The sequence below is a fragment of the Aeromonas allosaccharophila genome, assembly GCF_016026615.1.
GTDB lineage: Bacteria > Pseudomonadota > Gammaproteobacteria > Enterobacterales > Aeromonadaceae > Aeromonas > Aeromonas allosaccharophila.
Genome location: NZ_CP065745.1, coordinates 683841 through 1145213 on the forward strand (window position 1 = coordinate 683841; position 461373 = coordinate 1145213).

385 protein-coding genes, 2 tRNA genes, 5 pseudogenes, 1 riboswitch and 1 other annotated feature (2 of these 394 running past the window's edge) are annotated in these 461373 nt (G+C 59.4%); of the genes and pseudogenes, 212 read left to right on the forward strand and 180 right to left on the reverse strand.

Annotation, left to right across the window (positions count from 1 at the left end; genetic code table 11):
* The 3 genes from I6G90_RS21280 to I6G90_RS03090 all read left to right on the forward strand — a co-directional run.
* A protein-coding gene (locus tag I6G90_RS21280) for a DUF5801 repeats-in-toxin domain-containing protein (protein WP_232254445.1) crosses the window boundary here: on the forward strand, positions 1-7309 show its 3' portion. Its footprint begins 2102 nt before the window's first position; 7309 of the gene's 9411 nt are visible here — the last part of the coding sequence; its start codon lies beyond the left edge, outside the window; it ends in the stop codon at positions 7307-7309.
* Positions 7310-7394: 85 nt separating this feature from the next.
* Complete coding sequence (locus tag I6G90_RS03085) at positions 7395-7955, forward strand: hypothetical protein (protein ID WP_197929696.1); 561 nt, start codon at positions 7395-7397, stop codon at positions 7953-7955.
* A gap of 56 nt (positions 7956-8011) precedes the next feature.
* Positions 8012-8728: an SIMPL domain-containing protein gene (locus I6G90_RS03090; RefSeq protein WP_058053769.1), complete on the forward strand. Its 717-nt coding sequence runs from the start codon at positions 8012-8014 to the stop codon at positions 8726-8728.
* Positions 8729-8864: 136 nt separating this feature from the next.
* Here I6G90_RS03090 and ahpF read toward each other — a convergent pair whose 3' ends face one another.
* The 3 genes from ahpF to I6G90_RS03105 form a co-directional block, all read right to left on the reverse strand.
* Complete coding sequence (gene ahpF, locus I6G90_RS03095; protein ID WP_197929698.1) at positions 8865-10445, reverse strand: alkyl hydroperoxide reductase subunit F; 1581 nt, start codon at positions 10443-10445, stop codon at positions 8865-8867.
* 154 nt (positions 10446-10599) lie between these two features.
* Positions 10600-11166 (reverse strand): alkyl hydroperoxide reductase subunit C, encoded by a 567-nt coding sequence (gene ahpC, locus I6G90_RS03100; protein WP_011705621.1) that lies wholly within the window; start codon positions 11164-11166, stop codon positions 10600-10602.
* Between the two features lie 679 nt (positions 11167-11845).
* On the reverse strand, positions 11846-12292 hold the full coding sequence (locus I6G90_RS03105) for a CBS domain-containing protein (RefSeq protein WP_042656350.1): 447 nt from the start codon (positions 12290-12292) through the stop codon (positions 11846-11848).
* A 212-nt stretch (positions 12293-12504) separates the two neighbouring features.
* Here I6G90_RS03105 and queA point away from each other — a divergent pair, with 212 nt between their 5' ends.
* The 7 genes from queA to nlpI all read left to right on the forward strand — a co-directional run bounded on the left by queA (position 12505) and on the right by nlpI (position 19474).
* Positions 12505-13557: a tRNA preQ1(34) S-adenosylmethionine ribosyltransferase-isomerase QueA gene (gene queA / locus I6G90_RS03110; RefSeq protein WP_197929700.1), complete on the forward strand. Its 1053-nt coding sequence runs from the start codon at positions 12505-12507 to the stop codon at positions 13555-13557.
* A gap of 74 nt (positions 13558-13631) precedes the next feature.
* The gene (tgt, locus tag I6G90_RS03115; RefSeq protein ID WP_042063376.1) at positions 13632-14768 is read left to right on the forward strand and encodes a tRNA guanosine(34) transglycosylase Tgt; all 1137 of its coding nucleotides are present in this window, start codon (positions 13632-13634) and stop codon (positions 14766-14768) included.
* 52 nt (positions 14769-14820) lie between these two features.
* Complete coding sequence (yajC, locus tag I6G90_RS03120) at positions 14821-15156, forward strand: preprotein translocase subunit YajC (protein WP_042063375.1); 336 nt, start codon at positions 14821-14823, stop codon at positions 15154-15156.
* An 18-nt stretch (positions 15157-15174) separates the two neighbouring features.
* Positions 15175-17028, forward strand: a complete 1854-nt coding sequence (secD, locus tag I6G90_RS03125) for a protein translocase subunit SecD (protein ID WP_197929702.1) — start codon at positions 15175-15177, stop codon at positions 17026-17028.
* Between the two features lie 10 nt (positions 17029-17038).
* Positions 17039-17986: a protein translocase subunit SecF gene (gene secF, locus I6G90_RS03130; protein ID WP_042656348.1), complete on the forward strand. Its 948-nt coding sequence runs from the start codon at positions 17039-17041 to the stop codon at positions 17984-17986.
* A gap of 84 nt (positions 17987-18070) precedes the next feature.
* Positions 18071-18439 carry a rhodanese-like domain-containing protein gene (locus I6G90_RS03135; protein ID WP_075112702.1) on the forward strand — a complete coding sequence of 123 codons (369 nt, stop codon included), beginning with the start codon at positions 18071-18073 and terminating at the stop codon, positions 18437-18439.
* 90 nt (positions 18440-18529) lie between these two features.
* Positions 18530-19474, forward strand: a complete 945-nt coding sequence (gene nlpI / locus I6G90_RS03140; protein WP_287867858.1) for a lipoprotein NlpI — start codon at positions 18530-18532, stop codon at positions 19472-19474.
* A 65-nt stretch (positions 19475-19539) separates the two neighbouring features.
* Here the strand turns inward: nlpI and I6G90_RS03145 are convergent, their stop codons facing one another.
* Both I6G90_RS03145 and ubiU read right to left on the reverse strand, forming a co-directional pair.
* Complete coding sequence (locus I6G90_RS03145) at positions 19540-20412, reverse strand: U32 family peptidase (protein ID WP_197929704.1); 873 nt, start codon at positions 20410-20412, stop codon at positions 19540-19542.
* Between the two features lie 11 nt (positions 20413-20423).
* Positions 20424-21419: a ubiquinone anaerobic biosynthesis protein UbiU gene (ubiU, locus tag I6G90_RS03150; RefSeq protein ID WP_139406247.1), complete on the reverse strand. Its 996-nt coding sequence runs from the start codon at positions 21417-21419 to the stop codon at positions 20424-20426.
* A gap of 189 nt (positions 21420-21608) precedes the next feature.
* Between ubiU and ubiT the strand changes: the two genes are divergently transcribed.
* A complete protein-coding gene (ubiT, locus tag I6G90_RS03155; RefSeq protein WP_139406249.1) occupies positions 21609-22142 on the forward strand; it encodes a ubiquinone anaerobic biosynthesis accessory factor UbiT in 534 nt (177 codons plus the stop codon).
* Here the strand turns inward: ubiT and I6G90_RS03160 are convergent.
* The gene (locus tag I6G90_RS03160) at positions 22095-22511 is read right to left on the reverse strand and encodes a hypothetical protein (protein WP_111808403.1); all 417 of its coding nucleotides are present in this window, start codon (positions 22509-22511) and stop codon (positions 22095-22097) included. The two genes, ubiT and I6G90_RS03160, sit on opposite strands and share 48 nt — an antisense overlap.
* Before the next feature lie 187 nt (positions 22512-22698).
* Between I6G90_RS03160 and trmJ the strand changes: the two genes are divergently transcribed.
* The 20 genes from trmJ (at position 22699) to I6G90_RS03260 (ending at position 41673) form a co-directional block, all read left to right on the forward strand.
* Positions 22699-23421, forward strand: a complete 723-nt coding sequence (gene trmJ, locus I6G90_RS03165) for a tRNA (cytosine(32)/uridine(32)-2'-O)-methyltransferase TrmJ (RefSeq protein ID WP_197929706.1) — start codon at positions 22699-22701, stop codon at positions 23419-23421.
* A gap of 92 nt (positions 23422-23513) precedes the next feature.
* The gene (gene iscR / locus I6G90_RS03170) at positions 23514-24017 is read left to right on the forward strand and encodes a Fe-S cluster assembly transcriptional regulator IscR (protein WP_042063444.1); all 504 of its coding nucleotides are present in this window, start codon (positions 23514-23516) and stop codon (positions 24015-24017) included.
* A 53-nt stretch (positions 24018-24070) separates the two neighbouring features.
* A complete protein-coding gene (locus tag I6G90_RS03175; protein ID WP_197929708.1) occupies positions 24071-25285 on the forward strand; it encodes an IscS subfamily cysteine desulfurase in 1215 nt (404 codons plus the stop codon).
* A 41-nt stretch (positions 25286-25326) separates the two neighbouring features.
* On the forward strand, positions 25327-25710 hold the full coding sequence (gene iscU, locus I6G90_RS03180) for a Fe-S cluster assembly scaffold IscU (protein ID WP_040094674.1): 384 nt from the start codon (positions 25327-25329) through the stop codon (positions 25708-25710).
* A 15-nt stretch (positions 25711-25725) separates the two neighbouring features.
* A complete protein-coding gene (gene iscA / locus I6G90_RS03185; RefSeq protein WP_005333812.1) occupies positions 25726-26049 on the forward strand; it encodes an iron-sulfur cluster assembly protein IscA in 324 nt (107 codons plus the stop codon).
* 109 nt (positions 26050-26158) lie between these two features.
* Complete coding sequence (hscB, locus tag I6G90_RS03190; RefSeq protein WP_182937703.1) at positions 26159-26677, forward strand: co-chaperone HscB; 519 nt, start codon at positions 26159-26161, stop codon at positions 26675-26677.
* Positions 26678-26705: 28 nt separating this feature from the next.
* Positions 26706-28553 carry a Fe-S protein assembly chaperone HscA gene (hscA, locus tag I6G90_RS03195; RefSeq protein ID WP_197929710.1) on the forward strand — a complete coding sequence of 616 codons (1848 nt, stop codon included), beginning with the start codon at positions 26706-26708 and terminating at the stop codon, positions 28551-28553.
* 1 nt (position 28554) lies between these two features.
* Positions 28555-28893 carry an ISC system 2Fe-2S type ferredoxin gene (fdx, locus tag I6G90_RS03200; protein ID WP_005333808.1) on the forward strand — a complete coding sequence of 113 codons (339 nt, stop codon included), beginning with the start codon at positions 28555-28557 and terminating at the stop codon, positions 28891-28893.
* A 173-nt stretch (positions 28894-29066) separates the two neighbouring features.
* Complete coding sequence (pepB, locus tag I6G90_RS03205) at positions 29067-30371, forward strand: aminopeptidase PepB (RefSeq protein WP_197929712.1); 1305 nt, start codon at positions 29067-29069, stop codon at positions 30369-30371.
* On the forward strand, positions 30368-31651 hold the full coding sequence (gene pepB / locus I6G90_RS03210) for an aminopeptidase PepB (RefSeq protein WP_197929714.1): 1284 nt from the start codon (positions 30368-30370) through the stop codon (positions 31649-31651). The genes pepB (I6G90_RS03205) and pepB (I6G90_RS03210) overlap by 4 nt, the downstream gene beginning before the upstream one ends.
* Positions 31652-31919: 268 nt before the next feature.
* Positions 31920-32348 (forward strand): nucleoside-diphosphate kinase, encoded by a 429-nt coding sequence (gene ndk, locus I6G90_RS03215; RefSeq protein WP_033136074.1) that lies wholly within the window; start codon positions 31920-31922, stop codon positions 32346-32348.
* A 167-nt stretch (positions 32349-32515) separates the two neighbouring features.
* Positions 32516-33619, forward strand: a complete 1104-nt coding sequence (locus tag I6G90_RS03220) for a bifunctional tRNA (adenosine(37)-C2)-methyltransferase TrmG/ribosomal RNA large subunit methyltransferase RlmN (RefSeq protein ID WP_033136073.1) — start codon at positions 32516-32518, stop codon at positions 33617-33619.
* An 11-nt stretch (positions 33620-33630) separates the two neighbouring features.
* On the forward strand, positions 33631-34422 hold the full coding sequence (tapF, locus tag I6G90_RS03225) for a PilW family type IVa pilus biogenesis/stability lipoprotein TapF (RefSeq protein ID WP_111808391.1): 792 nt from the start codon (positions 33631-33633) through the stop codon (positions 34420-34422).
* A complete protein-coding gene (gene rodZ / locus I6G90_RS03230; RefSeq protein ID WP_197929716.1) occupies positions 34412-35380 on the forward strand; it encodes a cytoskeleton protein RodZ in 969 nt (322 codons plus the stop codon). Before tapF ends, rodZ begins: the two co-directional genes overlap by 11 nt.
* 10 nt (positions 35381-35390) lie before the next feature.
* Positions 35391-36506 (forward strand): flavodoxin-dependent (E)-4-hydroxy-3-methylbut-2-enyl-diphosphate synthase, encoded by a 1116-nt coding sequence (gene ispG, locus I6G90_RS03235; protein ID WP_139708373.1) that lies wholly within the window; start codon positions 35391-35393, stop codon positions 36504-36506.
* 138 nt (positions 36507-36644) lie between these two features.
* The gene (hisS, locus tag I6G90_RS03240) at positions 36645-37922 is read left to right on the forward strand and encodes a histidine--tRNA ligase (protein ID WP_197929717.1); all 1278 of its coding nucleotides are present in this window, start codon (positions 36645-36647) and stop codon (positions 37920-37922) included.
* A gap of 3 nt (positions 37923-37925) precedes the next feature.
* Complete coding sequence (locus I6G90_RS03245; RefSeq protein WP_197929719.1) at positions 37926-38576, forward strand: YfgM family protein; 651 nt, start codon at positions 37926-37928, stop codon at positions 38574-38576.
* A complete protein-coding gene (bamB, locus tag I6G90_RS03250; RefSeq protein ID WP_197929720.1) occupies positions 38569-39753 on the forward strand; it encodes an outer membrane protein assembly factor BamB in 1185 nt (394 codons plus the stop codon). Before I6G90_RS03245 ends, bamB begins: the two co-directional genes overlap by 8 nt.
* Positions 39754-39827: 74 nt before the next feature.
* On the forward strand, positions 39828-41324 hold the full coding sequence (der, locus tag I6G90_RS03255) for a ribosome biogenesis GTPase Der (RefSeq protein WP_042063432.1): 1497 nt from the start codon (positions 39828-39830) through the stop codon (positions 41322-41324).
* Positions 41325-41448: 124 nt separating this feature from the next.
* Positions 41449-41673, forward strand: coding sequence for a zinc ribbon domain-containing protein (locus I6G90_RS03260; RefSeq protein ID WP_197929722.1), 225 nt, complete (start codon positions 41449-41451; stop codon positions 41671-41673).
* A gap of 372 nt (positions 41674-42045) precedes the next feature.
* Here the strand turns inward: I6G90_RS03260 and mltF are convergent, their stop codons facing one another.
* Entirely contained in the window at positions 42046-43530 is a 1485-nt protein-coding gene (gene mltF, locus I6G90_RS03265; RefSeq protein WP_197929723.1) for a membrane-bound lytic murein transglycosylase MltF, read from the reverse strand.
* A 149-nt stretch (positions 43531-43679) separates the two neighbouring features.
* Here mltF and purL point away from each other — a divergent pair, with 149 nt between their 5' ends.
* Positions 43680-47615, forward strand: a complete 3936-nt coding sequence (gene purL / locus I6G90_RS03270) for a phosphoribosylformylglycinamidine synthase (RefSeq protein WP_197929725.1) — start codon at positions 43680-43682, stop codon at positions 47613-47615.
* A 243-nt stretch (positions 47616-47858) separates the two neighbouring features.
* Here the strand turns inward: purL and nuoN are convergent, their stop codons facing one another.
* From nuoN to I6G90_RS03415, 29 genes are all read right to left on the reverse strand, one after another.
* The gene (nuoN, locus tag I6G90_RS03275) at positions 47859-49322 is read right to left on the reverse strand and encodes an NADH-quinone oxidoreductase subunit NuoN (RefSeq protein ID WP_005351071.1); all 1464 of its coding nucleotides are present in this window, start codon (positions 49320-49322) and stop codon (positions 47859-47861) included.
* Positions 49319-50863: an NADH-quinone oxidoreductase subunit M gene (gene nuoM, locus I6G90_RS03280; RefSeq protein WP_197929726.1), complete on the reverse strand. Its 1545-nt coding sequence runs from the start codon at positions 50861-50863 to the stop codon at positions 49319-49321. Before nuoM ends, nuoN begins: the two co-directional genes overlap by 4 nt.
* Before the next feature lie 98 nt (positions 50864-50961).
* Positions 50962-52809: an NADH-quinone oxidoreductase subunit L gene (nuoL, locus tag I6G90_RS03285; protein WP_197929727.1), complete on the reverse strand. Its 1848-nt coding sequence runs from the start codon at positions 52807-52809 to the stop codon at positions 50962-50964.
* Positions 52806-53114, reverse strand: a complete 309-nt coding sequence (gene nuoK / locus I6G90_RS03290) for an NADH-quinone oxidoreductase subunit NuoK (protein ID WP_005337247.1) — start codon at positions 53112-53114, stop codon at positions 52806-52808. Before nuoK ends, nuoL begins: the two co-directional genes overlap by 4 nt.
* Positions 53111-53662: an NADH-quinone oxidoreductase subunit J gene (gene nuoJ, locus I6G90_RS03295; RefSeq protein WP_139408719.1), complete on the reverse strand. Its 552-nt coding sequence runs from the start codon at positions 53660-53662 to the stop codon at positions 53111-53113. The genes nuoK and nuoJ overlap by 4 nt, the downstream gene beginning before the upstream one ends.
* Before the next feature lie 10 nt (positions 53663-53672).
* Entirely contained in the window at positions 53673-54215 is a 543-nt protein-coding gene (nuoI, locus tag I6G90_RS03300) for an NADH-quinone oxidoreductase subunit NuoI (protein WP_005337245.1), read from the reverse strand.
* Between the two features lie 10 nt (positions 54216-54225).
* Positions 54226-55194: an NADH-quinone oxidoreductase subunit NuoH gene (gene nuoH / locus I6G90_RS03305; RefSeq protein WP_005344904.1), complete on the reverse strand. Its 969-nt coding sequence runs from the start codon at positions 55192-55194 to the stop codon at positions 54226-54228.
* The gene (gene nuoG / locus I6G90_RS03310) at positions 55191-57947 is read right to left on the reverse strand and encodes an NADH-quinone oxidoreductase subunit NuoG (protein WP_197929729.1); all 2757 of its coding nucleotides are present in this window, start codon (positions 57945-57947) and stop codon (positions 55191-55193) included. The genes nuoH and nuoG overlap by 4 nt, the downstream gene beginning before the upstream one ends.
* Positions 57948-57988: 41 nt before the next feature.
* Positions 57989-59374 (reverse strand): NADH-quinone oxidoreductase subunit NuoF, encoded by a 1386-nt coding sequence (gene nuoF, locus I6G90_RS03315; protein ID WP_197929730.1) that lies wholly within the window; start codon positions 59372-59374, stop codon positions 57989-57991.
* Complete coding sequence (nuoE, locus tag I6G90_RS03320; protein ID WP_111808369.1) at positions 59371-59913, reverse strand: NADH-quinone oxidoreductase subunit NuoE; 543 nt, start codon at positions 59911-59913, stop codon at positions 59371-59373. Before nuoE ends, nuoF begins: the two co-directional genes overlap by 4 nt.
* Before the next feature lie 80 nt (positions 59914-59993).
* Complete coding sequence (gene nuoC, locus I6G90_RS03325; protein ID WP_197929732.1) at positions 59994-61799, reverse strand: NADH-quinone oxidoreductase subunit C/D; 1806 nt, start codon at positions 61797-61799, stop codon at positions 59994-59996.
* Positions 61800-61801: 2 nt separating this feature from the next.
* Positions 61802-62476, reverse strand: a complete 675-nt coding sequence (locus I6G90_RS03330) for a NuoB/complex I 20 kDa subunit family protein (RefSeq protein WP_005344917.1) — start codon at positions 62474-62476, stop codon at positions 61802-61804.
* 29 nt (positions 62477-62505) lie between these two features.
* Positions 62506-62910: an NADH-quinone oxidoreductase subunit A gene (locus I6G90_RS03335; RefSeq protein ID WP_005344919.1), complete on the reverse strand. Its 405-nt coding sequence runs from the start codon at positions 62908-62910 to the stop codon at positions 62506-62508.
* 377 nt (positions 62911-63287) lie between these two features.
* Positions 63288-63857, reverse strand: a complete 570-nt coding sequence (locus I6G90_RS03340; RefSeq protein ID WP_197929733.1) for an Lcl C-terminal domain-containing protein — start codon at positions 63855-63857, stop codon at positions 63288-63290.
* Between the two features lie 13 nt (positions 63858-63870).
* Entirely contained in the window at positions 63871-65310 is a 1440-nt protein-coding gene (locus I6G90_RS03345; protein WP_197929735.1) for an Lcl C-terminal domain-containing protein, read from the reverse strand.
* A gap of 59 nt (positions 65311-65369) precedes the next feature.
* Positions 65370-67817, reverse strand: coding sequence for a proprotein convertase P-domain-containing protein (locus I6G90_RS03350; RefSeq protein ID WP_197929736.1), 2448 nt, complete (start codon positions 67815-67817; stop codon positions 65370-65372).
* Positions 67814-69820, reverse strand: a complete 2007-nt coding sequence (locus tag I6G90_RS03355) for a prolyl oligopeptidase family serine peptidase (protein ID WP_197929737.1) — start codon at positions 69818-69820, stop codon at positions 67814-67816. The genes I6G90_RS03350 and I6G90_RS03355 overlap by 4 nt, the downstream gene beginning before the upstream one ends.
* A complete protein-coding gene (locus tag I6G90_RS03360) occupies positions 69820-71958 on the reverse strand; it encodes a TonB-dependent hemoglobin/transferrin/lactoferrin family receptor (RefSeq protein ID WP_197929739.1) in 2139 nt (712 codons plus the stop codon). Before I6G90_RS03360 ends, I6G90_RS03355 begins: the two co-directional genes overlap by 1 nt.
* Before the next feature lie 162 nt (positions 71959-72120).
* Positions 72121-72999: a flagellar motor protein MotB gene (locus tag I6G90_RS03365; RefSeq protein ID WP_058053349.1), complete on the reverse strand. Its 879-nt coding sequence runs from the start codon at positions 72997-72999 to the stop codon at positions 72121-72123.
* Positions 72974-73732, reverse strand: coding sequence for a flagellar motor protein (locus I6G90_RS03370; protein WP_075112536.1), 759 nt, complete (start codon positions 73730-73732; stop codon positions 72974-72976). The genes I6G90_RS03365 and I6G90_RS03370 overlap by 26 nt, the downstream gene beginning before the upstream one ends.
* A gap of 390 nt (positions 73733-74122) precedes the next feature.
* A tRNA-Ser gene (locus I6G90_RS03375) sits at positions 74123-74210 on the reverse strand.
* Positions 74211-74387: 177 nt separating this feature from the next.
* The gene (locus I6G90_RS03380; RefSeq protein WP_197929740.1) at positions 74388-75005 is read right to left on the reverse strand and encodes a TPM domain-containing protein; all 618 of its coding nucleotides are present in this window, start codon (positions 75003-75005) and stop codon (positions 74388-74390) included.
* Between the two features lie 20 nt (positions 75006-75025).
* A complete protein-coding gene (locus I6G90_RS03385; RefSeq protein ID WP_197929742.1) occupies positions 75026-75751 on the reverse strand; it encodes a TPM domain-containing protein in 726 nt (241 codons plus the stop codon).
* Complete coding sequence (locus tag I6G90_RS03390; RefSeq protein ID WP_197929744.1) at positions 75748-76338, reverse strand: LemA family protein; 591 nt, start codon at positions 76336-76338, stop codon at positions 75748-75750. The genes I6G90_RS03385 and I6G90_RS03390 overlap by 4 nt, the downstream gene beginning before the upstream one ends.
* An 85-nt stretch (positions 76339-76423) precedes the next feature.
* Positions 76424-77161, reverse strand: a complete 738-nt coding sequence (gene mepA, locus I6G90_RS03395; RefSeq protein WP_197929746.1) for a penicillin-insensitive murein endopeptidase — start codon at positions 77159-77161, stop codon at positions 76424-76426.
* Positions 77155-78036, reverse strand: coding sequence for an amino acid ABC transporter permease (locus I6G90_RS03400; protein ID WP_197929748.1), 882 nt, complete (start codon positions 78034-78036; stop codon positions 77155-77157). Before I6G90_RS03400 ends, mepA begins: the two co-directional genes overlap by 7 nt.
* Positions 78036-78863, reverse strand: coding sequence for a transporter substrate-binding domain-containing protein (locus I6G90_RS03405; RefSeq protein WP_197929750.1), 828 nt, complete (start codon positions 78861-78863; stop codon positions 78036-78038). The genes I6G90_RS03400 and I6G90_RS03405 overlap by 1 nt, the downstream gene beginning before the upstream one ends.
* A gap of 2 nt (positions 78864-78865) precedes the next feature.
* Positions 78866-79663 carry an amino acid ABC transporter permease gene (locus tag I6G90_RS03410; protein WP_197929751.1) on the reverse strand — a complete coding sequence of 266 codons (798 nt, stop codon included), beginning with the start codon at positions 79661-79663 and terminating at the stop codon, positions 78866-78868.
* Positions 79656-80426, reverse strand: coding sequence for an amino acid ABC transporter ATP-binding protein (locus I6G90_RS03415; RefSeq protein WP_197929752.1), 771 nt, complete (start codon positions 80424-80426; stop codon positions 79656-79658). The genes I6G90_RS03410 and I6G90_RS03415 overlap by 8 nt, the downstream gene beginning before the upstream one ends.
* Positions 80427-80532: 106 nt before the next feature.
* Between I6G90_RS03415 and I6G90_RS03420 the strand changes: the two genes are divergently transcribed.
* Together I6G90_RS03420 and I6G90_RS03425 are read left to right on the forward strand one after the other, a co-directional pair.
* Positions 80533-81075: a hypothetical protein gene (locus I6G90_RS03420; RefSeq protein ID WP_197929753.1), complete on the forward strand. Its 543-nt coding sequence runs from the start codon at positions 80533-80535 to the stop codon at positions 81073-81075.
* A 249-nt stretch (positions 81076-81324) separates the two neighbouring features.
* Complete coding sequence (locus tag I6G90_RS03425; protein WP_013723828.1) at positions 81325-81573, forward strand: RNA recognition motif domain-containing protein; 249 nt, start codon at positions 81325-81327, stop codon at positions 81571-81573.
* A gap of 70 nt (positions 81574-81643) precedes the next feature.
* Here I6G90_RS03425 and I6G90_RS03430 read toward each other — a convergent pair whose 3' ends face one another.
* On the reverse strand, positions 81644-82543 hold the full coding sequence (locus I6G90_RS03430; protein ID WP_197929754.1) for an aldo/keto reductase: 900 nt from the start codon (positions 82541-82543) through the stop codon (positions 81644-81646).
* 147 nt (positions 82544-82690) lie between these two features.
* Between I6G90_RS03430 and I6G90_RS03435 the strand changes: the two genes are divergently transcribed.
* The 3 genes from I6G90_RS03435 to ltaE all read left to right on the forward strand — a co-directional run bounded on the left by I6G90_RS03435 (position 82691) and on the right by ltaE (position 85019).
* Complete coding sequence (locus I6G90_RS03435) at positions 82691-83098, forward strand: helix-turn-helix domain-containing protein (protein ID WP_033137628.1); 408 nt, start codon at positions 82691-82693, stop codon at positions 83096-83098.
* 87 nt (positions 83099-83185) lie between these two features.
* Positions 83186-83887, forward strand: coding sequence for an SDR family oxidoreductase (locus tag I6G90_RS03440; RefSeq protein ID WP_197929755.1), 702 nt, complete (start codon positions 83186-83188; stop codon positions 83885-83887).
* 112 nt (positions 83888-83999) lie between these two features.
* The gene (ltaE, locus tag I6G90_RS03445; protein WP_197929756.1) at positions 84000-85019 is read left to right on the forward strand and encodes a low-specificity L-threonine aldolase; all 1020 of its coding nucleotides are present in this window, start codon (positions 84000-84002) and stop codon (positions 85017-85019) included.
* A gap of 90 nt (positions 85020-85109) precedes the next feature.
* Here ltaE and I6G90_RS03450 read toward each other — a convergent pair whose 3' ends face one another.
* From I6G90_RS03450 to I6G90_RS03460, 3 genes are read right to left on the reverse strand one after another with little or no spacing between them, the layout of a single operon-like run.
* Positions 85110-85541: a PAS domain-containing protein gene (locus tag I6G90_RS03450; protein ID WP_005346525.1), complete on the reverse strand. Its 432-nt coding sequence runs from the start codon at positions 85539-85541 to the stop codon at positions 85110-85112.
* An 8-nt stretch (positions 85542-85549) separates the two neighbouring features.
* Positions 85550-86572, reverse strand: a complete 1023-nt coding sequence (locus tag I6G90_RS03455; RefSeq protein WP_182969170.1) for a response regulator — start codon at positions 86570-86572, stop codon at positions 85550-85552.
* A gap of 54 nt (positions 86573-86626) precedes the next feature.
* Positions 86627-87565 carry a LysR family transcriptional regulator gene (locus tag I6G90_RS03460; protein WP_075112857.1) on the reverse strand — a complete coding sequence of 313 codons (939 nt, stop codon included), beginning with the start codon at positions 87563-87565 and terminating at the stop codon, positions 86627-86629.
* An 846-nt stretch (positions 87566-88411) separates the two neighbouring features.
* Between I6G90_RS03460 and I6G90_RS03465 the strand changes: the two genes are divergently transcribed.
* From I6G90_RS03465 to I6G90_RS03485, 5 genes are all read left to right on the forward strand, one after another.
* A complete protein-coding gene (locus tag I6G90_RS03465) occupies positions 88412-90364 on the forward strand; it encodes a putative bifunctional diguanylate cyclase/phosphodiesterase (RefSeq protein WP_139406977.1) in 1953 nt (650 codons plus the stop codon).
* A 143-nt stretch (positions 90365-90507) separates the two neighbouring features.
* Positions 90508-92073 carry an AbgT family transporter gene (locus I6G90_RS03470; RefSeq protein WP_197929757.1) on the forward strand — a complete coding sequence of 522 codons (1566 nt, stop codon included), beginning with the start codon at positions 90508-90510 and terminating at the stop codon, positions 92071-92073.
* A 71-nt stretch (positions 92074-92144) separates the two neighbouring features.
* Positions 92145-92870, forward strand: a complete 726-nt coding sequence (nfsA, locus tag I6G90_RS03475; RefSeq protein ID WP_197929758.1) for an oxygen-insensitive NADPH nitroreductase — start codon at positions 92145-92147, stop codon at positions 92868-92870.
* A gap of 191 nt (positions 92871-93061) precedes the next feature.
* Positions 93062-93826: a DNA repair protein gene (locus I6G90_RS03480; RefSeq protein ID WP_197929760.1), complete on the forward strand. Its 765-nt coding sequence runs from the start codon at positions 93062-93064 to the stop codon at positions 93824-93826.
* Positions 93820-94374, forward strand: coding sequence for a VOC family protein (locus I6G90_RS03485; protein ID WP_197929762.1), 555 nt, complete (start codon positions 93820-93822; stop codon positions 94372-94374). The genes I6G90_RS03480 and I6G90_RS03485 overlap by 7 nt, the downstream gene beginning before the upstream one ends.
* Before the next feature lie 142 nt (positions 94375-94516).
* Here I6G90_RS03485 and I6G90_RS03490 read toward each other — a convergent pair whose 3' ends face one another.
* On the reverse strand, positions 94517-95740 hold the full coding sequence (locus tag I6G90_RS03490) for an MFS transporter (protein ID WP_197929763.1): 1224 nt from the start codon (positions 95738-95740) through the stop codon (positions 94517-94519).
* Positions 95741-95835: 95 nt separating this feature from the next.
* Between I6G90_RS03490 and I6G90_RS03495 the strand changes: the two genes are divergently transcribed.
* Together I6G90_RS03495 and I6G90_RS03500 are read left to right on the forward strand one after the other, a co-directional pair.
* Entirely contained in the window at positions 95836-96711 is an 876-nt protein-coding gene (locus I6G90_RS03495; protein ID WP_005337156.1) for a LysR family transcriptional regulator, read from the forward strand.
* Between the two features lie 63 nt (positions 96712-96774).
* Positions 96775-97731, forward strand: coding sequence for a LysR substrate-binding domain-containing protein (locus I6G90_RS03500; RefSeq protein WP_197929764.1), 957 nt, complete (start codon positions 96775-96777; stop codon positions 97729-97731).
* Positions 97732-97812: 81 nt separating this feature from the next.
* Here I6G90_RS03500 and ribA read toward each other — a convergent pair whose 3' ends face one another.
* Entirely contained in the window at positions 97813-98406 is a 594-nt protein-coding gene (ribA, locus tag I6G90_RS03505) for a GTP cyclohydrolase II (protein ID WP_005337152.1), read from the reverse strand.
* A gap of 248 nt (positions 98407-98654) precedes the next feature.
* Here ribA and cmk point away from each other — a divergent pair, with 248 nt between their 5' ends.
* From cmk to pyrF, 6 genes are all read left to right on the forward strand, one after another.
* The gene (gene cmk, locus I6G90_RS03510; RefSeq protein WP_042057282.1) at positions 98655-99347 is read left to right on the forward strand and encodes a (d)CMP kinase; all 693 of its coding nucleotides are present in this window, start codon (positions 98655-98657) and stop codon (positions 99345-99347) included.
* A gap of 94 nt (positions 99348-99441) precedes the next feature.
* The gene (gene rpsA / locus I6G90_RS03515) at positions 99442-101112 is read left to right on the forward strand and encodes a 30S ribosomal protein S1 (RefSeq protein WP_042013223.1); all 1671 of its coding nucleotides are present in this window, start codon (positions 99442-99444) and stop codon (positions 101110-101112) included.
* Positions 101113-101204: 92 nt separating this feature from the next.
* Positions 101205-101489 carry an integration host factor subunit beta gene (gene ihfB / locus I6G90_RS03520; RefSeq protein WP_033136607.1) on the forward strand — a complete coding sequence of 95 codons (285 nt, stop codon included), beginning with the start codon at positions 101205-101207 and terminating at the stop codon, positions 101487-101489.
* A gap of 158 nt (positions 101490-101647) precedes the next feature.
* Positions 101648-101932, forward strand: a complete 285-nt coding sequence (locus I6G90_RS03525) for a LapA family protein (protein ID WP_005337143.1) — start codon at positions 101648-101650, stop codon at positions 101930-101932.
* Between the two features lie 9 nt (positions 101933-101941).
* On the forward strand, positions 101942-103108 hold the full coding sequence (gene lapB / locus I6G90_RS03530; protein ID WP_197929765.1) for a lipopolysaccharide assembly protein LapB: 1167 nt from the start codon (positions 101942-101944) through the stop codon (positions 103106-103108).
* Positions 103109-103126: 18 nt separating this feature from the next.
* Positions 103127-103828: an orotidine-5'-phosphate decarboxylase gene (gene pyrF / locus I6G90_RS03535; RefSeq protein ID WP_197929766.1), complete on the forward strand. Its 702-nt coding sequence runs from the start codon at positions 103127-103129 to the stop codon at positions 103826-103828.
* Here the strand turns inward: pyrF and rrtA are convergent.
* The gene (gene rrtA, locus I6G90_RS03540; RefSeq protein ID WP_197929767.1) at positions 103803-104396 is read right to left on the reverse strand and encodes a rhombosortase; all 594 of its coding nucleotides are present in this window, start codon (positions 104394-104396) and stop codon (positions 103803-103805) included. The two genes, pyrF and rrtA, sit on opposite strands and share 26 nt — an antisense overlap.
* Here rrtA and I6G90_RS03545 point away from each other — a divergent pair.
* The 5 genes from I6G90_RS03545 (at position 104395) to I6G90_RS03565 (ending at position 107283) form a co-directional block, all read left to right on the forward strand.
* A complete protein-coding gene (locus tag I6G90_RS03545) occupies positions 104395-105018 on the forward strand; it encodes a tRNA-uridine aminocarboxypropyltransferase (protein WP_197929768.1) in 624 nt (207 codons plus the stop codon). The genes rrtA and I6G90_RS03545 overlap by 2 nt on opposite strands.
* Before the next feature lie 20 nt (positions 105019-105038).
* The gene (queC, locus tag I6G90_RS03550; RefSeq protein ID WP_197929769.1) at positions 105039-105746 is read left to right on the forward strand and encodes a 7-cyano-7-deazaguanine synthase QueC; all 708 of its coding nucleotides are present in this window, start codon (positions 105039-105041) and stop codon (positions 105744-105746) included.
* A gap of 61 nt (positions 105747-105807) precedes the next feature.
* On the forward strand, positions 105808-106479 hold the full coding sequence (gene queE / locus I6G90_RS03555) for a 7-carboxy-7-deazaguanine synthase QueE (protein WP_197929770.1): 672 nt from the start codon (positions 105808-105810) through the stop codon (positions 106477-106479).
* A 1-nt stretch (position 106480) separates the two neighbouring features.
* Entirely contained in the window at positions 106481-106711 is a 231-nt protein-coding gene (locus tag I6G90_RS03560) for a DUF3820 family protein (protein ID WP_005337126.1), read from the forward strand.
* Positions 106708-107283, forward strand: a complete 576-nt coding sequence (locus I6G90_RS03565; RefSeq protein WP_197929772.1) for a cob(I)yrinic acid a,c-diamide adenosyltransferase — start codon at positions 106708-106710, stop codon at positions 107281-107283. Before I6G90_RS03560 ends, I6G90_RS03565 begins: the two co-directional genes overlap by 4 nt.
* A 71-nt stretch (positions 107284-107354) precedes the next feature.
* Here the strand turns inward: I6G90_RS03565 and I6G90_RS03570 are convergent, their stop codons facing one another.
* Positions 107355-107759 (reverse strand): H-NS family histone-like protein, encoded by a 405-nt coding sequence (locus tag I6G90_RS03570; RefSeq protein WP_197929773.1) that lies wholly within the window; start codon positions 107757-107759, stop codon positions 107355-107357.
* Positions 107760-108062: 303 nt separating this feature from the next.
* Positions 108063-108234, forward strand: a riboswitch (Lysine riboswitch).
* A gap of 88 nt (positions 108235-108322) precedes the next feature.
* On the opposite strand from I6G90_RS03570, the gene I6G90_RS03575 reads away from it, so the two are divergent.
* Both I6G90_RS03575 and I6G90_RS03580 read left to right on the forward strand, forming a co-directional pair.
* The gene (locus I6G90_RS03575; protein WP_042057294.1) at positions 108323-109903 is read left to right on the forward strand and encodes a Na+/H+ antiporter NhaC family protein; all 1581 of its coding nucleotides are present in this window, start codon (positions 108323-108325) and stop codon (positions 109901-109903) included.
* Between the two features lie 91 nt (positions 109904-109994).
* Entirely contained in the window at positions 109995-110576 is a 582-nt protein-coding gene (locus I6G90_RS03580) for a thymidine kinase (RefSeq protein WP_005337121.1), read from the forward strand.
* A gap of 78 nt (positions 110577-110654) precedes the next feature.
* Here I6G90_RS03580 and I6G90_RS03585 read toward each other — a convergent pair whose 3' ends face one another.
* Positions 110655-111992 carry a flavohemoglobin expression-modulating QEGLA motif protein gene (locus I6G90_RS03585; protein WP_197929774.1) on the reverse strand — a complete coding sequence of 446 codons (1338 nt, stop codon included), beginning with the start codon at positions 111990-111992 and terminating at the stop codon, positions 110655-110657.
* Positions 111993-112150: 158 nt separating this feature from the next.
* On the opposite strand from I6G90_RS03585, the gene I6G90_RS03590 reads away from it, so the two are divergent.
* From I6G90_RS03590 to htpG, 4 genes are all read left to right on the forward strand, one after another.
* Complete coding sequence (locus tag I6G90_RS03590; RefSeq protein ID WP_082628315.1) at positions 112151-112606, forward strand: type III secretion system chaperone family protein; 456 nt, start codon at positions 112151-112153, stop codon at positions 112604-112606.
* A gap of 135 nt (positions 112607-112741) precedes the next feature.
* A tRNA-Ser gene (locus tag I6G90_RS03595) sits at positions 112742-112829 on the forward strand.
* 375 nt (positions 112830-113204) lie between these two features.
* Entirely contained in the window at positions 113205-113807 is a 603-nt protein-coding gene (recR, locus tag I6G90_RS03600) for a recombination mediator RecR (protein ID WP_197929775.1), read from the forward strand.
* Between the two features lie 178 nt (positions 113808-113985).
* Positions 113986-115899, forward strand: coding sequence for a molecular chaperone HtpG (gene htpG, locus I6G90_RS03605; RefSeq protein ID WP_042657608.1), 1914 nt, complete (start codon positions 113986-113988; stop codon positions 115897-115899).
* Between the two features lie 108 nt (positions 115900-116007).
* Here the strand turns inward: htpG and I6G90_RS03610 are convergent, their stop codons facing one another.
* The 6 genes from I6G90_RS03610 to pspF all read right to left on the reverse strand — a co-directional run bounded on the left by I6G90_RS03610 (position 116008) and on the right by pspF (position 122449).
* The gene (locus tag I6G90_RS03610) at positions 116008-116793 is read right to left on the reverse strand and encodes a peptide ABC transporter ATP-binding protein (protein ID WP_075113020.1); all 786 of its coding nucleotides are present in this window, start codon (positions 116791-116793) and stop codon (positions 116008-116010) included.
* Positions 116794-116827: 34 nt separating this feature from the next.
* The gene (locus I6G90_RS03615) at positions 116828-117826 is read right to left on the reverse strand and encodes a peptide ABC transporter ATP-binding protein (RefSeq protein WP_197929776.1); all 999 of its coding nucleotides are present in this window, start codon (positions 117824-117826) and stop codon (positions 116828-116830) included.
* A complete protein-coding gene (locus I6G90_RS03620; protein WP_042657606.1) occupies positions 117826-118719 on the reverse strand; it encodes an ABC transporter permease subunit in 894 nt (297 codons plus the stop codon). The genes I6G90_RS03615 and I6G90_RS03620 overlap by 1 nt, the downstream gene beginning before the upstream one ends.
* A gap of 35 nt (positions 118720-118754) precedes the next feature.
* The gene (locus I6G90_RS03625; protein ID WP_033138466.1) at positions 118755-119714 is read right to left on the reverse strand and encodes an ABC transporter permease; all 960 of its coding nucleotides are present in this window, start codon (positions 119712-119714) and stop codon (positions 118755-118757) included.
* Positions 119715-119716: 2 nt separating this feature from the next.
* The gene (gene sapA / locus I6G90_RS03630) at positions 119717-121312 is read right to left on the reverse strand and encodes an ABC transporter substrate-binding protein SapA (RefSeq protein ID WP_058051640.1); all 1596 of its coding nucleotides are present in this window, start codon (positions 121310-121312) and stop codon (positions 119717-119719) included.
* A gap of 108 nt (positions 121313-121420) precedes the next feature.
* Positions 121421-122449 carry a phage shock protein operon transcriptional activator gene (pspF, locus tag I6G90_RS03635; protein WP_197929777.1) on the reverse strand — a complete coding sequence of 343 codons (1029 nt, stop codon included), beginning with the start codon at positions 122447-122449 and terminating at the stop codon, positions 121421-121423.
* Between the two features lie 196 nt (positions 122450-122645).
* On the opposite strand from pspF, the gene pspA reads away from it, so the two are divergent.
* The 17 genes from pspA to I6G90_RS03720 all read left to right on the forward strand — a co-directional run bounded on the left by pspA (position 122646) and on the right by I6G90_RS03720 (position 139024).
* A complete protein-coding gene (gene pspA / locus I6G90_RS03640; protein ID WP_005361184.1) occupies positions 122646-123332 on the forward strand; it encodes a phage shock protein PspA in 687 nt (228 codons plus the stop codon).
* A 3-nt stretch (positions 123333-123335) separates the two neighbouring features.
* Complete coding sequence (pspB, locus tag I6G90_RS03645; protein WP_197929778.1) at positions 123336-123572, forward strand: envelope stress response membrane protein PspB; 237 nt, start codon at positions 123336-123338, stop codon at positions 123570-123572.
* Positions 123569-123973, forward strand: coding sequence for an envelope stress response membrane protein PspC (gene pspC, locus I6G90_RS03650; protein WP_021231384.1), 405 nt, complete (start codon positions 123569-123571; stop codon positions 123971-123973). Before pspB ends, pspC begins: the two co-directional genes overlap by 4 nt.
* Before the next feature lie 144 nt (positions 123974-124117).
* A complete protein-coding gene (locus I6G90_RS03655) occupies positions 124118-125524 on the forward strand; it encodes a YcjX family GTP-binding protein (protein WP_213392659.1) in 1407 nt (468 codons plus the stop codon).
* A gap of 67 nt (positions 125525-125591) precedes the next feature.
* The gene (locus I6G90_RS03660) at positions 125592-126623 is read left to right on the forward strand and encodes a YcjF family protein (protein ID WP_197929779.1); all 1032 of its coding nucleotides are present in this window, start codon (positions 125592-125594) and stop codon (positions 126621-126623) included.
* 190 nt (positions 126624-126813) lie between these two features.
* Positions 126814-127737: a LysR family transcriptional regulator gene (locus I6G90_RS03665; RefSeq protein WP_005346246.1), complete on the forward strand. Its 924-nt coding sequence runs from the start codon at positions 126814-126816 to the stop codon at positions 127735-127737.
* 197 nt (positions 127738-127934) lie between these two features.
* On the forward strand, positions 127935-129080 hold the full coding sequence (locus tag I6G90_RS03670; RefSeq protein ID WP_042657598.1) for an ABC transporter substrate-binding protein: 1146 nt from the start codon (positions 127935-127937) through the stop codon (positions 129078-129080).
* A 100-nt stretch (positions 129081-129180) separates the two neighbouring features.
* Entirely contained in the window at positions 129181-130194 is a 1014-nt protein-coding gene (locus I6G90_RS03675) for an ABC transporter ATP-binding protein (protein WP_197929780.1), read from the forward strand.
* Positions 130191-131159, forward strand: a complete 969-nt coding sequence (locus I6G90_RS03680) for an ABC transporter permease (protein ID WP_197929782.1) — start codon at positions 130191-130193, stop codon at positions 131157-131159. The genes I6G90_RS03675 and I6G90_RS03680 overlap by 4 nt, the downstream gene beginning before the upstream one ends.
* Positions 131160-131194: 35 nt before the next feature.
* Entirely contained in the window at positions 131195-132022 is an 828-nt protein-coding gene (locus tag I6G90_RS03685; protein WP_197929784.1) for an ABC transporter permease, read from the forward strand.
* Positions 132023-132051: 29 nt separating this feature from the next.
* Entirely contained in the window at positions 132052-133482 is a 1431-nt protein-coding gene (locus tag I6G90_RS03690) for a gamma-aminobutyraldehyde dehydrogenase (protein ID WP_197929786.1), read from the forward strand.
* 153 nt (positions 133483-133635) lie between these two features.
* Positions 133636-134430, forward strand: a complete 795-nt coding sequence (phhA, locus tag I6G90_RS03695; RefSeq protein WP_197929788.1) for a phenylalanine 4-monooxygenase — start codon at positions 133636-133638, stop codon at positions 134428-134430.
* 63 nt (positions 134431-134493) lie between these two features.
* Complete coding sequence (locus tag I6G90_RS03700) at positions 134494-134832, forward strand: 4a-hydroxytetrahydrobiopterin dehydratase (RefSeq protein ID WP_139692806.1); 339 nt, start codon at positions 134494-134496, stop codon at positions 134830-134832.
* 148 nt (positions 134833-134980) lie between these two features.
* The gene (tyrR, locus tag I6G90_RS03705) at positions 134981-136528 is read left to right on the forward strand and encodes a transcriptional regulator TyrR (RefSeq protein ID WP_058051631.1); all 1548 of its coding nucleotides are present in this window, start codon (positions 134981-134983) and stop codon (positions 136526-136528) included.
* Positions 136529-136716: 188 nt separating this feature from the next.
* Entirely contained in the window at positions 136717-137274 is a 558-nt protein-coding gene (locus I6G90_RS03710; RefSeq protein WP_197929790.1) for a YfiR family protein, read from the forward strand.
* Complete coding sequence (locus tag I6G90_RS03715; RefSeq protein WP_197929792.1) at positions 137271-138500, forward strand: diguanylate cyclase domain-containing protein; 1230 nt, start codon at positions 137271-137273, stop codon at positions 138498-138500. Before I6G90_RS03710 ends, I6G90_RS03715 begins: the two co-directional genes overlap by 4 nt.
* A 35-nt stretch (positions 138501-138535) precedes the next feature.
* Positions 138536-139024 carry an OmpA family protein gene (locus I6G90_RS03720; protein ID WP_005333642.1) on the forward strand — a complete coding sequence of 163 codons (489 nt, stop codon included), beginning with the start codon at positions 138536-138538 and terminating at the stop codon, positions 139022-139024.
* Positions 139025-139118: 94 nt separating this feature from the next.
* Here I6G90_RS03720 and I6G90_RS03725 read toward each other — a convergent pair whose 3' ends face one another.
* Complete coding sequence (locus tag I6G90_RS03725; RefSeq protein ID WP_005352619.1) at positions 139119-139856, reverse strand: TerC family protein; 738 nt, start codon at positions 139854-139856, stop codon at positions 139119-139121.
* 120 nt (positions 139857-139976) lie between these two features.
* Here I6G90_RS03725 and I6G90_RS03730 point away from each other — a divergent pair, with 120 nt between their 5' ends.
* The 3 genes from I6G90_RS03730 to I6G90_RS03740 all read left to right on the forward strand — a co-directional run bounded on the left by I6G90_RS03730 (position 139977) and on the right by I6G90_RS03740 (position 143232).
* A complete protein-coding gene (locus I6G90_RS03730) occupies positions 139977-141092 on the forward strand; it encodes an ATP-NAD kinase family protein (protein ID WP_197929793.1) in 1116 nt (371 codons plus the stop codon).
* 99 nt (positions 141093-141191) lie between these two features.
* Complete coding sequence (locus tag I6G90_RS03735) at positions 141192-141470, forward strand: YfcL family protein (RefSeq protein WP_042062259.1); 279 nt, start codon at positions 141192-141194, stop codon at positions 141468-141470.
* Between the two features lie 97 nt (positions 141471-141567).
* Entirely contained in the window at positions 141568-143232 is a 1665-nt protein-coding gene (locus tag I6G90_RS03740; RefSeq protein ID WP_197929794.1) for an AMP-binding protein, read from the forward strand.
* A gap of 117 nt (positions 143233-143349) precedes the next feature.
* Here the strand turns inward: I6G90_RS03740 and I6G90_RS03745 are convergent, their stop codons facing one another.
* From I6G90_RS03745 to I6G90_RS03755, 3 genes are all read right to left on the reverse strand, one after another.
* Positions 143350-144513 carry a trans-sulfuration enzyme family protein gene (locus I6G90_RS03745; protein ID WP_197929795.1) on the reverse strand — a complete coding sequence of 388 codons (1164 nt, stop codon included), beginning with the start codon at positions 144511-144513 and terminating at the stop codon, positions 143350-143352.
* A gap of 125 nt (positions 144514-144638) precedes the next feature.
* The gene (locus tag I6G90_RS03750; protein ID WP_232254403.1) at positions 144639-145709 is read right to left on the reverse strand and encodes an isopenicillin N synthase family dioxygenase; all 1071 of its coding nucleotides are present in this window, start codon (positions 145707-145709) and stop codon (positions 144639-144641) included.
* Positions 145710-146152: 443 nt separating this feature from the next.
* Positions 146153-146791, reverse strand: a complete 639-nt coding sequence (locus I6G90_RS03755) for an NAD(P)-dependent oxidoreductase (RefSeq protein ID WP_042062268.1) — start codon at positions 146789-146791, stop codon at positions 146153-146155.
* 101 nt (positions 146792-146892) lie between these two features.
* Here I6G90_RS03755 and I6G90_RS03760 point away from each other — a divergent pair, with 101 nt between their 5' ends.
* Positions 146893-147783 carry a LysR family transcriptional regulator gene (locus tag I6G90_RS03760; RefSeq protein ID WP_042062269.1) on the forward strand — a complete coding sequence of 297 codons (891 nt, stop codon included), beginning with the start codon at positions 146893-146895 and terminating at the stop codon, positions 147781-147783.
* Between the two features lie 63 nt (positions 147784-147846).
* On the opposite strand, the gene I6G90_RS03765 is transcribed toward I6G90_RS03760, so the two are convergent.
* Together I6G90_RS03765 and I6G90_RS03770 are read right to left on the reverse strand one after the other, a co-directional pair.
* On the reverse strand, positions 147847-148749 hold the full coding sequence (locus tag I6G90_RS03765) for a LysR family transcriptional regulator (protein WP_139405969.1): 903 nt from the start codon (positions 148747-148749) through the stop codon (positions 147847-147849).
* An 83-nt stretch (positions 148750-148832) separates the two neighbouring features.
* On the reverse strand, positions 148833-149756 hold the full coding sequence (locus I6G90_RS03770) for a LysR substrate-binding domain-containing protein (RefSeq protein ID WP_058051621.1): 924 nt from the start codon (positions 149754-149756) through the stop codon (positions 148833-148835).
* Between the two features lie 322 nt (positions 149757-150078).
* Between I6G90_RS03770 and metE the strand changes: the two genes are divergently transcribed.
* Positions 150079-152343: a 5-methyltetrahydropteroyltriglutamate--homocysteine S-methyltransferase gene (metE, locus tag I6G90_RS03775; protein WP_197929796.1), complete on the forward strand. Its 2265-nt coding sequence runs from the start codon at positions 150079-150081 to the stop codon at positions 152341-152343.
* A 176-nt stretch (positions 152344-152519) separates the two neighbouring features.
* Positions 152520-153269, forward strand: a complete 750-nt coding sequence (locus I6G90_RS03780; protein WP_197929797.1) for a substrate-binding periplasmic protein — start codon at positions 152520-152522, stop codon at positions 153267-153269.
* A 36-nt stretch (positions 153270-153305) separates the two neighbouring features.
* On the opposite strand, the gene I6G90_RS03785 is transcribed toward I6G90_RS03780, so the two are convergent.
* The gene (locus I6G90_RS03785) at positions 153306-154169 is read right to left on the reverse strand and encodes a LysR family transcriptional regulator (protein ID WP_197929798.1); all 864 of its coding nucleotides are present in this window, start codon (positions 154167-154169) and stop codon (positions 153306-153308) included.
* Between the two features lie 167 nt (positions 154170-154336).
* On the opposite strand from I6G90_RS03785, the gene I6G90_RS03790 reads away from it, so the two are divergent.
* From I6G90_RS03790 to I6G90_RS03810, 5 genes and pseudogenes are all read left to right on the forward strand, one after another.
* On the forward strand, positions 154337-155770 hold the full coding sequence (locus I6G90_RS03790; RefSeq protein WP_197929799.1) for a glycoside hydrolase family 1 protein: 1434 nt from the start codon (positions 154337-154339) through the stop codon (positions 155768-155770).
* A 193-nt stretch (positions 155771-155963) separates the two neighbouring features.
* Positions 155964-157724: a 30S ribosomal protein S12 methylthiotransferase accessory factor YcaO gene (gene ycaO / locus I6G90_RS03795; RefSeq protein WP_197929800.1), complete on the forward strand. Its 1761-nt coding sequence runs from the start codon at positions 155964-155966 to the stop codon at positions 157722-157724.
* A 381-nt stretch (positions 157725-158105) separates the two neighbouring features.
* Positions 158106-158954: a formate transporter FocA gene (gene focA, locus I6G90_RS03800; protein ID WP_042062281.1), complete on the forward strand. Its 849-nt coding sequence runs from the start codon at positions 158106-158108 to the stop codon at positions 158952-158954.
* Positions 158955-159000: 46 nt separating this feature from the next.
* Positions 159001-161283: a formate C-acetyltransferase gene (gene pflB / locus I6G90_RS03805; protein WP_042062283.1), complete on the forward strand. Its 2283-nt coding sequence runs from the start codon at positions 159001-159003 to the stop codon at positions 161281-161283.
* A 58-nt stretch (positions 161284-161341) separates the two neighbouring features.
* A pseudogene (locus I6G90_RS03810) lies at positions 161342-161535 on the forward strand (IS3 family transposase); the annotation flags it as partial.
* 124 nt (positions 161536-161659) lie between these two features.
* Here I6G90_RS03810 and xseA read toward each other — a convergent pair.
* The 9 genes from xseA to nrfA form a co-directional block, all read right to left on the reverse strand.
* Complete coding sequence (gene xseA, locus I6G90_RS03815) at positions 161660-163018, reverse strand: exodeoxyribonuclease VII large subunit (protein WP_197929801.1); 1359 nt, start codon at positions 163016-163018, stop codon at positions 161660-161662.
* Positions 163019-163185: 167 nt separating this feature from the next.
* On the reverse strand, positions 163186-163473 hold the full coding sequence (locus I6G90_RS03820) for a hypothetical protein (protein WP_197931237.1): 288 nt from the start codon (positions 163471-163473) through the stop codon (positions 163186-163188).
* A 91-nt stretch (positions 163474-163564) separates the two neighbouring features.
* A complete protein-coding gene (nrfF, locus tag I6G90_RS03825; protein WP_197929803.1) occupies positions 163565-164770 on the reverse strand; it encodes a heme lyase NrfEFG subunit NrfF in 1206 nt (401 codons plus the stop codon).
* Positions 164767-165381, reverse strand: coding sequence for a DsbE family thiol:disulfide interchange protein (locus tag I6G90_RS03830; RefSeq protein WP_197929805.1), 615 nt, complete (start codon positions 165379-165381; stop codon positions 164767-164769). Before I6G90_RS03830 ends, nrfF begins: the two co-directional genes overlap by 4 nt.
* Complete coding sequence (nrfE, locus tag I6G90_RS03835) at positions 165378-167333, reverse strand: heme lyase NrfEFG subunit NrfE (RefSeq protein WP_197929806.1); 1956 nt, start codon at positions 167331-167333, stop codon at positions 165378-165380. The genes I6G90_RS03830 and nrfE overlap by 4 nt, the downstream gene beginning before the upstream one ends.
* Positions 167334-167626: 293 nt before the next feature.
* Positions 167627-168580, reverse strand: a complete 954-nt coding sequence (gene nrfD / locus I6G90_RS03840; protein ID WP_197929807.1) for a cytochrome c nitrite reductase subunit NrfD — start codon at positions 168578-168580, stop codon at positions 167627-167629.
* An 87-nt stretch (positions 168581-168667) separates the two neighbouring features.
* Positions 168668-169360, reverse strand: coding sequence for a 4Fe-4S dicluster domain-containing protein (locus I6G90_RS03845; RefSeq protein WP_197929808.1), 693 nt, complete (start codon positions 169358-169360; stop codon positions 168668-168670).
* Positions 169357-169947, reverse strand: a complete 591-nt coding sequence (nrfB, locus tag I6G90_RS03850) for a cytochrome c nitrite reductase pentaheme subunit (RefSeq protein WP_197929809.1) — start codon at positions 169945-169947, stop codon at positions 169357-169359. The genes I6G90_RS03845 and nrfB overlap by 4 nt, the downstream gene beginning before the upstream one ends.
* A gap of 51 nt (positions 169948-169998) precedes the next feature.
* Positions 169999-171438 carry an ammonia-forming nitrite reductase cytochrome c552 subunit gene (nrfA, locus tag I6G90_RS03855; RefSeq protein WP_408628308.1) on the reverse strand — a complete coding sequence of 480 codons (1440 nt, stop codon included), beginning with the start codon at positions 171436-171438 and terminating at the stop codon, positions 169999-170001.
* A gap of 726 nt (positions 171439-172164) precedes the next feature.
* Between nrfA and I6G90_RS03860 the strand changes: the two genes are divergently transcribed.
* The gene (locus I6G90_RS03860) at positions 172165-182850 is read left to right on the forward strand and encodes a retention module-containing protein (RefSeq protein ID WP_197929810.1); all 10686 of its coding nucleotides are present in this window, start codon (positions 172165-172167) and stop codon (positions 182848-182850) included.
* Positions 182851-182948: 98 nt separating this feature from the next.
* On the opposite strand, the gene glpC is transcribed toward I6G90_RS03860, so the two are convergent.
* The 3 genes from glpC to glpA are packed head-to-tail and all read right to left on the reverse strand — an operon-like array spanning position 182949 to position 187131.
* Positions 182949-184151 (reverse strand): anaerobic glycerol-3-phosphate dehydrogenase subunit GlpC, encoded by a 1203-nt coding sequence (glpC, locus tag I6G90_RS03865; RefSeq protein ID WP_197929811.1) that lies wholly within the window; start codon positions 184149-184151, stop codon positions 182949-182951.
* A gap of 51 nt (positions 184152-184202) precedes the next feature.
* Entirely contained in the window at positions 184203-185468 is a 1266-nt protein-coding gene (glpB, locus tag I6G90_RS03870; protein ID WP_111807999.1) for a glycerol-3-phosphate dehydrogenase subunit GlpB, read from the reverse strand.
* Complete coding sequence (gene glpA, locus I6G90_RS03875) at positions 185458-187131, reverse strand: anaerobic glycerol-3-phosphate dehydrogenase subunit A (protein WP_042657182.1); 1674 nt, start codon at positions 187129-187131, stop codon at positions 185458-185460. Before glpA ends, glpB begins: the two co-directional genes overlap by 11 nt.
* Positions 187132-187565: 434 nt before the next feature.
* On the opposite strand from glpA, the gene I6G90_RS03880 reads away from it, so the two are divergent.
* The gene (locus I6G90_RS03880; protein WP_197929813.1) at positions 187566-188960 is read left to right on the forward strand and encodes a leucine-rich repeat-containing protein kinase family protein; all 1395 of its coding nucleotides are present in this window, start codon (positions 187566-187568) and stop codon (positions 188958-188960) included.
* Between the two features lie 282 nt (positions 188961-189242).
* Positions 189243-189890: a thiopurine S-methyltransferase gene (locus I6G90_RS03885; protein ID WP_005337003.1), complete on the forward strand. Its 648-nt coding sequence runs from the start codon at positions 189243-189245 to the stop codon at positions 189888-189890.
* A 320-nt stretch (positions 189891-190210) separates the two neighbouring features.
* Here I6G90_RS03885 and I6G90_RS03890 read toward each other — a convergent pair whose 3' ends face one another.
* A complete protein-coding gene (locus tag I6G90_RS03890; protein WP_197929815.1) occupies positions 190211-192997 on the reverse strand; it encodes an insulinase family protein in 2787 nt (928 codons plus the stop codon).
* 162 nt (positions 192998-193159) lie between these two features.
* On the opposite strand from I6G90_RS03890, the gene sixA reads away from it, so the two are divergent.
* The 3 genes from sixA to I6G90_RS03905 all read left to right on the forward strand — a co-directional run bounded on the left by sixA (position 193160) and on the right by I6G90_RS03905 (position 195049).
* Complete coding sequence (sixA, locus tag I6G90_RS03895) at positions 193160-193627, forward strand: phosphohistidine phosphatase SixA (RefSeq protein WP_111808517.1); 468 nt, start codon at positions 193160-193162, stop codon at positions 193625-193627.
* Between the two features lie 133 nt (positions 193628-193760).
* Positions 193761-193967 (forward strand): DUF1107 domain-containing protein, encoded by a 207-nt coding sequence (locus I6G90_RS03900; protein ID WP_005336998.1) that lies wholly within the window; start codon positions 193761-193763, stop codon positions 193965-193967.
* 164 nt (positions 193968-194131) lie between these two features.
* The gene (locus I6G90_RS03905) at positions 194132-195049 is read left to right on the forward strand and encodes a DMT family transporter (RefSeq protein ID WP_197929817.1); all 918 of its coding nucleotides are present in this window, start codon (positions 194132-194134) and stop codon (positions 195047-195049) included.
* Positions 195050-195154: 105 nt separating this feature from the next.
* Here I6G90_RS03905 and I6G90_RS03910 read toward each other — a convergent pair whose 3' ends face one another.
* Positions 195155-196771, reverse strand: a complete 1617-nt coding sequence (locus I6G90_RS03910) for a peptide ABC transporter substrate-binding protein (protein ID WP_197929819.1) — start codon at positions 196769-196771, stop codon at positions 195155-195157.
* Positions 196772-197153: 382 nt separating this feature from the next.
* On the opposite strand from I6G90_RS03910, the gene fbp reads away from it, so the two are divergent.
* Complete coding sequence (gene fbp, locus I6G90_RS03915; RefSeq protein ID WP_197929821.1) at positions 197154-198188, forward strand: class 1 fructose-bisphosphatase; 1035 nt, start codon at positions 197154-197156, stop codon at positions 198186-198188.
* Positions 198189-198288: 100 nt separating this feature from the next.
* Here fbp and mfd read toward each other — a convergent pair whose 3' ends face one another.
* Complete coding sequence (mfd, locus tag I6G90_RS03920) at positions 198289-201756, reverse strand: transcription-repair coupling factor (protein WP_197931150.1); 3468 nt, start codon at positions 201754-201756, stop codon at positions 198289-198291.
* Positions 201757-201812: 56 nt separating this feature from the next.
* Complete coding sequence (locus tag I6G90_RS03925; protein WP_042062821.1) at positions 201813-202388, reverse strand: hypothetical protein; 576 nt, start codon at positions 202386-202388, stop codon at positions 201813-201815.
* A gap of 76 nt (positions 202389-202464) precedes the next feature.
* Between I6G90_RS03925 and I6G90_RS03930 the strand changes: the two genes are divergently transcribed.
* The 3 genes from I6G90_RS03930 to lolE all read left to right on the forward strand — a co-directional run bounded on the left by I6G90_RS03930 (position 202465) and on the right by lolE (position 205728).
* Positions 202465-203700: a lipoprotein-releasing ABC transporter permease subunit gene (locus I6G90_RS03930; RefSeq protein WP_197929823.1), complete on the forward strand. Its 1236-nt coding sequence runs from the start codon at positions 202465-202467 to the stop codon at positions 203698-203700.
* An 88-nt stretch (positions 203701-203788) separates the two neighbouring features.
* The gene (gene lolD / locus I6G90_RS03935; RefSeq protein ID WP_197929824.1) at positions 203789-204487 is read left to right on the forward strand and encodes a lipoprotein-releasing ABC transporter ATP-binding protein LolD; all 699 of its coding nucleotides are present in this window, start codon (positions 203789-203791) and stop codon (positions 204485-204487) included.
* Entirely contained in the window at positions 204487-205728 is a 1242-nt protein-coding gene (gene lolE, locus I6G90_RS03940) for a lipoprotein-releasing ABC transporter permease subunit LolE (protein WP_197929825.1), read from the forward strand. The genes lolD and lolE overlap by 1 nt, the downstream gene beginning before the upstream one ends.
* A 92-nt stretch (positions 205729-205820) precedes the next feature.
* Here lolE and yfbR read toward each other — a convergent pair whose 3' ends face one another.
* On the reverse strand, positions 205821-206411 hold the full coding sequence (gene yfbR / locus I6G90_RS03945) for a 5'-deoxynucleotidase (protein ID WP_042062817.1): 591 nt from the start codon (positions 206409-206411) through the stop codon (positions 205821-205823).
* A 93-nt stretch (positions 206412-206504) separates the two neighbouring features.
* A complete protein-coding gene (locus I6G90_RS03950; protein WP_042062816.1) occupies positions 206505-206939 on the reverse strand; it encodes a YccF domain-containing protein in 435 nt (144 codons plus the stop codon).
* Between the two features lie 441 nt (positions 206940-207380).
* Here I6G90_RS03950 and tig point away from each other — a divergent pair, with 441 nt between their 5' ends.
* From tig to I6G90_RS03985, 7 genes and pseudogenes are all read left to right on the forward strand, one after another.
* Entirely contained in the window at positions 207381-208691 is a 1311-nt protein-coding gene (tig, locus tag I6G90_RS03955) for a trigger factor (protein ID WP_042062814.1), read from the forward strand.
* Between the two features lie 86 nt (positions 208692-208777).
* Positions 208778-209401 carry an ATP-dependent Clp endopeptidase proteolytic subunit ClpP gene (gene clpP / locus I6G90_RS03960; protein ID WP_042062813.1) on the forward strand — a complete coding sequence of 208 codons (624 nt, stop codon included), beginning with the start codon at positions 208778-208780 and terminating at the stop codon, positions 209399-209401.
* A 70-nt stretch (positions 209402-209471) separates the two neighbouring features.
* Positions 209472-210746: an ATP-dependent protease ATP-binding subunit ClpX gene (gene clpX / locus I6G90_RS03965; RefSeq protein WP_005336977.1), complete on the forward strand. Its 1275-nt coding sequence runs from the start codon at positions 209472-209474 to the stop codon at positions 210744-210746.
* Positions 210747-210887: 141 nt separating this feature from the next.
* Positions 210888-213242: an endopeptidase La gene (lon, locus tag I6G90_RS03970; RefSeq protein ID WP_197929826.1), complete on the forward strand. Its 2355-nt coding sequence runs from the start codon at positions 210888-210890 to the stop codon at positions 213240-213242.
* A 240-nt stretch (positions 213243-213482) separates the two neighbouring features.
* Positions 213483-213755 (forward strand): nucleoid-associated protein HU-beta, encoded by a 273-nt coding sequence (hupB, locus tag I6G90_RS03975; protein ID WP_005315375.1) that lies wholly within the window; start codon positions 213483-213485, stop codon positions 213753-213755.
* A 150-nt stretch (positions 213756-213905) separates the two neighbouring features.
* Positions 213906-215819 carry a peptidylprolyl isomerase gene (gene ppiD, locus I6G90_RS03980; RefSeq protein ID WP_197929827.1) on the forward strand — a complete coding sequence of 638 codons (1914 nt, stop codon included), beginning with the start codon at positions 213906-213908 and terminating at the stop codon, positions 215817-215819.
* A gap of 287 nt (positions 215820-216106) precedes the next feature.
* Positions 216107-217424, forward strand: a pseudogene (locus tag I6G90_RS03985) (IS4 family transposase).
* Positions 217425-217525: 101 nt separating this feature from the next.
* On the opposite strand, the gene hxpB reads toward I6G90_RS03985, so the two are convergent.
* From hxpB to I6G90_RS04000, 3 genes are all read right to left on the reverse strand, one after another.
* Positions 217526-218185, reverse strand: coding sequence for a hexitol phosphatase HxpB (gene hxpB / locus I6G90_RS03990; RefSeq protein WP_197929828.1), 660 nt, complete (start codon positions 218183-218185; stop codon positions 217526-217528).
* Positions 218186-218312: 127 nt separating this feature from the next.
* A complete protein-coding gene (gene purT, locus I6G90_RS03995) occupies positions 218313-219491 on the reverse strand; it encodes a formate-dependent phosphoribosylglycinamide formyltransferase (RefSeq protein WP_182969061.1) in 1179 nt (392 codons plus the stop codon).
* A gap of 97 nt (positions 219492-219588) precedes the next feature.
* Positions 219589-220479, reverse strand: coding sequence for a DMT family transporter (locus tag I6G90_RS04000; RefSeq protein WP_182969060.1), 891 nt, complete (start codon positions 220477-220479; stop codon positions 219589-219591).
* 226 nt (positions 220480-220705) lie between these two features.
* Here I6G90_RS04000 and I6G90_RS04005 point away from each other — a divergent pair, with 226 nt between their 5' ends.
* Positions 220706-221293, forward strand: a complete 588-nt coding sequence (locus I6G90_RS04005) for an FMN-dependent NADH-azoreductase (RefSeq protein ID WP_197929829.1) — start codon at positions 220706-220708, stop codon at positions 221291-221293.
* Positions 221294-221447: 154 nt separating this feature from the next.
* Here the strand turns inward: I6G90_RS04005 and I6G90_RS04010 are convergent, their stop codons facing one another.
* The 4 genes from I6G90_RS04010 to I6G90_RS04025 all read right to left on the reverse strand — a co-directional run bounded on the left by I6G90_RS04010 (position 221448) and on the right by I6G90_RS04025 (position 223831).
* On the reverse strand, positions 221448-221627 hold the full coding sequence (locus I6G90_RS04010) for a hypothetical protein (protein ID WP_042062679.1): 180 nt from the start codon (positions 221625-221627) through the stop codon (positions 221448-221450).
* 163 nt (positions 221628-221790) lie between these two features.
* Positions 221791-221979, reverse strand: coding sequence for a DUF4250 domain-containing protein (locus I6G90_RS04015; RefSeq protein ID WP_076491537.1), 189 nt, complete (start codon positions 221977-221979; stop codon positions 221791-221793).
* Between the two features lie 2 nt (positions 221980-221981).
* A complete protein-coding gene (locus I6G90_RS04020; RefSeq protein ID WP_005336856.1) occupies positions 221982-222446 on the reverse strand; it encodes a MarR family winged helix-turn-helix transcriptional regulator in 465 nt (154 codons plus the stop codon).
* A 170-nt stretch (positions 222447-222616) separates the two neighbouring features.
* A complete protein-coding gene (locus tag I6G90_RS04025; RefSeq protein ID WP_197929830.1) occupies positions 222617-223831 on the reverse strand; it encodes a YecA/YgfB family protein in 1215 nt (404 codons plus the stop codon).
* A 232-nt stretch (positions 223832-224063) separates the two neighbouring features.
* Here I6G90_RS04025 and I6G90_RS04030 point away from each other — a divergent pair, with 232 nt between their 5' ends.
* The 3 genes from I6G90_RS04030 to I6G90_RS04040 all read left to right on the forward strand — a co-directional run bounded on the left by I6G90_RS04030 (position 224064) and on the right by I6G90_RS04040 (position 226708).
* Positions 224064-224942: a CvfB family protein gene (locus tag I6G90_RS04030; RefSeq protein WP_231554908.1), complete on the forward strand. Its 879-nt coding sequence runs from the start codon at positions 224064-224066 to the stop codon at positions 224940-224942.
* A 1-nt stretch (position 224943) separates the two neighbouring features.
* Positions 224944-225255, forward strand: coding sequence for a DUF1289 domain-containing protein (locus I6G90_RS04035; protein WP_033138081.1), 312 nt, complete (start codon positions 224944-224946; stop codon positions 225253-225255).
* 130 nt (positions 225256-225385) lie between these two features.
* Complete coding sequence (locus I6G90_RS04040) at positions 225386-226708, forward strand: IS4 family transposase (protein WP_197929831.1); 1323 nt, start codon at positions 225386-225388, stop codon at positions 226706-226708.
* A 39-nt stretch (positions 226709-226747) separates the two neighbouring features.
* Here I6G90_RS04040 and I6G90_RS04045 read toward each other — a convergent pair whose 3' ends face one another.
* Positions 226748-227071 carry an HI1450 family dsDNA-mimic protein gene (locus I6G90_RS04045; RefSeq protein ID WP_005336851.1) on the reverse strand — a complete coding sequence of 108 codons (324 nt, stop codon included), beginning with the start codon at positions 227069-227071 and terminating at the stop codon, positions 226748-226750.
* 147 nt (positions 227072-227218) lie between these two features.
* Here I6G90_RS04045 and I6G90_RS21380 point away from each other — a divergent pair, with 147 nt between their 5' ends.
* Positions 227219-227347: a hypothetical protein gene (locus I6G90_RS21380; RefSeq protein WP_019445852.1), complete on the forward strand. Its 129-nt coding sequence runs from the start codon at positions 227219-227221 to the stop codon at positions 227345-227347.
* A gap of 3 nt (positions 227348-227350) precedes the next feature.
* Here I6G90_RS21380 and mtgA read toward each other — a convergent pair whose 3' ends face one another.
* The 5 genes from mtgA to minC all read right to left on the reverse strand — a co-directional run bounded on the left by mtgA (position 227351) and on the right by minC (position 230476).
* Positions 227351-228142 (reverse strand): monofunctional biosynthetic peptidoglycan transglycosylase, encoded by a 792-nt coding sequence (gene mtgA / locus I6G90_RS04050; RefSeq protein WP_197929832.1) that lies wholly within the window; start codon positions 228140-228142, stop codon positions 227351-227353.
* On the reverse strand, positions 228127-228453 hold the full coding sequence (locus I6G90_RS04055) for an HI1450 family dsDNA-mimic protein (RefSeq protein WP_005352317.1): 327 nt from the start codon (positions 228451-228453) through the stop codon (positions 228127-228129). Before I6G90_RS04055 ends, mtgA begins: the two co-directional genes overlap by 16 nt.
* Before the next feature lie 197 nt (positions 228454-228650).
* Positions 228651-228917 carry a cell division topological specificity factor MinE gene (minE, locus tag I6G90_RS04060; protein ID WP_005336848.1) on the reverse strand — a complete coding sequence of 89 codons (267 nt, stop codon included), beginning with the start codon at positions 228915-228917 and terminating at the stop codon, positions 228651-228653.
* 2 nt (positions 228918-228919) lie between these two features.
* Entirely contained in the window at positions 228920-229732 is an 813-nt protein-coding gene (gene minD, locus I6G90_RS04065) for a septum site-determining protein MinD (protein WP_005336847.1), read from the reverse strand.
* Positions 229733-229750: 18 nt separating this feature from the next.
* Positions 229751-230476 (reverse strand): septum site-determining protein MinC, encoded by a 726-nt coding sequence (minC, locus tag I6G90_RS04070; protein ID WP_197929833.1) that lies wholly within the window; start codon positions 230474-230476, stop codon positions 229751-229753.
* A 107-nt stretch (positions 230477-230583) separates the two neighbouring features.
* On the opposite strand from minC, the gene I6G90_RS04075 reads away from it, so the two are divergent.
* Positions 230584-230862, forward strand: a complete 279-nt coding sequence (locus tag I6G90_RS04075) for a YcgL domain-containing protein (RefSeq protein WP_197929835.1) — start codon at positions 230584-230586, stop codon at positions 230860-230862.
* 869 nt (positions 230863-231731) lie between these two features.
* Here the strand turns inward: I6G90_RS04075 and I6G90_RS04080 are convergent.
* From I6G90_RS04080 to ppnP, 3 genes are all read right to left on the reverse strand, one after another.
* Positions 231732-233102 (reverse strand): L-serine ammonia-lyase, encoded by a 1371-nt coding sequence (locus I6G90_RS04080; protein ID WP_042062664.1) that lies wholly within the window; start codon positions 233100-233102, stop codon positions 231732-231734.
* 275 nt (positions 233103-233377) lie between these two features.
* A complete protein-coding gene (locus tag I6G90_RS04085) occupies positions 233378-234763 on the reverse strand; it encodes an L-serine ammonia-lyase (RefSeq protein ID WP_197929837.1) in 1386 nt (461 codons plus the stop codon).
* 153 nt (positions 234764-234916) lie between these two features.
* A complete protein-coding gene (ppnP, locus tag I6G90_RS04090) occupies positions 234917-235201 on the reverse strand; it encodes a pyrimidine/purine nucleoside phosphorylase (RefSeq protein WP_197929839.1) in 285 nt (94 codons plus the stop codon).
* Between the two features lie 270 nt (positions 235202-235471).
* Here ppnP and I6G90_RS04095 point away from each other — a divergent pair, with 270 nt between their 5' ends.
* Positions 235472-236713, forward strand: a complete 1242-nt coding sequence (locus I6G90_RS04095) for a dicarboxylate/amino acid:cation symporter (RefSeq protein ID WP_082040778.1) — start codon at positions 235472-235474, stop codon at positions 236711-236713.
* A gap of 1632 nt (positions 236714-238345) precedes the next feature.
* Here the strand turns inward: I6G90_RS04095 and pfkA are convergent.
* The 3 genes from pfkA to elyC form a co-directional block, all read right to left on the reverse strand.
* Complete coding sequence (pfkA, locus tag I6G90_RS04100) at positions 238346-239317, reverse strand: 6-phosphofructokinase (RefSeq protein WP_042062659.1); 972 nt, start codon at positions 239315-239317, stop codon at positions 238346-238348.
* Between the two features lie 152 nt (positions 239318-239469).
* Complete coding sequence (gene tpiA, locus I6G90_RS04105; RefSeq protein WP_042062658.1) at positions 239470-240225, reverse strand: triose-phosphate isomerase; 756 nt, start codon at positions 240223-240225, stop codon at positions 239470-239472.
* A gap of 135 nt (positions 240226-240360) precedes the next feature.
* Positions 240361-241131, reverse strand: a complete 771-nt coding sequence (elyC, locus tag I6G90_RS04110; RefSeq protein ID WP_058051526.1) for an envelope biogenesis factor ElyC — start codon at positions 241129-241131, stop codon at positions 240361-240363.
* Positions 241132-241215: 84 nt separating this feature from the next.
* On the opposite strand from elyC, the gene cmoM reads away from it, so the two are divergent.
* The 9 genes from cmoM to I6G90_RS04155 all read left to right on the forward strand — a co-directional run bounded on the left by cmoM (position 241216) and on the right by I6G90_RS04155 (position 251791).
* Entirely contained in the window at positions 241216-241992 is a 777-nt protein-coding gene (gene cmoM / locus I6G90_RS04115) for a tRNA uridine 5-oxyacetic acid(34) methyltransferase CmoM (protein ID WP_075112213.1), read from the forward strand.
* Between the two features lie 81 nt (positions 241993-242073).
* Positions 242074-243408: a chromosome partition protein MukF gene (mukF, locus tag I6G90_RS04120; RefSeq protein WP_042062655.1), complete on the forward strand. Its 1335-nt coding sequence runs from the start codon at positions 242074-242076 to the stop codon at positions 243406-243408.
* Positions 243389-244108, forward strand: coding sequence for a chromosome partition protein MukE (gene mukE, locus I6G90_RS04125; protein ID WP_197929841.1), 720 nt, complete (start codon positions 243389-243391; stop codon positions 244106-244108). The genes mukF and mukE overlap by 20 nt, the downstream gene beginning before the upstream one ends.
* Positions 244109-244111: 3 nt before the next feature.
* Complete coding sequence (gene mukB, locus I6G90_RS04130) at positions 244112-248539, forward strand: chromosome partition protein MukB (RefSeq protein ID WP_197929843.1); 4428 nt, start codon at positions 244112-244114, stop codon at positions 248537-248539.
* Positions 248540-248781: 242 nt separating this feature from the next.
* Positions 248782-249168, forward strand: a complete 387-nt coding sequence (locus I6G90_RS04135; protein ID WP_197929845.1) for a septal ring lytic transglycosylase RlpA family protein — start codon at positions 248782-248784, stop codon at positions 249166-249168.
* Between the two features lie 139 nt (positions 249169-249307).
* Positions 249308-249619: a putative quinol monooxygenase gene (locus tag I6G90_RS04140; RefSeq protein ID WP_197931151.1), complete on the forward strand. Its 312-nt coding sequence runs from the start codon at positions 249308-249310 to the stop codon at positions 249617-249619.
* 306 nt (positions 249620-249925) lie between these two features.
* On the forward strand, positions 249926-250408 hold the full coding sequence (locus tag I6G90_RS04145; RefSeq protein WP_197929847.1) for a GNAT family N-acetyltransferase: 483 nt from the start codon (positions 249926-249928) through the stop codon (positions 250406-250408).
* The gene (gene def / locus I6G90_RS04150) at positions 250408-250911 is read left to right on the forward strand and encodes a peptide deformylase (RefSeq protein WP_197929849.1); all 504 of its coding nucleotides are present in this window, start codon (positions 250408-250410) and stop codon (positions 250909-250911) included. Before I6G90_RS04145 ends, def begins: the two co-directional genes overlap by 1 nt.
* 49 nt (positions 250912-250960) lie before the next feature.
* Positions 250961-251791, forward strand: a complete 831-nt coding sequence (locus I6G90_RS04155) for a hypothetical protein (protein ID WP_197929851.1) — start codon at positions 250961-250963, stop codon at positions 251789-251791.
* 75 nt (positions 251792-251866) lie between these two features.
* Here the strand turns inward: I6G90_RS04155 and I6G90_RS04160 are convergent, their stop codons facing one another.
* Both I6G90_RS04160 and I6G90_RS04165 read right to left on the reverse strand, forming a co-directional pair.
* Positions 251867-252070 (reverse strand): hypothetical protein, encoded by a 204-nt coding sequence (locus I6G90_RS04160; protein WP_042062646.1) that lies wholly within the window; start codon positions 252068-252070, stop codon positions 251867-251869.
* A gap of 482 nt (positions 252071-252552) precedes the next feature.
* Entirely contained in the window at positions 252553-253791 is a 1239-nt protein-coding gene (locus tag I6G90_RS04165) for an esterase/lipase family protein (protein ID WP_197929853.1), read from the reverse strand.
* Positions 253792-254001: 210 nt separating this feature from the next.
* Here I6G90_RS04165 and I6G90_RS04170 point away from each other — a divergent pair, with 210 nt between their 5' ends.
* From I6G90_RS04170 to I6G90_RS04200, 7 genes are all read left to right on the forward strand, one after another.
* Entirely contained in the window at positions 254002-254997 is a 996-nt protein-coding gene (locus tag I6G90_RS04170) for a Wadjet anti-phage system protein JetD domain-containing protein (protein WP_197929855.1), read from the forward strand.
* Between the two features lie 373 nt (positions 254998-255370).
* Positions 255371-256558 (forward strand): knotted carbamoyltransferase YgeW, encoded by a 1188-nt coding sequence (ygeW, locus tag I6G90_RS04175; protein WP_058051514.1) that lies wholly within the window; start codon positions 255371-255373, stop codon positions 256556-256558.
* 137 nt (positions 256559-256695) lie between these two features.
* Positions 256696-257895, forward strand: a complete 1200-nt coding sequence (dpaL, locus tag I6G90_RS04180) for a diaminopropionate ammonia-lyase (RefSeq protein WP_182939635.1) — start codon at positions 256696-256698, stop codon at positions 257893-257895.
* 126 nt (positions 257896-258021) lie between these two features.
* On the forward strand, positions 258022-259239 hold the full coding sequence (locus tag I6G90_RS04185) for a YgeY family selenium metabolism-linked hydrolase (protein WP_197929857.1): 1218 nt from the start codon (positions 258022-258024) through the stop codon (positions 259237-259239).
* 119 nt (positions 259240-259358) lie between these two features.
* Positions 259359-260780, forward strand: coding sequence for a dihydropyrimidinase (hydA, locus tag I6G90_RS04190; RefSeq protein WP_197929859.1), 1422 nt, complete (start codon positions 259359-259361; stop codon positions 260778-260780).
* 56 nt (positions 260781-260836) lie between these two features.
* Positions 260837-261769 carry a carbamate kinase gene (gene arcC / locus I6G90_RS04195; protein WP_197929861.1) on the forward strand — a complete coding sequence of 311 codons (933 nt, stop codon included), beginning with the start codon at positions 260837-260839 and terminating at the stop codon, positions 261767-261769.
* A 224-nt stretch (positions 261770-261993) separates the two neighbouring features.
* A complete protein-coding gene (locus I6G90_RS04200) occupies positions 261994-262917 on the forward strand; it encodes a DMT family transporter (RefSeq protein WP_197929863.1) in 924 nt (307 codons plus the stop codon).
* 71 nt (positions 262918-262988) lie between these two features.
* Here I6G90_RS04200 and yqeB read toward each other — a convergent pair whose 3' ends face one another.
* Together yqeB and yqeC are read right to left on the reverse strand one after the other, a co-directional pair.
* Positions 262989-264581 (reverse strand): selenium-dependent molybdenum cofactor biosynthesis protein YqeB, encoded by a 1593-nt coding sequence (gene yqeB, locus I6G90_RS04205; protein ID WP_197929865.1) that lies wholly within the window; start codon positions 264579-264581, stop codon positions 262989-262991.
* A 27-nt stretch (positions 264582-264608) separates the two neighbouring features.
* A complete protein-coding gene (yqeC, locus tag I6G90_RS04210) occupies positions 264609-265457 on the reverse strand; it encodes a selenium cofactor biosynthesis protein YqeC (RefSeq protein WP_197929867.1) in 849 nt (282 codons plus the stop codon).
* A gap of 118 nt (positions 265458-265575) precedes the next feature.
* Between yqeC and I6G90_RS04215 the strand changes: the two genes are divergently transcribed.
* The 11 genes from I6G90_RS04215 to xdhC all read left to right on the forward strand — a co-directional run bounded on the left by I6G90_RS04215 (position 265576) and on the right by xdhC (position 283393).
* Positions 265576-266106 (forward strand): NTP transferase domain-containing protein, encoded by a 531-nt coding sequence (locus I6G90_RS04215; RefSeq protein WP_232254447.1) that lies wholly within the window; start codon positions 265576-265578, stop codon positions 266104-266106.
* A 320-nt stretch (positions 266107-266426) separates the two neighbouring features.
* Positions 266427-269537: a putative selenate reductase subunit YgfK gene (gene ygfK / locus I6G90_RS04220; protein WP_197929871.1), complete on the forward strand. Its 3111-nt coding sequence runs from the start codon at positions 266427-266429 to the stop codon at positions 269535-269537.
* 30 nt (positions 269538-269567) lie between these two features.
* Positions 269568-270896, forward strand: a complete 1329-nt coding sequence (ssnA, locus tag I6G90_RS04225; protein WP_197929873.1) for a putative aminohydrolase SsnA — start codon at positions 269568-269570, stop codon at positions 270894-270896.
* Positions 270897-270976: 80 nt separating this feature from the next.
* Positions 270977-271753 carry a molybdopterin-dependent oxidoreductase FAD-binding subunit gene (gene ygfM / locus I6G90_RS04230; RefSeq protein ID WP_197929875.1) on the forward strand — a complete coding sequence of 259 codons (777 nt, stop codon included), beginning with the start codon at positions 270977-270979 and terminating at the stop codon, positions 271751-271753.
* Positions 271750-274647 carry a molybdopterin-dependent oxidoreductase Mo/Fe-S-binding subunit gene (locus tag I6G90_RS04235; RefSeq protein ID WP_232254404.1) on the forward strand — a complete coding sequence of 966 codons (2898 nt, stop codon included), beginning with the start codon at positions 271750-271752 and terminating at the stop codon, positions 274645-274647. Before ygfM ends, I6G90_RS04235 begins: the two co-directional genes overlap by 4 nt.
* Positions 274648-274742: 95 nt before the next feature.
* Complete coding sequence (locus tag I6G90_RS04240) at positions 274743-276272, forward strand: nucleobase:cation symporter-2 family protein (RefSeq protein WP_111808281.1); 1530 nt, start codon at positions 274743-274745, stop codon at positions 276270-276272.
* Between the two features lie 52 nt (positions 276273-276324).
* A complete protein-coding gene (guaD, locus tag I6G90_RS04245; protein ID WP_042062623.1) occupies positions 276325-277641 on the forward strand; it encodes a guanine deaminase in 1317 nt (438 codons plus the stop codon).
* A 385-nt stretch (positions 277642-278026) separates the two neighbouring features.
* Positions 278027-279328 carry an NCS2 family permease gene (locus I6G90_RS04250; protein WP_197931153.1) on the forward strand — a complete coding sequence of 434 codons (1302 nt, stop codon included), beginning with the start codon at positions 278027-278029 and terminating at the stop codon, positions 279326-279328.
* A 393-nt stretch (positions 279329-279721) separates the two neighbouring features.
* Entirely contained in the window at positions 279722-282040 is a 2319-nt protein-coding gene (gene xdhA / locus I6G90_RS04255) for a xanthine dehydrogenase molybdenum-binding subunit XdhA (RefSeq protein ID WP_197929876.1), read from the forward strand.
* On the forward strand, positions 282033-282911 hold the full coding sequence (xdhB, locus tag I6G90_RS04260; protein ID WP_197929878.1) for a xanthine dehydrogenase FAD-binding subunit XdhB: 879 nt from the start codon (positions 282033-282035) through the stop codon (positions 282909-282911). The genes xdhA and xdhB overlap by 8 nt, the downstream gene beginning before the upstream one ends.
* Complete coding sequence (gene xdhC / locus I6G90_RS04265; protein ID WP_139409758.1) at positions 282908-283393, forward strand: xanthine dehydrogenase iron sulfur-binding subunit XdhC; 486 nt, start codon at positions 282908-282910, stop codon at positions 283391-283393. Before xdhB ends, xdhC begins: the two co-directional genes overlap by 4 nt.
* A gap of 124 nt (positions 283394-283517) precedes the next feature.
* On the opposite strand, the gene I6G90_RS04270 is transcribed toward xdhC, so the two are convergent.
* Complete coding sequence (locus I6G90_RS04270) at positions 283518-284057, reverse strand: glycine zipper 2TM domain-containing protein (RefSeq protein WP_042062616.1); 540 nt, start codon at positions 284055-284057, stop codon at positions 283518-283520.
* Positions 284058-284560: 503 nt separating this feature from the next.
* Between I6G90_RS04270 and I6G90_RS04275 the strand changes: the two genes are divergently transcribed.
* Entirely contained in the window at positions 284561-284749 is a 189-nt protein-coding gene (locus tag I6G90_RS04275) for a hypothetical protein (RefSeq protein WP_040069812.1), read from the forward strand.
* Positions 284750-284819: 70 nt separating this feature from the next.
* On the opposite strand, the pseudogene I6G90_RS04280 reads toward I6G90_RS04275, so the two are convergent.
* The 3 genes and pseudogenes from I6G90_RS04280 to I6G90_RS04290 form a co-directional block, all read right to left on the reverse strand.
* Positions 284820-286103: pseudogene (locus tag I6G90_RS04280) on the reverse strand (YfcC family protein); the annotation flags it as partial.
* 24 nt (positions 286104-286127) lie between these two features.
* On the reverse strand, positions 286128-287264 hold the full coding sequence (locus I6G90_RS04285) for an ISAs1-like element ISAs12 family transposase (protein WP_021141311.1): 1137 nt from the start codon (positions 287262-287264) through the stop codon (positions 286128-286130).
* 245 nt (positions 287265-287509) lie between these two features.
* Positions 287510-287797, reverse strand: coding sequence for a hypothetical protein (locus I6G90_RS04290; RefSeq protein ID WP_232254405.1), 288 nt, complete (start codon positions 287795-287797; stop codon positions 287510-287512).
* Positions 287798-288462: 665 nt separating this feature from the next.
* On the opposite strand from I6G90_RS04290, the gene I6G90_RS04295 reads away from it, so the two are divergent.
* Positions 288463-290085, forward strand: coding sequence for an acyl-CoA synthetase (locus tag I6G90_RS04295; protein ID WP_197929880.1), 1623 nt, complete (start codon positions 288463-288465; stop codon positions 290083-290085).
* Between the two features lie 93 nt (positions 290086-290178).
* Here the strand turns inward: I6G90_RS04295 and I6G90_RS04300 are convergent, their stop codons facing one another.
* Positions 290179-291468, reverse strand: a complete 1290-nt coding sequence (locus I6G90_RS04300) for a sensor domain-containing diguanylate cyclase (RefSeq protein WP_197929882.1) — start codon at positions 291466-291468, stop codon at positions 290179-290181.
* A 358-nt stretch (positions 291469-291826) separates the two neighbouring features.
* Here I6G90_RS04300 and I6G90_RS04305 point away from each other — a divergent pair, with 358 nt between their 5' ends.
* Entirely contained in the window at positions 291827-293293 is a 1467-nt protein-coding gene (locus I6G90_RS04305) for a KAP family P-loop NTPase fold protein (protein ID WP_232254406.1), read from the forward strand.
* 33 nt (positions 293294-293326) lie between these two features.
* Here the strand turns inward: I6G90_RS04305 and hisIE are convergent, their stop codons facing one another.
* The 11 genes from hisIE to hisG all read right to left on the reverse strand — a co-directional run bounded on the left by hisIE (position 293327) and on the right by hisG (position 308082).
* Positions 293327-293893, reverse strand: a complete 567-nt coding sequence (hisIE, locus tag I6G90_RS04310) for a bifunctional phosphoribosyl-AMP cyclohydrolase/phosphoribosyl-ATP diphosphatase HisIE (RefSeq protein WP_232254449.1) — start codon at positions 293891-293893, stop codon at positions 293327-293329.
* Positions 293894-293954: 61 nt separating this feature from the next.
* Positions 293955-294728, reverse strand: coding sequence for an imidazole glycerol phosphate synthase subunit HisF (gene hisF / locus I6G90_RS04315; RefSeq protein WP_042655750.1), 774 nt, complete (start codon positions 294726-294728; stop codon positions 293955-293957).
* A 169-nt stretch (positions 294729-294897) separates the two neighbouring features.
* A complete protein-coding gene (locus I6G90_RS04320; RefSeq protein ID WP_197931154.1) occupies positions 294898-298845 on the reverse strand; it encodes a PAS domain S-box protein in 3948 nt (1315 codons plus the stop codon).
* Positions 298845-300995, reverse strand: coding sequence for a PAS domain-containing protein (locus tag I6G90_RS04325; protein WP_197929886.1), 2151 nt, complete (start codon positions 300993-300995; stop codon positions 298845-298847). The genes I6G90_RS04320 and I6G90_RS04325 overlap by 1 nt, the downstream gene beginning before the upstream one ends.
* Entirely contained in the window at positions 300988-302097 is a 1110-nt protein-coding gene (locus I6G90_RS04330) for a response regulator (RefSeq protein ID WP_197929888.1), read from the reverse strand. The genes I6G90_RS04325 and I6G90_RS04330 overlap by 8 nt, the downstream gene beginning before the upstream one ends.
* 165 nt (positions 302098-302262) lie before the next feature.
* Positions 302263-303009 carry a 1-(5-phosphoribosyl)-5-[(5-phosphoribosylamino)methylideneamino]imidazole-4-carboxamide isomerase gene (hisA, locus tag I6G90_RS04335; RefSeq protein WP_197929889.1) on the reverse strand — a complete coding sequence of 249 codons (747 nt, stop codon included), beginning with the start codon at positions 303007-303009 and terminating at the stop codon, positions 302263-302265.
* A gap of 5 nt (positions 303010-303014) precedes the next feature.
* Positions 303015-303656 (reverse strand): imidazole glycerol phosphate synthase subunit HisH, encoded by a 642-nt coding sequence (gene hisH / locus I6G90_RS04340; protein ID WP_197929890.1) that lies wholly within the window; start codon positions 303654-303656, stop codon positions 303015-303017.
* Complete coding sequence (gene hisB, locus I6G90_RS04345) at positions 303656-304765, reverse strand: bifunctional histidinol-phosphatase/imidazoleglycerol-phosphate dehydratase HisB (protein WP_197929891.1); 1110 nt, start codon at positions 304763-304765, stop codon at positions 303656-303658. Before hisB ends, hisH begins: the two co-directional genes overlap by 1 nt.
* A 15-nt stretch (positions 304766-304780) precedes the next feature.
* Entirely contained in the window at positions 304781-305851 is a 1071-nt protein-coding gene (gene hisC, locus I6G90_RS04350) for a histidinol-phosphate transaminase (RefSeq protein WP_197929892.1), read from the reverse strand.
* Entirely contained in the window at positions 305848-307173 is a 1326-nt protein-coding gene (hisD, locus tag I6G90_RS04355; protein WP_197929893.1) for a histidinol dehydrogenase, read from the reverse strand. The genes hisC and hisD overlap by 4 nt, the downstream gene beginning before the upstream one ends.
* A 12-nt stretch (positions 307174-307185) precedes the next feature.
* Entirely contained in the window at positions 307186-308082 is an 897-nt protein-coding gene (gene hisG / locus I6G90_RS04360) for an ATP phosphoribosyltransferase (RefSeq protein ID WP_197929894.1), read from the reverse strand.
* A gap of 25 nt (positions 308083-308107) precedes the next feature.
* Positions 308108-308236 (reverse strand) — a sequence feature (His leader region).
* Between the two features lie 187 nt (positions 308237-308423).
* Between hisG and I6G90_RS04365 the strand changes: the two genes are divergently transcribed.
* The 7 genes from I6G90_RS04365 (at position 308424) to rnd (ending at position 316057) form a co-directional block, all read left to right on the forward strand.
* On the forward strand, positions 308424-308669 hold the full coding sequence (locus I6G90_RS04365) for a hypothetical protein (RefSeq protein WP_047440092.1): 246 nt from the start codon (positions 308424-308426) through the stop codon (positions 308667-308669).
* Positions 308670-308736: 67 nt separating this feature from the next.
* Positions 308737-310656 carry an ATP-dependent DNA helicase gene (locus I6G90_RS04370; protein WP_197929895.1) on the forward strand — a complete coding sequence of 640 codons (1920 nt, stop codon included), beginning with the start codon at positions 308737-308739 and terminating at the stop codon, positions 310654-310656.
* A 90-nt stretch (positions 310657-310746) separates the two neighbouring features.
* The gene (gene tsaB / locus I6G90_RS04375) at positions 310747-311448 is read left to right on the forward strand and encodes a tRNA (adenosine(37)-N6)-threonylcarbamoyltransferase complex dimerization subunit type 1 TsaB (protein ID WP_197929896.1); all 702 of its coding nucleotides are present in this window, start codon (positions 310747-310749) and stop codon (positions 311446-311448) included.
* A 111-nt stretch (positions 311449-311559) separates the two neighbouring features.
* Complete coding sequence (locus I6G90_RS04380; protein WP_139409132.1) at positions 311560-312075, forward strand: Slp family lipoprotein; 516 nt, start codon at positions 311560-311562, stop codon at positions 312073-312075.
* Between the two features lie 20 nt (positions 312076-312095).
* The gene (locus I6G90_RS04385) at positions 312096-312962 is read left to right on the forward strand and encodes an alpha/beta fold hydrolase (protein WP_197929898.1); all 867 of its coding nucleotides are present in this window, start codon (positions 312096-312098) and stop codon (positions 312960-312962) included.
* 197 nt (positions 312963-313159) lie between these two features.
* Positions 313160-314836, forward strand: a complete 1677-nt coding sequence (gene fadD / locus I6G90_RS04390) for a long-chain-fatty-acid--CoA ligase FadD (protein WP_111808315.1) — start codon at positions 313160-313162, stop codon at positions 314834-314836.
* 108 nt (positions 314837-314944) lie between these two features.
* Complete coding sequence (gene rnd, locus I6G90_RS04395; protein ID WP_197929900.1) at positions 314945-316057, forward strand: ribonuclease D; 1113 nt, start codon at positions 314945-314947, stop codon at positions 316055-316057.
* Between the two features lie 189 nt (positions 316058-316246).
* Here the strand turns inward: rnd and I6G90_RS04400 are convergent, their stop codons facing one another.
* From I6G90_RS04400 to selD, 3 genes are read right to left on the reverse strand one after another with little or no spacing between them, the layout of a single operon-like run.
* Positions 316247-316891 (reverse strand): MBL fold metallo-hydrolase, encoded by a 645-nt coding sequence (locus tag I6G90_RS04400; protein WP_111806974.1) that lies wholly within the window; start codon positions 316889-316891, stop codon positions 316247-316249.
* Positions 316892-316922: 31 nt separating this feature from the next.
* Positions 316923-318038, reverse strand: a complete 1116-nt coding sequence (gene mnmH / locus I6G90_RS04405; protein WP_197929902.1) for a tRNA 2-selenouridine(34) synthase MnmH — start codon at positions 318036-318038, stop codon at positions 316923-316925.
* The gene (gene selD, locus I6G90_RS04410; RefSeq protein ID WP_111806978.1) at positions 318035-319072 is read right to left on the reverse strand and encodes a selenide, water dikinase SelD; all 1038 of its coding nucleotides are present in this window, start codon (positions 319070-319072) and stop codon (positions 318035-318037) included. The genes mnmH and selD overlap by 4 nt, the downstream gene beginning before the upstream one ends.
* 393 nt (positions 319073-319465) lie before the next feature.
* On the opposite strand from selD, the gene I6G90_RS04415 reads away from it, so the two are divergent.
* Positions 319466-319894, forward strand: a complete 429-nt coding sequence (locus I6G90_RS04415; RefSeq protein WP_197929904.1) for a GNAT family N-acetyltransferase — start codon at positions 319466-319468, stop codon at positions 319892-319894.
* A 34-nt stretch (positions 319895-319928) separates the two neighbouring features.
* Here I6G90_RS04415 and I6G90_RS04420 read toward each other — a convergent pair whose 3' ends face one another.
* From I6G90_RS04420 to I6G90_RS04430, 3 genes are all read right to left on the reverse strand, one after another.
* A complete protein-coding gene (locus I6G90_RS04420; RefSeq protein WP_197929906.1) occupies positions 319929-321113 on the reverse strand; it encodes an acyltransferase family protein in 1185 nt (394 codons plus the stop codon).
* A gap of 340 nt (positions 321114-321453) precedes the next feature.
* Positions 321454-322644, reverse strand: coding sequence for a class I SAM-dependent methyltransferase (locus I6G90_RS04425; RefSeq protein ID WP_108612372.1), 1191 nt, complete (start codon positions 322642-322644; stop codon positions 321454-321456).
* Between the two features lie 113 nt (positions 322645-322757).
* Positions 322758-324188, reverse strand: coding sequence for a methyl-accepting chemotaxis protein (locus I6G90_RS04430; protein WP_197929907.1), 1431 nt, complete (start codon positions 324186-324188; stop codon positions 322758-322760).
* A gap of 83 nt (positions 324189-324271) precedes the next feature.
* Between I6G90_RS04430 and I6G90_RS04435 the strand changes: the two genes are divergently transcribed.
* Both I6G90_RS04435 and I6G90_RS04440 read left to right on the forward strand, forming a co-directional pair.
* Complete coding sequence (locus tag I6G90_RS04435; protein WP_005345583.1) at positions 324272-324544, forward strand: acylphosphatase; 273 nt, start codon at positions 324272-324274, stop codon at positions 324542-324544.
* Positions 324545-324559: 15 nt separating this feature from the next.
* Positions 324560-325360 carry a CHAD domain-containing protein gene (locus I6G90_RS04440; RefSeq protein WP_232254407.1) on the forward strand — a complete coding sequence of 267 codons (801 nt, stop codon included), beginning with the start codon at positions 324560-324562 and terminating at the stop codon, positions 325358-325360.
* A 190-nt stretch (positions 325361-325550) separates the two neighbouring features.
* Here I6G90_RS04440 and metG read toward each other — a convergent pair whose 3' ends face one another.
* A complete protein-coding gene (gene metG / locus I6G90_RS04445) occupies positions 325551-327584 on the reverse strand; it encodes a methionine--tRNA ligase (RefSeq protein ID WP_197929912.1) in 2034 nt (677 codons plus the stop codon).
* A 186-nt stretch (positions 327585-327770) separates the two neighbouring features.
* Here metG and apbC point away from each other — a divergent pair, with 186 nt between their 5' ends.
* The 4 genes from apbC to I6G90_RS04465 all read left to right on the forward strand — a co-directional run bounded on the left by apbC (position 327771) and on the right by I6G90_RS04465 (position 332103).
* Positions 327771-328853, forward strand: coding sequence for an iron-sulfur cluster carrier protein ApbC (gene apbC / locus I6G90_RS04450; RefSeq protein ID WP_005345574.1), 1083 nt, complete (start codon positions 327771-327773; stop codon positions 328851-328853).
* A 110-nt stretch (positions 328854-328963) separates the two neighbouring features.
* A complete protein-coding gene (udk, locus tag I6G90_RS04455; protein ID WP_005345570.1) occupies positions 328964-329608 on the forward strand; it encodes a uridine kinase in 645 nt (214 codons plus the stop codon).
* A gap of 63 nt (positions 329609-329671) precedes the next feature.
* A complete protein-coding gene (dcd, locus tag I6G90_RS04460) occupies positions 329672-330253 on the forward strand; it encodes a dCTP deaminase (protein WP_042061717.1) in 582 nt (193 codons plus the stop codon).
* A 377-nt stretch (positions 330254-330630) separates the two neighbouring features.
* Positions 330631-332103 carry an inorganic phosphate transporter gene (locus I6G90_RS04465; protein ID WP_139409088.1) on the forward strand — a complete coding sequence of 491 codons (1473 nt, stop codon included), beginning with the start codon at positions 330631-330633 and terminating at the stop codon, positions 332101-332103.
* Between the two features lie 67 nt (positions 332104-332170).
* On the opposite strand, the gene I6G90_RS04470 is transcribed toward I6G90_RS04465, so the two are convergent.
* Positions 332171-333321, reverse strand: a protein-coding gene (locus I6G90_RS04470) for an IS3 family transposase (protein WP_197929914.1) whose coding sequence is annotated in 2 segments (ribosomal slippage) — positions 332171-333093 and positions 333093-333321 — 1152 coding nt in all. Because the reading frame shifts where the segments join, the coding sequence is not laid out codon by codon here.
* A gap of 58 nt (positions 333322-333379) precedes the next feature.
* Here I6G90_RS04470 and I6G90_RS04475 point away from each other — a divergent pair.
* Positions 333380-333706, forward strand: a pseudogene (locus I6G90_RS04475) (IS1595 family transposase); the annotation flags it as partial.
* Between the two features lie 57 nt (positions 333707-333763).
* Here I6G90_RS04475 and I6G90_RS04480 read toward each other — a convergent pair.
* The 3 genes from I6G90_RS04480 to pabB form a co-directional block, all read right to left on the reverse strand.
* Positions 333764-335062 (reverse strand): serine/threonine transporter, encoded by a 1299-nt coding sequence (locus I6G90_RS04480; protein ID WP_197929916.1) that lies wholly within the window; start codon positions 335060-335062, stop codon positions 333764-333766.
* A 216-nt stretch (positions 335063-335278) separates the two neighbouring features.
* A complete protein-coding gene (locus tag I6G90_RS04485) occupies positions 335279-335845 on the reverse strand; it encodes a CoA pyrophosphatase (protein WP_197929918.1) in 567 nt (188 codons plus the stop codon).
* Positions 335846-335884: 39 nt separating this feature from the next.
* Positions 335885-337168 carry an aminodeoxychorismate synthase component I gene (gene pabB / locus I6G90_RS04490; protein WP_232254450.1) on the reverse strand — a complete coding sequence of 428 codons (1284 nt, stop codon included), beginning with the start codon at positions 337166-337168 and terminating at the stop codon, positions 335885-335887.
* A 294-nt stretch (positions 337169-337462) separates the two neighbouring features.
* Here pabB and I6G90_RS04495 point away from each other — a divergent pair, with 294 nt between their 5' ends.
* A complete protein-coding gene (locus tag I6G90_RS04495; protein WP_042061720.1) occupies positions 337463-338989 on the forward strand; it encodes a fumarate hydratase in 1527 nt (508 codons plus the stop codon).
* 197 nt (positions 338990-339186) lie between these two features.
* Here the strand turns inward: I6G90_RS04495 and I6G90_RS04500 are convergent, their stop codons facing one another.
* The gene (locus tag I6G90_RS04500) at positions 339187-339765 is read right to left on the reverse strand and encodes a PhnA domain-containing protein (protein ID WP_033136973.1); all 579 of its coding nucleotides are present in this window, start codon (positions 339763-339765) and stop codon (positions 339187-339189) included.
* A gap of 181 nt (positions 339766-339946) precedes the next feature.
* Between I6G90_RS04500 and I6G90_RS04505 the strand changes: the two genes are divergently transcribed.
* Together I6G90_RS04505 and I6G90_RS04510 are read left to right on the forward strand one after the other, a co-directional pair.
* Entirely contained in the window at positions 339947-341167 is a 1221-nt protein-coding gene (locus tag I6G90_RS04505) for a methyltransferase (protein WP_197929922.1), read from the forward strand.
* Positions 341168-341476: 309 nt separating this feature from the next.
* Entirely contained in the window at positions 341477-342940 is a 1464-nt protein-coding gene (locus I6G90_RS04510) for a chitinase (RefSeq protein WP_197929924.1), read from the forward strand.
* A gap of 58 nt (positions 342941-342998) precedes the next feature.
* Here the strand turns inward: I6G90_RS04510 and I6G90_RS04515 are convergent.
* Positions 342999-344337: pseudogene (locus I6G90_RS04515) on the reverse strand (IS4 family transposase).
* Positions 344338-344865: 528 nt separating this feature from the next.
* Here I6G90_RS04515 and I6G90_RS04520 point away from each other — a divergent pair.
* The gene (locus I6G90_RS04520) at positions 344866-345309 is read left to right on the forward strand and encodes a GFA family protein (RefSeq protein WP_232254408.1); all 444 of its coding nucleotides are present in this window, start codon (positions 344866-344868) and stop codon (positions 345307-345309) included.
* 46 nt (positions 345310-345355) lie between these two features.
* Complete coding sequence (locus I6G90_RS04525) at positions 345356-345964, forward strand: histidine phosphatase family protein (RefSeq protein ID WP_197929926.1); 609 nt, start codon at positions 345356-345358, stop codon at positions 345962-345964.
* A gap of 132 nt (positions 345965-346096) precedes the next feature.
* On the opposite strand, the gene I6G90_RS04530 is transcribed toward I6G90_RS04525, so the two are convergent.
* Positions 346097-347392, reverse strand: coding sequence for a sensor domain-containing diguanylate cyclase (locus tag I6G90_RS04530; RefSeq protein ID WP_197929928.1), 1296 nt, complete (start codon positions 347390-347392; stop codon positions 346097-346099).
* Between the two features lie 57 nt (positions 347393-347449).
* Positions 347450-347974, reverse strand: a complete 525-nt coding sequence (gene smrB / locus I6G90_RS04535; protein ID WP_197929930.1) for an endonuclease SmrB — start codon at positions 347972-347974, stop codon at positions 347450-347452.
* Between the two features lie 82 nt (positions 347975-348056).
* Between smrB and prmB the strand changes: the two genes are divergently transcribed.
* Both prmB and aroC read left to right on the forward strand, forming a co-directional pair.
* Entirely contained in the window at positions 348057-348992 is a 936-nt protein-coding gene (gene prmB, locus I6G90_RS04540; RefSeq protein ID WP_058051987.1) for a 50S ribosomal protein L3 N(5)-glutamine methyltransferase, read from the forward strand.
* A 12-nt stretch (positions 348993-349004) separates the two neighbouring features.
* Positions 349005-350093, forward strand: a complete 1089-nt coding sequence (aroC, locus tag I6G90_RS04545; RefSeq protein WP_021230156.1) for a chorismate synthase — start codon at positions 349005-349007, stop codon at positions 350091-350093.
* A gap of 112 nt (positions 350094-350205) precedes the next feature.
* Here the strand turns inward: aroC and I6G90_RS04550 are convergent, their stop codons facing one another.
* Positions 350206-351036 carry a substrate-binding periplasmic protein gene (locus tag I6G90_RS04550; RefSeq protein WP_197929933.1) on the reverse strand — a complete coding sequence of 277 codons (831 nt, stop codon included), beginning with the start codon at positions 351034-351036 and terminating at the stop codon, positions 350206-350208.
* Between the two features lie 355 nt (positions 351037-351391).
* Between I6G90_RS04550 and I6G90_RS04555 the strand changes: the two genes are divergently transcribed.
* Entirely contained in the window at positions 351392-352795 is a 1404-nt protein-coding gene (locus tag I6G90_RS04555) for a DEAD/DEAH box helicase (RefSeq protein WP_042657388.1), read from the forward strand.
* 123 nt (positions 352796-352918) lie between these two features.
* Here the strand turns inward: I6G90_RS04555 and I6G90_RS04560 are convergent, their stop codons facing one another.
* From I6G90_RS04560 to cra, 3 genes are all read right to left on the reverse strand, one after another.
* Complete coding sequence (locus I6G90_RS04560) at positions 352919-353305, reverse strand: MAPEG family protein (protein WP_197929935.1); 387 nt, start codon at positions 353303-353305, stop codon at positions 352919-352921.
* A gap of 214 nt (positions 353306-353519) precedes the next feature.
* Positions 353520-354713 carry an aromatic amino acid transport family protein gene (locus I6G90_RS04565; RefSeq protein WP_139408576.1) on the reverse strand — a complete coding sequence of 398 codons (1194 nt, stop codon included), beginning with the start codon at positions 354711-354713 and terminating at the stop codon, positions 353520-353522.
* 568 nt (positions 354714-355281) lie between these two features.
* Positions 355282-356268, reverse strand: coding sequence for a catabolite repressor/activator (cra, locus tag I6G90_RS04570; protein ID WP_197929937.1), 987 nt, complete (start codon positions 356266-356268; stop codon positions 355282-355284).
* A gap of 296 nt (positions 356269-356564) precedes the next feature.
* Here cra and fruB point away from each other — a divergent pair, with 296 nt between their 5' ends.
* The 4 genes from fruB (at position 356565) to I6G90_RS04590 (ending at position 361128) form a co-directional block, all read left to right on the forward strand.
* Positions 356565-357665, forward strand: coding sequence for a fused PTS fructose transporter subunit IIA/HPr protein (gene fruB, locus I6G90_RS04575; protein WP_197929939.1), 1101 nt, complete (start codon positions 356565-356567; stop codon positions 357663-357665).
* Positions 357665-358654, forward strand: coding sequence for a 1-phosphofructokinase (gene pfkB / locus I6G90_RS04580; RefSeq protein WP_197929941.1), 990 nt, complete (start codon positions 357665-357667; stop codon positions 358652-358654). Before fruB ends, pfkB begins: the two co-directional genes overlap by 1 nt.
* Complete coding sequence (gene fruA / locus I6G90_RS04585; RefSeq protein WP_197929942.1) at positions 358651-360375, forward strand: PTS fructose transporter subunit IIBC; 1725 nt, start codon at positions 358651-358653, stop codon at positions 360373-360375. The genes pfkB and fruA overlap by 4 nt, the downstream gene beginning before the upstream one ends.
* Before the next feature lie 177 nt (positions 360376-360552).
* A complete protein-coding gene (locus I6G90_RS04590; protein ID WP_197929944.1) occupies positions 360553-361128 on the forward strand; it encodes a glucose-6-phosphate isomerase family protein in 576 nt (191 codons plus the stop codon).
* 32 nt (positions 361129-361160) lie between these two features.
* Here the strand turns inward: I6G90_RS04590 and I6G90_RS04595 are convergent, their stop codons facing one another.
* Complete coding sequence (locus I6G90_RS04595; RefSeq protein ID WP_197929946.1) at positions 361161-362168, reverse strand: LacI family DNA-binding transcriptional regulator; 1008 nt, start codon at positions 362166-362168, stop codon at positions 361161-361163.
* Positions 362169-362379: 211 nt separating this feature from the next.
* On the opposite strand from I6G90_RS04595, the gene I6G90_RS04600 reads away from it, so the two are divergent.
* From I6G90_RS04600 to I6G90_RS04625, 6 genes are all read left to right on the forward strand, one after another.
* Entirely contained in the window at positions 362380-364146 is a 1767-nt protein-coding gene (locus I6G90_RS04600; RefSeq protein WP_197929948.1) for a class I mannose-6-phosphate isomerase, read from the forward strand.
* 6 nt (positions 364147-364152) lie between these two features.
* Positions 364153-364581 (forward strand): PTS sugar transporter subunit IIA, encoded by a 429-nt coding sequence (locus I6G90_RS04605; protein WP_197929949.1) that lies wholly within the window; start codon positions 364153-364155, stop codon positions 364579-364581.
* A gap of 9 nt (positions 364582-364590) precedes the next feature.
* Entirely contained in the window at positions 364591-365085 is a 495-nt protein-coding gene (locus tag I6G90_RS04610; RefSeq protein ID WP_197929950.1) for a PTS system mannose/fructose/N-acetylgalactosamine-transporter subunit IIB, read from the forward strand.
* 15 nt (positions 365086-365100) lie between these two features.
* Positions 365101-365904, forward strand: a complete 804-nt coding sequence (locus I6G90_RS04615; protein ID WP_197929951.1) for a PTS mannose/fructose/sorbose/N-acetylgalactosamine transporter subunit IIC — start codon at positions 365101-365103, stop codon at positions 365902-365904.
* A complete protein-coding gene (locus I6G90_RS04620; RefSeq protein ID WP_139694021.1) occupies positions 365904-366752 on the forward strand; it encodes a PTS system mannose/fructose/sorbose family transporter subunit IID in 849 nt (282 codons plus the stop codon). The genes I6G90_RS04615 and I6G90_RS04620 overlap by 1 nt, the downstream gene beginning before the upstream one ends.
* A gap of 74 nt (positions 366753-366826) precedes the next feature.
* Positions 366827-367990, forward strand: coding sequence for an AGE family epimerase/isomerase (locus I6G90_RS04625; protein ID WP_197929952.1), 1164 nt, complete (start codon positions 366827-366829; stop codon positions 367988-367990).
* Between the two features lie 19 nt (positions 367991-368009).
* Here I6G90_RS04625 and I6G90_RS04630 read toward each other — a convergent pair whose 3' ends face one another.
* Positions 368010-368261 carry a DUF1289 domain-containing protein gene (locus tag I6G90_RS04630; RefSeq protein WP_197929953.1) on the reverse strand — a complete coding sequence of 84 codons (252 nt, stop codon included), beginning with the start codon at positions 368259-368261 and terminating at the stop codon, positions 368010-368012.
* A 150-nt stretch (positions 368262-368411) separates the two neighbouring features.
* On the opposite strand from I6G90_RS04630, the gene mltA reads away from it, so the two are divergent.
* Positions 368412-369563: a murein transglycosylase A gene (gene mltA / locus I6G90_RS04635; protein ID WP_197929954.1), complete on the forward strand. Its 1152-nt coding sequence runs from the start codon at positions 368412-368414 to the stop codon at positions 369561-369563.
* A gap of 118 nt (positions 369564-369681) precedes the next feature.
* On the opposite strand, the gene yfaE is transcribed toward mltA, so the two are convergent.
* From yfaE to ubiG, 5 genes are all read right to left on the reverse strand, one after another.
* Positions 369682-370005, reverse strand: coding sequence for a class I ribonucleotide reductase maintenance protein YfaE (yfaE, locus tag I6G90_RS04640; protein ID WP_179903870.1), 324 nt, complete (start codon positions 370003-370005; stop codon positions 369682-369684).
* A complete protein-coding gene (gene nrdB, locus I6G90_RS04645) occupies positions 370002-371135 on the reverse strand; it encodes a class Ia ribonucleoside-diphosphate reductase subunit beta (RefSeq protein WP_197931156.1) in 1134 nt (377 codons plus the stop codon). Before nrdB ends, yfaE begins: the two co-directional genes overlap by 4 nt.
* Before the next feature lie 80 nt (positions 371136-371215).
* Positions 371216-373483: a class 1a ribonucleoside-diphosphate reductase subunit alpha gene (gene nrdA / locus I6G90_RS04650; protein WP_197929955.1), complete on the reverse strand. Its 2268-nt coding sequence runs from the start codon at positions 373481-373483 to the stop codon at positions 371216-371218.
* A gap of 626 nt (positions 373484-374109) precedes the next feature.
* The gene (locus tag I6G90_RS04655) at positions 374110-374805 is read right to left on the reverse strand and encodes an HAD family hydrolase (protein WP_197929956.1); all 696 of its coding nucleotides are present in this window, start codon (positions 374803-374805) and stop codon (positions 374110-374112) included.
* Positions 374805-375521 (reverse strand): bifunctional 2-polyprenyl-6-hydroxyphenol methylase/3-demethylubiquinol 3-O-methyltransferase UbiG, encoded by a 717-nt coding sequence (ubiG, locus tag I6G90_RS04660; protein WP_058052608.1) that lies wholly within the window; start codon positions 375519-375521, stop codon positions 374805-374807. Before ubiG ends, I6G90_RS04655 begins: the two co-directional genes overlap by 1 nt.
* Positions 375522-375719: 198 nt before the next feature.
* Here ubiG and gyrA point away from each other — a divergent pair, with 198 nt between their 5' ends.
* Positions 375720-378473 carry a DNA topoisomerase (ATP-hydrolyzing) subunit A gene (gyrA, locus tag I6G90_RS04665; protein WP_197929957.1) on the forward strand — a complete coding sequence of 918 codons (2754 nt, stop codon included), beginning with the start codon at positions 375720-375722 and terminating at the stop codon, positions 378471-378473.
* Positions 378474-378584: 111 nt separating this feature from the next.
* Here the strand turns inward: gyrA and I6G90_RS04670 are convergent, their stop codons facing one another.
* The gene (locus I6G90_RS04670; RefSeq protein WP_232254409.1) at positions 378585-379982 is read right to left on the reverse strand and encodes an alpha-amylase family protein; all 1398 of its coding nucleotides are present in this window, start codon (positions 379980-379982) and stop codon (positions 378585-378587) included.
* A gap of 262 nt (positions 379983-380244) precedes the next feature.
* Between I6G90_RS04670 and I6G90_RS04675 the strand changes: the two genes are divergently transcribed.
* On the forward strand, positions 380245-380400 hold the full coding sequence (locus I6G90_RS04675) for a hypothetical protein (protein ID WP_197929959.1): 156 nt from the start codon (positions 380245-380247) through the stop codon (positions 380398-380400).
* Between the two features lie 112 nt (positions 380401-380512).
* On the opposite strand, the gene I6G90_RS04680 is transcribed toward I6G90_RS04675, so the two are convergent.
* Positions 380513-381568, reverse strand: a complete 1056-nt coding sequence (locus I6G90_RS04680) for a PA0069 family radical SAM protein (protein WP_197929961.1) — start codon at positions 381566-381568, stop codon at positions 380513-380515.
* Between the two features lie 173 nt (positions 381569-381741).
* Between I6G90_RS04680 and I6G90_RS04685 the strand changes: the two genes are divergently transcribed.
* From I6G90_RS04685 to cobB, 13 genes are all read left to right on the forward strand, one after another.
* On the forward strand, positions 381742-382329 hold the full coding sequence (locus I6G90_RS04685) for a tetratricopeptide repeat protein (protein ID WP_197929963.1): 588 nt from the start codon (positions 381742-381744) through the stop codon (positions 382327-382329).
* Positions 382330-382563: 234 nt separating this feature from the next.
* Complete coding sequence (gene thrS / locus I6G90_RS04690; RefSeq protein WP_111808229.1) at positions 382564-384492, forward strand: threonine--tRNA ligase; 1929 nt, start codon at positions 382564-382566, stop codon at positions 384490-384492.
* A 96-nt stretch (positions 384493-384588) separates the two neighbouring features.
* Positions 384589-385044, forward strand: coding sequence for a translation initiation factor IF-3 (gene infC, locus I6G90_RS04695; protein WP_456298312.1), 456 nt, complete (start codon positions 384589-384591; stop codon positions 385042-385044).
* 86 nt (positions 385045-385130) lie between these two features.
* On the forward strand, positions 385131-385328 hold the full coding sequence (gene rpmI, locus I6G90_RS04700; RefSeq protein ID WP_005336688.1) for a 50S ribosomal protein L35: 198 nt from the start codon (positions 385131-385133) through the stop codon (positions 385326-385328).
* 15 nt (positions 385329-385343) lie between these two features.
* Positions 385344-385700 (forward strand): 50S ribosomal protein L20, encoded by a 357-nt coding sequence (gene rplT / locus I6G90_RS04705; protein ID WP_005336687.1) that lies wholly within the window; start codon positions 385344-385346, stop codon positions 385698-385700.
* Positions 385701-385954: 254 nt separating this feature from the next.
* Positions 385955-387373 carry an IS66-like element ISAs21 family transposase gene (locus tag I6G90_RS04710; RefSeq protein WP_004576012.1) on the forward strand — a complete coding sequence of 473 codons (1419 nt, stop codon included), beginning with the start codon at positions 385955-385957 and terminating at the stop codon, positions 387371-387373.
* Positions 387374-387617: 244 nt separating this feature from the next.
* Positions 387618-388601 (forward strand): phenylalanine--tRNA ligase subunit alpha, encoded by a 984-nt coding sequence (gene pheS, locus I6G90_RS04715; RefSeq protein ID WP_005351972.1) that lies wholly within the window; start codon positions 387618-387620, stop codon positions 388599-388601.
* A gap of 12 nt (positions 388602-388613) precedes the next feature.
* The gene (gene pheT / locus I6G90_RS04720; RefSeq protein WP_197929964.1) at positions 388614-391001 is read left to right on the forward strand and encodes a phenylalanine--tRNA ligase subunit beta; all 2388 of its coding nucleotides are present in this window, start codon (positions 388614-388616) and stop codon (positions 390999-391001) included.
* Positions 391002-391004: 3 nt separating this feature from the next.
* Positions 391005-391301, forward strand: coding sequence for an integration host factor subunit alpha (ihfA, locus tag I6G90_RS04725; RefSeq protein WP_005300715.1), 297 nt, complete (start codon positions 391005-391007; stop codon positions 391299-391301).
* A 15-nt stretch (positions 391302-391316) separates the two neighbouring features.
* Complete coding sequence (locus I6G90_RS04730) at positions 391317-395318, forward strand: response regulator (protein WP_197929965.1); 4002 nt, start codon at positions 391317-391319, stop codon at positions 395316-395318.
* The gene (locus I6G90_RS04735; RefSeq protein WP_197929966.1) at positions 395305-396549 is read left to right on the forward strand and encodes a response regulator; all 1245 of its coding nucleotides are present in this window, start codon (positions 395305-395307) and stop codon (positions 396547-396549) included. The genes I6G90_RS04730 and I6G90_RS04735 overlap by 14 nt, the downstream gene beginning before the upstream one ends.
* 3 nt (positions 396550-396552) lie before the next feature.
* Positions 396553-397194, forward strand: coding sequence for a GNAT family N-acetyltransferase (locus I6G90_RS04740; RefSeq protein WP_197929967.1), 642 nt, complete (start codon positions 396553-396555; stop codon positions 397192-397194).
* Between the two features lie 60 nt (positions 397195-397254).
* On the forward strand, positions 397255-398028 hold the full coding sequence (gene cobB / locus I6G90_RS04745) for a Sir2 family NAD+-dependent deacetylase (protein ID WP_197929968.1): 774 nt from the start codon (positions 397255-397257) through the stop codon (positions 398026-398028).
* A 104-nt stretch (positions 398029-398132) separates the two neighbouring features.
* Here the strand turns inward: cobB and I6G90_RS04750 are convergent, their stop codons facing one another.
* The 13 genes from I6G90_RS04750 to potA all read right to left on the reverse strand — a co-directional run bounded on the left by I6G90_RS04750 (position 398133) and on the right by potA (position 410707).
* Complete coding sequence (locus I6G90_RS04750) at positions 398133-399146, reverse strand: substrate-binding domain-containing protein (protein ID WP_197929969.1); 1014 nt, start codon at positions 399144-399146, stop codon at positions 398133-398135.
* Positions 399146-400078, reverse strand: a complete 933-nt coding sequence (gene rbsK, locus I6G90_RS04755) for a ribokinase (RefSeq protein WP_197929970.1) — start codon at positions 400076-400078, stop codon at positions 399146-399148. Before rbsK ends, I6G90_RS04750 begins: the two co-directional genes overlap by 1 nt.
* Before the next feature lie 110 nt (positions 400079-400188).
* Complete coding sequence (rbsB, locus tag I6G90_RS04760; RefSeq protein WP_042061682.1) at positions 400189-401064, reverse strand: ribose ABC transporter substrate-binding protein RbsB; 876 nt, start codon at positions 401062-401064, stop codon at positions 400189-400191.
* Between the two features lie 30 nt (positions 401065-401094).
* Complete coding sequence (rbsC, locus tag I6G90_RS04765; protein WP_005336670.1) at positions 401095-402063, reverse strand: ribose ABC transporter permease; 969 nt, start codon at positions 402061-402063, stop codon at positions 401095-401097.
* Positions 402060-403589, reverse strand: a complete 1530-nt coding sequence (gene rbsA / locus I6G90_RS04770; RefSeq protein ID WP_197929972.1) for a ribose ABC transporter ATP-binding protein RbsA — start codon at positions 403587-403589, stop codon at positions 402060-402062. Before rbsA ends, rbsC begins: the two co-directional genes overlap by 4 nt.
* A gap of 21 nt (positions 403590-403610) precedes the next feature.
* A complete protein-coding gene (rbsD, locus tag I6G90_RS04775) occupies positions 403611-404030 on the reverse strand; it encodes a D-ribose pyranase (protein ID WP_042657759.1) in 420 nt (139 codons plus the stop codon).
* A gap of 233 nt (positions 404031-404263) precedes the next feature.
* The gene (locus I6G90_RS04780; RefSeq protein ID WP_197929974.1) at positions 404264-404881 is read right to left on the reverse strand and encodes a glutathione S-transferase family protein; all 618 of its coding nucleotides are present in this window, start codon (positions 404879-404881) and stop codon (positions 404264-404266) included.
* A 436-nt stretch (positions 404882-405317) separates the two neighbouring features.
* On the reverse strand, positions 405318-406007 hold the full coding sequence (locus tag I6G90_RS04785) for an RES family NAD+ phosphorylase (protein ID WP_005336650.1): 690 nt from the start codon (positions 406005-406007) through the stop codon (positions 405318-405320).
* Entirely contained in the window at positions 406007-406411 is a 405-nt protein-coding gene (locus tag I6G90_RS04790; protein ID WP_005336648.1) for an MbcA/ParS/Xre antitoxin family protein, read from the reverse strand. The genes I6G90_RS04785 and I6G90_RS04790 overlap by 1 nt, the downstream gene beginning before the upstream one ends.
* Before the next feature lie 402 nt (positions 406412-406813).
* Positions 406814-407881, reverse strand: a complete 1068-nt coding sequence (locus tag I6G90_RS04795; protein WP_197929976.1) for an extracellular solute-binding protein — start codon at positions 407879-407881, stop codon at positions 406814-406816.
* A gap of 81 nt (positions 407882-407962) precedes the next feature.
* Positions 407963-408733, reverse strand: a complete 771-nt coding sequence (gene potC / locus I6G90_RS04800) for a spermidine/putrescine ABC transporter permease PotC (RefSeq protein ID WP_197929978.1) — start codon at positions 408731-408733, stop codon at positions 407963-407965.
* Positions 408730-409617 carry a spermidine/putrescine ABC transporter permease PotB gene (gene potB / locus I6G90_RS04805; protein WP_197929980.1) on the reverse strand — a complete coding sequence of 296 codons (888 nt, stop codon included), beginning with the start codon at positions 409615-409617 and terminating at the stop codon, positions 408730-408732. The genes potC and potB overlap by 4 nt, the downstream gene beginning before the upstream one ends.
* A complete protein-coding gene (gene potA, locus I6G90_RS04810) occupies positions 409604-410707 on the reverse strand; it encodes a spermidine/putrescine ABC transporter ATP-binding protein PotA (RefSeq protein WP_197929982.1) in 1104 nt (367 codons plus the stop codon). The genes potB and potA overlap by 14 nt, the downstream gene beginning before the upstream one ends.
* 201 nt (positions 410708-410908) lie before the next feature.
* Here potA and I6G90_RS04815 point away from each other — a divergent pair, with 201 nt between their 5' ends.
* Both I6G90_RS04815 and I6G90_RS04820 read left to right on the forward strand, forming a co-directional pair.
* Positions 410909-411646: a DUF2189 domain-containing protein gene (locus I6G90_RS04815; RefSeq protein ID WP_181363584.1), complete on the forward strand. Its 738-nt coding sequence runs from the start codon at positions 410909-410911 to the stop codon at positions 411644-411646.
* 16 nt (positions 411647-411662) lie between these two features.
* Entirely contained in the window at positions 411663-412349 is a 687-nt protein-coding gene (locus I6G90_RS04820; RefSeq protein ID WP_197929984.1) for a DUF2987 domain-containing protein, read from the forward strand.
* Positions 412350-412452: 103 nt separating this feature from the next.
* On the opposite strand, the gene ttcA is transcribed toward I6G90_RS04820, so the two are convergent.
* From ttcA to ccoN, 11 genes are all read right to left on the reverse strand, one after another.
* A complete protein-coding gene (gene ttcA / locus I6G90_RS04825; RefSeq protein ID WP_042062333.1) occupies positions 412453-413361 on the reverse strand; it encodes a tRNA 2-thiocytidine(32) synthetase TtcA in 909 nt (302 codons plus the stop codon).
* 74 nt (positions 413362-413435) lie between these two features.
* On the reverse strand, positions 413436-414383 hold the full coding sequence (uspE, locus tag I6G90_RS04830) for a universal stress protein UspE (protein WP_042062335.1): 948 nt from the start codon (positions 414381-414383) through the stop codon (positions 413436-413438).
* Positions 414384-414522: 139 nt separating this feature from the next.
* On the reverse strand, positions 414523-415278 hold the full coding sequence (locus tag I6G90_RS04835; RefSeq protein ID WP_197929987.1) for an FNR family transcription factor: 756 nt from the start codon (positions 415276-415278) through the stop codon (positions 414523-414525).
* A gap of 68 nt (positions 415279-415346) precedes the next feature.
* The gene (locus I6G90_RS04840) at positions 415347-416033 is read right to left on the reverse strand and encodes a sulfite exporter TauE/SafE family protein (protein WP_197929989.1); all 687 of its coding nucleotides are present in this window, start codon (positions 416031-416033) and stop codon (positions 415347-415349) included.
* Positions 416017-416205, reverse strand: coding sequence for a cbb3-type cytochrome oxidase assembly protein CcoS (gene ccoS / locus I6G90_RS04845; RefSeq protein WP_042657770.1), 189 nt, complete (start codon positions 416203-416205; stop codon positions 416017-416019). Before ccoS ends, I6G90_RS04840 begins: the two co-directional genes overlap by 17 nt.
* Positions 416206-416343: 138 nt before the next feature.
* Positions 416344-418728, reverse strand: a complete 2385-nt coding sequence (locus I6G90_RS04850; protein WP_197929991.1) for a heavy metal translocating P-type ATPase — start codon at positions 418726-418728, stop codon at positions 416344-416346.
* An 86-nt stretch (positions 418729-418814) separates the two neighbouring features.
* Entirely contained in the window at positions 418815-419315 is a 501-nt protein-coding gene (locus I6G90_RS04855) for a FixH family protein (protein WP_042657772.1), read from the reverse strand.
* A gap of 140 nt (positions 419316-419455) precedes the next feature.
* Positions 419456-420439: a cytochrome-c oxidase, cbb3-type subunit III gene (ccoP, locus tag I6G90_RS04860; RefSeq protein WP_111808191.1), complete on the reverse strand. Its 984-nt coding sequence runs from the start codon at positions 420437-420439 to the stop codon at positions 419456-419458.
* Positions 420439-420618 (reverse strand): CcoQ/FixQ family Cbb3-type cytochrome c oxidase assembly chaperone, encoded by a 180-nt coding sequence (locus I6G90_RS04865; RefSeq protein ID WP_005336620.1) that lies wholly within the window; start codon positions 420616-420618, stop codon positions 420439-420441. Before I6G90_RS04865 ends, ccoP begins: the two co-directional genes overlap by 1 nt.
* 11 nt (positions 420619-420629) lie before the next feature.
* Positions 420630-421244 carry a cytochrome-c oxidase, cbb3-type subunit II gene (ccoO, locus tag I6G90_RS04870; RefSeq protein WP_042062345.1) on the reverse strand — a complete coding sequence of 205 codons (615 nt, stop codon included), beginning with the start codon at positions 421242-421244 and terminating at the stop codon, positions 420630-420632.
* A gap of 16 nt (positions 421245-421260) precedes the next feature.
* Positions 421261-422685, reverse strand: a complete 1425-nt coding sequence (gene ccoN / locus I6G90_RS04875; protein ID WP_042062346.1) for a cytochrome-c oxidase, cbb3-type subunit I — start codon at positions 422683-422685, stop codon at positions 421261-421263.
* A gap of 281 nt (positions 422686-422966) precedes the next feature.
* On the opposite strand from ccoN, the gene I6G90_RS04880 reads away from it, so the two are divergent.
* The 9 genes from I6G90_RS04880 to I6G90_RS04920 all read left to right on the forward strand — a co-directional run bounded on the left by I6G90_RS04880 (position 422967) and on the right by I6G90_RS04920 (position 436659).
* The gene (locus I6G90_RS04880) at positions 422967-423428 is read left to right on the forward strand and encodes a hypothetical protein (RefSeq protein WP_163128553.1); all 462 of its coding nucleotides are present in this window, start codon (positions 422967-422969) and stop codon (positions 423426-423428) included.
* 93 nt (positions 423429-423521) lie between these two features.
* Positions 423522-423980, forward strand: a complete 459-nt coding sequence (locus tag I6G90_RS04885; RefSeq protein WP_075113601.1) for a GAF domain-containing protein — start codon at positions 423522-423524, stop codon at positions 423978-423980.
* Positions 423981-424082: 102 nt separating this feature from the next.
* The gene (proQ, locus tag I6G90_RS04890; RefSeq protein WP_042062349.1) at positions 424083-424721 is read left to right on the forward strand and encodes an RNA chaperone ProQ; all 639 of its coding nucleotides are present in this window, start codon (positions 424083-424085) and stop codon (positions 424719-424721) included.
* Positions 424722-424729: 8 nt separating this feature from the next.
* The gene (gene prc, locus I6G90_RS04895; protein WP_042062350.1) at positions 424730-426745 is read left to right on the forward strand and encodes a carboxy terminal-processing peptidase; all 2016 of its coding nucleotides are present in this window, start codon (positions 424730-424732) and stop codon (positions 426743-426745) included.
* Between the two features lie 144 nt (positions 426746-426889).
* Positions 426890-429514 (forward strand): aminopeptidase N, encoded by a 2625-nt coding sequence (pepN, locus tag I6G90_RS04900; RefSeq protein WP_197929993.1) that lies wholly within the window; start codon positions 426890-426892, stop codon positions 429512-429514.
* A 72-nt stretch (positions 429515-429586) separates the two neighbouring features.
* A complete protein-coding gene (locus tag I6G90_RS04905; protein ID WP_005351919.1) occupies positions 429587-429808 on the forward strand; it encodes a DUF2835 family protein in 222 nt (73 codons plus the stop codon).
* Between the two features lie 278 nt (positions 429809-430086).
* A complete protein-coding gene (locus I6G90_RS04910; RefSeq protein WP_197929995.1) occupies positions 430087-434946 on the forward strand; it encodes an NAD-glutamate dehydrogenase in 4860 nt (1619 codons plus the stop codon).
* Between the two features lie 77 nt (positions 434947-435023).
* On the forward strand, positions 435024-436034 hold the full coding sequence (gene pyrD / locus I6G90_RS04915; protein WP_058052583.1) for a quinone-dependent dihydroorotate dehydrogenase: 1011 nt from the start codon (positions 435024-435026) through the stop codon (positions 436032-436034).
* Positions 436035-436122: 88 nt separating this feature from the next.
* Positions 436123-436659, forward strand: a complete 537-nt coding sequence (locus I6G90_RS04920; protein ID WP_197931158.1) for a cell division protein ZapC — start codon at positions 436123-436125, stop codon at positions 436657-436659.
* Between the two features lie 323 nt (positions 436660-436982).
* On the opposite strand, the gene I6G90_RS04925 is transcribed toward I6G90_RS04920, so the two are convergent.
* The 8 genes from I6G90_RS04925 to I6G90_RS04960 are packed head-to-tail and all read right to left on the reverse strand — an operon-like array spanning position 436983 to position 445267.
* The gene (locus I6G90_RS04925; RefSeq protein WP_197929997.1) at positions 436983-438209 is read right to left on the reverse strand and encodes an EAL domain-containing response regulator; all 1227 of its coding nucleotides are present in this window, start codon (positions 438207-438209) and stop codon (positions 436983-436985) included.
* Between the two features lie 13 nt (positions 438210-438222).
* Positions 438223-439293, reverse strand: a complete 1071-nt coding sequence (locus I6G90_RS04930; RefSeq protein WP_197929999.1) for a protein-glutamate methylesterase/protein-glutamine glutaminase — start codon at positions 439291-439293, stop codon at positions 438223-438225.
* On the reverse strand, positions 439290-440156 hold the full coding sequence (locus tag I6G90_RS04935) for a CheR family methyltransferase (RefSeq protein WP_197930001.1): 867 nt from the start codon (positions 440154-440156) through the stop codon (positions 439290-439292). The genes I6G90_RS04930 and I6G90_RS04935 overlap by 4 nt, the downstream gene beginning before the upstream one ends.
* Positions 440150-440683, reverse strand: coding sequence for a chemotaxis protein CheW (locus I6G90_RS04940; RefSeq protein WP_197930003.1), 534 nt, complete (start codon positions 440681-440683; stop codon positions 440150-440152). The genes I6G90_RS04935 and I6G90_RS04940 overlap by 7 nt, the downstream gene beginning before the upstream one ends.
* 10 nt (positions 440684-440693) lie before the next feature.
* On the reverse strand, positions 440694-442376 hold the full coding sequence (locus I6G90_RS04945; protein ID WP_197930005.1) for a methyl-accepting chemotaxis protein: 1683 nt from the start codon (positions 442374-442376) through the stop codon (positions 440694-440696).
* A 45-nt stretch (positions 442377-442421) separates the two neighbouring features.
* A complete protein-coding gene (locus I6G90_RS04950) occupies positions 442422-444575 on the reverse strand; it encodes a chemotaxis protein CheA (protein WP_197930007.1) in 2154 nt (717 codons plus the stop codon).
* Complete coding sequence (locus I6G90_RS04955) at positions 444562-444882, reverse strand: STAS domain-containing protein (RefSeq protein WP_197930009.1); 321 nt, start codon at positions 444880-444882, stop codon at positions 444562-444564. The genes I6G90_RS04950 and I6G90_RS04955 overlap by 14 nt, the downstream gene beginning before the upstream one ends.
* Before the next feature lie 16 nt (positions 444883-444898).
* Positions 444899-445267, reverse strand: a complete 369-nt coding sequence (locus I6G90_RS04960) for a response regulator (RefSeq protein WP_197930010.1) — start codon at positions 445265-445267, stop codon at positions 444899-444901.
* Positions 445268-445517: 250 nt separating this feature from the next.
* On the opposite strand from I6G90_RS04960, the gene rlmKL reads away from it, so the two are divergent.
* The 4 genes from rlmKL to rmf all read left to right on the forward strand — a co-directional run bounded on the left by rlmKL (position 445518) and on the right by rmf (position 450268).
* Positions 445518-447713 carry a bifunctional 23S rRNA (guanine(2069)-N(7))-methyltransferase RlmK/23S rRNA (guanine(2445)-N(2))-methyltransferase RlmL gene (gene rlmKL, locus I6G90_RS04965; RefSeq protein WP_197930012.1) on the forward strand — a complete coding sequence of 732 codons (2196 nt, stop codon included), beginning with the start codon at positions 445518-445520 and terminating at the stop codon, positions 447711-447713.
* Complete coding sequence (locus I6G90_RS04970) at positions 447713-447943, forward strand: glutaredoxin family protein (protein ID WP_197930014.1); 231 nt, start codon at positions 447713-447715, stop codon at positions 447941-447943. Before rlmKL ends, I6G90_RS04970 begins: the two co-directional genes overlap by 1 nt.
* Positions 447944-448016: 73 nt before the next feature.
* A complete protein-coding gene (gene uup, locus I6G90_RS04975; protein WP_197930015.1) occupies positions 448017-449930 on the forward strand; it encodes an ATP-binding cassette ATPase Uup in 1914 nt (637 codons plus the stop codon).
* 158 nt (positions 449931-450088) lie between these two features.
* Positions 450089-450268, forward strand: a complete 180-nt coding sequence (rmf, locus tag I6G90_RS04980; RefSeq protein ID WP_005315693.1) for a ribosome modulation factor — start codon at positions 450089-450091, stop codon at positions 450266-450268.
* Positions 450269-450352: 84 nt separating this feature from the next.
* Here rmf and fabA read toward each other — a convergent pair whose 3' ends face one another.
* The 5 genes from fabA to I6G90_RS05005 form a co-directional block, all read right to left on the reverse strand.
* Positions 450353-450913, reverse strand: coding sequence for a 3-hydroxyacyl-[acyl-carrier-protein] dehydratase FabA (gene fabA / locus I6G90_RS04985; protein WP_005336586.1), 561 nt, complete (start codon positions 450911-450913; stop codon positions 450353-450355).
* 77 nt (positions 450914-450990) lie between these two features.
* Positions 450991-452967 (reverse strand): Lon protease family protein, encoded by a 1977-nt coding sequence (locus tag I6G90_RS04990; protein ID WP_042062374.1) that lies wholly within the window; start codon positions 452965-452967, stop codon positions 450991-450993.
* 241 nt (positions 452968-453208) lie between these two features.
* Positions 453209-454308 (reverse strand): IS3 family transposase gene (locus I6G90_RS04995; protein WP_408628322.1). Its coding sequence is split into 2 segments (ribosomal slippage): positions 453209-454011 and positions 454011-454308, totalling 1101 coding nucleotides; the frame shifts between segments, so codons are not numbered across the junction.
* Positions 454305-456146, reverse strand: coding sequence for an ATP-binding protein (locus I6G90_RS05000; RefSeq protein ID WP_197930017.1), 1842 nt, complete (start codon positions 456144-456146; stop codon positions 454305-454307). Before I6G90_RS05000 ends, I6G90_RS04995 begins: the two co-directional genes overlap by 4 nt.
* An 8-nt stretch (positions 456147-456154) precedes the next feature.
* Positions 456155-456646, reverse strand: coding sequence for a molybdopterin-dependent oxidoreductase (locus I6G90_RS05005; protein WP_111806853.1), 492 nt, complete (start codon positions 456644-456646; stop codon positions 456155-456157).
* Between the two features lie 175 nt (positions 456647-456821).
* Here I6G90_RS05005 and I6G90_RS05010 point away from each other — a divergent pair, with 175 nt between their 5' ends.
* The 5 genes in view from I6G90_RS05010 to I6G90_RS05030 are tightly spaced (at most 23 nt apart) and all read left to right on the forward strand, a layout consistent with a single transcriptional unit that may run on beyond the window.
* Entirely contained in the window at positions 456822-457337 is a 516-nt protein-coding gene (locus I6G90_RS05010; RefSeq protein ID WP_232254410.1) for an STAS domain-containing protein, read from the forward strand.
* Positions 457334-457750 carry a hypothetical protein gene (locus tag I6G90_RS05015; protein WP_139442702.1) on the forward strand — a complete coding sequence of 139 codons (417 nt, stop codon included), beginning with the start codon at positions 457334-457336 and terminating at the stop codon, positions 457748-457750. Before I6G90_RS05010 ends, I6G90_RS05015 begins: the two co-directional genes overlap by 4 nt.
* 18 nt (positions 457751-457768) lie before the next feature.
* On the forward strand, positions 457769-459874 hold the full coding sequence (locus tag I6G90_RS05020) for an SLBB domain-containing protein (protein WP_111806857.1): 2106 nt from the start codon (positions 457769-457771) through the stop codon (positions 459872-459874).
* Position 459875: 1 nt separating this feature from the next.
* The gene (locus I6G90_RS05025) at positions 459876-460544 is read left to right on the forward strand and encodes a P-loop NTPase family protein (protein ID WP_069553942.1); all 669 of its coding nucleotides are present in this window, start codon (positions 459876-459878) and stop codon (positions 460542-460544) included.
* Between the two features lie 23 nt (positions 460545-460567).
* Positions 460568-461373: the 5' portion of a SpoIIE family protein phosphatase gene (locus I6G90_RS05030; RefSeq protein WP_197930019.1), read on the forward strand. The gene runs 685 nt beyond the window's last position; the window shows 806 of its 1491 coding nt (coding positions 1-806); it begins with the start codon at positions 460568-460570; its stop codon lies beyond the right edge, outside the window.

Genomic DNA, 461373 nt, shown 5'->3' on the forward strand with positions numbered 1-461373 from the left:
GTCTGTGGACCTGGGCGCCACCGGTGTGTTCCGCTTTGAGGACGATGGCCCGCGTGCCGGGCTGGCAGAGAAAGCGCCGGCTCTGGGCGCGACCGTGGATGAAAGCCTGGCCAGTCTGAGCGGTGTGGGCGGCGACGGAGTGGCCAGTGCCAGCCTGAGTGCGGGTGACGTGCAGGCACAGTTTGTGTCAGCCTTCGGGGCGGATGGGAAAGGCAGTATCGGCTACAGCCTGGCGCTGACCGGCAGTAACGTGGCGAGCGGCCTGTATGCAGTCGACCCGCTGGCTGCCAACGGCCAGGGCGCGGCTATCGTGCTCAATCAGGCGGGTAACGTTATCACCGGCAGCGCCGGTGGGGTGGATTACTTCACCCTGACCATCGACCCGACCACCGGGGAAGTGACGCTGGAACTGCTGGACAACGTCTGGCATGGCAATACCAGTAGTGCAGATGACAGCGTGGCGCTGAGTGTGGACGAGGGCGTGCTGACATTGGTGCAGACCGTAACTGATGCCGATGGCGATAGTGCCAGAGCGTCAGTGGACCTTGGCGCCAACGATGTGTTCCGCTTCGAGGATGATGGTCCGCGTGCCGGGCTGGCAGAGAAAGCACCGGGTCTGGGTGCAACCGTGGATGAAAGCTTGGTCAGTCTGGGTGGTGTTGGCGGTGACGGAGTGGCCAGTGCCACCCTGAGCGCCGCCAATGTGCAGGCCCAGTTCAACCCGGCCTTCGGGGCCGACGGGGCGGGCAGCATCGGCTACAGCCTGGCGCTGACTGGCAGCGACGTGGCTAGTGGTCTGTATGCGGTTGACCCGCTGGCCGCCAACGGCCAGGGCGCGGCTATCGTGCTCAATCAGGTGGGTAACGTTATCACCGGCAGCGCCGGTGGGGTGGATTACTTCACCCTGACCATCGACCCGACCACCGGGGAAGTGACGCTGGAACTGCTGGACAACGTCTGGCATGGCAATACCAGTAGTGCAGATGACAGCGTGGCGCTGAGTGTGGACGAGGGCGTGCTGACATTGGTGCAGACCGTAACTGATGCCGATGGCGATAGTGCCAGAGCGTCAGTGGACCTTGGCGCCAACGATGTGTTCCGCTTCGAGGATGATGGTCCGCGTGCCGGGCTGGCAGAGAAAGCACCGGGTCTGGGTGCAACCGTGGATGAAAGCTTGGTCAGTCTGGGTGGTGTTGGCGGTGACGGAGTGGCCAGTGCCACCCTGAGCGCCGCCAATGTGCAGGCCCAGTTCAACCCGGCCTTCGGGGCCGACGGGGCGGGCAGCATCGGCTACAGCCTGGCGCTGACTGGCAGCGACGTGGCTAGTGGTCTGTATGCGGTTGACCCGCTGGCCGCCAACGGCCAGGGCGCGGCTATCGTGCTCAATCAGGTGGGTAACGTCATCACTGGCAGCGCCGGTGGGGTGGACTACTTCACCCTGACCATCGACCCGACCACCGGGGAAGTGACGCTGGAACTGCTGGACAACGTCTGGCATGGCAATACCAGTAGTGCAGATGACAGCGTGGCGCTGAGTGTGGGCAAGGGCGTGCTGACGTTGGTGCAGACCGTAACTGATGCCGATGGCGATAGTGCCAGAGCGTCAGTGGACCTTGGCGCCAATGGCGTGTTCCGCTTCGAGGATGATGGTCCCAAAGCAAGCAATATTCAGGCTGCCTTGGTTCTTGATGATGAAGGACTTGTCGGCGGGATCAATGGTGGTTCTGGTGATGTTGCAGGGGCCAATACCAGCGTCACGGGCAATCTGGTTTATCAGGCTGGGGCTGATGGCCTCAAATCGCTTGAACTCTCCGGGCCTACTGCGTTGGGAAGTGAAAGTGTGACCTCAACGTGGGATGCCCAAAGTGGAACCTTGTCTATCAGTTCCACTCGTGGTCTCTTGATGACGGTCACCATTACCGACCCGAGCACTGGTGCCTACTCGGTGAAACTTCTGCAGCCCTTGATGCACACAGGGACTGATACCGAAGACAATCTCACCCTCAATGTGGGCTACAAGGTGACAGATGGCGATGGGGACAGTGCCAGTGGCGTACTTGCCGTCACCATTAACGATGATACACCGACAATCCAGGTGGGTGAGCTGTCCCTGACTTCCTCAGTCACCTTCCTGGGTAGCAACGCCGGTTATTCAAATAGCTATGGCTACTACGTCAAAGGTGATGATGGCACTCCGTTGTCCGGCAAAGTCATCTGGGCAAATGTGCACAGTCAGAGTGTGGGAAGCCAGACAGATATCAGTTCGCTGGATCCTGCTCATACCGGGTTCTTTGTTATCCCCAATGGAGGAGCCAATCCCGGTCTTGTAGATGGTGCCGCGGTCACTTTCCAGTTTATTAATGGCAAGTGGCAGGCATTCGTTGGCAGCACTGCGTTGAGTGGGGCCGATGGTGCCAACATCGTGTTCAGCGATGCGAGCCTCAACCCTGGCGGTTCACATTTGCAGGATACCGGTAGCGCAGGCAACCAGAACTGGGAGGATATGACCCTCAACTCGGATTACGACTACAACGATGTCAGCACCACTGTTACTTGGGGCGGTGCTGTGCAGTTGCAGGTCGATGAGTCCAACCTCAATCATGATGCAACAGCTGACTTTAGTGGTGTGTTCAACGTACAGCCGGGGGCTGATGGTCTGGGATCCCAGAGCTACAGCCTGAATGTACAAAATGCCAACTCTGGTCTGATTGATACCGCCACTGGTGAGCAAGTTCAGCTGAGAATGAATGGTTCGACCCTTGAAGGACGCACTGCTACCACGGGCCAGCTGGTATTTAGCCTCACGGTCGACAGTAGCGGCAAGGTGACCCTTGATCAGCTGCGGGCTGTAGTTCACCCAACCTCTGATCCCGATGAAGCCACCTTTTTGGGCTCTGGCCACGTTAATTTGACTTTGACCGTCACCGATAAGGATGGAGATCACGCAAGCGGGGTTCTGGATATCGGTAAGGTCATCAGCTTCAAGGACGATGGCCCGAGTATCAGCGCCAACGCAGTAGTGCAACTGGACGATGATGCCTTGGCGGGCGGCATAGCTGGTGGCACGGGCGACGACCCGAACGCGGTCAACGTCAGCGGAACCCTGGGTCACAGCTTCGGTGCCGACGGCGCTGGCAGCATCCAGTGGCTGACCAGTGGCGCACCGGGCGGTTACACCTATGAAGCGGGGTCTGGTGGTTCACTGCTGGTCAAACAGGCTGGCGTGACCGTGCTGACGGTGACGCTGAACAGCGCCACGGGTGCCTACAGCGTGACGCAGAATGCGCTGATCAAGCATGCCGACGGCAATGACGAGAATAGCGCCACCTTCACGCTGAGCTACCGTGTTACCGATGCCGACAAAGACAGCGTGGATGGCAGCCTGACCATCAACGTCGACGACGACACCCCGACGGTCAGCGCCAACGCAGTAGTGCAACTGGACGATGATGCCTTGGCGGGCGGCATAGCTGGTGGCACGGGCGACGACCCGAACGCGGTCAACGTCAGCGGAACCCTGGGTCACAGCTTCGGTGCCGACGGCGCTGGCAGCATCCAGTGGCTGACCAGTGGCGCACCGGGCGGTTACACCTATGAAGCGGGGTCTGGTGGTTCACTGCTGGTCAAACAGGCTGGCGTGACCGTGCTGACGGTGACGCTGAACAGCGCCACGGGTGCCTACAGCGTGACGCAGAATGCGCTGATCAAGCATGCCGACGGCAATGACGAGAATAGCGCCACCTTCACGCTGAGCTACCGTGTTACCGATGCCGACAAAGACAGCGTGGATGGCAGCCTGACCATCAACGTCGACGACGACACCCCGACGGTCAGCGCTAACGCAGCAGTGCAACTGGACGATGATGCCCTGGCGGGCGGCATAGCTGGCGGCACGGGCGACGACCCGAACGCGGTCAATGTCAGCGGAACCCTGGGCCACAGCTTTGGTGCCGACGGCGCTGGCAGCATCCAGTGGCTGACCAGTGGTGCACCGGGCGGTTACACCTATGAAGCGGGGTCTGGTGGTTCACTGCTGGTCAAACAGGCTGGCGTGACCGTGCTGACGGTGACGCTGAACAGCGCCACGGGTGCCTACAGCGTGACGCAGAATGCGCCGATCAAGCATGCCGACGGCAATGACGAGAATAACGCCACCTTCACGCTGAGCTACCGTGTTACCGATGCCGACAAAGACAGCGTGGATGGCAGCCTGACCATCAACGTCGACGACGACACCCCGACGGTCAGCGCTAACGCAGCAGTGCAACTGGACGATGATGCCCTGGCGGGCGGCATAGCTGGCGGCACGGGCGACGACCCGAACGCGGTCAACGTCAGCGGAACCCTGGGTCACAGCTTCGGTGCCGACGGCGCTGGCAGCATCCAGTGGCTGACCAGTGGCGCACCGGGCGGTTACACCTATGAAGCGGGGTCTGGTGGTTCACTGCTGGTCAAACAGGCTGGCGTGACCGTGCTGACGGTGACGCTGAACAGCGCCACGGGTGCCTACAGCGTGACGCAGAATGCGCCGATCAAGCATGCCGACGGCAATGACGAGAATAGCGCCACCTTCACGCTGAGCTACCGTGTTACCGATGCCGACAAAGACAGCGTGGATGGCAGCCTGACCATCAACGTCGACGACGACACCCCGACGGTCAGCGCTAACGCAGCAGTGCAACTGGACGATGATGCCCTGGCGGGCGGCATAGCTGGCGGCACGGGCGACGACCCGAACGCGGTCAATGTCAGCGGAACCCTGGGCCACAGCTTTGGTGCCGACGGCGCTGGCAGCATCCAGTGGCTGACCAGTGGTGCACCGGGCGGTTACACCTATGAAGCGGGGTCTGGTGGTTCACTGCTGGTCAAACAGGCTGGCGTGACCGTGCTGACGGTGACGCTGAACAGCGCCACGGGTGCCTACAGCGTGACGCAGAATGCGCCGATCAAGCATGCCGACGGCAATGACGAGAATAACGCCACCTTCACGCTGAGCTACCGTGTTACCGATGCCGACAAAGACAGCGTGGATGGCAGCCTGACCATCAACGTCGACGACGACACCCCGACGGTCAGCGCTAACGCAGCAGTGCAACTGGACGATGATGCCCTGGCGGGCGGCATAGCTGGCGGCACGGGCGACGACCCGAACGCGGTCAATGTCAGCGGAACCCTGGGCCACAGCTTCGGTGCCGACGGCGCTGGCAGCATCCAGTGGCTGACCAGTGGTGCACCGGGCGGTTACACCTATGAAGCGGGGTCTGGTGGTTCACTGCTGGTCAAACAGGCTGGCGTGACCGTGCTGACAGTGACGCTGAACAGCGCCACGGGTGCCTACAGCGTGACGCAGAATGCGCCGATCAAGCATGCCGACGGCAATGACGAGAATAACGCCACCTTCACGCTGAACTATCGTGTTACCGATGCCGACAAAGACAGCGTGGATGGCAGCCTGACCATCAACGTCGACGACGACACCCCGACGGCGAATGCAGTAACCAACTCGGGGCAGGCCACTCAGGTGCAAAATACCAACCTGATGTTGATCCTCGATATCTCCGGCAGTATGGGTAATGCATCCGGCTATCAGGGGATGACCCGGATGGAGGTAATGCAGAAGTCGGCGCTGGAGCTGCTTGATCGATACGATGCCAGTGGCAATGTCATGGTTAACATTGTGACGTTCAGTACTGCAGCGGCCAATCCGACAGGTACCTGGGTCACTGTGGATGCGGCTAAAGCAATTATTCTGGGCCTGTCACCGACCGACTCGACGAACTATGACGATGCGCTCAATGATGCCATCAATGCCTTTGGCGCTGGCGGTAAGCTGGCAGGAGCGCAGAACGTCTCCTACTTCATGTCGGATGGGGCACCCAACTATTCGACGGTCAGCAACTCGGCAACTGTCCCCGACGGTTCCAATAGCTTCGGCGATGGTTCCGGGATCAGCACTGCCAATGAGAAGGACTGGACGGATTTTCTCAGAGTCAACAGCATCAACTCGTTTGCTCTGGGAATGGGGTCAGGGACAACGTCGTCACAGCTGGATCCGATCGCCTATAACGGTGTAACGGCAACCAATACATCGTCGATTATGGTGACTGATTTCAGTCAGTTGGCATCGACCTTGGTCAGTACGGTAGTGGCCCAGCCGGTTTCCGGGCAACTGCTTAATGGTGGGTTGACCGCGAGTGCTGGTGCAGATGGTGGCTGGCTGGAATCCATTACGGTGGCTGGCGTGACCTATCACTACAACCAGAAGAGCGACAGTGTGAGCGTTACCGGTGGAACCTCTGTCGGGACATTCGATACTGCTACCAACGAGTGGTCGATTGCCGTGGCAGGAGGGGTTCTCAAGGTGGACATGGATAACGGCATGTATACCTATACCCCGCCGTCAACCATTCCTGCCGGTGGGATCAATCAGGTATTTGGTTACAGTGTGAGCGACTACGATGGTGATACTGCATCGAACACTTTGGCGATAACCATCAATCCTGCTGTTGCCCCGATGGTGGTGCGTGACGACTTTGTCATCACCAATCAGGATCCTGTTTCCATTCCGGATTGGGCTCTGCTTGCCAATGACTCCGGGCCACTTGTTGGCACCCAGGCGATCAGTGGTGTCTCCAATGCCGTTGGCGGCACGGTTACCGACAACACCGGTTTTGTCTCGTTCGATGACGGTTCGGGCAGCGCAACGCCGAGCTCGTATGACGGATCGTTTGTCTACACGAACAGTACGACCACCGATACCGGCAAGGTCTATGTCGATGAACAGAGCGGAACCACCCTCACGGGGGGCTACCTCGACGAGATCCTGATTGGCGGTTCTGGCGACGAGACGCTGAACGGCAATGGCGGTAACGACATCCTGTTTGGCAATGGTGGCAAGGACACCCTGAATGGTGGTGTGGGTGATGACATTCTGGTTGGTGGCAGTGGCAGCGATACGCTGACCGGCGGCTCTGGCAGCGATACCTTCAAGTGGGGCGCTGGAGATGTGGGTGGCACCGATGTCATCAAGGACTTCACCACCGGAACTGGCGGCGATGTGCTGGATATCAGTGAGTTGCTTAGCGGCGAGCATGCCAACAAGACTTCGCTTGATGCTTATCTCACCTTCACCACAGGTCCGGGCACTGGCAAGTCAACACTCACCATCGATCTGGATGGCTCGGGCAGCGGCAGTACGACCCACGTTATCCAGTTTGACAACATCGACCTGACACTGGGAGGAACACGCAATGACCAGACCATCATTGAAGACCTGTTGAATCAGGGCAATCTGAAGGTTGATCCGTAATCGTGTCTCGGGGCCGGGCTTGCCTGGCCCCTGTTTTTTCCCCCGAGGGATGGATAAGATAGCAGCAGTAGAGGAGAGGGGCGTCATGCAGTCATTCAACTGGGTCGACATTGATGGTATCCGTTATAGCTGGGATGGGCAGGGAACCATTACCTGCGCAGGCCAGTTTGGCTATCAGGCATCGATCGCGGGTGACCGGCTGGATGGGATGGAGATTGAGAATGAGGCCGGTGATGTAGCGGGCTCGCTCTATGTTGACTTTGCTGCTGCCTCTATCACTTATGTGCCGGCCATGGATACCGAGTCTGCCCATAGCATGATTCTTGTGGGCCATGATCAGGGTCAGCAGGAGTATCCGCTGGCCAGTTTTCACTCTCCGTTGTTGCATGATTTGCTGGGGCCGTCTGATACCATCGCCTGGTCTGCGATGGAGGAGGAGAGTGGTGGCACCAATATCGGACAGGCGGTGCAAGGACACGTTCTGTCGTGGGACTCGTTCCATTTCGATGATGAGGTATTGGTCTGTGGCACACCTCCGGCGCTGGATATGGCAAGCCAGAGCCAGGATCCCGGCAGCATGGTCACCATCAGCCTCGATCTGACCAATCAGATACTGGATCAGATCCCTCCCTTGCACGATATATGAATCCCGTAGCGGCACGGGCATAATGACCTCAATCTTTCCGATTGAGGTTTTTTTCTATGTGGCGTCCCCTTCTTACTCTTTCCGCTCTGGTTGTCAGTGCTCCGCTGCTGGCGATTGAAGTGCCGCAAGCGCCCCATCTGGTGGTGAGCGGTTATGCCGAGCAAAAGACCGAACCCGATATGCTCACTCTCAATGTGGCGGTGACTGCACTGGATAAGCAGGGCCTCAAGGCCAAGCAGCAGGTTGATACCAAGGTCGCAGCCTTTTTCAGCCAACTGGAAGGGCTGGGGATCAAACGCAGCGATGTTGAGGCTGGCAACCTGATGGTCTCTCCGGAATATCAGTATGGCGAGAACAAGAAGCCGGTATTGCTGGGATACCGTGCTCAGCGGCAATTGGCGGTCAAACTCTATCAACTGGATAAATTGAGCCCCTTGATGGATACCGCTCTCAAAGCCGGGCTGGAGTCCGTATCCCAGATTGAGTACGGGTTGAAATCGCCGCAAGTTATCAAGGAGCAAGCTCGTCTGAATGCCGTTGAGGACGCCAAAACCAAGGCTGAATCTTTGGCCAAGGCGTTCGGAATGAAGCTTGGCAAGGTGTACAGTGTGGAGTACCGCAACGCTTCGCCCATCACCGCCTACAGCCGCAACCTGAAGGCGGTGCAGGCCATGGGGATGGCTGCCCCCGCGCCGGATATGGCGGACAACAGCTATCAACAACAGCAGATCACGGTAAGCGATAATATCGAGGCTGTTTTCTTGCTGGAGTGATGCCCATCGTTTAAGTCCAGTCATGAACAACCCCGCCATTTGCTGCGGGGTTTTTATTGCACATCAATGCAGATGTAAAAAAGCCGACGCTCGTGTTTACTTCACCGGGCGTCGGCTTTTTGTTAAGCGGGGTTTATCAGGCGGTAATGGCGTCAGCCTTGGTTGCTTCCGGCGCCGGGTTACGGATGAGGTAATCAAACGCACCCAGTGCGGCGGTGGCGCCGGCACCCATGGAGATGATGATCTGCTTGAACGGTACCGTGGTGGCATCCCCTGCGGCGTAGACGCCGGGCAGGGAGGTCGCGCCCTTGGTATCGATCTCGATCTCGCCAAAGCGGGTCAGTGCAATCTCGCTCCCTTTGAGGAACTCGGTATTCGGCACCAGACCGATCTGGACGAAGATGCCAGCTACCGCCAGGTGCTTGATCTCACCGGTGGTGCGATCTTCGTAATCCATGCCGACCACCTTGCTGCCGTCACCGATCACTTCGGTGGTGCGAGCGCTCATGATGATGTCGATATTGCCCATGGAGCGAGCCTTCTTCTGCAGCACTTCATCGGCACGCAGGGTATCGGCAAACTCCACCACGGTCACATGCTCGACGATGCCAGCCAGGTCGATGGCTGCCTCGATGCCGGAGTTACCACCACCGATCACCGCCACTCGCTTGCCCTTGAAGAAGGGGCCATCACAGTGCGGGCAGTAGGCCACGCCCTTGGTGCGGTACTCGAGCTCGCCCGGTACGTTCAGGTCGCGCCAGCGGGCACCGGTTGCCAGGATCACGGCGCGGCTCTTCAGGGTGGCGCCGGAGGCGAGATCCACATTCACATAGCCATCTTTGCTGATGGCGGCGGCACGCTGTTCGGTGATCACTTCCACGCCGTACTGCTTGACGTGTTGCTCCAGGCTGGCAGCCAGTTTGGGGCCTTCGGTATAGGGCACGGAGATAAAGTTCTCGATGCCGACGGTGTCCATTACCTGACCACCGAAACGCTCGGCGACGATGGCGGTGCGAATGCCTTTGCGAGCGGCATAGATGGCCGCTGCGGCGCCAGCCGGGCCACCGCCCACCACCAGCACGTCGTAGGGATCTTTCTCATTCAGCTCGGCGGCTTTGCGATCGCTGGCACCGGTGTCGAGCTTGGCGACGATCTCTTCCAGCGAGATGCGGCCCTGGCTGAACGGTTGACCGTTCAAGTAAACATTCGGTACTGCCATGATTTGACGTTCAGCGACCTCTTCCTGGAACAGGGCGCCGTCGATCATGGTGTGAGTGATGCCGGGGTTCAGGGTCGCCATCAGGTTCAGCGCCTGCACCACGTCCGGGCAGTTGTGGCAGGAGAGGGAGATATAGGTCTCGAAGTGGAACTCGCCCTTGAGATTGCGGATCTGCTCCTGCACGGCCGCATCGGCCTTGGACGGGTGGCCGCCGCTTTGCAGCAGGGCGAGCACCAGAGAGGTAAATTCATGACCCATGGGGATGCCGGCAAAGTGAACGCGCGGGGCTTGGCCCTGTGCCGCGACACTCATGGAAGGCTTGCGAGCGGCAGTGCCAGAGGTCTGGGTGATCTTGGGGGACATCTCGGCGATCTCGCTGGCCAGTGCCAGCAGCTCTGCAGATTTGTCGCTGTCGTTGCCGGACACGCTGATCTCGATGGGATTGACGATGTACTGCAGATAGGTGTTCAGCTGTTGTTTGAGGTTGGTATCCAACATCTTCGAATTCCTTCTTGTGATTGCGGGTCGGCGTGAAATTTGAGCCGGAAAGGTGACCGGCACATTTAACGCAGGCCGGAGCGCTGACCGGCGCATTTAACCGGGCCGGAAAGCAGACCGGCCCTGAAGCGGGCCGGTCTTGGAAGCGGGAGGCTTAGATCTTGCCTACCAGATCCAGGGACGGGGCCAGAGTGGCGTCGCCTTCTTTCCATTTAGCCGGGCACACTTCACCCGGGTGAGCGGCAACGTACTGAGCGGCTTTGACCTTGCGCAGCAGTTCCAGAGCGTCACGACCGATGCCGCCAGCGTTGATCTCGACGATCTGGATGATGCCCTGCGGGTCAATCACGAAGGTCCCGCGGTCAGCCAGACCGGCTTCTTCGATCATCACACCGAAGTTGCGGGTGATGGTACCGGTCGGGTCACCAATCATCGGGTACTGGATCTTCTGGATGGTGTCAGAAGTGTCGTGCCACGCTTTGTGGGTGAAGTGGGTGTCGGTAGAGACAGAGTAGATCTCGACGCCCAGCTTCTGGAATTCAGCGTAGTTGTCAGCCAGGTCGCCCAGCTCGGTCGGGCAGACGAAGGTGAAATCAGCCGGGTAGAAGAACACCACGGACCACTTGCCTTTCAGGTCAGCGTCAGACACCTGAACGAATTTGCCATTGTGGTAGGCGGTGGCGTTGAACGGCTTGATTTCAGTGTTGATGTAGGTAGACATGTATTAGCTCCTTGGTGATGTACATATGCCTGTCTGGTGTTGAAGAGTCTGTCCGGACCAGGCGTTTAACGTTCGATGGATTCATCATAGGGGCTTTGGTTAATCGATAAAAGCCGCAATTTTGAATCGCTTAAATCTACTTATTAGATAACTCACTATGGCTGTACCTAACATGAATATCTCTGGCGTACAGAGATAACTCCTTGTCGTGGTTCAATATCTGTGCGGTACATCGCCTTTTCAAGGGATGGCAAGCCGTGTGCAGCCGCGATGAGATAAACGGTGGAGCAAACAGGTGGCGCAGGAGGTTGAGGGTGCTGCTCGCAGCGATGGGGATGTGCTGACAAGGGGGAGCAGAAAACGCGGATAAAAAAATCCCGGCGCTATCGTAACGACAGGGCCGGGTCATCAAACAAGGAATGGCTATATAAACAAATGCTTTACAGCAAAGACTAACTACGGGGTGTGCAAACTTGCAGACATATGAGAGGAAGATAATGGGTGCACAATCCCTCGTCTCCCCCTCGGCAACTATTGCATGAGGGGGATAATAGTGTGACATAGATCACAAGGCAAGCATTTGGTGTAATTTTTCAATCAAAATGAAAGTGTTTCATAATTTCAGCCTATTTTGACGGCTGAAAACGCTTTTATTGTAATTTAATTACAGAAATGGCAATCAAAAGTCGGTGGGTGGCTCCTGCTCTTCCATCAATTCCAGCAAGTTGATGGCCACGGCAATAAAGTCTGACTCGGTGACAATGCCGATCAGCTTGCGTCCTTTGAGTACCGGCAGGCAGCCATATTTGTGCCGCTGCAGGTAGAGTGCCGCCTCCTTGATACCGGCATGGGGATCCACACTCGCTACCTGGCGGGTCATGATCTCGTCGAGTTGCACGCTGTCGGTGAACTCGGCTTCCCGCTCCGGATTGATCAGCAACAGTTTGGATTCGCGGGTGGCCAGGATATCGGTAAGGGTCACCAGCCCCAACAAGTGGTGCTGCTCGTCGACGATGGGAATGTGGCGGATCCGCTCCTGCTGCATCAGATCCATCGCCTGTTTGACACTGTTTTCCGGACCCAGAGTGAAGGGATGTTCGGTCATGATTTCGGATAGGGTCATCATGGTGGGCCTCCTTGTGTATCTGCTTTCACCCTAGCCCAGCCACCACTGGCAAAACATGATCAGGGTCAATACAGATCATTAAAGAATCATTAACCGGAGGCGTGTCTCAATATTGCTCGCTATCCCTTGTCTCTCTTGGGTTTTTGGTCTTTTGGGTTGCCTTGGAAGATGGGGATAACTAGACTAGCCGCCGATTCCCCCCGAGGTGAAAGATGCAAGTATCCGATTTTCATTTTGATCTGCCAGACGAGCTGATTGCCCGCTATCCGATGGCAGAGCGTACCGCCAGCCGCCTGTTGCAGCTCGATGGTCAAACTGGCGCCCTGCACCACGGTCAATTTGTCGATGTGCTGGACCAGCTCAACCCCGGTGACCTGCTGGTATTCAACAACACCCGTGTCATTCCGGCACGCATGTTTGGCCAGAAGGCTAGCGGCGGCAAGCTGGAGGTACTGGTGGAGCGTATTCTGGACCCGCACAGCGTGCTGGCCCATGTCCGTGCCTCCAAGGCGCCCAAACCGGGCACCCGGATGATCATGGATGGTGGCGTGGAGGCAGAGATGCGTGCCCGCCACGACGCCCTGTTCGAGATCCACTTCCTCGACCCGCGTCCGGTGCTGGAGATTTTGGAGGCCATCGGTCACATGCCGCTGCCCCCCTATATCGACCGTCCCGACGAGGATGCCGACAAGGAGCGTTACCAGACCGTTTACAATCAGAAGCCCGGCGCCGTTGCCGCGCCGACCGCCGGTCTGCACTTTGATGAGCCGCTGCTTGAGAAAATTCGGGCCAAAGGGGTTGAAACGGCCTTCGTGACCCTGCATGTAGGGGCAGGGACCTTCCAGCCGGTGCGGGTGGAGAAGATTGAAGATCACCACATGCACTCCGAGTATGCAGAAGTGCCGCAAGAGGTGGTGGATGCCATCGCGGCAACCCGTGCCCGTGGTGGCCGGGTGATCGCGGTGGGAACTACGTCAGTGCGTTCGCTGGAGAGTGCGGCCAAAGTCACCCTGGCGCAGGGCAAACCGTTGGCGCCATTCTTCAGTGACACCGACATCTTCATCTTCCCTGGCTACCAGTTCCAGATTGTCGATGCCATGGTCACCAACTTCCACCTGCCGGAGTCGACCCTGATCATGCTGGTCAGCGCCTTTGCCGGTTATGACCACGTGATGGCGGCCTATCAGGCTGCCGTGGCCGAAAATTACCGTTTCTTCAGCTATGGGGACGCCATGTTCGTCACCCGTCGCCAGGCTGAAGCATAAGCTTCAGCGTATTTACCGGGCCGTGAGCGGCCCTCCTATTGTCAGACTGTTTATCTGACGCAGCCGAGGTAGCAATGAAATTTGAACTGAAAACCACCGACGGCCGTGCCCGTCGCGGTCAACTGGTGTTCGAACGTGGCGTGGTACAAACGCCGGCCTTTATGCCGGTCGGGACGTACGGCACCGTCAAGGGGATGACCCCTGAAGAGGTGCGTGAGTCCGGTGCCCAGATCCTGCTGGGTAACACCTTCCACCTCTGGCTGCGCCCGGGTCAGGAAGTGATGCGCGCTCACGGCGATCTGCACGACTTCATGAACTGGCAGGGCCCGATCCTGACCGACTCCGGTGGTTTCCAGGTATTCAGCCTGGGCGACATTCGCAAGATCACCGAAGCGGGCGTCCACTTCCGTCACCCCATCAATGGCGAGAAGATCTTCCTCGACCCCGAGAAATCCATGGAGATCCAGTACGATCTGGGCTCCGACATCGTGATGATCTTTGACGAGTGCACGCCTTATCCGGCGACTTACGAAGAAGCGCGCAAGTCGATGGAGATGTCCCTGCGCTGGGGCAAGCGCTCCCGCGACAAGTTTGATGCGCTGGGCAACAAAAACGCCCTGTTCGGCATCATTCAGGGCTCGGTCTACGAAGATCTGCGGGATGTCTCCCTCAACGGCCTGCTGGAGATCGGCTTCGACGGTTATGCGGTCGGCGGTCTGGCGGTGGGTGAGCCCAAAGAGGATATGCACCGCATCCTCGAGCACGTCTGCCCGAAAATTCCGGCCGACAAGCCGCGTTACCTGATGGGTGTTGGCAAGCCGGAAGATCTGGTGGAAGGGGTGCGCCGCGGTATCGACATGTTCGACTGCGTGATGCCGACCCGCAACGCCCGCAACGGCCACCTGTTCACCACCGATGGCGTAGTGAAGATCCGCAATGCCAAGTATCGCAACGACACCAGCACCCTGGATGCCGATTGCGATTGCTACACCTGCAAGAATTACACCCGCAGCTATCTGTATCATCTGGACAAGTGCAACGAGATCCTCGGTGCCCGTCTGAATACGATTCATAACCTGCGTTACTACCAGCGTGTGATGCAAGGTTTGCGGGACGCGATCGAGCAGGGTAAATTAGACGACTTTGTAACAGAGTTTTACCGTCGGCAAGGGAAGCCTGTGCCTCCGCTAGCTGAAAAAGACGTGAAATAACAACGATATATAAGTTTTTTATCAAATCTACATCAAAACAAGAGGTTGTTAAATGAGCATTATCTCCAAGGCGTATGCAGAAGGCGCAGTTCCGGGTGCACAGGGTGGTGGTATGGAAATGATCATCATGCTGGCCGTGTTTGGCCTGATCTTCTACTTCATGATCTATCGTCCCCAGGCCAAACGCGCCAAGGATCACCGCAATCTGATGACCTCCTTGTCCAAGGGTGACGAAGTGCTCACTTCCGGTGGCCTGGTTGGCAAGATTGCCAAAGTGGCTGCCGATAGCGATTACCTGGTGATCGCCCTGAACGACCAGACTCAAGTCACCATCAAGAAAGACTTCGTCTCCGCCGTTCTGCCCAAGGGTTCTATCCAGTCCCTTTAATCTCCCAAGGAGCACAGCGTGTTGAATCGCTATCCGCTGTGGAAATACCTGATGGTGGTCTTCGTGATCGCCATCGGTTTTCTATATGCAGCCCCCAATCTTTACGGCGAAGATCCGGCCTTGCAGGTCTCTGCCAGCCGTGGTGCCGAAGTCAAGCTAGATACCCTTGACCTGGTGAAAGAGACCCTTGAAACGGCCAAGATCCCGGTCAAACATGCTGCATTCGAGCACGGTTTTATCCTGATCCGTTTCAAGAACACCGAAGACCAGCTCAAGGCGCGCGATATTGTTGCCAGCAAGCTGGGCGACAACTTCATTACCGCACTCAACCTGGCACCTTCCACTCCCGCCTGGCTCGAAGCCATCGGTGCGGCGCCTCTGAAGCTGGGTCTTGATCTGCGCGGTGGTGTGCACTTCCTGATGGAAGTGGACATGGCCGAAGCACTGACCAAGCAGCAAGAGCAGATGGTGCAGGATTTCCGCACCGAGCTGCGCAACCAGAAGATCCGTTACTCCGGCGTGCGCCGGACCGGCGATCTGGTGCAGGTGATCTTCCGTGATGAAGCGGATCAGGAACGCGCTGTTTCTCATCTGCGTCGTCAGAACCCTGATTTGACCTTCACCACCGAGCAGAAGGGGGATGAGTTCATCCTGCTGGCCGGTCTGAGCGAAGCCAAGATCAAGGAAGTGAAGAAGTACGCCCTCGAGCAGAACATCACCATCATCCGTAACCGGGTCAACGAACTGGGTGTGGCCGAGCCGCTGGTACAACAGCAAGGTGCCGAGCGCATTGTTGTTGAACTGCCCGGTATTCAGGATACCGCCCGCGCCAAGGAGATCCTGGGTGCCACCGCGACCCTGGAATTCCACATGGTGGATGAGGCGGCTGATATTCAAGCCGCTGCCGATGGTCGTGTCCCGCCCAGCTCCAAGCTCTACAGCGATCGCAACGGTCGTCCTGTAGTGCTGCAAAAGCGGGTGATCCTGACCGGTGACCACATCGTGGGTGCCCAGTCCGGTTTCGACGAGTACAGCCGTCCCCAGGTCAACATCAAGCTTGATGGCCAGGGTGGCAACAAGATGGCCAACTTTACCAAGGACAACGTGGGTAAAGGGATGGCGACCGTCTTCATCGAGTACAAGCCGGTCGGTCAGCCTGGTCCGGATGGCAAGCGCAAGTTCCGCAAGCAGGAGGAGGTGATCAACGTCGCCACCATCCAGTCGCGCCTTGGCAGCCAGTTCCGTATCACCGGTATCGACAACGCCAACGAAGCCCACAACCTGGCGCTGCTGCTGCGTGCCGGTGCCCTGATCGCCCCGATCCAGATCGTGGAAGAGCGCACCATTGGCCCGAGCCTGGGTCAACAGAACATCGACAGCGGTATGGAAGCCATCGGCTGGGCCATGCTGGTGATCGTGCTGTTCATGGGGATCTACTACCGCGCGTTCGGCTGGGTCGCCAACCTGGCGCTCTGTATGAACCTGGTGTTGATTGTCGGCATCATGTCGATGATCCCGGGCGCCACCATGACCCTGCCGGGTATCGCCGGTATCGTGCTGACGCTGGGTATGGCGGTGGATGCCAACGTGCTGATCTACGAGCGTATTCGTGAAGAGATCCGCAACGGTCGCGGTGTTCAGCAAGCCATCCATCTGGGCTTTGATCGGGCATTCTCCACCATCGCCGACTCGAACGTTACCTCGCTGATCACGTGCGTGATCCTGTTCGGTATCGGTACTGGCGCCATCAAGGGCTTTGCCCTGACGCTGGGCATTGGTCTGACCGCCTCCATGTTTACTGCCATCACAGTTTCCCGTGCCATTATCAACCTGGCTTGGGGTGGACGGCGCATCGACAAGCTGCCCATCTGAGGATAGAGAGATGTTTCAGATTCTACATTTTGAAAAACCGATCCCGTTTATGCGCTATGCCAAGCCGGGTGTGGTTTTCTCTTCCGTGCTGATGGTGATTGCCCTGTTCTTCCTGTTTGATCGGGGTCTGAACTGGGGTCTGGACTTTACCGGTGGTACCACCATCGAGGTGGGGTTCCAGCAGTCGGTGAGCCTGGACAAGATCCACGACGCACTGGAAGAGCAGAAGATTGAAGGGGCAACCCTGCAACACTTTGGCTCCAGCCGTGACGTGCTGTTCCGCCTGACCCCGAAAGAGGGGGTCAAGGTAGAACAACAGGGTAACGAAGTGCTGGCGGCGGCCAAGCTGCTTGACGAGGGCGCTGTGCTCAAACGCGTCGAGTTTGTCGGCCCTTCCGTGGGTGATGAACTGGCGACAGACGGTGCGCTGGCCATGCTGGCCTCCATCCTCTGTATCCTGGCCTATGTGGCGGTGCGCTTCGAGTGGCGTCTGGCGCTGGGGGGTATTCTCTCTCTGGTGCACGACGTGGTGATCACCCTGGGCGTGTTCGCCTACTTCCAGTACGAGTTCGACCTGACCGTGCTGGCGGCGTTGATGACCCTGGTGGGTTACTCCCTGAACGATACCATAGTGGTGTTCGACCGCCTGCGGGAGAACTTCCGCAAGGTGCGTAAAGGGGATACCGACTACATTCTCGATCTCTCCATGACCGAGACCCTGAGCCGTACCATCATCACCTCCGGCCTCACCTTTATCGTGGTGCTGGCGCTGCTGCTCAAGGGCGGTGCGCTGATCCACGGCTTTGCCGTGGCCATGGTGATCGGTGTGGCGTTCGGTACCTACTCCTCCATCTATGTGGCGAGTTCGTTTGCCATGTTCCTCGGCGTCAAGCGCGAGCACATGCTGCCGACCCAGGTAGAGAAAGAGGGTGCGGACCAACAGGAAATCCTGCCGTAACAGTGAAGAGCGCCTGATGGCGCTCTTTTCTTATCTCTGCGTGTCGTTTGCTGACGCACATGATTCAAACAACAGGAGTTTGTCATGCATCACAATCCCCGTTTTTTGGCGCTGGTTGACGGGATCCGCTCCCGTGTCACCGAAACCGATGTTCACCAGATCAAGCGCTGGCAGGATGAAGGGCGCACGTTTCAGCTGATCGACGTGCGGGAAGAGAGCGAGTGGGCCAAGGGCCACCTGCCCGGCGCCCGTTATCTTGGCCGTGGGGTGATCGAGCGGGATATCGAGACCCTGTTCCCGGATCCCGAGACCGAGCTCTACCTCTATTGTGGCGGTGGTTTTCGCTCCATTCTGGCAGCGGACAACCTGCAACAGATGGGTTATCGCAAGGTGATCAGCGTAGACGGCGGTTTTCGCGGTTGGCTGGAGGCCGGATACCCTGTCGAATCCTGATTTATTTGAGGTAGAGGGGCACAGCTACATGACAAAGTGGCAGTTGACCTTTACCATATGCGGGGTCAAGCGTAAGCGTCGGAGTGTTCATTGAACGTCAGGAAAGGGATTGGATACCTCCTTGGTATCCTGTTGTTGCTTCCCATGTGGGGTTGCAGCAGTAGCAGTCAGGTTAACACCCCCAAGGTTCCCAAGCCGCAGCCTGCTTCACTGGTTTTGGCGACCCCCCTGCAGGTCTCCTACCAAAGCGAGCTGGCGTTGGCGCGACTCGGGCAGATGCTCAGTGAAATGGAACTGACCACCGAACAACGGGCAGAGTTGTTCTATGAGCGTGCCGTGGTGTTTGATCGGGTTGGTCTGCGTTCCCTCGCGCGGCTCGATTTCAACCGTGCCCTGCGGGAGAAGCCGGATTTCGCCGAAGCCTACAACTTCATCGGCGTCTATCTGGTACAGCAGCAGAATTACGATGAAGCCTATGATGCGTTCGATTCCGCCCTCGAACTGGCGCCGGACTATGACTATGCCTATCTCAACCGTGGCATCGCCCTCTATTACGGCAATCGTCCCGAGCTGGCCGCGGCCGACATGAAGCGTTTCTACGAGGCGCAGCCGGAAGATCCCTATCGGGTGATCTGGCTCTATCTGGCCGAGCAGAAACTCGACCCGTCGGCAGCCATGAGCCGGATGCGCGAGCGTCTCAACAAGTACGATGACGATGCCTGGAACTGGGATCTGGTGCGCCTTTATATCGGCGAGATCAATGCTTCCCAGCTGATGGGCAACGTGGTGAAAGGGGTGAAGGATAACCGGGAGCTCGCCGAGCGCCTGTGCGAAACCTACTTCTATCTGGGCAAGTTCGAGCTGGGCAAAGGCAACCGCAAGGAAGCCATCAGTTACTTCAAGCTGGCCCTCTCCAACAACGTCTACGACTTTATCGAGCACCGCTATGCGCTGCTGGAGCTGGAGCTGATGGCGCGCAAACCCTTGCCGCCAGGCGCCCAGAGCGCCCGCAGCAAGAGTGATCAGCCCTCCTGATCCACTGCGTTATCGTTGTAAAAAAGGCCTCGCGATGAGGCCTTTTTGTTGGGCGAATGGCGGGCTTATTCCACCAGACTCATGCCAGGGATCTGGCGCCAGTAGCCGTTGCAATCGCGATCCTGCTGCAGAACGAGGGGATGATTGCCCTGCTGGTTAGCCTTGAAGCGGGCCAGCATCTCCAGCGTCTCCATCCCTTGTGGTGAGAGTCTGACCACATCCACCAGACCTTCCATGCCTGCCAGCTCGTTGCCCAGGTTGTAGCAGTAGCCGGACTGGGTCTGGATCCCGTTGAGATTGAACACCCGCTGCCCCTCGCGGCTGTTGGCCAGCCGTCCGGTGGGGTAGTTGATGCAGGCGAGCTCGCAGTTGTCCTTGGGCTTGTCGAGGGAGCGGGCGGTGAAGCAGCGCGCCGAGTAGGCGAGCGGCAGATGGCCGTAGGCAAACACCTCCACCTCGAACTGGTCGCGCAGGGACCCCAGATCCTGATTGAGCTGGATCAGCCAGTCACGGGAGAGCTCCACCGGCATCACCCAGCGCTGCATCCCCTGTTTGAGCAGCATGCGCAGCACATCGGCGTTATAGGCGTTGATGGCGGGGCCACAGACAAACGGGATCCCTGCCTCCCGGGCGAGTTGTACCGTACCGAGATCGTTGGCTTCGACCAGCAGCTCGCCGTTGTCGACCAGCCGCTTCACCTCCTTGAGTTCGGAAGGGGCAGAGATGAGGGCGAGGGTCGAGAGCACTACCTGCTTGCCGGAGCTGGCGACCTGACGGGCCAGCGCAATCCAGTCATCGACTTTCAGTTCGCGTCGCTTGCTGCAGACGGTCTCCCCCAGATAGATGATGTCGGCCTGGCTGTCGGCCGCGGCATGGTAAAAGGCTTCGGTATCGGCTTTGGGCCAGTAGAAGAGCAGAGGCCCGAGAGAAAATTGCATGGGTGGACTCCTTATTGCCACTGGCGATGGTAGGCGCCGAGGGTAGTCTGGCTACCTTCGGAGACGCGGGCGAGCTGGGCATCCCACTCAGGCTTGACCTGATAGGCCTCGGGATTGGCTTGATAGGCATCGATGGCCGCACGCCAGACACGGGTCACCTGCTCTACATAGGCGGGGCTGCGCTGGCGCCCTTCAATTTTGACCGACTGGATCCCGGTCTGGAACAGCTCGGGCAACAGGCCAAGGGTATTGAGACTGGTCGGCTCTTCCAGCGCGTGGTAGGTCTGGCCATCCACATCGAAACGCCCCTTGCACAGAGTCGGATAACCGGCATTTTCACCCGGGCCGTAGCGGTCGATCAGCACCTCGTTGAGCCGTGACTCGAGGCCATTCGGGGTCTCTTCCCAACGGACGAACTTGGCCGGTGAGCAGGCGCCGACCGTGTTGGGGCTCTCGCCCGTCATGTAGGAGGAGAGATAGCAGCGCCCCTCGGCCATGATGCAGAGGCTGCCAAAGGCGAACACCTCGAGGCCAACGTCGGTCTCGCGGGCCAGCTGTTTGACCTGATGCATGGAGAGCACCCGGGGCAGCACCACCCGTTTGACATTGAATTGCTGCTGATAGAAGCGAATGGCGGCGGCATTGGTGGCGCTGGCTTGCACCGAGACATGGAGTTCCATCTCGGGATAGTGGCGGCTGGCATAGTCCAGCACGGCCAGATCGGCGATGATCAGGGCATCGGCACCGAGGGCCACCCCGCGATCAACCGCCTGTTTCCATCGAGCATCGGCCCCGGGATGGGCAAAGGTGTTGATGGCAATATGCAGTTTGCGACCATGTTGATGCACATAATCCACCGCCTTCTCCAGTTTGCTGTCAGTAAAGTTGAGACCGGCAAAGTGGCGGGCATTGGTGTCATCCTTGAAACCGATATAAACGGCATCGGCCCCGTTATCCACGGCGGTTTTCAGTGCCGGCAAACTGCCTGCCGGACAGAGTAATTCCATTGGTACGCTCCGAGAGTGCATATGAAGGGCAAACGAGCCCTGATTGTATGCAGCCATGCACTCCCGCTTTTTGACCTGAGGCAGCTTTGTGTGGCTTTACCCTTCTTGAGGTAACCCTGCACAAGTTTGATTTCCTACAGGATCTTGCCACTCTCCCTGTGTTTGAATGCGCAAAAAAGGGAGTCTATCGTGTTTCAACAATTGCAACGCCGCCTGGTCGAACAGGCTCCGCGCTTCTTGCGCCATCCCCTCAAGCTGGTTCCCTTCAATCTGCAAAAGCAGCTGATGGAGAGTTTGCTGGCCAGGGTCTTCAAAGAGGCCATCGCAGATGGCGATTTCGCGTTTCTGGCAGACAAGTGGCTGAAAGTCGACGTCTCTGATCTGGAGCTGTGCTGGTTTATCAGTGAGCAGAACGGCCAGTTGGTGGTGGCGCGCGAGTGTGACAAGGCCGATGTCTGCTTCAGCGGCACCGCCAACGACCTTATTCTGATTGCCGGTCGCAAAGAGGATCCGGATTCGCTCTTTTTCCAGCGCAAGCTGAAGATCGAAGGGGATACCGAACTGGGTCTTGAGGTGAAAAACCTGATGGACAGTCTGGATCTCGATGGCTTGCCGAGCCTGATGAAGTATCCCCTGATGGATCTGGCGACGTTTATCGAACGCGCCCGCACCGAGTCAGCGCAGGCTCCGGTGCAGGCGGCGCCGAGCGGGATCCCGTCTTAAGTGGACAATCACCCCGTGGGCATGGCGGCGATAATGGTGCCGTGCCCAGAGGCAACGACAGGCCCACAGACAGGGTACCAAGGCGATGAGTGCCGCAGGGGCGGGCAGTTGTGACATGGCCAGCCCCGCAGCCAGCCAGATGAAGGGCTGCGCTTCATACAGCCACTCCGGCTGCAGCCAGCGTTTGCTCGGAAAGATAATCAGGTCGGTACGCCGGTAACTGGAGCGCATCATCCAGGTCACGGCCCCGGCGATAAACAACAAGGCGCCTGCAAACCAGAGCAGGGGCTGTTCACCTAACATAATGATGGCAATAGCCATCAGCAGGTAGAGGCTGGGCAATCTCTCATAGATAAAGGGAGGAAGCATGGCGTTGTGTCTCCTGTGCCGTTAACCGGATATCCATCAAGTTTAGTTTCTCTCTCTCACTTCCCTCATGCTGGTTTGTTATACAAACAGACGGTTTTGTTCTGAAATGGCTCGGCTTTTACGGTGCCAAAATAGCGTTCTCCTATGTTACAATTGCGCGCTATTTTTGACTGAAGATTGACTGGGCATGTTGGATCAGATTCGTATCGTTTTGGTAAACACCTCTCATACCGGCAACATGGGGTCTGCGGCGCGTGCCATGAAGACCATGGGGTTGACCCAACTGGTATTGGTTGATCCGCAAGCCTTGCCGGATGACAATGCCTTCGCCCTGGCGGCAGGTGCCAGCGATGTGCTTGCCAATGCCCGTATCGTCCCGACGCTGGACGACGCGATCGCCGATTGTGGCCTGGTGATTGGCACCAGCGCCCGCTCCCGCACCCTGAGCTGGCCGATGCTTGACCCCCGTGAAGCCGGCGAGAAGGCGGTGGTTGAGGGGATACAACACCCGGTCGCGCTGGTGTTTGGCCGTGAACGCACCGGTCTCACTAACGACGAATTGCAAAAGTGCCACTACCACGTGGCCATTCCGGCCAATCCTGATTACAGCTCTCTCAATCTGGCCATGGCGGTGCAGACCCTCTGTTACGAAGTGCGTATGCGCTGGCTGCAGGGGCAGGCTGTCGAGCCTGAAGATGAGATGGCCTATCCGAGTGCTGCCCAGCTGGAAGGGTTCTATCAGCACCTGGAGCAAACCCTGATGAAGACCGGTTTTATTGCCGATGACCATCCGGGTCATGTGATGAGCAAGTTGCGTCGCTTGTTCAATCGGGCACGGCCGGAAGCGGCAGAGCTCAACATTCTGCGCGGGATTTTGACCTCGGTGCAGAAAGCGCGCGTACCGGATTAATCCGACTGATTTACTCAACCATATACTTGACTGATTTGGTCGGGTATGTGACCATGTGCCCCATTAAATTGCTTCGCAAGACGGTAAGGCACATGAGACTGACTTCAAAAGGACGTTACGCTGTAACCGCCATGCTCGACGTGGCGCTGCATGCAGAGCAGGGGCCCGTCCCCCTTGCCGATATTTCCGAGCGCCAGGGCATCTCGTTGTCCTATCTCGAGCAGCTCTTTGCCCGCCTGCGCAAACATGGTTTGGTGAGCAGCGTGCGTGGCCCGGGCGGTGGTTATCGCCTCGGGTTGGCCCCTGACGAGATTTCGGTTGGCCAGGTGATCACCGCGGTCGATGAGTCGGTCGATGCCACCAAGTGTCTTGGAAAGGGCGGCTGCCACGGCGGTACCCAGTGCCTGACGCACTCCCTGTGGCGTGATCTGAGCGAGCGGATTTCCAGCTTCCTCGGAGATATCACCCTGGCCGAGCTGGTACGCCAGGCCGATGTGCGCCGGATTGCCGGCAAGCAAGATGAACAAATGAAGACCGTGTTGTCCCTGGTTGAACGGGCAGAACACGGCGATGTGAGCTTGAAAGTCCAACTATAAACGTGCTTTCCACAGCGGGATTCTGTATGACCCGGACTGTGACGGAGAAAAACATGAAACTGCCTATTTACCTTGATTATTCGGCAACCTGTCCGGTGGACCCGCGTGTCGCAGAAAAAATGATGCAGTGTCTCACCATGGATGGCCTGTTCGGCAATCCGGCTTCCCGTTCTCACCGTTTTGGCTGGCAGGCCGAAGAGGCGGTAGATCTGGCCCGTAATCAAGTGGCAGAGCTGATCGGTGCCGATCCCCGCGAGATCGTCTTCACCTCCGGTGCGACCGAATCCAATAACCTGGCCATCAAAGGTGTTGCCCACTTCTATGCCAGCAAGGGCAAGCACATCATCACCTCCAAGACCGAACATAAAGCGGTACTCGATACCTGCCGTCAGTTGGAGCGTGAAGGGTTCGAAGTGACCTACCTCGAGCCGATGCCCAACGGTCTGTTTACGCTCGAGATGATCGAGAATGCCATGCGTGATGACACCATTCTGGTGAGCCTGATGCATGTGAACAACGAAATTGGCGTGATCCAGGATATCAAGGGGCTGGGCGAACTGTGCCGCTCCCGCAAGATCCTGCTGCACGTGGATGCCGCCCAGAGCGTTGGCAAGGTAGAGATCGACGTCGAAGCGATGAAGATTGACCTGCTTTCTCTCTCCGCCCACAAAATTTATGGCCCGAAAGGGATCGGCGCGCTCTATGTTCGTCGTAAACCGCGCGTGCGTATTGAAGCCCAGATGCACGGTGGTGGTCACGAGCGCGGCATGCGTTCCGGCACTCTGCCGACTCACCAAATCGTCGGTATGGGCGAAGCCTTCCGCATCGCCAAGGAAGAGATGGTCAGCGAGGGTGAGCGTGTCATGGCACTGCGTCAGCGTCTGTGGGATGGCCTCAAGGATATCGAAGCCGTTTACCTCAACGGTGATCTGGAACATCGCGTCTGCGGCAACCTCAACGTCAGCTTTGCCTATGTGGAAGGGGAATCCCTCATCATGGCGCTGAAAGATTTGGCGGTCTCTTCCGGCTCGGCCTGTACCTCTGCCAGCCTGGAACCCTCCTATGTGCTGCGCGCACTGGGTCTGAACGACGAGCTGGCACACAGCTCCATCCGTTTCAGCATCGGTCGCTTTACCACCGAGGAAGAGATTGACTACGCGGTCAAGCTTATTCGTGACTCCATCGGTCGTCTGCGCGAGATGTCCCCCCTGTGGGAGATGTACAAAGACGGCGTCGATCTGAACACGGTCGAATGGGCTCATCACTGATCCACCGGGTCAGTGAGCAACAGAATTAGCAGGAGTGAGATATGGCTTACAGTGAAAAAGTAATCGACCACTACGAGAATCCTCGCAACGTCGGTGGTTTCGACAAGAATGATCCCAGCATCGCGACCGGCATGGTCGGTGCGCCTGCTTGTGGCGACGTGATGAAGCTGCAATTGAAGATCAGCGACGAAGGCATCATCGAAGATGCCAAGTTCAAGACCTACGGCTGCGGTTCTGCCATCGCCTCCAGCTCCCTGGTGACCGAATGGGTCAAGGGCAAGACCCTGGACGAAGCGGCTGGCATCAAGAACACAGATATCGCCGAAGAGCTGGCCCTGCCACCGGTGAAGATCCACTGCTCCATTCTGGCTGAGGACGCCATCAAGGCCGCCATCGCCGATTACAAGCAGAAGAAAGGTCTCTAAGCGCCGGAGAGCAGTATGGCTATTACCATGACAGATGCCGCCGCGGCACGGGTTTCCTCTTTTCTGGCTAACCGGGGCAAGGGCATTGGCCTGCGCCTCGGCGTCAAGACCACCGGCTGCTCCGGTCTGGCCTACGTGCTTGAGTTCGTTGATGAACTGACCGATGAAGATCAGGTGTTCGAGCAGCAGGGCGTCAAGATTATTGTTGATGCCAAGAGCCTGATCCATCTGGATGGCACCGAGCTGGATTTCGTCAAGGAGGGCCTCAACGAGGGCTTCCAGTTCAACAACCCCAACGCCAAAGGCGAGTGTGGTTGCGGCGAAAGCTTTAGTGTCTGAGATGTTTGATCCTTCGTCTGTGGTTGAGCGGGTCGCCCATGACCCGTTCAACCACATCTCATTTGCCAAGGGCGAGTGAGGTTGTGGCGAACGTTTCCAAGAGGTTTGCATGAATCATTTCGAGCTGTTTGGGCTGGTTGAAGGCTTCGAGCTCGATACCCGTCAGTTGGCTGATACCTACCGCCAGCTGCAAACCCAATTCCATCCTGATCGTTTTGCCACCGCCCCCGAACGGGAGCAGCTGGCTGCGGTGCAACGTGCCGCCCAGATCAACGAAGCATTCACCACCCTCAAGGCGCCGCTGCGCCGTGCCGAATATCTGCTCTCCCTGCGTGGCACCGATATCCGTGGTGAACAGCAGACCCTGCAAGATACCGCGTTTCTGATGCAGCAGCTGGAGTGGCGCGAGCGTCTGGCCGATCTGAAAGATGACGCTGACCCTGAGCGCGCCATCAAGGATTTTCGCAGCGAGATCAGGCATGATCACCAGATGTTGATGCAGCAGCTGACCGAGTCTCTTACCGCCGGTAAAGATCTTGTTGCCGCTGATTGCGTTCGCAAACTCAAGTTTGTCGACAAGCTCCTCGAAGAGCTGGAACGATTCGAAGACTCGCTTCTCGAGTCTTGATCCTTTAACGCTGGAAGTTTCATTACCCATGGCATTACTGCAAATCGCCGAACCCGGCCAGAGCGCTGTACCTCATCAGCACAAACGTGCCGTCGGCATCGATCTCGGCACCACCAACTCTCTCGTCGCTGCGGTTCGCAGCGGTCACGCCGATACCCTTTGCGATGAGCAAGGGCGCGACCTGCTCCCGTCAGTGGTGCACTATCAAAGCGACGCCATTCGCGTGGGGATTGATGCCAAGCGTGAAGCGGCACTCGATCCTCACAACACCATCGTCTCGGTCAAACGGATGATGGGCAAGGCGCTGGCCGATATCGATACCCGCCAACAGCCTTACCAGTTTGTTGCCGCCGACAATGGCATGCCGCAACTGCAAACCCGTCAGGGGCTGGTCAATCCGGTGCAGGTCTCGGCCGAAATTCTCAAAAAGCTGGCCGAGCGTGGCGCCGCCTCGCTGGGTGGCGATCTCGACGGCGTGGTCATTACTGTGCCGGCCTATTTCGATGATGCCCAGCGTCAGGGCACCAAGGATGCGGCCCGTCTGGCCGGTCTGCATGTGCTGCGGCTGCTCAACGAGCCGACTGCGGCCGCGATTGCCTATGGCCTCGACTCCGGTCAGGAAGGGGTGATTGCGGTTTACGATCTGGGGGGCGGCACCTTCGATATCTCCATCCTGCGGCTGCATCGCGGTGTGTTCGAAGTGATGGCGACCGGCGGTGATTCGGCCCTCGGCGGCGATGATTTCGATCACCTGCTGGCGGACTGGATCAAGGAACAGGCGGGCCTATCCGGCGATCTGGATGCCCATCTGCAGCGCGAGCTGCTGGATGTGGCCGCCGCGGTCAAACACGGTCTGACCGACGCCGACAGCGTTACCTGCACCTTTGCTGGCTGGCAGGGTTGTGTGACCCGTAGCCAGTTTGATGGACTCATCACCCCGCTGGTGAAACGCACCTTGCTGGCTTGTCGCCGCGCCCTGCGCGATGCCGGTCTCGAGCAGGTTGAAGTGCTGGAAGTGGTGATGGTCGGTGGCTCCACCCGGGTGCCCTTGGTACGCGAACTGGTGGGCGAGTTCTTCCAGCGCACGCCGCTGACCAGTATCGATCCGGACAAGGTGGTCGCTATCGGCGCCGCCATCCAGGCCGACATTCTGGTGGGCAACAAGCCCGATGCCGAGATGCTGCTGCTGGACGTTATCCCTCTGTCACTGGGTCTGGAGACCATGGGTGGCCTTGCCGAGAAGGTGATCCCGCGCAACACCACCATTCCGGTGGCCCGCGCCCAGGAGTTCACCACCTTCAAGGATGGTCAGACCGCCATGGCCATTCACGTGGTGCAGGGCGAGCGCGAGCTGGTGGCCGATTGCCGCTCCCTGGCCCGCTTTACCCTGACCGGTATTCCGCCGATGGCCGCCGGTGCGGCCCATATTCGCGTCACCTTCCAGGTGGATGCGGATGGGCTGCTCTCGGTCAGCGCCATGGAGAAATCCTCCGGCGTGCAGGCCGAGATCCAGGTCAAGCCCTCCTACGGGCTGGCGGAGCAGGATATCCTCAACATGCTGAGTGCCTCCATCGAGAATGCCCAGCAGGATATGGATGCCCGCATGCTGGCCGAGCAGCAGGTTGAAGCCGACCGGGTGGTCGAGAGTCTCAATGCGGCGCTGGCCGCCGATGGCGATGCCCTGCTCAATGCTGCCGAGCGTGCCGAGATTGATGCCGCCATCGCCCATCTGCTGACCATGCGCAACAGCGGCGCAACCCATCAAATCAAAGAAGCCATTGAGGCAGCCGATGCTGTCAGTGGCGAGTTTGCAGCCCGCCGGATGGACGCCTCCATCCGCAAGGTGCTGACCGGACAAAACGTCAACAAGGTGTAATATGCCAAAACTGATCATTCTTCCTCATCCCGTACTCTGTCCGGATGGCGCCGCCCTCGAGGGGCAAAGCGGCGAGACCATTCTGGATGTGGCGCTGCGCAACGGTATCGAAATCGAGCATGCCTGCGAGAAATCCTGTGCCTGCACTACCTGCCACTGCGTGGTGCGCGAGGGCTTTGACTCTCTCGAGCCAAGCGACGAGCTGGAAGACGACATGCTGGACAAGGCGTGGGGGCTGGAGCCGGAATCTCGCCTAAGCTGCCAGGCAAAACTGGCGGACGAGGATCTGGTGGTGGAACTGCCCAAGTACACCCTGAACCTTGCCTCTGAACGCCATTAATTACACATGAGTGAATTGCACGTGCAGCATCCTGTGGTGCTTCAGTGATATGGTGGAAGGCCGTGACCCTCGGGGGCACGGCCTTTTTTGTATTCGTTATTCTCTCTTTGCCAATAAGCTCTTTCCCATAAAGAGTGCTTATACATAGTGCCAGTAAAAAGGAAGCAAACACGATGGCTGACATGATGAAGGTAGCGTTATCCACCCAGGCTGCGGCCGCCTATTGGGGCGAGGGCGCCCAGCTCAGTTTCAATGGCGACGAGGCACTGATCCATCTTGGTGCTGACGGTCAGGAGAAGGATGTTCTGCGCACCGTTCAGCGCGCCGCCCGTCGCCTCGAATCGAGCGGGATCAAGCGGGTGACGTTGGTCGGTGAAGGCTGGGATCTGGAGCGGCGCTATGCGTTCGCCCAGGGGTTTTACGCCGCCAAGGGGACGCGTGAACTGGATTTCGGCCAGCAGAGCGACGTGGATGCCCGCGAACTGGATGCACTGCTCAAGGCGGCCCGCTGGGTGCGTGACATCACCAATGGCTGTCCGGAAGAGATCTACCCCATGAGTCTGGCGGAATCGGCCCTGTTGCTTATTCGTGGTCTGGCCGGGGATCAGGTTACTGCCCGCATCACCGCCGGTGAAGCGCTACGTGAGTCGGGTCATATCGGGATCTGGTCGGTCGGCCGTGGCAGCGAGCGCGAGCCGGTGCTGCTGGAGCTCGACTACAACCCGACCGGTGATCGCCATGCGCCCGTGGTGGCGGCGCTGGTGGGCAAGGGGATCACTTTCGACTCCGGTGGCTACTCCATGAAGTCCTCTGACAACATGCTGCCGATGAAGTCCGATATGGGGGGGGCCGCCATGGTCACCGGTGCACTGGCGCTGGCTATCAGCCGCGGTTTGAACCAGCGGGTGAAGCTTATTCTCTGCTGCGCCGAGAACCTGGTCTCCGGCCACGCCTTCAAGCTGGGCGACATCCTCACCTACAAGAACGGGGTTTCGGTCGAGATCCAGAACACCGATGCCGAAGGTCGTCTGGTGCTGGCCGATGGTCTGATGGCGGCTTCCGACAGCGGCGCGGCTTATATCCTTGACGCTGCCACCCTGACTGGTGCCGCCAAGATGGCGCTAGGGCGCGATTACAATGCGGTGTTTGCCCTCGATGAGACTGAACAGCTGCGTGCGCTGGCCGCCGCCAAGGTTGAAAATGAGCAAGCATGGGCACTGCCGCTGGAGCCCTGGCATGCCAGCCAACTCACTTCGGCCTTTGCCGATCTGGGCAACGTTGCCTCAGCCGAAGGCACGGCCGGAGCGACCACGGCTGCCGCGTTCCTCTCCCGCTTCGTGCGCGATGAGGGCAAGGGCTGGGTACACCTGGATCTGGCGGCCTCTTATCAAAAATCGGGCAACGATCTGTGGGCAACCGGAGCCAAGGGGCACGGTCTGCGCACCATCGCACGCTGGCTGCAGGAGGTGACTGCATGAATGTCTGGTTAAGTCGTGAATTTGCACCGCCCGAGTGGGGGGAGGGGGCGCTGCTTTCTCACCGCGCCGACGGCATGGTGATCCATCTGGTGACGGCCAATCCGCTGCTCGATATCCAGCAGGCGGCGCGTCGCCTCTGCCAGCAGGGGATCCAGAAAGTGACGCTGGCTGGCCACTGGGAGCGCGAGCAGCAGTGGGCCTTTGCCCTGGGGCTGCAAACTCCCAAGGCGGAGGTGCAACTGCAGTGGGCCATGTCCTCGGAAGAGGACAGAGAGGAGCTGGAGGCGCGTTGGCTCTGTGGCCGCTGGGTGCGCGAGATGACCAATGCCACCCCGGAGCAGCTTGGCCCGCTGGAGCTGGCAGTGGAAGCGGCCTCCTTTATTACCGAGCTGGCGCCGGACAAGGTGAGCCATCGCATTTTGAAAGGTGAAGCGCTGCAACAGGCCGGTTGGGTTGGCCTTTACCAAGTGGGCCGCGGCAGTGCGCGCGAACCGGTATTGCTGGAGCTCGACTTCAACCCGGGGCGCGACCCCAAGGCGCCGGTAGCGGCGGCGCTGGTGGGCAAAGGGATCACCTTTGACTCCGGCGGCTACTCCATGAAGAGCTCCGAGGGGATGCTCACCATGAAGTGCGACATGGGGGGCGCGGCGATTGTCACCGGTGCGCTGGCGTTGGCCATGCTGCGCGGGCTCGACAAGCGGGTGAAGCTGATCCTCTGCTGCGCCGAGAACCTGGTCTCCGGCCATGCCTACAAGCTGGGGGATATCCTCACTTACAAGAACGGCACCACAGTCGAGATTGTGAATACCGACGCCGAGGGGCGGCTGGTGCTGGCCGATGGCCTGCAACTGGCGAGCGAGTCGGGCGCGCCGCTGATCATCGATGCCGCCACCCTGACCGGCGCAGCCGTGATGGCGCTGGGGGGGCGCTACAATGCCCTGTTTGGCCTCGACAAGGGGTTGGTGAGCCGGGCCATGACCTATGCCGATGCAGAGCAGGAGCCGGCCTGGCCGCTGCCGCTGGAGCCCTGGCACCGCCAGCAGTGCCCCTCCCATTACGCCGACACGGCCAACAGCCGTCCGGTGAAGGGTGGCGGGCCGGGTGGCGCCTCCAACGCGGCGGGCTTCCTCTCCCGTTTCGTTGCCAACGAAGGGATGGGGTGGCTGCATATCGATCTGGCCGCCTGCTTCAGTGACAACGGCGATGCTCTCTGGGCGCCGGGCGCCAATACCCTGGGGATGCGCACCATAGCGCGGGCCCTGCTGGCGGAAGCCAAATAGGCGAGACAAGGCACCCTCGGGTGCCTTCTTTCATGCTGTTCGAATAGTGAGCAAAAGATGGGGTTTTGGCGGCTTAAGGTCACTATCGTGCGCAAGCGCACATATTTTCCGGCTCTACTCGGTCAAGATGAGCGTGGATGTTGATTGCAAGGGAGTGATGTTTAATAAAAAGTTGCTTGTTTGTGTGTTTTTCCGGTTTTTGTTTACGTATAATCGCCAGCGAACATGGATTCTAACAATAAATCTCTGTAGTTAAGGAAAGATATCAATGGCCATCGAACGTACCTTCTCTATCGTCAAACCGGATGCTGTCAGCAAGAATCTGATCGGCGAGATCTACCACCGCATGGAAAGCGCTGGCCTGACCATCGTTGCCGCCAAAATGCTGCGTCTGACCAGCGAACAGGCCGCCGGCTTCTATGCCGAACATCAAGGCCGTCCTTTCTATGATGCGCTGGTGACCTTTATGACCTCCGGTCCGGTCATGGTGCAGGTGCTGGAAGGGGAAAATGCCGTTCAGCGTTACCGCGACCTGATGGGGTTGACCAATCCCGAGCAAGCCCTGGCCGGTACCCTGCGTGCCTGCTTCGGCGAGAGCATCGACCGCAACGCGGTACACGGTGCCGACAGCTTCGCCTCTGCCCAGCGTGAAATCGCTTACTTTTTCAGCGAAAACGAGCTCTGCTCCCGCGACTAATCTCGCGACTGATACCTGCAAGGGAGCTTCGGCTCCCTTTGTTGTTTTCGCCGTTTACGCAATATCCCTCTATTCTCCAGGTGGAAAGCCAGACCCATTATTTGTACAATGCCGCCCCCTGACGTCGTCAGCCAATAATTGATGAAGTGTTTGAACTGAGGCCATTGATGAGCGAAACAAAAATCAACCTGCTGGATCTTGATCGGGATGCCATGCGTGCCTTTTTCGTCGAACTGGGCGAGAAGCCATTCCGGGCAGATCAGGTAATGAAGTGGATCTATCACTTTGGGTGTGATGATTTCGATCAGATGACCAACGTCAACAAGGTGCTCAAGGAGCGCCTCAAGGCGATTGCCGAGATCAAGGCGCCCGAGATCAGCCGCGAGCAGCGCTCTGCCGATGGCACCATCAAGTGGGCCCTGCAGGTGGGTGATCAGGAAGTCGAGACCGTCTACATCCCGGAAGATGACCGCGCGACCCTCTGCGTCTCCTCTCAAGTCGGCTGTGCGCTGGAGTGCAAATTCTGCTCGACCGCCCAGCAAGGCTTTAACCGTAACCTGAAAGTCTCCGAGATCATCGGTCAGGTGTGGCGTGCTGCCCGCGTGGTCGGTGGCAAGCGCCCCATCACCAACGTGGTGATGATGGGGATGGGCGAGCCGCTGCTCAACCTCGCCAACGTAGTGCCTGCCATGCGTCTGATGATGGATGACTACGGTTTTGGCATCTCCAAGCGCCGGGTGACTATCTCCACTTCTGGTGTGGTACCGGCGCTGGACAAGCTGGGCGACCAGATCGACGTGGCGCTGGCTATCTCCCTGCACGCCCCGAACGACAAGCTGCGCTCCGAGATCATGCCGATCAACGACAAGTACAACATCGAGGAGTTCCTCGCCGGTGTCCGTCGTTACCTCGAGAAGTCCAACGCCAATGGCGGTCGGGTGACCGTCGAGTATGTGCTGCTCGATCATATCAATGACGATATGCAGCATGCTCACGAGCTGGCCAAGGTACTCAAGGACACCCCGAGCAAGATCAACCTGATCCCGTTCAACCCCTTCCCGGGCAACCCTTATGGCAAGCCGAGCAACAGCCGCATCGATCGCTTCTCCAAGGTGCTGATGGAGTACGGTTTCACCGTGATCGTCCGCAAAACCCGTGGCGATGACATCGACGCCGCTTGTGGTCAGCTGGTGGGTGACGTAATTGACCGTACCAAGCGAACTATCAAAAATCGGATGCAACAGGATGGGATTTCCGTCAAAATGGTTTAAATGCTAAGCCATTGTATAGACAGGGAATGGATACACGTACATTGATCGTAGTGGCAGCGCTCTGCGCGCTGCCTGGCTGTGTGACCGAGACCACTTACGCTGGCCAGAATTCGACCCAGCGTGAAGTGGGCCCCGACCTCAAGGCGGCAGCCCAGACCCGTCTCGACCTGGGTATTCAGTACCTGCGTCAGGGTAATGCCGAGCAGGCCAAGTTCAATCTTGACCGCGCCCTCCAATATGACCCCTCCAATCCTCAGGTGCAGATCGGTTTTGCCTACTTTTACCAGAAAGTAGGGGATTTCAAGGCGGCCGAGACCCATTACAAGAACGCCCTCGCCATGGATCCGTCCAATGCTGACGCGATGAACAACTATGGCGCCTTCCTCTGTGATCGCGGTCGCTATGACGAGGCAGATCAGGCGTTCAACCAGGCGGTTATTCAGCCAGGCTATGTAAAAATTGCCGATACCTATGAAAATGCGGCACTTTGTGCGCTGCAAAATCGCAGAAATGATAAAGCAGGCGAGTACTATCGCCTGGCCTTGGGGTATAATCCCCGCAATCCAGGGTTATTGCTGGACTTGGCCGAGCTTTCCATGAAAGATGGCAAGCTGCCTGATGTGCAGTCCTACCTCGCCCGTTTTGCCGATGTGTCAGACGAGAACGAGGAGAGTCTCTGGTTGAGACTGCGGCTGGCACAGGCGATGGACAAGCCGGCATTACTTCACCAATTCGGGACTGAGCTGGTAAGGCAATATCCCACTTCGCAACAAGCCAAGCGTTATTTAGCCAATGACTATTGAACAGCCACACGATTTCCAAGACGACTCCCAGGCAGCAGGCCCAGGCCAATTGCTGCGCAACGCCCGTGAACAGCTTGGCTGGACACGAGAACAGGTTGCGTCCCGCATTCACCTTCGTCTGACCCTGATCGCCGCTATCGAATCGGATACCTACGACAAGCACACGTCCCATACCTTTATCCGGGGCTATCTGCGTACCTATGCCAAGCTGGTCGGGATCCCCGAAGAGACCATTCTGGCCGCATACGACAAGCTGGGTCTGACCCCTCCCGATAATATCGACATGCAGAGCTTCTCCCGTCGCTCCCGCCAGCAAGCCAACGACAGTCGGCTCAAGGTGGTGACCTGGCTGGTGATCCTGGTGTTGATTGCGCTCTCGGTCGCCTGGTGGTGGCAGAGTACTGCACGTCGCTCCGCCGGTGATGAAGCCCTGGCTGCCACCGAGATGAGTGCGACCAGCTCGACCCCGGCTGCGCCCGCTATCACGCCACCCGATGCGATCAATACCGACCCGGTGGAAGGCGCTGCCATCGCGCCGACCGCCACGGACGTGACTGCCCCTGCGGTGGTTTCCGATGCGACTGCTACCCTGGCACCTGCTTCTGCGGCTGTTGTACCGACCGATGTCAGCGCGGCTGTCGGCACAGCGACTGATGCTGCAGTATCCGGCGCCAATGGCACCGAATCTAATGAGGCTGTTGTTGATCCGGCGACGGCACCGCAACTGAAGATGAGCTTCACCGCCGATTGCTGGCTGGATGTGAAGGATGCCAACGGCAAGACCCTGTTCAGTGGTCTGAAGAAGGCTAACGACGAGCTGGTGCTGGAAGGCGCCGAGCCCCTGAAGTTCATCATTGGCGCGCCGATGGCCGTCAAGCTTGACTACAAGGGTCAGTCGTTTGATATGAGCCGTTACAACAACGGTCGTACTGCCCGCTTCTCACTGCCGCAGGAGTAACCTGTTTCTCATGTCTTCTCACGAATCTCCCATCATTCGTCGTAAATCCAGACAGATCATGGTTGGTAATGTACCGGTTGGGGGCGATGCCCCCATTACCGTGCAGACCATGACCAACACCAAGACCACAGATGTCGCCGCCACCGTCGAGCAGATCCAGCGGATCGAGCGGGTCGGTGCCGATATCGTCCGTGTCTCCGTGCCCACCATGGAAGCGGCGGAAGCGTTCCGGCTCATCAAACAACAGACCCGTATTCCCATCGTCGCCGATATCCACTTCGACTACCGTATCGCCCTGAAAGTGGCCGAGTACGGTGCCGACTGCCTGCGTATCAACCCGGGCAACATCGGCAACGAGCAGCGGGTGCGTTCGGTGGTCGATTGCGCGCGCGACCTCAATATCCCGATCCGTATCGGGGTCAATGGCGGGTCGCTGGAGAAAGATATTCAGGAGAAGTACGGCGAGCCGACCCCCGAAGCGCTGGTGGAGTCCGCCATGCGTCACGTGGACTATCTCGATCGCCTCGATTTCCAGGATTTCAAGGTGAGCGTCAAGGCCTCCGATGTGTTCCTGGCGGTCGGTGCCTATCGCCTGCTGGCCAAACAGATTGAGCAGCCGCTCCATCTGGGCATCACCGAAGCGGGCGGTTTCCGTGCCGGCGCGGTGAAATCAGCCATTGGTCTCGGCATGCTGCTCACCGACGGCATCGGCGATACCCTGCGTATCTCGCTGGCGGCGGATCCGGTGGAGGAGGTGAAGGTCGGCTTCGATATCCTCAAATCCCTGCGTATTCGTTCCCGTGGCATCAACTTCATCGCTTGTCCCTCCTGCTCACGGCAGGAGTTCGACGTGATCGCCACCGTCAACGCGCTGGAAGAGCGGCTCGAGGACATCATCACCCCGATGGATGTCTCCATCATCGGTTGCGTGGTGAATGGCCCGGGCGAAGCGCTGGTCTCTGATCTTGGTCTGGCGGGTGCCGCCAATAAGAGTGCCTTCTATGAAGGGGGCCAACGGGTCGATCGGCTCGACAACAAGGATCTCATTCCGGTGCTGGAGCGACGCATTCGCGCCCGCGCCGCCATGATGGATCCCGCCAACCGGATCCTGATGGACAAGGATTGAACAAATCGGGGCCACATCGGGTGGCCCTTTTTCCAGGTGACTGATTTTAAATCCCGCATCCGGATTCCCTGATTTTACCTTGGGGGGGAAAATCCCTATAATGCGGCCAAATTTTACCTCTTTTTCTCGAGTATCAACGTGGCAAAACAGATCCAAGCTATTCGCGGTATGAATGATTGCCTGCCGGAGCAGAGCCCGGTATGGCAGAAGGTTGAACAGATCCTGCGCCAGGTCGTTGCGAGCTATGGCTACAGCGAAGTGCGCATGCCGATTGTCGAGCAGACTCATCTGTTCAAGCGCGCCATCGGTGAAGTGACCGACGTGGTCGAAAAAGAGATGTACACCTTTGAAGACCGCAACGGCGACAGCCTGAGCCTGCGTCCGGAAGGAACCGCCAGCTGCGTCCGTGCCGGTATCGAGCACGGTCTGCTCTACAATCAGGAACGCCGGATGTGGTACATGGGCCCCATGTTCCGTCACGAGCGTCCCCAGAAGGGCCGTTATCGCCAGTTCCACCAGTTCGGTGTCGAGCTGTTTGGCATCAACGGACCGGATATTGACGCAGAACTGATCATGCTGACCCACCGCCTGTGGCGTCTGTTTGGCATCAGCGAGCATGTCACCCTGCAACTCAACACGCTCGGTCAAAGCAGCGAGCGCGCCGCTTATCGCGATGCGCTGGTAGCCTATCTGGAGCAGTACAAGGATCAGCTGGACGAAGAGAGCCAGCGCCGGATGTACAGCAACCCGCTGCGGGTGCTCGACTCCAAGGATGAAAAAGTACAGGCCATTCTGGTCGGTGCTCCGCGTCTGTTCGACCATCTGGGCGAAGAGAGCCTGGCCCACTTCGAGGGACTCAAGCGCCTGCTCGAGTCTGCCGGTATCAAATACGAAGTGAACGAGCGTCTGGTGCGTGGTCTTGACTACTACAACCTGACCGTGTTCGAGTGGGTCACCAGCAGTCTGGGGGCCCAGGGCACCGTCTGTGCCGGTGGCCGCTACGATGGTCTGGTGGAGCAGCTCGGTGGTCAACCGACCCCTGCCGTGGGCTTTGCCATGGGCATGGAGCGTCTGGTGCTGATGCTGGAGACCCTCGAGCTCAACGCCGATATCCGCCCGGCGGTGGATGTCTATCTGGCGATGGTGGGCGAGGGGACCGAGCAGGCTGGCTTCCAGTTGGCCGAGCGTCTGCGCGATGCCCTGCCGGACTTGCGCCTGATGAGCCACTGCGGTGGTGGCAACTTCAAGAAACAACTCAAACGTGCCGACAAGAGCGGCGCGGCAATCGCCCTGATCCTTGGTGAAACCGAGGTGCAAAACGGGGAGATCACTATCAAATATCTGCGTGGTCAGGCCGAGCAACAGACCGTCAAGGTTGACGCCGCCATTGCCCTGCTGGCAGCCAAAGGAGAGTAAGCTGTGGAAGTCTATACCACCGAAGAACAACAGGTTGAGGTTATCAAGGAGTGGTGGAAAGAGAACGGAACCTCGGTGATTGCCGGGACCGTGATCGGTCTGGTCGGCCTGTTCGGCTGGCGCTATTACAACCAGCACCAGCAAGAGACCATGGAGGCCTCCTCCCAGGCTTACAATCAGGTGATTGAGCAGCTGGCCAAGGGCGATGCCGCCGGTTTCGAGCAGGCACAGCAGTTTGTCACCGCTAACAAGGGCGACTCCTACGCCGAGCTGGCCGCCCTGCAACTGGCTGCCGCTGCCGTCAAGGCGGGCAAGCTGGATCTGGCTGCCGAGCAGCTGGATCTGGTAGCGACCACAGGTGACGAGAGCATTCGTCCCATCGCGGCGCTGCGTCTGGCTCGTGTACTGAATGATCAGGGCAAGGCGGACGAAGCGCTGGCCAAGCTGGCGACCATCCAGAGTGACGCCTTCAAGGCGCAGGTAGCCGAAGCCCGTGGCGATGTGCTGCAAAAGCAGGGCAAGACCGAAGAGGCTCGTGACGCCTATCAGGCGGCGGCGGATGCCGGCGGCCTGCAGGGTAGCGCCGAGCTCAAGCTGAAAATGGACGATCTGGCCCTGCCGGCCGTTGCGACTGGTGAGGCACCGGATGCGTAATCTATTCAAGATGGTGGCGCTGGGGGCTGCGGTCTCCTTCGCTCTGCAGGGTTGCTCCCTGTTCAGTTCGGAAGAGGATCTCAACCCGATGGCGCCGCTGCCCAAGGTTGAATCTGCTTTCACTGCCGACACCGCATGGTCATCCACCGTGGGTGATGGCATCGGTGATTTCTACTCCCAGCTCAAGCCGGTGGTGGAAGAGGATCGGATCTATGCGGCCGCCCGTGATGGTGATGTCACCGCATTCGATCTGGCCAGTGGCGATCGCCTCTGGACCGTCGATCTGGCTGACCTGCCGGTCAATGCCGACAAGCGCAGTGCCCGTCTCTCCGGTGGTCTGGTCTCCCGTTATGGCAAGCTGTTCCTCGGCTCCGAGAACGGGGTGGTCTATGCCCTGAACGAAGAGAATGGTGAAGTGCTATGGCAGACCAATGTGCCCGGCGAAGTGGTGGCGAGCCCCGCGGTGGAAGATGGCCGCGTGGTGGTGCTGACCACCTCCGGTCGCCTGATCGCGCTCGATACTGACGAAGGCAAGCTGCAGTGGTCGCTCTCCGAAGAGCAGCCACCGCTGACCCTGCGCAGTGCCGGTGCGCCGGTGATCACCAACGGTGCCGTGATTTACGGCCGTGCCGATGGCAAGGTGGGCATTGCCCTGCTGAGCAATGGCCAGCCGGTGCGTCAGTCCAAGGTGGCTGATGCCCGCGGTGCTACCGAGCTGGACCGTATGGTCGACGTCGATGCCAGCCCCCTGATCGCCGGTGATGAGCTCTATGCCATCGCCTACAACGGTCAGCTGATGGCTCGCAAACTGATGACCGGCGACGAAGTGTGGAAGCGCAAGTATTCCGGCTATCGCGATCTGGCGATGACCGGCAATGCCATTGTGCTGACCGACAGCCGCAGCCATCTGTTTGCGGTCGATCGTCGCAACGGTCTGGAGCTGTGGTCCAACACCCAGCTGGAGAATCGTACCGTCACTGCACCTGTCATCTTCGGTGACTATGTGGTGGTGGGTGATGTGGAAGGATACCTGTATTGGCTTGATCGTACCGACGGTACCATCAAGGCGATGCAGCAGCTCGATAGCAGTGGCCTCTACGCCGCCCCGCTGGTGGATGGCGAGACCCTGTATGTGCAGAGCCGTGACGGCAAGTTGTACGCCCTCAAGCGTCCTTGATCGTCCGATAATGTGAATATCCGGCTCCTGGTCTTCGGACCCGGAGCCTTTGTCGTCTTGAGAATGAGGCTTTTATGACTCCTGTAGTAGCCCTGGTGGGCCGCCCCAACGTGGGGAAATCCACCCTGTTTAACCGCTTGACCCGTACTCGGGATGCCCTGGTTGCCGATTTTCCCGGTCTGACCCGGGACCGTAAATACGGTCAGGCGAAGTTGGGCGAGCTGGAATTTATCGTGGTCGATACCGGCGGTATCGATGGTACCGAAGAGGGGATCGAGCTGAAGATGGCCGAGCAATCCCTGCTGGCCATCGAAGAAGCGGATGTCGTGCTGTTCATGGTGGATGCCCGTGCCGGTCTGACCGCGGCGGATCAAGCCATCGCCGAACACCTGCGCAAGGCCCACAAGAAGGTATTTCTGGTGGCCAACAAGACCGATGGCATCGACGGTGATTCCGCGGTTTCCGAGTTCTACGGTCTGGCGCTGGGCGAGGTCTACCAGATCGCGGCCGCCCACGGTCGTGGTGTGCTGAGCCTGCTGGAACTGGCCCTGGCTCCCCATCTGGAGACCCTGGTCGAAGCCGCTACCGATGAAGATGCGCAGGATGAGGAAGAGGAGGACTTCGACGAAGAAGCCCTGCTGCGCATGGTGGCTGCCGGTGATCTGGACACCCGGGAAGATACCAAAGAGACCCCGTTTGCCGACCTGCCCATCAAATTTGCCATCGTCGGTCGTCCCAACGTCGGTAAATCGACCCTGACCAACCGCATGCTGGGTGAAGATCGGGTCATCGTCTATGACATGCCCGGCACCACCCGCGACTCCGTCTACATTCCGATGGAGCGTGACGAGCAGAAGTACGTCATTATCGATACCGCCGGTGTGCGTCGTCGTGGCAAGGTGCACGAGACGGTGGAGAAGTTCTCCGTCATCAAAACCCTGAAAGCCATCGAAGATGCCAACGTCTGCCTGCTGGTGATCGACGCCCAGGAAACCATCACCGATCAGGACTTGAGCATCCTCGGTTTCGTGCTCCACTCAGGCCGCTCCGTGGTGCTGGTGGTGAACAAGTGGGATGGCCTGGATCAGAAGGTGAAAGAGGATGTGAAGAACGAGCTGGATCGTCGTTTGGGCTTCATCGACTTCGCGCGCGTCCACTTCATCTCCGCCCTGCACGGCAGCGGTGTCGGCCACCTGTTTGAATCCATTCAGGAGGCTTACCAGTCCGCCACCCGTCGTACCAGCACGGCGATGCTGACCCGCATCATGCAGATGGCGCAGGAAGATCACCAGCCGCCGATGGTCAATGGTCGCCGCGTCAAGCTCAAGTATGCGCATGCCGGTGGCTACAACCCGCCGCGCATCGTGATCCACGGCAACCAGCTGAACGATTTGCCGGATTCCTACAAGCGTTACCTGATGAACTACTTCCGCAAGTCCCTCAAGATCATGGGCTCGCCGATCCGGGTCGAGTTCCAGGAGTCGGTCAACCCGTTTGAAGGCAAGAAGAACACCATGACCCTGAGTCAGGAACGTCAGCGCAAACGCCTGCTGAAGATGAAGAAGAAATAAGTCCTTGCGGCTGCCCTCACCGGCAGCCGCTTTGTTATTCCCCCTGCAGTGGCGTGATGTCCGGCGGGGAGGGGAACCCGCCATGGGCAAGCCCATCGCAGGTTCACTTTATGAGGAGTCGACAATGGAAGCCCTGCTTTGCCCGTCATGCCAGGCCGAACTGGATACCCGCAGCAAGGAACAGACCTGTGGTCAGTGCCAGGCCCCTGTGCGTGTCACGGCCATCTGCCCCACCTGCCAGCAGGAGCTGGAGCGTCTCAAGGCGTGCGGTGCGGTGGATTACTTCTGCAACCACTGCAACTCGCTGGTATCCAAGCGGACGGTACAGTTCAAGGCGGCGCTGGTGTAAGACGGTAGTCAGGTAAGAAAGAAGATAAAAAAACCCGGCGAATGCCGGGTTTATGCTGTGTGCTCTGCAATAAGCAGGGTATAGGATCGATTTCTGCGCCACAGGTTGCGCTTGATGTCATTAAGCTTGAGTTTGCGTCTGGGGCTCCAGCTGCACTTCGCTTTTCTGACCAGACTGATTTTTCTACGTTTTTGCATCTTGGTCTCCTCCCAACTGGGTGGCCGTCCCGGCCTTGGGTCATTGATGGAGCCCATCCGAAATTGCTGTTATTTAATCTCTCAACATAATGAAAACAATGCGATTTCGGATAGGCTCCGATGTGAATCGATGGTAACAGAGAAATTTGCGTGAAAACAGCCGAATAATGGCTGGTTAGCGCAAGGTGATCTGATTGACCACCTCGGCGATGATGGTGGGGCGCTCGGCCAGCTCCGGCTCGCTGTCGTTGTCGAGACTCTCCCGCTGGTGCGCCTTCTGCTGCTCGTTGTCGAGCCACAGCAGGCTCTGGTAGTACTGGCGCACGTTGTTGACATAGTTGCGCGCCTCGCTGCCACGGGCATAGCCGTAACGCACCTTGCGATGCCAGCGCGCCTGTTGCAGCAGCGGCAGCACCTCTTTCACGTCGCTCCAGGCGTCGGGATTCTTGCCAAGATCCTTGGCCAGGCGGCGGGCATCCATCATGTGGCCGTAACCGATGTTGTAGGCGGTGAGGGCAAACCACACCTTCTCGTCATCGGGCACCGAGTCCGGCACCTTCTCCATCATCTGTTGCAGATAGAGGGACCCCCCCTTGATGCTCTCTTCCGGATGGAGCCGGTCGTTGACCCCCATCGCCTTGGCGGTGGGCTCGGTCAGCATCATCATGCCGCGCACGCCGGTGTAGGAGCGGGCCTGCGGGTCCCAGTGGGACTCCTGATAGCTGATGGCGGCGAGCAGACGCCAGTCGATATTCTTGGCGTGAGTCTGGAACAGCGGCTGGTACTTGGGCAGCAGGCTCTTGGCGCGCTTGAGGAAGGTACGGGTATCGACAAAATCGAAGTTCTGCACGTGGCCGAAGTACTTCTCGTCCAGCTTGGCGATGGCCCCATCCATGAAGCGCTGACCGAAGAAGTCGATCACGCTGGCATAGAGGCTGTCATCGGGCAGCTTGCTCATGGCCCAGGCGACGGTCTGCTTCTGGGCCAGGGTCAGCCCCTCGGTGAGCTCCGGGTAGTAGCGCTGGGTCCGGGCCAGCACGGTATCCTGCACCACCGTATAGTCAATCTTGCCATCCACCACCTGCTTGAGCAGCTCCTCCACATCGGCATTGTGGCTGGTGCTCCACATCAGTTTCGGATTCTCCTTGCTCATCTCTTTGAGCAGGTCTTCCCCGGTGGAGCCGGCGGCGACGACCAGTTTGCCCTTGATGTCGTTCAATGAGGCTGGCTTGGGCTTGCCGTTGCGGTAGACCAGCTTGGGGGAGACCTGATAGAAGCCCGGGCCGAAGCGAAACAGCTCGCGTCGCTCGGGGGTGACCATGATGGCGGCGGCGGCCAGATCGAGTTTGCCCTTTTTCAGCAGGGCGACCAGTTCGTCAGTGGTGTCGACCGGAATGATGGTGAGTTTCACCCCCAACCAGTCGGCATAGTTTTGCGCCAGCTCGTAATCGAACCCCTGTGCGAGGTCGTCACGCTGGTAATAAGAGGTGGGACCATAGATGGTGCCAACCCGGATCTCGCCTCGCTGGCGGATCTGCTCCAGCTGGCTGGAGGGGCTATAGAAGTCGCAGCCAACCAGAGTCAGCGTCAACAACAGCCCGATAAACAGTCGAAAAATGCAGCGCAAGTAGGTGAGTACCTTTGTTGAAAAAATCGGCATTTGTCAAAAAAGAGGCACCTTTATACCAGAGAGTGTGCGCAGAGTCACACTGCACGAAGTGAGAAAAACGTTTGTCCGGCGTGAGCCAGATCCCTATAATACGCGCGTCTCAATTCCCCCCCACTTTAAAACTTGGTGAGAAAGGTCATATGGATATCTTGCGTGGTGCCCCAGCACTGTCTGATTTTCGTGTCCAAAAACTGCTGCAACGCTTCGCACAGATGAGAAATGAGAGTGGTACGGAGAGTGGAGTAGAGAGCGGAGTAGAGATAGAGGATGTCTATGCCGAGTATGTGCACTTTGCCGAGCTGACAAGCCCCCTCTCTCCCCCCGAGCGAGCGACCTTGGGCCAGCTCTTGCGCTACGGCCCGACCATCCCCGAACACACCCCCAGCGGTCAGCTGTTTCTTGTTACCCCCCGCCCCGGCACTATCTCCCCCTGGTCTTCCAAAGCAACCGACATCGCCCACAACTGCGGCCTGAAACAGGTCAAGCGGCTGGAGCGCGGTATTGCCTATTACCTGACTATCAAGGGGCAGGGTGAGCTGAGTGCCGCCCAGCGCAGCGCCATTGCTGCCGTGCTGCATGATCGGATGATGGAAGTGGTGTTTGCCGAGATGAGCGAAGCTGCTGCCCTGTTTGCTCACCACGAGCCGCGCCCCTTCACCCAGGTGGATGTGCTGGGTGGTGGCCGTGCCGCGCTGGCCGAGGCCAACGTGGCGCTGGGTCTGGCGCTGGCCGATGACGAAATCGACTATCTGGTGGAGAATTTCACCAGGCTGGGTCGCAATCCCAATGACATCGAGCTCTATATGTTTGCCCAGGCGAACTCCGAGCACTGCCGTCACAAGATCTTCAATGCCGACTGGACCATCGACGGTGAGCAACAGCCCAAGTCGCTGTTCAAGATGATCAAGAACACCTTCGAGCAGACGCCGGATCATGTCCTCTCTGCCTATAAAGACAACGCCGCGGTGATGGAAGGGAGCCAGGGTGGCCGCTTCTTCCCGAGCCCGGCCAACGGCGAATACCAGTATCACCAGGAGCAGGTCGACATCCTGATGAAGGTGGAGACCCACAACCACCCGACCGCCATCTCTCCCTTCCCGGGCGCGGCCACCGGCTCCGGCGGCGAAATCCGCGACGAGGGTGCCACCGGTCGCGGTGCCAAGCCCAAGGCGGGTCTGGTCGGTTTCTCCGTCTCCAACCTGCGCATCCCCGGCTTCGAGCAGCCCTGGGAGCAGGATTTCGGCAAGCCGAGCCGTATCGTCAGTGCCTTTGACATCATGCAGGAGGGGCCGCTCGGCGGCGCTGCGTTTAACAACGAGTTCGGCCGTCCGGCCATTCTCGGTTACTTCCGTACCTTCGAAGAGGAGGTGCCGAGCCACAATGGCGTCGAGGTGCGTGGCTACCACAAACCCATCATGCTGGCAGGCGGCATTGGCAACATCCGCACCGAACATGTCCAGAAAGGGGAGATCCCGGTCGGCGCGGCCCTCATCGTGCTGGGCGGCCCGGCCATGAACATCGGTCTGGGCGGCGGTGCGGCATCCTCCATGGCCTCCGGCCAGTCGGCCGAAGATCTCGACTTTGCCTCGGTGCAGCGTGACAACCCCGAGATGGAGCGCCGTTGCCAGGAGGTGATCGACCGCTGCTGGCAGCTGGGTGACGACAACCCCATCGTCTTTATCCATGATGTGGGGGCGGGTGGTCTCTCCAACGCCATGCCTGAGCTGGTCAATGACGGTGAGCGTGGCGGTCGTTTCGATTTGCGCGCTATCCAGAGCGACGAGCCGGGCATGAGCCCGCTGGAGATCTGGTGCAACGAATCCCAGGAGCGTTATGTGCTGGCGGTAGCGCAGGACAAGCTGCCGCTGTTCAAGGCGCTGTGCGAGCGTGAGCGAGCGCCTTACGCCGTGATCGGCACCGCGACCGAAGAGAAGCATCTCACCCTCTCTGACAGCCACTTTGACAACCAGCCCATCGATCTGCCGCTGGATGTGCTGCTGGGCAAGGCGCCCAAGATGCACCGCGATGTGGTGACCCTGCCTGCGCAAGGCAAAGCGCTCCAGCTCGATGGCATCACTTTAAGTGACGCGGCCGAGCGGGTACTGCGTCTGCCGACCGTGGCGGAGAAATCCTTCCTGATCACCATCGGCGATCGCAGCGTGACGGGTCTGGTTAACCGCGACCAGATGGTTGGCCCCTGGCAGATCCCGGTGGCCGATTGCGCCGTCACCGCCGCCACCTACGACAGCTATCACGGTGAAGCCATGTCGATGGGCGAGCGCACCCCGGTCGCGCTGCTCTCTCACGCCGCCTCTGCCCGTATGGCGGTAGCGGAAGCGCTCACCAACCTGGCACCGGCTCATATCGGTTCCCTCAAGCGGGTCAAGCTCTCCGCCAACTGGATGGCCGCTGCCGGTCACCCGGGTGAGGATGCCGGCCTCTATGAGGCGGTCAAGGCGGTGGGCGAGGAGCTCTGCCCGGCCCTTGGCATCACCATCCCGGTGGGCAAGGACTCCATGTCGATGAAGACCCGCTGGCAGCAGGATGGCAAGGAGCACAGCGTCACCTCGCCGCTCTCCCTGCTCATCTCCGCCTTTGCCCGGGTTGAGGATGTGCGCAACACAGTCACGCCACAACTGCGTACCGATCTCGGTGAAACCGACCTTATCCTCATCGACCTTGGCAACGGCAAACAGCGCCTCGGCGCATCTGCGCTGGCGCAGGTCTATCGTCAACTGGGCGACAAGGCGCCGGATCTCGACAATCCGGTTCAGCTCAAGGGCTTCTTCAACGCCATTCAGGCGCTGGTGGCCGATCGCAAGCTGATCGCCTATCACGACCGTTCTGACGGCGGCCTGTTCGTCACCCTGACCGAGATGGCGTTTGCCGGTCACTGTGGCCTCGACATCCAGCTCGATCGCATCGGTGGCGATCTGCTGCCGGCGCTGTTCAACGAGGAGCTGGGCGCCGTCATTCAGGTGCGCCGTGAAGATAAAGAAGCGGTGATGACCCTGCTGGCCGGTCACGGTCTGGCGGCCTGCTCTCATGTGCTCGGCACCGTGCGCGAAGGGGATCTCATCACCTTGCAGCGGGGCGGTCAGGAGGTCTATCGCGCCAGCCGCACTGCGCTGCGCACCATCTGGGGCGAGACCAGCTGGCAGATGCAGCGGCTGCGCGACAACCCGGTGTGCGCCGACAGTGAGCATGCCGCTCGTCAGGACGCCACCGATCCGGGTCTGCATGCCAAGCTGACTTACAACCCGTCCGAGGATGTGGCGGCGCCCTATATCGCCAGTGGTGTCTCTCCCCGTCTGGCCGTGCTGCGCGAGCAGGGGGTCAACTCCCACGTGGAGATGGCGGCGGCGTTCGACCGTGCCGGTTTCGCGGCGGTGGACGTGCACATGAGCGACATTCTCTCCGGTCGTATCAAGCTGGAGGAGTTCCAGACCCTGGTGGCCTGTGGCGGCTTCTCCTACGGTGACGTGCTGGGTGCCGGTGAAGGCTGGGCCAAGTCCATCCTGTTCAACGACAACGCCCGCGAACAGTTCCAGCGCTTCTTCGAGCGTGGCGATACCCTCTCTCTGGGTGTCTGCAACGGTTGCCAGATGATGTCCAACTTGCGAGACCTCATCCCGGGTGCCGATCTGTGGCCGCGCTTTGTGCGCAACCGCTCCGAGCGCTTCGAGGCACGCTTCAGTCTGGTAGAGGTGCAAGACTCTCCGTCCGCCTTCTTTGCCGGCATGGCGGGCTCCGTGATGCCCATTGCCGTCTCCCACGGGGAAGGGCGTGTCGAAGTGCGCGATGCCGCTCACCTGGCTGCGCTGCAAGCCAGCGGTCTGGTAGGACTGCGCTTTGTCGACAACCGCGGCAGCGTGACCGAGCAATACCCGGCCAACCCGAACGGCTCGCCGAACGGTATCACCGCCGTCACTACCACGGACGGTCGCGCCACCATCATGATGCCGCACCCGGAGCGGGTGTTCCGCACCGTGGCCAACTCCTGGCACCCGGACAATTGGGGTGAGGATGGTGCCTGGATGCGGATGTTCCGAAACGCCCGGGTCCGCCTGGGTTAATAGCGACAGCGCAAGCGCATAAAAACAGAAACCGGCCAAATTTGGCCGGTTTTTTTATGGTTCAACTGAGTGGGTCAGGCAGGCGAGGTGCCACGTCAACCAATGGCTTAGTCACAGTACGTTGATGAGGGGAGAATCGATTCAAGCCCTGCAAATGGTTTAAGGGGAAGGATTTGATAAAAAAACCGGCAGCCAAGGCTGCCGGTTTTTACGGGTAATGATGAGGGGGAATGTCAGCGAAGGTTACTGCAACACCACGTGCTGGAACCCTTGGACCAGGCTGATGACCGGCTGGGGATAGAGCCCCAGCAACACCACCAGAGCGGCAGAGAGCAGTACCACCACGCCACCGGAGGAGAGTGCCCAGTCGGCGCTGGCATCGCGCTGCTGCATACCCGGTTCGCGCAGATAGAGGGTCACCATCACCTTGAGGTAGTAGTAGAGACCCAGTGCGCTGCCGAGCACGATGGCGCCGGAGAGCCACCAGAGCTGCGCCTCGACGGTGACGCCGATGAGGTAGAACTTGCCGATAAAGCCGAGCGTCATCGGGATACCCGCCAGGGAGAGCATCATCACCGTCAGCACGGCAGTGAGGTATGGGCGCTTCCAGAACAGGCCACGATAGCTGTGCAGGGAGTCTGCATCCTTGCCGCGATAGGGGCTCGACATCATGCTCACCACGCCAAAGGCACCCAGGCTGGTGAAGAGGTACATCAGCAGATAGACCCCGGCCGCTTCCACCGGCATCTGGCCGAATCGGCTCGCCACGATCACCGCTAGCAGGTAACCGAAGTGGGAGATGGAGGAGTAACCCAGCATCCGTTTGACGTTGGTCTGCACCAGGGCCAGCAGGTTGCCGACCAGGATGGAGATGACCGCCATGGCTGCCAGCAGCCAGTGGATCATGGGATCGCTCGCCGCCGGTACCGCCAGATAGAAGCGCAGCAGCACGGCAAAGACCGCCACCTTGCTGACGGTGGCGAGGAAGGTGGCGACCGGCGCCGGGGCACCTTCGTAGACATCCGGGGTCCAGAGGTGGAAGGGGGCCAAGGAGAGTTTAAAGGCAAAGCCGACCAGCATTAACCCCAAACCGCCCATCAGCAGCGGATGGTGAGCCGGGCTCTCGGCCAGGGTCTGCCCCAGGGCGGCAAAGCTCAGGCTGCCTGCCTGGGCATAGAGCAGCGCCATGCCAAACAACAGGAAGGCGGTGGCGGCGGCAGAGAGCACCATGTATTTCACCGCGGCTTCCAGCGAGTGGCGCTCGCGGTAGGCGTAACCCACCAGACCGAACATCGGCAGGGTCAGCATCTCAATCCCGATAAAGAGGGATGCGAGGTGACGGGAGCAGGCCAGCACCAGACCACCGGCAGTGGCGATCAGCAGCAGCAGGAAGAACTCCTCCCGGTTGTCCGGGTAGGCTTTCAGCCACGATTGACCGAAGGTGCAGGTGGCCAGGGCGCCGATCAGTACCAGTCCCATGTAGAAGACGGCGTAACTGTCCACTTGCAGCAGCGGGGTGACGCCCTGATCCCCCTGCGCCATCACGATGGGCAGCGAGAAGAGCGCCAGGTTGAGGCCAACAATGGTCACGGTAAAGGCGGTGGTGACACAGCGGCGCCAGGCGATGGCCAGCATCAGGGCCGCCATGGCCCCGGTGGTCAACAGCAGGGGAAGCAGTGCCAGCAGTTGGGAAGCGGAGAAAGTCATTGCAGGGCTCCAGCAGTCGGCAGCAGATACCAGTGCAGCACGTTGATAAGGCTGCTGCTGGCGGTGTCAATCACGGGTTGGGGATAGAGGCCAAGCAGGACCAGCAGGCCCGCGATCACCATCATCATGGTCAGCTCGCGGCGATCCAGTCCCTTGAGCATGCTCTCATCCTTGGCGGGGCCAAAGCAGGCACGCTGCAACATGATGAGAGAGTAGACCGAGGCCAGCACCAGACCGAAGGTGGCGACTGCCGTGATGACAGGGGCAACCTGGAAGCTGCCGACCAGGATCAGGAACTCGCCGACAAAGTTGCCGGTGCCCGGCATGCCGAGCGACGCCACCGAGAAGAACAGCATCACACCGGGCAGATAGCGCAGACGCCCCCACAGGCCGCCCATCTGGCGCAAATCCCGGGTGTGCAACCGCTCGTAGAGCTGACCGCAGAGGATAAAGAGACCGGCAGCAGACAGCCCGTGGGCGATCATCTGCACCACGGCGCCCTGCAGGGCCAGCTCGCTACCCGAGTAGATGGCGATCATCACAAAACCCATGTGGGAGATGCTGGTGTAGGCCACCAGCCGTTTGATGTCGGTCTGACCGAATGCCACGATGGCGCCGTAGACGATGCCGATTAGGCCCAGCACCATGGCGTAGGGGGCAAACTCGGCGGACGCCTCGGGGAACAGCGGCAGGGCAAAGCGCAGCAGACCGTAGGCGGCGGTTTTCAGCAAGATCCCGGCCAAATCCACCGAGCCTGCGGTCGGCGCCTGACTGTGGGCATCCGGCAGCCAGCCGTGCAGCGGCACCAGCGGCATCTTGACCGCAAAGGCGATAAAGAAGCCCAGCATCAGCAGCCACTGAACGCCCTTGCTCATCGGGGTATTGAGCAGATCCAGATAGTTGAAGGTGAAGACACCGGTGGCATGCTGGTGGGTCAGCACCAGCCCGATGATGGCCACCAGCATGATCAGGCCCGAAACCTGGGTGTAGATAAAGAACTTGGTCGCGGCGTTGATCCGTGATTTGCCGTCAGTGACCGAGTGGCCCCACAGCGCAATCAGGAAGTACATGGGGACCAGCATCATCTCCCAGAAGAAGAAGAAGAGGAACAGGTCCAGCGCCATGAAGACGCCGAGCACGCCGCCGAGGATCCAGAGCAGGTTGAGGTGGAAGAAGCCGATGCGCTGCACGATCTCTTTCCACGAACAGAGGATGGCCAGCACCCCGATAAAGCAGGTGAGCATCACCATCAAGAGCGACAAGCCATCCACTGCCAGATGCAAAGAGATGCCAAAGCGGGGGATCCAGGGTAGGCGCCACTCGGCAGCCCAGGCGGAGGCGGCACCGGTGACGCCCGCACTGTCGAGGCCGGTCGTGGCAAGCGAGAAGTCACTGCCGAGCCAGATGGCACAGGAGAGCAGCAGGCTGGCGCTCATGGAGAGCAGGGCAACCCAGCGGACAAACTGCCCGCCGAGACGCTCCATCTGCCAGCAGAGCAAGCCGCCGATAAAAGGAATTAGCAAGATCCAGAGTAAGGTCACGGTATCAGCTCTCGTTCAAGTTCATATGAGATTGCGCTCCCTGTTCCATCAGGGAGAGCAAACAGCCTGGCTGTATGATTGTCCGGTTGTTCATCGCGTTACCCCAGCAGCAACAGCGCCAGCACCAGCAAGGCGCCGATCCCCATGGAGGCGGCATACCAGCGCAACTTGCCGGTCACGGTCCAGGCCAGCAGCTGGTTGCCACGCAGTGCAATCCAGGCGGGCAGTCCCATCATCCAGTCCAGCGGGTCGCGGGCCAACAGCCGGGTCGCCAGCAGATAGGGTTTGACCCACAGCTGGTCATAGAGCCAGTCAAAGCCCCAGGCGTTGAACCAGAGCGTGCTGAGCAGGCGACCTGGCGCACTGTTGGCAATGGCGGTGGCCAGACGACGCTCACCAAGGAACAGAAACGCGGCGAGCGCAATGCCTGCGATGGCAATGATACCGGAGGCTACCTCCAGCGCATGGCGACCCTCTTCGATATGATCCCCCGGGCCTGCCGGCAGTACCCCGGCCAGTGGCGGGGTGATCAGCGCCCCGATGCCGGTGGAGAGCACCAGCAGCACCAGCAGCGGCAGATGGTGAGCCAGACCGTGGCCCGCATGGGCTTTGGTCTGCTCTTTGCCATGGAAGGCGATAAAGATCAGCCGGAAGGTATAGAGCGAAGTGAGGAATGCCCCCACCAGACCGGCCCACAGCAGCGCGCTTTGACCAGAGGCTTCTACTTGCCACAGGATGGCGTCCTTACTGTAGAAACCGGAGGTGACCAGCGGCAACGCCGCCAGCGCCGAGCCCCCCACCAGGAAGCAGGCATAGACCAGCGGCAGGCTCTTGCGCAGGCCCCCCATCTTGAAGATGTTCTGCTCGTGGTGGCAGGCAACGATGACGGCACCGGCGGAGAGGAACAGCAGCGCCTTAAAGAAGGCGTGGGTCATCAGGTGGAAGATGGCCCCTTCCCATGCGCCGACACCGAGGGCCAAGAACATGTAGCCAATCTGGCTCATGGTGGAGTAGGCGAGGATCCGCTTGATGTCGGTCTGAACCAGCGCGGCAAAGCCTGCCAGCACCAGGGTGATGGCGCCAACCAGCCCGACCAGATGGAGGATCTCTGGCGCGAGCAGGAACAGGCCGTGGGTACGGGCAATCAGGTAGACACCGGCGGTCACCATGGTAGCGGCGTGGATCAGCGCAGAGACCGGGGTCGGGCCTGCCATGGCATCCGCCAGCCAGGTTTGCAGCGGCAACTGGGCCGATTTGCCGACCGCACCACCCAGCAGCATCAGGCAGGCCAGTGACAGGGCAGGGGAGCCCTCGGCAAACAGGGTGGGGGCGCGCACCAGCAGATCGTGGATATTGAGGGTGCCCAGTTCCCGATAGAGGATAAACAGGCCGATGGCGAGGAAGACATCACCCACCCGGGTCACGATGAAGGCCTTAAGGGCCGCCGCGCCGTTGTTGCGATCCTTGTAGTAGAAGCCGATCAGCAGGTAGCTGCACAGCCCTACTCCTTCCCAGCCGAGGTAGACAAACAGCAGGTCATCGGCCAGCACCAGAAACAGCATGCTGGCGATAAAGAGGTTGGTGTAGGTGAAGAAGCGGGAGTAACCCTCTTCCCCGCGCATATACCAGGAGGCGAACAGGTGGATGAAGAAACCCACTCCGGTCACCACCCCCAGCATGGTCAGCGACAGGCCATCCAGTGCCAGGCTGAAGGTTGGGGTGAAGTGACCCACCGCCATCCACTGCCACAGGTGCTGGATATAGACGCCGCCCTCGGGCGGGTTGGCCAAAAAGTCGATGCCCACCCACAGGGTGGTGAGGGCCGACAGGCCAATGGAGCCTACCCCGATCAGCGCCGAGGTACGCTCGCCAAACCGGCCGAGGGAGAAGGCCAGCACCAGCCATCCCAGCAGCGGAAATAGAAAAGTCAGATATAAGAGGCTCATCCGCGCATCTCGCTCACAGTGTCCACGTTCAGAGTGTGGTAACGACGATAGAGCAGCAGTAACAGGGCGAGGCCGATACTGGCCTCTGCTGCCGCCAGAGAAATCACCAGGATATACATGATCTGGCCATCGGCCTGGGCCCAGCGGCTACCCGCCACCACAAACGCCAGTGCCGAGGCATTCATCATGATCTCGATACTCATCAGGATGTAGAGCAGGTTGCGGCGGATCAGCAGACCGCACAAGCCGATGCAGAACAGCACCGCGGCCAGCAAAAGCCCGTGCTCCATGGGGATTCCATTCATTGCTGACCTCCTTCTTGTGCAGAGCGGGATGTGGAGCGCGGGACGGAGAGCACTTCACCGCTCTTGTCTTCCCGACCCAGGTGATAGGCGGTCACCAGACCTGCCAGCAGCAGGATGGAGGCGAGCTCCACCGCCAGTACATAGGGGCCAAAGAGCTCGACACCGACCTGCTTGGCGGTCACCTCGGTCACGCCGATCAGACCACCGGTCACCCCGAGAATGCCGTGGCCCAAGAAGCCCAGCAGGATCAGCGAGAGCAGGGCAGGGCCTACCCAGGTCATGGGGGTGAGCCAGTTTTTCTCCTGCGCCTGGGCACTTCCCAGGTTCAGCATCATCACCACAAACACGAACAGCACCATGATGGCGCCGGCGTAGACGATCACCTGCAGAGCGCCCGCAAAGGCGGCGCCCAGGCAGAAGAAGATCATGGCCACGGCGATGAGGGAGATGATGAGATTGAGCAGCGCATGCATGGGATTGCTGGTGCTGATCACCCGCAGCGTGCTGTAAATGGCCACCAGGGCCGAGGCATAAAATGCCAGTTCCATGATTGACTCCTCAGGGCAGCAGGCTCTTGACATCGATGGGCTTGGCTTCGTTTTCGGCATCCCCTTTCGGCTTGCCGTCGATGGCCATCCCGCTCATGCGATAGAAGTTGTAGTCCGGGTATTTGCCGGGCCCGCTGATCAGCAGATCCTCCTTCTCGTACACCAGATCCTGGCGGCGATACTCACCCATCTCGAAATCCGGCGTCAGCTGGATGGCGGTGGTGGGGCAGGCCTCTTCGCACAGGCCGCAGAAGATGCAGCGAGAGAAGTTGATGCGAAAGAACTCCGGATACCAGCGGCCATCTTCCCGCTCGGATTTTTGCAGCGAGATGCAGCCGACCGGACAGGCAACCGCGCAGAGGTTGCAGGCCACGCAGCGCTCGTCCCCGTCCGGGTCACGGGTCAGCACGATGCGACCTCGGTAGCGGGGGGCCGCATAGACCGCCTGCTCCGGATAGTTGAGGGTTTCACGGGGCCGCCAGGCATGGGAGAAGACCATGGCCAGGCTGCGTAACTGGGTGCCGACACCCTGAATAATGCTAACAATTTTCATAATGAGTGCCTCACTGCGTACTTATCAGTACAACTGCCGCGGTGACCAGCATATTGATCAGGGTCAGCGGCAAGCAGACTTTCCAGCCAAACGACATCACCTGGTCAAAGCGCGGGCGAGGCAGGGAGGCCCGCAGCAGGATGAAGAACACCATGAAACAGGCGGTCTTCAGGGCAAACCAGATGAAGGGGGGCAACCAGGGGCCGTGCCAGCCACCGAAGAAGAGGGTCACGATGAGCGAAGATACCAGCACGATGCCGATGTACTCGCCCACGAAGAAGAGACCCCACTTCATCCCCGCATACTCGATGTGATAGCCGTCGGCGAGCTCCTGCTCGGCTTCCGGCTGATCGAACGGGTGACGGTGGGTGACGGCGACACCGGCAAACAGGAAGGTGACAAAGCCCAGAATTTGGGGCACCACATTCCACAAATCTGCCTGTGCCTCGACGATATCCCGCAGGTTGAAGCTGCCGGTCTGGATCACTATTCCCATCAGGGAGAGTCCGAGAAACACCTCGTAGGAGAGGGTCTGGGCCGAGGCGCGCAAGCTGCCGAGCAGGGAGTATTTGTTGTTGCTCGACCAGCCGGCGAACAGCACCGCATAGACCGCCAGCCCCGCGATGGCCAGGATGTAGAGCAGCCCCACATTGAGATCCGCCACGCCCCAGGTGGGGGTGATGGGCACCACCGCAAACGCCAGAATAAAGGCGGTGAAGGCGATGATGGGGGCCAGGATAAAGATCCGGCGATCGGCGAACGGCGGGATCCAGTCCTCCTTGAAGAACATCTTGATCATGTCGGCGGCCAGCTGGAGCAGACCAAATGGCCCCACCCGGTTGGGGCCATACCTGTCTTGCCAGAGCGCCAGCAGACGGCGCTCGATGAAGCTCATGAAGGCGCCAGCCCCCACGATCCCCACCAGCACGATCAGTGCCTTGCCCACCTCCAGCAACAGATCGATCAGCGACTCGCTCATGCGATCACCTCCTGCAGGTTAGTGATTGAGGCTTGTTGCAGGGCCGTCGGCAGGCCGTTCACCCCAAGGGGGAGACCCACCAGACCGGCGCTCAGCTGTGCACTAAGACGCAGGCGCAACTGCCAGTGGCTACCGCCCCAGGAGAAGGAGACCTGATTACCGGCATGCAGGGCCAGACGCTCTGCATCAAGGGGATTGAGCACCAGCTCGGGTTCGTTCATCCGGGCCTGAATGACCGGGCTGCGGGCGGAGAGCTCCTCGCCGCCAAACAGCTGGGCATAGTTGACCACTTGCAGCGTCTCTGCGGCCTTGAAGGGGGCAGGGATAGCGGTGAACCAGCCGAGCGGCTCCTTGCCTTCTGCCTGCGGGTCTGTTGCTTCCAGCAGGCGGCGACCCGGATCGCCAGCGCGCAGATGACCACCGACTTCATCCTGGAACTTGTTCCAGGCGGAGGGGGAGTTCCAGCCCGGCGCCCAGGCAAAGGGCACTTGCGGCATGTTCTGGCGGGCACCGGCATACCCTTCCATGGAGAAGTTGAAGGGGGAGTCTGGATCTTGCGCTACCCGCGGCTCGCTGACGTTCTGATCCGCCAGCATGGAGGTGCGACCGCTGTAGCGGTGCGGCTCGCGGGCCAACCGCATGCCACGGATCCGCAAGCCCGCGTTGGGCGCCGCTTCCAGCATGGTGGCCAGCAGCGGATGGCTGCTGGCGCAAGCGTGGCTGATCTGATCGAAGTTCTGCCAGCGCAGCGGCTTGCGTTCGAGCGTCCCTTGCAGCGCTGCAAGCCAGCGCCACCCTTCACGCACCTGAATATCGGCGTTGTAGAAGGCGGGCGCATAGACCTGGAAGAAGCGCTGGGCGCGCCCTTCCATATTGACGAGGGTGCCATCGGCTTCGGCAAAACTGGCCGCTGGCAGCACCAAGTCAGCCTTGTTGGCGGTCAGGGTCGCCTGATGGTCGATGACCAGCAGGTGCTGCAGGCGAGCCAGCGCAGCATCCACCCGGTTGCGCGGCGCGCGGCGGTAGAGATCGTTCTCCAGAGTGACCAGTGCCAGCCCCTCTTCGGACTCGATACGCGCAAGGGCGGCTTCAAGCGGCTTGTCTGTTAAGGTTTGAGCGCCCAGCATGGCCAGACCCAGCGAGTTGGCCTCCTGACCAACCAGCGCGATGCTTACCTCCTGAGCTCGACCTTTCAGGGCGCGGGCAATGTTGCTGGCCGCGTCGACCAGTGCCACATCGCGGGCACTGGAGCCTGCAATGATGAGCGGCTTCTTGGCGTTGCCGAGCAGTTCGGCCCAGCGAGCCGCTTGTGCCTGCTGCTCGGGGCCGAGATCGGCCACGGCCGGTGCACTCGGGTCGAGCAGGTTGGCGATGGCAAAGCCAAGGCGCGCCTGATCGGCATAGGGGGCGTGCAGCTTGTCGGCCGCCACATCGTCCAGACGGGTGGTGTCGAGACTGGTAATGAGCAGCGGGTAGCGCTCGTTCTGACCCAGGGTTTGAACGGCGGCAACTTGCCACAGATCGACCTTCATCTTGCGGGCCAGTTCGCGGGCCTTGCCCTTGACCGCCTGACGTAGCGCCAGCGCGATACGGGCGGCGCTCATGGTGACATCTTCGCCGAGCAGCAGAATGGCATCGGCCTCTTCCATGTCCCGCAGGCTCGGGGTCGGCACGCCGCCCTGTTGCAGGATCTGCAGCATCTTCAGCTGACAGGCCCACTCGGCCTGCTCGACGCCTGCGTAGAAGTTGGCTTCACCCACCAGCTCGCGCAGGGCAAAGTTGCTCTCGAGCGACGCGCGGGGCGAGCCGATGCCGATGAGGCCGCTAGCGGTGCGCAGCGCATCGGCGGCGCGGTTGAGGGCGCCATCGACCGTGATGGTCAGCTGGTCGTTGCCATCTTTGAGCAGCGGCTGGCGCGGGCGGTCGGCCAGATTGACGTAGCCATAGCCAAAGCGGCCACGGTCACAGAGGAAGTAGTGGTTGACGCTGCCGTGGAAGCGGTTTTCAATCCGGCGCAGCTCGCCATAACGCTCACCCGGGCTGATGTTGCAGCCCACGGAACATTGCTGGCAGATGCTGGGAGCAAACTGCATGTCCCATTTACGGTTGTAGCGTTCGGAGTGGGTCTTGTCGGTGAAGACGCCGGTGGGGCAGACTTCCACCAGGTTGCCGGAAAATTCGCTCTCCAGGGTGCCATCCTCGACCCGGCCGAAATAGACGTTGTCGTGGGCACCGTAAACCCCGAGATCCTCGCCACCGGCATAATCCTTGTAGTAACGGACGCAGCGGTAGCAGGCGATGCAGCGGTTCATCTCGTGACCGATGAAGGGGCCCAGCTCCTGATTCTGGTGGGTGCGTTTGGTGAAACGGTAGCGACGGCTGTTGTGGCCGGTCATCACCGTCATATCCTGCAGGTGGCAGGCGCCGCCCTCTTCACACACCGGACAGTCGTGGGGGTGGTTGGTCATCAGCCACTCCACCACGCTCTTGCGAAACTCTTTAGCCTCTTCATCCTCGATGGCGATGTAGCTGCCATCGGTGGCCGGGGTCATGCAGGACATGACCAGACGACCGCGTTTGTCATCGGCATTCTGATACTGTTTGACCGCACACTGGCGGCAGGCGCCAACGCTACCCAGCGCCGGGTGCCAGCAAAAATAGGGGACGTCCAGACCCAGCGACAGACAGGCTTGCAGCAGGTTATCTGCCCCGTCTACCTCGTACTCTTTGCCGTCTACATAAATGGTTGCCATACAACTTCCCTGAAACCTGTTTTGTGAAATCTGTGGTGTCGTTACCAGCGCTCGCCCAGCAGATTGGGCTGGATCCCCTTGACCGGCTTGCGGTTATCGCCGCTGCCTTTGATCCCGGCCTCGAATTCGGAGCGGAAATATTTGATGGCGCTGGCCAGCGGCTCGACGGCACCCGGTGCGTGAGCGCAGAAGGTCTTGCCCGGGCCAAGGAAGCCGCAGAGCTGCTCCAGAGTCGCCAGATCGCCGGATTGCCCTTCGCCACGCTCCAGTGCCCGCAGCAGCTTGACGCTCCAGGGCAGGCCGTCGCGGCAGGGCGTGCACCAGCCGCAGGACTCGCGGGCGAAGAACTCCTCCATGTTGCGCAGCAGACTCACCATGCTGATGGAGTCATCCACCGCCATGGCGAGGCCGGTCCCCATTCGGGTGCCTACCTTGCCGATACCGGCGGTATACATCTGCGCATCGAGGTGCTCCGGCAGCAAGAAGCCGGTGCCCGCACCGCCCGGTTGCCAGGCTTTCAGGCGATAGCCGCTTCTCATGCCACCGGCGTAATTTTCAAACAGCTCGCGGGCAGTGATGCCAAAGGGCAGCTCCCAGACCCCGGGGTTGTTTACCTTGCCGGAGAAGCCCATCAGCTTGGTGCCGTGATCTTCCGAGCCCGGCAGCGCCAGTCCGTGATACCAGGCGACCCCGTTGCCGATGATGGCGGGGACGTTGCAGAGGGTCTCGACGTTGTTGACGCAGGTGGGCTTGCCCCAGACGCCGGAGACGGCGGGGAAGGGGGGTTTGGCGCGCGGGTTGGCGCGTCGCCCTTCCAGCGAGTTGATCAGCGCCGTCTCTTCGCCACAGATGTAGCGACCGGCGCCAGTGTGGACGAACAGCTCGAAATCAAAGCCCGAGCCCAGAATGTTCTTGCCCAGCAGACCGGCGGTCTTGGCCTCTTCCATCGCGCGGCGCAGGTGGATGGCAGCATCGACATACTCGCCGCGCAGGAAGATATAGCCGCGATAGGCCTTGAGCGCCCGGGCACTGATGATCATCCCCTCGATCAGCAGATGGGGCAGTTGCTCCATCAGCAGGCGATCTTTCCAGGTGTTGGGCTCCATCTCGTCGGCGTTGCAGAGCAGGTAACGGATGTTCATGCTCTCGTCTTTGGGCATCAGCCCCCACTTCACGCCAGTGGGGAAGCCCGCGCCGCCACGCCCCTTGAGGCCAGCATCCTTGACGGCGCTGACAATCTCGTCCGGGCTCATCTGGCCGAGCGCCTTGCGGGCGGCGTCATAGCCCTGTTTGGCCTGATACTCCTCCAGCCACACCGGCTGGCCGTCATCCCGCAGCCGCCAGGTGAGCGGGTGGGTCTCGGGGGCGCGGGGGATGCGGTTGGCGGTGCCGAGGGAGGCGAGGATCTTGTTTTGCGGCAGGCTCATGGGTAAGCCTCCAGGGTTTTCAGCAAGGTCACCGGATCGAGGCCGCCATAGGTGTCGTCATCGATCATGATGGCTGGCCCCTTATCGCAGTTGCCAAGGCAGCAGACCGGCAGCAGGGTGAAGCGGCCATCCGGGGTGGTTTGACCGGGGCCGAGGTTCATCACCTCCTTGAGACCGGCCATCAGCTCTTCATGGCCATTGATGTAGCAGACCATGCTGTCGCAGACGCGGATAATATGGCGCCCCACCGGCTGGCGGAAGATCTGGCTATAGAAGGTGGCGACCCCCTCCACGTCGCTGGCGGGAATGCCGAGCTCGGCGGCGATGGCATGAATGGCGCCGTCGGGTACCCAGCCTCTGGCCTGCTGCACGATCTTGAGCGCTTCGATGCTGGCGGCGCGGGGATCTTCGTAGTGGTGTTTCTCGTGTTCGATGGCATCGCGTTCAGCCTGGCTCAGAGCGAAGTCGCCCTGTTTGCTGCTGCATGCCCCTTGCCCCTGTGGGGTCTGATTATTGTGACACTGACATTGCTGGCTCATGACTTGACCTTTGGTGGCTTGTCCTTTTACTGCTCGTCCGGCGATCCCAATTCCCGACCATGGCCGGGAGGCGGGATCACTTAACGGTCCACATCCGACATAACGAAATCGATACTGCCCAGATAGACGATGAGGTCCGACACCATGCTGCCCTTGATCACCGAGGGGATCTGTTGCAGGTGAGCAAAGCTCGGGGTGCGGATCCGGGTCCGGTAGCTCATGGTCGAGCCGTCGCTGGTCAGGTAATAACTGTTGATCCCCTTGGTCGCCTCAATCATCTGGAACGACTCGGCAGCGGGCATCACCGGACCCCACGACACTTGCAGGAAGTGGTTGATCAGGGTCTCGATGTCTTGCAGGGTGCGATCTTTTGGCGGCGGCGTGGTGAGGGGGTGATCCGCTTTGAAGGGGCCCTCCGGCATGTTCTTCATGCACTGCTCGATGATCGACATGCTCTGGCGGATCTCCTCGATCCGCACGGTGGCTCTGTCGTAGGCATCGCCATTGCTGCCGACCGGCACTTCAAAGTCGAACTGGTCATAGCCCGAATAGGGGCGCCACTTGCGCACGTCAAAGTTGAGGCCGGTGGCCCGCAATCCGGCCCCCGTGGTGCCCCAGGACAACGCCTGCTCGGTGGTGTAGGCAGAGACGCCTATGGTTCGACCGCGCAGAATGCTGTTGCGCATCGCCGCTTTTTCGTAATCCATCAAGCGTTTGGGCAGCCAGCTCAGCAGGTTGTCCTGTACCAGTCGCTGCCATCCCTTCGGTAAGTCGTGGGCGACACCGCCGATGCGGAACCAGGCCGGGTGCATGCGGGCACCGGTGATCGCTTCGATGATGGTGTAGATCTTCTGCCGGTCGGTGAAGGTGAAGAAGACCGGCGTCATGGCCCCCACGTCCTGAATATAGGTCCCGAGGAACAGCAGGTGACTCTGGATGCGGAACAGCTCCGCCATCATCACCCGGATCATGTCGACCCGCTGCGGCACTTTGATGCCGGCCAGCTTCTCGACCGCCAACACGTAAGGAAGGTTGTTCATCACCCCGCCCAGATACTCGACCCGGTCGGTATAGGGGATGTAGCTGTGCCAGGATTGGCGCTCGCCCATCTTCTCGGCACCGCGATGGTGGTAGCCGATATCGGGCACACAGTTACGGATCTCCTCGCCATCGAGTTGCAATACCAGACGGAAGGCGCCGTGGGCAGAGGGGTGGTTGGGGCCGAGGTTCAAGAACATGTAGTCCTCGTTCTCGTTGCCGCGGGCCAGTCCCCACTCTTCCGGTTTGAACAGCAGGTTCTCCTGCTCCATGTCCTGTTTGGCGGCATCGAGCATGAAGGGATCGAATTCGGTGGCGCGCGCCGGGTAATCTTTGCGCAGCGGGTGACCCTGCCAGCTCTTGGGCATCATGATGCGGGTCAGGTGGGGGTGGCCATCAAAGGTGATGCCCAGCAGATCCCACACTTCCCGTTCATACCAGTTGGCATTGGGGAAGTGGTTGGTGATGGTGGGCAGATGCAGGTCACTCTCGGCCAGCGCCACTTTCAACATCACATCGGCGTTACGGTCGATGGAGATGAGGTGATAGAAAACGGTGAAGTCGCTTGGCGGCAGACCGTCGCGATGGCTGCGCAGCCGCTCGTCGGTGGCGCTGAGATCAAACAGCATCACGAACGGGGAGGGTACCTTGCGCAAAAAGCCCATCACATCCTGCAGCAGCTCGCGGGGGAGCCAGACCACCGGCACGCCGGTGCGCGTGGTCTGCACGGTGAAGTGCTCGGCCCCGAAGTGGGCAAACAGTTCGCCAATGACTTTGGCATCCTGGTGGTCGCTGGGCTGCCACTGGGCCATGGCGTAATTGCTGGGAAAATCACGAGTCAGTTTCATGGTCAGATCTCATCCGGCGTGCGCAGGTTGGTCACATTGATCCGTTCGCCGCGCTTGCGCTCTTTTTCGGCCTGCATCTGGGGACGGTAGATCCCCTGATCGCCCACCACCCAGGAGAGGGGGCGGCGCTCTTTGCCGATGGAGTCCTGCAGCAGCATCAGGGCTTGCAAAAAGGCTTCGGGACGGGGCGGGCAACCCGGAATGTAGACATCGACCGGCAGGAACTTGTCCACCCCCTGCACCACTGAGTAGATGTCGTACATGCCGCCGGAGTTGGCACAGGCCCCCATGGAGATCACCCACTTGGGTTCGAGCAGCTGTTCATACAGGCGCTGGATGACCGGTGCCATCTTGATGAAGGGGGTCCCTGCAATCACCATGAAGTCGGCCTGACGCGGCGAAGCGCGGATCACTTCGGCGCCGAAGCGGGCCACATCGTGGGGGGAGGTGAAGGCGGTACACATCTCTACGTAGCAGCAGGAGATGCCGAAGTTGTAAGGCCAGAGGGAGTTTTTGCGGCCCCAGTTGACTGTGTCTTGCAGCACCTCCTCGAGACGGCCCATCATGATGCCACGCGTCGCTTCTTGCGCCAGTGGGTCATCGACGGTCTGGCGCTGCTCCTGGGGGTAGCGCTCAACGGGTGCATCCGGGTCAATCCGGGTCAGGGTGTACTTCATGGTGCAACCTCAAGGAAAGGGTCTGTGGTTCAATCACTGTTTTTGTTGTTCAGCTGCGGTTTGCGCGGTGACCAGTCCAGTGCGCCGATGCGCCAGAGGTAGATCAGGCCGATAAGCAGCAGTCCGATGAAAATGGTGGCTTCAATAAAGCCGACCCAGCCGCTTTCGCGCACGGAAACGGACCAGGCAAACAGGTAGAGCGCCTCGACGTCGAAGATGACGAAGAACATGGCGACCAGATAGAACTTGGCGGAAAAACGCAGACGGGCACTGCCGACCGAGTCGACACCAGATTCGAATGGTTTGTTCTTGGTACGGCCGTAGGCACGGCCCCCCAACAGGGCGGCGAGACCTATCATCACCAGACAGATGGTGATGGCACCGATGACATAAATGGCAAAAGCCCAATGTTGAGCAGAAATATCAGCAAACATAGAGGTTTTTCCTAACCAATTTAATCAAGTGACTTAACAATAATGTTACGCATTATGACACTTTCGTACTGATTTACATGTCATTTTTATGGGTTAATTATTAATCGGTTAACTGGTAATTAAATTTTGTTAAGAAGCGCACTTTTTTGTTGGTTATGGGAGGCGGGAAAGGCTTGGAAAGCGCAGAACCCTGCTCCTCGTCATCACCTGAAAGGGGTAAATGCCGAGAGTAAAGCCAGGTCTGATCGGTATTACGGGTAGGGAAAGCCGGGGTGAGAAAAGTGGGGTCGGGTGAGACGGGCACGATCAAAAAGCAATAAAAAGAGAGGCTCGCAAGCCTCTCCTGTCATCACGTTCCGGTGTCGAGCGCGGTGCGGTCAGGGTTTATTGGCAACCAGCAAGACCTGATCCGGGTAGGCGCCAATGACGCGTAAACCGATATCTCCCGAGGTGATATCCAGATACGCCCGCTGGCCATTGGCGGAGGTTACCGTGCTGCTCATCAGATAGACATAGCCCTCATTGACCTCTTTACCGCCCCCCGCCATGGCGCGCGGGAAAATGGCTTCATTGAGGGAGGGTTTGTAGCAGGCATGCTCGACCAGGGTCGCCAGCTCCTTGATGTCGGGCAGGCGCCACTGGCTGACACCGCCGAAGTGATAGAGTGCATGGCTGCTGTCACTGCGGATCCGCTCCGCCACTTGCAACCCCTGCTGCCAGTAGTAAACGGTCGGTTCCCCCAGGCAACTGCTGCCATTCCATGTTTGCCCCAGTTTGCAGCGCATCCAGGTGAGGCCGGTGTGTTGATCCGTGACGGTGCCGTTGCCATGGTCAAGAAAACGGGCAGAGGGGGCGGTGCGATCCATGGTGTCATCACAAATGGCAGCACCGTGGGCCAGGGGGGCCAGCAGTGCCAGCATGGCGAACGAAAAGCGATAAAGGCTCATGATATTCCTCGGATTATTGGGGAGTGGCGACCAGTCGTACCTGCATCAGTTCGATATAGGTATCTTGCTGCACCAGCGCGGGATAGGTGGTGCCCGCATCGTCTCCCAGGAACAGGGCTGTGCGTTTGCTGATGGGGCCACCGGAGAAGCGCTGGGCGGTGTTGCTGGTGGCGCTCCAGAAGTAACCATGGAAGAAGCCATCTTCCGAGGGGGCGACATCAGGGAAGTAACGGGTATCCACGATGATGCGTTGACCCAGCGGGTCCTTGGCCAGGCTACCGTAGTGCATCAGTGACATCAGCTCGCTCATGGTGGGCAACCGCCACTGGCTGATGCCGCAGCGCTGCTCGCCATTGAGCCACTGCTGATACGCGCGGGTGGTCAGCATGGTGGTCAGCGCCTGTGCCCGGGCGAGGGCAGCCAGATCCCCTTCGGCGGTGAGCTGTTCGATCCTGTTATGAATATGCTGGTAGGCCTCTTGCTGCTCGCCTGCGGTCGCTGTGAGTTGCTCATCCTCATAGGCAAAGGGTCTGCTTTTCCAGGCCGGGCTCAAGGGATCATCCGATTTGACCTCCCACACCAGACCGGTATTGAGATCCTTGACGCACTGCCAGCTCGGCGCGTTGTCGGGGAGCGCCTGACCGCGATCATCGAGCTTGCGATAGGCAAGCTGGGGACGAGTGCGATTCCAGCTGGCATCTTGTCCCGGATAGTCGTCGGGTTCCCGTTCCAGCAGCGGATCGTTGCCATCGCTGAAGGTGGTGACGCCGGTGACGGTCAACAGGTTGCGTGGCTGCTGTTGCACCAGCAGGGTCAGCAGTTCGCTTTGGGTCTCTTCGGAAAATTGGCCGTTGCGTTGCCACTCTGAAGCCAGCTGCCCCAGCATCAGGCTGATGGCGCGATAGCTGGTGGTAAGCAACTGGGTCTCCTTGGCGGTGGCAAGGCGTGTGCGGGCCTGTTGCTGCAAGCTGATCGCCACCTGCTGTAGCGCCTGATCAAACTGGCCGAGACCTGCGAGGGCTGCGCGGTCGCTGCCCGGTTGCAGCGGTGCGAGATCGGCCAGCAGCAGTGACAGTGCGCGATCGGCGGCCACCCCTTCGGCAATGCGGCTCTGCCACAGGGTACTGAGCAGGGTTGGTTGCAGCCGTTGTGGCTCCCCTTTGGCGGCCGGATGTGCCAGCAGCAGCCCTCCGCTACGCGGCACGAACAGCAGGGGCGAGTTGACGATGTTGGCCGAGCGGCTGACAAGGGCCACCGCTCCTTCGCCGCTGACGGCAGGGTCGGCAGGGTCACACTGCCAGTTCTGATCCAGATCGGCGCACAGGGTACCGGCGGTCGGCAGGGCGACATCGACCCGGTAGTCCGGGATCGCCAGTGGTGCGTTATCTTCCCCGCCGCCACAGGCGCTGAGCAGGGCTGAGAGGGTTGCAATAACCAGTACGGATGGTTTCACTTCACATTCCTTGATTCGGTCACAGGTTCACGGGGGCGGTGACCCCCGTGGTACAGGATTCAACGGCGCGGGCTGCTCCGGCGCCAGAGACGTGGCCACAGGGCCAGCAACAGCAGCAGGGGGGAAGCCGTGCCGCCACCTCCTTCATCCTGCTCAAGGGGGATGATGCCGGTGGTGGGCAGGGCTTCATCCTTGTCGCAGCGGGCGCCGACTTGCTGGGCGACACGCCAGTTGCGCAACTGACCGGTGTCACCGGCGCTGGTATCGTTGATCTCCAGCAGCCAGCGGCCAGCGAGCGGTTCGCCGTGCAGCTTATCGAGTGATTCGAACGGTACCAGTTCACGGGGGAACTCCCCCTTGAGCTGGGTATGGCTGGCGTAACCCTTGTTCCACAGACTGATCCGGGTACCGTAAGGGGAGGTGAGCCAGATCTCCAGCTGTTCCAGCTTGCTGTGCTCCAGATCGAGGGCGACCACGAATCCGCTGTCGATGCGGGCCTTGCTCTCGGGCAGGGTGAGAGTGAAGCGGGACAGGCCGTGCCGTTCATCGCTCACCGCATCCTTGATCTGGCCACCCTGGCCGATGGCCCGTTGCCAGAGCGGTTCACCGATCGGCAGTTGCAGGTCAAGGCGGGTCTGGCGCTCGGTGGGACTGGGCAGGGTGAGCTGGAACTGCAGCGGCAAGGTGACTGCCTCGCCACAGGTCAGGTTGCTCGCCGTTTCCAGCGGCAGGATCCAGCGGGCGGTGCCATCGGCGTTGAGCTCTCCCTGCCAGTGACCGTCACCCATGATCCCCTTGGTCGGGAGCAGGCTGGCGTCAGTAACGGTCAGGGGGCGGCCGCTCTGGTTGGTCAATTCGATGGCGAGGCTCTTTTTCTCCCCGGGCAGCAGGTAGCTGTCATCGGCAAGGCGGGCCGCGATGGGGGTGGGTAGCAGGGCGTGGTGGCGGAAGGCCTGCTCCAGCAGCTTGCCATAGCTGCGGTCCGGATAGAGACGGTTGGCGGTATCCACGGTGACCCGCGCCAGCTGGGGCATCCGCATCTGCGGGCCGAGGCCGAAGTGGGATTCAATCAGCAGGGTATCGAACTCGTTACGGGCTACCTCGCCATACTGTTCAACGGCCCGGCGCAGCGCGGTGAAGAGCGGGGTGCCCCACAGCTGGTCGCCGTTGCTGCCGTTGATGGTGAGGTGAGCCGGATAGAGGAAACCCGGGTGATAGCGCGCCCGCAGATCATCGAGCTGACGCGGCGTCCGGCCGCTGATCCTGGCATCCCAGTTGAAGACCATGAAAGGCTCGAACTGGCGAGCCTCTGGACTGCGCTGGCGCCAGCTGGCGGCCAGATAGTCGCTAAAGCCCTCGCCGATGGCGCCCCAGTCACCCTCGTCTCCCATGTCGGGCAGGATATGGTGCTGCACCGCATGGCCAAACTCGTGCCAGATCACCATGGGATCTTCTGCATCGGGCACCCCGACCCGGCCAATCTCCAACCGGCGCAAGAAGGGATCATAGAGGGAGTTGTCCTGCTCCCCGGCATCGGTATCGATGGCCAGAGGACCACCCATCAGTGTTGGGTAGCCAAGGGATTCCACATGGCGCTGGGCCAGATCCAGATGGTAGTAGCCATTGATATCGAGGAAGGCGGGCTGCTGATGATCCAGCTGGAAGCCATCGGCATCAGGGCTGCTAAAGGGAACGGTTTCCGGCGCCGTGCCATCAACGACCCGGGCGCGAGGGCCGCTCAGCAGGTAGGTGTCATCCACCTTTTGTACCGTGAGCGGGACGGTGCGATAGGCCCCGTTGTCCAGCACCAGATCGTGGCGCCACAGCAGGTTGCCATCTTGCAGCTGGGTGCGTGGATCGAGGGCAAAGATGCGGGCCTGCACCGTGGCCGTTTCCCCTGCCAGCGGGGCCGGTTCGGCTCGGGTGCTGGCCTCTTGCAGCGTGCGCCCCAGCAGGGCGCTGCCATCGCAAGTGACAAACAGTTGCCAGTGGCTGCTCTTGCTGTTGCCGGGCTGGCTTTCCACCGCCAGCAGGCGCCAGGCGGGGGTCAGGGTGTCGCCATCCTGCCAGTACCAGGGCTGGGCTTCGTCACTGCCGGTGAATTGCCACACCGCACCATCCAGCGTGGCGGTATAGGCATCCACCCCGGCGCGGCTGGTGTCGTCACATGGCGTCGCCTGTGCCTGCATCAGTCGGGTATTGTGATAGAGACGCCACGGGCGACCCTGCTCATCGAGACTGACGGCGGCCATGAGGCCGGCGATCGGTGCGCCATTGAGCTGCTGGCGATAATGCAGATAGTGGCCCAGCTTGCCTTGGCGCTGATAGGCCGGGGCATCACTCAAGGTGACGCCGAGCTGCTGTTCGAGCCAGAGGCGGGGATCGGCCGGGGCGTCCTGTTCGACAAAACGCAGTTCGGCGGCCTCGGTGGCAAAGCCAGCCAACCCCAGCAAGAGGGCGGGCAACAGGGGTTTCATAGTGGTACTCCCAATCAGCGGCAGGGTCATTGATTGATCCCCGCCAGATGCAACAAGAAGGCAAATTCACGAGCCCGATCGCCACCACCGGCACGGTGGCCCCCCTCCAGTTCGGTCAGCAGCAGGTAGGGGCCGGCTCCGGTACTGTGCTCCCGCAGGCGGGCCAGCCATTTGACCGGCTCCCAGTAGGGGACCTGGCTGTCGTGCAGGGCGGTGGTGACCAGCAGGGGCGGGTAGGGGGCGCGGTGCAGGTTGTCGTAGGGGCTGATGCGACGCATCGCCTGATACTCTGCGGGCTTGGCCGGATTGCCCCACTCCTGATACTCCTGACGGGTCAAGGGGAGGGCAGGATCGCTCATGGTGCCGAGCATATCGACGAAGGGTACCTGCAACACGGCGCCACTAAAGAGCGTCGGTTGCTGGTTGAGGGCCGCAGCGACCAGCGTACCCCCCGCGCTGCCCCCCATGGCAAACAGGGGAAGGGGGGCTGCGTCGGGCGACCAGTGGCGCAGGGTGCTACCTGCGGCGATAAAGTCGCTGATGCCGTTCTGCTTGTGGATGCCCCGTCCGTCGCGGGTCCACTGCTCCCCCAGCATGCCGCCGCCGCGCACATGGGCGATAGCGTAGACAAAACCCCGATCCAGCAGGCTTAACAGTTCTTTCTGGTAGTAGGGGCGCATCGGCGTGCCATAGGCGCCATAGCCGTAGAGCAGTACGGCGCGAGGGGCCAGATCCTTGCGCCACACCAGCGAGACAGGCACCCGGGTGCCATCGGCGGAGGTGACCCAGCGCCGCTCGCTCTGATAGGGCAATGCTTTATTGCCTGAGGTGTGCCGGTCGTTGATCCACTGGCTGCTGTTTAAATCCAGCCAGCGCTGGCCGGGGGGCTGGCTCAAGCCCTGACTGCGCACCAGAATGCGGTCGCTGGCCGGGTCATGTTCTCCTTGCAGCCAGCCGGTACCGGCGCCACTGGCCAGCGGCAGGCGCTGGCGTTCATGGCCGTTGCGATCGAGCAGGGCGAGCCAATCCTCCCCCTGCTGGCGAAACTGCACCACCAGATGACGATCAAACAGCCGCCACTTGTCGGGATCGCCGAGATCTTCCCCTTTGGCGGGCCACAGGCGCTGCCACTCACCGAGCGGCGTGTTGGCTGAGTAGAGGGCAAATGCCCCCTCCCGGTTGCTCTTGATCACCCAGCCGGATTGGCTGTCCAGATAGTATTCCACCCCGCGCTGGCGGGGTTTGACCTGCTGCGGCTTGCCCGAGTCGAGCAGGTACTGCTCCGAGCTGTCGTGATTGTTACCCTGCAACACCAGATGCTGGCCATCCGTGGTGCGATAGAGGCTGAGCAGCCAGGCGGGATCCTGCTCCTCATAGAGAGTCTGCTCCTGGCCATCCTGCCAGCCGCGCAACTGCCAGGGGCGCAGGGTATAGCGCTCGTTGGCGATGGTGTAGAGGGTGCGACCATCTTGTGACCAGGCGAGATCGGCGCTGCGCTGCGGCAAGCTGGCCAGCGCCTGGCCGCTCTGGAGATCGAGCAGGGTGATCTGATAGTCGAGATCGCCGCGCCTGTCTTCGGCGATGGCCAGTGTGCGGTTATCCGGGCTCAGGGCCCAGCCGCCCGCTTCGTAATAGCCCTCACCGGCTCTGGCGGGCAGCCGTTGCTGTACCTTGACCCCGTGGCGTTGCCAGAGAGAGCCGTCCGGGCGCAGCTGCCATGCCTGATCGCCGCGCACAAGCCAGTTGTCCGGCACAGGTTCCCCCGCCGGATGGCGGGCAAACTCGGCGCGCAGGGTCGCTTCCAGCGGCTGCTGCGCGGCGAGTTGCTGCTCGCTCCAGCGATTTTGTTGCTTGAGCAGGGCGAGAATGGCCGGGTTGCTGCGGCTCTCGTCCCGCAACCAGAAGTAGGGATCCTGGCGTACGGGATTGCCCGAAATCAGGTGTGATTGGGATGGGATCGGCGGTGGCAGGGCCTCTTGCGCCCACGCCAACGGGGCGGCCAACAGGGCCGCCATGATTGCATGATGCGTCATCACATCCCCACGAAACGGTAGCTGAGGCTGGCTGACAGGTAGCGGCCGCTCTGGCTGTAAAGGGAGGTGTCGCTGCCAGCCGGGAGTCCGGCCACATCCTGATAGCGGACGTAGCGGGTATCGAGCAGGTTGCCGATGGTGGCATTGACCTTGAGTGCCTCGGTGATCTGCCAGTCGCCGGTGAGATCCAGGCTGAACCAGCCTGTGCTGCTCTGGCAGGCACCGCTGTAGCCAGTCTGGGCGCTGGCGCACTGGGGCACCTTGGTCATGGCGGCGGCATAGTTGCCACTGAGCTCAACCCCCCAGTCGAGCTGTTGCCAGCGCAGGGTGGTGTTGCCTTCCAGCGGTGTCTGGGTGCGCAGCGGCTCGCCGCGGTGATCCTTGCCATCCATCCAGGCCAGATTGGTCGAAAGCTCCCACTCGTCGCTCAGCCAGAGGCTGGCGGCTAGCTCGGCGCCCCAGGTTTCTGCTTTGGCGACGTTGCGATACTGGCGCAGGAAGACACCGTCATCGAGGCGGAAACCGGTCTGGCGCCAGTCGATGAAGTTGTAGTAGCGGTTGTAGAAAACGGCCGGTTTGACGCTCCAGTTGTCACTTTGGCCATTCACTCCCCACTCCAGACTGTGGCTGGTCTCCTCCTTGAGGTTGGGGTTGGCAATGATCTCGAACGGCGGCATGGCAAAGTAGTGGGGAATGTTGCCGTAAACCTGATCGTAAGCGGGGGCGCGGAAGCCGTTGGCATAGCTGAGCCAGCTGCGCCATGTCTCGTTGAAGCGGTAACTGGCCGCCACACTGGGGGAGATGTGGTCACTGTGGTTCTCGGCCAGATTGCTGTCCGGTGCGCGCAGGCGCTGGCGGTCAAAGCGCAGGGTCGGGGTAAACTGCCAGCTGCCCAGATCGATCACATCGCTCAGCCAGATGCCATCGCGGCGGGTCTCGGCCTTGCTGAAGGGGGCTTTCTGTCCCTGGGTGGTGATGCCATCTTCCAGGGTCAGATTGCTGACCGGCCGCTCGTGGTTGGCCTGCTCCAGCTCCACACCGTAGCTGAAGGTGTGATCCAGTGCGCCGGTGGTCAGCTTGCTCTGCAGCTCCAGCTCGCTGCCAAGGCGCAGCTCCTCGAATGTGGAGAGGGTGCGCTGGCTGCGATATCTGGGATAGCCGCTCAGGGCATCGTTGCGTAGCAGCTGGCGCTGGTTGGCCTCGTTGCGGGACTGGTTGCCAAACAGGCTCCAGTTGAGGGTGTCGACCATGCCCAGATCGTTGGCTTCCCAGCTGAACTTGCCGCCCTGAGTACGTTGATCACTGTTTTCCTGAAAGCCGACCACATCCCAGCTGCCATCGGGTTGAGGCACCGCCTTGGGGCCCATCAGGCGTTTGGCGTGATCCTCGTAGTAGTCCAGATCCAGTCGCAGGGCGTGATGGGCATTGAGGGGGAGGCGGCTGCTGGTGGAGGCACTCATGCCATCCAGATCCGCCGGAATGCGGTTCTCCTCAAAGTTGGCCGTTTCATTGCCGCGCCAGCCGGAGAGGCGCAACAGATGTTCGCTCTCCAGCGCCCGCGCCGCGCCGGTCATGCTGAGCTTCTTCTTGTTGCTGTCGCCACCGTAGAGGGTCTTGGCCGCCAGATAGCTATCTTGCTGTTGCAGATAATCTTCCGGCTGCTTGGTATTCATCACCACGGTGCCGCCGATGGCATCGGAGCCATGCAGGGAGGAGCCGGCCCCCTTGGCCACCTCAATCTGCTTGATGTCATCGAGATCGAAGTTGAAGCGCCCCACCTTGTCATTGATGTTGTCGGCGCCAAAACCGTCGCTGACGCGCACACCATCCTTGATCAGCAGGATGCGGTTGCCGCCGATGCCGCGCACGCTGATGTTTTGCGGGCGCCCGGCAGAGCCGGTGACCGAGACGCCGGGGATCTTGCGAAACACATGGGTCAGCTCGCTGGCGACCTGACGGTCCAGCTCTTCCTGGGTGATGACGGTGATGGAGCTGGAGACATCGGAGAGTTTCTGTTGTACCCGTTGCCCGGTGACAATGATGGTGTCGTCGCTGCGCGCCTTCTCCACAGGGGGAAGATCGGCCGCGCCAGCCGAGGCACACAGGAGTGCCGGCCATGCCTGAAGCAGTTTGTTCATAATGATAATTGTTTTTATTTAAGCCTGAGGGGCGGCATTATTGCAGAGGCCTGACCACTTGACAATAAATGGCAATCATTATCATTAAGATCTTATGATGTTGATATTACTGAGTTATTTGTTTTTAAAAAGAAACTCCCGCGCGAGGCGGGAGCAGGGTGATCAGGGTTTGAGCAGTTGCAGCGACTCTTCTGCTGCCTTGCCTTGGGAGAGGGTGATATCGACCCGGCGGTTCGCCTGGCGATGTTCGGGGGTGTCATTGGCGAAACGGGGCTGGGTGTCGGCAACTCCCTGGGCAATGACCCGTCTGGCATCCAGCTGGGGGTTGGCCAGCATGGTCTGCACGATGGAGGAGGCCCGCAGCACCGAGAGCTCCCAGTTGTTGCGATAGAGCTCCACCGGCGCCTGGGAGTTGTCGGTATGACCGGTGACCACCACCTGCCCCGGAATATTGGCCAGAATGCCGGAAATCTTGTGGACCAGCGGGACGAACTGGGGTTGCAGGAACGCCGAATCGGAGGGGAACAGCGCCTTCTCGCCGATGCGGATCACCAGCTGACTGCCAAGCTGCTCGACCTCCAGATCCTTGGATTCGATCTGTGCCTTGAGCTGCTGTTCCAGCTTCTGCTTGGTCACCTGCACCCACTCCTGCTCCTTGGTCTTGTGGGGCCAGGATTCGGTGGCGCTCGGTTTTTCCGAGGCACCTATGGTCTCGTTGAAGGGGTCCGATGCTGCGGGTTGTGCCTCTTTATCCAGCAGGGTCTCTTTTTCCGAGCTGCTGGGGGTGGTCTTCGATTCCGGTTCAAGAATGCCGGTACCGCCCTGCATCACGGGTGAGCCGGCAGGCGGGGAGATGAGGCCGATTTTACCCAGTGACTCGATAAAGCCCTGGATAAGCACCCGCGTTTCGGACTGCTTGGCCATGGCAAAGGAGTAGAGCACCACAAACAGGGCGAACAGCAGGGTCATGAAGTCGGCATAGGAGACCAGCCAGCGTTCGTGGTTCTCCGGCGCTTCAGCTTTTTTCTTTTTGGCCACCATGGCCTCCCAGATAAGGTTCGAGGGTAACTTGCAGGCGTGCCTGGGACTCGCCATCCACGATGCAGAGAATGCCGGTCAGGGTCATCTCCTTGTAGTGGCGGATCTGGTGGGCAAACCCCTTGTAGCGGTTGCCGAACGGCAAGAAGATCAGGTTGGCGGCGGATACCCCGTAGATGGTGGCGATAAAGGCCACCGCGATGGCGCCACCCAGCTTGTCCGGGGCATCCAGCAGACCCATGGCGTGGATCAGGCCAAATACCGCGCCGACGATCCCCATGGTCGGGCAGTAGCCCCCCATGGCTTCATAGAATTTGACCGTCTGTTCGAGATCTTCCTGTTCAAATTCGATCTCGTTCTCCAGTACCTCGTGGATTTTGTTCTTCTCGTAGCCATCGACCATCATCTGCACCCCTTTCTTCAGGAAGGGATCCTTGATCTCCTCGATCATCCCTTCCAGCGCCAGCATACCGCTGCGGCGGGCGTTGCCAGCCAGGGTCTCCAGCAACTGGGCCTGTTCCAGCATGTCGAGTTTGAGGGGGGAGAGCAGCCATTTGAAGCGCTTCAAGGTGCTGCCGACGACGGAGAAAGGAAACTGGGTCAGCGCAGCACCAATGGTGCCGCCGATTACGATAAGGAATGCGGGCAGATCGAGCAGTGCACTGGGGTGACCACCCTCGATCATGTTGCCGCCAAGGATGGCGATCAACGCCAGTACCAAGCCAATCAAACTCATTTTTTACACGTCCCTGCATGTTGATAATGGCTAGTGTAGCTACTTAAGTATCAGTTTTTCAAAATGATATCCAATCGCTGAGCAATTAATGGGCGCTGAGTAACATTCGCAAGGGGAGGTGTGTTGCGCTAATGAGATGGCCTTGCAATCACCTTGTTGCACTGCGCCGTGACAGAGGGAACGTTTGTCGGGTTGGGCAATCACAAGAGCAGGATAGGGGGACGTGAGCTGGAAATACGAACAGTCCTGATGTTGCCATCAGGGCTTTGCGAACCGGGGTGGTGAGCGCGTGGATGATCCGCCACTGTGTGGCTCATGCTCAGTTGTCGGCATAGGTGTTTGCGTTTGCCGGAAAGCAAAAAACCGACCCTGAGGTCGGTTTTTTAAATTTGGCGGTGAGGGAGGGATTCGAACCCTCGATACGTTGCCGTATACACACTTTCCAGGCGTGCTCCTTCAGCCACTCGGACACCTCACCAAATTTTGGTCTGTGGTTTAACGTGTTCAGCCAACACGGTGTTCACTGCGCTGTTGCGCTGGAACGGGGCGTAATTTAGGGGAAAGGGCTGTGTGGGTCAACCTCTTTTCCCCTTATTTTTCATAATCTTTTCCGAATGCCTAACCCTTGTGCAGAATGCCGGTTTTTTAAACCGGATCAGGGCTTGTCGAGGATGATCAGACTGTCCGGCAGCTCGTTTTGATCCCGGGTGGCCGGGAAGGCGTCGGTCAGAATGGCGCTGACGCGCTCTACGCATTCCAGAAAACCCTGTTCGATTTGTTTGTTGCTCACTCGTACCACGAAGTCGTCGATGATCTGCTGCCACTGGCCATTGTCGATATGCTGGGCAATGCCGTCATCTACCAGGATCTCCACATAGTGCTCGGCGGCAGAGACGAAGATCAGCACCCCGAGCCGGTCGCGAGTGCGGTGCAGTCCCTGCTCGACAAATTGCAGACGGGCCATCAGCGCCGCCCGGTGCTGACGCACTTTCTTCGGGATCAGCCGCATCTTGATGGGAGTCCAGTGGAACAGCAGGCTCAGCAACAGCCAGACCGACCACTGCACCAGCAGGATCTCGTACCAGCCGAGCCAGAAGCCGAGCTGGAACACCAGCAGCGGGGTGAGCATCGCCAGCAGCGCCGCCCAGAGGGTGGGAATGTAGCGATAGCCATCGCTGGCCGGTGCCAGCACGGTGACCAGTTCAGCATCAGTCTCTAGCTCCGCTTCGCGCACCTTGGCCTGAAGCGTGTGGAAGAACTGTTTAGAAATCATGATTTGTCTCTTTACTCCTGTTACCAGCCACCGGAGGCTCCGCCGCCGCCAAAACTGCCACCGCCACCGCTGAATCCGCCGCCAGAGCGACCACCAAAGGAGCCGGAACCAAATCCACCGGCCATGTAGGCCGCCCGACGTCGTCCTCCCGGCCCACCGCCGCCGCCCCCGCGCAGGTTGTGGAGCACGATCATCGCAATCACCACCAGAATAAACAGCCAGGGGCCACCGGATGTCTCATCCTTCTGCTGCTCGACTGGCTGATATTCACCGGCGAGTGCCTTCATGATGCTCTGGCTGCCCGCCATGATCCCGGCCACCATATCGCCGCGCTTGAAGGCAGGCAGGATGCGACCATGGATGATGTTGGCGGCGATGGCGTCGGGCAGGGCGCCTTCCAGCCCGTATCCCACCTCGATCCGCACCTTGCGCTCATCCTGAGCAATCAGCAACAGCACGCCGTTGTTCTTGCCTTTCTGGCCGATCCCCCAGTGGCGACCGAGCTGATAGCCGTACTCCTCGATGGTCTCCCCATCGAGGCTGTCAACGGAGACCACCACCAGCTGGATACCGCTGCGTTTTTCAAAGGCGGCCAGCTGTTGGGTCAGTTGATGGGCCTGTTTGCGAGACATCAGCGCCGCCTCGTCCACCACCCGTCCGCTTAGGGCCGGAAAGTTCGGCGCGGCCTGCAGCGCCGCCGTCCAGAGCAGCAGAAAAGGGAGCAGTGCACGCAGCATCATCTTCATTGGAAGCTGACCTTGGGCGCCTCATCGGCACCGGGTTTGGCACTGAAACTGGGTTTGGCCTCCAGATCCGAGTAGAGCAATTTGGACCAGATGACGCCGGGGAAGGTACGGATCTCGGTATTGAACTGGCGCACCGCCTCGATATAGTCGCGGCGGGCCACCGAGATGCGGTTTTCGGTGCCTTCCAGCTGGGCCTGCAGGGCAAGGAACTGCTGGTCTGCTTTCAGCTCGGGGTAGCGCTCTACCACCACCATCAGGCGGGAGAGGGCGCTGGAGAGCTGGTTCTGCGCCGCTTCAAACTCCTTGAGCTGGGCAGGATCGCTCACCTGCACGCTGCCGACCCGGGCGCGGGCATCGGTGACCGCCTTGAGGGTCTCCTGCTCATGGCTGGCGTAGCCCTTGACGGTCGCCACCAGATTGGGAATGAGATCGGCGCGGCGCTGATACTGGTTCTCCACCTGTCCCCAGCTCGCCTTGACCTGCTCATCCAGGGTCGGAATATTGTTCATGCCGCAGCCGGTCAGGCCGAATAGCAGGGTCAGGGTCAACAGGCTCTGCGTGGTTCTGCGCCAGAGTGATGTGGCCATCTTGTTGTTCTCCTTTGAAATTTCGAGCCGATAGTGCGCCATGGATGGTGCACGACCAAGAGTGCATCACCATACCAGCTTGGGGTCAGTTGCCACAACGCGCAGGTAGCTCGGGTCGCTTGTTGATGCCGGAGACCTTGGGCAGTTGGGGCTTGTCCTTGAGCCAGGAGACCAGCTCTTCCCCGCAGCCGTTGCCGGGCGGAATGGGGGCCTGGGGCTCGCAATCCGGGCTACCCACCGGGCAGCGCAGCCGTACGTGGAAGTGGCTGAAGTGGCCCACCCAGGGGCGCAGCTTGGCGACCCAGGGTTCATCACCAGCCTGTTGGCAGACCGCGGATTTGATCACCGGATTGACAAAGATGCGGGCTACCTCGGGTTTGCTGGCCGCCAGCCGCAGCAGGGTGAGCTGCTGTGGGCCAAAGCGCCCCGGCAACATCTTGTAGCGGGGTTCATCGATCAGCGCCCACTCCTTGGGGGCATCCTGCTCCCACTTGCTGATGGGGCGGTTGGCCATACGAAACCAGATATCGGCATCAAGGCCGGTCTGGTGGCTGCGATGGCCGGAGGTAAAGGGGCCGCCACGGGCCATTGCCAGATCGGCGATGTAGAGATCCGGCAGCCCGGCCATGCGGGTCTGGCTGGCCAGCGCCTGCAGGTAGTGGATAAGGTCGGGGTGGCCGTAGTAGCGCAGCCGCTTGGTGCGGATCACCTGATAACCCGGCCCTTCGAGGGGCAGGGATACGCCGTTTTTCAGGCAACCGGCGGCATAACCGCCGATGGCTTCCGCTTGCAATACGGTCGCCAGCAACAGGGACGTCAGCATTTGCGTGCTCCTTGTCTTGCTTCGAGTCGGCTCAGCAGTACGAACAGACTCAAACATATAAATAAATAGGCTGCGGCCACCAGCAGCCAGCTCTCGTAGACCAGTCCGCTGGAGTTGGCCATCTCGGTACCGACGAAGGTGAGCTCCTGCACCGAGATAAGAGAGACGATGGCGGTATCCTTCACCAGTGCGATGAGCTGGCCGGTCAGGGGGGGCAGCATCAGCAGCATGGCCTGCGGCAGGATCACATGGCGTAGCCGCACCCAGGGGGAGAGCCCGAGGCTCTGCGCCGCTTCCCACTGGCCACGGGGGATGGCGGCCAGCCCGGCGCGGACGATCTCGGCGACGAAGGCCGCGCTGATCATGCCAACGCAGAGGGTGCCTGAGATGAGGTTTTCCCAGCGGGCAGGTGGGCCAAACAGCGCCTCTTGCCACGGGGAGAGCGAAACGGTGCCGAGCCAGCGGGAGAGGCCGCTCGCGGGCAGCAGCTGGTTGGCGATAAAAAAGTAGAAGATGAAGATAAAGACCAGCGGTGGCAGATTGCGGATCAGCTGGATAAACAGGGTCGCGGGCATCACCAGCCAGGGGCGGCGGCTGAAGGCGGCTACTCCCAAAGCAGTGCCGAGCAGCAGCGCTAGCACCATGCCGAGCAGGGCGATGCGCAAGGTGGTGAGCAGACCGCTGAAAAAGTAGGGCAACTCGCCGTGAGGGCCGGGGGTGAACAGCAGATCGAAGGCTTCATGCCAGCGCCACTGATAGGCCACCCCGATGTGCAAGCGGCTGGCCAGCCAGAGGCCAGCCAGCAGCAGGAGCAGGGCGATCACCCCATCCAGCCAGTTGATGCGCCGGATGGTCTGTTTGAGGGCAATCAGCATCAGGGGTTGGCGACCTGCGCTTCCCACGCCAGCGATTTGAACCAGTAGTCATGGCGCGCTTTGAGCCAGCCATCGGCCTGACGGGCGGCGATCCACTCGTTGAACTGTTCAGCCAGAGCATCATCCCCCTTGCGCAGGGCAAACCCTTCACTCCCCTCTGCCAGCGGCTTGGCAAACGGCATAAAGAGGGCATCCGGGTGGCGCAGCGCTTCTTGTTCGGGTTTGGGTGAGGAGGAGAGGGCGCCGTGGGCGCGACCGTTCAGCACCTCCTGAAATACCTGTGACTCGTCATCGAACTGGCGCAGGGTGGTCTTGGGGAAGTGCGCTTTGGCTACCTGTACCGGCGAGGCGCCGCGGCGTACCGCCAGGATCACCCCGCGCTGGTTGAAGTCCGCCACGGTTTTCTTCTCTTTGGCCAAGGTGCTGGCGGCGGCCAGCTGTACCCCCGAGTGGGAGTAGGCCTGGGTGAAGCGCACGCTCTTCTCCCGCTCGGGGGTGATGGTGAGGCCGCCGATGATGACGTCATACTTTTTCGCCAGCAGGGAGGGGATGATGCCATCCCAGGCGGTAGGAACGAACTCCACCTGCCAGCCGTTGTCGGTGGCGAGGCGATGGGCCACGTCAATCTCGAAACCGATCAGGGCTCCCTGTTTGTCGCGCATCGCCCAGGGGGCGAAGGTGGACATGCCGACCCGCAGGGTACCGCTCTGCTCGATCTGCGCTTGGGTGGATGATGGCTCTTCTGCCTGAGCAAATTGCGCAGGGGCAAACAGGGTAGTAAACAGCATGGCTGCGCCCGACAGGGCGGTTTTGAACGATAAATTCATGGTTAGCGTCCTTGTTGATCCGGATCCAGATGACGGGCCAGCGCCCGTGAACAGGCTGACAGCGTCAGGGTTAACAGCAAATAGAGGGCGGCCACGGTAAACCACACCTCAAAGGTCAGAAACGTATCGGCAACCAGAGTACGCCCTTCGTTGGTCAGATCGAAGATGGCGATCACACTCACCAGCGCCGAATGTTTGATAAGCGACACCAGCTCGTTGGTCAGCGGCGGCAAGGTGATGCGTACCAGTTGGGGCAGGATCACCTTGCGCAGGGTGATGGTTCGCGACAGGCCAAGCGAGCGGGCCGCCTCCCACAGCCCTTTGGGAATGGCCTGTACACCTGCACGCAGCACCTCGGCGGTGAAGGCCCCCTGATAGAGGGAGAGGCTCAACACGGCGCAGGCAAGGGGGGCCAATCCCAGCATGGGGCCCAGCAAGAAGTAGAGAATATAGAGCTGCACCAGCTGGGGCGTGGTACGCACCAGCGCCAGATAGGCGATGGCGAGCCAGGGGCCGAGCCGGGAGGGGAGCAGCCGCAGGCTGACCACGCACACCCCGACCACCAGAGTGCCCAACAGGCTGAGCAGTGCCACCTGCAGGGTGACCAGCAAGCCGTTTAGCAGGGGGCCCGCATAAAAGGTCCCCTCATCCCACTCGCCGAGAAAGGGCAACACCCGCGGCCACTGCCACTCATAGCCCATCTGGCGAGCGCCGCTATAGAGCGCCCAGCCGAGTAGCAGAGAGAGCATGACTGTGCCTGATAACCAGCCGAGCAGGTGGGGGCGTCTGAGCCTAGCCATGATAGCTGAGCACCTGTTCGAGAAAGGCCTGGGTGCGCGGGTGCCGGGGGGCGCTGAACAGCTGGGCGGGCGTGGCCGATTCGATGATCTTGCCCTCGTCCATAAAGAGCACCCGATCCGCCACCTGACGGGCAAAACCCATCTCGTGGGTGACGCAGATCAGGGTCATCCCCTCGTCAGCCAGCTCGCGGATCACATCGAGCACTTCGCGGATCATCTCGGGGTCGAGGGCGGAGGTGGGCTCGTCAAACAGCATCAGCTCGGGTTGCATGCAGAGGGAGCGGGCGATGGCGACCCGCTGCTGCTGGCCGCCGGAGAGCTGGTGGGGGTACTTGTCAGCCTGAGCCTGAATGCGTACCCGCTCGAGCAGCCCGAGCGCCCGGGCTTTGGCCTCCTGAGGGCGCAGCCCCAGGGTATGCACCGGCGCCACCATCAGGTTTTCCAGCACCGTCATATGGGGGAAGAGGTTGAACTGCTGAAACACCATGCCGACCCGCCCCTGCAGGCGGCGCAGGTAGGCGGGGGTCACCGGCTCGCCAAACAGGCACAGCTGGCCGCCGTCGATCCCCTCCAGCCCGTTGATGGTGCGGATCAGCGTCGATTTGCCGGAGCCTGACGGGCCACAGATGACCCACTTCTCTCCCCGTTCAATGGTGAGATCGATGTGATGAAGAGCCTGAAAGTCGCCATAGAATTTGTCGACGCTACAAAAGCGCACACAGGGTTGCGAGCTGGTCAAGACGCGGGTTCCACTGAGAATCATTTACGCCATGGTATTGATTTTATAGGGGGATGACAAAGAAAACCCCCTTGTCAGCATCCTGATGGCTATTCACAATGGCGCCATTTCGTGATGACAGGAGCTTTTCATGCGTATTACATCCTTGCTTGCCGATTCGCAGGTACAGCTGTTGATGCCGCCAGCGGTTCGCTATCGCTGTGTCATTTTTCTGCTGTTGCTGGTGAGTTGGGGCGTGGTGGCAGCCTCCTTGTGGGATGGCTGGGGCGCCATGGCGCTGCTCAACTGGGTGGGGGTGGTGTTTGGTGGCATCACCGGGATCATGGTGTCGCTGCCCCGCAGCTGGCAGCCCTGGCGCCTGGCGGAGCTGGGGTGGGATGAACGGCATATCTATCTGCTCAATGGCAACAAGGATGAGGCGCTGGCGCTGCCCCGCAGCCAGCTGGTGGCACTCGAGCGGGAGCGGCGAGTGGGCCATGACGGTCAGTGGCTCGACTTCAGCCTCGATCTGCAGCTGAGTGAAGAGCAGCTGGCGGCGGCCATGGCCTTGCTGGATCTCAAGGCGGGGGAGCTGCATCTGGTGAGCCCGTCGGTCTATCGCTTCGGCTTTAAACGGGCCTGGCACGGTCGCCGGATGTTGGCGCAACGGTTGTCAAATCTGCAAGCGGCCTGAATCGACTATTTTCTCGACAATTCCCGGCAAAGCTCAGATACTGCCAGTGACTCGAATTGATCTTGTCTGCACTGTTAACCCAAGAGATCAATCACTTGAAGACAGTGTGGAGAAGGCCACGGCATGAAGCCATGGCAGGTCCGGCATAGGGGTTGTGCCCTTACCGTTATGCTGGTAATTGCATAGAGAAGGCACCTTGAATCGAGAGTGGATGGCATGAAGATTTACGTAGGAAATCTGTCGTACCGGATGACGGCCGACGAACTGAAAACCCTGTTCAGCCAGTTTGGACAGGTCGACAAGGTTGATATCATCATCGACCGCGATACCGGCCAGTCAAAGGGGTTTGGTTTTATTGAAATGCCGGTCAATGGTGATGCCGAAAAGGCCATCGCTGGTCTGCATGGCACTGAAGTCGGTGGCCGTACCATCACCGTCAACCAGGCCAAACCGAAGACAGATGCTCCCCGTGGTCGCCCGCAACAGCGCCACCGCTAAGGTGCCTCGGCAATGAAAAACGGCATGGGTTTCCCCCATGCCGTTTTTGTTTCTGGATGTTTTGTTGTTATCAGGGGACGTCGTAGCCGAGCGCCGCCTTGCGGATGCGGAACCACTGCCGGCGATTGAGGGCGACAGATTCGGCGGCCACTGCAGCGGCAATCCGCTCACGCTTGCCGGAGCCAATCAATGGCAGCGGCTGGCTTGGCAGCATCATCACCCAGGCGTAGACCACCTGCTCGATAGTCCGGGCGCCGACTTCCTGGCGGGTCTGCTCCAGCTCGGCGCGCAGCGGGGCATAGGCGTCATCGCTGAACAGTCGGCCGCCGCCGAGACATGACCAGGCCATCGGCTTGATGCCAAGCTGCTGGCACTGATCCAGGGTGCCATCGAGGGTCCCGTCCTGATGAAGCGGCGAGATCTCCAGCTGGTTGGTGACCAGCGGGAAGGGGAGGCGTGATTGCAGTAGCTCGAACTGACGAGCGGTGAAGTTGGATACCCCGGCGTGCTTGATCTTGCCCGCCTGTTTCAGGGTGATAAAGGCGTCGGCCACTTCATCGGCGTTCATCAGGGGATCCGGGCGGTGGATCAGCAGCAGATCTAGATGGTCGGTGCCGAGCTTGTGCAGCGAGGCTTCGGCGCTGGCGATGATATGGTCCTTGCCAGTGTTGTAGTGGTTGAGAGCATGCTCCGGCTTGGCGGTGAGGGCGATGCCGCATTTGCTGACGAGCTCCATCCGATCGCGCAGGGAGGGTTCGAGGCGCAGGGCGTGGCCAAAGGCCTCTTCGCACTGATAGCCGCCATAGATATCGGCGTGATCGATGGTGGTAACCCCCAGATCCAGATGATATTTCATCAGATCAAGCAGAGCGGCCGGAGAGAGTTGCCACTCCATCAGGCGCCAGTAACCCATGATGAGGCGAGAGAAGGTGGGGCCTTGCGGGTGCAGGGCGACACGGGATACAGACATGGTTGACTCCTTTAAAAACGCGATGCGAAAACGATGTGCAATATAGATGACTGCGGGCATCTTGGCCCCATGTGGCTGGCAAAGCAATCATGGGCAGTGGCATGATTCGAACTTTGGTTCTGACCGCAGAGTAGAGGAGAGAGTTGGATGGAAGGATTTGCCGAGCGCTTGCAGAGCCTGATCGGGGAGATGAGCGTGAGCGCCTTTGCCCGCAAGGTGGGGCTCAGTGAAGCGCTGATCCGCAAATATTTGAAGGGAGCCGAGCCTGGCCTGGCGCGGGCCAACCAGATCGCCATGGGGGCCAACTGCTCGCTGGAGTGGCTGGCAACCGGCTGCGGTTATCTCTACCGTCAGGCGGAAGTGGTGGACAGGGAGGCGCTGGCGGCGGCGCAGCAACTGCTGGGCGAGCAGCAACCCGGGGTTGGGCTGCCCGATGAGGAGGCGCTGGTCACCCTGCTCGCCTACTACCAGTTTTTGCGCACCCACAAGAAAGCGGACGGTTTTCTCGATCTGGCGCTGGCGCGGGAGTTTGGCCGCCATCTGGGGGAAGCGTGATGAGGGGCATATTACCCTTTGGTCGTGTCACGGCCGTTTGATTATTCTGATACGCTCTAAGCAAGATAACTCTCCATGGAATGGGCGATGAGCTACTTGATCCTCGGAAGCGGTGCGCTGGGCTCGGCGCTGGCAAGAGAGCTGATGGCAAGGGGGGAATCCTTCCTGCTGGCCGGGCGCACCTATCCAAAAGGGATCGAGATGGGGGCCTTCTTCCCGCTGCAAGAGGTGGACGCCATCTCGTTCGACGCCCTGTTTACCCTCTACGACACCGATCCGCTTCCCACTGTGGTGATCAACACCATCGGCCTGTTGCACGATGTCAGCTTTATGCCAGAGCGGCGGGTCGAAGAGGTGCACCCCAAGTGGCTGTGCGACAGCCTGCTGGCCAATGCCTGGCCAACACTGGCGCTGGCTGCCCGTTTCAGTCGGTTGATGGGCAATGACCATCCGCTGTGGCTCTGTGCCATCTCCGATCTGGCGGGCTCCATCACCGCCAATCAGGAGGGGGGACGTTACAGCTACCGGATGAGCAAGGCGGCCCTCGACATGGGGGTGAAAACTCTGGCCCTCGAGTGGGCGCAACGTTTCCCGCAAGCGGGGGTGGTGGCGGTGGCGCCCGGCTTGATGGAGTCCCCGATGAACACCCCCTTTCTGAGCGAGTTGCCTGCGGAGCAATTGCAGGAGCCTGCCGAGGTGGCGGTGAAACTGCTCAATCTCATCAAGGGGTTATCGTTGACCCAATCGGGTCAGCTACTGGATCTCAACGGTCAGCCGCTGCCCTGGTAAATCCCGCCTGCGGGTTCTGCGGACGTCTATTGGCTTCACATTCTGCTCATGCGCCCCTTGCCAAGTGAGGGGAGCATGACTAACGTCACTCTCCTGTTTCAGGAGGGATCTCATGCGCTATATCGATTTACGAAGTGACACCGTCACCCAGCCTACTGACGCCATGCGTCAGGCCATGCTCCACGCCGAAGTCGGTGACGATGTCTATGGTGAAGATCCGGGCGTCAACGCGCTGGAGGCCTTTGGGGCCAGATTGCTGGGCAAACAGGCGGCGCTGTTTGTGCCGTCCGGCACCATGTCCAACCTGTTGGCGGTGATGAGCCACTGTCAGCGCGGTGAGGGGGCCATCCTCGGCAACGCCGCTCACATCTATCGCTATGAAGCGCAGGGGAGTGCCGTGCTGGGCTCCGTAGCCCTGCAACCCTTGCCGATGCAGCGCGATGGCACACTGGCATTCGATGATATCAAGGCCGCGCTGGCCCCTGATGATGCCCACTTCGTCCAGACTCGCCTGATCTGCCTTGAGAACACCCACAACGGCAAGGTGCTGCAACTCTCCTATCTGCAGGAGATGGGGGCATTCGTTGCCGAGCGCGGCTTGAAGCTTCATCTCGATGGCGCCAGGCTCTTTAACGCCGCCGTGGCCAGCGAGACCTCGGTCGAGGTGATCGCTGCACCGTTTGACAGTATCTCGATTTGTCTCTCCAAGGGGTTGGGTGCACCGGTGGGCTCGCTGCTGGTGGGCAGCCACGATTTCATCGCCCGTGCGCGCCGCCTACGCAAGATGCTGGGAGGTGGCATGCGCCAGGCGGGCATTCTGGCGCAAGCCGGTCTGTTTGCCCTCGAGCAGCATGTGACCCGCCTGGCCGATGATCACCGCCGTGCCAAACGGCTGGCCGAAGGGTTGGCTGCACTGCCGGGCATCGAGCTCGACCTCTCGCTGGTGCAGAGCAACATGGTGTTCCTGCGGCTGCATGAGGGGGAATCGGCCCCTCTGCTGGCCTTTATGAAGGAGCGGGGGATCCTCTTCTCCGGTTACGGCGAGCTGCGGCTGGTGACCCATCTGCAGATCAACGATGACGATATAGAAGAGGTGATCGATGCCTTCACCGAGTATCTCGGGGCGCGTTGAGACGGCTTGGTGAGGTAGCCGTTATTCTGATACCTGTTTATACCGAAACAACAGAGGGCGCCGCGGCGCCCTCTGTTGTTTGCAGCAGGCTCAAGCCTGCCGCTGGCCGCTCATCAGCATGGCCTCATCGGTGGCGTCGTAGATCATCACCGCGATGTGGGTCACCTGACCGCCGAAATCGGCCAGTGGCACCAGCGTCAGGTTCTGGAACATGTGAGGGGCCGAGCCGGTAATGGGGCGGTAGTTGGAGAAACGCAGCAGGTAGGGCTTCTGCTCCCAGGTGCTGAAGGCGCGGTTGTTGAGCTTGAAGACCATGTTGGCCTTGCGCTCGAACCAGGCTCTGTCCACATCGGGGAACAGCTCGAACAGCACGCCGTCGCGCACCTCACCGGCCAGTCGGCCGCTGTGGCTCTCCATAAAGCCGTTCCACACCTGAACCTTGTACTCCTTGTCGAGCACCACCAGGCCTACGTCCAGGTTCTGGACTATGTTCATCAGCCAATGAAATTCACGGATTTCCATAGTCACTCCTAGAGCATGTGCATGATTTTGTTGTTCATGGTGGCGATGGAATCTTCGGTAAACAGCAGCAGCAGATCACACTGCACCGCGTAATCCTGGATCCGGTAGTTGATCTCGATGGCGAGTGTGCGGCGCCAGCGACTCTTGTTGGTGTTGATCAGCTCGTTGATGGGCCTGTGCTGGCCGAGCACCACCGGGTGGCCCTGACTGAAGGGGGTATCGAGCTGGTTGGCGTAGCCGCGCAGAAAGGCACCGATCAGCACGTTGGCGGTATCCATCAACAGCTCCAGTTCGGCGGTGCGATCCAGCGTCCCCTGATGGTTCATCAGCTTGGCCAAATCTTTGAAGCTGGAGTCATGGAACAGGATCAGCGCTTCGCCGGCGATCCCCGCTCCGATAAACCCCTGACAGACGGCAGAGAGGGTATCCGAATCCGCGGCCGCCGAGAGGGCCATGTGCAGCTCGGAGACTTCCAGCACGTTGACGTTGGGGATGGGCAGTACCACGAAGGCGTTGAGCAGACGGGCCAGCAAGTCGGCCGCCTGGCCCATGGAGACGTTGGCCAGCTCCTGATAGACATCGCGGATTTCGGGGGTGATCTTGACGCCCGCATCGGCTATCACGCCGCTGGGCAACAACTCGGTAGCGCTTGGCTGACCGCTCGGGGCGGCACTCCAGAAGCCGTGTTGTTTGAGCAGGGCGAGCAGGGTATCGGGGGCGGCGGGTTTCTTGATGAAATCGAGCGCCCCCAGCCCCATGACCCGCTGATAGGCTTCCGGTTGGATGTCGCCGGAGACCACGAATACCTTGCTACGCAGCCCCTCCCGCTGGAGGGTCTCCAGCACGCCGTAACCGTCCATCTCCGGCATGGTCAGATCGAGGAAGATGAGATCGCCATGACCCATCAGCACCTGTTCGATCCCTTCGAGACCATTGGCTGCGTAGTGCAAATCGACTTTCCAGTCGGCCGGGAGTGCCCGTGCCAGCTGTTTGCGGGCGAACCCGGAGTCATCACATATCAATACATTCATGGCGTTAGGCAGGCTCTGTTGGCAAGGGTTGCTATAAGTGTGGCCCGCTAACGGTCAGATGCAATGGGTGAGGGTGTCACCTTGTGAAAATTGGTTGTCCCATTGCCGGTTGCGATAGCGCGCTGAGTATTTTTCAACAAATTCAACGAACATCTTAACACGCAACGGCGCAAACTGGTGTTGGCAACACAACATGTAGAAGGGGCGATTACCGGTTTGCCAGTCGGTCAATACCGGTACCAACTGCTCGTCATGCAGGAAGTTGTTCAGATAGTGCAAGGGGGCGTTGACGATCCCCAGATGGCGCCGCGCTGCGCGCACCGCGGCCTGGGTCTGGTTGACGGTCAGCTTGGCGCTGCGTTTGACGCAGACACTCTGGCCATCCTTGTCGGTCAGCTGCCAATGCTGGTGCGGCCAGCAGTAGATGAGATCGTGATCTTCCAGCTGGTTGGGGTGGGAGGGGGTGCCCTTCTTGGTCAGATAGAGCGGCGAGGCAAACAGGCCGTACTCGATATGACCGAGACAGATCGCATTGGGCAGCGACTGGGGTAGCTCACCGTTGAAGAACACCAGATCCCGATCATTGTCGAACAGGTGTTGGTGATCATTGGTCTGGGTGATGTCGAATTGCACCTCGGGATAGTGCAGTCCGAATTCGGCCAGCATATCGATGAGGATGGTGTTGGAGAGCGCGATCGGCGCCGCCACCCGGATAAGCCCGGTGATATCGGCCTCTTTACCCTGGATCTCGCTGGTGGCCTGCTCGATTTGGGCGAGCGGCGTGCAGAGGCGCTCATAGTATCTGAGCCCCTCATCGGTAAGGCGCAACTTGCGGGTAGAGCGATGTAGCAGGGAGCAACCCAGTTGCTCTTCCAGCTGGGAAATGCGTCGACTGATGGTGCCTGTTGGCATGCCCAGTGCGGCGGCAGCGTGGGAGAATCCCCCCTCTTGCACCACCTTGACGAACAGGTAGAACTCTTCGATGTGCTTCATAAACGCTGTTCTGGGTGTAACAAGGGGGCAACCATAAAAAGAGCGTTCCAGGTTGGCAAGGGTAATTCAGCGTTTAATTGATCTGGATTCGATTTCTGCTGATACCAGTTTTCGACTCTTCGTTCACACTCCTGCTACCTGCTCGCTTGCGCTCATCACCATGCGCGCGTCAACCCGTCCCGGTCAGCCACACCGTTCAAGGCGGCCAAACGCAGTGGTCACGGGGCGAATCTGAGGGTGAGGGGGGCGTAAAAGTCAGCCAGATCTGCCTCACCGTGCGGTTTCTCCTTTTTGAAGAATGTGACCAAGGTCATATATTCGGTTTTTGCGCACAGACCGTGGAAAAATACATCCTGGATATATCTGTTCCTCCCGGGCGCACTATTTTTGTCCATCTTGGTGGTTTTTTGGCTGTTTACCCAGCCACTTGGTTAATTAATGAAAGCTTTGTGGCAATGAATGACGACTATTTCTGTCGTTGATTTAATTGTTAATAGTTGTGTTGTCGCAGCGAATAATGAATTTGTGTTTCAAGGTCTCGAGTGGGTAGCTCTTAGTACTTGTTTTTACTGGGGAAAAAAGATAAAAATCGACAGTGTGATTTGTTCTGATTAACAGGTTGTTTGGCTGAGTCCGTTTCTGTATTTCAGGATATGCTCCCCCTGTTGCTCATGTCTGAAATAGTGTTGTCTGCTCTTGGCCATGTTAAAAAAGATGATGGCCGGGAGGTGTTTGCACCTTGCATTCTTCATCTAGCGGTTTGCTAGATCTGTTTTTAACCAGTGACCATCCCGCATGAATGACCTTGACCAGATGAATACGCTTGACGAACGGTTACTGAAGACGATGGATGTTCTGCATACCCCGATCTGGGTCTATGACATCGAGCATCATCGTATTTTCTGGGCAAACAGCGCCGCGCTCCCGGTGTGGGAGGCGACCTCACTCGACGAGCTCTGCGCTCGCGACTTTTCTGCCGACATGGCGACCGCCATCGATCTGCTGTTGCAGCGCTATCTGGGTGATTTTCAGCAGGGGCGCAGTTACAACGAGTGGTGGACCCTCTCCCCGAAGGGGGTCAAGAAGCAGATCTATCTGCGCCTCTCCGGCATTCAGTTGGCTGGTCGTCTGATGATGATGACCGAAGCGGTGCTCGACTCCGATGCCCTCTATCAGGAGTCATCCCTGGCGAGCGGTGATACCCTGGCCAGCCTGTTTGATAGCAAGGGCAATTTCGAGAGCGGTAACTACCACTTCGAGATCTGTTTCGGTCAACAGGTTGCCCGGCTCTCCCAGGTCTTCTCCGGTAATGACGACAGCTTTTACCAGAAGCTCTCCCGCCTCGATGAGGTGGTGACCGAGGGAGAGTGCCGCACCCTCAAAGGGATGCGCTGGTTCCAGTATCAGTTCCGCTATATCCAGCAGGGTGCCCGCATTCTGCTCACCATGCGCGATATCACCGACCGCAAACTCGAGGAGCTGGAGCATCGCCACCTCGCCTGGCACGACTCCCTGACCGGCCTGCTCAACCGTTATGGTTTGATGAAATCCCTTGAGGCCTATTGCGGTCTGGGTGAGCGTTTCGCGCTGGTGTTCATGGATCTGGACAACTTCAAGCTGGTCAACGACAACTACGGCCACAAGGCGGGAGATCGCCTGCTGGAGCGGGTCGCCGGTCGCCTCAAACAGATTTGCCCGCGGGATGTGGAGCTGGCTCGCCTCGGTGGCGACGAGTTCACTGCGCTGGTGCCGCTGGGCAATCAGGGGGATCGGGCGCAAGAGGTGGCCGATCAGATGCTCTCCCAGATGACCAAGCCGCTGCAACTGAGCGGGTTGCCGGAGGTGACCATTGGCGGCAGTATCGGCATCGCCATCTATCCCGATGATGCCGATGACGGGGACAACCTGATCACCCGTGCAGACATGGCGATGTACCAGGCCAAGCAGATGGGGCGGCTGCGCTGGCAGCGTTTCACCCCCAGCATGCAGCAGACCCTGCAGCGCAAACTCAACCTCAAGCAGTTTCTGGCCAAGGCCATCGGCCGTCAGGAGCTGAGTCTCTGTTACCAGCCACAGGTCGATGCCGCCAAAAAGCGCCTGATCGGTTACGAGGCGCTGCTGCGCTGGTACAACCCGGTGCTGGGCCATGTTTCGCCGGTGGAGTTTATCCCGCTGGCCGAAGAGATGGGGCTGATCCGCGAGATCGGCAGTTGGGTGCTCTCCACCGCGCTGGCCCAGATGGCCAGCTGGCAGAAGCGTTTCCGGCAGCGGGTGCCGGTGTCCGTCAACCTCTCCGGTTTCCAACTCTCGTCGGCGCTGCCCGGGCAAGTTCGCCAGCAGCTGGAGCTGCACGGGGTGGATGCCTCCCTGTTGACGCTGGAGCTGACCGAAACCGTGCTGATGCTCGATATGAAGGGGTGCCTCGGCATCCTCGATGATTTGAGCGAGCAGGGGATCAAGATTGCCATCGACGATTTCGGCACCGGCTACTCCTCGCTGGCCTACCTCAACCGCCTGCCGATCAACAACATCAAGCTGGATCGATCCTTCGTGGTCGGTCTCAACTTGCCGGTGATCCGGGCGACTGCGGCCATGGCCACCAATCTGGGGTTGGGGATCATGGCGGAAGGGGTGGAGGAGCCTCACGAGCTGGCCGCACTGCAGACCCAGGGGTGCCATGTGTTCCAGGGGTATCTGTTCAGCAAGCCGCTGACGGTGGCGCAAGTCGAGGCGAGCGGCTTTGTAGTGGAGTGTCAGGTTGGGCGTTATCCACTGCTTAATGCTGTAATGGCAGAGTAACAAGTGTGCGTTAGGCCACAATTTGGGATTTTATCCCGCCACATTTAATCAATATTAATCATCTTTTTGCGGCCCGTCATGAGACGGATTGGCAGGAATTGTTAGCATGCGAGCTCATTTCTAGGGAAAGGAGTATCGCAATAATGAGTCATGCTGCTGTCAATGACCGTCCGGCCAGCCCTCCCAAGGGCTGGCTGAACCGTTTCCTCAATGGCGTCGAGAAAGCCGGGAACAAATTACCCGACCCCGCCATGCTGTTCCTCTACGCCTTGCTGATCGTCTGGGTCGGCTCCTGGGTGTTGTCACAATTCCAGTTTGATCTGGTCAATCCCCGCACCGGGGAGGCCGTGGTGGTCAACAACCTGCTGACCGGCGCCGGTCTGGCCGAGTTTCTCTCCACCATGGTGACTACCTTCACCGGCTTTGCACCTCTTGGGATCGTGCTGGTGGCCATGCTGGGGGTCGGGGTGGCCGAGCAGTCCGGTTTTATCAATACCGGTCTGAAAAAGTTGCTCAAAGTGACGCCTGCCCGTTTTCTCACCCCCATGCTGATCCTGGTGGCGATCATCAGCCATACCGCCGCAGATGCGGGTTATGTGCTGGTGATCCCCATTGGCGGCATCATCTTCCACGCGGCCGGGCGCCATCCATTGGCGGGGATCGCCGCCGCCTTTGCCGGCGTCTCCGGCGGTTTTGCCGCCAACTTCCTGCCCTCCGGCGGGGATGCGTTGCTGCAGGGCTTTACCCAGTCCGCCGCCCAGATCCTCGACCCCGAGTACATGGTCAACACCCTGTGCAACATCATCTTTACCGGTGCCTCTTCGCTGCTGATCATCTGCGTCGGCTGGTTTATTACCGAGAAGGTGGTTGAGCCGCGCCTCAAGCATGTCGCGCTCAACGAGGATCTGGAGAGTGCCGACGAGATGGGGCGCTACAGCGCGCAAGAGAGCCGGGCCTTCAACTGGGCCGGGTTTGCCATGCTTGCAGCTATCGTGCTGCTGGCGCTGGCGCTCTCCCCGAGCGATTCGCCGCTGCGTGCCGCCGATGGTTCTCTGACCACCTTCGCCGCGCCGGTGATGAAGTCCATCGTACCGCTGATCTTCCTGCTCTTTATCCTGCCCGGGATTGTCTACGGCTTTGTCGCAGGTAGCTTCAAGAGTGGCAAGGATGTGATCGACGCCATGTCGGCCACCATGAACAAGATGGGCTCCTACATGGTGATGGCCTTCTTCTGCGCGCTCTTTATCAAGGCGTTTGGCGACTCCAACCTGGGCACCCTGCTGGCCCTCTCCGGCGCCGAAGTGCTCCATGCACTGGCGTTGCCCGGTGAAGTGACCATCGTCGGGATGATCCTGCTCACCGCCAGCGTCAATCTGGTGGTGGGGTCGGCCTCGGCCAAGTGGGCGCTGATCAGCCCGATCCTGGTGCCGATGCTGATGGCGGTGGGGATCTCCCCCGAGCTGACCCAGGCAGCCTATCGGGTCGGGGATTCCGCCTCCAACATCATCACTCCGCTGATGGTCTTCTTCCCGCTGGTGGTGGTCTATTGCCAGCAGTATGTGAAGAGCACCGGGATCGGTACTTTGGTCTCCATGATGCTGCCGTACTCGCTGGCCTTCCTGGTGAGCTGGACCATCTTCCTGCTGCTCTACTGGGCACTCGGCTTCCCGCTCGGGTTGCAAGCCCCTTACGTCTATCCGGCCCCTTAAACCGGGTGTGCGAGGGAGCCTTGGGCTCCCTCGTTTTTTTCGCTATGGTGTTACCTCATTTTGGAGGTGCCATGAATCAGACCATCGATCTTATCCTTTCCCATCGCTCCATTCGTCAGTTCACTGCCGAGCCGATCGCCCCGCAGCAGCTGGATGCCATTCTCGCCGCCGCCCAGGCTGCCTCGACCTCGAGCTTCTTGCAGGTGACCAGCATTGTGCGAGTCAGCGAGCCCGAGGCGCGTCAGCAGCTGGCCGTGCTGGCGGGCAATCAGCCTTATGTGGTGCAGGCAGCCGAGTTTCTGGTGTTCTGCGCCGATTACCATCGTCACAGCCAGATCGTGCCCGAGGCCCAAACCGGTTATGCGGAGCAGCTGCTGATCGGTGCCATCGACGGCGCCCTGATGGCGCAAAATGCCCTGCTGGCGGCGCAGTCGCTGGGGCTGGGCGGGGTCTATATCGGCGGCATTCGCAACCATCCGGCCGAGGTGAGCGAGCTGCTCGGCTTGCCACATCAGGTGATCCCGCTGTTTGGTCTCTGTCTCGGCCATCCGGCCCAGCAGCCGGAGCAGAAACCCCGTCTGCCCAGGGGATTGGTGGTGCATCAGGATCGCTACCGGCACGAGCTGGATCGCGACCTGCTGGCCCAATACGATCAGCAGATCGCGGACGACTATCAGGCCCGCAGTAGCAACAACAAACAGCAGACCTGGAGTGGCCAGATCCGCGCCATTCTGGGCAAGGAGTCCCGTCCTTTCATGTTGGGCTTCCTGCAATCACGGGGCTTTAACCTCAAGTAATGGCGCTGATGGGCGATACTATGGGGAGGTGATCGTCATGGTCATCACCCCCTGATCCTGCAATCGCTCCCTGAGACCGGGGGCACAGCTTGGTGACAAATCGTGGGCAAGGGGGGATCTGCAGGCTACCTTAAGTGGGTAAGCTGTTGTAGGATCACGCAATTGGATAGGAACAGGGGTTTGGACATCCTATGATTTTAACTTTGGTATTGCTGTCTATCGGCGCACTCCTGTTTTTGGTTATCGCCTATAACGTGGTGCAGCAATATAAGCAGAAGGCGGAAGCGGAAAAGCGTCACGCCATTGCCAGACACAAGACGGTTGCCGACGAGACCGAAGAGGTGCTGCTGAATGTCAATCTGGTGCCTTTCTCCAAGAACATGGTGTTGCTGTTGCAGCACCGGATCCTCGATGCCTATCGCGCCATCGTGCAGGTGATGCCGAACAACCAGATCAAACAGCGCATCGCCGATGTGCAGATCCAGATCAAGAACGTGCAGGAAAATTACAGCAGTCAGGAGGAGGGGCACTTCAAGACGCCGGAGTCCGATCGTCAGGCGATCCAGATGCTGCAACTGGTGAAGAAGCTGCGGGCGGTGCTGCGCGTCGAGCACAACAAGGGCAAGATTGACCCTCAGGGGTTCGCCCAGGAAGAGCGCCGCCTCGAGCTGATGCAGCTCAAAATCAACATCTCCAATCTGGTCAAGCGGGCTATGGATGCTCGCATTCAGGGCCAATATGGCACTTGCCGCCAGCTCTATACCAAGGGACTGTCGGCAATGGCGAGCGTGGCCGACAAGGATCCCTACCTGCTGGCCCGTGAAGAGGATATGCGCCAGGGCCTCAAGGAGCTGGAAGAGCTGCAGCAGCAGAACAGCGCGCAGGATCTGCAAAACATCAAGGACAAGGAAGCCGACGAGCTCGATGTCCTGTTTCAACCCAAGAAGAAATGGTAAGCATGTCTCATCCACTCGATTCCACACTGGGGCCAATGGCCCCATTTGTTTCTCAGCTGTTGGCCGAACTGGCCGCCACTGGCATCAATATTCCCCAGCCAACGGTCGATCACCTCTGTTATCGTGCGGCCACCTTGCAGGAGTATCGCGCGCGATGCGCTGTGCTGGCAGAGGCGGGCACCTTGCTGGTGGAGGGGATGATCGGCGGTCGTCCTATCGCCACTTATCAGTTGCATCAGCCGCTGCTGGCTGGTGAGGTACTGGTGCCCTGTATCGAACTGGCGGCGCCGAAGCCGGGTCGCGTTCATCAGGCGGGACTGGAGCATATCGAGCTGGTGGTTGCCTCACTGCAGGAGCTGGTGGCGTGCTATCCCGGGCTGCCGTTCAAAACTGGCAATATGCTCAATACCCGCAACCCCGATATCGGCCTGATGTTGCCCTCCGGTCAGATCAAGTTTCATCTGCGCCCGCTGGCTGAGGTGATCGCCGAAGAGGTTGCGACCGGCGCTGTGGTCGCGGTGCCTGCGGATTATTTCGAGCAGGAGTGATCCTGCGCACAATGCCTAGCGCACCTGACAGGTTCGTGAATAGCGCAGCAAAAGGGGTCACCGGTGTGACCCCTTTTGCTATCTGGCGATGCTGGCGCTGGTGGCTATCTGGTCATGCGTGACCCTGTTTGCGCATCGCCCGTTACCCGTGCCGGTGGGGTTGCTGGGTGGGCAGTGGCGATTCTGTTCGTTGCTTGAGACGACCGAGCCAGAGGCTCAAGCCCGCCGTCAGGATGAGCACCAGTTCAATTCCCATGACCAATCCGCCAAGCTCACCCCGTTCCCAGAAGGGGTGCAGGTAAAGCCCCCCCAGACTGGCTCCCAGATAGTAGGCCACCAGATAGAGGGAGGAGGCGAGGGCTCGGTTGTGTTCGACATGATGACCAACCCAGGCACTGGCACAGGCGTGTGCCAGGAAAAAACCGAAGCTGGAGATCAGCAAGCCGCTCAGGATCCCGAGCAGACTGCCCTGCAGCAGCCACAGACTGCCGATGGCCATCAGCGCGATCCCGACCAGCAACATGCGTTGTGCCCCCCAGCGGTTGGCGAAACGGCCGCTCAGGGAGGATGCCACGGTCCCCGAGAGATAGGTGAGAAACAGCATGCCGAGCCACTGGGTGGGCAGGGAGAAGGGGGGCTTGGCCAGCAGGAAGGTGAGATAGCTGAACTGGTTCAGAAACACCATAAAGTTGAGCCCCCCGATAAGGTAAGCCCCTACCAGCAAGGGATTGGTCAGGTGTTGCTGCAAGGCGCGGGCAAATTGACCGCGAACTGGGGCGCTTGCCACAAAGCGGGTCTGATGGGGCAGCAGCCAGAAGACCAGCGGCAGCAGCGACAGGCTGATAACACCAATCCCCAGAAAGGTATGCTGCCAGTCGCCAAACCAGCCCGCCAGCAGGCCACCGACCACCCGACCGGCAATACCTCCGAGGGAGTTGGCGGCAATATAGACCCCCACCGCCGAGAGCAGCGCCCGTTTGCTGAACTCTTCCCCCATGTAGGCGATGGCGGTTGCGGGCAGCCCGGCCAGCAGCGCCCCCTGCAGGATGCGCAGCAATAGCAGGGAGCTGAACTGTTCAACCAGCGGGATCAACAACGAGAGCAGGATGGCCAGGGTGAGGGTGCCCAGCATGACCTGCCGACGGCCATGGCGATCCGCCAGTCTGGCGCAGATCAGCAGGGAGGCGGCGAGGCCTGCGGTGCAGCCTGCCAGGGTCCAGCTGGCCGAGAGGGAGTTGACCGAGAAGACCTCGGCAATCAGGGGTAACAGGGGGTGGGTCTGGTAGAGGTTCAGAAACACCAGAAAAGAGCCCAGGCTGAGGGCCAGGGTTGCACGTATCCACTCGCGACTTCCGACTTCAATCATTGCGTATTGTCCTGACAGCTTTTGGTCAGGGTAGAGTCCTTGCGGTTATAAATATAATATATTTAAGTTATCTATCTCATAAGACGAATTGATACATGGATCTGAAACAGCTCACCTATCTGCTGGCGGTCAGGGATGCCGGTTCGTTTACCAAGGCTGCCAACAGCCTGCATGTGGCACAACCTGCCATCAGCATGGCCATCGCCAAACTGGAGCAGCAGCTCGAGTTGCGGCTGTTTGATCGGCAGGACCGGGCGGTACGGCTCACCCCGGAGGGGGAGGTGCTCTGTCGCCATGCCGAGCGCCTGCTGTTGCAAATGCATCAGGCCGAGGCCGAGATGGCCGAACTGAAGGGGTTGGAGCGGGGGGAGGTGCGGATCGGGATCCCCTATATGATGGGCTCCTACTATTTTCCCCCTCGTCTGATGGCCTTCAAGCATCGCTATCCCGGGCTCAAGATCCGGGTCGAAGAGGCAGGTACCCGCGAGTTGCTCAGCCGGATGGTGGATGGCTCCCTCGATCTGGCCATTCTCATCACCAGTGATCTGCCGCCCGCCATCGAGGGGGCACATCTGCTAAGCGAAGAGATGTTGATGGTGGTGGGGGACGATCACCCCCTGCGCGGCGAACCGGCCGTGACCCTCTCGCAGTTTTTTGCTCAGGAGTTGGCGCTGTTTCGCCGCGGTTTCTACCACCGCGAGCATATGGAGGCGCTGGCCCAGAGCCTGGGCGTCGAACCCGATATCGCCTTCGAGAGCAACCTCATCCCTCTGCTCAAGGCCGTGGTGCGGCAAGGCTTTGCGGTGACCACCTTCTTGCGGATGGTGCTGGAAGAGGAACCGGATCTGAGTGGTGTGCCCTTCGACCCGCCCATCTATCTCGATCTCTGTGTGGCGTGGCGGCGTGGCGATCCGCTCTCCATGGCCAACCGTGCTTTGCGCGATTTCCTGCTCAAGGAGCGCCCGGCCTGATGGCGGCGGGCCCTTGCTGAAAGTTTGTTACTATTAATGGTGGGTTCGCTTGAGGGCTACACCATGAAACTGCAGCAATTGCGCTATATCGTCGAGGTGGCGAACCACAGGCTGAATCTGTCGGCCACCGCCGAGAGCCTCTTTACCTCCCAGCCCGGGATCAGCAAACAGGTGCGGATGCTGGAGGATGAGCTGGGGATCCAGATCTTCGAGCGCAGCGGCAAACACCTGACCCAGATCACCCCTATCGGTCTGGATGTGATCAAAGTGGCCGCCGAGGTGCTGGACAAGGTCGCTACCATCAAGGTGATGGCCAGGCAGCATGTGCATCCTGAGCAGGGAACTCTTACCATTGCGGCCACTCATCTGCAGGCCCGCTATATTCTGCCCGCCATCCTCAAGGGCTTCATGGCCCGCTTTCCCAAAGTTGCCGTTACGGTGATGCAGGGGAGTGCGGCGCAGTGCCGAGCAGCCGTGCATGATGGCGCTGCCGATCTGCTGCTTGCCGATGATCTGGAGGAGGGGAGCGATCTGCTGATGCTCCCCTGTTTTCAGTGGCAACGGGGCTTGGTGCTGCCAAAGGATCATCCGTTGGCCAAAGCGACATCGCTGACCCCGGCCGAGCTGGTCGAGTTTGCGCTGGTGACCGACGGAAGGCCGCTTTCTGCCACTCATGGCAGCGATTGCGCTCATGCCGAGAGCCGGATCGCCTGTTGTGCGAGCGACAGCGATGTGCTCAAGACCTATGTCAGACAAGGGATGGGCATCGGGGTGATGGCCACCTTTGCCTGGGAGCCCCAGCGCGATGGTGATCTGCTGCTCAAACAGGTGCCCTGGCTACCTGGTGGTGTGGCTGCTATCGGTCTGCGCAGGGGGGCGTTTTTGTGCGGCTATCTGTATGACCTGATTGCACGTCTCGCGCCGCAATTGACCCGGGAGCAGGTCGATCAATGCTGCGCTGCCCGCACTGGCGAAGAGCTTGATGCACTGCTGGTCAATCTGACCGTGCCAGTGCGATAGCCTTGGGCTATGTGCGACTGTCACAAGAAAAACGCCTCCGAATTGGAGGCGTTTGACTATCTGGCATTCGTCAATGCAGGCTCACTTCTTCAGCATGTGATCCAGCTTGTTGGCCTTGGTAGACAGATAGAACTCGTTGTGGGGATTGCGCCCTTCCTGCAACGGTACCCGTTCGGCCACCGGAATGCCGAAGGATTCCATCGCCTTCATCTTGCGCGGGTTGTTGGTCATCAGTTTGAGTGACTTGACCTCAAGCTGCTTGAGCATGTCGGCGCAGATGGTGTAATCGCGCATATCGGCGGCGAAACCCAGGGCCACGTTGGCCTCAACGGTATCGGCACCCTGATCCTGCAGGTGATAGGCACGGATCTTGTTGAGCAAGCCGATGCCACGGCCCTCTTGACGCACATACAACAACACGCCACGACCCGCCTTGGCGATATTTTCCATGGCGGCCTGCAACTGGAAACCGCAGTCACAACGCAGGCTGAACAGGGCGTCGCCGGTCAGGCACTCTGAGTGGATCCGGCCCAGTACAGGCTCTTCACCGGTAATGTCGCCCATCACCAGTGCTGCGTGATCCTTGCCTGTGCCGGTTTCCTGAAAACCTACCAGCGTGAAGGTGCCCCAGGGGGTTGGCAATTTTGATTTGGCCACGAGGGTAACGCTGCTCATAGGTTGCTCCTTACTGCTAACGGCTCAAAAAAGGGGGCCAGTTTAGCGCGCCTTGTCGGCAACGACCATAAGAACAAGTCCCTGCATTGCTTAATGAAATGTCCAGGTAAGAGACAAGCACCGCTGCCCGCCGGGGTTTTGGTCCTTTGTGCGGATTGATGACTGCCAGGCTCACCACATTCGGGTATAATCGGCGCCCATTAACCCACCCCCTCGGGATGGGAGCAACACAGTGCAGGAGAGAAGTTATGCCTCAGATGGCCCCCGTGATGACAATTGATGGCCCCAGTGGCGCAGGAAAAGGCACCTTGTGCCAGCTGCTCGCCGAGAAGCTGGGTTGGCACTTGCTGGACTCGGGCGCCATCTATCGGGTGTTGTCCCTGGCCGCTCTGCATCACGATGTAGCGCTGGACAGTGAAGCCTCATTAGTACCGCTGGCCGCCAATCTGGATGTGCAATTTCAGGTTGAAGGGGATCTGGTCAAGGTGATCCTGGAAGGGGAAGATGTCTCACGAACCATCCGCACCGAAGAGGTGGGCAATGCCGCCAGTAAAATCGCCGCCTTCCCCCGGGTGCGTGAAGCCTTGCTGCGCCGTCAACGGGCATTTCGTCAGGCTCCGGGTCTGATCGCCGATGGCCGCGACATGGGCACAGTGGTTTTCCCCGAGGCCGAGGTGAAAATTTTCCTCGACGCCAGCGCCGAAGAACGGGCTCAGCGCCGCTATAAGCAGTTGCAAGATAAGGGCTTTGATGTTAACTTTGAGCGTCTTTTAACCGAGATCCGGGAACGTGACGATCGCGACAGAAATCGCGCTACTGCGCCCCTGAAACCGGCAGAAGATGCTCTGGTGGTAGACTCTACCGCCATGACCATAGATGACGTGCTGGCAACGGTGCTCGCCTATGCAGAGCAACAACTTGGTGATGCCAGCGCAAGCTGACACCCGGTCGTCTGCACCAAGGATGGCGCAGATTATTTAAAACAGCCCCGCTTGCGCCGGATTGCAAGTGGATGTTTCATTTGTGACATAAACAATGATCGAATCTTTTGCTCAACTCTTTGAAGAGTCCCTGAACGCCGTTGAAACCCGTCAAGGTTCCATCGTCAAGGGTACTGTCGTTGCTATCGAGAACGGTTTCGTACTGGTTGACGCCGGTCTGAAATCCGAGTCCGCTATTCCGGCTGAAGAATTCAAGAACGCCATGGGCGAGCTGGAAATCAACGTCGGCGATACCGTTGATGTGGCTCTGGACTCTATCGAAGATGGTTTCGGCGAAACCAAGCTGTCCCGCGAAAAAGCCAAGCGCCACGAAGCCTGGCTGCAGCTTGAGAAGGCATACGAAGAGCAAGCTACCGTTATCGGTATCATCAACGGCAAGGTCAAGGGTGGTTTCACCGTTGAACTGAACGGCATCCGTGCCTTCCTGCCGGGTTCTCTGGTTGACGTGCGTCCGATCCGTGACACCGCTCACCTGGAAAACAAAGAACTCGAGTTCAAAGTCATCAAGCTGGACCAGAAGCGCAACAACGTTGTTGTTTCCCGTCGTGCCGTGATCGAGACCGAGAACACCTCCGAGCGTGAAAGCCTGCTGGCTAACCTGCAAGAAGGTCAAGAAGTTAAGGGTATCGTCAAGAACCTGACCGACTACGGTGCATTCGTAGATCTGGGCGGTGTTGACGGCCTGCTGCACATCACCGACATGGCGTGGAAGCGCGTTAAGCATCCTTCCGAAATCGTCAACGTTGGCGACGAGATCGCTGTCAAGGTTCTGAAGTTCGACCGCGAGCGTACCCGTGTATCCCTGGGTCTGAAGCAGCTGGGCGAAGATCCTTGGGTTGCTATCGCCAAGCGTTACCCGGAGACCACCCGTCTGTCTGGCCGCGTGACCAACCTGACCGACTACGGCTGCTTCGTTGAAATCGAAGAAGGCGTTGAAGGCCTGGTACACGTATCCGAGATGGATTGGACCAACAAGAACATCCACCCGTCCAAAGTTGTTAACGTTGGCGACGTGGTTGACGTGATGGTTCTGGACATCGACGAAGAGCGTCGTCGTATCTCCCTGGGTCTGAAGCAGTGCAAATCCAACCCGTGGCAGCTGTTTGCCGAAACTCACGCCAAAGGCGACCGTGTTTCCGGCAAGATCAAGTCCATCACTGACTTCGGTATCTTCATCGGTCTGGATGGCGGCATCGACGGTCTGGTTCACCTGTCTGACATCTCCTGGAACAACCAGGGCGAAGAAGCCGTGCGTGAATTCAAGAAAGGCGACGAGATCGAAGCCGTTGTTCTGCAAGTAGATCCGGAGCGTGAGCGCATCTCCCTGGGTGTCAAGCAGATCGAAGAAGACCCGTTCAACAAGTACCTGGCTGACAACAAGAAAGGTGCTATCGTGAAGGGTAAGGTTACCGAGGTTGATGCCAAAGGTGCCGTTATCGAACTGGCTGACGGCGTAGAAGGCTACCTGCGTGCCTCCGACGCTGCTCGTGACCGCGTAGAAGACGCCACTCTGGTGTTGTCTGTTGGTGACGAAGTAGAAGCTAAATTCATGGGCGTTGATCGTAAGAACCGCACCGTAAGCCTGTCTGTCCGTGCTAAGGACGAGGCTGATGAGCGTGTTGCTATCGATAGCCTGAACCAACAAGAAGAAGTTGTGTTCAGCAATGCTATGATGGAAGCGTTCAAAGCCGCCAAGGGTGAGTAATCCTTGATGCAAGAAAAGGGCGGCATTGCGCCGCCCTTTTTTATCCTGGCAAAATTAATATTGCATGTGATCGGGGAAGGAGATTTAACGTTATGACCAAATCAGATCTCATCGAACAACTGGCATCCAGCCGCATGCATATGCCGGCCAAGGATGTCGAAGCCGCCATCAAGGAGATCCTTGAACAGATGGCGTCGACCTTGCAAAACGGCGACCGGATTGAAATCCGCGGATTTGGCAGTTTTTCACTGCACTATCGTGCGCCCCGTGTGGGACGCAACCCCAAGACCGGGGACAAGGTTGAACTGACCGGGAAATATGTCCCGCACTTCAAACCTGGCAAAGAGTTGCGCGAGCGCGTCAACATCATTGAATAATGCAGAAATGGGCATACCTCGGGTATGCCTTTTTTGTTTTTGGCGCCGATTCCTGTGCCAATCGTCTTGTTTCTTAAACTCTTTTCCCATTCACTCTAGAGTCTGCCTGCGATTTTAAGGATAATCAGCCTCTCATTAGATACTGACAGGGAGCTCTTATGAAGCGTATTTTGGCCCTCATTCCGCTGGTGCTGGTGTTTGTTCTGACCCTGGCGCTGGGCTCACAAAACGGCCAGCTGGTTCAGTTCAATTACCTGATTGCTCAGGGCGAGTTCTCGCTTGCCATGTTGTTGGGTTTCTTCTTCGCTGGCGGTTTTTTGCTGGGCTGGCTGGTATTCGGCCTGCTGTTCCTGCGCCTGAAAATGCAAAACCGCACCCTCAACCGCACCATGCGTCGTCAATCCCGCGAGTTGGAGCTGGCCCGGTCACCGGGTAAGGAATAATGTTCCTCAATGCTTGAACTGCTTTTCCTGCTGTTGCCCATCGCCGCCGGTTATGGCTGGTACATGGGGCGCAGGAGTGTTCGCCAGGACACCCAGAAACAGAGTAACCAGTTTTCCCGCCAGTATGTGGCGGGCCTCAACTATTTGCTGTCCGATGAATCTGACAAGGCGGTGGATCTCTTTATCCAGCTGCTTGAGGTGGACAGTGAAACCATCGAAACACACCTCTCCCTCGGCAACCTGTTTCGCCAGCGCGGGGAGGTCGATCGTGCCATCAAGATCCACCAGAATCTGGTGACCCGCCAACTGACTAGGGAGCAGCGCCAGCTGGCCTTGCAGGAGCTGGCTCGCGACTTTCTGGCTGCCGGTTTGCTAGACCGTGCTGAAGCGCTCTGGAATGAGCTGTGTGACGACAGTGATTATGAAGAGACGGCGCTGGCACAGCTGTTGATCATCCATCAGCAGTTGCGGGATTGGGACAAGGCCATCGATGTGGCGGTGCGTCTGCAAAAATATCAGGGCAAGAAGCTGGCCGACCCCATTTCTCACTTCTATTGCGAACAAGCCGAGATTGCGCTGCGTGACGGCAATAAAGGGGAGGGGCTGGCCAAGCTCAAACGGGCGCTCACCATCAATCCGGCATGTGCCCGGGCCAGTTTGCGCCTCGCTGAGCTTGCCATGGCAGAGGGGGAGTATGAGCAGGCCAGCAAGGAGTTGCTGCGGGTGTTCGAGCAGGATATCGACTTTGCATCCGAGGCAATGCCCAAATTGCTCGAGTGTTATCAGCAGTTGGGCCGCACGACTGCCTTGATCCCGCTGCTTGAAAAGGCGGTGGAAGATCACGCCGGCGTCAGCGTGACCCTGGCCCTTGCCAAGCTGGTGGAAGAGCGTGATGGCCTGAGTCAGGCCCGTTCACTGGTGCTGCGTCAGCTGCGTCGTCACCCGTCGATGAAAGGCTTTTACCAGCTGGTGGGTTTTCAGCTGGCCAGTGCGGAGGAGGGGCCTGCCAAGGAGAGCCTCGAACTGCTGCAACAGCTGGTCGGCGAGCAGATCAAAATCAAGTCAACCCACAAGTGTCGGCAGTGCGGCTTTGCCACTCACTCGCTGTTCTGGCAGTGCCCGTCTTGCCGCCAGTGGGGTTCCATCAAGCCGATCCGTGGTCTGGACGGTGAATAACAAGCAATAGGATGTGAGATGCAAGATCCCAAAGTACTGGTAGCGCTGGATTATCAGCACGAGGCAGATGCCTTAGCGTTCGTTGAACGTATCTCTCCGGCCCAGTGCCGTCTCAAGGTAGGCAAGGAGATGTTTACCCTGTTTGGCCCGCAGTTTGTACGCCAGCTGGTGGCCAAGGGATTCGATGTCTTTCTGGATCTGAAGTTTCACGATATTCCCAATACCGTTGCCAAAGCCGTGGCAGCCAGTGCCGAACTCGGTGTCTGGATGGTCAACGTGCATGCCAGTGGTGGTGAGCGGATGATGCGTGCCGCCAAAGAGGCGCTACTGCAATATGGCGACAAGGCGCCGCTGCTGATTGGTGTGACCGTGCTGACCAGCATGGAGCAGTCCGATATGATCCCCCTCGGTCTGGATGTGAGCCCGGCCGAGCAGGTGATCCGGCTGGCTACCCTGACCAAGACCTCCGGTCTGGATGGGGTGGTCTGCTCTGCCAACGAGGCTCATGAGCTGAAAGCCTTGCTGGGCGCCAATTTCAAGCTGGTGACCCCGGGTATTCGCCCGACCGGTTCTGCGGCGGGCGATCAGCGCCGGGTGATGACCCCCAAAGCGGCGGTCGAGGCCGGTTCCGATTATCTGGTTATCGGTCGCCCCATTACCCAGGCTGCCGATCCGGCCGCCATGCTGGCCAGTATCAATGCCGAGCTGGCTGGTGCGTAACCGGCTCACTCAGTGATACACGGTGCAGGCCGAGCAACAGGCCTGCACCGGCCCCGATAAGATGAGAGCCGATGTGTACCCTGGCATTGATCAGGGTGGAGATCGGGCTCTCTCCTGCGTTGTAGAAGTCCATCGCCAGTTTGAGCCCCATTCCTGCCAGCAGCAGCCAGCCCGATGTGCGGCGTCCGTGGCGGATATCCTGCATCGCCCCCCAGACAAACAGGCCATGCAGCGAGCCGGATAGCCCCATGTACCACTGGGTCTGCGGGCACCACCACCAGATCCCCAAGCCCACCGCCAGCCAGAGCAGCAACATCAGCAGCGGCAGGCGGGCCTGACCCAGGTAGTCGCGAAACAGGCTATAGAGAATGGCGAGGCCGCTTAGATTGAGCAGCAGGTGCCACAGATTGGTATGAGCCAGATTGCCTGTTATGATCCGCCACCCTTCGCCACCTGCGATCAAGGGTCGATCGAAGGAGAGCTGAAGATTGGGAACGGTAAAGAAGAGTAGCAAGCTGGTGAGAGAGAGCGTGATAACCCAGAGCAATCCAGATTTGTCTGACAACATGAAACAGTCCAACGACAAGAACAGTCGATACTGTACACGTTGCACCCGAGCCCTCAAAGCCTGCCTGTGCGATTATATTGTGCCGGTTGACAATCACACGCCCCTCTACATCTTGCAGCACCCCAACGAGGTAGCACATCCCAAGGGCACTGCGGCGCTGCTGGCGGCCTCTTTGCAACAGTGCGAGATCCATGTGGGGGAGGACTTTTCCCGCGATGTGTGGCTGAGCGGGCTGCTCGCCGATCCTTCCCGTCGCTGCTATCTACTCTGGCCGGATGAGGATGCCATTTCGCTGACCGATCTTCGCCAACAGCGGGAGAGTGAACCCTCTGGCGAAACGTCCATCGCCTTTATCTTGCTCGACGGCACCTGGCGCAAAGCCTATCGCATGTTGCAGAGCAATCCGGCACTGGCTCGCTTGCCCCGCATCGGCATTGGTACCGTTGCCGGTCAATATGCCATTCGCAAGAAACCCTTTCCCGATGCCCTCTCTACCATAGAGGCGGGCTATCACCTCTTGTCCCGGTGGGAGGGGAGGCCGGAGCGCTATGCGCCCTTGCTGACCCTGTTTAACCGGTTGAATACGCAGTGGCAGGACTTTGCCGAAGGCCGCCGCGCGTGACATTTGAAGGAGTTATCAAGATGAAAAAAGCAGTCGTGGTTTTCAGTGGCGGTCAGGACAGCACCACCTGTCTGGTACAGGCATTGGCGCAGTATGATGAAGTACACGCCATCACCTTTGACTATGGTCAACGCCATCGGGAAGAGATCGACACCGCGCGCCGTCTGGGCAGTGCGCTGGGGATCGCCGCCCACAAGGTGATGGATGTGACGCTGCTCAATGAGCTGGCGGTCTCTGCCCTGACCCGTGACGACATTCCGGTCAGCTGCGAGCTGCAGGATAACGGGCTGCCCAACACCTTCGTGCCAGGCCGCAATATCCTGTTTCTGACCCTGGCCTCCATCTATGCCTATCAGGTGGGTGCCGAGGTGGTGATCACCGGTGTCTGCGAGACTGATTTCTCCGGCTATCCCGATTGCCGTGACGAGTTCGTCAAGGCCCTCAATCAGGCGGTGTCGCTGGGGCTGGGTCGCGACATTCGTTTTGACACTCCCTTGATGTGGCTCGACAAGGCCGAGACCTGGGCACTGGCGGATCACTATGGTCACCTCGACACGGTGCGCCAGCAGACCCTGACCTGCTACAACGGCATTGCAGGTGATGGTTGCGGCATTTGTCCGGCTTGCGAGCTGCGCAGTCGTGGCCTGAACAACTATCTGGCCGACAAGGCAGGCATCATGACCAGGCTGTATGAGAAAACCGGGCTGGGCGAGAAAAGCGCAGAGTGAGCCTGCGTCTTGCCGTGGCTTGGGGTATAATCCGCGACTTTTGCAACAAGCCGTGATCGAGATGCACTACCCAATCAACGAGATTTTCCAGACCATCCAGGGGGAGGGCATCTTTACCGGCCTGCCCGCCATCTTTGTTCGCCTGCAGGGTTGCCCGGTGGGCTGCCCCTGGTGCGATACCCGTCATACCTGGGTTGTTGATCCGGCTCGTGAAGTGGGTAAAGAGGCGGTGCTGGATCGCTCCAACGAATCCGATTGCTGGAGCACACTCAGCACCGCGCAGATTATCAAGAGCTTTAGTGAGCTGGGTTATCAGGCGCGCCATGTGGTGATCACCGGGGGTGAACCCTGCCTCTACGAGCTGCACGAACTCTCGTCAGCCCTGCTGGCGGCGGGTTATCAGGTGCAGATTGAAACCAGTGGTACCAGCGAGATCAAGACCCATGAGCAGACCTGGGTGACCGTCTCTCCCAAGATCGGCATGAAAGGGGGGCTGCCTGTGCTGGTCTCGGCGCTGGAGCGGGCCAACGAGATCAAGCATCCGGTGGCGACCGAGCACCATATTGAAGAGCTGGATGCGCTGCTGGCTACCGCGACCCTGCGCCCGGATGTGGTCATTGCCTTGCAGCCGATCAGCCAGAAGCCAAGGGCTACCCAATTGGCGATGGATACCTGTATCGCGCGTAACTGGCGACTCTCCATCCAGACTCATAAATATCTGGATATCGATTAATATGGATTGGCTCTCCGACGAACAGGTGTTGCTGACGCTGACCAACAAGATGCCTTACGGTAAATATCAGGGGCGGCGTATCATCGATATTCCCGAGCCCTATCTGGTGTGGATGGCGCGCAGCGGTTTTCCTGCGGGTAAATTGGGCCAGACGCTGGCGCTGGCTTACGAGATCAAACTCAATGGACTCGAGTCCATGATTATTCCCATTATTAACAGGATGTCGGTATGAGAATATATACGAGGCAGGGCGACAAGGGCATGACCCGGCTGGCCGATGGTATCCAGTTGCCCAAGGATCATTTGCGGGTCGAGACCTACGGTTATATCGATGAGCTCAACTCCCATATTGGCTTGCTGATTTGTGACGTGCCGTCGCAAGAGGTCGGCTTATTGGCTGATTTACAGCTGTTGCAACAGGAGTTGTTTGATCTGGGGGGCGAGTTGGCATTCTCCAGCGCCGTCCAGAATGAATCGATTTGGCAGGTTAATGCTGCCTGGACAACTCGCCTTGAACAGCAGATAGATCGTTATAGCGAGCCATTGCCACCACTGCGCCAATTTATATTGCCCGGTGGTTCCCGTGCCGCGGCGCAAGCACATGTGGTGCGAACTTTGGTGCGTCATTGCGAGCGCTTGCTGCTGACATTGAGCCGGGAAGAGCGGGTCAATCCCGAGGTGCTGCCCTATCTGAACCGGATGAGTGACTGGTTCTTTACCGTTGCCCGCTACCTCATCTGCGTGGCAGGAGCGCGTGAAGTGCTGTGGGTAAAGGCTGCAGATCGCCCGCAATCGGCTATCTGATATTTCACGTTTAAGCGGCAATAAAAAAACCTCGCCTTGGCGAGGTTTTTTTATTCGCAACACAAAAGCTGTCAGATAGCAAAATCTTCCAGTGATTTGCCTGCTGCCACCGCACTGGCAATGGCCGAAGGCATACGGCCCTGGCCGGTCCAGGTTTTCTCTACGCCATTATCCTGATAGCGATATTTGGCCGGACGTGGCGCGCGTTTGGCTTTTTCTGATTTGCCGGGGGTGGTGGCGACAACGCTTACCAATTCTGCCGGGTCAATACCGGCGGCTTTCAGCATTTCGCTATATTCGTTAATTTTCCGCAGATGCTCTTCACGGGCCTGACGCTCGGCAGCTTCATCCTGCTGGCGTTCGGCAACGATAGCAGAGAGTTTTTCCAGTGCCTCTTCCAGTTGTTCCAGAGAAAGTTCGCGGCAGGTCGCACGCAGACTGCGGATATTAAGCAGTACCTTTAAAAATTCATTCATAGGAGTTACCACGTCGAGTCAGAGAAAAATATTATGTTCCAGCTGATTCTTGCTTGGCGATTTAAATAAGTCAAGCCGGGTTAAATATTATATCCGTGGCGATCATCAATGCAGATATTTAATATGCCCAGCGATAGGGCTTGGTGATTGGATGCCAATGAAACCGCAGTAGGTGAAAATAGCGTCAAAGCTGGCGTTGTTGCATCATTTGACTACCATTTTCCGACGTTGATATGTTTATCATGACTATTTAATCAAAAAACTTGCTATAAGCTGCCATCTCGATAAAATGCTCGGCGAATACCTTTAAGTAGAGGCGCGCTGCCTATGAGTATTTGTGCGGAGGGTGATGCCTGTGATGCACAAGGAAAGGAGTCAGCGCCGAAGTGGCCAGGCCATCATACCGGGCTGCTGGTTCTGCATCTAATAGGTGCAGGACTGCCATAGTCATCCACTATGGAGCGCTACCTGAAGGGGCTGAGGAGTATGACCTCCCCATAGGTTTTGTTTCTTTAGATCCTCTCGGTAGATCTCCACCTGTAATCTTTAGGTGCAAAGAGATCATGGACATTAGTCATTTCGCCGACTCCGGTTGGTCCGTACTTCCCCCTCTGTTGGCTGTCGCGCTGGCGATCCTGACCCGCCGCGTGCTGTTGTCCCTTGGTGTGGGCATCGTTACCGGCAGTCTGCTGCTCAATCAGTTTTCGCCCCTCGACTCCCTGCATTACATGTTGAATACCGTGCTCAAGATCTTCTGGGTCGATGGCGCGCTCAATCGTGACAACGTCAACATGATCCTGTTTATGCTGCTGCTGGGCGGCCTCATCAGTCTGATGAGCGTCTCCGGGGCGACCCGTGCCTTTGCCGAGTGGGCCGAGCGTCGTGCCAAGACCCGCAAGGGCGCCAAAGCGCTGACCGGCATGATGGTGTTTGCCTTCTTTATCGATGACTTCTTCCACAGCCTGTCGGTGGGGGCCATCTGCCGTCCGGTCACCGACCGCTTCCAGATCTCCCGCGCCAAACTGGCCTATCTGCTGGACTCCACCGCGGCGCCGGTCTGCGTGCTGATGCCCATCTCCTCCTGGGGCGCCTATATCATCGCCTTGGTTGGCGGCATCATGGCGGCCCACGGTCTGACCGAACAGAGCCCCATCGCGGCGTTTGTCGAGATGATCCCGATGAACCTCTACGCCGTCTTCACCCTGATCATGGTGCTGGTGGTGATTGCCTGTCAGCTCGATATCGGCCCGATGCGTCAACACGAAGAGTGGGCGCTGGAAGGCAAGCTGTGGGATGAGTCCAAGGGCCGCCCCATCGGTCTGGATATGGAGAGCCCGGAAGAGAGCAACGGCGGCATGATTGACATGGTGCTGCCGATCCTGACCCTGACCGCGGCCACCATCTATTTCATGATCGATTCCGGTGCGGCGGTGCTGAGCGAGAAAGGGCTGCCGTTTAGCGTGCTCGGTTCGTTCGAAAACACCAACGTCGGCTCCTCGCTGGTCTACGGTGCCCTGTGCAGTCTGGTGGTCTCCATCGGTCTGGCCATGCGCCTGAAGCTGGGTGCCAAGAACTGGATCAAGGCGGCTCCGCAAGGTGTCATGGCCATGCTGCCAGCCATCAATATCCTGCTGTTCGCCTGGACCATCGGTGCCGTGGTACGCGATGTGGAGACCGGCAAGTACCTGGCTTCGCTGGCTAACGGCAACCTGCCGATCGAAGTGCTGCCCGCCGTGGTCTTTATCCTCTCCTGTGCCATGGCATTTGCCACCGGCACCAGCTGGGGCACCTTCGGTATCATGCTGCCGCTGGCCGGTGACATGGCCGCCGCCAGTGACATCAGCCTGATGTTGCCGATGCTGGCCGCGGTACTGGCAGGCTCGGTATTCGGGGATCACAGCTCACCCATCTCCAGCACCAGCATCCTCTCTGCCACCGGCGCCGGCTGCCATCACATCGATCACGTGATGACCCAGCTGCCCTATGCACTGGCCATCGCCTTCGGTGCGGCTATCGGTTACCTGGCGATGGGGGTGATGCACTCCAGCCTGGCCGGTTTCAGCGTCAGTGCCCTCTGGTTCGTGCTTTTTACCAGCTATCACCTGAAAAAGGCCAAAGCGCGGCCAGCTCTGGCCACCGCGTAACATTTATAGAGCAAGGGGCCCGCGGGCCCCTTGGTTTTGTCGGGGGCTTTGGTTAGCATGCGCCCCATAAATTCAGTTTCGGAACAGTATCATGGCTTCTCTGCACTACAAATTTGCCACCATGAATTCAGGCAAATCCACCCAGCTCATTCAGGCGCACTTCAACTATCTGGAGCGGGGCATGCATCCTCTGGCGATGACGCCAGCCATCGATGACCGTTTCGGGGTCGGGGTGATCAGTGCCCGGGTTGGCCTTGAGCTGAAGGTGGACGTGTTCAGCGACAGCTGTGATCTGTTTGAAATGGTGAAAGAGCGCCATGCGAAGAAACATATCGATGTTTTCATCGTGGACGAGGCCCAGTTCCTGACCCGTGAGCAGGTCTACCAGCTGGCCCGCATCGTCGATGAGCAGGATATTCCGGTGATGGCCTATGGCCTCAAGACCGATTTTCGTGGCGAGCTGTTCCCCGGTTCCTACCATCTGCTCTGTCTGGCCGACAAGTTTGAAGAGTTGAAGAGCATCTGCTGGTGCGGCAACAAGGCCCACATGAACTCCCGGGTCAACGAAGCGGGTCAGGTGATGCGCGATGGCGAACAGGTGGAGATCGGTGGCAACGATCGCTATGTGTCACTGTGCCGCAAGCACTATCTGGAAGGTCGCGCCTACAAGTAATCCGGCTGCGATATTTGTATAGTCGAGAAGGGCGCCAATCTGGCGCCCTTTTTCTTTCCCCGCTTGGTTCTCTGAGGCTCAGTCGATCTCGATATCCACCGGCGCAATGATGGGATCGGCCACCGGCAGGCGTTGAAACAGCTGGCGAAAATGGTGCTGTACCCGGCCAATATCGACCAGCGACATGCCGGAGGCAAAACCGAACCAGACATAGAGGCCGGTGAGATCGCGAAACATCGGCGGCAGGTAGCGGGGGGCGGCAATCAGCCCCTCCAGATAGTGCTGATAGAGCACCGGAATATCATCCAGCGTCACCTTGCCGACAAACAGCATCGGCAGGATTTCGGGTACCCCTTCCAGCACGGCACTGCGGATAAAGTTGACCGTCTCCACATAGCCACGCACGTAGGAGAGATCCTTGGTAAAGCAGGCGCCGCCGCCCACCATGCCACCACGAAAGACCCGCTGGGTGATCTTGTAGGCGTCGTGCTCGCTGGTGCCCTGCTGCACGAAGTGCTGAAACACCTCGATAAAATCAGCGCCCCGCTCGGCCATGTCGATGGCCATTACCCGATCGGAGATGCGCTTGGCCCGATCCGGAAAGGAGCTGAAGGTAAGGGTCTCTATCAGGACGGCCAGCCCCTCCTGACAGGCGGTGATCCGGGGTGAACCGGCGCTCAGCCAGGTGGCATAGGGCTGCTGGCGACCGTTGAGGGTGGTGCCGACATGGACCCACCCCTCGTGTACCTCCAGTACCTGCAAGTCCAGTTCGGAGAAACGGGCGTGGGAGTTGAGCTTGATGTAGTCGCCACCGGCTGCGGCGTCGGAGACGATGCCATCGCTCAGCTTCACTTGCACCGTGCCGTCACTGAAGTAGCTCGACAGCTTGCCCTGTAGTTTGGCGACTGCCGCTTCTCCTTCGAACTCCTTGGGGTAGGGGCGCACCAGATGGCGCGCACCGGGCAGGGAGAAGATGTCACACAGGCGGGCGCCCAGCTCCTTGAGGGTCTTGCGATCCCCGCGCAGGTGATCGCTGGCAGAGCCATAAAGCAGCTGGCTGTAACGCTGGAAATCGGGTTGGCCGCGCTGGCGCAGCATCTCGATCACCACCATGTACTGATCGACCGTCTCTTGCAGGATCCGGCCAAGATCGTCCTGCGGCCCCAGTTTTCTGCGGATCTTGTCTCGCAGCTCCTTGAGCTCCAGATACTTGTTGCGCGGATCGAAGCCGAGGGGGAGGGCATCATAGAAGTGCCTGTCGATAGCGGGCAGCTCTCTGCCACCGCTTGCCAGAAAGCGCTCTTGCAGATGGCGTGGCCACTTGATGGCATCCAGAATACGGATGGGTTTTTGCAGGGTGAGCAGCTCATCCGAGAGGGATTTCAGATGGAGGCGATACTTTTCTTGGATGGTCATGGGGCCCCCTGTGGGGCAAGCGTCGTCGTGGATTTGACTGAGTATATGCATAGCGCTTGCCAAAAAGAAGCGAGCCGCAGGGTTATCGGGTTGGCGTGCTTTTTGTTGATAGCAAATTGGTTTAGACTGCGCCCCTTGATCTCAATCTTGTCGTGGAAATGATGAATATCCCCAGCTCCGAAATGATAATGCGTTGGTTGCAACAGGCTCGTATCGAGCACTATGTATGCGACCAGTGTCACGGTATCCACATTGTCTCTTTGCAGTCGGTCGATGGTATTCAGGAGAGCCGGATCTTCGTGGAAGAGGAAGGCCTGCTGTTCTCCTCCGAGCTGGAAGTGCGCCCCTCCGCAATGCTGCCGCTGGTCGCCGAACTGGGCCGACTCAATATGCAGTACCCCTCCCTCAAGGTGTTCCTCGATATCATCGATGACAACCTGCCGCGGCTGGTTGTCGGCCACACCGTCTTTACCAAGGCCGGACTCAGCGTCGAGCAGTTCCTGCTGTTCGTGCAAAGCACCATCGCGGCCACCCACGAACTGGTTGCCGAATGCGAACGTTCCGGCTTCCTCAACCTAGCTGAAATCCAGGTTGCACCGGAATCTGTGCATTAAGTGTTCGAACGGTTCGTCAGGTGAAAAAAAGCCGTTGACGCGGGCGGGGCTTTCCCCTAAATTACGCCCCGTTCCAGCGCAACAGCGCAGAGAACACCGTGTTGGCTGAACACGTTAAACCACAGACCAAAATTTGGTGAGGTGTCCGAGTGGCTGAAGGAGCACGCCTGGAAAGTGTGTATACGGCAACGTATCGAGGGTTCGAATCCCTCCCTCACCGCCAAATTGCAAAAACCGACCTGATGGTCGGTTTTTTGTTTTTAAGCGCCATCCTGATGTGGTGTTGGCAGGGCAGAGTGAAAACCCTCGCCCAGTCCGCACTGAGTCGCTTGCTCGGGATATAAAAGCCGCAATAGCAGAATAGTCTGTGGTTTGTCGCTGCGGATCTGACGTTCCGCACCACAGTGCACTGCCAGATTGAAAGCCCTGATGTTTCCATCAGGGCTTTTTGCTACCCGCGTTTTTGCGGGCGCCGTGGGCAAGCCGATGGCGATGGGCGGCGGGCTCGGGTATAGTCCTGCGCCAATGGCGTTATCCTGTTTTGCTGACCCGTCGTGGCCCTGGTGGTGGCGAGGGGCTGGCCCGTGTAAGGAGTGTTATGAAGTTCAGTCCCCTGCTCGATGAGATGATGAAAGCCCTGCAGGTGTTGCCGGGGGTGGGGCCCAAGTCTGCCCAGCGGATGGCCTTTACCCTGCTCGAGCGTGAGCGCAGCGGCGGCTTGCGATTGGCCCAGCTGCTCTCCCGGGCCCTGACCGAGATTGGTCACTGCAGCCACTGCCGCACCTTTACCGAGAACGAGCGCTGCGATATCTGCGCCAATCCCAAGCGGGAAGAGAATGGCCTGCTCTGTGTGGTGGAGAGCCCGGCGGATGTGGCCGCCATTGAGCAGACCGGTCAGTTCTCCGGTCGCTACTTTGTGCTGATGGGCCATCTGTCGCCGCTCGACGGCATCGGCCCGGAGGAGCTGGGGCTCGATATTCTCGAGCGCCGGTTGAAGGATGAGCACATCAGCGAGCTGATCCTCGCCACCAATCCCACTATCGAGGGGGATGCCACCGCCTGGTATATCGCCGACATGGCCCGTCATGCCGGGGTGGAGGTGAGCCGCATTGCCCACGGCGTGCCGGTAGGGGGCGAGCTGGAGCTGGTAGATGGCACCACGCTGTCGCACTCCCTGATGGGACGTCAACGCTTGAAATAGCAAGGCGAGCCTGCCTGCTACCCCGCATAAACAGGGGGTGAGCTGGGCAATAAATAGCCGTTTGATCGGATTTAGAGGGGCGAGTGAGCAGGATTGCACACTCGCCCCTTGATATTTGATTGGCCGTCCCCATCTAGGTTGGGCATATGTTCAACCCGATGTTTCTGAGGATTGGTCCATGACCCAAAGTGTTCATGCCGAAACCCACGGCTTTCAGACTGAAGTCAAACAACTGCTGAGCCTGATGGCTCACAGCCTCTACTCCAACAAAGAAGTATTCCTGCGCGAGCTGATCTCCAACGCATCCGATGCGGCGGACAAGCTGCGCTTCAAGGCGCTTTCCGATGCCTCTTTGTTCGAAAACGACGGCCAGTTGCGTGTGCGTCTGGTGGTGGACAAAGAGAAGCGTACCCTGACCATCTCCGATAACGGGATCGGTATGACCCGTGATCAGGTGATTGAGCACCTGGGTACCATCGCCAAGTCTGGCACCGCCGAATTTTTCAAGAACCTCTCCGGTGATCAGGGGCGCGATTCCCAGCTGATCGGCCAGTTCGGGGTCGGTTTCTACTCCGCCTTTATCGTGGCCGACAAGGTGACCGTGGTGTCCCGCGCTGCGGGTACTGCTCCGGAGCAGGGTGTACAGTGGGAATCGGAAGGGGAAGGCTCCTTCACCGTGGCTGACGTGACCAAAGAGGGTCGCGGTACCGACGTTATTCTGCACCTGCGTGCCGAGGAAGAAGAGTTCCTCGACGACTGGCGTCTGCGCTCCGTGGTGAGCAAATACTCCGATCACATCAGTGTGCCGGTCGAGATGTTCAAAGAGGGCACGCCGGATCGTGAAGAGGATGGCGAAACCATCGTCGGCACCCCGGGCGAGTGGGAGCAGGTCAACCGTGCGACCGCACTGTGGACCCGCAACCCGAAAGATATCAAGGACGAGGAGTATCAGGAGTTCTACAAGCACGTCGCTCACGACTTCGAAGATCCGCTGCTGTGGGGTCACAACCGGGTGGAAGGGGCGCAGGAGTACACCAGCCTGCTCTACGTACCGGCCCGCGCTCCGTTCGACCTCTACAACCGCGAGCAGAAGCACGGTCTGAAGCTCTACGTGCAGCGCGTCTTCATCATGGATGACGCCGAGCAGTTTATGCCGACCTACCTGCGCTTCGTCAAAGGGGTGCTGGATTCCAACGATCTGCCGCTCAACGTTAGCCGTGAAATCCTGCAGGACAACAAGGTGACCGCCTCCCTGCGCAAGGCCTGCTCCAAGCGCGTGCTGACCATGCTCTCCAAGCTGGCCAAGGATGATGCCGAGAAGTACGCCAAGTTCTGGAAAGAGTTCGGCAACGTGCTCAAAGAGGGTCCGGCCGAGGATTACGCCAACCGCGAAGAGATCGCCAAACTGCTGCGCTTTGCCAGCACCGCTGGCGAGGGCGAAGCCCAGACCGTCTCTCTCGAGGATTACGTGGGCCGCATGAAGGAAGGCCAGCAGAAGATCTACTACATCACTGCTGACTCCTACGCTGCCGCCAAGAACAGCCCGCACCTCGAGATCTTCCGCAAGAAGGGCGTCGAAGTGCTGCTGATGTGGGAGCGTGTCGATGAGTGGCTGATGAGCCACCTGACCGAGTTCGACGGCAAGCAGCTCATCTCCGTCACCCGTGGCGAACTGGATCTCGGCGATCTGGAAGACGAAGCCTCCAAGCAGGCCCAGGAAGAGGCCGAGAAGGCCAACGCCGGTCTGGTGGAGCGGGTCAAGAAGAGCCTCGGCGAAGCGGTGAAAGAGGTGCGCGTCACCCACCGTCTGACCGATTCACCCTCTTGCATCGTCACCGACGCTTACGGCATGAGCACCCAGATGATCAAGCTGATGCGCGCCGCCGGTCAGCCGGTACCGGAGCAGAAGTACATTCTGGAGCTGAACCCCGACCACGCGCTGGTGAAGAAACTCGACACCATCGAAGACGAGGCACTGTTTGGCGAGTGGGTCACCCTGCTGCACGAACAGGCCCAGCTGGCCGAGCAGGGCGGGCTGAACGATCCGGCGAGCTTCGTCTCCCGCATCAACCGTCTGCTGTTGCAAGCCTAAGCCGCAACTCCGATAACAAAAAGCCCACTGCATGCAGTGGGCTTTTTTGATCCCGCCTTGTGAGCGCGGCGAAAACAGCGGCAAAAGGGTGGCGGCCAGAGTGCCTTTCTATTTGCGGTATTCGTTGTTGTAGTTCTGGATGAGGCGTCTGGTCACCTCGTGCTGGGGATCGGCAAACACCTTGAGGGTCTTGCCGCGCTCCACCACTCGCCCTTCGTGCATCACCAGCACCTCGTCACTGATATGGCTGACGATACCCAAATCGTTGGCCACCAGCACATAGCTCAGCCCCATGGTCTCCTGCATCTCCAGCAGCAGGTTGATGATCTGGGAGCGTACCGAGATATCCAGCGTGGAGAGCGCCTCATCGGCCACCACGATCTTGGGGTTGAGGATCAGCGCCCGCGCCAGCGCCACCCGCTGCTGCTGACCGGAGGAGAGCATCTGCGGGTAGAAGAGGGCGTGATCCGGCAGCATGCCCACCATGCGCAGGGTTTGTACCACCTTCTCGCGGCGCTCCTCTTCACTCATCTCGGTGTTGAGGCGCAGCGGGGTCTCCAGGATCTGGCCGACCCGGATCTTGCGGTTGAGCGAGGTGTTGGGATCCTGAAAAATCATTCGCAGCAGTTTGCAGCGGGTCTGGTAATCGCCGTGCACCATCAGCTGGCCGTCGATGGCGATGTCGCCGCTGGTGGGCTCGATCATGCCAGCCAGAATGCGGGCGAGGGTGCTCTTGCCGGAGCCCGCCTCGCCGACGATGGCCAGAGTCTGACCCACGTCGAGATCGAACGAGAGGGGCTTGATCGCCTCCACCGCCTGACGACGGAACAGACCGGTGCGGTTCTGGTAGGTTTTGCTTAGGCCTCTGACCTGCAACAGGGATGGCTCGATCACAAGCGGGGCTCCTTCATGGGGGCATTAACGGTCATCATTTTTTCGGCTCCTCCATGTTCAGCGGGAAGTGACAGCTGAACTGATGGCCCTTGATCTTGTTCATCAGCGGAGTTTGCACGCACTGCTTCTGGGCGTAGGGGCAGCGCGGCCCCAGACGGCAGCCGATGGGCAGGTGTTGCAGCGGCGGGATGACGCCGGGCAGGGTTTCAAGCCGCGACTTGTGGCGCACCAGCTTGTCAAAGTCGGGGATCGATTTGAGCAACGCATCGGTATAGGGGTGATGCGGGGTCTCGAGGATCTGCTCCCGGGTGCCCACCTCCACCATCTGGCCGCAGTACATCACGTTGATGGTGTCAGTCAGATTGGCGATGGCGGCGATGTCGTTACTGATGATCAGGATGGTGGTGTTGCCCAGCTTGTTCATCTTGTCCAGCAGTCGCAGGATCTGGGAGTGGGTGGTGGACTCCATGGCGCTGGTGGGCTCATCGGCCACCAGCAGGCGCGGCTGGTTGGCAATCGCCATGGCGATCATCACCTTCTGGCACATGCCATCCGACAGCTCGTGGGGATAGGCACGCATCACCTTGCGGTGATCCTTGACGCCGACCCGGTGCAGCAGGGCGATGGCCTTCTTCTTGCGCCACTGGAAGCGCTGCCAGAACTGCCCCTCGAACGAATCGGTCGGGATCGCCTCTTCCAGCTGGGTGCCGATCTCTTCGGAGGGGTCGAGACAGCTGATGGGATCCTGAAAAATCATGGCGATCTCGCGACCCATGATGCGGCGGCGCTCCTTGGGGGCCATGGTCAGCAGATCCATGTCGTTGAAGCGCATCCGGTCGGCACGTACCGTCCAGTTGTCCTTCTCGATGCCGACGATCACCTTGGCCACCAGACTCTTGCCGGAGCCGGATTCACCCACCAGACCGCGGATCTCCCCCTCGGTCAGGGTCAGGCTCACCTTGTCCACCGCCTTGACCTTGCCTTGCGGAGTGTCGATCTCGATGGTGAGATTGCGTATGTCGAGCAGAGGCATCAGTCATTCCCCTCTTTGAGTGCTTCACGAATGCCTTCACCAACTAAATTGGTCACCAGCACGCTGAACAGAATGGCGATGCCGGGCAGGGTGACAGTCCAGGGGGCGAGATAGATAAGGTCGCTCGAATCGGCCAGCATGGTGCCCCACTCCGGTTGAGGGGACTGGGCGCCGAGGCCAAGAAAACCGACTGCCGAGATATCGAGGATGGCTGCCGACAAGGTGCGGGTGGTCTGGGCCACCAGGGTCTCGACGATGTTGGGCAAAATAGCCAGCCGCATGATCCGGAAGGGTGGCGAGCCATCGAGGCGGCTGGCGGTGATGTACTCCTTCTGCATCTCGGCATGCACTGCGTTGTAGGTGGCCCGGATAAAGGGCGGGATCAAGGCGAGCGTAATGGCAATCAGGGTATTGCCAAAACCCGGCCCCATGATGGCGACCATGATGATGGCCATCAGCAGGGAGGGGATGGAGAGCAGGGTATCGAGCAGGTGGTGCAGCACGCTCGATTTCAGCCCCTTGCTCATGCCGCCGAGGATGCCGATGGCGGAGCCCACCACCATGGCGATCACCACCACCACCAGTGCGTAACCGAAGGTGAGACGTGCCCCCACCACCAGCCGGGAGAGCATGTCGCGCCCCAGATCGTCGGTGCCGAGGAAGTAGTCGATATTGCCGGTCGCCGCCCAGGAGGGGGCCAGCAGCAGCTTGTCGGCATGCTGTTCATCGATGCCGTAGGGGACGACCAGCGGCCCTACCAGGGTGATGAGCAGCAACAGCAAAAAGCACCAGAGCCCCGCCATCGCCAGCGGATTGCGGCTGTAGGAGGCCCACGTCTGCTCAAGGGGCGAGAGGATCTTGAGCTCGGGATAGATGTTCGATTTATCTTGCATAGGATACCTGGCTCCTGGTCACGCCATGAGCGCGTTCAATCTTGTTTGGCATACAACTCTTTGCGCCGTGCCGGATAGATAAGGGTGGTCAGCAACTCGGTGCTGACGCTGGTCAGGATCACAAAACTGGCGACCACCAGGGTGGCGCCGCGAATGGCGGCGTAATCCTGAAGGGCGATGCTGCTGATGAGCCAGCGGCCGATCCCGTGCCACTCGAACACCACCTCGGTGATCATGGCGGAGGTGAGCACGCTGCCCAGTTGCAGACCCAGCAGCGGCAGAACCGGCGGCAGGGCATTTTTCAGACCATGGCGCCAGACGATCTGCGCCTTGGAAAGGCCCCGGCTCGCCGCTGCCTTGATGTAGTTCTGCTTCATCACATCGATGAGGGAGCTGCGCACATGGCGGATCACCTCGGTGGTGGGCACCACCGCCAGCACCAGTGACGGGAGAATGAGGTGGCGCAGTGCATCGTGCAGCGCCGCTTGCCGCCAGGGTTCGTTGCTGAGCAGCACATCGATCACCGCGATCCCCGTGATGGGCGGCACGTCATAGAGCAGGCTGATCTGACCCGATGCGGGTAGCCAGCCAAGGTCTAGCGAAAAGAGCATCACCACCAGCAGCGCCAGCCAGAATACCGGCACCGCATAGCCGATCAGACCGGCGGTCATGATGGAGAGATCCAGCGTCTTGCCCTGTGACAGGGCCGCCAGGGTGCCGAGGGGAATACCCACCAGCAGCGAGATGGCAAACGCCGCCAGACAGAGGATCAGGGTCGCCGGGAAGTAGTGGCGGATCTCGTCCAGCACCGGCAGCCCGGAGACGCTGGAGAGCCCCAGGTCACCTGCGAAAATGCGGCGCAGGAAGTCGGGATAACCGCTCCAGAAGCTGATCTGATGGCCGATCAGCCGATAGTCCAGCAGATAGGCGACGAAGGTCAGCGCCAGCAGGGTGATGAGCAGCAGGTTGATGCGGCGCAAGGTGTATAGAAGCATGCTTACTCCCTGTGAGCCTGGTTGAAGGAGGTGCCGCCAAAGGGCATCAGCGTCAGCCCCTCGATGTCGCTGCGGCTGACCTGGGTACGCAAGGCGTGCGCCAGCGGGATCAGCGGCAGCTGTTCGTTAAGCAGGGTCTGGGCATAGTAGTAGTTGCGCAGCCGGAACGAGAGCTGGGGCGTGGTGACCGCATCATCCAGCAGCTGATCGAAGGCCGGGCTGCACCAACGGCTGTAGTTGTTGCCCCGCTCCACCGCCGAGCAGCTCAACAACTGGCGGAAGAAGTTGTCCGGATCGGCGTTGTCGGCAATCCAGCCGGAGAGCAGGCTGTCGTACTGCCCCTTGGTGAGGCGGCCTTCGATCACCGGCCATTCCCGTTGCACGATCTTGAGCTTGATCCCGACCTTGGCCAGATCACTGCGGATCAGCTGGGCGGTCTTGACCGCATCCGGGTTGTAGGGGCGGGCGTCCGGTTGTACCAGCACCTGCATCTCGAAGCCTTTCTCCAGTCCCGCCTCCTTGAGCAGCTGGCGTGCCCGTTTCAGATCGGGTTTGCGCTCGGGCAGGCTGGGGTTGTAACCCCATGAGAGGGGCGGCAGCAGGCTGTTGGCGGGCAGACCGGTATCGAAATAGACCGCCTGCAGCAGGTTGTCGATATTGATGGCGCTGGCAATGGCCTGGCGCACCTTGACGTTGTTGAACGGCGGCTTGCGGGTATTGAGGGCCAAAAAGGCGACGTTCATCCCCGACTGGACCGAGAGGCTCAGCTCCGGATTTTGCTTGATCACCGAGAGCTGGCTGGCGGAAGGGGTGCTCATCACGTCGCACTCGCCGGTCAGCAGCTTGGCCAGCCGTTTGGCGGATTTGGGGGTGATGTCGTAGACCAGCTGTTCAATCTTGGCATCGCCGCCCCAGTAGCCGGGGTGGCGCAGATAGCGGATGAACTCGTTGTGGCGATACTCCTTGAAGCTGAACGGGCCGGTGCCGATGGGGCGGCTATCCAGCAGGGCTGGCGTGCCCGCCTGCAGCATCTGCTCGGCGTATTCGGCAGAGAGGATCACCGCATAGTCGCTGGCCAGGGTGGCGAGGAAGGAGGCGTTCGGCTGGTTCAGCTCGAATACCACCGTCTGCGGCCCCTTCTTGCTCACCCGCTTGATCAGCAGATCTTGCCCCAGGCTGTAGAAGTAGGGGTAATCTCCGCCGGAGACATTGTGGTAGGGGTGCTGCTCGTCCAGCTGGCGGGCATAGGTGAAGACCACGTCATCGGCATTGAAGGTGCGGGTGGGCTTGAACCAGGGGGTATGGTGAAACGTCACCCCCTTGCGCAGAGTCAAGGTATAGGTGAGGCCATCCTCGCTGATCTGCCAGTGGGTGGCGAGCGCCGGCTCCAGCGCCAGGGTGTTGGGGTTTACCTCCAGCAGGCGGTCGTAGAGCGGACGGGCACTGGCATCCAGTGTCACCCCGGAGTTGGAAACATGGGGATTGAAGGAGAGGGGGGAGCCCTCAGCACAATAGATGAGTCCGGTTTTGGAGGCCTCGGGTTGCTTCTGGCAGCCGGTGACCAGCACCAGCAGACCCAGCAGCAAGGGTGTGAGCATTCTCATTGTTGAACCATGTTCTTATAGGGGTCTTGTACGCACGTTTTGATACAAATGTGCCAGCGCGAAGGCTGGCGTGTTGCTGGCGTCGGCATCAACCGCGCTCCTTCACTCTTGTTCTGCATCGTTATCGCCATCCAGCAGCTGATACTTGCGAAGCATGCCACGGAACTGGTGATAGCTTAAGGCCAGCAGTTGAGCGGCTTTGCGCTGATTATACTGGGATTGCTGCATCGCTTGCTTGAGTAAATTAATCTCGTATTCCGCCACCGCCTGCTTGAGATCGAGTGGCAGGGCGAGGGGGGATGCAGATTGTACCTCGCTTCGGGCCTCTTGCGCAGGTTGCGTGACCTGTGGTCGCCAGGGGGAATCAAACGGGTTGATCACCAGGGTCGAGAGCGGCAACTGCGGATTGCCCTGACGGTAGATGCTGCGCTCCACCACGTTTTTCAGCTCCCGCACGTTGCCCGGCCAGTGGTAATCGAGCAGCAACTGGGTTGCCTTGCGCGAGAAACCGGCAAACAGCGGATAGCCCAGCTCCCGGGTCATGCTGTGGGCGAAGTGCTCCGCCAGCATCAGGATATCTTCCCGCCGCTCCCGCAAGGGGGGGAGGGTGATCACATCAAACGCGAGCCGGTCGAGCAGATCGTGGCGAAACTGCCCCTTGTCGGCCAGCGCAGGGAGATCTTCGTTGGTGGCGCAGACCAGTCGCACATCCACCTTGAGGGGCTTGGCCCCGCCCACCCGCTCGAACTCGCCATACTCGATGACCCGCAGCAGCTTCTCCTGCACCCGGGCGCTGGTGGTGGCCAGCTCGTCGAGGAACAGGGTGCCACCATCGGCCCGCTCGAAGCGGCCCTGATGGCGCTTGGCAGCGCCGGTAAAGGAGCCCGCTTCGTGACCGAACAGCTCGGTCTCCAGCAGGCTCTCGCTCAGGGTGGCGCAGTTGATGGTGACAAAGCTTTGATCCCAGCGCGCCGAGAGATAATGTAGGCGGTGGGCGATCAGCTCCTTGCCCGTCCCCCGCTCACCGATGATCAGCACGGGTTTGCGCAGCGGGGCGAGCCGTGAGGCCTGCTCAATGATCTCGAGAAATGCGTTGGATTCCCCCAGCAGGCTTTCCGTGGCCGTGGTCATAGTGATCCCTGTCAGTTGTAAAAGCTGGTCAATCTTACCAAAAGTTGGTGAATTTAATCATCACTTGCGCGAGGCATCTTGCAATCCGGCTATTCTGCCCCATATAAATCAACAAGTTAAATTTTGTTCCAGATTGGCACACAAGTTGCCATTGTCAATGGAGAAACAACGCCATGCCAATAACAGGAGTGCAATCATGAGTATTTTTTCCCGTCTGGCCGACATCATCAATTCCAACCTGACGGCCCTGCTCGACAAGGCAGAAGATCCCCAGAAGATGGTGCGCCTGATCATCCAGGAGATGGAGGACGAACTGGTCAAGGAGCGCTCCAATCTGGCCCGCTTCCTCGCCAGCCAGAAAGAGATTGGCCGTCAGGTCGCCCGTCATCAGGAGCGGGTCGACGAGTGGCAAGCCAAGGCCGAGCTGGCCCTGACCAAGGGTCGTGAAGATCTGGCCCGCGCCGCTCTGATCGAGAAGAAAAAGCAGACCGAGTTGTCAGAGACCCTCTATCGCGAGCAGCAAGCGGTCGATAGCGGCATCGAGAAGCTGGGTGAAGAGATCCGCCAGCTTGAAGCCAAGCTGGAAGATGCCCGCGCCCGTCAAAAGGCGATGGCCATTCGCACCGAAGCGGCCAGCAGCCGTCTCAACGTGCAGAGCCAGGTAGCCCGTGGCGAGAGCCAGGCGGTGGTGAGCAAGTTCGAGCGGATGGAGCGTCGCATCGACGAAATGGAAGCGCGCGCCGATCTGGGGCAGTCCGACAAGGCGCTGGCGCAGCAGTTTGCCGAGCTGGAAGTGGACGATCAGATAAGCCGCGAACTGGAAGCGATGCGCCAGAAGCTGGGCCAGGGCGACAGCAAAAGCGAAGGCAAACAGGGGGAGTAACAGATGGAAGATCTGCTGGGCGTATTGATGGTTCCCTTGGTGGTCTTCATGGTGGTGGTGGCCCCCATCTGGCTGGTGTTGCACTACCGGGCCAAGGGGCGCATTGGCGCCGGTCTTGCCGATAGCGAGCGGGAACAGCTGCAAGGGCTGCTGGCTCGCACCGAGAAGATGCAGGAGCGAGTAGGGGCGCTGGAGTCGATTCTGGATGCGGAAGTACCCGGTTGGAGGAACAAGGTATGAGCAGTGTCAGTCGTGAAGGGCGTAACCTCTATCGTGACCCCCAGCGTGGCAAGATAGCCGGGATCTGTGCCGGTTTGGCAGAGTATTTCGGGGTGGAGACCTGGATCGTGCGACTGCTCGCCATCAGTGGCCTCATCTTCGCCGGTTTCATCACCTTCACCGCCTATATCGCCGCCTGGTTCTTGCTCGACAAAAAGCCGGTCACCCTCTATTCGCAAGAGGATGCCGACTTTGCTGAGGTGCGGATGAAGGCGCGCAGCTGGCAGGCAGGTGTAACCCCTCATCAGGCGCTGGGCCGTATCGCGCAGGAACTTGACGCGCTGGAGCCGAGAGTGCAGCGGATCGAGAAGCTGGTGACCTCCAGAGAGTTCACCCTGCAGCGGGAATTTCGCAAGCTGTAGTGCCTGCCAAAGCACCAATGTCGATGGTGGAGTCTTCTGAAATGATCCACCATCGACGCCAACTATCCAGACGTGGATAACCGGTCGACCTCTCGCACGGCCAAACACGCCGGATGCAACCACCAAGGGAGAACGGATCAAGCCTTGATACTCAATAAACTGGAACAGAAGTTGACTCGCCTGCAACACAAGGCGAACGACGTGGTGAACCGGGTGCGGGATCGCCATATCCGGCTGGCGGTGACCGGCCTCTCGCGCAGCGGCAAGACCGCCTTTATCACGGCGCTGGTCAACCAGCTGGAACATGCGGCCATCGATGGCCGTTTGCCGTTGTGGGATGCCCTGCGTCAGGGGCGCATCCTCGGCGCCCGCCGGGTGCCGCAGCTCAATGCCCATATTCCCACCTTTGCCTACGAACGTGGCCTCGACTCCCTGTTTGGCGATCCACCGGCCTGGCCCGAGCCCACCCGCGGCGTGGCCGAGGTTCGCCTCGAAATTCGCTATCGCACCCGTCATCCCCTGCGCAAGCATCTGGGGGAGATCTCCACCCTCTACGTGGATCTGGTGGACTACCCCGGGGAGTGGCTGCTCGACTTGCCGCTCCTTGAGATGAACTACGAGCAGTGGAGTGAACAGGTGCGTGAGCAGCTGCGTCGCCCAGAGCTGCAAGCACTCGCCGCTAGCTGGCTGACACCCGGGTGGCAGGCCGATCAGCGCTTCGAAGAGCGGCCGGTGGCTGAGCTGGCCGAGCGTTACACCGCCTATCTTCATGCCTGCAAACAGGAGCTGGGATTGCACCTCATTCAGCCCGGCCGCTTCGTCTTGCCGGGGGAGTATGCCGGTGCCCCCATGCTGCAATTTGTCCCCTGGGTGTGGGAGATGCCTGCCAGCGAACCCGCCGATGGCACCCTCTACGCCACCCTCAAGCAGCGCTTCGAGCAGTACAAGCAGCATCTGGTGCAGGGTTTTTATCAGCAGCACTTTGCCGGCTTTGATCGCCAGATCGTGCTGGTGGACTGCCTGCAGCCCCTCAATGCCGGGGCGGCCAGCTTTGGCGACATGCAGCAGGCCATCGCCCGCATCATGGAGAGCTTTGCCTACGGCAAGAGCAACTGGTGGCGGCGGCTCTTCTCACCCCGTATCGACAAGCTGCTGTTTGTGGCGAGCAAGGCCGATCACGTCACCCCCGAACAGCATGCGCCCATGGTCTCCCTGCTCCAGCATCTGGTGCGCAGCGGCCGCGGTCAGGCCCGTTTCGAGGGGATCACCACCGAGTGTCTGGCGCTCGCCGCCATCAAGGCGACCGAAGTGGGCAAGGGGGTGGCCAATGGCCGCGAGTTCCCCGCCATCCGCGGCACCAGCCTGAGCGGTGAGCCGTTGCTGCTGTTCCCGGGTGAAGTGCCGCCCCATATTCCGCCTGCCCAGTGGTGGAACAGTCAGGGCTTTGATTTTCAGGCGTTTCGCCCCATGCCCATGAGCGCCCATCAGGCGCTGCCCCATATCCGGCTCGATGCGGCGCTGGAGTTTCTGCTCGGGGATCACCTCGAATAACGGTATGCGGCCTTGGCTCCTGAGCCGAAGGCCGCATACAGGAGACTGTTTTCAGGAGAACAAGGCGATGAACGATCAGATAAAAGAGCGGCCGCCGCTGCAGGGCAAGGTGATCCTTGAGCCTGCCTTGACGGTGGCCAGTGACGACCGCCCGCCCGCACCCGCCCAGCGACTGGAGGAGGCGAGCTTCGAGCGCCTCGACGAGCTGGACGAGCTCACCGAGGTGGAGAGCTCCCTCGTCATTAAACCGCGCCGCCGCCATCGGCTACTGGCGTGGGGGCTGGGGGCGGTCGGTTTACTCTCCTTGGGCCAATATGGCGCCTTTCTTTACGATCAATTTCTCACCACTCCGTTGTGGGGCAGCGCTTGGCTGGCGGCCTCGGCGCTGGTGGTGGCGGGCACCGCCAGCGTGGTGGGGCGCGAGTGGCTGCGACTGCGCACCCTCAAGCGGCGGCAGGATGTGCGCTCGCGAGCAGAAGATCTGCTGGCCCATCAGGGAGTCGGGCAGGGGCAAGCCTTTTGCGAAGGGTTGGCGGTCAAAAGTGGCGACAAGGGGCGCGAGGGGTATCAAACCTGGCTGGCCCAGCTCGACGAGAGCCACAGCGATCGGGAGGTGCTGACCCTCTACAGTCAGCTGGTACTGAGCGAGCGTGACAAGCTGGCGCAGGCGCGGGTCGCCAAATGGTCGGGGGAGGCTGCGGTGTTGGTGGCCCTGAGCCCGCTCGCCACCGTCGACATGATGCTGATGCTGTGGCGCAACCTGCGGATGATCGAGGATATCGCCGATGTCTACGCCATCGAACTCGGCTACTGGAGCCGCATTCGCCTGATCCGTCAGGTGTTTCGCAACATGCTCTACGCCGGTGCCACCGAGCTGGTGACCGAGGTGGGGATGGACTTGCTGGGCGCCGAGCTCACCGCCAAGCTCTCTGCCCGCGCCGCACAAGGGGTGGGGGCGGGGCTGCTCACCGCCCGCCTTGGCCTGCGCACCATAGAGGCGTGCCGCCCGCTGCCCTGGTGTGCGGACGAGAAACCGAAACTCGGCGAGCTGCGCAAGCGGCTGATCGGCCAGCTGGCGGGGTATCTCAACAAATCCTGATAGCCCTATCTGCACCTTGCTGCGATGACCCATGCCCCTGTCGTGCTCGCCAAGCCGCAGGGGCATGGTTTTAATCGGCAGATCATTGAGTTGGCAGCAGTGCCCGACTTTTGCGAGGCGCCCGTTTACGGTTAAGCTGGCAGCTAATCGTACCAATCACACCAATCGTACTAATCGGCAAGGATGCCCGATGAACTTTACCTTTCGCCAGATCCGTTATTTCGTGGCCGTGGCCGACAGCTTTTCAGTGAGTCGCGCCGCCGCCGAGCTGCATATCTCCCAGTCGGCGGTCACCAGCGCCATTCGCGAGCTGGAGACCGAGCTGGGCGCCCCGCTATTCGAGCGCAACCCGCGCGGCGTCACCCTCACCACCCAGGGTCACCAGTTTTTGCTCCACGCCCGCCGTATTCTCGGCGCCATGACCGAGGCGAGCCACTCCCTCAAAGCCGTGGCCCAGCAGGATCAGGGGCGGCTCACCATCGGTGTGACCACCTTGGTGGCGGGTTACTACCTGTCTGAGGCGCTTGGCCGTTTTCGCCGCGCCTTTCCGGCAGTACAGATCGAGGTGAAGGAGGATGAACAGCCTTTTCTGGAGCATCAGATCGTCAACGGCGAGGTGGATGTGGGGATCCTGATGACCAACCGCACCATCCGGCAAGAGGCGTTCGATACCGAGTTGCTGACCCGCTCGCCGCTGCGGCTCTGGCTGGCCGCCAACCACCCGCTCTGCGCCGAGTCGACCCTCTCCCTGACGGCACTGGGGGAGGAGCCGATGATCTCGCTGACCGCCGATCAGCTCGATCAGATCATCGGTGGCGGCCTGCGCCGCTACGGCATCTCTCCTCGCATCGTGCTGCGCACCGCGTCGGTGGAGGCGGTGCGCAGTCTGGTGGCGAGCCAGCTCGGGGTTGCCCTGTTGCCCGATTTTGCCTATCGCCCCTGGTCGCTGGAACAGGAGCGGGTCGAGGCGCGCCCCATCAAGGAGCCCATTCCCGCCATCGATATCGGGCTGGTGTGGCGCCGTGGTTCTCGGCTGGATTGGACGGCGCGGGAATTTATCGATATCGCGCGGGATCAGAGCCGGTTGCGGGCCCGTCAGGCGCTCCCTCGCTAGCCATCTCTTGCGGGGTTGCCACTAAAATTCAGATTCATCTGCACTCGATATCGATTTAGCTGATACCTGAGCCACCAAAAATTGAAATATTCATCGTATTGCCACTCCCCTAAGCTCATTGCTGGTTAACAGGATGTTAACGCCCATGGCGGCGTTCCTTCACCTGATGCAAGTCAACACAATGCAAGGAGTGCATGATGAAATTGACCCCTCTGATGCTGGCTCTTGTTCCGGCGCTGCTGGCAGGCCAGACCCAGGCTGCCCCGACCGAGCTCGGCAAGGGTGAAGGCCAGCTCAATATCGTGGCCTGGGCGGGCTACGTCGAACGTGGCGAGACCGACAAGAACTACGACTGGGTGACCGGCTTCGAAAAAGAGACCGGCTGCAAGGTGAGCGTCAAGACGGCGGCCACCTCGGACGAGATGGTGGCGCTGATGAACGAGGGGGGCTTCGATCTGGTGACCGCCTCCGGCGATGCCAGTCTGCGTCTGATAGCCGGTGGCAAGGTACAGCCGCTCAATCTGGCGCTCATCCCGAGCTACAGCAAGATTGATCCCCGGCTGCAAAATGCCCCCTGGCACACGGTGGATGGCAAGCACTACGGCGTGCCCTACCAGTGGGGTGGCAATATCCTGATGTACAACACCAAGGTGTTCCCCAAGGCGCCGGACTCCTGGAACGTGGTGTTTGAGGAGCAGACTCTGGCGGATGGCAAGTCCAACAAGGGGCGGGTGCAGGCCTTTGACGGCCCGATCCACATCGCCGATGCCGCCCTTTATCTGATGACCCATCAGCCCGCCCTTGGCATCAAGGATCCTTACGAGCTGAACGAGGATCAGTACAAGGCCTCCCTCGATCTGCTGCGCAAGCAGCGCCAGCTGGTGGGACGCTACTGGCATGATGCCTTCGTTCAAATCGATGACTTCAAGAATGAAGGGGTGGTTGCCTCTGGCTCCTGGCCGTTCCAGGCCAATACCCTGATCGCCGACAAGCAACCTATCGCCACCACTGTGCCCAAAGAGGGCGTCACCGGTTGGGCCGATACCAGCATGGTGCACAGCGATGCCAAGAACCTCACCTGCGCTTACAAGTGGCTGGAGCACTCCCTGAACAACAAGCTGCAGGGGGATCTCGCCTCCTGGTTTGGCTCGGTGCCTGTGGTGCCTGCCGCCTGTGAGGGCAATGCTCTGCTGGGCCCGACCGGGTGCAAAACCAACGGTATCGACAACTTCGATCGGGTTCGCTTCTGGCGCACTCCGGTCTCCCAGTGCAAGAGCCAGGGAACCTGTGTGCCCTATTACCGCTGGGTTTCCGACTATATCGCCATTCTGGGTGGTCGCTAAGGCGGGGTGAGCCGCACCTCCTCTGCACAACCGTCGAGATCGGATAATCAAGCGGGCCGGACAGGAGTCCGGCCCATCCCAGCACAGACAAGGACGCCCCATGAACGCCGTACAATTTGACCGGGTCAGCCGCCACTATGGCGAGGTGAAGGCGGTCGATGACATCTCTTTCCAGATCCCCTCCGGGGAATTCTTTACCCTGCTGGGACCGAGCGGTTCCGGCAAAACCACCTGCCTGCGGATGATCGCGGGCTTCGAGTATCCGAGCGACGGGGAGATCCGCCTGTTTGGCGAACCCTGCTCCACCGTGCCGCCCTATGATCGCAACCTCAACACGGTGTTTCAGGACTATGCCCTGTTTCCCAACATGGATGTGCGCGACAACATCGGCTATGGCCTGATGCTCAAGGGGGTCGCCAAGGCACAGCGCTACCGCAAGGTGGACGAGATGCTGGAGCTGGTGCGATTGCCCGGGGTCGGCAAGCGCCGCCCGAGCCAGCTCTCCGGCGGCCAGCGCCAGCGTATCGCCATCGCCCGGGCCCTCATCAACCAGCCGCGCATCCTGCTGCTGGACGAGCCGCTGGGGGCCCTCGATCTCAAGCTGCGCGAGCAGATGCAGCTTGAGCTCAAGGCGCTGCAACGTCAGCTTGGCATCACCTTTATCTTCGTCACCCACGATCAGCAGGAGGCGCTCTCCATGAGCGACCGGATCTGCATCTTCAGTCAGGGCAAGATTGAGCAGATTGCCGCGCCCGATACCATCTACGACGCCCCGGCGACGCCGTTTGTGGCCCGCTTCGTCGGCACCGTCAATCTGTTCGAAGGGGAGCAGGCCAGACGGCTATGCGGCGACGGCAGCCAGATGATGGTGCGCCCGGAGCGGATCCGGCTCAGTGAGGCGGGTACGCCGGGCTGGTCGGGGGAGATCCGTGAGGTAGAGTATCTGGGCCCCTTCGTCCGTTATCGGGTCGATCTCGGCGAGCAACTCGAGATCATCGTCAACCACCCCAATGAGGGGCAGGCCCGCCTGAGCCGTGGTACCCAGGTCAGTCTCAGCTGGCCGGAGCAGGCGATCCATCGCCTGAGCGCCACTCATCAAGGGGCGCAACCATGAGCCTTCCTCACAGTGCGAGTCTTGCCATGAATCATCAGCCCGACCCTGCCCGTTTCAGGCCGCTGCGGCGCCTTTCGACCCTGCTCTATGGTCGGCCCGGCCTACTGCTGGCGATCTTGCTGGGGCCACCGCTGCTGTGGCTCGGCATCATCTATGTCGGTTCCTTGCTGATGCTGCTCTCCAACTCCCTGTTCGGGCTGGACGAGTTCAGCGGTCAGGTGCGCCATGAACTGGGGCTGCAAAACTTCGTCGCCCTGCTGCGGCCGGAGAATCTCGATGTGATCGGCCGCACCGTCGGCATGTCGCTGCTGGTGACCCTGGCCTGCGCCCTGCTCGGTTTTCCGGTTGCCTACTACATGGCACGCTACACCAGTGGCAAGACCCGGGCGCTGTTCTATGTGGGGATCATGTTGCCGCTCTGGTCCAGCTATCTGGTGCGGGTCTATGCCTGGAAGCTGATTTTGGCCAAGGAGGGGGTGGTGAGCTGGCTGGCCGACAGCATGGGGCTGGAGTGGCTGCTCGATGCCATCCTCTCCCTGCCTGTCATCGGGGGGCCGTCGCTCTCTTTTTCGCGGCTCGGCACCTTTATCGTGTTCGTCTACGTCTGGCTGCCCTTCATGATCCTGCCCATTCAGGCGGCGGTGGAGCGTATTCCGCGCTCCTTGCTGGAGGCTAGCAGCGATCTGGGGGCGACACCCGCCCAGACTTTTCGCAATCTGATCCTGCCGCTGGCGTTGCCCGGTGTGGTGGCGGGCTCCATCTTCACCTTCTCGCTGACCCTCGGTGATTACATCATCCCCGGCATCATCGGCAACTCGACCATGTATATCGGTCAGGTGGTCTACATGCAGCAGGGGACGGCGGGCAATCTGCCCTTTGCCGCCGCCTTCTCGCTGGTGCCAATCCTCATCATCGCCATCTATCTGGCGATGGCGAAACGACTGGGGGCTTTTGATGCGCTTTGACCCTATCGCTTTGAACCGGCAGCAAGGAGGCCGTCATGTCAGCTAGCTCAGTGATCAGTCAGGGAGAGCGCCCTTCGGGCCTGCTCAGGTACGCCGCCATCGGTGGGCTCTTGTTCCTGCACTTTCCCATTCTGTTTATCTTCCTCTACGCCTTCACCAGCGAGAGCAAGAGTTACCAGTTTCCGCCCCCCGGGCTCACCCTCAAATGGTTCGAGGTGACCCTAAATCGCCCCGATGTTTGGCGCGCCATCCAGTTGTCGCTGGAGGTAGCTGGGCTGGCGACACTGACGGCCATGATCCTCGGCACGTTGGCGGCAGGGGCCATTGCCCGCAGCCGCTTCTTCGGTCAGGAGGTGGTGTCACTGCTGCTGGTGCTGCCCATCGCGCTGCCCGGCATCGTCACCGGTATCGCGCTGCGCTCGGCCTACGGCTTGATGGAGATCCCGTTCAGCTTCTGGACCATCGTTATCGGCCACGCCACCTTCTGTGTGGTGGTGGTCTACAACAATGCGCTGGCCCGCTTTCGCCGTACCAACCAGTCGCTGATCGAGGCGTCGATGGATCTCGGGGCCGACGGCTTCCAGACCCTGCGTTACGTGATCCTGCCCAATCTGGCCACGGCGCTGCTGGCGGGGGGCATGCTGGCCTTTGCCCTGAGCTTTGACGAAGTGATCGTCACCACCTTCACGGCGGGCCAGCAGACCACGCTGCCCATCTGGATGTATCAGGAGCTGATCCGTCCCCGAGACAGGCCGGTCACCAACGTGGTGGCCCTCATCATAGTGGCCTTCACTACTATCCCCATTTTGCTTGCCTACTACCTCACTCGCGACACCCATGATGTCGCTGGCAGTGGCAAATGATGACTCAACGCGTGCGCAAGGATGCAACCATGAAACTCTCTACCCAACTCTTGATTGATGGCCAGTTTGTGACCGGCGAGGGGCAGGCCGAACCCATTCTCAACCCGGCCAACGGCGAGCAGATCGCCGCCGTGCCGGAAGCTTCGTTCGAACAGGTGAACCGGGCGGTGAACGGTGCCCAGCGCGCCTTCGCCCAGTGGAGCCGCACTACCCCGGCCCAGCGCAGCAACCTGCTGCTGCGTCTGGCGGATCTCATCGAGCGCCACGCCGAGGAGTTCGCGGCGCTCGAATCCCTCAACTGCGGCAAACCCTATCTGGCGGTGCTCAACGACGAGCTGCCCGCGGTGGTGGACTGCTTCCGCTTCTTTGCCGGGGCGGCGCGCTGCCTGCAAGGGCCGCTGGCGGGGGAGTATATCGAGGGGCACACCAGCATGATCCGCCGCGATCCCATCGGGGTGGTGGGCAGTATCGCCCCCTGGAACTACCCGCTGATGATGGCGGCCTGGAAGATGGCGCCGGTGCTGGCGGCGGGCAATACGGTGGTGCTCAAACCCTCCGAGCAGACCCCGCTCACCGCTTTGCGCCTTGCCGAGCTGGCCAGCGAGATCTTCCCCCGCGGCGTCATCAACGTCATCTGCGGGCGGGGCGAGAGCGTGGGGGCGCCGCTGGTGGAGCATCCGCTGGTGCGGATGGTGTCGCTCACCGGCGATATCGCCACCGGCCAGAAGATCCTGCAAAGCGCCGCCCGTACCATGAAGCGCACCCACCTTGAACTGGGGGGCAAGGCGCCGGTCATCATCTTCGACGATGCGGATCTGGAGGCGGTGGTGGCGGGTATTCGCACCTTCGGTTTCTACAATGCCGGGCAAGACTGCACCGCCGCCTGCCGTATCTATGCCCAGGGCAAGATCTACGACAAGTTCGTCGCCGCCATGACCGATGCGGTGGCCTCCATCAAGGTGGGTAGCCAGTACGAGGAGGGGGTCGAGATGGGGCCACTTATCTCCGACAGACAGCGCAACCGGGTCGCCAGCTTTGTCGAGCGGGCCCAGAGCAGCGGTCATGTGGAGGTGACGGCGGGCGGCAAGATCCGCCCCGGCAACGGCTTCTTCTTCGAGCCGACCCTGATTGTCGGGGCCCGTCAGGAGGATGAGATCGTGCGGCGCGAGGTGTTCGGCCCCGTGGTGTCGGTGACCCGTTTCAGCGACGCCGAGCAGGTGGTGCAGTGGGCCAACGACTCGGACTATGGTCTCGCCTCGTCGGTCTGGACCAAGGATTTGAGCCTCGCCAGCAAGGTGGCCAGCCACCTGCAATATGGCTGCACCTGGATCAACACCCACTTCATGCTCACCTCCGAGATGCCCCACGGCGGCATGAAGATGTCGGGCTACGGCAAGGATCTCTCCCTCTATGCGCTGGAGGATTACACGGTGCCGCGCCATATCATGGTCAAGTTGTAGTGGGGATTGGTTAGCGGGTTGTCACAATTTATTTACAACTGTTTCCGGCAGCCGACTGATGGGTCGGCTGCTTTTTTTGTTGCCATTTCGTTACAGTGAAACCGTGATGAAACGGCAAGGCGCCTGGATGTGGCGCCAGAGGATGGAACCGCTATGGCAACCTGTTATACCGCACACCAGCCGGATGCTGACGGGGTGATCCACTACAGCAACGAAGAGCATGGCACCTGGCAGATCCTGATCGAGCGCCAGTTCGCCGCTCTTGCTGGCAAGGGGTGTAACGAGTATCTGGCCGGTCTTGAACGATTGGGGCTGCCCCGTGATCGCATCCCCCAGCTGGCAGAGATCAACGCCGTCTTGCAGCCTGCGACCGGCTGGTCGGTGGCGGCAGTGCCTGCGCTCATCTCGTTCGATCGCTTCTTCGCCCTGCTGGCCAATCGCCAGTTTCCGGTGGCAACCTTTATCCGGCGCCGTGACGAGCTCGACTACCTTCAAGAGCCCGATATCTTTCACGAGATCTTCGGCCACTGCGCCATGCTGACCAATCCGGCCTTTGCCCACTTCACCCACCTCTACGGTCAGTTGGGGCAGCAGGCGAGCAAGGAGCAGCGGGTCTTTCTGGCGCGGCTCTACTGGTTCACCGTGGAGTTTGGCCTGTTGGCGACACCTGACGGGCTGCGTATCTATGGCGGCGGCATTCTCTCCTCCATCGGCGAGACCGCCTATGCCCTCTCCGGCCAGCCGCTGCTGCAGCCTTTCGATCTGCTGACCGTGCTGCGCACCCCGTATCGCATCGACATCATGCAGCCCACCTATTTTGTGCTGCCGAGTCTCGATCATCTCTACCAGCTAACCGGGGAGGAGATCATGGCTGCTCTGGCCGAGGCCAGTCGGCTTGGCCTCTATCCGCCGCGCTTTGAGGTTGCCTCCGGCAAGCAGGCGAGCTGATCGCAGGCAAATAACCCTATTTCATATTCATTAATTTTTCATTAATTCAAGCAGGAGTAACCCATGTCCGAACTGGCCAGCCAGCAGTGTGAAGCGTGCCGCGCCGATGCCCCCAAGGTGAGCGATGAGGAGCTGCGCGAGTTGATGCAGCTTATTCCCGACTGGCAGCCGCTGGTAGTGGAGGGGGCGCTGCAACTGCGGCGGGAATTTAGGTTTCGCAACTTCAAGGAGGCGCTGGCCTTTACCAACCGCCTGGGGGAACTGGCGGAGGCGGAGTTCCACCATCCCGCCATTCTGACCGAGTGGGGCAAGGTGACCGTCAGCTGGTGGACGCACAAGATCGGCGGCTTGCACCGCAACGACTTCATCATGGCGGCACGCACGGATCAATTAATCAGCTGACGATGTGCGCAAACCGTGACTCGTGTTGGTTTGGGCCTGCCTGCGAAAGCGGGGCGGGCCCGCATTTTTATGGGCTGGCGCTCGCACTGGGGGGATCGAGACTGTATTATCCGCTCATTCATAGAGTTAGCTAGGAAGTGTGTCCCGAATGCGTCTTGAAGTCAGCTGTGAAGACCGCCTGGGCCTGACCCGGGAACTGCTCGACCGCCTGGTGGAGCACAATATCGATCTGCGCGGCATCGAAATCGATACCTCAGGCATCATCTATCTCAACTTTCCCGAGCTGGAGTTCAGTGATTTTCAGCATCTGATGCCGGAGATCCGTCGCATTCCGGGCGTCTACGACGTCAAGACTATCCCCTACATGCCTTCCGAGCGTGAGCACCACGAAATCGAGGCGCTGCTCAAGGCGCTGCCGGATCTGGTCTTCTCCCTCGACAGCAAGGGCAAGGTGACCCAGGCCAACCAGTCGGCCCTCACCACCCTCGGCTTGCCGGTGGAGGAGGTGCGCGGCGTGGCGCTCGGCTCGCTGGTCAAAGGCTTCTCCTTCACCCGCTGGCTGGAGGCGAGCGAGATCAAGCCGCAGACCTGCAAGCTCAGTTTCAATGGCGAAGAGTATCTCGCTGACCTGATGCCGCTGTTCGTGGCGGAAGCCCGCGGCAAGCAGGCGCTGGCCGGGGCCGTGGTGGTGCTCAAATCTGCCCGTCGGGTCGGCCTGCACTTCAGCGCGCTTCATGCGGTGGAAGTGGGGGGCTTCGAGCATCTGCAGGCCGAGAGCCCCAAGATGAAAGAGGTGCTGTCGCAAGCGCGCAAACTGGCGATGCAGGATGCACCGCTGCTGATCGTCGGCGAGACCGGCACCGGCAAGGAGCTGCTGGCCCGCGCCTGTCACGGTGCCAGCCTGCGCTCCAGTCACCCCTTTATGGCCCTCAACTGCGCCGCCATGCCCGATAATGTGGCCGAGAGCGAGCTGTTTGGTTATGCCCCCGGCGCCTTTGGCAATAACACCGAGGGCAAGCGCGGCGTGCTGGAGCTGGCGAGCGGCGGCACCCTGATGCTGGACGAGATCGGCGACATGTCTCCCCATCTGCAGACCAAGTTTTTGCGGGTGTTGCAGGATGGGGTATTCCGCCGGGTTGGTGACGAGCAGGAGGTGAAGGTCAACGTGCGTTTCATCTGCACCACCCAGAAGCAGTTGCTGGATCTGGTGCATGAGGGAACCTTCCGCGAGGATCTCTACTACCGCCTCAACGTGCTGAGTCTGGCACTGCCCCCCCTGCGCGAGCGCAAGGCGGACATCATGGTGCTGGCCCAGCAGTTTGTCTCCCGCTTTGCCAGCGAGTTGCAGCGACCCCGCCCGCGCTTTACCCGCAACATGGCCGACTACCTGACCGCCTACCGCTGGCCGGGCAACGTGCGCCAGCTGCGCAACTGTCTCTACCGCGCCATGACCCTGCTGGAAGGGGATGAGCTGGGGCCCGAGCAGATCGATCTGCCGGTGGCTGCCGACACCGCGCCGCTCATCGACGAGTGGTTCGAAGGGGATCTGGACGATGCGGTGAAACGCTTCGAGAGCCAGCTGCTGGCCCGGCTCTATCCTGCCTTCCCGTCAACGCGCCAGCTGGCCAAGCGCCTGGGCGTGTCGCACACCGCCATCGCCAACAAGCTGCGGGAATATGGCATCAGCAAGAAGTGAGCTCGCGCTGGATGCCTGCCATCACAGAGCCCGTCACCAGACGGGCTCTTGCGTTTGTTGACACTGCGCCCGAAAACGAGGGCAGGGGAGAGTTGTCAGAGCAGCATAAGCCACCTTACTATCAGAGTTCATTTACCCGAACCGCAGTGGCACTGCGGCGGTGTTGTCAAGGCGGCCAGTACCCGATCATGCTGTTACTCGTTTCCCACCGTCCCCTTGCTCGTGTGGCGCTCCTGTTGGTGGCGTTCGGGCTGCTGCTGCCCCGCGCACTGGCGGAAACGGCGGCGGAGAGCCGAGCGATGGCCGTCAGAGAGCTGGTGCTCGATATTCTGAGCTACACCCGCTGGCCCACCGAGCCTGCGGTGCTGCGCCTGTGCGTGGCGGCGCCGACCGAATATGCCGGCGCCCTTTTTACCATCGATCGTCAGGCCAATGGCCGCACTGTTCAGGTCAATCGTTACGAGGCGAGCGACCCCGCCATCAGCGACAACTGCGATGTGCTCTATCTTGGCGTGCTCGATGAACCGACCCGGCTTGCGCTGTTTGCCCGCCTGCAGGGCCACCCTGTGCTCAGCATCAGCGAATACAACCACGACTGCTCCACCAGCTCGGTGTTCTGTCTGCAGGCCTCACCGGGCAGCGAGCGGGTGCGCTTTAACGTCAACCTCGATGCCCTGGCGCTCAGTGGCGTGCGGGTGCATCCCGCCGTACTCAAGCTGGCCCATGCCGACAAGGGGGGGCCATGAGACGACAGGTGAGCGCGGCTCCCCGCCGTCTGACCCTGCGTCAGAGCCTGGGGCGAACCCATCTGGTGGCCGCCATCACAGCCGTCAGTGTGGCGGGACTCTTCTTTACGCTGGTTGCCCTGCTGGTGGTGCGCTTTTACGCCGCCCACAATCTGGAGCTGGTCGCCCGCGCCATCAGCTACAGCGCCGAGGCGGCGGTGGTGTTCCACGATGAGGAGGCGGCGAGCGAGGCGCTCGGCGGGATTGTCGCTCACGAGGAGGTCGCCGAGGCTCGCATCGTCCTTACCGATGGGAAACCGCTCGCCACCTGGGTGCGGCCCAGAAGCAATCCGCTGGTGACGCTCGAAGACTATCTGGCCCAACTGCTGATGCCGGGGCCGGCCAAGACGCCCATGCTGCGGGGCGGCGAGCAGATCGCCACCATCGAGTTGCGCGGTCATGGCGAGTATCTGCTGCTGTTTTTACTCTCGGCACTGCTGGCAATGGTGGTCTGTCTGGTAGTGAGCGCCCTGGTGGCACTCTATGTGGCTGGCCGGATGCAGGTCTCCATCACCTCGCCGCTGCGCAAACTGGCACGGGTTGCCCACTCGGTACGCCGGCAACGCACCCTGGGGATGCGGGCGCCGCCGGCCGATATCGTCGAGCTCAACGAGCTGGGGGATGACTTCAACTCCCTGCTGGATGAATTGCAAGCCTGGCAGGCCCAGCAAGCCCGCGAGAATGCCAGCCTGCTCCATCAGGCGACCCACGATGCCCTCACCGGTCTACCCAATCGCGCCCTGTTTGAAGCGCGGCTCGCGCAGGCCATCTCCCTCGGCGAGCAGGAGGGATTTGCGCTGCTCTATCTCGACTGCGATCGCTTCAAGCAGATCAACGATACCTTCGGCCACAACGGTGGTGACGATGTGCTGATCGCCCTCTCGAGACGGATACAGCATCAGTTGCGTCCGGACGATCTGGTGTTTCGCCTCGGGGGCGACGAGTTTGCGGTGCTGGTTGGCCCACTCCAGCGACAGCATGAGGTGGAAGAGGTGATTGGCCGCATCCAGCAGGCGATGAGCGAACCGGTGGCGCTGCGTGACGGTCGTCAGCTGGTGGCCGAGGTGAGTGTCGGCTTTGCCGTCTATCAGGCGGGCATGAGTGCCAGCGTGCTGTGTGATCAGGCTGATGCAGCCATGTATCTGGCGAAACGGGCGCGCCGCAGCGAACAGCAAACCATCGCCTGACTGGCAAGAATAACAACATAAACAAGGAGCAAACCATGAAGATCACCCACCTGTTGAAAGTGACCCTGCTGGGGTTGATGTTGTCGCTGCTGGCCGGTTGCCAGAGCGCGCCCAAGGGGTTGACCCCGGAGCAGATCGCCGTGCTCAAGGAGCAGGGCTTTTATCTGACCGATGAGGGGTGGACGCTGGATCTGGCCAACCGGGTGCTGTTTGCCAACAACGTGGGGGCGCTCAATCCCCAGACTCGCCAATCCGTTGAAAAACTGGGTAAAACACTGCTTGGCGTAGGGTTGGACAAGGCGCGGGTGGATGGCCACACCGACAATACCGGCGAGAGCAGCTACAACCAGCAGCTCTCCCTGAAGCGGGCCCAGTCGGTGGCCGATGTGCTGGTCTCGGTCGGCATGAAGCCAGCCAATCTGGAGATCCATGGCCGTGGCGAGACCATGCCGCTGGCGGATAACAAGACCAGAGAGGGCCGGGCCGCCAACCGCCGGGTTGCCATCGTCATCAGCGATCAATAACCTTTTCATCGTTTCGTTACCCATAAAAAAGAGCGCCCGATCGGCGCTCTTTTTGATCGCGACAGCTGGGGTCGCGGGGGCATGTGGGGCAGGGTTACTGCGCGCTATTTTGCCCGTTATTGTCGTGATGGCTGCGCAGGCGGATGTTGATCATCTCCACCACCAGCGAGAAGGCCATGGCGAAGTAGATGTAGCCCTTCGGAATATGCAGGTCCATCCCCTCGGCCATCAGGGCGAAACCCACCAGGGTGAGGAAGGAGAGGGCCAGCATCTTGATGGTGGGGTGGGCATCGACGAAATCACCGATGGATTTGGCGGCAAACATCATGATGAAGACGGCAATCATGATGGCCAGCACCATCACCGGCACGTGATCGGCCATGCCGACCGCGGTGATCACCGAGTCGAGGCTGAAGACGATATCGAGGATGGCGATCTGGATCAGGGTGCTGATAAAGCCCGAGGCCGCTTTGCTGACGCTTTCCGGCTCGGCCGCCCCTTCCAGGGTGACGTGGATCTCGTGGGCACTCTTGCCGATGAGGAACAGGCCCCCCAGCAGCAGGATCAGATCGCGGCCGGAGATGGCTTCACCCAGCACGGTGAATAGCGGATCGGTGAGGCGCATCACCCAGGCCAGCGAGAGCAGCAGCAGGATCCGGGTACCCATGGCGAGCCCCAGACCCAGAATACGCGCTTTTTGACGCTGCGCCTCCGGCAGGCGACCTACCAGGATGGAGATAAAGATGATGTTGTCGATGCCCAGCACGATCTCGAGCAGGGTAAGGGTGGCGAGTGCGACCCAGGCAGAGGGATCAAGAACCCATTCCAGCATGATTGAACCTTGGTTGAAAATTGGTTGGAAAATTGAAGCAGCGCATTCTAGCAGGGGCGCCACTGCTTGTCCCAGAGGGGGGAAAAGATAAAAATGGTGGCCATCGCAAGGGAGGGTGGCATGTTTCGATTAGGGTTCATCATTAATCCGGTCGCCGGGATTGGTGGCGCAGTGGGGCTCAAGGGCAGTGACGGCGTGGTGGATGAGGCGCTTGCTCGTGGTGCCGTGCCCAAGGCGCAGGATCGGGCGCGGCAAGCTCTGTTGCCACTGTGCGAGATGAGCGTCCCGTTTGAACTGATGACGGTAGCGGGAGAGATGGGGGAGGCGGTGGCCCGCGAGCTGGGGTTGCCCTGTCGGATCATCTATCAACCGGCCGGGGATAGCACCTCTGCTGACGATACCCGCCACGCTGCCGAGTTGATGCGCGAAGCCGGGGTCGATCTGCTGCTGTTTGCCGGTGGTGATGGCACGGCGCGGGATATTTGCGCCGCGGTGGGGGAGTCTTGCCATGTGCTCGGCATTCCGGCGGGGTGCAAGATCCACTCCGGCGTCTACGGGGTGACGCCCGCCGCCAGCGGACGGGTGGTGGCGCGGATGATCGCAGGGGAATTGCTCAGCCTGATCGATGCCGAGGTGCGCGACATCGACGAGGAGGCGTTTCGCGCGGGCAAGGTGCGTGCCCGCCACTACGGCCAGCTGAAGGTGCCCGGCGATCTGCGTTACATACAAGCAGTCAAACAGGGGGGCAAGGAGTCCGAAGAGTTGGTGCTGGCGGATCTCGCTGCCGGTGTGGTGGAGCAGATGGAGCCCGATATGCTCTATCTGATGGGCTCCGGCAGCACGGTGGCGGCCTGCATGGCAGAGCTCGGTCTGGAAAATACCTTGCTCGGTGTGGATCTGGTGGAAAATGGCCGACTTATCGGGCAGGATCTCAGCGCCGCCGAGATCCTGACCCGGATCCGCGGCCGTCGCTGCCGACTGATCATTACCCTGATCGGCGGACAGGGACATCTGTTCGGGCGCGGAAATCAGCAATTGAGTCCAGAGGTGATTCGGTGTGTCGGGCTGGACAATATCCAGGTGCTGGCAACCAAGGCCAAGCTTGCCGCACTTGCGGGCAGGCCGCTGCTGGTGGACACCGATGATCCCGAATTAAACCGGGCGTTGCGTGGTTATCTGCGAATAACCACGGGATACAAGGATCAGGTCATCTACCCGGTGGCCAACCCGGAATAGGACGCCAGGGATGCTGCTGGCCTGGCGCCAGAGAGCCGCAATCAACCGGATTGCGGGTCCATACCCCCGAATTTTTTGCCGCAAATGAGGCTGCGTTACATGACGATTCACGATTTTGAGCACAAGTTGTTGGGACTGATCGACAGCATGGTTGCCACCGCAACCGACGATGAGCTGTTTGCGGGGGGTTACCTGCGAGGTCATATCTCATTGGCGGTTGCCCGGGCCGAGCTGGAAGGCAAGACCCTGGTGCGGGACGTCAAGAGCTATGTGTTGCGCAGCCTCAACGAGGCCATTTTGCAAGGTGAGCTCTCCGAAGAGGATGAGAAACTGGTGCAGGCAATGTGGATTCGTTTGCAACAACAGGCAGAAGCTTGATCGGATACACAGTTCAAACAGAAGTTTGAGTTTATTCTTCCCTGAAGTTAGTGAAAGGTTAATAATAAGTTTCGCCTTTTGTTTCAGGGATTAAACTATGGCCTCCTCCTCACGCATTGCCAATAAACTGCCGCTCGAGATGCTCTATCACTGGGAGCGGCAGTGTCCTGATCGAACCTACCTGCGTCAAACCATCAATCGCGAATATGTCGACTTCACCTGGGGTGAAGTGGCCGATGAAGCGCGGCGGATGGTGACGGCCTTGCGCCACCTCGGGCTGGTGGCCGGTGACAAGGTGGCGCTGCTCTCCAAGAACTGCGCCCAGTGGTTTATCGCCGATCTGGCGATGCAGATGGGGCAGTATGTAAGCGTGCCCATCTACCCGACGGCCAACGTCGATACCATCGAATATGTGCTGCGCCACAGCGAAGCCAAGGCGATCTTCGTCGGCAAGCTGGATGACTGGAAGAGTCAGGAGGCTGGCGTGCCCGCCGATCTGCTGCGCATCGCCTTTCCCTACGACACCATGCCGGCCAGCCACCAGTGGGACGACCTGCTGGAAGCGCATGAGCCCATTGCGGACAGCCCGGTGCAGGCCCCTGACTCCCTGCTGAGTCTGGTCTACACCTCCGGCAGTACCGGCAAGCCGAAAGGGGCCATGCTGAGCGTCGAGCGCTACGCCTGGTCGTGCGAGAAGCTGGTGGAGACGGTGGGGCTGTGCGCCAATGATCGCGGCTTCTCCTACCTGCCGCTGGCCCACATTACCGAGCGGGTCTATGTCTACGGCGGTAGCCTCTATGGTTGCGCCGAAATCGCCTTCCCCGAATCCCTCGACACCTTTATCGAAGACGTCAAACGCTGCCGTCCCACCGTCTTTATCTCGGTGCCGCGGCTATGGGCCATGTTCCGCATCAAGATCCACGAGAAGCTGCCCCAGAAGAAACTGGAGTTGCTGCTCAAGATCCCGCTCATCTCCGGCCTTATCAAACGCAAGCTGCAAAAGGGGCTGGGGCTGGATCAGGCCCGGGTACTCGGCTGCGGCTCGGCGCCGGTCTCCCCTGCGCTGCTGCAGTGGTATCTGAGCATCGGTCTCAAGGTGACGGAAGCCTGGGGCATGACCGAGAACCACGCCTACTCCACCATCAACTACCCGTTCCGTGCCGACAAGATCGGCACCGTCGGCAAGGCGGGGATCGGGGTGACCATCAAGATCTCCGACGAGGGGGAGATCCTCTGCCGCTGCGAAGGGATGATGCTGGGTTACTACAAGGATCCCGAGCACAGCGCCGAGGCCATCGATGCCGAGGGGTGGCTCCATACTGGCGACATGGGCAAGCTGGACCGGGAAGGTTACCTCACCATCACCGGCCGGATGAAGGATGTGTTCAAGACCGCCAAGGGCAAGTATGTGGCACCGGTGCCCATCGAAGGGTTGCTGGGGCAGGAGCCCATCATCGAGCAGCTCTGCGTGATTGGTTATGGCATGCCCCAGCCCATTGCGCTGGTGCAGCTGGCCGAGAGCGCCATGAAGGGCAATCGGGACGAGATCAACGCCAGACTGGAAGCGGCGCGGGTGCGGGTTAACGATCAGCTGGAGTCCCATGCCAAAATTCGCGGCATTCTGGTGGTGAAGAGCCCCTGGAATATCGAAAACGGCGTGCTGACCCCCACCATGAAGATCAAGCGTCACCTGCTTGAGCAAAAATATGCCCATGTCGGGGATCGCTGGCCCTCATCGCAAGTGGTGGTGTGGGAGGAGTAAATTCCTCAGTTCTCGATATCGCGATATCAGACAACAACGGCCCTTGGTGGGCCGTTGTTCTGTTTGGAGCTTGCTGACGAGCCCCGGTGTTGAAGGTTGCCGCAAAGGCGCCGCTGGCTAGATCAGCGCCAGCGCGGCGGCCAGATCGGCGATCAGATCGTCGGCATCTTCCACCCCGATGCTGAAGCGGATCAGATCGTCATTGACCCCGGCGGCGAGGCGGCTCGCCTCGTCCATGGCGGCGTGGGTGGTGCTGGCCGGATGGCAGGCCAGACTCTCGAGATCGCCGAGGCTCACCGCCTGCACGAACAGCTGCAGGTTGTCGAGCAGGGTGGCGCAGCGTTCAAACCCGCCTTCAAGTTCGATACTCACCATGCCGCCAAAGCCGCTGGCGAAGGCGCCGAGAGCGTCGTGACCCGGGTGGCTGGCAAGCCCCGGGTAGATCACCTTCTTCACCGCCGGCTGTGCGGCCAGAAACTCGGCCACCTTCTGCGCATTGTGCAGATGGGCATCCATCCGCAGGGGCAGGGTCTTGACCCCGCGCTGCAGCAGGTAGGCCTCCTGCGGGCCTATGGGGGAGCCGATATGCTTGAGGGCCACGGTGCGGATGGACTTCATCAGCGCGTGGGAGCCCGCTACCACCCCGGCGATGATGTCGCCATGGCCGCCCAGATACTTGGTGCCGCTGTGCATCACGATGTCGATGCCAAGCTCGAGCGGGCGCAGCAGGTAGGGAGTGAGGAAGGTGTTGTCACACACTGTGATGGCCCCCACCTTGCGGGCCGCTTCCACCACCACCCGCGGGTCCACCACCTTGAGAGTGGGGTTGGTCAGGGTTTCGAACAGTACCACCTTGGTGGCGGGGCGGATATTGACCAGCAGATCCTGATCGCTTGCGTAGGCGGTGACCTTGATGCCGGCACGGCTGAAGGTTTGCTTGAGGAACGCATCGGTGCCGCCATAGAGCGGGCCGATATAGGCCACCTCATCACCGCTGTCGGCCAGCGCATACATGATGGCGCTCACTGCCGCCATGCCGCTCGCGACTACCAACGCTTCATCGGCTCCTTCGAGGGCTGCCAATTTCTGCTCCAGCTCGGCGGTAGTGGGGTTGCCAAAGCGGCTGTAGATAAAGCCCGGTGCCTGACCTGCGAAACGCTCCTTGCCCGCCTGGGCGTTGAAGTAGCTGAAGGTGCTGCTCTGATAGAGCGGGGTGGTGAGGGCGCCTGTCTGTGGGTCGATCCGCTGGCCGCTGTGTACGCTCATGGTCTTGAATTTCATCGTATTACTCCGTTCGGGCCAGCTGTCGGCCCTGATGTTCCGTGTTTAAAATCGGTATGAAGGGGCGCCGCTGGCGTCCCTCTCGGTGACTTATTCTCTCGGGTGATAGCCATCATCCCGCGGGTTCAGGCGATTTCCCGCTCCCGCTGCGACCTTGGTTGCGATGGCGCGGCATCGTTGCTGGCATAGGGAGCGGCATCCTGAGCGGTATAGTGACGCGCCGCCACATCCGGGTGGGAGCGCAGCCGCCCCTTGAGTACGTTTTCTCCTACCTGATAGAAGAGCGGGTTGGTAGGATCGCTCTCCGGCCCTTGCGCCTGCGCCGCCAGCGCTGGGGAGAGGGTGAGCAGCGGCACGGTGGCATCGAGCCGCGCCGCCATAAAGAAGGCGCAGGAGAGGCGAGATACCCCGGGCGGCGGGCTCACCACCCGATGCAGGGTCGCCTTGAGATAACCGTTGGAGGCAAGCTCCAGCAGCTCGCCGATATTGACCACCAGCGCCCCCGGCAGGGGCGGTGCGGAGATCCAGCCATCGGCCGTCTCGACCTCCAACCCTGAGTGATCGTCCTGCATTACCAGGGTCAGGTAGCCGGGATCCTTGTGGGCGCCGACCCCCTGACTGCTGCCGCCCGTCTCTTGTCCCGGGTAGTGAATGAGCTTCATGTGCTGGTAGGGGGCGCCACGGATGCTGTCGTCAAACACCCCGACCGGCTGTTCCAGCACCTCGGCGAAGGCGGCGAGCAGGGTGAGGGTGATATCGCTCAGCCGCTCCTGCCACGCCAGCAGGTGAGATTTCATCTCGGGCAAGGCGGTCGGCCACTGGTTGGGGCCGATCAGCCGCTGCCAGGGTTCACGGATCTGAGCCGAAGGCAGGGCCTGCGCCTCGTTCATGATATCGAACTGCTCCCGCAGATCCGGTCGCTGGCGGGTCAGCTCGGCGCCGACCCGGTTGTAGCCGCGAAAGTGGGGGCTGTTGACCATCTGCACCGCCAGCTTCTCCTGCTCCGGCAGAGCAAAGAAACGCTCTGCCAGCGCCAGGGTTTCCCGTTGTTCGGTCTCGCTCAGACCGTGTCCTGTCAGATAGAAAAAACCGACGTCGCGGGCGGCCGCAGCCAACTTGGCCAGCATAGTGCGACGCAGGTCGGGCACCCCCTTGAGGGCAGCCAGATCGATGATCGGCAGTGATGACTGTTCCATGTACACCTCCTCACTATTTCGTTATCTCTGGCGCCATCTCTTGCACTGCCTCCGCTGTTGGCAGGCCTGATGAGCGGCAAACGGGTGGCGCGACAGCACGTCGGTATGTGCTTGCTGTATGGCGCCATCTGGAATGAGGGTGATGCTACTGTTCGGTGTTATAAGACGGAAACAACAAATTATTCTTAGTTATATACAAAATTCGAAATGGAATTCGGAACTTGATAGGGTGGCTGTTTATTGCGCAGCCGTTGAGTGGGGAAGTGGAATGATGAGCGGAGGAGGGGTAACCAGAGGCAAGCTGCCAGCGGCAAAATGACCAAAACAGAAAATGCCCAAAGCAGAAGGGAGGCTGATGCCTCCCTTGTGGTTTAGCGGTTTTTCACCTGACCGGGGGAACGGGGGAGTGACCGCGAATATCTGGCCTGAATCACCCGTGGTTTTCAGTAACCCAGGGTAAAGCGCTGGCGCAGGTGAGCCGGTTTTTCCGCCTCGTTCAGCACGCCATCGGCCAGATCGCCAACCGTGATCCCGGCAGGTTGTTCGCCACTGAACAGTACCTGATCACCACCGAGGCGATAGCCGCCGCGTTTCTCGCCTGGCTCCAGAAACACCGGGGGAGAGACAAAGCGCCAGTCGAGGGCGGTTTCACGGCGCAGGGCGGTGAGACCGTCACGGGCGGCCAGGGCCCCCTGTTGCCATTCGGTCGGGAATTCCGGGGTATCCACCAGTTGTACGCCGGGAGCAACCTCCAGACTGCCGGCACCACCGACCACCAGCAGCCAGCCATGGATGGCTTTGGTCGCTTCGACGATGGCGCTGGCCCCTTTGAGGTACTGGTCGTAGATATCCGGCGCACTCCAGCCCGGGTTGTAGGCGCTGATCACCCGATCGTGCCCCTTGAGCACCTCGGCCAGCGCCTGAGGGTTCTGGGCATCCACCGCCACGGCAGTGACCTGCGGATGGGCGGCCACCTTGCTGACATCGCGGACGATGGCGGTGACGTGATGGCCGCGGCTGACGGCCTCGTTCAGGATGGCTGAACCGACAAAACCGCTGGCACCGATCAGGGCAATCTTCATGGGAAACTCTCCTTCAATGTTGGAATGGGGCTATCCTACGCCCCCGGATGTGATTTAATAATCACCGCAAAAATGCATTCACTTATAAGCTGGATTTAATAATGGAACAGCTCAGACGTTACGCCATCTTCGCCGCCGTGGTGGAGGCAGGCAGCATGACCGGGGCGGCCAAATCTCTCGGCATGACTCCCTCTGCTGTCAGTCAGCATATCAGCCAGCTGGAGAACCTGCTCGGGCTGACTCTGCTCCATCGCTCTACCCGTCGCCTCAGTCTGACCGAGGCGGGGGAGGTGGTGTGGCAAGGGTGCCGGGCCTTGCAGCAGACCCTGAGCGAGACCGAGCTGCGCCTCTCTGAGGTGCGCGACTCCCTGCTCGGTGAAGTGCGGATCACCGCGCCGGTGGGCATGGCGGGCCAGCCGCTGGCACTGGCGCTCTCGCCGCTGTTGCAGGCCCACCCCGGTCTCACTATCCAGATCATCGCCGACGACGAGAAGCGGGATCTGATTGCCGAGCGGATCGACGTGGCGCTGCGGGTTGGCAGTTTGCCTGACTCGACCCTGGTGGCCCGCAAGCTGGGCCAGACCCGGATGCTGCTGTGTGCCGCGCCCGCCTATCTGGCGCGCAAGGGAACGCCGCGCACCCCCACCGATCTGGCGACCCACGACTGGCTCTGTGGCGAGATGCTGGGCAGCGGCTTGCTGCTGCTGGATGAAAAAGGGGGGGAACACAGGGTGAGGTTCAAGCCCAAGGTGCTTTGCAACAACGTGTTGCCCCTGCGCCAGTTTGCGCTGGCGGGGCAGGGGATCTCGTTGCAGCCGGAAGGCGAAATCAGCGAGGATCTGGCGCAGGGTCGTCTGCTCGAATTGCTGCCCGGTTTTCGGGTCGCACCGATGGAGATCCACGCCATCACCCCGCAGCGGGAGATCCCGGAGAAGGTGCGGCGGGTGGTGGAGGCGCTGCGCAGCTATTTCGGCACGACGCTGTCGGTCTGAGGACCACTTGGACCGCCGTCAGGACGAGGATCCGTGCTGGCTGTTGCTCACCGTTAAGTCGGCTTAAATCGAGCAGACGGTTCGCACCTGCTGCTTGAGCCAGTTCAGTCCCGCATCCTGATTGGAACTCTTGTGCCAGCTCATGTAGACCGGGCAATCCTCCGAGAGCCAGGGGAGGGGGTAGCTGGCCAAGTCCAGGGTATGACCCAGCATCTCCATATGCCACTGGCTGGCGACGCAGAGCCAGTCGGTACGACTCACCAGATGAAGGGCCGTGAGCAGGGAGTCGCTCTCGTAGGCGATCTGGCGCGGGGGCAGCGGCGCCTTGGTCAGGGTGTTGAGCAGCAGGTTGTCGAGCCGTCTGGCCTGCAGCACCACATGCTTCTCGTTGAAGAAGGCGGTCATGTCGGGGGCCTGGCGGATCCTCGGGTGATCCTTGCGGCAGGCGATGCGCAGGGCTTGCGACATGATCTGCTCGTTTTCGATCCCCTGCTCTGCCATCGGTTTGGTTGCCAGCACCAGATCCACGCTGTGCAGATAGAGGCTGTTCTGGCGCAGGGCTTCGTCCTGCACCTGGGTATTCCACTCCAGTTGGCAGTTGGGGGCCTGGGTCTGCAGCAGGTGGTTGAGTTCGGGCAGGAAGAAGATGTCGATATCGGGCACCCCCGCGATGCGGAAGGTGCGTCGGCTGGTATGGGGGTCAAAGAGATCGGTGCGTTGCAGGCTGCGCTCCATGTCGTGCAGCGGCACCATGATCTCGTGGTGCAGGCTCAGTGCTCGCGCCGTGGGGGTAATGCCGCGCCCCTGCCGCACAAACAGCGGCTCGCCCACCAGCGCAGTCAGACGGCTGATGGCTTGACTGATGGCGGAGGGGGTCATCTCCATCATCTCGGCCGCCGTGGTGACGCCGCCATAGCGGATCACGGCATCAAGGACGCGAAAGAGATTGAGATCGACTTGAGACATGGCGGCTACCGTTAAGCAAAATTAAAGTATCAGGATACTGATCTGCCTCTTGTCAGGCCAGCATTGCCTGCCACTGCTGTGATTTATTCCGCGCTCCAACCATCCCCCATCTTGCCGCGAATGCGTGCGAACAGGCTCTGCAGGCAGGCTTGATCCCGATCGGCGGCCCGCACCGCGCCGTACATATGGCGACGAATACCGCTGCCGAGGGGGCGGGCGCAGAGCATCCCCTGTCTGACAAACTCGTCGCTGGCCCAGCGCGGCAGGGCGGCGACGCCAAGGCCGGCGGCGGCCATCTGCAGCATCACCGAGGTGTTGTCCACCGGCTTGCAGCGGGCGGGCTCCACCCCGGCGGGCTGCAAAAAGCGGCTGAAGATATCCATGCGGCTGCGCTCCACCGGATAGACCAGCAGCACCTCAGGCCCCAGATCGCCCGGCTCGATGCGACTCTGGTGGCAGAGGGGGTGATCCGGCGCCATCACCAGGGTGAGATCGAAGGCAAACAGCGGCTCGAAGTGGAGATCGCCGCGCGCCTGCACGTCCGAGGTGAGCAGCAGGTCGAGCTGGCCGCCGAGCAGGGCATTGATGGCATCAAAGCCCGGCACCGATTCTACCTCCAGATCCACCCCTGGCCACTGGCGGCGAAACTCGGGCAACAGTGGCAGCAGCCACTGAATGCAGCTGTGGCAATCGAGCGCCAGATGCAGCCTGCCCGCATCGCCGCTCTGCAGGGCCTGCAGTTGCTTCTCGGTCTGGGCCAGGGCGGGCAACACCTGACGGGCGAGGGCGAGCAGCTGGCTGCCTGCCGCGGTCAGCACCAGCGGGCGGCTTTTGCGCAGGTAGAGCTCCAGATTGAGGCGGGTCTCCAGCTCTTTGAGCTGGTGGGAGAGGGCGGACTGGGTGAGGTTGAGGGTCAGCGCCGCACCGGCCAGCGAGCCCTGCTCGGCCAGCGCGGTCAATGTTTTCAAGTGTTTGATCTCTATCCCTGAATTGCTTGGCACTGCCATAAGATGGCTCCTTGTGAGATTGCGTATGGTGCTGATGTTGCTGGCAGCGATGGCATGGCTTTGCTGTTAGCCTTCTGCGCGCCTTGATCCTGCCTTCTTACTCCTGTGCTTCTTGCACCTGCGCTTCTTAACTCTTGTAAAAACGGGCCTCTGTATCCTTGCGGTGAACCTTGCCTGCGGTCAGTTGAGGATTCTTTGAGAGCCAGTTGAAGAGGATTCAATAGCCAGCGTCACCTTATCTTGTCATTTTGGATGTGTAAACATCTGGATGGCTAAATCATCCAGTTTCCCATCAGATGAATGAGCATAAGGAAATGAACCTATGACACGCGCACACACCCTGGGCTTCCCCCGTATCGGCGCCAAGCGTGAGCTGAAATTTGCCCTCGAATCCTACTGGCGTGGCGAGACCACTCAGGCCGAACTCGTTGCCGTGGGTAAGACGCTGCGTGAGCGCCACTGGCAGGCCCAATATGCTGCCGGGGTCAATCTGCTGCCGGTGGGGGATTTTGCCTGGTACGATCAGGTGCTCGGTACCAGCCTGCTGGTGGATGCGGTGCCTGCCCGTCACCGTCATGGCGAGACCGACCTCGACACCCTGTTCCGGGTGGCCCGTGGTCGTGCGCCGACTGGCCCATCTGCCGCCGCCGCCGAGATGACCAAATGGTTCAACACCAACTACCACTATCTGGTACCGGAATTCAGCCGTGACCAGCGCTTCAAGCTGGGCTGGAGCCAGTTGTTTGACGAGGTCGAAGAGGCCAAAGCGCTGGGGCTGCCAGTCAAGGCGGTGCTGTTGGGGCCAATCTCCTACCTGTGGCTCGGCAAGGAGAAAGAGAGCGGCTTCTCTCGCCTTGAACTGCTCGATCGCCTGCTGATCGTCTATCAGGAGATCCTGGCCAAACTGGCCGCTCAGGGGGTGGAGTGGGTGCAGATCGACGAACCGGCGCTGACGCTGGACTTGCCGGATGAGTGGCGTCTGGCCTATCTCAACGCCTACGAGCGCCTCGCGGGCCCCTGCAAGCTGCTGCTCACCACCTATTTCGGCTCGGTGGCCCATCAGCGCGACATCATCACCAGCCTCAAGGTGGATGGCCTGCATCTGGATCTGGTGGCCGCCCCCGAACAGCTGGAGACACTGGTACCGCATCTGCCCGCCCAGTGGGTCATCTCCGCCGGGGTGATCAACGGCCGTAACGTCTGGCGTGCCAATCTGGCCAAGCTGGCGCCGACCCTGAAATCGCTGAAAGCCAAACTCGGCGAGCGGCTCTGGGTGGCCTCATCTTGCTCATTGCTGCATAGCCCGGTGGATTTGACCCTGGAGCAGGAGCTGGATCCCCAGACCCGCAGCTGGTTCGCCTTCGCTTTGCAAAAATGTTTCGAGCTGGGACTGCTCAGAGAGTATCTGGATGTGGGCGAGCTCGACAAAATCACCGCCTACAGCCAGCCCATCGTCGACCGGGAGTCCGACAGCCGGGTACACAAGCGCGCGGTGCAATCCCGTCTGGCCAGCCTTACCAACAGCGATTTTGATCGCCACAGTCCCTATCCGGTCAGGGCCGAGCTGCAGCGCTCAGATCTCAAGCTGCCGCTGCTGCCCACCACCACCATTGGCTCCTTCCCGCAGACCTCGCAGATCCGGGTATTGCGGCAAGATTGGCGCGCCGGTCGCATCGATGACAGCGCCTACGAGGCGGGCATTCAGGCCGAGATCCGCGATGCCATCGAGCGTCAGGCGGCGATCGGGCTGGACGTGCTGGTACACGGCGAGGCCGAGCGCAACGACATGGTGGAGTATTTCGGTGAACAGCTGGATGGCTTTGCCATCACCCGCTTCGGTTGGGTACAGAGCTATGGCTCTCGCTGTGTCAAGCCGCCGGTGATCACCCGCGATATCGACCGCCCGACCCCCATGACGCTGGCGTGGACCCAGTTTGCCCAGAGCCTGACCGACAAGCCGGTCAAGGGGATGCTGACGGGCCCGGTGACCATCCTCTGCTGGTCCTTCCCGCGGGAAGACGTGAGCCGCGAGCAGTCCGCCCTGCAAATCGGGCTGGCCATTCGCGACGAGGTGGCGGATCTGGAAGCCGCTGGCATCAAGATCATCCAGATCGACGAACCGGCGATCCGCGAAGGCTTGCCGCTGCGCAAACAGGATCATCAGGCCTATCTCGACTGGGCGGTGCGCGCCTTCCGTCTGAGCGCCAGCCCGGTGGCGGACAGCACCCAGATCCACACCCACATGTGCTACAGCGACTTCAACCTCATCATCGAGGCGGTGGCGGCGCTGGATGCGGACGTGATCACCATCGAGACCAGCCGTAGTCAGATGCAGCTGCTCGAAGCGTTCGAGCGCTTCAACTACCCCAACGAGATTGGCCCGGGTGTCTATGACATTCACTCACCGAACGTGCCGAGTCAGAGCTGGATTGAGGGGTTGCTGCGCAAGGCGGCCAAACAGATCCCGGCCGAGCGGCTGTGGGTCAATCCGGATTGCGGCCTCAAGACCCGCGGCTGGGAAGAGACGGAGGCCGCGCTCAAGGTGATGGTCAATGCCACCAGGGCGCTGCGGGCCGAGCTGGCGTAACCAGCAGGCTTTGACCGCCATCGATAAGGTGGCGTGCTGACAAGCTAACGAGAGAGGGGAAGCCACTGCTTCCCCTCTCTTTTTTCGTTGGCCACTTTTTCCACTGGATCCTGAACCTTGCCGCAGCCTGCTTTGCACTAGGCTCAGAGTGGACAGAGGTGGATGGAGTGGCGGCCATGAGAGTCAGTCTGGGGAGCGCAATCTTGTGGGGATTGCTGATGTGGCAGAGTGCCTTGGCAGCGCCAGCTCCCGAGTTGAAAATGGCCTATTTTGACGACTTCGCCCCATATTCGTGGCGTGACGAACAGGGCAAGATGCGCGGGCTGATGATCGATGTGATGGATCGGGTGGCGGCGCAGATGGGGCTGCGGGTGCGCCACGAAGGCTATCCGTGGCAACGGGCGCAAAAAATGGTGCTGATGGCGCAGGCAGATGGCTTCGTGACTGTCGCCACACTGGAGCGGCGCACTTATACCCTGATGGTGGATGAGCCAGTCACATCGACGATCATGACGATATTTACTCAGCTTGGTCACCCCCGGATGGCGGAATTTCAGCAAGCCAGCCGCTTGAGCGACCTCAAGACGTTCACCTTTCTCGACTATCTGGGCAACGGCTGGGGCAAGGAGAATCTGGCCGGTTTCACCGTTCATCACACCATCAACGTCGATAACGTCTTCAAAATGCTGGCGGCGGGTCGGGGCGATCTGATGGTGACCGATCCACTGGTGGCACGCTTCAAACTCAACCAGCTGGGGTTGTCCGGGCTGGTGGTCGAGGTGCCACTGCGACTCGCCTCGACCCCGTTCAACCTCTGCATTGGCAAACACTCCCGCTTTAATACCCGGGTGAATGAATTCAACCGGGTACTGCAACAGTTGCGGCAAAGTGGTGAGTTGGCTCGTATCGAAGCGCGCTATCGTTGATGCGCTGCTGCCATCTGCTGTTTTTCCACTGCGTGTCTATCTCGGCGTCATATCGGCGATGGTTGCCCAGAAGGCATCGATCAAGGGCCCCTTGCTGTGGGGCGGACGAATAAGCCCGATAGTCCAGCAGGCTTCGCCATCTCTCAGAGGGAGGGTGAGCACATCCGGATGCTCGATGGTGGTGGAGGAGGGCACCAGGGTCCAGGCTATCTCGGCGGCCGCGGTGGCGACCCCGGCGGCGAAGTCGTTGACGTACTGGATATCGCGAAAACGCAGTCCACTCTGGGCCAGATAGTTCATCAGGTGATCGTAAAACGATGGCGCCTTGTCCCGACGCAGGATCGCCAGCGGCTTGTCCACCAGATCCGCCAACTCCCTCACACCGCGGTAGCTGGCGGGCAGCACGGCGACGAAGTGGGCCTCGACCACCGGCAGGGCGTGCCACCCCTTGGGGGCGGGCAGGCGGCAAAAACCCAGATCCAGCTTGCCTTCACTGAGCGCCAGCAGCTGGTGGTGGGTGGAGAGATCGTTGAGCTCTATGGTCACTTGCGGTCGCTCGGCACGAAAGCGGGCGATGGCGGCGGGCACCAGGATCTTGGTGGCCACGCCAAAGCCGATGCGCAGGGTACCGACGTTGCCCGCCAGCACGTCGCGGGCGGTGCGCGAGAGCTGCTCGCTCTGGACGACCACGGCGCGGGCATCCTCATACAGCGCCCTGCCCAGTCCGGTCAGGCGGGTGGTGCTGGCGTTGCGCTCGAACAGTTCGCCACCGAGCTCCTCCTCCAGCCGCCTGATCTGTTTGCTGAGGGCCGACTGGGTAACATGCTGGCGCACCGCCGCCTGGCCGAAGTGCAATACCTCCCCCAGAGTGACGAAGGCTTTCAGATCCCGTAGCTCCACAGCGGCTCCTTTCATTCCTGTCAGGAATGTTGAGTGGTCATATTTGTCATTGGACGGAATTTTAGAAGTATTGGATGCTGATGCCAATTCATTTCGGGCGCCCCAACTTGGGGGAGCTAAGTTATCAGAGATGGCTGACACCATCAGCGCAGAAGGAGCAACACCAGATGCATCACCACAAGTTCAACGACTTCCCGAGCGATTTTCTGTGGGGCGCCGCCTCCGCCGCCTATCAGGTGGAGGGGGGCTGGAATGCCGATGGCAAGGGGCCCTCGGTGTGGGATCTCTTCACCAAGCTGCCGGGCAAGACCTTTGAGGGGAGTAACGGCGATGTGGCGGTGGATCACTACCACCGCATGGAGGAGGACGTGGCGCTGATGGCCGAGATGGGGCTCAAGGCTTACCGCTTCTCGGTGAGCTGGCCGCGTATCTACCCGACCGGTCGGGGCGAGGTGAACGAGGCGGGTCTGGCCTTTTATGAGAAACTGATCGACACCCTCTTGGCCCATAAGATCGAGCCGGTGCTCACCCTCTACCACTGGGACTTGCCGCAAGCGCTGCAAGATGAGTACGGCGGCTGGGAAGACCGACGGATCATCGCCGATTTCGAGCGCTACTGCGTGACCCTCTATCAGCGCTTTGCCAACAAGGTGAAGTACTGGGTGTCGCTTAACGAGCAGAACTACAACCTGACCAACGCCTATCAGCTCGGCACCCATCCGCCTGCCGTGCAGGACCGCAAGCGCTTCTTCGCCGCCAACCACATCGCCTTTCTGGCCAATGCCCGGGTGATCAAGGCGTTTCGTCAGCATGTGCCGAATGGCTTGATTGGCCCGAGCTTTGCCTACTCCCCTGCCTATCCGGCGTCATGCGACCCGAAAGATATGCTGGCTTACGAGAACGCCGAGGAGTTCAACAACCTCTGGTGGCTGGATGCCTACTGCTTTGGCCGTTATCCCCAGGCGGCGCTCGCTTACTTGCGAGAAAACGGTGAGGCGCCGGAGATCCTGCCGGGCGATCTGGAGCTGCTGCGCGAAGGCACGCCCGACTACATCGGCGTCAACTACTACTACACCCTGACCTATACCGATAACCCCCTGGGCGGTCAGACCCTGCAGCGGATCAACACCACCGGCAAGAAGGGCACCACGCCATCGAGCGGCATTCCCGGCCTCTACAAGACGGCGCCCAACCCGCATCTGGAGACCAGCAACTGGGACTGGGCCATCGATCCGACCGGGATGCGCATCGCCCTGCGTCGCCTCTCTTCCCGCTATGGTCTGCCGCTGATGATCACCGAGAACGGCCTCGGCGAGTTCGACAAGCTGGAGGCGGGCGACAAGGTGAACGATGAGTACCGCATTGACTATCTGCGCAGCCACGTCAAGGCGTGTCAGGAGGCAATGCAGGACGGGGTGGAGCTGCTCGGCTACTGCGCCTGGTCGTTCACCGACATTTTGAGTTGGCTCAACGGCTATCAGAAGCGCTACGGCTTCGTCTATGTGGAGCGTGACGAGCAGGGGGGCTCCCTTCGCCGGATCAAGAAAGCGAGCTTCCATTGGTACAGCCAGGTGATCGCCAGCCAGGGCAAGCAGCTCTGACGGTTTATCGCGCCGCGTAACCAGCGGGCCCGGGTAATCCCCGGGCCCGCTCTGTTTGTGGCGGGGGAGAGGGCGCAACCCCACTAATCTCCGTGCGACTCATCCCTGTTTGCTGATTTTTGTCCTGCCAAAGCCGCCGACCCCTGCTATTATCTGCGGCCGAACATGAGCCAATAAAAATCAGGATATTGTGATGACTGACCACACGTTTATTCCCGGCAAGGACGCGGCGCTGGAAGACTCCATCGAACGCTTCCAGACCAAGCTGCAAGCCCTGGGGTTTGATATCGAAGAGGCCTCCTGGCTCAACCCCGTGCCGAACGTCTGGTCGGTGCATATTCGGGACAAGGAGTGCGCCCTCTGCTTCACCAACGGCAAGGGTGCCAGCAAGAAGGCGGCTCTCGCCTCCGCTCTAGGCGAATATTTCGAGCGTCTCTCCACCAACTACTTCTTCGCCGACTTCTATCTGGGCGAGCAGGTTGCCAACGGTGATTTCGTGCACTACCCGAACGAGAAGTGGTTCCCCATCGAGGGTGACCAGTTCCCGGCCGGTCTGCTCGACAGCTTCACTCGCAAGTTCTACAACCCGGACGGTGAAGTGACCGCCGACATGCTGGTGGATCTGCAGTCAAACAACGAAGAGCGCGGTATCGTCGCGCTGCCGTTCGAGCGCCAGTCCGATCACCAGACCGTCTATATCCCGATGAACATCATCGGCAACCTCTATGTCTCCAACGGCATGAGTGCCGGCAACACCCGCACCGAAGCGCGCACTCAGGCGCTCTCCGAAGTGTTCGAGCGCCACGTGAAGAACAAGATCATCGCCGAGGCCCTGAGCCTGCCGCTGATCCCGGACGAGGTGATTGCCCGTTATCCGGGGATCGCCGCCTCCATCGCCGCGCTGGAAGCCGAAGGCTTCCCCATTTGCAGCTTCGATGCCTCCCTGGGTGGCCGCTATCCGGTCATCTGCGTGGTGCTGCTCAACCCGAGCAACGGCACCTGCTTTGCCTCCTTCGGTGCCCATCCGCGCTTCGAAGTGGCCTTCGAGCGTACCGTCACCGAGCTGCTGCAGGGCCGTGGTCTCAAGGATCTCGACGTGTTCGTGCCGCCGTCATTCGACAACGAGCAGGTAGCGGATCACCACAACCTCGAGACCCACTTCATCGACTCCTCGGGCCTTATCAGCTGGGATCTGTTCAAGCAGGATGCGGACTTCGAGTTTGCCGACTGGGATTTTCGTGGCACCTCGCAGGAGGAGTTCGATCACCTGATCGGCATCTTCCACGAGCTGGAGCAGCCGGTCTATATCGCCGACTACGAGCATCTGGGGGTCTACGCCTGCCGCATTCTGGTGCCGGGTATGTCCGACATCTATCCGGCCGAAGATCTGCTGCTGGCCAACAACAACATGGGCGCCAACCTGCGTGAAGTGATCCTGGCGCTGCCATCACTGGAGTGGGATGCCGAGCAGTACATGGCGTTGTTTGATCAACTGGATGAAGAGGGGCACGACGAGCGCACCCGGGTGCGCGAGCTGCTGGGTATCGCTGCCGCCAAGGGCACAGCTCTGCATACCCTGCGTGTTGGCGAGCTGAAAGCCATGTTGGCGCTGGCTGCCGGTGAGCTGGAGACGGCGATGGATCTCATCGACTGGACCATGGAGTTCAACCAGTCAGTGTTCACTGCCGAGCGAGCCAGCTACTACCGCGCCCTGCGTGCCTGCGTCGAGCTGTTCCTCGACGAGGAGCGGGATCCGGAGCAGTATCGCGCCGTCTTTACCCGCATGTATGGCGAAGAGACGCTGGCCCAGGCATGGGCCAACGCCAGTGGCGAAGCTCGCTTCCACGGGCTGGAGGCGGCCGACTTGTCACTCTCCCAGTTCCCGCTGCACCAGAAGCTGCTGGCGGCCTACGAGAAGCTGCAAAAAGCCAAGCGAGCCCATCACTGGGCGTGATCGTTGCTGTAAAGGAAGGGGCCGTGTGGCCCCTTCTGTTTATCGTGCGGCAAGGCACGGGTTTGTTATTCAAAGATGAAATAAAAAACAAAAAATACCCCTAATGGGGTTGATGACAGGGCAGGGGATGTGCAACCGGACTGCAAAGATATCTTGCCAATACCTGCTTTACGTGCATACCAATAAATTCTTTAAAATCATTGTATTAAAAACGTGGCATTTCTGTTTCAGCTGAAACCTGGTGTAAACTGGCGCAGCCGTTGCACTAAAATATTTGTAGTAAAATTACATTCGCAGTCTGATAAACTTGATCAATGTCAATTTTGGCCATTTGGGCCTTTGTTATGATTTCAACAGGCAAAACATTCAGGTAGAAAATAATTGAAAGCTGAATCCCCATTCGATTGTCTCAAGCCCGAAGCCATCGCTGCACTGGCTGAAGACATCACCTATGCCAAGGCCACCAAGCCGGCATACAAGGTCATTCCACTGGCCATCACCGCAGGCGCTTTCATCGCCATCGCGTTTATCTTCTACATCACAGTCACGACCGGTTCCGGCTCTATGTCCTGGGGCATGGCCAAGCTGGTTGGTGGTCTCTGTTTCTCCCTCGGTCTTATTCTGTGTGTGCTGCTCGGTGCCGAGCTGTTCACCTCCACCACCCTGACGCTGGTGGCCAAGGCCGCCAATCGCATCAGCTGGGCACAACTGCTCAAGAACTGGGGTCTGGTTTACTTCGGTAACCTGATCGGTGGTCTGCTGATGGTTGGCCTCATCATCATGTCGGCGGAATACACCGCGGCGGATGGTCAGTGGGGCCTCAATGCCCTGAAAGTGGCCCAACACAAAATTCACCACACCTTCTTCGAAGCGGTGGCGCTGGGTATCCTCTGTAACCTGATGGTGTGTCTTGCTGCCTGGATGGCCTTCGGTGCCCGCAGCGCGACTGACAAGGTAGTCGTCATGCTGCTGCCGGTTGCCATGTTCGTTGCCGCAGGTTTCGAGCACAGCATCGCAAACATGTTTATGATTCCGGTTGGTATCGCTATCCACAGCGTGGCTAGTCCGGAATTTTGGCAGGCCATCGGCCAGGATCCGGCAACCTTCGCCGACCTGACCGTATCCAACTTCGTCCTACACAACCTCATCCCTGTTACCATCGGCAATATCATCGGTGGTGGCGTGATGGTTGGTCTGACTTACTGGTTTATCTTCCGTCGTCATCATTAAGGATGATTTCGGGATACTACATCAATACCGTGTGAGGTAATGAAAAATGGCAGAACTTAACGAACAGTTCCAAAAAGCATGGGAAGGCTTCGCGGCCGGTGAATGGCAGACCTCTGTCAACACCCGTGACTTCATCCAGAAGAACTACACCCCGTATGAAGGTGACGAGTCCTTCCTGGCTGGCGCGACCGAAGCAACCACCAAGCTGTGGGACAAGGTCATGGAAGGGATCAAAATCGAGAACCGCACTCATGCGCCGGTCGATTTTGATACTGACCTGCCCTCCACCATTACCGCACACGATGCCGGTTATATCGATCAGAGCCTGGAGCAGATCGTTGGTCTGCAGACTGACAAGCCGCTGAAGCGCGCCATCATCGCCAACGGCGGTATCAAGATGGTCAAGACTTCTTGCGAAGTGTACGGTCGTCAACTGGACCCGATGGTCGAGAAGATCTTCACCGAGTACCGCAAGACTCACAACCAGGGCGTGTTTGACGTTTACACCAAAGACATCCTGAACTGCCGCAAGTCTGGTGTTATCACCGGTCTGCCGGATGCCTACGGCCGTGGCCGTATCATCGGTGACTACCGTCGTGTCGCTCTGTACGGTATCGACTTCCTGATGGCCGACAAACTGGCCCAGTTCAAGTCCCTGCAAGCTGACCTGGAAAACGGCGTCAACCTGGAAGCCACCATCCGTCTGCGCGAAGAGATCTCCGAGCAGCACCGTGCCCTGGCACAGATGAAGGTGATGGCTGCCAAGTACGGTTGCGATATCTCCGTACCGGCCAAGAACGCCAAAGAAGCCGTACAGTGGACCTACTTCGCCTACCTGGCGGCAGTCAAGTCCCAGAACGGTGCCGCCATGTCCTTCGGTCGTACCTCCAGCTTCCTGGACGTGTACATCGAGCGTGACCTGAAGAAAGGCCTGATCACCGAGCAAGAAGCCCAGGAGCTGATGGACCACATGGTCATGAAGCTGCGTATGGTTCGCTTCCTGCGTACCCCGGAATACGATTCACTGTTCTCCGGCGACCCGATGTGGGCGACCGAGACCCTGGCTGGTATGGGCGTTGATGGCCGTACCCTGGTCACCAAGAACAGCTTCCGTATGCTGAACACCCTGTACACCATGGGCCCGTCCCCTGAGCCGAACCTGACCATCCTGTGGTCCGAGAAGCTGCCGGTCGGTTTCAAGAAGTACTGCGCCAAGGTATCCATCGAGACCTCTTCTGTTCAGTACGAGAACGATGACCTGATGCGTCCGGACTTCAACAACGATGACTACGCCATCGCTTGCTGTGTGTCCCCGATGGTGATTGGTAAGCAGATGCAGTTCTTCGGTGCTCGTGCCAACCTGGCCAAGACCATGCTGTATGCAATCAACGGCGGTATCGACGAGAAGCTCAAGATCCAGGTCGGTCCTAAAACTGACAAGGTGACCTCCGAGTTCCTGGACTATGATGATGTCATGTCTCGTCTGGATAGCTTCATGGATTGGCTGGCCAAGCAGTACGTTGCTGCACTGAACATCATCCACTACATGCACGACAAGTACAGCTACGAAGCCTCTCTGATGGCGCTGCACGACCGTGACGTATATCGCACCATGGCGTGTGGTATCGCGGGTCTGTCCGTAGCCGCTGACTCCCTGTCTGCTATCAAGTACGCCAAGGTCAAGCCGGTTCGTGACGAAGATGGCGTTGCCATCGACTTCGAAATCGACGGTGAATACCCGCAGTTCGGTAACAACGACGCTCGCGTCGATGACATCGCCTGTGACCTGGTTGAGCGCTTCATGAAGAAAATTCAGAAGCTGAACACCTACCGTGGTGCTGTTGCTACCCAGTCTGTTCTGACCATCACCTCCAACGTGGTATATGGCAAGAAGACCGGTAACACTCCGGATGGCCGCCGTTCAGGTGCTCCGTTCGGCCCGGGTGCAAACCCGATGCACGGTCGTGACCAGAAGGGTGCAGTTGCTTCCCTGACTTCCGTTGCCAAGCTGCCGTTCGCTTACGCTAAAGATGGTATCTCCTATACCTTCTCCATCGTTCCGAACGCGCTGGGTAAAGATATGGAAGCCCAGAAAGCCAACCTGGCTGGCCTGATGGACGGTTACTTCCATCACGAGTCCAACCTGGAAGGTGGTCAGCACCTGAACGTTAACGTGATGAACCGTGAAATGCTGCTGGACGCCATGGAAAACCCGGAGAAATATCCGCAGTTGACCATTCGTGTATCCGGTTATGCTGTTCGCTTCAACTCTTTGACCAAAGAGCAACAGCAAGACGTCATCACCCGTACCTTCACCGCTTCTCTGTAATCGAGACGCAGTGAGCAAAAACCGGCGCCAAGGCGCCGGTTTTTTTATGCGTGCGATTCACTCCGACCAAGGCAGACAATACGGCAGCAGGGCATTTCGGTAACGACTGTGGCGCTATCGCATGACCCAGTGCATGAGTCGTCGTGGTAACTGCTGGGATACCACAACCGGCGGCGTCCACATCAACACAATGACGGGATACCGCTAGCAAAAGCCGAGGTTCGACCTAACCAAGTGTCCGGATTTAGTTGACCACTACACTTGAAGTCGGCAGAGGGTCATGGGTAATCAAGTAGTTTTTATATCTGGGGTCACAAGTTGCCGGTGAGGTGTAGTTCCGGGTGACAGCTCACGTGTATTGCAGTCGGTTAGGGGTTTATCCCTCAACCCGAACCAGCAGGCTCCCTTTTGCCAGGGTGGTAATAAGCTGGTCGCCACTGTTGACCTGATCGGCGCGACTAATGACCTCACCGCGCGGGGTGCGGGTGATGGAGTAGCCGCGACCCAGGGTGGCGAGCGGGCTCACCCCGTCGAGGCGGGCGGTGAGCATGGCGAGGCGGTGGCTCGCCAGATCCTGGCGTTTGGCAATCAGGGCATGGAGCCGTTCCTCGGCCAGCTGGTGGCGGCGCTTGCCAGCAGCCAGCAAGCGCTCCGGGCTCTTGCCCTGCAGACGCAGTTCAAGATTGGCGAGGCGCCGCTCTCCCTGATGCAGCCGTTGGCGAAGCAGCTGCTGCAAACGGGCAGAAAGTTCGTCGAGGCGCTGGGACTGCTGCTCCAGCCGCCGTTTCGGATCCTGATGGTCGAGCCGCTTTTGCAGCAGGATGAAATTGTGGCGGGCGGCGGTTTGATGACGACTCATCGCCTGCAGCAGTCGCTGCTTGAGGTGGGCGAGGCGCTGGATGCGGGCCTGATTGTCCGGCGCCACCAGTTCGGCGGCCGCCGATGGGGTAGGGGCGCGCAAGTCGGCGGCAAAGTCGCTGATGGTGACATCTACCTCGTGGCCCACCGCGCTGATAACGGGGATGGCGGAGTGGGCAATGGCGCGCGCCACCGCCTCTTCGTTAAAGCACCAGAGATCTTCGAGCGAGCCGCCGCCGCGCCCGACGATCAGCACATCCACCTCGGCGCGCTGGTTCGCTTTGGCGATCGCCGCGACGATCTGGCTGATGGCGGCGCTCCCCTGCACCTGGGTCGGGTAGATAAAGACCGGCAGATCCGGCGCACGCCGTTTAAGCACCGTCAGCATATCGTGCAGAGCGGCGCCGGTGGCGGAGGTGATGAGACCTACGGCGCGCGGTTCGCGGGGCAGCGGCCGCTTGCGGCTCTCGTCAAACAGCCCCTCGGCCCCGAGGCGGCGCTTGAGCTCTTCAAAACGCAGGGCCAGCACGCCGTCGCCTGCGGGCTGGATCGACTCGATGATCAACTGGTAGTCGCCGCGCGGCTCATAGAGCGAGACCCGCGCCTGCACCAGCACCTGCATGCCATCCTGCGGGCGAAACGCCACCCGCCGGTTGTTGCCCTTGAACATGGCACAGCGCACCTGCGCCCCCAGATCTTTGAGCGAAAAGTACCAGTGACCGGAGCTTGGCATCGCCAGATTGGAGAGCTCGCCGGTCAGCCACACCAGCCCCAGATCCTGCTCCAGGATCATGCGCACGGCGCTGTTGAGGCGGGTGACGGTAAAGACCTGCTGCTCGCGGCCGCTCGCCGCACTGGATGGGGTAAATCGGTTCAAGGGCGTACCTGTGGTCTGCTCCGGCGGGCCGGAATAAAACGATGGCGGCTATCTTACCCCAGAGCGCGGCAGGAGCCGAGATATGGATGTTGAAGTGAATGAAAGTGGTATTCAAATGACAACCTGCACAAAAGGGAGTGATCATATGGCTTCAATCTGTGAACAACTTAAATCGCTGATTGAACTTGGTAGAAAACGCCTTTCTTCATCTGAAACAATGGTGAGCGATTGCGACAAGATACACTAAAAAACGAGTGTTTTAGCTGTGCTGCAGATCTGCTGCCACGTATTCGTGGGCCGTTATCATCCCCTTCGGTAAAAGGGCTGAAGGTGACATCCAGTTGGGAGAGATCGAACAAGGCATTCAATTTGTGCGCCGTCTCGGCAAAAACGTGCCTAATGGTGTCATCGAGCCCATCGAATTTGCCCGAGTCGTTTAACAGGGTGAGCTGCATCCAGACATCCTTGTCTATTGAAAGAGGGGGCTGAGCCACTTGCGTGGTCGCGGCGCCATATCACCACGATTACCCTCTTTCAATCAAGGTGTTACCCGCCCATTATGCTTGCCGTCTGGATCGCCTCGATCAGCGCGGCCCGGTTGATGCGAGGGCGCTCGCCATCGAGCAGTTGCTGCCACAGGGCAATGGCCTGGCTGTAGCGACCATGGAGGAAGTGATCGGAGGCGAGCAGCATCAGGGCGCTCACTTCCCCCGCGTCCTGCTTGAGGGCGCTCTCCAGCAGGCGGTTTGCCTCGGGAGTCAGTTGCTGACCCGCCTGATAGTAGAGCACGGTGGCTTGTGCGGCCTGGGTCGCCGCGCTGGCCCCCCCTTCTTGCAGGGTGAGGCGCTGGTAGGCGAGCAGGGCGTTCTCATATTCGCCCCGATAGAGATAGAGCTGGCCGAGCGCCGCCCAGCTGTCGAGATCGGCAGGGTTGTGCTGAAGCTTCTGATGCAGACTCCCCAGCTCCTTGTCCTGCAGATCCCGCGGGCTCAACCCAGCCAGCGGATCGGGGCGCGACTGATAAGCCTGCCATGCCTGATAACGGCCAGTGCTCAGATAGACAGCGGCAACGGCCGCGATTGCCATGATGCCAAGCAGCAACAAGGCCCGCCCGTGCCGGTTATTGCGATCGCGATTGTTATGCAGGTTGGCCAGTTGCGCGCGCAGGGCCAGCTCAGCCGCCGGGATGGCGTTGGCCAGGCGGGCGGTGCTCAGCTCCCTGTAGAGTGGTTGGTCGGGGGATAGGCCTGCCTGCTCCCCGAGCATGATCAGCAAATTCAATTCGCTGCGCGGATCGGCGGCGGGCTGAGGGGTGGCCTCAACGATGGCCTTAACGGCAGGGATGGGTTGCGCCTTTGTGCGTGTCAGGCGGCGAAACAGGGTCAACAGCGCCAGCCCCAACAGCAGCAGGGGACCGCCCCACAGCAGCGCTGTGCTGCTCTTGAAGGGGGGATCGTAGCGGACGAAATCGCCGAAGCGCTCTGTCATGCGGGCGATCACCTGTTCATCAGACTGCCCCTCGTCCACCCAGCGGTAGACCTCTAGCCGCAGATCCCGCGCGATGGGGGAGTTGGACTCCACCAGGTTCTGGTTCTGGCACTGGGGGCAGCGCAGAGCGCGGGCCAGCTCCTGAGCACGGGTCTGTCGCTCAGGGTGGCGAAACTGATAGGTATCGACCCCGCTGGAATATGCAGTTGCACTCAGCAGCATGCCGAGGGCCAGCAGGGCGCAGGCAAGAGAACGGCACATCATGGCTGTGTCTCCCGAGCTGATGTTGCAATAGACGGCGCAATAGATGGCGCAATCGCGGGTGCCGTTGTGGTGGCCTTCATCTGCGCATCTGCTCGTGTCTTGTCGAGCAGGGGGGCAAACTGACGTTGCCAGATGCCTTTGGTAAGCTCGCCGGTATGGCGGGCTAGCAGGGTGCCGTCGGCATCAAACAGATAGGTTTCTGGCGTGCCGTAGACGCCGAGCTCCAGCGCGAGTCGGCCGTCGGGGTCGGCCAGCACAGCGCGATAGGGGTTGCCCGCCTGAATAAGCCAGGCGCGGGCGGCGTCCCCCTTGTCCCGGTAGTTGAGGCCATAGAGGGGCACGGCGCTGGCCAGCTCAACCAGCAGCGGATGCTCGGCGCGGCAGTTGGCACACCAGCTGGCCCAGACGTTAAGCACAAAGGGCTCGCCCTTGAGGCTGGCGGTCTGGATCGGACTCCCGTCCAGCAGATTGTCGCTCTGCCATGCAGGTAGAGTGCGCCCTGCGACGGCCTCATCCTGGCTGTAGGGGTTGTTGCCAAGGCCGAGCCAGAGCAGGGCACCGAGGCCCAGGGTCAGGATCAGGGGAAGAAAGAGGCGCAGGCGCGATCTCATAACGCCTCCTGTTCGAGTCGGTGATGGGAGGTGCCAACCGCAACGGAACGGGAGGCGAGCAAGGGGCGGCGGGCGAGCAGGCGCAGGGTGCCGCCCGCGATCATCAACAGGCCGCCGAGCCAGATCCAGCGTACCAGCGGCTTGTAGTGCAGCCGCATGGCATAGGCATCTGGCCCCATCTTCTCACCGAGCACCACGTAGAGATCGCCAAGCATTCTCCATGCAATGCCGGGCTCGTTCATGTTCATGGTGCGCACGCTGTAGTAGCGCCGCTCCGGCGTCAGCCGCGCCACCTCTTTACCGTTCTTATGCACGCTAAGCGTGATGCGCTCGGCGGTGTAGTTGGGGCCAATTACCGGCTCGCGCCCCTCATAACGAAACTCGAAGGCGCCGAGCTGGTAGGGCTGGTTGGCACTTAGCACAGCGCCCCCCTCCTGACTGTGGTGACTCACCTGCGCGATGCCGAGGGCGCACACCGCCACCCCGAGGTGGGCCATCAAGCTGCCGAACCGATTTATGGTCAGCTCGCGCCATGGGGTATTGAGCAGCAGGCTGGCCATTAGCCAGAGGCTCACCATATTGGCGAGAATGCCAATCCAGCTAGCGGAAAACGATCCCTGTTCCAGATAGGCCAGGCTAAGCAGCCCGCCGCCAAGCAAGCCAAACAGTGGCGGCAACAGGGTGTTGAGCCGGGAACCTGCGGCCAGCTGCTGCCAGCGCAGGCGCGGCAGCTGGGTCATCAGCGCCATCAGGCAGAGGGCCAGCGGCACGAAGATGGTGTTGAAATAGGGGGCGCCAACCGAGAGCGAGCCCAGATGGAGTGATTGGAACACCATGGGGTAAAAGGTGCCGAGCAGCACGCTGGCGCAGGCCACACAGAGCAGCAGGATGGCGCCGCCGAGCAGCCCCTCTTTTGACAGCAAGCCAAAGCGGGCATAGGGTGCGCGAATGTCTGCCCGCAGAGCAAACAGGGTGAGGGCACAGGTGAGCAGCAAGCCGAGCAGCAACAGCAGGGTGAGGCCGCGGCTGGGGTCCACCGCAAAGGCGTGCACCGAGGTGAGCACCCCGGAGCGCACCACAAAGGTGCCGAGCAGGCTCAAGGCAAAGGTGAAGATGGAGAGCAACAGCACGGCGTGACCATAGGCACTGCGCTTCTCGCAGACAATCAGGGCGTGCAGCAGGGCGGTGCCGAGCAGCCAGGGCAGCAGGGAGGCATTTTCCACCGGATCCCAGAACCACCAGCCGCCCCAGCCGAGCTCGTAATAGGCCCACCAGGACCCCAGCACGATGCCTGCGGTGAGAAAGACCCAGGAACCGAGCGCCCAGGGGCGGCTCCAGTGGGCCACGGCGCCATCGAGCCGACCCGGGTGCAGCGCCGCCATGGCGAAGGCGAAGTTGACTGCAAAGCCGACGTAGCCGAGATAGAGCAGGGGCGGGTGAATGATGAGGCCTATGTCCTGCAACATGGGATTGAGGTCGCGTCCCTCCAGGGGCCCAGGGAACTGCCGGTCAAACGGGCTGGAAAAGACAAGGGTATAGAGTCCAAACAGCCCCACTATCAGCCCCATGATGGCGAGCACCCGGGCACGGATCAGCGAGTCGACCCGCTGCGAACAGAGCGCCACCAGAGCGCCCCAGAGCGCCAGCGCAAAGACGAAGAAGAGCATGGAGCCTTCATGGCCGCCCCAGACCGCCGCCAGCTTGAAGCCCATGGGCAGGGCGCTGTTGGCGTGCTGAGCCACATAGCTGACGGTAAAATCATCCCGGGCAAAGCAGCTGGCGAGCAGAAGCAGAGCAGCCCCCAGCAGGGCGGCATTGAGCAGTGCCAGCGGCTTGGCACAGCCCAGCAGAGGGGGCGATGCCAGTCTCAGGCCCAGCCAGGGCAGGGTGCCTTGCAGCAGAGAGAGCGCCGTTGCCAGCAACAGTGAGAGATAGCCGAACTCCGCCAGCACACAACCTCCAGTCAATCATTCGTCTATGTTATACCGCAGCGTCTGCACCGTACCGGCGCTGGGGGATAACATCCACATTGCTAGCAACAACTCATCGCAACAAATAAGCGCCAGTAGCCCGAGGGCGGCTGGCGCTTGTCCCCCCATTTTTATAACCTGTCCACGATCCGTCGCGAGAGGTTGTCAGCAAGGTAAAGAGCAGCGCAGGAACCGGAGTGTATGTGAATACATGAGGATTCCGAGCAGCACATGAGCCTTGATCACGGCCTCGCAGCAGGAGCGTGAACGGGTTGTTATACGACCGTCATCTGGCCGGCGTAGAGCACGAAGTAGCGCAGCAGCAGGATCCCCACCAGAGTCAGGCTGCAGACCAGCACCAGATAGCCGTTTTTGGCCCGCAGCGGCGCCGGGGCCAACATGGCCAGCAACTGGGGCAGCAGCATGCCGATCCCCACCACCCCGACCCAGAACACTTGAGCCCAGAAACCGCTGCCGATGGCGGCCCACATCGCCACCTCTTTCTGGCCGCCACCAAAGTAGAGGCCGGTAAAGAAGCAGACCAGCAGCAACACCTCCACCGCCAGCACCGGCCGCTCGAAGCGGTGAACAAAGCTCACCCCCTGGCTGTGATGGTTCTCCTTGAAGAGCGTTACCGCCAGCAAGATGGTGGAGGCGATGCCGGAGCTGATACCAGAGACCAGAAACAGCACCGGCAGTACCGGGTTGTTCAAGAGCGGATAGGTCTTGAGCGCCGACAGCAGAAAGCCGGTGTAGGCTCCCAGCAGCACGGCGAGCAGCAGCAACAGCGGCGCCAGCAGCCGCTCGATGCGGGCAAGCCAAGCGATGAGATCATCCACAAAGGCGAATTTCTCTTGCAGCAGGTGACTGCGCAGGGTCTCGATCTCGGAGCGAAACACCACCGCCAGCCAGGCGAACAGCACCGCCATGTAGACCTGAAACAGCATGACCCCCATGGACATCACGGAGTCGAACTGGTAGTGGAACATCAGCTTCCAGAAAGTCCAGGGGCGGGCCAGGTGGAAGATGAGGATCAGTAACCCCAGCACCACGCTCACCGGCGCCAGGATGGCGGTCGCCTTGATGATGCCGCTCTCGCTGCCGGCCCCCTTGCGGCGCAGCAGCACCGAGAGGGTGGTGGCCCCGGCGGAGATGCCGAGCAGAAAGAGATAGATGGCGATCGGCCAGTCCCACACCAGCGAGGAGAAGTGAAATGCGTCATGCAACATGATCCATTCCTCCTTCTGTTACTGCGGTAGATGGCGATCGGACAAATCCCCAGACAAGGGAGGGGAAGTGAAATGCCTCTTGCATGGTCATGACTTTATCTCCCCTTTGGGCACGCGGTACATCTTGGGCGAGGTGCCGAGTGCCTGCTTGTAGCGATAGGTGGTCTCTTTCACCAGCCGTTTGGCGATGGGGCTGTCCGGGTCATCCAGATTGCCGAACACCAGCGCCCTGGTAGGGCAGGACTCCACGCACGCCGGCTCCTTGCCCGCCGCCAGGTTGGTCTTGCGGCAAAAGTCGCATTTATCGGCAACCTTGGTCACAGGGTTGATAAAGCGCACCTGATAGGGGCAGGCGGCCAGACAGTACATGCAGCCGACGCAGAGATCCGGGTTGACGTCGACGATGCCATCCTCCTTGCGGATATGGGAAGCACCGGTCGGGCAGACGTGCACGCAGGGGGCGTTGTCGCAGTGCTGGCAGGACTTGCGAAAGAAGTGGTACTCGGCATCGGGGAAGGTGCCGATGGGGCCGGAGCGGATGATCTCGAGGCGCGAGACCCCCGCTGGCACCTGATTCACCTCCCGGCAGGCATCCATGCAGGCGGTACAGCCGATGCAGGCCGTCTCGTCGTGGATCATGCCATAGCGGATCCCGTCGATGGTCTGGCTGTGGGCGAGGGGGGTGGCAAGGGAGCGGGTGTTGGCACGAGCAGCCCCCGTCATCATGATGAGGGCCCCCGCGCTCATCCCCGCCATGAAGTGACGGCGAGAGCAGCTCATTGTGCCTCCTTGCCCGAGGTGGTGTTCGCCTTGGCCTTGACGGCCTCATGCTGCTTGCTGTGGCAGTCGACGCAGAGCTTGATGCGGGACTTCTCCGGGATCGCCACCATGGGCTCCTTGGCCGGGTGCAGCTGGTGGCAGCTGGTGCAGGTGAGCTTGGTGGCGTGCACGTCGTGGGCCCAGAGCGCCTCGCGCAGCACTTTGGGCTCGTGACAGCTCATGCAGACTCCGTTCTGCTCGGCGATGGGGTAGCTCTCGGTACTCTGCTTGTCCTTGAAGCTGTCGCTAAAGCGCATCACATCTTTGACCCCTTCCCGGTGTTGGGGGGAGGGCTGACCATGGCAGTTGGTGCAGGTGACCGGCGCCAGGTTGTTGGGGTTGGTCGCCTGACCATGTTTGCCGTGCATCCCCTCGCTCTGCTCCTTGTGACAGTCGGTGCAGGCCTTGTCGGGATTGCGTAAAAACTCCACCTCATGTGTGGCTGGAACAGGGGCGGATGCCTGCTCGGCCGCCTGACCCTGCAGGCTGGTGAGCAGCATGGCTGCCATCAGCATCAGTCGTAAGAAATCCATCGTTAAATCACCCATAGGAAGCCTCCATCCACTGCGGGCCCGAGCTGGCCGGGCCCGCAGGCGCCATTACTGTGCCAGCCGTCCGGCCGCTTTGGCCTCGGCATCCCAGGCGGGAACTGTGCTCTTGAGGAACTGGGCCTTGTCGGCATTCATCTGTTTCATGTCCATGCCAAGGGCGGCCTGCGCCTTCTCCTTGGTGGAGATATCGGGGATGGCGATCTCGTGGCTGACCCCCTTGGCGGCCAGCAGGCGCACCAGCTTGGTACGGGCATCGGCGGCCTTGTCCAGCGCGCTGCCAAGGACCTTGAGGGCCACTTCGGGGGCGTGTATCTGCACCCCGTGGGAGGCGATGGCGTAGTCCCAGCGCCACTGGGCGTGACGGATGTCCTGCAGAATATCCTTCATCTCGGCTTCGGTGGCACCGGCATCCCAGGCCGCCTTGGCTTCAAAGTGGGCGTGCACCAGCTGCTTCTCGACTTTGAGCTTGATCTCGGTGACGGCGTCCTTGCGCTGCTTGACCACCCCTTGCAGCATCTCCTTGCTCTGGGTGTGGCAGTTGCGGCAGGTCTGGTCGAAGCGATCGAAGGGGTTGCCCACCTTGTGATCGGTGTAGACCTTGCCCTGCTCGTTCTGCACCTTGGGCATGTGGCAGTCGACGCAGGCGACGTTGTTCTGGCCGTGAATGCCGGCGCGCCAGGTCTCATACTCGGGGTGCTGGGCTTTGAGCATGGGGGTCCTGGAGAGGGCATGTGTCCAGTCGGCAAAGCCTATTTCATCGTAATACTGCTCCATCTGCTCAACCGTGGTGCCCTTGTCCCAGGGGAATTTCACCGCCTTGGTGGGGCCGCTGAAGTAGTACTCCACGTGGCACTGGCCGCACACCTGGGACTGCTGATCAAAGCGCCCCTGCTCCTTGAACGGCTTGCCGATGGCGGTCATGGCCCGATCGGCATAGGGACGGGAGAGGTGCAGGGCAGGTTTGCCCTCCTTGAACTCTTTCGAGGCGGTATCGTGGCAGTCGGCGCAGCCGATGGTGTTGACGATCTCGGGGCCGCCTTTTGCCCACATCCCCTTGAAGTAGCCATCCTCGCCTTTTTCGTCGATGACGCGGGCCACATCCGGGCCTTTACAGCTCCAGCAGGCCATGGGCAGCGGACCATCTTCGGCAGTTTTCGGGGCGCCGGTACGCAGGGTCTCGCGCACATCGGTCAGCGCATAGAAGTGGCCGCGTGGCTTGTTGTAATCCTTGGAGAAGGGGTAGCCGGCCCAGAGCACCACCATCTGGGGATCGTCCGCTAGGGCGTCGGTGCGCTCCTTGCTCTCGCTGGTGCCTTTCCAGCTGCTGAACTGATCGGCGTGATCCTTGGCGAACAGCTCGCTGCGTGCTTCGATCTTGCCCTTGGTTTGTGCTTCGTCAGCTGCCTGTGCCAAGCCGCCGGTGCCAAGCCAGCTGGTCAGCAGCAGGGCGGCGAGCCCCAGTTTGGTCTGTCTGTGTTGTGAACCCACGTTTATCACTCCCAGATAAATGTCCTGAACTGCCCAATTCCATCTTGTTGCGTGGATTTCATCCCCATTGGGCGGGGTGGGCAGATGTCTGATTGGCGGTGAATAAAACCGCGTAATATGTGATTACTCGAGATCTACCCTAACAAATAGGTAAATTTAATGATGATTTATCGGAGGGAGAGTTGTGCCAGATCAATTGGTACGCAGGATTGATCGTTGAAATGAGATCTGGATTAAATTTTATGAAAACTCAACTCCTTGTTAACGGCTGAACATATGATGGCGGGTGTTTGATGGATACCGTCACGAATGTGCCATTTTGCTACGTATCCTGGTTGTTACCGGTATGATTCAGAATGCTTGGCAATTACCCATGCATTTAACTGTCTATATATGCAAAATCACAGTGTTGCAGTATGGGCTTTTCTGGTCTTCGGATTATGGTTCGCTCATCGAGGTTCTAAGCAGATTTCTCGTCAAATGACAGAAATGGTCACATGGTGGCTGACAGACATGTTAATAAAGGTGATGTGATTGGGGTCATCCAAATCTCATTTCGTTTAGAAAAGCCGGTGAGATGCACAATGTTGTAAGTAATGGCCATTTTATGGCGATTTTTGTCGAAAATAGCGAAAAGACCCACGCAGTCTGGTGCGGTATGATTATTGAACAGACAAGTATCCTGTGGGTACTGATGTTGGTAGTTACGGTTTTGCTGGAGGTTGTATGGCTGAGTTGCAAATTGAAAAGTCCACGGTGATCACCCAACTCGAGGGCTCCGTGTTTGTCATCAGTGCAGATGGATCTGTCATACGAGCAACGGTGGGGACGGCGCTGCAGCCGGGGGACCGCCTGCAAAGCGCCCAAGGGGGCCATTTTCAGTTAGCCGAGCCGGGCAGTGAGCCTGCCGGCGAGCAAGCGGTTGCTGCCAAACCTGAGCCCGCCACTCCGGCTGCTGATGGACAACCGACCGATCCGGAACTGGCCTCGTTGCAAGAGGCGATCCGCCAGGGGATTGACCCGACCGAATTGTTCCAGGAGACCGCCGCCGGCAACGCAGCCGCAGCAGCGGGCAATATCGGTGGTGTGGCAGGTTCAAGCTCGGGTGGTTTTGTGGTGGTCGACCGTACCAATGATGCCACCCTGGCCGAGGCCGGGTTTGATACTGATCACGCCGTTCAGTCTGCAGGTGACGAGCAGCTGTTTGCTGAAGAGCGCGATTTCTTTGCCGCCATCACCATTACCGAGCCGCAAACCAGCGATAACATCATCAATGCAGATGAAGCGGCGGGCGTCATCATTCGTGGTGTGGTGGATGATGTGGAGGTGGGCCAGCCGGTCACCGTCACCCTTATCGATCAGGCGGGAAATTCACTGACGGTGGCGACAGTGGTGCTGCCCGGTCTGGTGTGGGAAGCGAATTTTGGTGATGTAACCGGCAAGCTGGTGGATGGCCCGTTGCAGATTGTGGCCAATACTCAGGATCAGGCGGGCAACAATGCCAGCGATACCGGACAGACCCTGCTCGATACCATCACCACCATTACCCTCGATCTCGCCGATGAGAGCGACACCGGCGCCAGCCAGACCGATGATCTGACCCACGACAATACCCCGCTGTTGCAAGGGAAGGGGGAGCCCGGCGCCACCGTGACCCTGAGCCTTGGCGGCAGCGTACTCACCGTCCTGACGGTGGATGCCGCCGGTAACTGGCAATATCAGTTGCCGCAGACCCTGGCCGATGGCCAGTACCAGTTTCAGGTCAATTCCGTGGATATTGCCGGCAACCGCGCCAGCGATACCCTCGTTATCAATGTCGATACCCAGGCCGCCATCGACATTGATGATCTCGATTCCGCAGCCCTGTTTGGCAACAGCAGCGCCACCCTGAGTGGTACCACCGGCAATGTGGAAGCGGGTCAGAGCGTCACCATCACTCTGGTCGATAGCAATGGCCAGCCGCTGCTGACTACCTCGGCACTGGTGGGGGCCGATGGCCGCTGGCAGGTGAGCGGCCTTGATCTCTCCGGCATCAATCAATCCTTTGAAGTGCGAGCCAGCGTCACCGATCTGGCGGGCAATAGCGCCAGCGATGGCGCACCGCTGATCGGTCAGAGCGAGACCTTGATCCTCTCCGAAGCCGGATTGGCCGATGGCCCGATCACCGCGACCGGCAGCCTCAATACCGGGGCCGGTCAGGATGGCGATCTGCAAGTCCAGTTCGCCGCTGATCAGAGTGCCTTGGAAGGGCTGGGGCTCGTCAGCCATGGTGCGCCACTTGGCTACACCATCAATGGTCAGACCCTGACCGCTAGCGCCGGTGGGGCCACAGTCTTCACTCTGACCCTCAACAATGACGGCAGCTATCGCATCGTCTGGAGTCAGAGTCTGGATCACGGCCAGGACGCGTTGCGTCTGCCGTTCAACCTCGAATACCGCGATAGCGACGGCGATCTGGTGAAGGCGCCGCTGGTGATCAATCTGGTGGACAGCAATCCGCCCAGCTTCGAGATCCCGGCCATTCCCCTGACCGAAGATGCCTTTACCAACGGCGGCGCCGTGGTGGGCGAGAGCAGCTTTGTGGTCAAAAACACCGCCGATCCCCTGCTGGTGGATTCGCTGGTGTTCAGTAACCAGAGTCAGACCCTGGCCACCCTTAATGGTGCTGGGCTGGGTAGTGATGGCCATCCGCTGACATTCGAATTTGCCGGTGATCGCACCTTGGTGGGTTACTACCTGGATGGCAGTGGCCAACGGGTGGAGGTGTTGCGTGCCGAATTGAATGCGCAGCAGCAAGGCAGCGATCTGGCTGGTCGGGTGGTGGTCACCCTCACCGGCCCGCTCGATCATCAGGGTAGCGACACGCTTTCCCTCGGTTTGCAGGTGAGCGCCAAAGAGATCGATGGCGACAGCACCAGCGCCAACCTGACGCTGACCGTCAATGATGGCAGTGATCCCGCATTGGGCATCGACAAGGGGGTTGCCCTGCAAGAAGGCGGCAACCAGAGCATCGATGGCCAGCTGCCGTTGACGGTGGGCAGCGATCGTCTGGTCACCTTCAACTTTGAAAGCAACCAACCTGCACTGGCGGGGATCACCAGTCAGGGCAAGGCGACGACTTACGAGGTTCAAGATAACCAGCTGATCGTCAAGGATTGGCAGGGCAAGCCGATCCTCACCGTCACCATCGGGCTGGATGGTAAGTACAGCGTCTCCTTGACAGGTGTGTTTGACGAACCGGTGGCGACCAACAGCCTCAACCTTGGCCTGAAGGTACAGGGCTCAGATTTTGACGGCGACAAGAGCAATCTCGGCACCCTCAATATCACCATTACCGATGGTGCCTTGCCGCAGGTAAGCCCTGTCTCCCTCACCTTGACCGAAGATAGCAACTGGCAGCAGGGCCAGACTCTGTCGGGCGATCTGGCCATCACGGCGGGCAGCGATCCGCTGGCCAGCATCACCTTCGATGCCAATCAGCCGGATCTGCAAGGCTTCACCTCGGGTAAACAGGCCGTGACCATCACGGTGGCCGATCATCGTATCGAGGGGCGCACCCCAGATGGCAAGCCGGTGTTTGAACTGACCCTCGGCAACGATGGCAAATACAGCTTCACCCTCCATCAGCCGCTGGATCAGGGCAGTGCCGACAGCCTGCTCAAGGCGGGCTTTACCCTGCTCGACAGCGATGGCGACAAGGTCCACTCCACCATAACCGTGGCGGTAGGTGATGGCGCCAATCCGACCATCTCCGCCGTGACCGGCACCACGATGACCGAGATGGCGCAAGGTGAGACGGCCGCCGTCAGCACCATGAGTTTCTCGGTCGCGTACGGCAGCGATGCCCTTGATCCCGCATCCCTCGCTTTTGACATCGCCAAAATCCAGAGCACTCTGACCGGATTAACCAGCCACGGTAACCCGGTCACTTTTGCCGTCGATCCCGCAACCGGCCAGCTGGTCGGAACCGCCGGTGGGCAGGTGGTGCTGCGCGCCGAACTGAGTCTGAACGACAACAACGGCAACTGGAGCGTCACCGCCAAGGTCACCCTGAGCGGTGAGCTGGATCACAAGGGGAGCGAATCCCTCAACCTGCCGCTTGCCGTTACTCTTGCCGACAAGGATGGCGATCGCATCGGTACCACGCTGCCACTCACCATTGCGGATGGCAAGGCTCCGAGCTTTATCCCGGGCACCGGTGTGACCCTGGATGAGGGGAACCTCACCGGCAGCAACAGCCTGAGCCAAACCGGCCACTTCGATGTGCAAGCCGGGTCGGATCGGGTGGCCGAAGTGGCCTTTGCCGATGCCAGCGAACAACCTGCGCTGACCGCCTTGGGTAAACCGGTGCAGTACGAGCTGGTTGATGGCAACAGCGCCATCCCCGGTAGCCAGCTGATCAAGGGCTATGTGATGGTGGATGGTCAGCGGGTCGAGGTGTTTGAGGTCAAGCTGGTTGGCAGCCTCGATCAGGCTGGCAAAAACAGTTTTGACTATCAGGTCACCCTCTATCAGGGGCTCCATCAGGGCGGCAACGCCGTGACCGAACTGCCCATCAAGGTGATCGTCAACGATTACGACAAGGCGGGTGGCAACAACGACAGCACCAGCGGCACCCTCAACATCCAGATTGGGGAAGGGGAGAAACCGACCCTCACCCTGACTGGCGTCACCTTAAGCGAAGGGCGCTTCGATGGCGCCAACTCGGCGGGCGATGATCAACTGGCGAGTGGCAAGATCACCATCAAGGCCGACTCGGATCCGGTGACTAATGTGCGACTGACGCTCTCCGGTCAGGTCATGGATGCCAGCGGCAAGCCCATTACCCACAACGGCGAACCCCTGACCTGGAAAGTGGTTGGCACGGATGGTCACACCTTCCAGGCGGTGACCAGCGGCGGTCTGGTAGTGATGACGGCGTCCATCCCCACTGTGCCCGCCAGCATCGCCGCTCACACTAGCGCGACTATCGATTATCAGGTCACTGTGCATACCAACCTGGATCACGGGGCGGATGACAAACTCAGCCTGACCTTGCCGGTAGAAGTCACCGACAGCGATGGCAGCAAAAATCAGGGAACCGCCACCCTCACGGTGACTGATGGCATCAACCCGATCATATCCGCCATTGAACCGGTACGGGTCGAGGAGTCGGATCTCGATGCAGTGAACGGTCAGCATCCGGGGACCACACCAGCAGAGAGTGGAGAAACCAGTGGTGGCAAGGTGACCATCACAGCCGGTTCGGATCGGGTTGCCTCCCTTGAGCTGGATGTGGCCCGCTTCAACGCCCTCAACACGCTCACCTCGGGGGGGAAGGCTGTCAGCATCAGCGCAGACAGTCAGCCGGGTGTCTACCTTGGCAAGGACAGTGCAGGCAAGCTCATCTTCAAGTTGACCCTGGATGTATCCGGTCGCTACACCTTCGAACTCACCGGCAATCTGGATCACAGTGTCCAGGGCAAGGATTTACTGGATATCCAACTGCCGTTACAGGCGCGGGACAGTGACGGAGACCTCAGCACCGAAGTGATTGGCCATGTGAGCGTGCAGGATGATGTGCCTGTGGCCGTGGATGCGAGCCAGATCCTGAATGAAGGTGCGAACGTGACCAGCGATCTGCTGGCCACCGCCAGTGAGGGGGCGGACGATGCGGTGGTGAAATCGGTGACCATCAATGGCAACGAGCACCCCATTGCGGCTAGCGGCAACACCACCATCGCGGTGGCAGACAGCGCAGGGCAAGTCATAGGCACCCTGGTGATCAATGCCGAGGGTAATTACAGCTTTACTGCCAAACCTGGGATCGATCACAGTAATACTACGCTGGTACAGCAGATAGAGTTCCACCTGGTGGACGGTGACGGGGATACCGATGATGGGGTCCTGACCCTGACCATCCGGGACGAGGCGGGCAAGCTCACCGTCAGCGCCGTCACCGGTGCCGAGGATGTGGGAGCCAGTGATCCCACTCAGGGCATTCCCATCACCATGAACCTGGATATAGGCGACTACGATCGGGGCGAGTTCGTCGAGAAATTGCTTATCCAGGCGCCGGCTACTGCCCAGGGCACCTTCTACTTCAACGGTGTTGCGCTCACTACCATCACTCAGGGTGGCAAGACCTGGTATCAGGTGCCGCCAGCGGCGATGCAAGCCGTTGTCGGTACCAACGACAAGTTCGAACTCAAGGGCGTGACCTTTGTGCCCGATCACGACTACTCGAGCTCAAACGATGGCGGCCACCCGCTGCGCTTCCCGGTGCAACTGCAGGTCGGCGTCACCGAAGGGAGCAAACCCTCATTGCTGACCGGCAACCTGGACATCACTGTGCAGGGCATTGCCGACAAGCCGCTCTGGGATGGGGCGAGCACGAACCAGCACTACAACACCAATGAAGACAGTGCCGGAATCGCTCTAAATGTGAAGGCTGCGCTCACCGACACCGATGGCTCCGAAACCCTGAGCTACCAGATCAAGTGGGAGTTGGGCCAGGGAACGCTTACCCTGAATGGCAAGGTGCTCACCCCGGGGGCAAACGGCCTCTATACCGTTGCTGGCGGCGACATCAACAAGATAATCGTGGTGCCCGGTAAGGACTACAGCGGTGATATCAAGCTGGTGGTGACACCGGTGAGCACAGAGAATGCCCCCGTCGTTACCGGTAAAGTGACAGCTCTTGGCGATCCGCTGGAGGTGGTGATCAACGTCAATCCGGTGGCAGATGACGCTAAGCTGACCATTCGTGACACTCAGGGCAAGGAAGACACCCTGCTCGATCTGGGTAGCAAGATCTCCCTTGCCCATTTGGGCGACAAACTCGATGGCTCCGAGCAGCTGTTTGTTCGCATCAGCGGCCTGCCTGCTGGCGCGACCTTGTGGCTGGGCAGTGTAGCCGTGAGTCAGAACACCGCAGGCTACTACGAGGTGCCTTACGATCGGATTGGCGATCTCAAACTAGAACCGCCGAAAAACAGCAACGTCGATTTCGACCTGACCATCAAGGGGGTGGTGAAGGACACGGCCACTTTGACCGATGCCAGTGGCCAGACACATACCGTGGTCAACGAGAAAGAGACCGCTGGTCAGACACTCCATGTGGATCTGGTGGGGGTGGTTGATAGACCGGACTTTATCCTCAATGGTACCGACTGGACCCATGAAGGTATTGGCAAAGGCTACAGCATCACGGTGGCAGAAGATGGTCAGGCGCCGCTCAACTTCAAGCTGGTTTCTGGTGAACTGGCTGATACCCCGTTAGATACCTCGGAAAGCCTTAACCTGGTGCTGAGTGGCCTGCCGGAAGGGGCCAAGGTATTCGATGCCAGCGGCAAGGAGCTGACGCTCACCTTTGCCGGACTCGATGTCCATGGCAAGCCCACCTATCAGGTTGATATTAAAGAGCTAGGCAACCTGGTGATCCAGCCTCCCCATGACAGTACGGAGGATTTGAAACTGATCGCCAAGGTGGTGGTGACCGAGAACGATGGTGATCACAAGAGCTTTGAGGTCCCCCTGCACATCAAGGTGGAACCGGAGATCGATGCGACCAACTACAGCAAGACCAGCCATGGCCTGGAAGATCAGTTTGTGGTGCTCGACTGGCATCCGGTGCTGAGCGATGGCGCCGAGAAGGTGACGCATCTTAGCCTCTCAGGTATCGAGCCCGGTTACGAGATCTGGATCCGGGTGGGTGGGGTCGAGACCCAGCTTACCGTGAATAGCGGTACGGTGGACTTGAGTGACACAGATCTGCAGAGCTTGTTAAACGGCGGCCAGCTGCTGGTCAAAGCACCGGAAGATAGTGACAGGGATACCACAATCCAAAGCCATGTCACCGTGACTCAGCGGGATGTGGACTCCACTGTAGTGGCTAACAAGGTGATTGATGGTCAGCTGCATGTCGATATCCAGGCGGTGGTGGAGTCCGATGGCAAGCTGGTGCAGACCGGCGGCCCGCTTGAGAGCCACCATGGGCAGGATATTCCCTTGAATGGCATCTTCGTGTTCGATGACAGGGATCCGACCAGCGATGAAGTCATCGACTATCTGGTCATCAGCGATCTGCCACCCGGCTTCGTGGTGGTGGGGGGGATCAACGATGGTAATGGCAACTGGACTGTACCGAGTAGCTCGCTAGGCAATTATTCTTTACACGCTCCCGATGGTTATCCTGGTGGTACCGTTACATTCAAGGTCAGCGCCAAAGTGATCGATCTGGGTGACAACAACGAGGGGGATGTCAGCGCGCCAGTGTATCGGGAGCTGACCATCCACGCCGAGTTTAATGGCTCGACCAACTCCGGGCAAATTGCGGCCGACGTCGATTTCGACAACACCAGCCCCATCACCGGGGTGGAAGATCATAGCGTCAACTTTGGCACCCAGCTCAAGAGCATGGTGACCTTGGGGACTGCAGATATCACTGACGACGAGCTCAGCATCGTGATTACCGGCCTGCCAGCCGGGGTGAATGTGCAGGGGCTGACCTATGACTTCGTCAATGGCGAGTATCTGATCAAGCTGCCGGGGGGCCTCAGTGATCTCGACAAGCTGACCCTGACTCTGCCGACGGATTATGCCGGTGACAGCCTGCGTTTCAATGTGCGGTTGGTCAACACCGATACGGTGAGCGGCGATACCAAGATGGTCGAGAAGCAAGTCACTCTCTCCATCACCCCGGAAGTGGATATCAACGGTGGCCAGGATGGTCAGCCCGAGCTGACGCTGCAGGTCAAGGATGTGAATGGGGATGGTCAGCCGGACAATCTGGAAGATACCCGTATTCACCTCGACCTGTCGGTCAAACTGGCTGATATCAGTCCGAGCGTAGCTAACGGCGGTCTCGAGACGGTGAAGGCGGTGACCATTACCGTCGACCCTAAGTTTGGCTATTTCCTGGTCGGCAACCAGCAACTGACCACCTTGGTGGTCAATGATGTGGCGGCGCTTAAAAATCTGGTGTTTGTGCCCAAAGAGCACTTTAGCGGTAAGGTGCCGCTCGATATCAAGGTCGATATCATTGATACCGCCACCACCGGCACGGCGCAAGCCAGCTGGAACGGGCAGGCAGAATTTGAGATCAAGCCGGTCAACGATCCGGCCAAGCTCACTGTGCACAGTGTCACGGGGAGCGAAGATGGCACGGCCAACCTTGCCGGATTTGGCGCAGCCCTTATCGACAACGATGGCTCGGAGCAGATCGTCGCGCTGCAGATCAAGGGGGTACCGGATGGCTTCACCCTGTCGGCTCCGGCGGTCAACAATGGCGGCGGCGTCTGGCAGATCCCGGTGGGGACCGATTTCTCCAAGCTGACCCTGATCCCGCCAGCGGACTTCAGCGGCACAGTGGATCTAACCTTCAGTGCTTTCACTCTCGATAAAGGCCTGACGGTGCCACGCGAGGAGTCTGGCAGTTTCAAGGTGACGATTAACCCGGTGGGGGATGCCCTCATCGCCGATATTCAGGATCAGGCGAGTGGCACCGAGGGGGATGTGATCACCCTGGATCTGGGGTTGGAGACCCGGGATACCCAGCCAACCGGCGGCAGTGCGGGTAATGTGCATGAGAACAAGCCAGAGCAGGTGCGAGTTACCATCGAAGGGGTCCCTGATGGTGCCGAGATCCGTTTGCCAAATGGCGTGGCGGGGACGGTTGTTGATCTGGGTGGCGGTCGCTGGCAGGTGACCACCGAGGGTGGCAAGCTTGGCGCTGTCGAGCTGGTGACCAATGATGCCAACGGTGCGCTGGATCTCAAGATCACGGCCCAGAGCCTCGACAACGGCGCCCTTGGCCCCGAGGTCAATGGCACCATCCATGTGGATGTGAGCCCGGTCAACGATGCGCCCATTAACATATTGCCAACGACCCCACTGGTTGCAGAGGAAGATCAGCCGTACACCATTCACGGTTTGCAGGTGAAAGATGTGGATGCGGGCAGCAGCCCCATCAAGATCACCCTGTCGGTGGAGCATGGTACCCTGACGCTGCCTGCTGGCAGCAGCGTGACGGTGCTCGGCAACGGTACCGGTTCTCTGGTGCTGACTGGCACGTTGGCCGATCTCAATGCGTTGCTCTCTGGTGGAGTTACCTATCAGGGCAACAGTGATTTCCACGGCAATGACGCCCTGACCATGGTCACCAACGATCAGGGGAACACTGGTAGCGGCGGCGCGCTGAGCGATACCGACGTGGTAGCCATCGTGGTGCAGCCGGTCAACGATGCTCCGGTCAATCAGCTGCCTGGCAGCATGACGGTGAAGGAGGATGGCTCCCTGTCGCTCTCCGGCGTCAGCGTGAAGGATGTGGATGCAGGCAGTGCGCCTGTCTCCATGGTGCTGCGGGTCGAGCATGGTGTGCTGACCATGCTGGGCGCGACGGGTGCCGTGGTTGTGCAGGGGGCGGGTACCAGCGAGATCTCCCTGGTGGGATCGCTGGCCGATCTCAACCAGTTGCTGGCAAGCAACCTGCACTATGAACCGGCCAAAGATTTCTGGGGGCAGGACACGCTCACTGTCACTACCTCTGATCAAGGCAACAGCGGTGCTGGTGGGGCGAAGAGTGATACCGATCAGGTGGCCATCACGGTCACGGCTGAGCCGGATATGCCGAATCTGACTGTGGATCAACATGCGTTCCATGCCTTGCAGGGGGCCGTTATCCCTCTTGGCATCAACGCCAGCGTGGTCAATCCGGCCACCGGTGAGCTCTCCATCCGCATCAGCGGTCTGGATGGGGCACAGGTGCAGGACGAACATGGCCAGAGCGTCGGTCATGCCGATGGCAATGGCGACTGGCTGATCCCGGCCGATCACTCGGTTCCGCTCTTCTTAAGCGGTTTTGATGACGGTGAGCATGTGTTGGGGATCAGTGCCGAGTCGAGTGTTGGCGGTTCAACCGTCAGCACACCCCTTGAGACCATCACGGTGCACGGCCAGAGTGGTAATGAGCTGGTAGGTTCCGATCAGGGGGATTGGCTGTTTGGCTCCTCCGGTGATGACCGTCTGCTGGGGGGCCATGGCAACGACATCCTCACCGGCGGTGCTGGTAGCGATCTCTTCGTTTGGCAGCACGGGGATGAGGGGAGTGAAAGTCAGCCCGCGATCGATACCATCACCGACTTCCATCCGGAACAGGGGGACAAGATCGATCTGGCCGACATGCTGCAAGGGGTGAGCGGCAGCCATGTCGATGATCTGCTCAATCACCTCTCTGCCTCGGTGACCACGGGGAGCAATGGCCTGAGCGATGTGAACCTCTCGGTGGCGCCAGCCGGGGATGGTCATGTGACCCAGCAGATCACTCTGAAGGATGTGGATTTGAGCAGTTGGAATCTCACCAGCACCTCGTCCCACGATATCCTGCAGAGCATGCTGGAAGATCAACATAGCCTGATCATCCAGCACCCCTGATAGTGGGTGTGAAGCGTAAAAAGAAGAGCCGGCAATTGCCGGCTCTTTGTTTATCTCTGCGTGGATTGTTTTTTATACGGCCGCAAGGACCGGGGGAGTCAGGCCAGCGCCTGGGCCAGCAGGTGGATCGGATGTTCACAGCGGAAGCAGGTGCTCATCTCGATCTGCCATTTGCAGGTTTCGCAATCTGTGATCACCAGATCGGGGGCCAGGCGGTTGATCTGATCAAACAGCCCTTCGCCGATGGTCTGGCTGGTTTCGTAGTTCTCCGACTTGAAGCCGTAGGTGCCGGCGATACCGCAGCACTGGGACTCCAGTACCGTCACCTTGACTCCGGGAATGGCGCGCAGCAATTCGAGGGTGTAGATGACGCCGCCCATCTTTTCCATGTGGCAGGGGGTGTGGTAGGCGATGTGCAGATTGAGCGGCTTCATCGCCGGTTTGTTGCCCTTGTAGAACTCGTTCCACAGGAAGCGGGTCACCAGCGAGATGCGATCCCGCACCTTGTGGTTGTCCTGCTCCAGCAGGTGGGGATATTCATCGCGCAGGGTGAAGCCGCAGGTCGAGGAGGTGGCCAGCAGCGGCATCTCGTTGCCGAGCAGGGAGTTCTCCATCTGCTGGATGTTGAAGGCCGCCTGCTGCTTGGCCTTGTCCATAAAGCCGTTGGCAATCAGCGGTACGCCGCAGCACTTCTCCCGCTCCAGCAACTGCACCCCGATGTTCATGGCGTTGAGTACCTGCACCAGTTCCTTGCCGAGCTGCGGGTGGTTGTAGTTGACGTAGCAGCCGTGGAAATAGGCAATCTGGCGGGCAAAACGGGCCTGAGTCTCTTTCTGCTTCTTGTACCAGCCGCGGAAGGTGCCCTGGGAGTATTTGGGCAGGTCGCGGTGGGAGGAGACCCCCAGCGCCTTGTCCAGCACCAGTTTCATCGGCTTTAGGCCGGTGGTGAAGTTGACCACGGGGGCCATCAGGGTAGACATGCTGCCCATCAAGTCGGTGTGGGAGAGCACGAACTCGCGGATCCCCGGTTTGAAACCGCTGTACTGGTGCTTGGCCTTGGCGATGATGTCGCCGATGCGCACTCCGCTCGGGCAGGCCACTTCACAGCGTTTGCAGTTGGTGCAGTGCTTGAGGGCGCTGTCGAACAGCTCCGGGCTCTTGATCCGCAGCCGCTCCCCATCCGGGCCCGCCTGTTTCGGGCCGGGGTAGGCGGGGTTGGCCTTGGCCACCGGGCAGTAGGCGGTACAGACGGTGCATTTGATGCACTGATCGAAAGTTTGGTTGGCGTGATCCAGTAGCATGTCAGTTCTCCTCCCGGCGATGATGAAGACACGGGATATGGGACAAAGTAATCATTGGGCCGCGCCCAGAATATGGCCGGCGGCTTGCCAGCCGGTGGCAACGGCAACACCGGAGCCGGAGCCTTCTCTAATAGGATCGTAATGGGCCAAGACACTGCCGGCGCCATAGAGGTTGACCAGCGGCTTGCCGCCGCGCAGCACCCGCAGCTTGTCGTCAGTCTTGACCCCGAAGCCCATAAAGGGGTGGTGGTCGAACAGGCGGCGACCGGCCCAGGCGTCGCGCTCTTCCAGACTCAGCACATCGGCATCGAAGATCGGCTCGCGGATGCCGCGCAGACGGGATTCGAGCCCGCGACTGAAGAAGCTGCCGGAGGCGAGCACGAAGTTGTCCGCTTCAAATAGCTGATCGTCACCATTCTGGCTGTGCACGCCGATGACGCGATCGCCCTCGTAGCGGGCGCCCAGCACCCGTTCGCTGGTGAGGAAGGTGCCGCCAAGGGCCATGAAGCGGCGCTTGAGCGCCTCCTGCATCCGCATACCGATCAGCGACGGCGGCATAGTGGCCACCTCCTTGATAGTGCAGCCGGTGCGCTGCTCCAGCTCCGCCAGGCGCGGGCCGACCAGACCCAGCGAGAGGCAGGCAGGCAGCACGATATGGCGGCAGCCCGGTTCGCCACACTCCAGCACCATGCGGCTGATCTCGCGGGCCAGGTCCGCCACCAGATGGTGCTTGTCGCACAGGCGGGCGATGTCGGCGGAGCGAAACTCGTGGGGGTTGCGGCTGAATTCCGCCAGCTGGGGCAGGCGTACTTCACCGGTCAGAATGCGGCAGTGGGCGAAGCGGGGATGGGTCGCCAGATTGGCGGCCGCCAGCGCCGGGTGAAAGTCGCGAAAGCCCTCGAGGGTGGCCAGCAGTAGTACATCCGGGATCGGTGCATCGGTGACGCAGGCACAGGTATCGGGGGAGAGCCAGGTGCGCTTGAGGGTGCCGATGGGGGTCAGGCGCTGGTGATTGGTCTCGTGGCGCACCAGCGGCAGCCCCTGCTCGGCGCAGTGGCGCTGCAGATCGGCGAGGCTCGCTTCGATATTTTGCATCCCTACCTTGCTGTAGGGGTGATCCGGATGGGCGGCCATAAAGGCGGGCAGGGCAGCGCGGGGATCTCCCTCGCTCTCCAGCAGATCGATCGAGCCGGAGGAGAAGTGCAGCGCACTCTGGCCGGAGGCCATCAGTAGGGTCTTCTGGCCTGCCTCTACCAGCCGCAGGGCGGCCGAAAGTCCCGCCATGCCACCGCCGATAACGATATTGTCAAACTTCATGACGGCTCTCCTTGTGAGTGGTCTCGCTGGTTGGGCCGCGAGGCGTATCGGCAACCAGTTGTGGCGCCGTCCACTCCCCCAGGCCAAACAGCCCTTCGTAGATCCAGTAGGTGAACTCGGCCTCGCGCAGGGCATCGCCCCACAGTACGGGGCGGGTCCCCTTGTAACGCTCCTCGAGGAACTGGCGCAGCATGACGCAGGCCTGACGACCGTCAGCCTTGCCATACTCCTGCATCAGACCGGCGGCGCGGTAGGCGCACAGCTCGCCCTGACAGGGGCCCATCCCCAGACGGGTGCGGCGGCGCAGGTCGATGAGGTTGTCCACATCCAGCTCGCGCAGGGCGTATTCGATTTCGCCTGCGGTGACCATTTCGCACTCGCAGATGAGGGCGTTGGCTTTCGGATTGTCACGGAAGAAGGCGATGACCCGCTCGCCGTGGCGGTATTGGGCGGAGCCTTCGACCGGCACCGAGAGACCGGGAGCGGAGACCTTTTCCGGATCCCGTGAGCCGGGGAGGCTCAGTGTGGCGGTCTGGCAGGGCTTGGAATTACCCAGCTTCTTGGCCAGCAGATCGGTGGCCCATTCCGCCATCAGGCGGTAGGTCATCAGCTTGCCGCCGGTGATGGTGTTGAAGCCCTTGAGGCCATCGCGCTCGGCGTGATCCAGCAGCACGATACCGCGGCTGATGTTGCGGCCGGTGTCGTCACCGTCCACCGCCACCAGCGGGCGTACCCCGGCGTAGGCGCGCAGCAGACGGGTGCGGGCCATGATGGGGGCGAGCTTGATCCCCTCGCGCAGCAGCACCTCGACCTCTTCGGGTTCCACGGTGAGCTGGTCAATCTTGTTGTAATCGATGCGACTCGACGTGGTACCGATAAGGGAGATGGTATCGCCCGGCACCAGAATGTCCGCATCCGCCGGTTTGCGGGCGCGGTTGAGCACCAACTGGTTGATGCGGTAATCCATGATGAGCAGGGAGCCCTTGGCCGGGAACATGCGGATGCCGAGATCGGCGTATTCGCAAATTTGCTGGCCCCAGATGCCGGCGGCGTTGATCACCTCCTGACACTCCACCTCGAACGCTTCGCCGGTGCGGGTGTTGATCGCCTTGACCCCGTGTACCCGATCCTGCGTGCGGAGCAGCCCCAGCACCTTGCTGTGGGTGAAGATGCGCGCGCCATGCTCTTTCGCGTCCAGCACGTTGGCGGCGGCGAGGCGGAATGGATCGACCGTGCCGTCCGGCACATGGATGGCGCCGATCATCGCCGGGTTGGCGTTGGGTTCGAGCAGCAGTGCTTCGCGGGGATCGAGCTGGCGGGTGTCGATACCGGCCAGGGCGCAGGCATCCATAAAGGTGCGTTGGAAATTGATATCATCTTCCGGCAGGGTGAGGAAGAGGCCGCCCGTGTCCTCGACGCAGTGGCTGGCAATCCGCTTGAGGATGCGGTTTTCCTGGATGCATTCGCGGGCGGACTCCTGATCCGTTACCGCGTAGCGAGCACCGGAGTGCAGCAGGCCGTGGTTGCGGCCGGTGGTGCCAGCGGCGATATCATCGCGCTCGAGCAGGATGCAGTCGATGCCGCGCAGTGCGCAATCGCGCATGATGCCGGCCCCTGTGGCACCGCCGCCTATGATGACGACTTGTGTGGTTATTCTTTTCATTGTTGCCCGTCTCATCTCTTCCAGATGAGGCCAGTGTGGCGCACTTCTGAGTGGAAATGTTTGATATGGGCCAAATTTGCGTTCGCAAACGCTCATTTGCTCGCGCGTTAATGAGCATTATGTGACATTTGTCACGCTTGTCATCGCATCGGTTTGTGGGCAGGTGGAATTGTACCGCGAATTTGGCGTCTTATATTTTGTATAGATGTCATTCTGCAAACGGTGCAATGCGCTGCGATTATTTGCACCCTACGTGTTTCGTCAATCCACTGGGGGGGGGTGGCTGAGCGCCATGCCTCGCCAAGGCAACAAAAGGGGCGATCTGCGCCCCGAATTCTTTATAATGCCCCCCTTTAAAACCGCCGGATGCAGGTTCGGCGCGCGCTGATGGCTGGCTACGTCATCAGGCAGATCATCAGGATTGAGAAACGGTTATGCATACTCTGGAACAGTTGCGCGCAGGTGAACTGTGCGGTGCCCGCCATCTGAAGCTTTGTGAAAACCTGGCGGTTTTCCCACCCGAGATCCTGAGCCTGAAAGAGACGCTGGAGGTGCTGGATCTCACCGGTAACCAGTTAAGCACGCTCCCTGACGAGCTGGCCGAGTTTAGCAAACTGCGCATCATCTTCTGCTCCGAGAACCGCTTTACCGAGCTGCCCGAGGTGCTGGGGCGCTGTCCGGCGCTCACCATGGTGGGCTTTAAGGCCAACCGGATTGCCACCGTCTCGGCCAAGTCGCTGCCAGCGAGGTTGCGCTGGTTGATCCTGACCGACAACGCGGTGCAGCAGTTGCCCGATGAATTGGGCCAGTGCGACGCCCTGCAAAAGCTGATGCTGGCGGGCAACCGCCTGCGCGCGCTGCCCGCGAGCCTTGCCAACTGTCGCAATCTGGAGCTGCTGCGCATCGCCGCCAACCGCATCGAACGTTTCCCCGAGTGGCTGCTGTCGCTGCCGCGCCTTTCATGGCTTGCCTACTCCGGCAACCCCTTTAGTGAAGGGGAGGAGGTGCGGGCCATCGATGATGCCCATGTCGCACCCCTTGCCTGGGAGACGCTGGTGCTGGGCGAGTTGCTGGGGCAGGGGGCATCCGGCGTTATCCATCGCGCCACTATTTCTGATGACATGGTTGGTGACATGGCTGATGAGAGCGCCGATGAGGTGAGTCAGGCGGGCGACAGTGCCGAGCTGAGTCAGGTGGCGGTCAAGCTGTTCAAGGGGGCGGTAACCAGCGACGGGTTGCCCCGCTGCGAAATGGCGGCGTCGCTGGCGGCGGGCAACCATCCCAACCTTATCAAGGTGATGGGCAAGGTGGTGGATCACCCCTCCGGCATTCCGGCGCTGTTGATGGAGCTGATCGACCCGGCCTTTGCCAATCTGGCGGGGCCGCCGAGCCTGGACTCCTGCACCCGGGATGTCTATCCCGAGGGGCTGCGCCTCTGTGTCTCGGATGCGCTGGCGATGGCCCATGGCATTGCCTCGGTGGCGGGCCATCTGCACCGCGCGGGCATCATGCACGGGGATCTCTACGGCCACAATATTCTGTTTGCCCGTGGCCCTGACGCCCCGTCTCGCGCTCTGCTCGGGGATTTCGGCGCGGCTTCCTTATATGACCGCAGTAACCGCGAGCGGGCCGTGGGCCTTGAGCGACTGGAAGTGCGTGCCTTTGGCTGCCTCCTGGAAGAGCTGTTGGCTCATTGCGATACGCAAGACTCACCGCTTGATGGGTTGCATCAGCTCAAAGCGGCCTGCCTCTCGGAAGTCCCCGCCGAACGCCCCGATTTTGCTTATATCGAGCGTCAGCTGGCGGCCGCTCACGCCACGCTGTCGTGATCTTTCTGGTGTTGGCAGGCGCTGTTTGGCCTGCCAACGTCATTCCTTTTATTCATTCATCGCCATACACCCATGACGTTTTTGCATGGGTTGGTATGTCTTGTCCGTCATAAACGCAGCCAATAGTGCCCATTGCGACTGCGAGGCGCACGGCAAGGGGAAGTCCCGTCATTCGCCCGATAACACGCAGAGGCTGCGCGGCAAAAAGGGGAGGGCAGAGGGTTGCGCAGTGCCGGTTAAGTTGTGATATTGAGGCATCTTTAGTACAGAAGGGTAATAACGATGGAAGCTGCGTTTTGGCATCAGCGTTGGGAAGAGAACCGGATTGGCTTTCATCAGGCGGACTTCAACCATTGGCTGCAATCCTGGTGGTCGGCCCAGCAAGCGGACGAGCCGGTGCTGGTTCCCCTGTGTGGCAAGTCCCGCGACATGCTCTGGCTGAGCGCTCAGGGCCATCCGGTTGACGGTTTCGAGCTATCCAGCCTTGCCGTCAGCCAGTTCTTCAGTGAAAACCAGCTCGCCGCGACCGTGAGCGAGGTGGGCCCTTATCAGTGCCATCAAGTGGACAGCCTGCGCATTTTTCAGGGGGATTTTTTCGCCGCCCCCAGTCTGGGTCGCCGTTACCGGCTGGTCTATGACCGCGCGGCGCTGATCGCCCTGCCGACCGCGATGCGCCGCCAGTATGCAGCCCTGATCAGTTCGCTGGTCGAGACCGGTGGCCAGATCCTGCTGGTGACCCTCGAATATCAGCCTGAGCAGCAGAGTCAGCCCCCCTTCTCGGTGGGTGAGATGGAGGTGCGGGCGCTGTTTGAACGGGACTTTCGCATCGAGGTATTGGGGCGCGCCGCCGAGGTGGATCACCCGCGGGTGCTGTCGGGTCAGCTCTCCTACTTCGATGAGGTGGCCTACCGGCTGGTTCGCCGTGGCTAACGGGCGGCCAAAGGGTGATCTGCGCCGACAAATCATCGGGCTGTGCGCTCTTCGCTACCTCCTTTGACGTAGATCAACGTGACTGACGGGGGGAGTGCCTAATATGAGGCTGTTTCTCAATCACTGTTGGCATTGCAAAGCGAGTATCGGGTCTTTCCCGCTTGCTGATCAGCAACTCAGTGTCTGATTTTCACGCTCATGTTCACTTTTGGCGGCTTTGGTCGCAATTGTTATGGTTTTTCCAGCCGACCCTGATGGGTCGGCTTTTTATTGTCTGCGATTTGCCGTGGGAAGGAAAAACGGGGGAGTGCGAGGCCTGATCAGGCCTCGAAGGTGGCGGCATTGAGCCGAAATGCCCGTGGATCGTCGATAAACTGGCCGGTGATCCGCTCGTCATGTTCGTGCCCCAGGCCATAGCTGCAGAGGATCAGTCGATCGGAGGTGCGCGAGCGCAGCTGGGTGATAAAGCGCACCAGATCGGCACGACTCAATTTGCCCACCTCATCGCAGACCCGTTCCCGCTGATCGAATCCCAGATCCTTGTTGCCGATGCTGACCCACAGCCGCTGGCCGCGACTGCGCAGATTGGCATCCCGCTCGCTCAGCTGGGCTTGCAGCCCCGCCTTGCTCTCCTGCCACTGCTGCTCGGTGAATTCGAGCATGGCGAGCGGGAAGAGATCGATAAATTCCTCCACCGCATCGAGCAGGATCTGCGGCCCCGCCACGGGCGACTGGATATAGAAGATCAGGCCCGGGTGGCGATTGAGGGGCAGGTTGCCGGCGCCCACTACATAACCCAGTTGCTGGCGGGTGCGCAGCTCATGGAAGAAGGTGGAGGACATGATGTGGTTCGCCAGGGTAAAGCAGGCGAGATCCCGCGCCCGGGTGGTGCGGGACTGGTAGTAGACCAACAGTGCCGAGTCTTCGTGATCGCAACCCTGCTCGCGAATAAGGGTGCCCCTGTCCTGAATGGAGATGAGCGGGCGGCGGGTCTCGCCGCTCGGCTTGCTGCTGGTGCCATTGATATCGCTCAGGTGGCGCTCCATCATGGCGGCCAGCTCCAGTGCTTCGGCAGCGGTCCAGTCGCCGTGTACCAGCGCCTCGACATGCACCTCGCCAAACAGCTTGGCGACAAAGGCGGGCATCTCTGAGAGCTCTACCGTGCGCAGGTGGCGCAGCAGCTGCTCGAACGGCGGGTTGTTTGGTTGCAGCAGGCTAGTGAGCTGGTTGAACAGCTGGGAGATGGGGCGCGCCTTGGACTGGTTGTCCCAGTTGCGAATGAGCTGCTCCTTGATCTCGCTAAAGCGGCCCGGATCCGGATATCCCAGTGTGCGGTTGCCGAGGATCATGTCGAGCAAGAGCGGCTGCTTGTCGGCAAAGCCGCTCAGGTTGATGGTAAAGCCCCCCTGATGGGCATAGATCTGGTAGCCCAGCCCCGCCAGCTCCGCCGGATAGGTGAGGGCGTTGAGGTGGTCGGCCAAGAGCTCCACGGCGAGACGCGCCATGGCGATATTGCGCGGATTTTTGACCGCATGTTCGCTGTCGATGGAGATATAGAGATTGCCCTTGGGCACGTTGAACAGGTGCTCATGGAGGTGCCAGAGGCGAAAACCGGGGCGATCGATAAGGCATGCGGGCATGTCGGCCGCAAGCTCCGGCGTGCGTGGATCGAGCCGGTTGCTGATAAAGGGGTTGGGCTTGGGCAACGCCAGCGCCGGATCCGGTTCACTCTGTTGCCAGCGGATCTTCTCGCTTTCGGTGATGGTCGCCACGCTGTAGGGAGTTTGATACCAGCGAGCTAGCCGATCGGTCGCCACTTCCGGCGCAGTGATGGTGATGCGCAGGTTGTGCGGGGTGAGCTTGGCGAGGAAGCGGTGGATCAGCCCCTCGTCATATTCGCGCATCATGTAGTCGCCGTAGAGCAGATCCTCAGGTTTGTAGCTAAAGAGGTTGAGCACCAGCCCTGAGACGGTATCGAGGGGGCGGCCGCGCTCCTGAAAGCGGAACGCCGATTCGAGCACGGTCCGTTTTTCGTCATAGCGCCAGCTCTGCAGCCCTTCGCGGCCAATCAGTTTCAGATAGCCAAACAGGGCGGCGAGGATGTCGTCCACATGTTCAAGGCCCAGGGGAGTGAGGCCGAAGTTGACGCCAAAATCCTTGAAGTTGGCGCCGCTGATGCCACCGCCCGCCGAGAGCTGGTTGACCCAGCCTTTCGCTTTGAGCAGGGAGAGCAGGCTGCCATCCCCCTCGTAACCAATCAGATGGCTCAGGAAGGTGAGGGGCTTTTTGTCGTAAAACTCGTCCACATTGGGCAAGGGGAAGCTGAGCGACAGCTTGCGAGTCTCCTTGACCGGATTGATGTGGATGCGCACGCCGAGATCATCGAGCCGATAGAGCGGCATGGTGAGGGTCGGGGTTCCCAAATTGCGATTCAAAATGGGAGCAAAATAGCGACAGCACCACTGCAACTGGGTATCGATGGATTCCGGCGAGATCATCACCAGCGCCATGCGATCCGCGCTGTAGTGGCTTTCGTAAAACCGGATAAGGTCGGAGCGCAGATCCCGCCCCGGCAGATCGGCCAGGGTATCGAGGTTGCCCACCGAGAATTTGGAGAAGGGGTGCGCCGGATTGACCGTCTCTTTATGCACCTGATAACTGCGGCGCATGTCGTCCTGCAGCTTGAGGCGATACTCGGAGTCGACCGCGTTGCGCTCCTTGTCCACCCACTCCGGATCAAACGTGGGGCAGATAAAGAACTGGGCGAAGCGATCCAGCCCCGCTTCGAAGAAGCCGTTGTCGATCTCGAAGAAGAAGTTGGTGAATTCCGTACCGGTCCAGGCATTGTTGCTGCCGCCATGACGGCTCATAAATTGCTGGTATTCACCTGGCTTGGGGTAAGTGGCGGTGCCGAGAAACAGCATGTGTTCCAGAAAATGGGCCATCCCCTGGCGGTCGGCGGGATCGTCAAAATGACCGGTATTGACCGCCAGAGAAGCGGCGGATTTGTCGGTATCGGGATCACAAATCAACAAGACCCTGAGCCGGTTGGCCAGCTCCAGAAAATGGTATTGCCGATGGTCATTGGGACTGGCATATGGGCTCATTGGCGTGTGACTCACGTTGGATTTATTTGAATTTAAACATGATTATCGACCCCGCTATCCCGTCAGGCAAACCCTTTTCTGAGAGGTAGCGCAATTGTTTCCACACCCGTAGCGGGGTAAGATCCCCCGGCTATCAAAACAGGCCCGTTGGGCGAGGTTGTAATGAAGATCTATATCATGCGTCATGGCCAGGCTGGCATGAATGCGAAAACAGATGAACAGCGTCCATTGACCGAGCAGGGTATTGAAGAGTCTATCCAGATGGCCCGCTGGCTGGCGCCTCAGCTGATTGGCCCGCTGGATCGGGTGATCCACAGCAACTATTTGCGGGCACGCCAGACCTGGCAAGCCATATGCAGTGAATTACCTGACGCAGCAGCCGTTGAAGAGAGTGGCGACATTACCCCTTATGGTGATCCCGCTTTCGTGGCCAGCTACCTCACCACCCTGGCTGAACAACATGACCAGATCCTGATGGTCAGCCATCTGCCGCTGGTGGGTTATTTGGTGCAAAGCCTCTGCCCGGCCGCAGGAGCGCCCATGTTTGCCACCTCGGGCATCGCCTGTATCGAGTGGCACCATGGCAAAGGAGCCTTGCTCTGGCTCGAAGGGCCGCATACAATAGGCTAAAAGTTAATAAAAAGTTATAGATTGAATTTTTTGGGAAGAGATGGGCGAGTTTTCCGGATTTTTATAAATATTTTACGGAATTAATTCGCAGAAGCTGCTGTCATACGGATACAACTGCAAGAGGTTGCAAACGATGAGAGTGTTCAAGAAGTACCTGCCACTGATGGTGGCAAAGCATGTCAAAACCTTCTTTAAAGGTCGGATTTACATCCATGGTCGGGGGCGGTTTGATTTCCAATCCGGTTTGTTGCTGATGCCGAATCCGGCGGATATTCCCCACCGCCAGACAGTCACCGAGGTCAACGAGCTGATCTCCAGACTGCACATGGATGCCGCGTGATGCGCTTCTGAACGTGTTTCTGCACTGATATGCCCGCACTTTTGCGGGCATATTTGTTTCTGGCTGCGGGCCTTCGCGCGATGCCCGGCCAGCTCCGCACCTTTGTTTCTCTCCCGTCGCCCCCTATACTGGCTCGCTGTTGTCTCTTCGGTCTGGATCGTCTCATGCCCCTTGCCTTTCTGTTTCCCTTCTCCTGCATTGCCATCTGGGCTGGCAATGGCATCGTCAGCAAACTGGCGGTCGGCGTGTTGTCCCCCGCGGCCTTGGCCTGGTCACGTTGGGTGGTGGCGGCGTTGGTATTAAGCCCGTTTCTGGCCCGTCGGGTATGGCGTGTACGCGCTCGCCTGCGTGCTGGTCTTTGGCAGATCGCCATGCTGGCGCTGCTGGGCATGGTGCTCAACCAGACCTTTGGTTACTACGCGGCGCAAACCATGGGGGCCACCGAGATGGGGTTGATGATGGGACTGACGCCACTGTTGACGGTGTTGCTCAGCATCTGGCTGCTGCGCGAGCGGCCCACCTGGGGTGCCGTGCTGGGTGCGCTGCTCTCCATCTTTGGCTTGTCTATCTTGCTGGGGCAGGGGGATCCGACCCGGCTGTTTACCCAGGGTATTCATATCGGCTCGGTCTACATGCTGCTCTCGGCGGGTACTTATGCCCTCTATAGCGTGCTGCTCAAGAAGTGGGATCTGGGGCTCGACAACTGGTCGTTGCTCTACGGTCAGGTGCTCTGCAGCGTGGTGATCCTGACCCCCTTCTTTCTGCTGGTGGATGGTCAGCTGCCCGAGGGGCGGGCGCTCTGGCTGATCTTTTATGCGGGGATCCCCGCGTCGGCACTCTGTCCCTGGCTCTGGATGCAGGGGATCACCCTGCTCGGTGCCAACCGTACCGCCATCTTTATGAACCTGCTGCCGGTGATGACGGCTGGTCTTGCCATCACCCTGCTGGGGGAGCGGCTGACCAGCTATCACCTGATCGGGGGCGGTCTGACTCTGCTGGGTGTCTTGCTGGCACAGCTACTGGTGCGTCCGGTGGCGGTGGGGCGTCGCCGGGGGGCGTTGGCGCCCTGTCCCGAAGAGTAAGTTTGCGCGAACGCGTAAGTGGGCCCAATGGCCCGCTGGTCGCCGATGAAAAAGCGCCTGCAGCAATGCAGGCGCTTTTTTTATGATCAGGCTGTGCCAGACAGGTTACTGGGCGACCAGATAGAGGTCCCGGCTATAGACGATGTCTTGCGGGCTCTCATAGGGATAACCCTTGACGAATGGCTTGAGCAGTCGCGATTTGACGTAGAAGTAGAGCGGCGCGATAGGGGCGTCAGCCTCGATCAATGCTTCTGCCTGCTGGTAGAGCTGATTGCGCTCGGCAGCATCCTGCGAGTCGTGAGCCTTGGCCAGCAGGGCATCGTACTCCTTGTTGAACCACTTGCCACTGTTGGCGCTGCTGCTGGAGGTCAGGATATCGAGGAAGGTGGAGGCATCGTTATAGTCCCCGTTCCAGGAGTAGCGGCTCACTCCGAAATCCCCCTCGTTGAGTGCCGAGACCATGGTTTTCCACTCCATGTTGTTGAGGGTGGCAGTGACCCCCAGGTTGTGTTTCCACATGGAGGAGACAGCCAGCGCGATCTTTTTGTGGCTCTCGTTGGTGTTGTAGAGGATATCCACGCTGAGCGGTTTGTCCGGGCCATAACCCGCTTCGGCCAACAGCGCTTTGGCCTGCTTGATCCGATCTTCTTTGCTCTGCTGCTGACTGGCCGGTTTTTTCAGGTCAAAGCCATCGACACTCGGTGGGGTCAGGCTGAAGGCGGGCAGTTGCCCTTGTCCCAGGATCTTGTCGGTGATTGTCTCCCGGTCGAGGGCCAGCGAGAGCGCCTTGCGCACTTTCGGATCATCGAACGGTTTGCGGTTCACGTTGAACACATAGTAATAGGTGGCGAGCATGGGGGCGCTGACCAGATCTTGCGGGCTCTGGCTCTTGATGTGCTTGTACTGCTCCAGCGGGTAGGTGGTGTAGTGCAGCTCGCCGGTGCGGTAGCGGTTGTAAGCGGCGGTTTCGGAGACGATCTCCAGATAGACCACCTTGTTCAGGACGGTGTGCTGGTTGTCCCAGTAATGGGTATTGCGCTCGGCACTCAGCCGCTCGTTGGGGGTCCACTCCTTGAGCACGAACGCGCCGTTGGAGACGATATTGCCCGGTTTGACCCACTCCTTGCCGAATTTTTCAATGGTGGCTTTGGGGGCCGGGAACGTGGTGTAGTGGGCCAGCATCTTCAGGAAGAAGGGGACCGGATTTTTCAGGGTCACCTGCAGGGTGTGGTCATCCAGCGCCTTGATCCCGAGCTCTGACGGGCTCTTCTTGCCCTGGATCACCTCGCCAGCATTGACCACACCGGTTAACTCGATAAACCAGGCGTAGTTGGAGGCGGTCTTGGGATCGGCTGCCCGTTGCCAGCCGTAGACATAATCGGCGGCGGTGACCGGTTCACCGTTAGACCATTTGGCCTCGGGTCTCAGCTTGAAGGTGTAGACGGTACCGGTCTTGTCGACCTCGTAACTGACGGCGCCAGCGGGCTGGGTCTTGCCTTTGCCATCCAGTACGTAGAGCCCTTCAAACAGATCGTTGACGATCTCGCTGCCGGCACTCTCTTCCACCAGCTGGGGGTCGATGGTGGTGGGCTCGGTGCCGATATTGGTCACGTAGATTTGTTGGGCATCCGGCAGCAGCTTGGTACCGGCAGGCACCTGGGCTGCCCAGGCGGGAAGGGCAAACAGTCCGGCTACCATGCCGGCAATGAGAGTCTTGTTCATTGATAATCCTTGAGTTTTATTTGCTTCCAAAGCGAAATCAGTGTGCTGGATTGGCGATCGGATCTCAAGAGGCAATGGCTGAAGGGTAAGCAGGCCCATCAGACTCCATTTTAAATGGCGCAAGGCCAGTCAGCTCGTGGCTTGCCGCAGGTTATTGCCACGAATTAAGGGGCCAAAAGTTATCGAATGAAACCGTATAAAAGGCGCCAGTTACCATAAAATCAGCTGAAATAGCCTAATTATTAAGCCGCTTAATTCGCTGCAAAAACAAAAAACAGACGTTACATTAGGTTACAAATCAAGGCCGCCGGAGATCGGCATTTTTTTTGCCGACGCCTGCAAACGTTTTCAATGCCAACGGATGCGATCTAAAGGAACAAAAATGCGAAACATGATCACCATGGGTGAGTTCATCGTCAAAAAGCAGGCGGATTATCCTACCGCGACCGGCGAGCTGACCTCGTTGCTCAGCTCAATCCGCCTTGCTGCCAAGGTGGTGAACCGGGAGATCAACAAGGCGGGACTGGCGGATATCATCGGTTCCATGGGCGCTGAAAACGTACAGGGCGAGGTGCAGCAGAAGCTGGATGTCTACGCCAACGAACGCTTCAAGGCGGCACTGGAAGCGCGCGGCGAGGTGTGCGGCATGGCCTCGGAAGAGGAAGAGGACTTTGTAGCCTTTGACTCGCCGCTCTCCAAAAACTCCAAGTATGTGGTGCTGATCGACCCGCTCGATGGCTCCTCCAACATCGACGTCAACGTCTCGGTCGGCACCATCTTCTCCATCTACCGACGCTTGAGCCCGCAGGGTTCACCGGTGATGCTGGAGGACTTCCTGCAACCGGGCAACCGTCAGGTCGCCGCCGGTTATGTGGTCTACGGCTCCTCCACCATGCTGGTCTACACCACCGGCTTTGGCGTCAATGGCTTTACCTACGACCCTTCCATCGGCTGCTTCTGTCTCTCTCACGAGAACATCCGTATTCCGGAAGAGGGCAAGATCTACTCCATCAACGAGGGTAACTACATCAAGTTCCCGGACGGGGTGAAGAAGTACCTGAAATATTGTCAGGAGCGCGACGAGGCGACCCACCGACCCTACACCTCCCGCTATATCGGTTCCCTGGTCTCCGATTTCCATCGCAACCTGCTCAAGGGCGGCATCTACATTTATCCGTCCGGTACCAACTCGCCGAACGGCAAGCTGCGCCTGCTCTATGAGTGCAACCCGATGGCGTTTCTGGTGGAGCAGGCCGGTGGCAAGGCCTCCGACGGCTTTGGCCGGATCATGGATATCCAGCCCACTGCGTTGCACCAGCGTACCCCTTACTTCGTGGGCTCGACCAAGATGGTGGAGCGGGCCGAGGCCTTTATGCGCGAGTTCTCCGCCCACGAGGATCCGGCCAATCAGGGCTGATAGTACGCAGCTGTCAGATAGCAAATAAAAAACGGGAGCCGATTTGGCTCCCGTTTTAGTTGGCGTTATCTGTCTGGCTCGCCGCCAGCGTTGCAAACACTCACAAGCTGTTGTTGGCCAGATCCGCCAGCAAACCATCGACCAGTTTCAGGCGCATGGCGCGATCCTGGGTCGGCACCTGGAAACGCAGCCGGGTCGGCCCGTCCATCTTGTAGACCCGTGGCTGGCTGGAGAGCAGCTTGACCAGATAGGCCGGATTGACCTTGGTCTCCTGGGTGAAGTCGAGATAGCCGCCGCGCTCGCTCATCTCCACCCGGCGAATGCCAAGGGCGGTGGCACGCTGGCGGAATGCCGCCAGCTCCAGCAGGGTTTTGGTCGCCTCCGGCAGCAGGCCAAAGCGGTCGATCAGCTCTACTTTCAGCTCGCGCAGCTCCTGCTCGTCCGCCGCGCTGGCGATCCGCTTGTACATGGAGAGGCGCATGTTGACGTCCGGGATGTAGTCGTCCGGCAACAGCGCAGGCAGGCGCAGCTCCACCTCGGTGTGCTGGCTCATCAGCTGCTCCAGCGACGGCGCCTTGCCGTTTTTCAGTGCTTCGACCGCCTGCTCCAGCATCTCCATGTAGAGGGTGAAGCCGACCGATTCAATCTGGCCGCTCTGATCGTCGCCGAGCAGTTCGCCTGCGCCACGGATCTCCAAATCGTGGGTCGCCAGCGCAAAACCGGCGCCGAGATCTTCGAGCGAGGCGATCGCCTCCAGCCGCTTCGCCGCATCCTTGGTCATCAGCTTGGGATGGGGTGTGAGCAGATAGGCATAGGCCTGATGGTGGGAGCGGCCGACCCGGCCCCGCAGTTGGTGCAGCTGGGCCAGACCGAGATGATCCGCCCGATCCATGATGATGGTGTTGGCGCTCGGCACGTCGATACCGGTCTCGATGATGGTGGTGCAGACCAGCAGGTTGAAGCGCTGGTGGTAGAAGTCGGACATGATCCGCTCAAGATCGCGCTCGCGCATCTGGCCGTGGGCGATGCCGATGCGTGCCTCGGGTACCAGCTCCGCCAGGTCGGCGGCGCATTTTTCGATGCTCTCCACGTCGTTGTGCAGGTAGTAAACCTGACCGCCGCGCTTCAATTCCCGCAGCACCGCCTCGCGCACCACCGCCGGTTCGTGCTGGCGCACGAAGGTCTTGATGGCAAGCCGCTTGGCGGGCGGGGTGGCGATGATGGAGAGATCCCGCATGCCCGACATCGCCATATTGAGGGTGCGCGGAATGGGGGTGGCGGTGAGGGTGAGGATATCCACATCGGCCCGCAGCGCCTTGATCTTCTCCTTCTGGCGCACCCCGAATCGATGCTCCTCATCGACGATGAGCAGCCCCAGATCCTTGAAGGTGAGCTCGGAGCCGAGCAGCTTGTGGGTGCCGATGATGATGTCCACCTTGCCCTCGGCCAATTCCTTCATCACAGCGCTCTGCTCTTTAGCGGAGCGGAAGCGGCTCAACACCTCGACCCGCACCGGCCAGTTGGCGAAGCGGTCGCGGAAGTTGTCGTAGTGCTGTTGCGCCAGCAGGGTGGTGGGCACCAGCACGGCAACCTGCTTGCCGCCGTGCACTGCTACAAACGCCGCCCGCATCGCCACTTCGGTCTTGCCGAAGCCTACATCGCCGCACACCAGTCGGTCCATGCTCTTGGCCTGACACATATCGCCCAGCACCGCGTTGATGGCGTTGAGCTGATCGTCGGTCTCCTCGAACGGGAAGCTGGCGGCAAACTGGCGATAGGCCTCTTTGTCATGCTTGAAGGCAAAACCGGCGCGGGCGGCGCGTATGGCGTAGACATCCAGCAGCTCGGCTGCCACGTCGCGCACCTTCTCGGCCGCCTTGCGCCGCGCCTTGACCCAGGCTTCGCCACCGAGCTTGTGGCTGGGGGGATTATCGGAACCGGTGTAGCGGCTGATGAGGTGCAAACTGGTGACCGGCACGAACAGCTTGTCGCCGCCGGCATATTCGAGGGTGAGGAACTCGGTGGGCAGGCCACCGGCATCGATGGTCTCCAGCCCCAGATAGCGGCCGACCCCGTGATCCAGATGCACCACCGGCTGGCCCTGAGTCAGCTCGCCGAGGTTGCGGATCACCGCGTCCGAGCTTAAGTTCTTGCTCTTCTCCCGCGCCCGCTTGCTGCGCACCTTGCCGCCCAGCAGTTCGGTCTCGGTGATCAGCGCCAAGGGATCCTGACCGGCCTCCTGCCACAGGAAGCCACGCTCAAGCGGTGCTACCAGCAGGCCGTGACGATCCTGGCTCGCCATAAAGGCATCGAGGGAGGGAAACTCTTTGGGTTGCAGCGAGATACGCGCCAGCAGATCGCCGAGCACCTCCCGCCGCCCTTCGGATTCCACCGCAAACAGGGTGCGCCCGGCAAAGCTTTGCAGGAACTGGTCGAGCGCCAGCAGGGGTTGCTCCTTGCTGTGATCGAGTTGCAGATCGGGCAGCGCCGAGATGGGCAGATCGTGTTGACCTGCATCGCCCGCGGTGGCGGCCTCTTGCAGCCGCACCGCGCCATATTGGCCAAGGGCGGCAAACAGCTGCTCCACCGGCAGATAGAGCTGCGCCGGTGGCAGCAGCGGGCGGGTGTTGTCCCAACGTCGGTCTTCATAACGTTGACCTATGTCGTTCCAGAAACGCTGGGCGGCGGGATAGATATCCCCCACAGTGAGCAGCAGGGTATCTTCTGGCAGATAGTCAAACAGGCTGGCGGTCTGGTTGAAGAAGAGCGGCAGATAGTACTCGATACCTGCGGGCCAGCGCCCCTTGCTCACCTCCTGATAGACGGAGCCCTCGGCCCGCGACAGCTCGAACTGTTCGCGGAATTGGCCGCGAAACAGCTCGATGGCCGCCTCGTCGGTGGGGAACTCCCGAGCAGGCAGCAGGCTGACCGTCTTGACCGGCTCGCTGGAGCGCTGGGTCTCGGGATCGAACGGGCGGATGGAGTCCACTTCGTCATCGAAGAAGTCGATACGATAGGGGCTGTTGCTGCCCATCGGGAAGAGATCGAGCAGGGAGCCGCGTGCGGCAAATTCGCCGTGCTCCAGCACCTGATCCACCGCCACGTAACCCGCTTCGGCCAAGCGCCCTCTAAGTTGTTGCAGGTTGAGGCGCTGACCGGCCTTCACCATCAGGCTGTATTTGTCGAGGTAGACCCGGGGGGCGCAGCGCAACATCAGGGTGGAGATGGGGACGATCAACACCCCCTTGCTCATCTGCGGCAGCTTGTAGAGGGTCTCGAGCCGCTGGGAGATGATGTCCTGATGGGGGGAGAAGGTGTCGTAGGGCAGGGTCTCCCAATCGGGGAACAGCAATACCGGCGCGGACTGATCGGCCAGCAGCTTGTTTGCCAGCAAATACTGTAGCTCCTGCTCAAGGCGCAGGGCGCTCGGGGTATCGGCGGTGATAAGCAGTACCGGCCCCCTGGCTTCGCTGGTGAGGCGGGCTGCAATCAGCGAGAGGCTGCTGCCGACCAGCTGGCCGAGCGTGATCTTTTGGCCCGCTTTGGCGGGCAAGGCGGGGACTTTCATTGGCATGGTTCGATTCTTTTAACGTTGACGTTATCTATCGCTGACGTTCGCTCTGGTTAGCGCTGACGCTCTTGGGCGCGCAGCTTGAGCTGTTTCGATTGCACGTGCAGGCTGGCACGTACCAGCAGTTCACGGTCATCTTCGCGGATCCGCACATAGTCGAGCAGCACATGGGTGCCATGTTCACTGCCGTCGAGCTGCTTGACCTGGCCATAGCAGTAGATGGCGGCCGCCTCTTCCCGCAGGAAGATCTTGAGGCGCACTATCTGGTGCAGGTGCGGCGCATCGCCGTGACCATGATAGGGGTGCAGATAGGTGAGCTGGCCGGCACTGAAACGCAGGGTGTGGAAGCGCTGCTCCGGATGGTCCTGCACGGAGAGCACATAGCCCATGATCATGTCGATCTTGCGGGACTGCTGATTGACGATCTCGATCAGATCGTGCATCGACTCGTTCTGGTTGCGCAGCAGGCGAGTGGTCACCAGATCGATGGAGGTAATGGCCGAGGAGATCCGAAAGGGCTCCGGCAGCTCAGCGTCCAGCTCCGCCAGCGAGGGGAGGTGGAAGTCGGCCGGCATGGGGATCACATTGACCGGCGTGGCATGAGTGACGCTGAAGAACTGTTCCTGCATGGAGGCTATCCCTTGTTGTCATGGACGGTTTCCCTTTATTATCCGGTATCTTATTTTGTTGGCAACGTACATATCCTTGAAGACCGGACTTTTTCAGCCCCTTTCGCTGGCCATCGGCCTGCGTTATGCAGGCTCGAAGCGCAGCAATCGCTTCGTCTCATTTATCTCTCTGTTCTCTACCTTTGGCATCGCCATCGGGGTTGCCGCCCTGATGGTGGTCATTTCGGTGATGAACGGTTTCGAAGGGCAGCTCAAAGGGCGCATCCTCGGGGTGATCCCCCATGTGGTGGTGACCAATCAGGCTGGCCGCATGGATGCAGACCCGCAAGGCTTGCCGGATCTGGCCAAACTCCCCCATGTGGTCGCCTCGGCCCCCATGCTCGACAGCGAAGGGATGCTGCAAAGCCCCGGCCAGCTGACCGGGGTGAGCGTGCAGGGGATCGATCCTGCACACTGGCCCAAGGATGACATCCTGCACTCCCAGATGCTGGGGGGGCGTCTCGATACCTTGCAGGCCGGTCACTACCGCATCGTGCTGGGGCAGGGGGTGGCACGCCGCCTCAATGTCTCCATCGGCGATCAGGTTCGTCTGCTCCTGACCGAAGGGACCCGCTTCACCCCGTTTGGCCGGGTACCGGCCCAGCGCCTCTTTACCGTCTCCGGTATCTTCGGGGTCGGCGCCGATGTGGATAACCAGATTGCGTTGATCGCGCTGGGTGATGCCCAGCGGCTGCTGCGCCTGCCGACAGAAACCGTCGGTGGCATTCGCCTCTGGCTCGATGATCCGTTTGCGGCCGACGAGGTGATCAAAACACCGTTGCCGGACGGGTTGCTATGGCAGGATTGGCGCCGCGAGCGGGGCGAGCTGTTCCAGGCAGTCGCCATGGAAAAACGGATGATGGGGCTGATGCTGGTGCTGATCATCGCCGTCGCCACCTTCAACATCCTCTCCGCGCTGGTGATGGTGGTGACGGACAAGGAGGGCGAAGTGGCCATCCTGCGCACCATGGGCATGAGTGAGTCGGGGATCGTCAAAATCTTCATGGTGCTCGGCGCCTCCAGCGGGGTGATTGGTGCCCTGTTTGGTGGACTGGCGGGCCTTGCGCTCTCCTTGGGTCTCAACCCCCTGCTCAATGCGGTGGGGCTCAACCTCTATATGGCGGCGGGCGGCAGTGGCCTACCGGTGATTGTCGAGCCGGCTCAGGTCATCACCATTTTGCTGGGCGCCGTGCTGCTGAGCTTCAGTGCCACCCTCTATCCGGCGGCCCGCGCTGCGCGGGTGAAACCGGCCGAGGCGCTGCGTTATGAGTAATGCCGTGAATAATGCATCTTCTGTTGTGACTGGTGCCCCCGTTGTTGCGGGTGCCAGCGTTATTACCGAGGCAAGTGGAGCCCCTGTTATGAATGAAGCCGTATCCTGTGAACCTCTGCTGCGCTGCCAGGAGCTCAATCATGTCTATAAAGAGGGGGAGCTGGAGACTCAGGTGCTCAAGGGGATCGATCTCTGTGTCGCGCCCGGTGAAATGCTGGCGGTCGTGGGGAGCTCGGGCTCCGGCAAGACCACTCTGCTGCATCTGATGGGGGCCCTCGACAACCCCTCCAGCGGCGCTGTGCTGTTCAAGGGGGAGGATATCCACCATTGGGACAGCCGTACCCAGGCCCGTTTTCGCAACCGCGAGCTGGGTTTTGTCTACCAGTTCCACCACCTGCTCTCCGAGTTCAGTGCGCTGGAAAATGCGGCCATGCCGCTGCTGATCGCCGGTGAGTCGGTGGCGGTTGCCACCGAAAAGGCGACCAGAATGTTGGGACGGGTAGGGCTCTCCCATCGCTTGAACCACCGTCCCTCCGAGCTTTCTGGTGGCGAACGCCAGCGGGTGGCGATCGCCCGGGCGCTGGTCAACGAACCGAGTCTGGTATTGGCGGACGAACCCACCGGCAATCTGGATCACGCCAGTGCCACTGCGGTGTACGAGCTGCTGTGTGAACTGAATCGTGAACTGGGCACCGCCTTTGTGGTGGTGACCCATGACTTGAGCCTGGCGGCCAAGCTCCATCGCCGGGTGACCCTGGTGAGCGGTGTGATGGCGGAGGTTGCCTGATGTTCAAACCGCTGCCCCTTTTTCTGGGCCTGCGTTACAGCCGCTCCCGCCGTCGCAACGGGTTTATCGCCTTTATCTCTGCCTCTTCCCTGATCGGTATCGCCCTCGGGGTGATGGCGCTGATCCTGGGTCTCTCCGCCATGAACGGTTTCGAGCGGGAGCTCAAAGATCGGGTGCTCTCGGTCGTGCCGCAAGGTGAGCTGGACGCCGTCGAGCGGCCGCTGCCGGATTGGCCCCGTCTGCGTGACTACCTGCTGGCCCAGCCGGGTGTCGAGGCGGCCGCGCCGGTCATTCGCCTCAATGGCCTGCTGGAGCACGGCTCTGCCCTCAAGGGGGTGCAGCTGCGTGCCGTGCTGCCGGAGCTGGAAGCCAACCTGTCGGATGCGGGCAAGTACATGACGGGTCGCGGCCTGCGTGAGCTGCAACCGGGCGAGCATGGGGTGATCCTCGGCAAGACCATCGCCGACAAGCTGGGGGTCAAGGTGGGGGACGCGGTCGCTCTGCTGCTGCCGCAAGGGGGCGATCAGGCCGGGATCAAGAATCCCCGGCGCGAAGCCCTGACCGTGGTGGGACTGTTGGAAATTGGCGGTCAGCTCGACGGTCTGCTCGGCTTTATGCATCTGGCTGATGCCCAGACCATCACCGGTATGGGCAGCGATGTGGAGGGCTTCAGCCTGCGGGTGAGCGATGTGCTCAAGGCGCAATCCATCACGGTAGCCGCCGCGCAGCAGTTCCCCCATCACGTCTATATCCGCAGCTGGATGAACAGTCAGGGTTATCTCTATCAGGACATCCAGATGGTGCGCACCGTCATGTATGTGGTGATGCTGATGGTGGTGGCCGTCGCCTGTTTCAATATTGTCTCCACTCTGGTGATGGCGGTGAACGAGAAGCGCAGCGAGATTGCCATCCTGAAAACCATGGGGGCGAGCCCCGGCCAGATCCGGCTCACCTTCGTCATTCAGGGGATGGTCAACGGTGTAGCCGGTGCGCTGCTGGGTGCCCTGCTCGGTGGGTTGCTCTCCAGCAAGCTGACCCAGATCCTGAGCGTTGTCGAAACGCTCATTGGCCACCGCTTCCTCAATCCGGATATCTACTTCATCGACTTCTTGCCGACCGAGTTGCATATGCAGGATCTGCTGATCGTGACGGGCGCCGCCATTTTGATGAGCCTGCTGGCGACCCTCTATCCCGCCTGGCGGGCGAGCGGTCTGGTGCCGTCGCGCGAACTGGGTCACTGATGCGCCGCATCTGATCCGCAATAAAATAAATAATGAAGGGCCCGCCGGTGCAAACCGGCGGGCCCTTCTGTTTTGAGGTCGAGTGACGTGGCTTAGTGAGCGTTGAGCTCATCGAGTGGCAGGGAGAAGCTGGCCACGAAGGTGTCGATAAAGTAGCGCATCTCCTCGCTCATCCGGGCTTCCAGCATGGCTTCGAGGCGCTTGCGAGCCGGTTCAAACTCCCGGTTGCCCGCGTTGATCTCTTCCAGACACTTGGTATAGGCGCAGAGGGTGTCGGCATCCTTGACCAGTCTGGCCAGCTCGCCATCCTGGGCTGCCGAATCGAGCAGCGGGCGAAAGTCCTCGACCAGCTCAGGTGGCAGCATGGCCAGCAGACGCTGTTCGGCGGCCAGCTCAATCTTTTTGTATTCGCGGGCAATTTCGGGGTTGAAGTATTTGACCGGGGTGGGCAGATCGCCGGTCAACACCTCGCTGCTGTCGTGATAGAGCGCCATCACGGCGGCGCGGTCGGCATTCACGCTGCCGCCAAACAGCCGGTTTTTGATGATGCCGAGGGCATGGGCCACCATGGCGACCTGCAGGCTGTGCTCTGCAATATTTTCAGGCTGGATGTTGCGCATTAGGGGCCAGCGGTAGATGAGCTTCATGCGGGCGAGATTGGCGAAAAAGTGGCTGGGTAACATGATGGCCTCAACAAAAGAGAATAAAAAAAGGGCAGACCCCAGTCTGCCCTTTTTTTCGTTGCAAGGCAGCGTCTGCCCGCGCATTTCCCGCAGTTAGCGGATATAGCGACCCGATTCCGCCTCGTGGTTGGTCACAATCATCTGGCCGATGGGGGCAAGACTGATCAGTGCCAGTTTGAGGTGCTGAATACCGAACGGGATACCGATAATGGTCACGAAGCAGGCCAGCGCGGAAGCGATGTGGCCGATGGCCAGCCAGATACCGATCAGCACGAACCAGAGGATGTTGCCAATCAGCCCCAGGGTGCCGGTGCCGATATCGCTCTGGCCGGTCATGGTTTTGCGATTGACCGCCTGCTTGCCAAACGGGAAGAAGGTAAAGGTGCCGATCACGAAGCAGGCGCGTCCCCAGGGGATGCCCACCAGCGAGATAAAGCAGATAAGACCGGCCAGCCACCAGGCCAGGCCCATAAAGATACCTCCCAGTACAAACCAGAGCAGATTGAACAAGAAGCGAAAAAAGGCCATGTGAGTGACTCCAGATACATCAATTTGGCTGCCACCATAACGAGGGAGGGCAGGGGACGCAATGGTTGATTCGGTCAATCGCCATTTGGCTGGACAAATTAAGTCGCCGCCCGCGACAGCGGCCCGTTTTGCGGCGAAAAATGGGTAATAAATCGGCATTCGGCTGAAAAAAGGTGAACAAACGCAAAATTATCGTCACCGGATGGTTGAAGTCGGGTGCCTCTCTCCCCATATAAAGGGCAGTTTTGCACGAATTGTGCTTTCACGCCGCTCAATGTGGGGGATGTGTGGCTCGACTCGACCAAAGTGCGCCGCTATAATGCCGCGTCATATTTTCTCATCACAAAGACATATTGTTGTCTTTATAAACAGGAAGACTCCGGGCTTTGCCCAGGGGCAATAAGGGTCAGCACACAGTGCTGAGTTGAACGAGGTAGAAGAATGCAAGTTTCTGTAGAGACAACCCAGGGTCTGGAACGCCGTCTTACCATCACTGTACCGGCCGCTACCGTAGACGCCGCTGTGCGTAAAGAATTGAATGGCCTGGCCAAAACTCGTCGCATCGACGGTTTCCGTCCTGGCAAGGCTCCGGTTGCCATCATCAAGAAGATGTTCGGCGCCATGGCTCACGCCCGCGTTGCTGATGAAATGATGCAGAGCAACTTCATCAAAGCCATCATCGAAAACAAACTGAGCCCGGCCGGTGCCCCGACCATGGATCCGAAAGAGATCCAGGAAGGTCAGGATTTCGAATTCACCGCCACGTTCGAAGTGTACCCGGAGTTCGAAGTTGCTGGTCTCGAGACCATCAAGGTCGAGAAGCCGGTTGCGACCGTGAAGGATGAAGATCTGGCCAACATGATCGACACCCTGCGCAAGCAGCACGCTACCTGGGCTGATGCCGATGTTGCCGCTGCCAATGGCATGCGTGTGACCCTGGACTTCGTCGGTTCCATCGACGGTGAAGAGTTCGACGGCGGCAAAGCTGAAGGCTTCAATCTGGTGCTGGGCGCTGGCCGCATGATCCCGGGCTTCGAAGACGCCATCATGGGCAAGAAAGCGGGCGACGAGTTCACCATCGAAGTGACCTTCCCGGCTGACTACCACGCTGAAAACCTGAAAGGCAAAGAAGCCAAGTTCGCTTCCAAGCTGATCAAGGTTGAAGAGCAGATCCTGCCTGAGCTGACCGAAGAGTTCGTCAAGCGTTTCGGTATCGAAAGCGGTTCTGTTGAAGAGCTGAAAGCCGAAGTGCGCAAGAACATGGAGCGCGAACTGGCTCAAGCCCTGAAAAACAGCGTGAAAGAACAGGTTCTGAACGGTCTGGTTGAAGCCAACATGATCGACCTGCCGAAGGCCGCTGTTGCTCAAGAGATCGATACCCTGCGTCAACAGGCGCTGCAGCGCTTCGGTGGTTTCCAGGGCGGCAACGCTCCCGAGCTGCCGGCTGAACTGTTCCAGGCGCAAGCCGAGCGTCGTGTACGCGTTGGCCTGCTGCTGGGCGACGTGATCCGCACCAACGAGATCAAGGCTGACGATGCCCGCGTAACCAGCATCATCGAGTCCATGGCGACTGCCTACGAAGATCCGAAGGAAGTGATCGAGTACTACCAGAAGAACGAGCAGATGCTGAACGGCGTTCGTAACCTGGCAGTTGAAGATCAAGCCATCGACCTGATCCTGTCCAAAGCGCAAGTGACCGAAAAAGAAGTTGCCTTTGATGACGTGATCAACAAGTCTGGCGCCGCTGCCTAAGAACATTTGACTTAAGGTCAAGACTGTTAAGTATAATGGCTCGTGTGATCTCCACTCGGGCCATTTTATTTTAGGGACAATGCCTTATGTATAAAAACTATAACGATGTAACCGAATCCCCACGCAATGCACTCATCCCGATGGTGGTAGAGCAGACTGCCAAGGGTGAACGTTCCTACGATATTTACTCCCGTCTGCTGAAAGAGCGGGTGATCTTCCTGACCGGTCAGGTTGAAGATCAGATGGCCAATCTGGTGGTTGCCCAGTTGCTGTTCCTCGAGTCCGAGAATCCGGACAAGGACATCTATATCTACATCAACTCACCGGGTGGTTCGGTGACTGCGGGCATGTCTATCTATGACACCATGCAGTTCATCAAGCCGGATGTCAGCACCGTCTGCATGGGTCAGGCCTGCTCCATGGGCGCCTTCCTGCTGGCCGGTGGCGCCAAGGGCAAGCGTTTCTGCCTGCCGAACGCTCGCGTGATGATCCACCAGCCGCTGGGTGGCTTCCAGGGCCAGGCATCTGATATCCAGATCCACGCCCAGGAGATCCTGAAGATCAAAAATACCCTGAACGAGCGTCTGGCGTTCCATACCGGTCAGGACATGGCTACCATCGAGCGTGACACCGATCGTGACAACTTCATGTCCGCCGAGCAGGCCGTGGCCTATGGTCTGGTAGACGGTGTCCTGAGCCAGCGTAGCTGAGCAGGGTGTCCCGGTCTGTTGTAAACTCAACAGGCCGATCCATCCTCTATTGATAAAACGAGGTTGCTGAATGACAGAAAAACGCAAGGGTGAGGGTGATAAGCTGCTCTACTGCTCTTTTTGCGGCAAAAGCCAGCATGAAGTGCGCAAGCTGATCGCTGGCCCTTCCGTCTACATATGTGATGAGTGTGTCGAGCTGTGCAACGACATCATCCGCGAAGAGATCCGCGAGATCTCTCCCAAGCGTGATGGTAACGAGCTGCCGACCCCTCATCAGATCCGCGCTCATCTCGATGACTATGTGATCGGGCAGGAGTACGCCAAGAAGGTGTTGGCCGTTGCGGTATACAACCACTACAAGCGTCTGCGTAACAGCGGCGAAAACAGTGGTGTGGAGCTCGGCAAATCCAACATCCTGCTGATTGGCCCGACCGGTAGCGGCAAGACCCTGCTGGCCGAGACCCTGGCTCGTCTGCTGGATGTGCCGTTCACCATGGCCGATGCGACCACTCTGACCGAAGCCGGTTATGTGGGCGAGGACGTGGAGAACATCATCCAGAAGCTGCTGCAAAAGTGCGACTACGACGTAGAGAAGGCCCAGCGTGGCATCGTCTACATCGACGAGATCGACAAGATCTCCCGCAAGTCGGACAACCCCTCCATCACCCGCGATGTCTCCGGGGAAGGGGTACAGCAGGCACTGCTCAAGCTGATCGAAGGGACCATCGCTTCCGTGCCGCCGCAAGGTGGTCGCAAGCATCCGCAGCAGGAGTTCTTGCAGGTTGATACCTCCAAGATCCTCTTCATCTGTGGCGGTGCCTTTGCCGGTCTGGACAAGGTGATCGAGCAGCGTTCCGTGAAGGGAACCGGTATCGGGTTTGGCGCCGAGGTGAAATCCAAGGATGCCAAGGCCACCCTGAGCGAGACCTTCGCCAAGGTGGAGCCGGAAGATCTGATCAAGTACGGTCTGATCCCCGAGTTCATCGGCCGTCTGCCGGTGGTCGCGACCCTGACCGAACTGGACGAGTCTGCCCTTATCCAGATCCTGAAAGAGCCGAAAAACGCGCTGACCAAACAGTACGCTGCGTTGTTCGATCTGGAAGGGGTTGAGCTGGAGTTCCGTGACGACGCACTCAACGCCATTGCCCGCAAGGCGATGGAGCGTAAAACCGGTGCTCGTGGTCTGCGTTCCATCGTGGAAGCCGTGCTGCTGGATACCATGTATGACCTGCCTTCTCTGGAAGGGGTCAGCAAGGTGGTGATCGACGAGACCGTGATCAAAGGGGACTCCGCGCCCTTGATGATCTACGAAAATCCCGAGACCCAGGCTGCTGCATCAGAGTAAACGTCTGATTTTTAATCAAATGGAAGGGGCTTTTTGCCCCTTTCATGCTTTTTGCGGTTTCGGCGATTGAATCTCATCTCAGCGCCCCCATATACTCAGCCAAGCGCTTTGCCAACGGTATAACAAGCCGAGAGGACATATATGAACCTAGAGCGTTCAGAACGCATCGAGATTCCCGTCCTGCCTCTTCGTGACGTGGTGGTTTACCCCCACATGGTCATTCCACTCTTTGTGGGGCGGGAAAAATCCATTCGCTGTCTGGAAGCGGCCATGGAGCAGGACAAGAAAGTTCTGCTGGTGGCCCAGAAGGATGCGTCAACCGACGAGCCGACTGTGGAGGAGATCTTCACCGTCGGGACAGTGGCCAATATTCTGCAGATGCTCAAGCTGCCGGACGGCACCGTCAAGGTGCTGGTAGAGGGGGGGCAGCGTGCCCGCCTGGAGCGGATGATCGACGACAAGGATTTCTTTGTCTGCGAGGCCCAGTACATCCCCTCCCAAGCCATTGAGGAGAAGGATCAGGAAGTACTGGTTCGCTCCGCCATCGGCCAGTTTGAAGGCTATATCAAGCTCAACAAGAAGATCCCGCCCGAGGTACTGACCTCGATCTCGGCGATCGACGATGCTGCGCGTCTGGCAGATACCATGGCGGCCCACATGCCGCTCAAGCTGGAAGACAAGCAGAAGGTGCTGGAGATCGTCTCGGTTTCCGAGCGCATCGAATTCCTGATGGCGATGATGGAGTCGGAGATTGACCTGCTGCAGGTCGAGAAACGCATCCGCACGCGCGTCAAGAAGCAGATGGAGAAGAGCCAGCGCGAGTACTACCTCAACGAGCAGATGAAGGCCATCCAGAAAGAGCTGGGTGAGCTGGAAGATAGCCCGGATGAGTTTGAAGCCCTCAATCGCAAGATTGAAGAGGCCGGTATGCCGGCTGATGCCCGTGAAAAGGCGTTGGCAGAGCTTGCCAAGCTGAAAATGATGTCGCCCATGTCCGCCGAGGCTACCGTGGTTCGCAGCTATGTGGACTGGATGGTACAGGTGCCGTGGAAGGCGCGCTCCAAGGTCAAGAAAGACCTGGGCAAGGCGCAAGAGGTGCTGGATGCCGATCACTATGGCCTCGAGAAGGTCAAGGATCGCATCCTCGAATATCTGGCGGTACAGGCGCGGGTGAACAAGCTCAAGGGCCCCATCCTCTGTCTGGTTGGGCCTCCCGGTGTGGGCAAGACCTCGCTGGGCCAATCCATCGCCAAGGCGACGGGCCGCAAGTATGTGCGGATGGCCCTCGGTGGGGTGCGTGACGAAGCGGAGATCCGCGGTCACCGCCGTACCTATATCGGTTCCATGCCTGGCAAGCTTATCCAGAAGATGGCGAAAGTCGGCGTGAAGAACCCGCTGTTCCTGCTCGACGAGATCGACAAGATGAGCTCGGACATGCGTGGCGATCCCGCATCTGCCTTGCTGGAAGTACTGGATCCGGAACAGAACAACAGCTTCAACGATCACTACCTGGAAGTGGATTATGACCTGTCGGACGTGATGTTCGTGGCCACCTCCAACTCCATGAATATCCCGGGTCCGTTGCTGGACCGGATGGAAGTGATCCGTCTCTCCGGTTACACCGAAGATGAGAAGCTCAACATTGCCAAGCAGCATCTGGTGGCCAAGCAGATCCAGCGCAACGGCCTGAAAGGGTCCGAGATCACCATCGAAGATTCTGCCCTGGTCGGGGTGATCCGCTACTACACCCGCGAGGCGGGGGTGCGGAGTCTGGAGCGCGAGATCTCCAAGATTTGTCGCAAGGCCGTCAAGCGCATCCTGCTGGACAAGAGCATCAAGCATGTTCAGGTCAATCAGGCCAACCTCAAAGAGTTCCTCGGGGTGCAGCGTTTCGATTACGGCAAGGCCACCGACCAGAACCAGGTGGGTCAGGTGTGTGGTCTGGCGTGGACCGAAGTGGGGGGCGATCTGCTCACCATCGAAACCACCAACATGCCGGGCAAGGGCAAGCTCACTTACACCGGTTCCCTCGGTGACGTGATGCAGGAGTCCATCCAGGCGGCCATGACGGTGGTGCGGGCCCGTGCCGAGAAGTTGCGCATCAACGCCGACTTCTACGAGAAGCGCGATATCCACGTGCACGTACCGGAAGGGGCAACCCCGAAAGACGGCCCGAGTGCCGGTATCGCCATGTGTACCGCCCTGGTCTCCAGCTTGACCGGTAATCCGGTTCGTGCTGATGTGGCGATGACAGGTGAGATCACCCTGCGCGGCGAAGTGCTGCCCATCGGTGGTCTCAAGGAGAAGTTGCTGGCAGCCCATCGTGGCGGCATCAAGCGAGTGCTTATTCCGAAAGAGAACGAGCGTGACCTTGAGGAGATCCCGGCAAACGTCAAACAAGACCTTGAAATTTATCCGGTTCGCTGGATTGACGAGGTGCTGGAACTGGCGTTGCAGGACAATCCGCAGGGGTTTGAACGCGTTTCTGTCGTGTAAATGTTGATGCGCCGCAAATTTGGCGCATTCGACGGGTGGTTAAGGCTTGCATGCGCCCGATAACGGAAGTAGCCTTGACCACCGATCGGGTACTCGTGATGAGTCGCAATGCGTTGTGTGGCGCGGGTTTGCGCCAGATTGTCACTTGCAACTGATCAGGAGGCTTGCTATAAAACCTCCACTTGTTGTGGCCAGGGAAATCAGCGCCGCAGCGGTGTTTGATAAAAGGGGAATATAAGAGTGAATAAATCTCAACTGATTGACAAGATTGCAGACGGTGCCGATATCTCCAAAGCTGCCGCTGGCCGTGCGTTGGATGCCTTCATTGATGCTGTTGGTGAAGCGCTGAAAGAGGGTGACCAGGTTGCTCTGGTTGGTTTCGGTACTTTCGCTGTACGCGAGCGTGCTGCCCGTTCAGGCCGTAACCCGCAGACTGGCGCGACCATCGAAATCGCTGCTGGTAAAGTTCCTGCCTTCAAAGCCGGTAAGGCCCTGAAAGACGCTGTTAACTAAGTCGGTCGCTGATATCCGTCGGCTACCGTCCTTGGTCGCAGACCAGACAAGTTAGAGAGTCTTCTCTCATACTGATTGACCAAGGCGCATCGCAATCGGTGCGCCTTTTTATTGTTTACGCCCATCGAGTTCGGGAGCATAAGTACAAACATGATGTTGGATAAACTACGCGAAGGGGCGCAGGGCAAGGTAGCCAAGGTTATCTTGGGCCTGATCATCCTCTCCTTTGCCTTGGCTGGTGTAGGTAGCTACCTGAACGGCCCGGCCCGTACCGCCCCCGCCACCGTCAATGGCACCGAGATCAGTGCTGCGGCACTGGAAAATGCCTACCGTAACGAGCGCGCCCGCATGGAATCCCAGATGGGAGAGGCATTCAGCCAGCTGGCCGCGAACCCCGATTACATGAAACAGTTCCGCCGTGGCGTGCTGGATCGGTTGATCGATCAGGCGTTGCTGGACAGCAAGGCCCGTGAACTGGGTCTGCGCATCAGCGACGAGCAGATCAAGCAAGCCATCGTGGAGATGCCCGAGTTTGCCGAAAACGGCAAGTTCAACAATGACCGCTATCTGCAGCTGATCCGTCGTGCCGGTATGACTCCCGAAATGTTCCGTGACTCCCTGCGTCAGGACATGGTGCGTCAACAGCTGATGGGCGCCCTGCTGGGCACCGAATTCTCCCTCAAGGGTGAAGCGGAGCAGCTCGACAAGCTCTACAACCAGACTCGCGATCTGCGTCTGGTGCGTCTGGCTGCCGCCAACTATGTGGATGATGTTCAGGTCTCTGACAACGAGCTGGAGCAGTACTACAAGACCAATGGCGCCCGTTTCATGAACGACGAACAGGTCAAGGTCGACTATCTGCTGCTGGATGCTGCCAACCTCGCCAAGGACATCAAGGTCACCGAGCAGGATGCCCAGGATTACTACGATCAGCACCAGGATCTGTTCCAGCGTGCCGAGCGTCGTCATGTGGCTCACATCCTGATCCCGTTTGGCAAGGACGAGAAAGCAGCCGAGCAGAAGGCAGAAGCCGTGCTGGCCAAAGCCAAGGCGGGTGATGATTTCGCTGCGCTGGCCAAGGCTGACTCTGCCGATACCTTCTCCGCCAAAAAAGGCGGCGAGCTGGACTGGTTCGAGAAAGGGGTGATGGACCCGGCCTTCGAAAAAGCCGCGTTCGCCCTGAACAAGGCGGGTGATCTCTCCACCGTGGTGAAGAGCCCGTTCGGTTTCCACATCATCAAGCTGCTGGGGGTTGAGGCTGCCCAGACCAAGCCGTTTGCCGATGTGAAGGAAGAGACCATCACTCGTCTGCAAGCTGATAAGGCCAAGGAGCTGTTCTTCGCCGAGCAGCAGAAGATGGCTGACAACAGCTTCGAAAACCCGGACTCGCTGGATCTGACCGCTGATGCCATGGGGATGAAGGTACAATCTTCCGATTTCTTCACCCAGGCGAGCGCCCCGGCTCCGTTGAACGATCCCAAGGTGCTCTCCGTGGCGTTCTCCGAGCAACTGCGCGATGACAACACCAACTCCGACGTGATTGAGCTGGCTGATGGCAAGGCGCTGGTGCTGCACATCACCGGTCACCAGCCAAAGGCCGTCAAGCCGCTGGCTGAAGTGAAAGAGCAGGTGATTGCCGCCATCAAGCATGACAAGGCCGGTGAAGTGGCCCGTGGCAAGGCGCAGGGCCTGCTGGACAAGCTGAAGGTCGGTGAGAGCATCACGGCCGATCTGGCTGCTCTCGGTCTGAAAGTGGAGACCCACAAAGGGGTTGCCCGCTTCGATCGCGAACTGGATCAGAACCTGATTGCCCAGGCGTTCACACTGCCCCATCCGAAAGATGGCAAGCCGAGCGTGGCACTGGTTGCCGAAACCAATGGTGACCGCGTGGTGGTGGCGCTGGACAAGGTTAATGTTCCTGCCGCCGCATCCGGCATGGCCGCCATGCTGCAAGGTCAGCTGGGTCAGGGCAAAGCTCAGGTGAGTTACAAGTCTCTGATCGACGAGCTGCGCAAAGCGGCCAAGATCGAGTACTTCACCAGTGTGGAAGCCACAGTCGAGTAATCGACACCGCGCAACCCATTGAAAACGGCTCCTTGATGGAGCCGTTTTTTTACCTGTGGGCAAGAGGGGGGGGATACTCAAGCTCTGCTCTCTGCTCTCTGCTCTCTGCTCTCTGCTCTCTGCTCTGTGGCGTGTAGTCACACCACTGCTATACGCCATCTCAGTCGTCTAAATACGGGATATAAAAAAACCGGCACGTGTGTGCTAATGCCGCTCAGTTAAGGATCCATTGACCGATCCTTCTGCTGTGTAAAAATCTGAAACCTGTTGATTGGTTTCGGATTTTTATGCGTATCGCTCATGCTCTCGACTTCCTCCACGCCAGCAATGCCGCTCAGTTTGAGTCGCTCTCAGACCTTATTCCGCCCGAGCTCATCACAACGCTGCTCGCCGAAGAGGATGTCGCGACCCTGCGTCGTCGTCGTATGCCCATGGAACGTCTGGTCTGGGCCATCATCGGCATGGCCATCTTCCGCCATGTCCCCATGACCCAGCTGGTCAATCAGCTGCCCGGTGACCGCCCCTTTGTTGCCCCCAGCGCCTTCCTACAAGCCCGCCAAAAGCTCGGGGACAAGAGCATCAAGCGGCTGTTTCACGAGACCGCCTCGCGCTGGCATCAGCAGGCCAATCACCCCGGCTGGGCCGGGCTGCAACTGCTCGCCGTTGATGGTGTGATGTGGCTTACCCCCGATACCCAGGACAATGCCGCCGCCTTTGCAAAGCCCGGCACCCAGCATGGCGAGACCGCCTATCCGCAGGTGCGCATTCTCTGTCAGATGGAGCTCACCAGCCATCTGCTCACGCAAGCCGTCATGGATAGCTGCGCTGTCAACGAGATGGTGCTGGCCGAACAGCTTGCCGCGCGCACGCCAGACCACTCGCTGACCCTTGTTCGACAAAGGGTTTTACTCGCTCGGCCTGCTCGATGCCTGGCAAAGCGCGGGCTGTGAGCGTCACTGGCTGCTGCCGCTCACAAAGGGCACGCAGTATGAGGTGGTGCGTAAGCTGGGGCGTCAGGATGTGCTGGTGCGCCTGAAGACCAGCCCGCAAGCGAGGCAGAAGTGGCCGCAACTACCGGACACGGTGGAAGCCCGCTTGCCGACTCGCACTATCAACGGCAAAGAGCGGCAGGTACTGACCTCGATGGTCGACCCGATGCGCCTCCCGGGAGCAGACATCGTCGAGCTCTACAACCATCGCTGGGAAATCGAACTGGGTTATCGGGAAATGAAGCACAGCCTGCAACAACACCGATCGACCCTGCGCAGTAAGAAGGCGGCGGGGATACGGCAAGAGCTGTGGGGCGTACTGCTGGCGTACAACCTGCTGCGTAGCCAGATGGTGAAGATGGCGACGAGCCTGAAGGGATACACGGCGAGCCAGCTGAGTTTTCACATGGCGTCGGTCGATCTTATCCATGAACTGAGCTGCATGCCCTACCTGTCAGCGGGGACTATCCCGAAGCGGGTAGCTGACCTGGAGAAACAGGCGGGGCAGTTTGTGCTGCCGGAACGAAGGGAGCGAAGTTACCCCCGGTGCGTGAAGCCAAGGCCCCAGAGGTATAGTGTGAAAAAAGCCAATAAAAACAATACCAGTCAGGCTTAACTGACAGGCATTAGGGGTGCCAACGGTTGTTTGGCAATCACAGGGGGCTGGATGCCCCCTGCGAGTATGAGAACGCGTATGCAACGAGGCGTCGGGAGGCGTTACTTGACCCAGCTGGCCAGCATCTCGCTATTGAGTTCGGCCAGCGAACTCAGCTGGTAGTTGGCGATGGCAAGGCGTGGGTCGCCGACTAAAGCAGGATCCGGCACGATCAGCGCGGTCATGGAGGCCGCCTTGGCTGCCAGCAGGCCGGTGAAGCTGTCCTCGATGGCCAGACAATGAACCGGTTCCACCCCCAGCTTTTCGGCGGCGTGGATATAGACATCTGGGTGCGGTTTGCCGAAACGCTCGATTTCAGCGGAGTGAACTGCCATAAAGCGATCGCGAATGCCGAGCTTGCCGAGCACCGCTTCTGCCATGGCAAACGGGGAGGAGGTCGCCAGACCCACTTTCAGCCCGCGCGCCTCGATAAGGTCGAGCGCGTCCAGCACACCGGCCTTGGCCTGACCTTCGGAGAGGATCAGGGCGTTGACCCGATCCAGAATACGCTGCACCACCTCTTCCTGGCTCGGGCCGCTCCACGGGCGCAGGCGATACCAGTGGGCGACCAGCTGATCGATGCGCACGCCGATGGTCGATTCACAATCCTCGACGGTGTGGGGGTGACCCAGTTCGGAGAAAACGGCGATCTGGGCACGTTGCCAAAAGGGTTCCGAGTCGATCAGAACACCATCCATATCGAAGATCACGGCAGCTAACATCTTGTACTCCTGACAAATTTGAAGAGGGGATTATAAGCCTGACGGGGAAATGCAAAAGGGGCATTGCCATGCCCCTTGCGCCCGATCACATCGGCAAACGTTTGTTTTGCTGCGGCAAAAAAAGCCCTTAGAACATCACCTCGACCTTGGCGGCCACGGCTTTGGCTTTTTCCACCGCATCCTGGCAATCCGCTGCGCGGGCCAGCGCCACGCCAAGACGGCGGCGACCGGCGATCTCCGGTTTGCCAAACAGCCGCAGCTGGGCGCCTGGCACCAGCGCCAATGCCTCACCAATCCCCTGATAGCGGATATTCTGGCTGTGCCCTTCGCGCAGTACCACGGCAGAGGCGCTCGGCCCGTACTGGGTGATGGTGCCGACCGGCAGCCCCAGAATGGCGCGCACATGCAGGGCGAACTCGGAGAGATCTTGCGAGATCAGGGTCACCATGCCGGTGTCGTGGGGGCGAGGGGATACTTCGCTGAACCACACCTCATCGCCCTTGATAAAGAGCTCGACTCCGAACAGGCCGTAACCACCGAGGGCTTCAACCACCTTGGCGGCCACCTCTTTGGAGCGCGCCAGCGCCAGTTCGCTCATCACTTGCGGCTGCCAGGATTCGCGGTAGTCGCCATCTTCCTGCCGATGGCCGATCGGCTCGCAGAAGTGAATGCCATCGACGGCGCGTACCGTGAGCAGGGTGATCTCGTATTCGAAGGGGACGAAGCCTTCGACGATCACCTTGCCACGACCGGCACGGCCACCCTCCTGGGCGTAGGTCCAGCTGTCATCCTGCTTGGCGATATCGCGCAAGACACTCTGCCCCTTGCCGGATGAGCTCATCACCGGTTTTACCACGCAGGGCAGGCCGATAGCCTCGACGGCGGCGACAAACTCCTCCTTGCTCTGGGCAAAGCGGTAGGGAGAGGTGGGCAGACCCAGGGTCTCGGCGGCGAGGCGGCGGATCCCTTCCCGGTTCATGGTGAGCTGGGTGGCGCGGGCGTTGGGTACCACCTTGACCCCTTCTTGCTCGAGAGCGGCCAGGGTATTGGTGGCGATCGCTTCAATCTCGGGGATGATGAGGTCGGGTTTGACCTCGGCAACCAGGGCACGCAGGGCATTGCCATCGAGCATGTCCAGCACGTGGGCAGCGTGGGCCACCTGCATGGCGGGGGCATTGGGGTAGCGGTCGGCGGCGATCACTTCGATCCCGAACCGTTGCAACTCGATGGCGACCTCCTTGCCAAGTTCGCCGGAGCCCAGCAGCAGGGCACGGGTGGCGCCGGGGCGGGTTGCGGTTCCAAACATACGATCTCTCCTGATGTCGATGGTCACTGTTGATGGTCGCTATTGCACACGTGATTGCGGGAATAGCGGGCAAAAAAAGAGGCACGCATGGCGTACCTCAGGAAACGGGTTTGTGAGCGCGCTGCTCCAGATGGGTCAGCAAGGTAATGGCGCCAATGATGATGGCGGCGCCGAGCCACAGACGGCCGGGGGGCGCCCAGCCAAATACCAGCCAGCCTGCCAGCACGTTCATCGGCAGCTTGGCAAAATCGAAAGGCTGCACGAAGGAGGCCTCCGCCACGCTGTAGGCACGAGCGATGGACATTTGGGCCAGCGCCGTCAGCACGCCGGAGGCGGCTACCAGCAGCCATTGGCTCTCGCTCGGCCACTGCCACTCCGGCAGGGCCAGCATGACGTTGAACGGGGTACTGAAAATAAGCAGGTAGACCACAATGGTGTGGGATGATTCGTTGGCCGCCTGATAGCGCACCATCAGGGAGTAACCGGCCCAGAACAGCGCCGCCGCCACCGGCAGCAGGGAGGCCCAGTTGAACTCGTCAGTCCAGGGGGCGAGGATCACCATGGCGCCGGCAAAGCCCGCCAGGGTGGCCAGAATGCGGGCACGGCTCACCTGCTCCTTGAGCAGCAGGGCAGAGCCCAGGGTGGCAAACAGCGGTGAGGTCATCAGCAGGGCAATCCCCTGCCAGATGGGAACGGGGAACGCCAGTGCCCACAGCCAGAGCTGGATGCCGACTACCGCCAGCAATACCCGCAACAGGTGCAGCCGGAACTGATTGGTCATCAGGGATTGGCGCAGGCCGTGACGAATCAGCCAGGGCAGCAGGCAGATCAGGGCGATCAGGTATTGATGGAAGGCGACCTGAGTAGAGGCAAGGCCGAGTTTGAAGCTGACATACTGGCTCAGGCTGTTGACGGCGGCGAAGCAGAGTCCTGCCACCATCATCCAGACTGCACCGGCCAGAGGAGAGTGCCTGCGCGAGGGTATCATGGGATCCGGGTCGCTGGAAAAAAGTGCGGCGGATCATAACGGCAATCGTTTGTTCTGCCAAGGGTTGAAGCGCGGCCGCAGGGCTGGCTGGCGAGGAAGTGGCCTTACATCAAAATTTTTGAACAAGTTGAGCATCTATTTTCGCTATCAGCAAATAAGCACAATGTTTAGAGTGACCTCCATCGACAGCAACGCTGTTCAACCGACAACCAAATGGAGTTTCACCATGGCCAATATCCTCGTACTCAAATCCAGCATCCTGGGTCAATATTCCCAATCCAACGCCCTGATCGACGGCTTCCTGGCTGACCATCAGGATGATGCCGTAACCGTGCGTGATCTGGCCGCCCTCAACCTGCCGGTGCTGGATGGCGAGCTGGCTTCCGGCCTGCGCGGTGGTGATAACCTGAGCAAACGTCAGCTGGAGGTGATCGCCCAGTCCGACGAGCTGATCGCCGAACTCAAAGCGAGCGATCTGGTGGTGATTGCGGCCCCCATGTATAACTTCAACATCCCGACCCAGCTGAAAAACTGGATCGATCTGGTGGCGCGCGCCGGTGTCACCTTCCGCTACACCGAGACCGGCCCGGTCGGCATGGTTGAGAATACCCGTGCGCTGGTGATCAGCCCCCGCGGCGGCATGCACGTCGGCAGCACCACCGATCTGGTGACCCCCTACATGCGCACCGTGCTCGGTTTCATCGGTATCAAAGAGGTGGATTTCATCTATGCCGAAGGGATGGGGATGGGCCCGGATGCCCAGAGCAAGGGGATGGAAGCGGCCAAAGCGCAGCTGGAAACCCTGGCTATCTAAGGGCTCTCTACCCAGCCAAGGGCTATCTCTTCAACAGGTTGCCCCGCCAGATACCACAACGCAGCCATCAGGCTGCGTTTGTTTTTAGGTTCGATGTATTGCTACAAAGAGTATCGCGGCAAGCGAGACCGTCTAAAAGAGATTGGCGGAGTCACTACTCCATCATAAAACGGCGACAACCACGCACCAGCAGCAATGCCACCGCGACCAGCAGGCCAAGCAACAGGGTGGTCAGCCACTGTTCGGTGCTTTGCGGCAATTGGGGCGTGAAGAGGCTGATCATCAACAGGGTGCAGAGCGTGATCAGCAGGCTCTGTCGGGTCATCAATATCATGGGGTCATCCTTGGTTTGCTCACCTGAAACGATGTTAATGCCCTCTTGTGACAGGGTGATGTATCCGTGCATCTCCCTGTTGGGGCTGTTCAGACCATATCAGGTTTTTACCGCAGAGCCAGCGCCATCACTGGCGCTGTGATCCCGATCCCGCTAGCTGTCTTTATCTGAACTGTTTCTGCGCTGGCTGGTAGTGAAAATCGCCGCTGGCGAGCCGCGCTTCCAGTGCTTCCTGATCGATCTCCTGCGCCTTGCAGAGATCATCCAGATCGTCATAGCGATCACGCAACTGCATATTGACGACGCTCAACAGCATGTTGATGTCCATGGTGGCGAACTTTTTCAAATCCATGATTACTTCTCCCGATCCAGCGACTGCAGCTGCTCGATGGCGGCGCTGACGCTGTGCAGATGCTGGCGGATCGCCTCGCGGGATTCGCTCGGCAGATAGTCGGTCAGGGTATGTTGCCAGCTGCCCGCTTCGCTCTTGAGCTGCAGGAAGAGGGCGAGACCGGCATTGGTGAGGGAGACCAGGCTGATGCGTTTATCCTGCTCGCTGCTCTCGGTGAAGATGATCCCTTTTTCGACCAGACGGCGGATCTCGCGGGAGATGCGCACCTTGTCCATGCCGCTCGCCTCGACCAGCTCTTTCTGGCTGATGGGGTAGTTGGGACCGAGCACCATCATCAGGCGCCACTGCGGCACGGTCAGCTGGTAGCGCTGTTCATAAAACTGTTCGAAGGTATCCCGTAGCATCTCGGCGGCATGTACCAACTGATAGGGCGGGTAGTGAGCGAGTAACGCTATGATTTTTGACATATTACACCCTGCTGTGACGGCTGCATCAGATGCAGTTTCTTTTGATACTTTGACATTGATGATACGAAACTCAAGCTGATTTGTCTGACCCGGTTGCGATGAAATGTGCGGTGGCGCACGCCATCAAGGAAAAACCGGGTCTGACCGACGGGATTTTAAGCCATCGCTGTTCAGCCTTTACGCAACCAGATGAGGACGTTCTGCTTGAGCCAGGCCTCGCGGGTGTGCAGGGCGTAGAGCGCGGCCTCGTCGCGGCTGCCCGCTTGCCAGCTTTGCGGCTCCTGTTTGGGCAGCTTGCGCTGGCCCAGCAGGCAGGCTGGAATGTGCGGGTTGGCCTCGATAGCGACCAGCAGGTGGGGCTTGGCCGCCTCGGCACCCTCGGTGGCAAAGACCATCAGCGCCTTGTTGTAGAGCAACCAGCTGGAGGCTTCATCGAAGCGCACCAGCAGGGCGGCCAGCGCCTGCCAATCCCCTTGCAGTGCATAGAGGGTGGAGAGGTTGTAGCGGCAACCCGGTTCGTCGGCCACGCAGATTGTCAGCAGTTCCAGATACTCCGCTTTGGCTTCAGCCAGCTTGCCAAGGCGCAGCAGGCAGTCGGCGCGACCGGCTCTGGCGGCCAGCAGGGGGCGCAGCTCGGGAGCACTCCAGCCGTGGCCGGTGATTTGCTGCCAGAAGGCGTCGTCAAAGAGCGGAGTGGCATCGGCGATGATCTTCTCGAACCAGCCGAGGCGGGCCTGATGATCGCGGCAGCTGTCGGCCAGCTCGAACCAGCGCTGCCACTGCTGGGCCTGCTCGCCATTGATAGCCACATCGGCGCTGGGGGCGGCCTGATACTGGTCGAGGTTGAGCAACTGGTTGAGGGCGGTCTTCATGTTCTGGCGCTGGCGTTTGCAGAACTCGACAAAGGGGAGTTCGCTGGCGGCGGCGCTATAGAGCATCTGGGCCATCTGTTTGTCGCGAAACAGGCTCAGCTCGGCGGCCAGACTGAAGCGGTACTGGGTAGTCGGGTCGTTCAAATCCTTCGGCTTGGGCCAGGTGGCAAAGCCCTGGCTGAAACCGTAGCACCACTGACCGAGGGGATGGCTCTGCTCGAACACCTGCTCCGGGTTATCGCTGGGCAGGCGGCATTGGCTGGGCAGGGCCAGCTGGGCGTCGTCGGCCTGGGCTTCCAGCTCGGCGATCAGGTGGTTGAGGGCTTCTGCGCTTTTTTCATCCAGCTCGGCATCCTGTTCCAGCAATCCAGCCAGCGGGCGTTGCCAGTCAGGGGTCTCTGGCCCCACCAGACGAGCACAGAGAAAACCGTGCAGGGCCGGGTAGGTCATGTCTTGCTGGCTGTGGCTCTGGATCCATTGATTGAGCAGGCGGGTACGAGTGGATGGGTTCATCGACAGTTCCTCTGGATTTGAACAGCCGCGAAGTCTACCTAAAAGTGGGGTTATTTGCAGTAAATGGCCGCCTGTTTGGCGATTTAATCACCATTGGCGGGTAAGATAGCGGCGAAAGGGCGGCCCTTGGTGGCTTGGGGACTAGGCCAGATCACCGCTCTTGAGGTAACATGCGCGCCCATAGGGGCCATGGATCAGTTGGCCCATCCGGGTAATGAAAAAAGAGAGCACCATGATACAGATTGGCAAGATGAACACCCTCACCGTCGTTGAACTCGAAGACCGTGGCGCCTGGCTTGCGGCCGATGAATACGGTGAACTGCTGCTGCCCAAGCGTCAACTGCCGGAAGGGGTGAAAGAGGGGGATAGCGTGCAGGTCTTCCTCTATCTGGATGCCGATTGCGAGCCGGTGATCACCACCGACAAGCCATTTGCCATGGTGGACGAATTTGCCGGTCTGAAAGTGGTCAATGCCAACAAGATTGGTGCCTTCCTCGATTGGGGCATGAAAAAAGACTTGTTCGTGCCCAGCCGCGAGCAGAACAAGCCGATGCAGGTGGGCCACGTCTATCTGGTGCGTCTGCAACTGGATAACGAAGGGCGCATGGTTGGCACCAGCCGCATCGAGCGTTTCCTGACCCCGGCCGGCAGCAACTTCAAGGTCGGTGACGAAGTGACCGCGCTGCCGGGTGAACACTCGCCCCTGGGCATCAAGGTGATCGTCAACGGCCAGTATCCCGGCATGCTGTTCAAGAACGAAGTGTTTGGCCGGGTGATGACCGGTCGGCCGCAAACCGCCTGGGTCAAGCAGGTGCGCGAAGATGGCAAGCTGGATCTGACCCTGCAAAAGCCTGGTCTGGCGCGGGTCGATGACGCCGGTGAGCGCATTCTGAGCCGGATGAGAAAGCAGGGCGGCAGCCTGGCGGTGGGTGACAAGAGCGAACCCGAGCTCATCTACAAGCTGTTCAGTATGAGCAAGGGCACCTTCAAGAAGGCGATCGGTGGCCTCTACAAGCAGGGCAAGATCGTCATCGAAGATAACGCCATTACCCTGACCGACGCCGGTGCCGCGCAGGCACAAGCAGGCGAACAGGCGCAGGATAGCGAATAAGATGCCGAGCCCCTGTGTTGGTCTCTGCAAGGCGAAAGATGGGCTTTGCCTTGGTTGTGGCCGCACCCTGACCGAGATCGGCCACTGGTCGGCGATGGAGAGCAAGGCCCAGCTGGCGGTGATGGCCGAGCTGAATGGCTCGAAAAGCACCCACCGCTGTCCGGGTTGTGGCGAACCGGCCTATTGCGCCGTCTCTGCCGGTCAGACCATTGCGCAGTGCTGGTGCAGCCAGTTGCCGGTATTGCCGATGCAGGAGGCCAGCGCCTGCTGGTGCCGCCGCTGTCTGGCCAAGGCCATCGCGGCGCAGGATTAGCAGAGAACAGAATTAAGAGAAAATAGAAACAAGAAAGGCGCCGATGGTAATGCCGATCAGTTAAGGATCCATTGACCGATCCTCCTGATGTGTAAAAATCCGAAACCTGTTGATTGGTTTCGGATTTTTTATGCGTATCGTACAGGCTCTCGACTTCCTCCACGCCAGCAATCCCGCTCAGTTTGAGTCACTCTCCGACCTCATTTCCCCCGAGCTCATCACAACTCTGCTCGCCGAAGAGGATGTCGTGACCCTGCGCCGTCGCCGCATGCCCATGGAGCGCCTGGTCTGGGCCATCATCGGCATGGCCATGTTCCGCCATGTCCCCATGACCCAGCTGGTCAATCAGCTCGATATCCTGTTGCCCGGTGACCGTCCCTTTGTTGCCCCCAGCGCCTTCCTGCAAGCCCGCCAAAAGCTCGGGGACAAGAGCATCGAGCGGTTGTTTCACGAGACAGCCTCGCTCTGGCACCAGCAGGCCAATCACCCCGGCTGGGCCGGGCTGCAACTGCTCGCCGTCGATGGCGTGATGTGGCGCACGCCCGATACCCTGGACAATACCGCCGCGTTTGCCAAGCCCGGCACCCAGCATGGCGAGACAGCCTATCCGCAGGTACGCATGCTCTGCCAGATGGAGCTGACCAGTCACCTGCTTGTTCAGGCTGTCATGGAGAGCTGCGCCGTCAACGAGATGGTGCTGGCCGAACAGCTTGTCGCGCGCACGCCGGACCACTCGCTGACCCTGTTCGACAAGGGGTTTTACTCCCTCGGTCTGCTACATGCCTGGCAAACTGCGGGTAGCGAGCGGCACTGGCTGCTGCCGCTCAAAAAGGGCACGCAATACGAGGTGGTACGCAAGCTGGGGCGCCAGGATGTGCTGGTGCGCCTGACGACCAGTCCACAGGCACGCAAGAAGTGGCCACAACTGCCGGATACGGTGGAAGCCCGCTTGCTGACTCGCAACATCAACGGCAAGGAGCGCCAAGTGTTAACCTCGATGGTCGACCCGATGCGCTTCCCGGGGACTGACATCGCTGAACTCTACAGCCATCGCTGGGAAATCGAGTTGGGCTATCGGGAGATGAAGCACAGCCTGCAACAACATCGACTGACCCTGCGTAGCAAGAAGGCGACGGGGATACGGCAAGAGCTGTGGGGCGTGCTGCTGGCGTACAACCTGCTGCGCAGCCAGATGGTGAAGATGACGGCGAGCCTGAAGGGATACACGGCGAGCCAGCTGAGTTTTCACATGGCGTCGATCTATCTTATCCATGAACTGAGCTGCATGCCCTACCTGTCAGCGGGGACTATCCCGAAGCGGGTAGCTGACCTGGAGAAACAGGCGGGGCAGTTTGTGCTGCCGGCACGAAGGGAGCGAAGTTACCCCCGCTGCGTGAAGCCAAGGCCACAGAGGTATAGTGTGAAAAAAGCCAATAAAAACAATGCCAGTTAGGCTTAACTGACTGGCATTAAGGCGCCGATGGCGCCTTTTTTATGCCTGCTGCTGGCGATGCCAGCGCACATGCACCTGATCTTCAGTCAGCAGACGGGGCAGCAGGAAGGTGGCGAAGATCACCTCAAACTCATCCTGATGATCCAGCAAACCGACCCACACTTCGACCCAGCGCTCCATATCGACCGGCTCACCCAGCTCGGTCGACCAGTCGGCATTGGGCAGGGTTGCCTCCACGGCGCCACGCTGCTCAAACTCCAGGGTGATGTCGACTATTTGTTCGGGGGCCAGCATATCGGCGGCCTGCTCAAGAAACTGATCATAGGCCCATTCGACCAGCTGATCCGGGGTACGCTGTTCCATGAAATCACTCCAGATACATCGAGGTTCGCTACTGTAACAATTATTGGCAGTGGCGGCCAGACCAGTGCGCCGGGCGTGGCTGGCCTGTCCAAGTTGCTGTTGGGGGAGTATGGTTAAGGCGCGGATCATCTGGCTGGGAGTGAGGAGATGAAGCAGCGGGGACGGCGGCAACAGATCAAGCGACGGCGCGAGGCCTGGTGGTGGCACTATCTGCCGCTTCACCGCGAGACGGTGGGCGGCCATCTGGGCCCACCGGAGAAACCAGATGAGCCCTGAGGATCAGTCGGCCTGATGCACCCGATTGAGGGTGATCTGGCCCAGTTGTCCCATCTGGCGGCGGATCCAGACCGAGCGCTTCTGCACATAGGGTGACGGGGGCTTGACCCGATAGCGCCACGGATTGGGCAGGGCGGCGGCCAGCAGGGATGACTCGTAGCGGGTCAAGCGGCTGGCCGGTTTGCCGAAGTAGGTACGGGCCGCGGCTTCGGCGCCATAGATGCCGGGGCCGAACTCAACGATATTGAGATAGACCTCGAGAATGCGGGCCTTGTCCCAACCCAGCTCCATCAGCAGGGTAAACCAGGCCTCCAGCCCCTTGCGCAGGAAGCTGCGATCACTCCACATAAAGAGGTTCTTGGCGGTCTGCTGGCTGAGGGTGCTGGCGCCGCGTATCCGTTCGCTGTGCTGGTTGTGCTTGAGCGCGGCGTTGATGGCATCCATGTCAAAGCCGTTGTGTTCGGCAAAGCGCTGATCCTCGGCGGCGATGACCGCCAGCTGCAGCTCCTTGGAGATGGACGCCAGATCTACCCATTCATGGCGCACCTGGGTGATCTTGGCGGGCGGAAAGAGGGCCCGCTCGATACGCCAGCTCCACATCGGCGGATCAATAAAACGCAGCAAGGCGACCGAGCCGACCGAGCAGAGCAGCCCGGCCAGCGCGATCTTGCCTGCCCACCTCAACACCCAGCGCCCAAGCGATGCAGATGGACGCTCAGGGGCCACAGAGTCAGGGTCAGACTCCCACTGATAGTGGCTGGGATCATCGGGATCCGGAATTATTGGGGCAGCCATTCGATGTGGCAGAACTTCTCGTCAACACGGCGGGAGAGCAGCATGCGGGCAAACAGGTGCTCATACTCTTGTTCTTCGTTGCCAAGGCCGACCCAGATCTCGGCATAGTCGGTGTCGCTCACCGCAAAACCCACGTCCGCTTCCCAGTCATCGGCCGGATCGGTTTCGGCCAGCAGGCCGCGGTCGTTGAACTCCTGATTGAAGCGGGCGATCTCCTGCTCCGGCAGGTTGTCAGAGGCCAGCTCCATAAAGAGTTCGAGGGCGGTATCGAGCAGTTCCTCGACGCTGTGCATTTCGTCATTCATAGACATAAGCGGTCTGTTCCAGAAAAGAGAAAAAGGTGCCAGCGCAGATCACTGCCTGCGGGGCGGCGCTATTCTAGCGGTCGGCAGACCCCTTGGCGAGATGAGGCGAGCCGCTGTGACCTGTTTTTGTGCCAATAAAAAACCGGATCCAGTGACAGGATCCGGTCTTCATTGGGGGAAGGGGTCACGCATAGGGCGTCAGCTCATCCCTTCTTGTCATCGGCGAAGGTGATGTTGAGCTCCAGTACCGACAGCTCATCACTCTTCTGATCCAGTTGGACGGTTATCTTCTCCGGATCAATGTTGACGTATTTGCGGATCACATCGAGGATATCCTGCTTGAGCTGGGGCAGGTAATCCGGCCCCCCTCTGGATGAACGCTCGTGAGCAACAATGATCTGCAACCGCTCTTTGGCCAGTTGTGCGGTGTTCTGTTTCTTGTTGGAACGAAAATAATCCAATAATGACATGTTTAACTCCCGAACAGTCGGCTAAAGAAGCCCTTCTTCTCTTCTTCCAGAAAACGAAATTCCTTGGCATCGCCCAGCAGGCGGGACACCGCATCTTCGTAGGCCTGACCGGCATCGGACTCCTTGTCCAGAATAACCGGTTCGCCGGAGTTGGAGGCGCGCAGCACCGCCTGGGACTCCGGGATCACCCCGAGCAGCGGGATGGCCAGGATCTCCTGCACATCCTGCACGCTCAGCATGTCGCCGCGGTTGACGCGGGTCGGGCAGTAGCGGGTCAGCAGCAGGTGTTCCTTGATGGGGTCTTCGCCACGCTCGGCGCGACGGGACTTGGAGGCCAGGATGCCAAGGATGCGGTCGGAGTCACGCACGGAAGAGACTTCCGGGTTGGTGGTGACGATCGCTTCGTCAGCAAAATAGAGCGCCATCAGCGCGCCCGCCTCGATCCCCGCCGGGGAGTCGCAGACGATGTAATCGAACTTCATCTCCGCCAGCTGATCCAGGATCTTTTCGACCCCCTCACGGGTGAGGGCATCTTTGTCCCGGGTCTGGGAGGCGGGCAGGATAAACAGATTTTCCGAGCGTTTGTCCTTGATCAGCGCCTGATTGAGGTTTGCTTCCCCGTTGATGACGTTGACGAAGTCATACACCACGCGCCGCTCGCAGCCCATGATGAGATCCAGATTTCTCAGACCGATGTCAAAGTCAATGACCACTGTCTTGTGACCACGCTGGGCTAAGCCGGTGCTCAGGGCCGCACTGGTTGTGGTCTTGCCAACGCCACCTTTACCCGATGTAACGACTATGATTCGCGCCATTCTCGCTTCCTTGTAACTCTATTTGATACGGTCTATTCGGAGTTGTTCGTTGTCCAGCCGGACGTGTACCGGTTGCTGGATCAGGCCTGCCGGCAATGCATCGCTCAGCTGGAATGTGCCCGCGATGGAGAGCAGCTCGGCCTGTAATTGCTGGCAATAGATCCGGGCCTGGGTATTGCCCCGGGCACCGGCAATGGCTCTGCCACGCAGGGTGCCATAAATATGAATGCTGTCGTCGGCGAGCACTTCGGCTCCCGGACTGACGGACCCCAGCACCACCAACGAGGTGCCGGCGGCGTAAATCTGCTGGCCGGAACGAACCGGTCCCACATGTACCTTGCTCGGGATCAAGGGGGCGGGTTCGGGCTCGGGAACCACCGCTGGGGCGACTGGCGCGGGGGCCGGCTCGGGCTCGGGTTCGGGTTCGCTCTTGCGACTCTTGCCCGAGGCCATCACGGCCAGTCCCACCGCCTTGGCGGCTGTTTTCATCTCTTCGCTGCGCGCACCCGTGATGCCGACCAGCACAAATTCTTCGGACTCCACCAGCTCCTTGAGCTGTTCGAAATCGGGAATATGTTCCAGTCGGGAAACATTGATCACCAGCGGCGCACAATTAAAAAAGTAGGGTGCCTGGGCCACTTTTTCGGCCAACAACTGACGTATCCGCTCAGGCTCGCCATCGCTGATATGCAACACAGAAATAGTGAAGGTGGTCCCTTTCAATTCGTTATCGCGCTCAACCATGAATCTTCCCCGAGGCAGAGATGCTAATCCGTTATTGTTATTCAATTCCTGATGTTATAGTTTGCCCCCATCAGAGGCAATAAACTCGTCGGATTATATCAATTTCCATGTTGTGTGCAGTCTATAAAAGTCGCAAAAAAGCCGAGACCTACCTTTTTGTTGAAAAAAGAGAGGATTTCTCCCGTGTTCCCGAGCCATTGCTGAGCGCATTCGGGCGTCCCGAGCTGGTGCTGATGACCAAGCTGGACCCGGCCAAGCCTTTGGGGCTGGCTGATGTCGGTAAGGTGATGGTCGCGCTGACCAGTCAGGGGTTCTACCTGCAGGTGCCGCCGCCCCCCGAGAATTTGCTGGAGCAGCACAAGGCCAGCCTGAAAAAACCATCCTGAATATCCAGCCCCGTGGTGTGTTCTGCCGAGCGGGGCTAATTCTTTGTGACTCTGCATGGCGCATTCCTGGCCCGGCGAGGTGGCTTGCGATAATCCAGTGACCGGATCTGGCCAAATTAAACCATCACCTTTGGTGATATTCACTTTTCGCTGTTTAAATAGAAAGTCAATCTACCCTCAACACCATATCGTCAACCTTTGCTGGCGCTCACAAAAATAGCGAGCGGCGCGTACTCATATCCTCCATTTCAACGGCTACTGGCTCATTCATCGATTATTTTCAGCCCCTTCCTTGGCATCTCTTTTTGACCTCTACGGCGCGGTGAGTTGTCCATGAAATGGGAGGGAAAGAGGTCGGAGATAACTGCGCCGAACTCGGTTTTCGCGAGGTTCAGTGGCCGAAACGATAAGCTAACCTCCTGTTTGTGCTCTGGATTGTTTGCCCTTATTAAGAAGAGCAATCTGCATCCGCCACATAACAGGCAATCAGCGCCGTGGGCGCCGGAGGATAATCCGCGAGTGTGAGCGGTAACCACGTGTTGCCAAATAAGGGGATGCCAAAGGGGCGGATATGGGGTTGCGGGGTCATCCCGATATGGGTCAGTTGGCAAACTGTGGCTGGGGGAAAAGTGCGGGTAACGGTTTTTTGAAGGGGGCAGAACGCCGCTTTCAATGCAGTGGAATGCTGTAATCAAGGCATGCCATCAGAGAGGCATTCAGGCAAGGCAACCAGCATTGCGGTGGCGTATCAGGGGCATATCAGCGATGCCGTGCCGTGAAATGGCCGCAACTAAGGGTTTCCGGGCATCCCTTTCGGGAAATAAAAAAGGCGGGATATCCCGCCTTTTTTCAGATGAGGGTAACAACCCTTATTCGCAAGCGACCTGCATAACCTTGATGGCCAGGCCACCACGGGAGGTTTCACGGTACTTGGAGTCCATGTCCTTGCCGGTGATGTACATGGTCTCGATCACCTTGTCCAGGGAGACGCGCGGCTGGGAGGTACGACGCAGGGCCATACGGGAGGCGTTGACCGCCTTCATGGCTGCGATAGCGTTACGCTCGATGCAAGGCACCTGTACCTGACCGGCAACCGGATCACAGGTCAGACCCAGGTTGTGTTCCATGCCGATTTCGGCGGCTTCACAGACGTGCTCCGGGCTACCGCCCATCAGTTCGGTCAGACCGGCAGCGGCCATGGAGCAGGAGACACCCACTTCACCCTGACAGCCCACTTCGGCGCCGGAGATGGAGGCGTTCATCTTGTAGAGGATGCCGACGGCACCGGCAGCCAGATAGAAACGGGTGTACTCGTCGCGGCCAACCGGCTGGATGAACTTGTCGTAGTACGCCAGTACGGCCGGGATGATACCGGCGGCGCCGTTGGTTGGGGCAGTGACCACGCGGCCACCGGCAGCGTTCTCTTCACTGACTGCCAGCGCGAACATGTTGACCCAGTCAACGATGTTCATCGGGTCGTTGGAGAGGTTCTCGTTGGTGTTGAGCTGGCGGTAGAGCGGCGCCGCACGACGGGGTACGCGCAGCGGGCCGGCCAAGACACCTTCGGTGCGGCAGCCGCGCTCGATACCTTCGCGCATGGTGTTCCAGATCTTGCCGAACTTCTTGTAGATCTCTTCCGGGGTGTTGAAGCACTTCTCGTTCTCCAGCATCAGGGCGGAGATGGAGAGACCGGTCTGGCTGCAGTGGGCAACCAGTTCAGCCGCGCTCTTGAACGGATAGCGCACGGACATGTCGCCGCTGTCAGCCTTGCCGAAGTTCTCTTCGTCAACGATGAAGCCACCACCGATGGAGTAGTAGGTCTTGCTGTAAACCACTTCGTCTTCGATCAGGGCGCTCAGCTTCATGCCGTTTTCGTGCAGCGGCAGGGCTTCGTCATGGAATACCATGGCATCGCGCGGGAAGCTGACGGTGTGGCAGTGCAGGCCGATCGGCAGGCGCTCGGTCTGTTCAACACGGGAGATAAACTCGGGGATCGCATCGATATCGACATTTTCCGGCAGGTTGCCAGCCAGGCCCATGATGATGGCGGTGTCGGTATGGTGGCCTTTGCCAGTCCAGGAGAGGGAGCCGTAGACATCGACATTGATCCGGGTTACATCGCGGATCTTGCCGCCCGCGCGCAGCTCGTCAACAAACTGTTTGGCCGCTTTCATCGGGCCAACAGTGTGGGAAGAAGAGGGGCCTACACCGATTTTGAAGATATCAAAAACGCTGATCATGTCACTATTACCTCAGGGTAGAAGGGGGCGGCATGCCCACTCACAGAAATTTGGGAGATCCATGGGACGCGCTTGTCAGCGCAGGTCACAGAACCAGATGACCGTAGTGTAACGGCTCCAGACCTAAAAAAAGTTGAAATAGATCTATTTTTGTTGAATCTGAGGCGCGAGTATAAAATTTATTTTTGTGCTTATCCATTTTGTTAAGCGTTTGCCCATAAAAATACCCGGCGATGCCGGGCATTTCGGAATCAAATGGAGTCATTTTCCGTTTTTTAACATTCGGTAATGTTAACGGCGAGGCCGCCACGGGCCGTCTCCTTGTATTTGGTCTTCATGTCGTTGCCGGTCTCCCACATGGTCTTGATCACCTTGTCCAGCGATACCTTGTGCTCGCCGGTGCCGCGCAGGGCGAGGCGGGCGGCATTGATCGCCTTGACCGCTCCCATGGCGTTGCGCTCGATGCAGGGTACCTGCACCAGCCCGCCGATGGGGTCGCAGGTGAGCCCGAGATTGTGCTCCATGCCGATCTCGGCGGCGTTCTCCACCATGGCCGGGCTGCCACCCAGCAGTTCGGTCAGCGCCCCGGCGGCCATGGAGCAAGCGACACCCACTTCCCCCTGACAGCCCACTTCGGCCCCGGAGAGGGAGGCGTTCTTCTTATATAAGATGCCGATGGCGGCGGCGGTGAGGAAGTAGCGCACCAGGGTCTCGTCATCCACCTTGTGGACGAAGCGATCGTAGTAGTGCAGCACGGCGGGGATGATGCCCGCGGCGCCATTGGTGGGGGCGGTCACCACCCGGCCACCGGCGGCGTTCTCTTCGTTGACCGCCAGCGCAAAGAGATCGACCCACTCCATCACCATCAGCGGATCCTTGTTGAAGTTGGTCTCGCAGCTGAGTTGGCGGAACAATCCCGGGGCGCGGCGCCGCACCTTGAGGCCGCCCGGCAGCACCCCTTCGCTCTTGCAGCCCCGCTCGACGCAGCCCTGCATCGCCTGCCAGATCTTGCGCAGTCCCGCTTTTATCTGCTCATCGCTGCGAAAGACCCGCTCGTTGGCAAGGATCAGCCCCGAGATGGAGAGGCCGCTCTCCTGACAGTGGGCCAGCAGCTGGGCGCCGCTGTCGAACGGGTAGGGGACCGGATGTTCGGCATCCGATTTGGCGGCTTCCTCCTTGGCTGTAGCGAAGTGGCTCTCTTCGATGATGAAGCCGCCGCCGATGGAGTAGTAGGTCTGACTAAACAGCAGCGTGTTGTCGGCGGCAAAGGCGCGCAGGGTCATGCCATTGGTGTGGGCTGGCAGGGTCTTGCGGCGATTGAAAATGATGGCGCCGCTGCGGGGGAAGTGACTTGGCTGCTCGCCAGCCAGCAGCAGGCTCTGCGCCTGGTCTATCTGGGCCAGCAGATCCGGAATGGCATCGATATCGACCGATTCGGGTTCAAAGCCAGACAGTCCCAGCATGATCGCCTTGCCGGTGCCGTGTCCTTTGCCGGTCTGGCCGAGCGAACCGTAACACTCTACTTCGACCCGCATGACGTGCGGTAGATGGCCTTGCAGCATGAGCTGCTGGACGAAGGCATAGGAGGCACGCATGGGGCCGACAGTATGGGAAGAGGAGGGGCCAATCCCGATGGAAAACAGGTCAAACACGCTGATCATGACATCAATCCGGTGAGGGTTTATGTCTGTTTATTCTAGGATTTTTGCCGTGGATGGAAAGCGGGGATGTGCGGTGCTGTGACATGGACACAGATAAATGGCAGGCGGTTGCCCAAGAAGGTTGAAGGGGCAGCTCCCCTTCAACCGGCCGGATCAGTCGAGAAATTCGCACAGATAGGCGGTGGGGGTTTTCACTGCCAGCTTGAAGGCGGAGTGACCCGCGACCAGGAAGGATTCACCCTGATTGTAGGTGTGCCACTCATCTTCATCGGCCAGCTGGATGGTGAGGGCGCCCTTGATCACCGTCATCCGCTCGGGGGCGGCGGTGTTAAACTGGTAGTCACCGCTGTTCATCACCCCAATGGTCGATTTCTCGCCTTTTTGTTCGAAACCGATGGATTTTACATTTCCGTCAAAATACTCGTTAACTTTCAGCATCTTTACATCCCTGTGTGTACGTTTGTGCAGCCAAGCTAGCACAATCTTTTGCCAGTTGTCATGGGGGGATGAGGTAAAAATCGCCGAGACCGCTTTGAATCTTTACTTTTTAGCAAACTTATTAATAGTTAAGGTTAACGATTTGCTGATTTAAAACAGCTATTAAATGTGAGATAACACGCGCAAACAGGGGAATGGGCAGCTGCTCATTCCCCTGTTTGGTTAATTGCACTGGGAAAGTGTGAATTTTGCTACATAAAGGAACATATTGTGTTAACTAAAGGACTCATTAAAAACATCGGCTTCCAGGTTGTGGTGGCCATGGTACTGGGCGCAGTGGTCGGCGCGTTCATGGGTGAACAAGCCACCGTGTTTGCACCGCTTGGTACCCTGTTTATCCAGTTGATCAAGATGCTGGTGATCCCGCTGGTGGCGGTTGCCATCCTCTCCGGCGCCGCCAATCTGGGCGCCAGCCCGGCAGCGGGCAAGATCGGCGCAGCGACGCTGGCCTTCTTCCTGATTACCTCTGCGTTGGCCGTGCTGCTGGCGCTGGTGATGGGGCAAATCTTCAAACCGGGTGTCGGGGTTGATTTCGCTTCCGTCGCCTCCATGTTTGGCGGTGACTACGCCGATAAAGGGGCGCTGCCGGATGCAGTTGCTACCCTGCTTGGCATGATCCCCACCAACGTGTTCCAGTCGCTCAACGAGGCAAACATCCTGCAGATCCTGGTGTTCTGCATGTTCCTCGGCATTGCGCTGGCCAAACAGCCGCGCGAGCGGGCCAAGCCGCTGGTCGATGGGCTCAATACCCTGGTGGATGCCTTCGTCTGGATGATCAACAAGGTGATGATCATCGCGCCGCTCGGGGTGTTCGGTCTGATGGCAGAAGCCATCGGTACTTATGGCTTCGACGTGCTGACCCTGGTGCTCAAGCTGTTCGTGGTCTATGTGGCTGCCATTCTGATCTTCGGCTTTGTGGTCTATCCGCTGCTGGTGGCCCTCTTCTCCAATACGCCGGTACGCAAGTACTTCTCGGCCATGAAGAAGCCGCAGATCGTCGCCTTCTCCACCGCCTCTTCCATGGCGACCCTGCCGGTCAATATGGAGACCTGCGAGCATGATCTGAAAGTGACCAACGCGACTGCCTCCTTTGTGCTGCCGCTGGGGGCCACCATCAACATGAGCGGCAACGCCATCTATTACGGTCTGGTCGCCATCTTCTTCGCTCAGGTTTACAACATCGATCTGAGTGTCGGTGCCTGGGCGGCCATCATCGTGACCTCCACCCTGGGGGCGATCGGTCAGGCCGGTGTGCCGGGCCCAAGCTTCCTGGTGGTGGCCGTGCTGCTGGCAGCCGGGATCCCCATCGAAGGGCTGCCGCTGCTGTTTGCGCTGGATCGTCTGTTCGACATGATCCGCACCTCCCTCAATATTACCGGTGATGCAGCCTGTGCTGTCATTGTTGACCGCTTCAGCCCGGAATATGACCCAGAGCGTTGGAACAAGGCATAACAGCTTTGAGTTGAACTAAAGCAGCGCTGAGCTAAAACAGCCCCGAGCTGAAACTGCGTAACGCGAGCCCCTGCCATGATGGCGGGGGCTTTTTTATATCTGCCGGACAGATATCAGAGAAAAGGTGTGCACAAGAGGTTGCTGACGAATTTTGCTGTGTTGAATGGAGAGCACAGGAGGGGAAAACAACTGTCGTGGGCATGGGCCTTGTGACGGATGGCTGCCTGTTGTGGCTGCCGGGGCAGGGGGTTGTCAAATGGCGGGTAACAAAAAGGGGAGCTTGGCTCCCCTCGGATATGATCTGCTGCTGGTTCTACTCCATCAGGCCAAACAGAGAGTGGTTAAACCATCCTGGTTACACCCTTGTGGCGAAAGAAACAGCGTCAACGTGATGAAATCATATCTATGTTGACCATCTCGGTATTGTCACTGAAAAGCGCCAGTTGGTGGCGATTAAACAGACATACAAAAGAGGGTCGGTCCGGATTGATGCCTCTCTATCCGGCTCAGAACTGTGACAGTGAGGGCAGAGAGACAGCAACCAGGGTGAAAAACACCGTGAAAACGGCAGTAACGACAAACTCTTTCATTTTTCTCTCCCCAGGTTGTTGGTTGATGTTGTCAAGATACCATAACAGGGGGTTAAAACAAGAGTAAAGTTGATAAAATGGCGTCTTTGTGCGTCAGCGATGTCGAGGTGGTCGTTTTTGACATGTTGCGCCGATTTTATCGCCCGTTGCGACGTTTGACCCATCGAAGATCCAGTTGTTTTCATTATTTTGTTTAAATTCAATGCTTTACTGTTTTTCTCATTTATTTTTAGGTGGGTTTTATATGGGGCTTGAATAGGTTTTTAGAAGTTATCCCCCTCGTAACTGTGCCATGAAGGCCATCAAAAGTGCATCTGGTTATGATTTGACGATGTCTGATGCAGATAGCTCATCCAAAAAAAGTTGGTGGAGGAAATCTGGTTGCCAACCCTTGTCGCACCATGACTTTATCAGGCCGATGTCTCCGTATTTTTACAGCAACCCTCCGCTTTACAGGGGATAGAACCATGGATTGGGGGGATACGGATTGGCCGTTGGCTGTTTTATCAGCGCCAATTTCCCCGCTGGCCCTGGAATAGACAAGGCGGCAGCAAGGGTCAGGTGTGCACCAAGCCAGAGGCGTACTCTGTGGCTGGTCTGGTTGGTCTCAAACCGCGTTCTGTGTGGCCGATGCAACTGGTATAAATAATGTGATTGCAACGCAAGAGCTGGGCCGGAGCATGGTTGGGGAACTGGGGGCGATTCAGACATCTGAATACCGTCTACAAGATTTAGATACACAGCGGTGTATGACGAGGAGGCTGAACAAGCTGGTTTCAGGGTCAGCAGAGAGGCTGGCCACCGCAAGCCGGTTCAGCAGTGATAGAACATCCACGGTAATAGTGGAACTGTGTTTTGGGCTGGTGCAGGTTAGCGCTAGGAGCAATGCTAGCGAACAGTCAGACGGCGCAAGGGATGGGATTCAGGGCAACCTGCAGGGTGAGGGCTGCACACTGTGCCGAGGCATCAGCTTGCGTGAGATATAAAAAAACCCTCCGATGGAGGGTTTTTGTCATCAACAACCGGTAAAAAGCCGCGTGGCTTAGAACAGGGTGGTGGAGAGGTTGTAGAGCTCCTGATCGAACGGGCGCTTCATGTTCTCGATGCAATCGATGATGTCGTGGTGTACCAGCTCGTTGCGCTGGATACCGACGCAGCGACCACCGTGGCCAGCCAGCAGCTGCTCAACGGCGTAAGCACCCATACGGCTGGACATGATGCGGTCACGAGCAGTCGGGGCACCGCCACGCTGGATGTGGCCCAGGATGGTGGCACGGGTTTCACGGCCGGTCAGAGCTTCGATATCTTTGGCCAGGGCGTTCACATCGGTGACGTGCTCGCAGATGGTGATGATGGCGTGCTTCTTGCCTTTTACTTCACCCTCTTTGATTTGTTGCAGCAGCTTCTCTTTGTCAAAAGCCACTTCCGGCACGATCACGTACTCGGCACCGCCAGCAACGGCGGCAGACATGGCCAGATCGCCACAGTGGCGGCCCATGATCTCGACCACGGAGATACGGTGGTGGGAGCTGCAGGTGTCGCGCAGACGGTCGATGGCGTCAACGACCACGTTCAGAGCGGTATCAAAACCGATGGTGAAGTCGGTACCGGCGATGTCGTTGTCGATGGTGCCCGGCAGGCCGATGCAGGGGAAACCCTCTTCGGTCAGCTTCTTGGCACCCATGTAGGAGCCGTCACCACCGATCACCACCAGGGCGTCGATGCTGTGCTTTTTCAGGTTTTCGATCGCTTCGGCACGCACGGCCGGATCTTTGAAGGCAGGGAAACGGGCAGAACCCAGGAAAGTACCACCACGGTTCACCACGTCGGAGACGCTGTGACGCTCCAGCTTGACGATGCGATCCTGATGCAGGCCGAGGTAGCCATCATAAATACCGTAAACTTCCAGGCCATGATGCAAACCGGCGCGAACCACGGCGCGAATGGCTGCGTTCATACCGGGTGCGTCGCCACCACTGGTCAAAACACCAATACGTTTGATTTGTTTGGTCATGAGTGCCTCTGGATCTGAGTTGTCAAATACGAATGTTTGGAAATAGACAAGCCACTTTTACTATATCGGCTTTCGTATGGGATGCGGGGGCCGCCATAGGAAAAGCGATACAAGAGAGGGGACGCGCCCCTCTCTTTGCCAGTAATGCGAAATTACTTGGCAGCGCCAGCGATGATCTGGGAGAAGTCGTCCACTTTCAGGGACGCACCACCTACCAGGCCACCGTCGATGTCCGGCTGACCGAACAGATCGGCTGCAGTGGCGCCAGTGACGGAACCGCCGTACAGGATCTGTACTTTGGCAGCAACGGCACCATCAAAACCGGCCAGGTACTGACGGATGTGAGCGTGAACGGATTGAGCGATCTCCGGAGTGGCAGTCTTGCCAGTACCGATGGCCCATACCGGCTCGTAAGCAACAACGGCGTTGTTGAAGGAGGCGATGCCGCAACGGTCGATAACGGCTTTCAGTTGGGTCTCAACCACGTTCTTGGTCACGCCGGCTTCGAACTGCTCCAGAGTTTCACCGATGCACAGAACCGGGATCAGGCCGCCTTTCTGGATCGCTTCGTACTTGGCCGCAACCACGTCGTCAGTCTCTGCGTGCAGGGTACGGCGCTCGCTGTGGCCGACCAGGGAGTAGGTGCAACCGAAGGCTTTCAGCATGGAGGGGGCGTTTTCGCCGGTGAAGGCACCAGACTCGTGAACGTCAGCGTTCTGGGCACCGTAGGCAATCTTGCTGCCAGCGGTCAGTTGCTCAACCAGACCCAAAAAGATAACCGGCGGGCAGACGGCGACTTGTACAGAAGGATGAGCGGCAGCAGCCGGGGTCAGTCCTTTGATCAGAGCTTCAACAGAAGCTTTGGTGCCGTTCAGTTTCCAGTTACCCATTACCAGGTGCTGTCTCATCTTGTATATCTCCTAGGCATTTGATTGCGCGACATTATATGAATTGAACCGAGCCCAAGATAGCTGACCCGGCGGCAAATGACGTAATTTTTTTTCGCTTTCCTGATCCAAATCAGGAATGAATCGCTTGATTGCTCATTCGTTAACCTGCCCTCGCAAGCGAGCCCACCATACCCCAATCCATTCGTGGATGGCAGCTTCGGAATACATCAAATAACGCCCTTTGGGTAAATAACTGTAGAGCGGCTGAGGCACCTGGCTCTGCTTGGCGGTGTAGTCGGTGGGGGCCGGCACGGCGTTGAGTCCCTGACCCTGATAGAGGGCCATGGCCCGGGGCAAATGGGTGGCCGAACTGACCAATGCCACCTCTTTTCCTTTCAGGTGACGACTGATACTGACCGCTTCGTCATGAGTGTCTTTGTTGTTTTCAAACAACGTCATCCGCGCGCGGGGAATGCCGAGGCTCATCGCCATCCGGGCGTTGACCTCGGCATTCGACAGGGGATCCCCCGATACATAACCCGAAAAGATCAGCTCGGCATCGGGATAGGCCTGGGCAAGACGCACCCCTTCGAGGGTACGGGCCAGTGCGATATTGTTCTGCCAGGAGCGCTCGGGCACCGCCGGATCGCTGACATGGCCGTTGCCGAGCACCACGATCGCCTCGATCTTGGGGTGCTGGCTCACCTCGAACGGCGGGTAGGTCTGCTCCAGCCCGCGGGCCAGTTCATAGCTCACCGGCCGCATCCCCATCAGCGCCACAATGAGCAGCGAGAGGGTGGCCAGCAGTTTGCCTGTTTTCTGAAAACGGGTGAACCAGAGCAGCAGCAGGGCGACAAGCAGCAGGGAGAGGGAGAAGGGGAGCGGCATCAGCAGCTGACCCAGCCACTTTTTAATCACAAACACGGCAGACACTTCCTTGAGTTTTCAGCAAATTCGGGATGTGACAGAATACCCCTCTTTTTTTGGATGGCCAAAGTTGAGTTTCTCTTGAAGCAAGATCAGAGTTTTGACGGTCGCGCCGACAAGTTCGCCCGCAATATTTACGACTCCACCAAGGGGCGCATTCGCACCACCATCGTCTGGAGCGACATCGAAGCCTGCCTGGCTCGCCTTGGCAACCGGCCGCTGCGCATCCTCGATGCGGGGGGCGGTTTTGGCTACTTTGCCCAGAAGCTGGCGGCCATGGGTCATCAGGTCGAGTTGTGTGATCTCTCCGCCGAGATGCTGGATCTGGCCCGCAGCCAGATCGCCGAAAAGGGGCTGGAAGACAACATTCGTCTTATCCATTGCCCCATTCAGGATCTGAAACAACACGTGACCGGCACCTTTGATCTGGTGCTCTGCCACGCGGTGCTGGAGTGGCTCGCCGAGCCGCGCCAGACCTTGCTGGGTCTGTTCCCTTTCGTCAATGCCGGGGGCATACTGTCGCTGCTTTTTTACAACCGTCATGGCCTGCTGTTCCAGAGTCTGGTGGTGGGCAATTTTGACTATGTGCGGTTGGGCCTGCGCAAGAAGCGCCAGACTGCGCTCACGCCCACCAATCCCCAGTTGCCGGAGCAGGTCTATGACTGGATTGGGCGAGGCGGGCTCAAGATCATCGGCAAGACCGGGGTGCGGGTGATCCACGACTATATGCGTCACAAGCAGGATCAGGTCGAGAAGTTCGACGATCTGCTGGCCATGGAGCAGCAATATTGTCGCCAGGAGCCGTTTATCTCCCTGGGTCGCTATATCCATGTAATGGCGCAGAAACCCGCCAGTTGATGGGGCCTGATTTTTCGATGCTACCGGATGTAGCCGCGCGCGAGTTTGTGCGCTCAATTACAACAACGAGATGACAACGTCATGATGAGTACATCCCGCACCCTGCCCGAGCGTTCTTTGCCGGAGATAGTAGGGTGGGTCAGGCAGGAGGGGTTGGCGCTGAGCCTGCCTACCGACCGGCTGGCCTTTCTGATTGCAATCAAGACACTGTCCGAAGATGAGTCGGACTTGTCGGAAGCGGCGCTGCACGATGCCTTTGGCTATGTCAGCAACGCTTTTGGCCAGATGGACGAGACCCTCACCGGTCGCGCCAACAACGCCATCAACGACCTTATTCGCCAGCAGTTGCTGTCGCGCTTCAACACCGACATGGTGGCGGGGGAGAGCCTCTATCGCCTGTCCCGTCTTGGGATCGGCATCGTCGACTTCTTTCTCGATCAGCGTCAGGTCGACTCCATCAAGCTTTCCATCTTGCTCGAGCATTTGGCGGCCGAGCTCGACACCGCCCGCAAGGCGGCGCTCGAGACCAACACCCGCGAGCAGTGGGACGCCGAGGTGCTGCCACGGCTCACCTTCTCGCTGGAAGAGACGCTGGGGCGCATCGATTTGACCCAGCGCGCCATGGATGAGCAGCAGAATCAGGTCAAGAGCGAGATCGCGGCCCTGCTGACTCAGAACTGGGTCGATGCCATCCACAGCTGCGAAAAACTGCTGCACGAGACCGGCCAGACCCTGCGCGAACTGCAAGATACCCTGGACGCTGCCGGTCACCGCCTGCAGGCGGGGCTGCTCAACATTCAGGAAGCGGCGCAGGGGCGTGACGATCTGTTCCACGTCGAGGAGCTGACCCATGCCTTGCAAGGTCGTCTTGACGTCATCACCAGCTGGGGTCAGCAGTGCATCGAGCTCTGGTCCCGCTACGACAGACATGTCCACAAGTTCATTCGCAACGCCATCGACATGGACAAGAACCGCGCCTTCAGCCAGCGGCTGCGCGACTCCATCCGCAATTTCGAGCAGCACAACTGGCTGCTGCGCATTGCCGAGGAGCCCCGTCTGCTGGAGCTGCGTGACGAAACCATTGCCATCCACGATGAGGAGGTAACCGGCGAGGTGCCCCTCGAGATGGAGTACATGGAGATGGTGGACATCAACCAGGAGCTGGCGGAGCGCATCGAGCGCTATCTGGCCCGTTATCCCGAGCAGGGCCAGCAGCTGGATTTGGCCGATGTACTGCGGGAATACCTGCTGGATTACCCGGCTCACGCCCATTTCGATGTGGCGCGTCTTCTGATCGACCAGGCCGTGCGCCTGGGCCATGCCAGCGGTGAGCGCGAGCTGCACCGCCAACCCGCATGGAAACCCATTAACCAAGCTGGATCCAAGGTTCAGGCCTATGTCATTGATCAATACTGAGTTTCCCTTGCCGCTGCGGCTCGCAGAGGCGATTGCCAACCCCTTGTTTCCGCGCATTGATACCGCCTTGCGCTCCGGCCGTCACATCAGTGCCGACGATTTTGAACAGCACTCGGTGCTGGTGGAGTACCACAACGAGCTGGAGATCTTCTACGGCCGTTATCAGGTGGAGCTGATCAAGGCGCCGGAAGGCTTCTTCTACCTGCGCCCGCGCCCCAGTGCCGACATCGGCACCACCGTGCTCTCCGAGCTCGATATGCTGGTGGGCAAGGTGCTCTGCTACCTCTACCTGAGCCCGGATCGCCTCGCCTCGGAAGGGGTGTTCGCCATGGGCGAGCTGCAAGAAGAGGTACTGAGTCTGGCTGACGAGAAGCAACTGCTGCGGATGGTCAACAGCCGCTCCGGCGGCACCGATCTCGACAAGAAGAAACTGCTCGAGAAGATCCGCACCTCCATGCGCCGCCTGCGTCGCCTCGGCATGATCACCGCCCTTGGCAACAGCGACAAATTCCGGGTCAACGAATCGGTATTCCGCTTTGCCGCGGATGTGCGCTCCGATGAAGATCCGCGTGCCGTGCAACTGCGGATGATCCAGGAAGGAGAAGCCATCTTCCACGACGACGAGATGCCGAGCAGCGATTCGCTGTTTGACGATATCGAGGCGGACCTCGATGAAGAACAACTGGATCTGGAGGTATAAACAGTGCGAGGCAAGTTCAAATCCCTGACCATGGTCAACTGGAACGGCTTCTTCGCCCGAACCTTCGATCTCGACCAGCTGGTCACCACCCTTTCCGGCGGCAACGGTGCGGGCAAGTCCACCACCATGGCGGCCTTTATTGCGGCGCTCATTCCCGACCAGTCGCTACTCCATTTCCGCAATACCACGGAAGCGGGCTCCAGCAGTGCCTCCCGTGACAAGGGGCTCTACGGCAAGCTGCAGCGCGGCCACTGCTACTCCCTGTTAGAAGTGATGAACAGCCGCGAACAGCGGATCTGGGTCGGCGTCCACCTCGAGCAGGTGGCCAACCGTGACAACAAGGTCAACATCACCCCGTTCGCGCTGGTGGATGTGCCGGAGCAACTGCAACCCACCGATCTGTTGCTGGAAAAACTGGATGACGGCAAGGGGCGGGTGCGCGCCTTTGCCGATCTGAAAGGGGCTGCGGCGGAGCTTGGCGCCATGAAGGTCGCCAAGTTCAATACGGTGACCGACTATCACAACTTCATGTTCGAGTTCGGTATCACCCCGAAGAAGCTGCGCGACCAGAAGGATCGCGGCAAGTTCTATCGCCTGATTGAAGCCTCTCTCTACGGCGGTATCTCCTCGTCCATCAGCCGCTCTTTGCGTGAATACCTGCTGCCGGAGAACTCCGGGGTGCGCAAGGCGTTTGCGGATATGGAGGCGGCCATCTATGAAAACCGCCGCACTCTGGAAGCCATTAAAGAGACCCAGGGGCAGCGGGATCTGTTCAAGAACCTGATCACCGAAACCACCCACTATGTGGCGGCGGACTATGTGCGCAACGCCGCCGAGAAGAGCCGTCTCTCCGAGCTAGCCCTCAAGGCACGTCAGGAGCTGGCGGAGAAACGCCGCATTCTGGCCGAAGAGCGCCAGCGCGCCATCTATCTGGCGGACGAGGTGGAGCAGCTCACCAACCGCGAGAAACTGCTGACCGACGAGCTGGAATCCGCCGCCGAGCATCTGGCCAAGGTGATGGCAGCTGTTGCACTGCAGAAGAAGATCGAGATGTACCGCGCCGATCTGGCGGATCTCTCTGACAAACTCGAACAGCAGCAGGCGGTAGTGGAGGAGATCCACGGCCAGCTGCTGGAGGTGGAAGAGCGCAAGGAGCTGGCGCAGGCCGAGGTAGACAGCCTCAAGACCCAGCTGGCCGACTACCAGCAGGCGCTCGATATTCAGCAGACCCGCGCCATCCAGTACCGTCAGGCGGTGCAGGCGCTGGAAAATGCCCGCGAGCAGTGCGAGCTGCCGGGGCTGACCGCCGAACAGGCGAGCGACACCCTGCATCAGTTCCGAGCAGCCGAGCAGAGCCTCACCAGCCGGGTGCTGGGGGCCGAACAGCAATTGGCGCTGGCCAAGGCGGCGGTGGCCGAGCACGAAGCGGCGCTGGCGCTGCTTTTGAGCATCGCCCCCGAGACAGTGCGCGAGGCCGCCTGGCCCACCGCGCAGGCGCTGCTCAAGCGTCACATCGAAGACAAGGCTCGTATCGCCCAGGGGCAGGGGCTGCGCGCCGCGCTGGCTCGCCTCGAGAAAGAGAGCGAGAGCCAGAAAAATCTCTTCAAGTTGCGTGACGAGTTGCAACAGGCATCCGGTCAGCTGATCGCCAGCCAAGATGAGCTGGATATCTTCCTCGAAGCCCAGCGCAACCGTCAGGAGGAGCTGGCCGAGCAGCAGGCGGAGGTGAACCAGCGTCGCGCCAGCCTCGAGCATCAGGGCGCCCAGCTGGGCCGCGATATTAGCGAGCTCACCAAGCTGGCGCCGCGCTGGCTCAAATCGTTCGAGAAGCTCGAACAGCTGCGCGAGCAGAGCGGTCTGCCGCTGGCCACTGCCGAAGAACTTTCTTCCGGCATGCAGAGCGTGCTCGACAAGGAGCGCGAGTTCGAGCAGGAGAGTAACCGCATCGCGGCGCAGAAACAGGCGCTGGAGCTGCAAATTCGCAACCTGCAGCTGGGCGCTGGCGAGGCAGATCCGCGTTTGGCCCGCATCGCCGAGCAGGTGGGGGGCGTGCTGCTCTCCGATGTCTATGACGACATCTCCATCGACGATGCCCCTTACTACTCCGCGCTTTACGGCCCGGCTCGCAGCGCTCTGGTGGTGCTCGACCTCGAAGGCGCCATCGAGCGGCTGAAAAAGCTGGAAGATTGCCCGGAGGATATCTACCTCATTCAGGGCAACCCCGACTCCTTTGACGAGGATCTGGTAGAGGCCGATGAACTGGGGGATGCCGTGCTGGTGCGCACCAGCAAGCGTCAGGTGCGCTTCTCCCGCTACCCCGAGCTGCCGCTGTTTGGTCGCGCTGCCCGGGAAAAACGGATCGAGCAGCTCGACCTTGAGCGCGAAGGGCTGATCGAGGGTTATGCCAAGGCCGCCTTCGAGCAGCAGAAGTACCACCGTCTCTACGGCCACTTCCGCGACTTTATCGGCCAGCATCTCGATATCGCCTTCCGTCCCGACCCCGAAGCCGAAGTGCAGGCCAAGCAGGCCGAGCTGCGCACGTTGCAGGGAACCATAGCCGAGTGCGACAAGCAGCTGAGCGAGGCCAAAGCGGCCGCCGCCCAGCTGACCCGCCATATCCAGCTGGTGCAGGGGATGCTGCCCTTTGCCCACCTGTTTGCCGAGACAGACCTGGCAGCCCGCCTCGAGGCGGCTCACGCCGACGTTGAGGCCCTGAAACAGGCCGAAGCCTTTATCGCCAAACACGGCAAGTCGCTGGAAAAACTGGAAACCATGGTGCAGGTGCTTCGTCAGGATCCGCAGGATCTCGCGGCACTGCAGGCTGCCTATGATGAGGTGAGCGACCTGCTGGCCGAGCAGAAGCGCCGTTGCTACGCCCTCGATCAGCTGGTGGCCCGTCTGCCGCACTTTGCTTATCAGGATGCACAAGACCTGCTGGGCAAGGCCTCCGAGATGAGCGAGCGACTCAAAGAGAAGCTCAAGGCGGCCGAGCTGGCAGCCCGCACCGCCGGTGAGCAGCACAAGCAGATTGCCCAGCGCCACACAGAAGCGCTGCAACTGCGCACCGCGCTCGATTCCAGCGCCTCGGCCAAGCGCCAGACCCTGACCGAGTTCGAGCAGGAGCTGGCGGCCATGGGGCTGACCCTCTCTGACGACATGGAAGAGAAATCCCGCGCCCACAAGAAAGAGATTGAAGAGCTGCTGATCCGCACCCGTTCCCGTCGCACCAGCGCCGAGGCCCAGTTGCAGGTGACCAAGCGCGAGATCGAATCCCTTGGCGGTCGTCTCAAGCTGGAAGGCAAGGATTACTACAGCGCCCGTAAATCACTGGTGGGTCACAAGGCGAGCTGGTCGCGGGTGGTGCGTCTGGCGCGGGAGACCGACGTCGAGAAGCGCCTCAACAAGCGCGAGCTGGCCTACCTTGACAGCGACGAGCTGCGCTCCATGTCGGACAAGGCCCTCGGCGCCCTGCGGGTGGCGGTGGCCCACGATGAGGCCCTGCGTGATGCGCTGCGTCTCTCCGAGGGTAATCGCAGCACCGAGCAGAAGGTGGCCTTCTACGTGCAGGTCTACCGTTATCTCAAGGATCGCATTCGTAACGACATCATCCGTTCCGATGATCCGGTCGAGGCGATCGAGGAGATGGAGATCGAGCTGGCCCGTCTGGCTGACGAGCTCAAGCAGCGGGAAACCCATCTGTCGCTCTCCTCCCACGAGGTGGCGGCCAAGATCACCAACATCATCCGTCGCGAGCAGAACCGCATCCGGGTGCTCAACCAGGGCTTGCAGAACATCGCCTTCGGTCTGGTGCGCGGGGTGCGCCTCAATGTCAATATCCGCGAGGCCCACACTCGTCTGCTGACGGCGCTGGCTGACCAAACCGCCATGCACAACGATCTGTTCGCCGACAAGGAGCTCAGCTTCTCCGAGGCGATGGCCAAGCTGTTCCAGCGCCTGAACCCGCAAGTGGAGCAGGGGGATCGCAGCTATCAGGTGATGGGCGACGTGCTGCTCGACTATCGTAACTACCTGGAGCTGGAGATCGAGGTGCAGCGCGGGGCCGATGGCTGGCTGCGGGCCGAGAGCGGCGCGCTCTCCACCGGCGAGGCGATCGGTACCGGTCAGGCCATCCTGCTGATGGTGCTGATCAGCTGGGAGGAGGAGTCCCGCCGTCTGCGTGGCAAGGACATCGCTCCCTGCCGTCTGCTGTTCCTCGACGAAGCGGCCCGTCTGGATGGCAAATCCATCGCCACCCTGTTCGAGCTGTGCGAACGGCAGGATATGCAGCTGCTTATCGCGGCGCCCGAGAACATCAGCCCCGAGAAGGGCACCACCTACAAGCTCATCCGTAAAGTGCAGGGCAAGCACGAGCATGTGCATGTGGTGGGCCTGCGTGGCTTCGGCTTTAGCGATGACAAGTTGATTGCCTGATCAGTCTCTGGTCCATCCCGACACGGGATGACGGGTAAATAGTTGAAAGGGAGGCATTTGCCTCCCTTTTTACATGGCAGATATGGCAAAGTAGCCGCACGGTCGCTGCTGCATGGCAACATAGTGAGTGCCTTGGACCGATGACAAGGTGAGATCCCGCCAGCAAACGTGCAGCCAGCGTTACCGGCTGAATCGAAGAGTAAAAAGTGCGCAAAGCGAAAAGAAGAGAGGAGAGGGGAAAGGTGCAACATATCCAGAAAGGGCTGCTGTTATCTCTTTGCCTGCTGCTGGCGGCCTGTAGCAGCCGTTATGACGAGAGTCACGGCGGCAGCTGGCGCGGCTATAGCGAGACCGGTTACGCCAGCTATTATGCTGACCGTTATCACGGCAAAAAGACTGCCAGTGGCGAGCGCTATCGCAACAACCTCAATAGCGCCGCCCATATGGAGTTGCCCTTTGGCTCTATGGTGCGGGTCACCAACCTCGCCAACGGCAAGAGCGTAGTGGTCAAGGTCAATGATCGCGGCGCCTTTAAAAACGGGCGTATTATCGATCTCTCCAAATCGGCCTTTAGTACCATCGGCAATATTCGCGAGGGGATTATCAAAGTAAAAATAGAGGTGCTCTAGCAGCCCACTTGTTCAGTGGCGTGAACAGAGTGTCCGTTCTGTATGGCTATATCCTGCAAGTCTGCCCTCTTACACTGCTCCGTATCCAAGAGGTACACCCAATCGAAATACTTGAATGATTGATCTGATAACGGAGCAGATGAAGATGAATGAAGAGAAACTGGTGTCCATCGCAGTGCTTAAAGCTAGAGCCGGTATGAGGGAGCAGCTGCGCCGGGAGTTGATCAAGCTTATTGAGCCTACTCGGCACGAACCGGGTAACTTGGACTATGTGCTGTTTGAATTGCGGGATGAGCCAGGCACCTTTTACATGCGTGAGGCATTCGTCAGCCAAGCCGCGTTGGATAGCCATTGTCAGAATGACTATTTTCAGGCCTTTGCCGCTCAGGCTGAGTCTCTGCTTGCAGAGCCACTGCAGCTTATTTTCCTGGATGAGGTCAGCTACTCTTAATCCATTCGGGCCAGGGGGCCCGATTTTTTATTCATATCTCAAGTGCGAGATAAGATGCGTTTCAAGCAAGTTATCACGCTAGTCTTTTGCCAGCCTGCATCTACTAATCCTCTGATTTTTAATCACTCTCTCCTGTTTCTATCCAAGATATTTTCATCTTCCTGTTAACGGATAAGATATCCAAATGAGAATTTAATTTGGGCTCAAGTTCAGTTGTAGTGGTATAACCTGCTATCGCAGGAAGGCATACCAAAAGATGGTGCTGACCATCAGCGCGTCGATATGAGGTAGGCAGGGAGGACGATAATGGGTATTGAGCTTGTAGATGTACCGCAAAGTGAATTTGAGCAGGTCTTTATTGTCGTGAAACAGGGGATTTTTCCCTATGTTGAGTCGATCTTTGGCTGGGATGACCAATTTCAACGCGAGCGACTAACCAGCTCATATCTGCCGCAATGGTTTTCGTGGATCCTGCATGGGGGAGAACGCATTGGTCTGTTATGTAGCAAGCCATATGAGGATGCCCAGCATGTTCATCTGCTGATCATTTTCCCTCAGTATCAGGGGCGGCAGCTTGGTGCTGCCGTGATGGAACGGCTGCATCAGGAGGCTGAGCGTGAGGGCAAATGCCGGGTCACCTTGTCCAGCTTCACAGAGAACCATAGGGCGATACGGTTTTATCAACGCCTTGGTTACAACGTGGTCGAAGAGGATCAGGCGTTTGTCTCCATGTCCCGGCCGTTGGGCTGTGACCTCGGATTGAAAAAAGTGGTTAATGGAGAGTTGTGATGGCGATTTTGAATATTTTAACGGCTCCCGATCCCAGGTTGAGGCTCAAGGCCGAGCGGGTTGAGGATATTGCTGCCGTACAGGGGCTGATCGATGACATGCTGGCGACCCTGTATACGACGGAAAACGGGATTGGTTTGGCCGCGACTCAAGTCGGGCGTAAAGAGGCGATCGTTATTATCGACTTGTCCGAGAGCAGGGATCAGCCGCTAGTTTTTATTAATCCACAAGTGATAAGCGGTACTGAAAAGGTGCTTGGACAAGAGGGCTGTCTCTCCGTGCCGGATTACTACGCGGATGTCGAGCGTTACAGCTCGGTGGTGGTATCTGCACTGGATCGAAAAGGTAATCCGATTACCATCGAGAGCAGCGATTTTTTGGCCATTGTCATGCAGCATGAAATTGATCATCTGGATGGCAACTTGTTCATTGATTACCTGTCACCGCTCAAGCGGCAGATGGCACTCAAACGAGTTAAAAAATCTCTGAAGTCTGCCAGCTAATGTTTGCGGATAGTGGCTGGCCGTTTTAGTAATGTGGAGAGCAGGCAGAATGAAAGTGGCAAGATGGAATGTCAGGGCACTGTTTAGCCGCAATAGCAATGAGGTGCGGGGACGTTATGGGCTGAAGGCCCTGCTGTTGCTGGGAACATTGTGGGTCGCACTCCCTGTATCAGCCGACGAAGAGCAGCTGCCGGCCGAATATCGCCCCTTTGTGCAGCAGTTGGTCGATGCGGCAGAAGCCCGGGATCATCAGGCCCTTGCCAACCAGATGAAGTACCCCTTCAAGCAGGAGTATCCCATTCCCGCCATCAAAACCCCGGCGGAGATGCTGACCCGTTTTGAAGAGGTATTTGATGACGCCATATTAAAAAGCATCGCGACCTCCCGGGTCGGGCAGGATTGGCAGACCATGGGCTGGCGCGGCATCATGCTGGGCAGTGGCGAGGTCTGGATGGATTTTGATGGCAAGGTCATCGGTATCAATCATCAGACGGCGCAGGCCGCCAAATTGAAAGCCGAGCTTATCGCCAGGCAGAAGAGCGGTCTGCATCCCAGTGTGCGAGAGTACAAGAGCCCCGAGCTGATGTGGCATACCGAGAAATTTACCATCCGCATAGACGAGTTGGACGATGGCCACTATCGCTACGCCTCCTGGGCCAGGGACAAGACGCTCGCCGACAAGCCGGATCTGGTGCTGAAAAATGGCACCGTCAAGGTGGAGGGGACGGGGGGCAATCATACCTATTTCTTCACGAGCGGCCCCTATCGCTACGAGTGCGTCGTCACCGTATTGGGCGAGCGAGGCGTGCCACCGGGTGAGCTGGTGGTCTATAAAAACGACGTCGAGATAGTGCACCAACCGGTGATCAAGGTGCTGTGACACCACGTCATATCACGACTTATAAAGAGCGGCCAGGTGCCGCTCTTTTGCTTTCTGAACCTGACAGATGATTTGCTAGCTTTGCGGCACCCTGACCCCTTTGTCGAGATAGAGGCTGCTGTAGTGGGCGCGGTGGGTGACAAACATCACCTGATGGCGGCTGCCGTCAGAGAGGATAATAAAATCCCCCGCCTGAGCGGGGCTCTGCAAGGAGATCTCCTGCTCGGGGGCGGTCAGGCGATCAACATCTTCCTTGAAGGTGAGGGTGTAAGAGTACATATGGCGCTCCACTGCTGGCTCATATCAAACACTCCGTTGAAGGTAGTTGCTGGTATGGGCGCGCGCGGCGCCCGATTGGCGCTGTTAGACCAAATAGCGGCGATGAGAACGCGCGTGGCTTCAGTCGGGTTGTCATGCAGAGGTGTGCTTGGGGCGTTTACACCAAGGCCATTGGTATCAAAAACGATGGAAAAGGGGCGAAAGGAGGATGAAAAAACCGCCAGCTTGGCGGTTTTTCTTATGCGGTGGGCCCTACTTCAGGGCCTTCTTCAGCTTCTTGATCTTGCCTTCATGCTTGGCAATTTTCTCAAGACGAGCGGCGATCTTCTTCTTGATCTCTTTCTTGCTTGCTTTGGCCATCGGTGGCGCTCCTTTGCAGTGGGGACACATGAGGTGTCAGTATGGGTCTTCCCTTTGACGTCCCAGAGTGCCACAGGGCTCCTTTGTGAACCAGTACTCTGTTGCTTTAATAGCCAGCAGCGTTATGGCTGCAAGGAGCCGAGCCAGCGCAGCAGTTGCTGGCCAACCTGCGGGCTGCCGAGCAGGGCCATATGACTGGTGCGATAGACGATCAGGGTATGGGCAGGAAGAAAAGCAAGCTGATGGCGCGCCTCGCTGTGTTGGCCAAGGGCGCTGCGCAGGGGCACCAGTCCATCGCCAATCAGCCGGTCGGCCAGCAAGCTGCGCTTGGCGGCAGTGGTCGCGGCGATGGCATAGCAGTTGACGCCGCAGGGGAGGGGAAGTGGCTCGCGGGGATCTCGCATGGGCACGGCGGGATCGGGTGGGGCGATCGTCTCGATCACCTTGCCGTGGCGCAGATCCTTGATACCCGTGCTGCGCAATCGTGTCAGTCTGACAAAAGGTTCCGTGTAGGCGCTGGCGGGCAGCAACTGCTCCAGCCAGTGTCCGGCGTGTTCCAGCGGTGCGCCGTGGTGTGGCGTGCCAAGAAAGATCAGGTTGGCAAGGTGCGCAGGCCAGGTGAGCCCGGCCACGCCTGCATGGTGGCAGGCGCTGCGGGCAACCAGCCCCCCCATGCTGTAGCCCAGTATCGTTATCTCTTTGAGGTCTCCCGGCCAGTGGGTGAGCAGCTGCTCCAGCAACAGGGCCAGTGCCTGCCCGTTTTGTGCAATGGGCAGTCCCGAGTTGTAGCGCACGTAAAGAGGCTGATAGCCAAGCGCGTTGGCAAGTTGCTCCCCATGATTGACCGGTTCACCCTGATAAAGGGTCTGCCACTGCAGATCGTTCATGCACAGGCCGTGCACCATCAACAGCACCCGTCCCTCGCGGGGCAGATCTGTCGGCATGGCCTGCCAGTCGAGGGGCTCTCCCTGATAGCGCAGGGTCATGGGGGTGGCGAGGGCGTTATGGCTCTCGACCAGAGCGTCCCCCATCACGCCATTGAGGGTGGCGATCAGTGCCGCGCGTTTGGGCGTCTCGGGAATATGGTGCAGTGGCGGGGTCGGCGGCAGCCGGGTCAGCAACCCGTTGATGCCGCTGCCGAGGGTATTGGCCGCGCCGTGAACCCCCTTGTAGACCAGCCCGGTGATCCCGGATGTCTTCCCCTCATCCCGCCCCTTGATCCCCATACCGCTGAGCACCGCCTGATGTACCGCTTCGGTGATCTCTACCGCGGCAGGCAGCGCCAGGGTCAGCAGTTGTGCCAGCTCGCGGATATCCGAGATATGCCAGGAGGAGGGGGACTTTTCTGTGGTGTCGGTCATGGGAACGCCTTGTGGAAGTCCATCGAAAAGGGGTCGCCTGGGGGGCGGCATATCAACCAGCTTGCGCGGTTTGGCACGGGTTTACCAGTACCAGAGAGTGTGATCCGGGAGCAAAAGGGGCTAATGATAGACCCTTGCGAAGCCGGTCACGGTAACGGCTGGGAAAATCACCTCTACTGCGTCACATGATGTGCTGAGAGGAGGATAAGGATGTCGCTGTTTGATGAGGTTCGGGTACAGGAACTGTGTGCAAAGTTGCTCGATAGCCAGGACGAGAAGGGCTGCTCCCTTGAGAGCCGGCATGGCCGCGAGTTGAAGGAGCTGTTGCAGGCGGTGGGCGGAGTCGAGTCAGTTGGGCGCAGTGCCCGTCATATATTGACCGAGGCGGGGCGGACTTATTTGCTCGGGCAGCTAGCGCAGGTGGTGCCCCCCGAGCCGGACAAGCGTGAACAGTTGCAACGCCTGGGTGTGAGTTTGCCTGCACGGCTCAATCAGGCCAGTTTTTATGCGCTCTGGCATGGAGACAGCAAGCATTCGCGCAGTGAATGCCCGGATCCACAGCTGGCGGATTTGACGCTCACGCAAGATGAAGTGATCCGCATCCGTACCCTCGAACCGCTCTCGCTGGTCGATCGGCACGGTCAGCAGCACGATATGACGGCGGTGATGGCGCTGCTGGGGGAGTTGGCGTTGCCGGAGCGGGCATTGGCAACGCTGGCGGCCATCGATTGGCAGGGGGAGCGCGTTATTACGGTGGAGAACAAGGGGGCCTTTGTCGACTACCCGCTGCAACCCGGGCAACTGCTGCTCTTTGCCCCCGGTCGCAATACCACCCTGGCCAAACGGCTGATCCCGCTGTTGCCTGCGGGCGTGCAGTGGGCCCATTTCGGCGATCTCGATCAACGGGGTATCGACATTGCCATCGAGCTGGCGCGTGAGCTGCAGCGTCCGGCCATGCTCTGGCTCCCCAGTGAGCTGCGGCCTTATCTGGATCACTACGCCCGTCCGGTGCGCACCTTTGCGACGGACAGTGGCAAGGTGCCCTGGCGTGTGACGAAGCCGGCTGATCAGGGCGATGGTCATGTCATGACGGCAGGCGTTCCCTGGCTCGATGAACTGGTGACGAAGGGAGCTTGGCTGGAACAGGAGGTGTTGATCCTGGCTGCGCGCTGGCAGTGCTGGCCATTGGCCATCGCGGGCAGTTGAATCCAAAAGGGGCATTATCATAATGATAACGGTCAGCACGGTTATATCATTTCAGCCCCTGAAACTGACCGTTGATGATAATTCTCACCAACGCAGGGATATTGCCTCTGATTATTATCACTCGGCTATTTTATGGCCTGGCCGTCCCGCTCACCTTTTTATGGAATAAACCGCTGAAATAGCCGCCGCTTTTGTGCTCTGCATCACACACTTTCGCCATTTATTAATATCTGCCTGCATTTTTGTAGTTTGGCACGCTTATTGATTGCCTTACATCGACGCTAACCGATGAGCTCACCCACAACCGGGATGCTGGTGACATCGTGAGTGAAAGGGGAGCTATCCATATCTCATCCAATGATTGGGGCGAACGATGAAAGCAGTTAACGAATTAATCAAAGAGATCAGAGCACTCAAATCCAACCTGCATGAAAAAGATTTTCTGCTGACCTGGGAGCAAACTCCTCAGGAGCTGGAGCTGGTATTGAAACTGGCCGAATCCCTCAAGACCCTGCGCGCCGAAAATATCTCTACCAAACTGTTTAATAGCGGGCTCGGTATCTCGGTTTTCCGCGATAACTCCACCCGAACCCGCTTCTCTTACGCCTCCGCCCTCAACCTGCTCGGTCTGGCCCAGCAGGATCTGGATGAGGGTAAATCCCAGATCGCCCACGGCGAGACCGTCCGTGAAACGGCCAACATGATCTCGTTTTGCGCCGATGCCATCGGTATCCGTGATGACATGTTCCTCGGTGCCGGTAACGCCTATATGCGCGAAGTGGGCGCTGCACTGGACGAAGGATTCGAGAAGGGCGTGCTGCCCCAGCGTCCGGCACTGGTCAACCTGCAGTGCGACATTGATCACCCGACCCAGTCGATGGCTGATCTCGCCTGGTTGCAAGAGCACTTCGGCAGCCTGGAGAGCCTCAAGGGCAAGAAGATTGCCATGACCTGGGCCTACTCCCCGAGCTACGGCAAGCCGCTCTCCGTGCCGCAGGGCATCATCGGCCTGATGACCCGCTTTGGCATGGACGTGACCCTGGCCCATCCGGAAGGGTATGACCTGATCCCGGACGTGATCGAAGTGGCCAAGGAGAATGCCAAGGCCTCCGGCGGCAGCTTCCGTCAGGTCACCTCCATGGAAGAGGCGTTCAAGGATGCGGATATCGTCTATCCCAAGTCCTGGGCTCCCTACAAGGTGATGGAGCAGCGCACCGAGTTGCTGCGCGCCAATGACCACGCTGGCCTCAAAGATCTGGAAAAACACTGCCTGGAGCAGAACGCCAAGCACAAGGATTGGCACTGCACCGAGGAGATGATGAAGCTCACCAAGGGGGGCGAAGCGCTCTATATGCACTGCCTGCCCGCCGATATTTCTGGCGTCTCCTGCAAAGAGGGTGAAGTGACCGAAGGGGTATTCGAGAAATACCGCATAGCCACTTACAAAGAGGCGAGCTGGAAGCCCTATATTATCGCCGCCATGATCATGGCCCGTAAATTCTCCGCCCCGGCAGAAACCCTGGAAAATCTGATTAAAGAGGCGCAAAAGCGGGTGAAATAAATAACGGCAGGGCAGGGTGAATATTCATCCTGCCCACGCTGTCGAATTCATTATTTTGAGTTTTCTCCCCGTGGTATCTGAATAACGGATCTCCCGGCGAGGCAGCTCTTTGTCAGGTAACGCCTAGTGAGGTAAGCATGTCCCAATTTTCTTTGAAGATGGATATTGCCGATAACCGCTTTTTTACCGCCGAGCCATCACCGCTGTTTTCCCGTGTTGAAGCACAAAAGGCTCGCGCTTTTCATAAAAAACTGGCCGGTTATGAGCCGACCCCATTGTGCGACCTGAAAGATCTGGCCGCCTATATCGGGGTGAAAAATATATTGGTCAAGGATGAGTCAAAACGCTTTGGCCTCAATGCCTTCAAGATGCTGGGTGGCGTTTATGCCATCGCCAACCTGCTCTGTGAAAAATACGGGGTGGCCATCGAGGATTTCTCCTTCGATCTGATCAAACGCACCATCAAGGAGCCGATGACCTTCGCCACCACCACAGATGGCAACCACGGTCGCGGTGTTGCCTGGGCCGCCAAGCAGGTGGGCCAGCATGCGGTGGTCTACATGCCCAAGGGCTCTGCCCAGGAGCGGGTGGATCACATCCTCAACCTCGGTGCCGAGTGCATTGTCACCGACATGAACTATGACGACACCGTGCGCCTGACCATGAAGATGGCCGAAGAGCGCGGCTGGCACATAGTGCAAGACACCGCCTGGGAGGGCTACACCAAGATCCCGACCTGGATCATGCAGGGTTACTCCACTCTGGCCGACGAAGCGGTCGAGCAGATGCAGGCCATGGGCATCAAGCAGCCCACCCACGTGCTGCTGCAGGCCGGGGTCGGGGCGCTGGCGGGCGGCGTGCTCGGCTATCTGGTGGACTGCTTCGGGGCGAAAAACCTGCACAGCATAGTCGTCGAGCCGGATCAGGCCGACTGCATCTACCGCTCCGGTGTGGCGGGGGAGATGGTCAACGTGGGGGGCGACATGCGCACCATCATGGCCGGTCTCGCCTGCGGTGAACCCAATCCGCTCGGCTGGCCGCTGCTCAGAAGCTGCACCACCCAGTTCATCTCCTGCCACGACAAGGTGTCGGCGCTGGGCATGCGGGTGCTGGGCAACCCCCTTGGCAATGATCCCCGCATCATCTCCGGCGAATCCGGCTCGGTCGGTACCGGCGTGCTGGCGGCGGTGCGTCACCACCCGGATCGCGCGGCGCTGATGGAACGTCTGGGGCTAAGTCGCGACTCCGTGGTGTTGATCATCAACACCGAAGGGGACACCGATGTGACCCACTACCGGGAAGTGGTGTGGGAAGGCAAACACCCGGCCTGCGAGTAACTCCGGCTGCGAGTAAGCAACCACGAATCAAAGAATTGATCGCGCCTCGCCAACGGGGCGCGGTAACGGGCACAGGGCGCTGCCGATGAACAGGCCGCGCACTCTCAGTTGTTATGGAGAATCACAATGAGCAAGCAAATTCCGTTTGAAATGGTGTTGGAGAAGGCCTACCAGTACAAGGCCGAGATGAGTCAGTTCCTGCGCGACATGATCGCCATCCCGAGCGAGAGCTGCGATGAAGAGCGCGTGGTGCTGCGCATCAAGCAGGAGATGGAGAAGGTTGGTTTTGACAAGGTCGAGATCGACCCCATGGGTAACGTGCTGGGCTATATCGGCCACGGTCCGCACCTGATCGCCATGGATGCCCATATCGATACCGTCGGTGTCGGCAACCGCGCCAACTGGACCTTCGACCCCTATGAGGGAATGGAAGATCACGAGATCATCGGCGGTCGCGGCGCATCTGACCAAGAAGGCGGCATGGCCTCCATGGTTTATGCCGGCAAGATCATCAAGGATCTGGGACTGGAAGACGAGTACACCCTGCTGGTGACCGGTACCGTGCAGGAAGAGGATTGCGACGGTCTCTGCTGGCAGTACATCATCGAGCAGAGCAAGATCCGCCCCGAGTTCGTGGTCAGTACCGAACCGACTGATTGCCAGATCTACCGTGGCCAACGCGGCCGCATGGAGATCCGCGTCGAGGTGCAGGGCGTCAGCTGCCACGGCTCCGCGCCGGAGCGCGGTGACAACGCCATCTTCAAGATGGGCCCGATCCTCGGTGAATTGCAGGAGCTGAGCCACAACCTCGGCAACGATGACTTCCTCGGCAAGGGCACCCTGACCGTCTCCGAGATCTTCTTCACTTCGCCAAGTCGCTGCGCCGTGGCCGACAGTTGCGCCGTCTCCATCGACCGTCGTCTGACCTGGGGCGAGACCTGGCAAGGTGCGCTGGACGAGATCCGTGCGCTGCCAGCGGTAAAAGCCGCCGGTGCCGAGGTCTCCATGTATCTGTACGACCGTCCGGCCTACACCGGTCTGGTCTACCCGACCGAGTGCTACTTCCCGACCTGGAAAGTGGAAGAGGATCACATCACCGTCAAGACCCTCTCCAAGGCGTACACCCAGCTGTTCAACAAGGCGCCGGTGGTCGACAAGTGGACCTTCTCGACCAACGGGGTCTCCATCATGGGCCGCCACGGCATTCCGGTCATCGGTTTTGGCCCGGGTAAAGAGCCGGAGGCCCACGCACCGAACGAGAAGACCTGGAAAGAGCATCTGGTCAAGTGCGCCGCCATGTACGCCGTGATCCCCATGCTCTATCTGGCCGAGCTGGACAAGTAAGGGGTCTGCCGGGCGGTGACTGCCATCGCCGCCTGGCTGTGGCAAATGTGGCAAGTGCCCCGTCTGTGTTGAGGCGGGGCCTTGCTGTTTGAAGCGATGTGGTGTTCGAGGTGGTGGGGATGAAACGGCTGATCAAGAACGGCGTGTTGGTCGATGCACAGGGTGAATATCGTCAGGATCTGCTGATCGAAAACGGGGTGATCCGTGCCCGTGCCGCCGATATCCAGCCCGATGGCGAGACCGAAGTGATCGATGCCAGCGGCTGTTACGTGATGCCGGGCGGCATCGACGTCCACACCCACTTCAACATCGATGTGGGGATTGCCCGCAGTTGCGATGACTTTTTCAGCGGTACCCGTGCCGCCGCCTGTGGTGGTACCACCACCATCATCGACCACATGGGATTTGGCCCAGCGGGGTGCAATCTGCATCACCAGCTGGCCCGCTATCACGATTACGCCGCCGATCAGGCGGTGATCGACTACAGCTTTCACGGCGTGATCCAGCATGTGGATGACGCCATCCTCCACGAGATGGCCGCCATGGTGCAGGAGGAGGGGATCAGCAGCTTCAAGCTCTATCTCACCTACCAGTACAAGCTGGGGGACCATGATGTGTTGCGCGCGCTGGCCCGCCTCAAAGAGGTGGGGGCGCTCGCCACCGTCCATCCCGAGAACGATGCTGCCATCGCGGTGCGGCGGGCGGCCCTTCTGGCTGCCGGTCACCATGAGCCCTGGTATCACCCGCAAAGCCGCCCGCTGGAGTGCGAAGCCGAAGCGGTGGCCCGGATGATCAATCTGGCGGGGCTCGCTGGCAATGCGCCGCTCTATATCGTCCACCTATCCAACGGACTGGGGCTGGAGTATCTGAAACTGGCGCGCCGTCAGGGTCAGCCGGTCTGGGTGGAGACCTGCCCGCAATATCTGCTTTTGGATGATTCCTGCTACTACCGGGAGAACGGGGTCGACTTCCTGCTCAGCCCGCCGCTGCGCTCGCGCCGCGAGCAGGACAAGCTGTGGGTCGGCATCGCTGCGGGTGATATCGACACGGTGGCGACCGATCACTGCAACTTCTCCCACGCCCAGCGCATGACCCTGTCAGGGGGCGATTTCAGCCTCTGCCCCAACGGTTTGCCCGGGGTCGAGAACCGGATGCTGCTGCTGTTTGCCCACGGGGTACTCGGCGGGCGCATCTCGCCGTCGCGCTTTGTGGCCCTCACCAGCGCCAATTCGGCGCGCCTGTTTGGCCTCTGGCCGCGCAAGGGCAACGTGCAACCGGGGTCTGACGCCGATCTGGTGCTGATGGATCCCCGTGGCGAGACCCTGATCCGTCACGCCGCGCTGCACGACAACGGCGACTACAGCCCCTATGAGGGGATGCGCTGCCCCGGTCAGATCAGGATGACCCTCAGTCGCGGCGAGATAGTCGCCCGCGACGGCGAATTTACCGGACAACGGGGGCATGGCCGCTTTCTGGCGCGGGCACCCTTTGAACCACTGCTGGGCGCGGCGGCCCGAGAACAACCATCAGCACAGCGATAGACAGAACAACCGAGCCGGTATGACACCGGCCCACCCTTATCATCGGAGAGCACAAGATGAAACAGCGTATCGTACTGGCCCTGGGGGGCAACGCTCTGGGCAACAACCTGCCCGAGCAGATGAAGGCGGTGCAGAGCACGGCGCACACCATCGCCGACCTGATCGCCCAGGGGCACGAGGTGGTGGTGACCCACGGCAACGGGCCGCAGGTGGGGATGATCCAGCAGGCGTTCGAGGTGGCGGCCCGCCACGAGCCAAAATCCCCCCATCTGCCGATGTCGGTCTGCGTGGCCCTGAGTCAGGGTTATATCGGTTATGACCTGCAAAATGCCCTGCGCGAAGCCTTGCTGGAACGCGGCATTCACAAGCCGGTCGCCACTCTGGTGACCCAGGTTGAGGTGGATAAAAATGATCCCGCCTTCCTCGACCCGAGCAAGCCCATCGGCGGCTTCTTCAGCAAGGAGGAGGCCGAGGCGCTGATGGCCAAGGGCGAGCGGCTCAAAGAGGATGCCGGTCGTGGCTATCGTCGGGTGGTGGCATCCCCCAAACCCGTCGACATCATCGAGAAGGAGACCGTCTCTGCCATGCTGGCCGCCGGTCAGGTGGTGATCACCGTCGGTGGCGGCGGCATTCCGGTGCTGCGGGAGGGCAATCACCTGCGCGGTGCCAGCGCGGTGATCGACAAGGATTGGGCCAGTGCCAAGCTGGCGGAACTGATTGACGCCGACATGCTGATCATCCTCACCGCGGTGGAGAAGGTCGCCATCAACTTCGGCAAGCCCGATGTGCAGTGGCTCGATACCCTGAGCGTGGCTGATGCCAACTGCTTTATCGAGCAGGGACAGTTTGCCAAAGGTTCCATGTTGCCCAAGGTCGAGGCAGCACTGTCGTTCGCCACCTCCATGCCGGGGCGCAAGTCTCTGATCACCTTGCTGGAGAAGGCAGCCGAGGGGATTGCCGGCAAGACCGGGACCGTGATCAGCCTGTAGCGTGCTGCGCGATGACGGGTTGATAGACAGGGGGCCTTGGCCCCCTGCTGTTTTTGGCTCGGGCGCTGCCGTGGCTGAGGTCGATTTGCTCACAGGCAATTTGCCCATAGGCTATTCGCCCGTAGGGAATGGGCAGCCCGCCGGCACAGGGGTAAGATAGCCACCCCGATAAGGGTTGGCCCATCGGAACAAAAGGCGAAAGGCAGAGCAATGCGTGGTGAGAGATGAGTGGAAAGATCAATATGGCGGCGCTGGTAGGACTTGTTCTGCTCACCGCCATCTGGAGTTACAGCTGGATCGTGATGAAGCAGGTGATGCTCTACGCGGGGGCCTTCGAGTTCACCGCCCTGCGCTGCCTGTGCGGATCTCTGGTTCTGCTGCTGGTGTTGGCCCTGCGCGGGCGCCGTTATCTCAAACCCACCCCGTTTCGCTATACCCTGGCCATCGCCCTGTTCCAGACCTGCGGCATGGTGGGGCTGGCCCAGTGGGCACTGATCAGCGGTGGGGCGGGCAAGGTGGCCATTTTGAGTTACACCATGCCGTTCTGGGTGGTGATCTTCGCGGCGCTCTTTCTCGGAGAGCGGATGCGCAAGCTGCACTATCTGGCGGTTGGGGTGGCCGCCTGTGGCCTGCTCTTGGTGATCCAGCCCTGGCAGTTGCACCTTGAATCCCTCAAGAGTGCGCTCTTGGCGATCCTCTCCGGCATCTGCTGGGGGATTAGCGCCATCATCGCCAAGCGGATGTATGCCCGCCACCCCGGGGTGGATCTGATGTCCCTCACCACCTGGCAGATGATCTACGCAACCATAGTGATGGCACTGGTGGCGGCGCTGGTGCCGGAGCGCCCCATCGACTGGCAGCCCTATGTGATGGGGGCGCTGGCTTATAGCGCCATCTTCGCCACCGCCATCGCCTGGAGTCTCTGGCTGTTTGTGTTGAAAAAACTGCCAGCGGGGATTGCCAGCCTCAGCACCCTGGCGGTGCCGGTGACCGGTGTGCTGCTCTCCTGGTGGCTGCTCGGCGAAAATCCGGGGCCGGTGGAGGGGAGCGGCATCGCCCTTATCGTGCTGGCGCTGCTGGTGATCAGCCGCAAGGGCAAGCGCTCTGTGGTGTCGGTGGCGGGTGAGACCCGTATCAAGCACGGCTGAGCCCATTGCCAGCGAAGAGATAAAAAGGGCCCGCCATGATGGCGGGCCCTTCTGGTTTTAAGAACACTCTCTTATCTGCGCTGGGCCAGATGCATCATGGCCTCCAGCACGGCGCCGCCGATGGCGCGGGCCTTATCCGATACCGTAGTCGCATCGGCCCGCTCGCCTCTGGGGTCGATATCGCCAATCTTGAAGCCGACTGGCACGTCGATGCCATCGCTGAGCAGACCTCGCACCATACCTGAGAGCGGCGCGATAATGGGAGCGTCCCCTACATGGGCGATCACATCCCCTTCCTGCACCAGATCGCCGAGCTTGATCAGGCTCTTCATCACGCCGGGGGTGGGGGCGCGCACCACCCGGCGGGCGGAGTGCCCCTCGATCACCCCGGGAATGCCAGTATTGGGCTGGGCGGGGCCCTGATAGATGACCCGGCCCAGATGATGGCCGCGGTTGGTTTCGATCACCGCATCGCAGTCGCGCCCCGCCTCAAAACCCGGGCCAAGGGCCACCGTAATGGGGGCCATCTCCTTGTGGGTGCCGAGGTTCTGTTTGGCCAAAATGGCATCCACCAGATAGCGGGGCTTGAGCTCGGCGAGGGTGGCGCAGTCGGGGTCAACCAGTAGCGGAATGACGCCCCGATCCAGCTGCTCGAACGCCTGCTCGACGCTCTCGACCCGCTTGGCGCGCACTCCCTCGACGCTTGTTTCGCCCTCGAACATCCCCTGGGCGAAGGCGACGGTGCGGCGGATCACCGTGGGTTTGTCGAGGTCCAGCATCACCACCTTGAAGCCCGCATTGTGCAGCCGCAACGCGACGCCGGTGGCGATATCGCCGGAGCCGCGCATCACCACCAGTTGATCCCGCTTGAGGCGCACATCGTCCTGCATCAGGCCACCCGATTTGCCGTTTTTCACTTGAAGCAGCTCGGCGAGGATGCTGATGGCGATCTCTTCCGGGGTTTCGGCTCCGATGTTGTAACCGATGGGGGCGTGCAGCTGCTGCAGTTGCTCCTGGCTCACCCCTTGCTGGCGCAGCGCCTGGGTGAATGTCTGCACCTTGCGCTTGCTGGCGAGCAGCCCCAGATAGGCGAGGGGACGGCTGATGAGCCGATCCAGTGCCTCCTTGTCCTGATGATTGGTGGCGATGATGACGAAGTTGGCGGGCTCGATGGCCAGCGCCTCAATCACCGCGCTGATGGTGTCGGCCTGTTTGAGATGGGTGCCGGCGGGGAAGTGATCGGGGTTGAGGCTCCCTTCAAAACAGTCGCCGACATGGATATCAAAACCGAGCGGCGCCGCGGCATGGGCCACAGCCCGGTTGACGTGGCCGGCACCAATGAGCACCAGCCGTGGTCGCAGACCATAGACATCGATATAGACCGACATGGCACCACCGCAATCCGACCCGACCGCATGCTCACCGTTGCGTGCCATCCGGCCGTGGAAGATGCGCGGCTTGCGCTCGGCAATGGCCGCCACGGCCTCTTCGATCACCAGCCGCTCGATCATGCCGCCGCCGATGGTGCCGAGGATCTGGCCATCGGCCATCACCAGCATCTGGGCCTGATGGCGGGGCGTGGAGCCACGGCTCTCGATGATCTGGGCAATGGCAAACGGCGTGTTCTCCTGTTCCAGTCGGGCTGCGTGTGAAAACAGATTCATAAGGTACCTCTTCTTATCCTTAAACCATCATGGGCGAGGCGGCTGTGCCTCATCCTGAGCGAAGTAACCGAGTGCGAGGCGAATGGGCTGTGGTTCGCGAACCGCCCCCTGCCAGATGGCATGTAGCTCGGGGTGGCGGCTATGCAGCTTTATCAATTCAGCCAGCCACGACGCCTCATTTTGATAATCCCCATTGATAAACCAGATCCGGCGCGCCCTGGCCGGGGTGCCCTTGAACACCCCCTGAGGGTGGGAGAGCAGCTTGTGAAACAGTGCCCAGTCGAGCGGGTCACCGGCCTCTATCCCGCACAGGGCCTGGAATTCGGCCCAGCGGTGGATCTGCTGCGGGTCGGCCTTGGCCCCCACCATGGCGCCGCCCGTCAGGGCGATCACCCAATTACTGCTCTGGGGAATGCAAGGTTCGTGCAAAGCGGGCACTTTCAATAACTTGTGATTGGCGCCATCCGCTTCGACCAGGATGAGATCGAAGCGCTGCTGCCCCTTGATGAGATCAATCTGCTGGGGGGTGGGGCCCGCCACCTTGCCGCTGGACTGATCGATATGGCTGAACAGGGCGACCAGGGTCGGCTCATCGGGCAGTTGCTGACAGCGGGTCAGCTGGCGGACGGGATCGGCTTCCAGGATCAATTCCCGATAGTGTGACGAGGCAGGCAGAAACATCCGGGTGGTGGTGGTAATTAGCACCCTTTTACCCTGTTTATAAAAATATTCCGCCAGCCAGAACAGGGTACTGGTTTTTCCACCGGCCCCGCAGAGGCTAATTAAGGTGGTATGGCTATCAATATTTTGGGTGAGCGGGTTTAATAGCGAATCTATATCTGGAAATGCGACAGCAACAGCGTGTGGGTGCGACATAATGACGACCAAAATAAATATCGAAGGGAGTGGAAAACAACGTTGCCCGGAACAAGTGCCGTGTGACTGTATAATAACGGCGGCGGGTTTATCTTCCCGAATGGGTACTTGGAAAATGATGCTACCTTATTGCCAGGGGACAATGCTTGATGCAAGTCTCAAAAATGCCCAGGCCTTTTGTCAGCGGGTTATTCTGGTGGTGGGCCATCGTGGCGAGGAGCTTCAAGCTCGCTACGGATCACGGCCGGATATTGTTGTCGTCCACAATCCCGACTATCGGCAGGGGCTGGGCAGCTCCATCCGCTCGGCCCTGGCGGCCAGTGACGCTGACTACCTCTTTATCAGCCACGGGGATCTCCCCTGTATCCCGCGCGAGGTCTATCAACAGCTCTGGCTGGCACGGGGCTGTGAGGCACTCTTTCCCACCTGGCAGGGGGAGGCGGGTCATCCGGTATTGCTGCCCAAATCCCTTGCCAGCGAGCTGGCAGCGGCCCCGGTGCAGCAGTCGGTACGGCGCTGGTTGCAAGGGCGTCCGCACCGTATGGTGCCGGTCAACAGCCCCGCCATCCTGTTTGATGTGGATACCCCTGAGCGCTATCAGGCGCTTCTGGGTGGCATTCTTGAAAATGAGAGCGAGCCCACGAAATAACCCTGTTTTAAAAAGATAACGGGGAGATAAATGGCGTATCAAAGTGATATTTCTCGCACTTGAACTGATAGGGCGAGTTCTTTTTAATCAACTCATTCAGTAAATTTCAGAGTGATTGATAACTACTCGCAATACCCATAATGGTGGCATCGTAAATTCTCTCCATTAATTGGAGCTGTCTCACGCTTTCACCCTAAAAAATAGTTTTGTAGCTGGTGTGGCCTGATAGTTGCTCCTCTCCTTGCCAAGGGGTAAAGCCCGTGCGGGATACCCCATTTATTCATGCTGCCAATGGGCAGAACAGCTGCAAGGAGATTGCCATGGGCGATATTATGCGACCCGTTCCGTTCAAGAACCTTCTGACCCGTATTTTCGCGGAATATAAAGAGAGTCAGAGCATTTTCGGTATTCCCGCCGCGCAATTCTATCGCAAGCAGGACGAGCGCAAGATCAAGGTGTTCGGTGAAACCTGCGAAACCCCCATCGGTCCGGCGGCTGGCCCCCATACCCAGCTGGCCCAGAATATCGTCACCTCCTGGCTGACCGGCGGGCGCTTTATCGAGCTCAAGACGGTGCAGATCCTGGACCGTCTCGAACTGGCAAAGCCCTGCATCGATGCCGAAGACGAGTGCTTCAACACCGAGTGGTCTACCGAGTTCACCCTGCCCAAGGCGTTTGACGAGTATCTGAAAGCCTGGTTTGCCCTCTACCTGCTGGAGGAGGTGTTCGACCCGCGCCTCGACGGAGAGGCCAAGTCCTTCATCTTCAACATGAGCGTGGGTTACAACCTCGATGGCATCAAACAGCCGCCGATGCAGCAGTTTATCCACAGTTTGAAAGATGCCAGCACCAGTCCGAAGTTTGCCGAGTACCAGCAAGTGCTGCGCGAGCTGGTGGCCGATGAGCAGTTTATCGCCGAGCTGGGACTGGGTACCCGCCGCGATCGCCTGCAACAGCTGGTGGCGAGCATCCCGGCCAATCTGGTTCACGGCGTCACCCTCTCCACCATGCACGGCTGCCCGCCCAACGAGATCGAGGCCATCTGCCGCTACATGCTGGAAGAGAAGGGGCTCAACACCTTCGTCAAACTGAACCCGACCCTGCTGGGCTACCCGCGGGTGCGCGAGATCCTCGACACCTGTGGCTTTGATTACATCGGCCTGAGCGAAGAGTCGTTCGATCACGACCTCAAGCTGGATCAGGCCAAGGCGATGCTGACCCGCTTGATGGCGCTGGGGGCCGAGAAGGGGCTCACCTTCGGGGTCAAGCTGACCAACACCCTCGGCACCATCAACCGCAAGGGGGCGCTGCCCGGCGATGAGATGTATATGTCCGGCCGCGCACTGTTCCCGCTCTCCATCAACGTGGCCGCCGTGCTGTCCCGCGCCTTCGATGGCAAGCTACCCATCTCCTACTCGGGTGGCGCCAGCAAGTTCAACATCGCGGAGATCTTCGAGACCGGTATTCGTCCCATCACCATGGCCACCGACCTGCTGAAACCGGGTGGCTACCTGCGCCAGATTGAGTGCCTCAAAGAGATCGACGCCTCCGACAGTTGGGGCATGAGTCAGGTGGATGTGGCCAAGCTGGAGGCGCTGGCCGCCAAGGCCCTCACCATGGATTACACCCAGAAGGAGTGGAAGTCCGACGATCGCATTGAAGTGGGTGGCGGTCTGCCGATGACCGACTGCTACGTGGCGCCCTGTGTCACCGCCTGCGCCGTGCATCAGGATATCCCCGAGTACATTCGCCTGATGGGCGAGGGGGAGTATGTCGCAGCCCTTGAGTTGATTTATCAGCGCAACGCCTTGCCCGCCATCACCGGCCATATCTGCGATCACCAGTGTCAGTACAACTGCACCCGTCTCGACTACGACAGCCCGCTCAATATCCGCGAGCTGAAAAAAGTAGCGCTGGAGCGCGGCTGGGAAGGGTACAAGGCGCGCTGGCACAAACCGGCAGGCAGCGGTGACAAGCACCCGGTTGCGGTTATTGGTGCTGGTCCGGCCGGTCTCTCTGCTGGCTACTTCCTGGCCCGTGCCGGTCACCCGGTCACCGTGTTCGAGCGCGAAGCGGATGCCGGTGGTGTGGTCAAGCACATCATCCCCGAGTTCCGTATTCCGGCCGAGCTTATCCAGCATGACATCGACTTTGTCGCCGCTCACGGGGTCAAGTTCGAGTTTGGTTGCGATCCGGCGCTCACCGTCGACAAGCTGCACGCCCAGGGTTTTACCTATGTCTTCGTCGGCATCGGTGCCGACAAGAACGGCGGCATGCACCTCGAAGGGGGACATGATCGGGTCTACAAGTCCTTCAACTTCCTGCGCAGCTTCAATCAGGGCAAACCGCTGCCGCTGGGCCGCCATGTGGCGGTGATCGGAGCCGGTAACACCGCCATGGACTGTGCCCGCGCCGCTCTCAAGGTGCCGGGTGTCAGCGATGTGACCGTGATCTACCGTCGCAGCGAAAAAGAGATGCCCGCCTATCGCGAGGAGTATCTGGAAGCGGTGGAGGATGGAGTACGTTTCTGCTTCCTCACCAACCCGGAGCGCTTTGACAAAGATGGCAAGCTCACCGTGCGGATGATGGCGCTGGGGGATCCTGACGAGCAGGGCCGCCGCCGTCCGGTGCCCACCGAGCAAACCGAAGTGATGCAGATGGATGCGCTGATCACCGCCATCGGCGAGCAGCCTGATTGCGAAGTATTGAAAGCGATGGGCATTCCCCTTGGCAGCGATGGCTGGCCGGAGGTGGATAGCCAGACCGGCGAAACCAGCCGTCGCAACGTCTTCCTGATCGGTGACGTGCAGAGCGGCCCATCCTCCATCGTTGGTGCCATCGGCGGTGCCCGCCGCGCTGCGGATCTGGTGCTCTCTCGCGAGCATATCGCTGGCAGTCAGGCCGAGGTCTCAATCCAGCCGTCGGGCAAGGACGAGATCTACCGTCGCAAGGGAAGCATCGCCGTCACCATGGTCGACAAGAGCGAGCGGGAGGCCTTCGTGGCGCAAGAGGCGCACCGCTGCCTCGAGTGCAACTACCTCTGCAGCAAGTGCGTGGATGTCTGCCCCAACCGGGCCAACGTCGCCATCGCGGTGCCGGGCTTCAAGGACCAGTTCCAGACCTTGCACCTGGATGCCTACTGCAACGAGTGCGGCAACTGCGCCCAGTTCTGCCCGTGGCAGGGCAAGCCCTATCAGGACAAGGTCACCATCTTCAGCCTGCCCGAGGACTTCGACAACAGCCGCAACCCCGGTTTCTATCTGGCGGAAGGCGGGGAACTGCGGATCCGTCAGGGGGGCGAGACCTACCGTCTCACTATCGATGCCCAGAGCCGGATCAAGGATGCCCCCGAGGCGCTCGCAGACATGTGCCGCATCATCAGCCATGTCCACGCCCATCACCACTACCTGCTGGGGGCCGTCGAGGTCTGAGCGAATAACGAATAAGCGAAGGAGCAAACCATGTTTATTCTGAAAAACGTCACCGCCGTCCAGCTGGAGCCGACCCGGGTACTGGAAGGGGTGGATATCGCCATCGAAGGCACCCTTATCAAAGCGGTAGGGCCCAATCTGCGGGCCCTCTACCCGGAGGCCAACTATCGGGAGATGGGGGGCAAGCTGGTGATGCCGGGCATCGTCTGTGCCCACAACCATTTCTACTCCGGCCTGTCGCGGGGGATCATGGCCAACATCGCCCCCTGCCCGGACTTTATCTCTACCCTGAAAAACCTCTGGTGGCGGCTCGACCGGGCGCTCGATGAGGAGTCCCTCTACTACAGCGGCCTCATCTGCTCGCTGGAGGCGATCAAGAGCGGCTGTAGCGCGGTGATCGACCACCACGCCTCGCCCAACTTCATCAAGGGCTCGCTGAATGTGCTGCGCAAAGGGTTTATGGAGGCGGGTCTGCGCGGCATGACCTGCTTCGAGACCACGGATCGCAACGGCGGCCTCGCCGAGCTGCAGGCCGGGGTGGAGGAGAACATCCTGTTCGCGCAAGCCATTGATGCGGCCAAGGCCAAGGGGAACGAACCCTATCTGGTGGAGGCCCATATCGGCGCTCACGCTCCCTTCACCGTGCCCGACGAGGGGCTGGCCATGCTGCGCGAAGCGGTGCAGGTCACCGGTCGTGGTCTGCATATCCATGTGGCGGAAGACCGCTACGACATGGCTCACGGTCACCACCACTATGGCAAGGAGCCGATTGCCCGGCTGGACGAGTTTGGCCTGATCGACAGCAAGTCGCTTGTCGCCCACGGCATCTACCTGAGCCCGGCCGACATCGAGCTGCTCAACAGCCGCGATGCCTTCCTGGTGCACAACGCCCGCTCCAACATGAACAACCACGTGGGCTACAACATGCACCTGCCGGAGTATCGCAATCTGGCGCTTGGCACCGACGGCATCGGCTCCGACATGCTCGAAGAGCTCAAGTTCGCCTACTTCAAGCACAAGGATGCCGGCGGGGCGCTGTGGCCCGACAGCTTTGCCCGCTTCCTGTGGAACGGCAACACCATGCTGGAGCGCAACTTCGGCGCCAAATTTGGCCGCCTGGAGCCCGGCTACAAGGCCGACCTCACCATCTGCGATTACGACGCACCGACCCCGCTGGCGCCGCGCAACCTCGGCGGCCATCTCGCCTTCGGCATGGGATCTGCCAGCGTCAACAGCGTGATGGTGGAGGGGCGCATGGTCTATCAGGATCGCGAGTTCCCGTTCGATGTCGCGCCCATTTATGAGCAGGCCAGCAAGGTGGCGAGCCGCCTGTGGCAACGGATGGATCAGCTGGCCTAAGGCCACCTTCCACAGTTTTGGACCGGATTGCCCGCCCTGTGGATCTCCCCGGCGGCGGGCAGCAAGAGTAAGGACGACACATGATTGAGCAATTCTTCCGACCCGAACAACTGGGTCAGGCTTTGGAACTCAAGGCCAGCTTCGGCAACGACGCCGTCTACATGGGGGGCGGCAGCAAGCTTAACGCCGCCCCGACCCGCACCGACAAGAAGGTCGCCATCTCGCTGGACAAGCTGGGACTGAACCAGATTGAGCAGCAGCACGGCCAGCTCCATATCGGCGCTACCGTCACCCTGCAGACCCTGAAAGAGGATCCCCGTACCCCGGCCGCTCTGTGCGAGGCGCTGGGGTTTGTCTACTCCCGCCATCTGCGCAATCAGGCCACCATCGGCGGCGAACTTGCCTGCCAGCAGCAGGACTCCCCCTTGCTGCCGGTACTGCTGGTGCTCGAAGCGGTCGTGGTGCTGGAGAACAACCTACTGCAACCCATCGACGCCTATCTGGCGGGTCAGCGCAATGCCCTGGTGCTGGGGATTGTGCTGCCGGAGCCTGAACTGCGCTGCGCCACCCGCCGCATCAGCCGCAACGCCGATGGCCTGGCGGTGATGACCGCCGCCGTGGCCCTCGACAGCATTGGCGAGATGCGGGTGGCCGTCGCTGGCGTCACCCCGCAGCCGATGCGTTTGCGGGATCTGGAGCGCCGCGATTTGCACGATGCCGCGCTGGAAGCCGCCGTGAGCGAGCTGATCTCGCCCCGTGAGGATCTGGCGGGCAGCGTGAGTTACAAGCGGTATATCACCGGTGTGGTAGTGGCGGATCTGCTGGTGGACTGCCAGCAGCAGGAGGTGCAAGCATGATGGAACTCAACTTTACCCTGAACGGCGCCCTGCGTACCGTCATCTGCAAGGCCGGTGATAATGCCCAGCGGGTACTGTTCAATCAGTGCCGGATGCACTCGGTGCGCAACAGCGACGACGGCTTCGGTTTCGCTGGTTCCGACGCCATTCTTTTCAACGGCAAGGTGATCAACGCCTCCCTGCTGATCGCCGCCCAGCTGGAGGGGGCGCAGGTGCGTACCGCCGAGTCGCTCGGTAGCTGGAACCAGCTCAGTCTGGTGCAGCAGGCGATGGTGGATGTGGGTGTGGTGCAGTCCGGTTACAACGATCCGGCTGCCGCGCTGATTGTCACCGACCTGCTTGATCGCCATCCCGAGCCTACCCGTGATCAAATCGATGATGCGCTCTCGGGCCTGTTTCACCGCGATGGCGGTTACCAGCAGTTCTATCAGGCCATCGAGCTTGCCTGCTCACGGATGAAGGATCCCGATTATCTGTGCCAGATCGCCCCGGAATTTCGCGATGATCTGCGCCATATCGGCAAGAGCTGCCCGAAAGTGGACGCCGCCAAGATGGTGCAGGCCAAGCCCTGCTACGTGGAGGATCGGGTTACCGACGATGCGCTGATCATCAAGATGCTGCGCAGTCCCCATCCCCATGCGGTGATCACCAAACTCGATGTGAGCCGCGCCGAAGCGCTGCCGGGTGTGGTGCACGTCATTACCTATCTCAACTGCCCGGATGTGTTTTACACCCCGGGTGGCCAGAGTGCCCCCGAGCCATCACCGCTCGATCGCCGCATGTTCAGCCGCAAGGTACGTCACGTCGGTGACCGGGTCGCCGCCGTGGTGGCCGAGAGCGAAGCGGTCGCGCTGGCAGCCCTCAAACTCATCGATGTCGAGTATCAGGTGCTGCCTGCGGTCATGAACATCGATGAAGCGATGGCCCCCAATGCCCCGCTGGTCCACGACGAACCCATCATCTACATGGCTGGTGCCCCTGCGGATCTCGAGCAGCAGAACGCCTGCTCGGTACGCCGTGGCGACGAGCACATGATCATCAACTTCCCCATCGGCTCCCGCCCGCACGAGAACCTGGCCGCCAGCGTCCATGGCCAGATCGGTGACGTGGCAAAAGGCTTTGCCGAGGCGGACGAGATTGTCGAGCGCACCTACGAATCGACCCAGGCCCAGCAGTGCCCGACCGAGCCGCACATCTGCTTCACCTACATGGATGGTGATCGTCTAGTCATTCATGCCTCCACTCAGGTGCCGTGGCACGTACGCCGTCAGGTAGCGCGTATCGTCGGCCTCAAGCAACATCAGGTGCATGTGATCAAGGAGCGGGTAGGGGGCGGCTTTGGCTCCAAGCAGGATATCCTGCTGGAAGAGGTGTGCGCCTGGGCGACCAAGGTCACCGGCCGTCCGGTCACCTTCCGCTATACCCGTGAAGAGGAGTTCATCAGCAACACCTCCCGTCACGTGGCCAAGGTGAAGGTGAAAGTGGGGGCCAAGAAAGATGGCACCATTACCGCCATCGAGATGGATTTCCGCGCCAACACCGGCCCTTACGGCAACCACTCATTGACGGTGCCGAGCAACGGCCCGGCGCTCTCTTTGCCGCTCTATCCGTGCGACAACGTGCGCTTTACCGTCAACACCTACTACAGCAACATCTGCCCGACCGGCGCCTATCAGGGTTACGGCGCGCCCAAGGGCAACTTCGCGCTGACCATGGCGATTGCCGAACTGGCCGAGCGACTCGGCATCGATCAGCTCGACATGGTGGAGCACAACCGGGTGCACGAAGGGGATATCCTCAAGGTGCTGGGTGCCATCGGTGAGGGCAAGATGCCGACTTCAGTACCGCACGCCGCCAGTTGTGCCCTCGAACCCATTCTCAAACAGGGACGGGAGCTGATCGCCTGGGACAGCCCCAAACCCGCCGACGGGGATTGGCGCATCGGTCGTGGCGTCGCCATCATCATGCAAAAATCGGGGATCCCGGATATCGATCAGGCCAACTGCATGGTCAAGCTGGAATCTGACGGCACCTTTATCGTCCACTCCGGTGGCGCCGATATCGGCACTGGTCTCGATACCGTGGTGGCCAAGCTGACCGCCGAGGTGCTCGGTTGCCCGCTCAGCGATGTGCACGTCATCTCTGGCGATACCGACCACGCCCTGTTCGACAAAGGGGCCTACGCCTCGTCCGGAACCTGCTTCTCCGGCAACGCGGCCAAGATGGCGGCCGAGAACCTCAAGGCGAAGATCCTGTTCCATGGCGCCGCCATGCTGGGCGAGCCGGTGGAGGATGTGGAGCTGGTTCACCCGGGTATCGTGCGCGGCAAGTTGGGGGAGGTGACCCTCGCCAAACTGGCCCACAAGGCCGAGACCGGCACCGGCTTCGGTATTCTGGTGGGCACCGCCAGCTACATCACCTCTGAGCTGGCCTTCCCGTATGGCGCCAACTTCGCCGAGGTGGCGGTCAACGTAAGAACCGGCGAGATCCGTCTCGACAAGTTCTACGCCCTGCTCGACTGCGGTACTCCCATCAACCCGGAACTGGCCCTCGGCCAGATCTACGGGGCGACCATGCGGGCCATCGGCCACACCATGAGCGAGGAGATCTGCTACGACAGCAAGGGCATTCCGCTCACCCGGGACCTCAAGAGCTATGGCGCGCCCAAGATTGGCGACATTCCGCGCGACTTCCGGGCCTTCCTGGTACCGAGTGACGACAAGGTTGGCCCCTACGGCGCCAAGTCCATCTCGGAGATCGGGGTGAACGGCGCCGCGCCTGCCATCGCCACCGCCATCCACGACGCCTGCGGTGTCTGGCTGCGTAAGTGGCACTTCACGCCGGAACAGATTCTGCGCGAACTGGGCAAGCTGGAGCAAAAAGTGTCGGCATAACAAAAGAAAAGGTGAGGGGCGGGTGAAAGCTCGCCCCCAGCGCCTGACGGCGGAATGAGTACTCCGCCTCCATTCTGTGTGATGGGACAAACACGATGTCTAAAACAACACGCAAGCACTCTGATCTTATTTACGAGCTGGAAGACAAACCCCCGTTTTATCAAACCCTGATGGGTGCAGTGACCCATCTGCTGGCGATTTTTGTTCCCATGGTGACCCCGGCGTTGATTGTCGGCGGCGCGCTGGGCCTGTCCACCGAGACCACCGCGTATCTGGTCTCCATGGCGATGATCGCCTCCGGTATCGGCACCTGGCTGCAGGTGAATCGTTATGGCCCCATCGGTTCGGGGCTGCTCTCCATCCAGTCGGTCAACTTCTCCTTCGTGACCGTGATGATCGCCCTCGGCGGAGCCATGAAGAAAGATGGTATCCACGAGGAGCTGATCGTCTCTACCCTGCTCGGGGTCTCCTTTGTCGGCGCCTTTCTGGTGATGGGCTCCTCCTTCGTACTGCCCTATCTCAAGCGGGTGATCACCCCGACCGTGAGCGGGGTAGTGGTGCTGATGATTGGCCTGAGCCTGATCAAGGTGGGGATCATCGACTTTGGCGGCGGCTTCTCCGCCATGAGCAGCGGCACCTTTGGCAAATATGAGAACATCGGGCTGGGGCTGCTGGTGCTCTGCGTCATCGTTGCCTTCAACTGCAGCCGAAGCCCGCTGCTTCGCATGAGCGGGATCGCCATCGGCCTGATGGTGGGCTATGCGGTGGCCCTGATGCTCGGCATGGTGGATTTTTCCGCCCTTGAGAACCTGCCGCTTATCACTGTGCCTATCCCGTTCAAGTACGGTTTCTCCTTCGATTTTCACGCCTTTCTGCTGGCGGGTACCATCTATTTGCTGAGCGTGCTGGAGGCAGTGGGGGACATCACCGCCACCGCCATGGTCTCCCGGCGCGAGATCCAGGGCCCCGAGTTTCAAAAACGGCTCTCCGGCGGCGTGTTGGCCGACGGTCTGGTATCGGTGATCGCCTCGGCACTCGGCTCCCTGCCTCTGACCACCTTTGCCCAGAACAACGGGGTGATCCAGATGACCGGGGTGGCATCCCGTCATGTGGGCAAGTTTATTGCCGTCATGCTGGTGCTGCTGGGGCTCTTCCCCGTAGTAGGGCGCTTCTTCACCACCATCCCGTCACCTGTGATGGGGGGCGCCATGGTCATCATGTTCTCCATGATCGCCATCGCAGGTGGTCGCATCATCATCAGTCACGGCTTTGATCGGCGGGAGACCCTGATTGTCGCCACTTCGCTGGGGTTGGGGCTCGGCGTCTCCTATGACCCGAACGTCTTCAAGGTGCTGCCGGCCGGGATCTACATGCTGGTGGAAAACCCCATCTGCGCCGGCGGCATTACCGCCATCATCATGAATCTGGTGTTGCCGCAAAGCCGCAAGCGCAAGGCGGCTATCAAGGATGCCGAGGCGGTAGAGGTGATCCAGCTGAGCGACAAGCCGGATGTGATCTTTACCGCCCGCAGTGCGGGCCAGCCATCGGGCAGGAAGAGTGAGCCACAGGGTTCACAGGACGACGTGCCCGGGCAAACGGTGGCGCCACAAGTGGAACGGATCTGACGGTTAAACCGACAAAAAACGTCAACAGAACAAGAAAAACAGGGAAACGGTTATGAAAAACGACAACTCTGTCAAAGCGGTGCGTGGCAGTTTCTTCGACATTACCCGGGTGGTGGATCAGCCCGAGGAGATTGAGGCCAATGCCCGTCTTATCGAGGATGGCCTGCTGATCATTCGCAATGGCTGCATCGACTGGTTCGGTCAGTGGGAGGAGGGCAAGGATCGCATTCCGGCCGAGGTGCGGGTGCGCGATTACCGCGGCAAGATGATAGTGCCCGGCTTTGTCGATACCCATATTCACTATCCCCAGAGCGAGATGGTGGGGGCCTATGGCGAGCAACTGCTGGAGTGGCTCAACCGCCACACCTTCCCGGCCGAGCGGCGCTACAACGACCTCGAATATGCCCGCGAGATGTCCACCTTCTTTATCAAGCAGCTGCTGCGCAACGGCACCACCACGGCGCTGGTGTTCGGCACCGTCCACCCCGAGTCGGTGGATGCCCTGTTCGAGGCGGCGAGCCGCATCAATATGCGGATGATCGCCGGCAAGGTGATGATGGATCGCAATGCCCCCGATTATCTGCTCGATACCGCCGAGAGCAGTTATGTGCAGAGCAAGGCGCTTATCGAACGCTGGCACGGCAACGGTCGCCTGCTCTATGCCATCACACCACGATTTGCACCCACCTCGACACCCGAGCAGTTGGCGATGGCGCGGCGACTGCGCGAAGAGTTTCCCACCACCTATCTGCACACCCATCTGTGCGAGAACAAGGACGAGATCGCCTGGGTCAAATCCCTCTTTCCGGCGCACAAGGGTTATCTCGATGTTTATCACCAGCATGGGCTCACCGGCCACAACTGCGTCTTTGCCCACTGCGTCCATCTGGAAGAGCAGGAGTGGGATTGTCTGAAGGAGACCGGCTCCACCATCGCCTTCTGCCCCACCTCGAATCTTTATCTCGGCAGTGGCCTGTTCAAGCTGCACAAGGCGTGGCGCAAGCAGGTGAAAGTGGGGATGGGCACCGACATCGGCGCCGGTACCACCTTCAACATGCTGCAGACCCTCAACGAGGCCTACAAGGTGATGCAGTTGCAAGGGGAGCGGCTCTCGGCCTATCAGGCCTTCTATCTGGCGACCCTGGGCGGCGCCCATTCGCTGGGGCTGGACGAGAAGATCGGCAGCTTTGCGGTGGGCAAGGAGGCGGATTTCGTGGTGCTCGACCCGGTCGCCACCCCGCTGCAGCAGCTGCGTTATGACAACTCCACCACCCTGCGGGACAAGCTCTTTGTGTTGCTGACCCTGGGGGATGACAGATCCATCTACCGCACCTATGTGGATGGCCAACTGGTACACGAACGGGGGTAGGGGATGGAGGGGGCTGCCTCGGCGCAGCCCCGCAGAATACGGAGGCTGGCGTACTCCAACGGGGGCGCCAGTTCCGCGGCACGACAGGGGTTCTCCCCGCAATAGAAGGTGAAATGGCCCGGTTTTTTGACCAGCAAGGCAAACGTTTGAGTCAAAGCTGCCTCTCCTGGTCTCTCTGTCGCTTCAGGCTGTCACTGCACAGGCTGGTATCGACAGATCCGCAGATCCTGCCGCCATTTCGTCATGGAACATTCAGGCGCGTGTGAAGGAGTTGGGTATGACCCAAGCAAACAGCAGGATTAACAGCGTGGAAGGGCAGGCCAATAGTGACGCCAGCCAGAGCGCATCGCAGCAACAGCCGATCACGGCTCTTGATCGCTATTTCATGATCAGTGAGCGGGGCAGCAATATCAGACAGGAGGTACTGGCGGGCCTCACCACCTTCCTCGCCATGGTCTACTCGGTGATCGTGGTGCCGAGCATGCTCGGCAAGGCGGGCTTTCCCCCCGGCGCCGTGTTTGTCGCCACCTGTCTGGTGGCGGGTTTTGGTTCGCTCTTGATGGGGCTTTGGGCCAAGTTGCCGATGGCCATCGGCTGCGCCATCTCGCTGACAGCCTTTACCGCCTTCAGTCTGGTGCTGGGGCAGCAGATCCCGATCCCGGTGGCGCTGGGCGCCGTCTTCCTGATGGGGGTACTCTTTACCGCCATCTCGGTGACCGGGGTGCGGAGCTGGATCCTCGACAATCTGCCGATGGGGATTGCCCATGGCACCGGTATCGGTATCGGTCTCTTCCTGCTGCTCATCGCCGCCAATGGCGTGGGGCTGGTGATCAAGAACCCGCTGGAGGGGTTACCGGTGGCGCTGGGGGCCTTTACCTCCATGCCAGTTATCATGTCCCTGATCGGCCTTGCGGTGATCTTCGGGCTGGAGAAGCTGAAAGTGCCGGGCGGGATCCTGCTGGTGATCATCGCCATCTCCATCTTCGGCCTCATTTTCGATCCGGCGGTGAAGTATCAGGGGCTGTTCGCCCTGCCGAGCCTCTCGGATGCGCAGGGTCAGTCCCTGATCTTCAGTCTGGATATCATGGGGGCGCTCTCGCCGCTGGTGTTGCCGAGCGTGCTGGCGCTGGTGATGACGGCGGTATTTGATGCCACCGGCACCATTCGCGCCGTGGCGGGGCAGGCCAACCTGCTGGATAAAGATGGGCACATCATCAACAGCGGCAAGGCGCTCAGTGCCGACTCGGTCAGCAGCATCTTCTCCAGTCTGGTGGGGGCGGCCCCGGCTGCCGTCTATATCGAATCGGCCGCGGGCACGGCGGCGGGGGGCAAAACCGGCCTGACCGCGACCGTGGTCGGCGGCCTGTTCCTGTTGATGCTGTTCCTCTCGCCGCTCTCCTATCTGGTGCCGGCCTATGCCACCGCGCCAGCCCTGATGTATGTGGGGCTCTTGATGCTGAGCAATGTCACCAAGCTCGATTTCGATGACTTTGTCGGGGCCATGTCAGGGCTGGTCTGTGCGGTCTTTATCGTGCTTACCTGCAACATCGTCACCGGCATCATGCTCGGCTTCAGCTCGCTGGTGATCGGCCGCATCTGCTCGAAGGAGTGGCACAAGCTCAACGTCGGCACCGTGGTCATCGCCCTGGCGCTGGTGCTCTTTTATGCTGGGGGGTGGGCTATTTAGGGATAACCCTCCCGTTTGGGGTCGCACTGGCGGCCCCATTTTTATGTTTGAGTTTTTTATGTCTGTGGCGCTCAGTCCGCCCACGCGGGTTATCACGCCTCGGCCGTCTCCGCAGTTGGGTGGTCTCATCGCGATACCATTTTGATAAATCCCCCTACCAGATTGATAGGCTCACGCCCTTGCTGTCCCCGCTCTGCCGTATTTTTCACCGCCGATGCGCCTCATTTGCTCAGGGGTAACGCTTGGCTTGTCGCTGCGAGCCAGCAAAAGCGGGTTAGATGGGATCCCCTTCACACTTCTCCCCATTGTCCTGACGATGGCGGGAAACAGGCGCATATCTTGCTGTTTTTTATGCCGGTTCCAGATTTTTCCCTTCGAAAAAAGGACTTGCATATGTCCATAGGATTACCGCTCAAGCGGGTGGATGCCGAGGCCAAGGTGACCGGCAGCGCTCGCTATACCGATGACAACATCATGCTCGGGATGCGCCACGCCAAGTATGTGCGCAGCAATATCGCCCACGGCAAGGTGCTCGCCATCGATGCAACCGAGGCGCTGGCCCTGCACGGGGTCGAAGCCGTATTTACCCATGAAGATGTGCCCACCACCTGTTTTCGCACCGCCGGCCACGCCTGGTCCCTCGATGAGGCAAAACGGGATGTGAAAGACCGCCGTCTGCTCACCGACCATGTGCGCCACTTCGGCGATGGGGTTGCCATCGTGGTGGCGCGCGATCCGCTGGTCGCCGAAAAAGCGGCCTCGCTGGTCAAGGTGACCTACGAGCCGCTGCCGGTGATGACGGATGCCCAAAGCGCGCTGGCCGATGGTGCCTATCCCATTCACCCGAGCGGCAATTTGCTGCGCCAAAGCCAGCTTCGCGCCAATGATCCGGAGCAGGCCATTGCGGCGGCAGACCTGCAGTTTCAAGGGCACTACCGGACGCCGGTGGTGCAGCACTGCCATCTGGAGACGGTGACCTGCTACGCCTACATGGATCAGCCGGACCACATCATCGTCGTCAGCAGCACCCAGATCCCCCAGATAGTGCGCAGCCGGGTGGCGAAGTCCCTCGGTCTGCCCTGGTCCAGCGTGCGGGTGATCAAGCCCTATATGGGCGGCGGTTTTGGCAACAAACAGGATGTACTGGAAGAGCCGATGGCGGCGTTTTTGAGCTACAAGCTCGGCGGCGTGCCGGTCAAGGTGACCTTGAGCCGGGAAGAGTGCTTTTTCGCCTCCCGCACCCGCCACGGCTTTGCCATCGATGGCAAGATGGGCCTCAACCGCGACGGCTCCCTCAAGGGCTATCAGCTCGACGTGCTTTCCAACACCGGCGGCTATGCCTCTCATGGTCACTCCATCGCCAGTGCCGGTGGCAACAAGATCAGCTACCTCTATCCGCGCAGCGCCTTCGGTTATGACGCCAAGACTTTCTACAGCAACCTGCCCACCGCCGGTGCCATGCGCGGTTACGGCGCGCCGCAGGTGATTTTTGCCCTCGAATGCATGCTGGATGATGCCTGCGCCGAGTTGGGGTTAGACCCGCTCGATGTGCGGATCGCCAACGTGGCGCGCGAAGGCGACGTCAATCAGGTCAACCAGAAGACCATCTACAGCGCCGGGCTACCGGACTGCCTGCTGCGTGGTCGCGAGATGTTCGAGTGGGATCGCCTCAAGGCCGAGTGCTTGGCGCAGGATCCGGCAAGCCGGGTGCGGCGCGGCATCGGGGTCGCCTGTTTCAGCTACGGTTCCAACACCTATCCGGTGGGGGTCGAAATTGCCGGTGCCCGCATGCTGCTCAACCAGGATGGCACCGTCAATCTGCAGATCGGCGCCACCGAGATAGGGCAGGGGTCGGATACCGTCTTTGCCCAGATGGCGGCCCAGACTTTAGGCATTCCATTTGAGCAGATCCGGGTCATCTCGACTCAGGATACCGACATCACCGCCTACGATCCGGGCTCGTTCGCCTCGCGCCAGAGCTATGTGGCGGCCCCCGCCATCCATCAGGCGGCGCTGCAACTGCGGGCCCGCATTTTGTCGCTTGCAGCTCAGCTCTGCCATCAGGATGTGGGGTCCCTGACCCTGATCGATGGCTATGTGGTGCTGGCCGGTGCGCCGGACAAGGTGCTGATCAGCGTGGCCGAGGTGTCGGTCAACGCCTATTACCACCTCACCATCGGTGGCCAGATCACTGCCGAGGTCTCCCACAAGACCACCACCAACCCGCCGAGTTTCGGCTGCACCTTTGTCGATCTCAGCGTCGATATCGATCTCTGCAAGGTGACCATCAATCGCATCATCAACCTGCACGATGCTGGCAAGATCCTCAATCCGCAGCTGGCGGAGGGGCAGGTGCACGGCGGCATGGGGATGGGGATCGGCTGGTCACTGTTTGAGGAGATGATCATCGACGCCAAGACTGGCGTGGTGCGCAACCCCAACCTGCTCGACTACAAGTTTCCCACCATGTTGGATTTGCCTGAACTCGAATGCGATTTCGTGCAGACCTATGAGCCCCAGTCGGTCTATGGCCACAAATCCCTGGGGGAACCGCCCATTATCTCGCCGGGCCCCGCCATCCGTAACGCCATTCGCATGGCGACCGGGGTGGCCATCAACGAGCTGCCCATCACCCCCAAGACCCTGTTTCGGGAGTTTGTCGCGGCGGGTTTGATTGGCAAGGGATCAGGGGAGGAGCAACACCATGTTTGATATTGCCCGTTACTACAAGGCGCACAGCGTGGCCGAGGCGGTCGCCCTGCGTCAGGCCGACCCAGAGGCGCGCCTGCTGGCCGGTGGCACCGATGTGATGATCCAGCTGCATCACCTCAACGCCGCCTATCGCCATATCGTCGATATTCACGACTTGCCCGAGCTCAAAGGGGTGAGCGAGTTGCCTGATGGGTCGATCCGTATCGGCTCCGGCACCACCTTTACCGAGATCATCGAAAACGAACTGGTGCAGCGCCGCCTGCCGATGCTGGCCGAGGCGGCCGCCACCATAGCGGGCCCGCAGATCCGCAACGTCGCCACCTATGGCGGCAACATCTGCAACGGCGCCACCAGTGCTGACTCGGCAGCGCCCACGGTCGCGCTGGAAGCCGAGCTGGAAATTGCCGGGCCAGACGGCACACGCCGCATTCCTATCGCCGGTTTTCACACCGGCCCCGGCAAGGTGGCGCTGCAACCGGCGGAAATCCTGGTGGCGTTTCACTTTGCCCCGGACTCACACCCCCATGTGGGATCCCACTATTTCAAATACGCCATGCGGGGTGCCATGGATATCGCCACCATCGGCTGCGCCGCCTACTGCCAGATTGAGGATGGTCACTTCAAGAGCCTGCGGCTGGCCTACGGGGTGGCGGCCCCGACGCCGGTGCGCACGCCCCACGCGGAAGCTGCGGCCGAGGGGCAACCCCTGACTCGCGCCACACTGGCAGCCATTGCCGAGGCGGTGGTGGCCGACGTGGCGCCGCGCTCCTCCTGGCGGGCAGAAAAAGAATTTCGCCTGCACCTTATCAAAACCCTGGCGCAGCGGGTGGTCGCCTGCGCAGTCGAACGTGCCGGAGGCCAGATCCTATGATGCAACCGCAAACCTGTCCCGCCGTGGAGATCCAGTGCGAGATTAACGGCAAACCTTACTCCTACGCGGTGTCGCCCACCATGTCGCTGCTCCACTTCCTGCGCGGGCAGGGGCTGATCAGCGTGAAAGAGGGGTGCAGTGTCGGCGAGTGCGGCGCCTGTACCGTGCGGGTGAATGGCACCGCCATCGACAGCTGCCTCTATCTGGCTGTGTGGGCCGATGGCAAATCCATTCGCACCGTGGAGGGGGAGCGCAAAGGCAATGAGCTCTCCGACGTGCAGCAGGCTTTTATCGACGAGGGGGCGGTGCAGTGCGGTTTTTGCACCCCGGGCCTCGTGATGGCGAGCGCGGCTCTGCTCGACAAGACCGAGCGCCGTCCGCTGACCGATGCGGAGATCCGCCGCGGCCTTTCAGGCAACCTCTGTCGCTGTACCGGCTATCAGAACGTGGTGCGGGCGGTGAAAAAGTGCTGCAAGGAGTGACAGTTCGGGGGCCGTGATTCTGAGTGATGTGCGCCGTTGTTTGAAAAAAGGAAATCAAGCCGCCCAAAAACCACAGGCCCGCCTCGAAAGAGGCGGGCCTGCTGCTGACTGACGCCAGGAGACATCACACTTTTGGCTGGTCGATCACCAGTTTGCCATCCTTGACCGGAATGGTGGCGCCGGGGGCTTGCTTCATGCGGATCACCCCCTCTTGACCTGCGAGGCGATAGGTCACGTCATAACCGATGGTGTTGACGCTGCTATCCTGCACGGTTTTGCAACGCTGCTCGGTGGTGGTGTAGGTATCTCCCGCCTGCATATTGCCTTGCACCTGATTACCGGCATAACCCCCCGCGACCGCCCCGGCAGCGGTGGCCACCTTCTTGCCGCTGCCACCGCCAAACTGGTGGCCGACCACGCCACCCAGTGCCGCGCCGACCACGGTGCCGAGGATCTTGTGCTCATCCTGTACCGGCTTGCGGTGAGTCACGGTGACGTTGCGACACTCCTGTCGGGGGGTCTTGATGGTCTCGGTGATCGGTTTACTGGCGATCACCTCGGCAAAGGTGGGCTGCGGCGTAAAGAGGGAGCCACTGGCTGCCGCCGAGAGCGCCAGGGCCGAGGCGATGCCAATACCGATACCTGCCATCATGGATCTGTTCATTTTATGGTTCTCCTGCATACCCATACGGGCTGTTCCAATCTGGCGCCATCTTGTCATAACCGGTTGGCCGGACAAGGCGAGGGGGGCGGCTCTGCGACAACTGCTGGCAAGGTCAAAAAATAGCCACCCCGAAAAAGTGTCTGGCTTTGGCGACAACGCACTGAAAGTGACCAGTTTCCGGCGCGTGGCGGGCTCTGCGGGCGCGACAAGGAGCAATTCGAGTCGCATTTTGCAATGACATTCGCGGGCAGAAGGCAAGAGCGGCAAAATGCTGACGACTGTTGGTCAGGCATTTGCCATGAAAGCGGATATCGGTGGTCCGTGATCGGCGCCAACTGGTTGATAAATGGCTATAGCCCCCTTGAGCAGATGCCGATAAGAGATTACGGCAAGCATTTTGCTTTGATTGAGTGGCAGGCAAGGGTGAACGGGTCGGCAGACAACCGCGTAAGACCTGATATGAAGATGTTCACCCGAGGTCACCGGATCAACGAGGGGGAGATATGTCAATGTTACCCAGCTGGATCACCCCGGCCATCCAGGCCAACATCATCACGGCGCAGCAGGCCGAACGTCTGCTCTCATCCCTCTACCGGCCCCTGGCCGAGCAGGGCGAGGAGCTTCCCGCCGATATCGCCGACATCAGCCTCAAACTCTACTGCTTCCGCCAGCAGGGGCGGGTACGCCACTAAGGCTGAATAAAAACACCCCGCGCCAGGCACGGGGTGTTGTCACTCATGTATTACTGCGTCAACTGGCCCATCAGGCCATCATCACTTGCGCTACCAGCATCAGGGCGCCAAATCCCAACACAAAGCCCACCATGGGCAGCACGAACTTGACCCACTTGTTGAACTGGATGCCGAGCATCTGCAGAGTGACCAGCACCAGTCCGGTGGGGGCCAGGAACAGCATGGCGTATTGCCCCCAGTTGTAGGCCGACACCACGATATAGCGCGGGATCATCACGGTATCCGCCAGCGGCGCCATGATGGGCATGGAGAGCACCGCGAGCCCGGACGAGGAGGGCACAACCAGCCCCAGCAGGGTGAACACCAGCATCTGCGCCACCGCGAACACGGCGCCGTGCATGCCGGAGACCAGATCGGAGGCGTAGGCCAGAATGGTGTCCGAGATCATCCCCTGATCCAGCACCAGATTGACCCCCCGTGCCAGCCCGATGATAAGCGAGACCGCCACCAGCTCCGACGCCCCCTGAGTGAAGGCCTCGACCGCCTCTTTCTCTTTGAGGCCGGAGATAAAAATGATGATGATGGCGATGGTCAGGAAGGAGGCCGCCATCTGCGGGAACCACCAACCCGCCATGGAGACGCCCCACACCATCAGCGGGAAGGCGAGGATAAACAGGGTCAGAATGATCTTGCGGCGCAGGGTGAAGGGCACCCCTTCGTCCATAGAGCCCTCTTTGAGAAAACGGGCGCGAAAGCTCTCTCTGTCCTCATAGGTGTAGGAGAAGGCCGGGTTGGCCTTGATCTTCTTGCAGTACCAGTAGAGATAACCGATCACCACCAGAGTACCCACCAGACAGCCAACGGCGCGAAAGATCAGTCCCTCGGTAAAGGGAATGCCGGCGGCGTTGGAGGCGATCACCACCGAGAAGGGGTTGATGGTGGAGAAGGTGGTGCCCATGGAGGCGGCGAGGAAGATGGCTCCTACGCAGACGATGGAGTCATAGCCGAGCGCCAGAAAGATGGGCACCAGTATGGGGTAGAAGGCGACCGCCTCTTCCTCCAGTCCGCAGGTGGTGCCTCCCAGCGCCATCACGAAGCAGACCAGCGCCACAAACAGGAACTCGTTGCCCCGGGTCTTGTGTGAGAGGGCGACCAGCCCTGCACTGAAGGCACCGGTCTTGTTGATGACGCCGATCAGCCCCCCCAGCACCAGAATGAAGACGATAATATCCGCCCCCTCGATGGTGCCCTTGACCATGCTGACCGCCACGTCACCGAGCCCCTTGGGTGCCTGCTCCAACCGGGCATAGGTGCCGGGAATGGCGATGGGTTTGCGGATGGTTCCGTTGGTAAACAGGGTGAGAGCGTGAACATTTTGTTAAATTTCACCCAGTTTTTTGAGACCCGCATTGAGTACCGTTTCCAGATATTCACTGCTCATTCCTGCGATTTTTTGCTTCCGTCTTACGCTCGCCTTGCGTGAAGTCTCGGCCCTGAGCATGTTCAGCCCCATGTGCCGGATGCACGCCAAAATCTCTGCGGCATCACCGCGATAAATCGGGCAATCATCCTCGCCCATCGTGACGTCCAGCACCCAGTGCAGGCTATTTTCGATGGCCCAGTGCCCACGCACCGCTCGCGCAAACTCATCCTGCACCAACGCTTTGGAACTGATGAAATAACGCTGCTCTATGGTAATTTTTTGCATATTTTCAACGCGATAGGAGATGGCCACGCCAATGCTGTGCAACTGTTTCCAATGAGGAAACTGGGCGGCCAACTCGCCCGCCGCCATGACATGGTACTCACGACCATCGATGCGGCCATGAGCCTTCTCAAGCGTCATCGTCTCTGCGCATAACGGGGTGGCCGCCAGCGGGGCGAGGGCCTGTCGAACCGCCTCGAACAACTTGGGTTGGTTGCCTTTGACGGCCAATAAGTAATCGCCACCTTGCTGAAGGATGGTCTCGGCGATCTCGGTCTGGCACCCCATCGCATCGATGGATACCAGGCAGCCTTTGATGTCGAGCAGCGCCAGCAACTCGGGAATAGCGGTAATTTCATTGGACTTGGCGTCGGTTTTTATCTGTCCGAGCACCAGCTTATTGGCGGCGGCATAGGCACTGACCATGTGAATGGTCGACGTTCGATCCTCACGGTCATAGGAACTGCGCAGGGTTTTGCCATCGATAGCGACCAGGGCGCCATCGGTGTGCTGGTTAATGGCTTGAGTCCACCGCACAAAGGCGGCCTGAAACGGCTCTGGTTTGATGCCGGAGATGATCCTGGCAATGGTGTCATGGACAGGAATGCCGTTTTTAAACAGTCCCTTGGATTGAAACCAGGGAAGATGAACCTCGCCGAAATCCTCAATATCTTCCCAGCCCTCAGCCCCGCCGATCACGGCACAGACGGTGAGAAACAGGACATCGTAGAAGGGATAATAAATCTTGGCATGCTGGCGAGGGTCGTGAATATTGTCGAAGAACTGAGCGAAAACGGCATCAATAGACATGAGAGCACTCCTGAAAAGGAGCATGAGATCACAGCCGGATCACCAGGTCAAATTTCAGGGTGAGGATGTGAGCAAATTGTTAACTATGGAAATCATGGAAATTATCATTTTTTGGATTTCATGCGCATTTTTTGAGCTGAAATGACGTGCAGTGACGATTAAAAAGTGTGAAGGCGATCCTGACTATAAAGTTAACTGCATATCACAGGCCTATAAGTATTTGTTTTGTAGGCAAAAAACTATTTTTAATTTTTAACAAAATGTTCACGATCTCGCCCTGCGTTGGTAAATTGTTCCACCGCAATATTGATATTGAGTTTTGCCAACGCGTCCTGAGTGGCGGGTATGCGGCTAATGTCACCCTGTGGGCTATTGACCATCAGGCTTTCACTGGCCGGATTATAAGAGAGTTTGGCATAGGCGCCCGCTGGAATTATCCAGGTCAGCGCGATGGCCAGCAACATAATAAGAAACAGAATAGTAAACGCAGTGGGGAATTGTCTGCGTGGCTTGGTATTCGGCACGGCACACATAAAATGCTCCTTGATAAAGCAGGTTTGGGCTCGGCGGAATATCGGGTCGATAGGGTTTCTGCGTCATACATCTCGAATACGCAAATTCACTGTGGATTGCGTAGTGATTGGCGAGAAATCTGGCCTGATATTGAACATCCGGTAGATTTTTTCACGCTGTAACCGTAACCCGTGCGCGGTGGGATGAACATGGTGCAGTGCTCGCTTTATGGGATGGCTCACAGAATATATTTGTCGAAAGTTTGATGGCTGGTATTAAATGAACCGCATTATGCAATAACTATTTCATTTTACGGTCAACGTAACTGGCCTTAAATAAACGTCATGAAAATAGTGTGCTTCGAGATGAATGAAATATCAGATAAGGCGTTTTTGATTCAATAATATTCAGGCATCGTCAGTTTTCGCTATTCGCCAAAAATAGCGCGTGAAAAAAATGGCACGCTTTCCCGTAATGAAATATTTGTTTGCAACGAAGAGCGGGGGGCCCGTTTGACGGGAGGCCGCCCCCTCTACGACGTTTTGCTAATACCTGCCGCCACAGGCGCACTGTTAGGCTGTCATCCCCATAAGAGACCAGCGATGGGCAGTATGCCCATGTCGCTTGTGATCTCTGAATGATCCCGGAACAGCCCGTTGTGTGCCACCCGTGAGGAAGGAACCCGATGACAGTGCAGAATATCTATGAGCGTGACCTTGCCAAAACCGCCGCCAATTTCGAGGCCCTGACCCCCATCAGTTTTTTGGGGCGGGCGGAGCGGGTCTATCCCGACTATCCGGCGCTGATCCACGGCCCGCTGCGCCAGAGCTGGGGCGAGACCGCCCGCCGTTGCCGCCAGCTTGCCTCGGCCCTGCGGCTTCGCGGCATCGGGGAGGGGGATACCGTCTCCATCGTCGCGCCCAATATCCCGGCGATGTTTGAAGCGCACTTCGGGGTGCCGATGAGCGGCGCGGTGCTCAACACCATCAATACCCGGCTCGATGCCGAATCGATGGCTTTTATCTTCCAGCATGCCCAGAGCAAGGTGGTGCTGGTGGACAGGGAGTTCGGCGCCGTGGTGCGCAAGGCGCTGGATCTGCTGGAGAGCCAACCGCTGGTCATCGCCATCGACGATCCCCTCTACCGGGAGGGGGCGCTTATCAGTGACCTCGACTATGAACAGTTCCTTGCGCAAGGGAGTGGCGATGAACCCGGCTGGTTGCCAGAGGATGAGTGGCAGGCGATTTCGCTCAACTACACCTCGGGTACCACTGGCTATCCCAAGGGGGTGGTCTATCACCATCGTGGTGCCCACCTCAACGCCATCAACAATGTGCTCTCCTGGGAGCTGCCCAAACATCCCGTCTATCTCTGGACCTTGCCGATGTTTCACTGCAACGGCTGGTGCTTCCCCTGGACGCTGGCGGCCACCGCCGGGGTGAGCGTCTGCCTGCGCCATGTGCAGGCAGACGACATTTATGAGGCGCTGCTCGAGCACAAGGTGAGCCACTTTTGCGCGGCGCCCATCGTGCTCAATATGCTCAATAATGCCGATCCGGCGCTCAAGCAGGGGCTGGATCACCCCATCAAGGTGATGACCGCCGGTGCTGCGCCGCCCGCGGCCGTGATCGCTGGCATGGAGGCGATGGGGATCGCCGTGACCCACGTCTATGGCCTGACCGAAACCTATGGCCCCTGCGTGTTGTGCGAACCGCAAAGAAGCTGGCAAGGACAGGATGCCACCACGCTGTCGCGTCTCAAGGCACGGCAGGGCGTCGCGTCGCCCCTGCAGGGGGAGATGCGGGTCATCAATCCGGTCAGCGGTGAGCCGGTGGCCAAAGATGGCAAAACCATGGGGGAGATAGTGCTGCGCGGCAATGTGGTGATGAAGGGCTATCTGAAAAATCCCGCGGCCAGCGCCGAGGCGATGGCGGAGGGGTGGTTTCGCAGCGGCGATCTGGCGGTATGGCACCCGGATGGCTATGTGGAGATCAAGGACAGATCCAAGGACATCATCATCTCCGGCGGTGAGAACATCTCCAGTCTGGAGGTGGAAGATGTGCTATATCGTCATCCCGATGTGGACGAAGCGGCGGTGATCGCCATGCCCGATGAGACGTGGGGGGAGGTGCCTTGCGCCTTCGTAAAACTGAAAGAGGGGCGAGAGACCACCCAGGCCGAGCTGATAGCCTTTTGCCGCGAGCAGATGGCCCACTTCAAGGCCCCCAAGCGCATCATCTTCACCCCGCTGCCGAAAACCTCTACCGGCAAGGTGCAAAAGTTTGTGTTGCGCAAACAGCTGGGATAGCGCTCAACAAGCTCCGTGACAGCGCCGGCGTGGCCATCAATGTGAGGGAGAACAGCAGGAGAATGGAGGGTCGCAGGCCCTCCCGTCGTTTGGCTAGCCTGCCTTGCAGGCAACGCAATTGCGGCCAGTCTGTTTGGCCTGATAGAGCAGCTGATCGGCGCGGGCGTAGAGGCTCTCCATCAGCTCCCCCTCGCTATTTTCCACCAGACCGGCGCTGATGGTCATGATGAGCACATCGCCATCTGGCAGGGGGAGCGGACTTTGCATCACTTGCTGGCGCAACCGTTCGGCCAGACAGGTTGCCGCCGACAGCGTGGTGTTGGGCAGCAAGATGGCAAATTCGTCGCCGCCGATCCGGGCCAGCACATCTTCGCTGCGCAGCACCGACAGCATCACCTTGCCCAGATGGACCAGCGCCTGATCCCCTAGCGGGTGACCGTAGCGATCATTGATGCACTTGAACTGATCCACATCCAGCACCATCAGCACCGAGCTGAGGTGGTGGCGTATGTTCAGGCTCAGGTTCTTCTCGCACATTTCGAAGAAGAAACGGCGGTTGTAGAGGCCGGTTAGGCCATCGCGCACCGACTGCTGGTGGAGTTGCTCCTTGAGCTGGTGCAGTTCGGTAATGTCAGAGGATATGCCGATCAGGGTCGGGGTGCCATCGGCCAGCAAAAAGGGCACCTTGACCGACCAGTAGTAGTGCTGATTGCCCTCGCTATCGGTCAGCGTCTCTTCCCCGGCCTGCAGCTCACCGGTTTCGAAGACCCGGTTGTCCAGCCGCCACAGCTGGCACGCGCTGGCCGCCGGAATCACCTCGTCATCGCGCCGGTTGATGATCTGCTCGGCAGGCAGACCGAGCAGGCCACACACCTTCTGATTGACGTAGAGAAAGTGGTGCAGGCTGTCTTTCATATAGATATGGGCATCGACGTTGGCGAGGACTATCTCCAGCAACTTGTGCTGTTCTGCCAAGCGCGTCTCGATCAGCTTGTGCTCGGTGATATCGGTGGAGATGCCGCACAGGCCGATCAGCATGCCATCCCTGTCATACATGGGCTTCTTTACGGTCCAGTAGACTCGTTTCTCACCTGTGGGTTTGAGATAGTTGACCTCTTCCCGGGCGATGGCGATCTGCTGATCCAGCACCTGTCGATCGTTTTGCTGAATGGCGTTGGAATCTTCAAAGGAAAAAAAAGACGTGTCATCCTGGCCTTGCAGCTCATCGAGAGTACAGCCAAAGAGATCCAGCACAGCCTGATTGGCATAGGTGTAACGGCCATCCAGATCCTTGGTAAAGAGGTAGGCGCCCATCTCGTTAAAGACGGATCTGAGGTGATCCAGCTCATGCTGCAATCGGGTAGAGAAGGGTTCATCCTTCATGGGGCTGGCCATCCTTGGTCATTGTTCCGGGTCGGTTGTATACGGGGCCAATCTGTATCAACTGCTTTAAATTAAGCACTGATCCTCACATATTTCGCGATTATTTCCGCAGCTTCTGCGCCATGTCACACGGTTGTCATCGCTGGTGAGGTCAAAAGAAATCAGCTGAGTCCGTGGCTATTCTGATCTCCCTTCCCCTTATATCGGCCCGGCATCGTGGGCCATCAGCAGAGAAGTTGACCGGCACTCAAATGCACCAGCCCGAGTGGCACAAAGGGCAACAAACAGGTCTTTAATCAAACTGTTTTCACTGTGTCCCTGATATCATCTCTTGCAACGCAACATGGGGAGGTAGGAGATGGCAGTGGCACCGTTTAAATGGGATGACGCAGTTCAGTGGGACGGGCCGGGGGCCATTGCAGGTAGCGAAGAGATCTTGAGTGCCGATCGGCTGGAACGCGCCCGCTATGCCGAATTTTTGACCAACTACCTCGCCGCCGAAGGCAAGCAGCGCAACTATGTGCTCAACCTCAATGCCGAATGGGGTGCAGGGAAAACCTGGTTTATCAAGCGCTGGTATATGGAGCTGAAAGCGCACTATCCCACCGTCTATATCGATGCCTGGCAGCAGGACTTTTCCGACGATCCCTTATTGACGGTTATTTCATCGATCATTGAACAGTTGAAAGAAGAAGCGGGTAGTCGACAGCTTTCCCCCTATCTATCGACCAAATTGGCATCATTGTTAAAAGCAACCGCGCCGATAGTGACCAAGGCTCTGTTTAAAAAAGTCTCTGGTATCAATATCGATGAAGTACAGGAGGTCATTACGGCTGATGATGCGGGGAAACTGGTTGAATCACTTTTTCAAGACACCCGTAAAAAGACAGAAGCAGTACAGTTGCTCAAACACGAAATACAGCAGTGGGTAGAGGCGATTATTGGCAAGAAAAAGAAACAGGCACCCGCTTTTATCCTGATTGATGAACTGGATCGCTGTCGCCCATCTTATGCTGTAGAAATGCTGGAAACCATTAAGCATATTTTCGATATTCCCGGGGTGGTATTTGTACTGGCAACAGATACTGAGCAGTTACAGCATGCCATAAAGGTAATATATGGCGAAGGATTTCATGCATCTGCTTATCTAAGACGTTTTTTCAGGCGGCAATTTTCCTTAAAAGAAATATCCAAAGCGTCATTCATTGAAAGCTATATGACTCTTGACGGTACATCATATGAGCACCTTTTCCCAAGATTTAAAACAATAAACGAATTTTCATTGTTGCTATCTGTAATCGCAGATGCTTTCGGTCTTAAACTTCGAGATATTGAGCAGTACATAGACAAAGTAATGGCTGCAATATCAAACGTTAGCGATGATTTTGATTTAGTGATTTTTTCCATACTTCTTTTATCCAAAGAGCATGATCCTGACTTATATAGGCAGATAGTGAATTTAGAACTATCACTCAGAAATGATAATAAAAAGCCAATATCTAATGTTGGGTTCTACGAACGATTTAAAGTGAATGGTATGTTGTGCTTTAATTTGCCCTCAGAGAGTAATGGTACAGAGCTTTTAAAGACCGAAATAAGCATATCTAAATATATAAGTTGTTTCTTTTACTCCATAAAACATAAAGCGCAATTAGTCGCAGAAAGGAACGCGGTTGCGATAGGTGGGGTATTGGGGCAACATCATATAGATTCATTCACAATTGCTAGCAAAGAAGAGACACTATTGGCTTATCATTTGGCAAATCAGACTATCAATATTAATGAGTACCAAGATCTTGTTGAACTTGCTTGCTATTTAAAATAGAAATGGGCATAAGCCCATTTCTAAACAGGAATATTATTTTTGATGCCGCTCATAAAGCCGCTGCACGACATCCTGCAATCCCAGCCCCTCGTTTTGCAGCAGCACGGTGAGGTGGTAGAGCAGATCGGCGGATTCGTTAATGAGCTCCTCCCGATCCTTGGCCATGGCGGCCAGCGCCACTTCCACACCCTCTTCACCGACCTTCTGGGCGATGCGCTTGGTGCCTTTACCGTAGAGGCTGGCGGTGTAGCTGGTGGCCGGATCTGCCCCTTTGCGGGCCGCCAGGATCTGTTCCAGCTCAGCCAGAAAACCGAGCGGCGGCAGCGGGTGACCATTAAAGCAGGAGGGGGTGCCCTTGTGGCAGGTGGGGCCGACGGGGTTGGCGGCGATCAGCAGGGAGTCCTGATCGCAGTCGGTGCTGATGGCCACGAGTTTGAGCACATGGCCCGAGCTTTCACCCTTGGTCCAGAGCCGCTGTTTGCTGCGGCTAAAGAAGGTGACCTGACCGGTGGTCTGGGTCTTTTCCAGCGCCTCGCGGGTCATAAAGCCCTGCATCAACACCTCGCCGCTGGCGGCGTGCTGGACGATGGCGGGTATCATGCCGTCACACTTGGCCCAGTCGAGCCGCTCCACGAGCGGGATCTGGTTTGCAATCTCTTGATTATTCACGGATGGCGACTCCTTCATTTTTCAGCCAGCGTTTCAATTCGGGAATGGGGATAAGGCCCTTGTGGAACACCGAGGCGGCCAGCGCTCCGTCCACATCGGCGAGGGTAAAGGCATCGCGAAAGTGTTCCATGGCACCGGCGCCGCCGGAGGCAATCAACGGCACCTTGCAGACGCTGCGCACCAGCTTGAGCTGTTCAAGGTCATAACCTTGGCGCATGCCGTCCTGATTCATCACGTTCAGCACGATTTCGCCCGCGCCGCGTTTTTGCACCTCCTGCACCCAGTCGAGGGTGTGCCAGGCGGTGGTGCGGGTGCGGCTCTCGTCACCGGTAAACTGTTTGACCTGATAGTGGCCCGTTTCGGCGTCGAAATAGGAGTCGATCCCCACTACCACGCACTGCACGCCAAAGCGCTCGGCCAACCGGCTGATGAGGGTCGGATCGGCCAGGGCAGGGGAGTTGATGGAGACCTTGTCTGCACCAAATTCGAGGATCTGGCGGGCATCCTCCACGCTTTTGATGCCACCGGCGACGCAGAAGGGGATGTCGATCACCTCCGCCACCCGGCTCACCCAGCTCTTGTCCACCACCCGCTCGTCGCTGGAGGCGGTGATGTCATAGAACACCAGCTCGTCAGCGCCCTCCTCGGCGTAGCGGCGCGCCAGCTCGACAATGCCACCCATCACCTCATGATTTCGAAATTGCACTCCCTTGACCACCACGCCATCTTTGACGTCGAGACAGGGGATAATACGCTTTGACAACATGCTCGTTGCTCCATGTAACGCACGGTTAAAACATCATGTTTGCCGACTGACTTCCGGGTCAGGCGGGTAACGCCAATCACATGCTTTCACAGCGGGATCCGTTGTGGAAAAAGACGCGGTTTGAGGTGCGTGCTTGCCGGGGGAACCACCACTATATGCATGACTTTATTCAGTGATTCAACCCTTTATCCCTCTTTGTCGTCCCGGATGGGCGGCCACTGGTCACCTTGGCCGTCACATCGTCGCCGTGGAGGGCGCGCAGGGTCAGCAGGGCCGCATCGAAGTCGAAGCCTCGCAGTTGCCTTGCCAGCAAGGGTCCCTTGGGGCCCAGGCTTGCCAGCAGGCTATCGGCATGCTGTTCGAACAGGGGAATAACGGCCGTGTCGCTTTGCAGCAGCAGTCCTTCCATCTGGCGCAACCACTGTTGCTGCTGATGGTGACTGGCCGGAGAGGCGGCCTTGGCGGGTTCGGTTTCTACATCCCCAAGTTGCCGGGTCAGTTGGGCCAGTAGCGAAGAGATCTGCGCCATCAGCTCACCCCGGGTGTCGGGAGACCGGGCAAGGGCATGTTCGAGCTGCAGGGCAAGGTCGGCCAGCGTCGTCAGCCCCAGGGTGCCGGCAACGCCGCGCAGTGTGTGCACCAGTCGGCGGGCTGCCTGTTGATCCAGTGCTTGCAGCAACCGGGTCAATTGCGCCATATCCTGGCTGTGTTCCTGCGTGAAATGGCGCAACAAGGCGAGGTATTTCGGCTGATTGCCCTGCAGGCTGGCGAGTCCGGCGGCGAGATCCATCCCCGGCAAGCTCTGCAGCCTGACGAGCGGGGGCAGCAGGGTGTCGCTGGCCGCTTGTCGAGTCTCTTGAAGGGGTGAGGCGACAGCGGGTAACCAGAGCCGCAGCGCCTCGAACAGTTTGGCCGGGGTCACGGGCTTGGCGATAAAGTCATTCATGCCTGCCGCCTCGCACGCCTTGCGATCTTCTTCATAGGCGCTGGCGGTGAGTGCCAGAATAGGCACCTTGTCCCAGCCTGGCAGGGCCCGGATGGCACGGGTGGCACTGTAGCCATCCATCAGCGGCATCTGGATGTCCATCAGGATGAGATCGAAAGGGTGCTGGCTGACACGCTCCAGCGCTTCCTGACCATTGACTGCGGTTTCAATTACCAGTCCGTTGTTATTGAGCAGCTCCAGAACCACCTCGCGGTTGATGGCGTTATCCTCCACCAGCAACACTCTGGCATGGTTGGCAAAATAGAGCGTCTGTTGCACCGTCTGCTCAAGGGGGGCGGGTTGTTGTGGCTCACCGCGCCCCGGGGACAACCGGGCAGTAAACCAGAAGAGGCTGCCCTTGCCCGGTGTGCTGCTGACACCCACCTCGCCCCCCATCAGGGCGGCGAGCCGACTGGTAATGGCGAGCCCGAGCCCGGTACCGCCGTATTTGCGGGTAGTGGAAACATCGGCCTGCTCGAAGGCCTGGAACAGCTTTTTCCGTTGATCCTTGCTGATCCCGATACCGGTATCCTCCACTTCAAAGCGCAGCAGATAGCCGCTTGGCAGCGGTTGCTGTACCCGCACCCGCAGGGTGATTGACCCCTGCTCGGTAAACTTGATGGCGTTGGCGGCATAGTTGAGCAGTGCCTGGCGCAGTCGGGTGATATCGCCATGAACCCAGGCGGGGGAGTCACCGATGTCGACGATGATGGTGAGCCCCTTGGCTCTGGCCTGCTCGCTCATCAGGGTACTGACATTGTCCAGCATGGTGGTGAGGGAGAAATCGTCCAGCTCCAGCGCCAGTTTGCCCGCGTCTATCTTGGAGAGATCCAGGATGTCATTGATGATGCTGAGCAGGTGTTGGGTGGCTTTGTCGATTTTTTCCAGTCGTTCATGCTGGGTGCCGTCGGGGGAATCTCGCTTGAGCAGGTAGGTGAGCCCCAGGATGGCATTCATTGGGGTGCGGATCTCGTGACTCATGTTGGCAAGGAAGGCACTCTTGGCGCGGTTGGCACTCTCCGCGCGCTGGTGAGCCTGCGCCAGTTGCAAGGTGCGCTCATTGACCATCTCTTCCAGATGGTAGCGATATTGATCCAGCTCCTCGCCGAGCTGTTTTTTCTCCGTGATGTCGGCCTGCACGGTGACAAAGTGGCTGATCTCGCCGTTCTCCTGACGGATGGGGGAGACGGTGGCCAGCACCTGATACTGGGAGCCGTCCTTGCGCCGGTTGATAAACTCACCGTGCCAGCGCTGACCATGCTTGATAGCATCCCACAGGGCCACATAGGTCGCCTGCGGTGTGAGTCCCGATCGCAGCAGAGAGGGGGGCTGGCCTATCACTTCGCTCTTCTGATAGCCGCTGGCGGCAAGGAAGGCGGCATTGACATACTCGATGCGAGAGTCGATATCGGTGATAAAAACGCCGTCAGGGCTCTGCTCCAGCGCCAGCGAGAGCTGGCGCAACTGTTGCTCGGCCTGTTTGCGCTCGGTGATGTCTAGGTGTATGCCCAGCAGGCGTAGCGGTTGCTGTTGTGCATCCCGATAGACGCTGCCCTTGCTGCTGATCCAGCGTACGCTGCCATCTGGCAGCAAAATACGAAATTCGAGATCCAGCGGGCGGGGCGGTTGGGGCAGTTGGGCCAACAGCGCGGCGATGCGGGGTTGATCATCGGGATGCAGACAGGCTTGCCAGTCATTGAAATGGCCGAGTTGTTCCACGCTGCGGCCATAGAGACGGGCGCATTCGGCCGAGAAGAAGATCCTGCCGCTCGGGATCTCCCACTCCCAGATACCTGCATGGGCCCCTTCCTGCGCCATCAGCAGCCGCTGTTCGCTTTCCCGCAGGGCGGCGCTGGTACTTTCGGCCTTGATACGGGCGCTGATGGCATCATCCATCAGATTCAGCGCCGCCAGACGGGCACGGCGCTGGGTATCGAGCGCCAGTTGCTGATTATGCAGCAACTGCTGCTCGGCCAGCTTGCGCTCGGTGATGTCCTGCACGGTGCCATACAGCTCGACGATGGTGCCGTCACTGTTGCGCAGTGCCGCTCCCCGGGCAATGATCCAGACAGATCCTTCGTGCTCGTGGAGCACCTCGGCGTCGCACTCGTAGGGCTGACCGTCTTGCAGGCAGCGTTCTACGGCCTGGGAAATAGCGCGCCATCCTTCCTGACTGAAATACTTTTTCACTTCCGGATAGATGGCTGGCGGCAGCGCGGGATCTCGGCCATAGATGCGGTAGATCTCCTGCGACCAGAAATGGGTGTCGTCGGCAATGTGCCAGCGCCAGTTGCCTATCTTGGCCAGGTGCTGGGATTCACGCAGGATCACCTCGTTGCGGCGCAGGGCCTCTTCGGTCTCCTTGCGCTGCTGATTATCCTCGATGATGGAGATGAAGTAGTCTGGCTCGCCGTTGAGATCCCTGACCAGCGCCACTGTCAGGGTGACCCAGAGTACCTCGCCGCCCTTGCGCAGGTAGCGCTTCTCCAGGGTGTAGTGGGGGCGTTTCCCCGCCAGCATCTGGGCCACATAGGACTGGTCGATGAACAGATCGTCCGGATGGGTGATCTGCTGAAACGTCATGTTCATCAACTCGTCGGCCTGATAGCCCACCATGTCGCACAAACGCTGGTTGACCCGCAGCCACTTGCCATCGGGAGAGACGAGGGCGATGCCCACTGCGGCTTGCTCGAAGGTCGCCTGGAAACGGGTTTCACTCTGCTGCAGGCGGGACTGGGTACTCAGCAACTCCTGCCAGCGCTGGATCTCTCTGGCCCGCGAGTTGTGCATGGCGGCACTGAGCAGACTGATGAGGACACCGTTGGCAATCAGGATCCCCCATTGCACCAGATCCTGTCCCATGCCGATGGCGAGCTGATGCAGTGGCGGCAGCACGTAGTAGGTGGTGATCAGGGCCGTCACCAGGGTGCTGAGCAGACCCGGCAGCAGGCCGCCGAGCAGGGCACAGACAATGATGGGTAGCATGAACAGCACCAGCAGGGGCCGCTCGCCAAAGGCGATGGGCAGCTGGATCCTGAGTTGCAGCATCAACAGTGGCAGCAGCAGAGCCAGCAGGCATGCTCCCCACTGTTGCCGAGAGCCTCGTTTTTGCCATGCGCCGAGCCACTGCATCATAGAGACTCCTCGGGGGGCGGTGGTGCCTGTGGATAAGGCGGTTGCTGTCCGAGCTGGCGTGACAACTCATTGATCTGATGTTTGAGCGCCAGCATGGCCAGCTCCCTATCCACCATCACCCGGTTGAAACGCTCCAGTTCGCTGTTCTGCTGACGCAGTTCCATGGCCTGTCGGGTCAGCGCCTGCTCGACCTGCTCACGCTCGGTCACATCCAGCAACAGGCCAAGTACGGCGGGTTGGCCGCGGTAGTCCACATGCCGTCCGTAGAGCTCTACCTCTATGTTCTGCTGATCGTGATGCAGCGCGGTGAAGCGGGTGTGGATCTCGCACTCTTCCTGCTCGCAGTGCTGCAGTTGTTCCGCCACTCTGGCGCTGTCTTTCGGGCTGATCAGGGCGGGCAGGGTCCCCACCTTGAGCAGGGCGTGGGTGGAGGGGTAGCCAAACAGGCGGGCAAAGCCCGGATTGATATAGCTAAGCTCTCCCCGCTGAATGATGTAGATACCGGCGAGAGATTGCTCCACCAGCGCGCGAAACAGCCCCTCCCGCTCCTGCAATCCGGCCTCGGCGCGCTTGAAGTCGGTGATGTCGCGGGAGATGCCGAAGATGCCGATCACCTCGCCATCGCTGCCTTGCAGTGGTCCCTTGGTGGCGAGAAATACCCGGTCACCGCTGGGCAGGGTCAGGTACTCTTCCCGCGTTTCGACCTTGTCGCTGGCGATCACCTGGCGTCCCAGCTCCATCAGCATCTGTGCCTGATCGGGGGGAAAGATGGCCAGATCGTCCTGTCCCAGGATCTCTTCGGGTGACTTGCCCACAAACTGGCAAGCAGCCCGATTGAACAGGATGTATTTGCCCTCCTTGTCCTTGGCGAAGATGGCATCTTCCGAACTGTCGGCAATGGCGGAGAGCAGTTGCAGCGCCTGCAATCGATCCGCCTGGGAGTGGCGTACCTGCTCGGCGATTTGCAGCTGTGTATGCTGACGCAACAAAATGATGCCGGTGTTGGCGATGAAAAGCACCAACAGGCCAGTCAACACAATCCAGATGCTCTCCCGGAGGGCGGACTGATTAAGCTCGGATTTGTCTATCTTGGCCAGCAGATACCAGTCGGTGCCAACCACCCCGGTGATGGTGCCAAATACGGCGATATCACGGTAGTCCTTGCCAAAGAAGAGCCGGGGACCGCCCGCTTTGTCATGCTGGCGCAAAAACTGGGCGGCCAGCAGCTCCTTTTGCTGCAGCGGCAGTTGCAGGGTGAGCGCCGAGCTGGGCCGGTAGCGTACATCGTTGAGATATTGCACCTGTTCGCCATGCTGGCGAAAGAGCATGGCTTCCCCGCTGCTGTCGGGAATGGGCCAGCTTCTGAGGATCTGGTTGATCCAGTCGCTGCCGTTGGTCTGCAGCACGATGAAGGAGAGAGGGCCCGTACCGGCGGGCAGCGGTGCGACAAAATCGAGTCGGGGCTGTGACCGAGCATCGAGATAGGGGCCTACCCGCAGGATCTTGCCGGCTTCCAGTCCCTTGAGCGCCTCGCGCAAGGGCGGGGTCATGTCACCGGCCAACGGTGTGCTGAGCAACCGCTGTTGATCCGGCCCAAACAGGGTGGCGCCATCAAATCCGCGCAAGGAGACAAATTCAATGAGGCGTTCCTGCAATTGCTGACGTCCGGCCGGGCTGTCAGCGCGGGAGATCGGTCCGGTGTAAAGCGGGTTTTCAATGAGCTGACGGGCATCTTGTTCCCGGTTTTCGAGCCATTCGGCAATGCCTGTGCTTTTAAGATCGGCGATAGCCTCGATACGGGCGACCTCCTTGTCCCGGGTTTGCCCCAGATTCTGGGCGATGGCCATGCCGGTCAGTACCATGATCAAGCTGTTGAGCAGGATAAAGGGGAGCAGTTGGCGTCTGGAGAGGCGGCTGCTCACCGTGGGTTGATCGATACGTCGGCGCAGCATGGCATAGAGCATGAACGCCGTAATCAGAATAAACAGCCAGCCCTTGAGGGTGCTGGCCAGGGCAAACTGGGCCGGTGAGCGAAACAGCAACTCCACCGCCTTGTCAGAGAGCAGGATCCACAGGCTGGCCACCGCGGCATAGGTGAGTACTACATTGAGGACATGGGCGCGGGTAAACGGAGGCTGTTTAGCCATGCGTCGCCTCACTGTCATCCTGATAGCGCTCGGCAATGGCGACAAATTGCTCGAAATGGCTGTCAAACGCCGCTACTACATCCGGATCGAAATGTTGGCCGCTCCCCGAGAGGATCAGGGTCCGGGCCTCCTCATAAGGCATGGCGGGTTTGTAGACGCGGACATTGATGAGGGCATCGAAAACGTCAGCCAGCGCCATCAATCTTGCCGAGAGGGGAATGGCATCCTCCTTCAGACCATCGGGGTAACCGCTGCCGTCCCACTTCTCGTGGTGCCAGTGGGCAATCTCCTTGGCCAGGGTGAGGAATGCCAGGGGCTGCTCTATGTCTTGTTCTGCCTGCTCGATGGCGTCGCTGCCGAGTTTGGCGTGAGTGCGCATGACGTCCCACTCCTCTGCGGTCAACTTGCCGGGCTTGCGCAGAATGTGATCGGGAATGCCCACCTTGCCGATGTCGTGCAGGGGGGCCGAGCGACTCAGCAGATCTATGTAACGAGGCGTCAGGGTGTCGCTAAAGCGGGGGTGGCTGGCCAGCGCGCAAGCCAGTTGCCGCACGTAGCCCTGGGTGCGCAGGATGTGGTTGCCGGTCTCGGGGTCGCGGATTTCTGCCAGATGAGCCAGCGCCCGAATGGAGACCTGCTGGATAAGATCATTCTCGGTCATCCGGCGGGCCACTTCCGCTTCCAGCGCGGCATTTTGATCCTGCAGCCCGTCACGGGCCCGTTTGGCATCCAGCTGGGTACGTACCCGTGCCTGGACGATGCTCGGTTTGATGGGTTTGGTGATGTAGTCGGCGGCCCCGAGAGAGAGACCGAACTCCTCGCTCCGGGGATCGGCCAGGGCGGTCAGCAACACCACGGGAATGGTGCTGGTCTGCGGGTTGGCGTGCAACTGCTTGAGGACGTCATAGCCATCCATGCCCGGCATCATTACATCAAGCAAGATGAGGTCGGGCACGGTTTTGCCGTTGGCAATGCGCAAGCACTTCTCTCCGCTCTGAGCGGCCAGCACCCGATAGGTGGGAGAGAGCAGGTCGGTCAACACCATCAGATTCTCGGGAGAATCATCGACAATCAGGATGGTGGCGGAGTGAGATGTGAACATGAGCGCTCCGTGACAGTGTCGCAATGATTTCGAGTGTAGAGTCAATTGTTACCAATGGGTAGGGGCTTGGCGCGATCTACCCCTTGATGGAGAGGCTTCCGGCCGGATGATCTGGCAGGGAGCCCCTTCTCAATCAACGTCCTGATGGCGACGGCTTCAGCTGGCTTATTCCTGGCTGCCATTCCCCCAGCAGGCGATGGCGTCACCTACCGAGAACTTGCCCTCCAGCAGGGCGCGGCCAAGGATGATCCCCTTGACGCCGGAGCCTTTGAGCGCATCGATATCCGCGATGCCGCCAATGCCGCCAGAGGCCTGAAAGGCGACGCCCGGATAGCGGGCGCAGAGATCCCGATAGAGCTCGACGTTGGTGCCTGAGAGGGTACCGTCACGGCTGATGTCGGTGCAGAGCACGTGCTTGAGCCCGGCGGGGAGGAAGCGCTCGATCAATGCTTCGATGGTCACGCCGCTGTTCTCCTGCCAGCCTGCCACCGCGATATGGCGATTGCCCTGGGCATCGATATTGACGTCCAGCGCCAGCACGATCTGCTCGGGGCCATATTTCTCCATCCAGCTCGCCACCAGATCCGGGGATTTGACGGCGGTGGAGCCGATCACCACTCGGCTGGCACCGGCGGCCAGCAGATCTGCCACATCCTGTTCGGTGCGCACGCCGCCGCCGACCTGCACCGGTGCTTCGGTGGCCGACAGCAGTTGGGTCAGCAGGGGCAACTGGCGCGCCTTGGCATCCTTGGCGCCGTCCAGATCCACCAGATGGAGCTGCACCGCACCCTGGGAGACATATTCATCGAAGCGGGCCTGCGGGCTGCTGCTGTATTCGGTCTTCTGGTCGTAGTCACCCTGATAGAGCCTCACGACTTGGCCGTTAATCAGATCAATGGCTGGGATAATCATCCTTGTTACAGCTCCAAAAAGTTTTGCAGTAGGCGGGCACCGGCTGCGCCTGAGCGCTCCGGGTGGAATTGGGCGCCAAAGAAATTGCTGTGCTCTGCAACCCCGCCCACGATGGCGGTGAACGGCTTGCCGTAGTCGCAGGTCGCCAGCGTCGCTTCGGTCACTTCCAGCGCATAGGAGTGAACGAAGTAGAAGTAGCTGCCGCTCGGGATCCCCTTGAGCAGAGGGTGGGTCTCGTCATGCTCAATCTGGTTCCAGCCCATATGGGGCAGGCGCAGGTTACCCACCTCCATCAGCCGGATCTTGCCCGGCACTATGCCAAGGCAGTCGATGAGAGTATCTGGCGAATCCTCGGTGCCCATGCTCTCTTCGGAGGCCTCCGCCAGCATCTGCATGCCGAGGCAAAAGCCCAGCAGCGGCTGCTTGGCGGCGCGAATAAGGGGCACCAGCCCCCGCTCATTGAGGTTCTTCATGGCGGCCACCGCGGTGCCGACACCGGGCAGGATCAACTTGTCCGCCTGCTCGATATCGGCGGCCTGGCTGGAGACCAGCGGTTGCACGCCGAGGCGCTCGAACGCCATTCTGACCGAGGCCAGATTTGCACAGCCTGTATCGATAATGACCAGCTTCTGCTTGCTCACATCCATCACAGCACTCCCTTGCTGGAGGGAAGCTCGCTCCCTTCCACCCGAATGGCCTGACGCAGGGCGCGGCCAAAGCCTTTGAACAGCGCTTCCACCTGATGGTGGGTGTTGCCGCTGCCCACCTTCATCTGCAATGTGATGGCCATGGCGTCTGACAGCGAGCGGAAGAAGTGGGGCACCATCTCGGTGGCCATCTCGCCCACCTTGTCACGGCCAAAGCCGCTCGGGCAGTCAAACACAAAGTAGGGGCGACCGCTGAGATCCAGTGCGGTGCTCACCTCCTGTTCGGTCAGCGGGCGCGCATCGATCACCGCCTGCACCTCGTCCATCGCCAGCACGAAGCCGAAACGGCCGATGCCGCGCTTGTTGCCAAGGGCCTGACGCAGTGCCTGACCCAGCGCCAGCCCCACATCTTCCACCGTGTGGTGATCGTCGATATGCAGATCGCCGCTGACGTTCAGCTTGAGCTGGAAACCGGCGTGGGTCGCAATCTGATCCAGCATGTGATCAAAGAAGCCGATACCGGTGGCGATCTGGTTGCCGCCGCTCTTGTCCAAATCTAGGGCCACCTGAATACGGGTCTCCTTGGTGTACCGTTCCACCGAGGCTACGCGTCCCTTGGACAACAGCTGATCACGGATGGCGAGCCAGTCGTGATCCTGCGGGTGGTAGCGAATACCGCCAATGCCCATGTTTTCGGCAAGTTGCAGATCGGTCTGGCGATCGCCAATCACGAAGGAGTTGGCAAAGTCGATGCGGCCGGAGGCGAGGTACTCCTTTACCAGCCCGAGGTGGGGCTTGCGGCAGCTGCAACCGTCGGTGGGGAAGTGCGGGCAGATCAGCACCTGCTCCCACTTCACCCCTTGCGATTCAAACAGGTGCATCATCAGGTCATGGGGTGGCTGGAAGTTTTCCAGCGGCAGGCTGGCAGTACCCAGCCCATCCTGATTGGTCACCATCACCAGCACGTAACCGGCGGCCAGCAACTCGCGCAGCACCGGAATCACCATGGGCTCGAAACGCAGCTTGGCGAGGCTATCCACCTGCTTGTCGGTCACCGGCTCTTCAATCAGGGTGCCGTCGCGGTCGATAAACAAAAACGGGGTCTTCATCGCTACATCCTTGTCTTACAAAGTGGGAGAGGGCAGGTCACGCAATACCGCCAGCACGGCATTCATCTCACCCTGATAGCCGATGGTGACGCGAATGCTGTTGTCAAGGCTCGGCTTGCTGGAGAAATCCCGCAGTATGATGCCGGCGGCCTTCATGGCGGCAAAGACGGCGGCGCCATCCACAAAGCGCACCAGCACGAAGTTGCCCTTGTCCTCGAATACCTCTTTTACGCAGGAAAGTTCGCCGAGCGCGGCCTTGAAGGCGGCTTTTTGCTTGTTGAGCTCCACCACTCGCTCCTGCATCAGCTCCAGTCCCATGGGGGAGAGGGCCTGCGCCGCGATCTGGGCGATGGGCTCGGGGATGGGATAGGGGGCGATCACCTTGGCCAGCATGGCGATCACCTCTGGGCTTGCCAGCGTAAAGCCGCAGCGGATCCCCGCCAGGGCAAAGGCCTTGGAGAGGGTGCGGGTCACCACCAGATTGGGGAAGCGGGCCAGCAGGTCCACCACGGAGGCCTCGGGGCAGAACTCGATATAGGCTTCGTCCACCACCACGATGGCGCGATCCCGGGCTTTTTCCAGCAAAGCGATAAGGCCGTCGCGACCCACCAGATCCCCGGTGGGGTTGTTGGGGGAGCAGAGAAACACCAGCTTCACATCGCCGAGGCGATCGGCGATAGAGGGCCAGTCGGGCTGGCGGCTGGCGGTCAGAGGCTGCTCGACGATGCCAACGCCACAGGTCTCGGCGCTGATGGCGTACATGCCGTAGGTAGGCGGGCAGATGAGGATCTGATCTTCACCGGCTTCGCAGAAGGTGCGAATAAGCAGCTCGATGGCCTCGTCGGCGCCGCGGCTCACCAGCACCTGATCCGGGTTGACTCCGGCGTAGGCGGCATAGCCGCTCACCACCTCGGCCGGTTGGCACTCGGGGTAGCGGTTGAGGCGGCTCCCCTCGATGGTGAAGGGATAGGCCTGCGGCGCCTCATTGGCGTTGAGCCAGACGTGGCCCTTGCCGCCGATGCGGCGGGCGGATTGATAAGGGGTGAGGGCCCGCACCACGCGGCGTGCCAGATTGGCAATGCTCATGACAAATCCTTTTGCTGTGCTGTTGGTTGGGGCGCGGCGGCCAGGGCGTTCAACCTGAGGGTGACGGCGTTCTTGTGGCCATCGAGCCCTTCGGACTGGGCGATGCGCTCGACGATAGGGCCAAGGCCGCGAATACCTTCGGCGCTCAGCTCCTGCACCGTGTAGCGGCGCTGATAATCGGCAAGGCCCAGGCTGGAGCAGGTACGGGCATAGCCATAAGTTGGCAGCGTGTGGTTGGTGCCGCTGGCGTAATCGCCGACCGACTCGGGGGTCCATGCTCCCAGGAAGATGGAACCGGCGTTCTCGAGTTTATCCAGTAGGTCGCGTGGGGCGCGGGTCTGTACAATCAGGTGCTCCGGCGCGTAGGCGTTGGAGATGGCGCACGCCTCGGCCAGATCGTCACAGAGGATCACCAGACTGCTGCCGAGCGCCTGGGCGGCGATATCGCGGCGGCTCAGCTTGGCCAGCTGGCTTTTTATTTCCCCTGCGATGGCATCGGCCAGCAGCGGCGAGGTGGTGACCAGCACCACCTGGCTGTCGGGGCCGTGCTCGGCCTGAGAGAGCAGATCCGCCGCCACGAAGGCCGGGTTGGCGCTCTCGTCAGCAATCACCAGCACCTCGGAGGGGCCGGCGGGCATGTCGATGGCGGCGCCGCGCCAGTCGCGAGAAACTTGCCCCTTGGCCTCGGTCACATAGGCGTTGCCTGGGCCGAAGATCTTGTCCACCTTGGGAATGCTCTCGGTGCCGTAAGCCATGGCGGCGATGGCCTGCGCGCCGCCGATGGCAAACACCTTCTCGACGCCGCAGGCGCGGGCAGCAAACAGAATTTCGTCGCTGGCGGGGGACGGGGTGCAGAGCACTACTTCACGGCAACCGGCGATGGCGGCCGGAATGGCCAGCATCATCACGGTGGAGGGCAGCGGCGCGCTACCCCCCGGCACATAGAGGCCAACCCGGCTGATGGGCTGGGTGCGTAGCTCGCACACCACCCCGGGTTGGGTCTCGACTCGCACCACCGGTTGCACTTGCGCGGCGTGGAAGGTGCGAATGTTGGCAATCGCCGCTTCGATGGCGCTTTGGATATCGCCATCCAGTCGCGCGCAGGCAGCTTCAATTTCGGCCTCGCTGACGCGCAACTGCTCACGGGGGACGCGCTCGAAGCGCAGGCTCAGCTCGCGCAGCGCCTCATCGCCACGGCTACGCACTGCGGCGATGATCTCTTTGACCACGGCACCGATATCGGCCTCGCCATTGAGGGCGGGCCGGGTCAGCACGTCGGCCTGCTGGGCGGGGGAGAGGGTCTTCCAGATCAGGGTCTGCATGATGTCCCTTCCTTATTCCATCATTTTTTCGATGGGCAGCACCAGAATGGAGCTGGCGCCGAGGGCCTTGAGCTGCTCCATGGTCTCCCAGAACAGGGTCTCGCTGGAGACGACGTGCAGGGCCACCTGATTGGTGTCACCGGCCAGCTGCATGATGGTGGGGCGCTCGGCACCCGGCAGCAGATCGGTGATGGCATCAAGCTTGTCCTTGGGGGCGTGCAGCATGATGTACTTGCTCTCGCGCGCCTGCTGCATCCCCTGAATGCGGGGCAGCAGTTTGTCGATCAGCTTCTGCTTGGCATCGGACAAGGGGTTGGGGGCCTGTACCAGCACCGCCTTGGAGCGGTAGATCACCTCCACCTCTTTCAGGCCGTTAGCTTCCAGGGTCGCGCCGGTGGAGACCAGATCGCAGATGGCATCGGCCAGGCCCGCACGGGGCGCCACTTCCACCGAGCCGCCCAGCATCACGCTCTTGAAGCCAAGACCCTTTTCGTCAAAGAAGCGCTTGAGCAGCCCGGGGTAGGAGGTAGCGATGCGCTTGCCCGCCAGACTTTGTGGCCCTGTGTAGGTCACATCTTCCGGCACCGCCAGCGAGAGGCGGCAGCCGCCAAAATCGAGTTGCTTGAGGGTTTTGACCTCGAAGGGGAGGTCCTGTGAGGCGCGAATAAGCTGCACCTCTTCCAGCACGTTCTCGCCGATGATGCCAAGGTCGACTACCCCTTCCATCACCAGCCCCGGGATATCGTCATCACGCACCCGCAAGATATCGATGGGCATGTTCTCGACATGGGCGATAAGGCGCTGCTCGCGCAGGTTGATCTTGAGGCCACAGCTCTTGAACAGGGCCTGGGAGTCCTGGCTCAGACGACCGGACTTTTGCATGGCGATACGCAGACGTTGTGTTTCCATTTGCTCGATTTCCTTCTAGTCAAAAACGAAAAAACCCTCGGAAGTGTGTGCTTCCGAGGGTTTATGAATCTTGCGGTCCTTTTGGAAGTCACCAGTTAAGTGTCTTCCAGCAGTCAACCTCCTGAAAGACTAGTCGGGATGATGATGGTGGTGATGAGTCTTCAGGGTGGTGAACTTCATGTAATCAATCCTTTACAAAATAAGATGTCGTAATTGACGCCTGATTTAAACTACCTGCCTTGACAGAAAATGCAACCGGAAACTGTGATTTGATCGATTAAAGTGGAGAAAACGGTTTTCTGGTCGATAACTAGACAATAACCCCTGCAGGAGTCGCCATCATGCCCAGCCAGGACCTGTTGTTCCCCATTTTGCCCCGGGCACCCGCCGCGCCCGGCAGCGAAGAGATCAAGCGGGAAGTGAACCAGATCAGCAAGAAACATCAGCTGCGCAAGACCAGCACTGACAACAGTGACTCCCAGCAGCGCCAGCAGGCCTATAACACGCCCGCCAAACGTGATCAGCCCAAGGCGGAAGAGGGTGATCACAAGCCGGATCCCGAGCACCAGATCGATCTGTTCGTCTAAGCAGATTATCTGTCCCGCTTTTGCCGCGCTTTTGGCATAATGGCCACTTTTGCTGCGGGACGCCCTTTTGACCATCCAGACCCTGTTCAAGCCCGATGGCCCTCTGGCCAGCCATATTGACGGTTTCAAAGCCCGCGCTCCTCAACTGGAGATGGCCGAAGCGGTCGCACGCGCCATCAAAAGTGGTGGTCGTCTGCTGGTGGAGGCGGGGACCGGTACGGGCAAGACCTACGCCTATCTGGTGCCAGCGTTGGAGTCCGGCAAGCGGGTGGTGATCAGCACCGGCTCCAAGAACCTGCAGGAGCAGCTCTTCTATCGGGATCTCCCGACCATCACAGGTGCGCTCTCCTATACCCCGCCGGTGGCCCTGCTCAAAGGGCGCAGCAACTATCTCTGCATCGAGCGGATGAACCGGCTCTTGAGCGAATCCCATCTGCAAAAGCCTGAAGTCCTGAACGATCTGGTGAAGGTCAAATCCTGGTCCACTGCCACCGATAACGGTGATGTGGGGGATATTCCTGGATTGCAGGAGAACGCCGAAATCCTCGCTCATGTCACCAGTACCAACGACAACTGCCTTGGCCGCGATTGCCCCTATTACGACGATTGCCATCTGGTGGTGGCCCGCCGCCGCGCCATGGATGCCCAGGTGGTGGTGATCAATCATCACCTCTTCTTCGCCGATATGGCGGTGAAAGATACCGGATTTGGCGAGTTGGTGCCGGAGGCGCAGGTGTATGTGTTTGATGAGGCGCACCAGCTGCCGGAGATCGCTACCAACTACTTCGGCAAGTCAGTGGGCAGCCGTACCATCCAGGATCTGGCGCAGGATATCCAGCTAGCCTATCGGGCCGAGGCGCACGACATGGCCCAGCTCGGCAAGGCGGCAGATCGGCTCTCCATCGCCAGTCAGGATCTGCGCCTCGCCTTCGGGGTGGATGGTGGTCGCGGCAATACCCGCGACATGCTGCGCCAATCGCTTTGGGGGCAGGCCTTGGCTCGTCTTAACGACGCCATCGGGCTCTGCTACGAGGTGCTCAAACTCGCACTCGGGCGTGGTGAGCAGCTGGATCACGCCTTCGAGCGGATCTGCGAGCTGCGCACCCGACTTGGGGAGGTGCTGGCGGTCAATCAGACCGGATTCTCCTACTGGTATGACTGCTCGCGACTGCATTTTTCCCTCAACCTGACGCCTCTGTCGGTGGCCGAGCGATTCAGTGCCGAGGTGCAAAAACCGGAGGTGGCCTGGGTCTTTACCTCCGCTACCCTGACGGTGGATATGCGTTTTGATCACTTCAAGGCTGAGTTGGGGCTGGCGGGCAGCGCTGAGCTTATCCTCGACAGTCCGTTTGACTATGGCGAGCAGGCGCGGCTCTGTGTGCCCCGCTATCTGCCGGAGCCCAACGCCTTTGGCCGTGGCGAGCAGCTGGCCAATTTGATGATCCCGCTTATCAACAAGACGCCGGGTGGCTGTTTCTTCCTCTGCACCAGCCATCAGGTTATGCGTCAGGTGGCCGAGGTGTTGCGCCGGGAGATTGGCCGCACCGTGCTGCTGCAGGGGGAGGACAACAAGCAGCGGCTGCTCAAGGAGTTTGTCGAGAATGGCCGCGCCGTGCTGGTGGCGACCAGCAGCTTCTGGGAGGGGATCGACGTGCGAGGGGCGGCATTGTCGTGTGTTATCATCGACAAACTGCCGTTTGCCAGCCCCGATGATCCGCTGCTCAAGGCGCGGGTCGATGATTGCAAGCTCAAGGGGGGCGATCCTTTCGCCGAGCTGCAGTTGCCCAAGGCGGTGATTGCCCTCAAACAGGGGGTGGGGCGACTTATTCGTGATCGCAGTGATCACGGGGTGCTGGTGATCTGTGATCCACGGATGGTCAACAAACCTTATGGCGCCACCTTTATCAAGAGTCTGCCCGCCATCCCTCGCACCCGGGAGTTGGGGACGCTGGGGAGCTTTTTCGATCGCGGTGAACGCGGTGAATAAGTGTGCCGCCAGATAACAGATTTGAACAACGGGTGAGCATATCTCGCTTGCCGGTTATGTAATTGACTGATTTTATAGAGATTGGAAAGCATGAACGAGTTGAAGATCCTGGCCGTAGATACCGCCACCGAAGCCTGCTCTGCCGCCTTGCTGGTGGGTGACAAGCTGTTCTCCCGTTGGGAGGAGGCGCCACGGGATCACACCCGAAAAATCCTGCCGATGGTTCAGGCTGTGTTAGACGATGCCGGGATAAGTTTGAGTGACCTCGACGCCATCGCGTTTGGCCGCGGCCCGGGTTCCTTTACCGGCGTGCGGATCGGCATTGGCGTTGCGCAAGGTCTGGCATTTGGTGCGGGTGTGCCGCTGATCGGCATCTCGACCCTGGCTGCCATGGCACAAGGGGCCTATCGACTCGATGGCGCCGAGCAGGTGCTGACCGCCATCGATGCGCGGATGAACGAGGTCTATTTCGGCCGCTATGAGCTGCTCGATGGCCGCATGCAGCTGGTGGGTGACGAGGTGGTGAGCGATCCTGCGGCACTGGTTGACGCCCGTGGCAAGCTGGCGGGTCGAGTGACCTGCGTCGGTACCGGTTTTGAAACCTATGGCGAAATTTTAAGTGGTCTTGCCGATGAGCTGGCGGTGAGTCAGGTACGCTTCCCGGCGGCAGAAGATATGCTGCCGCTGGCCCGCGCCGCCTGGCTGGCAGGGGAGGCGGTGCCGGTGGAGCAGGCGACGCCGGTCTATTTGCGTGACAAGGTGACCTGGAAAAAACTGCCGGGTCGCGAATAAGGGCAAGAGGCATGTCGCTCTTGCCGCTCATCAGCTGCAACACAAGCGGGTGGCCCCGACGGGCCATGCTGGCAACAGGAGAGTGACATGATGCGTAAGTCCAGAAGCGACATGATGAAACGCGGGATAGTGGTCGGGGCGCTGGCCCTGCTGCTCGGGGCCTGCAGCTCTGTCCCCAAGGAGCTGGTCTATGAGCCTGAAAATCAGCTGGTGGCCTATCAGCCAGCCCTTGGCGGGATGGAGGGCAAACCGGCCCGCTGGAGCGGCGTGATCTCGGCGGTGCACAACAAGGCGGATCAGAGCGTTATTGAAGTGGTCTATCTGCCGCTCAAGTCCAACGGCGTGCCGGAGCAGACCGAGCAGAGCCCGGGTCGCTTTCTCGCCATCATGAAGGGCTTTGTCGATCCGACCCTCTACGCCAAGGGGCGCAGCCTGACGGTGCTCGGCACCATAGGCCAACCGGTTGATAGCCAGATTGGCGAGCACAAGTACCGCTTCTCGGTGCTCAATGTGACGGGCAGCAAGTTGTGGCCGCCAGTCAAGGAAGTAGAGGTGCGCTATATGGACCCCTACTTCTATGACCCTTTCTATGATCCCTTCTGGCCGAGACGGCCGCTGCGTCGTTAAGGCTGGCCATGATCAACTCCATGAAGAGCACTCTGCACGAACGTCTGCTCACCCTGGCGGATGGTCGGCAGGTGGCCCTGCTGGAGAACCAATCCGCTGAACATGATCAGCAGGACAAACCCCTGCTGATCGCCCTGCATGGCTGGCTTGACAACAGCGCCAGCTTCTTGCCGCTGGCACCGCATTTGGGGGATTTTCACCTCATCTGTGTCGATCTGCCGGGGCATGGTCACTCCGATCACAAAACCACTCCTTATGTCTTTGTCGATTGGCTGGATGATCTCTACCAGATCGTGCAGGTGGCTGGGTGGTCGCGCTTCACTCTGCTCGGTCACTCCCTCGGGGCGTTGATCGCCTCGGCCTATGCCGGGGTGTTTCCCGAACAGGTGGAGCGGTTGATCATGCTGGAGGGGCTGGGGCCGCTCAGCCAACCCGATGAGGAGGTGCCCGCCCAGCTGCGACGTGCGATTTTAAACCGCAGTCGCACCCGGGAGCGCAGTGCCAACGGCTTTGCCTCCATTGATGAGGCTGTGGTCGCCCGTTGCAAGGTGGCGGATATCACGCCGCAGGCGGCGCGTCTTATCTGTGAACGGCAGCTTGAAGAGCGGGCAGGGCGCTGGCACTGGCGCAGCGATCCCCGCTTGCGAGATCTGTCGCCCCTGAGAATGAGCGAAGGGCAAGCCCGGGCATTGATGGCGGCTATCCGCTGTCCGGTGCTGTTTATTCAGGGGGCGCAGGGCTTTGCTGCGCTGGAAACCCAATGGCAGTCGCGTCAGGATGCCTTCCAGCAGATCGAACGGGTCATATTGGGTGGAAACCACCATTTTCACATGGAAAATTCGGTTGATACGGCCGTTTGTATCGTAAAGTTTTGTCAAGTTCGGTAGAATCGCCAGCTTTCAATAATTCCATGTTTGTTTTCTCCCTCACATTTTTCTGTTGTTAATTTGCTGTTAATTGATGTTGCGCTGTGTAAATATGGCGGCATTAGAGCATCAGCTTAAAACGATCGATTAAAATGGATGTGAACAGGGACGGAGGCAACACAGTGAGCGCACAGGTGTTAGTTATGCAGGAGAAGTTCGTGGAAAAAGTCTGGCTGAAGCGTTATCCGGAAGGGGTTCCCGCCGAGATCAATCCAGACCAGTACGGCTCCCTGGTTGAGATGTTCGAATCCTCGGTGACACAGTTTGCCGACCAGCCCGCCTTCGTCAACATGGGACAAACCATCACCTATCGCCGACTGGAAGAGCAGTCCCGCGCCTTCGCTGCCTATCTGCAAAACGAGCTGAAGCTGGAGAAGGGCGATCGGGTCGCGGTGATGATGCCGAACCTGCTGCAATATCCCATCGCCGTGTTCGGCATCCTGCGCGCTGGCATGATCGTGGTCAACGTCAACCCGCTCTATACCCCGCGCGAGCTGGAGCATCAGCTCAAAGACTCCGGTGCCAAGGCCATCGTTATCGTCTCCAACTTTGCCCATACCCTGGAAAAAGTGGTCTACGACACCCCGATCAAGCACGTTATTCTGACCCGGATGGGCGACAACCTGGGGCTGGCCAAGGGCACTCTGGTCAACTTCGTGGTGAAATACGTCAAAAAGCTGGTGCCGAAATACAATCTGCCCGATGCCACCACCATGCGTCAGGCCCTCTCCAAGGGTCGTTTCCTGCAGTACATCAAGCCGGAGATCACCAACGACGATCTCGCCTTCCTGCAGTACACCGGTGGCACTACCGGCCTCTCCAAAGGGGCCATGCTGACCCATCGCAACATGATTGCCAACGTCGAGCAGTGCCTCGGCGTCTATGGCCCCATGCTGGAGCGCGGCAAGGAGTTCGTGGTCACCGCATTGCCCCTCTATCACGTCTTTGCGCTTACCGTAAACTGCCTGCTCTTTATGCGCATCGGCGGTTATAACCTGCTGATCAGCAACCCGCGCGATATCCCGGGTTTTGTCAAAGAGATCAAGAAGTACCCCTTCACCTGTATTACCGGGGTCAACACCCTGTTCAATGCGCTGGTCAACAACGAAGAGTTTCAGGGGATCGCCTTTGACAAGCTCAAGCTGACCATCGGCGGCGGCATGGCGGTGCAGCGCGCGGTCGCGGAGAAGTGGAAGACACTGACCGATACCCCGCTGCTGGAAGGCTATGGCCTGACCGAGTGTTCGCCACTGGTGAGCGTCTGCCCCTACGATCTGACCGACTACAACGGCTCCATCGGTCTGCCGGTCTGCTCTACCGAGATCCGTCTGGTGGATGACAATGGCCAGGTGATTCACGACCTCGGCACCCCCGGCGAGATGCAGGTTCGCGGCCCGCAGGTGATGGTGGGTTACTGGCAGCGCCCCGAGGCGACCGCCGAAGTGATGCAGGATGGCTGGCTCTGTACCGGTGATATCGCCGTGTGCGATGAGCAGGGCTTCTTCAAGATTGTTGACCGCAAGAAGGACATGATCCTGGTCTCCGGTTTCAACGTCTATCCGAACGAGATCGAAGATGTCGTTGCCCTGCACCCGAAAGTGCTGGAAGTGGCTGCCGTCGGCGTGCCGCACAAGGTCTCCGGCGAGCTGGTGAAGATCTTTGTGGTCAAGAAAGATGCAAAATTGCAGGAGGACGAGATTATTGCCCACTGCCGCAAACATCTGACTGCCTATAAGGTGCCGAAACTGGTAGAATTTCGTGACGAACTTCCCAAGACCAATGTGGGCAAGATCCTGCGCCGCGTACTGCGCGACGAGGAGATTGCCAAGCAATAACCGGACTGCGGCTGCAGAACCCTCTGCACACCAATACCGTCGTTATGCAAAACCGTGGGTCATCCCACGGTTTTTTCTTTTTGGCCCTGATCAACCGCGCAGGCACAGATGCAATATCAACTTATCACTCAGCAAGCCGACTTTGAGCACTATCTCGCTTCTCTGGCCGACGTTCCCCTGGCTATCGATACTGAATTCGTTCGCACCCGTACCTACTACCCCCAGCTTGGCTTGTTCCAGATCTATGACGGCGAGCATCTGGCGTTGCTGGATCCGCTGACGCTGGATCTCTCCGCCCTCTGGCAGCGACTGAGCCGGGAAGGGCAGATCGCCATCCTGCACGCCTCTGGCGAAGATCTGGAGCTTATCCAGCATCAGGCAGGCCACCTGCCTAACCAGATGCACGACACCCAGCTGGCTACCGCGTTCCTCGGGTACGGCGTCTCGGTCGGCTTTGGTGCGCTGGTTAACGAATTTCTCGGGGTCGAGCTGGAAAAAGATCAGGCGCGCACCGACTGGCTGGCCCGCCCCTTGACCTCCCGCCAGCTCGAATACGCGGCGGCGGATGTGTTCTACCTGATGCCGCTCTACGAGAAGGTGATGGCCAAACTGCGGGAAAGCGGCAAGTTTGCCTGGTTCGAGCAGGAGTGTCAGAACCACTCCGCCCGCAAGACTCAGGGTAGCGATCCCCGTCAGGCTTATCTTGAAATCGTCAACGCCTGGCAACTGGGGCGCCGCGAGCTCGCCATCCTGCGCGAGCTGGCCGCCTGGCGTCAGCAAGAGGCGGTACGCCGCGATCTGGCCCTCAACTTCGTGGTCAAGGAGCTGCATCTGTTCAAGGTGGCGGAGCGTCGTCCGACCTCCATGCGTGACCTCAACGAACTGGGGCTGGCCCCTATCGAGATCAAGATCCATGGCAAGCGGATGCTCGATATCGTCGCCCGCGCCCAGCAGAGCGATCCTGACAGTTGGCCCGAGCCCATTCGCCGGCTGGTGGACTTCCCCCAGTACAAGGCCGAGCTCAAGCGCATCAAGGCCATGGTGGAAGAGAAGGCCAAGGCCAGCAATATTCCGCCCGAGCTGATTGCCAGCAAGAAGATCATTCACCAGTACTTCACCTGGAGCTGGCGGATGAATGACGAAGAGCGGGCCCGCAGCGACAAGCCGATGCTGCTGCAAGGGTGGCGTCATGAGCTGGTCGGTCACCTGCTGGCACAATAAGCCATCAGAGTGTTGCACCTATAAATCAATCCTCACCCTCGGGTGGGGATTTTTATTGGGCGAAAGGAAGAAACAGGCATGCCGATCTGGGGAAAGCAGAGTGTTCGAGGTTGGCCGGATGGCCCGGAATTGAGAATACAAAAGAGAGAAGAGAGAAAAGGCAGCGGCTAACACCGCTGCCTTTTTTGATCACCAGATAGGCTGGGTCAGGTAGGGATTGCTCACCTTCTCGCGACCGAAGGTGGAGCTGGGGCCGTGGCCCGGGATAAAGACGATCTCGTCGCCGAGCGGCAGCAGGGTCTCGGTGATCGACTTGATCAGCGTCCCGTGATCGCCACGGGGGAAGTCGGTGCGGCCGATGCTGCCGGCAAACAGCACGTCACCGACCCAGGCAAGTTTTTCGGCCTGGCTCAGCAGTACGATATGGCCCGGGGTATGGCCGGGGCAGAAGTAGACCTCCAGCTCGCACTGGCCAAGCTGCACCTTGTCGCCCTGCTCAAGCCAGCGATCCGGCGTGAAGGCGGGGGTATGGGCGAAGCCGAACATCTGGCTCTGCTGGGGCAGCATGTCGAGCCAGAAGGCGTCTTCCTTGTGGGGGCCGGTAATGGCGACGCCAGTTTTTTCCCGCAGTTCTGCCGCGGCTCCGACGTGATCCAGATGACCGTGGGTCAGCAGGATGTGGGTCAGGGTCAGGCCGCGCTTGGCGATGGCCGCCAGCAGCTTGTCCGCTTCACCGCCAGGATCGATCAGCGCCGCCTGATGGGTCTCGTCACACCAGATGAGGGAGCAGTTCTGGGCGAACTGGGTGACCGGGATCACCTCGAATTTCAACATGTGGGGTCCTCTTGTTGGAAAGGCGACGGGGTCAGCCCTGTTGCCCGTTGGTGCGCTGCTCGGCGAAGTAGTCGAGACAGGCCTGCTTGTCACCGCGAAATACGATGCGCTCCTGCTTGTTGCCAAGCTGGTAGAGATACATGGGATCGTAGTAACGGGTCAGCAGCAGAGTGATCCAGGCCAGATGCAGCTCGGTGGAGCCGCTGTTGGCCTGCTCGGTGAGGGCGGTCTGCATCAGGGCATCCAGCTCGCGGTGGGCCTGATCCCCGAGACGGCGCTTGAGACGGGCCAGCGCATCGGTGAGGTAGGCGGCAAACAGCGGCCAACCGGCTTCCTGGCCATACATGGCCTGATAACGCAGCCAGAGATCGTGCACGTAATCTTCACGGATCTGCTCGGCGCGATCGCACTGTGGCACATCCACCACCACCAGCGGCGCCTGACTCATGGCCTCATGGAGGGAGAGCGGCAGGCAGCAGCGACCGATGAGCCTGCTCTCATCTTCCACCACGAAGGCGTGTTCGCCCTGATGACGGCGCTTGAGCAGCTCGATGGCCATGTTGTTTTCAAAGTTGATATTGCTGGGCTGGCCGCCGGGCAGTTGACCGAAGGAGGAGCCCCGGTGATGGGCGTGTCCTTCCAGATCGAGCGCCTGGGCCACATGGTCCAGCATATGGGTCTTGCCGGAGCCGGTCATGCCGGTCAACACCGTCCAGTGGCACTCGGCAGAGGCCTTGTCCTGGGTGTCGATCAAAAAGCGACGCAGCTCCTTGTAGCCACCGGCGACGCGGGGGCGAGTGACCCCCGCTTCATGGAGCCACAGTTGTACGGTTTGCGAGCGCAGGCCGCCGCGAAAGCAGTAGAGCAGGGCATCGGGCTGCTGGCGCAACTGCGCCAGCCAGCCTTCGATGCGCTCGGCGCGTACTGCTCCCCCCACCAGCTTGTGACCAAGCTCAATGGCGGCGGCCTGACCCTGCTTCTTGAAGCAGGTCCCCACCTGGGCGCGCTCATCGTCTGTCATCAAGGGCAGATTGGTCGAGCAGGGGAAGGCCCCCTCCTTGAACTCGATGGGGGCGCGCACATCAATCAACGGCACATCGCCTAAAAAAATCCGGGCGTAGTCCGTGGCCAGTGGCAATTCACTCATTGGGCAATCTCGATAAAGCGGGTGCCCTCAAGGGGCTTGATCTGGCCGATGGGCGAGAGTTCTAGCCCAGCTTCGCGCGCGATGGCGAGCAGCTCGGCTTCGCTCTCTTTACCCACGGCAACCAGCAGGCCGCCGCTGGTTTGCGGATCGCACATGATGTTGCGGGTGCGATCGTCCATGGCATCCAGCTTGTGGCCGTAGGAGTCGTGGTTGCGCAGGGTACCGCCCGGTACGCAGCCCTCGGCGAGGTAGTAATCCACCTCATCCAGCAGCGGCAGCGCCTTGAAGTCGAGGCGGGCGCTGACGCCAGAGCCTTCACACATCTCCAGCAGATGACCGGCCAGACCAAAGCCGGTGACGTCGGTCATGGCGTGCACACCCGGCAGCTCGGCAAAACGCTGGCCAATCTTGTTGAGGGTACACATGGCGTTGGGGGCAAGTTGCTCATGCTCGGGCTTGAGCTTGCTCTTTTTCTGGGCGGTGGTGAGGATGCCGATACCGATAGGTTTGGTCAGATAGAGGGTGTCACCCACCTTGGCGGTGTCGTTCTGCTTGATGGCATCCAGAGGCACGATACCGGTGACCGCGAGGCCGAAGATGGGCTCGGGGGCATCGATGCTGTGACCACCGGCCAGCGAAATCCCCGCTTCATGGCACACCTGACGGCCGCCATCGATCACCTGCTGGGCCACTTCGGCAGGCAGGGTATTGATGGGCCAGCCGAGGATGGCGATGGCAACGATAGGCTTGCCGCCCATGGCGTAGATGTCGCTGATGGCGTTGGTGGCGGCGATGCGGCCAAAGGTGAAGGGGTCATCGACGATGGGCATGAAGAAATCGGTGGTGGAGACAATGCCCTGACCGTTGCCGATATCGACGACGGCCGCGTCATCCTTGCTGCTGTTGCCAACCACCAGCGTTGGGTCGTTGAAGCCCGGGATCTGGCTCTTGAGGATGGTGTCGAGTACCTTGGGAGAGATTTTGCAGCCGCAGCCAGCGCCGTGGCTGTATTGGGTCAGACGAATGGAAGACATACTTACCCCTTATGCAGAGGCTCTGTGGAGCCGTCTTGGTCAATGGGCGGCCTTGTAGATTGAAGACAAGAAGCCGCAAATATGGGTGGCCTCGGTGCCGACAGGGGCAGCGATGACTGGCAGTTATGGAGGACCGCCAGGCCGGACGGGGAACAAGAGGGCGACCAGGTGCGCCAGCGCAGCCCCGCCAAGGGCCACAGGACGGAGCATTATGCCACATCTGCCCCTTGGGGTTCGAACAGGAATTCACATAAACAGCAGGGAATTGCCCGCACTTGCTTGTCATCGGGCTGGAACCGCCGCGCACTGCTTGATTGGAGTACAGATGCAGCCAAGAGAACGTCAAAGAGCGCAGCAGCGTGCGTAACAGCCTATCTACAACAGGAGAGCTTCGTGACCACCACGTTTTTGGTTAACCACCCCATTACCACGGCGCAGTTTGCGGCGTTGTTGGCGCAGACCTCGCTGGGGGCGAGACGGCCGCTGGACCATCCGGCCACCCTGCAGGGCATGCTGGATAACGCCAATCTGCTGATCACCGCCTGGCAGGGCGAGACCCTGGTCGGAGTGGCCCGTTCGGTGACCGATTTTCATTTTTGTTGCTATCTCTCGGATCTGGCGGTGGCAGAGTCGGTGCAGGGGCAGGGGATTGGCAAAGCGCTTATTCGCGAGACGTTTTTGCAATTGCAGCCGGGTTGCAAGCTGATCCTGCTGGCTGCACCGCAGGCGGTGGCGTACTACCCCAAGCTCGGATTTAGCCAACACCCGAGTGCCTGGGTTATGAGCGGTCTGGATGAACTGGTGCTGGATGAGTTGGCATAAGACCCGTCAACTCATCCAGACAGGGGGTGATAACTTATCCGGCTTGCTCCAGCGCTGGTTGCCGTGCCTTGCCCCAGCGGCGCAGACGCCGTTGCAGTGGCCGCTCCAGCAGGTGGTAACTCAATGCCGAGAGGCCGATCAGCACCGCCAGCATCAGCAAGGTTGCCACTACCCCCAGCAGAGGGTTGGTCTGGCCATACCACCACTCGGTGAGCCCAGGCGCCAGATAGTGGATGAGCTCGCAGCCGGTGAGCAGTACCAGCGCATGGAGCAGGTAGATGGAGTAGGAGAGATCTCCCAGCCAGTTGGTGAAGCGGTTATCCAGGAGGTGCAGCAGCGGGCTCTGGCGCTCCCCCTGTGCGGCGGCAATCCAGATCAGCAGCACGTAGGAGGCGATCAGCAGCAGTGTCAGCTGCGGCGTCATGGTGAACTGCATCAGCGCGAAGGGCAGCACAAAGGCGACCAGCAGCGGCAGATCATGCTTCATCATGGGCAAGCCTTGCGCGGCCTTGACCCTCGGCAGCAGCCAGAGGCCGAGCACAAATTCACTCACCCCGCGCCCCACCGCCAGCGCGCCGCTGGTGACATCCAGAGTGCCGCGACTGTGCACGATAAAGGCCAGCACCGTCAGCGCCAGCAGGGGGGCGAGATGGCTCCAGCGACTGCGGGTGACCGCCAGCGGAATAAGCAGCGGGAACAGCAGGTAGCTGATCCACTCTACGCTGAGGGACCAGGCGGCGAAGTTCCAGGTCAGCCCGTGATCGGTTACCACCTGTAGTAGCAGGAAGGCGCTCGGCAACGCCTCGGCCGGGGTGAAGGGCGAACCGAAAGGCGGCATCCCTTCCCACTCCCACATTTTGAACAAGGGACCGGCATAGAAGCCCACCCCGTGTTGCGCCTTGTAAAGCTCCCAGCCGACCAGCAACAGCAGGGTCACCAGATAGAGTGGGTAGACGCGGCTCAGCCGCAGCCAGAGAAAGCGGCCATAGCCCACAGCGCGGGGTGTACGGGTGAAGGCCTCCCCATAGACATGGGCCAGCACCACGCCACTCAAAATAAAGAACAGATCGACCCAGAGGTAGCCATTCTCGATGAGTTGGGTGTGGCCTGCGATCGACTCCATCCACTGGGGAAAGAGCAGCAAGCGGGCATGGAACAGTACCACCATCAGGGCAGCGATGCCCCGCAGCGGCGTTAACAGCGGCAATGATTGATTCATAAAGGGATCCCTTGTGATGTTCAGCTTGGCCTGACATCGATTTTTGTTGTTGGGCCGCCCATCAATCCTGACGGGCGGCTGCCCTGGCTCGGCTGCCTCAGGCGGGATCACACTACGGGAAAGAGAGTCATACGGGTGTGATTTAAATCATAAATGTGCAGTTATTGTGCAAATAGATTTAAACAGAAGTGGGGCACAGGCAGGGAAAGAGGAGGAGAGGGAACACGAATAAAGCAGAGAGGGTGGTCATCTGGGCGAACGTCAGGCTCAGGCACCATACGATGCAAAACAATCAGGCCCGCAAGGGGCCTGATTGATCACAAGGGAAGATGACGGCCGATCAGCGGGCGCGTACCACCAGACCCTTGAGGTAGAAGCCTTCCGGATAGGCGGTACCGATGGGGTGATCGGAGGCCTGGGAGAGCAGCTCCAGGATCTGGGCATCGCGACCTGCATCGAGCGCCGCATCGGCAACGATCTTCTGGAACAGGCTCTGCTCCATCAGGCCGGAGCAGGAGTAGGTCAGCAGCACGCCACCCGGCGCCAACAGCTGGAACGCCAGCATGTTGATGTCCTTGTAGCCGCGGCAGGCACCCAGCAGCTGGGCCTTGCTCTCGGCGAACTTGGGCGGATCCAGCACGATGACGTCGAACTTCTCGCCCTTCTCGCGGTATTCACGCAGCAGCTTGAACACGTCGTGACGGATAAACTGGGTGTTGCTGGTATCCAGACCGTTCAGCTCGGCATTCTGGCGGGCGATATCAAGCGCATTCTGGGAGAGATCAACGTTGACCAACTCTTTGGCGCCGCCCTTGAGGGCATAGACGCCAAAACCACCGGTATAGCTGAAGCAGTTGAGCACCCGCTTGCCTTCGGTGTACTTGGCGGCAGCCTGACGGTTGTCACGCTGATCCAGATAGAAGCCGGTTTTGTGGCCATTGCGGATATCCACCAGGATCTTGACGCCGTTCTCTTCGATCACCACCGGCTCATTCGGCGTCTCGCCATAGATGACGCCGGTGCGCTCTTTCAGCCCTTCCTTCTTGCGTACCGCCACGTCGGAGCGCTCATAGATGCTGCACTCGGGGTAGAGGGTACGCAGCGCTTGCGTTATCAGCTCACGCTGGAACTCGGCACCGGCAGAGAGGATCTGGCACACCAGAAAATCGGCATAACGGTCGATGGTCAGACCCGGCAGACCGTCGGATTCGGCGGCGCACAGGCGATAGCCGGTGAGGCCCTGACGCTTGATCAGCGGATCACGGGACTCCTGGGCATATTTGAGGCGACGGATAAAGAAGTCGAGATCGACGGTCTCCTCTTTATCGAAGGTCCAGACCCGGGCACGGATCTGGGAGCTGCCTGACCAGGCACCACGGGCGAGCCACTTGCCATCGTTGGCATAGATCTCGACGGTGTCGCCGTCAACGGGGTTGCCTTCAACCCGCTCAATCCCCTTGGAGAAGATCCAGGGGTGACGGCGCAGCAGGGATTTTTCGCGGCCTTTGACGAGATAGATGAAAACGCTCATGGGTGTTTGCCGATGGTAGAAAGAAAAGGGGCCACATTCTATGTGGCCCGCAGGTAAAACTCAAACAACCCTGTGTAATGGAGCGGATTGCGCTGATCTGGCACCGCGAATGGTCAGATCTTAATCCCCTTGAGTGCCTGGGTCAGCTCGGTGGCGGTGGCTTTCAGTCCCTGAGTACCGGCTACCGAGGCGCTGGCGGACTCTTCCACCTGCGCCGCTTCATGGCGTACCTGATCCAGATTGTGGGTGATCTCGGCGGCGACCGAGCTCTGCTCCTCGCTGGAGGTGGCGATCTGGGTGCTCATCTCCAGCACCGCATCGCTGTGGTTGCTCAGTTTTTCGATATCCAGCCCCACCTCGCTGATGAGTTGCTGGCTACTGGCGGCACGCCCCACGGTTTTCTCCATGATCTCGTTGAGGGCGCCGGTACCGGTCTGCAGCTCTTCGATCATCTGCTGGATCTCCACCGTGGCTTGCTGGGTACGGCTGGCGAGGGTACGCACCTCGTCCGCCACCACCGCAAAGCCGCGACCCTGCTCACCGGCACGGGCCGCTTCGATGGCGGCGTTGAGGGCCAGCAGGTTGGTCTGCTGGGAGATGGCGTTGATGACGTTGACCACTTCGTTGATCCGGTTGGCGTTGTGGGTGAGCCGCTCGACAGCGCCGGAGGCGTTGCCAATCTCGTCGGCCAGGGTGCGGATCGCCTCGATGGTGCGGGCTACCCGGTTGGCGCCATTGGCCGCCTCTTCACTCGACTGGCGGGTCTGCTGCAGGGTGTCGTTGGCGTTGCGTGCCACTTCGCGGATCGCCGCCGACATCTGCTCCATGGCGGTGGCCAGTGAATCCATGTGCTGGCGCTGGGAGCGCGCCATGGTCTCGCCTTCGCGGGCATGGTCACGAAACTCGTCGGCGGCCATGGTCAGCGCTTCGGCAGACTCCTCCACCAGTTTTACGATCTGGTGCTGGCGGTCGGTAAAGCGGTCGATACTGCCCGCCAGGGTGGAGAACTCGTCGCGCACCGGGAAGAAGTTGAGACGGAAAGTGAGATCCCCGTCCGCCACGGTTTGCAATGCCTTGTTGGTGGAGTAGAGCGCACCGGAAACAAAGGTCATCATGTAGTGGATCACCAGTGCCATCAGGGCCGCCAGTGCGCCGATCAGGGTCAGGGTCGAGCCTTGGCCGTCCCACATGGAGAGGTTGCCGGTATCGAGATCGCCGGTGACGTAGCCCGCCTGACCCGCTGGCGCGGTAAACAGGTAGTGATCCCCTTGCTGCTGCAACCCGCTGCTGCCTTGCCGGGTCAAACGCAGATCCGAAGGCAACACCAGGGTGGGCTGCTGGCTGATCAGCTGCGCCGTGGTCTCGACCCGTTGCTGCAACTGCGCTACCCGCAGGGAGATCTCCTGCTGATGGCTGGCTGCCAGCATGTACCAGCTGAGAAAGGCGATGATGAAGAGCGGTAACCAGAACGCGATATGGAATTTTTCACTGATGGTGAGGTGAATGAGATAGCGGTCAACCCACCGGAATTTAACTTCTTTCATAATGGAGCTGCATCCTGCAGAAGATAGGGTGTCGGGCACATTATCGTCGCGGGAAATTTTTTCTTAAGTGGAAGGTGCGAGAAATGGGAGAGCAATCGTTTGTCATTCGGGTGTGGGGGCAGGTGCAGGGGGTGGGATTTCGCTATTTCACCCGTGAGCGGGCGCTGCAACTGGGTTTGCGGGGCCATGCCTACAACCTGGAGGATGGCTCGGTGGAGATCCTGATCAGCGGCCCCGCACAGGGGGTGCAGATGATGCTGGGTTGGCTGGAGCATGGCCCGCGCACCGCCAGAGTGACCCGGATGGAGTATGAAGAAGCGCTGCCGCCCACCGGTCAGGGCTTTCACACCAACTGAAGCGGCAGGGACGAGATGGACGCTGACAAGGAATGTCTGTTGCTGACTCAGGCAACAAGCTGGGTCGCCCGTTATCAGGAGGCGGCGCGGGCGGTGCGTGAAGAGGCCAGCGAGCCGACCGTGCATGGCTACCGTATCGCGGCGCGCCGCTTGCTGGCGCTGCTCGCCCTGTGGCGGCCACTCATCTATCACCCCGAACTGGAGCGGTGTCTGCTGCGCTCGGTCGGGCGGCTCTCGGCCCTGCGGGATGCGCAGGTCTACACCGCGCGTTTTGGCAAGCCGCCTGCCAGCACTGTTGATACCCACAAATCGACCTGCCGCGTGCCCCTGTTGTCGCGGCGACTGGCCCGCTGGCTGACAGCGGTGGCGCAGGTGCCGGATGCGTGGGCACTGGTGCCGCTTTATCAGCAACATCTGGCCCTGCGGCTTGATGAGGCGCAGTGCGCCCTCGATGAATATCCTCTCTCTGCCGGAAAATCGGCCCACTCCCGTCGTCAACAGTTGCGCCGCTGGCATCGGCTGCGCCTCGAGATCAAGCAGGTCCGTTATGGCGTTGAGCTGCTGCAGGCGCTGGGGGGAGGGGATCCGGGCTGGTTGGTCACCCTGACTCATTGGCAGGAGCGACTCGGCCAGTTGCAGGATTGGCGTCAATGGCGGCGGGCGTTGCGAGCAGAGAAGGGACGCACCCACCAGCAGACGACGCTGCGGCAGCAGTTGAAGGGGAAGGTCATCGTTCGCTTGCGTCAACTGGAGTGTCAGCAGGCGGAGCTGGTGGCGCTCAAACTGGCGATGCTGGCAGGCTCACAACAGGGATAAGATGCCCAGTCGGGTGGTCAGGGATTCGGACCAAAGCGCAGATCCTGCCAAGCTGAGTGGCAGATAAATTCGGGACAGCCATTCGCGACCTGCATCCACAAAAACTATCCAGGACAAACAGGCGAGACAAAAAAGAGAGGCCGTTTGGCCTCTCTTCTCTATCTTGCTGTGGTCGCAGTCAGCGATACGCTTACTTGACACGCATGCCAGGCTGGGCGCCTTCCTGCGGCTCCAGGATCCAGAGATCCTTGCCGCCCGGGCCTGCGGCCAGCACCATGCCTTCGGACATGCCAAAGCGCATTTTGCGCGGCGCCAGGTTGGCCACCATCACGGTCAGCTTGCCTTCCAGATCTTCCGGGTTGTAGGCGGATTTGATACCGGCAAACACTTGACGGGTCTCGCCACCGATATCCAGTTGCAGCTTGAGCAGCTTCTCCGCTTCCGGTACCGCGTCGGCCTTCTTGATCAGCGCGACGCGCAGGTCAATTTTGGCAAAGTCGTCATAGCTGATGGTCTCGCTGATGGGGTCGTCTGCCAGCGGGCCGGTCACTTTAGGTGCCTGCTCTTTGGCCAGATCTTCCTTGGAGGCTTCCACCATGGCTTCTACCTTGGCCGGCTCGATGCGGGAGAAGAGCGCCTTGAACGGGGTCAGCTGATGGTTGGTCAATGGCTGGGCCACGCCATCCCAGGAGAGGGTTTCACCCAGGAAGGCTTCGGCACGCTCGGCGAGCAGCGGCATCACCGGCTTGAGGTAGGCCATCAGCACGCGGAACAGGTTGATACCGACGGAGCAGACTTCCTGCAACTGGGTGTCAGCCCCTTCCTGTTTGGCAATCACCCAGGGGGCCTTGTCATCCACGTAGCGGTTGGCCTTGTCGGCCAGCGCCATGATTTCGCGGATGGCGCGGCTGAATTCGCGTGCCTCATAGGCCTCGGCGATGGTGGCGCGGGCGTTGGCGAATTCGGCGTAGAGCTCGGGTTCGGCGCAGGTGGCCGCCAGCTTGCCGTCGAAACGCTTGGCGATGAAACCGGCGTTGCGGGAGGCAAGGTTGACCAGCTTGTTGACCACGTCGGCGTTGACGCGAGCCACGAAGTCATCCAGGTTCAGGTCCAGATCGTCGATGCGGCTGTTGAGCTTGGCGGCATAGTAGTAACGCAGGCACTCCGGATCCAGGTGGTTCAGGTAGGTAGACGCCTTGATGAAGGTGCCCTTGGATTTGGACATCTTGGCGCCGTTGACGGTCACATAGCCGTGTACGTTGACCTTGGTCGGCTTGCGGAAACCCGCCCCTTCCAGCATGGATGGCCAGAACAGGCAGTGGAAGTAGGCGATATCTTTACCGATGAAGTGGTAGAGCTCGGCGCTGGAGTCTTTGCTCCAGTAGCTGTCAAAGTCGATGTCACCGCGCTTGTTGCACAGGTTCTTGAAGGAGGCCATGTAGCCGATGGGGGCATCGAGCCAGACGTAGAAGAACTTGCCCGGCGCGCCGGGGATCTCGAAACCGAAGTAGGGGGCGTCACGGGTGATGTCCCACTGCTGCAGGCCGCTCTCGAACCACTCCTGCATTTTGTTGGCCATCTCTTCCTGAATGGCGCCGGAGCCGCGCACCCACTCTGAGAGCCATTTTTCAAATTGCGGCAGGTCGAAGAAGAAGTGCTCGGAGTCCTTCATCACAGGGGTGGCACCGGAGACGGCGGATTTAGGATCGATAAGCTCGGTCGGGCTGTAGGTGGCGCCGCAGCTGTCGCAGTTGTCGCCATACTGCTCCGGAGATTTGCACTTGGGGCAGGTGCCCTTGACGAAACGGTCCGGCAGGAACATGGATTTTTCCGGATCGAACAGCTGGGTAATGGTGCGGCCCTTGATAAAGCCACCGTCTTTCAGACGGCCGTAGATCAGTTCCGCCAGCTCGCGGTTTTCATCGCTGTGGGTGGAGTGATAGTTGTCAAAGCTGATGTTGAAACCGGCGAAATCGGTCTGGTGCTCTTTGGAGACGGCCGCAATCATCTCTTCCGGGGTGATCCCCATCTGTTGCGCTTTGAGCATGATCGGGGTGCCGTGGGCATCATCGGCACAGATGAAGTGCACCTGATGACCGCGCATTCGCTGATAACGAACCCAGATATCGGCCTGGATGTGTTCCAGCATGTGGCCAAGATGGATGGAGCCATTGGCATAGGGGAGGGCGCAGGTTACCAGCATTTTACGAGGATCAGTTGCCATATTACGTTCTTGATGTGCTTGTTGGGATGATAGAGTGCCGTGCATGTTACCCGAATTGGGGGTAGCCTGCCTAGGGTTGTGGCTGTGCCAACCTTGGCAGAACCTGCCGTTACGATGGCAGGCAAGCCACTGATTTGTGTGCGGTAACCGTTCACCTCAAGATAAAGACAAGATAATGAGGAGTTAATGGTGATTGATTCAGTAAAACAGATCCTCGCCGAATTTAAGCCAGCAGGCTGGCACAAGGATCTGGTGGATGCCGGATTCGTTCGCGAGATCATCAATCAGGGTCAGGGGCTTACTATCCGGCTGGTATTGCCGTTTGCCGGTCTCTCGCTGCTCGATCAGCTCAAAGAGAACTACGATGCCAGGCTGCGCAGCGCCACTGGCGCCGCCCGTATCGACTGGGCACTTGAGATTGACGTCGCCAGCATGCCACGGGCGCAGGGGCTCAACGCCGTGCAGGGCATTCGCAACATCATCGTGGTTGCTTCCGGCAAGGGCGGGGTGGGCAAATCCACCACCGCGGTCAACCTGGCGCTGGCGCTGCAAAAAGAGGGGGCGCGGGTCGCCATCCTCGACGCCGATATCTATGGCCCCTCCATTCCCACCATGATGGGCACCCTCAAGGAGCGCCCGGTCAGTCATGACGGCAAGCTGATGGAGCCGGTGATGGCCTGTGGCCTCAAGAGCAACAGCATCGGCTATCTGGTCTCAGAGCAGGATGCCACCATCTGGCGTGGCCCGATGGCGAGCAAGGCGCTGGCGCAGATCCTCCATGAAACCCGTTGGGGTGAAGTGGATTATCTGGTGGTGGACATGCCGCCGGGCACCGGCGACATCCAGCTCACCATGGCCCAGCAGGTGCCGACTTCGGCGGCAGTGATCGTCACTACCCCGCAAGATGTGGCGCTGGCCGATGCCCGCAAGGGGATCGCCATGTTCAACAAGGTCAATGTGCCGGTGCTCGGCATCATCGAGAACATGAGTTACCACGTCTGCAGTGCCTGCGGTCACCATGAGCCGTTGTTTGGTACCGGTGGCGGCCAGAAGATGGCAGAGCAGTATCAAGTGGCGCTGCTTGGCCAGTTGCCGCTGCACATCGATATCCGCCAGCACATGGATGATGGCTGCCCGACGGTGTTCGGCGCACCGGAAGGGAGCCTGGCTCAGGCCTATTTGAAACTGGCGCGCAGGGTAGGGGCTGAACTCTTTTTCAGCGCAAAACCGATTGCGACCCCCCTCTATGCCATGGCACTGGATGAATAATCGGCTATCGGTCACTTGAAAGGGAATTGAGGGTGGGCATGACCCACCCTTTTTTATATAATGGATCGGTTTAAACCATCCCCACTGCTCTTCTCTTTTAGGTATTTGTCATGTCTGATACTCAACATTCGTGTGTGATCATCGGTATTGCGGGCGCATCTGCGTCTGGCAAAAGTCTTATCGCCCAGACCATTTATGAAGAGCTGGTGGCCGAACTGGGCGCAGGTCAGATTGGTGTGATCACCGAAGATTGCTACTACCGTGATCAGACCCACCTGACCATGGAAGAACGGGTCAAGACCAACTATGACCACCCCAATGCGCTGGACCACGACCTGCTGGTACAGCACCTGAGCCAGCTGGTCAAAGGTGATGCGGTCGCCATTCCCCAGTACTCCTACACCGAACATACCCGGATGAGCGAAGTGACCCCGTTTGCGCCGCGCCGGGTGATCATTCTGGAAGGGATCCTGCTGCTGACCGACAGCCGTCTGAGGGATCTGATGGATGCCTCCATCTTCATGGATACTCCGCTCGACATCTGCCTGCTGCGCCGTCTGGTGCGTGACGTGCAGGAGCGTGGCCGTACCATGGACTCCGTGCTCAAGCAGTATCAGAAGACGGTGCGTCCGATGTTCCTGCAGTTTATCGAGCCGTCCAAACAGTACGCCGATGTGATCGTGCCCCGTGGGGGCAAGAACCGCATCGCCATCGACATGCTCAAGGCGCGTATTCGCCACATGTTGATTGGTTAAGATGAAACAAGCCGGGTGATGCCCGGCTTTTTTAAAAGCACAATTTGTCAGGAGAGTCGCCCAATGCGTCTGTGTGATACCGATATTGAACGCCATCTGGATGAAGGCAAGATCGTCATTGAGCCACGGCCCGGGGTAGAGCGGATCAGTGGTGTCAGTGTCGATGTGCTGCTGGGTAACGAGTTTCGGGTGTTTCGCGATCATACCGCTCCCTATATTGATCTGAGCGGTCCGAGCAGCGAGATGGCCGATGCCATCGATCGGGTGATGAGTGACGAGATCCACGTCCCCGATGGTGAAGCCTTCTATCTGCACCCGGGCCAGTTGGCGCTGGCGGTGACCTATGAATCGGTCACTCTGCCTGCCGATATCGTGGGCTGGCTGGATGGCCGCTCTTCATTGGCGCGCCTGGGTCTGATGGTTCATGTGACCGCGCACCGCATCGATCCGGGTTGGTCCGGTCGCATCGTGCTGGAGTTCTACAACGGCGGCAAACTGCCGCTGGCGCTGCGCCCGAAGATGAAGATCGGCGCCTTGAACTTCGAGATGCTCTCCGGCGCCGCCGCCCGTCCGTACAACAAGCGGGAAAATGCCAAGTACAAGAGCCAGCAGGGCGCTGTTGCCAGCCGCATTAATCAGGACTGATAACCAGCTGCACTGCAACGATTCAAGGGAGCACAAGGTGCTCCCTTTTTGCATCTGGAATCAAACGGGTATGGGGTTTGAGGTGCTGGTCGGATGAGATTGGCAGAGCAGGGGTGTTTTATCACCTTTTTCGCCCATTTTTATGTCATAAAAACGTCATAAAAATGAAATTATTGGCTTAAATATCAGCTATTTTTGCCCTTTCGCGCAATCATTGATGGCTTTAATTAATCAATGGCAAGCCGCATAAAGACTGGCTCTAGGATATTTTTTACCAAAAAGCTCTTTTTTTTTATGGCTGAAATATTTCAATGGTGGCTATGGTGTTGGCCGCCATCTGGCATAATCCGCCGCAACTCATAAACAGGCTTTTTTTTATGTTTGAAATGTTTAGTGGTTTGGGTTTGTGGTGGTCAATCGGTTTGGTATTGGCCGTTTTTTTTGTGCTTGCCTATGAATTTATCAACGGCTTTCACGATACCGCCAACGCGGTAGCAACGGTTATCTATACCAAGGCGATGCCGGCTCACTTGGCGGTGGTCGCATCTGGGATCTTCAACTTTTTCGGCGTCATGTTCGGCGGTCTGGGAGTGGCCTATGCCATTGTCCATCTGCTGCCCATCGACCTGCTGCTTGGGATGGATTCCACCCAAGGGTTGATCATGGTCTTCTCCTTGCTGTTTTCCGCCATCGTGTGGAACCTGGGTACCTGGTTCTTCGGGATCCCGGCCTCCAGTTCACATACCTTGATCGGTTCCATTCTGGGGGTAGGCGGCGCCTATGCCTGGATCACCCATAAACCGGTGACAGAGGGGATCAACGTGGGCAAAGCGATCGACATCATGCTTTCCCTCATTATCTCTCCCACCATCGGTTTCATCATCGCGGCGCTGCTGCTGCTGGCGATGAAGCGCATCTGGACCAGCAACAAGATCCACAAAACGCCGGAAGAGCGTCAGCTGGTGGATGGCAAGAAACACCCGCCGTTCTGGGCACGTCTGACCCTGGTGGCTTCTGCCATGGGCGTCAGCTTCGTGCACGGCTCCAACGATGGCCAGAAGGGCATCGGTCTGGTGATGCTGGTGCTGATCTGCATGGCGCCCGCCTATTTTGCGCTGGACATGAGCAGCCGCTCCTATGATCTGGACCGGACTCAGGATGCCAACCAGCGCATCATGGAGATCTACCAGCGCAACCAGCCAGCTCTCTCTGGCGTCATCAACTTCTCTGCACCGGTAACGGCTCAGGAAGAGCTGATGACCCACTGCTCCGCCGATGGCGTGCTGCAGGCGATGGCTACCCTGGATGCCCGTCTGGCTGCCGTGCGTACTTATGATCAGATGAGCCTGACTGATCGCCGTGAAGTGCGTCGTCTGCTGCTCTGTATCGATGACACTGCCCGCAAGGCTGCCAAGCTGCCGCTGCCCGCCAAGGAGCTGACCGATCTGGCCAAATGGCGCAAGGATCTGACCGCGACCGCTGAATACGCACCGACCTGGGTGATCGTCTCCATCGCACTGGCGCTCGGTTGCGGCACCATGGTGGGCTGGCGTCGTATCGTCCATACCGTGGGCGAGAAGATCGGCACCACCGGTATGACCTACAGTCAGGGCATCGCGGCCCAGATCACGGCTGCAACCTCCATCGGGGTCGCCAGTCTGACCGGTATGCCGGTGTCTACTACCCACATCCTCTCTTCTGCGGTGGCGGGGACCATGATTGCCAACAAATCCGGCCTGCAGAGCCAGACCATCAAGACCATACTGATGGCCTGGGTGTTGACCCTGCCGCTGACCATGCTGCTCTCCGGCGGCCTGTTCATCGTCAGCCACCATCTGTTTGGTGGATAACATCGTTACTTTTTTAAGGGCCTGCGGGCCCTTTTTTCATATCTGCGATTGAATCACCTCTGGTTTTCTAGACACTCTGTTGCTGACAAATAAACTGCCTTTCAAACTCTACCGGTGACAGCCCATCATTGGAACCATGGCGTCTGATTGGGTTGTAAAACATTTCGATATAATCAAATACGTCGCTGCGGGCTTCGTCTCTTGTCGCGTAAATCCTGCGCTTGATCCGCTCCCGTTTGAGCAACTGGAAGAAGCTCTCGGCGACCGCGTTGTCGTGACAGTTACCCCGTCGGCTCATGCTGCAACTCAGGTTGTGGGCCTTCAGAAAGTCCTGCCATTCACCACCAGTAAACTGGCTGCCCTGATCCGAATGCACCAGTACCGGCTGCTTGGGCTTGCGCCGCCAGACGGCCATCAATAACGCATCAACCGCCAAGTCTGCCGTCATGCGTGACTTCATCGCCCAGCCGACGATCTGGCGAGAGAACAGGTCGAGCACCACCGCCAGGTACAGCCACCCTTCTTGAGTACGGATGTAGGTAATGTCAGTCACCCAGGAGAGGTTGGGGGCTGGCACTTTAAACTGACGTGCCAGCGTGTTTGGGGCCGCCTGCGTGCTCTTGCCTCCATAATGCCCCTTGCGGCGTTGATAGCCCGTTTGCGAACGCAGCCCTTCCCGCCTCATTAATTTGGCCACACGGTGCTTGCCGCAGGCTTCCCCTGCGTCACGAAGGTCGCGATGGATCTTGCGATAACCGTAGACAGCACCACTTTCCAGCCAGGATTGCTTGACCAATCCTATCAGTCGTTCGTCCTCCTGCTGGCGTGGCGACGCGGGCTGTTTCAGCCACGCGTAGAAGCCACTTCGGTGAACCCCCAGGGTCTGGCACAGGGTAACGACACTGTAGCGGTCGAGCCGGGAGGTTATGAACGCGTACCTTTCCTTGACTCGCTGGCAAAGTACGCGGCGGCCTCCTTTAAAATGTTGCGCTCCTCGGTGACCTGGCGCAGTTCGGCTTTCAGGCGGCGGAGCTCGGCTTGCAAGGCAGACTCTTCGAGCTGCTGGTCAGCGGGCTTACCGTACTGCCTGAGCCAGGTATACAGACTGTGACTGGATACCCCAAGGGCGCGTGCCACGTCAGCCACTGGCCGTCCGCGCTCGGTGATTTGTTTAACGGCTTCGATTTTGAATGTTTCTGGATAACGCTGACGGGTCATAACACCTCCAATAGTTGCCTCATTTTAAGGCTGTGAGGTATCTAGGGCGCTGGGGGCGATTCAGTCACCGGATGCTGTGCTGTGTAGCGATGGTGCGGGTGCGTATGCCAGTTTCAGCAAAGAGCAGGGCGTAACCCATCAGGTAGTGCACAATCGCCAAGGCGAACGGGTGGTTGGTGCGTATCACATCCAGCACGTGAACGGGTATCACCATCGGTTGAAAGAGTGGATGGATCGGTTCCATGGCGTGGCGACGCACTACCTGAAGAACTAGCTAGGTTGGCGCAGGATGCTGGAGAGTTACGGGAGGGGCGTAAATATCAAAGCGTGTTTGCATGAGGCGCTAGGGCCCCCCATGCAACACGTCATTGGGGCACAGCCATAAAAAAAAGCCAGCCGAATGTTCGGCTGGCTTTTTTGCTATCAGAGGAGGTTGCGGAGATTAACCAACCAGCTGATAGAGGATGGCAGAGATGGCGATCATCCCCATGGTCGCAACGAAGGCGTTGCTGATATGGCCCTGATACTTCGCCATGGCCGGTACGCGCTTGATGGCGTACATCGGCATGATGAACAGGATGGTAGCGATGATCGGGCCGCCCAAGGATTCAATCATGCCCAGGATGGAGGGGTTAGCCACAGCGGTGCCCCACAGGGTCAGGATGAAGAAGGCGATGATGAACATCTCGACTTTCTTGGCATTCGGCTCTTTGCCGGAGTTGCGCATGTTCTGCACGATCATCCCTTTCAGACCTTCACGGGCACCCAGATAGTGGCCGAAGAAGGAGGAGACGATGGCCACGAACGCAACCAGCGGACCGAAGTAGGAGATGATGGGGCTGGCATGCTGGTTCGCCAGATAGGAGAGCACGGCGATGTTCTGTGCCTTGGCTTCTGCCAGCTGGGCGGGTGTCAGGCTCATGACGCAGGAGAAGACGAAGAACATCACGAAGCCCAGCAGCACCATGGCGGTACGCTTGAGGATGGCATCGGCTTTCTGGACGGCGTGATCACCGTGATCGCGGCGCTGTGCCAGCGAGAAGCTGGAGATGGCCGGGCTGTGGTTGAAGGAGAAGACCAGTACCGGGATGGTCAGCCACAGGGTGGTGGCGAAATCTTTGGCGGAGGGCACTTGCTCCAGCGCGGCGCCGGTCCAGTCTGGAATGAGGTACAAAGAGATACCGGCCAGAATGATGATCAGCGGGTAAACCAGGAACTCGGTGACTTTCAGCATCAGCTTCTCACCGGCCAGCATCACCGACATCATGCCCATGATCAGCACGATGGAGAGGATCCAGCGCGGTGGGGCACTCATCTGCAGCTGGTTGACCATGAAGCTTTCGACGGTGTTGGTGATACCCACGCCGTAGATCAGCACGATGGGGTAGATGGCGAAGAAGTAGAGCAGGGTGATTAATTTACCGGCCCCCACGCCAAAGTGCTCTTCCACCACTTCGGTGATGTCTGCATTGGGCTTTTTGGAGGAGAGCACGAAGCGGGCCAGACCACGGTGGGCCAGATAGGTCATTGGACCCACCAGCAGCGCCATGACGACCAGCGGCCAGAAACCGCCCATACCCGCGTTGATCGGCAGGAACAGGATACCCGCGCCAACCGCGGTCCCGAACAGGCTGATGACCCAGGTAGAGTCGCGTTTTTCCCAACGAGTGGTTTGAGTAGAGCGGATCCCTTGCTCTGTTGACGCCGCAACTCCCTGCGTGCCAGTGACTGTGTTTGACATCTATCTCACCCCGAATGTGTGGTTCTTATTAAGTCGGCGCAAGGATACGGTTTTTTTAATCAAAAATGTTGATCAAATTCATCTTTACGGCACAGAAAACCGCACTTTCTTATGGAAATGTGATCAAAACAAGAAAAGTTCAATTTTTGTTTATCATCTGGCACGTTAGTTTAGTGTTAATGGACTAATTTTGCGCTGGGAAATGTAATCGAGATGTTATCTCGCAAGGTGCCGGGCTAGCTGGTTGATCATGCTGGCGGTGGCCCCCCAGATAAAGTGCTGTTGCCAGGGGATCCAGTAGATGGTGTGCTGTTTTCCGCCTCTGGCAAGGGTCAGGGGGATGTGGTTGCGCCGATCCAGCAGATGAGTCAGCGGCACTTCGAAGGCGTGATCTACTTCATCCGGACTCAGGATGAGGGGATAGTCGCCATCGAGTAGCCCCAGCACCGGCAGCACCTCGAATCGTGACACCGTATTGAGCGGGTTGAGGGTGCCGATCACCTCGATCAGCCGAGCCGGAATGCCGAGCTCCTCTTCGGTCTCCCGCAACGCCGTGGCGATCAGGTTCTCATCGCCCGGATCCTGCCGTCCACCGGGGAAGCTGATCTGCCCCCCATGATGACGCAGCCGGGGACTGCGCCGGGTCAATAACACGCTGAGCCCCTCGTCGCGCATCACCACCGGGATCAACACCGCCGCCGGGCTGAGCCCGCCAATGGCGAGGCGGTGGGCCGGGGCGGGTTGCTGCAACTGGAAGCGGGTCAGCAGTTCGTGGCGATCCATGGGAGGCAGCTCCATCTTTGATGCGGTTGCTGGTCGGGGTTACAGCGCAGACAGTGGCGGCAGAATGCGGGCGACCTTGTCATAGGTCTCCTGATATTCGCTGTCGGCGTCGGAGTCAGCGATGATACCGCCCCCCGCCCAACAGTGCAGACGACCCGCTTCGGCGATCAGGGTACGAATGCAGATGCTGGTATCCATCCGGCCATGCTGGCTGAGATAGCCGATGCTGCCGCAATAGGCATTGCGGCGCTGGGGCTCCAGCTCCTCGATGATCTCCATGGCACGGATCTTGGGGGCGCCGGTGATCGAACCGCCCGGGAAACAGGCTCGCAGCAGATCGACCCCTTGCCAGCGCGCATCCAGCTCACCGTGGATGGTGGAGACCAGATGATGTACCGCCGGAAACGACTCCACGCTAAATAGATGAGGCACGCTGACCGAGCCCAGCCGGCTGACCCGACCGATGTCGTTGCGCAGCAGATCAACGATCATCAGATTCTCTGATCTGTCCTTGTCCGCCTGTGCCAGTTCCTGCGCGGCTTTTCGATCGGTCGCCGGATCGGGGTGGCGAGGGCGAGTGCCCTTGATGGGCTTGGTTTCGATATGGCGGCCATCGAGCAGCAGGAACCGCTCGGGGGAGAGGCTCAGCAGCGCACTGTCCGGCAGGCGGATAAAGGCAGAGAAGGGGGCCTTGTTGGCGGCCGCCAGCAGGCAATAGGCGTGCCACTCATCCCCCTGATAGGGGGCGCTGAAACGTTGGGTCAGGTTGATCTGGTAGCAATCCCCCGCGGCAAGGTATTCCTGAATGCGGGCAAACTTCTCGCCATATTCCGCGCGGCTCATATTGCTCTGCCACGCCCCCTGCAAGGAAAAAGCGGGGAGCGGGGCGGCCTGTTGTTGCTCGAGCCAGGCCAGCCGCTTGGCAAGGCCCGCTTCATCCCCCCAGTGAACCAGTTGCCAGTCGCCGCTCGCCACATGGCGCAGCAGCGCCCAGTCGTAGATGCCCACCGCCATGTCCGGCACCGCGATATCGGCGGCAGCCTGCACTGGCAGTCGCTCGAAGCGGCGGCCCAGATCATAGCCAAACAGACCGAGGGCGCCGCCAATAAAGGGAAGGCGAGTGGCGCACAGATCCAGCTCCCCCAGAAGCTCTTGCTGGGTATGGGCCAGCAGGGCGAGGGGATCTTCATGGTGCTCGCTGGTCTCGCCATGCCGGGTGAGGGTGGTGACCAGGCCACAGGTCTCTAAGGTCGCCAGCGGATCGGCGCTGATGATATCAACGCCGTTGTCGGCGCCGAGTGGCCCTGCCGATTCCAGCAACATGGCCCATGGCTGATGTTGCAGACGGGCAAAAAGCTGATGGAGTTCAGCGCGATGGTCTAGATGATGGATATGAAGTGTTGGCGTCATTTTATGTTACACAGGCAACAGTTTAGTTCCCGAACCCTAGTCGGTGCTGGTGGGCAAGCGTATCATAGGTGCCGGTGACTTAAGAAAAAACTGCCGTGTCGTTCGTTTTTTGCTGGTTGATAGTTTTTAGCCAGCACGTCAGCACGGCCCATCATATGGAAGCCCTTGCTCTGCCTTTTGGCAGGGATAAGGACCAGTGAGGATGATATGAGCATTATAAAAAAACAGGATTTCATCGATTCTATCGCAGATGCCCTCCAGTACATCTCCTATTACCACCCGTTGGATTTTGTCCAGGCAGCCAAAGCGGCCTATGACCGCGAGGCCAACCCGGCCGCCAAAGATGCCCTGGCCCAGATCCTGATCAACTCCCGCATGTCCGCCGAAGGCCATCGTCCGCTCTGCCAGGACACCGGCATCGTGACCTGTTTCGTCAAGATCGGCATGCAGGTCCAGTGGGACAGCGACATGACGGTGCAGGAGATGGTGGACGAAGGCACTCGCCGTGCCTACACCAATCCTGACAACCCGCTGCGCGCCTCTGTGCTGGCCGATCCGGCTGGCAGTCGCAAGAATACCAAAGACAACGCCCCTGCTGTGGTCCATATCGACATGATCCCCGGCAACAAGGTGGAAGTGAGCATCGCGGCCAAAGGCGGCGGCTCCGAGAACAAATCCAAGATGGTGATGCTCAACCCCTCAGATGATGTGGTCGAGTGGGTACTGAAAACCGTGCCGACCATGGGCGCAGGCTGGTGCCCCCCCGGCATGCTGGGCATCGGTATCGGCGGTACCGCCGAGAAAGCCGCGGTACTGGCCAAAGAGGCGCTGATGGAGCACATCGACATTCAGGAGCTGATCGCCCGTGGTCCCGAGACCACCGAAGAGAAGCTGCGGGTCGAGCTCTACGACAAGGTCAACAAGCTGGGGATCGGTGCCCAGGGTCTGGGCGGCCTGACTACCGTGCTGGATGTGAAGGTTAAATCCGCGCCGACTCACGCTGCCTCCAAACCGGTGGTGATGATCCCCAACTGCGCCGCTACCCGTCACGTTCACTTCGAACTGGATGGTTCAGGCCCTGCCGAACTGACCCCACCGAAACTGAGCGACTGGCCGGAGATCACCCGTGAAGCGGGTGGCAACGTGCGCCGCGTCAACGTCGATGGCATCACCAAGGCCGAGCTGGCCAGCTGGAAGAGCGGCGATACCGTGCTGCTCTCCGGCAAGATCCTCACCGGTCGCGACGCCGCCCACAAGCGCATCGCCGACATGCTGAAAAATGGCGAAGGGCTGCCGGAAGGGGTCGATTTCACCAACCGCTTCATCTACTACGTAGGCCCGGTCGATGCGGTGCGTGACGAAGTGGTCGGCCCGGCAGGCCCCACCACCTCTACCCGGATGGACAAGTTCACCGACATGATGCTGGGTGAAACCGGCCTTATCGGCATGATCGGTAAATCCGAGCGTGGCCCGAAAACCGTCGAGAGCATCAAGCAGCACAAGGCCGTCTATCTGATGGCGGTGGGCGGCGCCGCCTATCTGGTGGCCAAGGCCATCAAGAAGGCGCGCGTGGTGGCCTTTGCCGATCTCGGCATGGAAGCGATCTACGAGTTTGAAGTGGAAGATATGCCGGTGACCGTTGCGGTCGACTCCGAAGGCAACAATATCCACGAAACCGGCCCGGCCTACTGGTCTGCGAAAATTGCAGAGCTGGACGGCAAACTCTCCTCCTGAGTGACCGTTCCCGCTGCCGGTTAACGGCATCGGCCAGGTAAACAAGGCGCGTCCATCCGGATGCGCCTTTTTGCTTTGGCTGGCCTGTTATGGGCTCAAATTGGCCGTTTGCGACAAGCGGGTATAAAAAAGGATGGCGTGACGCCATCCTTTTTCCGTTGTGCCAATGCTCTGTCAGCAGCGCAATCGCGCTTGGATTAGGCCTTTTTCAGGTAGGCTGCAACCAGTACGATCTGCACGCCGTTGACTTTGCCTTCGATATGGAGCGGGTTGTTGGTCAGACGGATGCCCTTGACCAGGGTGCCGCGCTTGGCGGTGAAACCGGCGCCTTTCACGTCCAGATCCTTGATCAGGGTGACGGAGTCGCCCTCTTGCAGCACGGCGCCGTTGGAGTCAACGGTCGGCGTGCTGTCGTCATCTTCGTCAGCCAGTCCGGCTTCGGCCCACGCCTTGGCCTCGTCTTCCATGTACATCATGTCCAGCAGATCCTGAGCCCACACCTCACCCTTGCCGGAGAGAGCTTTGAGCTGGCGCCATGCCATCACCTGCACCGCAGGCACCTGGCTCCACATGCTGTCGCTCAGGCAACGCCAGTGGTTGACCACCAGGGTATCCGGTTGTTCCAGCTGACCACGGCAGGTATCACAGATAGCAACGCTGTGATCATCGTCGCTGGCGGGGGAGTGAGGCACCACGAAGGCGGTCAGCGCCTGCTCGGCGCTGCACAGTTCACACTTGGCGCCCGCGCGCGCTTGCAGAATGGCGTTGATGGTCATGTTGTTGGTCCCATAGCTAGTGTAAAGCGACCCGCGTTGGCGGGGCGCGTGAAAGAGGGGGCGGAATATAGCATAAAACCCCGTACTTTGTCAGGTCTGCCCTCGGTCACTGGTTGGCTGTGTTGTCGCGTGGCACTGATGACAAGGTATTGAGGGTGCAATTTGAAGCGGGATCGCTAGAATGAGCCTCTTTTTTGACTGCAAGGCAGGGGCATTCGTGCTGGCTCAACGTTTTCAACAACTGGATCGACTGCTCACCCGCTATCGGCGCTGGTGGCAATATCAGCCATATCATCATCTGACCATGGCCTTTGCCGATGAGGCGCCCGATCTGGCGGCGCAGCTCGATGGGCTGACGCTGACCCAGTTGGCGGAGCTCGATGCGGATATGGATGCCCTCAGCACGCTGCTTGCCCCCTGGATTGCCGAGGGGGCCGAGCTGCAGCAACTCAGCCAGCTTGCCCCTTTTACCCCGGAGCCCATCACCTGCAGCAAGGAGATGGCGCTGCACATGCCGGGGCGCAAGCAGGCCCAGATCGAGTCGTTTACCGCCTGTCTGCCGGCTCATCAGGGCCCCTATCTGGAGTGGTGTGCCGGCAAGGGCCACCTCGGGCGGCTGGTATCGCTCCATCGACAGGCTTCGATCCTCAGTCTGGAGCTGCAAGATCAGCTCTGCGACGAAGGGCGGCTGCTGGCCGAGCGGGATGGCGCCAATATGACCTTTACCTGCGCCGATGCCTTTGCCCCCGAGTCGGCGGCGCTGATCGCCCCCGAACACCATGCTATGGCACTCCATGCCTGTGGCGAGCTGCACACCCATCTGCTGGAGCGAGTGGCCGAACGCAGTGCCAGCGGAGTGACCATCTCTCCCTGTTGTTACCACCTGATCCGCACCAGCCACTATCGCCCGCTGTCGGCAGCGGCCAACGCCAGCGAGCTGGTGTTGAGCAAGGCAGACCTCAAGCTGCCACTGCAGGAGACGGTGACCGGCGGCGCACGGATCGCCCGCCTGCGGGAGCAGGAAGTGGTGTGGCGGCTCGGATTTGACTGCCTGCAGCGTCAGGTGCGCGGGGTTGATGAGTATCTGCCGGTGCCCAATATGCAAAAGAGCCTGCTGACCGGCACCTTCGAGGCATTCTGCGTTTGGGCTGCCGAGCGCAAAGGGATAGCGCTGCCCGCCGGGCTCGATTATCCCGCCTTTTTGGCACTCGGGGAGCGCCGCTTTGGCGATGTCGCCCGCATGGAGCTGGTGCGCCATCTGTTTCGCCGTCCCCTCGAGATCTGGCTGGCGCTGGATCGCGCGCTCTTTTTGCAAGAGCAGGGCTATCGGGTCGAAGTGGGGGAGTTCTGTGCCAAACCCATGACCCCGCGCAATATCCTGATCCGAGCCGTGCGCACCTGACGTCCGGCTCTCTTGAGCATTTTTCTTGAACATTGATGATGACTGACAGGCTGAGCGTGTCAGTCATTTTTTTTGCATCTCGAATAATGAGTTGCTGACAGTTCATCTGACCGTCTCACTCTTCTAAAAACTGGCGATAGATCACGCTTTTGTGTTGTCGTTTGAGTTCTTTTTCTTCGTTTCAGCTGCCCTGAATATCACAAGGTGAAATGGCTCACAAATTCTGCCTGTTTCTTAATTATCATCGTGAATTTAGTTGTTGGAACACCTACTCTTGGAGCGCGTTATTTCCAAACAAGGACGGTAAATATGTTCAAACCCAAGCGTTGCGCCTGGCTGATCGCCGCTGCCTGCGCATTGCCAAGCTATGTCGCAATGAGTGCAGCCATGAATATTCAACCCGATCCGCAAAATGCGGGGGGATATGTGATTGCGGCACCGGATCTGGCCGCCATGGAAAAAGCCAAGACGGCCAATCCCATGTATGCAATATGGGCCAAGGCATTGGCCACCCGGTCAAATAAAATAGTCGATGCCATTGAACCGGGTCTGGCAAGCAATCCTGACAACGTAAAACGGGTTGAACGGGTATTTCCCCAATCTGAATGGGAATATTTAACCCAGATGGCGGCGCCGGAATATACCTATGTCCGCTTCTTGCGGGCCATCGGTAAATTCCCTGCGTTCTGCGGCGAATATACCGACGGGCGTGATGCCGATGTCATTTGTAAAAAATCCATTGTGACGGCCTTTGCCCACTTCTCTCAGGAGACCGGCGGCCATATCGCCAAGGAGAACGTCTCCGATAACCCGCTGGGGTTGGAAGAGTGGCAGCAGGCGCTGGTGCATGTGCGGGAGATGGGCTGGTCAGAGGGGCAGACCGGTTACACCACCGGCTGTGGTCAGAACGACTGGCAGAACAAGAAGTGGCCCTGCAGCACCGGTCAGGGGTACTTCGGCCGCGGCGCCAAGCAGCTCTCCTACCACTTCAACTACGGCGCCTTCTCCGAAGCGATGTTTGACGGCGATGCCTCCGTGCTGCTCAACAACCCGGGGCTGGTGGCGGACTCCTGGCTCAACCTCGCTTCGGCCATCTGGTTCTTCCTCACCCCGCAGGCCCCGAAACCGGCCATGCTGCACGTGATTGATCGCACCTGGGTACCTTCCAAACGGGAAGCTGACGCCGGTATCGGCTATGGCTTTGGCACCACCATCAACGTCATCAACGGCGGTATCGAGTGTGGCGAACAGAACAAGGACAAGGGGCAGCCGGTCAATCGCATCCGTTACTGGGAAGGGCTGGCCAATCACTACCAGATCCCGATCAAGGCGGATGAGAAGAATACCTGCTGGCAGCAGACTCCTTATGGCAGCCTCAATCTCAACGGCGCCACCGACGTGCTCTACACCAACTGGGATGGCAACTGGAAATACTATCCGGATCGACCGGGTGGTTACTCCTTTGAGTGCGAGCTGGTGGGCTTCCAGACCGCTTATTCCGCGCTGGTACCGGGTGATTACGAGAAGTGCGTGACCAACTTCTACGGCTCCCACGCGAACTGGCCGAAAGTGCGGATCGTCGCCAAGCTCGATCCCGCCCCGATCGATCCGGTTGACCCGCCCGTTGATGGTCAGCCAGCCTGGGAGGCCAGCAAGGTCTATACCGCTGGCAGCAAGGTGAGCTACAAGGGCGCCGTCTATCAGGCCAAATGGTGGACGCAGGGGGATGATCCCGCCAAAGGTGGCCCCTGGGCGTTGGTGACAACCAAATAAAGAGATAGTCCATTGACTGATCGATAAGGAGAGGGGGCTTGGCCCTAATGCCAGTCAGTTAAGCCTGACTGGCATTGTTTTTATTGGCTTTTTTCACACTATACCTCTGTGGCCTTGGCTTCACGCAGCGGGGGTAACTTCGCTCCCTTCGTGCCAGCAGCACAAACTGCCCCGCCTGTTTCTCCAGGTCAGCTACCCGCTTCGGGATAGTCCCCGCTGACAGGTAGGGCATGCAGCTCAGTTCATGGATAAGATAGATCGACGCCATGTGAAAACTCAGCTGGCTCGCCGTGTATCCCTTCAGGCTCGCCGTCATCTTCACCATCTGGCTGCGCAGCAGGTTGTACGCCAGCAGCACGCCCCACAGCTCTTGCCGTATCCCCGTCGCCTTCTTGCTACGCAGGGTCAGTCGATGTTGTTGCAGGCTGTGCTTCATCTCCCGATAGCCCAACTCGATTTCCCAGCGATGGCTGTAGAGTTCAGCGATGTCAGTCCCCGGGAAGCGCATCGGGTCGACCATCGAGGTTAACACTTGGCGCTCCTTGCCGTTGATGTTGCGAGTCAGCAAGCGGGCTTCCACCGTATCCGGCAGTTGTGGCCACTTCTTGCGTGCCTGTGGACTGGTCGTCAGGCGCACCAGCACATCCTGGCGCCCCAGCTTGCGTACCACCTCGTATTGCGTGCCCTTTTTGAGCGGCAGCAGCCAGTGCCGCTCGCTACCCGCAGTTTGCCAGGCATGTAGCAGACCGAGGGAGTAAAACCCCTTGTCGAACAGGGTCAGCGAGTGGTCCGGCGTGCGCGCGACAAGCTGTTCGGCCAGCACCATCTCGTTGACGGCGCAGCTCTCCATGACAGCCTGAACAAGCAGGTGACTGGTCAGCTCCATCTGGCAGAGCATGCGTACCTGCGGATAGGCTGTCTCGCCATGCTGGGTGCCGGGCTTGGCAAACGCGGCGGTATTGTCCAGGGTATCGGGCGTGCGCCACATCACGCCATCGACGGCGAGCAGTTGCAGCCCGGCCCAGCCGGGGTGATTGGCCTGCTGGTGCCAGAGCGAGGCTGTCTCGTGAAACAACCGCTCGATGCTCTTGTCCCCGAGCTTTTGGCGGGCTTGCAGGAAGGCGCTGGGGGCAACAAAGGGACGGTCACCGGGCAACAGGATATCGAGCTGATTGACCAGCTGGATCATGGGGACATGGCGGAACATGGCGGAACATGGCCATGCCGATGATGGCCCAGACCAGGCGCTCCATGGGCATGCGGCGACGGCGCAGGGTCACGACATCCTCTTCGGCGAGCAGAGTTGTGATGAGCTCGGGGGAAATGAGGTCGGAGAGTGACTCAAACTGAGCGGGATTGCTGGCGTGGAGGAAGTCGAGAGCCTGTACGATACGCATAAAAAATCCGAAACCAATCAACAGGTTTCGGATTTTTACACATCAGGAGGATCGGTCAATGGATCCTTAACTGATCGGCATTAGGGCTTGGCCCCCTTTTTAGATATTTTGACTGTGGGGGATAATATGCTGCCGCTATTGAAACGAGCTCCATTAATGTGGCGGGGTTGCTGTGGTGTAGCGGTACTTATCAACCATCTTTACTTTTCTTGTTTAAATTGACGTAAAACGGGGCGTGTCAAATTTTATTGATGGGCAATAGTTAAGTCTCAGTTTGATTCTTGCCGCCTGATGAACTCCGAGAGTTATTGTGTTATTTTTTGCTAAACGATCTGTTCGAAGAGTGCACCCATGACGCCATTCTTCTCATACTTTATGATTAAGGTGTTTATTCTTCTCATCTATCAATCCATCGCATCGCCTTGCTTGCAATGTTTTTAACAGAAACTGATCTGAAAAATGTTCGGTGTAAATATGCTATGTATCCATTTATTTACGGAGGCAAGTGCGTAGTTCGGCAGATGTTTTTTGACTGCCAGCGAAGTAATCTTGAGTGATTGCAAAATAATCGATGAGGGAAGCGATATGGAGGGTGGTTGTCATTGCGGAGCTATCCGCTACAAGGTGCTGACGGTACCTTTTGCTGCTGATTTCTGCCACTGTCGGGATTGCCAGCGCACAACAGGGGCACCTGTCGGCGCCTGGATGGATTTTCGGGTAGCACAAGTGCGGTGGCTGTGTGGTAAACCGACCGAGTATGCGTCCTCGGAGACTATTCGCCGCGGCTTTTGCGCAAAGTGTGGCTCTACTCTCAGCTATTGCAGTACCCAATATCCCGAATACCTTACTCTGGCCATCACGTCTCTTGATAATCCTGAGGCGATCACGCCGACCTATCACATTTATACCTGCAGCCAGATGCCCTGGTTGCCGATCCAGGATGATTATCCCCGTTATCCGAAAGGGAAATAGCTTGCGGCTTAACCAGTAAGCAGATAGCAGGAAAGAGGAGTGCACCATGGAACTGGTGGTGATCCGCCACGCAGAGACGCAGGCCAATGCCGAGGGGCGTTATCAGGGGGCGCTGGATATCGGGCTCAATGACGATGGCGTGCGCCAGATCTCCCGCTTGGCTGAGGAAGTCGCAGTGGCTCTGCCGCCGTTCGATCGGCTGCTGGCCTCACCCTTGCTGCGAACAAGAGAGTGCGCGGCCATCTTGTCTCGCCAGTTGCGATTGCCTGTTGAGCTTGCGCCAGCCTTTCGTGAGCGGGATGTCGGCCTGTTTGAAGGGCTGACGCAGGCAGAGGCGAGGGCGCGATATCCCGAACTGTGGGCGCGTAATATCACCCGGCGCTGGATGGAAGCACCTCCCGGTGGTGAAACCCTGGACGAGGTAATTGCCCGGATCTCGCAGGGATTAACGGCACTGGCTTCGACCACTGAGGGGGAGCGAGTATTGCTGGTAGCGCACGGCGTGGTCGCCAAGGTGATCCGCGCCGTAACGATTGCCGGTTTTGATGACTTCTTCGAGTGGCAATTGCCCAACGGTGGCATGCTGTCGGTGAGGCTCTCTCTGGCTGATGGTGGCCCACTGCGCTTTAGCCGTCCCCTTGATGGTTGTGATTGAAGAGTGCACCAAAAGCAGGACGAAAAAAGCAGCGCTACCGAAGAGGGTTGCGCTGCTTTTTGTGTTTGTTGCGGTTGGTTATCTCTGAAGGCACTGGTTAGCAGTGTCAGTTCAGGGCAGGGGCGTGCGCCATCAGATCGGCTCCGGCTCCTCTTTGCGGCAGCAGTTGCGCCCCTGTTTCTTGGCCATATAGAGGGCGGTGTCGGCTCGTCTAACCATCTTCTCTACAGTGTCATGGTTGCCCTTGCTGGCGCTGATCCCGATGCTGATGGTCAATGAGACCTCAAGCGCTCCGGAAAGCGCATGGCGGGCCGATTCCACCGCCAGTCTGATCCGCTCGGCGCTGGCCCAGGCCAGCTCCAGCGAGGTCTCCGGCAGCAGCACGATAAACTCCTCGCCGCCCCAGCGCCCCAGCATGTCTACCTCGCGCAGCTGCTTGCCGATCCGGTTGACCAGGCTCAGGATCGCCTGATCCCCCTGCTGGTGGCCAAAGGTGTCGTTGACCTCCTTGAAGTGATCGATGTCGATCAGAAGCAGGCTCATGGTGTGGCCAAAACGCTGGCAGCGCTGCATCTCGGCGTTGACCAGCTCATCGAAGCGACGCCGGTTGGCAATGCCGGTCAGGGGATCCGTGGTGGCGGCTACCTTTAGCTCCTCCACCAGTCGCGCCCGCTCGGAGATGTCGCGCAGGATGGCGGTCATCTCGGTGGTCTGGCCCAGATTGATCTTGGCGATGGTCACCTCCAGCGGAAATTCGCTGCCATCACGGCGCAACCCCACCACGGAGGCGCGGGCATGCATGGGGCGCGAATTGATGGGGGAGTTGCTGAAAGCCTTGAAGTAGCTGTCGTGGTTGGCGCGAAAGCGCTGTGGCAGCAGGGTTTCCAGCCGCTTGCCAAGATAGCTCTCGTCGATGCCGAACATCTCGCAGGCGGCGGTGTTGATAAGCTCGATCCGCGATTCGCTGCTGACGCTGATGATGCCGTCATAGGCAGAGTTGACGACTGCTTCAAAGCGGCGGCGACTGGTCTTGAGCGCCTCTTCCAGCTGCTTCTTGGCGGTGATGTCGATGGCGGTGACGATGATCCGGTTGATCCGTGCCTGTTCGGGAATGATGGGGGAGAGCACAAAGCGCCACCAGCTGGTGCGAGACAGGCTGTCGATGGGGAGCTCGCTCTCCACCCCGGTCTGCTGGCTCACGCATTCGTGCATTGGCTGCTCGATACTGCTGGTGATGTAACGGGGAAACATTTCGTTCAGCCGTTTGCCAATGCAGCCAAGCACCTCGATCTCGAAGGACTTGGCGAAGGTATCGTTAGCTGATATCAGGACAAAATGGTCATCCTTGTCGAGGCTGAATACCGCCACGGCAGCGCCGATAGCGTCGAGGGATGACTTTATGTCGGCATGGGAACCTTGTGTAAACATGCGACCTCCACGGCGAATAACATATTGATATCCAGTATAGTGTGGTCGTTTGGCTAACTACTCTTCGATATCCAGCAACACCAGAATGGCGCTGTCGCCGCCCCATTCGCGGGGAGCCTGATGGAAGGCGCGCACATTGGGGTGCTGGGCCAGCCAGCTGGGAATGCGCTGCTTGAGAATATGTTTGCCGATGCCGTGCATCACCGAGGCGACGTGAATGTTCTCTTTTTGGCAGAGGGTGAGCAGGGCTGCCAGCTCCTGTTTTGCCTGCTGCTGGTTCATGCCATGCAGATCGAGATAGATCTCCGGCGGATAAATGCCCCGCTTGAGCTTTTTCAGCTCAAATTTTGACACATCTTCCCGCACGTAACGGGTCGGCCCATCGTCGTCGAGATAGGGTTGATACTCATCGCTGAAATAGTGGTCAACCCCAAGCTTTTCGCGGGTTTCGCGCAATTCGCGTTTCTGCTTGACCGGGCGTAACTCGGCCCTTATGGTATCTTGCTTGATTTTCCGGGTACCTTTTATCGCATCGCGGAACAGCAGGGTTTCCTCGTCTGTCGGTGAGGGCGTTTTTTTCATCGGATGCTCATTTATTAGGTATGCGTCTTGCCCGCTACATAAGTTGGGCTCGGGCCGGATATTACTCGACTTGGAGGTGGATTTGGACAAGATATTTATCGATGAGGTGGTTGCCGAGATGCACACCATCCAGGACATGTTGCGTTGGGCCATGAGTCGTTTCAACGACGCCGGGATTTTTTACGGTCATGGAACCGACAACGCCTGGGATGAAGCTGTGCAGCTGGTACTGCCCGCGTTACATCTGCCACCGGATGTAGACCCGGCCATGCGCCACTCCCGTCTCACCAGCAGCGAGCGTCACCGTATTGCCGAGCTGATTATCCGCCGCGTACAGGAGCGGGTACCTGCCGCCTACCTGACCAACAAGGCCTGGTATGCCGGTTGGGAGTTCTACGTGGACGAGCGGGTGCTCATTCCCCGTTCCCCGATTGCCGAGATGGTGGCCAACCGTTTCGCGCCGTTCCTCAAACATGAACCGACCCGGATCATGGACCTGTGCACCGGCTCCGGCTGTATCGCCATCATCATGGCTCACGAGTTCCCGGAAGCGGAAGTGGATGCCATCGACATCAGCGTCGATGCGCTGAACGTGGCCGAGCGCAATATCAACGATCACGGGCTGGAGCAGCAGGTCATTCCGATCCGCTCTGATCTGTTCCGCGATCTGCCGGCGGGTGACAAGTACGATCTCATCGTCTCCAACCCGCCCTATGTGGACTCCGAAGACATGTCGGATCTGCCGGATGAATTCCGTCACGAGCCCGAGCTGGCGCTGGCGTCCGGCTCCGACGGCCTCAAGCTGACCAAGCGTCTGCTGGCTCATGCGGCCGACTTCCTCAAGGATAACGGTGTGCTGGTGGTCGAAGTGGGCAATAGCATGATCCATCTGGAAGCCCAGTTCCCCGAGATCCCCTTTACCTGGGTTGAATTCGAAAACGGCGGACACGGTGTCTTTGTGATGACCCGTGACGAGCTGGTGCAGTATCAGGATCATTTCGCCATCTACAAGAACTAAGCAGGAGCGCGCATGGCAGGGAACAGTTTTGGTCAACTCTTTCGGGTCACCACCTTTGGCGAGAGCCACGGCCTGGCGCTGGGGGCCGTGGTCGATGGCTGTCCGCCGGGGCTGGAGATAAGCGAAGCGGATCTGCAGGGAGACTTGGATCGGCGCAAGCCGGGCACCTCCCGCTACACCACGCCGCGCCGTGAGCCGGACGAGGTGAAGATCCTCTCCGGGGTGTTCGAGGGCAAGACCACCGGCACCTCCATCGGGCTGCTTATCGAAAATACCGATCAGCGCTCCAAGGATTACTCCGACATCAAGGATCTGTTCCGGCCGGGTCACGCTGACTACACCTATCACCAGAAGTATGGTCAGCGCGACTATCGCGGCGGCGGTCGCTCCTCGGCGCGCGAGACCGCGATGCGGGTGGCGGCAGGTGCCATTGCCAAGAAGTACCTGAAACAGGTGCATGGCATCGAGATCACCGGTTTTCTCTCCCAGCTCGGCCCCATCAAGGCCGAGGCGTTCGACGCGGCGCAGATTGAGCAGAATCCCTTCTTCTTCCCCGATGCGGGCAAGCTGGAAGAACTGGATCAATACATGCGCGACCTGAAAAAAGAGGGCAACAGCATCGGTGCCAAGGTGCAAGTCATTGCTCGCAATGTGCCGGTGGGCCTGGGTGAGCCGGTGTTTGACCGCCTCGACGCCGACATTGCTCACGCCATGATGGGCATCAATGCGGTGAAAGGGGTGGAGATCGGCGACGGCTTCGCGGTGGTGGAGCAAAAAGGCTCCGAGCATCGCGACGAGATGACCCCGGCGGGCTTTGCCAGCAACCATGCAGGCGGCATTCTGGGGGGGATCTCTTCCGGTCAGGATATCGTGGTCAGCATGGCGCTCAAGCCCACTTCCAGCATCACTGTGCCGGGCAAGACCATCAATACCGAAGGCGAGGCTATCGAGATGATCACCAAAGGTCGCCACGATCCTTGTGTCGGCATCCGCGCAGTGCCTATCGCCGAAGCCATGCTGGCGCTGGTGTTGATGGATCACCTGCTGCGCCATCGCGCCCAGAATCAGGGGGTGTTGACCCATACCCCGCAACTGCGCTGATCGGCGCTGCTGCCTATCGACTGATCTCTCCTGCTCGGAGATCAGGTTCGGTAACCAACACAAAGGCGACCTCATGGTCGCCTTTGCTATTTCCGGGGGGCGGCTTATTCCGTCAATGTTCGCTGATGGTGCGAGTCAGCAGATCTGCGGCCCCCGGATCGGCATTGAGGCGACAGTTGGGGGGCGAGAACTTGCCATGGGTTTTGGGCAAGGCGTGGATCGCCTCGTTGATCTTGAGGAGCTGCGCGTCGCTCACGCTGTTTTTGGCAAACATCAGGCTGACCGGCTGGTGGTGCAGCAACAGCTGGCAGCTGATAAACCCTTCGGCCCCCAGTTGGGCCAGCCGATAGCGGGCATATTGCCACTCCATGATGATGCCATCGAGGCGGCGGGCCAGCAGCAGATCGATCATTCGCTCATCGGCGTTGTACTCGGTCGCCTCCTTGAGGGCGGGGCACTCCTCCATCTGCTGGATGGGGCGAGTGCCGCGCAGCTTGCCAAGCTTGAGCCCCTTGCTGTGGCAAAGTTCGGGCAGGGTATCAAGCTTTGCCCAGCGATCCTGATGGCCTGGGATAGGGTCATTGCTCAGCAGCACATACGCGCTCTGGCGGTAGGGGGCCGAGAAGCGGGCGTACTGTTGGCGCTCCGGCAGCGGCAGGGCGGCCATCGCCACATCCAGCTGATCGTGCTCCACCAGATGGAGCGCTCGTGCCCAGGGGATCTCGCGAAACCTGGGGGTGAAGCCTGCCCGGGTGAGGATCTGGCGGGTCAGGCTGACATCCAGCCCGTCCAGCTCGCCCCGGTTGTCGATCTGACTGAAAGGGGGCCAGTGGCTCCAGGCCACGGTCAGGGTCTGGTCGGCCTGCAACGCAGGGGAGAGCAGCATAAGCAGCAGGCCGATCCGAATGGACCATCTGCTGCGGATAGCATATCGCGTGGTCATAGCCAAACCTCGTTATCCCGTTCTTCTATCATGTGTCCTGTCTCCCGCATGTCCGGGCCGGAGCTGCGGAGACAGATATTATGTTGGCAGTTAATAGTGTGGTGCGTGCGCCAGCGGTCAATGGGATTATTCGGGCAGCAGCAGGGGGCTTTTCTGTTCGTGCTGGGAGGAACATCACATTTTTCTCGTTTATCCCGGGCAACTCCGTTAGACTGCGCCTCTATTCTTTCCCCTTTGCTCTGCTCCCCGGGGAAATCGTTGTTTTCTCAATAGGCCCAGATCTTGTGAGATGGCATCGGCTCAGCAGAGGAGCCCCACCACAAATCCCCGGCGCCACTATCCCTAGCAGGTAACTATGAGTTTTACTTCCCTCGGTCTGGCCGAACCCTTGTTGCGTGCCGTTGCCGAACAAGGCTACGACACCCCGTCTCCCATTCAGCAGCAAGCGATCCCCGCCGTTCTGGCTGGCCGCGATCTGATGGCGGCGGCCCAAACAGGGACCGGCAAGACCGCAGGCTTTACCCTGCCGATGCTGCAACGTCTGATGGAGAGCAAGCGCAAGGTTTCTCCGAACCGCATTCGTGCGCTGGTGCTGACCCCGACTCGCGAGCTGGCCGCCCAGGTGGGCGAGAGCGTGCGTAACTACGGCAAACACCTGCCGATGCGCAGCCACGTCGTGTTTGGCGGCGTCAGCATCAATCCGCAGATGATGGCGACTCGCCGTGGTCTGGACGTGCTGGTGGCCTGTCCCGGCCGCCTGATGGACCTCTACAACCAGAATGCCGTCAAGTTTGACGAAGTGGAGATCCTGGTACTGGACGAAGCGGACCGCATGCTCGACATGGGCTTTATCCGCGACATCCGCAAGATCCTGGCTCTGATGCCGAAGAAGCGCCAGAACCTGCTGTTCTCCGCTACTTTCGCCGATGAGATCCGCGAACTGGCCACCGGTCTGCTGGATAACCCGGCGGTGATTGAAGTCGCCCCGCGCAACAGCACCGCCGAGCGTATCGAGCAGCTGGTTCACCCGTGCGACAAGGCCAACAAGATCGGCCTGCTGAGCCATCTGGTCACCAGCAACAACTGGCAGCAGGTACTGGTGTTCACCCGTACCAAGCACATGGCCAACCGCGTTGCCGAGACCCTCGACAAGAACGGCGTCAGCGCCGCCGCCATCCACGGCAACAAGAGCCAGGGTGCCCGTACTCGCGCACTGGCCGGTTTCAAGGATGGTAGCGTCAAGGTGCTGGTGGCGACCGATATCGCCGCCCGTGGTCTGGACATCGACAAGTTGCCGCAAGTGGTCAACTTCGAGCTGCCCAACGTGGCGGAAGATTACGTGCACCGTATCGGCCGTACCGGTCGTGCCGGTGCTGCCGGTCACGCCATCTCTCTGGTTGCTGCCGATGAAGGGAAGCTTATCAAGGCGATCGAGCGTCTGACCAAGCAGAACATTCCGTGCGAGCAGGTGGCTGGTTTTGAAGCCTCCCGCGAGACCCTGGACAACATCGCTCGTGGTATCGGCGCGCCGCTGCGCAAAGAGCCTCGTGATCCGAGCGAGCAGCGCCGCACCCCGCCGCGCCCGCAAGGTCAAGGCCAGCGTCAGGGTGCCGGTCGTTCTGCATCTAATGGCAATGCAGGTGGCGCGCGTACCGGTAACGGTGGCAAGCCCAAGCCGCAAGGTGGTCAGCGTCCGGCTGATGGTGCTGGCAAACCGGCTCAGGCCCGTCGCCCCCGTCGCGCTACCCACAACCAGTAAGCGGCTCGGGAGTTTGGCTCCCCAGCTTTACGGTTGACTGAAAAAGCCCTGCCAATCTGGCAGGGCTTTTCTATTTCCTGTAGACAGGGTTTTGGTGGGACAGCGTAGCCTGCCGGCAAAACGTCAGGGGAGCAGCGCCGTGATCAGGATATGGGCCGCGCTCATCAGGATCACCGCGAAGGTCAGCCCCATTCCTGCGACTCGATAACGGAAGTTCTCCGGCGTGCGACTCATGCCAAAGGCGTGACAGACGCGACCAAGCAACAGGGCACTTCCCAGCAAATGGACCAGCCAGGGGGTCTGGCTGCTGGCTTCGACAAAATAGATCAGCAGCAGGGCGAGGGGGACATACTCGGCAAAATTGGCATGCACCCGCATGGCCCGCAGCATGGCGGGATCATCGCCATGCCCCAGTGCTACCTTGCGGCTATGGCGAGTGCGAATGGTGCGGATGCTCAGCAACACAAACAGCAGAGCAAGCAGGGCCGCGTAAACAGGCAGTATGGTCATGGTATCTGGCTCCCGGTGTGATGATGTCGAGTCGCCAGTGACTTGATTGATATTGCATGGCGTCTCAATGGCTTGCCTCTGAGGGTAGCAGTCATCTGTACCAGATTGACCCGCCATATCGTGATGTTGCGAACGTTATGCCGACCCCAAATAGAAAAAAACCCGCCAATCTGATTGGCGGGGCTTTTTCATTTGTATGAGAGGAGCTGGATGATTACAGCGCGGGCAGCATTCCGAGGCTGACGCTGATCTGTACGCCGACAATCAGCACACCCATGGCGGCGGCTAGTCCCAGCGCCACTACGCCACCCGGGGCGCGGTAGTGGTGGGCAGGTGCTTGTTTGCGGCTCTGCCATACCAGCGCCACCGGCAACAGTACCGCGAGGATTGCCAGCGCAATGGCGGCGTAGCCGAGCGCCATGATAAAGCCCTGCGGGAAGTAGAGGGCAAACAACAGGGGCGGCACAAAGGTGATCAGGCCAGTCTGGCTGCGGCCCTGCCAGTTATCCTTGCGATGGGTCGCCTTGGCCATAAAGTCGAACAGCCCCAGCGTCACCCCGAGGAAGGAGGTGGCGAGCGCCAGATCGGCAAACAGGTGCATCGCCTGATTAAACGCAGGCCAGCTTACCAGCTTGCCGACGTTGGCCAGCAGGCTGTCCAGCGCGCCACCGGTTTGCAGCAGGGCTTGCTGGCCGAGCAGACCGAGGATCGCCACCTGCCACAGCACGTAGAGGATCAGCGGCAGGGCAGAGCCCCAGACAAAGACCCGGCGCAGCTGCTTGGGGCAGTCACCGAGGTAGAGCATGACGCTCGGAATGGAGCCGTGAAAGCCGAACGAGGTGAAGATGACCGGCAGGCCCGCCAGCAACAGGCCCTGACCCAGCGGCATCGAGAGCAGATGTTGCCCTTCGGCGCGGGGCAGCAGCAGTGCCAGCACCGCTACCATGATCACCAGTTTCACGGTGAACATCAGCCGATTGAGGTAATCCACCGAGCGGGTACCGACGCAAACCATGCCGCCAAACAACAGGGTAAAGGCCCAGGCAGCCTGCTCCTGGGTCAGGGTCATGCCTGCATCGGCCAGCGCCTGTGCCAGCAGGCTGCTGCCGCCGCTGATGTAGGCGGAAGCCAGTGAGTAGAACAACATCAGGATACAGAAGGAGGCGATGCGCTTGCCCCAGGGGCCGAGCAGATGATCCGCCAGCTGGTGCAGGTACCACTTGCCGGTGTTGAGGCTCGCCTCTACTTGCAGCATGGCAGTGAAGGCCATCAGGGCCCAGAGGCCGACCATCAGCATCAGGGTGGCGGGGCCGCCGAGGGAAGAGGAAGCCAGCGGCAGGGCCAGCATGCCGGCGCCTATAGTGGTGCCGGCGATCAACAGGGTACAACCCAGGGTTTTGGTATTCATGTTATCCATCCGAACGTAGCGGTGTCAGTGCAAACAGGTGGTGTCAGCAGTGACGTCAATAAGAGGGGTCAATTGGCGTTATCAGCAGGCGCCTCCGGGGATAAGGCCGGAGGCTAGCAATATCGGAACGGGAACATCTGTACCTAAAACCTGTCACCTGTAAAAGATGGTTGCCACGTTAGCGGATCAAAATAGCAGAGACAACCCCTTTTATACGGATCTTGTGCTGGCTTGTGGCAATAAGTGGAAATAAATGATGACAGTGGTGGCTAATTGCAGAAAAAAGCACCGAAAAAACGACTGACAAGGGGGCTTATACATACAGACAAGCCAAGTGGCAGCAGCACAGATAGGGGAGCGGGGAGGGCCTTGTATTGATGTTGGCGTGGCGTTGAGGGGCAAAAGGGGTGTGGAGACCGGTTGTTTAGTCGGTCAGGCATGCAGAGAAAGCAAAGCGTGCGGGCAGGGTTGTGGAGAGAAACAATAAGGCTGCCGATGCTGGCAGCCTTATTGTCATCTGTTCTCTTTACCCACCCATTGCCAGCAAACCGGGTCTGCTGCGGTTTGGTTAGCGGCGGCGCTTGAGGGTACGGCTCACATAGTGCAGTCCGCTCTGGTATTCGCCATTGACCGCCTTGAGTGCCAGCTCCAGCGCCTGGCTCGCCAGTGCATCGTGCTGCTGGGGCAGGGAGTTGATGCCAAAGGGGAGAAAATCGAGCAGCCGATCATCGCCGAAGGTGGCCATGGCGAGCTGGCTCATATCGGTCTCTTGTTCCAACAGGTAGTCGAGTACCCCCTCCATCAGGATATAGGAGGTAGTGATCAGTGCTTCGGGCAGCTGACCCAGTTGCTGGTGCAGATCTTTGAGCAGGCGATACCCCTCTAGGCGGGAGAAGTGATCTCCCTCGCACAGGTGGCGAGCCGCGCTGTGACTGGCGACCGCCTGCTCGAAACCGGCTTTGCGCTCCTGGCTGATCGTGAGCGCTGGCAACGCGGTGATCAAGGCGATATGGCGCAGGGTCGGGGTAAGCAGGGAGCTGGTGAGATCGAAGCTCGCCTTCTCATTTTCACTGGCGACGGTGACGAACTGGTCGGCGGCCATGGCCCGGTCGATGGCGAGGATCTGGCTGCCTTGTACCTGCAATTTGCCGTAGAAGGGGTCGTCCGGCGGCAGACAGCTGGCTACCAGCAGGGCGTCCACATGGCGGCTCACCAGCATCTGGGCCAACTCTTTTTCGGTGGCGGGATCATCTTCCGAGCAGACGATAAGCAGCTGATAACCCTGCGCCCGCGCCCCCTGTTCCAGCCGTTTTGCCAGCTTGGCGTAACTGGCGTTCTCAAGGTCGGGCAGAATAAAGCCCAGAGTCTTGGTCTGGCCGCCACGCAGGGAGGCGGCGCGGCTGTCCGGCTGGTAGTTGTGGGCGGTGACCACCGCCATCACCTTGTCACGGGTAGCCTGGCTGATGCGGTATTGGTCGGCCTTGCCGTTGATCACATAGCTTGCCGTGGTGCGCGAGACACCGGCGAGGGCGGCGATTTCATCCAGTTTCATCATATTGGCTCTGTTTGAGTTGCAAGGCCCACGGTCACTGCCGGGTGAGGGCACCGAAAAGTGTGCGCGGGATCATATCATTGAAAAGCACTCTTTGTGGGTACTTGATCAATTCGCTGAAACGATTCAGTCTGAGTGTAAGTGAAACGATTCAGCCTGTCAGCAACGAAGAGACCCAGTGGCCTGAAAATCAGGCACCGATCACAGACAACAGCGATCGGGTCTATTGTCAGCTGGCGAGTTACTCGAATGTTCAATTGTGATCTACCGGCACGGCCGGAACCTGATGGAGAGTCTCTATGTTGAAGTTGGCGCGAGAGCAGATCTTGCTGGGGCAGACAGCGGTGACCAAGTCGGACGCCATTGCCCTGCTGGCAGGCAAACTGACCGAAGCCGGTCTGGTGGAAGCGGGCTATGTGGATGGGATGCTGGCCCGCGAGGCGCAACACGCCACCTACCTTGGCAGCGGCATCGCCATTCCCCACGGCACCACCGACACCCGCCATCTGGTGAAGAGCACCGGCGTCATGGTGGCCCAGTTCCCCAACGGTATCGAGTGGGATGAGGGGCAGATTGCCTATGTCGCCATCGGGATTGCCGCCAAGTCCGATGAGCATCTGGGCATTTTGCGCCAGCTCACCCATGTGCTGGGTGACGAGCAGGCGGCCGCGCAATTGAGAGAGGCTACCGATACCGACACCATCATCAACATCCTGACCGGTGCCACTGCCGCCAAAGAGGTGCAATACCTGACTCTGGCTGACTTCCCGGCCGATGATCGCGACCAGCTGCTGCTGGGAGCGGCCGCGCGCGCCAAGTCAGCTGGCTGGGGCGATGCCGCCATGGTGACGGCGCTGCTGGCAAGCGATCCCGCCTATCTGGGCGAGGGAGTCTGGCTGGCCCGTGCGCAAGCTGCCCAGACAGGTTGGGTGCTGGCAACGCCGAGCAGTGAACTGCGCGGTGGTGATCTGCCGGTCAGCGCCATGCTGCTGCTGTGTGCCGCAGATAGCAGCCATCTGCCGCAACTGGATAATCTGGCCAAACTGGCAGCGGCCGGCCAACTCGCTACGCTGGCAGGCAACGAGGGTCTGGCTATGCTGCAAGCGGGCCCCGCGAGCGGTCTCAGTGAAACCTTCACCATCATCAACCCCCACGGCCTGCATGCCCGTCCGGGCGCCATGCTGGTCAAGGTAGCCAAAGAGTTTGAATCGGACATCCGGGTTGCCAATCTGGATGGCAGCGGCGAGGCAGTCTCTGCCAAGAGTTTGATGAAAGTGATCGGCCTTGGCGTCAAGTGCGGGCATCGTCTGGCGTTTCGCGCCGAAGGAGCGGATGCCGAAGCGGCCCTCAAGGGGATCGGTGAGGCCATCGCTGCCGGTCTGGGCGAGGGGGCGCATTGATGAAGATTGTCACCATTACCCTCAACCCTGCGCTCGATCTCACCACCCGTCTCGAGGCGATGAGCCTGGGCGAGGTGAATCTGGTGAGCGAGGCCAACCTGCGAGCGGCGGGCAAGGGGATCAATGTCGCCATGGTGCTCAAGGATCTGGGCCGCGACGTGGGCGTCACCGGCTGGCTGGGCGCAGACAATGAGCAGAGCTTTGTCTCCCTGTTTGCAGAGCGTGCGCTGGATGATCACTTTGTCCGTGTCGCGGGCAGCACCCGCATCAACGTCAAGATCTCCGAGCAGTCCGGTCGGGTCACCGATCTCAACCTGCCGGGGCTCACTATCCATGAAGGGGAAGTGAGCGCCCTTGAGCAGGCCATCGACGAGCTGGCAGCGCAGGCGGAGTGGTTCGTGCTGGCGGGCAGCCTGCCCAAAGGGGTGGCCCCCGATTACTGCGCCCAACTTATTCGCCTGCTCAAGGCCAAGGGCAAGCAGGTGATCTTCGATTGCAGCGGCGCGGCCTTAAGCGAAGGGATCAAGGCGGCGCCGACCCTGGTCAAACCCAATCTGGAAGAGCTTGAGCAGTGGGCCGGCCGCCCGATCAAAACCTTAAATGAGCAGGCCGAGTGTGCCCGCGCGCTGCAGGCCAGCGGCATCCCCAACGTGGTGATCTCCAACGGTGCGGATGGTCTGATCTGGTTTGCCCCGGATGCCGTCTGGCAGGCGATTCCGCCGCGGATGCAGGTGGTCAGCACGGTCGGTGCTGGCGACTCGCTGGTCGCCGGTCTCGCCCATGGTCTCAGCCTTGGCTGGGCGCCGGAGCAGACTCTGCGGCTGGCCACCGCCGTCTCGGCCTTGGCGGTCAGTCAGGTGGCGGTCGGTTTTAGCGATATCAGTGTGCTCAACCCCTTACTTGAACAGGTGCGCGTACAGCCTCTGGATGAGCTGGCACCGGTTCAATGCAATACCCCCTCAATGGAAAACTCAGGAGATGCCCAATGAAAGCAATCTTGGTTACGGCTTGCCCGGCGGGCATTGCTACCAGCTTTCTCGCTGCAAAACGGATAGAACAGCAGGCTAAACTGGCTGGCTGGGAACTCACCCTCGACGTCGGCTCCAGCGTACAGCCCCGCCAGGTACCGGACAAGGCGCAGATTGCCGCAGCCGACCTGGTGCTGGTTGTCGCCAGCGCCCCGGTGGATCTCGCCGCCTATGATGGCAAACGGGTCTATCAGGGTAGCATGGATCTCGCACTGCAAGATCCGGCTGCCTTGCTGGAAGCCGCAACCAGCGGTGCCAGCGTCTATCGTCATCAAGCCGCGCCCGCAGCAGCTAAACCCGCCGCCGCTGGCAAGCGTATCGTGGCGGTGACTGCCTGCCCGACCGGTGTGGCCCACACCTTTATGTCGGCTGAAGCGCTGGAGACCATGGCCAAGCAGCTGGGTTACCAGATCCGCGTCGAGACTCAAGGCTCGGTCGGTGCCCAGAATGCCCTGACTGCCGAGGAGATTGCATCCGCCGATCTGGTGTTCCTCGCCACCGACATCGAGGTGGACATGGCCCGTTTCGACGGCAAGCCGGTCTATCGCACCAGCACAGGCGCAGCGCTCAAGAAAACCCGTGCCGAGCTCGACAAGGCCTGGAACGAGGCGAAAACCTATCGCCACAGTGGCGCCAGCCAGCCCAAGAAAGAGGAAAAAGCAGGCCCCTACAAGCACCTGTTGACCGGCGTCTCCTTCATGCTGCCGATGGTAGTGGCGGGCGGTCTCATCATCGCGCTCTCGTTCGTATTCGGTATTGAAGCGTTCAAGGTGGAAGGCACTCTGGCCGCGGCTCTGATGAAGATCGGTGGCGGCTCCGCCTTTGCCCTGATGATCCCGGTGCTGGCCGGTTACATTGCCTACTCCATCGCTGACCGTCCGGGTCTCGCTCCCGGCATGATCGGCGGCATGCTGGCAAGCTCGCTGGGCGCCGGTTTCCTTGGCGGCATCGTGGCCGGTTTCCTGGCCGGTTACAGCGCCAAGTACCTGAGCGACAAGGTGCGCCTGCCGGTGACCCTGGAAGCGCTCAAGCCCATCCTGATCATTCCGCTCTTTGCCAGCCTGTTTACCGGCCTGGTGATGATCTACGTGGTGGGTGGTCCGGTGGCCGGCATCATGAATGCCATGACCACCTTCCTCAACAACATGGGATCCGCCAACGCCGTGCTGCTGGGTGTCATCATCGGCGCCATGATGTGCTTCGACATGGGTGGCCCGGTCAACAAGGCGGCTTACGCCTTCGGGGTCGGCCTGCTGGCCTCCAAAACTTACGCCCCGATGGCTGCCGTGATGGCCGCCGGTATGGTGCCGGCACTGGGGATGGGGATCGCCACCTTCCTGGCCCGCACCAAGTTCATCAAGGCGGAGCAGGAAGCGGGCAAGGCCTCCTTCGTGCTGGGTCTGTGCTTCATCTCCGAGGGGGCCATTCCGTTTGCCGCCAAGGATCCGATGCGGGTCATCCCGGCCTGCATGGTGGGTGGCGCCCTGACCGGTGCGCTCTCCATGCTGTTTGGTTGCGAGCTGATGGCGCCCCACGGCGGTCTGTTTGTGCTGTTCATCCCGCACGCCATCAGCAACGTCATGATGTATATCGTGGCGATTGCGGCAGGCTCGCTGCTGACCGGCGTCTCCTACGCCATGCTCAAACGCGGTGAAGAGCAGGCCAAACTGGCCACGACATAAGCTTTGCCACCCGGCAACACGTCATAACCAAGAGCGGCCTGCGGGCCGCTTTTTTATTGCCGGATAAAGGGAAGAGTGCAAGCGTTGTTTTGCTTGTGGTTAATGGATTAACCCTCTAGCGTGAGGTGACTGGGGCGCACCTGCGCCCGCCGATAACCCAATACCCAGGAGCAGATGATGACGCCCATGATCCCCCCCATTCTCGATTTTGCGACCGGCAAACTCGGTTGTGCCGAGCTGGTTGAGAAGAGCACCACCCTGGCTGACTTGCAGGGGCTTTTTGCCGACCCGCGCGCCGAGGCCGCGCTCTCGCCTGATACCCCGCTCTATCGGGTTGCCATGCTGCCCGGCAATGGTGGCGAGGGGGATCTCAACATGGGGGTGACCTATCTGGAGGCTGGCCAGGTCGGGCAGGAGTTTTTCATGACCCGCGGTCATATCCATGCTCGCGCTGAGCAGGCCGAATACTACTTCGGGTTGTGCGGAAGGGGGCTATTGCTGTTGCAGGATATGGCCGGTGTTTGCCGGTTGGAGCAGGTCTTTGCCGGCAGCATTCACCATATCCCTGGCTACGTAGCCCATCGACTCGTCAACACCGGTGAAACGCAGCTCTCGGCGCTGGCGGTCTGGCCTGCCATTGCCGGTCATGATTACCGGTTGATGGCAGAGCGGGGGTTTGGCCTGCGGGTGGTCGCAGGGAAGGAAGGGGAACCTTGTGTTGTGAGCAGCGAGGTGAGTGTCTCAATCACCTAACCATCAGCCTGCATGGGTCGTGAGCGACCCCGTTAGCGGCTGCCGCAAGATTGGCGCACCACCAGAGTAGGGGGCAGAATGATGCTCTTGGCCGGCTCGTCGTTGCCGGCCATTCGCTCAAGCAGCAGCTCGCCCGCCTTGCGGCCGATCTCCCGCGCCGCCACCGAGACGGTGGTGAGCGCCGGTTCGACCAGCGCTGTCTCCGGCAGATCGTCAAAGCCCACCAGTGCAAAGTTCTGGCCGATGAGCCGCCCCTGCTTGCGCAGCGCCAGCATGACACCGAGCGCCACCACGTCCTGATAGCAGACCGCCGCCGTCACCTCGGGGTGCTGCTCCAGCAGCGCCGTCGTGGCGCGGGTGCCTTCTACCCGGCTGGCGCCGCAGCTGATGATCCACTCCGGTTTGGCCGTGATACCGTGTTCGAGCAGCTTGCTCATATAGCCACCGAGGCGCTGGGAGCGGCTGATGGAGGTGGGGGAGCCCCCGACAAAGGCGATATGACGGTGGCCGAGTTTCAGCAGGTGCTCGGTCGCCAGCTGACAGCCCAGAAAGTTGTCGGTGCCGACAAAGTCGATCGCTACATCCGGCACCGGTCGCACCACCAGAATGGTGGGCATATGGCGACGTTGCAGGCTCTCGAAAAAGCTGTGGGGCGTAGGCTGGGCAGCGCAGATCACCATGCCGGCGGCGCTGTTGCGTTGCAGCGAATCCATAAACTGCTGTTGCCTTGCCGCCGACTCCTCGCTGTTGGCGAGAAACAGCATCAGGTCGTGGTGTTCCATCTCCCGGCTCAGGCCCGCTGTCATCTCTGCATAGAAGGGGTTGGTAATGTCGTGCAGCAACAGGCCAACCTGATTGCTGCTCTTGTTGCGCAGGTTGGCGGCAGTCTGGTTGTAAACATAGCCGAGCTCGTCGATGGCCTTGAGTACCCGCTGGCGAGTGTGGTCGGAAATGCGTCCCTTGTTGCGCAGGGTCATGGAGACGGTGGCGGTGGAAACGCCCAAGTGGCGGGCAATATCTGCAACAGTCACATTGCTCATGGTGTGGGTCCAGTCATGATCGTGCCATCAAGATATATCGATTAACCTATATTTCGCTTGAGAGAAGGTTGCAAGTGAGTGGTTGATCACGAATTTCACCGCCCATGCCGATGATATATCCCAATTTTTGAGGTTAATCGTGTTTATCAGGTTGTGGTTAACGGGTTAATCGATTTATCTCTTTCGTAGGTGTCAACGAGAGAGCAAGCCAATGATTCATTCGAGTTACGTTTCCAACTACGACAAATATCCAGAAGTGACCGTTGTTGGATATGAGCGGGCCGCCTGTGCGGGATGGGATGAGATTGCCCATCAGTTGCAAGCCAAAGTGAACGGGCAAGACAAGGCGAAAGTGGTGCTGGTGATCGACTGCTACCACGGCGTGGATCAGGTTGAGCTGCGCACTCATCTGCTGGAGGAACTTGGGCCCCACACGCTCATCGATGTGGAACAGGCACGTTTGCCCGAGCCCACCGTGCTGGAGATGCTTGAACGCTTCATCACCGACGATCGGGTTTTTGGCGTGATGGCCCCCCACAAGATGGTGGAGTTTTTTGACCCGGCGGCGTTAGCCCACCTGCAACGGCAGGTCGCAGAGATCACCAAGGGGCTGGTGGTGGTGATGGGCAGCGGCGCCTCCCTGGTGACGAAAGGGGATGTGCGGGTCTACGCCGACCTGGCCCGTTGGGAGATCCAGCAGCGTCTGCGCCGTAAAGAGATTGGCAACTGGGGTGCGGATAACACGGATGAGGACATTCTGCGTCGCTACAAACGCGCCTTCTTTATCGAGTGGCGGGTGTTTGATCGTCACAAAGTGGCGCAATTACCGGCCATCGACTTCTTGCTCGATACCAATATCAAGGGCAAGCCGACACTGGTGACCGGGGAGGCACTGCATGCCGCACTGCATCAGGCGGCACGTCAGCCGTTTCGGGTAGTGCCCTTCTTTGATCCTGGGGTGTGGGGTGGTCAGTGGATGAAACGGGTGTGCGATCTCGACCCGGCGCCCGTCAACTATGCCTGGTGTTTTGACTGTGTGCCTGAGGAGAACAGCCTCTATCTCCGGTTTGGTTCGGTCCGGGTCGAGATCCCTTCGCAAAACCTAGTGCTCTGTGAGCCCAGGCCGCTGCTGGGTGAGCAGGTTCACGCCCGTTTTGGCGCCGAGTTCCCCATCCGCTTCGATTTCCTCGATACGGTAGAGGGGCAGCACCTCAGTCTGCAGGTGCATCCGCTGATCGAATACATCCAGCAGGAGTTCGGCATGCACTATACCCAGGACGAGAGCTACTACCTGCTTGATGCCAAGCCGAACTCATGTGTATACCTCGGCACCCGCAACGGTATCGACCCGCAGGAGATGCTGGCGGATCTGGCCGCCGCCCAGCGCGGTGAGAAGCCTTTCGACGACGAGCGCTTCATCAACCGCTTCCCGGCTCGCAAGCACGACCACTTCCTGATCCCGGCCGGAACCGTCCACTGTTCGGGAGAGGGGGCCATGGTGCTCGAGATCAGTGCCACCCCCTACATCTTCACCTTCAAGCTGTGGGACTGGGGCCGGGTCGGGCTCGACGGCATCCCGCGCCCCATCCATCTGGAACACGGCAGCAAGGTGATCCAGTGGGATCGGGATACCGACTGGACCGAGCGAAATCTGGTCAATTGTATTGAGCCGATCGCCGAAGGGGAAGGGTGGCGTGAGGAGCGCACCGGTCTGCACGAGCGGGAATTTATCGAGACCCGTCGCCACTGGTTCAGCGTGCCGGTAGAGCACGATACCGGCGGCACCGTGCAGGTGCTTAACCTGATAGAGGGTCGAGAGGCAACGGTCGAGAGTCCGGACAACGCATTCGCCCCCTTCGTGGTGCACTACGCCGAGACTTTTATCGTGCCAGCGTCGGTGGGCCGTTATCGCATCCGCCCGAGTGGTGAGAGTGCAGGGCAGACCATTGCCACTATCAAAGCCTTTGTGAGGGGGTAACCGGAGATGCTGAGGATACTTATCGCAACCCATGGTTCACTGGCGCCGGCCCTGCTGGCCAGCGCCAATATGGTCTACGGAGAGATGCCTGCCGTGGCGACCGTCTCTCTCACTGAAGAGGGGGGGATCGAGGCCTTTCGTGCCGAGTTTGAACAGACCTTGCGCCAACACGGCGCAGGGGCTGACGGGGTGTTGGTGCTTTGCGATATGGAGTGTGGCACCCCTTATAACGTGGCATGCCGCTGCGCGTTCGACTCCGCTTGGCCGCAGCCGGTCGCCGTCGTAACCGGAGTCAACTTCCCCATGCTGCTGATGAGCGCCGACTGGCTGGCGGCAACGGACGTGCACGAGGCTGCCCGCCAACTGCTGGCACAGGCACTGGAATCCATGGTGATCGCAGCCCCGGCGGCGCACCAGCAAGATGACAACTTCTAGGAGAGCGAGATGGCGATTTCATTTGTACGCATTGACGATCGGGTGATCCATGGCCAGCTGGTGACGCGCTGGGCCAGAGAGCTGCCCTGTGACGGCATCGTCGCGATCGATGATGAGGTGGCGGCCGATCCGCTGCTCTCTCAGGTGATGACGGGGGCAGTATCGGATACCAAGGTGTGGCTGTTTGATGTGGCGACTGCCATTGCCAAGTTGCCCAAGGTGATTGCCAGTGACAAGCGCTACTTCGTGATTGGCAAATCGCCGGTCACCCTGCAGCGGCTCTGCGCCGCCGGGATCTCCCTTGATAATCTCAACGGCAAAATCAACGTCGGCCCCATGAGTGCCAGAGAGTGCACCACGACCATAGGGCCCAATCAATCGGTGACCGCGCAGGAGATCGCGGCCTTTGATTACCTGACAACTCTGGGTCATGAAATCGATTTTCGATTGGTACCGGATGCCAGTCACTACAGCTGGGCAGATGCCCAGAAAAAGCTGAAATAAGGGGAGGAGGGCATCATGTTTCTTGAAGCAACACTCATCGGGATACTCTGTTATCTCGGTGCACTCAGCAGCCCCTGGCTGCTGGGCTTGACCGGTGGCTGGTACACCATTACCCGTCCGTTGGTATCCGGCATGCTGGTCGGTGCCATTCTGGGGGATATTCAGACCGGAATCCTGATTGGGGTGGCGGTGCAGGCGGTCTATATCGCCATGGTGACGCCGGGCGGTTCCATGCCGGCGGATCTCAACTTCGTCGCCTTTCCGGCCATTGCGCTGGGCATCATGTCGGGCAAGGAGCCGTCGGTTGCAGTGGCGATTGCCGCCACCATCGGCATCGCCGGTACCATCCTCTTTAACTTCATGATGGTGTTCAACTCCTACTGGAATCACAGGGCTGATGTGGCGCTGGAGCAGGGCGATGAACAGGGGGTTTACCTCAACAGCGCCATCTTCCCTCAGGCCAGCAACTTTGTGCTGCGCTTTGTGCCGACCTTCATTGCCGTCTATTTCGGCAACCAGTATATCGAAGAGTTCATGAACAGCCTGCCGGAGCTGGTGATCCGTACCATGATGGTGGTGGGCGGCATTCTGCCTGCGGTCGGCATTGCCATCCTGCTCAAGCAGATCATCAAGCAGAACAGCATGCTGATCTACTTCCTGGTCGGTTTTGTCGGCATCGTCTTTCTCAAGCTCAACATGGTGGGGCTGGTGATGATTGGCGCACTGCTGGCACTCATTCACTACAGCTACAAACCCGAACCCAAGCAAGCGGTCGCCGCCCGCGGTGCCGTACCTGGCGATGACGAGGATGAATTCTGATGAACACAGAGCTGCAATCAGGGGAGCTGGCGGCCAACAAGCCGGTTGCTCTCACCTCACGGGATCTGCGCGCCTGCTGGCGTTCGTGGATGATGTACAACCTTTCGTCAATGAGCTTCGAACGACTCGAATCGTTCGGATTTTGCCTCGGCATGATGCCAGCGCTGAGAAAGCTCTATCCCGGCAAAGCGGAGCGAATGGAAGCGATGAAGCGCCATGCCTCCTTCTACAATACCGAGCCCCAGATTGGTGCGATTATCAACGGGTTGGCGGTCGGGCTTGAAGAGAAGCGGGCCAATGGCGAGAAGATCGACGGTGAGACCATCAACACCCTCAAGGTCGGTTTGATGGGTCCCATTGCTGGCATCGGTGATTCCATGATCCCCGGTATGCTGGTGCCCATTTTGCTCAGTATCGGTATGGCGCTGGCGGCAGGGGGGAGTGTGCTGGGGCCGCTGTTTTACATTATCAGCTTCAACGCGATCGCCATTACCGGCTCCTACATGTTGTTTATGAAGGGCTACAAGCTGGGGACTGGCTCGGTGGAATCTTTGGTCAGTTCCGAGTCGGCCAAGCTGCGCGAGGCGCTCTCCCTGCTTGGGGTCTTTGTGATGGGCGGTGTGGCGGCCAGCTATGTCAACCTCTCGACCGGACTCGATTTTGTCACCTCGGACGGGGTCAATATCCAGGTTCAGAGCATGCTGGATGGCATCTTCCCCAAACTGATGCCGCTGCTGGTGGTGCTGGGTACCTGGTATCTGATGGCCAAGCGCAACGTCTCGCCGGTCAAGGCGATGCTGGGGCTGCTGGTGCTGGCCTTTGTCGGGGTCGCCATCGGTCTGTTCTGATGGGGTCAAGGCCATAGGGTCAACAATGGGAGAGCCTGGCTCTCCCTTTTTATCGCCGTTGCGAGAGGTGATGTATGCATATCGAGGTGACTGAGGCCGCACAGCGCTGCCATCGCTGGCTGGTCTCCGAGGCGCTGCCCCATTGGGGCGCACAGGGGGTTGACCCAGAGCGTGGGCTGTTTGCCGAGGGATTGGATAGTGCTGGCCAGCCGTTATGGCAGCCGACCCGTTTTCGGGTACAGAGCCGCCAGATCTATGTGTTCAGCCATGCCACCCTGCTGGGTTGGTATGATGGGCGCCCCCTTGCCGAGCAAGCTGCGCGGGTCGGTAAGGACCATTTTGACGATGGGGCAGGGCATGGCGTTTTCTCCATTAACCGGGATGGTTCGATTGCTGACGCATCAGTCTGTTGTTACGAATACGCGTTTGCCCTCTTGGCTGAGTGCTGGCTCTATCGTCTGAGTGGCGATCCACGCTGGCAGCAACAGGCTGAGTCGCGCTATCAGGCCATTGAGCAGCTCTTTGCGGACCCGCTGCACGGAGGATTTCACTCCAGTTGGCCGCCTGCCGTACGACGTAGCCAGAATCCCCATATGCATCTGTTCGAGGCGTTGCTGGTGGCGGCGGACAGCTTTGATGATGTGATATGGCAGCAGCGGGCAAATGCGCTGTATCAGCTGTTTCGTCAGCGTTTTCTGGAACCCGGTTTACTGCGCGAGTTTTTCGACGACGCGCTGTTGGCGTGTCATGCCGACTCCCGTCTCATCGACCCCGGCCATCACTACGAGTGGTGCTGGCTGCTGGCGCGCTACCGGACCCTTGCCAGCAGATGGGAAATCGGGCCAACCATTACCGAGATTGATGAGGCGATCGGGATATTGACCCGCTTTGCCATCCGCCACGGTCACGGGCAAACCTGGCTGGTGATCGATGAGCTGACCGATGATGGGCAACCCTATCGCGATACCAGCCGGCTCTGGTGCCAGACCGAACATTTGAAAGCGCTCTTGGCAGCCTATGAGCAGCAGGGGGATGAGGGCATAGCCTGCCAGATCAGCGAGGTGGTGGCGCGGATCTTCCACTACTATCTGTTGCCCGCGCAGCCCGGACAGTGGATTGATCAAGTGGATCGCGAGGGGAAGCCACTGACCTCTCATGCGCCAGCTAGCACGTTTTATCATCTGTTTGTGGCGTTTAGTGAACTGGCCCGGGTCTCGAGGGTGGGTATCGGGGAATAGAGTTGCCTACGGGAGGCGCTTAAAAATCCCAGCCGGGTAGTGTTTGCTGCTCGCTGAGGGCGCCTTCCTGTGCCTTGCGGCGAGCTGCGTCGACCCGGGCTTTGCGGTTGCGGCACAGGCGCATCACCTCCTGTTGCTCGGCAGGGGTCATGGTGAGCCAGTTGAAACGCTCTTCGCGATTGCGCAGGCACCCCTTGCAGTAGCCTTTGTTGTTCACTTCGCAGACCCCGATGCAGGGGCTCTGCAGCGGGAATATTTCGAGCTGTTCCATCCATCACCTCGCACATCCTGTCACCTTGTTATAACCCAGCAGATCCCCTTTGGAGAAATCCTGCTTCAAGTGATTGATGTCGTTTGCTTTCCCCCTGCAAATTTGGCATCTTCCCCGCCGAGCATGGCTCTTGGCGTTATATGAGGATATATGAACAAACACGCGTACTGGCTGACCGCCGCAGTGCTGGGACTGGCCGGTTGTGCGGGCAATTCTGACAAAGCAGAAGTGCCCAAAAAACAGACCGACAACAGATGCTTTCTTAACTGCGAGGTGCCGGAAAATCTGGGCAAGCAGTATCTGGACGGGACCCTGCCAGAGGATCTGGTGAGGGTGGAGCGGGTCAATAGCCGTGCGCGTGCCGACTACAGCAAGTTTGGCCCGCAAAGCAGATTGGTAATGGAGCGCTCCGGCAAGATGACCCGCCGTTATGGCGAGCTCTATCATCAGCTTTCCCGGTGGGTAGCGGGCGGTGGCAATCCTGCCGACATCACCCGTTACGGTATCAGCTTGGCCCAGCTGGGTGGTGCGGATCGCATGGGTAACGTGCTCTTTACCGGTTACTACTCGCCGGTGCTGGAGGTGCGCCACCGCCCGGATGCCAAGTACAAATACCCCATTTATGCCATGCCCAAATGTGGCGGTCGTTGTCCGACCCGGGCCGAGATCCATCAGGGGGCCCTGGCCAACCGCGGGCTGGAGCTGGGCTACAGCAAATCCCTTATCGACAACTTCCTGATGGATGTGCAGGGCTCGGGCTTTGTCCACTATGGCGATGACGATCGGCTGCAATATCTGGGTTACAGCGGCAAGAACGGCCACGGTTACGTGAGTATCGGTCGGGTACTGATCGACCGCGGTGAAGTGCCCAAAGAGCAGATGTCAATGAAGGCCATCAAGGAGTGGGCCAACCGTCAACCAGAAGAGAGCGTCAAGGAGCTGGTGGAGCAGAATCCCTCCTATGTCTTCTTCGAGCGTCGCCCAACCAATGACGTGATCGGTGCCGCCGGTATCCCTCTGCTGCCGCTGGCGGCCGTTGCCGCCGACAAGACCCTGCTGCCGATGGGCACCCCGATCCTCGCCGAAGTCCCCTTGCTCGACAAAGAGGGCAACTGGACCGGCAAGCACCAGCTGCGGCTGTTGATTGCGCTGGATGTGGGCGGGGCGGTGAAGAAGGGCCACCTCGACCTCTACCACGGCATGGGCGAGAAGGCCGGTGTCGCAGCCGGTCACTACAAGCACTTTGGCCGGGTCTGGAAGTTGGGCCTGCACCACGGGCCGACTGCCGCCCCCTGGTTGTAATCCTCTGAGGATTTGGGCGTCTGTCATCGGGCGCCCGGGCAATGTGAAGAGACAAAAAAAGCCGCCGGATTGCTCCGGCGGCTTTTTATTTTGTGCGAGTTGCCAGTCTGTGGCTGCGTCAGCTCTTCTGGATATCCAGCCGGATGGCGCCGACCGGTTTGCAGCAGCAGGGGAGGCACTCCCCCTGGGCGACGAATGCCAGCGGCACATTGGGGTAGTGCACCTTGCCAGCCATCAGCGGAGTGCGGCAGGCGCCGCAATAGCCGCTGCGACACTGGAATTCCACATGATGACCGTGGCGCTCCAGGGTCTCCAACACGCTTTCGCCGGGATGGGCGTGCAGCACGGCACCATCCCGGGTATGTACCCGTGGTGCCACGTCCGCATGCTGTTCAGCAGGCGCGTGCGGGGCAGGGGTCAGCGTGTTGGTGGCGTCACTCACAGCTCGAAATCACCCAGGTCGTCGGCATTGACTTCGCTGTCGATCTGACCGACCAGATAGGAGCTGACCTCTACCTCTTGCGGTGCGACCTGCACGTTGTCGGATGACAGCCAGGTGTTGATCCAGGGGATCGGGTTTTGCTTGGTGCCGGCAAAGGCTGGTTGCAGGCCGACTGCGCTCATGCGCAGGTTGGTGATGTACTCCACGTACTGGCAGAGGATGTCCTTGTTCAGGCCGATCATGGAGCCGTCCCGGAACAGGTACTCGGCCCACTCTTTCTCCTGAATGGCTGCTTCCTTGAAGATCTCGAAGCAGGCCTGCTCGCACTCGGCGGCGATCTCGGCCATCTCGGGGTCATCCTGGCCGGTACGCATCAGGTTCAGCATATGCTGCGTCCCTGTCAGATGAAGTGCTTCGTCACGGGCGATCATCTTGATGATCTTGGCGTTGCCTTCCATCAGCTCGCGCTCGGCGAAGGCAAACGAACAGGCGAAGCTGACGTAGAAGCGGATTGCTTCCAGCGCGTTGACGCTCATCAGGCACAGATAAAGCTTCTTCTTGAGCTCGCGCAATGTGATGGTCACCTCGCGGCCCGCGACGGTATGGGTCCCTTCACCGTGCAGGTTGTAGAGCGCGGTCGACTCGATCAGATCGTCGTAGTAGTGGCTGATGGAACCGGCACGCTTCAAGATCTGCTCGTTGGTCACGATATCGTCGAACACCTGGGCCGGTGAGTTGACGATATTGCGGATGATGTGGGTGTAGGAGCGAGAGTGGATGGTCTCCGAGAAGGCCCAGGTCTCGATCCAGGTTTCCAGCTCCGGAATGGAGACCAGCGGCAGCAGTGCCACGTTCGGGCTGCGGCCCTGGATGGAGTCCAGCAGGGTCTGGTACTTCAGGTTGGAGATGAAGATGTGCTGCTCGTGGGGCGGCAGGGCCTGATAGTCGATGCGATCGTGGGAGACATCCACCTCTTCCGGGCGCCAGAAGAAGGAGAGCTGCTTCTCGATCAGGCGCTCGAACACTTCGTGCTTTTGTTGATCATAACGGGCTACGTTGACCGATTGGCCAAAAAACATCGGCTCTTTGAGCTGGTCGTTTTGGGTTTGGCAGAAAGTTGAATAGGCCATGGTTACCAGAATATGTGAATAGAGAAAACAGGAGAGCGGGAGCTTCATGCTCCCGCCCGGTTATCAGATCTTGCCGTGACTTAGATTTTGCAAGCCCCGCCAGCGCAACCGTCATCTTGCAGATCGGTCTGGGCATCGTCTGCACCATCACGGGTGTTGTGATAGTACAGGGTCTTGAGGCCGTATTTGTAGGCGGTCAGCAAGTCCTTCAGCAGCTGTTTCATCGGCACCTTGTTGCCTTCGAAACGGGCCGGATCGTAGTTGGTGTTGGCAGAAATAGCCTGATCCACAAACTTCTGCATGATACCGACCAGCTGCAGGTAGCCGTCAACGCTCGGTTGCTTCCAGAGCAATTCGTATTGATCTTTCAGGCGATCATACTCGGGCACCACCTGTTTGAGAATGCCGTCTTTGGAGGCCTTGACCGAGACCAGGCCGCGCGGCGGCTCGATGCCGTTGGTGGCGTTGGAGATCTGGCTGGAGGTCTCGCTCGGCATCAGGGCGGTCAGGGTGGAGTTGCGCAAGCCCACGGACTTGATCTCTTCACGCAGGCTTTCCCAATCCAGATGCAGCGGCTCATTGCACAGTACATCCAGATCCTTCTTGTAGGTGTCGATAGGCAAAATGCCTTGGGCGTAGGTGGTCTCGCCAAACAGCGGGCAGGGGCCGAACTCGCGAGCCAGCTGCACGGAGGCTTTCAGCAGGTAGTACTGAATGGCCTCGAAGGTACGGTGAGTCAGCGCCAGGCCGGAGCCGTCAGAGTAACGGGCACCGTTTTTGGCCAGGTAGTAGGCGTAGTTGATGACGCCGATCCCCAGGGTGCGACGACCCATGCTGCCCTTCTTGGCGGCGGCAATCGGGTAGTCCTGATAGTCGAGCAGGGCATCGAGGGCACGCACGGCCAGATCCGCCATCTCTTCCAGATCTTCCAGCTTGTCGATGGCGCCGAGGTTGAAGGCGGAGAGGGTGCACAGGGCGATTTCGCCGCTCTCGTCGTCGATGTTGTTGAGCGGCTTGGTCGGCAGCGCAATCTCGAGGCAGAGGTTGGACTGGCGTACCGGCGCCACGCTCGGGTCGAACGGGCTGTGGGTGTTGCAGTGATCGACGTTCTGGATGTAGATGCGACCGGTACCGGCACGCTCCTGCATCATCAGGGAGAAGAGATCGACTGCCTTGATGCTCTTCTTGCGAATGGCAGGATCCTGCTCGTACTTGACGTAGAGCTCTTCAAACTTGTCCTGATCGGCGAAGAAGGCATCGTACAGACCCGGCGCATCGGACGGGGAGAACAGTGTGATGTCACCGCCCTTGATGAGGCGCTGGTACATCAGCTTGTTGATCTGCACGCCGTAGTCCATGTGACGGACACGGTTCTCTTCCACGCCGCGGTTGTTCTTCAGAACCAGCAGGCTCTCCACTTCGGTGTGCCACAGCGGGTAGAACAGGGTGGCCGCACCGCCGCGCACGCCGCCCTGGGAGCAGCACTTAACGGCAGTCTGGAAGTATTTGTAGAAGGGGATGCAACCGGTGTGGAACGCTTCACCACCACGGATGGGGCTGCCCAGACCACGGATACGGCCAGCGTTGATGCCGATACCGGCGCGCTGGGAGACGTAACGCACGATAGAGCTGGCAGTGGCGTTGATGGAGTCCAGGCTGTCGTCGCACTCGATCAGCACGCAGGAGCTGAACTGACGGGTCGGGGTGCGCACGCCGCTCATGATCGGGGTCGGCAGCGAGATCTTGAAGGTCGAGACCGCATCATAGAAGCGCTTGATGTAGTCCAGACGGGTATCTTTCGGGTATTTGGAGAAGAGGCAGGCCGCAACCAGGATGTAGAGGAACTGCGGGCTCTCGTAGATCTCGCCGGTGACGCGGTTCTGGACCAGATACTTGCCTTCCAGCTGCTTGACCGCCGCGTAGGAGAAGTTCATGTCGCGCCAGTGGTCCATGTGCGCGTTCAGCTCTTCGAATTCAGCCTGGGTGTAGTCTTCCAGCAGGTGTTTGTCGTACTTGCCCATGTCGACCAGACGAGCCACGTGCTGGTAGAGATGGGGCGGTTCGAACTGGCCGTAGGCCTTCTTGCGCAGATGGAAGATGGCCAGACGGGCAGCCATGTACTGGTAATCAGGGGTCTGCTCGGAGATGAGGTCAGCCGTTGCCTTGATGATGGTTTCGTGAATGTCGGCGGTACGGATACCGTCATAGAACTGGATGTGGGATTTGAGTTCTACCTGAGAGACCGACACGTTGTCGAGCCCTTCGGCGGCCCAGTCCAGCACGCGGTGAATTTTATCCAGATCGATGGGTTCTTTGTGTCCGTTACGCTTCGTCACAAACAAGTTCATTGGCTGATGACCTTCAGTTGATTCCCGAAAAACCATCGCACAACGGCACCACCCTGGCCCCTGCGGTGTGCGGGAGTTGGGTAGAGATTGTGCGATGAATCACAAGATGTAGTGTTATTTTAAGTTCGAGCTACAAGATAGTGAGGTCGGCCCGCCATTGCAATGTGTGGATAAGTGACGAGCTGTGGATAAATTGTGAGTCTTGCCCCATCAGTTAGTGACCGCTCACAGTGAGCGGGTTTTCATTCGTCCACTCCGCTAAATGCAAGTCTCACGATCGAAGATGGAAAATTTAAATAACTTTTTTTGCTTGCGAAACGGGGGGCTTTTTACTAGCAAACGGAGGCTGATTATCCCTTATGCAACAAGGGTCAAAAGCTGTCCAGTTGTCGCAGCCGCGCGGTCAGCGGGCCAAGGGCTTTACATCAGACGATGGCGGTTTGTGGCCTGACAGTTACGACAGGTTGCTTGTCAAATGGGTATCCAATAGGCGGTAAGCTGTCTTTATTATCCATGAATAGAAGCGTGATGGCGGCGCAGGTTGCGGGAGCGTAAAGGAAGAGATTCAAGGGGGCGGGGAATCTCTCTCCGCCCCGTTATTGCACGTTACACGGTCAGGCTGCGCGTCACACCTTGGCCGTCAGCTCGTAGCGCAGCCAGTGGTGCAGAGCCTGCACGGTATCGAAGTGCAGATCGGCGCCCCACGCGGCAGGATCCTCGTTATCGCTCAGATAGCCCCAGCCGGCAACGGCCGTACGCATGCCCGCATTGCGGCCCGCTTCGATGTCCCGCACATGATCCCCCACATAGAGACAGTGAGCTGCCTCGACGCCCAGCTGGTCGCAGGCAAAGAACATGGGAGCGGGGTCGGGCTTGCGTACCGGCAGGGTATCGGCACTGACCGTTACGCCGCAGCTGGCAAGCTGCGGCAGGGTTGCCAGCAGCGGCTCGGTGAGAAAGGCCGGCTTGTTGGTGACGATGCCCCATGGCAGCGCTTTTTCATCCAGCCACTCGATGAGATCCACCATCCCCTCATAGGGGCGGGTACCGACACAAAGATTGGCCGCGTAGTAGTCGAGCAGGGCATTGCGCAGGCGCGTGGCCCCCAGCTCTTCAAGCAGTTCATCGCCAAGACCCGCTTTCAGCAGCCCGAGCGCTCCGTGGGAGGTGGTCTGACGAATAATGTCGTCAGAGAGCGGCGCAAAGCCTTCGCTTATCAGCACATGGTTGACGGCGGCGCCCAGATCCGGGGCCGTGTCGAGCAGGGTGCCGTCCAGATCGAACAGCACGCAGCGCAGAGGCACAGGGTGAGAGGCGCTCATCAACCATGCTCCGGGCGGACAAACTCCACCATATAGTTGACGTCAACATTTTTGCCGAGCTTGAACTGGTTGGTGAGGGGGGCGTAGTGGACGCCGCTCATGTCCCGCACCAGCAGGCCAGCCGCTTCACCCATGCGGCACAGTTCGGCCGGGGTGATGAACTTTTTGTGGTCGTGGGTCCCCTTGGGCACCATCTTCATCAGGTATTCGGCCCCGAGGATCATCATCAGATAGGCTTTCGGGTTGCGGTTGATGGTAGAGACAAACACCCGGCCACCCGGGCGAACCAGGGTCGCGATGGCGCGCAGCACGGAAGCTGGGTCCGGCACATGCTCCAGCATCTCCATGCAGGTGACCACGTCATACTGGCCGGCGGCCTCCAAGGCGTGTGCTTCGGCGGTGATCTGGCGATATTCGAGCTCGACACCCTGTTCCAGGGCGTGCAGGCGGGCGACCCCGAGCGGCTCCTTGCCCATGTCGATGCCGGTTACCTTGGCGCCACGGCGCGCCATGCTCTCGGAGAGGATGCCACCACCACACCCGATATCGAGCATGCGCTTGCCAAACAGACCGCCACTTTTGTCGGTGATCCAGTCAAGGCGTACCGGATTGATTTGATGCAGGGGTTTGAATTCACCTTCCATGTCCCACCAGCGGGAGGCGATGGCGTCAAACTTGGCGATTTCTGTCAGATCGACATTGGCGTCACTGTGCATTTTTCGAAGATCCTGTGGCCGGGCGCCCGGTTGTGAGTCATGGGCGCAATCTATTGTCCTGGCGGGCATTATAACGGACGGACTTTGTCACACCAGCCCGATCTGATACCCGATTTGTGGCTTAAGGTATTTGGCTCAGTGTGTTACCATGTCGCGCTGTTTAAGCCAAAGAACAACTAATTAGGGATAAGGCTTTCTATGAGCGATCTGGCCAGAGAGATCACGCCGGTCAACATCGAAGAAGAGCTCAAGAGTTCCTATCTTGATTACGCCATGAGCGTGATCGTAGGACGAGCTCTGCCGGATGTGCGTGATGGCTTGAAACCGGTTCACCGCCGCGTTCTGTTTGCTATGAACGAGTTGGGGAACGACTGGAACAAGCCCTATAAAAAATCGGCCCGTGTGGTCGGTGACGTAATCGGTAAATATCACCCGCACGGCGATAGCGCTGTGTATGACACCATTGTCCGGATGGCGCAGGATTTCTCCATGCGTTACATGCTGGTCGATGGTCAGGGCAACTTCGGTTCAGTCGACGGCGACAGCGCCGCGGCCATGCGTTATACCGAAGTGCGGATGGCCCGCATCTCCCACGAGTTGCTGGCTGATCTGGACAAAGAGACCGTGGACTGGGTGCCGAACTATGACGGCACCGAGATGATCCCGGCTGTCATGCCCACCAAGGTTCCCAACCTGTTGATCAACGGCTCCTCCGGTATTGCGGTGGGCATGGCGACCAACATTCCGCCTCACAACCTCACCGAGATAGTCAACGGCTGTCTGGCGTTGATTGAGAATGGCGACCTCACCATCGATGAGTTGATGACCTATATCACCGGGCCTGATTTCCCCACCGGCGGCATCATCAACGGTCGTTCCGGCATCGTGCAGGCTTACCGCACCGGTCGTGGTTCCGTCTATGTGCGCGCCAAGGCCGAAGTGGAAGTGGACGACAAGACCAGTCGCGAGACCATCATCGTTCACGAGCTGCCTTATCAGGTGAACAAGGCGCGGTTGATCGAAAAGATCGCCGAGCTGGTCAAAGAGAAGAAAATTGAGGGCATCAGTGCCCTGCGCGATGAGTCTGATAAAGACGGCATGCGCATTGTTATCGAGATCAAACGTGGCGAGTCTGGCGAGATTGTGCTGAACAATCTCTACAAGCACACCCAGTTGCAAACCACGTTCGGCATCAACATGGTGGCGCTCGATAACAATCAGCCCAAGGTGATGAACCTTAAAGAGATCCTGGATGCGTTCCTGCTGCACCGCCGTGAAGTGGTGACTCGCCGGACCGTGTTCGAACTGCGCAAGGCGCGGGATCGGGCCCATATCCTTGAAGGTCTGGCGGTTGCGCTGGCCAACATCGATCCCATCATCGAGCTTATTCGTCACAGCGCGACGCCGGCCGATGCAAAAGCGGGCCTGGTTGCCAAGGGCTGGGAACTCGGCAACGTGGCGTCCATGCTGGAGAAAGCGGGCGACGACGCAGCGCGGCCAGAGTGGCTGGAGCCGGAGTTTGGCATTCGTGAAGGTCAATACTTCCTGACCGAACAGCAAGCCCAGGCCATCCTTGACCTGCGTCTGCACAAGCTGACCGGCCTCGAGCACGAGAAGATCCTGGAAGAGTACCAATCTCTGCTGGATCTGATCGCCGAGCTGCTGCACATCCTGGCGAGCCCGACGCGTCTGATGGAAGTGATCCGCGATGAGCTGCTGGCCGTGCGCGAGCAGTATGGCGACGAGCGTCGCACCGAGATCAGCATGTCCAGTGCCGAGATCAACATCGAAGATCTGATCACCCCGGAAGACGTGGTGGTTACCCTGTCTCACCAGGGCTATGTGAAGTATCAGCCGCTCTCCGACTACGAGGCCCAGCGCCGCGGTGGTCGTGGCAAGTCGGCCACCCGGATCAAGGAAGAGGACTTTGTGGAACGTCTGCTGGTGGCCAACACCCACGACACCATTCTGTGCTTCTCCACCCGTGGCAAGGTCTACTGGCTCAAGGTTTACCAGCTGCCGGAAGCGTCCCGTGGCGCCCGTGGTCGTCCGATCATCAACCTGTTGCCGCTGGAAGAGGGTGAGCGTATCACCGCCATCCTGCCGGTGAAGGAATATGATGCCGAGAAGTATGTGTTCTTCGCCACCGCCAACGGTACCGTGAAGAAGACCAGCCTCTCTGACTTCAGCCGTCCGCTCTCCTCCGGTATTCGTGCCATCAACCTCAAAGAGGGTGATGAGCTGATCGGGGTGGATATCACCGATGGCAGCAACGAGATCATGCTCTTCTCCGACGCGGGCAAGGTCGTTCGCTTCGCAGAAGGCAGCGGTCGCGCCGATGCGGATGTCAGCGATGACGTTGAAACCGACGACGATGCCGGCAATGACGATGATGGCAGCGACAACGGCGAAGGCACCGAAAGCAAGGGCACCTTCAAGGGCGTGCGTCCGATGGGTCGTACCGCAGCCGGTGTGCGCGGCATCAAGCTGGGCGCCGGTGACAAGGTGGTGTCCCTTATCGTTCCGCGTGGCGAAGGTGCCATCCTCACCGCTACCGAGAACGGTTACGGCAAACGTACCGCACTCGATGAGTACCCGACCAAGAGCCGTGGTACCCAGGGCGTTATCTCCATCAAGGTGGATGAGCGCAATGGCAAGGTGATCGATGCGATCCAGGTCGAAGATACCGACCAGATCATGCTGATCACCAACGGCGGCACCCTGGTGCGTACCCGTGTTGCCGAGGTGAGCGTCATTGGCCGTAACACCGGCGGTGTCCGTCTGATCCGTACCGGTGAAGACGAGACCGTGGTTGGCCTGCAGCGCATCGCCGAGAGTGACGAAGACGAGAACGAGAACGACGCTCTGGCCGTGGACGGTGAGGTATCTGAAGGTACCGATACCGCGACCGGCACTGATGCGGTCGATGCAGGGGAAGCGGGCGACGAGTAATCGTCTCCTGAGTCACTTGCCTCAGCAAAAAGAGCGACCCAGGTGGTCGCTCTTTTTATTTGTCTGCTTTTTATGACTGCCAGATAAAAGTAGGGCAGGGTGCTGGCGGGATCACTCCTGCAGCCACATTCTGGCGCTGCGGGCGGGCATGGCGACCCGTACCCATTGGCTCTGCACGTTGAGCACGGCACCTTGGTCGAGCACGTCCCGATAGTTGCGATACCAGTTCATTTCGAACCTGGCGGTATCGAGCCAGTACTCCTGCTCGTCGTCGCACTTGTTGATGCCGACCAGCCCCTGCTTGCCCCGTTTGAACAGCACGAAGCAGTCGCCGCTGCCGACCAACTGCATCGGCTGACCCTGTACCGCATTGTGGAAGCGGATCATTCCCTTGAGATCGGCGCGCAGGTAGTAATCATGCCAGCGCAGTCCGTCCTTGGCCTGGGTCTCGCCGTGATCGGAATAGATCAGCGGTGAGCCACCATCGCGACCGAGCAGGTAGGCATAGGCCAGCTTCTCGTCTGTCTGGCTTAAGATCTGATAGCGGAAACCGTCGTTGGTGGGGATGTCGTGGGTCACGGCAAAGGTGACGGCGCGGCTACCCGGCAGCGCCTGACCATAGGCTCCCGGATCTGCGAGCAGGTTCATGCTGCCGCCATACCCCAGCGCCCCGCGCAGGGAGGCAAACAGCGGGAAGTCATAGGCTCCCTGGCCGCTGCTGTCGAGGTAGGGTTTGAGGAAGCGCTCGTAATCGGTGCTGCCGGTGCCCCCTGTGGTGATCACCTCGCCAAACACATGCATCCCCTGTTTGATCTCGGGGGTGAACACGGCGTTTATCTGGTAATCGCTCATGTGTTTGACCGCATCGACCCGAAAGCCCTTGATCCCCATCCCCTTTAGCGCCTTGAGATAGGCCTGCTGCTGGCTCACTACCCAGTTGTTGGGATCCAGATCCGGTAGCCCCTTGTCACCCGCGCCGCCACACAGGCGCCAGTACTGGACATGGCCCGGATCGCTCCAGTCACTGATGCAGCCTTCGGGATGAAAATCGGCTGCGGCCAGCAGGTTTTGCCCCAGATCGCCAAACAGCTTCTGGCGTTCGAAATAGGCCGGGTTGGCGGCGTACTGACCCAGCAGTTCGCTGCCGGGGTAGTTGAGGTCCTGACGCTTCCAGCTCTCGTTGGCCATGTGGTTGAGCACCACATCGGCATAGACGGCTATGCCCCGAGCCTTCATGGCGGCGATCAGCTGCTCGAGATCCTGCTTGTTGCCAAGAGGGGTATCGATGAGGCGCAGATCCTGCGGCTGGTAACGGGCCCACCACTCGTTGCCCGAGGACTTCAGGGGCGGTGAGATGAGTACCTGTTTGTAACCGGTCGACTTGATAAGGTCGGCTTTGGCCGTCACTTCACTGTACTTCCAGTTGAAGGCGTGCAGTATGACGTCGGCTTGCGCCAAGGGAGCGATCAGCATGCCTGCGATCGCCCATATTCCCGCTGTGTGTTTCATTATTGTGTCCCTGTTTTTATATATGCCTGAATGGGCAAGCCAGCTTTGGCGGGAACAAGGTGGGCTGCAATCCATAACCTGCGGATTTGTGACCGCTTTCAGGGTGATTTCGCCGAATATGTGAGCTGTTTCGGCTTTTTCCCACCACGGCCCGTTATCTGTTTACAAGTGATTTTTTTGTCATTTCCCTGTCATCCCCAGCCGCTATCCTGCCGGGCGAGTGGTGCGCCGTTGCCATCACATTCACCGTCAGGAGCTGCATATGACCAGTTGGATCAGGTGGGAAATTTGGTGGAGCCGGGTATGGGGCGAGTCAGAGGTGCCGCAGTATGAAGAGGATGAGCACGAAGTGGCTCATGAACCCTCGCGACTACCGGTTGAAATGGTGCAACAGGGGCGGGATCAGCGCGCAGGCTAAGGCGCTTGCCCTCGCTTACCGGATAGCGCGATCTTGTCGCGACAATCCTTCCTATAGACCTCTTGGCAGGCAAGGGCTGTGCACCTGATATATGCAGGGCATGAGAGGGGGATTAGAAGAGCGACAGCTGCTCCCCGGGGCGGATAAATCCATCCAGCCTGAGCTGAATATGGCGTTTGCCAAGTCCAAGGCGCTTGCTGATAAGGCGAAAGCGCTGGGCCAGCAGATCGGCAAAATGCCCCTCACCGCGCATGCGGGTGCCGAAGGCGGTACTGTTGAGCCCGCCACCGCGGCTGGCCCTCAGTTTATTCAAAATAGCCTCCTTCTGGCCCGGATAGTGGGTATCGAGCCAGTCACCAAATAGCGGTGCCAGCTCGTGGGGGAGTCGCAGCAGGATGTAATCGGCGCAGCTGGCACCCGCCTCGGCCGCCGATTTGATGATCTGCTCCAGCTCCGGTTCATTGAGCCGCGGGATCATGGGGGCGGCCAGTACCCCTACCTGCACGCCAGCACTGGCCAGCTTCTCGATCACTTTCAAGCGGCCCGCGCCCGTGCTGGCGCGGGGCTCCAGCTGTCGCCGCAGGGTGTCGTTCAAGGTCGTCACCGACACCATCACCTGACACAGCCCCTCTCTGGCCAGCTCGGTCAACAGATCGAGGTCACGCAAGATCATGGCGCTCTTGGTTATGAGGCCGACCGGATGGCGATGGGCCAACATCACTTCCAGCAACTGCCGGGTGAGGCGATAGCGCTGCTCGATGGGTTGATAGGGGTCGGTATTGGCGCCAATGACGATGGTCTGTGGCTGATAGGACGGTTTGGCAAACTCCCGACGCAGCAGCTCGGCTGCATTGCGTTTGGCAAACAGCTTGCTCTCGAAATCGAGGCCGGGGGAGAGCTCCAGATAGGCGTGACTGGGTCTGGCATAGCAGTAGATACAGCCATGTTCACACCCCTGATAGGGGTTGATGGAGCGACCAAAGGGGACATCTGGTGAGCTGTTGTAGCTGATGATGCTGCGTGCGTCGATCTCCCGTACTTCAGTGCTTGGCACAGAGGGGGTGAAAGCGGCATCCCAATCGGACAATTGCCAGCCATCGTCGACCGCTTCGACAAGGGGACCGCTAAAACGGTGATCGATATTGTGAGGGCTGCCTCGTCCTGCCATGGTGCGCACCAGCACTGGTTATAAATACAGTTATTTTGCGGGCGCCCCGGACAAATGACAACTACTGCTCATCGACCGGGTGCAAAAAGGGTTGTTGCAGGGATCTCTTGCTTGATCGAGACGCTACATTTCGTTTACATAGACGAAATGAGAACTGGATCACGGAAATCATCATGAGCCCCACCACTTCCCGCTGGCTGTTTATCTGTCTGCTTGCCCTGGTTATCTGGCGTCTGCTCCCGCTCTCAACCGAGCAGGAGATGGCTGCAGCCAACCGTGCCTGGCGTACCGGTCACTTCGATGAGGCAACCCGGATCTGGTTGCCACTGGCGGCGCAGGGGCAACCCCGGGCACAAGCCCTGATGGGCTGGAGTCATGAGGTGGGGCAGGGGAGCGAGCAGGATATCCATCAGGCCATCAGCCTCTATCGCCAGTCGGCGCAGGCAGGGGATCCCTTCGGCCAATACCGGCTGGCAGAGCTCTATCTGCGCGGTGTTGGGGTCAAGCGAGATCTGCGCCAAGCCTTTCACTGGATGGATCAGGCAGCCCGTAATGGTGACGTCCCGGCCATGCTGAAAGTCGGCGTACTTCATCTGATGGGGGTCAGCGGTAGGGTCGATCTGCCTCAGGCGAAACAGTGGCTCTATCAGGCGGCGCAAAAGGGCAACAAGCTGGCGCTTCAGGTGCTGCAGGAGCTGGCGCTGGCCGAGGAGGGCAGTAGTGACTTTGACTTCAACTGGCAATCCCTGCTTGGTGAATAGTCGGCAAGCGACTCATTTAACTGTAGAAAATCTCATCAAATCCGATACAGCCACGGTGACTTCTGGTAGCATGGTGCCGTTTTGGCTTGGTTTGTCACGTTAGACATGCTGTTTACGTGTCAGGCCGTCTTCGCAAAGTGCTGTGGAGAACCAGAACATCACCTTATTCGAATCTCTTTTTCCATCCCGCATGTGACCTTTGGTACGGGTCACCACTGTATAAGGAAACACATAATGCCAATCATTACTCTGCCTGACGGCAGCCAACGTCAATTTGCCCACTCTGTTTCCGTCATGGATGTGGCCGCGGACATCGGTCCCGGTCTCGCCAAGGCGTGCATTGCCGGTCGGGTAAACGGTGAACTGGTGGATGCGTGCGAGCTGATCGAAGCCGATGCTGCGCTGGCCATCATCACCGCCAAAGACGAAGAAGGTCTGGACATCCTGCGCCACTCCTGCGCCCACTTGCTGGGTCACGCTATCAAGCAACTCTGGCCCCAGACCAAGATGGCCATCGGTCCTGTCATTGACAACGGTTTTTACTATGACGTTGATCTTGACCGCACCCTGACCGATGAAGATCTGGCTGCCCTGGAAGAGCGCATGCTGGCGCTGGTAGCCAAGGATTACGACGTCATCAAGAAGAAAGTCTCCTGGCAAGAAGCGCGCGATGTATTCGAGGCGCGCGGCGAGTCTTACAAAGTCGAAATCCTGGATCAGAATATTGCCCGTGATGACCAGCCAGGTCTTTATCATCACGAAGAGTACATCGACATGTGTCGCGGCCCGCACGTGCCCAACATGCGTCACTGCCACCACTTCAAGTTGCTGAAGATGTCTGGCGCCTACTGGCGTGGCGACTCCAACAACAAGATGTTGCAGCGTATTTACGGTACCGCCTGGGCTGACAAGAAGCAGCTCAAGGCCTATCTGCAGCGTCTGGAAGAGGCCGCCAAGCGCGACCACCGCAAGATCGGCAAGCAGCTCGACCTGTATCACATGCAGGAAGAAGCGCCCGGTATGGTGTTCTGGCACAACGATGGCTGGACCATTTTCCGTGAGCTGGAAACCTTTATCCGCGGCAAGCTCAAAGAGTACGACTATCAGGAAGTGAAAGGTCCGTTCATGATGGATCGCGTGCTGTGGGAGCGTTCAGGTCACTGGGAGAAGTATGCCCAGGCCATGTTCACCACCCAGTCCGAGAACCGCGAGTACGCCATCAAGCCGATGAACTGCCCGGGTCACGTCCAGATCTTCAACCAGGGTTTGAAGTCCTACCGCGATCTGCCGCTGCGTATGGCCGAGTTTGGCTCCTGCCACCGCAACGAGCCGTCCGGTTCCCTGCACGGTCTGATGCGGGTGCGTGGTTTTACCCAGGATGACGCTCACATCTTCTGTACCGAAGAGCAGATCATGGAAGAGGTCTCCGGCTGTATTCGTATGGTCTATGACGTCTACGGTACCTTTGGCTTCGAGAATATCGTGGTCAAACTCTCCACTCGTCCCGAGCAGCGTATCGGCTCCGACGAGATGTGGGATCGCGCCGAGAAAGCACTGGCCGAAGCGCTGGAGCTCAACGGTCTGAAGTACGATCTGCAGCCGGGTGAAGGGGCGTTCTACGGTCCCAAGATTGAATTTACCCTGCACGATTGCCTTGATCGTGCGTGGCAATGTGGTACCGTGCAGCTCGACTTTGCCCTGCCTGGTCGCTTGGGTGCCACTTACGTGGGTGAAAACAACGAGCGTCATGTCCCTGTGATGATCCACCGGGCCATCCTGGGTTCTATCGAGCGTTTCATCGGTATTCTGACAGAAGAGTACGCCGGTCTGTTCCCGACCTGGTTGGCGCCGACTCAGGCTGTGGTCATGAATATCACGGATAATCAGGCCGATTATGCGGTGAAAGTAGCCAAAGCATTGAATGATGCGGGCATTCGCGCAAAAGCGGACTTGAGAAATGAGAAGATTGGCTTTAAAATCCGCGAGCATACTTTGAAACGAGTACCTTTCATGCTGGTCTGCGGCGATAAAGAAGTTGAAGCCGGTAAGATTGCAGTACGGACTCGTAAAGGGGCTGACCTGGGCACTTATCCTGTTGAAGAGTTCATCGCTCTGTTGACCCAGGAAGTTCAGACCCGCGGACAAAAGAAAGTGGAGGAATAAGCTATAAAAGGCGGAAAAAAACTGGGCAAGCAACCGCAAGCCCGCGCTCACCGGATCAATGAAGAGATCCGTCTGAAAGAAGTTCGTCTGACTGGTCTGGATGGTGAAGCCATCGGCATCACCACCATTCAGGATGCTCTGAACTTGGCCGCAGAGGCCGGAGTTGATCTGGTCGAGATCAGTCCAAATGCTGAGCCGCCCGTTTGCCGGATCATGGATTACGGCAAATTCCTCTACGAAAAGAGCAAAACAACCAAAGAACAGAAGAAAAAGCAGAAAGTCGTCCAGGTCAAGGAAATCAAATTCCGTCCTGGCACTGACGAAGGCGACTATCAGGTAAAACTACGCAACCTGGTTCGCTTTCTGGAAGACGGGGACAAGGCTAAGGTCACCCTGCGCTTCCGTGGTCGTGAAATGGCCCACCAGGATCTTGGTATCAAGGTACTGGAGCGCGTCAAGAACGATCTGGAAGAGTTGGCCGTAGTCGAGTCGTTCCCGAAAGTCGAAGGCCGTCAAGCTGTGATGGTCCTCGCACCTAAGAAGAAATCTTAAGGCCCACAAGAAATTGACTCATGGGGCAAGCCCCATGAGTCGGTTCGCCTTGCGATTTTGTTGTCACTCACAATGCGGAGTATGAAATGCCGAAGATGAAAACCAACCGGGGTGCTGCAAAGCGCTTCAAAAAGACTGGCTCGGGTCGCTTCAAGTGCAAGCACAACCACCTGCGTCACATCCTGACCAAGAAGAGCAGCAAGCGTAAGCGTCAGCTGGGACCGAAATTCATGGTTTCTGCTGCCGACCACAAACGTGTTGTCGCTTGTCTGCCGTACGCATAAGGGGGGATGTGAAAAATGCCAAGAGTTAAACGTGGTGTGACTGCTCGAGCTCGTCACAAGAAAGTAATGAAAGCCGCCAAAGGTTACTACGGCGCCCGTTCCCGTGTTTACCGCGTAGCGGTACAAGCGGTAACCAAAGCTGGTCAGTATGCCTACCGTGACCGTCGCCAGAAAAAGCGTCAGTTCCGTCAGCTGTGGATTGCGCGTATCAACGCTGCAGCCCGTCAGAACGGTCTGTCCTACAGCCGTCTGATCAACGGTCTGAAGAAGGCTTCTATCGAGATCGATCGCAAGATCCTGTCCGATATCGCCGTTCACGACAAAATGGCTTTCACCGCCCTGGTTGAAAAAGCTAAAGCAGCTCTGGTTTAATCCAGTCCTGTTATAAACGCTAAAAGGAGGCTCAGGCCTCCTTTTTTGTATCTGTAACTATCTGTTTTACATCAATTTCCCCTTTCTCCCGTCCACATTCTGTCCACTGTTTTACACGAGCTACAGATTTCTCCACACAAGGTGATATGTGGTAACTGTTCACCCAGATGGCATTGACAGGAAAAAGTGAGACGATCATCCCTTGATCCACTGTTGCCCCTTGCCTGATCCCGCCAGCTTGGCACCATCACGTCATGAGCAAACCCATTACGCCACCACCCGGCCTGCCGCTGACCCTCGAGCAAGCCAACGAGCTGATTTACAAGCTGATGGCGCGCATCGCCGAGCTTGAAGACCGCCTCAACCAAAACAGCAATAACTCCTCCAAGCCCCCCTCCACTGATGGCTCGGGGACCCCGCCTGCGCGCAAGCGCCCCGCTTCCGGCAAGGCTCGTGGTGCCCAGCCTGGCCACAAGGGGCAGCGGCGTGAACGTCATCCTGAGGACGACCGACTGACGGCAATACCACACTATCCTGCCCGGCAGTGCGCCTGCTGTGGTGAGCAGGTGGTGTCCCATGACAAGCCCTACCGGGTTCATCAGGTGTTTGACCTGCCCGAGGTCAGCTATGTGGTGACAGAGCATCAGCTGTATCGGGGCACCTGCCGTGGGTGCGTCACCACCAGTGAAGCAGCCCTGCCCGATACGGTGAGCCACAGCCAGATGGGGGCTAATCTGCTGAGCTATATCGCTTTGCAGAGTGGTCAGTTCCACCAGAGCATCAGCAAGATACAGCAGCAGCTCAAGCAGCACTTCGGTTTGAGCTTTAGCCGAGGCGCCATCAGTGAAGCGCAAGGCCGGGTCAGCGCCATGCTCACCCCGACCCACCAAGCCATCAAACAGCAAGTGCAGTCTGCCGCCATCATCCATGCCGATGAAACCCGGCACCAGCGGGGCGGTGAGCGACGCTGGATGTGGCTGGCCCTGAGCAAGGTCGCGGTCTGCTTCATGACGGCGTTTGGCCGCGGTCAGGAGGCAGCGAAGCGGTTGCTGGGCAGTGAGCTTGATGGGGTGCTGGTGACCGACCAGTATGCGGGATACCGCTTCATCGACAGCGCCCAGCGCCAACTGTGCTGGGCGCATGTGCTGCGCAACGTGGCGGCGATTGCCGAGAGTAGCGACGCCGTCAACCAGCCTATCGGAGCCCGGCTGGTACTGCTGGCTGACACGGTGTTCAGAACCCGGCATGGCTATGAACAAGGCTGCTTAAGCCGGGAGCAGTACCAGCGAAGGTTGCAGCGATGTCGGCAAAGCTGGCGAAGGCAGCTGGAGCGGGGCAGTGTACTGTGTTCCAAGCGCTACCGTGGGCGCTGCCAGTTACTGCTCAAGGACGATGAGATGCTATGGCGTTTTATGGAAAACGACGAGATAGCGCTGACCAACAATGAAGCGGAGCGGGCGCTGCGTGGCTATGTGCTGTGGCGCAAGGGAAGCTATGGCGTCTGGTCGCATCGAGGCGAGCAGTTCAGGCAGCGTATCCTATCGTTGGTGGAGACGGCCAAGCGATTGGGCCGCTGCCCGCAGGAGTGGCTGAGGGCAGTTGTCAGGTCCTGCATCGAGAAAACCGACTACCCGTTCCCGGAGGAGTTGGTGCTGTCAACACCGTCCCGGTGAACGGTTACGATATGTGCGAGATGACTTGTTCTACAAATGTCTTATATGCCAACAAACTAGATGCTTGTTCCACTATTTCAAGAGTGGTAGTGAGCCAATGAGACTCGCTTGATATAACAAAATGATTTGTAGGGAGAAAAGCCCACCTTAACTATGGTCAGCGAAGGGGCTTTTTTTGTATTATTCCCCTCTTGACCTTATTTAGCCTAAAGGCTCCTGTACCGGGAGTGGTGACGAGGAAGACATGCAACAGCTTGAAGAAGTAGTCGGCCAAGCCAGAGCCGAAATTGAGGGCGTGAGCGATATCGCTACCCTCGACGAAATCCGGGTCAAATATCTGGGTAAAAAAGGCTTTTTTACCGAGCAGATGAAGGGCCTGGGTGCCTTGTCTGCCGAAGAGCGTCCCGCTGCGGGCGCCGTGATCAACCAAGCCAAACAGCAGGTCCAGGATGCGCTGAACGAGCGTCGTGAAGCGCTCGAAGTCGCCGTGCTGAACCAGAAGCTGGCCGCCGAGACCATCGACGTCAGCCTGCCGGGCCGCCGCATCGAGAATGGTGGTCTGCACCCGGTAACCCGCACCATTGAACGCATCGAGCGCCTGTTTGGCGAGATGGGCTTCAAGGTGGCCCGTGGTCCCGAGATTGAAGATGGCTTCCACAACTTCGATGCGCTGAATATTCCGGCTCACCATCCGGCGCGTACCGATCACGATACCTTCTACTTCAATCCTGATCTGATGCTGCGTACCCACACCTCCGGTGTGCAGATCCGCACCATGCAGCAGCAACAGCCGCCGATCCGCATCATTGCACCGGGCCGCGTCTATCGTAACGACTACGACATGACCCACACCCCGATGTTCCATCAGGTTGAAGGTCTGCTGGTTGACGAGCATGCCAGCTTTACCGAGCTGAAGGGCATTCTGCACGACTTCCTGCGCAACTACTTCGAGGAAGACCTGACCATTCGCTTCCGTCCTTCCTACTTCCCGTTCACCGAGCCGAGCGCCGAAGTGGACGTGATGGGCAAGAACGGCAAGTGGCTGGAAGTGCTGGGTTGCGGCATGGTGCACCCGAACGTACTGCGTTCGGTTGGTATCGATCCGGAAAAATACTCCGGCTTTGCCTTCGGCATGGGCGTTGAGCGCCTGACCATGCTGCGTTACGGGGTCAACGACCTGCGTGCCTTCTTCGAAAACGACCTGCGCTTCCTCAAGCAGTTCAAGTAAGGGCGAGAGAACATGAAATTCAGTAAATCCTGGGTGATGGAGTGGGTCCGCACCGAGTTGAGTGACAATGCACTGGCCGAGCAGATCACCATGGCCGGTCTGGAAGTGGACGCCGTGGAAGCGGTGGCTGGCCAGTTCAACAATGTGGTGGTGGGTGAAGTGGTCGAGTGCGCCCAGCACCCGGACGCCGACAAGCTGCGGGTGACCAAGGTCAACGTGGGCGAGGCCGAGCTGCTGGATATCGTCTGTGGCGCACCGAACTGCCGTCAGGGCTTGAAAGTGTGCGTGGCCAAAGTAGGGGCGACCCTGCCGGGTGATTTCACCATCAAGAAAGCCAAGCTGCGTGGCCAGCCGTCTCACGGCATGCTCTGCTCTTTCAGTGAGCTGGGTATCGACGTCGAAGCCGATGGCATCATCGAGCTGCCGGCCGATGCCCCCATCGGTACCGATATTCGCGACTACCTCAATCTGAACGATGTCTCCATCGACGTGGATCTGACCCCGAACCGTGCAGATTGCCTCGGTATCGCCGGTCTGGCCCGTGAGATCGGTGTGCTCAACAGCGTGGACGTGGTCGAGCCGACCTGGGCGCCAGCTGTTGCCACCATCGATGCGACCTTCCCGATCCGGGTGGAGGCGCCAGCCGATTGCCCCCGTTATCTGGGGCGCGTCATCAAGGGGCTGAACCTCAAGGCCCAGAGCCCGCTCTGGATGCAAGAGAAGCTGCGCCGTGGCGGCATTCGCTCCATCGACGCCATCGTCGATATCACCAACTACCTGCTGCTGGAATATGGTCAGCCGATGCACGCCTTCGATCTGGCGACGATTGAAGGGGAACTGGTGGTGCGTCGCGCCCACGCTGATGAGCCGATGACCCTGCTCGACGGCAACGAAGTGAAGCTCAAAGAGACTACTTTGGTGATTGCCGATGCCAAAGGCCCTGCCTGCATGGCCGGTATCTTCGGTGGCAATCGCACCGGTGTTTCCGAGACCACTACCGACATCCTGCTGGAGTGTGCCTTCTTCGCGCCACTCTCCATCACCGGTCGTGCTCGCGCTTACGGTTTGCACACCGACTCCTCTCACCGTTTCGAGCGCGGGGTTGATCCCGAGCTGCAAGCCAAGGTGATGGATCGTGCCACCCGTTTGCTGCTGGATATCTGTGGCGGCGAAGCCGGTCCGGTCATCGAGGTCAAATCCGATGCCCATCTGCCGAAAGCGGCACCCATCAAGCTGCGTCGTGCCAAACTCGACAAGGTGATCGGTATCAGCGTGGCTGACGCTCAAGTGGTCGAGATCCTGACCCGTCTCGGCATGCAGGTCACTGTGGATGCTGACGGTTGGACTGCTCTGGCACCCTCCTGGCGTTTTGATATCGCCATCGAGGAAGACCTCATCGAGGAAGTGGCCCGCATCTACGGCTACAACAACATCCCGAACCTCAAACCCGCCGCCTCTCTGGCGATGGTTGAGCAGGCAGAAGGGCAGGTGACCCTGAAGCGGGTGCGTGACCTGCTGGTTGACCGCGGTTTCCAGGAAGCGATCACCTACAGCTTCGTCGATCCCAAGACCCAGCAAACCCTGTTCCCGCAGAGCGATGCCATTGTGCTGCCCAACCCGATTTCGGTCGAGATGTCCGCCATGCGCGTCTCTCTCTTCCCAGGTCTGGTTCAGGCGGTGGTCTACAACCAGAACCGCCAGCAGCCGCGCGTGCGCCTGTTCGAGCAGGGTCTGCGTTTCATCAAGGACGAAAGCGCCGAGAACGGCATCCGTCAGGAGCCGATGCTGGCCGGTATCATCACTGGCAACCAGAGCGACGAGCACTGGGACATCAAGACCCGCGCAGCCGACTTCTTTGATTTGAAAGGGGATCTGGAAGCGGTGCTGGACTTGACCGCCGAAGGGGCCACCTTTACCTTCGAGCGCACCGAGCACAGCGCCCTGCACCCGGGCCAGAGCGCAGCCATCCTGCGTAATGGCGAGGTCATCGGCCACATCGGCGTGATCCACCCGAGCCTCGAGAAGAAGCTGGGCCTCAAGAGCCGCGCGGTGATGTTTGAACTGGAGCTGGACAAGCTGACCCCGGCCAAGGTGCCGGTGGCAGCCGAAGTTTCCAAGTTCCCTGCGAACCGTCGTGACATCGCCGTCGTGGTCGATCGTCAGGTTCTGGCAGGTGATGTGCTTGCGGTAATTAAAAAAGTTGGCGGAAATCAGGTAGTTGGAATAAACTTGTTTGACGTATACCAGGGTGCTGGTATGGCAGAGGACAAGAAGAGCCTGGCCATCAGTCTTGTATTGCAAGATACCCAGCGCACCCTGGAGGAGAAAGAGATTGCCGAGACCGTAGACAATGTCGTGCGGGCCCTTGGTGAAGAGTTGAATGCATCCTTGAGGGATTGATCTATGGCGCTTACCAAAGCCGACATTGCAGAGCACCTGTTCACCCAACTCGGGATGAGCAAGCGTGAAGCCAAAGATATGGTGGAAGCCTTCTTTGAGGAAATCCGACAGGCGCTAGAGCGTGGTGAACAAGTCAAGATTTCAGGCTTCGGTAACTTTGACCTTCGTGAGAAGAATCAGCGTCCCGGACGTAACCCCAAGACGGGCGAGGATATTCCTATCAGCGCCCGTCGCGTGGTGACCTTCCGGCCTGGCCAGAAGCTCAAGGCCAGGGTAGAAAATGTTGAACCCAACGAGTGATAAAAAGCCAGGCAGATGCCTGGCTTTTGTTTTCAGATGACAAAAATTCCCCTTCTGCTTCTGACCACAGTGCTGGTCATGCCGTTGCAAGCCAAGCCGCCGCAGTCCACGAGATTGCAGACCACCGTGTTGCCGCTGGCGCCGGCGATTCAGGCCTATGTCGACTCCATCACCCAGCTGGAGATCTGTTATCCCGCCACCCTTCCACCCCCTTATTTGTTAGCGGGGGGAGGGCTGCTCAAGGATCGGATCGCCAAGCTGGCCGCCGTGCTGCCAGTCCCGCTCAAGGTACACGAACTGCCCGACTGGCAAGCGGTGCGCGATGCGCTGCTGCAAGGCCACTGCGACATAGTCCCTCATGTTGGTCCGATCTCGACCGTGTTGCCCGATATGCTGGTCAGCCGGGCGATGATGGAGACGGATGCCGCCATTCTCTACCGTGGTGATCTCGAACATGCAACCTTTCTGGTTCCGGCTGCTACCAGCTCTGGCAGGATGCTCAGGGCGCTCTACCCGAATGCGGTGATCAGGCAACTGCCGAAGGGAGAGGATCTCTATTCGGCGCTGGAGAGCGGCAAAGGAAATGCCTATCTGGGTGACTACCTGCAACTGCGTTATCTGATGCGCGAATTTCCCGCCGATGGCTTGCGATTGCGCCGGTTGCTGGGGGATGAGCGGGTGGTCAGTTATCGCTTGATGATGCGTGGCGAACCGGAACTGGCCCGTCTGATCGATACCGCTATCCGCTACATGCCTGCCGGCAGTCTCTATGCCGATCTGGGTCGCTATCTCGATCAGGGATCGCTCTATGTCAACCAGTTGCACTTCAGCGATACCGAACAGGCCTGGCTCTCTGGCCGGGGGCGCACCGTCCGTCTGGTGGTCAATCCCGAGTTGATGCCCTATAGCGGCGTCAATGAGCTGGGGGAGGCGAAAGGGTGGAGTGCGGATGTGCTGCGCTGGGTCACCCAGGAGACCGGCCTGAAATACCAGTTGGTGGCTGCCGCCAGCAAGGCCGAGGCGATAGAAAAGCTGCGCCGCGGTGAGGCTGACATGATGGCCGGTTTACCGGAATCCCCCGCACTGACCGATGAATTCATCTTCAGCCGGACGATCTCCATCAACCGGTTTGCCTTGATCAGCAAACGCAAGGTGGTTGCCGATCACATCACCCAGCTCAAGCGCCAGCGCATTCTGGTGCCGGAATCCCTCTACGATCCCTCCCTGCTCGCCTTGCTCGGTGATCAGGAGTGGCTTCGCACCGACGGCCTCGAGCAGGGGCTTGCGGAGATCAAACAGGGCAAGGCTGACGCCATGCTAAGCGAGCTTTATCAGCTGCAATATCCCCAGCGCACCAACCTGCTGGAAGGGCTCGATATCGAGGAGCTGGAGGATCGCTTCGGCCTGGGCTTTGCCATCAACAAAGGCCAGACCGAGTTGGCAGGGGTGATGGATCGCAACCTGATGGCCCTGACCAGCACCCAGATCGATGAGCTGAACCAGCGTTGGCGTCGCTTGCTCGTCGTACAGCAGCCCGGCGTGAGCTACGCCGCCTGGTTTGGCTCCATCGCCATGGCACTGCTGATCAGCGGTATCGTCATCGGCGGGATCTGGCGTTCTCGCCAGCAACTGGCTCGGGAGGTGGCCCAGCGTCACGCCGCCGAGAAGGCGCTGGCCATCGAGAGTGAGCTGCGTGAAACCATGTTTCAGGCGCTGCCGGTGCCCGTCTATCTGCGCAACAGTGAGGGCAAGGTGATCAAATCCAATAAGCAGGGGCGACGTCTGGCCCTGCGTTACTCGCAACAGCTGATGTTGCCGCCGGTACAGCCCCAGAAGAGCGAAGGGGAGCTGGTGCTGGGGGATCAGGTCTTCGCCTATGCCCAGCATCCGCTGCGGCTGGACAAGCAGGCGCCCGCTACCGATCTCATCGCCCTGTCGGATATCAGCGTGCTGCGTGAGCAGGCCCGTTTCCTGCGTCAGGCAGAGCGCCGTCTGCGCGCCCTGACCAATACCGTGCCCGGCGTGGTGCTGCAGTTTATGTTCGAGCGGGGGCGGGTGGGGGCCATCGAGTTTATCAGCCGCGGCTGTTACGAGCTGCTGGGGCTGGCGAGCCAGCAGATCCGCCGTGAGCCCAAACGGGTGCTCGCTATGCTGGAGCGGGAGGACCGCAGCCGGGTGCGGCGCGAGATGTTCGCCATGTTGCAGGCAGGCAAACCCTTCGCATTCACCCTGCGTTACCACCATCCCACCAAGGGTGTGCGCTGGTTGCAGCTCTATGGCCGTGGCCGCAGTCAGCCGCAGGGGTGGCGGATCTATGCGGTGATGCAGGATGCCACCGCCCGGGTCGAGCAGGATCAGGCACTGCAGCACTCTCATGAGCAGGCGCAGCAGGCGGTGCAGGCCAAGGGCCGTTTCTTGGCCGCCATCAGTCACGAGATCCGCACGCCGATGAATGCCATTCTCGGCCTGCTTGAGTGGTTGGCCACGACGCCGTTGTCACAGGAACAAGGGTCTGCACTGGCACGGGTACGGCAGGCGGGGGACGAGCTGCTCGGCCTGCTCAACGATGTGCTCGATTTTAGCCGCAATGAAAGCCGTCAACTCTCCCTCTCACCCCAGCCTACCGATTTTGCCGAGCTGTGCGAGCACGTGGCGGCGGTGCACTGGACCAAGGCGCGGGCCAAGGGATTGCAACTGCGCTTGCAGCTGGATCCGGCGCTGCCTGCCTTGCAGACCCTCGACCCTCACCGGGTACGGCAAGTGCTTCACAATCTGCTCTCCAATGCCATCAAGTTCAGCCAGCGTGGGGAGGTGGTGCTGTGGGCCGAGCTGGCAGACGCGATCCTGCGCTTCGGGGTCGATGATCAGGGACCGGGGATCACTGCCAGGATGCGCCCCACGCTCTTTATGCCATTCGAACAGTTTGCCGTTGAAGGGCAACTGCGGGCACCAGGCACCGGCCTTGGTCTGGCGATCTGCAAGCAGCTGATCGAGCAGATGGGCGGCCTTATCGATGTCGAGGGGCGCGTCGGTGGCGGCAGCCGCTTCTTCTGCGAGTTACCCCTCAAACGGGTGGCGCAGGAGCCGGAGTGGCAGCCCAGAGTGCGGCAACTGGCGCTCTCTTTACCTCACGATGAGGCACAGGCGCTTTCACCCTGGCTCAGCCGCTTGGGGATCGCCACCGTCAGCAACGCCGTGGATACGCTGCAAGCGGAGGTGGACGAACAGGGCCTCTACTATTGGGCCTGGCAGGGGGAGTCCTGGGTACCTGGCACCATCATTACCCTGCTGCAACCGCGATTAACCCCTGAACAGCCGGTCGCCGGTACCCAGCCCGGGCTTGGCATGCGGGTCCTGTTGGTGGAAGATCACGATGTCAATCTCGAGCTGATCAGCCTGCAACTGGGGCAACTCGGTGCCAGCGTCATCACTGCCGCCAACGGGCAGTTGGCGCTGGATCTGCTGGCGCAGCACGAGGTGGACTTTGTGCTGACCGATCTGCAGATGCCGGTGATGAACGGGGCCGAGCTGTGCAGAGCGTTGCGCCAATCTGCGCGTTGGGCCCATCTGCCGGTTTATGTGATCACCGCGGATCTCAGTGAACAGGCTGCCAATGAGCTGCAATCCTGTGGTTGCGATGGCCATCTGGACAAGCCGGTCGCCCTCAAGGAGTTGGCGACCTTGCTGCGTCACATCGCCAGAGCCGGAGGCAATATCGTCGCCCCGACACCGGTTGTCTCGCTGCTGACCGATGAACTGGCCGCCCTTTATCTGAAGGCGACCCGTGATGATTTGGCCGAACTTGAGCGCTGTTGCGCAGAAGAAGATGAAGTTGGCGTGAATGCTGCTTTACACAAGTTGAAGGGGGCCGCCAGAATGGTAGGGGCGACTGCGTTGGTGGCGGTCATTGAAGAGTGGCAGCAAGCGCCCCATCCGGCGCTGCAAGCCAGATTGAACCGGGCATTGGATGAGTTCAGCCAGCAGTTTTCAAAGAGGGCTCAAGATGATCATCACTGATGAAGAATTACTGGCGTTGCTCGATGCGGAAGAGCACGAGGCGGCAGGATTTTGCCCCATCGTGCTCTATGCCCTCGATGGCGTCTCTCATGCACTGGCCAGCGCCACGACACTACCCTCCTATGTGACGTTGCACCGCACCCAACCGGATGCCTGCTGGCAGTGGGAAGGGCTGTTTGCGGCCGGCGCCATCGCGCTTTACGATCCCGCCGCTCATCAGCAGGCGGACTATTTTCCCCAAATGCAGTCGCATCAGGGCATTTATGCCATCGGCGAGGATTGGTTGGGAGGGCTCGCGGCCAGTTACCGTGACTGGTGCTGCTGGCTGGCGGCCAACAAGATAGTGCTGCTCGAGGATCACCCGTTTCAGGGGATGCAGTTGCAGCAAACCATCGCCGCGCTGGGGCTCTCCTGCCAGTGGGTACAGGATGAGGCGGCCTGCCTTGCCGCTCTGGCGGCGGAAGATACTCGCCTGCTGGTGTGCGATCTCAGTCTGGTTGAGCAGGATGCCATCAGCCTGCTGATGAGCCAGCCCAGGTTGCAGCAAGAGGGGTTGCCTATCGTGCTGCTCTCGGCCCATGAGCAGACGCTGATCGACGGTGCCCGTCGGCTGCTGCACGATGCCGGTTTCAATATTCTGGCGGCGTTGGCCAAGCCCCTCGACTGCGATGCGTTGCTCAGGTTGCTGCGCCGACTCTATCTGGGGCCGCTGCGTCAACAGCGCTTGAGTGGCCAGCGCCGCACGATTCGTAGTTGGCAGGGGGAGGTACTGGGCCAGCTTGGTCTGCTCTCCAGCCCCGCGACTCCACATCCGGTCTGGCTGGCGGTGACGGGCTTGCCCAGCCGCTGGGATGCCCTCAAGGAGTGGCTGGCGGAGCAGTCGCGTGCGCCATCAGAATTGACCTTGCTGATCCACCGGCGTGATCACCTGCTCGGCAATGCCGACCGCTTCGCACTGGTGCTGCAAGCCAGTCTGGCGGGGAGCAAGCTGGCGCTGTTGCTCGACAACAGCCAACATCTGCCCTTCGATCTGCTGGAGCGTTTGCCACTGCAAGCCTTGCTACTGGGGCAGGGGATCCTGCCGGAGATGGAGTCCTTGACCGGTGACTCCCTACTGGGACGTTTTATGGTCCGGGTCAGGGAGCTGGGGATCGCCGTCTATCTGGATGACCCTTACAACCTGCTCGATGTCGACCTGTGGCGAGAGCGCGGTATCACGGGGCGCTGGTAAACCATGGCGCGCTACCTCTGCTGGCCCATGCATCGGGAGCGCCTTGGCAAAGGGCTGGATGGCTGGCCTCATCCGGTTTCCCGGGCTGCGCTGCCATTGACGATGCAGGTATCCGATGTGCCTTGCCTGCTGCGCGAGCTGCACGGAGTGACACCAGCCCGCATACTGGCCGCTTACGATGCACTGAGTGAAGAGAGCATCTACCTGCGCTTTATGCGCCCGAAACGGGCGCCGCTACCGGAGCAGGTCGCGCAATTTCTCAATTACCACCCCGAACATCAGATCTCGCTGCTGCTGACCGATCTCGCCGGTGAGCCGCTGGCGCAGGCGCAATCGATCCGCCGCCGTCTTCATCCCGATAGGGCGGAGTTTTCCTGCATCGTGGCAGATCACTTTCAGCACAAGGGGGCGGGGCGGCGCATTCTGCTGGCGCTGGCACTGCTGGCGCGCGCCGAGGGCATTCGGGAGTGGACGGCCGAAGTCTTGGCCCAGAATCGTCCCATGCTGACTCTGCTCAAGCGCCTTGGCTTGCCGCTGACGCTGGTGACCGGGCGGGAGATGGTCTTTGTCAGGCTGGATCTGTCGGTACTGGATGGCTGGTTGTCAGTGCAGTCAGCGGTAGCGCTTAAGACCAAGGGCGAATAGTGACACTTTTTTCCCTGTGCTAAGGTCACATTTATTGTGCGGGGATAGACGGAGCAGCTTATGGCGCAGTCATATAAACATATCGTGATCCTGACCGGAGCGGGGATATCGGCGGAATCCGGCATCAAGACCTTTCGTGCCTGCGATGGTTTGTGGGAAGAGCACAGGGTCGAGGATGTGGCGACCCCCGAGGGATATGCCCGGGATCCCGATCTGGTGCTGCGCTTTTACAACTCCCGCCGCAAACAGCTGCAACAACCTCAGGTTCACCCCAATCCGGCGCACTATGCGCTGGCTCGCCTCGAGCGGCTGCTGCCCGGCACGGTCACCCTGGTGACCCAGAACATCGACAATCTGCATGAGAGCGCGGGCAGCAAGAACCTCATCCATATGCACGGCGAGCTGCTGAAGGCCCGCTGTCCCGAGTCCGGTCAGGTGATCGAGTGGCGCGGCGATCTCCATCAGGACGAGCTCTGCTCCTGCTGCCAGTTTCCCCAGCAGATGCGCCCCCATGTGGTCTGGTTTGGCGAGATGCCGCTCGGGCTGGATCGGATCTACAGCGCGTTGGCCCAGTGTGATCTCTTTATCTCCATCGGCACCTCGGGCGCTGTCTATCCGGCCGCCGGGTTTGTCCATGAGGCGGGCCTCAACGGTGCGCACACCATCGAGCTCAATCTCGAGCCGAGCGAGGTGGGCAGCCAGTTTGACGAGAAGCGCTATGGCCCGGCCTCCCTGCTGGTTCCCGCCTATGTCGATGAGTTGCTGGAGGCGTGCGGCATCCATCAGCCCCGGCAGGTCGAGGGGCACAACTGGATGGAGATGCGTGAACGCTAGGCATCCGGGATAGTGGAAAAGCAGAAGGCGACTCGGGGAGTCGCCTTTTTGTTGTGTGGTGATTTTGTTTTCCGCTGCGTTTAGTGTCCGGTAGCGGGTGCCCGTTACGATTGCTCGGGTAGGGGGGCGCAGGATTGCCTGATCACCAGATCCGGGTCGACGGTGATCAGGTGATTTTCCACCGCCTCGCCGTTGATCCGCGCCAGCAGGCGGGTGACGGCCAGCCGTCCCAGCTCCTCTTTGGGCTGGTTGACGGTAGTGAGCGGCGGCGAGAGGTATTGCGCCAGCGCCACGTTGTCGTAGCCGACGATGGAGAGATCCCGCGGTATCACAATGCCCGCCTGATGGGCAGCACTGATGGCTCCCATCGCCATCATGTCGTTGCAGACAAAGAGGGCGGTGGGGCGCGAAGGGAGTGCCAGCAGCCGCGCCATGGCGGCAAAGCCGCTGGCGCAATCAAAGTCCCCCTCCTGGATCCACTCCGGATTGATCGTGAGACCCGCCTCCTGCATCGCCAGCTCAAAGCCAGCTTGGCGCTGGTTGGCGGGGGCACGGCTCTGGGGACCGGAGATGCAGCCGATGGCGGTATGGCCCAGCTCAATCAGATGGCGGGTCGCCAGATAACCGCCGTGGAAGGAGTTGTCGGCGATAAGATCCACATCCTCGCTGACCAGCCCCCAATCCATCACCACCACCGGCAGGCTCTTGAGCCAGTCGAGCTGGTTGAACACCTCCTGTTGCCCCTCGCTACACATGATCAGCAGGCCATCGACCCGCTTGCGCAGCATCATCTTGAGGTAGGAGAGAGCGGTCTCGGCCTGCCCCTCGGTGTTGCCCAGCATCAGGTTGTAGCCCTGCTCGAAGCAGTAGCGCTCCACCCCGCGCACCACTTCGGCAAAGAAGGGGTTGCTGGAGGTGGTGACCAGCATGCCGATACTGTTGGTCTCCTTCACCTTGAGGCTGCGGGCTACCAGGCTCGGGGCGTAGTTGAGATCGCGCATGGCGGCGAAGACCCGCTCACGGGTCTCCTCGGCCACGAAGCGGGTCTCGTTGATGACATGGGAGACGGTGGTGGTGGAAACCCCCGCCAGCGCCGCCACCTCCTTGATATTGGCCATCAGTGCCCCTGCGCACTCTGCTCAAGCAGGAAGGCGTCAACCTCCTCCTTGCTCGGGATGGAGCTCTGGGCGCCAAACCGGGTGACAGAGAGCGCTGCTGCGCCGTGGGCAAAGCGCACTGCGCCGTTGAAGTCGGCCCCGGCCAGCTCGGCGGCCAGCAGGGCGCCGTTGAAGGTATCGCCAGCAGCCGTGGTGTCGACCGCTTTCACCCGAAAACCCGGGATCAGCAGTTGCTGCTTTGCGTTGCTGCAATAGACCCCTTGGGAGCCCAGGGTGATCATCACATCCGCAATGCCCATCTGATGGAAGCGGGCAGCAGCCTCACGGGCGCTGGCTTCGTCGGTGACTTTGACGCCGGTCAGCAGCTCGGCTTCGGTCTGGTTGGGGGTGATAAGGTCGACCAGCGCCAACAGCTCGGCGGAGAGCGGACGGGCGGGGGCGGGGTTGAGTACCACCCGGGTGCCGTGGGCACGGGCCAGCCGTGCCGCTTCGAACACGCTTTCGAGCGGCACTTCCAGCTGCAGCAGCAGGGTATGGGCGTCGGCAATCAGGGCTTCGTGGCGCTGTACCACCGCAGGGGAGAGGGCCCCGTTGGCTTCGGCGGAGATGCCGATGCTGTTCTCCCCCTCATCGCTGACATAGATGATGGCGATACCGGTGGGCAGGGTGTCGTCGAGCTCGACGGCACTGACGTCGATGCCATCTTTGGCAAAGCCGGTTTTCATCTGGTGGCCGATGGCGTCATCACCGATACGGGCGATAAAGGATACGGGGGCGCCGAGGCGGGCGGCTGCGACCGCCTGATTGGCCCCCTTGCCACCCGGGACCACCTGATAGCTGTGACCGGTCAGGGTTTCACCCGGGCGAGGAAAGTGGGGAACGCGCAGCACATGGTCTGCATTGACACTGCCCAGAACGACGAGACGTTTCATGTTGACTACTCCTGATGCATCTTGGCTTGAACACAATGACTGAGTGAGCTCAAGCCGGGAGGCACCGCGACTGAGGGGAAAAAGGGGAGGCGAGCCTCCCCCTTTGAGACTTATTTGCTGACCACTTGCAGCGGAACCGGGATGGATTTCTCGACCGGCTGACCCTTGAGCACCTTGTCGGCAGTCTCGACACCGATGGCACCGATCAGGGCAGGTTGCTGGGCCACGGTGGCGGCCAGTTTACCTTTGGCAACGGCGGCTTTGCCATCGTCAGTGCCGTCGAAGCCGACGATCATCACCTCTTTACCGGCAGCCTGTACCGCGCGGATGGCACCCAGCGCCATCTCGTCGTTCTGGGCGAACACGGCCTGTACGGTCGGGTGGGCCGCCAGCAGGTTTTCCATGACGTTCAGACCCTTGGTGCGGTCAAAGTCGGCAGGCTGGGAAGCCAGTACCTGCAGCTTGTTGGCTGCCACGGCCAGGGCAAAACCTTCGCCACGGTCACGGGCGGCGGAAGTACCGGCAATCCCTTCCAGCTGGATCACCTTGGCACCGGTACCCAGTTTTTCGGTGATGAAGTCACCGGCCAGCTTGCCGCCAGCCACGTTATCGGAGGCGATGTGGGCTTTCACCTCGCCTTGCGCGGCGCCGCGGTCCAGGGTCAGCACCGGAATGTTGGCGCGGTTAGCCAGACGGATTGCGTTGCCGACCGCTTCGGAGTCGGTGGGGTTGATCAGGATGGCGCCGACCTTGCGTACGGTGAGATCTTCCATGTTGGAGAGCTCTTTGGCCGGGTCATTCTGGGAATCCAGTACCACCAGCTCGTAACCAAGCTCCTTGGCTTTGGCTTCGGCACCCTCTTTCATGGTGACGAAGAAGGGGTTGTTGAGGGTGGAGACCACCATCGCCAGGGTTTGATCGGCGGCCTGGGCAGTGCCCAGCACGGACATGATGGCGGCAGCGAGCAGGGTATTGAGCTTTTTCATCATTTCATTCCTTGTGTGTGGCTTGTCTTATTAACGGTTGCTTTTGTTATCGATCATCACGGCAAGCAAGATCACGCTGGCCTTGGCGATCATCTGGTAATAGGACGATACGTCGAGCAGGTTGAGGGCGTTGTTGAGAAAACCGATGATCAAGGCACCGATCAGGGTTCCCATGATGCGGCCCTTGCCGCCCATCAGGCTGGTACCGCCCAGCACTACGGCGGCGATGGCATCCAGCTCGTAACCCATGCCCGCCGTCGGCTGGGCAGAGGATAGGCGAGAGGTAACGATAAGCCCTGCCAGCGCCGAGAGCGCGCCGCACAGACCATACACCGCCAGCTTCACCCGATCCACATTGATACCGGAGAGGCGGGTGGCAGACTCGTTACCGCCCAGCGCGTAGATGTAGCGACCGAGACGGGTGTGGTTGAGCATGAACCAGGCCAGCAGGAAGACGATGGCCATCAGCCAGATGGGCACCGGCAGACCGAACAGGTAACCGGTACCGAGCCAGGCGAAGTGATCGGCGCCGTCACTGAAACCGGTGGAGATGGGGCGTCCCTCGGTATAGACCATGGTGATGCCGCGCAGGGCGGTCATGGTGACCAGGGTGGCGATAAAGGCCTGTACCTTGCCTTTGGCAATGATGAGACCGCTGACGCCGCCCAGCAGGGCACCGGCACCCAGAGTGAGGGGCACCACCAGCCAGATCGGCAGCTCCATGGCGACCATAGTCGCGGCCAGCGCACCGCACAGGGCCAGCACAGATCCGACCGACAGATCGATACCGGCGGTGAGGATAACCAGCGTCATACCGACCGCCATGATGGCGTTGACCGAGGTCTGGCGCAGGATGTTGAGCAGGTTGTCGGCGGTGAAGAAGTTGGGGCTCAGGAAAGAGACCACACCAATCAGGACCAGCAGCGCGACCAGGGATTTGTTCTCGATCCACCACGCCTTGCTCATGACGCCACGGCGGGAAAGGGTTTGGGTTGTCATTGGGATGCCTCTTGCTCTGCTTGCCACTGTTTACCGACTGCCGCCGCCATCAGCTTCTCCTGATTGGCATCGCGGGTGTTGAACTCTGCGCTGATGCGCCCTTCGTGCATTACCATGATGCGATCACTCATGCCGAGCACTTCCGGCATTTCGGAGGAGACCAGAATGATGCTCATCCCCTCCTTCTTGAACTGGTTGATCAGCTGATAAATTTCCTTTTTCGCCCCCACGTCGACGCCGCGGGTCGGCTCGTCGAGGATCAGCACCTTGGGCCGGGTCAGCAGCCCCTTGGCGATGGCTACCTTCTGCTGGTTGCCGCCGGAGAGGAGCTTGATCAGCTGATCCTGACTCGGGGTCTTGATGTTGAACAGGCGCACATAGTCGCTCACTGCCTGCCGTTCGGCCTTGCCGTCAATCTTGCCGTTGCTGATGAACTCGTCGAGGGCGCACAGACTCATGTTTTCGCGCACCGACAGCTCCAGCACCAACCCATCGCCCTTGCGATCCTCGGAGATATAGGCGATGCCCGCGGCCAAGCCGTCGGCCGGGCTTTTGGGCACCAGAGCATGACCGTCCACTTCCACTTCACCGGCGCTGATGGGGCTGGCGCCATAGATAAGTTTCATCAGCTCGGTGCGGCCGGAGCCCATCAGGCCGCTAAAGCCCAGAATTTCACCCTGACGCAGGGAGAAACTCACCCCGCGCACGCCGGGACCGGCCAGATCCTTCACTTGCAGGCTGACGGGGCCGAGCTCGCGCTCAAGGCGTGGATACTGCTCTTCCAGCCGGCGACCCACCATCATCTCGATGATCTTGTCTTCGTCCAGATCGCTTACCGCCTTCTCGCCGATCCACTTGCCATCGCGCAGCACGGTGACCCGATCGCAGATCTGGAAGATCTCCTTGAGGCGGTGGGAGATATAGACGATGCCGCAACCCTGCTGGCGCAGCTCGCGGATCACCACAAACAGCTGCTCGGTCTCGGTGTCGGTCAGCGCATCGGTGGGTTCATCCATGATGATGACGCTGGCATCAAACGACAGTGCCTTGGCAATCTCCACCATCTGCTGTTCGCCGATGGAGAGATCCCCGAGCCGGGTATCCGGGCCGTGCTTGACGCCAAGTCGTGCCAGCAGACCGCTGGCCCGCTCACGCAACTGTTGGTGGTCGATGCTGCCAAAACGGGTACGGGGTTCGCGACCGAGGAAGATGTTGGCGGCAATCGACAACTCCGGCAGCAGGTTCAGCTCTTGGTGGATGATGCTGATCCCCTGATCCTGGGAGTCGCGGGGGCCCTTGAAGTGGACTGGTTGACCGCGGTAGCTGACGCTGCCCGCATCGGCCTGATAGATACCGGTCAGCACCTTCATCAGAGTGGATTTGCCGGCGCCATTTTCACCGAGCAGGGCCATCACCTGGCCCGGATAGACCCGCAGACCCGCTTCGTCGAGGGCGCGCACACCGGGGAAGGTCTTGACGATCCCGGTCAGCTCCAGAATGGGTGAGAGGGGGGAGGTTGTGCTCATTTGCAGCGTCCTTGAAGAGGCTTAAAACGCCACACCGGCGCAGAGAATAATATTAGCGTAGGGGGTGACCTCGCCGCTGCGCACGATGGCCTTGCTCTGGCGGGAGCGGGTTTTGAACTCCTCGTGCAGGCAGTACTCGATAGTGATGGGCTTGCCCTGGGCGGTGGCGTGGGCCTCAAGCTGATCGACCAGCGCCTGATGGGCGGCGGGGCTGATCTGCTTGATCTCGCTCGCCATGATCACCTTCTCCACCACCAGATCGGTGAGCAGGGCGGTCAGTACGGTTGCAAGGCTGGGCGTCCCCGCCATCAGCGCCAGATCGATCCGCTCCGGACCTGCCGGAATGGGCAAGCCTGCATCGCAGACGGTGATCTCGTCGGTGTGGCCCATTTGTGCCACCAGAGCACTCAGGGGAGCATTGAGCAGTACGCCTCGTTTCATACAGCACCTCATCAGGCCTTGGCCCGTCAATCTGTGAACCGCTAGGCAACCGGTTACGCAACCGGTTGCGTCATGGCGCAAAGATAGGCTTTTTACCGGGGAAGGGCCACGGCAAAACCACGGAAATGTGAAAACGATCTCAAAGGCGGGAGAAGAAGTGCAGGGGAGGAGGCAGGAAGGGTGTCAGCAGAGCCCTGACACCCTTGTTATTCATCGAGCTATTGATTTTATGGTTAGTTGGCCAGTGCCTTGGCGACCGCCGGACGGGTCAGCATGCGCTGATAATGATCGGCAACCTTGGGGAATTCACTGATCTCGACTCCATCGCTTTTCAGCCAGCCTGCGACCACGAACAGGTAGATATCCGCCACGCTGAACTGCTCGCCGAGTACCCAGGGGCCAGCCAGATAGTGCCGCTCAATCTGGGCAAAACCATCGCGCATATTGCTGGCAACTTTCTGCTGCATGGCGGCAATGGCCTGCTCGTCATCGGCCCAGCGGCTGCCACGGCGACCGTGAGCGTGGGAGACATGCACGGTGGAGGCGAGGAAGCTGTTGACCTCCTGCATGCGGGCCAGCAGGAACGGGTTGTCGAGCGGCGCCAGCTTGGCTGCGGGGAAGCGCTGCGCCACATAGAGCAGCAGGGCCGGGGTTTCGGTCAGGGTGCCCTGCTCGGTGACAAGGGCAGGCACCCGCCCTTTGGGGTTGATGGCGAGGTATTCGGGCGAACGCTGCTCACCGGCAGCCAGATTGAGCTGGCGGGCAGTAAACGGGGCGCCGGTTTCCAGCAGGGCAATCTGCACAGCCATGGCACAGGTGCCGGGAGCGAAATAGAGGGTCAGATCGGACATGAATACTCCTGATTGGCTCAGGCCACCCGTGATATCGGCGAAAAACGTGTTTTCCGTGATACCTCGAGGGGTCATAAAAAAAGAGAGGGGCAACGCTTGCCCCCTCAGCCAATCTACACCCCTGAGGGGGGATGAAAAAGTGCAGAATTAATCGACTTTGGCCGCTTTGCTGTTTGCCCACACCCTAAACCCCTTGGCCAAAATCTCGAACCAGTGGGTGTTGAACTTGATAGGCGCTGTTGACGCCAGAGGGACGGCAAGTCGGTACTGAAAGGACTGGGGGCGCAATAGCGCTCCCGCCTCGCTGTGCACTCTATCTGTGAGAAATCATACAGGTGAAAGACTGATGCCCGTGTGCGGGAATACAGCTCCTTTTTGCGATGATCCTTTCAGGCTTGAAGGGGAGCACCGCAATTATTATCAATAAGACAGAACCTTATTCCCCATATAGCTTAATTTCCAACACATTGGCGATGGCACTGCCATTCCAGTGGTATTCCAGATGCTGGGCTTGGTGGATCTTGGTGACCAGACGGGGGCGATAGAGTACATGGCAGTTATGACCGCTGTGGCGTACAGAACGGTAGTGGATACCGTCTATCCCCTTGGTTTTCTGCTCTTGGGCGAAAGCTTGGGATTGACCATAGTTGGTTGCGTGATAAAGCGGGGTGGAGAGAAATTCCGCGCTGGTGATATCGACCAGATTGGCGTTGAACTCGGTATAGAGCACCCGCATCTGTACTTTCTGAGCGGGTTCGTTGGTGTAGCCGAACATCCGCTCCTGGTGATAGACCGTCTCTTTGATGGCAGTATCGAGCAGGGGGGCACAGTAGTAACCGCCGAAATCGCCAGTGGTGAAGCGGGCTCCTTCCGGGTTGATATGGGTGAAGGCTGCCATCACATAGCTGCTGCCGTTTAGCCCGACCAACCAATCCTCTTTCGGTACCAATGACAGATCACCCGCCGCTTCATTCAACCGATCATTGGTCAGTGACTCTATGGCCCAGACGGCCTCCAGTTCGTCCGCATTAGCTACGTCTTCATAGAGATCGATGGTGGGGTAGCGGCTTGGAATGATCCGATATGCTCGCTCCCCCTTGAGTTCAATCAGTGGCGGCTCTTGCATCAGGCCATACCCCCGCGCCAGGCATGCAGACGGGTGGCCACTTCATACAAATCAGCCACGCGGCCAGCGTTCATAATGTCCATCGCGCTGCGCCCGGCAAAGAAGGGATGGCTGTTGGGTTTGCGCACCCAGCCGTAGATGCTGTCGTCGGCACTGAACAGCATCCTCAGACACTTATGGATATTGAGGATGTAGCTCATCCGTTCTTGCATATCCACGGTCAGACGGATCCCGCCGTTTGATTCCTTGTATTTGTTCAATGTTGAACGGGATGAAATGCCAAGCAGTTTCAGCTGTTCATCTGTATTGCAGTGCCACTTATCCAGGATACGGAATACCACAGGCAGTGCCTTACTGGGGTCAATGGCGCCATTTTTCAGGGCTTTTTGTGCAGTATTGGCCATATGTCCTCCTTACTATAGTCAGCGCCAGACGGCTGTCTGGCGCGTGAAATGTTAACTTGAGTTTAGTGTAGAAGAAATGCGCACACATGTACACATTTATACATATGTGCACATATATGTTCATTCTTGGGCGTTAATGTTCTTCCTTGAGGTCACGCAAAAAACACTCAGTGGTCAGCCACTATCTGGTGTGGTCCTGGCTGGTACATTGGATTGATTTTCTCGGCGTCTTTATTGGCCTCATTTTCGAGCCGATGGGCCAGCTTGATGGAGGCCAGACACGAGGCGCTCCATGTGTCGATCGGTGTGCTGTCGTGTTTAGGCATCGAAGAGGTGAAGATGAAAAAGGGAGCGATTGCTCCCTTAATCCATTAAGCCCATCAGGGCCGATTAACCACCGACTTAACCCGCCTTGGCCACCATGGCTTTAAGCTGCAGGAAGTACTGCTCGTAGAGGCGGGAGGTATCCCCTACATCGGACTGGAACTCCCCCTTGCGCTTGATCTCGTCACTCGGGAAGACCATGGGGTTGTTGCGAAACGCCGGGGTGAGCAGGGGAATGGCATCCTTGACTGGGGTGGGGTAGCCAATCGCTTCGGCCACCTTGGCGGCCACATCGGGGCGCATCAGGAAGTTGATCAGGGCATGGGCCTCCTTCACATGCTTGGCCTTGGCCGGAATGGCGAGGTTGTCCATCCAGAGTACAGCTCCCTCGTCGGGGTAGGTCATCTGGATGGAGGGGTATTCGCGCTGGGCGCCGTAGGCCGAGCCGTTCCACAGCATGCCGATATTGACCTCACCGGCGATAAAGGGGTCGGCCGGGTTGTCGGAGTTGAACGCCTTGACGTTGGGCATCAGCTTTTTCAGGTATTCGAACGCTTCGGCAATTTGCGCCTTGTCCTGGGTGTTGGGGCTGTAGCCCAGCTGCACCAGCGCGATATGGAACACCTCGCGGGCATCGTCCATCAGCAGCAGGCTCTCTTTCCACTCCGGTGCCCAGAGCTGCTTCCAGCTGGTAACCGGCTGTTCGATGATATCGGTGTTGGTGCCGATCCCGGTTGCGCCCCAGATATAGGGGATGGAGTAGCGGTTCTCCGGGTCGTACTCGTGGTTGAGCAGGGTAGGGTCGAGGTGCTTGAAGTTGGGCAGCTGGGCGCGATCCAGTGGCTGCAGCATCCCCTCTTTGGCCATTTTCGAGATGAAGTAGGTGCTGGGCACCATCACGTCATAGCCGTCGCCATGGGTTTTCAGCTTGGCGTAGAGGGTCTCGTTGGATTCGTAGGTGGAGTAGATCACCTTGATGCCGGTCTCTTGCTGGAACTGCTCCAGCAGGCCGTCCGGCACATATTCCGACCAGTTGTAGAAGTAGACCACCTTGTCGTCGGCCGCGTGAGCACTCTGGCTCAGCAGCGGGGTGGTGAGGGTGAGGGCGGCTGCCAGCAGGGCGCCGGCCTTGTGTTGGATTGTCATCAACAACTCCTTGGGGTTATGGGGCCTTGCGGCCCACCGTGACAGAGTTCGCCAAAGGTGGCGGGGACGAAACGGGCAGGGTCAACCCTGCCGTTTACGCAGTAACAGTTGCGCCAGCAGCACCATCCCGAGGGAGGCGACCAGCATCAGGGTGGCTAGGGCGTTGACCTCGGGGGAGACGCCCACCTTGACCATGGAGTAGATCTTGAGCGGCAGGATCTCGTAGGCCGGGCCGGTGACAAAGGAGCTCACCACCACGTCGTCCAGCGACAGGGTAAAGGAGAGCAGCCAGCCCGCCATCACCGCCGGCAGGGCTAGCGGCAGTATGATGCGGCGCAGGATGATCCACTCGCCAGCCCCCAGATCCCGCGCTGCTTCCAGCATCCGCACATCAAAACCGCACAGCCGCGAGTAGACGGTGATCACCACGAACGGCAGGCTGAAGGTGATGTGGGCGATCAGTAGCGACCAGAAGCCGAGCGCAATGCCGGTCACCACAAACAGGGTCAGCAGGGAGATGGCCATGACGATATCGGGGGACATCATCACCACGAACAGCATGCCGCTCACGTACTGTTTGCCGCGAAAGCGATAGCGAAACAGCGCCACGGCGGTGAGGGTACCGATCAGGGTGGCCGCGGTGGCGGTGAGGGCAGCGATGGTCAGGGAGTGCTGGGCCGCCTGCATCAGGCTAGCGCTGGCAAACAGCTTCTCATACCAGCCCAGGGTAAAGCCGCGCCAGTCGATGCCATATTTCGACAGGTTGAAGGAGTTGGCGATCAGCACCCCGATGGGCACATAGAGGTAGCCAAACACCAGCAGCAGGAACAGAGCCTTCAGTGCGCGCATCATGCCAGCTCCCCCTTCTTGCTGAGTAGCTTGCCCGCCCGCCAGTAGCAGTAGACCAACAGTGCCATCAGCACCGTCAGCATCACGCTGATGGCGGCGCCAAAGGGCCAGTCACGGCTATTGAGGAACTGGGTCTTGATCAGGTTACCGATCAGCAGGTGCTTGGCGCCCCCCAGCAAGTCGGAGACATAGAACATCCCCATGGCGGGCAGGAACACCAGCAGACAACCGGCGATGATGCCGGGCAGGGTGAGGGGCAAAATGATCCGTACCAGCCGTTGCCAGCCGTTGGCGCCAAGATCCCGCGCCGCCTCCAGTAAACGACCATCCAGCTTCTCGATGCTGGAGTAGAGCGGCAGCACCATAAAGGGGAGCAGCACATAGACCAGCCCGATGATGACGGCCACCTCGGTATACATCATCTGCAGCGGCCGCTCGATGAGCCCCAGATCCATCAGCCAGCCATTGATCAGCCCCCGGGTGCCGAGCAGCACCTTGAGCGCATAGGTACGGATCAGGGAGTTGGTCCAGAACGGTACCACCACCAGAAACAGCAGCAGCGGGCGAATACGTGTTGGCAGATGGGCCAGCAGCCAGGCAAAGGGGTAACCCACCAGCAGGCAGATGGCGGTGGCGAGCAGCGCCAGCCAGAGAGAGTGGAGCAGCACCTCGAAATAGAGCGGGTCCAGCAAGCGGCCATAGTTGCTCAGGGTAAAGAGCGGCGCGATAAGCTCGGACTCATCACGAGTCAGGAAGCTGACGCCGATGATCATCAGGTTGGGCAGGAAGACAAACAGCGTCAGCCAGCCCAGGATCAGCGCGATGGCCGTGTTGCGAAAGCCATTGTGGGCAAAGCTGTGCGCTACCCGCAGATTAGTGAGGCTCATAGGGCAGCACCACCTCCCAGCTGTCAACCCAGTGGATCGCCACCTCCTGACCCAGACGGTAGTCAAAATCGGGGTCATCCTCGTCGAAGAACTCGGAGATAAGCAGCTGTTTGCCACTTTCGAGCTCGATCACCGAATCCAGCGTCGCCCCCTTGTAGTTACGCTCGCGGATATTGCCCCGCAGCGCGCCGCTCTGATCGGCATCCTGATCGAGAATGCGCAGATCTTCCGGGCGCAGCAGCACCAGCACCTTCTCGTCTGGCTGGAACGGCAAGGTGGTATGGAGCAGGCATTCGCGCCCCTCTACCTCCGCCTGCCAGATACCGGGCTCGCGCTGGCTGATCAGCTTGCCATCCATCACGTTGATCTCGCCGATAAAGCGGGCCACGAACAGATTAGCTGGCGATTCGTAGATATCGCGCGGGGTGCCGCGCTGGATGATCTTGCCCCCCTCCATCACCAGGATGCGATCAGACATGGTGAGCGCCTCTTCCTGATCATGGGTAACGAAGACAAAGGTGATGCCAAGGCGACGTTGCAGCGCCTTGAGCTCGCTCTGCATCTGCTTGCGCAGCTTGTAGTCGAGCGCCGAGAGGGATTCGTCGAGCAGCAGCAGGCGGGGCTTGTTGACCACGGCGCGGGCGATGGCGACCCGTTGCTGCTGGCCGCCGGAGAGCTGGTCCGGGCGGCGGTTGGCCAGCTCGGTGAGCTGCACCATGGCGAGGGTCTCCTCGACCCGCTGGCGGATCTCGCTGGCAGGCACCTTTTGCATCTGAAGGCCAAAGGCGACGTTTTCAAACACCGTCATATGGGGGAAGAGCGCATAGCTCTGGAACACGGTGTTGATGTGCCTGTGTTCGGCGGGGATATGGGTGATCTCGTCACCGGCCAGATGGATGGTGCCACCATCGACCGATTCGAGCCCGGCCAGCAGGCGCAGCAGGGTCGTCTTGCCGCAGCCGGAGGGGCCCAGCAGGGTAAGAAATTCACCATCATAGATTTCCAGGTCAAGGTCACTCAGGATCACCTTGCCATCGTATTTTTTGCTGATCTTGTTCAGCGCGACAATTACCTGTGGATTGTTCATCATCCGCCAGTCTCACCCCAGCCAGTGGCCATCGTGTTGAAAGAGGGCCGCATTCTATGCAGCCAATCCATGAAATCAAAGGCTTTTTGGCCCGAATTAGCCGGGAGTGGACAGGAAAAACGGCTACGAATAGCAGACCAAATCGCTATAATGTGCCACCTGATTTGGTCGTTTTCGATATTGGATAGTCAATTGAGTAATAAAATGCGTATTGGCGGCTCCCTTGAGCAGTCTCTGAACCAGGGCTACCGCCTTGATCTGAAAGGGGTCATCCAGGAGGGATGGCAACAGACCCGCCGTACCGGATTTGGCCTGCTGCTGGCGATTGTCGGAGTGACGGCGATCTGGATCCTGCTCAGCAATGTGCTGTTGTTGCCCTATCTGGGGGACGACAACCAGATGAATGTGGCCATGGTGCTAAGCCTGCTGATGACGGTGGTGATGGCCCCCATGACCAGCTCCCTCGATATGCTGGGGTTGCAGCAGTCGGTCGGGGTGCGCGCCCGGGCCAACCAGGTGTTCGACTTCTTCCGCCATTTTGTGCGCCTCGGCATGTTGAGCCTGCTTGGCAGTCTGCTCACCAGCCTGTTTGGCCCGCTGTTCGATCTGCTGGGATTGCCCGCTGTACTCTCTTTCATCCCCTCGGCCCTGATCGGCATGGGTCTGCTCTTTACCGTGCCGCTGGTGCTGGAGCGTGGCCTGACGCCGCCCCAGGCCATTCTGGTCTCTCTCAAGCTCTTTGCGCGCGGTTGGCCCAGCATTGTGCTGTTCCACGGCGTGATGACCGCGCTCTTCTTCCTGGCTCTGATCCCCATGGGGTTGGGGCTTATCTGGGTGGCACCGCTCTATTTCAACTGCAAGGGGATCCTCTATCGGGATCTCTGCGGGGTGGGGGTAGAGGTTAACGAGGTGACAGAAGGCCCCAACCATTTCAATGCATGATGCAAAAGGACGTTGAATGACCCGTCGATATGGAGTGACCAAGGTTTTGCGCCAGAGTCTGCTAGCCACGCTCTTGCTGCCTGGGCTGGCGCTGGCTGAGCCGGTGCTGGACCTGCAATACAGCACCTTCTACAGCCAGATGAAGACCTTTGCCAAAGGGGAGTTTGGTCACGCCAGACTGGGGTTTTATCTGACCGATCCGCAAAATGGTCAGCGCTGTGGCCTCACCTTTGCCCGGGTTGCAACCGACAGCAAGGAAGTGGCGGGCGAGGTAACGGTCGATAGCGAACTGCGCCTGCCTTTTGATGAGGATCTCAACCTCGACAAGGGGATCGTGACCGTCGGCCTGAAAGAAGAGCACGCCACTTGCGATATGACGGTACAGGTGATGGCCGATGCGCCAAAAGGGCCCGAGCTGCCGCTGGCCGAGCTGGCGGCCCGTCAGCAGCAGATGCAGTCGCTGCTCGACAAGATGGCGGGTATGGTCGGCAAGCACTTCCTGCCGAAGATGGAAGGGGTGCGCATTACCCTGGTGCAGCAGAGCGGCACCGCCTATCTGATTGATGGTGCCCGTCAGGAGGCACTGCCCTGGGAGAAAGGCCACCTGCTGCTGAGCAATGAGCAACTGGCCGCGTTCGCTGCCGGACAACTGCGCCTGCAGGGTGACGTGTTGCGGCTGACCCCCTGGTTGCACAAGGGCTGATGCCGATGGTGCTGTCACGTTGGTAACAGGCAGGTCAAGAAAGCAAAAAAGGAGCGATTATCGCTCCTTTTTTATTGCGTGGCGTTTGCCCTGTGACGGCGGCTTAGCGCACTTCAATCACATCCAGCATGTCCATCTCATCGATGTCCAGCAGCGGCGCCTTTGGCATCTCGGGCGGATCAAACGCCTTGTCGCCGCCATCGATGATGCCGGAGTCGCGGTTGATGCTCTTGAAGTCAAACAGCTTGTGATCGAGCAGGTGGCTCGGGATCACGTCCTGAATGGCGGTGAACATGGTTTCGATACGACCCGGGAAGCGGCGATCCCAATCCTGCATCATCTGCTTGATGGCCTGACGTTGCAGGTTCTCCTGCGAGCCGCACAGGTTGCACGGGATGATGGGGAAGGCTTTGACCTCGGCGTAGCGGATCAGATCCTTCTCTTTGCAGTAGGCCAGCGGGCGGATCACCACGTTCTTGCCATCATCGCTCACCAGCTTGGGCGGCATGGACTTGAGCTTGCCACCGTAGAACATGTTGAGGAACAGGGTCTCGAGGATGTCGTCGCGGTGGTGGCCAAGGGCAATCTTGGTGCAACCCAACTCCTGGGCGGTGCGATAGAGAATACCGCGGCGCAGTCGTGAGCAGAGGGAGCAGGTGGTTTTGCCTTCCGGTACCTTCTCCTTGACGATGGAGTAGGTATCTTCCTCGACGATCTTGTACTCGATGCCGAGCGAGGCGAGGTATTCAGGCAGCACATGCTCGGGGAAGCCGGGCTGCTTCTGATCCAGGTTGACGGCAACCAGATCGAAATGGATGGGGGCGCTGGCTTTGAGGCTCATCAGTATGTCGAGCATACCGAAGCTGTCCTTGCCGCCGGAGAGGCAGACCATGACCTTGTCGCCCTCTTCAATCATGTTGAAGTCGGCAATGGCCTGACCCACGTTGCGCCGCAGGCGCTTCTGCAGTTTGTTAAAACTGTATTTATCTTTGGCGTTCAGCTCTTCTAGCATGCTCGTAAAACCCGGGACACAAATAAGCGCGTTATTATAGCCATGTCCCGGGGGAGGGCAAGGTGCCAGGCACCTTATGATTGTTTGCGACGACTGTCGACCGGGCAGCTGTAGTCCGCCGGTTTGAGGATCAGGATGTCGCAGGAGAGGCGGTCAATAACATGTTCGGCGGTATTGCCGAGCAAAGCAGCAGAAAGCCCGGTACGGCCGACACAGCCCATGATCATCAATGTCGCCTTGAGCTCTTCGGCCATGTCCGGCAACACCTCTTCCGGTAGCCCTTCAGCTACCCGGGTCCAGAGATGACCAATCCCGAACTTGTCGGCATGGCTCAGCAGCAGGCTTTCGTGGTGTTTGCGGATCGCTTCGTTGTAGGCGTTGGGGTCAAACTCCGGCAGCTCGATGGCCACGTTGACCGGGGTGCCCGGGTAGGTGTTGACCAGATAGAGGTTGGAGCCCAGCAGCTCTGCGATATCGCTCCCTTCCTGGGTGATCCGTTCGTTGAGCAGTTTCTGATCCGGATCGTCGCTTGAGCAGTTGATGGCGGCGATGATGTTGCCGCCCCGTTGCCAGTGACCCTCCTTGACCAGCAGCACCGGACAGGGGCATTTGCGCAGCAGATGCCAGTCGGTGGGGGTAAAGATGAAAGTTTGCAGGAAGCTGTGATGGTGGGTGGCCTTGACCACCAGATCGTGGTGCTGCTCCAGCACCTCCTGAATGACGCATTCGAAGGGGCGATTGTGCCAGACCACCTTCACCTCGCAGGTTATCCCCTGTGCCCGATAGGGGGTCAGGATTTCGTCCAGCCACTCACGTCGCTGTGAAATGACGCCGTCGCGCATCTCTTGCCGCTCGTCCACCGAGAGCATGGCGGTCATTTCATACGAGAAGTCATAGATGGTGAGCAGCAGGGTCAGATGGGCGTTTTCGTCCAGCTCGGCGACTTTGACTGCCCGTTCGAGGGCGATTTGACGCTCCTCTTCTGGATTGATAACCACCAGAATATTCTGATATTTGACCATCTTCTCCTCCTTGGAAAAGTCCAATGACAGCAGAATGTTAGCTATTACAGCTTAGCGCAGGAGGAGGGTAACGGGAACGTACCGGATCACATTCCAGAGGAAAGGATCCGGCAGAGAAAGCGGGGTTTAAGACGTGTGCTTAGCCACAGGCTGGTCGGGTTGCACCGGCCATCATGCCAAGGGCGACCTGATCCAGCACGGTAATGTATTTGCCTTTGACGCTGATAAGACCGGACTTCTGGAAACGGCCGAGCAGACGACTGATGGTCTCGACGGTCAGCCCCAGATAGTTGCCGATATCGCCACGGGTCATGGAGAGACGGAACTCCTTGGCGGAGAAGCCACGCTCGGAGAAGCGTACCGACAGATTGTGCAGGAAGGCGGCGAGGCGCTCTTCGGCATTTTTCTTGGAGAGCAACAGGATCATCTCCTGATCGCCCATGATTTCGTTGCTCATCAGACGCATGATCTGCTGACGCAGCTTGGGCATCTTGCCGGAGAGGTCGTCGAGCACTTCAAACGGGATCTCGCACACCATGGCGGTTTCCAGCGCTTGGGCGAAGGAGGGGTGTGCCTGTTTGTGGATGGCATCGAAACCAACCAGATCGCCAGCGAGGTGGAACGCGGTGATCTGCTCATCCCCTTGCTCGGTGATGGTGTAAGACTTGATGGTCCCGGAACGGATGGCATAGAGCGATTTGAACTCGTCGCCAGCCTTGAACAGCTCTTCACCCTTCTGGATCGGCTTTTTGCGCTCGATGATGCTGTCCAGCTGATCAAGCTCGTTGTCGTTCAGAGCGAAGGGAATACAGAGCTGACTGATACTGCAATCCTGGCAATGAATTGCACAGCCACCGCTCTGGATACGTCTGCCAGGTTTCTTTTCCGGGATCATAGGCTCATACGAATAATTGATTTATATCAAACAAGTTTACCATCAACTCATCCGTTTTGGATAGGGTTTCAAAAGGAAGCAATCCCAATCCACAGGGTATGCACCCCGAACAAAATGAGCAGCAGGGCACCGCCAAGGCGCAAACTGCGCAGGGTGAGCCAGTATCTCAGGCGATCGGCAAGCCCCCCCAACGCAAACAAGGTGGGCAGGGTACCGAGGCCAAAAAAGAGCATGATCAGCGCTCCGCCACTGGCCGACCCCGCTGCTGCGCTCCAGGTCAGCATGGAGTAGACCAGCCCGCAAGGCAGCCACCCCCACACCATGCCAAAGGGCAGTGCCTGCAGCGGTGAGGTGAAGGGAAGAAACTTGCCCGCCAGCGGTTTGATACGGGGCCACAGCCTGGCGCCGAGCCGCTCCAGCAGCAAGATCCCGTGCCACCAGCCCGCCAGATAAAGGCCAAGTGCAATCATCAGCAGTGCCGCCACCAGGCGTAAGCCGGCGATGGCGTGTTTGCCAGCGCCCAGCTCGCTGGTGGTCGCCAGCAGCCCGCCAGCCAAGGCGCCTGCAATGACATAGCTCAGGATCCGGCCGAGGTTGTAGTTGAGCAGATAGGCGAGCCGCCCCCAGAAGTGCTGCTTGTTGGCGGGGATCGCCATTGAGAGCGCGGCGGAGACGCCACCACACATGCCGATACAGTGGGCGGAGCCTGCCAGTCCTACCAGCAGGGCCCCGGCCAGATCAAGGTTGTGGGTCATGGTCAGCAGGCTTTGCGGGTTTGCGGGCGGGTTGCTCTTCGTCAAACAGGATGTTGGAGCCCTGCCGGTCGAGATCTTCAAACTGCTCGGAGCGAATGGCCCAGAAGAAGACGACCCCGGCGATGATCACAAACAGGATGGCGATGGGGATCAGGACAAAAATTATATTCATGAGAGGTACCTTGGCGTTCATCCTTGGCAAGTGTCCCCTATGGTAACCCTGTTCGGGCAGGGGGCCAGCCGCTATCAGTTAGAAATGTGGCCTGCATCGGAGGCAGGCCACATTTTCAGCTATTTTCCGCCACCGGCCTCATCGGTTGAGACGCATGGAGTTGGTCACCACGATGAGCGAGCTGAGCGACATGCCCGCCGCCGCCAGATAAGGGGGGAGCCAGCCGCAGGCTGCCAGCGGCAACACCAGCAGGTTGTAACCGATGGACCAGGCGAAGTTCTCAATGATGATCTTGCGGGTACGCATTGCCAGCTCTCTGGCCTCAAGCAGTCGGCTCAAGTCATCGGCCAGCAGGATGGCATCGGCGCTGTTTTTCGCCAGATCGGTGCCACCAGCCATGGCGAACGAGGCGTGAGCTCCGGCCAGTACCGGGGCGTCGTTGATGCCATCGCCCACCATGATGCTGATATCCCCCTCGGCTTCACGAGCCTTGAGATAGGCCAGCTTGCCATCGGGTGAGACCCCCTTGACCAGCTCATCTACTCCCAGCTCGCGGGCAATCTCGTCGGCCTGCAGGGAGCTGTCGCCAGTCAGCACAGTGGTTTGCAGACCGGCTGCCTTGAATGCCGCGATCAGCGCCTTGGCATCGGGGCGAAGGGTATCTTCCAGATTGAAACGGGCCAATACCTGCTGCTCGTTAGCCAGATAGATAGCCAAACCGCGGCCGTGCTCTTGCGCCGGATCCAGCCCAAGCCAGCGGGCACTGCCGAGGCGGTAGCGTACGCCATCCACCAGCGCCGTGATCCCGTGACCGATGACCGGGGTGATCTCGCGGGCGGATGGCAGCACTGTGATGCTGTCGGCGGGTAACCGGAAGGCGCGGGCAATGGGGTGCTCAGATTGCGCCTCCATGGCCCGGGCGATGGCGAGGCAGTGCGCCTCGTCAAGGTTGGCCAACGCCTGAGTCTGCGTCAGGCTGACGTTGCCTGTGGTCAGGGTGCCGGTCTTGTCCATTACGACCCGGTTGGCCTTGGTCAGTACGTCCAGCACATGACCGCGGCGCAGCAGAATGCCGTTGCGGGTCAGATTGGCGGTGGCCGAGGTCAGCGCCGTCGGAGTGGCCAGCGACAGGGCGCAAGGGCAGGTGGCAACCAGCACGGCGAGGGTGACCCAGAACGCCTGATCCGGTTGATGGAAGTGCCAGAAGGTCCAGACCGCGGCGGCAATGATCAGCAGCACCAGAATAAAGTGGCGCGACAGCTGATCCGCCATCTGGGCGATGGCCGGTTTGTCGTCGAGGGCATGATCCTGCAGCCGCATGATCTGGGCGATCCGCGACTCTTCGATGCGGTGGCTGACCCGGATCTGCAGCGGCGCATCCGTGTTGATGGTGCCAGCATAGACCTGATCGCCGGGCTGTTTGAGCAGGGGCAGCTGTTCGCCGGTCAGCATGGATTCGTTGAGGCTGGCTTGTCCTTCGACAATGATGCCGTCCGCCGGCAAGGTGGCACCGGCCAGCACCCGTACCCGATCGCCGACCTGCAAGGTTTTAGCCGCCACTTCACGTTCCCCTTCATCATCGATGCGGGTCGCCATGATGGGCACCAGCCGCGCCAGGTTGGAGCTCGATTCCGACGCCTTGCGCCGGGCCCGCAATTCGAGAAAGCGCCCCAGCAGCAAAAAGAAGACGAACATGGTGATGGAGTCGTAATAGACCTCACCGGTATTGAATACGGTGGCCCACATGGAGGCAACAAAGGCCCCGATCAGTGCCAGTGACACCGACACATCCATCGATAGGTAACCCTGTTTCAGGCTGCGCCAGGCGCCCACATAAAACGGCTGTGCCGAATAGATCATGATGGGGGTGGAGAGCAACAGGCTTATCCACTTGAAGTAGACCATGAACTCATCTTCAACGCTGATGAAGAGATCCATATAGAGGGCCACGGCGCACATCATCACCTGCATCGAACCCAGCCCCGCCAGTGCCAGCCGGAACATATAGCTGCGCACCTCTTTGGCGTAGAGCGCCTCCTGGCTGTGGGTCTGGAACGGGTAGGCGCGATAGCCTATCTGGGCGAATCCCTTGAGGATGTCACTCAGGGAGAGCTGTGCCGGATCCCACTTGATGCGGGCCCGGTGGGTGGTGGTGTTGACGTTGATGTAGCGCAGGCCGTTCAGAGTCATCAGGTGACGTTCGATAAGCCAGGCACAGGCAGCGCAGGTGAGCCCCTCGACCGTCAGCTGGATTTCACGAAGGGTGCCACTTTCGGTGACAAACTCCTGCTGGATCTCGGCCAGGTCGTAGTGGGTGAGGGCGGCCAGCTCCTCGGGCACCAGATCCCCCTTGGTGCCGGGGGCGGTGCGGTGATCGTAGTAACTGGCGAGGCCGCACTCCATGATGGTTTCTGCCACCGCCTGACAACCGGGGCAGCACATGGGGCGAACAATCCCCTTTATCTCGAGGGAATAGCCACTATTGGCGGGCACCGGCTCGCCACAGTGAAAGCACGGGGTCATGGTTTATGGCCCCCTGAATGCAGGATGCGAGCTGCGGGGGCGCTGGCGAGAACCGGCTCGCCATAATGAGAAAAGCCGTTCATGGCTTAACGTCCCTTCGGGTCGAGTTCGACAGGGGCCAGGGTGGGCAGCTGGACGGTCTCTTGCAATCGCCACTCGTGATCAAAGGCATCGACCCGAATGTGCCACTTGCCGACCAGCGGCTTGTCGAAATGGAGACGATAGGTGCCGCTCGCATCGGCGGTGATCATGTGTTCGCTGTCCTGACCGGCCAAGGTCGGGTGGAACAGCGAGAGATAGAGGGCTTGCCCGGCAGGAATATCGCCGCTGATGGGTTTGAGGGTCAGCTCGTTGCCGTCGACCTCCAGCCCAAAGCGGATATTGAGCGCTTCGGAGCGGTCAAACTTGCTCAAGTCCTGATTGATCTCTTTCCCTTGTTTGTAATAGTCCTCGGCCACCAGATTGACCCCATCCTGGCTGGCAATGATGGCGGTGGTGATGCTGCCGACAACGGCGGCAGTGGGGAGGGCGATGATAAACCAGGGCCAGAATTGGCGATACCACGGTTTGGATAGAGGTTGGGTCATGATTGCTACTGCCATGAAACGAATGATTAACGTGGAAGATGGTTTTTACGCAACACAAGATAACAAAAAGCCTCGAGGAGTCGAGGCTTTTTGCTGTGTAATCACGTGTTTATCACATGTTACAACGTTACGGGCGAACCTTATTTGGCAGACTGTTGATGAGACAGGCTGTAAACGTAGGAGGCCAGCAGGTGAACCTTGTCCTCACCCAAAATGTCTTTCCAGGCTGGCATCACGCCGTGACGACCGTGGGTGATGGTCTGCACCACCACTTCGCGGGAGCCACCGTAGAGCCAGGTGTTGTTGGTGAGATCTGGCGCACCGACGGCGATCCCGCCCTTGGCATCGGCCCCGTGGCAAGCTGCGCAGATGGCAAAGCGGGCTTCACCTTTCTTCGCTTCGACCAGATCGACCTTGCGACCGGAGAGGCTCAGCACATAGGAGGCCACTTCCTGAACGCCATCTTTGCCGAGGATTTCACCCCAGGCAGCCATGATCCCCTGACGACCGCCCATGATGGTGGTCTTGATGTTATCCGGCTGGCCGCCCCATTGCCATTCACTGTCGGTCAGGTTAGGGAAGCCGCGGCCACCACGGGCATCGGAGCCGTGGCACTGGGAACAGTTCTGCAGGAACAGACGCTGACCCACTTTCAGGGCTTCCGGATCCTTGGCGATCTCGGTGATGGCACGATAGGTTTTGCCGTCCGCTTCATAGGTGAGTTCACGGAACTTGGCGCCGTAGATCTCGTCAGCCTTGGCAACCTCGCGGTCATACTCCACCGCGCGACCTTCGGCCTTGGCCGATGCGGTCGCCGCTTTGGACTCTGCCAGCGAGCGCACATCCTGGTTGGAGCTCTGCCAGCCCAGCACACCTTTCCAGTTACCCAGACCCGGGAAGGCGACCAGGTAGACCAGACCGGTGACGATGAAGAAGAGGAACATGTAAGTCCACCACTTCGGCAGCGGGTTGTTGATCTCCTCGATGCCATCGAAGGAGTGGCCCATAGATTTACCTTCTTCAACACCCATCTTGTCCTTGCGGCACCACATCAGCAGCAAGAAGCAGCCGAGGATGGTTCCCAGACTGATGACAGTCACAAAAATGCTAAACAGAGTGCTCATTATTGTTTCGCTCCTGCGTTCTTTTTATCAGCACCGGGTTGCTCATCATCGGCAAAAACCAGGTTGGCAGCCTCGTCGAAAGAGGTCTTGCGGCGTTTGCTGTAGGCCCAGACGATGATGCCAATCATGATGGCCATCAACAGCAGGGTGTACAGACCGCGAAATGTGCCGTAATCCATCTTGAGACTCCTTATTTCAGGGCATGGCCCAGTGACTGGAGGTAAGCGATGAGTGCTTCAAGCTCGGTCTTGCCTTTGACCGCTTCCCCGGCACCCTGAATATCGGCGTCGGTATACGGCACACCGAAGTGATCGCGGAACAGCGCCAGCTTCTTGGCTGTCATCTCGCCGGTCAGCACGTTGGTGTCAAGCCAGGGGTAACCGGGCATGTTGGATTCCGGTACCACATCGCGCGGGTTGATCAGGTGAGCGTGGTGCCAGGCATCGGAGTAACGACCGCCAACACGGGCCAGATCCGGACCAGTACGCTTGGAGCCCCACAGGAAGGGGTGCTCCCAGACGCTCTCACCGGCGACCGAGTAGTGACCGTAACGCTCGGTCTCGGCACGGAACGGACGGATCATCTGGCTGTGGCAGTTGGTGCAGCCTTCGCGGATGAAGATGTCGCGCCCTTCCATCTGCAGAGCGGTGTAGGGCTTGAGGCCCTCCACCGGCTCGGTGGTCTGCTTCTGGAAGAACAGCGGGGTGATTTCAACCAGCCCCCCCAGACTGATGGCGAAGATGATGCCGACCACCAGCATGGGAACGCTTTTTTCAAATATTTCGTGACGGTTATTGTTGCTCATGGGTTGACCTCTTCAATCAGGCTGGCTGGGCGATAGGTTCCAGAGAACCTTTGGGCGCAGTGATGGTGCGATAGGCGTTGTAAGCCAGCAGCAACATGCCGGTGACGAAGAAGCAGCCTCCCAGGAAGCGCACGAAATAGAAGGGATAGGATGCCTGCAGCGCTTCAACGAAGCTGTAGGTCAGGGTGCCGTCTTCGTTGACTGCACGCCACATCAGGCCCTGCATCACGCCGGAAATCCACATGGCAACGATGTAGAGCACGGTGCCCACGGTCGCCAGCCAGAAGTGAACGTTGATCAGCTTGATGCTGTACATCCGGCCCTGGCCGAACAGGTTCGGGATCAGGTGATAGACAGCACCGATGGAGACCATGGCAACCCAGCCCAGCGCACCGGAGTGAACGTGACCAACGGTCCAGTCGGTGTAGTGGGAGAGGGCGTTGACGGTTTTGATCGCCATCATCGGGCCTTCGAAGGTCGACATGCCGTAGAAAGACAGGGAGACGATCAGGAAGCGCAGGATGGGGTCATAGCGCAGTTTGTGCCACGCACCGGAGAGGGTCATGATGCCGTTGATCATGCCGCCCCAGGAGGGCACGAACAGGATCAGGGACATCACCATGCCCAGCGACTGGGCCCAGTCAGGCAGTGCGGTGTAGTGCAGGTGGTGCGGACCGGCCCAGATATAGAGGGAGATCAGCGCCCAGAAGTGCACGATGGAGAGGCGATAGGAGTAAACCGGACGACCGGCCTGCTTGGGTACGAAGTAGTACATCATCCCCAGGAAGCCGGCGGTCAGCAAGAAGCCTACCGCGTTGTGGCCATACCACCACTGCACCATGGCGTCCATGGCGCCGGAGTACATGGAGTAGGACTTCATGCCGGAGAGCGGCACTTCCATGTTGTTAACGATGTGCAGCACCGCGACGGTGATGATGAAGGCGCCGAAGAACCAGTTCGCCACATAGATGTGGGAGGTGGTGCGCTTCATCAGGGTGCCGAAGAAGACGATGGCATAGGCGACCCATACCACTGTGATGGCGATATCAATCGGCCACTCCAGCTCGGCATACTCTTTGGCGGAGGTGTAACCCAGCGGCAGAGAGATGGCGGCAGAGAGGATGATCGCTTGCCAGCCCCAGAAGACGAAGGTTGCCAGCGGGCCACCGAACAGTCTGGTTTGACAGGTGCGCTGCACCACGTAGAACGAGGTGGCCATCAGTGCACTGACGCCGAAGGCGAAGATCACTGCGTTGGTATGGAGGGGCCGCAGACGACTGTAAGTCAGCCACGGAGTCTCGAAGTTGAGAGCAGGCCAGATCAACTGGGCTGCGATCAGTACGCCAACCGACATGCCGACAATTCCCCAGACAATCGTCATGACGGTAAACTGGCGAACAACGGTGTAGTTGTACTCAGGATGGTTAGTTGTATGGCTCATCGTTATATTCCGCTTCCGATGCTGCTGTTGTTTGGTTTTGTATCCGGAGAACCGGACTTGCTTCATCAGCCACCGCCGACCAGTTGTTAACATCTGTTAACGAAAGGAAAAGCAAAAGATGGCTAAATGAAAACTTCATGGGAATGATACTGAACTGACAGGTAAAATAACAGTATAAACAGTGATATATTTGGCTCCGTCCGGTCTCGTTATGGCGGTTTTTTACCTTGTTCGAGATCACAAAAAACTATTTTAATTGCATCTTAATCGGGCTGTTTTTGATGAAAGAGAGACTTACCGCACGTAAAGTTTTGCACCTCGCACTGGTGCTGGCGTTGTTGCTGGCGCTGATTGCCTATCGCACCTGGTTTTCGGCCGATAGCAGCGTGCCTGCTGGTCAGACAAAAGATCAGATTTGTGATCTTTCCCACACCCCTTGCAGTGCGCTGATCGGTGACAAGCCGCTCACAGTGGCCATCAAGGAATTACCGCTGCGCGCCGAACATGACTTTGCCATCGCTATTACTGGCGGCGATCCGGCCATCAAGCCGGTGAAGGCGACGCTCGAAGGCAAAGATATGTTTATGGGCACCATTCCGGTGAGCTTTGAACAAATAGACGGACAGTGGCAGGGGGTGACCCAGGTGGGGAGCTGTACGTCACCCGTCATGATCTGGTTGTTAAATATTGAGTGGAGTAATGGTCAACGCCAGCAATTGGCGCTTTCCGTTGCCCGGGAATAACGGCGCAAGAGGTGGGGAGTGGAAAAAATATTTGAAATTTCCCGGCCAGGCGTTACCTTCCCCAAACCATCAGGGAGTGAAGTTCATTTAATCATGATTGAAAAACAACCGTTTTATCGCACCCTCAACCAGCAAGCCAAGGCGCTGCTGGAGGGGGAAACCGATCTGATTGCCAATTTGGCCAACTTGTCTGCGCTGCTGAATCAGGAGCTGACGGAGATCAACTGGGTCGGTTTTTATCTGTTGCAGGGCGAGACCCTGGTATTGGGGCCGTTTCAAGGCAAACCGGCCTGCGTGCGGATCCCGGTCGGCCGCGGGGTGTGTGGTACGGCAGTGGCAGAGGGGAGAACCCAGCTCATTGACGATGTGCATCAGTTCGACGGTCACATCGCTTGCGATGGCGCGAGCAACTCGGAAATCGTGATCCCGGTGCGCCGTGGTGACGAGATCATCGGGGTGCTCGATATCGACAGTCCGATTTTTAACCGTTTCGACCAGGAAGACCGGATTGGCCTCGAAGAAACGGTGCAAATTTTGGAAAGCATGCTCTAAGTCATTGCTAGATGGTTCGCAAAAGGCCCCAAGCTCTCTATAATGGGGCCTTTGTTGTGCTCGGGACGTGCCCGTGCGTTTATATGAAAGCCAAGGTTATACATGGAAAACACTGAGAAGCTGAAGAACAGTAAAGAGATCGTTGCCTACCTGGTCGAGAAATTCCCGGCCTGCTTCGTTGCTGAAGGAGAGGCCAAGCCGCTCAAGATTGGCATCTTCCAGGATTTGGCCGAGCGTCTTGCTGACGATGCCAGAGTCTCCAAGACCATGCTGCGTTCCGCACTGCGTCAATACACCTCCAGCTGGCGCTACCTGCACGGCCTCAAAGCTGGCCAGGCTCGCGTTGATCTGGACGGCAACCCGGGCGAACTGCTGACTGAAGAGCACATCGAGCACGCCAAGCAAGCTCTGAAAGAGAGCAAAGAGCGCGTATTCGCCAGCCGTCGTACCAATACCAAAGAGAAGGATGAGAAGGCCAAGAAGCCCCGTCGTCCTGCTGTGCGCAAAACCGAGAAAGCTGATGTAGCTGCCAAGCCGAAAGCTGCCGCCAAGGCACCGGTCGCCGAAGCTCCGCTGGTTAAAGTGGATGCCGCTACGCTGAAAGTGGGCCAGGATGTGCGCGTCGTTATGGGTAAATTCCCGGTTCCGGCAACCATCAAGGAAGTAACCAAGGACGATGTACAGGTCCAACTGCAGACCGGCATGATGGTGCGGGTCAAATCAGAGCACTTGGTTCTCTAAGGAGACAAATGTTGAAGCATGGCGTAATTCGTTTTTCCCTCGTTGCCTGTAGCCTGGCGCTTGCCGGGCTTGCACAGGCCATCGAGCCGGTGCTCAAGGAGAGTGATTTGCCTGTGTTGGCTCAAGAGAGCCAACATGCTACGGCCAGCAAGCGAATTACCAATCTGTTTACCCGCTCGCACTACAAACAGTTCAAGCTGGACGATGCCTTTTCCTCCGTGATTTTCGATAAATATCTGGAGAATCTGGACTACAGCCGCAACCTGTTTTTGGCCTCTGATATCAGCCGTTTTGAAAAGTACCGTAACGGTTTTGACACCGACCTCGAAAGAGGCCGTCTGGCACCCGCCTACGAGATGTTCAACCTGAGTCAGCAGCGGCGTTATGAGCGGTTCGAATACGCCCTCAAACTGCTTGACACTCCTTTCGATTTTACCCAGACCGACAACTATGTGTTTGATCGGGAAGGGGCGGCTTGGCCCAAAGATGAAGCAGAGCTCAACGAGCTGTGGCGTCAGCGGGTCAAGTTCGATGCCCTGAGCCTCAAGCTCAGTGGTAAGGAGTGGCCCGAGATCAAGGAGCTGCTTGGCAAGCGTTACAACAACGCCATCAAGCGGATGTCCCAGACCGAGAGCGAGGATGTCTTCCAGCTCTTCATGAACTCCTTCGCTCGCGCCATCGAACCGCACACCAGTTACCTCTCACCGCGCAGTGCCGATCGTTTCAACACCGAGATGAACCTCTCGCTGGAGGGGATCGGTGCCGTGTTGCAGGCGGAAGATGACTTTACCGTCATCCGTTCTCTGGTGCCCGGTGGCCCGGCAGCCAAATCCAACCACCTCAAACCCGATGACAAGATCACCGGGGTGGGGCAGGAAGATGGCAAGATTGTCGATGTGATTGGCTGGCGTCTGGATGACGTGGTCGAGCTCATCAAGGGGCCCAAGGGGAGCAAGGTCAAGCTGGAGATCCAGCGCGGCAAGGGCGCAACCGCCAAGACCGAGCAGATCGAGCTGACCCGTGACAAGGTGCGCCTTGAAGACCGGGCTGCCAAGTCCAAGGTGATTAACGCCGAAGGCAAGAAGATTGGTGTCATCGAGATCCCGAGTTTCTACGTCAATCTGCACGACGACGTGATCAAGGAGCTCTCCAGCCTGAACAAGCAAAAGATCGATGGTCTGATCATCGATCTGCGCGGTAACGGCGGTGGCGCCCTGACCGAGGCCTCTGCCTTGAGCGGTCTCTTCTTTGCCAGCGGTCCCGTGGTGCAAATTCGTGATCACATGGGCCGTATCACGGTCAATGGCGATGACGATGGCAACGTTTACTACGGCGGCCCCATGTCGGTGATGATCGACCGCTACAGCGCTTCGGCCTCCGAGATCTTCGCTGCCGCCATGCAGGATTATGGCCGCGCCCTGATCCTGGGTGAAAACTCGTTCGGCAAGGGGACGGTGCAGCAGCATCGCAGCCTCGCCAAGGTCTATGACTTCTACGAGCAGCCGCTGGGTCACGTGCAGTACACCATCGCCAAGTTCTACCGGATCGACGGTGGCAGCACCCAGAACAAGGGCGTTGCGCCGGATATCAGCTTCCCGACACCGGTTGCCCCGGAAGAGACGGGCGAGAGCCGTGAGTTCAATGCGTTGCCGTGGGACAAGATTGCCTCCGCCAACTACGAGAAACTCGGCAACTTCGCCAGCCTGCTGCCCAAGTTGCAGTCGGCTCACGATGCCCGGATCGCCAAGGATCCCGAGTTTGCCTATGTGATGCAGGACATCGCCGACTACAAGGAGGAGAAAGACAAGAAGTCGGTCTCCCTCAACGAGGCGGAGCGTGTTGCAGAGCAGGCGAAACAGGATGAGAAAGCGCTCAAACGTACCAACGAGCGTCTGGCACGTCTTGGCAAGCCAGCGGTGAAGAGTCTGGATGAACTGCCTGCGGATTTTGAAGCGCCCGATGAGTATCTCATCGAAGCGGCCAATATCACGGCGGATCTGGCCAAGGTCAGCAAACGCAGCTGACAAGGCGACCCATCATGCACAAGGGCGACTGCGGTCGCCCTTTCTTTTTGTCTGGCGTATCTGACGTAATGCAAATTGTTTGACCCCGCCAGTTGGTTGTGACAGCCTCTTTCTCGCCTTTAACAAGCGTGGAAGCAGACAATAATGACCGATCACTCCCAGGCCATGACGGCCAAATATCGCCAGGATTATCAGGCACCGCTCTACTGGATCGACACCATCGACCTCGATTTCCAACTGCAGGAGCCGCTGACCCTGGTCACCGCCATCACCCGCATTCGCCGCAACGGTGAGCACAATGCGCCGCTGGTACTCGATGGCGAGCAGCTGACCCTCAAGAGCGTTGCCATCGATGGCATTCCCTGTGACCACTACGAGCAAGGCGAGAGCAGCCTGACCCTGTTCAACCTGCCTGCCGAATGTGTACTGACCATCGTCACCCTGCTGGATCCGGCCGCCAACACCGCGCTGGAAGGGCTTTACAAGTCTGGCGATGCCTACTGCACCCAGTGTGAAGCGGAGGGCTTTCGCCGCATTACCTATTATCTGGACCGCCCCGACATTCTGGCGCGTTACAGCACCCGCATTACCGCCGACAAAGCCCAGTTCCCCTTCCTGCTCTCCAACGGCAACAAGGTCGACAGCGGTGATCTCGATGGCGGCCGTCACTTCGTACAGTGGCAGGATCCTTTCCCCAAACCCAGCTACCTGTTTGCGCTGGTGGCCGGTGATTTCGATGTGGAGCGCAGCCACTACACCACCAAAAGCGGCCGCAAAGTGGCCCTCGAGATCTTCGTCGACAAGGGCAACCTGGATCGCGCTGGTTTTGCCATGGAGAGCCTCATCAACTCCATGCGCTGGGACGAGCAGCGTTTCGGCCTCGAATATGATCTCGACATCTACATGATCGTCGCGGTGGACTTCTTCAACATGGGCGCCATGGAGAACAAGGGGCTCAACATCTTCAACTCCAAATTCGTGCTGGCCAATCCGGCTACTGCCACCGACAGCGATTACCACGGTATCGAACGGGTGATCGGTCACGAATATTTCCACAACTGGACAGGCAACCGTGTCACCTGCCGCGACTGGTTCCAGCTCAGCCTGAAAGAGGGGCTGACGGTATTCCGGGATCAGGAGTTCTCCTCCGATCTGGGCTCCCGTGGCGTCAACCGCATCAACAACGTGCGTACCGTGCGCGGCCCGCAGTTTGCCGAAGACGCAGGCCCCATGGCGCACCCGATCCGCCCGGATGTGGTGATCGAGATGAACAACTTCTACACCCTGACCGTCTACGAGAAGGGGTCGGAAGTGATCCGCATGATGCACACCCTGCTGGGTGAAGCTGCCTTCCAGGCCGGTATGCGCCTCTACTTCGAGCGTCACGACGGCTCGGCCGCCACTTGCGATGACTTCGTGCAGGCGATGGAGGATGCTTCCGGTGTCGATCTCGGCCGTTTCCGCCGCTGGTACAGCCAATCCGGCACCCCCGAGCTGACTGTCACCGACGAGTATGATGCCGCGAGCGGTACCTATCGCCTCCATGTAAGCCAGCACACCCCGCCGACTCAGGATCAACCGCAGAAGCTGCCGCTGCATATTCCCCTCGATATCGAGCTTTATGACGAGCAGGGTGCCGTCATTGCGTTGCAGTATCAGGGCAAGGCCATCGGCAACGTGCTCGATGTGCTGGAAGCGGAGCAGACCTTCGAATTCGATCAGGTGCCGGTCAAACCGGTTCCCTCCCTGCTGCGGGACTTCTCCGCGCCGGTCAAGCTGCACTATGACTACAGCGATGAAGCGCTCGCCTTCCTGATGCGCTTTGCTCGCAACGAGTTTGCTCGCTGGGATGCGGCCCAGATGCTGATCAACAAGGCGGTCATCGAAGGGGTGGCGCGGGTCCAGCACGGGCAGGGGGTTGAGCTCTCCCAAACCCTGCTGGCCGCCTTTGTCGCCATTTTGGACGACAGCGAGCTGGATTTGGCCCTCAAGGCGGAGATCCTGGTGCTGCCCGGTGAAGCAACCCTGGCCGAGCTGTTCGAGGTGGCCGATATCGATGCCATCCATCAGGTGCGCGACGCGATCCACACCCGTCTTGCCGAGGCCTTTGGCGCGCGCTTGGCGGCTACCTATCAGAGCCTGCGTCTGAGCGGCTATCAGGTGGTGCACGCCGACATGGCCAAGCGGGCTCTCAAAGGGGTGGTGCTCGGCTATCTGGCTGCGCTGGATGCGGAGCATGCCGATGCGCTGGTGCGCGAGCAGTATGCAACGGCCGACAACATGACCGACACCCTGGCGGCGCTGCAGGTGGCCAACGGCTATCTGTTGCCATGCCGCACCGCGCTGCTGGCCGATTTCGAGGGCAAGTGGGCCAAGGATGGACTGGTGCTGGACAACTGGCTGCGGCTGATTGGCAGCAAACCGGCTGCCGATGTGCTGAGTGAAGTGAAACAGGCGATGAGTCACCCGACCTTCAGCATTCGCAACCCGAACCGGCTGCGGGCGCTGATCGGCAGCTTCGCCATGAGCAATCAGGTGCAGTTCCATGCAGTGGATGGCAGCGGTTACCGCTTCCTGACCGATCTGCTGATCGAGCTCAACGAGGTCAATCCGCAGGTGGCCTCCCGCCTCATCACTCCGCTCATTCAGTTCAAGCGACTGGATGACGCGCGCAAGGCCCTTATCCGCGCCGAGCTGACCCGTCTGGCCAACCTTGAGGGGCTGGCACGGGATCTGTTCGAGAAGGTAAGCAAGGCGCTGCAGCAGTAAGTAGCGACGGGGCAGGGGCGTTTAACGCGCCTGCCCCCAATTATGTGATTTGCCGTGTGATCAGGAGCAAGCGTGAAGCAGTTTACTTTTCGGCTCTCATTGAATAGCGATGAGGTGATGCTGATGTATCAGGGCCATGCCAGACGGCTGGTGGTGCGCAGCGAACAGGGATTGACCCTGGAACTTGGCATAGAAAAAATACGGCCCTTTGTCGCCATTAATGGTGTGCATGGCTACTTTCGGCTGAAAACCCAGGATGATTACCGCTTTATCAGTCTCGAACGCATAAATTAACAAAAAGTGAACAGATTACCGACTGTTTATCTGCTTTGAGTCACTATCTATCCGGTAAACTGGCACAAAGGTAGTGGGAATTTCTGTATTTTTGGTTATTTGCAAAATTTCTAACAGTTTAAGCCGTGATCTGCACCTTGTTTTTAACATCCCGTTAGCACCTTTCCTCGCCTTCCCTTATCCAAGCCATTACACTTCGCAACAACTCTGCACCAGCGGGTAACCAGGGTGGTTGCCTCTGCGTCGGTGGTTAATGTCGTCCGATAAGGAATATAAAAATGGCATTGAAAGACGCCCCTACCTCAGTTCTGCTCGAAAACGTTCTCAGCCTGATCCATCAGAAGTTGCCCAAAAACAGTGCCTCTCTGGTCGAGCGCTTCGTTGCCAAGTTCTACGGCAACATGGCGAGCTCCGATCTGCACGATCGCAATGACAGCGATCTCTACGGCGCGGCCCTGAGCCTGTGGAATGCCCTCAATCAGCGCAGCGGCACCGACCCCTACATCCGGGTCTACAATCCCGAGCTGACCCGTCACGGCTGGCAGTCCCCCCATACCATCGTCGAGGTGATCCTGCAGGATTCCCCCTTCCTGGTGGATTCCATCCGGATGGCGCTCAAGCGACTCAATATCACCGCCCACATGATGCTGCACCAACCGCTGCACCTCATTCGTGGCGCCGATGGCAAGATCGACGCCATTCTGGCGCTCGATAACACCGACGGGCAGACCTCGGTTGAAACGGCATTCCTTATCGAGATCGATCACCTCACCAGCGAGGAGCAAATGGCTGCGCTGGCTGCCGAGCTCAACTCGGTGGCCGGTGAAGTGGCGCTGGCGGTCGGCGACTGGCAGCCGATGCTGACCAAGCTCAATGAGATCATCGACGAGCTGCCCAAGCGCAAGAGTCCGGCCAGCAAGGAGGAGGTAGCCTCCTGCGTCGCCTTCCTCAAATGGGTGGCTGCCCACAACTTTACCCTGATGGGCTATCGCCGTTACGACGTCAAGGCGGTGGAGGGGGATCACGAGATCCTGCCGCAGGCGAGCTCCAGCCTGGGGCTGATGAAGAACTCCATCAAGGAGGTGGGCCAGCGCCTTGGCAACATGCCAGCCAGTGCCCGTCACGCAGCTCTGAGTTCTGACCTGCTGATCCTCACCAAATCCAACAGCAAGTCCCGGGTGCACCGTCCGGCTTATGTGGATTACATCGGTATCAAGCGCTTTGACGAGCATGGCAAGGTGATCGGGGAAGATCGCTTCATAGGTCTTTACGCCTCTTCCATCTACAACACCAGCGCGACCCAGATCCCGCTCATCAGCCATCGACTCGAGCGCATCATGGCCGCCTCCGGTCACGAGAAGGGCTCCCACGCCTACAAGGCGCTGCTCAATGTGTTGGAAACCTACCCCCGTGACGAACTGATCCAGGCTCGTGAAGAGGAGCTACTGGCCACCGGTCTTGGGGTGCTGGAGATGCAGGAGCGGGACATGCTGCGGCTGTTCGTGCGCCGGGATGTATATGGCCGCTTCTTCTCCTGCATGGTTTATGTCACCAAGGAGCGCTACAACACGGCGCTACGGATCAAGACCCAGCAAATTTTGCAGAAATATTTTGGCAGCAATGAAGAGGTGGAGTTCAACGTCTACTTCACCGAAGGCGTGCTGGCGCGGACCCACTACATAGTGCGGGTCAACAACAACAACGTGGATGTGGATGTGAACGAAGTACAGAACAACCTGATTGAAGCGGCCCGCAGCTGGGACGACAGACTCGACTCCGTGCTGCTCTCCCACTATGGCGAGGCCCGTGGCAACGAGCTGCGCCGCCGTTTCAGTACTGCATTCCCTCGCGCTTACAAGGAAGATGTGCTGCCTGGCTCTGCCGTGGCCGACATCATGGCGCTCGATAACCTGAGCGAAGCCGAGCCGCTGGGCATGCTGTTCTACCGCGCGCAGGAGGAGGAGAACGATCGTCGAGTACGCCTCAAGCTGTTCCACCGCACCGAACCCATCCACCTTTCCGATGTGTTGCCGATGCTGGAGAACATGGGGTTGCGGGTGATCGGCGAGACCCCGTATCAGGTACGCACTCCGGGGGGCGATCTGTTCTGGATCCTCGACTTCTCCATGCTGCTGCATGGCGAGCAGCCCTTTGATCTGGCCCAGAGTCAGCAGCGCTTCCAGCAGGCGTTTGCCGCCATCTGGAACAAGCAGCTGGAAGATGATGGCTTCAACCGGCTGGTGCTGGGGGCGTGTCTCACCGGCCGCCAGGTGTCGGTACTGCGCGCCTATGCCAAATACATGCGTCAGACCGGTGTATCCTTCAGCCAGTCCTATATCGAAGAGACCCTGACCCGCTACCCGGATATTGCCCAACTGCTGTTCACCCTTTTCGAACAGCGCCTCGATCCGGCCGGCAAGCAGGACGCGAAGGTGCCATCGCAAGATGCCAAGGCATCCGCCAAGCTGCACGAGGAGCTTGCCGCCAAGCTGGATCAGGTGGCCAACCTGGACGACGATCGCATCATTCGCCGCTATGTCGAGATGATCGACGCCACCCTGCGCACCAACTACTACCAGCTGGACAAGGCGGGCAACATCAAGCCCTACATCTCCTTTAAACTGGCGCCGTCCAGCATTACCGACATGCCGCTGCCGCTGCCGAAATTCGAGATCTTCGTCTATTCGCCACGGGTGGAAGGGGTGCATCTGCGCTGGGGCAAGGTTGCCCGTGGCGGCCTGCGCTGGTCCGATCGCAAAGAGGACTTCCGCACCGAAGTGCTGGGTCTGGTCAAAGCCCAGCAGGTGAAGAACACCGTCATTGTGCCGGTGGGGGCCAAGGGCGGTTTCTACTGCAAACAGATGCCGGTGGGGGCGCCCCGTGCCGTCATCCAGGAGGAGGGTAAGGCCTGTTATCGCCTGTTTATTCGTGGCCTGCTCGATGTGACCGACAACATCATCGGCGGCGAGGTGATCCCGCCCAAATCCGTGGTGCGCCACGATGAGGATGACTACTACCTGGTGGTCGCCGCAGACAAGGGCACTGCCACCTTCTCGGATATTGCCAACGAGATCAGCCTCGAATACGGCCACTGGCTCGGCGATGCGTTCGCCTCCGGCGGCTCGGTCGGTTACGACCACAAGAAGATGGGCATCACCGCCCGTGGCGCCTGGGAGTCGGTCAAGCGTCACTTCCGCGAGATCGGCGTCAACTGCCAGACCACCGATTTTACCTGCGTGGGGATCGGCGACATGGCGGGGGACGTGTTCGGCAACGGAATGCTGCTCTCTGAGCACACCCGGCTGGTGGGCGCGTTCAACCACATGCACATCTTCGTCGACCCCAACCCGGATTCGGCCAAGAGCTTTGTTGAACGCCAGCGCCTGTTCGATCTGCCGGGCTCCAGCTGGGATGACTACAACCGCGAGCTGATATCACAGGGGGGCGGCATCTTCCTGCGCTCGGCCAAGTCCATCAAGCTGAGCCCCGAGATGCAGACCCTGCTCGGTACCGACAAGGTCAGCATGGCGCCGAACGAGCTGATCAAGGCGCTGCTTTGCCTGAATGTCGACCTGCTGTGGAACGGCGGCATCGGCACCTATGTGAAGAGCGCTCGCGAGAGCGATGGGGAAGTGGGCGATCGCAGCAACGACGCACTGCGGGTCAATGGCCGAGATCTGCGGGCCCGTATTGTGGGTGAGGGGGGCAACCTCGGCTTTACCCAGCTCGGTCGGGTGGAGTACGCCAGTCAGGGCGGTCGCATCAATACCGATTTTACCGACAACGTGGGCGGGGTGGATTGCTCCGACAACGAGGTGAACATCAAGATCCTGCTGAACCAATTGGTGGCGGCAGGGGATCTGACCCTCAAGCAACGCAACCAGATGCTCTACGAGATGACCGACGACGTGGCGCAGATTGTGATCACCAACGCCTATCGTCAATCCCAGTCCATCTCGGTCACCAGCTTCCGCGGCTCTGAACAACTGAAAGAGCAACAGCGCTTTATTCAGGGGCTGGAGCGGGAAGGCAAGCTCGATCGTGCGCTCGAGTTCCTGCCATCCGATGAGGAGCTCTCCGAGCGGATGGCGGCAGGGCAGGGACTGACCCGCCCCGAGTTGGCGGTGCTGGTGGCCTATGGCAAGATGGTGCTGAAAGAGCAGCTCAATTGCCCGGAAGTGACCGACGAGCCCTTCCTCGCCAACATGCTGGTCACCAGCTTCCCGGCCAAGGTGCAGCAGCAGTTTGGTGCCCAGCTGGCCGATCACCCATTGCGCTCCGAGATCATCGCTACCCGGGTAGCCAACATGCTGGTCAACGACATGGGGCTCAACTTCGCCAGCCGGATGAAGGACGAGACCGGTGCCTCGGTCGCCGAAGTGGCCTGCTGCTTTGCCATGGCCCGCGAAGTGTTTGGCATGAACCAGCTGTGGCGCGATATCGAAGGGTGCGACAACCTGGTGGATGCCCAGACTCAGCTTGAGCTGATGTTCTACAGCCGCCGCATCGTGCGTCGTGCCACCCGCTGGTTCCTGCGCGCCCGCAATCGCAGCTGGAGCATCAGCGAGAACATCGCCTTCTTCCGTCCGGCGTTTGAAACCCTGGGCACACACCTTTACGAGGTGATGGATGAGAGCGAAGTGGCCGAGCACCGTCAGGCCGTTGCCAAGTGGATGGAGAAACGGGTGCCGGAGGCGATTGCCCGTCAGGTCGCTCATATGAGCAGCCTCTTCTCCAGCCTGGATCTGGCGCAGATTGCCGCGGAGCACAAGACCGATATCCTGCGTGCCGCCAATGTCTACTATCGCCTCGGGGCCAAACTGGATCTGCACTGGTTCCTCGACCAGATCAACCATCAGCCTGTCGGCAACCATTGGCAGGCGATGGCGCGCGCCTCTTTCCGCGAAGATCTTGACTGGCAGCAACGCAGTCTCACTTCTGTGGTACTGGAAGGGTGCAAAGGAGAGGGAGAATGCGCTACCATACTGGCCGACTGGATTTCGGAGCATGAGCAACTCTTGTCCCGTTGGACCCATATGTTGGCCGACTTCAAGACCACCAGCACTCACGAGTTCGCCAAGTTCTCGGTGGCCTTGCGAGAGTTGAACCTGCTCCAGTTGAACTGTCGGGCACTTTAATTGCCAGATTAAGGCATGACTCCGACATTACACCCAAAGCCCCGGCCAGTTGCCGGGGCTTTCTTTAAGGAGCAAAGATGTTGTACCCCATCGCCAGGCATTTCCTGTTCAAGCTCAATCCGGAACAGGCGCACGATCTCTCCATGAAATATTTGCCCCGCCTTCTCGGTACGCCACTCGATTGTTTCTTCCGCCAGAATTTGCCGAAACGCCCCGTCACTGTTATGGGGCTTTCTTTTGCCAATCCGCTGGGATTGGCGGCCGGTCTGGATAAAGATGGTGAGTGCATTGACGCGCTGGGCGCCATGGGATTTGGCTTTATCGAGGTCGGTACCGTCACCCCCAGACCCCAGAGTGGCAATGACAAGCCCCGCCTGTTCCGGGTTATTCCGGCAGAGGGGATCATCAACCGGATGGGATTCAACAACAAGGGGGTCGATCATCTGGTGGCCAAGGTGAAAGAGGCCAAATATCAGGGGGTGATCGGCATTAATATCGGCAAGAACAAAGATACTCCCATCGAACAGGGCAAGGATGATTACCTGATCTGTATGGACAAGGTTTATGATCACGCCGGTTATATTGCCGTCAATATCTCTTCCCCCAACACACCGGGTTTGCGTTCGCTGCAATATGGCGAGGCGCTGGATGAGTTGCTGGCCGCCCTCAAGGTGCGTCAGCAGGAGCTGGCCGCCCAATATAAAAAATATGTGCCGCTGGCGGTTAAAATTGCCCCGGATTTGAGCCTTGAAGAAATAGATCAGGTTGCTGCTTCGCTGGTGCGTAATGGCATTGATGGTGTTATCGCCACCAATACCACCCTCGAGCGCGAGATGATCTACGACATGCCCCATGCCGGTGAAGCCGGTGGCCTGAGTGGGCGTCCGCTGCAACACAAGAGTACCGAGGTGATCCGTCATCTGGCCAAAGCGCTAAATGGTGCCCTGCCAATTATCGGTGTAGGTGGTATTGATAGTGCCATGGCCGCCCGTGAAAAATTGGCCGCCGGTGCCAGTCTGGTACAAATTTATAGCGGTTTTATTTATAAAGGACCGGGTCTGGTCAAAGAGATCGTGACCAATATATAAGAAATAGGGTGGAGCCCTTTATTTGATGTTGCTGATTTTATCGACATGGAATAAAGTCAACAGACGAAATTCAAGTAAGGGCTCCAACATGTTTATCCAACCGACCGATAGCTGGCAATGGCACTATGATGCCCAGAGTGACCGTCTGATGTTGGAGCTGTCTGATAACATGTTATTTGCGACCGAGTATAAAGGGCGACAATTGGTGCCCAGCTCGTTTGTGACCCAGCCTTTTTGCGTCGATGATGCCGCCTTCTATTATCAATTGATGGATAAAGCAGCCGAACTTGAGTGGAGTATTCCCCATCAGGTGCAACTGGTGCTCAACGCCATCGCGGTCAGTCGCTTTTATAAACCCCTGATGCCGCAAAGCTGGTTTTTTGGTGAACAACATCCGCTGGTGATCCCGCAAAACGGTGATCTGGTCTGGATGAATACCCCCCATGGCAACGGCGAATTTATGGTCATTGAGGCCGGGGAGCAGGCCAGCGTCTGTTTGAGCCTCACTGCCGATCTGGTATTGACTACCAGCAAAACCTTGCCGCGTTTCGGGGTGATCAAGGTGATGAATAACCGGATGAAACCGCGTATTACCGTGACCGAGCAATATCGTCAGGTCAGTTAAGTCCGAGTTCTGCTAACCCGCTTGCCGCAATCGTTGGGGATGCTCACCTCCTTGGTTTGACATATGCCTCACACGTTCTGTTGATTTTCCCTCTGCTTCTCATCTCCTACCGCTTTTCGAAAAGATTGACACGCCTTCTTCTTAATAAATGCGGCAAAAAAAGTGGCGGGATAGTGTTCCCGCCATAACCTCTGTTACTTACAATTTTCAGACTGGATGGTGCTGAAACCGATGTTACTTGAAAAAAAGGAACTTGAACCAATTGAGCCTGAACCGATCAGGCTTGTTGAACAGACCACATTCCCCTTGGTTAGGGGACATATTCAATATGGTCTGTCCGGTAGTGTTGATCTGCTCTGCCATTCGGCAAACCAGTTTTCAATTTGATCCAGCGGCAGGGGCCGACTGATATAATATCCTTGTGCCAGTTCACACCCCAGTAGTGTGAGTTGCTGCCAATCCTCTTCGCTCTCAACCCCTTCGGCCACTGTCTTGAGCCCCAGCTTTTGGCTCATGACCAGTGCAGAGGTCAATATAGCCAACTTCTTGGGACTGGTATGGGCGTCGTGAACAAACTCTTTATCAATCTTGATCTCGGTAAAGGGGCAGCGAGATAACTGCTTCATGGAGGAATAGCCGGTCCCATAATCATCCATGGCGACACCAAATCCCCGTAACCGCAGTCGCGCCAGCGTCCCCAGAGATATAGCCAGGTTTGACATAAAGGTTGTTTCAGTCACTTCGATAATAATTGCGCTGCAGGGCAACTGGTGTTCCTGGACAATCTCGACCATGTTCTCGACCAATTTATCGGTGGTCAGCAGGGTGACCGGCATATTAATCGAGCAACTGAGTGGCGAGGGCAGGGTAGTCAGGCTATTGAGGCCACGGCAGGTGGCATGTAAAAACGCATAGAAAAAGTCCAGCGCCAGTTGCCCCTGTTCCAGATGATGGACAAAGCAGATGGGTGGCAGTACCCCGTGTTCCGGGTGATGCCAGCGAACCAGTGCTTCGAAGCCATAGAGCGTTGCATCCATCATGGTGACCTTGGGCTGCAGAAAGGGAACCAACAGCTGTTCTTCCAGAGCCTGCTGTACATCCTCGGCGGTAAAGCTGAGTTGCATCCAGTTGTTGTTTTTGCGGTGCTTCATGGGGTCGCAATGTTGCAGCATATTGTGTAGATCCTGCTGCCTGATCGGCTTGGCCAGCACGCCGATCACCTCCAGCGTACCGGCATCGGCGATGGAGTGGATCACGTCCAGCACGTCCCGATCGACGGCGCTCATCACGGCGATAAACATCTGATAGTGAGTGTTTTTTTCCAGCTGGCTAATGAGTTCAACCCCATCCATGCCGGGCATGTTTAGGTCGGTGAGCAGCAGGTCTACGTGGTCAATTTGCTGCAATTTGTCCAGCGCATCCTGACCATCGCTGGCGAGATGGATCTGGCCGAAACCCAGCGCCTGCAGCAGGCAAGTCACTTCATACTGCTGGGTGCGAGAATCATCGACCACCAGGGCACTGCGGCCCTGCCATTGCACTAATGACATAATTAATCCCTCATCAATCCGGGCGACCGAGTGTCTGGGCGATCTGTGTCAGCGACATGACTTCGTCGACCCCGCCGAGGGCGATCGCCTCTTTTGGCATGCCAAATACCACACAGCTGGCTTCATCCTGGGCAATGGTGCGAGCGCCGGTATCGTGCAGCTCCCGCAAACCTCGGGCACCGTCATCCCCCATGCCGGTCATGATGACGCCGAGTGCATTGTGGCCCGCACTCACCGCCACCGAGCGAAACAGCACATCTACCGAGGGGCAATGGCGGGAAACGGGCGGCCCCTCTTTCACTTCCGCCAGATATTGGGCACCACTGCGCAGGATCAGCAGATGTTTGCCGCCCGGCGCAATGAGTGCGACCCCTGGGAGCAGGCGATCGCCCGTGACAGCCTCCTTGACTTCAATCAGGGACAGACTGTTGAGCCGCTCGGCAAACGAGGCGGTAAATCTGGCGGGCATGTGTTGCACGATGGCCAGGCCCGGGCAGTTGGTTGGCAGTCGGGTCAGCAGATACTCCAGTGCCTGGGTGCCGCCGGTCGAGGTGCCAAGGGCGATGATCCGCTCGGTGGTGTTGAATTTTATCCGTTCTTCCGGGGCACAGAGCACGGCATCTGCGGTGCGTTTTGGGATTGGCACGAAGCTCGCTGGCTGGTTGGCTGGTAGCAGGTTACGCAGCTTGGCGTTAGCCACCATGCGGATCTCCTGGATCAGCTCGCTGGCCGATTGTTGCAGGAAGTTCTTAATGCCGACGGCTGGTTTGGTGATGATGGAGATGGCGCCAGCGGCGAGGGCATCCAGCGTGACGGTGGCCCCCTCTTCGGTCAGGGAAGAGCAAATAATGACCGGGGTCGGGCGCTCGCTCATGATTTTTCTCAGAAAGGTAAGGCCATCCATCCTTGGCATTTCGATGTCGAGAACGATCACGTCCGGCCAGCATTTCTTCATCTGTTGCATGGCAAAAATAGGGTCAAACGCAGCGCCAATCACTTCGATATCGGGAGATTTGCCCAGCATCTGGGTCAGGACCTCCCGCACCAGTGCCGAGTCATCAACGATCAATACCCGTACGGTCATAGCGTATCCTTGGCCAGAGGAGCCTGGCAGCGATAGCGAGAAGGCGCTTCCTGTTCCAGCGGCAGATCATGCTGGCGGATGATTTCCGAGTGGCCGACCAGCAGATAACCACCGGGCTTGAGCAGATCGCACAACTGCGACAGTACGCGCGCTTTGGTCGCTTCATTGAAATAGATGAGCACGTTACGCAGAAAAATGACGTCGAAATCCCGCTCAACGAAGTCACTGCAGGTAAGCAGGTTCAAGTTGGAAAAGGAGACCTTTCTGGCCAGTTCCGGTCTGACCCGGATCTTGCCTGAGTACTCGTCATGGCCGCGCTGAAAATAACGCAGCCACAAATGGGGGGGGACATGCTGGGCCCGCTCCGCAGCATAGATAGCGCGCTGGGCAAAGGGGATGACCCGGGTGTTGATGTCGGTGCCATAGACTCGCCAGCGCTCGTTAATGCCGAGCTGTTCGGCCAGTACCATGGCCGCAGAGTAAGCCTCTTCGCCGGTGGAACAGGCGGCAGACCAGATACGCAGGGGCTGGTGGCGGTTAGCCAATAGTTGCTCGGCATGGTGTTTTAGCCAGTTGAAGTGCTGCGCCTCGCGGAAAAAATAGGTCTCGTTGGTCGAAAGCAGATTGATCGCGATTTGCCGCTCATTGCTTTCCGAGGCGTGATTGATCTTCTCCCAGTAGCTGTAGTAACTGCTGATATTGAGTGCCCGTAGCCGTTTGGCCAGCCGGGATTGCACTAGCGCCCGCTTGCAGGGAGCAAGGTCGATACCGGCGGTGGTCAAAATAAAGCGCCGGAACAGATCGAACTCCTTTTGGCTCAGCACCGGCCCTTGTTCAGGAGTAAAGAGTGATGCCACTAGCATCCCCCTTGCTCGATATTGAACAGCTGGCTGGTGGTCGCTTCCGCCATGGCACTCAGTTCGGCAATCGAGAGGGCCTTGTGCATATCGAGCAGAATGGCGAACTGCTGCGCAATCGTGACCACCCCTTGAATAAAATCGCCTCTGATATGGGCGCCAAAGGTGGGCGCTGGCTCTATGGTATCGGTGGCGATCTCCAGCACTTCACACACGGCATCGAGCAGCATGCCGATCTCTTGCTCTTCGCCACTGCTGTTTGACAGGGAGAGGATCGCCACGCAGGTGGTCGGTTTGAGCTCGGTCTGGGCCCGGCCAAAGCGGATAGAGAGATCGATCACCGGCACCACGGCGCCCCGCAGATTAATGATCCCCCTGACAAAGCGCGGCATCATGGGCACCGGGGTCATCCCCTCGAACTCAATGATTTCACGGATGCAACTGATATCGACGCCATACAACTCCCCCCCCAGCATGAACGTCACGCAGTGAAAATGGGAGGTTGTTGCCTCAGGCGCTAGTTTCGTGCGCATATGCCGGCTCCTAGTAGTTGGTGAACTTGCCGTCATCAACTTCCCGCTCCAGATCCTCATCGTGGTGCAGGTGTGAATGCGGAGTCAGGATGTTCTTTTTCTGGCTCACACTTTTAGCCACATAGTGTGAACCGTGGAACAGCTGTGGCTGGCGCACATTGCCTCCTCTCAGGGTGAACTGTTGCATCAACTCTTGCAGTTGCAGGGCGGTGGAGCTGAGCTCTTCCGAGGTGGAGCTCAGCTCTTCGGCGGAGGCGGCGGAGGCTTGCATGCCATCGCTGATCTGGGTGACTGCGATATTGATTTGCGAGACGCTGGCTCGCTGTTCGCGGGAGGCAGAAGCGATCTCTTGTACCAGCGTGGCGGTCTGATCGATTCCGGGCAGCATTTCCCGCAGCAGGGTTCCCGCCTGCTCGGCCACGCTGACTGAACGACTGGCCAGTTCACCGATCTCTTTGGCGGCATTTTGGGACCGCTCGGCCAGTTTTCTGACCTCGGCGGCGACAGTGGCAAACCCTTTGCCATGTTCACCGGCTCGGGCCGCTTCGATGGCCGCATTAATTGCCAACAGATCGGTTTTGTTGGCGATGTCGTTGATCACCGTGATGCGGGAGGCGATCTCCTTCATGGCATGGACCATTTCGCCAACCGCCTTGCCACTGTCGGTCGCACTGCTGGCCGCTTTGGTAGAGATGTTTTCGGTCACTTTGGCGTTGTCCGCGTTCTGGCTCACGGTAGCCGCCATCTCTTCAACTGACGCGCTGGTCTGCTCGACGCTGGAGGCGAGCTCCGATGCGGTTTGGGAGAGCGAATTGGCGGTGGCCGCAACCTGTTCCGAGGCAGAACCGATTGCCTCCGACATGGCTCCTACTTCGTTGAGGGTATCGGACAGACGATGTGCCATGTTCTTGATGGCAAATAGCAAGCTGGAGGAGTCATCGGCCCGCAGTTTGACCGGGGTGGAGAGATCGCCGTTGGCGACACGGGCGACTACCTGAACGGTATAGGAAGGGTCTCCCCCCAGCTGGCGCAAGATGCTACGGGTCACCAATAAGGCAAGTATCAGACAGATAACAAATGCCATAACCGATATTACGAGAAGGAGTCGCAGGTTCTCCTGATAGATATTCTGGCTTTCGTCTAGAGAGCTTTTCGCCAAGGAGGCATTAACGTCGACCAATTCCCTGAGAACGGCATCCGCCATATCGAAGGCAGGTCGGCCCTTCTCACTCATCATGCGGTAAGATTTGCGGTCGGCGTCTATATCCATTCCTTGGGTCTGGGCCAACTTGAGAATGTCATTTTGGTACCCTTTGTATGCTGACCATGTCTGTTCAAAACGGGAGAGCAGGTCAGTTTCCCGCTGGGTGAGATTGGTTTTACGGTAATTCGCAAGTGATTCCCACATCAGCTTTTCAAACTTGTCCATATTGGCTAACGATTGATCTTTCAAATCAGGATCGACTTCACCGATATAGCGATAAAGGGCGCGATTTTGATAAACCGCATACAGATTGCCAGTGGCAATGTCTTTTATTGGTATCAGCTGGTTTGCATGCATATTGACCACCAACTGAGCCATGGTTCTAGTGGAGCTGTAACTGGTCACTGTCAATGTGATCAGCAGAAGCATCAGGATGGAAAATGACAGCACCAGTTTTGTTCTGACTTGCAAGTTGTGAAACCAGTCCATGGTTTTGACTCCGTAAATACCGTTAATGACAGTATGGGGGGCGACTCAATTTCTAATGTTAAATACCGCATCATTCTGTTGATGCAGCATGTGTTGTTCTCGGCGCCGAGCCAGCTCAATCAGCTGTGGCACATCAAGGATCAGTGCTGGCTGACCATTGCCCAGAATGGTGGAGCCGCTGACATAGCGCAGTGATTTGAATAACTCACCCAGTGGTTTGATCACGGCTTGTACCTCACCGACTAGCCGATCCACCACGATGCCAGCCCGGTTGTCTGCATAGTCAACCATCACCACAAAGGCGGGTTCGGTAGCTGGGGGGAGGGCAAACAGTTCGCGCAACACGATGAAGGGCACCCACTCACCACGAATATTGATCTGGCGAGCAGGGGTATCGAGCGCCTCCGGCGGCAGGTCGATACATTCGATCATCATGTCGAGGGGAATAACCAGTGAGGAGTGATCCACTTCGATACGAAAGCCGTCGATGATGGCCAGCGTCAGCGGCAATCGCAGGCGAAAGGTCGTTCCGGTCCCCAGGCGGCTTTCGATGGTGGCTTCTCCGCGCAGAGATTCCAGATTGCGTTTGACCACATCCAGCCCGACCCCGCGGCCGGAAAGATCGCTGACATCGGCCGCGGTGGAGAAGCCTGGCTGAAACAGAAACTGGAATATCTCCTGTTCCCCCAATACCTTGCCCTCTTGTGTCATGCCGAGCGCCAATGCTTTGACCTGGATCTTCTCACGATCAATACCACGGCCATCGTCACTGACTTCGACGACCACGGCGCCTGCATCGTGGTACGCATTGAGGGTGATCACCCCGGATGCTTGCTTGCCTGCATGCAGGCGTTGCTGTTCATCCTCGATACCGTGGTCGACGGCGTTGCGGACCAGATGCATCAGGGGATCGGTCAGTTTCTCGACCATGGATTTGTCGATATCGGTATCGGCATTGTTAATGTGCAGACTGATGTTTTTGCCGGTCTGCTGGGAGAGTTCATGCACCAGACGGGGAAACCGGTTAAAGATCTCGTTGATGGGCACCATACGCAAGGTCAGGGCATCATCCCGGATCCCTTCGACCAGGGTGTTGACTGTGGCGACTGATTCGACCAGCTCGGCATCGCCCCGCAATTTTGCCTGTAACGTGGTTGCCGAGGTGGCGATCACCAGTTCGCCCACCCGATTGATCAGACGATCCAGTTTGGCCGCCTCAATGCGGATGTAATGACCTTCGGCCCGCAACGGCGCAGGCTTGGCCTGGGACGTGACTGAGGGCTCGGCTTTACTCTCCGGCAGGGTTGTGACGGGGTGAATTGGTTGGGGAGCAGATGAATTGCCATATGTGTCGTGTTCTATGGCATCTGCTTCTGAACGGGTCAGGGCACCGGCAGCCTCCCAGCGAGCCAGCTGAGCTGTCAATGGTTCATTGCGCCATTGGGCCAGCTTGGCGCCCTGTCTGGCATATTCGGCCAGATCCTGATGGGGGGTCAGCAAGCAGATAATGCTGGCATGGGCCACAAAGTCAAATGTGCTGCGAATGCGTTCGGGAGATTGCGCGCTACGCAACGCAATCTCGTAACCAAGGAAACATTCCGTTGGATCGAGCAACTGCAACGGGGGCCACTCATGCCAGACTGGTTCGATAAACCCGATCTCGCCCAGATTGCCGAGGTAGCGGATAAATGCCAGCAGGTCGAAGCCATCCTGATAAAGGGCTGGGTAGAAGCGCAGCGACAGGTGCCACGAGCGCATATCTTGTTCGGCAACTTCGTGCTGGACGGGCAGTGAAACCGGTGGATTGGGCAAACTCTGATGCCCTTGTAGCTGGGAGAGCAGCGCCAGGATCTGCTGGGTCTCGGTTTGCGGCAATTCCGGGTTGTGCTCGGCCCCTTGCAGCAGGTCGCGCAATTGGTCATTACAGGCCAACAGCAGGTTGATCAGATGCTCATCGAGCTGGATCTCGCCGCTGCGCAGCCGGGTCAGCATGTTCTCCATGGCATGGGCAAAGCGCACCAGCATGGTGAGCCCCAGCATACTGGCCGATCCCTTGATGGTATGGGCGGTGCGAAACATCAGATTGTAGGTATCCGCATTCGCTGGGTAGGTATCTCTGTCAAGCAGGGCGTGTTCCAGATGGTCACACTGCTCGTAGGCCTCTTCAAAAAAGAGGATGCGCGCTTTATTGATATCCATCTTTGGCCCCCGCGATGGTAAGCATGGGTAACAGGCCGAGTTGGCTCAACGCCAGTTGTGCCGCGCTCTCTTCCCCGGTGCGGATCCGCAGGCGTTTGCTCTGCTGATTGGCTTCCTGCTGCAAAAGGGCGATCAACTGGGCACCGCAACTATCCAGCTCCTCCAACTGGCTGACATCCAGCACGACGATGGCAAAGTTAAGCAAGCCGAAGAGATCATCTTGCAGGTCCCCCAGGGTCATGATAGTGAGCTCCCCCGTCAGGATGGCCGTCGGGGGGGCATGCAGAATATCAAGCTCGAAACTCATCCCTGTTGCTCCCCTTTCATGGCTGCATCACTTTGTAGACATCATCGATCAGTTTGAGTGGTTCAAATGGCTTGGTCAGCCAGATGCGCGCGCCAGCGTCGAAACCCTCCTGACGGATCTCTGCCGAGTTTTCGGTGGTCAGCATGATGAAAGGCAGATAACGGGTCGCTGGCTGTGCTTTGACCTGCCTGAGCAGGGTCATGCCGTCCATTCCCGGCATGTTGAGATCCGAAATAATGAGATGAACACGCTGGCGTTCGAGCTGGCCAAGGGCTGCATTGCCATCATCGGCCTCAATGACGACAAAGCCTGCGCTTTGCAACGTCATGGTGATGGTTGCTCGGATGCTGGCAGAATCTTCCACAACGAGGATGGTTTTGGTCATAAAGGCGGCTCATTCACAGGCGTTATTGATATCTGGCTGACATGGGGCGAGACCTCCTAATTGTTGTCCAATAAGTTGATGTGGGTGGACTTTTTAAAAATGGGCCAGCCTGCGTAGGACAAAAATCGGGGGAGGGGATGCAAAGCGTTTTTTCCGACCATCCAGAAGGGGGCCAATAGGCGCTTGTTACGCCGTTTCTCCCTTCATTGCCAGCCACTTTTGCATGCTCAGAGTCACCTGATGAGGTATAATGCGGCACTATTTTTATGGGTTCCCCGTGAGCGTGATGAAAGAATTTTTTGCAACCTGCCCCAAGGGGCTGGAAAACCTGTTGGCCGACGAGCTGACCACCCTGGGCGCAGAGCAGGTCCGTGAGACCGTGGCTGGCGTCCACTTCAAAGGCGAACTGGCGATTGGCTACAAGGCCTGCCTGTGGAGCCGTTTTGCCTCCCGCATCGTGCTGGTGCTGTCCGAATTCCAGATGAACGACGATCTGGATCTCTATCTGGGCGCCCACACCATTCCCTGGGAAGAGCACTTCTCCGGTACCTCTACCATCGCGGTGGACTTTACCGGTACCAACCCCGCCATTCGCAATACCCAATATGGCGCGCTGAAGATCAAGGATGCTATCGTCGACCGCTTCACCAAGCGCGGTCACGTGCGTCCTGACGTGGACAAGAAGTCGCCGGATATCCGCATCATGGCGCACCTGGGCAAAGGCAAAGCCAATATCACGCTGGACTTGTCAGGCCCGGCGCTGCATCAGCGTTTCTATCGTCAGGGCACAGGTGAAGCACCGCTCAAAGAGAACCTGGCCTGCGCCATGATAGCCCGTAGCGGCTGGGCCGGTGAGCCCATGATGGACCCCATGTGCGGTTCCGGTACTTTGCTGATTGAAGCGGCCTTTATCGCCGCCGACATGGCGCCGGCGCTGCGCCGCGAGCGCTTCGGTTTCGATCGCTGGCTGCAGCACGATAGCGAGTTGTGGCAGAGCCTGATGATGGAAGCGCAAGTGCGCGCCAAACGCGGCATGCAACGTTGCGAAGTGAAGCTGTTTGGCTGTGATGCCGACCAGCGCGTGCTGCTCAAAGCGCGCGACAACGCCAAAGCGGCCGGTGTGGCCCACCTCATCACCTTCAAGCAGGCCGATGTCACCAAGTTGGAAAACCCGCTGCCGATACCTGCCCCTGTTGAAGGGGAAGAAGGTCAAGGGGAGGCTCGCCAAGTCGGTATGCTGATCTCCAACCCGCCTTATGGCGAGCGTCTTGGCGAGTTCCCGGCACTGCTGGAAGTGCACCAGGCCCTCGGCGATGCCCTGCGTCGCAGCTTCCAGGGTTGGAAAGTCTCCATTCTTTCCGCATCCCCCGAACTGCTTAGCTGTCTGCGCCTGCGCGCCGATAAGCAATATCGCCTGTTCAACGGCGCCCTCGAGTGTCAGCTGCGTAACTACCAGATCGCACTGGACTCCGTGGCCTCCCAAAAAGAGGTCGCGCAGGACTTTGCCAACCGTCTGCGCAAAAATCTGAAAACCCTCGAGAAGTGGGCCAACAAAGAGGGGATTGACTGCTATCGCCTCTATGATGCCGACTTGCCGGAATACAATGCCGCCATCGACCGCTATCAGGACTATCTGGTGGTGCAGGAGTATGCCGCGCCCAAGGACATTCCCGCCCAGAAGACCCGTCAGCGTCTGCTCGACATGGTTCAGGCCGCCATCAAGGTGACCGGCATGGACGGCGAGAAGGTGATCCTGAAGGTGCGTGAGCGTCAGGAAGGCAAACAGCAGTATCAGAAGCTCTCCGAAGAGCAGCACCGGATGGAAGTGCAGGAGTACGGTGCCCGTCTGTGGGTCAACCTCTACGACTATCTGGATACCGGCCTGTTCCTCGATCACCGTCAGACTCGCCGCATGCTGGGTCAGATGGCCAAGGGCAAGCGCTTCCTGAACCTGTTTGCCTACACCGGCAGTGCCACCGTGCACGCAGGTCTTGGCGGTGCCAGCGAGACCACTACGGTCGACATGTCCCACACCTACCTGAACTGGGCGCAGGACAACATGCGTCTCAACTCGCTGGTGGGCCGTCAGCACAAGTTTGTCCAGGCCGATTGTCTGAAGTGGTTGTCTGAAGCAGATGAGCAGTACGATCTCATCTTCATCGATCCGCCCACCTTCTCCAACTCCAAGCGGATGGACGAGAGCTTCGACGTACAGCGCGATCACCTGCTGTTGATGCAGCACCTGAAGCGTCTGCTGGCGGCCGATGGCACCCTGGTCTTCTCCAACAACAAGCGTCACTTCAAGATGGATCTGGCCGGTCTCGAGGCTATCGGTCTCAAGGCCCAGAACATCACCCAGAAGACGCGACCGAAGGATTTCGAGCGCAACCAGCACATCCACAATTGCTGGATCATCACCCATGCGCCGGAGCAGGCTGAGGCGTGATGCTGACCCTGTTTCACACCGACGGTTGCCACCTCTGTGAGCATGCCTGGGCGCTGGTGGAGGAGGCCGGCCTTGCCGCCACCACCCGCCAGTGCGACATCATGGATGATGAGCAGTGGCTTGCCGCCTATCGGGTGCGCATTCCGGTACTGCGTGACGAGGCGGGCCGCGAGCTCGGCTGGCCCTTCACGTTGGCCGAGCTCAAGGGCTGGGCCACCCGTCAGGGGTGAGCGTGATTTGACGATAAAACGGGGGCAGACCCAGTCTGCTGCCCGTTTTTTTCATATGAAATAAGGAACAAATATGGCTCTTTTAACATTGCACGGCGCCTGTCTGTCGTTCAGTGATTTCCCGCTGCTCGACAATGCCGAACTGACCATCGAGCGCGGCGAGCGCCTCTGCCTGGTGGGGCGCAACGGGGCGGGCAAGTCCACCCTGATGAAGGTCATCGCCAGCGAATTGCCGCTGGATGACGGGCGTCTGGTGCTGCAACAAGATTTGAAAGTGACCCGCCTTGAGCAGGATCCACCGGCCTCCAGCGAGCTGACGGTGTTTGACTATGCCGCGGAAGGACTGGCGGGGGTGGGTGAGTTGCTCAAGCAGTACCACCACATCTCCATGGAGCTGGCACACGATCCGTCAGATGCCAATATTCGCAAGATGAGCGAGTTGCAAGAGCAGCTCGACTATCAGAACGGCTGGCAATTCGAGACCCGTATCAGTCAGGTGTTGACCCTGCTGGGGCTGGATCCTGACGTGACCCTCGACAGCCTCTCCGGCGGCTGGCTGCGTAAAGTGGCGCTGGCCCGTGCGCTGGCCTGCGATCCCGACTTGTTGCTGCTCGATGAGCCGACCAACCACCTGGATATCGAAGCCATCAACTGGCTGGAAGATTTCCTCAAGGATTTTCGCGGCGCCATCGTCTTTATCTCTCACGATCGGGAGTTCATCCACAAGCTGGCAACCCGCATCATCGATCTCGATCGCGGTGCCATCACCTCCTGGCCGGGCAACTACGACGAGTACCTGCAAGGGAAAGAGGAGTGGCTGCGGGTCGAAGAGCTGAAAAACGCCGAGTTTGACCGCAAGCTGGCCCAGGAAGAGGTGTGGGTACGTCAGGGGATCAAGGCTCGCCGTACCCGTAACGAAGGTCGGGTGCGCGCCCTTGAGGCGATGCGGATGGAGCGCAGCCAGCGCCGCGAGCTGCAGGGCAAGGCCAAGTTGCAACTGGACGAAGTTAATCGCTCCGGCAAGCTGGTGTTCGAGACCGAAGGGCTGGGGCTGGACTTTGGCGATCGCACCCTGTTCAAGGGGCTGGATCTGCAGGTGCTGCGCGGTGACAAGATTGCGCTGGTTGGCCCTAATGGCTGCGGCAAATCGACCCTGATCAAGCTGTTGCTGGGTCAGCTTGAGCCGACCCGTGGCACCGTCAAGGGGGGCACCAATCTGGAGGTGGCCTACTTCGATCAGTACCGCGAGCAGCTCGATCCCGAGCAGACCGTGGTGGATAACGTGGGGGAGGGCAAGCAGGAGGTGATGGTGCGTGGCCGCTCTCGTCATATCCTCGGTTACCTGCAGGACTTCCTGTTCGAGCCCAAGCGGGCCCGTACCCCGGTCAAGGCGCTCTCTGGCGGCGAGAAGAACCGGCTGCTGCTGGCCAAGCTGTTCCTCAAGCCCAGCAACTTGCTGATCCTCGATGAACCGACCAACGATCTGGATGTGGAGACCCTGGAACTGCTGGAAGAGCTGCTTGCCGACTACCCTGGCACCCTGCTGCTGGTCAGTCACGATCGTCGTTTTATCGACAATACCGTGACCGGTTGCTGGCTGTTTGAAGGGGATGGTCGCATCAGCGATTACGTCGGCGGCTATGCCGATATGATGGCGACGCGTGAACAGCAGAGCATTCAGCAACAGGCCAAGAGTGCAGCGGTCAAGGCGCCCGAGCCGGTCGTTGCCGCCGCGCCCGAAACGCCGAAGAAGAGCAAGAAGCTCTCCTACAAGCTGCAGCTTGAGCTGGAAGGGTTGCCTGCCCGCTTGGAGCAGCTGGAAGCCGAGCTGGATGCGCTGCAAAGCGAGATCAACCAGCCCGGGTTCTTCTCCCTGTCAGCCGAGCAAACCCAGCCGAAACTGGATGCGCTCAATGCCGCCGAAGCCGCGCTGGAGCAGGCATTTGCTCGCTGGGAAGAGCTGGAAGGACTCAAAAATCAGGAGTAAGTTCCCTGTAATTAAAACTTAATCCAGTTCAGTGCCTTGTGTCACATAGCCCGGTTAGGGTGAAAGTTTTTGTTTGACCGGGTGCACTCGCAGGAGTAAAGATGAAAGCGACCGATGCAGAATTGGTCGCTTTTTTTGTTCCACGAAGAGGGTCGTAGATGATGAAGAGACAGAAGCGGGACCGTCTGGAAAGAGCTCGTGCTCGTGGTTATCAGGCTGGCGTGGTCGGCAAACAGAAAGAAGCGTGTCCGTATCAATGCCTGGATGCCCGTGGGCATTGGCTTGGTGGTTGGCGTGACGCCATGGAAGGGCGGGGCTCAGGCCTCTTCATGAAGTAGCAGGTACTTCATCACTCATTACAAAAGGAAAGGGGCCGTTGTGGCCCCTTTGCGTTAATGCTGTTTTACCACTCATCAGAGAGATCAGAATGCGGTGGTATCTTTGAACAGGCCCACTTTCAGATCGGTGGCGCTGTAGATCGGACGGCCGTCGACTTCGACCACGCCATCAGCAATCCCCATCACCAGCTTGCGGTTGATGACGCGCTTGAAGGTGATCTTGTAGGTCACTTTCTTGGCAGTCGGCAGGATCTGACCGGTGAATTTCACTTCACCCACGCCCAGCGCACGACCCTTGCCGGGGCCGCCTTTCCAGCCCAGGAAGAACCCAACCAGCTGCCACATGGCGTCCAGACCGAGACAGCCAGGCATCACCGGATCACCCGGGAAGTGGCAATCGAAGAACCAGAGATCCGGAGTAATGTCGAGCTCAGCCAGGATCTCGCCCTTGCCGTGCTCGCCGCCGTTGTCATTGATCTTGACGATGCGGTCCATCATCAACATGTTGGGGGCAGGCAGCTGACTGTTACCCTCACCAAACAGTTCGCCACGGCTGCAAGCCAGCAGCTCTTCACGGGTAAAAGAGTTCTTGCCCTGTTCGCACAGGGAAAGGCGGGCTTCCATGGTGGTATTGTCTACGGTCACGCGGTATTTCCTTCAAATGGGTCAAAGCCGGGCCAATTTAGCTTACAGTTGTTCGCTAAACAACTCCGATCACTTCATCAGCGGCCAAACAGGCGCCCCAACAGGGCTCGCAGCAGTCCGACTTTGGCGGTTGAGCCGTTCAACTCGTCCAACCGATCCTGAATACGGCCAAACAGGGTATCGGGCATATCAGGCTCACCGGCGACACAGCCGGTCAGCAACTCGATGGCCTCTTCCACATGATCCACCGGGTGGATGTGGAACTGGCCTGCGGCAACAGCCTCAATCACTTCGTCAGAAAGATTGAGCTGTTGGATGTTGGTCCCCGGCAGAATGATCCCTTGCTTGCCGGTGATGCCGTGGATTTTACACACCCGGAAGAAGCCTTCAATCTTCTCGTTGACGCCACCCACGGCCTGCACATTGCCAAACTGATCGACCGCACCGGTCACCGCAAAGTGCTGATAGATGGGCTGACGGGCGAGAGCAGAGAGCAGGGCACACAAGCCGGTCAGGGAGGCGCTGTCACCATCTATTTCGTGGTAAGACTGCTCGAACACCAGATTGGCCGACAGGGGGGAGGGGTTCTCTGCGCCAAATTTGTTGGAGAGATAGCCGTGGATGATCATCATCGCCTTGGCGTGGATATGACCGGCCAGCTCCGCTTTGCGCTCGATATCCGCCACATCGCCATCGCCGAGGTGGACGGTTGCGGTGAGGCGCACCGGTTCACCGAAGTCATAAGGGTGACCGGAGACCTGAATGACCGACAGGCCGTTGATCTGGCCGATCTCTTCGCCATCGGTCTGCAGCAGGATCTGGCCGTCAATGACGCCCTGATCGGACTGCTCAACTAGATAGTTGAGGCGGTAATCCTGCTCCTCCAGTGCGCCGCGAATATGTTCGTCGGTCACCACCTCGGATCCCAGCTCCCGGGCCAGACTGTCAGACATCCGCATGATGGCGGCAAGCTGCACTTCGGAGAGCGACAGCCACTCCTGATGGTCACAGAGGCGGCTGGCATGACGACAAAGGGCGGCGAGGGCGGCAGGCGTGAAGTCCAGCAGGTTCCAGCGCTGGCGAACCCAGGCCAGATACTGTAAAAATTCCTGCAGATCCTCTTCAATATTGACCTCGGAAACCAGATCGGCGCGCAGGAAGATACGCTCGGACATATCGCGATCCAGCATCTGGAACTCTGCCACGTCGAGTCGGTCACCCACCAGGATCAGCTTGAGCTTGATGGGGGTCGCTTCAGGCGCGAAGAAGGGGGTCAGGGTTTTCCCTTCCTGATAGGCGTTCCAGTCAAGTTCGCCTTTTTGCATGGCATTTTTCAGCTTGAACCAGAGGTGCGGCTGATCCAGCAGCTCGTCCAGTTGCAAAATGAGGTAGCCGCCGTTGGCTTCGCGCAGCAAGCCAGGCTCCAACAGGTGCTGGTTGGCATAGACAGAGCCTTGCTCGGTCTGGTAGTTGATGGAACCAAACAGGGTATCCCAGTTGAGATCGCGGCCATAGATCACCGGCGCTTCCTGCGCTTCGTGATGGATCAGCAGGTTGATCAGTACGGGATGCTGGAACTCCAGCCCCAATGCCACGTGAGCCGCCAGATCGGAGAGAAAATCATCGATCTTCGGATCATTGTTCTGCTTGCGCATGATCCGGGTCACGATGCGCTCGGCGTCGAGATGGTGGCTCAATAGCTTGAGCAGCTCACCAACCATTTCACAGAATTCAACGCCGGTGCCAGGTTGCAGTCGCAGCCAGATAGGTTTGAAGGGGTTGTTCAGATTCTCGGTATAGCAGAGATCAAACAGGTCACCATCCTTGCCATTGGAGTCGGCAATCAGTGTCTGGCAAACGCCTTCATAATCTGCGCCGGGGAACCCGTTGAGCAGCATGACCGGACAGTCACCATCAAAACTGGCGAGACGCTTGATGCCGGAAATGGCTCTGGGCTGCAGCGCAGCAAAGGGGATGGGTTCAAGCTCACTGAGCTTGGGGAACTGTTCAATCGCAAAAGCGGGTTTTAATTGTTCTGATGTTAATTCAGCCACTTAAGACATCCGGTCGAAGATAGGATCAATTGTTGCCATTATACACAGTTCAATTAGTGGTGACAGGAAACAAGATATGCAATTTAACAAGTCTATACTCCAAGGTAGTTCATTGCTTTTTATTCATATAAATCAATTTTTTGTATTTCATGAACTTAAAAGCACTTCATGAATAGAAAGGGGGTGGTAGTCAAATAAATCCGGATGTTAGGTTGGGTCGATTTTCGGATGCTGCTGGCAGTTAGCTATCAGTCCGCTTTGCTTCCCGCAGGCTAATGTATCTCATCAGGCGGGAGCCACTCTGACTCAGGCTTCTGAACAATCGCTCCATCGGTGCGTTATCCCAGCAATTACCACGGCGACTCATGCTCTGGGTCATGCGATAACGCCACAGTCGTTGCCTAAATGCCCGGCTGCCATATTGGCTGCCCTGGTCAGAGTGAAACAGCACGCCAGATGGGCAACCCCGTTGCTGATAGGCCATCACAAGTGCTTTGATGGCCAGCTCGGCATCTGCTTTATCTGACATCGCCCAGCCCACAACCCGCCGGGTATGCAGGTCGAGCACTGCGGCCAGGTAATGCCAGCGGCCACCTACCCAGACGTAAGTGATATCGCCACACCACACCTGATTGGGTTGCTGAGCATCAAATTCGCGGGCCAGCAGATTGGGAATATCCGGTCGTTCAGACCGTGCCACCTTATAACGGTGTGCGCCCGGCTGTTTGGATGCCAGCCCGGCTTCTTTCATCAGGTTACGTACTTTGAATCGACCAATCTGATACCCCAACTCCCGCATCATCGACATCAAGGCGCGGCTGCCTGCCGAGTTCCTGCTCTCTTTGAACAACCGGCGCAACTCGCTGCGTTGCTGTATCCGCTCACGGTTAATCGTCCGCTTGCGAGCCAGATAGTCGTAAAAACAGGATGTTGGAACATCGAAAGCGCAGCAGACCAGGGTGATGGGGGCTTGCTCTCTTAATTGGTCTATCAGCGCGTACGTGTGAACTCGTCCGTCATCAAGGGAGCCGTAGCCTTTTTTAGAATGTCCTTTTCGCGCTCGAGCCGATGGATGCGGGCTTCCAGCTCCTGGATTTTCTTCTGCTCAGGAGTCAGCGCTTTGCTGATAGGCGTGGTGCCGGTTCGTTCGGATTGCAGTTGCCGAACCCAGCGACGAAGCACGGTTTCACCGACATCCAGTGAACGGCTTGCTTCGGGGACAGAATATCCCTGGTCGAGCACCAGGGATGCGGCTTCGAGTTTGAATTGGGCAGTAAACGAGATGATTAGACCACTACAAAGAGGCGTAGCAGAAGGGACAGTTGACCTCCTCTCACCTATGCACCATGGGTATTGCACTTATTATCTGAACTCACGTAGTTATGTCTTATTAACTCGTTAGACATGCTTTTATTTATTTCATTGAGAAGCGTTTCTTTATTTATAGGTTTGGTGATATATCCATTCATACCATGGGACAGATAGTATTGCTTGGATTCCGGCATCGCATCGGCGGTCAGCGCGATAATGGGAATGGTTGCCCAGGGCTGTGAGGAGGTGCGTATTTTGGTGGTGGCGACAAGGCCATCCATCACTGGCATCTGGACATCCATCAACACCAGATCAAATTCTGTGTGACCCAGTTTCTCCAGCGCCTCTTCTCCCTGAACGGCCAGTGTGACGTGATGGCCCACAGAGTCGAGCATGGCGCCGATCACTTTGCGGTTGGTGGCATTGTCATCAACCAGCAAGATGCGATAGCTCTCCTGATCCAGCGGCTTGGACGGCAGGCAAACAATCGAGGGTGTCGTGGCTCTGGTTGGCCAGATATAGGTAAAGGTACTGCCATGTCCTTCGCTGCTCTCTACCGAGATATCGCCGCCCATCAGGCGTGCGAGGTTACGGGATATTTCAAGCCCCAGGCCCGAACCACCATATTGGCGGGTGATAGAGACATCCGCCTGGGCGAAACGTTGAAACAGGTTCTTTAGCTGACTTTTGCTCATGCCGATCCCGGTGTCCTGAATCGAGATGCGTATCGAGTGGCGATCCTGTTCCAACAGGGTGCTATCAACGCAAATATTGACTTCCCCCTGATGGGTGAACTTGATGGCGTTGCTCACCAGATTGAAGAGGATCTGGCGCACTCTCAGCGGGTCGATCATCAACCACTCCGGCGTATCGGGGGCAAGAATCAGGGTCAGTTTGATACCTTTTGCATCGCAGTTGCTCTGCATCAGGGCTCGGATATCCTCCAGCAGCTGGGGCAAGTGATGGGGGGCCAGTTGCAGCTCGATCTTGCCCTCTTCCAGTTTGGATACATCCAGAATATCGTTGAGCAGACCGAGCAGATGGTTTGCCGATTCCCGCGCCGTCTCCAGATAGTCTCGCTCCCTCGGGTCCATATCCCGGTCGGCCAGCAGTGAGAGCATGCCGAGAATGCCATTCATGGGGGTGCGGATCTCATGGCTCATGTTGGCCAAAAAGCTGCTTTTTGCTCTTGTACCAGCCTCTGCAGCCTTATTTGCCCGCAGCAGTTTGTCATTGAGTTGCTGCATCAGCTTGTGCTGCAGGAACGAGATATTCATTTGCCGCCAGATCAGCAGGGCGAGCACAAAGAGCAGCGAAAATTGCAGAGTCGCGATGAGTGTTGTCGTGATGATCTGCTCCCTCACGCTGTCGCGGCGGGCCACATCAAACAGGGTCGCCTGCTGGTTCACCTCCAGGGTCAGCTGATGCAGCAGGGGGAGCAGCGAGGCGAGCTGTTGGCGCAGCTCCTGATGGGCCAGCGTATCCAGCGGTTTGGTGGCATCCGGGCCGAGCCAGATATCCGCCAGAGAGATGTAGGAGCGAATGGCTTTGCTTGCCTGCTGGTAGATCTCTGTTTGCTGAAGCAGGCTGCGATCCTTACTCTCCAGCACCAGATCCATGCGGCTGACCAGAATATCGTATCTGAGTTGAAACGCCGGTTGTGACTCATGAAGCAGCGAGCTCTGAAAACGCAGCGCTTCGTTATAGAGCTGGAAATAGTTCCACATCACGTTGTCTTCGCCCTGGCTGGTACTGCGTTGCAGATCCTGAAATTGTCGGTACTGGATGGTACCAATACCGACAAAAGCCAGGAGCAGCACACAGAGCACCACAAACAAGAAACGTTGACTGGCCGCCATGGAACGCATGATGGGATCTACTCCACTTTTATCGCACTGATCTGCCAGATAGCTCGACCGTAATAGAGCTTGTTTTGCAGTTCAGGATATTGATCGAATGGATAGACAAGGAACAGCGGCCCTTTGTCGCGTACCGACAGTGGCTTGCCATTCATCGTGCGGGCGAGGATGACCCGATACTGCTCGGCATCGCTTGTCGGCACCTGTACCGAGTAGTCATTTAGCGCGGTAATGGTGAGCTGTTTGCCGGTTGCCCCGACTTTGGCCAACACATCTTGCAGCAGTGGGCCACGAAAGGTCTTGGCTTCGTCATACCAGGGGGTATGAGTTTTGATTTCGTGTACCGGTAATTGATCCAGCATGGCGCTGTCCCACAGGGCCAGAGCCTGATGAGTGGGGCTGCTGATGGCGCCTTCAACCTTCAACACGGCACTGTCAGGGGAAGGGGCTGCGTGTGCTGCGCCGCAAAGGGCTGCCAGCAGTGGTGCAATATAAAGGCCTGCTTTCATGATCTCTCCTTCCTGGAATTAAGGTGGCATGGGTGCCGGGCCAAAAGTGGCCTGTGAGGTGTGTCCAGAGACAAGCAATAATCGGGCCCAGTGCTATGAGCGTGAATTATCAGCGATTGAGTCGGTTATCCGGTTATTTCGGATGAGGTGAATTGCAGTTTGCAACGGTCGGGAGATGTTAATTGCAATTTGGCTACCAAAACGAGGTGTCGGGGCGGACAAACAAGGGGGCAAAGAGCATCATTTGAAGAACAAGCACCGTGGCGCTTCTCGGCATAACATTTGCAAAGTTGTGGATGCCGTGACAGAGCTGAGTCTGAGACTCGACAAGGAGCTAGCGATGGAAAGCATGACTTACACCCTTAATGATACCCAGGTCGTGGTACTGGAAAACGAGTTTGACGCGATGGCCGTCAGTGAGCTCCGCCCGTTGTTTGAAACCCTCTCGACCCATCCCGGAGATATCCTGGCCGATATCAGCGATGTTCACTTTATCGACTCGTCGGGTATCGGAGCCTTGGTATTTCTCTATAAAAGATTGATTATGAACGGGCATCAGATGGCGCTTGTCTGTGGGCCCGGCCAACCTCATGACCTGCTGGAGATGCTGCATATCGACCGGGTGATCCCCTGCCATGAGAGCATCAAAGCCTATATGCGCTCTCGCGGCATGATGGCCGCTGCATCATGAAACGGGTTGGTATCCTGCTCTCGTCCATCCTGCTGTCCGGTTGTGCGCAGTGGCCGCCGGAGGGGTATGGCGGCATGGCGGAGGCAAGACCCACCCGAATTCCGGTCAATGAGGATGAACGGCGGGTCTGGTCTCGTTATGATGAGCGTCAGAAGGAACTCGACTTGCAGCTGACGGAATTAAAGCAAGCGAGTCTGCAGGGGTGTATGCCTGCCGAGTTGAAAAGACTACAATCTCAACGTATTGATATCGAACGGGATATGCACGGACGGCTCTGGTCGGATGTAGCCTGGCGTCAGACCGTGTTGGCACAATCACTACAACAAGTACGTTTGCGGCTGCAACAGACAACAGCGGATGGCTGTCGTGCTGATTGGTCAGGGCTCCCCTTACGCCAATGGGGGCAGACGTAACAGACGAAAAGGATGTCTATGAAACGGGGCGCTCTCGAAGGATTGATCTGTGTTCTCTTGCTGTTGTTCACCTGCCCGTTACTGGCCTCCACCTTGTTGGCTCCCGGCGATCGGTTGGCCATCGTGCAACCCGGTGAGCCTGCTTTTGATCAGCCTTTCCAGATCAACAAGCAGGGGGAGATTGCACTGCCTGAAGTCGGCAACGTCGTGGTGGGGGGGAAGACCCTGGAACAGGCGGATGAGCTGATCCGCACCGCCCTCAAACCTGTTTACAACAACCTCTCTCAATTGACTGTCACCTTGCTGGAGAAGCGGCTGCTGATCAGCGTGATGGGCTATGTCAAAAAACCCGGCAGTTATGATCTGGCGCCCGATGGCAACGTGCAGATGGCCCTCGATGCCGCTGGCGGGCTGGTGCCCGGTGCCCAACTCAACAATATGCAGGTGCGGCGCGGCAGCACGGTCTCGAGTTTCGACTACAAGCGTTATCTCGATACCGGAGATGCCAGCGTCTTGCCGCCATTGCAATCCCTCGATGTGGTGTTCGTACCCGCCTCTCCGTTGATCGGCAACGTGCAGATCGATTTTGATGCGGCGACCCTGGCGGCGGGCGGTGATGGTGATACCGGCAAGGCGATCAAGGTATTTGGCGAGGTCAACAGCCCCGGCGCCTTCAGTTTCAAGAGTGGCAACTCCATCGTGGATCTGCTGATGCGGGCCGGTGGGGTGACCCGCTTTGCCGGGGTGGAGCGGATCCGGGTGATCAATGGTGATGCCCCCGAACTGTTCGACCTCAAAGCCTATCTCGACTCCGGCAACAACAAGCTGCTGCCTAATCTGGCGCCGGGTGCCACCATCTTCGTGCCCAAGGATGAAGAGCAGATAAAACGGGGGGCGCGCACCATCTACATCATGGGCGAGGTGTTCAAACCCGGCGCCTATGAGGGGCGGGAAGGGGACTCCTTCCTCGATATTCTGGCCAATGCCGGTGGCCCGACCCGCTATGCCGAGAGTCGCCAAATCCGTTTGCTGCGCACCGATGGCACGATCGAACCTATCGATCTGCAGGCTTACACCGAAGGCATGAAAAAGGCGCTGCCCCAAGTCAAACCCGGCGACGCGATCTTTGTGCCGGAGAAGACCGACATTAACGAGAAATCCTGGTTAAAAGTGGCGCCCGGACGGGCTGTGATGGTGATGGGGGCGGTGCGGATCCCGGGCCGCTATGAATGGTCTGACGAGATGTCGCTGCTGGATCTGATCGCCCATGCCGGTGGCCCCAACGAGCGGGCCGATATCGCCAAGGTGCAGATCCTGACCGCCGAAGGGGGGCAGGCCACACCGACCCTGTTTGATCTCGACAAGTTCCTCCATCAGGGGGGGGCGCTGGCCAGCCTGCCGAAGATCCGTGCCGGGTTTACCATCATGATCCCCGAGCTGCCCACCGATCCCAGTGACAACAAGTCCCAGTGGGTACGCCAGTCACCGGATAGCTCCATCTATATCTTCGGTCAGGTTGGGGCGCCCGGTCGCTATGCCTTCAATGAGCAGATGGGCTTTATCGACATTCTGTCGGCCGCCGATGGCCCGACTGCGGCGGCGGATCTGCGCAATGTGCGTATCGCCCATCGCAGTGGCAGCACGGCGCGGGTCAGCAAGCTCGACCTTGCCCTCTACTTTGAAACCGGCGATGAAACCTTGCTGCCCAAGGTGTTGCCCGGCGACTCCATCTACCTGCCGGAGAAGAATCGTCCCTGGCTCGACGAGCCCAAGGAGAACACCATTCGGGTGCTGGGGGCCATCGCTCGCCCCGGTCGCTACCGTTTTGACTCCTCCATGACCCTGCTGGATCTGTTGGCCGAGGCGGGAGGCCCAACCAACACCGCCTATATCAAGAAGATTGTGGTGATCAACATGGCCACCAGTGGTCAGGGGGATCAGGCCCGCAGCTTCGATCTCGACGGCTTTGCCAAAGAGCCCGACTTTAGCCAGTTGCCGGTGCTGCGCGCAGGGGACACCGTCTTTATCCCTGACAGCAAGAGCAGCAACTGGGCCATCTTCATGGATGGCATGCGCGACATTCTGACCACGATTTCGGTGGTGGCTCTGGTCGGGACGCTTTGAGATGAGCATCCCCATTCAATATCTGGAGCTCGAATCCCTCTACGCGGCGACGGTCGCCCGGGGGATCCGCTCGCTGGCGGTCACCTCGTCGGAAGGGGGGGAGGGGGTCAGCTCCATCTGCGATGCGCTGGCAAGGCGCTCGGAGGCGGATGGGCTGCGTACCCTGCTGGTGGATCTCAACCTCTATCATCCCGGCCGCGCCACGGCGGTTGCCTGGGGGCCCAATGATGTGCCCGAGCCGGTGGCCAATGGCCGGTCGTTGTCCCTGCTCCCGGCTCCCGGCAAGGATCTGATGGCCTTTCGCAACAAGGATACCTTGCGTCAGCTACTGGTTCGCTGGCTCGAACATTACGATGTGGTGATCTTCGACACCTCGCCGCTCACCGCCCTCAATCGGGGCAATATTCCGGCCGATCAGGTATGCGGTGCCTGTGAAGGGGCGCTGCTGGTGGTGCTGGCCGGGGTGACCCCGACGACCGTGGTGCAAAGCGCGGTGGATAAACTGACCCGTGCCGAGGCCAATCTGATTGGCGCTGTCTATAACGACAAGCTCAACCCGGGGCTGGCCAGCGAGATCCTGCGCGAACTCAACCGGCTGCCCAGTAACCGGGTGACCGAATGGCTCAAGCGCTGGTGCCGACGCAGCGCCTTGCTCAATTTCCGGATCTGATCGCCCGCTGATGGAGGCCCGATATGGATGACTGGTTGCGATCTGCTCCGGCAACCCTGCAGGCGGTGCGCGAACTGCGCAACAGGCTGGCACAGGGGCTCTCCCTGTTTCAGGTTTCCCCAAAGGATCAAGCCAACTGGCTGCTCTGTTTCAGTGAACTGGCCACCAATAGCGTCAAGCATACTGCTCCGTCCGCGACCCAGCTCTGGCTCACCCTGACAGCAGATGAAACGGGCTTGAGTCTGATACTGGAGGATGATGGCGGCCCGCAACCCGGTCTTGCCAGTGCGCCGTTACCCGATGAACTGCAGGAGGGGGGATACGGGCTGGCGCTGGTGCATCAGCTGTTTGCCGAGGTGCACTTCTCTCGCGACGGCGATCGCAATCGTGTGACCCTTCGCCAGCAGGGCCCGGTCAACCAGCTGCCGGTGATCGCGGTGATCGATGATGACAAGGTGATGCGTGCCTTGCTCACCGCCTACCTTCATGAGCACTACCGGGTTGAAAGTTATGCCGACTCCCATGCCGCCCTGCTGGCGCTTGGAAAGCAGCCCCCCGCGCTGGTGCTCTCCGATATCGAGATGGAAGGGATCGATGGCTTTGGGCTGCGCCAGCAGTTGATGAAGGATCCCAAGATGAAGGGGGTGCCCTTTATCTTCCTGACCGGTCATCAGGATCAGTGGACCCAGAGTCGGGCGGGGGCGCTGGGGATCGATGACTTTCTGGTCAAACCCATCACCAAGCAGGACCTGTTGCTGGCGGTTTCGCGGGTGCTGCAACGCTCGGGGCAGCTCAAGTCACAATGGGGCGAGCAGCTGGATCAGCGCAT

Coding starts and splice junctions, on each gene's coding strand:
- ssnA (WP_197929873.1), top strand. CDS start 269,568: ATGTTTATTCTGAAAAACGTCACCGCCGTCCAGCTGGAGCCGACCCGG.
- mltA (WP_197929954.1), top strand. CDS start 368,412: ATGAACAAACACGCGTACTGGCTGACCGCCGCAGTGCTGGGACTGGCC.
- I6G90_RS04485 (WP_197929918.1), bottom strand. CDS start 335,845: ATGGATCGCCACGAACTGCTGACCCGCTTCCAGTTGCAGCAACCCGCC.
- minD (WP_005336847.1), bottom strand. CDS start 229,732: ATGGCGCGAATCATAGTCGTTACATCGGGTAAAGGTGGCGTTGGCAAG.
- iscR (WP_042063444.1), top strand. CDS start 23,514: ATGAGACTGACTTCAAAAGGACGTTACGCTGTAACCGCCATGCTCGAC.
- I6G90_RS03435 (WP_033137628.1), top strand. CDS start 82,691: ATGGAAGGATTTGCCGAGCGCTTGCAGAGCCTGATCGGGGAGATGAGC.
- I6G90_RS05005 (WP_111806853.1), bottom strand. CDS start 456,646: ATGAAAGCAGGCCTTTATATTGCACCACTGCTGGCAGCCCTTTGCGGC.
- I6G90_RS03845 (WP_197929808.1), bottom strand. CDS start 169,360: ATGAGCTGCTCTCGCCGTCACTTCATGGCGGGGATGAGCGCGGGGGCC.
- I6G90_RS04960 (WP_197930010.1), bottom strand. CDS start 445,267: ATGACCAAAACCATCCTCGTTGTGGAAGATTCTGCCAGCATCCGAGCA.
- I6G90_RS03430 (WP_197929754.1), bottom strand. CDS start 82,543: ATGTCTGTATCCCGTGTCGCCCTGCACCCGCAAGGCCCCACCTTCTCT.
- I6G90_RS03790 (WP_197929799.1), top strand. CDS start 154,337: ATGCATCACCACAAGTTCAACGACTTCCCGAGCGATTTTCTGTGGGGC.
- I6G90_RS04270 (WP_042062616.1), bottom strand. CDS start 284,057: ATGAACAGATCCATGATGGCAGGTATCGGTATTGGCATCGCCTCGGCC.
- rpmI (WP_005336688.1), top strand. CDS start 385,131: ATGCCGAAGATGAAAACCAACCGGGGTGCTGCAAAGCGCTTCAAAAAG.
- recR (WP_197929775.1), top strand. CDS start 113,205: ATGAAGTTCAGTCCCCTGCTCGATGAGATGATGAAAGCCCTGCAGGTG.
- rodZ (WP_197929716.1), top strand. CDS start 34,412: ATGACTATTGAACAGCCACACGATTTCCAAGACGACTCCCAGGCAGCA.
- I6G90_RS03490 (WP_197929763.1), bottom strand. CDS start 95,740: ATGATTGAAGTCGGAAGTCGCGAGTGGATACGTGCAACCCTGGCCCTC.
- I6G90_RS04930 (WP_197929999.1), bottom strand. CDS start 439,293: ATGACCGTACGGGTATTGATCGTTGATGACTCGGCACTGGTGCGGGAG.
- rbsD (WP_042657759.1), bottom strand. CDS start 404,030: ATGAAACGAGGCGTACTGCTCAATGCTCCCCTGAGTGCTCTGGTGGCA.
- I6G90_RS04380 (WP_139409132.1), top strand. CDS start 311,560: ATGATGAAACGCGGGATAGTGGTCGGGGCGCTGGCCCTGCTGCTCGGG.
- lapB (WP_197929765.1), top strand. CDS start 101,942: ATGCTTGAACTGCTTTTCCTGCTGTTGCCCATCGCCGCCGGTTATGGC.
- I6G90_RS03625 (WP_033138466.1), bottom strand. CDS start 119,714: ATGCTTCTATACACCTTGCGCCGCATCAACCTGCTGCTCATCACCCTG.
- potB (WP_197929980.1), bottom strand. CDS start 409,617: ATGAGCCTCACTAATCTGCGGGTAGCGCACAGCTTTGCCCACAATGGC.
- ihfA (WP_005300715.1), top strand. CDS start 391,005: ATGGCGCTTACCAAAGCCGACATTGCAGAGCACCTGTTCACCCAACTC.
- I6G90_RS03105 (WP_042656350.1), bottom strand. CDS start 12,292: ATGATGACCCTATCCGAAATCATGACCGAACATCCCTTCACTCTGGGT.
- nuoG (WP_197929729.1), bottom strand. CDS start 57,947: ATGGCAACCATTTATGTAGACGGCAAAGAGTACGAGGTAGACGGGGCA.
- ccoO (WP_042062345.1), bottom strand. CDS start 421,244: ATGAGCAACAATAACCGTCACGAAATATTTGAAAAAAGCGTTCCCATG.
- tsaB (WP_197929896.1), top strand. CDS start 310,747: ATGAACGAGTTGAAGATCCTGGCCGTAGATACCGCCACCGAAGCCTGC.
- I6G90_RS04925 (WP_197929997.1), bottom strand. CDS start 438,209: ATGTCATTAGTGCAATGGCAGGGCCGCAGTGCCCTGGTGGTCGATGAT.
- I6G90_RS03710 (WP_197929790.1), top strand. CDS start 136,717: ATGCTGTTACTCGTTTCCCACCGTCCCCTTGCTCGTGTGGCGCTCCTG.
- I6G90_RS04525 (WP_197929926.1), top strand. CDS start 345,356: ATGGAACTGGTGGTGATCCGCCACGCAGAGACGCAGGCCAATGCCGAG.
- I6G90_RS04440 (WP_232254407.1), top strand. CDS start 324,560: ATGGACGCTGACAAGGAATGTCTGTTGCTGACTCAGGCAACAAGCTGG.
- I6G90_RS04750 (WP_197929969.1), bottom strand. CDS start 399,146: ATGGCCAATATCAAGGAGGTGGCGGCGCTGGCGGGGGTTTCCACCACC.
- I6G90_RS04790 (WP_005336648.1), bottom strand. CDS start 406,411: ATGGCCAATACTGCACAAAAAGCCCTGAAAAATGGCGCCATTGACCCC.
- glpB (WP_111807999.1), bottom strand. CDS start 185,468: ATGAAGTTTGACAATATCGTTATCGGCGGTGGCATGGCGGGACTTTCG.
- I6G90_RS04885 (WP_075113601.1), top strand. CDS start 423,522: ATGATTGAAAAACAACCGTTTTATCGCACCCTCAACCAGCAAGCCAAG.
- I6G90_RS03880 (WP_197929813.1), top strand. CDS start 187,566: ATGCATACTCTGGAACAGTTGCGCGCAGGTGAACTGTGCGGTGCCCGC.
- I6G90_RS04290 (WP_232254405.1), bottom strand. CDS start 287,797: ATGTGTGCCGTGCCGAATACCAAGCCACGCAGACAATTCCCCACTGCG.
- mfd (WP_197931150.1), bottom strand. CDS start 201,756: ATGAAAGTCCCCGCCTTGCCCGCCAAAGCGGGCCAAAAGATCACGCTC.
- I6G90_RS04970 (WP_197930014.1), top strand. CDS start 447,713: ATGCTGACCCTGTTTCACACCGACGGTTGCCACCTCTGTGAGCATGCC.
- I6G90_RS21380 (WP_019445852.1), top strand. CDS start 227,219: ATGAAGCAGCGGGGACGGCGGCAACAGATCAAGCGACGGCGCGAGGCC.
- I6G90_RS03820 (WP_197931237.1), bottom strand. CDS start 163,473: ATGCAGCTCACCCTGTTAAACGACTCGGGCAAATTCGATGGGCTCGAT.
- I6G90_RS03745 (WP_197929795.1), bottom strand. CDS start 144,513: ATGAAATTCAAGACCATGAGCGTACACAGCGGCCAGCGGATCGACCCA.
- mtgA (WP_197929832.1), bottom strand. CDS start 228,142: ATGGCTGCCCCAATAATTCCGGATCCCGATGATCCCAGCCACTATCAG.
- I6G90_RS03220 (WP_033136073.1), top strand. CDS start 32,516: ATGAGCGAAACAAAAATCAACCTGCTGGATCTTGATCGGGATGCCATG.
- I6G90_RS04385 (WP_197929898.1), top strand. CDS start 312,096: ATGAAGAGCACTCTGCACGAACGTCTGCTCACCCTGGCGGATGGTCGG.
- I6G90_RS04935 (WP_197930001.1), bottom strand. CDS start 440,156: ATGCTAGTGGCATCACTCTTTACTCCTGAACAAGGGCCGGTGCTGAGC.
- I6G90_RS04835 (WP_197929987.1), bottom strand. CDS start 415,278: ATGATCCCGGAAAAGAAACCTGGCAGACGTATCCAGAGCGGTGGCTGT.
- dcd (WP_042061717.1), top strand. CDS start 329,672: ATGCGTCTGTGTGATACCGATATTGAACGCCATCTGGATGAAGGCAAG.
- nrdA (WP_197929955.1), bottom strand. CDS start 373,483: ATGAACTTGTTTGTGACGAAGCGTAACGGACACAAAGAACCCATCGAT.
- I6G90_RS04780 (WP_197929974.1), bottom strand. CDS start 404,881: ATGTCCGATCTGACCCTCTATTTCGCTCCCGGCACCTGTGCCATGGCT.
- nuoE (WP_111808369.1), bottom strand. CDS start 59,913: ATGAGCCAGCAATGTCAGTGTCACAATAATCAGACCCCACAGGGGCAA.
- pyrD (WP_058052583.1), top strand. CDS start 435,024: ATGTTGTACCCCATCGCCAGGCATTTCCTGTTCAAGCTCAATCCGGAA.
- hisC (WP_197929892.1), bottom strand. CDS start 305,851: ATGAGCATTGCCAATCTGGCACGCCGCGTGGTGCGGGCCCTCACCCCT.
- I6G90_RS04955 (WP_197930009.1), bottom strand. CDS start 444,882: ATGAGTTTCGAGCTTGATATTCTGCATGCCCCCCCGACGGCCATCCTG.
- I6G90_RS03390 (WP_197929744.1), bottom strand. CDS start 76,338: ATGGCCACATCACTCTGGCGCAGAACCACGCAGAGCCTGTTGACCCTG.
- def (WP_197929849.1), top strand. CDS start 250,408: ATGGCGATTTTGAATATTTTAACGGCTCCCGATCCCAGGTTGAGGCTC.
- I6G90_RS04855 (WP_042657772.1), bottom strand. CDS start 419,315: ATGACCCAACCTCTATCCAAACCGTGGTATCGCCAATTCTGGCCCTGG.
- I6G90_RS03715 (WP_197929792.1), top strand. CDS start 137,271: ATGAGACGACAGGTGAGCGCGGCTCCCCGCCGTCTGACCCTGCGTCAG.
- I6G90_RS05015 (WP_139442702.1), top strand. CDS start 457,334: ATGAAACGGGTTGGTATCCTGCTCTCGTCCATCCTGCTGTCCGGTTGT.
- I6G90_RS04295 (WP_197929880.1), top strand. CDS start 288,463: ATGACAGTGCAGAATATCTATGAGCGTGACCTTGCCAAAACCGCCGCC.
- I6G90_RS03755 (WP_042062268.1), bottom strand. CDS start 146,791: ATGAAGATTGCCCTGATCGGTGCCAGCGGTTTTGTCGGTTCAGCCATC.
- I6G90_RS04155 (WP_197929851.1), top strand. CDS start 250,961: ATGAAAGTGGCAAGATGGAATGTCAGGGCACTGTTTAGCCGCAATAGC.
- I6G90_RS04605 (WP_197929949.1), top strand. CDS start 364,153: ATGCTGAGGATACTTATCGCAACCCATGGTTCACTGGCGCCGGCCCTG.
- I6G90_RS04330 (WP_197929888.1), bottom strand. CDS start 302,097: ATGTTCACATCTCACTCCGCCACCATCCTGATTGTCGATGATTCTCCC.
- I6G90_RS04145 (WP_197929847.1), top strand. CDS start 249,926: ATGGGTATTGAGCTTGTAGATGTACCGCAAAGTGAATTTGAGCAGGTC.
- I6G90_RS03765 (WP_139405969.1), bottom strand. CDS start 148,749: ATGTCTCAAGTCGATCTCAATCTCTTTCGCGTCCTTGATGCCGTGATC.
- ygfM (WP_197929875.1), top strand. CDS start 270,977: ATGATTGAGCAATTCTTCCGACCCGAACAACTGGGTCAGGCTTTGGAA.
- rbsA (WP_197929972.1), bottom strand. CDS start 403,589: ATGAGCACAACCTCCCCCCTCTCACCCATTCTGGAGCTGACCGGGATC.
- yqeC (WP_197929867.1), bottom strand. CDS start 265,457: ATGTCGCACCCACACGCTGTTGCTGTCGCATTTCCAGATATAGATTCG.
- I6G90_RS04735 (WP_197929966.1), top strand. CDS start 395,305: ATGATCATCACTGATGAAGAATTACTGGCGTTGCTCGATGCGGAAGAG.
- nrfF (WP_197929803.1), bottom strand. CDS start 164,770: ATGATGTGCCGTTCTCTTGCCTGCGCCCTGCTGGCCCTCGGCATGCTG.
- fbp (WP_197929821.1), top strand. CDS start 197,154: ATGCGAAACATGATCACCATGGGTGAGTTCATCGTCAAAAAGCAGGCG.
- I6G90_RS03495 (WP_005337156.1), top strand. CDS start 95,836: ATGGATCTGAAACAGCTCACCTATCTGCTGGCGGTCAGGGATGCCGGT.
- glpC (WP_197929811.1), bottom strand. CDS start 184,151: ATGCTACTGGATCACGCCAACCAAACTTTCGATCAGTGCATCAAATGC.
- mukE (WP_197929841.1), top strand. CDS start 243,389: ATGTCATTGATCAATACTGAGTTTCCCTTGCCGCTGCGGCTCGCAGAG.
- I6G90_RS04465 (WP_139409088.1), top strand. CDS start 330,631: ATGTTTGAAATGTTTAGTGGTTTGGGTTTGTGGTGGTCAATCGGTTTG.
- sixA (WP_111808517.1), top strand. CDS start 193,160: ATGAAGATCTATATCATGCGTCATGGCCAGGCTGGCATGAATGCGAAA.
- I6G90_RS04075 (WP_197929835.1), top strand. CDS start 230,584: ATGTTGTGTGCAGTCTATAAAAGTCGCAAAAAAGCCGAGACCTACCTT.
- I6G90_RS04510 (WP_197929924.1), top strand. CDS start 341,477: ATGTTCAAACCCAAGCGTTGCGCCTGGCTGATCGCCGCTGCCTGCGCA.
- I6G90_RS04185 (WP_197929857.1), top strand. CDS start 258,022: ATGAGCAAGCAAATTCCGTTTGAAATGGTGTTGGAGAAGGCCTACCAG.
- I6G90_RS03735 (WP_042062259.1), top strand. CDS start 141,192: ATGACGATTCACGATTTTGAGCACAAGTTGTTGGGACTGATCGACAGC.
- I6G90_RS04850 (WP_197929991.1), bottom strand. CDS start 418,728: ATGACCCCGTGCTTTCACTGTGGCGAGCCGGTGCCCGCCAATAGTGGC.
- I6G90_RS03570 (WP_197929773.1), bottom strand. CDS start 107,759: ATGAATGAATTTTTAAAGGTACTGCTTAATATCCGCAGTCTGCGTGCG.
- htpG (WP_042657608.1), top strand. CDS start 113,986: ATGACCCAAAGTGTTCATGCCGAAACCCACGGCTTTCAGACTGAAGTC.
- I6G90_RS04555 (WP_042657388.1), top strand. CDS start 351,392: ATGAGTTTTACTTCCCTCGGTCTGGCCGAACCCTTGTTGCGTGCCGTT.
- pspF (WP_197929777.1), bottom strand. CDS start 122,449: ATGACCACGGCCACGGAAAGCCTGCTGGGGGAATCCAACGCATTTCTC.
- dpaL (WP_182939635.1), top strand. CDS start 256,696: ATGTCCCAATTTTCTTTGAAGATGGATATTGCCGATAACCGCTTTTTT.
- hscA (WP_197929710.1), top strand. CDS start 26,706: ATGGCATTACTGCAAATCGCCGAACCCGGCCAGAGCGCTGTACCTCAT.
- I6G90_RS04920 (WP_197931158.1), top strand. CDS start 436,123: ATGTTTATCCAACCGACCGATAGCTGGCAATGGCACTATGATGCCCAG.
- nfsA (WP_197929758.1), top strand. CDS start 92,145: ATGAATCAGACCATCGATCTTATCCTTTCCCATCGCTCCATTCGTCAG.
- I6G90_RS04710 (WP_004576012.1), top strand. CDS start 385,955: ATGAGCAAACCCATTACGCCACCACCCGGCCTGCCGCTGACCCTCGAG.
- potA (WP_197929982.1), bottom strand. CDS start 410,707: ATGATGAACAATCCACAGGTAATTGTCGCGCTGAACAAGATCAGCAAA.
- I6G90_RS04620 (WP_139694021.1), top strand. CDS start 365,904: ATGAACACAGAGCTGCAATCAGGGGAGCTGGCGGCCAACAAGCCGGTT.
- I6G90_RS04945 (WP_197930005.1), bottom strand. CDS start 442,376: ATGGACTGGTTTCACAACTTGCAAGTCAGAACAAAACTGGTGCTGTCA.
- I6G90_RS04235 (WP_232254404.1), top strand. CDS start 271,750: ATGATGGAACTCAACTTTACCCTGAACGGCGCCCTGCGTACCGTCATC.
- tpiA (WP_042062658.1), bottom strand. CDS start 240,225: ATGAGACAGCACCTGGTAATGGGTAACTGGAAACTGAACGGCACCAAA.
- I6G90_RS05020 (WP_111806857.1), top strand. CDS start 457,769: ATGAAACGGGGCGCTCTCGAAGGATTGATCTGTGTTCTCTTGCTGTTG.
- ttcA (WP_042062333.1), bottom strand. CDS start 413,361: ATGCTAGAAGAGCTGAACGCCAAAGATAAATACAGTTTTAACAAACTG.
- I6G90_RS03620 (WP_042657606.1), bottom strand. CDS start 118,719: ATGCAAGATAAATCGAACATCTATCCCGAGCTCAAGATCCTCTCGCCC.
- iscA (WP_005333812.1), top strand. CDS start 25,726: ATGGCTATTACCATGACAGATGCCGCCGCGGCACGGGTTTCCTCTTTT.
- I6G90_RS04595 (WP_197929946.1), bottom strand. CDS start 362,168: ATGAGCAATGTGACTGTTGCAGATATTGCCCGCCACTTGGGCGTTTCC.
- I6G90_RS03580 (WP_005337121.1), top strand. CDS start 109,995: ATGGCTTCTCTGCACTACAAATTTGCCACCATGAATTCAGGCAAATCC.
- I6G90_RS04045 (WP_005336851.1), bottom strand. CDS start 227,071: ATGGAACAGCGTACCCCGGATCAGCTGGTCGAATGGGCCTATGATCAG.
- minC (WP_197929833.1), bottom strand. CDS start 230,476: ATGGTTGAGCGCGATAACGAATTGAAAGGGACCACCTTCACTATTTCT.
- der (WP_042063432.1), top strand. CDS start 39,828: ATGACTCCTGTAGTAGCCCTGGTGGGCCGCCCCAACGTGGGGAAATCC.
- I6G90_RS04435 (WP_005345583.1), top strand. CDS start 324,272: ATGGGAGAGCAATCGTTTGTCATTCGGGTGTGGGGGCAGGTGCAGGGG.
- I6G90_RS04250 (WP_197931153.1), top strand. CDS start 278,027: ATGATCAGTGAGCGGGGCAGCAATATCAGACAGGAGGTACTGGCGGGC.
- I6G90_RS04795 (WP_197929976.1), bottom strand. CDS start 407,881: ATGACAATCCAACACAAGGCCGGCGCCCTGCTGGCAGCCGCCCTCACC.
- aroC (WP_021230156.1), top strand. CDS start 349,005: ATGGCAGGGAACAGTTTTGGTCAACTCTTTCGGGTCACCACCTTTGGC.
- I6G90_RS04320 (WP_197931154.1), bottom strand. CDS start 298,845: ATGCAGTGGCTCGGCGCATGGCAAAAACGAGGCTCTCGGCAACAGTGG.
- I6G90_RS03135 (WP_075112702.1), top strand. CDS start 18,071: ATGCATCACAATCCCCGTTTTTTGGCGCTGGTTGACGGGATCCGCTCC.
- yfbR (WP_042062817.1), bottom strand. CDS start 206,411: ATGTTACCCAGCCACTTTTTCGCCAATCTCGCCCGCATGAAGCTCATC.
- I6G90_RS04240 (WP_111808281.1), top strand. CDS start 274,743: ATGTCTAAAACAACACGCAAGCACTCTGATCTTATTTACGAGCTGGAA.
- I6G90_RS03350 (WP_197929736.1), bottom strand. CDS start 67,817: ATGACCCTGCCGCTGATTGGGAGTACCACTATGAAACCCCTGTTGCCC.
- I6G90_RS03830 (WP_197929805.1), bottom strand. CDS start 165,381: ATGAGATCGCGCCTGCGCCTCTTTCTTCCCCTGATCCTGACCCTGGGC.
- I6G90_RS03440 (WP_197929755.1), top strand. CDS start 83,186: ATGAGCTACTTGATCCTCGGAAGCGGTGCGCTGGGCTCGGCGCTGGCA.
- ppnP (WP_197929839.1), bottom strand. CDS start 235,201: ATGCTGAAAGTTAACGAGTATTTTGACGGAAATGTAAAATCCATCGGT.
- I6G90_RS04550 (WP_197929933.1), bottom strand. CDS start 351,036: ATGACCACGCGATATGCTATCCGCAGCAGATGGTCCATTCGGATCGGC.
- I6G90_RS03330 (WP_005344917.1), bottom strand. CDS start 62,476: ATGAAGTACACCCTGACCCGGATTGACCCGGATGCACCCGTTGAGCGC.
- cmk (WP_042057282.1), top strand. CDS start 98,655: ATGCCTCAGATGGCCCCCGTGATGACAATTGATGGCCCCAGTGGCGCA.
- I6G90_RS03675 (WP_197929780.1), top strand. CDS start 129,181: ATGAACGCCGTACAATTTGACCGGGTCAGCCGCCACTATGGCGAGGTG.
- I6G90_RS03465 (WP_139406977.1), top strand. CDS start 88,412: ATGGATGTTCTGCATACCCCGATCTGGGTCTATGACATCGAGCATCAT.
- I6G90_RS03160 (WP_111808403.1), bottom strand. CDS start 22,511: ATGCTTCCTCCCTTTATCTATGAGAGATTGCCCAGCCTCTACCTGCTG.
- ygeW (WP_058051514.1), top strand. CDS start 255,371: ATGAAAGCAGTTAACGAATTAATCAAAGAGATCAGAGCACTCAAATCC.
- I6G90_RS03420 (WP_197929753.1), top strand. CDS start 80,533: ATGCGTATTACATCCTTGCTTGCCGATTCGCAGGTACAGCTGTTGATG.
- hydA (WP_197929859.1), top strand. CDS start 259,359: ATGAAACGGCTGATCAAGAACGGCGTGTTGGTCGATGCACAGGGTGAA.
- I6G90_RS04480 (WP_197929916.1), bottom strand. CDS start 335,062: ATGTCAAACACAGTCACTGGCACGCAGGGAGTTGCGGCGTCAACAGAG.
- I6G90_RS03485 (WP_197929762.1), top strand. CDS start 93,820: ATGGTAAGCATGTCTCATCCACTCGATTCCACACTGGGGCCAATGGCC.
- queE (WP_197929770.1), top strand. CDS start 105,808: ATGCACTACCCAATCAACGAGATTTTCCAGACCATCCAGGGGGAGGGC.
- I6G90_RS03260 (WP_197929722.1), top strand. CDS start 41,449: ATGGAAGCCCTGCTTTGCCCGTCATGCCAGGCCGAACTGGATACCCGC.
- I6G90_RS04820 (WP_197929984.1), top strand. CDS start 411,663: ATGACCCGTCGATATGGAGTGACCAAGGTTTTGCGCCAGAGTCTGCTA.
- I6G90_RS04285 (WP_021141311.1), bottom strand. CDS start 287,264: ATGTCTATTGATGCCGTTTTCGCTCAGTTCTTCGACAATATTCACGAC.
- I6G90_RS03575 (WP_042057294.1), top strand. CDS start 108,323: ATGGACATTAGTCATTTCGCCGACTCCGGTTGGTCCGTACTTCCCCCT.
- pyrF (WP_197929766.1), top strand. CDS start 103,127: ATGCAAGATCCCAAAGTACTGGTAGCGCTGGATTATCAGCACGAGGCA.
- I6G90_RS03085 (WP_197929696.1), top strand. CDS start 7,395: ATGCAGTCATTCAACTGGGTCGACATTGATGGTATCCGTTATAGCTGG.
- I6G90_RS03665 (WP_005346246.1), top strand. CDS start 126,814: ATGAACTTTACCTTTCGCCAGATCCGTTATTTCGTGGCCGTGGCCGAC.
- secF (WP_042656348.1), top strand. CDS start 17,039: ATGTTTCAGATTCTACATTTTGAAAAACCGATCCCGTTTATGCGCTAT.
- I6G90_RS04275 (WP_040069812.1), top strand. CDS start 284,561: ATGTCAATGTTACCCAGCTGGATCACCCCGGCCATCCAGGCCAACATC.
- ribA (WP_005337152.1), bottom strand. CDS start 98,406: ATGAGCAGCGTTACCCTCGTGGCCAAATCAAAATTGCCAACCCCCTGG.
- rplT (WP_005336687.1), top strand. CDS start 385,344: ATGCCAAGAGTTAAACGTGGTGTGACTGCTCGAGCTCGTCACAAGAAA.
- mltF (WP_197929723.1), bottom strand. CDS start 43,530: ATGCCGATTTTTTCAACAAAGGTACTCACCTACTTGCGCTGCATTTTT.
- I6G90_RS04910 (WP_197929995.1), top strand. CDS start 430,087: ATGGCATTGAAAGACGCCCCTACCTCAGTTCTGCTCGAAAACGTTCTC.
- thrS (WP_111808229.1), top strand. CDS start 382,564: ATGCCAATCATTACTCTGCCTGACGGCAGCCAACGTCAATTTGCCCAC.
- I6G90_RS03690 (WP_197929786.1), top strand. CDS start 132,052: ATGAAACTCTCTACCCAACTCTTGATTGATGGCCAGTTTGTGACCGGC.
- I6G90_RS05025 (WP_069553942.1), top strand. CDS start 459,876: ATGAGCATCCCCATTCAATATCTGGAGCTCGAATCCCTCTACGCGGCG.
- I6G90_RS03415 (WP_197929752.1), bottom strand. CDS start 80,426: ATGATTCTCAGTGGAACCCGCGTCTTGACCAGCTCGCAACCCTGTGTG.
- I6G90_RS04400 (WP_111806974.1), bottom strand. CDS start 316,891: ATGTTGAAATTCGAGGTGATCCCGGTCACCCAGTTCGCCCAGAACTGC.
- rbsK (WP_197929970.1), bottom strand. CDS start 400,078: ATGAAACGTCTCGTCGTTCTGGGCAGTGTCAATGCAGACCATGTGCTG.
- I6G90_RS04200 (WP_197929863.1), top strand. CDS start 261,994: ATGAGTGGAAAGATCAATATGGCGGCGCTGGTAGGACTTGTTCTGCTC.
- I6G90_RS03890 (WP_197929815.1), bottom strand. CDS start 192,997: ATGAGCCCATATGCCAGTCCCAATGACCATCGGCAATACCATTTTCTG.
- I6G90_RS04680 (WP_197929961.1), bottom strand. CDS start 381,568: ATGGCAGGACGAGGCAGCCCTCACAATATCGATCACCGTTTTAGCGGT.
- I6G90_RS04685 (WP_197929963.1), top strand. CDS start 381,742: ATGAGCCCCACCACTTCCCGCTGGCTGTTTATCTGTCTGCTTGCCCTG.
- I6G90_RS04840 (WP_197929989.1), bottom strand. CDS start 416,033: ATGACCCACAACCTTGATCTGGCCGGGGCCCTGCTGGTAGGACTGGCA.
- fruB (WP_197929939.1), top strand. CDS start 356,565: ATGTTGAAGTTGGCGCGAGAGCAGATCTTGCTGGGGCAGACAGCGGTG.
- guaD (WP_042062623.1), top strand. CDS start 276,325: ATGAAAAACGACAACTCTGTCAAAGCGGTGCGTGGCAGTTTCTTCGAC.
- ppiD (WP_197929827.1), top strand. CDS start 213,906: ATGATGTTGGATAAACTACGCGAAGGGGCGCAGGGCAAGGTAGCCAAG.
- I6G90_RS03670 (WP_042657598.1), top strand. CDS start 127,935: ATGAAATTGACCCCTCTGATGCTGGCTCTTGTTCCGGCGCTGCTGGCA.
- tgt (WP_042063376.1), top strand. CDS start 13,632: ATGAAATTTGAACTGAAAACCACCGACGGCCGTGCCCGTCGCGGTCAA.
- tyrR (WP_058051631.1), top strand. CDS start 134,981: ATGCGTCTTGAAGTCAGCTGTGAAGACCGCCTGGGCCTGACCCGGGAA.
- nuoC (WP_197929732.1), bottom strand. CDS start 61,799: ATGAAACTGACTCGTGATTTTCCCAGCAATTACGCCATGGCCCAGTGG.
- I6G90_RS04040 (WP_197929831.1), top strand. CDS start 225,386: ATGCGTATCGTACAGGCTCTCGACTTCCTCCACGCCAGCAATCCCGCT.
- pfkB (WP_197929941.1), top strand. CDS start 357,665: ATGAAGATTGTCACCATTACCCTCAACCCTGCGCTCGATCTCACCACC.
- I6G90_RS03585 (WP_197929774.1), bottom strand. CDS start 111,992: ATGACCATCCAAGAAAAGTATCGCCTCCATCTGAAATCCCTCTCGGAT.
- I6G90_RS03685 (WP_197929784.1), top strand. CDS start 131,195: ATGTCAGCTAGCTCAGTGATCAGTCAGGGAGAGCGCCCTTCGGGCCTG.
- ygfK (WP_197929871.1), top strand. CDS start 266,427: ATGGGCGATATTATGCGACCCGTTCCGTTCAAGAACCTTCTGACCCGT.
- prc (WP_042062350.1), top strand. CDS start 424,730: ATGTTGAAGCATGGCGTAATTCGTTTTTCCCTCGTTGCCTGTAGCCTG.
- I6G90_RS04600 (WP_197929948.1), top strand. CDS start 362,380: ATGATTCATTCGAGTTACGTTTCCAACTACGACAAATATCCAGAAGTG.
- uup (WP_197930015.1), top strand. CDS start 448,017: ATGGCTCTTTTAACATTGCACGGCGCCTGTCTGTCGTTCAGTGATTTC.
- mepA (WP_197929746.1), bottom strand. CDS start 77,161: ATGCTGACGTCCCTGTTGCTGGCGACCGTATTGCAAGCGGAAGCCATC.
- I6G90_RS04880 (WP_163128553.1), top strand. CDS start 422,967: ATGAAAGAGAGACTTACCGCACGTAAAGTTTTGCACCTCGCACTGGTG.
- queC (WP_197929769.1), top strand. CDS start 105,039: ATGAAAAAAGCAGTCGTGGTTTTCAGTGGCGGTCAGGACAGCACCACC.
- pflB (WP_042062283.1), top strand. CDS start 159,001: ATGGCAGAACTTAACGAACAGTTCCAAAAAGCATGGGAAGGCTTCGCG.
- ltaE (WP_197929756.1), top strand. CDS start 84,000: ATGCGCTATATCGATTTACGAAGTGACACCGTCACCCAGCCTACTGAC.
- tig (WP_042062814.1), top strand. CDS start 207,381: ATGCAAGTTTCTGTAGAGACAACCCAGGGTCTGGAACGCCGTCTTACC.
- pepB (WP_197929712.1), top strand. CDS start 29,067: ATGGCTGACATGATGAAGGTAGCGTTATCCACCCAGGCTGCGGCCGCC.
- I6G90_RS03905 (WP_197929817.1), top strand. CDS start 194,132: ATGCCCCTTGCCTTTCTGTTTCCCTTCTCCTGCATTGCCATCTGGGCT.
- minE (WP_005336848.1), bottom strand. CDS start 228,917: ATGTCATTATTGGATTATTTTCGTTCCAACAAGAAACAGAACACCGCA.
- I6G90_RS05000 (WP_197930017.1), bottom strand. CDS start 456,146: ATGCGTTCCATGGCGGCCAGTCAACGTTTCTTGTTTGTGGTGCTCTGT.
- gyrA (WP_197929957.1), top strand. CDS start 375,720: ATGAGCGATCTGGCCAGAGAGATCACGCCGGTCAACATCGAAGAAGAG.
- I6G90_RS05010 (WP_232254410.1), top strand. CDS start 456,822: ATGTTAATTGCAATTTGGCTACCAAAACGAGGTGTCGGGGCGGACAAA.
- I6G90_RS03460 (WP_075112857.1), bottom strand. CDS start 87,565: ATGAAGCACATCGAAGAGTTCTACCTGTTCGTCAAGGTGGTGCAAGAG.
- pspA (WP_005361184.1), top strand. CDS start 122,646: ATGAGTATTTTTTCCCGTCTGGCCGACATCATCAATTCCAACCTGACG.
- I6G90_RS04425 (WP_108612372.1), bottom strand. CDS start 322,644: ATGAGCGTTTTCATCTATCTCGTCAAAGGCCGCGAAAAATCCCTGCTG.
- smrB (WP_197929930.1), bottom strand. CDS start 347,974: ATGAAAAAAACGCCCTCACCGACAGACGAGGAAACCCTGCTGTTCCGC.
- nuoL (WP_197929727.1), bottom strand. CDS start 52,809: ATGAGCCTCTTATATCTGACTTTTCTATTTCCGCTGCTGGGATGGCTG.
- I6G90_RS03770 (WP_058051621.1), bottom strand. CDS start 149,756: ATGGCAGTGCCAAGCAATTCAGGGATAGAGATCAAACACTTGAAAACA.
- cra (WP_197929937.1), bottom strand. CDS start 356,268: ATGATGAAACTGGATGAAATCGCCGCCCTCGCCGGTGTCTCGCGCACC.
- I6G90_RS03560 (WP_005337126.1), top strand. CDS start 106,481: ATGGATTGGCTCTCCGACGAACAGGTGTTGCTGACGCTGACCAACAAG.
- I6G90_RS04730 (WP_197929965.1), top strand. CDS start 391,317: ATGCCTGGCTTTTGTTTTCAGATGACAAAAATTCCCCTTCTGCTTCTG.
- I6G90_RS03860 (WP_197929810.1), top strand. CDS start 172,165: ATGGCTGAGTTGCAAATTGAAAAGTCCACGGTGATCACCCAACTCGAG.
- I6G90_RS03730 (WP_197929793.1), top strand. CDS start 139,977: ATGTTTCGATTAGGGTTCATCATTAATCCGGTCGCCGGGATTGGTGGC.
- pspC (WP_021231384.1), top strand. CDS start 123,569: ATGAGCAGTGTCAGTCGTGAAGGGCGTAACCTCTATCGTGACCCCCAG.
- I6G90_RS03725 (WP_005352619.1), bottom strand. CDS start 139,856: ATGCTGGAATGGGTTCTTGATCCCTCTGCCTGGGTCGCACTCGCCACC.
- I6G90_RS04865 (WP_005336620.1), bottom strand. CDS start 420,618: ATGGATTACGGCACATTTCGCGGTCTGTACACCCTGCTGTTGATGGCC.
- pepB (WP_197929714.1), top strand. CDS start 30,368: ATGAATGTCTGGTTAAGTCGTGAATTTGCACCGCCCGAGTGGGGGGAG.
- I6G90_RS04940 (WP_197930003.1), bottom strand. CDS start 440,683: ATGCGCACGAAACTAGCGCCTGAGGCAACAACCTCCCATTTTCACTGC.
- I6G90_RS03525 (WP_005337143.1), top strand. CDS start 101,648: ATGAAGCGTATTTTGGCCCTCATTCCGCTGGTGCTGGTGTTTGTTCTG.
- I6G90_RS03545 (WP_197929768.1), top strand. CDS start 104,395: ATGAAACAGTCCAACGACAAGAACAGTCGATACTGTACACGTTGCACC.
- udk (WP_005345570.1), top strand. CDS start 328,964: ATGTCTGATACTCAACATTCGTGTGTGATCATCGGTATTGCGGGCGCA.
- yajC (WP_042063375.1), top strand. CDS start 14,821: ATGAGCATTATCTCCAAGGCGTATGCAGAAGGCGCAGTTCCGGGTGCA.
- I6G90_RS03740 (WP_197929794.1), top strand. CDS start 141,568: ATGGCCTCCTCCTCACGCATTGCCAATAAACTGCCGCTCGAGATGCTC.
- I6G90_RS03750 (WP_232254403.1), bottom strand. CDS start 145,709: ATGGAACAGTCATCACTGCCGATCATCGATCTGGCTGCCCTCAAGGGG.
- I6G90_RS04615 (WP_197929951.1), top strand. CDS start 365,101: ATGTTTCTTGAAGCAACACTCATCGGGATACTCTGTTATCTCGGTGCA.
- ycaO (WP_197929800.1), top strand. CDS start 155,964: ATGACTGACCACACGTTTATTCCCGGCAAGGACGCGGCGCTGGAAGAC.
- I6G90_RS03480 (WP_197929760.1), top strand. CDS start 93,062: ATGATTTTAACTTTGGTATTGCTGTCTATCGGCGCACTCCTGTTTTTG.
- apbC (WP_005345574.1), top strand. CDS start 327,771: ATGGTGATTGATTCAGTAAAACAGATCCTCGCCGAATTTAAGCCAGCA.
- I6G90_RS04785 (WP_005336650.1), bottom strand. CDS start 406,007: ATGCAAGAGCCGCCACTGATTGAACTCAAGGGGGAGCGAGCATATCGG.
- lon (WP_197929826.1), top strand. CDS start 210,888: ATGAACCTAGAGCGTTCAGAACGCATCGAGATTCCCGTCCTGCCTCTT.
- purT (WP_182969061.1), bottom strand. CDS start 219,491: ATGTTTGGAACCGCAACCCGCCCCGGCGCCACCCGTGCCCTGCTGCTG.
- pheS (WP_005351972.1), top strand. CDS start 387,618: ATGCAACAGCTTGAAGAAGTAGTCGGCCAAGCCAGAGCCGAAATTGAG.
- xdhB (WP_197929878.1), top strand. CDS start 282,033: ATGTTTGATATTGCCCGTTACTACAAGGCGCACAGCGTGGCCGAGGCG.
- lolE (WP_197929825.1), top strand. CDS start 204,487: ATGTTCAAACCGCTGCCCCTTTTTCTGGGCCTGCGTTACAGCCGCTCC.
- rbsB (WP_042061682.1), bottom strand. CDS start 401,064: ATGAAAAAGCTCAATACCCTGCTCGCTGCCGCCATCATGTCCGTGCTG.
- mukF (WP_042062655.1), top strand. CDS start 242,074: ATGATGAGTACATCCCGCACCCTGCCCGAGCGTTCTTTGCCGGAGATA.
- I6G90_RS04560 (WP_197929935.1), bottom strand. CDS start 353,305: ATGACCATACTGCCTGTTTACGCGGCCCTGCTTGCTCTGCTGTTTGTG.
- pepN (WP_197929993.1), top strand. CDS start 426,890: ATGACCGATCACTCCCAGGCCATGACGGCCAAATATCGCCAGGATTAT.
- I6G90_RS04085 (WP_197929837.1), bottom strand. CDS start 234,763: ATGATCAGCGTGTTTGACCTGTTTTCCATCGGGATTGGCCCCTCCTCT.
- nuoF (WP_197929730.1), bottom strand. CDS start 59,374: ATGAGCCTGCCGCAAAACAAGATCCTCGCCTCCCTCGGCACCGCCAAC.
- rlmKL (WP_197930012.1), top strand. CDS start 445,518: ATGCGGCACTATTTTTATGGGTTCCCCGTGAGCGTGATGAAAGAATTT.
- I6G90_RS03720 (WP_005333642.1), top strand. CDS start 138,536: ATGAAGATCACCCACCTGTTGAAAGTGACCCTGCTGGGGTTGATGTTG.
- I6G90_RS03470 (WP_197929757.1), top strand. CDS start 90,508: ATGAGTCATGCTGCTGTCAATGACCGTCCGGCCAGCCCTCCCAAGGGC.
- phhA (WP_197929788.1), top strand. CDS start 133,636: ATGGCAACCTGTTATACCGCACACCAGCCGGATGCTGACGGGGTGATC.
- nrdB (WP_197931156.1), bottom strand. CDS start 371,135: ATGGCCTATTCAACTTTCTGCCAAACCCAAAACGACCAGCTCAAAGAG.
- pabB (WP_232254450.1), bottom strand. CDS start 337,168: ATGTTGCTGGAATCGGCAGGGCCACTCGGCGCCGACAACGGCGTTGAT.
- rmf (WP_005315693.1), top strand. CDS start 450,089: ATGATGAAGAGACAGAAGCGGGACCGTCTGGAAAGAGCTCGTGCTCGT.
- I6G90_RS03450 (WP_005346525.1), bottom strand. CDS start 85,541: ATGGAAATCCGTGAATTTCATTGGCTGATGAACATAGTCCAGAACCTG.
- uspE (WP_042062335.1), bottom strand. CDS start 414,383: ATGGTCAAATATCAGAATATTCTGGTGGTTATCAATCCAGAAGAGGAG.
- I6G90_RS04740 (WP_197929967.1), top strand. CDS start 396,553: ATGGCGCGCTACCTCTGCTGGCCCATGCATCGGGAGCGCCTTGGCAAA.
- lolD (WP_197929824.1), top strand. CDS start 203,789: ATGAATGAAGCCGTATCCTGTGAACCTCTGCTGCGCTGCCAGGAGCTC.
- I6G90_RS03335 (WP_005344919.1), bottom strand. CDS start 62,910: ATGTTTGCTGATATTTCTGCTCAACATTGGGCTTTTGCCATTTATGTC.
- queA (WP_197929700.1), top strand. CDS start 12,505: ATGCAAGTATCCGATTTTCATTTTGATCTGCCAGACGAGCTGATTGCC.
- hxpB (WP_197929828.1), bottom strand. CDS start 218,185: ATGTTAGCTGCCGTGATCTTCGATATGGATGGTGTTCTGATCGACTCG.
- I6G90_RS04420 (WP_197929906.1), bottom strand. CDS start 321,113: ATGAATCAATCATTGCCGCTGTTAACGCCGCTGCGGGGCATCGCTGCC.
- ahpF (WP_197929698.1), bottom strand. CDS start 10,445: ATGTTGGATACCAACCTCAAACAACAGCTGAACACCTATCTGCAGTAC.
- I6G90_RS03455 (WP_182969170.1), bottom strand. CDS start 86,572: ATGAATGTATTGATATGTGATGACTCCGGGTTCGCCCGCAAACAGCTG.
- I6G90_RS04950 (WP_197930007.1), bottom strand. CDS start 444,575: ATGGATATCAATAAAGCGCGCATCCTCTTTTTTGAAGAGGCCTACGAG.
- ccoS (WP_042657770.1), bottom strand. CDS start 416,205: ATGAATATAATTTTTGTCCTGATCCCCATCGCCATCCTGTTTGTGATC.
- ispG (WP_139708373.1), top strand. CDS start 35,391: ATGTCTTCTCACGAATCTCCCATCATTCGTCGTAAATCCAGACAGATC.
- hisD (WP_197929893.1), bottom strand. CDS start 307,173: ATGCAGACCCTGATCTGGAAGACCCTCTCCCCCGCCCAGCAGGCCGAC.
- hisB (WP_197929891.1), bottom strand. CDS start 304,765: ATGAAGACCCCGTTTTTGTTTATCGACCGCGACGGCACCCTGATTGAA.
- I6G90_RS03340 (WP_197929733.1), bottom strand. CDS start 63,857: ATGAGCCTTTATCGCTTTTCGTTCGCCATGCTGGCACTGCTGGCCCCC.
- I6G90_RS04670 (WP_232254409.1), bottom strand. CDS start 379,982: ATGAAACACACAGCGGGAATATGGGCGATCGCAGGCATGCTGATCGCT.
- nuoI (WP_005337245.1), bottom strand. CDS start 54,215: ATGAAAATTGTTAGCATTATTCAGGGTGTCGGCACCCAGTTACGCAGC.
- fruA (WP_197929942.1), top strand. CDS start 358,651: ATGAAAGCAATCTTGGTTACGGCTTGCCCGGCGGGCATTGCTACCAGC.
- clpP (WP_042062813.1), top strand. CDS start 208,778: ATGTATAAAAACTATAACGATGTAACCGAATCCCCACGCAATGCACTC.
- I6G90_RS03590 (WP_082628315.1), top strand. CDS start 112,151: ATGATGAATATCCCCAGCTCCGAAATGATAATGCGTTGGTTGCAACAG.
- I6G90_RS04305 (WP_232254406.1), top strand. CDS start 291,827: ATGGCAGTGGCACCGTTTAAATGGGATGACGCAGTTCAGTGGGACGGG.
- I6G90_RS04020 (WP_005336856.1), bottom strand. CDS start 222,446: ATGTCAAAAATCATAGCGTTACTCGCTCACTACCCGCCCTATCAGTTG.
- I6G90_RS03680 (WP_197929782.1), top strand. CDS start 130,191: ATGAGCCTTCCTCACAGTGCGAGTCTTGCCATGAATCATCAGCCCGAC.
- I6G90_RS04030 (WP_231554908.1), top strand. CDS start 224,064: ATGATACAGATTGGCAAGATGAACACCCTCACCGTCGTTGAACTCGAA.
- bamB (WP_197929720.1), top strand. CDS start 38,569: ATGCGTAATCTATTCAAGATGGTGGCGCTGGGGGCTGCGGTCTCCTTC.
- I6G90_RS04530 (WP_197929928.1), bottom strand. CDS start 347,392: ATGTTTACACAAGGTTCCCATGCCGACATAAAGTCATCCCTCGACGCT.
- I6G90_RS04625 (WP_197929952.1), top strand. CDS start 366,827: ATGCATATCGAGGTGACTGAGGCCGCACAGCGCTGCCATCGCTGGCTG.
- I6G90_RS04655 (WP_197929956.1), bottom strand. CDS start 374,805: ATGAGCGCCTCTCACCCTGTGCCTCTGCGCTGCGTGCTGTTCGATCTG.
- nrfD (WP_197929807.1), bottom strand. CDS start 168,580: ATGTTGCATGACGCATTTCACTTCTCCTCGCTGGTGTGGGACTGGCCG.
- I6G90_RS04300 (WP_197929882.1), bottom strand. CDS start 291,468: ATGAAGGATGAACCCTTCTCTACCCGATTGCAGCATGAGCTGGATCAC.
- I6G90_RS04325 (WP_197929886.1), bottom strand. CDS start 300,995: ATGGCTAAACAGCCTCCGTTTACCCGCGCCCATGTCCTCAATGTAGTA.
- I6G90_RS03145 (WP_197929704.1), bottom strand. CDS start 20,412: ATGCAATTTTCTCTCGGGCCTCTGCTCTTCTACTGGCCCAAAGCCGAT.
- ubiU (WP_139406247.1), bottom strand. CDS start 21,419: ATGGAATTACTCTGTCCGGCAGGCAGTTTGCCGGCACTGAAAACCGCC.
- I6G90_RS04675 (WP_197929959.1), top strand. CDS start 380,245: ATGACCAGTTGGATCAGGTGGGAAATTTGGTGGAGCCGGGTATGGGGC.
- I6G90_RS04495 (WP_042061720.1), top strand. CDS start 337,463: ATGAGCATTATAAAAAAACAGGATTTCATCGATTCTATCGCAGATGCC.
- I6G90_RS03370 (WP_075112536.1), bottom strand. CDS start 73,732: ATGAGTTTGATTGGCTTGGTACTGGCGTTGATCGCCATCCTTGGCGGC.
- hscB (WP_182937703.1), top strand. CDS start 26,159: ATGAATCATTTCGAGCTGTTTGGGCTGGTTGAAGGCTTCGAGCTCGAT.
- I6G90_RS04610 (WP_197929950.1), top strand. CDS start 364,591: ATGGCGATTTCATTTGTACGCATTGACGATCGGGTGATCCATGGCCAG.
- I6G90_RS04590 (WP_197929944.1), top strand. CDS start 360,553: ATGACGCCCATGATCCCCCCCATTCTCGATTTTGCGACCGGCAAACTC.
- trmJ (WP_197929706.1), top strand. CDS start 22,699: ATGTTGGATCAGATTCGTATCGTTTTGGTAAACACCTCTCATACCGGC.
- hisG (WP_197929894.1), bottom strand. CDS start 308,082: ATGGAAACACAACGTCTGCGTATCGCCATGCAAAAGTCCGGTCGTCTG.
- clpX (WP_005336977.1), top strand. CDS start 209,472: ATGACAGAAAAACGCAAGGGTGAGGGTGATAAGCTGCTCTACTGCTCT.
- I6G90_RS03950 (WP_042062816.1), bottom strand. CDS start 206,939: ATGGCCTTTTTTCGCTTCTTGTTCAATCTGCTCTGGTTTGTACTGGGA.
- pheT (WP_197929964.1), top strand. CDS start 388,614: ATGAAATTCAGTAAATCCTGGGTGATGGAGTGGGTCCGCACCGAGTTG.
- I6G90_RS03425 (WP_013723828.1), top strand. CDS start 81,325: ATGACGGCCGACGAACTGAAAACCCTGTTCAGCCAGTTTGGACAGGTC.
- glpA (WP_042657182.1), bottom strand. CDS start 187,131: ATGAAAAGAATAACCACACAAGTCGTCATCATAGGCGGCGGTGCCACA.
- I6G90_RS04365 (WP_047440092.1), top strand. CDS start 308,424: ATGCCCAGCCAGGACCTGTTGTTCCCCATTTTGCCCCGGGCACCCGCC.
- I6G90_RS03355 (WP_197929737.1), bottom strand. CDS start 69,820: ATGACGCATCATGCAATCATGGCGGCCCTGTTGGCCGCCCCGTTGGCG.
- I6G90_RS03780 (WP_197929797.1), top strand. CDS start 152,520: ATGAGAGTCAGTCTGGGGAGCGCAATCTTGTGGGGATTGCTGATGTGG.
- I6G90_RS03615 (WP_197929776.1), bottom strand. CDS start 117,826: ATGCCTCTGCTCGACATACGCAATCTCACCATCGAGATCGACACTCCG.
- potC (WP_197929978.1), bottom strand. CDS start 408,733: ATGATGCGCGCACTGAAGGCTCTGTTCCTGCTGCTGGTGTTTGGCTAC.
- ccoP (WP_111808191.1), bottom strand. CDS start 420,439: ATGAGCACTCTGTTTAGCATTTTTGTGACTGTCATCAGTCTGGGAACC.
- I6G90_RS03925 (WP_042062821.1), bottom strand. CDS start 202,388: ATGCAGGAACAGTTCTTCAGCGTCACTCATGCCACGCCGGTCAATGTG.
- proQ (WP_042062349.1), top strand. CDS start 424,083: ATGGAAAACACTGAGAAGCTGAAGAACAGTAAAGAGATCGTTGCCTAC.
- I6G90_RS03400 (WP_197929748.1), bottom strand. CDS start 78,036: ATGCTGATTGCCCTCAAACAGACCATCCGGCGCATCAACTGGCTGGAT.
- I6G90_RS04035 (WP_033138081.1), top strand. CDS start 224,944: ATGCCGAGCCCCTGTGTTGGTCTCTGCAAGGCGAAAGATGGGCTTTGC.
- hisF (WP_042655750.1), bottom strand. CDS start 294,728: ATGTTGTCAAAGCGTATTATCCCCTGTCTCGACGTCAAAGATGGCGTG.
- I6G90_RS03405 (WP_197929750.1), bottom strand. CDS start 78,863: ATGAATTTATCGTTCAAAACCGCCCTGTCGGGCGCAGCCATGCTGTTT.
- rrtA (WP_197929767.1), bottom strand. CDS start 104,396: ATGTTGTCAGACAAATCTGGATTGCTCTGGGTTATCACGCTCTCTCTC.
- I6G90_RS03565 (WP_197929772.1), top strand. CDS start 106,708: ATGAGAATATATACGAGGCAGGGCGACAAGGGCATGACCCGGCTGGCC.
- I6G90_RS03410 (WP_197929751.1), bottom strand. CDS start 79,663: ATGGCTAGGCTCAGACGCCCCCACCTGCTCGGCTGGTTATCAGGCACA.
- I6G90_RS03090 (WP_058053769.1), top strand. CDS start 8,012: ATGTGGCGTCCCCTTCTTACTCTTTCCGCTCTGGTTGTCAGTGCTCCG.
- pfkA (WP_042062659.1), bottom strand. CDS start 239,317: ATGACCAAACAAATCAAACGTATTGGTGTTTTGACCAGTGGTGGCGAC.
- fdx (WP_005333808.1), top strand. CDS start 28,555: ATGCCAAAACTGATCATTCTTCCTCATCCCGTACTCTGTCCGGATGGC.
- ahpC (WP_011705621.1), bottom strand. CDS start 11,166: ATGTCTACCTACATCAACACTGAAATCAAGCCGTTCAACGCCACCGCC.
- metE (WP_197929796.1), top strand. CDS start 150,079: ATGACACGCGCACACACCCTGGGCTTCCCCCGTATCGGCGCCAAGCGT.
- xdhC (WP_139409758.1), top strand. CDS start 282,908: ATGATGCAACCGCAAACCTGTCCCGCCGTGGAGATCCAGTGCGAGATT.
- rnd (WP_197929900.1), top strand. CDS start 314,945: ATGCAATATCAACTTATCACTCAGCAAGCCGACTTTGAGCACTATCTC.
- I6G90_RS04140 (WP_197931151.1), top strand. CDS start 249,308: ATGAAGATGAATGAAGAGAAACTGGTGTCCATCGCAGTGCTTAAAGCT.
- ccoN (WP_042062346.1), bottom strand. CDS start 422,685: ATGAGCCATACAACTAACCATCCTGAGTACAACTACACCGTTGTTCGC.
- I6G90_RS04815 (WP_181363584.1), top strand. CDS start 410,909: ATGCGTATTGGCGGCTCCCTTGAGCAGTCTCTGAACCAGGGCTACCGC.
- sapA (WP_058051640.1), bottom strand. CDS start 121,312: ATGCTCACACCCTTGCTGCTGGGTCTGCTGGTGCTGGTCACCGGCTGC.
- I6G90_RS03660 (WP_197929779.1), top strand. CDS start 125,592: ATGAACGATCAGATAAAAGAGCGGCCGCCGCTGCAGGGCAAGGTGATC.
- nuoJ (WP_139408719.1), bottom strand. CDS start 53,662: ATGGAACTGGCATTTTATGCCTCGGCCCTGGTGGCCATTTACAGCACG.
- xdhA (WP_197929876.1), top strand. CDS start 279,722: ATGTCCATAGGATTACCGCTCAAGCGGGTGGATGCCGAGGCCAAGGTG.
- nuoN (WP_005351071.1), bottom strand. CDS start 49,322: ATGACTTTCTCCGCTTCCCAACTGCTGGCACTGCTTCCCCTGCTGTTG.
- I6G90_RS04025 (WP_197929830.1), bottom strand. CDS start 223,831: ATGAACCCATCCACTCGTACCCGCCTGCTCAATCAATGGATCCAGAGC.
- nuoH (WP_005344904.1), bottom strand. CDS start 55,194: ATGAGCGAGTCGCTGATCGATCTGTTGCTGGAGGTGGGCAAGGCACTG.
- I6G90_RS03360 (WP_197929739.1), bottom strand. CDS start 71,958: ATGAACAAACTGCTTCAGGCATGGCCGGCACTCCTGTGTGCCTCGGCT.
- nrfB (WP_197929809.1), bottom strand. CDS start 169,947: ATGGGTGATTTAACGATGGATTTCTTACGACTGATGCTGATGGCAGCC.
- I6G90_RS03380 (WP_197929740.1), bottom strand. CDS start 75,005: ATGATTTCTAAACAGTTCTTCCACACGCTTCAGGCCAAGGTGCGCGAA.
- I6G90_RS04000 (WP_182969060.1), bottom strand. CDS start 220,479: ATGATACCCTCGCGCAGGCACTCTCCTCTGGCCGGTGCAGTCTGGATG.
- I6G90_RS03885 (WP_005337003.1), top strand. CDS start 189,243: ATGGAAGCTGCGTTTTGGCATCAGCGTTGGGAAGAGAACCGGATTGGC.
- I6G90_RS03700 (WP_139692806.1), top strand. CDS start 134,494: ATGTCCGAACTGGCCAGCCAGCAGTGTGAAGCGTGCCGCGCCGATGCC.
- arcC (WP_197929861.1), top strand. CDS start 260,837: ATGAAACAGCGTATCGTACTGGCCCTGGGGGGCAACGCTCTGGGCAAC.
- ihfB (WP_033136607.1), top strand. CDS start 101,205: ATGACCAAATCAGATCTCATCGAACAACTGGCATCCAGCCGCATGCAT.
- iscU (WP_040094674.1), top strand. CDS start 25,327: ATGGCTTACAGTGAAAAAGTAATCGACCACTACGAGAATCCTCGCAAC.
- I6G90_RS03175 (WP_197929708.1), top strand. CDS start 24,071: ATGAAACTGCCTATTTACCTTGATTATTCGGCAACCTGTCCGGTGGAC.
- nuoK (WP_005337247.1), bottom strand. CDS start 53,114: ATGAATGGAATCCCCATGGAGCACGGGCTTTTGCTGGCCGCGGTGCTG.
- I6G90_RS03760 (WP_042062269.1), top strand. CDS start 146,893: ATGGAACAGCTCAGACGTTACGCCATCTTCGCCGCCGTGGTGGAGGCA.
- I6G90_RS04005 (WP_197929829.1), top strand. CDS start 220,706: ATGGCCAATATCCTCGTACTCAAATCCAGCATCCTGGGTCAATATTCC.
- I6G90_RS04165 (WP_197929853.1), bottom strand. CDS start 253,791: ATGACCGACACCACAGAAAAGTCCCCCTCCTCCTGGCATATCTCGGAT.
- I6G90_RS04010 (WP_042062679.1), bottom strand. CDS start 221,627: ATGATATTGATGACCCGACAGAGCCTGCTGATCACGCTCTGCACCCTG.
- I6G90_RS03900 (WP_005336998.1), top strand. CDS start 193,761: ATGAGAGTGTTCAAGAAGTACCTGCCACTGATGGTGGCAAAGCATGTC.
- cobB (WP_197929968.1), top strand. CDS start 397,255: ATGGCGCAGTCATATAAACATATCGTGATCCTGACCGGAGCGGGGATA.
- hisA (WP_197929889.1), bottom strand. CDS start 303,009: ATGATTATCCCAGCCATTGATCTGATTAACGGCCAAGTCGTGAGGCTC.
- hisH (WP_197929890.1), bottom strand. CDS start 303,656: ATGGATGTGAGCAAGCAGAAGCTGGTCATTATCGATACAGGCTGTGCA.
- I6G90_RS04565 (WP_139408576.1), bottom strand. CDS start 354,713: ATGAATACCAAAACCCTGGGTTGTACCCTGTTGATCGCCGGCACCACT.
- I6G90_RS03500 (WP_197929764.1), top strand. CDS start 96,775: ATGAAACTGCAGCAATTGCGCTATATCGTCGAGGTGGCGAACCACAGG.
- I6G90_RS03385 (WP_197929742.1), bottom strand. CDS start 75,751: ATGAAGATGATGCTGCGTGCACTGCTCCCTTTTCTGCTGCTCTGGACG.
- pspB (WP_197929778.1), top strand. CDS start 123,336: ATGGAAGATCTGCTGGGCGTATTGATGGTTCCCTTGGTGGTCTTCATG.
- hisIE (WP_232254449.1), bottom strand. CDS start 293,893: ATGATACCCGCCATCGTCCAGCACGCCGCCAGCGGCGAGGTGTTGATG.
- I6G90_RS03910 (WP_197929819.1), bottom strand. CDS start 196,771: ATGAACAAGACTCTCATTGCCGGCATGGTAGCCGGACTGTTTGCCCTT.
- I6G90_RS04015 (WP_076491537.1), bottom strand. CDS start 221,979: ATGGATTTGAAAAAGTTCGCCACCATGGACATCAACATGCTGTTGAGC.
- I6G90_RS04160 (WP_042062646.1), bottom strand. CDS start 252,070: ATGTACTCTTACACCCTCACCTTCAAGGAAGATGTTGATCGCCTGACC.
- rpsA (WP_042013223.1), top strand. CDS start 99,442: ATGATCGAATCTTTTGCTCAACTCTTTGAAGAGTCCCTGAACGCCGTT.
- I6G90_RS04080 (WP_042062664.1), bottom strand. CDS start 233,102: ATGATCAGCGTTTTTGATATCTTCAAAATCGGTGTAGGCCCCTCTTCT.
- I6G90_RS04215 (WP_232254447.1), top strand. CDS start 265,576: ATGCTACCTTATTGCCAGGGGACAATGCTTGATGCAAGTCTCAAAAAT.
- ubiG (WP_058052608.1), bottom strand. CDS start 375,521: ATGCACAGTGACGCCAATGTCGATCTGACAGAAATCGCCAAGTTTGAC.
- I6G90_RS04430 (WP_197929907.1), bottom strand. CDS start 324,188: ATGAAAGAAGTTAAATTCCGGTGGGTTGACCGCTATCTCATTCACCTC.
- ndk (WP_033136074.1), top strand. CDS start 31,920: ATGGCCATCGAACGTACCTTCTCTATCGTCAAACCGGATGCTGTCAGC.
- I6G90_RS04500 (WP_033136973.1), bottom strand. CDS start 339,765: ATGACCATCAACGCCATTCTGCAAGCGCGCGCGGGCGCCAAGTGTGAA.
- I6G90_RS04170 (WP_197929855.1), top strand. CDS start 254,002: ATGTCGCTGTTTGATGAGGTTCGGGTACAGGAACTGTGTGCAAAGTTG.
- I6G90_RS04505 (WP_197929922.1), top strand. CDS start 339,947: ATGAGCCTCTTTTTTGACTGCAAGGCAGGGGCATTCGTGCTGGCTCAA.
- I6G90_RS04055 (WP_005352317.1), bottom strand. CDS start 228,453: ATGTCTATGAATGACGAAATGCACAGCGTCGAGGAACTGCTCGATACC.
- yqeB (WP_197929865.1), bottom strand. CDS start 264,581: ATGAATCTGTTTTCACACGCAGCCCGACTGGAACAGGAGAACACGCCG.
- mnmH (WP_197929902.1), bottom strand. CDS start 318,038: ATGAGTGAATTGCCACTGGCCACGGACTACGCCCGGATTTTTTTAGGC.
- I6G90_RS04630 (WP_197929953.1), bottom strand. CDS start 368,261: ATGGAACAGCTCGAAATATTCCCGCTGCAGAGCCCCTGCATCGGGGTC.
- selD (WP_111806978.1), bottom strand. CDS start 319,072: ATGTCTTCCATTCGTCTGACCCAATACAGCCACGGCGCTGGCTGCGGC.
- metG (WP_197929912.1), bottom strand. CDS start 327,584: ATGGCAACTGATCCTCGTAAAATGCTGGTAACCTGCGCCCTCCCCTAT.
- rbsC (WP_005336670.1), bottom strand. CDS start 402,063: ATGACAACCCAAACCCTTTCCCGCCGTGGCGTCATGAGCAAGGCGTGG.
- purL (WP_197929725.1), top strand. CDS start 43,680: ATGGATATCTTGCGTGGTGCCCCAGCACTGTCTGATTTTCGTGTCCAA.
- I6G90_RS03365 (WP_058053349.1), bottom strand. CDS start 72,999: ATGGTGGCCAAAAAGAAAAAAGCTGAAGCGCCGGAGAACCACGAACGC.